Origin of the sequence: Streptomyces sp. CB00455 (assembly GCF_001905445.1) — a bacterium.
Lineage (GTDB): Bacteria > Actinomycetota > Actinomycetes > Streptomycetales > Streptomycetaceae > Streptomyces.
In genome coordinates this window covers 559445-1018962 of sequence record NZ_LIVQ01000003.1, presented here as the reverse complement: position 1 = coordinate 1018962, position 459518 = coordinate 559445, and the positions used below count along the sequence as shown (strand labels likewise).

385 protein-coding genes, 15 tRNA genes, 10 pseudogenes and 1 riboswitch are annotated in these 459518 nt (G+C 72.5%); of the genes and pseudogenes, 240 read left to right on the top strand and 170 right to left on the bottom strand.

Annotated elements, in window-relative coordinates; translation table 11 throughout:
• The first annotated feature begins 25 nt into the window (after positions 1–25).
• From AMK16_RS17075 to AMK16_RS17025, 11 genes are all read left to right on the top strand, one after another.
• Complete coding sequence (locus AMK16_RS17075) at positions 26–310, top strand: DUF3039 domain-containing protein (RefSeq protein ID WP_030010729.1); 285 nt, start codon at positions 26–28, stop codon at positions 308–310.
• Positions 311–456: 146 nt separating this feature from the next.
• Positions 457–2130, top strand: a complete 1674-nt coding sequence (locus tag AMK16_RS17070; protein ID WP_073915695.1) for a beta-N-acetylhexosaminidase — start codon at positions 457–459, stop codon at positions 2128–2130.
• 340 nt (positions 2131–2470) lie between these two features.
• A complete protein-coding gene (locus AMK16_RS17065; RefSeq protein WP_073915691.1) occupies positions 2471–3370 on the top strand; it encodes an FAD binding domain-containing protein in 900 nt (299 codons plus the stop codon).
• Positions 3371–3390: 20 nt separating this feature from the next.
• Positions 3391–5796, top strand: coding sequence for a 2Fe-2S iron-sulfur cluster-binding protein (locus AMK16_RS37255; protein ID WP_073915687.1), 2406 nt, complete (start codon positions 3391–3393; stop codon positions 5794–5796).
• A 53-nt stretch (positions 5797–5849) separates the two neighbouring features.
• Positions 5850–8141 carry a xanthine dehydrogenase family protein molybdopterin-binding subunit gene (locus AMK16_RS17055; RefSeq protein WP_443333573.1) on the top strand — a complete coding sequence of 764 codons (2292 nt, stop codon included), beginning with the start codon at positions 5850–5852 and terminating at the stop codon, positions 8139–8141.
• Positions 8142–8308: 167 nt separating this feature from the next.
• Entirely contained in the window at positions 8309–8836 is a 528-nt protein-coding gene (locus AMK16_RS17050; protein ID WP_242438750.1) for a hypothetical protein, read from the top strand.
• Positions 8836–10296 (top strand): WXG100 family type VII secretion target, encoded by a 1461-nt coding sequence (locus AMK16_RS17045; protein WP_073915681.1) that lies wholly within the window; start codon positions 8836–8838, stop codon positions 10294–10296. The genes AMK16_RS17050 and AMK16_RS17045 overlap by 1 nt, the downstream gene beginning before the upstream one ends.
• Positions 10297–10317: 21 nt before the next feature.
• A complete protein-coding gene (gene mycP / locus AMK16_RS17040; protein WP_073915678.1) occupies positions 10318–11493 on the top strand; it encodes a type VII secretion-associated serine protease mycosin in 1176 nt (391 codons plus the stop codon).
• Between the two features lie 36 nt (positions 11494–11529).
• The gene (locus tag AMK16_RS17035) at positions 11530–11964 is read left to right on the top strand and encodes a hypothetical protein (protein WP_073915674.1); all 435 of its coding nucleotides are present in this window, start codon (positions 11530–11532) and stop codon (positions 11962–11964) included.
• Between the two features lie 12 nt (positions 11965–11976).
• Entirely contained in the window at positions 11977–14265 is a 2289-nt protein-coding gene (locus tag AMK16_RS17030; protein ID WP_073915671.1) for a hypothetical protein, read from the top strand.
• Positions 14266–14805 carry a hypothetical protein gene (locus AMK16_RS17025; RefSeq protein WP_073915668.1) on the top strand — a complete coding sequence of 180 codons (540 nt, stop codon included), beginning with the start codon at positions 14266–14268 and terminating at the stop codon, positions 14803–14805.
• 99 nt (positions 14806–14904) lie between these two features.
• Here the strand turns inward: AMK16_RS17025 and AMK16_RS17020 are convergent.
• Positions 14905–14979: transfer RNA gene (locus tag AMK16_RS17020), tRNA-Cys, on the bottom strand.
• Positions 14980–15149: 170 nt separating this feature from the next.
• On the opposite strand from AMK16_RS17020, the gene AMK16_RS17015 reads away from it, so the two are divergent.
• The 4 genes from AMK16_RS17015 (at position 15150) to AMK16_RS17000 (ending at position 21108) form a co-directional block, all read left to right on the top strand.
• Positions 15150–16646, top strand: a complete 1497-nt coding sequence (locus AMK16_RS17015; protein WP_073915665.1) for an MFS transporter — start codon at positions 15150–15152, stop codon at positions 16644–16646.
• A 461-nt stretch (positions 16647–17107) separates the two neighbouring features.
• Positions 17108–18892 carry a DEAD/DEAH box helicase gene (locus AMK16_RS17010; protein ID WP_073915662.1) on the top strand — a complete coding sequence of 595 codons (1785 nt, stop codon included), beginning with the start codon at positions 17108–17110 and terminating at the stop codon, positions 18890–18892.
• Between the two features lie 377 nt (positions 18893–19269).
• Entirely contained in the window at positions 19270–19911 is a 642-nt protein-coding gene (locus tag AMK16_RS17005) for an IclR family transcriptional regulator (protein ID WP_069920456.1), read from the top strand.
• A 399-nt stretch (positions 19912–20310) separates the two neighbouring features.
• A complete protein-coding gene (locus AMK16_RS17000; protein WP_073915659.1) occupies positions 20311–21108 on the top strand; it encodes a S16 family serine protease in 798 nt (265 codons plus the stop codon).
• 178 nt (positions 21109–21286) lie between these two features.
• Here AMK16_RS17000 and AMK16_RS16995 read toward each other — a convergent pair whose 3' ends face one another.
• Entirely contained in the window at positions 21287–21784 is a 498-nt protein-coding gene (locus AMK16_RS16995) for an Lrp/AsnC family transcriptional regulator (protein WP_073915656.1), read from the bottom strand.
• 133 nt (positions 21785–21917) lie between these two features.
• On the opposite strand from AMK16_RS16995, the gene hppD reads away from it, so the two are divergent.
• The gene (hppD, locus tag AMK16_RS16990; protein ID WP_073915653.1) at positions 21918–23072 is read left to right on the top strand and encodes a 4-hydroxyphenylpyruvate dioxygenase; all 1155 of its coding nucleotides are present in this window, start codon (positions 21918–21920) and stop codon (positions 23070–23072) included.
• 221 nt (positions 23073–23293) lie between these two features.
• On the opposite strand, the gene AMK16_RS16985 is transcribed toward hppD, so the two are convergent.
• Entirely contained in the window at positions 23294–24811 is a 1518-nt protein-coding gene (locus AMK16_RS16985) for a tetratricopeptide repeat protein (RefSeq protein WP_242438749.1), read from the bottom strand.
• 96 nt (positions 24812–24907) lie between these two features.
• Here AMK16_RS16985 and AMK16_RS16980 point away from each other — a divergent pair, with 96 nt between their 5' ends.
• Entirely contained in the window at positions 24908–26302 is a 1395-nt protein-coding gene (locus tag AMK16_RS16980) for an FAD-binding oxidoreductase (RefSeq protein WP_073915650.1), read from the top strand.
• Positions 26303–26420: 118 nt separating this feature from the next.
• Here the strand turns inward: AMK16_RS16980 and AMK16_RS16975 are convergent, their stop codons facing one another.
• Positions 26421–26900: an SsgA family sporulation/cell division regulator gene (locus AMK16_RS16975; RefSeq protein ID WP_073915647.1), complete on the bottom strand. Its 480-nt coding sequence runs from the start codon at positions 26898–26900 to the stop codon at positions 26421–26423.
• Between AMK16_RS16975 and AMK16_RS38530 the strand changes: the two are divergent.
• From AMK16_RS38530 to AMK16_RS16965, 3 genes and pseudogenes are all read left to right on the top strand, one after another.
• Positions 26899–27303, top strand: a pseudogene (locus tag AMK16_RS38530) (DUF2510 domain-containing protein); the annotation flags it as partial. The gene AMK16_RS16975 and the pseudogene AMK16_RS38530 overlap by 2 nt on opposite strands.
• A 1095-nt stretch (positions 27304–28398) precedes the next feature.
• A complete protein-coding gene (locus AMK16_RS37250; protein WP_242438748.1) occupies positions 28399–28890 on the top strand; it encodes an RDD family protein in 492 nt (163 codons plus the stop codon).
• Between the two features lie 132 nt (positions 28891–29022).
• Entirely contained in the window at positions 29023–29826 is an 804-nt protein-coding gene (locus AMK16_RS16965; protein ID WP_073915641.1) for an RDD family protein, read from the top strand.
• A 60-nt stretch (positions 29827–29886) separates the two neighbouring features.
• Here AMK16_RS16965 and AMK16_RS16960 read toward each other — a convergent pair whose 3' ends face one another.
• Positions 29887–30213, bottom strand: a complete 327-nt coding sequence (locus AMK16_RS16960) for a hypothetical protein (protein WP_073915638.1) — start codon at positions 30211–30213, stop codon at positions 29887–29889.
• A 428-nt stretch (positions 30214–30641) separates the two neighbouring features.
• Between AMK16_RS16960 and AMK16_RS16955 the strand changes: the two genes are divergently transcribed.
• Positions 30642–33056: an immune inhibitor A domain-containing protein gene (locus tag AMK16_RS16955; RefSeq protein WP_199885450.1), complete on the top strand. Its 2415-nt coding sequence runs from the start codon at positions 30642–30644 to the stop codon at positions 33054–33056.
• 112 nt (positions 33057–33168) lie between these two features.
• Positions 33169–33483: a hypothetical protein gene (locus AMK16_RS16950; protein ID WP_073915635.1), complete on the top strand. Its 315-nt coding sequence runs from the start codon at positions 33169–33171 to the stop codon at positions 33481–33483.
• Positions 33484–33597: 114 nt separating this feature from the next.
• Here the strand turns inward: AMK16_RS16950 and AMK16_RS16945 are convergent, their stop codons facing one another.
• Complete coding sequence (locus tag AMK16_RS16945; RefSeq protein WP_073915632.1) at positions 33598–34197, bottom strand: isochorismatase family protein; 600 nt, start codon at positions 34195–34197, stop codon at positions 33598–33600.
• A gap of 107 nt (positions 34198–34304) precedes the next feature.
• Entirely contained in the window at positions 34305–35633 is a 1329-nt protein-coding gene (locus AMK16_RS16940) for a nicotinate phosphoribosyltransferase (RefSeq protein ID WP_073915629.1), read from the bottom strand.
• 80 nt (positions 35634–35713) lie between these two features.
• Between AMK16_RS16940 and clpS the strand changes: the two genes are divergently transcribed.
• From clpS to AMK16_RS16910, 7 genes are all read left to right on the top strand, one after another.
• A complete protein-coding gene (clpS, locus tag AMK16_RS16935) occupies positions 35714–36028 on the top strand; it encodes an ATP-dependent Clp protease adapter ClpS (protein WP_073915626.1) in 315 nt (104 codons plus the stop codon).
• Positions 36028–36633 (top strand): DUF2017 domain-containing protein, encoded by a 606-nt coding sequence (locus tag AMK16_RS16930; RefSeq protein ID WP_073915623.1) that lies wholly within the window; start codon positions 36028–36030, stop codon positions 36631–36633. The genes clpS and AMK16_RS16930 overlap by 1 nt, the downstream gene beginning before the upstream one ends.
• Positions 36634–36951: 318 nt before the next feature.
• A complete protein-coding gene (locus tag AMK16_RS16925; protein ID WP_073915620.1) occupies positions 36952–38415 on the top strand; it encodes an amino acid permease in 1464 nt (487 codons plus the stop codon).
• A gap of 113 nt (positions 38416–38528) precedes the next feature.
• Positions 38529–38951 (top strand): Mov34/MPN/PAD-1 family protein, encoded by a 423-nt coding sequence (locus AMK16_RS16920; RefSeq protein ID WP_073915617.1) that lies wholly within the window; start codon positions 38529–38531, stop codon positions 38949–38951.
• 77 nt (positions 38952–39028) lie between these two features.
• Complete coding sequence (locus AMK16_RS38315) at positions 39029–39136, top strand: putative leader peptide (RefSeq protein WP_338014447.1); 108 nt, start codon at positions 39029–39031, stop codon at positions 39134–39136.
• A gap of 81 nt (positions 39137–39217) precedes the next feature.
• Complete coding sequence (locus AMK16_RS16915) at positions 39218–39496, top strand: MoaD/ThiS family protein (RefSeq protein WP_073915614.1); 279 nt, start codon at positions 39218–39220, stop codon at positions 39494–39496.
• A complete protein-coding gene (locus AMK16_RS16910; protein WP_073915611.1) occupies positions 39496–40446 on the top strand; it encodes a PLP-dependent cysteine synthase family protein in 951 nt (316 codons plus the stop codon). The genes AMK16_RS16915 and AMK16_RS16910 overlap by 1 nt, the downstream gene beginning before the upstream one ends.
• Positions 40447–40565: 119 nt before the next feature.
• Here the strand turns inward: AMK16_RS16910 and AMK16_RS16905 are convergent, their stop codons facing one another.
• Positions 40566–40949, bottom strand: coding sequence for a DUF488 domain-containing protein (locus tag AMK16_RS16905; RefSeq protein WP_073915608.1), 384 nt, complete (start codon positions 40947–40949; stop codon positions 40566–40568).
• Entirely contained in the window at positions 40946–41380 is a 435-nt protein-coding gene (locus AMK16_RS16900) for a hypothetical protein (protein ID WP_073915605.1), read from the bottom strand. The genes AMK16_RS16905 and AMK16_RS16900 overlap by 4 nt, the downstream gene beginning before the upstream one ends.
• A gap of 195 nt (positions 41381–41575) precedes the next feature.
• Here AMK16_RS16900 and AMK16_RS16895 point away from each other — a divergent pair, with 195 nt between their 5' ends.
• Positions 41576–42328 carry an MBL fold metallo-hydrolase gene (locus AMK16_RS16895; protein ID WP_073915602.1) on the top strand — a complete coding sequence of 251 codons (753 nt, stop codon included), beginning with the start codon at positions 41576–41578 and terminating at the stop codon, positions 42326–42328.
• Between the two features lie 91 nt (positions 42329–42419).
• On the opposite strand, the gene AMK16_RS16890 is transcribed toward AMK16_RS16895, so the two are convergent.
• Positions 42420–43691, bottom strand: a complete 1272-nt coding sequence (locus tag AMK16_RS16890) for a PTS transporter subunit EIIC (RefSeq protein ID WP_073915599.1) — start codon at positions 43689–43691, stop codon at positions 42420–42422.
• Positions 43692–43967: 276 nt separating this feature from the next.
• Positions 43968–45272, bottom strand: coding sequence for a PTS transporter subunit EIIC (locus AMK16_RS16885; protein ID WP_073915596.1), 1305 nt, complete (start codon positions 45270–45272; stop codon positions 43968–43970).
• Positions 45273–45440: 168 nt separating this feature from the next.
• Between AMK16_RS16885 and AMK16_RS16880 the strand changes: the two genes are divergently transcribed.
• From AMK16_RS16880 to rdgB, 4 genes are all read left to right on the top strand, one after another.
• On the top strand, positions 45441–45731 hold the full coding sequence (locus AMK16_RS16880) for a glucose PTS transporter subunit EIIB (protein ID WP_073916253.1): 291 nt from the start codon (positions 45441–45443) through the stop codon (positions 45729–45731).
• 178 nt (positions 45732–45909) lie between these two features.
• On the top strand, positions 45910–46635 hold the full coding sequence (gene rph, locus AMK16_RS16875; RefSeq protein ID WP_031152339.1) for a ribonuclease PH: 726 nt from the start codon (positions 45910–45912) through the stop codon (positions 46633–46635).
• Between the two features lie 97 nt (positions 46636–46732).
• Positions 46733–47119 carry a hypothetical protein gene (locus AMK16_RS16870; RefSeq protein ID WP_073915593.1) on the top strand — a complete coding sequence of 129 codons (387 nt, stop codon included), beginning with the start codon at positions 46733–46735 and terminating at the stop codon, positions 47117–47119.
• 35 nt (positions 47120–47154) lie between these two features.
• The gene (gene rdgB, locus AMK16_RS16865; RefSeq protein WP_073916249.1) at positions 47155–47769 is read left to right on the top strand and encodes an RdgB/HAM1 family non-canonical purine NTP pyrophosphatase; all 615 of its coding nucleotides are present in this window, start codon (positions 47155–47157) and stop codon (positions 47767–47769) included.
• 55 nt (positions 47770–47824) lie between these two features.
• Here rdgB and AMK16_RS16860 read toward each other — a convergent pair.
• Both AMK16_RS16860 and bcp read right to left on the bottom strand, forming a co-directional pair.
• Positions 47825–47899, bottom strand: a tRNA-Leu gene (locus AMK16_RS16860).
• An 89-nt stretch (positions 47900–47988) separates the two neighbouring features.
• Positions 47989–48456, bottom strand: a complete 468-nt coding sequence (gene bcp / locus AMK16_RS16855) for a thioredoxin-dependent thiol peroxidase (protein ID WP_073915590.1) — start codon at positions 48454–48456, stop codon at positions 47989–47991.
• A 111-nt stretch (positions 48457–48567) separates the two neighbouring features.
• Between bcp and AMK16_RS16850 the strand changes: the two genes are divergently transcribed.
• From AMK16_RS16850 to AMK16_RS16840, 3 genes are all read left to right on the top strand, one after another.
• Positions 48568–48888, top strand: coding sequence for a DUF3618 domain-containing protein (locus AMK16_RS16850; RefSeq protein WP_073915587.1), 321 nt, complete (start codon positions 48568–48570; stop codon positions 48886–48888).
• A 43-nt stretch (positions 48889–48931) separates the two neighbouring features.
• A complete protein-coding gene (locus AMK16_RS16845; RefSeq protein WP_073915584.1) occupies positions 48932–49273 on the top strand; it encodes a GroES family chaperonin in 342 nt (113 codons plus the stop codon).
• 89 nt (positions 49274–49362) lie between these two features.
• Positions 49363–49426: riboswitch (guanidine-III (ykkC-III) riboswitch) on the top strand.
• Positions 49427–49458: 32 nt separating this feature from the next.
• Positions 49459–49779: a DMT family transporter gene (locus AMK16_RS16840; RefSeq protein ID WP_073915581.1), complete on the top strand. Its 321-nt coding sequence runs from the start codon at positions 49459–49461 to the stop codon at positions 49777–49779.
• 34 nt (positions 49780–49813) lie between these two features.
• On the opposite strand, the gene AMK16_RS16835 is transcribed toward AMK16_RS16840, so the two are convergent.
• Positions 49814–52318: a transglycosylase domain-containing protein gene (locus AMK16_RS16835; RefSeq protein WP_079191536.1), complete on the bottom strand. Its 2505-nt coding sequence runs from the start codon at positions 52316–52318 to the stop codon at positions 49814–49816.
• 186 nt (positions 52319–52504) lie between these two features.
• Here AMK16_RS16835 and AMK16_RS16830 point away from each other — a divergent pair, with 186 nt between their 5' ends.
• From AMK16_RS16830 to AMK16_RS16810, 5 genes are all read left to right on the top strand, one after another.
• Positions 52505–53308 (top strand): ABC transporter permease, encoded by an 804-nt coding sequence (locus AMK16_RS16830; RefSeq protein ID WP_107417154.1) that lies wholly within the window; start codon positions 52505–52507, stop codon positions 53306–53308.
• Positions 53301–54170 carry an ABC transporter permease gene (locus AMK16_RS36650; RefSeq protein WP_242438747.1) on the top strand — a complete coding sequence of 290 codons (870 nt, stop codon included), beginning with the start codon at positions 53301–53303 and terminating at the stop codon, positions 54168–54170. The genes AMK16_RS16830 and AMK16_RS36650 overlap by 8 nt, the downstream gene beginning before the upstream one ends.
• Before the next feature lie 6 nt (positions 54171–54176).
• On the top strand, positions 54177–55151 hold the full coding sequence (locus AMK16_RS36645; RefSeq protein WP_199885449.1) for an ABC transporter ATP-binding protein: 975 nt from the start codon (positions 54177–54179) through the stop codon (positions 55149–55151).
• 263 nt (positions 55152–55414) lie between these two features.
• Complete coding sequence (locus tag AMK16_RS16820) at positions 55415–56110, top strand: DUF1707 SHOCT-like domain-containing protein (RefSeq protein WP_073915575.1); 696 nt, start codon at positions 55415–55417, stop codon at positions 56108–56110.
• Between the two features lie 1341 nt (positions 56111–57451).
• On the top strand, positions 57452–58750 hold the full coding sequence (locus AMK16_RS16810; protein ID WP_079191556.1) for a DUF445 domain-containing protein: 1299 nt from the start codon (positions 57452–57454) through the stop codon (positions 58748–58750).
• Positions 58751–59065: 315 nt separating this feature from the next.
• On the opposite strand, the gene AMK16_RS16805 is transcribed toward AMK16_RS16810, so the two are convergent.
• Together AMK16_RS16805 and AMK16_RS16800 are read right to left on the bottom strand one after the other, a co-directional pair.
• Positions 59066–59365, bottom strand: a complete 300-nt coding sequence (locus tag AMK16_RS16805; RefSeq protein WP_073915567.1) for a hypothetical protein — start codon at positions 59363–59365, stop codon at positions 59066–59068.
• An 87-nt stretch (positions 59366–59452) separates the two neighbouring features.
• Positions 59453–59632, bottom strand: a complete 180-nt coding sequence (locus AMK16_RS16800; protein WP_073915564.1) for a hypothetical protein — start codon at positions 59630–59632, stop codon at positions 59453–59455.
• A gap of 173 nt (positions 59633–59805) precedes the next feature.
• Between AMK16_RS16800 and AMK16_RS16795 the strand changes: the two genes are divergently transcribed.
• From AMK16_RS16795 to AMK16_RS16785, 3 genes are all read left to right on the top strand, one after another.
• A complete protein-coding gene (locus AMK16_RS16795; RefSeq protein ID WP_242438746.1) occupies positions 59806–60351 on the top strand; it encodes a GNAT family N-acetyltransferase in 546 nt (181 codons plus the stop codon).
• A 588-nt stretch (positions 60352–60939) separates the two neighbouring features.
• Positions 60940–62127 (top strand): hypothetical protein, encoded by a 1188-nt coding sequence (locus tag AMK16_RS35790; RefSeq protein WP_073915561.1) that lies wholly within the window; start codon positions 60940–60942, stop codon positions 62125–62127.
• 14 nt (positions 62128–62141) lie between these two features.
• On the top strand, positions 62142–62576 hold the full coding sequence (locus AMK16_RS16785; protein WP_242438745.1) for a very short patch repair endonuclease: 435 nt from the start codon (positions 62142–62144) through the stop codon (positions 62574–62576).
• 162 nt (positions 62577–62738) lie between these two features.
• On the opposite strand, the pseudogene AMK16_RS37245 reads toward AMK16_RS16785, so the two are convergent.
• Both AMK16_RS37245 and AMK16_RS16780 read right to left on the bottom strand, forming a co-directional pair.
• Positions 62739–62813 (bottom strand): annotated as a pseudogene (locus AMK16_RS37245) (hypothetical protein); the annotation flags it as partial.
• Positions 62814–63150: 337 nt separating this feature from the next.
• Positions 63151–64155, bottom strand: a complete 1005-nt coding sequence (locus tag AMK16_RS16780) for a tetratricopeptide repeat protein (protein ID WP_073915553.1) — start codon at positions 64153–64155, stop codon at positions 63151–63153.
• 54 nt (positions 64156–64209) lie between these two features.
• On the opposite strand from AMK16_RS16780, the gene AMK16_RS16775 reads away from it, so the two are divergent.
• The 6 genes from AMK16_RS16775 to AMK16_RS16750 all read left to right on the top strand — a co-directional run bounded on the left by AMK16_RS16775 (position 64210) and on the right by AMK16_RS16750 (position 69337).
• On the top strand, positions 64210–65067 hold the full coding sequence (locus tag AMK16_RS16775; RefSeq protein ID WP_073915550.1) for a class E sortase: 858 nt from the start codon (positions 64210–64212) through the stop codon (positions 65065–65067).
• A gap of 18 nt (positions 65068–65085) precedes the next feature.
• Positions 65086–65283: a DUF3311 domain-containing protein gene (locus AMK16_RS16770; protein WP_242438744.1), complete on the top strand. Its 198-nt coding sequence runs from the start codon at positions 65086–65088 to the stop codon at positions 65281–65283.
• 38 nt (positions 65284–65321) lie between these two features.
• Positions 65322–66818, top strand: a complete 1497-nt coding sequence (locus AMK16_RS16765; RefSeq protein ID WP_073916227.1) for a sodium:solute symporter family protein — start codon at positions 65322–65324, stop codon at positions 66816–66818.
• Positions 66819–66883: 65 nt separating this feature from the next.
• Positions 66884–67222, top strand: a complete 339-nt coding sequence (locus tag AMK16_RS16760; RefSeq protein WP_073916231.1) for a DUF6412 domain-containing protein — start codon at positions 66884–66886, stop codon at positions 67220–67222.
• 247 nt (positions 67223–67469) lie between these two features.
• Entirely contained in the window at positions 67470–68357 is an 888-nt protein-coding gene (locus AMK16_RS16755; protein WP_073915547.1) for a YidC/Oxa1 family membrane protein insertase, read from the top strand.
• 122 nt (positions 68358–68479) lie between these two features.
• Entirely contained in the window at positions 68480–69337 is an 858-nt protein-coding gene (locus tag AMK16_RS16750; protein WP_073915544.1) for a fumarylacetoacetate hydrolase family protein, read from the top strand.
• Between the two features lie 243 nt (positions 69338–69580).
• Here AMK16_RS16750 and AMK16_RS16745 read toward each other — a convergent pair whose 3' ends face one another.
• A complete protein-coding gene (locus AMK16_RS16745; RefSeq protein ID WP_073915541.1) occupies positions 69581–70729 on the bottom strand; it encodes a Gfo/Idh/MocA family oxidoreductase in 1149 nt (382 codons plus the stop codon).
• Positions 70730–70974: 245 nt separating this feature from the next.
• Between AMK16_RS16745 and AMK16_RS35085 the strand changes: the two are divergent.
• The 7 genes and pseudogenes from AMK16_RS35085 to AMK16_RS16720 form a co-directional block, all read left to right on the top strand.
• Positions 70975–71550 (top strand): annotated as a pseudogene (locus AMK16_RS35085) (MarR family transcriptional regulator); the annotation flags it as partial.
• 693 nt (positions 71551–72243) lie between these two features.
• Positions 72244–72702, top strand: a pseudogene (locus AMK16_RS37240) (ROK family protein); the annotation flags it as partial.
• A gap of 388 nt (positions 72703–73090) precedes the next feature.
• Positions 73091–73861, top strand: a complete 771-nt coding sequence (locus AMK16_RS16735; RefSeq protein WP_073915536.1) for a hypothetical protein — start codon at positions 73091–73093, stop codon at positions 73859–73861.
• Between the two features lie 1248 nt (positions 73862–75109).
• The gene (locus tag AMK16_RS35780) at positions 75110–75313 is read left to right on the top strand and encodes a hypothetical protein (RefSeq protein WP_143196823.1); all 204 of its coding nucleotides are present in this window, start codon (positions 75110–75112) and stop codon (positions 75311–75313) included.
• 81 nt (positions 75314–75394) lie between these two features.
• Positions 75395–76174 (top strand): HAD-IIA family hydrolase, encoded by a 780-nt coding sequence (locus AMK16_RS16730; RefSeq protein ID WP_073915533.1) that lies wholly within the window; start codon positions 75395–75397, stop codon positions 76172–76174.
• Positions 76175–76308: 134 nt separating this feature from the next.
• A complete protein-coding gene (locus AMK16_RS16725; protein ID WP_199885448.1) occupies positions 76309–76992 on the top strand; it encodes a hypothetical protein in 684 nt (227 codons plus the stop codon).
• A complete protein-coding gene (locus tag AMK16_RS16720; RefSeq protein WP_073915530.1) occupies positions 76989–77651 on the top strand; it encodes a class F sortase in 663 nt (220 codons plus the stop codon). The genes AMK16_RS16725 and AMK16_RS16720 overlap by 4 nt, the downstream gene beginning before the upstream one ends.
• A gap of 68 nt (positions 77652–77719) precedes the next feature.
• Here AMK16_RS16720 and AMK16_RS16715 read toward each other — a convergent pair.
• Positions 77720–77793, bottom strand: a tRNA-Lys gene (locus tag AMK16_RS16715).
• Positions 77794–78008: 215 nt separating this feature from the next.
• Between AMK16_RS16715 and AMK16_RS16710 the strand changes: the two genes are divergently transcribed.
• The 5 genes and pseudogenes from AMK16_RS16710 (at position 78009) to AMK16_RS16690 (ending at position 85168) form a co-directional block, all read left to right on the top strand.
• Positions 78009–79349, top strand: a complete 1341-nt coding sequence (locus AMK16_RS16710; RefSeq protein ID WP_073916218.1) for a peptidoglycan-binding protein — start codon at positions 78009–78011, stop codon at positions 79347–79349.
• Between the two features lie 1892 nt (positions 79350–81241).
• A pseudogene (locus AMK16_RS38525) lies at positions 81242–82297 on the top strand (SPFH domain-containing protein); the annotation flags it as partial.
• 259 nt (positions 82298–82556) lie between these two features.
• A complete protein-coding gene (locus tag AMK16_RS16700) occupies positions 82557–83150 on the top strand; it encodes a lytic polysaccharide monooxygenase auxiliary activity family 9 protein (RefSeq protein WP_073915527.1) in 594 nt (197 codons plus the stop codon).
• 26 nt (positions 83151–83176) lie between these two features.
• Complete coding sequence (locus tag AMK16_RS16695) at positions 83177–84868, top strand: AMP-binding protein (RefSeq protein WP_073915524.1); 1692 nt, start codon at positions 83177–83179, stop codon at positions 84866–84868.
• Positions 84869–85094: 226 nt separating this feature from the next.
• Positions 85095–85168: transfer RNA gene (locus AMK16_RS16690), tRNA-Lys, on the top strand.
• Positions 85169–85242: 74 nt separating this feature from the next.
• Here the strand turns inward: AMK16_RS16690 and AMK16_RS16685 are convergent.
• Positions 85243–86001 (bottom strand): IclR family transcriptional regulator, encoded by a 759-nt coding sequence (locus tag AMK16_RS16685; RefSeq protein WP_073915521.1) that lies wholly within the window; start codon positions 85999–86001, stop codon positions 85243–85245.
• Positions 86002–86256: 255 nt separating this feature from the next.
• Between AMK16_RS16685 and AMK16_RS16680 the strand changes: the two genes are divergently transcribed.
• The 4 genes from AMK16_RS16680 (at position 86257) to AMK16_RS16665 (ending at position 90576) form a co-directional block, all read left to right on the top strand.
• Positions 86257–87384: an LLM class flavin-dependent oxidoreductase gene (locus AMK16_RS16680; protein ID WP_073915518.1), complete on the top strand. Its 1128-nt coding sequence runs from the start codon at positions 86257–86259 to the stop codon at positions 87382–87384.
• Between the two features lie 254 nt (positions 87385–87638).
• Positions 87639–89339 carry a glycosyl hydrolase family 18 protein gene (locus AMK16_RS16675; protein ID WP_073915516.1) on the top strand — a complete coding sequence of 567 codons (1701 nt, stop codon included), beginning with the start codon at positions 87639–87641 and terminating at the stop codon, positions 89337–89339.
• A 168-nt stretch (positions 89340–89507) separates the two neighbouring features.
• Complete coding sequence (locus AMK16_RS16670; RefSeq protein ID WP_073915513.1) at positions 89508–90356, top strand: helix-turn-helix domain-containing protein; 849 nt, start codon at positions 89508–89510, stop codon at positions 90354–90356.
• Positions 90316–90576, top strand: a complete 261-nt coding sequence (locus AMK16_RS16665) for a DUF397 domain-containing protein (protein WP_073915510.1) — start codon at positions 90316–90318, stop codon at positions 90574–90576. Before AMK16_RS16670 ends, AMK16_RS16665 begins: the two co-directional genes overlap by 41 nt.
• Positions 90577–90628: 52 nt before the next feature.
• On the opposite strand, the gene AMK16_RS16660 is transcribed toward AMK16_RS16665, so the two are convergent.
• Positions 90629–92545, bottom strand: coding sequence for a putative bifunctional diguanylate cyclase/phosphodiesterase (locus tag AMK16_RS16660; protein WP_242438743.1), 1917 nt, complete (start codon positions 92543–92545; stop codon positions 90629–90631).
• A 346-nt stretch (positions 92546–92891) separates the two neighbouring features.
• Here AMK16_RS16660 and AMK16_RS16655 point away from each other — a divergent pair, with 346 nt between their 5' ends.
• The gene (locus tag AMK16_RS16655; RefSeq protein ID WP_079191533.1) at positions 92892–94127 is read left to right on the top strand and encodes a M6 family metalloprotease domain-containing protein; all 1236 of its coding nucleotides are present in this window, start codon (positions 92892–92894) and stop codon (positions 94125–94127) included.
• A gap of 48 nt (positions 94128–94175) precedes the next feature.
• Here the strand turns inward: AMK16_RS16655 and AMK16_RS16650 are convergent.
• The 4 genes from AMK16_RS16650 to AMK16_RS16635 form a co-directional block, all read right to left on the bottom strand.
• Positions 94176–94249: transfer RNA gene (locus AMK16_RS16650), tRNA-Lys, on the bottom strand.
• Positions 94250–94267: 18 nt separating this feature from the next.
• Positions 94268–94849, bottom strand: a complete 582-nt coding sequence (locus AMK16_RS16645) for a bifunctional DNA primase/polymerase (protein ID WP_107417152.1) — start codon at positions 94847–94849, stop codon at positions 94268–94270.
• Positions 94850–95001: 152 nt separating this feature from the next.
• The gene (locus AMK16_RS16640; RefSeq protein ID WP_073915504.1) at positions 95002–95343 is read right to left on the bottom strand and encodes a hypothetical protein; all 342 of its coding nucleotides are present in this window, start codon (positions 95341–95343) and stop codon (positions 95002–95004) included.
• 172 nt (positions 95344–95515) lie between these two features.
• On the bottom strand, positions 95516–96085 hold the full coding sequence (locus AMK16_RS16635) for an NADPH-dependent FMN reductase (RefSeq protein WP_073915501.1): 570 nt from the start codon (positions 96083–96085) through the stop codon (positions 95516–95518).
• Between the two features lie 113 nt (positions 96086–96198).
• On the opposite strand from AMK16_RS16635, the gene AMK16_RS16630 reads away from it, so the two are divergent.
• Both AMK16_RS16630 and AMK16_RS16625 read left to right on the top strand, forming a co-directional pair.
• Positions 96199–96699 carry a MarR family winged helix-turn-helix transcriptional regulator gene (locus AMK16_RS16630; protein WP_073915498.1) on the top strand — a complete coding sequence of 167 codons (501 nt, stop codon included), beginning with the start codon at positions 96199–96201 and terminating at the stop codon, positions 96697–96699.
• 201 nt (positions 96700–96900) lie between these two features.
• Complete coding sequence (locus AMK16_RS16625; protein WP_158071221.1) at positions 96901–98523, top strand: recombinase family protein; 1623 nt, start codon at positions 96901–96903, stop codon at positions 98521–98523.
• A gap of 59 nt (positions 98524–98582) precedes the next feature.
• On the opposite strand, the gene AMK16_RS16620 is transcribed toward AMK16_RS16625, so the two are convergent.
• The 3 genes from AMK16_RS16620 to AMK16_RS16610 are packed head-to-tail and all read right to left on the bottom strand — an operon-like array spanning position 98583 to position 102651.
• On the bottom strand, positions 98583–99914 hold the full coding sequence (locus AMK16_RS16620; protein WP_073915492.1) for an AAA domain-containing protein: 1332 nt from the start codon (positions 99912–99914) through the stop codon (positions 98583–98585).
• On the bottom strand, positions 99911–101491 hold the full coding sequence (locus tag AMK16_RS16615; protein WP_073915490.1) for a hypothetical protein: 1581 nt from the start codon (positions 101489–101491) through the stop codon (positions 99911–99913). The genes AMK16_RS16620 and AMK16_RS16615 overlap by 4 nt, the downstream gene beginning before the upstream one ends.
• Positions 101479–102651 (bottom strand): hypothetical protein, encoded by a 1173-nt coding sequence (locus AMK16_RS16610; protein WP_107417151.1) that lies wholly within the window; start codon positions 102649–102651, stop codon positions 101479–101481. Before AMK16_RS16610 ends, AMK16_RS16615 begins: the two co-directional genes overlap by 13 nt.
• Before the next feature lie 190 nt (positions 102652–102841).
• Here AMK16_RS16610 and AMK16_RS16605 point away from each other — a divergent pair, with 190 nt between their 5' ends.
• The gene (locus AMK16_RS16605) at positions 102842–103438 is read left to right on the top strand and encodes a histidine phosphatase family protein (RefSeq protein ID WP_073915483.1); all 597 of its coding nucleotides are present in this window, start codon (positions 102842–102844) and stop codon (positions 103436–103438) included.
• A 92-nt stretch (positions 103439–103530) separates the two neighbouring features.
• Positions 103531–103872, top strand: coding sequence for a VOC family protein (locus tag AMK16_RS16600; RefSeq protein ID WP_073915480.1), 342 nt, complete (start codon positions 103531–103533; stop codon positions 103870–103872).
• Between the two features lie 140 nt (positions 103873–104012).
• On the opposite strand, the gene AMK16_RS16595 is transcribed toward AMK16_RS16600, so the two are convergent.
• Positions 104013–105362, bottom strand: coding sequence for a transcriptional regulator (locus AMK16_RS16595; protein ID WP_073915477.1), 1350 nt, complete (start codon positions 105360–105362; stop codon positions 104013–104015).
• Between the two features lie 280 nt (positions 105363–105642).
• Between AMK16_RS16595 and AMK16_RS16590 the strand changes: the two genes are divergently transcribed.
• Both AMK16_RS16590 and AMK16_RS16585 read left to right on the top strand, forming a co-directional pair.
• On the top strand, positions 105643–106050 hold the full coding sequence (locus tag AMK16_RS16590) for a hypothetical protein (RefSeq protein WP_073916210.1): 408 nt from the start codon (positions 105643–105645) through the stop codon (positions 106048–106050).
• A gap of 17 nt (positions 106051–106067) precedes the next feature.
• Complete coding sequence (locus AMK16_RS16585) at positions 106068–106949, top strand: spermidine synthase (RefSeq protein ID WP_107417150.1); 882 nt, start codon at positions 106068–106070, stop codon at positions 106947–106949.
• Positions 106950–107017: 68 nt separating this feature from the next.
• Here the strand turns inward: AMK16_RS16585 and AMK16_RS16580 are convergent, their stop codons facing one another.
• Positions 107018–107575 (bottom strand): hypothetical protein, encoded by a 558-nt coding sequence (locus tag AMK16_RS16580; RefSeq protein ID WP_073915471.1) that lies wholly within the window; start codon positions 107573–107575, stop codon positions 107018–107020.
• 79 nt (positions 107576–107654) lie between these two features.
• Between AMK16_RS16580 and AMK16_RS16575 the strand changes: the two genes are divergently transcribed.
• The 4 genes from AMK16_RS16575 (at position 107655) to AMK16_RS16565 (ending at position 110621) form a co-directional block, all read left to right on the top strand.
• The gene (locus AMK16_RS16575) at positions 107655–108344 is read left to right on the top strand and encodes a response regulator transcription factor (protein ID WP_073915468.1); all 690 of its coding nucleotides are present in this window, start codon (positions 107655–107657) and stop codon (positions 108342–108344) included.
• Positions 108341–109735: a HAMP domain-containing sensor histidine kinase gene (locus AMK16_RS16570; protein ID WP_073915465.1), complete on the top strand. Its 1395-nt coding sequence runs from the start codon at positions 108341–108343 to the stop codon at positions 109733–109735. Before AMK16_RS16575 ends, AMK16_RS16570 begins: the two co-directional genes overlap by 4 nt.
• 68 nt (positions 109736–109803) lie before the next feature.
• Complete coding sequence (locus AMK16_RS36640; protein ID WP_199885447.1) at positions 109804–109968, top strand: DUF5993 family protein; 165 nt, start codon at positions 109804–109806, stop codon at positions 109966–109968.
• 11 nt (positions 109969–109979) lie between these two features.
• Positions 109980–110621 (top strand): hypothetical protein, encoded by a 642-nt coding sequence (locus AMK16_RS16565; protein WP_107417172.1) that lies wholly within the window; start codon positions 109980–109982, stop codon positions 110619–110621.
• Positions 110622–110659: 38 nt separating this feature from the next.
• On the opposite strand, the gene AMK16_RS16560 is transcribed toward AMK16_RS16565, so the two are convergent.
• Genes AMK16_RS16560 through AMK16_RS16545 form a run of 4 tightly spaced genes read right to left on the bottom strand, consistent with a single transcriptional unit; the run spans position 110660 to position 115173 of the window.
• Positions 110660–112000, bottom strand: a complete 1341-nt coding sequence (locus AMK16_RS16560; RefSeq protein WP_073915459.1) for a GH1 family beta-glucosidase — start codon at positions 111998–112000, stop codon at positions 110660–110662.
• A gap of 11 nt (positions 112001–112011) precedes the next feature.
• Positions 112012–112908, bottom strand: a complete 897-nt coding sequence (locus tag AMK16_RS16555; protein WP_073915456.1) for a carbohydrate ABC transporter permease — start codon at positions 112906–112908, stop codon at positions 112012–112014.
• Positions 112833–113822 (bottom strand): carbohydrate ABC transporter permease, encoded by a 990-nt coding sequence (locus AMK16_RS16550; protein WP_073915453.1) that lies wholly within the window; start codon positions 113820–113822, stop codon positions 112833–112835. The genes AMK16_RS16555 and AMK16_RS16550 overlap by 76 nt, the downstream gene beginning before the upstream one ends.
• 7 nt (positions 113823–113829) lie before the next feature.
• Complete coding sequence (locus AMK16_RS16545) at positions 113830–115173, bottom strand: ABC transporter substrate-binding protein (RefSeq protein ID WP_073915450.1); 1344 nt, start codon at positions 115171–115173, stop codon at positions 113830–113832.
• A gap of 101 nt (positions 115174–115274) precedes the next feature.
• Here AMK16_RS16545 and AMK16_RS16540 point away from each other — a divergent pair, with 101 nt between their 5' ends.
• A complete protein-coding gene (locus AMK16_RS16540; protein ID WP_073915446.1) occupies positions 115275–116351 on the top strand; it encodes a LacI family DNA-binding transcriptional regulator in 1077 nt (358 codons plus the stop codon).
• Between the two features lie 92 nt (positions 116352–116443).
• Here AMK16_RS16540 and AMK16_RS16535 read toward each other — a convergent pair.
• The 4 genes from AMK16_RS16535 to AMK16_RS38310 all read right to left on the bottom strand — a co-directional run bounded on the left by AMK16_RS16535 (position 116444) and on the right by AMK16_RS38310 (position 119376).
• A tRNA-His gene (locus tag AMK16_RS16535) sits at positions 116444–116516 on the bottom strand.
• Between the two features lie 119 nt (positions 116517–116635).
• A complete protein-coding gene (gene orn / locus AMK16_RS16530) occupies positions 116636–117247 on the bottom strand; it encodes an oligoribonuclease (RefSeq protein ID WP_073915443.1) in 612 nt (203 codons plus the stop codon).
• A 106-nt stretch (positions 117248–117353) separates the two neighbouring features.
• Positions 117354–118526, bottom strand: a complete 1173-nt coding sequence (locus tag AMK16_RS16525; RefSeq protein ID WP_073915441.1) for a helix-turn-helix domain-containing protein — start codon at positions 118524–118526, stop codon at positions 117354–117356.
• Between the two features lie 376 nt (positions 118527–118902).
• Positions 118903–119376, bottom strand: coding sequence for a hypothetical protein (locus AMK16_RS38310; RefSeq protein WP_073915438.1), 474 nt, complete (start codon positions 119374–119376; stop codon positions 118903–118905).
• 332 nt (positions 119377–119708) lie between these two features.
• On the opposite strand from AMK16_RS38310, the gene AMK16_RS16515 reads away from it, so the two are divergent.
• Positions 119709–120242 (top strand): universal stress protein, encoded by a 534-nt coding sequence (locus tag AMK16_RS16515; protein WP_073915435.1) that lies wholly within the window; start codon positions 119709–119711, stop codon positions 120240–120242.
• 163 nt (positions 120243–120405) lie between these two features.
• On the opposite strand, the gene glmS is transcribed toward AMK16_RS16515, so the two are convergent.
• The 3 genes from glmS to AMK16_RS16500 all read right to left on the bottom strand — a co-directional run bounded on the left by glmS (position 120406) and on the right by AMK16_RS16500 (position 123495).
• Entirely contained in the window at positions 120406–122223 is a 1818-nt protein-coding gene (gene glmS, locus AMK16_RS16510) for a glutamine--fructose-6-phosphate transaminase (isomerizing) (protein WP_073915432.1), read from the bottom strand.
• Positions 122224–122288: 65 nt separating this feature from the next.
• Positions 122289–122564: a hypothetical protein gene (locus tag AMK16_RS16505; protein ID WP_073915429.1), complete on the bottom strand. Its 276-nt coding sequence runs from the start codon at positions 122562–122564 to the stop codon at positions 122289–122291.
• Between the two features lie 97 nt (positions 122565–122661).
• Positions 122662–123495, bottom strand: coding sequence for a DUF4429 domain-containing protein (locus tag AMK16_RS16500; RefSeq protein ID WP_073915426.1), 834 nt, complete (start codon positions 123493–123495; stop codon positions 122662–122664).
• Between the two features lie 52 nt (positions 123496–123547).
• Between AMK16_RS16500 and AMK16_RS16495 the strand changes: the two genes are divergently transcribed.
• Positions 123548–125140 (top strand): beta-N-acetylhexosaminidase, encoded by a 1593-nt coding sequence (locus tag AMK16_RS16495; RefSeq protein ID WP_073915423.1) that lies wholly within the window; start codon positions 123548–123550, stop codon positions 125138–125140.
• 102 nt (positions 125141–125242) lie between these two features.
• On the opposite strand, the gene AMK16_RS16490 is transcribed toward AMK16_RS16495, so the two are convergent.
• The 10 genes from AMK16_RS16490 to AMK16_RS16445 form a co-directional block, all read right to left on the bottom strand.
• Positions 125243–127024 carry an IucA/IucC family protein gene (locus AMK16_RS16490; RefSeq protein ID WP_073915420.1) on the bottom strand — a complete coding sequence of 594 codons (1782 nt, stop codon included), beginning with the start codon at positions 127022–127024 and terminating at the stop codon, positions 125243–125245.
• Complete coding sequence (locus AMK16_RS16485; protein WP_073915417.1) at positions 127021–127635, bottom strand: GNAT family N-acetyltransferase; 615 nt, start codon at positions 127633–127635, stop codon at positions 127021–127023. Before AMK16_RS16485 ends, AMK16_RS16490 begins: the two co-directional genes overlap by 4 nt.
• Positions 127632–128933, bottom strand: a complete 1302-nt coding sequence (locus AMK16_RS16480; protein WP_073915414.1) for a lysine N(6)-hydroxylase/L-ornithine N(5)-oxygenase family protein — start codon at positions 128931–128933, stop codon at positions 127632–127634. The genes AMK16_RS16485 and AMK16_RS16480 overlap by 4 nt, the downstream gene beginning before the upstream one ends.
• The gene (locus AMK16_RS16475) at positions 128917–130407 is read right to left on the bottom strand and encodes a pyridoxal phosphate-dependent decarboxylase family protein (protein ID WP_073915411.1); all 1491 of its coding nucleotides are present in this window, start codon (positions 130405–130407) and stop codon (positions 128917–128919) included. The genes AMK16_RS16480 and AMK16_RS16475 overlap by 17 nt, the downstream gene beginning before the upstream one ends.
• A 143-nt stretch (positions 130408–130550) precedes the next feature.
• The gene (locus AMK16_RS16470; RefSeq protein WP_073915408.1) at positions 130551–131480 is read right to left on the bottom strand and encodes a siderophore-interacting protein; all 930 of its coding nucleotides are present in this window, start codon (positions 131478–131480) and stop codon (positions 130551–130553) included.
• Positions 131481–131520: 40 nt separating this feature from the next.
• Positions 131521–132558: an ABC transporter substrate-binding protein gene (locus tag AMK16_RS16465; RefSeq protein WP_073915405.1), complete on the bottom strand. Its 1038-nt coding sequence runs from the start codon at positions 132556–132558 to the stop codon at positions 131521–131523.
• Between the two features lie 144 nt (positions 132559–132702).
• Positions 132703–133863: an acyl-CoA dehydrogenase family protein gene (locus AMK16_RS16460; protein WP_073915402.1), complete on the bottom strand. Its 1161-nt coding sequence runs from the start codon at positions 133861–133863 to the stop codon at positions 132703–132705.
• Between the two features lie 7 nt (positions 133864–133870).
• Positions 133871–134788: a hydroxymethylglutaryl-CoA lyase gene (locus AMK16_RS16455; protein ID WP_073916207.1), complete on the bottom strand. Its 918-nt coding sequence runs from the start codon at positions 134786–134788 to the stop codon at positions 133871–133873.
• Between the two features lie 11 nt (positions 134789–134799).
• A complete protein-coding gene (locus AMK16_RS16450; RefSeq protein ID WP_073915399.1) occupies positions 134800–136920 on the bottom strand; it encodes an ATP-binding protein in 2121 nt (706 codons plus the stop codon).
• A gap of 16 nt (positions 136921–136936) precedes the next feature.
• Positions 136937–138553, bottom strand: coding sequence for a carboxyl transferase domain-containing protein (locus tag AMK16_RS16445; protein WP_073915396.1), 1617 nt, complete (start codon positions 138551–138553; stop codon positions 136937–136939).
• A 99-nt stretch (positions 138554–138652) separates the two neighbouring features.
• Between AMK16_RS16445 and AMK16_RS16440 the strand changes: the two genes are divergently transcribed.
• The 3 genes from AMK16_RS16440 (at position 138653) to AMK16_RS16430 (ending at position 141085) form a co-directional block, all read left to right on the top strand.
• A complete protein-coding gene (locus tag AMK16_RS16440) occupies positions 138653–139231 on the top strand; it encodes an SACE_7040 family transcriptional regulator (protein ID WP_073915394.1) in 579 nt (192 codons plus the stop codon).
• A gap of 56 nt (positions 139232–139287) precedes the next feature.
• Positions 139288–140100, top strand: a complete 813-nt coding sequence (locus AMK16_RS16435) for a phosphatase (protein ID WP_073915391.1) — start codon at positions 139288–139290, stop codon at positions 140098–140100.
• Between the two features lie 124 nt (positions 140101–140224).
• Positions 140225–141085, top strand: a complete 861-nt coding sequence (locus AMK16_RS16430; RefSeq protein ID WP_073915388.1) for a DUF4253 domain-containing protein — start codon at positions 140225–140227, stop codon at positions 141083–141085.
• Positions 141086–141107: 22 nt separating this feature from the next.
• Here the strand turns inward: AMK16_RS16430 and AMK16_RS16425 are convergent, their stop codons facing one another.
• The 3 genes from AMK16_RS16425 to AMK16_RS16415 form a co-directional block, all read right to left on the bottom strand.
• Complete coding sequence (locus tag AMK16_RS16425) at positions 141108–141986, bottom strand: acyl-CoA thioesterase (protein WP_073915385.1); 879 nt, start codon at positions 141984–141986, stop codon at positions 141108–141110.
• Positions 141987–142017: 31 nt separating this feature from the next.
• The gene (locus AMK16_RS16420) at positions 142018–143175 is read right to left on the bottom strand and encodes an acyl-CoA dehydrogenase family protein (protein WP_073915382.1); all 1158 of its coding nucleotides are present in this window, start codon (positions 143173–143175) and stop codon (positions 142018–142020) included.
• A 125-nt stretch (positions 143176–143300) separates the two neighbouring features.
• Positions 143301–144875 carry a helix-turn-helix domain-containing protein gene (locus AMK16_RS16415; RefSeq protein WP_107417149.1) on the bottom strand — a complete coding sequence of 525 codons (1575 nt, stop codon included), beginning with the start codon at positions 144873–144875 and terminating at the stop codon, positions 143301–143303.
• Between the two features lie 125 nt (positions 144876–145000).
• On the opposite strand from AMK16_RS16415, the gene speB reads away from it, so the two are divergent.
• From speB to AMK16_RS16390, 5 genes are read left to right on the top strand one after another with little or no spacing between them, the layout of a single operon-like run.
• On the top strand, positions 145001–145963 hold the full coding sequence (gene speB, locus AMK16_RS16410) for an agmatinase (protein ID WP_030655465.1): 963 nt from the start codon (positions 145001–145003) through the stop codon (positions 145961–145963).
• A gap of 19 nt (positions 145964–145982) precedes the next feature.
• Positions 145983–147668, top strand: coding sequence for a thiamine pyrophosphate-binding protein (locus AMK16_RS16405; RefSeq protein WP_073915375.1), 1686 nt, complete (start codon positions 145983–145985; stop codon positions 147666–147668).
• A gap of 60 nt (positions 147669–147728) precedes the next feature.
• Positions 147729–148172 carry a hypothetical protein gene (locus AMK16_RS16400; RefSeq protein WP_073915372.1) on the top strand — a complete coding sequence of 148 codons (444 nt, stop codon included), beginning with the start codon at positions 147729–147731 and terminating at the stop codon, positions 148170–148172.
• 7 nt (positions 148173–148179) lie between these two features.
• The gene (locus AMK16_RS16395) at positions 148180–150330 is read left to right on the top strand and encodes a hypothetical protein (protein ID WP_073915369.1); all 2151 of its coding nucleotides are present in this window, start codon (positions 148180–148182) and stop codon (positions 150328–150330) included.
• The gene (locus AMK16_RS16390) at positions 150302–150994 is read left to right on the top strand and encodes a hypothetical protein (protein WP_073915366.1); all 693 of its coding nucleotides are present in this window, start codon (positions 150302–150304) and stop codon (positions 150992–150994) included. The genes AMK16_RS16395 and AMK16_RS16390 overlap by 29 nt, the downstream gene beginning before the upstream one ends.
• On the opposite strand, the gene AMK16_RS16385 is transcribed toward AMK16_RS16390, so the two are convergent.
• A complete protein-coding gene (locus tag AMK16_RS16385) occupies positions 150978–151391 on the bottom strand; it encodes an ATP-binding protein (protein ID WP_073915363.1) in 414 nt (137 codons plus the stop codon). The genes AMK16_RS16390 and AMK16_RS16385 overlap by 17 nt on opposite strands.
• Positions 151392–151549: 158 nt before the next feature.
• Between AMK16_RS16385 and AMK16_RS16380 the strand changes: the two genes are divergently transcribed.
• From AMK16_RS16380 to AMK16_RS16370, 3 genes are all read left to right on the top strand, one after another.
• Positions 151550–152314 carry a GntR family transcriptional regulator gene (locus AMK16_RS16380; RefSeq protein WP_073915360.1) on the top strand — a complete coding sequence of 255 codons (765 nt, stop codon included), beginning with the start codon at positions 151550–151552 and terminating at the stop codon, positions 152312–152314.
• Between the two features lie 140 nt (positions 152315–152454).
• Positions 152455–156360 carry an ABC transporter ATP-binding protein gene (locus AMK16_RS16375; protein WP_443333570.1) on the top strand — a complete coding sequence of 1302 codons (3906 nt, stop codon included), beginning with the start codon at positions 152455–152457 and terminating at the stop codon, positions 156358–156360.
• Between the two features lie 296 nt (positions 156361–156656).
• The gene (locus tag AMK16_RS16370) at positions 156657–158090 is read left to right on the top strand and encodes a S28 family serine protease (protein WP_073915354.1); all 1434 of its coding nucleotides are present in this window, start codon (positions 156657–156659) and stop codon (positions 158088–158090) included.
• A gap of 88 nt (positions 158091–158178) precedes the next feature.
• Here AMK16_RS16370 and AMK16_RS16365 read toward each other — a convergent pair whose 3' ends face one another.
• Positions 158179–160008, bottom strand: coding sequence for a glycoside hydrolase family 3 protein (locus tag AMK16_RS16365; RefSeq protein WP_073916204.1), 1830 nt, complete (start codon positions 160006–160008; stop codon positions 158179–158181).
• A gap of 10 nt (positions 160009–160018) precedes the next feature.
• Positions 160019–160975, bottom strand: coding sequence for a LysR family transcriptional regulator (locus AMK16_RS16360; protein ID WP_073915351.1), 957 nt, complete (start codon positions 160973–160975; stop codon positions 160019–160021).
• Positions 160976–161076: 101 nt separating this feature from the next.
• Here AMK16_RS16360 and AMK16_RS16355 point away from each other — a divergent pair, with 101 nt between their 5' ends.
• Positions 161077–162018 carry an EamA family transporter gene (locus AMK16_RS16355; protein ID WP_073915348.1) on the top strand — a complete coding sequence of 314 codons (942 nt, stop codon included), beginning with the start codon at positions 161077–161079 and terminating at the stop codon, positions 162016–162018.
• On the opposite strand, the pseudogene AMK16_RS16350 reads toward AMK16_RS16355, so the two are convergent.
• Positions 161963–162460, bottom strand: a pseudogene (locus tag AMK16_RS16350) (GNAT family N-acetyltransferase); the annotation flags it as partial. The gene AMK16_RS16355 and the pseudogene AMK16_RS16350 overlap by 56 nt on opposite strands.
• Before the next feature lie 496 nt (positions 162461–162956).
• On the opposite strand from AMK16_RS16350, the gene recD2 reads away from it, so the two are divergent.
• Together recD2 and AMK16_RS16340 are read left to right on the top strand one after the other, a co-directional pair.
• On the top strand, positions 162957–165209 hold the full coding sequence (gene recD2, locus AMK16_RS16345; protein ID WP_073915345.1) for an SF1B family DNA helicase RecD2: 2253 nt from the start codon (positions 162957–162959) through the stop codon (positions 165207–165209).
• Between the two features lie 182 nt (positions 165210–165391).
• The gene (locus AMK16_RS16340; RefSeq protein ID WP_030010215.1) at positions 165392–166681 is read left to right on the top strand and encodes a citrate synthase; all 1290 of its coding nucleotides are present in this window, start codon (positions 165392–165394) and stop codon (positions 166679–166681) included.
• 411 nt (positions 166682–167092) lie between these two features.
• On the opposite strand, the gene AMK16_RS16335 is transcribed toward AMK16_RS16340, so the two are convergent.
• The 5 genes from AMK16_RS16335 to AMK16_RS16310 all read right to left on the bottom strand — a co-directional run bounded on the left by AMK16_RS16335 (position 167093) and on the right by AMK16_RS16310 (position 172795).
• Positions 167093–169405 carry a heavy metal translocating P-type ATPase gene (locus tag AMK16_RS16335; protein WP_073915342.1) on the bottom strand — a complete coding sequence of 771 codons (2313 nt, stop codon included), beginning with the start codon at positions 169403–169405 and terminating at the stop codon, positions 167093–167095.
• Positions 169406–169491: 86 nt separating this feature from the next.
• Entirely contained in the window at positions 169492–169725 is a 234-nt protein-coding gene (locus AMK16_RS16330) for a heavy-metal-associated domain-containing protein (RefSeq protein ID WP_073915339.1), read from the bottom strand.
• Between the two features lie 490 nt (positions 169726–170215).
• Positions 170216–170416, bottom strand: a complete 201-nt coding sequence (locus AMK16_RS16320) for a helix-turn-helix transcriptional regulator (RefSeq protein WP_073915333.1) — start codon at positions 170414–170416, stop codon at positions 170216–170218.
• 247 nt (positions 170417–170663) lie between these two features.
• Positions 170664–171674: a Gfo/Idh/MocA family protein gene (locus AMK16_RS16315; protein ID WP_073915330.1), complete on the bottom strand. Its 1011-nt coding sequence runs from the start codon at positions 171672–171674 to the stop codon at positions 170664–170666.
• 206 nt (positions 171675–171880) lie between these two features.
• Positions 171881–172795, bottom strand: a complete 915-nt coding sequence (locus AMK16_RS16310) for a sugar phosphate isomerase/epimerase family protein (RefSeq protein WP_073915327.1) — start codon at positions 172793–172795, stop codon at positions 171881–171883.
• 61 nt (positions 172796–172856) lie between these two features.
• Between AMK16_RS16310 and iolC the strand changes: the two genes are divergently transcribed.
• From iolC to AMK16_RS16290, 4 genes are read left to right on the top strand one after another with little or no spacing between them, the layout of a single operon-like run.
• Positions 172857–173810, top strand: coding sequence for a 5-dehydro-2-deoxygluconokinase (gene iolC, locus AMK16_RS16305; protein ID WP_073915324.1), 954 nt, complete (start codon positions 172857–172859; stop codon positions 173808–173810).
• Positions 173801–174700 (top strand): 5-deoxy-glucuronate isomerase, encoded by a 900-nt coding sequence (gene iolB, locus AMK16_RS16300; RefSeq protein ID WP_073915321.1) that lies wholly within the window; start codon positions 173801–173803, stop codon positions 174698–174700. The genes iolC and iolB overlap by 10 nt, the downstream gene beginning before the upstream one ends.
• Positions 174697–176571 carry a 3D-(3,5/4)-trihydroxycyclohexane-1,2-dione acylhydrolase (decyclizing) gene (gene iolD / locus AMK16_RS16295; RefSeq protein ID WP_073915317.1) on the top strand — a complete coding sequence of 625 codons (1875 nt, stop codon included), beginning with the start codon at positions 174697–174699 and terminating at the stop codon, positions 176569–176571. Before iolB ends, iolD begins: the two co-directional genes overlap by 4 nt.
• A 12-nt stretch (positions 176572–176583) precedes the next feature.
• The gene (locus AMK16_RS16290) at positions 176584–178083 is read left to right on the top strand and encodes a CoA-acylating methylmalonate-semialdehyde dehydrogenase (protein ID WP_073915314.1); all 1500 of its coding nucleotides are present in this window, start codon (positions 176584–176586) and stop codon (positions 178081–178083) included.
• A gap of 135 nt (positions 178084–178218) precedes the next feature.
• Here AMK16_RS16290 and AMK16_RS16285 read toward each other — a convergent pair whose 3' ends face one another.
• From AMK16_RS16285 to AMK16_RS16260, 6 genes are all read right to left on the bottom strand, one after another.
• Positions 178219–179247, bottom strand: coding sequence for a WxL protein peptidoglycan domain-containing protein (locus tag AMK16_RS16285; protein ID WP_073915311.1), 1029 nt, complete (start codon positions 179245–179247; stop codon positions 178219–178221).
• An 83-nt stretch (positions 179248–179330) separates the two neighbouring features.
• On the bottom strand, positions 179331–180626 hold the full coding sequence (locus AMK16_RS16280; RefSeq protein ID WP_073915308.1) for a hypothetical protein: 1296 nt from the start codon (positions 180624–180626) through the stop codon (positions 179331–179333).
• Positions 180627–180842: 216 nt separating this feature from the next.
• Positions 180843–182198, bottom strand: a complete 1356-nt coding sequence (locus AMK16_RS16275) for a S8 family peptidase (protein WP_073915305.1) — start codon at positions 182196–182198, stop codon at positions 180843–180845.
• A 169-nt stretch (positions 182199–182367) separates the two neighbouring features.
• Entirely contained in the window at positions 182368–182793 is a 426-nt protein-coding gene (locus tag AMK16_RS16270) for a GNAT family N-acetyltransferase (RefSeq protein ID WP_073915302.1), read from the bottom strand.
• Between the two features lie 160 nt (positions 182794–182953).
• Positions 182954–183652, bottom strand: coding sequence for a 4'-phosphopantetheinyl transferase family protein (locus tag AMK16_RS16265; RefSeq protein ID WP_073915299.1), 699 nt, complete (start codon positions 183650–183652; stop codon positions 182954–182956).
• A gap of 133 nt (positions 183653–183785) precedes the next feature.
• Positions 183786–184295, bottom strand: a complete 510-nt coding sequence (locus AMK16_RS16260; protein ID WP_073915296.1) for a hypothetical protein — start codon at positions 184293–184295, stop codon at positions 183786–183788.
• Positions 184296–184598: 303 nt separating this feature from the next.
• Here AMK16_RS16260 and AMK16_RS16255 point away from each other — a divergent pair, with 303 nt between their 5' ends.
• On the top strand, positions 184599–185075 hold the full coding sequence (locus tag AMK16_RS16255) for a phospholipase (protein WP_073915293.1): 477 nt from the start codon (positions 184599–184601) through the stop codon (positions 185073–185075).
• A gap of 39 nt (positions 185076–185114) precedes the next feature.
• On the opposite strand, the gene AMK16_RS16250 is transcribed toward AMK16_RS16255, so the two are convergent.
• Both AMK16_RS16250 and AMK16_RS16245 read right to left on the bottom strand, forming a co-directional pair.
• Positions 185115–187073 (bottom strand): TerD family protein, encoded by a 1959-nt coding sequence (locus AMK16_RS16250; RefSeq protein WP_073915290.1) that lies wholly within the window; start codon positions 187071–187073, stop codon positions 185115–185117.
• 261 nt (positions 187074–187334) lie between these two features.
• Positions 187335–187407 (bottom strand) — tRNA-Arg (locus tag AMK16_RS16245).
• Between the two features lie 332 nt (positions 187408–187739).
• Between AMK16_RS16245 and AMK16_RS16240 the strand changes: the two genes are divergently transcribed.
• The 5 genes from AMK16_RS16240 (at position 187740) to AMK16_RS16220 (ending at position 194871) form a co-directional block, all read left to right on the top strand.
• Entirely contained in the window at positions 187740–189410 is a 1671-nt protein-coding gene (locus tag AMK16_RS16240) for a dynamin family protein (protein ID WP_073915287.1), read from the top strand.
• Between the two features lie 4 nt (positions 189411–189414).
• Complete coding sequence (locus tag AMK16_RS16235; RefSeq protein WP_073915284.1) at positions 189415–191271, top strand: YfjP family GTPase; 1857 nt, start codon at positions 189415–189417, stop codon at positions 191269–191271.
• 97 nt (positions 191272–191368) lie between these two features.
• Positions 191369–191776, top strand: a complete 408-nt coding sequence (locus AMK16_RS16230) for a single-stranded DNA-binding protein (protein WP_073915282.1) — start codon at positions 191369–191371, stop codon at positions 191774–191776.
• 200 nt (positions 191777–191976) lie between these two features.
• Positions 191977–193254, top strand: coding sequence for a thioester domain-containing protein (locus tag AMK16_RS16225; RefSeq protein WP_073915279.1), 1278 nt, complete (start codon positions 191977–191979; stop codon positions 193252–193254).
• A gap of 117 nt (positions 193255–193371) precedes the next feature.
• Complete coding sequence (locus tag AMK16_RS16220) at positions 193372–194871, top strand: bifunctional phosphatase PAP2/diacylglycerol kinase family protein (protein ID WP_073915276.1); 1500 nt, start codon at positions 193372–193374, stop codon at positions 194869–194871.
• A gap of 190 nt (positions 194872–195061) precedes the next feature.
• Here the strand turns inward: AMK16_RS16220 and AMK16_RS16215 are convergent, their stop codons facing one another.
• Positions 195062–195637 carry a hypothetical protein gene (locus AMK16_RS16215; RefSeq protein WP_073915273.1) on the bottom strand — a complete coding sequence of 192 codons (576 nt, stop codon included), beginning with the start codon at positions 195635–195637 and terminating at the stop codon, positions 195062–195064.
• Between the two features lie 382 nt (positions 195638–196019).
• On the opposite strand from AMK16_RS16215, the gene ettA reads away from it, so the two are divergent.
• Genes ettA through AMK16_RS16200 form a run of 3 tightly spaced genes read left to right on the top strand, consistent with a single transcriptional unit; the run spans position 196020 to position 198890 of the window.
• On the top strand, positions 196020–197684 hold the full coding sequence (gene ettA, locus AMK16_RS16210; protein WP_073915269.1) for an energy-dependent translational throttle protein EttA: 1665 nt from the start codon (positions 196020–196022) through the stop codon (positions 197682–197684).
• Positions 197685–197694: 10 nt separating this feature from the next.
• Entirely contained in the window at positions 197695–198150 is a 456-nt protein-coding gene (locus tag AMK16_RS16205; protein WP_073915266.1) for an acyl-CoA thioesterase, read from the top strand.
• Positions 198147–198890, top strand: coding sequence for a hypothetical protein (locus AMK16_RS16200; protein ID WP_073915263.1), 744 nt, complete (start codon positions 198147–198149; stop codon positions 198888–198890). The genes AMK16_RS16205 and AMK16_RS16200 overlap by 4 nt, the downstream gene beginning before the upstream one ends.
• A gap of 127 nt (positions 198891–199017) precedes the next feature.
• Here the strand turns inward: AMK16_RS16200 and AMK16_RS16195 are convergent, their stop codons facing one another.
• A complete protein-coding gene (locus tag AMK16_RS16195) occupies positions 199018–199419 on the bottom strand; it encodes a globin (protein ID WP_073915260.1) in 402 nt (133 codons plus the stop codon).
• Positions 199420–199523: 104 nt separating this feature from the next.
• Between AMK16_RS16195 and AMK16_RS16190 the strand changes: the two genes are divergently transcribed.
• The gene (locus AMK16_RS16190) at positions 199524–200507 is read left to right on the top strand and encodes a methyltransferase domain-containing protein (RefSeq protein WP_073915257.1); all 984 of its coding nucleotides are present in this window, start codon (positions 199524–199526) and stop codon (positions 200505–200507) included.
• Positions 200508–200517: 10 nt separating this feature from the next.
• Here AMK16_RS16190 and AMK16_RS16185 read toward each other — a convergent pair whose 3' ends face one another.
• The 14 genes from AMK16_RS16185 to AMK16_RS16120 all read right to left on the bottom strand — a co-directional run bounded on the left by AMK16_RS16185 (position 200518) and on the right by AMK16_RS16120 (position 219964).
• Positions 200518–201624, bottom strand: coding sequence for an FHA domain-containing protein (locus AMK16_RS16185; protein ID WP_443333569.1), 1107 nt, complete (start codon positions 201622–201624; stop codon positions 200518–200520).
• A 21-nt stretch (positions 201625–201645) separates the two neighbouring features.
• On the bottom strand, positions 201646–202971 hold the full coding sequence (locus tag AMK16_RS16180; protein WP_073915251.1) for a vWA domain-containing protein: 1326 nt from the start codon (positions 202969–202971) through the stop codon (positions 201646–201648).
• A 116-nt stretch (positions 202972–203087) separates the two neighbouring features.
• Positions 203088–204830, bottom strand: a complete 1743-nt coding sequence (locus AMK16_RS16175; RefSeq protein WP_073916197.1) for a protein phosphatase 2C domain-containing protein — start codon at positions 204828–204830, stop codon at positions 203088–203090.
• Positions 204831–204833: 3 nt separating this feature from the next.
• The gene (locus AMK16_RS16170; RefSeq protein WP_079191529.1) at positions 204834–207704 is read right to left on the bottom strand and encodes a serine/threonine-protein kinase; all 2871 of its coding nucleotides are present in this window, start codon (positions 207702–207704) and stop codon (positions 204834–204836) included.
• The gene (locus AMK16_RS16165; protein ID WP_073916193.1) at positions 207701–208948 is read right to left on the bottom strand and encodes a hypothetical protein; all 1248 of its coding nucleotides are present in this window, start codon (positions 208946–208948) and stop codon (positions 207701–207703) included. Before AMK16_RS16165 ends, AMK16_RS16170 begins: the two co-directional genes overlap by 4 nt.
• Before the next feature lie 149 nt (positions 208949–209097).
• Positions 209098–210051, bottom strand: a complete 954-nt coding sequence (locus AMK16_RS16160; RefSeq protein ID WP_079191551.1) for a glutamate ABC transporter substrate-binding protein — start codon at positions 210049–210051, stop codon at positions 209098–209100.
• Between the two features lie 239 nt (positions 210052–210290).
• Positions 210291–211700: a hypothetical protein gene (locus tag AMK16_RS16155; protein WP_079191528.1), complete on the bottom strand. Its 1410-nt coding sequence runs from the start codon at positions 211698–211700 to the stop codon at positions 210291–210293.
• A 208-nt stretch (positions 211701–211908) separates the two neighbouring features.
• Positions 211909–212907, bottom strand: a complete 999-nt coding sequence (locus tag AMK16_RS16150) for an N-acetylglucosamine kinase (RefSeq protein ID WP_073915248.1) — start codon at positions 212905–212907, stop codon at positions 211909–211911.
• A complete protein-coding gene (locus tag AMK16_RS16145; RefSeq protein ID WP_073915245.1) occupies positions 212898–214163 on the bottom strand; it encodes a 6-phospho-beta-glucosidase in 1266 nt (421 codons plus the stop codon). Before AMK16_RS16145 ends, AMK16_RS16150 begins: the two co-directional genes overlap by 10 nt.
• 5 nt (positions 214164–214168) lie before the next feature.
• Positions 214169–215005, bottom strand: a complete 837-nt coding sequence (locus AMK16_RS16140; RefSeq protein WP_073915242.1) for a carbohydrate ABC transporter permease — start codon at positions 215003–215005, stop codon at positions 214169–214171.
• A gap of 1 nt (position 215006) precedes the next feature.
• Positions 215007–215957: a carbohydrate ABC transporter permease gene (locus AMK16_RS16135; protein WP_073915239.1), complete on the bottom strand. Its 951-nt coding sequence runs from the start codon at positions 215955–215957 to the stop codon at positions 215007–215009.
• Between the two features lie 5 nt (positions 215958–215962).
• The gene (locus AMK16_RS16130; RefSeq protein ID WP_073915236.1) at positions 215963–217297 is read right to left on the bottom strand and encodes an ABC transporter substrate-binding protein; all 1335 of its coding nucleotides are present in this window, start codon (positions 217295–217297) and stop codon (positions 215963–215965) included.
• A gap of 205 nt (positions 217298–217502) precedes the next feature.
• Positions 217503–218720: an ROK family transcriptional regulator gene (locus AMK16_RS16125; protein ID WP_073915233.1), complete on the bottom strand. Its 1218-nt coding sequence runs from the start codon at positions 218718–218720 to the stop codon at positions 217503–217505.
• Positions 218721–218872: 152 nt separating this feature from the next.
• Positions 218873–219964, bottom strand: coding sequence for a mechanosensitive ion channel family protein (locus tag AMK16_RS16120; protein ID WP_199885446.1), 1092 nt, complete (start codon positions 219962–219964; stop codon positions 218873–218875).
• A 285-nt stretch (positions 219965–220249) separates the two neighbouring features.
• Here AMK16_RS16120 and AMK16_RS16115 point away from each other — a divergent pair, with 285 nt between their 5' ends.
• Positions 220250–220786 (top strand): HNH endonuclease, encoded by a 537-nt coding sequence (locus AMK16_RS16115; RefSeq protein WP_073915230.1) that lies wholly within the window; start codon positions 220250–220252, stop codon positions 220784–220786.
• 99 nt (positions 220787–220885) lie between these two features.
• Here AMK16_RS16115 and AMK16_RS16110 read toward each other — a convergent pair whose 3' ends face one another.
• On the bottom strand, positions 220886–223876 hold the full coding sequence (locus AMK16_RS16110) for a beta-N-acetylglucosaminidase domain-containing protein (protein WP_073915227.1): 2991 nt from the start codon (positions 223874–223876) through the stop codon (positions 220886–220888).
• A 215-nt stretch (positions 223877–224091) separates the two neighbouring features.
• On the opposite strand from AMK16_RS16110, the gene AMK16_RS16105 reads away from it, so the two are divergent.
• The gene (locus AMK16_RS16105) at positions 224092–226089 is read left to right on the top strand and encodes a 4-alpha-glucanotransferase (RefSeq protein WP_073915224.1); all 1998 of its coding nucleotides are present in this window, start codon (positions 224092–224094) and stop codon (positions 226087–226089) included.
• Between the two features lie 56 nt (positions 226090–226145).
• Entirely contained in the window at positions 226146–226382 is a 237-nt protein-coding gene (locus AMK16_RS16100) for a hypothetical protein (RefSeq protein WP_073915221.1), read from the top strand.
• Positions 226383–226489: 107 nt separating this feature from the next.
• On the opposite strand, the gene AMK16_RS16095 is transcribed toward AMK16_RS16100, so the two are convergent.
• Entirely contained in the window at positions 226490–227083 is a 594-nt protein-coding gene (locus tag AMK16_RS16095) for a MarR family winged helix-turn-helix transcriptional regulator (protein WP_079191526.1), read from the bottom strand.
• Between the two features lie 103 nt (positions 227084–227186).
• Here AMK16_RS16095 and AMK16_RS16090 point away from each other — a divergent pair, with 103 nt between their 5' ends.
• From AMK16_RS16090 to AMK16_RS16075, 4 genes are all read left to right on the top strand, one after another.
• Positions 227187–228512, top strand: coding sequence for an MFS transporter (locus AMK16_RS16090; RefSeq protein ID WP_073915218.1), 1326 nt, complete (start codon positions 227187–227189; stop codon positions 228510–228512).
• A gap of 98 nt (positions 228513–228610) precedes the next feature.
• The gene (locus AMK16_RS16085) at positions 228611–229543 is read left to right on the top strand and encodes an EamA family transporter (RefSeq protein WP_073915215.1); all 933 of its coding nucleotides are present in this window, start codon (positions 228611–228613) and stop codon (positions 229541–229543) included.
• Between the two features lie 52 nt (positions 229544–229595).
• Positions 229596–230513: a DMT family transporter gene (locus AMK16_RS16080; RefSeq protein ID WP_107417168.1), complete on the top strand. Its 918-nt coding sequence runs from the start codon at positions 229596–229598 to the stop codon at positions 230511–230513.
• A 10-nt stretch (positions 230514–230523) separates the two neighbouring features.
• Positions 230524–231417, top strand: coding sequence for a LysR family transcriptional regulator (locus AMK16_RS16075; RefSeq protein WP_073915209.1), 894 nt, complete (start codon positions 230524–230526; stop codon positions 231415–231417).
• Between the two features lie 91 nt (positions 231418–231508).
• Here the strand turns inward: AMK16_RS16075 and pepN (AMK16_RS16070) are convergent, their stop codons facing one another.
• The 5 genes from pepN (AMK16_RS16070) to pepN (AMK16_RS16050) form a co-directional block, all read right to left on the bottom strand.
• Positions 231509–234109: an aminopeptidase N gene (pepN, locus tag AMK16_RS16070; RefSeq protein ID WP_073916170.1), complete on the bottom strand. Its 2601-nt coding sequence runs from the start codon at positions 234107–234109 to the stop codon at positions 231509–231511.
• Between the two features lie 162 nt (positions 234110–234271).
• Positions 234272–235303 (bottom strand): aspartate-semialdehyde dehydrogenase, encoded by a 1032-nt coding sequence (locus tag AMK16_RS16065; protein ID WP_073915206.1) that lies wholly within the window; start codon positions 235301–235303, stop codon positions 234272–234274.
• 275 nt (positions 235304–235578) lie between these two features.
• A complete protein-coding gene (locus tag AMK16_RS16060; RefSeq protein WP_073916166.1) occupies positions 235579–238902 on the bottom strand; it encodes a S8 family serine peptidase in 3324 nt (1107 codons plus the stop codon).
• A gap of 366 nt (positions 238903–239268) precedes the next feature.
• A complete protein-coding gene (locus AMK16_RS16055) occupies positions 239269–240228 on the bottom strand; it encodes a hypothetical protein (protein WP_073915203.1) in 960 nt (319 codons plus the stop codon).
• A gap of 234 nt (positions 240229–240462) precedes the next feature.
• Positions 240463–243027 carry an aminopeptidase N gene (gene pepN / locus AMK16_RS16050; RefSeq protein WP_073915200.1) on the bottom strand — a complete coding sequence of 855 codons (2565 nt, stop codon included), beginning with the start codon at positions 243025–243027 and terminating at the stop codon, positions 240463–240465.
• A gap of 128 nt (positions 243028–243155) precedes the next feature.
• Between pepN (AMK16_RS16050) and AMK16_RS16045 the strand changes: the two genes are divergently transcribed.
• Positions 243156–243800, top strand: coding sequence for a mycothiol-dependent nitroreductase Rv2466c family protein (locus AMK16_RS16045; RefSeq protein ID WP_073915197.1), 645 nt, complete (start codon positions 243156–243158; stop codon positions 243798–243800).
• A 164-nt stretch (positions 243801–243964) separates the two neighbouring features.
• On the opposite strand, the gene AMK16_RS16040 is transcribed toward AMK16_RS16045, so the two are convergent.
• From AMK16_RS16040 to AMK16_RS16030, 3 genes are all read right to left on the bottom strand, one after another.
• Positions 243965–244624, bottom strand: coding sequence for a superoxide dismutase (locus tag AMK16_RS16040; RefSeq protein WP_073915195.1), 660 nt, complete (start codon positions 244622–244624; stop codon positions 243965–243967).
• Positions 244625–244789: 165 nt separating this feature from the next.
• Complete coding sequence (locus AMK16_RS16035) at positions 244790–246226, bottom strand: amino acid permease (protein WP_073915193.1); 1437 nt, start codon at positions 246224–246226, stop codon at positions 244790–244792.
• 145 nt (positions 246227–246371) lie between these two features.
• Positions 246372–247769 carry an amino acid permease gene (locus tag AMK16_RS16030; protein WP_073915191.1) on the bottom strand — a complete coding sequence of 466 codons (1398 nt, stop codon included), beginning with the start codon at positions 247767–247769 and terminating at the stop codon, positions 246372–246374.
• 285 nt (positions 247770–248054) lie between these two features.
• On the opposite strand from AMK16_RS16030, the gene AMK16_RS16025 reads away from it, so the two are divergent.
• Positions 248055–248639, top strand: a complete 585-nt coding sequence (locus AMK16_RS16025) for a biotin transporter BioY (protein WP_073916164.1) — start codon at positions 248055–248057, stop codon at positions 248637–248639.
• Between the two features lie 72 nt (positions 248640–248711).
• On the opposite strand, the gene AMK16_RS16020 is transcribed toward AMK16_RS16025, so the two are convergent.
• Entirely contained in the window at positions 248712–250145 is a 1434-nt protein-coding gene (locus tag AMK16_RS16020) for an amino acid permease (protein WP_073915189.1), read from the bottom strand.
• Positions 250146–250362: 217 nt separating this feature from the next.
• Between AMK16_RS16020 and AMK16_RS16015 the strand changes: the two genes are divergently transcribed.
• The 7 genes from AMK16_RS16015 to AMK16_RS15980 all read left to right on the top strand — a co-directional run bounded on the left by AMK16_RS16015 (position 250363) and on the right by AMK16_RS15980 (position 257769).
• Entirely contained in the window at positions 250363–250848 is a 486-nt protein-coding gene (locus AMK16_RS16015; protein ID WP_073915187.1) for a ribose-5-phosphate isomerase, read from the top strand.
• 75 nt (positions 250849–250923) lie between these two features.
• Positions 250924–251733, top strand: a complete 810-nt coding sequence (locus AMK16_RS16010; protein WP_073915185.1) for an Fpg/Nei family DNA glycosylase — start codon at positions 250924–250926, stop codon at positions 251731–251733.
• 298 nt (positions 251734–252031) lie between these two features.
• Positions 252032–253174 (top strand): PP2C family protein-serine/threonine phosphatase, encoded by a 1143-nt coding sequence (locus AMK16_RS16005; RefSeq protein WP_073915183.1) that lies wholly within the window; start codon positions 252032–252034, stop codon positions 253172–253174.
• Between the two features lie 224 nt (positions 253175–253398).
• On the top strand, positions 253399–254280 hold the full coding sequence (locus AMK16_RS34225) for an ABC transporter ATP-binding protein (protein ID WP_107417166.1): 882 nt from the start codon (positions 253399–253401) through the stop codon (positions 254278–254280).
• A 1255-nt stretch (positions 254281–255535) separates the two neighbouring features.
• Positions 255536–256942, top strand: a complete 1407-nt coding sequence (locus tag AMK16_RS15990; protein WP_073915179.1) for a pyridoxal phosphate-dependent decarboxylase family protein — start codon at positions 255536–255538, stop codon at positions 256940–256942.
• A complete protein-coding gene (locus AMK16_RS15985; RefSeq protein ID WP_073915177.1) occupies positions 256939–257403 on the top strand; it encodes an HD domain-containing protein in 465 nt (154 codons plus the stop codon). The genes AMK16_RS15990 and AMK16_RS15985 overlap by 4 nt, the downstream gene beginning before the upstream one ends.
• 171 nt (positions 257404–257574) lie before the next feature.
• Positions 257575–257769, top strand: coding sequence for a membrane protein (locus AMK16_RS15980; RefSeq protein WP_030008564.1), 195 nt, complete (start codon positions 257575–257577; stop codon positions 257767–257769).
• A gap of 457 nt (positions 257770–258226) precedes the next feature.
• Here AMK16_RS15980 and AMK16_RS15975 read toward each other — a convergent pair whose 3' ends face one another.
• Positions 258227–258433, bottom strand: coding sequence for an Imm32 family immunity protein (locus tag AMK16_RS15975; RefSeq protein ID WP_073915175.1), 207 nt, complete (start codon positions 258431–258433; stop codon positions 258227–258229).
• A 9-nt stretch (positions 258434–258442) separates the two neighbouring features.
• Positions 258443–258853: a hypothetical protein gene (locus tag AMK16_RS37230; RefSeq protein WP_242438741.1), complete on the bottom strand. Its 411-nt coding sequence runs from the start codon at positions 258851–258853 to the stop codon at positions 258443–258445.
• On the opposite strand from AMK16_RS37230, the gene AMK16_RS37225 reads away from it, so the two are divergent.
• From AMK16_RS37225 to AMK16_RS37215, 3 genes and pseudogenes are all read left to right on the top strand, one after another.
• The gene (locus AMK16_RS37225; RefSeq protein ID WP_338014450.1) at positions 258825–259100 is read left to right on the top strand and encodes a hypothetical protein; all 276 of its coding nucleotides are present in this window, start codon (positions 258825–258827) and stop codon (positions 259098–259100) included. The two genes, AMK16_RS37230 and AMK16_RS37225, sit on opposite strands and share 29 nt — an antisense overlap.
• Positions 259045–259158: pseudogene (locus AMK16_RS37220) on the top strand (tyrosine-type recombinase/integrase); the annotation flags it as partial. The gene AMK16_RS37225 and the pseudogene AMK16_RS37220, both read left to right, overlap by 56 nt.
• A 9-nt stretch (positions 259159–259167) precedes the next feature.
• On the top strand, positions 259168–259320 hold the full coding sequence (locus AMK16_RS37215; protein WP_242438777.1) for an integrase: 153 nt from the start codon (positions 259168–259170) through the stop codon (positions 259318–259320).
• 70 nt (positions 259321–259390) lie between these two features.
• Here the strand turns inward: AMK16_RS37215 and AMK16_RS15960 are convergent.
• Positions 259391–259461, bottom strand: a tRNA-Gly gene (locus tag AMK16_RS15960).
• Positions 259462–259629: 168 nt separating this feature from the next.
• On the opposite strand from AMK16_RS15960, the gene AMK16_RS15955 reads away from it, so the two are divergent.
• The 6 genes from AMK16_RS15955 to AMK16_RS15930 all read left to right on the top strand — a co-directional run bounded on the left by AMK16_RS15955 (position 259630) and on the right by AMK16_RS15930 (position 264815).
• Positions 259630–259706: transfer RNA gene (locus AMK16_RS15955), tRNA-Pro, on the top strand.
• 187 nt (positions 259707–259893) lie between these two features.
• Positions 259894–261282 carry a trigger factor gene (gene tig, locus AMK16_RS15950; protein ID WP_073915170.1) on the top strand — a complete coding sequence of 463 codons (1389 nt, stop codon included), beginning with the start codon at positions 259894–259896 and terminating at the stop codon, positions 261280–261282.
• 274 nt (positions 261283–261556) lie between these two features.
• Positions 261557–262174: an ATP-dependent Clp protease proteolytic subunit gene (locus tag AMK16_RS15945; RefSeq protein ID WP_073915168.1), complete on the top strand. Its 618-nt coding sequence runs from the start codon at positions 261557–261559 to the stop codon at positions 262172–262174.
• An 89-nt stretch (positions 262175–262263) separates the two neighbouring features.
• Positions 262264–262914: an ATP-dependent Clp protease proteolytic subunit gene (locus tag AMK16_RS15940; protein ID WP_073916161.1), complete on the top strand. Its 651-nt coding sequence runs from the start codon at positions 262264–262266 to the stop codon at positions 262912–262914.
• A 153-nt stretch (positions 262915–263067) separates the two neighbouring features.
• The gene (clpX, locus tag AMK16_RS15935; protein ID WP_073915165.1) at positions 263068–264354 is read left to right on the top strand and encodes an ATP-dependent Clp protease ATP-binding subunit ClpX; all 1287 of its coding nucleotides are present in this window, start codon (positions 263068–263070) and stop codon (positions 264352–264354) included.
• 185 nt (positions 264355–264539) lie between these two features.
• Positions 264540–264815 (top strand): hypothetical protein, encoded by a 276-nt coding sequence (locus tag AMK16_RS15930; RefSeq protein ID WP_073915162.1) that lies wholly within the window; start codon positions 264540–264542, stop codon positions 264813–264815.
• 44 nt (positions 264816–264859) lie between these two features.
• Here AMK16_RS15930 and AMK16_RS15925 read toward each other — a convergent pair whose 3' ends face one another.
• Positions 264860–265810 (bottom strand): hypothetical protein, encoded by a 951-nt coding sequence (locus AMK16_RS15925; RefSeq protein WP_073915159.1) that lies wholly within the window; start codon positions 265808–265810, stop codon positions 264860–264862.
• A gap of 127 nt (positions 265811–265937) precedes the next feature.
• Between AMK16_RS15925 and AMK16_RS15920 the strand changes: the two genes are divergently transcribed.
• From AMK16_RS15920 to galE, 19 genes are all read left to right on the top strand, one after another.
• Entirely contained in the window at positions 265938–268559 is a 2622-nt protein-coding gene (locus tag AMK16_RS15920; protein WP_073915156.1) for a valine--tRNA ligase, read from the top strand.
• A 335-nt stretch (positions 268560–268894) separates the two neighbouring features.
• Positions 268895–270415, top strand: a complete 1521-nt coding sequence (folC, locus tag AMK16_RS15915; protein WP_073915153.1) for a bifunctional tetrahydrofolate synthase/dihydrofolate synthase — start codon at positions 268895–268897, stop codon at positions 270413–270415.
• 2 nt (positions 270416–270417) lie between these two features.
• Complete coding sequence (locus AMK16_RS15910; RefSeq protein ID WP_073915150.1) at positions 270418–270786, top strand: DUF4233 domain-containing protein; 369 nt, start codon at positions 270418–270420, stop codon at positions 270784–270786.
• 64 nt (positions 270787–270850) lie between these two features.
• Positions 270851–271261: a nucleoside-diphosphate kinase gene (gene ndk / locus AMK16_RS15905; protein WP_073915120.1), complete on the top strand. Its 411-nt coding sequence runs from the start codon at positions 270851–270853 to the stop codon at positions 271259–271261.
• A 296-nt stretch (positions 271262–271557) separates the two neighbouring features.
• Complete coding sequence (locus AMK16_RS15900; protein ID WP_073916159.1) at positions 271558–272577, top strand: rod shape-determining protein; 1020 nt, start codon at positions 271558–271560, stop codon at positions 272575–272577.
• Between the two features lie 131 nt (positions 272578–272708).
• Positions 272709–273656: a rod shape-determining protein MreC gene (gene mreC, locus AMK16_RS15895; protein WP_073915117.1), complete on the top strand. Its 948-nt coding sequence runs from the start codon at positions 272709–272711 to the stop codon at positions 273654–273656.
• Positions 273657–273669: 13 nt separating this feature from the next.
• On the top strand, positions 273670–274374 hold the full coding sequence (mreD, locus tag AMK16_RS15890; protein ID WP_073915114.1) for a rod shape-determining protein MreD: 705 nt from the start codon (positions 273670–273672) through the stop codon (positions 274372–274374).
• Between the two features lie 13 nt (positions 274375–274387).
• Entirely contained in the window at positions 274388–276565 is a 2178-nt protein-coding gene (mrdA, locus tag AMK16_RS15885; RefSeq protein WP_073915111.1) for a penicillin-binding protein 2, read from the top strand.
• A gap of 15 nt (positions 276566–276580) precedes the next feature.
• The gene (rodA, locus tag AMK16_RS15880) at positions 276581–277780 is read left to right on the top strand and encodes a rod shape-determining protein RodA (RefSeq protein ID WP_073915108.1); all 1200 of its coding nucleotides are present in this window, start codon (positions 276581–276583) and stop codon (positions 277778–277780) included.
• A gap of 49 nt (positions 277781–277829) precedes the next feature.
• Positions 277830–279410 (top strand): CYTH and CHAD domain-containing protein, encoded by a 1581-nt coding sequence (locus tag AMK16_RS15875; RefSeq protein ID WP_073915105.1) that lies wholly within the window; start codon positions 277830–277832, stop codon positions 279408–279410.
• A gap of 73 nt (positions 279411–279483) precedes the next feature.
• Positions 279484–281409: a TIGR03960 family B12-binding radical SAM protein gene (locus AMK16_RS15870; protein WP_199885445.1), complete on the top strand. Its 1926-nt coding sequence runs from the start codon at positions 279484–279486 to the stop codon at positions 281407–281409.
• Positions 281410–281494: 85 nt separating this feature from the next.
• Complete coding sequence (locus AMK16_RS15865) at positions 281495–282616, top strand: hypothetical protein (RefSeq protein ID WP_143196820.1); 1122 nt, start codon at positions 281495–281497, stop codon at positions 282614–282616.
• A 127-nt stretch (positions 282617–282743) separates the two neighbouring features.
• Complete coding sequence (locus AMK16_RS15860; RefSeq protein WP_073916156.1) at positions 282744–283523, top strand: TIGR03936 family radical SAM-associated protein; 780 nt, start codon at positions 282744–282746, stop codon at positions 283521–283523.
• A gap of 239 nt (positions 283524–283762) precedes the next feature.
• Positions 283763–287848, top strand: coding sequence for an Rne/Rng family ribonuclease (locus AMK16_RS15855; protein WP_073915096.1), 4086 nt, complete (start codon positions 283763–283765; stop codon positions 287846–287848).
• 287 nt (positions 287849–288135) lie between these two features.
• Positions 288136–288456 (top strand): 50S ribosomal protein L21, encoded by a 321-nt coding sequence (gene rplU / locus AMK16_RS15850; protein WP_030384677.1) that lies wholly within the window; start codon positions 288136–288138, stop codon positions 288454–288456.
• A gap of 13 nt (positions 288457–288469) precedes the next feature.
• Positions 288470–288724, top strand: coding sequence for a 50S ribosomal protein L27 (rpmA, locus tag AMK16_RS15845; protein ID WP_030013081.1), 255 nt, complete (start codon positions 288470–288472; stop codon positions 288722–288724).
• 167 nt (positions 288725–288891) lie between these two features.
• Positions 288892–290337, top strand: a complete 1446-nt coding sequence (gene obgE, locus AMK16_RS15840; protein ID WP_073915093.1) for a GTPase ObgE — start codon at positions 288892–288894, stop codon at positions 290335–290337.
• A gap of 69 nt (positions 290338–290406) precedes the next feature.
• A complete protein-coding gene (locus tag AMK16_RS15835; protein WP_073915090.1) occupies positions 290407–292023 on the top strand; it encodes a glycosyltransferase family 2 protein in 1617 nt (538 codons plus the stop codon).
• A 61-nt stretch (positions 292024–292084) separates the two neighbouring features.
• The gene (galE, locus tag AMK16_RS15830; protein WP_073915087.1) at positions 292085–293065 is read left to right on the top strand and encodes a UDP-glucose 4-epimerase GalE; all 981 of its coding nucleotides are present in this window, start codon (positions 292085–292087) and stop codon (positions 293063–293065) included.
• Positions 293066–293137: 72 nt separating this feature from the next.
• On the opposite strand, the gene AMK16_RS15825 is transcribed toward galE, so the two are convergent.
• Both AMK16_RS15825 and AMK16_RS15820 read right to left on the bottom strand, forming a co-directional pair.
• Positions 293138–294310: a glycosyltransferase gene (locus AMK16_RS15825; protein WP_073915084.1), complete on the bottom strand. Its 1173-nt coding sequence runs from the start codon at positions 294308–294310 to the stop codon at positions 293138–293140.
• Positions 294307–297207 carry a bifunctional glycosyltransferase/CDP-glycerol:glycerophosphate glycerophosphotransferase gene (locus tag AMK16_RS15820; protein WP_242438740.1) on the bottom strand — a complete coding sequence of 967 codons (2901 nt, stop codon included), beginning with the start codon at positions 297205–297207 and terminating at the stop codon, positions 294307–294309. The genes AMK16_RS15825 and AMK16_RS15820 overlap by 4 nt, the downstream gene beginning before the upstream one ends.
• 139 nt (positions 297208–297346) lie before the next feature.
• Here AMK16_RS15820 and AMK16_RS15815 point away from each other — a divergent pair, with 139 nt between their 5' ends.
• The 7 genes from AMK16_RS15815 (at position 297347) to AMK16_RS15785 (ending at position 304106) form a co-directional block, all read left to right on the top strand.
• A complete protein-coding gene (locus AMK16_RS15815; RefSeq protein WP_073915078.1) occupies positions 297347–298399 on the top strand; it encodes a glycosyltransferase family 2 protein in 1053 nt (350 codons plus the stop codon).
• A complete protein-coding gene (locus AMK16_RS15810; protein ID WP_073915075.1) occupies positions 298396–298824 on the top strand; it encodes a GtrA family protein in 429 nt (142 codons plus the stop codon). Before AMK16_RS15815 ends, AMK16_RS15810 begins: the two co-directional genes overlap by 4 nt.
• Positions 298825–298900: 76 nt before the next feature.
• A complete protein-coding gene (gene proB, locus AMK16_RS15805) occupies positions 298901–300028 on the top strand; it encodes a glutamate 5-kinase (RefSeq protein WP_073915072.1) in 1128 nt (375 codons plus the stop codon).
• Positions 300029–300115: 87 nt separating this feature from the next.
• On the top strand, positions 300116–300535 hold the full coding sequence (locus tag AMK16_RS15800) for a hypothetical protein (protein ID WP_242438739.1): 420 nt from the start codon (positions 300116–300118) through the stop codon (positions 300533–300535).
• A gap of 327 nt (positions 300536–300862) precedes the next feature.
• Positions 300863–302176: a glutamate-5-semialdehyde dehydrogenase gene (locus AMK16_RS15795; protein WP_073915066.1), complete on the top strand. Its 1314-nt coding sequence runs from the start codon at positions 300863–300865 to the stop codon at positions 302174–302176.
• 77 nt (positions 302177–302253) lie between these two features.
• Positions 302254–302811 carry an SCO2584 family spore wall biosynthesis protein gene (locus tag AMK16_RS15790; RefSeq protein WP_073915063.1) on the top strand — a complete coding sequence of 186 codons (558 nt, stop codon included), beginning with the start codon at positions 302254–302256 and terminating at the stop codon, positions 302809–302811.
• A 68-nt stretch (positions 302812–302879) separates the two neighbouring features.
• Positions 302880–304106, top strand: a complete 1227-nt coding sequence (locus tag AMK16_RS15785; RefSeq protein ID WP_073915060.1) for an SCO2583 family membrane protein — start codon at positions 302880–302882, stop codon at positions 304104–304106.
• Here the strand turns inward: AMK16_RS15785 and AMK16_RS15780 are convergent.
• A pseudogene (locus tag AMK16_RS15780) lies at positions 304093–305178 on the bottom strand (M48 family metallopeptidase); the annotation flags it as partial. The gene AMK16_RS15785 and the pseudogene AMK16_RS15780 overlap by 14 nt on opposite strands.
• Positions 305179–305316: 138 nt before the next feature.
• On the opposite strand from AMK16_RS15780, the gene AMK16_RS36630 reads away from it, so the two are divergent.
• From AMK16_RS36630 to AMK16_RS15705, 14 genes and pseudogenes are all read left to right on the top strand, one after another.
• Positions 305317–305484, top strand: coding sequence for a hypothetical protein (locus AMK16_RS36630; protein WP_199885444.1), 168 nt, complete (start codon positions 305317–305319; stop codon positions 305482–305484).
• Positions 305485–305548: 64 nt separating this feature from the next.
• Positions 305549–306166 (top strand): nicotinate-nucleotide adenylyltransferase, encoded by a 618-nt coding sequence (gene nadD / locus AMK16_RS15775; protein ID WP_073915054.1) that lies wholly within the window; start codon positions 305549–305551, stop codon positions 306164–306166.
• Between the two features lie 24 nt (positions 306167–306190).
• Positions 306191–307933: an LCP family protein gene (locus tag AMK16_RS15770; RefSeq protein ID WP_073915051.1), complete on the top strand. Its 1743-nt coding sequence runs from the start codon at positions 306191–306193 to the stop codon at positions 307931–307933.
• Positions 307934–308040: 107 nt separating this feature from the next.
• Positions 308041–308487: a ribosome silencing factor gene (gene rsfS, locus AMK16_RS15765; protein WP_073915048.1), complete on the top strand. Its 447-nt coding sequence runs from the start codon at positions 308041–308043 to the stop codon at positions 308485–308487.
• Complete coding sequence (locus AMK16_RS15760; protein WP_073915045.1) at positions 308484–309140, top strand: histidine phosphatase family protein; 657 nt, start codon at positions 308484–308486, stop codon at positions 309138–309140. Before rsfS ends, AMK16_RS15760 begins: the two co-directional genes overlap by 4 nt.
• Positions 309141–309264: 124 nt before the next feature.
• Positions 309265–309337 (top strand) — tRNA-Ala (locus AMK16_RS15755).
• 143 nt (positions 309338–309480) lie between these two features.
• Positions 309481–309714 (top strand): hypothetical protein, encoded by a 234-nt coding sequence (locus AMK16_RS15750; protein WP_073915042.1) that lies wholly within the window; start codon positions 309481–309483, stop codon positions 309712–309714.
• Positions 309715–309854: 140 nt separating this feature from the next.
• Positions 309855–309927: transfer RNA gene (locus tag AMK16_RS15745), tRNA-Ala, on the top strand.
• A gap of 242 nt (positions 309928–310169) precedes the next feature.
• Positions 310170–313043, top strand: coding sequence for a leucine--tRNA ligase (leuS, locus tag AMK16_RS15740; protein ID WP_073915039.1), 2874 nt, complete (start codon positions 310170–310172; stop codon positions 313041–313043).
• A 185-nt stretch (positions 313044–313228) separates the two neighbouring features.
• Positions 313229–313978, top strand: coding sequence for a hypothetical protein (locus AMK16_RS15735; protein ID WP_073915036.1), 750 nt, complete (start codon positions 313229–313231; stop codon positions 313976–313978).
• A 129-nt stretch (positions 313979–314107) separates the two neighbouring features.
• Positions 314108–314953, top strand: a complete 846-nt coding sequence (locus AMK16_RS15730; protein ID WP_073915033.1) for a DegV family protein — start codon at positions 314108–314110, stop codon at positions 314951–314953.
• Between the two features lie 537 nt (positions 314954–315490).
• Positions 315491–316270, top strand: coding sequence for a helix-hairpin-helix domain-containing protein (locus AMK16_RS37210; RefSeq protein WP_443333568.1), 780 nt, complete (start codon positions 315491–315493; stop codon positions 316268–316270).
• Positions 316267–318648: pseudogene (locus AMK16_RS34215) on the top strand (ComEC/Rec2 family competence protein); the annotation flags it as partial. The gene AMK16_RS37210 and the pseudogene AMK16_RS34215, both read left to right, overlap by 4 nt.
• A 139-nt stretch (positions 318649–318787) precedes the next feature.
• Entirely contained in the window at positions 318788–319669 is an 882-nt protein-coding gene (locus AMK16_RS15705) for a YceI family protein (RefSeq protein ID WP_073915030.1), read from the top strand.
• Positions 319670–319683: 14 nt separating this feature from the next.
• Here AMK16_RS15705 and AMK16_RS15700 read toward each other — a convergent pair whose 3' ends face one another.
• On the bottom strand, positions 319684–319926 hold the full coding sequence (locus tag AMK16_RS15700; RefSeq protein WP_073916150.1) for a hypothetical protein: 243 nt from the start codon (positions 319924–319926) through the stop codon (positions 319684–319686).
• 61 nt (positions 319927–319987) lie between these two features.
• On the opposite strand from AMK16_RS15700, the gene holA reads away from it, so the two are divergent.
• Complete coding sequence (gene holA / locus AMK16_RS15695) at positions 319988–320980, top strand: DNA polymerase III subunit delta (RefSeq protein ID WP_143196819.1); 993 nt, start codon at positions 319988–319990, stop codon at positions 320978–320980.
• Positions 320981–321241: 261 nt separating this feature from the next.
• Here holA and rpsT read toward each other — a convergent pair whose 3' ends face one another.
• Complete coding sequence (rpsT, locus tag AMK16_RS15690) at positions 321242–321508, bottom strand: 30S ribosomal protein S20 (RefSeq protein WP_069920239.1); 267 nt, start codon at positions 321506–321508, stop codon at positions 321242–321244.
• 256 nt (positions 321509–321764) lie between these two features.
• Between rpsT and lepA the strand changes: the two genes are divergently transcribed.
• From lepA to hemW, 3 genes are all read left to right on the top strand, one after another.
• Positions 321765–323630: a translation elongation factor 4 gene (gene lepA / locus AMK16_RS15685; protein ID WP_073915024.1), complete on the top strand. Its 1866-nt coding sequence runs from the start codon at positions 321765–321767 to the stop codon at positions 323628–323630.
• Positions 323631–323899: 269 nt separating this feature from the next.
• The gene (locus AMK16_RS15680) at positions 323900–325789 is read left to right on the top strand and encodes an AMP-dependent synthetase/ligase (protein WP_073915022.1); all 1890 of its coding nucleotides are present in this window, start codon (positions 323900–323902) and stop codon (positions 325787–325789) included.
• A 172-nt stretch (positions 325790–325961) separates the two neighbouring features.
• The gene (gene hemW, locus AMK16_RS15675; protein ID WP_073915019.1) at positions 325962–327194 is read left to right on the top strand and encodes a radical SAM family heme chaperone HemW; all 1233 of its coding nucleotides are present in this window, start codon (positions 325962–325964) and stop codon (positions 327192–327194) included.
• A 159-nt stretch (positions 327195–327353) separates the two neighbouring features.
• Here hemW and AMK16_RS15670 read toward each other — a convergent pair whose 3' ends face one another.
• Together AMK16_RS15670 and AMK16_RS15665 are read right to left on the bottom strand one after the other, a co-directional pair.
• Complete coding sequence (locus AMK16_RS15670; protein ID WP_073915016.1) at positions 327354–328154, bottom strand: DUF3097 domain-containing protein; 801 nt, start codon at positions 328152–328154, stop codon at positions 327354–327356.
• 28 nt (positions 328155–328182) lie between these two features.
• Positions 328183–328908, bottom strand: a complete 726-nt coding sequence (locus AMK16_RS15665; protein WP_073915014.1) for an MBL fold metallo-hydrolase — start codon at positions 328906–328908, stop codon at positions 328183–328185.
• 136 nt (positions 328909–329044) lie between these two features.
• On the opposite strand from AMK16_RS15665, the gene hrcA reads away from it, so the two are divergent.
• The 12 genes from hrcA to AMK16_RS15605 all read left to right on the top strand — a co-directional run bounded on the left by hrcA (position 329045) and on the right by AMK16_RS15605 (position 339813).
• Positions 329045–330061, top strand: coding sequence for a heat-inducible transcriptional repressor HrcA (gene hrcA, locus AMK16_RS15660; protein ID WP_073915012.1), 1017 nt, complete (start codon positions 329045–329047; stop codon positions 330059–330061).
• Positions 330062–331201: a molecular chaperone DnaJ gene (dnaJ, locus tag AMK16_RS15655; protein ID WP_073915009.1), complete on the top strand. Its 1140-nt coding sequence runs from the start codon at positions 330062–330064 to the stop codon at positions 331199–331201.
• A gap of 144 nt (positions 331202–331345) precedes the next feature.
• Entirely contained in the window at positions 331346–332437 is a 1092-nt protein-coding gene (locus tag AMK16_RS15650) for a nitronate monooxygenase (protein WP_073915008.1), read from the top strand.
• The gene (locus AMK16_RS15645) at positions 332434–333177 is read left to right on the top strand and encodes a 16S rRNA (uracil(1498)-N(3))-methyltransferase (RefSeq protein WP_073915005.1); all 744 of its coding nucleotides are present in this window, start codon (positions 332434–332436) and stop codon (positions 333175–333177) included. The genes AMK16_RS15650 and AMK16_RS15645 overlap by 4 nt, the downstream gene beginning before the upstream one ends.
• A 111-nt stretch (positions 333178–333288) precedes the next feature.
• Complete coding sequence (locus AMK16_RS15640) at positions 333289–333648, top strand: histidine triad nucleotide-binding protein (protein ID WP_073915004.1); 360 nt, start codon at positions 333289–333291, stop codon at positions 333646–333648.
• Positions 333649–333651: 3 nt separating this feature from the next.
• Positions 333652–334557: a ribonuclease Z gene (locus AMK16_RS15635; RefSeq protein ID WP_073915001.1), complete on the top strand. Its 906-nt coding sequence runs from the start codon at positions 333652–333654 to the stop codon at positions 334555–334557.
• A 337-nt stretch (positions 334558–334894) separates the two neighbouring features.
• Positions 334895–335992, top strand: coding sequence for a carbohydrate kinase family protein (locus AMK16_RS15630; RefSeq protein WP_073914999.1), 1098 nt, complete (start codon positions 334895–334897; stop codon positions 335990–335992).
• 143 nt (positions 335993–336135) lie between these two features.
• Positions 336136–337176 carry a PhoH family protein gene (locus AMK16_RS15625; protein ID WP_073914997.1) on the top strand — a complete coding sequence of 347 codons (1041 nt, stop codon included), beginning with the start codon at positions 336136–336138 and terminating at the stop codon, positions 337174–337176.
• 13 nt (positions 337177–337189) lie between these two features.
• Entirely contained in the window at positions 337190–337687 is a 498-nt protein-coding gene (gene ybeY / locus AMK16_RS15620; protein ID WP_073914994.1) for an rRNA maturation RNase YbeY, read from the top strand.
• Positions 337684–338988: a hemolysin family protein gene (locus AMK16_RS15615; protein WP_073914993.1), complete on the top strand. Its 1305-nt coding sequence runs from the start codon at positions 337684–337686 to the stop codon at positions 338986–338988. Before ybeY ends, AMK16_RS15615 begins: the two co-directional genes overlap by 4 nt.
• Positions 338985–339347, top strand: coding sequence for an MmcQ/YjbR family DNA-binding protein (locus AMK16_RS15610; protein ID WP_073914990.1), 363 nt, complete (start codon positions 338985–338987; stop codon positions 339345–339347). Before AMK16_RS15615 ends, AMK16_RS15610 begins: the two co-directional genes overlap by 4 nt.
• Positions 339348–339459: 112 nt before the next feature.
• Entirely contained in the window at positions 339460–339813 is a 354-nt protein-coding gene (locus tag AMK16_RS15605; protein ID WP_073916147.1) for a cytidine deaminase, read from the top strand.
• Positions 339814–339919: 106 nt separating this feature from the next.
• Here AMK16_RS15605 and AMK16_RS15600 read toward each other — a convergent pair whose 3' ends face one another.
• Positions 339920–341233 (bottom strand): MFS transporter, encoded by a 1314-nt coding sequence (locus tag AMK16_RS15600; RefSeq protein WP_073916145.1) that lies wholly within the window; start codon positions 341231–341233, stop codon positions 339920–339922.
• Between the two features lie 74 nt (positions 341234–341307).
• Here AMK16_RS15600 and AMK16_RS15595 point away from each other — a divergent pair, with 74 nt between their 5' ends.
• Both AMK16_RS15595 and era read left to right on the top strand, forming a co-directional pair.
• Positions 341308–342435 (top strand): GlxA family transcriptional regulator, encoded by a 1128-nt coding sequence (locus AMK16_RS15595; protein ID WP_443333572.1) that lies wholly within the window; start codon positions 341308–341310, stop codon positions 342433–342435.
• A gap of 414 nt (positions 342436–342849) precedes the next feature.
• Entirely contained in the window at positions 342850–343800 is a 951-nt protein-coding gene (gene era / locus AMK16_RS15590; protein WP_073914989.1) for a GTPase Era, read from the top strand.
• A gap of 22 nt (positions 343801–343822) precedes the next feature.
• Here era and AMK16_RS15585 read toward each other — a convergent pair whose 3' ends face one another.
• The 4 genes from AMK16_RS15585 to AMK16_RS15570 all read right to left on the bottom strand — a co-directional run bounded on the left by AMK16_RS15585 (position 343823) and on the right by AMK16_RS15570 (position 346840).
• A complete protein-coding gene (locus AMK16_RS15585; RefSeq protein ID WP_073914986.1) occupies positions 343823–344467 on the bottom strand; it encodes an SAM-dependent methyltransferase in 645 nt (214 codons plus the stop codon).
• Between the two features lie 99 nt (positions 344468–344566).
• The gene (locus AMK16_RS15580) at positions 344567–345406 is read right to left on the bottom strand and encodes a GNAT family N-acetyltransferase (protein ID WP_073914984.1); all 840 of its coding nucleotides are present in this window, start codon (positions 345404–345406) and stop codon (positions 344567–344569) included.
• Between the two features lie 59 nt (positions 345407–345465).
• Positions 345466–345753 (bottom strand): protealysin inhibitor emfourin, encoded by a 288-nt coding sequence (locus tag AMK16_RS15575; RefSeq protein ID WP_073914982.1) that lies wholly within the window; start codon positions 345751–345753, stop codon positions 345466–345468.
• Between the two features lie 10 nt (positions 345754–345763).
• Positions 345764–346840: a M4 family metallopeptidase gene (locus tag AMK16_RS15570; RefSeq protein ID WP_073916142.1), complete on the bottom strand. Its 1077-nt coding sequence runs from the start codon at positions 346838–346840 to the stop codon at positions 345764–345766.
• 364 nt (positions 346841–347204) lie between these two features.
• Between AMK16_RS15570 and leuA the strand changes: the two genes are divergently transcribed.
• The 5 genes from leuA to AMK16_RS15545 all read left to right on the top strand — a co-directional run bounded on the left by leuA (position 347205) and on the right by AMK16_RS15545 (position 353792).
• Positions 347205–348968: a 2-isopropylmalate synthase gene (leuA, locus tag AMK16_RS15565; RefSeq protein WP_073914979.1), complete on the top strand. Its 1764-nt coding sequence runs from the start codon at positions 347205–347207 to the stop codon at positions 348966–348968.
• 220 nt (positions 348969–349188) lie between these two features.
• Positions 349189–349884, top strand: a complete 696-nt coding sequence (locus AMK16_RS15560) for a TerB family tellurite resistance protein (RefSeq protein ID WP_073914976.1) — start codon at positions 349189–349191, stop codon at positions 349882–349884.
• Positions 349885–350522: 638 nt separating this feature from the next.
• Complete coding sequence (locus AMK16_RS15555; protein WP_242438737.1) at positions 350523–352094, top strand: nucleobase:cation symporter-2 family protein; 1572 nt, start codon at positions 350523–350525, stop codon at positions 352092–352094.
• Positions 352095–352215: 121 nt separating this feature from the next.
• The gene (gene recO, locus AMK16_RS15550) at positions 352216–352962 is read left to right on the top strand and encodes a DNA repair protein RecO (protein ID WP_030757462.1); all 747 of its coding nucleotides are present in this window, start codon (positions 352216–352218) and stop codon (positions 352960–352962) included.
• 11 nt (positions 352963–352973) lie between these two features.
• A complete protein-coding gene (locus AMK16_RS15545; RefSeq protein WP_073914975.1) occupies positions 352974–353792 on the top strand; it encodes an isoprenyl transferase in 819 nt (272 codons plus the stop codon).
• A gap of 40 nt (positions 353793–353832) precedes the next feature.
• Here AMK16_RS15545 and AMK16_RS15540 read toward each other — a convergent pair whose 3' ends face one another.
• From AMK16_RS15540 to AMK16_RS15525, 4 genes are all read right to left on the bottom strand, one after another.
• On the bottom strand, positions 353833–354282 hold the full coding sequence (locus AMK16_RS15540; protein ID WP_073914972.1) for a Fur family transcriptional regulator: 450 nt from the start codon (positions 354280–354282) through the stop codon (positions 353833–353835).
• Positions 354283–354391: 109 nt separating this feature from the next.
• Positions 354392–355255: a metal ABC transporter permease gene (locus tag AMK16_RS15535; RefSeq protein ID WP_073914970.1), complete on the bottom strand. Its 864-nt coding sequence runs from the start codon at positions 355253–355255 to the stop codon at positions 354392–354394.
• Positions 355255–356046, bottom strand: a complete 792-nt coding sequence (locus tag AMK16_RS15530; RefSeq protein ID WP_107417146.1) for a metal ABC transporter ATP-binding protein — start codon at positions 356044–356046, stop codon at positions 355255–355257. Before AMK16_RS15530 ends, AMK16_RS15535 begins: the two co-directional genes overlap by 1 nt.
• Positions 356047–356075: 29 nt before the next feature.
• Positions 356076–357062, bottom strand: coding sequence for a metal ABC transporter substrate-binding protein (locus tag AMK16_RS15525; protein ID WP_073914965.1), 987 nt, complete (start codon positions 357060–357062; stop codon positions 356076–356078).
• A 155-nt stretch (positions 357063–357217) separates the two neighbouring features.
• Here AMK16_RS15525 and AMK16_RS15520 point away from each other — a divergent pair, with 155 nt between their 5' ends.
• A complete protein-coding gene (locus AMK16_RS15520; protein WP_073914963.1) occupies positions 357218–358600 on the top strand; it encodes a glycine--tRNA ligase in 1383 nt (460 codons plus the stop codon).
• 84 nt (positions 358601–358684) lie between these two features.
• Here AMK16_RS15520 and AMK16_RS15515 read toward each other — a convergent pair whose 3' ends face one another.
• The 4 genes from AMK16_RS15515 to AMK16_RS15500 form a co-directional block, all read right to left on the bottom strand.
• The gene (locus tag AMK16_RS15515; protein ID WP_073914961.1) at positions 358685–359401 is read right to left on the bottom strand and encodes a VC0807 family protein; all 717 of its coding nucleotides are present in this window, start codon (positions 359399–359401) and stop codon (positions 358685–358687) included.
• A 133-nt stretch (positions 359402–359534) separates the two neighbouring features.
• Positions 359535–360128 carry a TetR family transcriptional regulator gene (locus AMK16_RS15510; RefSeq protein WP_073914959.1) on the bottom strand — a complete coding sequence of 198 codons (594 nt, stop codon included), beginning with the start codon at positions 360126–360128 and terminating at the stop codon, positions 359535–359537.
• A gap of 20 nt (positions 360129–360148) precedes the next feature.
• Positions 360149–361198 (bottom strand): aldo/keto reductase, encoded by a 1050-nt coding sequence (locus AMK16_RS15505; RefSeq protein WP_073914956.1) that lies wholly within the window; start codon positions 361196–361198, stop codon positions 360149–360151.
• A gap of 158 nt (positions 361199–361356) precedes the next feature.
• The gene (locus AMK16_RS15500) at positions 361357–362793 is read right to left on the bottom strand and encodes an MFS transporter (RefSeq protein ID WP_073914953.1); all 1437 of its coding nucleotides are present in this window, start codon (positions 362791–362793) and stop codon (positions 361357–361359) included.
• A 34-nt stretch (positions 362794–362827) separates the two neighbouring features.
• Here AMK16_RS15500 and dusB point away from each other — a divergent pair, with 34 nt between their 5' ends.
• The 4 genes from dusB to AMK16_RS15480 all read left to right on the top strand — a co-directional run bounded on the left by dusB (position 362828) and on the right by AMK16_RS15480 (position 369035).
• Positions 362828–363988 (top strand): tRNA dihydrouridine synthase DusB, encoded by a 1161-nt coding sequence (dusB, locus tag AMK16_RS15495; protein ID WP_073914950.1) that lies wholly within the window; start codon positions 362828–362830, stop codon positions 363986–363988.
• A gap of 366 nt (positions 363989–364354) precedes the next feature.
• The gene (gene ppdK, locus AMK16_RS15490; protein ID WP_073914947.1) at positions 364355–367063 is read left to right on the top strand and encodes a pyruvate, phosphate dikinase; all 2709 of its coding nucleotides are present in this window, start codon (positions 364355–364357) and stop codon (positions 367061–367063) included.
• Between the two features lie 384 nt (positions 367064–367447).
• Positions 367448–368503: an ArsR/SmtB family transcription factor gene (locus tag AMK16_RS15485; RefSeq protein ID WP_073914944.1), complete on the top strand. Its 1056-nt coding sequence runs from the start codon at positions 367448–367450 to the stop codon at positions 368501–368503.
• A gap of 124 nt (positions 368504–368627) precedes the next feature.
• The gene (locus tag AMK16_RS15480; protein ID WP_073914941.1) at positions 368628–369035 is read left to right on the top strand and encodes a VOC family protein; all 408 of its coding nucleotides are present in this window, start codon (positions 368628–368630) and stop codon (positions 369033–369035) included.
• A gap of 24 nt (positions 369036–369059) precedes the next feature.
• Here the strand turns inward: AMK16_RS15480 and nirD are convergent, their stop codons facing one another.
• From nirD to AMK16_RS15465, 3 genes are read right to left on the bottom strand one after another with little or no spacing between them, the layout of a single operon-like run.
• Entirely contained in the window at positions 369060–369392 is a 333-nt protein-coding gene (gene nirD / locus AMK16_RS15475) for a nitrite reductase small subunit NirD (protein ID WP_073914939.1), read from the bottom strand.
• Positions 369389–371911, bottom strand: a complete 2523-nt coding sequence (gene nirB, locus AMK16_RS15470) for a nitrite reductase large subunit NirB (RefSeq protein ID WP_073914937.1) — start codon at positions 371909–371911, stop codon at positions 369389–369391. Before nirB ends, nirD begins: the two co-directional genes overlap by 4 nt.
• Before the next feature lies 1 nt (position 371912).
• Positions 371913–373397, bottom strand: a complete 1485-nt coding sequence (locus tag AMK16_RS15465) for an NAD(P)/FAD-dependent oxidoreductase (protein ID WP_073914934.1) — start codon at positions 373395–373397, stop codon at positions 371913–371915.
• A 280-nt stretch (positions 373398–373677) separates the two neighbouring features.
• Between AMK16_RS15465 and AMK16_RS15460 the strand changes: the two genes are divergently transcribed.
• Positions 373678–374454 (top strand): sulfite exporter TauE/SafE family protein, encoded by a 777-nt coding sequence (locus AMK16_RS15460; RefSeq protein ID WP_073914932.1) that lies wholly within the window; start codon positions 373678–373680, stop codon positions 374452–374454.
• 4 nt (positions 374455–374458) lie between these two features.
• Here AMK16_RS15460 and AMK16_RS15455 read toward each other — a convergent pair whose 3' ends face one another.
• Together AMK16_RS15455 and AMK16_RS15450 are read right to left on the bottom strand one after the other, a co-directional pair.
• Positions 374459–375046 carry a class F sortase gene (locus AMK16_RS15455; RefSeq protein ID WP_242438769.1) on the bottom strand — a complete coding sequence of 196 codons (588 nt, stop codon included), beginning with the start codon at positions 375044–375046 and terminating at the stop codon, positions 374459–374461.
• 415 nt (positions 375047–375461) lie between these two features.
• Entirely contained in the window at positions 375462–376004 is a 543-nt protein-coding gene (locus AMK16_RS15450; protein WP_242438736.1) for a hypothetical protein, read from the bottom strand.
• Positions 376005–376314: 310 nt separating this feature from the next.
• Between AMK16_RS15450 and AMK16_RS15445 the strand changes: the two genes are divergently transcribed.
• Positions 376315–376770 (top strand): gamma-glutamylcyclotransferase family protein, encoded by a 456-nt coding sequence (locus AMK16_RS15445; protein WP_079191523.1) that lies wholly within the window; start codon positions 376315–376317, stop codon positions 376768–376770.
• A gap of 160 nt (positions 376771–376930) precedes the next feature.
• Here AMK16_RS15445 and dnaG read toward each other — a convergent pair whose 3' ends face one another.
• The 4 genes from dnaG to AMK16_RS15425 all read right to left on the bottom strand — a co-directional run bounded on the left by dnaG (position 376931) and on the right by AMK16_RS15425 (position 382319).
• Entirely contained in the window at positions 376931–378844 is a 1914-nt protein-coding gene (dnaG, locus tag AMK16_RS15440; RefSeq protein WP_073914929.1) for a DNA primase, read from the bottom strand.
• Positions 378845–378878: 34 nt separating this feature from the next.
• Complete coding sequence (locus AMK16_RS15435; RefSeq protein WP_073914927.1) at positions 378879–380153, bottom strand: NAD(P)/FAD-dependent oxidoreductase; 1275 nt, start codon at positions 380151–380153, stop codon at positions 378879–378881.
• A 93-nt stretch (positions 380154–380246) separates the two neighbouring features.
• Positions 380247–381563, bottom strand: coding sequence for a deoxyguanosinetriphosphate triphosphohydrolase (locus AMK16_RS15430; RefSeq protein WP_073914925.1), 1317 nt, complete (start codon positions 381561–381563; stop codon positions 380247–380249).
• Between the two features lie 36 nt (positions 381564–381599).
• Positions 381600–382319, bottom strand: a complete 720-nt coding sequence (locus AMK16_RS15425) for a sirohydrochlorin chelatase (protein WP_073914923.1) — start codon at positions 382317–382319, stop codon at positions 381600–381602.
• A 553-nt stretch (positions 382320–382872) separates the two neighbouring features.
• Here AMK16_RS15425 and AMK16_RS15420 point away from each other — a divergent pair.
• The 3 genes from AMK16_RS15420 (at position 382873) to AMK16_RS15410 (ending at position 387101) form a co-directional block, all read left to right on the top strand.
• Positions 382873–383529: a SanA/YdcF family protein gene (locus AMK16_RS15420; protein ID WP_073916134.1), complete on the top strand. Its 657-nt coding sequence runs from the start codon at positions 382873–382875 to the stop codon at positions 383527–383529.
• Between the two features lie 175 nt (positions 383530–383704).
• Positions 383705–385789 (top strand): molybdopterin oxidoreductase family protein, encoded by a 2085-nt coding sequence (locus AMK16_RS15415; RefSeq protein ID WP_073914920.1) that lies wholly within the window; start codon positions 383705–383707, stop codon positions 385787–385789.
• A gap of 175 nt (positions 385790–385964) precedes the next feature.
• Positions 385965–387101, top strand: a complete 1137-nt coding sequence (locus tag AMK16_RS15410; protein WP_073914918.1) for an RNA polymerase sigma factor — start codon at positions 385965–385967, stop codon at positions 387099–387101.
• Between the two features lie 90 nt (positions 387102–387191).
• Here the strand turns inward: AMK16_RS15410 and AMK16_RS15405 are convergent, their stop codons facing one another.
• The 4 genes from AMK16_RS15405 to AMK16_RS15390 all read right to left on the bottom strand — a co-directional run bounded on the left by AMK16_RS15405 (position 387192) and on the right by AMK16_RS15390 (position 392950).
• Entirely contained in the window at positions 387192–389114 is a 1923-nt protein-coding gene (locus tag AMK16_RS15405; RefSeq protein WP_073914915.1) for an ABC transporter ATP-binding protein, read from the bottom strand.
• Positions 389111–390844 (bottom strand): ABC transporter ATP-binding protein, encoded by a 1734-nt coding sequence (locus tag AMK16_RS15400; protein ID WP_073914913.1) that lies wholly within the window; start codon positions 390842–390844, stop codon positions 389111–389113. The genes AMK16_RS15405 and AMK16_RS15400 overlap by 4 nt, the downstream gene beginning before the upstream one ends.
• 173 nt (positions 390845–391017) lie before the next feature.
• Positions 391018–392466: an FGGY family carbohydrate kinase gene (locus AMK16_RS15395; protein WP_073914911.1), complete on the bottom strand. Its 1449-nt coding sequence runs from the start codon at positions 392464–392466 to the stop codon at positions 391018–391020.
• Positions 392467–392647: 181 nt separating this feature from the next.
• A complete protein-coding gene (locus AMK16_RS15390; protein ID WP_073914908.1) occupies positions 392648–392950 on the bottom strand; it encodes a hypothetical protein in 303 nt (100 codons plus the stop codon).
• A gap of 145 nt (positions 392951–393095) precedes the next feature.
• Here AMK16_RS15390 and AMK16_RS15385 point away from each other — a divergent pair.
• From AMK16_RS15385 to AMK16_RS36230, 4 genes are all read left to right on the top strand, one after another.
• Positions 393096–393168 (top strand) — tRNA-Asn (locus AMK16_RS15385).
• A gap of 5 nt (positions 393169–393173) precedes the next feature.
• Positions 393174–393246, top strand: a tRNA-Asn gene (locus tag AMK16_RS15380).
• Positions 393247–393426: 180 nt separating this feature from the next.
• A tRNA-Ile gene (locus AMK16_RS15375) sits at positions 393427–393503 on the top strand.
• 174 nt (positions 393504–393677) lie between these two features.
• Positions 393678–393830 (top strand): hypothetical protein, encoded by a 153-nt coding sequence (locus AMK16_RS36230; protein ID WP_158071220.1) that lies wholly within the window; start codon positions 393678–393680, stop codon positions 393828–393830.
• 147 nt (positions 393831–393977) lie between these two features.
• Here AMK16_RS36230 and AMK16_RS15370 read toward each other — a convergent pair whose 3' ends face one another.
• Both AMK16_RS15370 and AMK16_RS15365 read right to left on the bottom strand, forming a co-directional pair.
• Complete coding sequence (locus AMK16_RS15370) at positions 393978–394673, bottom strand: ZIP family metal transporter (protein ID WP_073914906.1); 696 nt, start codon at positions 394671–394673, stop codon at positions 393978–393980.
• 35 nt (positions 394674–394708) lie between these two features.
• A complete protein-coding gene (locus AMK16_RS15365) occupies positions 394709–396100 on the bottom strand; it encodes a chloride channel protein (RefSeq protein WP_073914904.1) in 1392 nt (463 codons plus the stop codon).
• A gap of 522 nt (positions 396101–396622) precedes the next feature.
• Here AMK16_RS15365 and AMK16_RS15360 point away from each other — a divergent pair.
• Positions 396623–397147: a potassium channel family protein gene (locus AMK16_RS15360; protein ID WP_242438735.1), complete on the top strand. Its 525-nt coding sequence runs from the start codon at positions 396623–396625 to the stop codon at positions 397145–397147.
• A 33-nt stretch (positions 397148–397180) separates the two neighbouring features.
• On the opposite strand, the gene AMK16_RS15355 is transcribed toward AMK16_RS15360, so the two are convergent.
• From AMK16_RS15355 to AMK16_RS15330, 6 genes and pseudogenes are all read right to left on the bottom strand, one after another.
• Complete coding sequence (locus AMK16_RS15355) at positions 397181–398521, bottom strand: flavin monoamine oxidase family protein (RefSeq protein ID WP_158071219.1); 1341 nt, start codon at positions 398519–398521, stop codon at positions 397181–397183.
• A gap of 159 nt (positions 398522–398680) precedes the next feature.
• Positions 398681–399022, bottom strand: a complete 342-nt coding sequence (locus AMK16_RS36225; protein ID WP_073914899.1) for a cupin domain-containing protein — start codon at positions 399020–399022, stop codon at positions 398681–398683.
• A 536-nt stretch (positions 399023–399558) separates the two neighbouring features.
• The gene (locus AMK16_RS15345; protein ID WP_073914897.1) at positions 399559–400143 is read right to left on the bottom strand and encodes a hypothetical protein; all 585 of its coding nucleotides are present in this window, start codon (positions 400141–400143) and stop codon (positions 399559–399561) included.
• A 510-nt stretch (positions 400144–400653) separates the two neighbouring features.
• Positions 400654–401814, bottom strand: a complete 1161-nt coding sequence (locus tag AMK16_RS15340; protein ID WP_107417145.1) for an acyltransferase family protein — start codon at positions 401812–401814, stop codon at positions 400654–400656.
• A 269-nt stretch (positions 401815–402083) separates the two neighbouring features.
• Positions 402084–402844: pseudogene (locus tag AMK16_RS35055) on the bottom strand (hypothetical protein); the annotation flags it as partial.
• 134 nt (positions 402845–402978) lie between these two features.
• The gene (locus AMK16_RS15330; protein WP_079191520.1) at positions 402979–404196 is read right to left on the bottom strand and encodes a carboxylate-amine ligase; all 1218 of its coding nucleotides are present in this window, start codon (positions 404194–404196) and stop codon (positions 402979–402981) included.
• 217 nt (positions 404197–404413) lie between these two features.
• Between AMK16_RS15330 and AMK16_RS15325 the strand changes: the two genes are divergently transcribed.
• Entirely contained in the window at positions 404414–405676 is a 1263-nt protein-coding gene (locus AMK16_RS15325) for an MFS transporter (RefSeq protein WP_073914893.1), read from the top strand.
• A gap of 6 nt (positions 405677–405682) precedes the next feature.
• Here AMK16_RS15325 and AMK16_RS15320 read toward each other — a convergent pair whose 3' ends face one another.
• The 3 genes from AMK16_RS15320 to AMK16_RS15310 form a co-directional block, all read right to left on the bottom strand.
• Positions 405683–407047 carry a carboxyl transferase domain-containing protein gene (locus tag AMK16_RS15320; protein ID WP_073914890.1) on the bottom strand — a complete coding sequence of 455 codons (1365 nt, stop codon included), beginning with the start codon at positions 407045–407047 and terminating at the stop codon, positions 405683–405685.
• A gap of 563 nt (positions 407048–407610) precedes the next feature.
• Positions 407611–409236, bottom strand: coding sequence for a GAF domain-containing protein (locus AMK16_RS15315; protein WP_079191518.1), 1626 nt, complete (start codon positions 409234–409236; stop codon positions 407611–407613).
• Positions 409233–410270 carry a rod shape-determining protein gene (locus AMK16_RS15310; protein WP_073914889.1) on the bottom strand — a complete coding sequence of 346 codons (1038 nt, stop codon included), beginning with the start codon at positions 410268–410270 and terminating at the stop codon, positions 409233–409235. Before AMK16_RS15310 ends, AMK16_RS15315 begins: the two co-directional genes overlap by 4 nt.
• A 210-nt stretch (positions 410271–410480) precedes the next feature.
• Between AMK16_RS15310 and AMK16_RS15305 the strand changes: the two genes are divergently transcribed.
• Entirely contained in the window at positions 410481–411251 is a 771-nt protein-coding gene (locus tag AMK16_RS15305; RefSeq protein ID WP_079191517.1) for an esterase/lipase family protein, read from the top strand.
• A gap of 29 nt (positions 411252–411280) precedes the next feature.
• Here the strand turns inward: AMK16_RS15305 and AMK16_RS15300 are convergent, their stop codons facing one another.
• The gene (locus AMK16_RS15300) at positions 411281–411868 is read right to left on the bottom strand and encodes a hypothetical protein (protein ID WP_073914886.1); all 588 of its coding nucleotides are present in this window, start codon (positions 411866–411868) and stop codon (positions 411281–411283) included.
• 78 nt (positions 411869–411946) lie between these two features.
• On the opposite strand from AMK16_RS15300, the gene AMK16_RS38520 reads away from it, so the two are divergent.
• On the top strand, positions 411947–412771 hold the full coding sequence (locus AMK16_RS38520; RefSeq protein ID WP_443333567.1) for an SCO2400 family protein: 825 nt from the start codon (positions 411947–411949) through the stop codon (positions 412769–412771).
• Between the two features lie 54 nt (positions 412772–412825).
• Here AMK16_RS38520 and AMK16_RS15290 read toward each other — a convergent pair whose 3' ends face one another.
• Positions 412826–413251, bottom strand: coding sequence for a MarR family winged helix-turn-helix transcriptional regulator (locus AMK16_RS15290; RefSeq protein ID WP_073914880.1), 426 nt, complete (start codon positions 413249–413251; stop codon positions 412826–412828).
• 97 nt (positions 413252–413348) lie between these two features.
• On the opposite strand from AMK16_RS15290, the gene AMK16_RS15285 reads away from it, so the two are divergent.
• The 3 genes from AMK16_RS15285 to AMK16_RS15275 all read left to right on the top strand — a co-directional run bounded on the left by AMK16_RS15285 (position 413349) and on the right by AMK16_RS15275 (position 415840).
• Complete coding sequence (locus AMK16_RS15285) at positions 413349–414371, top strand: NADP-dependent oxidoreductase (RefSeq protein WP_073914878.1); 1023 nt, start codon at positions 413349–413351, stop codon at positions 414369–414371.
• Between the two features lie 63 nt (positions 414372–414434).
• On the top strand, positions 414435–414857 hold the full coding sequence (locus AMK16_RS15280) for an organic hydroperoxide resistance protein (protein WP_073914876.1): 423 nt from the start codon (positions 414435–414437) through the stop codon (positions 414855–414857).
• A 119-nt stretch (positions 414858–414976) separates the two neighbouring features.
• The gene (locus AMK16_RS15275; RefSeq protein ID WP_073914873.1) at positions 414977–415840 is read left to right on the top strand and encodes an EI24 domain-containing protein; all 864 of its coding nucleotides are present in this window, start codon (positions 414977–414979) and stop codon (positions 415838–415840) included.
• Positions 415841–415913: 73 nt separating this feature from the next.
• Here AMK16_RS15275 and AMK16_RS15270 read toward each other — a convergent pair whose 3' ends face one another.
• The gene (locus tag AMK16_RS15270) at positions 415914–416501 is read right to left on the bottom strand and encodes a TetR/AcrR family transcriptional regulator (RefSeq protein WP_073914870.1); all 588 of its coding nucleotides are present in this window, start codon (positions 416499–416501) and stop codon (positions 415914–415916) included.
• 155 nt (positions 416502–416656) lie between these two features.
• Here AMK16_RS15270 and AMK16_RS15265 point away from each other — a divergent pair, with 155 nt between their 5' ends.
• Positions 416657–419152 carry a beta-glucosidase family protein gene (locus AMK16_RS15265; RefSeq protein WP_073914868.1) on the top strand — a complete coding sequence of 832 codons (2496 nt, stop codon included), beginning with the start codon at positions 416657–416659 and terminating at the stop codon, positions 419150–419152.
• 93 nt (positions 419153–419245) lie between these two features.
• Here the strand turns inward: AMK16_RS15265 and AMK16_RS15260 are convergent, their stop codons facing one another.
• On the bottom strand, positions 419246–420145 hold the full coding sequence (locus tag AMK16_RS15260; RefSeq protein WP_073914866.1) for an SGNH/GDSL hydrolase family protein: 900 nt from the start codon (positions 420143–420145) through the stop codon (positions 419246–419248).
• A gap of 249 nt (positions 420146–420394) precedes the next feature.
• Between AMK16_RS15260 and AMK16_RS15255 the strand changes: the two genes are divergently transcribed.
• Positions 420395–420889: a DUF3145 domain-containing protein gene (locus AMK16_RS15255; protein ID WP_073914863.1), complete on the top strand. Its 495-nt coding sequence runs from the start codon at positions 420395–420397 to the stop codon at positions 420887–420889.
• A 66-nt stretch (positions 420890–420955) separates the two neighbouring features.
• On the opposite strand, the gene AMK16_RS15250 is transcribed toward AMK16_RS15255, so the two are convergent.
• The 5 genes from AMK16_RS15250 to AMK16_RS15230 form a co-directional block, all read right to left on the bottom strand.
• Positions 420956–422233, bottom strand: coding sequence for a beta-ketoacyl-[acyl-carrier-protein] synthase family protein (locus AMK16_RS15250; protein ID WP_073914861.1), 1278 nt, complete (start codon positions 422231–422233; stop codon positions 420956–420958).
• Positions 422234–422312: 79 nt separating this feature from the next.
• Positions 422313–422561, bottom strand: a complete 249-nt coding sequence (locus AMK16_RS15245; RefSeq protein ID WP_073914859.1) for an acyl carrier protein — start codon at positions 422559–422561, stop codon at positions 422313–422315.
• 55 nt (positions 422562–422616) lie between these two features.
• The gene (locus AMK16_RS15240; protein ID WP_073914856.1) at positions 422617–423621 is read right to left on the bottom strand and encodes a ketoacyl-ACP synthase III; all 1005 of its coding nucleotides are present in this window, start codon (positions 423619–423621) and stop codon (positions 422617–422619) included.
• Between the two features lie 18 nt (positions 423622–423639).
• On the bottom strand, positions 423640–424557 hold the full coding sequence (locus AMK16_RS15235; RefSeq protein ID WP_073914855.1) for an ACP S-malonyltransferase: 918 nt from the start codon (positions 424555–424557) through the stop codon (positions 423640–423642).
• 89 nt (positions 424558–424646) lie between these two features.
• Positions 424647–425864: a PucR family transcriptional regulator gene (locus tag AMK16_RS15230; RefSeq protein WP_073914852.1), complete on the bottom strand. Its 1218-nt coding sequence runs from the start codon at positions 425862–425864 to the stop codon at positions 424647–424649.
• Positions 425865–425945: 81 nt separating this feature from the next.
• On the opposite strand from AMK16_RS15230, the gene AMK16_RS15225 reads away from it, so the two are divergent.
• Positions 425946–426602, top strand: a complete 657-nt coding sequence (locus AMK16_RS15225) for a pirin family protein (protein WP_073914850.1) — start codon at positions 425946–425948, stop codon at positions 426600–426602.
• Between the two features lie 61 nt (positions 426603–426663).
• On the opposite strand, the gene AMK16_RS15220 is transcribed toward AMK16_RS15225, so the two are convergent.
• Positions 426664–427494 carry a serine hydrolase domain-containing protein gene (locus AMK16_RS15220; protein WP_073916112.1) on the bottom strand — a complete coding sequence of 277 codons (831 nt, stop codon included), beginning with the start codon at positions 427492–427494 and terminating at the stop codon, positions 426664–426666.
• A gap of 70 nt (positions 427495–427564) precedes the next feature.
• On the opposite strand from AMK16_RS15220, the gene AMK16_RS15215 reads away from it, so the two are divergent.
• On the top strand, positions 427565–427978 hold the full coding sequence (locus AMK16_RS15215; RefSeq protein ID WP_073916070.1) for a MerR family transcriptional regulator: 414 nt from the start codon (positions 427565–427567) through the stop codon (positions 427976–427978).
• The gene (locus AMK16_RS15210; RefSeq protein ID WP_073914848.1) at positions 427975–428997 is read left to right on the top strand and encodes an aldo/keto reductase; all 1023 of its coding nucleotides are present in this window, start codon (positions 427975–427977) and stop codon (positions 428995–428997) included. Before AMK16_RS15215 ends, AMK16_RS15210 begins: the two co-directional genes overlap by 4 nt.
• 50 nt (positions 428998–429047) lie before the next feature.
• Here AMK16_RS15210 and AMK16_RS15205 read toward each other — a convergent pair whose 3' ends face one another.
• The 3 genes from AMK16_RS15205 to AMK16_RS15195 all read right to left on the bottom strand — a co-directional run bounded on the left by AMK16_RS15205 (position 429048) and on the right by AMK16_RS15195 (position 432095).
• On the bottom strand, positions 429048–429911 hold the full coding sequence (locus tag AMK16_RS15205) for a DUF4429 domain-containing protein (RefSeq protein WP_073914846.1): 864 nt from the start codon (positions 429909–429911) through the stop codon (positions 429048–429050).
• Positions 429912–429976: 65 nt separating this feature from the next.
• Positions 429977–431206 (bottom strand): alpha/beta hydrolase, encoded by a 1230-nt coding sequence (locus AMK16_RS15200; protein WP_242438767.1) that lies wholly within the window; start codon positions 431204–431206, stop codon positions 429977–429979.
• A 181-nt stretch (positions 431207–431387) separates the two neighbouring features.
• Positions 431388–432095 (bottom strand): TetR family transcriptional regulator, encoded by a 708-nt coding sequence (locus AMK16_RS15195; RefSeq protein ID WP_073914844.1) that lies wholly within the window; start codon positions 432093–432095, stop codon positions 431388–431390.
• A 120-nt stretch (positions 432096–432215) separates the two neighbouring features.
• On the opposite strand from AMK16_RS15195, the gene AMK16_RS15190 reads away from it, so the two are divergent.
• The gene (locus tag AMK16_RS15190) at positions 432216–433808 is read left to right on the top strand and encodes an MFS transporter (protein WP_073914841.1); all 1593 of its coding nucleotides are present in this window, start codon (positions 432216–432218) and stop codon (positions 433806–433808) included.
• Positions 433809–434018: 210 nt separating this feature from the next.
• Positions 434019–434399 (top strand): peptidase inhibitor family I36 protein, encoded by a 381-nt coding sequence (locus AMK16_RS15185; RefSeq protein WP_073914839.1) that lies wholly within the window; start codon positions 434019–434021, stop codon positions 434397–434399.
• Here the strand turns inward: AMK16_RS15185 and AMK16_RS15180 are convergent.
• Together AMK16_RS15180 and aceE are read right to left on the bottom strand one after the other, a co-directional pair.
• Positions 434380–435159: an ion channel gene (locus AMK16_RS15180; RefSeq protein ID WP_073914837.1), complete on the bottom strand. Its 780-nt coding sequence runs from the start codon at positions 435157–435159 to the stop codon at positions 434380–434382. The two genes, AMK16_RS15185 and AMK16_RS15180, sit on opposite strands and share 20 nt — an antisense overlap.
• Positions 435160–435354: 195 nt before the next feature.
• A complete protein-coding gene (gene aceE / locus AMK16_RS15175) occupies positions 435355–438087 on the bottom strand; it encodes a pyruvate dehydrogenase (acetyl-transferring), homodimeric type (RefSeq protein ID WP_073914834.1) in 2733 nt (910 codons plus the stop codon).
• Positions 438088–438524: 437 nt separating this feature from the next.
• Here aceE and AMK16_RS15170 point away from each other — a divergent pair, with 437 nt between their 5' ends.
• The 6 genes from AMK16_RS15170 (at position 438525) to AMK16_RS15145 (ending at position 442990) form a co-directional block, all read left to right on the top strand.
• The gene (locus AMK16_RS15170; RefSeq protein ID WP_199885443.1) at positions 438525–438953 is read left to right on the top strand and encodes a DUF3052 domain-containing protein; all 429 of its coding nucleotides are present in this window, start codon (positions 438525–438527) and stop codon (positions 438951–438953) included.
• 160 nt (positions 438954–439113) lie between these two features.
• A complete protein-coding gene (locus tag AMK16_RS15165; RefSeq protein ID WP_073916060.1) occupies positions 439114–439572 on the top strand; it encodes a peroxiredoxin in 459 nt (152 codons plus the stop codon).
• 152 nt (positions 439573–439724) lie between these two features.
• Positions 439725–440300 carry a TerD family protein gene (locus AMK16_RS15160; RefSeq protein WP_030711348.1) on the top strand — a complete coding sequence of 192 codons (576 nt, stop codon included), beginning with the start codon at positions 439725–439727 and terminating at the stop codon, positions 440298–440300.
• 105 nt (positions 440301–440405) lie between these two features.
• Positions 440406–440981 (top strand): TerD family protein, encoded by a 576-nt coding sequence (locus AMK16_RS15155; RefSeq protein WP_073914830.1) that lies wholly within the window; start codon positions 440406–440408, stop codon positions 440979–440981.
• A gap of 25 nt (positions 440982–441006) precedes the next feature.
• Positions 441007–442122 (top strand): DUF475 domain-containing protein, encoded by a 1116-nt coding sequence (locus AMK16_RS15150; RefSeq protein WP_073914827.1) that lies wholly within the window; start codon positions 441007–441009, stop codon positions 442120–442122.
• A 127-nt stretch (positions 442123–442249) separates the two neighbouring features.
• On the top strand, positions 442250–442990 hold the full coding sequence (locus tag AMK16_RS15145) for a TerD family protein (RefSeq protein ID WP_073914825.1): 741 nt from the start codon (positions 442250–442252) through the stop codon (positions 442988–442990).
• 180 nt (positions 442991–443170) lie between these two features.
• Here the strand turns inward: AMK16_RS15145 and AMK16_RS15140 are convergent, their stop codons facing one another.
• On the bottom strand, positions 443171–443926 hold the full coding sequence (locus AMK16_RS15140) for a TerD family protein (RefSeq protein ID WP_073914823.1): 756 nt from the start codon (positions 443924–443926) through the stop codon (positions 443171–443173).
• 195 nt (positions 443927–444121) lie between these two features.
• Between AMK16_RS15140 and AMK16_RS15135 the strand changes: the two genes are divergently transcribed.
• Genes AMK16_RS15135 through AMK16_RS15120 form a run of 4 tightly spaced genes read left to right on the top strand, consistent with a single transcriptional unit; the run spans position 444122 to position 449413 of the window.
• Entirely contained in the window at positions 444122–445288 is a 1167-nt protein-coding gene (locus AMK16_RS15135; protein ID WP_073914820.1) for an HpcH/HpaI aldolase/citrate lyase family protein, read from the top strand.
• The gene (locus tag AMK16_RS15130) at positions 445285–447939 is read left to right on the top strand and encodes a phosphoribosyltransferase (protein ID WP_242438734.1); all 2655 of its coding nucleotides are present in this window, start codon (positions 445285–445287) and stop codon (positions 447937–447939) included. The genes AMK16_RS15135 and AMK16_RS15130 overlap by 4 nt, the downstream gene beginning before the upstream one ends.
• On the top strand, positions 447936–448757 hold the full coding sequence (locus tag AMK16_RS15125) for an HAD family hydrolase (RefSeq protein WP_073914818.1): 822 nt from the start codon (positions 447936–447938) through the stop codon (positions 448755–448757). The genes AMK16_RS15130 and AMK16_RS15125 overlap by 4 nt, the downstream gene beginning before the upstream one ends.
• Positions 448754–449413 (top strand): O-methyltransferase, encoded by a 660-nt coding sequence (locus AMK16_RS15120; RefSeq protein ID WP_073914816.1) that lies wholly within the window; start codon positions 448754–448756, stop codon positions 449411–449413. The genes AMK16_RS15125 and AMK16_RS15120 overlap by 4 nt, the downstream gene beginning before the upstream one ends.
• Positions 449414–449650: 237 nt before the next feature.
• Here AMK16_RS15120 and AMK16_RS15115 read toward each other — a convergent pair whose 3' ends face one another.
• The 3 genes from AMK16_RS15115 to AMK16_RS15105 form a co-directional block, all read right to left on the bottom strand.
• Positions 449651–449869, bottom strand: coding sequence for an FmdB family zinc ribbon protein (locus tag AMK16_RS15115; protein WP_073914813.1), 219 nt, complete (start codon positions 449867–449869; stop codon positions 449651–449653).
• Positions 449870–450057: 188 nt separating this feature from the next.
• Positions 450058–450594, bottom strand: coding sequence for a DUF4383 domain-containing protein (locus AMK16_RS15110; protein ID WP_073914810.1), 537 nt, complete (start codon positions 450592–450594; stop codon positions 450058–450060).
• A gap of 155 nt (positions 450595–450749) precedes the next feature.
• Entirely contained in the window at positions 450750–452036 is a 1287-nt protein-coding gene (locus AMK16_RS15105) for a hypothetical protein (protein WP_073914809.1), read from the bottom strand.
• Between the two features lie 65 nt (positions 452037–452101).
• Between AMK16_RS15105 and AMK16_RS15100 the strand changes: the two genes are divergently transcribed.
• The 4 genes from AMK16_RS15100 (at position 452102) to AMK16_RS15085 (ending at position 453862) form a co-directional block, all read left to right on the top strand.
• Positions 452102–452176: transfer RNA gene (locus tag AMK16_RS15100), tRNA-Val, on the top strand.
• Positions 452177–452583: 407 nt separating this feature from the next.
• Positions 452584–452856, top strand: coding sequence for a hypothetical protein (locus tag AMK16_RS15095; RefSeq protein ID WP_073914806.1), 273 nt, complete (start codon positions 452584–452586; stop codon positions 452854–452856).
• A gap of 100 nt (positions 452857–452956) precedes the next feature.
• Positions 452957–453616, top strand: a complete 660-nt coding sequence (locus AMK16_RS15090) for a TRADD-N-associated membrane domain-containing protein (RefSeq protein ID WP_242438733.1) — start codon at positions 452957–452959, stop codon at positions 453614–453616.
• A gap of 15 nt (positions 453617–453631) precedes the next feature.
• A complete protein-coding gene (locus tag AMK16_RS15085) occupies positions 453632–453862 on the top strand; it encodes a DUF2277 domain-containing protein (protein ID WP_073914805.1) in 231 nt (76 codons plus the stop codon).
• A 234-nt stretch (positions 453863–454096) separates the two neighbouring features.
• Here AMK16_RS15085 and AMK16_RS15080 read toward each other — a convergent pair whose 3' ends face one another.
• The 4 genes from AMK16_RS15080 to AMK16_RS15065 form a co-directional block, all read right to left on the bottom strand.
• Positions 454097–454627: a hypothetical protein gene (locus tag AMK16_RS15080; protein WP_073914802.1), complete on the bottom strand. Its 531-nt coding sequence runs from the start codon at positions 454625–454627 to the stop codon at positions 454097–454099.
• Between the two features lie 483 nt (positions 454628–455110).
• Positions 455111–455743 (bottom strand): DedA family protein, encoded by a 633-nt coding sequence (locus AMK16_RS15075; RefSeq protein WP_073914800.1) that lies wholly within the window; start codon positions 455741–455743, stop codon positions 455111–455113.
• 129 nt (positions 455744–455872) lie between these two features.
• On the bottom strand, positions 455873–457552 hold the full coding sequence (locus tag AMK16_RS15070) for an alkaline phosphatase D family protein (protein ID WP_073914798.1): 1680 nt from the start codon (positions 457550–457552) through the stop codon (positions 455873–455875).
• 170 nt (positions 457553–457722) lie between these two features.
• Positions 457723–458367: an HNH endonuclease family protein gene (locus tag AMK16_RS15065; protein WP_107417164.1), complete on the bottom strand. Its 645-nt coding sequence runs from the start codon at positions 458365–458367 to the stop codon at positions 457723–457725.
• A gap of 546 nt (positions 458368–458913) precedes the next feature.
• On the opposite strand from AMK16_RS15065, the gene AMK16_RS15060 reads away from it, so the two are divergent.
• Positions 458914–459495 (top strand): TMEM165/GDT1 family protein, encoded by a 582-nt coding sequence (locus AMK16_RS15060; protein ID WP_073914793.1) that lies wholly within the window; start codon positions 458914–458916, stop codon positions 459493–459495.
• Positions 459496–459518: the final 23 nt, after the last annotated feature.

The following is a 459518-nucleotide window of genomic DNA, read 5'->3' as shown; positions in this document are numbered from 1 at the left end:
GCACCGGGTTCAGTACCCTGGGGGCATGAGCACTCTTGAGCCCGAGCGCGGGACTGGCACGGGGACCCTCGTAGAGCCGACGCCGCAGGTGTCGCACGGTGACGGCGACCACGAGCGCTTCGCCCACTACGTCCAGAAGGACAAGATCATGGCGAGCGCGCTCGACGGGACCCCCGTCGTCGCGCTCTGCGGCAAGGTCTGGGTGCCGGGCCGGGACCCGAAGAAGTACCCGGTCTGCCCCATGTGCAAGGAGATCTACGAGTCCATGGGCCCCGGCGGGGACAAGGACAAGGGCGGCAAGGACAAGTAGTCCGGACCACCCTCCGAAGGACCACGGCCCCCGGGGTGCGCAGCGGCGCACCCCGGGGGTCTCGTGCGTACTAGGGTCGGCGCCACGAGCGCGGTGCGGAACGGGCGTTGCGTACCGCGCAACAGGCTGCTGCGAAGGGCTGACGCATGGACCTGATCCCCGCACCCCGGTTCGCCGAATTCCCCGAGGGCGGCCCGCGCTTCCGGTTCGGCCCGCATCCGGTGCTCGACGCCGGCCCGGGCGCCGAGGACGCGGCACGCCGGCTGCGCCGCGAGCTGGGGGCCGCCACCGGGTGGAGCCTGCCGGCGGCCGGAGCCGGCGCGGTCGCGGACATACGCCTGCGCCTGTGCGCGCGAGGGTCCGGGTCCGGGCAGGTGGCGGGGCCGGGCCCGGGGCCGGCGCAGGGCCCGGAGTCGTACGGGATCACCGTCGACGGGACGGGCGTCGAGCTGGTCGCGGAGACCGGGGCAGGCCTCTTCTGGGCCGTCCAGACGCTGCGTCAGCTGCTCGGGCCCGACGTCTACCGCAAGGCCCCGCTGCCGGGGCGCCGGTGGAGCCTGCCGTACGCCTCGATCGCCGACGCCCCCCGTTTCGGGTGGCGCGGGATGATGCTCGACGTCGCGCGGCACTTCATGCCCAAGGACGGGGTGCTGCGGTACGTCGACCTGCTCGCCGCGCACAAGCTGAACGTGCTGCACCTGCACCTGACCGACGACCAGGGCTGGCGCGTCGAGATCAAGCGCTACCCGGAACTGACCGGTGTCGGCGCCTGGCGGGCACGCAGCCGGCGGGGACACCGGGCCTCACCGCTCTGGAACGAGACCCCCCACGGCGGCTACTACACGCAGGACGACATCCGCGAGATCGTCGCCTACGCCGCCGAGCGGCACGTCCGGGTGGTGCCGGAGATCGACGTACCGGGCCACTCGCAGGCCGCGATCGCCGCGTACCCGGAGCTGGGCAACGCGGACGTCGTCGACACCGCGGCGCTGGAGGTGTGGGACGACTGGGGGGTCAGCCGGAACGTGCTCGCGCCGACCGAGGCCGTACTGCGGTTCTACGAGGGCGTCTTCGAGGAGCTCCTGGAGTTGTTCCCCGCCGAGGTCTCACCCTTCGTCCACGTGGGCGGTGACGAGTGCCCCAAGGAGCAGTGGAGGGCCTCCGCCGTCGCCCAGGAGCGGATCCGGGAGCTGGGGGTGGACGGCGAGGACGGGCTCCAGTCCTGGTTCGTCCGGCACTTCGACGGCTGGCTCGCCGCCCGCGGGCGGCGGCTGATCGGGTGGGACGAGATCCTGGAGGGCGGGCTCGCGCCGGGCGCGGCCGTCTCCTCCTGGCGGGGGTACGCGGGCGGGATCGCCGCCGCGCAGGCCGGGCACGACGTGGTGATGTGCCCGGAGCAGCAGGTGTACCTGGACCACCGTCAGGCGGGCGGCGAGCAGGAGCCGGTGCCCATCGGGTACGTGCGTTCGCTGGAGGACGTCTACCGCTTCGAGCCGGTGCCGCCGGAGCTCTCGGCGCAGGCGGCCGCGCACGTACTGGGCGCCCAGGCCAACGTGTGGACCGAGGTGATGGAGGACCAGGGGCGCGTCGACTACCAGGTGTTCCCGCGCCTGGCCGCCTTCGCCGAGGTGGTGTGGTCACAGCAACCGGCGCCGCTGGAACGCGACGTCGCCGGTTTCGAGGCCCGGATGGCCGCGGCGCACTACGCGCGGCTGGACGCCCTCGGCGTCGGCTACCGGCCCCCGGCCGGACCGCTGCCGTGGCAGCGGCGCCCGGGGGTGCTCGGGCGGCCGATCGAAGGGGCGCCCCCGAACGTGTGACGGCGGGAACCGGAACTCTGGCTGCATTCCCGGTGATACAGGGAAAAAGGGGCAGTTGGGAATGTGGCCGGTACCGGTCGGGTGGCGTCCGGGCGGGCGGTCCGGGCGGCGGCGGGCGGGCGCGGCCGGGGGGCGGCGGCGCCCGGAGCGGGCGGCCGCCGGGCCGGTGGGACCACCCGGCCGGTGCGGGGCGCCCACCGGGTGAGGGGCGCCCGGGCCACCCTCGCGCCGGGCGCCCCGGAAGATGTGCCAGAGTTGCCACGTCCCGGCGGTGAGCACGTACCGTACGGCGGACAGGCGTGAGGCGCCGGGACCGGGACATCGGGAAGGGGCAGCTGGGTTGACCACGCACGCACCGCACGTACTGCATTCACCTCAGGGGCCGCAGGCGGCGCAGTCCGTGACGCTGCCGGCCTCGCTCGACGAGGCCGTGGCGGCACTCACCGCCATGCCCGCCGCCGTGCCCGTCGCGGGCGGCACCGACCTCATGGCCGCCGTCAACGCCGGCCTGCTGCGGCCCGCCGCGCTGGTGGGCCTGGGGCGGATCAACGAGATCCGGGGCTGGCAGTACCAGGACGGCCACGCGCTGCTCGGCGCGGGTCTCACGCACGCCCGGATGGGACGGCCGGATTTCGCCGCTCTGATCCCCGCGCTGGCCGCGGCCGCACGCGCCGCCGGGCCCCCGCAGATCCGCAACGCCGGCACCCTCGGCGGGAACATCGCCACCGCCGCGCCGACCGGTGACGCGCTGCCCGTGCTGGCCGCGCTGGAGGCCGTGCTCGTCATCGTCGGCCCGGGCGGATCGCGCGAGATCCCGGTGTCGCACCTGCTGGCCGGCCGGGAGATGCTGCGGCCCGGGGAACTGATCGGCTTCGTCCGGGTGCCGCTGCTGCACGCCCCGCAGGTCTTCCTCAAGGCCACGGGGCGCACCGGGCCGGGCCGGGCCGTGGCGTCCGTGGGACTCGTACTGGACCCCGCGCGCCGGGGCGTGCGCTGCGCGATCGGTGCGGTGGCCCCGATGCCGCTGCGGCCGCTGGAGGCCGAGCAGTGGGTGGCCTCGCTGATCGACTGGGACGGGCAGCGGAGCCTGGCCCCCGAGGCACTGGAGGCCTTCGGCGAGTACGTCGCGGCGGCCTGTGTGCCCGACCAGGGGGAGCCGGTGGCCCCCGGTGTACTGCATCTGCGGCGAACGGTGGCCGTGCTGGCGCGCAGGGCCCTGGCGAGGGCGCTGACCTCATGAGCGGGAACGGGAACGGGAACGTGGGCGGAGCGACTGGGGACCAGGGGAACACGGGTTCCACGGGTGCCGACTGGGGCTGGGAACCGGTGCCGCACGGCGGCGACTACGACTCCGACGCGACGGCCTTCGTGAAACTGCCGCAGGACATGCTGGACGCGCTGGGGACCGGGGAGCCGCTGGCGGCGCCCGGGCACGGCTACGTGCCGCCGCCGATGATCGTGCCGCTCGGCTCGGCCAGCACGGATCCGTCGGCCACGGGCGCCTGGACGCTCCCGGTGCAGTGGCCCGAGGCGGACTCGGGCTCCGCCTCCGCCCATGCCCCGGCCCCGGTCGGCGGCCCGATCCCGGCGTCGGTGCCCATCCCGGCGTCGGTGGCCGCGGCGTTCGCGCAGGCGGAGCCCGAATCCGAGGCGGACCCGGGGGAGACCGCCGAGTGGCGCTTCCAGGACGAGTCTTCTTCGACCGGCCAGTGGGCCGTGCCGGAAGGGGCCGGACAGCCGGACCACTTCCGGCAGTCCACCTCCCTGGACGCCGACTGGAGCCAGGCCCCGGCGACACTGCCGGGCGGAGCCGCGGCGCCGTGGGCGAGCCACCCCGATTTCGAGAGCGCGCGCGGCTACGCGTCCCAGGAGCAGCACCAGCCGCAGGCGCCGCAGGAGCAGGGACCGGGGCCGGACGGTGACTTCGGCCCGGGCCCGCTGCCGGGGACGCTGCCGGGCACGGACGACGCGGCCGCCGCCGCGGCCGCTTCGGCCGCCGAGTCCGCGGCCGCCGGAGGGCTGCTCGGCGGCCCCGGAGCCGGCGGCCCGCGGCGCGGACCGCGCGTGCTGGGCGGCCCCGGTGTGGGCACCCCGCTGCCGGAAGCGGCCGAGTCGGCGCATCGGGCCCCGCACGACGTCGACGCCGCGCACGGACCGGCGGCGCTGCCGGTCGCGGGGGAGCGGCCGCACCCCGGCGCCGAGACGACGGAGCCGGGCGGGCAGGCCCTGGGCGGGCACGCCGGACCGGTGGCGGCCGACGGCGGGCTGGACCTCTTCGGCGGAGCGCGGATCGATCCGGCGGCGGCGCAGCCGGCGCGGTCGGACGCCTGCGCGCCGTCGGATCCCTACGCGGAGCCGGAGCCGGAGGCGTATCCGGCGTCGGACCCGTACGCGGCGTCCGGCGCGGCCGGGCGGCACGGGGACACGGACGGGCACGGTTTCGCGGCCTTCGGCCACGCGCCGCAGATGCCTTCTGCTTCGCCTTCCGCTTCGTCCTCTGCTTCGGCTTCGTCGTCTTCGTCCTCGCCCTCGTCCTCGCCCTCGGTGGGGTCCGGACCGGAACCGGTGGCGGCCGGGGCGCAGACCCCGCCCGGGGTGTCGCAGGTACCCGGCGCCGAGCCGGCTCCCGTGGCGGAGTCCGCCCCGCTGCCCGATGCCGGGCTCTCGCACGCCGGCCTTCCGCACGCAGGTTTCGCGCATGCCGGGCCGCCGCACGCCGACGCGGACCACCACGGCGGTGCGGAGCCGGCCGGTGCGGACGGGCAGGGCTTCGCGGAGGCCGGCCAGGGCCCGGCGGAGGTCCCGGCCGGGCCCGCGCCGACCGGGGACACCGCCGACAGCGCCCTGGCACCCCCGCGGGGGGACACCGCCGAAGGTTTCCCGGCCGAGGTGCCGACGTACGAAGAACAAGAAGCGAACGCCGGGGCCGACGCCCATCACGAGCACCCGCAGGCTTCCTACGTCCTGCGCGTCAACGGCGCCGACCGGCCCGTCACCGGTGCCTGGATCGGCGAGTCGCTGCTCTACGTGCTGCGCGAGCGCCTCGGCCTCGCCGGCGCCAAGGACGGCTGCTCGCAGGGTGAGTGCGGCGCCTGCGCCGTCCAGGTCGACGGCCGGCTCGTCGCCTCGTGCCTGGTGCCGGCCGCGACGGCCGCCGGCAGCGAGGTCCGTACCGTCGAGGGGCTCGCCACGGACGGGGAACTCTCGGACGTGCAGCAGGCGTTGTGCAGGTCGGGCGCGGTGCAGTGCGGCTTCTGCGTACCCGGCATGGCCATGACCATCCATGACCTGCTGGAGGGCAACCACGCTCCCAGCGAGCTGGAGACGCGGCAGGCGCTCTGCGGCAACCTCTGCCGGTGCTCCGGTTACGCGGGGGTCGTCGACGCCGTGCGCGAGGTCGTGGCCGAACGCGAGGCGGCGTCGGCCGAGCCGACGCCACACGGGCAGGGGCACGGACACGGGCACGGACACGGGCACGGACACGGGCACGGACCTGCTCAGGGTCAGGGTCAGGGTCAGAGCCAGGGGCAGGGTGCGGCTCCGGAGGCGGGACCGGGTCAGGGTTCCGGTTCGGGACCCGCTTCGGTACCGGGCCTGACGGAGCCACGTATTCCGCATCAGGCGTCGCCCGGCGAGGGCGGCATCCACCACGGAGGCACGGTGTGAGCGCGCAGGACGCGGCGACGGCGACGACAGCGGTGAACGCCACGGTCACCGCCCTGGCCGGAGGACCGGACGACGACTCCGCGGAGCAGCGGCCCCCCCGCGGGATCGGGGCGTCCGTCCCGGCCGCCGACGCCCGCGCCAAGACCGAGGGCACCTTCCCCTACGCCGCCGACCTGTGGGCCGAGGGCCTCCTGTGGGCCGCCGTGCTGCGTTCCCCGCACGCCCACGCCCGGATCCTGTCCATCGACACCTCGGCCGCCGCCGAGATGCCCGGGGTGCGCGCCGTCGTCACCCACGCCGACGTCCCCGGCTCGACGACGCACGGCCGCCGCATCGCCGACCGGCCGGTCTTCGCGCACGACGTCGTGCGCCACCACGGCGAGCCCATCGCCGCCGTCGCCGCCGACCACCCCGACACCGCACGGCTCGCCGCGGCCGCGATCGCCGTCGAGTACGAGCTGCTGGACCCGGTCACCGACCCCGAGCAGTCCTTCGGCGCGCCCGCCCTGCACCCCGACGGCAACCTCATCCGCCACATCCCGCTGCGCTACGGCGACCCCGAAGCCACCGGCGAGGTCGTGGTCGAGGGCCTGTACCGGATCGGCCGCCAGGACCCCGCGCCCATCGGCGCCGAGGCGGGGCTGGCCGTGCCGCGGCCCGACGGCGGCGTGGAGCTGTACACCGCCTCCACCGACCCGCACACCGACCGCGACCTGGCCGCCGCCTGCTTCGGGCTGGAGCCCGACCGGGTGCGGGTGGTCGTCACGGGCGTCCCGGGCGCGACCGCCGACCGCGAGGACGCCGCCTTCCAGCTGCCGCTCGGCCTGCTGGCCCTGCGCACGGGCTGCCCCGTGAAGCTGGCCGCCACCCGCGAGGAGTCCTTCCTCGGCCACACCCACCGGCACCCGACCCTGCTGCGCTACCGCCACCACGCGGACGCGGAGGGCCGGCTGGTCAAGGTGGAGGCCCAGATCCTGATGGACGCAGGCGCGTACGCCGATGCGTCCTCGGAGTCCCTGGCGGCGGCGGTGGCCTTCGCCTGCGGCCCGTACGTCGTCCCGCACGCCTTCGTGGAGGGCTGGGCGGTGCGCACCAACAACCCGCCGTCGGGCCACGTCCGGGGCGAGGGCGCCATGCAGGTCTGCGCGGCGTACGAGGGCCAGATGGACAAGCTGGCCGCCGCCCTCGGCATCGACGGCGCGGAACTGCGCATGCGCAACGTCCTGGCGACGGGCGACCTCCTGCCCACGGGCCAGACGGTGACCTGCCCGGCGCCGGTGGCGGAACTGCTGCGTGCCGTACGCGACTTCGAGTTGCCCGCTCTCCCGAAGGACACCCCGGAGGACGAGTGGCTGCTGCCCGGCGGCCCGGAGGGCGCCGGCGAGCCGGGCGCGGTCCGGCGCGGGGTCGGCTACGGGGTCGGCATGGTGCACATGCTCGGCGCCGAGGGCACGGACGAGGTCTCCACGGCCACGGTGAAGGTCGTCAACGGCGTGGCGACGGTCATCTGCGCCGCGGTCGACACGGGCCAGGGCTTCGCCACGCTGGCCCGTCAGATCGTCCAGGAGGTCCTGGGCGTCGACGAGGTGACCACGGCCCCGGCAGACACCGACCAGCCGCCGGCGGGCCCGTCCGCGCACGGCCGCCACACGTGGGTGTCGGGCGGGGCGGTGGAGCGCGCCGCGAAGATGGTCCGCACGCAACTGCTCCAGCCGATGGCGCACAAGCTCGGCATGTCCACCGAGCTCCTCCAGATCACGGATGGCCGGATCACGTCGTACGACGGCGCGTTCTCCACCACGGTCGCGGAGGCCATGGAGGGCAAGGAGCTCTGGGCGACGGCCCAGTGCCGCCCCCACCCGACGGAGCCCCTGGACGCGGACGGCCAGGGCGACGCCTTCGTCGGCCTCGCCTTCTGCGCGATCCGCGCGGTGGTGGACGTCGACATCGAGCTGGGCTCGGTCCGCGTGGTGGAGCTGGCGGTGGCCCAGGACGTGGGCCGCGTCCTCAACCCCCGGCAGCTGGCGGCCCGTATCGAAGCGGGCGTCACCCAGGGCGTGGGCGCGGCCCTGACGGAGAACCTCCGTACGGTCTCGGGCCTGGTCCGCCACCCTGACCTGACGGGCTACGCGCTGCCGACGTCGCTGGACGCCCCGGCGGTGCGGATCGTCAAACTGGTCGAGGAGCGGGACGTGGTGGCGCCCTTCGGCGCGAAGGCGGCGAGCGCGGTCCCGGTGGTGACGACCCCCGCGGCGGTGGCCTCGGCGGTCCGCGCGGCCACGGGCCGGCCGGTGAACAGGCTCCCGATCCGGCCATCGGCAGCGGTGGCCGTGCCCAACTCGTGACCGTGTGACCCGCATTGCACCTGCAACCCCGGACTTGGGGCTGTCGGTGCCGGTCGCTAGAGTGATCGATGAGAGTGTGCCCGCGCGCGTGCGAACGCGAGCGAACGGGGACGGGATGCGGCGGTGACGCCGCGTCCACGGGGAGACGGGGAGTCGGGGAGGCCATCGTGGCAACGGAGAATGGGCCGGGTCTGTTCGGGGTGGGCCCTTCGGCGGGCCTGGCGGATTCGATCAGGGCGCAGGCGGCTGCGCAGTCGCGCGCCGCGGCGCTGGCGATCGAGCACGACTCGCTGAAGGAATACAAGAAAATGGTGGACGTCCTGCTGGAGGAGCTGGACGGCTCCGACGCGGACCACAAGAAGCTGGCGCACGGCACGCTGCGCGAGGGCTCGCTGGGGAAGGGCTTCCCGGAGGCCGACGCCCTCTACAAGTCGTACACGACCGTGGTCACGGAGCTGGAGAAGCTCTCGAAGGGGCTGGCGGGGCAGATCGAGGCCCTGGGCATCGCGGTGCTCACAGCCGGCAAGGGCTACGCGGACGTGGACGAGGAGACGAAGCGCCGCATGGCGGCCATCGCCCGCGAGGCGGAGAAGAACTACGTGCCGAAGCGCGACCCGTACCTGGAGGAGCAGCGCAAGAACGCGGGTACCGCGCCTCCGGCTCACGACGGCGATGTGACGGGTGGTGTGGTCTGATGGCGACGGATTTCGAGGGTTACACGCACCAGCAGCTGAAGGCGATGATCGCTTCACTGGACCCGGAGACGGCGAAGGCCCGGGCCGCGCAGCTGAAGAAGGCTTCCGAGGACATCGCGAAGATCGCGGAGAAGCTCAAGAAGCACCGTGTCACCGGCTGGGAGGGCGAGGGAGCCGTCGCCTTCCAGGAGTGGGTCGGCCGCGCGGGCAACGCGACGCTGCGGCTGAGCGAGTACAGCGCCGAGGGCTCCAAGTGGATGACCGACGCCGTCCAGAAGATGGTCGAGGCATCGAAGATGCCCGCGTACGACACGGACGCTGCCGCCAACTTGGAGGCGGCCAAGAAGTTCCACAATGACCCGGACTCCCAGCAGATCAGGCAGGAGTCATCGGCGAAGCTGAACTCGGAGCACGCCGAGGCGGTGAAGCTGATGAAGGCGCTGGCGGAGTCGTACGAGCAGTCGTCCACGCAGATGAACAAGGCGGAGATCCCTACGTTCCCGCCGCCGCCGCAGGCGTTTGTTCCGACTGGCTACAACCCCTACGAAGACGTCGCACGGGACGGTGGCGGCACCGGTACGGCGGAACGCAGCGGCTACACGGATGTCCCATCTTCGCCGACGAGCCGTGACCGCTCGAATGATCCGGGATGGGTCCCCGGGCATCCCCCGCAGACGGACAGCACGCGCCCCCCGGCAACCACGCTGACGCCGCCGCCCGTTCCGCTGACGCCGGACCGGGACGTCAGCGTCGGCCTCGACCACGTCGCGACCCTGCCACCGCCGACGACTCTGCCTCAGGGGCCGGTCACTCCCGGCGGCCCGTTGCCCACGGGGCCCACTGGTGTGGGCCCGGTCCTCCCGCCGGTATCCCTCCCGCCGTTCAGTGGTCCTACGGTCCCCACCACCGGACCTGGTCGCGTCGGAACGCTCCCCGGGCTGAGTGGTCCCACCCTTCCCGGAGGAGGAAAGTTCGGCGGCAGCCTCCCGGGCCTGCCGCCCCGTGACACCGGGATCCTCGGCGGCAAGCCCGTGTCGACAAGCGGTCCCAGTTCGAGCATTCCGCGCGGGACGGTCATCGGCGCCGAAGGCACGCAGGCAGGCCGGGGTATGAACGGCATGATGGGCGGCGGGGCCCACGGCGGTACCCACGCTGGCGTGGGCGGCCCCTCCACGGGCCGCCGCCTGGCCTCGGAGCCGGGAGGTATCGTCGGCGGGCGTCAGCCGGTGACGGGCGGTGGCACGGCGAAGGCCGGCCAGCCGTTCACGCAGGGCGGCTCCGGTCTCGTGCGGAACAACGCCGGCGGCGCCGGTGCGGCTCCGATGAGCCAGGCCGGTGCAGGTGCGCGCACTCCGGGCAAGCGCCGCGACGACCACGGGGGCGAGCGCCCCGACTACCTGGCCGAGGACGAAGAGACCTGGCAGAGCAACCGTCGGGTTGCCCCGCCGGTGATCGACTGAGCAGAACGGACGTTGCACGGGATGCGCATGCGCAAGGCGACCTCGGCCCTGGTGGGCCTCCTGTTGGCCGGGGTCGCCGCGACCCCGGCCCACGCGGATACCGTGCGGTCCAAACAGTGGCATCTCGATGCCATGAAGGCCGATGACATCTGGAAAACCAGTACCGGCAAGGGCGTCACCATTGCGGTGATCGACAGCGGCGTCGGTAAGGTGCCGGAACTCGAAGGTCAAGTACTGCCCGGTAAGGACTTTGTCACCGGGAACCCCGGGGACGAGCGAACCGACCTCAGCAACCATGGCACGGGGATGGCCTCGGTCATCGCAGGAACGGGCAAAGGGCCAGGCGGTGACGGCGCTTTTGGCCTTGCCCCCGGCGCCAAGATCCTCCCCATCCGGGTGCCTGACATGTTGGAAGAAGCGGCGACCCCGTCATGGACCGCAGCCATCCGGTATGCGGCTGACTCAGACGCCAAAATTATCAATATCTCCCAGGGTCGGCCCGGGAAGCCGGAGGATGACCGGGAGCGTGCTGCGGCGGTCAAGTACGCCCTTTCAAAGGGCAAGCTGATCTTCGCCGCCGTGGGAAACTCAGGGGATTCGACTAACGAAGTTGCGTATCCCGGGGCGACTCCGGGCGTCGTCGGTGTGGGTGCCGTTGACGCGCAGGGTGAGCCCCTCAAGAATTCGCAACACGGGCCGCAGGTCGACTTGTCTGCACCAGGCAATGCGATTATTGCCGCCTGTACGGGTAAAACAGGGATCTGCACGGGCACCGGCACGAGCTCGGCCAGTGCCCTCACCTCCGCGTCCGCCGCCCTCCTCTGGTCCATCCACCCCGACTGGACCAACAACCAGGTCCTCCGTGTCCTCCTGAACACCGCCGGCAAGCCGACCGACGGCGCGCAGCGCAACGACTACGTCGGATACGGCGTCGTCCGGCCCCGGATCGCCGTGCCCACCCCCGGTGACCCCGGTCCGGCCGATGTGTATCCGCTGCCCGACCTCGCGGCCGCCGATGCGGCGAAGAGTCCCTCGGCCGCCCCGTCGGGCGCCGCCGCGCCCAAGCCCGCCGCGTCGCAGGCCGAGGAGAAGAAGGACAGCAGCACGCTTCCCTGGCTGGCGATCGGTCTGGGAGCCTGCCTGCTGATCGGTGGGGCGGTCACCGCAGTCGTCGTACGCCGCCGCCGCACCACGTGACAACCGCCGGCCGGACCTGACAGGGGAGTGCACGCGATGTCGTTCGACGAGGAATGGTCGGCGGCGCGCGCCTCCGCCGCCGCCAACGTGTCCATGCGGCTCAACCACCTCCCCGCTGCCCCCGCCGACCCCGGCGGGGGCAGTGGCGGCGGGGACCTGGAGCTCAACCAGGACCACATCGGCGCCATCGGCTCCGATGCGTACGAGCTGCACAGCCGGCTCCAGACCGACGGCAAGCACGCCTCGGCCTCCACCGCCGAAGCCGCGAGCGCCCTCGCCCAGGAGGGCTTCGCCGCCGGCGCAGCGCTGGCGAAGGCCAACAGCACCTGGGAGTCCCAGGTGCAGACCCTCATCGCGGCCTGCGCGAACATCTCCAACGGCCTGAACTACTCGCTCTCCTCCCACGCCAAGGACGAACAGCAGCTCCACGCCGACTTCACGGCCTCCGCCATCGACACGTACCTCACGTAGGGACCCACCCGCATGCTGACGTACGAGAACGTGATGAACGCGCCGCTGGGCAAGCTCGAGACGGCGGTCACCGACTGGAAGGCGCTCGTCGGCAAACTGGACGAGCTCGCCGAGGCTGCGCGCGACGGGATGAAGGCGAAGGCCGACAAGGCCCAGTGGAGCGGGGTCACGGCCGGCGTGGGGCGGGCGTTCGTCGGCAAGACGGCGAAGGAGTTCGCGGACGCGGCCAAGGAGGCCAAGGGCATCCAGCTGCTCCTCGCCGACGCGCACGCCACCTTCAAAGCCGCCCAGGAGCAGCTGAGGAAACTCGCCGCGGACGCTCCGGCCGCCGGATTCCGGGTCGACGCGACCGGCCAGGTCAAGGCCGTCCCCCTGGCCACCGAGGCGGAGCGCAACGCGGCGCGGCACGACCCCGATTACCAGCAGGGCCTGCGCACGAACCGCGACGCGTGGCAGGCCCGGATCGACCGTGCGGTCGAGGACGCCGCGGACGCCGACGCGTCGCTCGTCCGCGCGCTCCAGGCGAACGGCGCAGACCAGCACGACTTCAGCGGGCCGAAGTACAGCACCCTGGACGCCGAGCAGGTGGCCCGCGCCGCCGAGCTGATGAAGAAGGTGACCGGTGAGGGCGGCACGGCGCGCAACGTCGAGGCGTTGCGCGAGTTGGAGGACCTGCTCGACGACAACCGCGCGGACCCGGAGTTCGCGACGGACTTCTACCGGTCCGTCGGCCCCGAGGAAACCCTGGCGGCGTATTCCAGGATGTCCCTGGACGCGACGGGCCTCGGACCGGCAGCCAAGGACCGGCAGCTGATGGTCGCGAACATCCAGAGCGACATGGGCGCGATGCTCGGCCTCGCGACGCACAAGGACGTGCCGAACCACCTGGACGCGGTCTGGACGACCCGGCTGATGAAGGCGGGCCACAAGGAGATGGACGTCACCGGCGGGTTCACGAAGATCTACGGCTATCAGGCGCTGGGCGCGCTGATGCGCGAAGGCGCCTACGACACGGAGTTCCTGACGTCCGTCGGCCGCGACATGATCGCCATGGACCGCAAGAACCCGCAGGCCTGGGAGTACGCGACGCCGTCCGGGCTGGAGACGGCCCTCAGCCAGGGCCGCGGCGGCGGCCGCGGCTTCTACCCGCTGACCGGTCTCATGCTGGCCCTGGGGAACAACCCCGAAGCCGCGACCGCCCTCTTCAACGAGCCGGTCCGCGAGGACGGCGACGGGGACGGGATCGTCACCAAGGCCGACAAACCGGTCAAGGGGCAGCACGGCCAGGAACGGGGCATGGTCGACTACATGCTCGACAAGAAGCCGTACGTGGACGGGTTCGACACCACGGGGACCGGGGAGCTCCACCCGGCCCAGCGGGCGATCGGCGACGCCCTCATGGCAGCGGTTTCGCACCGCACCCCGGGCGACGAGGACTCGCCGCCGGTCGAGCACACCACGGGGATGAAGTCCGTCATGGAACGGATCGTGGAGAAGATCGGGGACAAACCCGAGCTGGTCGTTGCGAAGCCCGGCGAGGACGACGGGCCGCTCAAGGGTCTGTCCGGGCACCTCGGGCAGATGGCCGCCGAGTACATGCCGGACATCCAGGCGTCGGCGGACAACGAAGGCGGTCAGATCAAAGCCAATGGTGTGATGGCCGAGTTCCAGAAGTCGGACATGGCCGGCTTCATCGGGGCGGTCGCCCAGGATCCGGACGCCTACGGAGCGATCACCAATTCCCAGAGGGCGTTCACGACGACGCTCATCAACGACGTCATCGCGCACCGCGATGAGCACGGAGAGCTGGACGCCGCGATCAAGGTGGCCGTTCACCCCGGCGGTCAGATCGCGGGCATCCTCTCCGAGGCTCGCGCCGAGGGCGTGTTCGCCGAGAACGCGCACAAGCAGGAGGAGTACGTCAAAGGCGTCGAGGACAACGCCAAATGGATCAACCGCGGGATCAGCGCGGCGGGTGGGAAGTACCTGGAGATGGTCCCCCTGGCCGGGGACGTGGTGGAGTGGCTCCAGGAGGACATCACGGAGAGCGTCGTCGAAGGCGCGAAGAAGGACCAGGCGCAGAAAGCCGACGACGGGAACCAGAAGGCCGCCGTCGACTACACGGAGGCGCAGAAGGCGGCCGGCCGGTCCGCGGCGGCATCGGTGCACAAGGCGGCGGAGGGGTCGGGCCTGAGCGCGCAGGACGTCAGGGACCTGATGGGGGTCGCATCGACCGAGACGGCCAACGCCCATGCGGTCGGCCGCGGTCAGGTCGCCACCTCCAACGCAGGGGGCTCCTGAATGATGCGTGCCGGTGTGTGCCGGGCCCTCGCCGGTGTCCTGGCCGGGGCCCTGGTGTTGACGGGCTGCGCAGGCGAGAAACCGCCGGCCGCGTCCCGGCTCCCGCAGACGACCTGCTTCGGGGCCTTCACGCCCGCCGATCTCGCTCCCCTGCTGGGCCGGGGGGACGAGGTCAAGGTCGAATCCCCTGCCGACCTCAAGCTGACCGCGGATCGGCGCGGGGCGACTTGCAACATCTACGTCGACGGCAAGAGCGGGGTGCTCGTCACTGCGGAACGCCAGCCCCTCGGGCAAGGGTTCTCGTGGCCGCTGGAACAGGTGAACGCCGATCCGATCCCCTCCGTGGAAAACGGCAAGGTGTGGGACACGGGCGCGGCCGCCGGGCTCTCCTGCAAAGGGGCCGGGGACCCCTTCGAGCTGGAGCTGTGGCTCAGTGGAACCGTCGACGACGAGAAGGCCGGGGCGCCGCGCCCGCTGCTCACCGGGCTCATGGAGAAGTACGCCGACTACGCCAAGCGCCAGACCGGCTGCGGGACCTGAGGGGGCCGACCTCGGGGCCCGGCTCCCGGCTCCCGGCTCCCGGACGCCGGAAAGGCGGAAGCCGCTCCGGGGAGCGCCTGTCCCGGAGCGGCTTTCGCCTGGAAGCCGTGACCGGAATCGAACCGGCGTAACTCGCTTTGCAGGCGAGTCCCTCAACCACTCGGGCACACGGCTGGGTGGTGGTGATGTGCACGACCGTACGGGGGCCGCGGCGGTCGGGGAAGGTGTGCGCGGCGGTCGCAATGCGACTGCCATGCCGCGTTCACAGTCCTAGGTCCGGCGGACGAGCGGGATCCGCCTAATTGACAGGGCCACGGCGGGGTCATGCCCCTTACCCTGGGGCGATGAGCGCCCTCGAACCCCGTGTGCCCGCGAAGACCGGACCCGTCCCCCCGCCGCCGCCGCGGCCGGGCGGGGTCCTCGGGCCCGCCTACCGGGCGCTCAGCATCGGGATCATCTCCGTCGTCTTCCTCATCGCCTTCGAGGCCACCGCCGTCGGGACGGCCATGCCCGTCGCCGCGCGCGAGCTCGACGGCATCGGGCTCTACGCCTTCGCCTTCTCCGCCTACTTCACCACCAGCCTCTTCGGCATGGTCCTGTCCGGGCAGTGGGCCGACCGGCAGGGGCCGCTGCGGCCGCTGACCGTCGGGATCGGGGCCTTCGCCGCCGGACTGGTGTGCTCCGGGACCTCCGGGGCCATGTGGGTGTTCGTCCTCGGGCGGGCCGTGCAGGGCTTCGGCGGCGGGCTGGTCATCGTCGCGCTCTACGTCGTGGTCAGCCGCGCCTACGACGAGCGGCTGCGCCCCGCGATCATGGCGGCTTTCGCCGCGAGCTGGGTGGTCCCCTCCATCGTCGGTCCGCTCGCCTCCGGGACCGTCACCGAGCACCTCGGGTGGCGCTGGGTCTTCCTCGGGATCCCGGCCCTCGTCTTCGTCCCGCTCGTCGTCGCCCTGCCCGCGATCCGGCGGACCGCCTCGGGCCCGGTGGACCCGCACGCGCCGCCCGCCGCCTTCGACCGGCGGCGGATCCGGCTCGCCCTCGGCATCTCGGCGGGCGCCGGGCTGCTCCAGTACGCCGCCCAGGACCTGCGGTGGCTGTCGCTGCTCCCGGCCGCGGCCGGGACGGCCCTGCTGGTGCCCGCCGTGCTGGGACTGCTGCCGCGCGGGACCTACCTGGCGCGGCGCGGACTGCCCTCGGTGGTGCTGCTGCGCGGGCTGGCGGCCGGGTCGTTCATCGGCGCGGAGAGTTTCGTGCCGCTGATGCTGGTGACCCAGCGGGGACTGAGCCCGACACTGGCCGGTTTCTCGCTCGCGCTGGGCGGGCTGACCTGGGCCGCGGGGTCGTGGGTGCAGTCCAAGGGGCGGGTGGAGCCCTACCGGCGGCCGCTGATGGTGGGCGGGATGCTGCTCGTCGCCCTGGCCATCGCGACGGCTCCGGCCGTGCTCGTGCCGTGGGTGCCGGTGTGGACGCTCGCCGTGGCCTGGGCGGTGGGGTGCATGGGCATGGGGCTGGTGATCGGCTCCACGAGCGTGCTGCTGCTGAAGCTGTCCGCGCCCGAGGAGGCCGGGGCGAACTCGGCCGCCCTGCAGATCTCGGACGCCCTGGCCAATGTGGTGCTGCTGGCGGTGGTCGGGGCGGCCTTCGCCGCGCTCGGCGGCGGAACGGTGGGCGCCGCCCACACGGTGAGCGCCGACGGCGGGTCCTCGCACCCGGCGGCGTTCGTCGTGGTGTTCCTGCCGATGGCGTGCGTGGCGCTGGTGGGGGCGTGGGTGGCCACCCGGCTGGACGAACGGCGCACGGGCCGGCCCGCGGCGGCGGGGACGGCGACGAAGAACGCCTGACACCGCCGGGCGACGCCTGACACCGCCGGGCGACGTCTGACATCGCCGGCACCGCCTGACATCGCCGGCACCGCCTGACATCGCCGGCACCGCTCGGCATCGCTTGACACCGTCCGACACCGCCCTGCGCCGTCGGCACCCCCCTGCGCCGGGGGCCCGGGCGGCGCCGCCCGGTACACGACCGCAGGCCCGACGGCGGCATGCGCTCCGCCGTACCCGGCGGCACGATGCGCGCCCCACGATGCGCGCGGCACGATGCGCGCCCCACGATTCGCGCCGCCGCCCGGTCGCCCGGCCCGGTTCGCCCGGCGGCGGCGCCGTGTGACGCTCGCCGCACCGGCCGAGGTCACGGGCCTGTCCCTCCGCGGGGGCCGGGCCGGGGCCGGTAGGGTGGCCCGGTTGTCCTACGTACGACTGCCCGTACCAGTACGCGAGTACGCCGAGAGCCCGAACCGGAGACCGTGACTACTACCGCCTCCCACCACCTCTCACCTGCCTTCCCCGGCCGGGCCCCCTGGGGTACCGCCAGTGCGCTGCGCGCATGGCAGCAGGGTGCGCTGGACCGCTACATCGAGACCCAGCCGCGGGACTTCCTCGCGGTCGCCACCCCCGGGGCCGGCAAGACCACCTTCGCGCTGACCCTCGCCTCCTGGCTGCTGCACCACCACGTCGTCCAGCAGGTGACCGTGGTCGCGCCGACGGAGCACCTGAAGAAGCAGTGGGCCGAGGCCGCCGCCCGGATAGGCATCCGGCTGGACCCGGAGTACTCCGCCGGGCCGCTCAGCAAGGACTACCACGGCGTCGCCGTCACCTACGCCGGTGTCGGCGTGCGCCCGATGCTGCACCGCAACCGCTGCGAGCAGCGCAAGACGCTGGTCATCCTCGACGAGATCCACCACGCCGGCGACTCCAAGTCCTGGGGCGAGGCGTGCCTGGAGGCGTTCGACCCGGCGACCCGACGCCTGGCCCTGACGGGCACGCCCTTCCGGTCCGACACCAACCCCATCCCCTTCGTGACGTACGAGGAGGGGAACGACGGGATCCGGCGCTCCTCCGCCGACTACACCTACGGCTACGGCAACGCGCTGACCGACGGGGTCGTCCGGCCGGTCATCTTCCTCTCCTACAGCGGCAACATGCGCTGGCGCACCAAGGCCGGCGACGAGATCGCCGCGCGGCTCGGCGAGCCGATGACCAAGGACGCCATCTCGCAGGCGTGGCGCACGGCGCTGGACCCGCGCGGCGACTGGATGCCGAACGTGCTGCGCGCCGCCGACCAGCGGCTGACGGAGGTCCGCAAGGGCATCCCGGACGCGGGCGGCCTGGTCATCGCCTCCGACCAGGACTCGGCGCGCGCGTACGCCAAGCTGCTGAGGGAGATCACCGGCAGCAAGGCCACCGTCGTGCTGTCGGACGACACCGGCGCGTCGAAGCGGATCGACGAATTCAGCGCGGACGGAAGCCGCTGGATGGTCGCGGTCCGGATGGTGTCCGAGGGCGTCGACGTGCCGCGGCTGGCCGTGGGCGTGTACGCCACGACGATCTCCACCCCGCTGTTCTTCGCGCAGGCCGTCGGACGCTTCGTGCGCTCGCGCAGGCGCGGCGAGACGGCCTCGGTGTTCCTCCCGACCATTCCCTACCTGCTGGGCTTCGCGAACGAGATGGAGGTCGAGCGCGACCACGTCCTCGACCGGCCGAAGAAGCAGGGCGAGGAAGACCCGTACGCCGAGTCCGAGAAGGAGATGGACGAGGCGAACAGGCAGGAGGACGAGGACACCGGCGAAGAGGAGCAGATGTCTTTCGAGGCGCTGGAGTCCGACGCGGTCTTCGACCGGGTGCTCTACGACGGCGCCGAGTTCGGCATGCAGGCGCACCCGGGCAGCGAGGAGGAGCAGGACTACCTCGGCATCCCCGGGCTGCTGGAGCCGGACCAGGTCCAGATGCTGCTCCAGAAACGTCAGTCCCGGCAGATCGCGCACAGCCGTCGCAAGCCGGACGCGGAGGCGGACCTGCTGGAGCTGCCGGCCGACCGGCGGCCGGTGGTCTCGCACAAGGAGCTGTTGGAGCTGCGCAAGTCGCTCAACACGATGGTCGGCGCCTACGTGCACCAGAGCGGCAAGCCGCACGGCGTCATCCACACGGAGCTGCGCCGGGTGTGCGGGGGGCCGCCGAGCGCGGAGGCGACGGCGGGCCAGCTGCGCGAGCGGATCAAGAAGGTGCAGGAGTGGGCCACCCGTATGCGGTGATCTGTTCGCACAGGTGGAGGAACGGGGTCCGTGCGGAGGTTCGCACGGACTCCGCCCGTTTTCCGCCTCGTTCGGGTGGTGCCTGTTGGGGCCGGTGATGAGCGCCGTGCAGCTGGGGCGAGTTGAGGTCACGAAACGACACCGGTCGCGGTCAGGAACCGGCATAAAGGGGTAGTAGGCGCCCGGATTCTGGACGAGCCCTTCCGCTGAGCGGACCCGCTCGCTAATGTCCCCGCATCGAACGCACCGTGGCAGCGCCGCCGCGGGAGCGCAGCCGGTGCCATGGCCGCTACCGGCGGCCTCTCCGTGCGCCGCCGCGGGACCGGCGCGCGCCACCCCGAGAGTCACCGCCGCTCACCGAAAGAGGGAGAGGCGTCGTGACCGCGGAAACCTCCCAGACTCTCGACAGAGGGCTCCGAGTCCTCAAACTGCTCGCCGACACCGACCACGGTCTGACCGTCACCGAGCTCTCCAACCGCCTCGGTGTCAACCGCACCGTGGTCTACCGGCTCCTGGCCACCCTGGAACAGCACGCCCTGGTCCGCCGTGACCTCGGCGGCCGGGCCCGCGTCGGGCTCGGGGTGCTGCGGCTGGGACGGCAGGTGCATCCGCTCGTGCGCGAGGCGGCCCTGCCCGCGCTGCGGTCCCTCGCCGAGGACATAGGCGCCACCGCGCACCTGACCCTCGTCGACGGCACCGAGGCGCTCGCCGTCGCCGTGGTGGAGCCCACCTGGACGGACTACCACGTGGCCTACCGGGCCGGCTTCCGCCACCCGCTGGACCGCGGGGCCGCCGGGCGGGCCATCCTGGCCGCCCGTCAGGGCGCCCTGATCGAGCCCGGGTACACGCTGACCCACGGGGAGCTGGAGGCGGGCGCCAGTGGCGCTGCCGCGCCGCTCGTGGGCATCACCGGGCTGGAGGGCAGCGTCGGTGTGGTGATGCTGGCCGACGCGGTGCCGGAGCGGGTGGGGCCGCGGGTCGTGGATGCGGCGCGTGAGGTCGCCGACGCCCTTCGCTGACCGCGGGTCGGGCGGGGTTGGGCGGGTCGGCCCAGGGCGGCCCCGGTCGGCCCGATCGGCCCGGTCGGTTGCGCCGGGGCTCGGCGGTTGCCGCCGGGGCCGGATTCCGCGTGCGCCGTGGGCGGGTGCGGCGCCGCTGCCGGGGCTCCGCCCCGGACCCCGCGCCTCAAACGCCGGCGGGGCTGGGGTGTGCGCCTCAAGCGCCGGCGGGGCTGGGGTGTGCGCCTCAAACGCCGGCGGGGCTGGGGTGTGCGGGGCTCCGCTCCTGGGTGTGCGCCTCGTACGTCGGCGGGGCTGGGGTGTGCGCCTCGTACGTCGGCGGGGCTGGGGTGTGCGCCTCGTGCGCCGGCGGGGGTGTGGGGCCGAGGGGGTTGGGTGGGGGACCTATAGATTGGCCGGGTGCTCTCTCGTCTCACACGTCTGCCGCGTCCCGCCGCCCTGGCCGTCTGCGCCGTGCCCGTGCTCGGGCTGTTCGCCGTCGCGGCCTTCGCGCCGCTGCCCTTCGTGATCGCCCGCCCCGGGCTCACGGCCGACGTGCTGGGCGAGCGCGACGGCAAGGCCGTCATCGCCGTCACCGGGGCCCCGGCCCGGCAGACCACCGGCCAGCTCCGCATGACCACCATCCAGGCCACCGGCCCCTCCACGACCGTGAACCTCCCCGAGCTCGTCGACAACTGGTTCGATACCGCCCGCGCCGTCCTGCCCAGGGAGGCCGTCTACTCCTCCGGCGGAACGGACAAGGAGATCGAGGCGCACAACCTGGAGGAAATGACCCGGTCCCAGTCGGCTGCCGCGCAGGCCGCCCTGGGCTACCTGCACAAGGACCCGAAGGCCGTACAGGTCGAGCTGAACCTCGCCGACGTCGGCGGTCCGAGCGCCGGCCTGCTCTTCTCCCTCGGCATCGTCGACAAGCTCGACGGCGACGGCAGTGGCGGCGACCTCACCGGCGGGCGCACCGTCGCCGGTACGGGCACCATCGGCCCCGACGGCTCCGTCGGCGCGGTCGGCGGGGTGGCCCTCAAGACCCAGGCCGCGCGGCGCGACGGGGCGAGCGTGTTCCTCGTACCGAAGGCCGAGTGCGCGGACGCACAGTCGGAACTCCCCGAAGGGCTGAGGCTGGTCCCCGTCACGTCGCTGACGGACGCCGTGGACGCCCTGCGTGCGATGAACCGGGGTCAGGCCCCCCCGTCCTGCTGACGCCCGGCCCGGCAAGCCCCCCCCGTTCGCGCTTTCCCACCCCTCACCCCTGCTCGATGAAGCCCTCCTTGGTCGCTTGGTGAGGTTCTCCAGCCGGATGGGCGCGCCGGAGGTGTTCTTCGCGCCGGCGGTCTCGGACACGGATTCCCCTCGGGATGGTCCAGAAGCTCACGCCCGGTCACCTCGTCCTGTGTCCGCCGCCGCCGTCGTCGTCCTCGGCCGCCTGTTCGACCAGGGGGATGATCCGCAAGGGCACGGGATTCTCCATGACGATTGCCGTCGAGGCCCGCACGATCCCACCAAAGCCGACAACCCGGTCGATCACCCGCTGGAGATCGGCGTTGGACCGGGCCACCAGCCGGCACAGCATGTCCCCGTGCCCGGTGGTGGTGTGCAGCTCCAGCACCTCCGGCACCCCGTCCAAGTGGGCCCGTACGTCGGCCCCTTGCCCCTGCTTGATCTCCAGGGTGGCGAAGGCGGTCACCGGATAGCCGAGGGCCGCCGGATCGACCTGCGGACCGAAGCCGCGGATGACTCCGTTCGACTGGAGCCGGTCCAGCCGGGCCTGCACGGTCCCGCGGGCGACCCCCAGCCGGCGCGAGGCCTCCAGGACCCCGATCCGCGGCTCGCGGGCCAGCAGGACGATGAGCCGGCCGTCGAGGTCGTCGATGCCCATTGCTGTCTCCCGGGTCCTTGGAGGGTGGTCATAGTGCACAGATGTTTCAGCCATCCTGTGGCTGCGCTGGGCAGAATGTACAGTCAAAGAGGAAACTATTGCGCAGCTTGTGGATCGGCGGGACTCTGCGCTCATGACTGAGTCTCTGGCGAACCTCGAAACCACCCCGCACACCGCGCGTGAGGCAGACCCCTTCCCGGTGAAGGGCATGGACGCGGTCGTCTTCGCCGTCGGCAACGCCAAGCAGGCCGCGCACTACTACTCGACCGCCTTCGGCATGAAGCTCGTGGCCTACTGCGGACCGGAGAACGGCACCCGCGAGACCGCCAGCTACGTACTGGCCAGCGGCGGCGCCCGCTTCGTGCTGACCTCGGTCATCAAGGCGTCGACCGACCGCGGCCGCTTCCTCGCCGAGCACGTCGCCGAGCACGGCGACGGCGTCGTCGACCTGGCCATCGAGGTCCCGGACGCGCGGGCGGCCTACGCCTACGCCGTCGAGCACGGCGCGCGGGGCCTGGACGAGCCGTACGAGGTCAAGGACGAGCACGGCACGGTCGTGCTCGCCGCGATCGCCACCTACGGCCAGACCCGGCACACGCTGGTGGAGCGCAAGGACTACACCGGCCCCTACCTGCCGGGCTACGTCGCCGCCGACCCGATCGTCGCGCCCCCGGCCAAGCGCACCTTCCAGGCCATCGACCACTGCGTGGGCAACGTCGAGCTGGGCCGCATGAACGAGTGGGTGGCGTTCTACAACAAGGTCATGGGCTTCACGAACATGAAGGAGTTCGTGGGCGACGACATCGCGACCGAGTACTCGGCCCTGATGTCCAAGGTGGTCGCGGACGGCACCCTGAAGGTGAAGTTCCCGATCAACGAGCCGGCGATCGCGAAGAAGAAGTCGCAGATCGACGAGTACCTGGAGTTCTACGGGGGCGCGGGCGTCCAGCACATCGCGCTGGCCACGAACGACATCGTCTCCACGGTGCGGGCCATGCGGGCGGCGGGCGTGCAGTTCCTCGACACGCCGGACTCCTACTACGACACGCTCGGCGAGTGGGCGGGAGAGACCCGCGTCCCGGTCGAGACCCTGCGCGAGCTGAAGATCCTCGTCGACCGCGACGAGGACGGCTACCTGCTGCAGATCTTCACCAAGCCGGTGCAGGACCGGCCGACGGTCTTCTTCGAGATGATCGAGCGGCACGGGTCGATGGGCTTCGGCAAGGGCAACTTCAAGGCGCTGTTCGAGGCGATCGAGCGGGAGCAGGAGAAGCGGGGCAACCTCTAGGTTGCGTGTCCCGGCCGGGTGTCTGCGGCCGGGGCCTCGGCCGGCGCCCCCGCCCGGGGTGCCGGCCGTCGTCGCGTGCGGCGCCGTGGCCGGGGGCCCGCCCCCGGACCCCCGCGCCTCAAACGCCGGCGGGGCCGGCGGTGCGCCTCAAACGCCGGCGTGGCTGACGGTGCGCCTCAAGCGTCTGCGGGGCTGGTCATCGGCAGGGTCCCCGCGGCGGGTCAGGGCGTGGGGGTGGGGGTCGGCGCCGGCGTGGGTGGGGTGGCGGGTGCGGTCGGTGTGGGTTTGGCCGCCTTCGGGAGGACCGGCGCCACCCACGGCGTGGCCGGCTGCATGTTCTCCGGGCCGCCCGCCGCCGGCCGGCCGATCGCCGCCAGGGCCTCCTTCGCCAGCGGCCCCCGCACCGGGGAGAACCGCGGGTTCGTGCGCATGGCCTCCTCCAGATGGCGCCGCGTCGCCGCCTCGTCCCCGACGCCGCGCTCGATCATCGCCCGGTGATAGGCGAACTCCGCGCTCCGCAGCCCCGGCTCCGTCGCCTTCTTCGCGTACTCCAGCGCCGCCGCGTCCTCGCCCGCCTTGTGCAGCGCCCACCCCAGCGCGTCCGCGACCTGCACGCTCTTGTGCCGCGACCACTCCTGCGACAGCCGCCGCACCGCCGCCGCCGCGTCCCCGTGGTCCGCCTCGTACAGACCCAGGACCACATCGTCGTCCACACCGTTCGCACCCTCCCGGGCCGCCAGCGCGCTCAGCATGTCGAACGGCGCCCGCGCCTCCTGCTCCCGCCCCAGCGACTCCAGCAACTCGCCCAGCTCCAGCGCCAGCTGCGGCACCGGGGTGCGTCCCAGCGCCAGCCGGTAGTCCCGGACCGCCTCACCGCCGCGGCCCAGCGCGGCCAGCGCCCGGGCCCGGCCACCCAGTGCCTGCGCCTGCGCCGGATCCGTCCGCAGCGCCCCCTCGTACTGCCGCAGCGCCTCCGCCGCGTCGCCCCGCTCGAAGGACAACTCCCCGAGCCGGAACAGCGCGTACGCCTTCTCGGCCGGGCCCTTCGCCGCACCCGCCGCGTGCTCCATCGCGACCATCGCGTCCTCGCGCCAGCCGCGGTCGCGGTACACCTGCGAGGCTCTGACGTACGCGGCCAGGCCGGGCCGCAGCTCCAGCAGCTGCTCCATCGCCTTCTGGGCCGCCTTGTAGTCGCCGAGGCCGGTGTAGGCGTCCACGAGCACGGGGTACGCCGTCCACCGCCGCGGCGCCTGCGCCCGTACCAGCTCGCCCCACTTGCGGCCGGTCCCGAAGTCCCGCCGGGCATTGGCAAGCGTGCCCATGCCCGTCATCGCGTCGAAGTTGCCCTTCTCGGCCGGGCGGACCTCCAGCGACCGCTTCAGCGCCTTCTCCGCCTTCGGGAACCAGGCCGAATCAGCCGTGCGCCGCTGCTGCTCCAGGTAGGCGGCGCCCAGGACGGACCACGAGGCGTCGTCTTCCGGGTGCGCCGCCACCCACTTCTCCCGGTCCGCGACCAGCGCCGTCAGGTCCACCGCCGCGGCGGGCGCGCCCATGGTGACCGCCGCCGCGGCCCGTTCGGTCGGCCCCGGCGGCCGGCCGTCGTCGCCGCCGCGCGCGGGCCGGATCAGCAGGGCCGCGGCGATCAGGACCACCGCGACCGCAGCCGCCACGAGCGTCTTGCGGCCGGTGAAGGTCACGGGCGGCGCCGGGGTCCGGGTTTCCTCGTCGATACGGTCCATGGGGTCACTGTGCGTCAATATGAAGAATTCGCCGAGATGTCCGAAGAAGGTCGCGGTCGTGTTCACACCGATGGCCCCGGGTGCCACGCTGGCCCCATGGACGACGACCTCTCCGCACGGCTCCGCACCGGCCTCCTGGCGCGCCTCCTGGAAGGGCTGCCGGCCGAGGCCCTCCTCACCGACCCCCAGGTGACCACCTCCTACGCCGCCGACATGGCCGGATTCTGCGCCTCCGGCACCCCTGCCGCCGTGGTCCTGCCCCGGACCGTCGAACAGGTCCAGCACGTCATGCGCACCGCCACCGCCCTGCGGGTCCCCGTGGTCCCGCAGGGGGCTCGTACCGGCCTGTCGGGCGGCGCCAACGCCTCCGACGGCTGCATCGTCCTCTCCCTCGTCAAGATGGACCGGATCCTGGAGGTCTCCGCCGTCGACCGGACCGCCGTGGTCGAGCCGGGCGTGGTCAACGCCGTGCTCTCGCGGGAGGTCGCCGCACAGGGCCTGTACTACCCGCCCGACCCCTCCAGCTGGGAGCAGTGCACCATCGGCGGCAACATCGGCACCGCGTCCGGCGGGCTGTGCTGCGTCAAGTACGGGGTCACCGCCGAGTACGTGCTCGGCCTCGACGTGGTCCTGGCCGACGGGCGGCTGATGCGCACGGGCCGGCGTACCGCCAAGGGCGTCGCCGGATACGACCTGACCCGGCTCTTCGTGGGATCCGAGGGCACCCTCGGCGTGGTCGTCGGGGCGGTCCTCGCCCTGCGGCCGGCGCCGCCCCGCCAACTGGCGCTGGCCGCCGAGTTCCCCTCCGTCGCGGCCGCCTGCGCGGCCGTGTGCGCCGTCATGGAGGCCGGGGCGGCCCCGTCGCTGCTGGAGCTGATGGACCGTACGACGGTCCGGGCCGTCAACGCGCTCGGCAGGATGGGGCTGCCCGAGACCACCGAGGCCCTGCTGCTGGCCGCCTTCGACACACCGCACGCCGCCGAGGACCTCGCCGCCGTGGGCGAACTGTGCACGGCCGCCGGGGCCACCGCCGTGGTCCCCGCCGAGGACGAGGCCGAGTCCGAACTGCTCCTCCAGGCCCGCCGGATGTCGCTGACAGCCCTGGAGGCGCTGCGGCCCGCCACGATGATCGACGACGTGTGCGTCCCGCGCTCACGGCTGGCCGAGATGATGGACGGGACGGCCGCCATCGCCCGCGAGTACGACCTGCTCATCGGGGTGTGCGCGCACGCCGGAGACGGCAACACCCACCCCGTGGTCTGCTTCGACCCCGCCGACGAGGACGAGGCGCGGCGGGCCCGTGCGTCCTTCGACGCGATCATGGCGCTGGGGCTGGAGCTGGGCGGGACGATCACGGGTGAGCACGGGGTCGGAGTGCTGAAGAAGGAGTGGCTCGCACGGGAGTTGGGGCCGGTGGGGCTGGAGATGCAGCGGGCGGTCAAGCAGGCTTTCGACCCCCTGGGACTGCTCAACCCGGGCAAGCTCTTCTGACCCTGTAGCCCGCTGTGCCCCTGTGCCCCTGTGACCCTGCGAGCCGCCCTTCTGTGACCCGTCCCGGGGGCCTGGGGCCCGTCACCCGTGAGCTGTGACCGGTAAGGGGCCGGGGGCCTCACAGGTCCCCGTCGGCCGAATCGTCCGACGGCCAGGGGTCGCGCAGCCACAGGTCGTCGGCCGGGGTCGGGGCGAGCAGCTCGGCCAGCGCCGCGTCCAGGCCGAGCCGCTCGGCCTCGGTGCCGGGGGGGACCAGGAGCAGGGTGCGCTCCAGCCAGGCGGACACGGCGGCGGCGGGCGCCTCCAGCAGGGCGTCGCCGTCGGGGGAGCTGAGCGCCAGGCACAGCACGGCCTTGTTGTCGATCTTGGTGGGCCAGATCCGGACATCGCCGTGGCCGCACGGGCGGAACACGCCCTCGACGAGCAGCTCCCGGGCGAAGGTCCAGTTCACCGGGGTGCTGGAGCCGGTGTGGAAGGTGATGTGGACGGCGTACGGGTCGTCCGCGAGGTAGCGGAGACGGGCCGGGACGGGAACGCTGCGCTCGGGGGACAGGACCAGCTTGACTTCCAGCTCGCGCTCGACGACGGGGTGGTGCATGACGGCCTCACTTCGCTGCGCTGGGTGCGCGTCGCTCCGGTCTGCGGGGCCGGATCGCGCCCCACACCCGCAGAGAGCTTCCGCCGGGCCGGCTATGACGCGACTCCGGGCGGAGGAACGGAGTTTGGCCGAATGCTGTCGGGTGACCGGAAACAGTCGCATGGACCCCGGTTCGCCCGAAGGCTTGCATTCTCCCGTTACCGCACCTGCCGCGCGGCGGTTCTTGGTTATGGTCCTCCCTTGCAGACGCCTCAAGCCACGATCGGAGTTGGGGACATTGACGGCCTCCCCTGGAGACGGCGAGCACGCTGCCCGTGAGGGCTACTACCCCGATCCGTCCATCCCCGGGTACATCCGGTACTGGAACGGCGCCGCATGGGTGCCGGGTACGAGCCGACCTGCCCCGGCCCCCGTGGCCCCTGCCGCGCCCGCGGCCGCGGCGGTGACCCCGGCCCCGGCGCCTACGGAGGAGACCGGGCCGGTGTTCCTCGACGAGACCTCCGCGACGGAGGCGTTGGCAGAACCGCGGCGGGAGCCGGAGCTCCTGCCGGAGCCGGAGCCAAAGCGGGAGCCGGAGCCCCCGCGGGAGGCCGAGCCGCCGGTGTGGCAGGCCGATCCCGCCCATCAGGCCGGCTTCGGCGGGCCGCGGGACCACCGGGTGTCCTGGGGCAGCCCGCCGGAACCGTCGCCCGTCGCCCCGCCGGCCCCGTCGCCCTCGCCGGCGCCATTGCCCGCCCCTGCTCCCTCGCCGTCGCCGTCCTCCTCGCCGTCACCGTCGCCGTCCTCCGCTCCGGTGGCTCCGGCGCCCGCTCCGGCCGCCGGGATCTCCCTCGCGCGTACGCCGGCCGCCGCCGCGACCGCCCCTGCGGAGCAGCGTCACCCCGCTCAGGCACCGGTGGGGATCCTGTCGGCCCGCTCCCCGGCTGCCACAGACCCGGCCCCTGCGCCCGCCCCTGCGTCCGCCCCGGCCCCGGCGTCCGCCCCGGCCCCGGCGTCCGCCCCGGCCCCGGCGTCCGCCCCGGCGTGGCCCGACGCCCCCGGCGGGACCGGCCTGACGTCCTCCTGGCCCGAGGCGGCAGCCCCGGCCGCACCCCCGGCGGCCCCTGCCCGCCCCGAGCCCCCGGCCACCGCCCCCGCGCCCGCTGCTCCCGCCGAATCGTCCCCCCGGGAGGCGGCCGTACGCCGCTCCGGGTCCCCGGCGGCCGGGACGTCCCGCCCCGAAACCCGGGAGTCCCGGACCGGGGGCTCGCACCCGGCCGTTCCGGAGGCCAGAACCCCCGCCGAAGCGCCCCCGGGGCCGGAGCCGGTAACGCCCGCCGTCCGGCTGCGGACGCCCCGCGGTTCCTCCGAAGTCCCCGCCCAGGCCCCCGCCCCCGCCCAGGCCCCCGCCTGCGCCGAACCCCGGGCGCAGGGCTGGGCCCCGCGTGGCGCGGATGCCGCGCGCCCCGATGCGGCGCGCCCCGATGCGGCGCGCCCCGACGCGGGTACTCCCCGTGCCGTGTTCGAGCGGATGGCCGAAGACGCCGTACGCCCCGCCGGCACCGTGCGCCGGGCCGTGGCCCGCCTCCTGGACGGCCTCGTCCTCGCGGCGGTCGGTGCGGCGGCCGCCCGGCCCCTCGTGCCCGGCGCCACCGCCCACCTCCAGGCCAAGGTGGACGCCGCCCGGGCCGGCGGACGCTCCACCACCGTCTGGCTCCTCGACGGGACCATCGCGGGCCAGGCCGGCCTCGTCCTCGGCGCGGTCCTGCTCTTCGGCGTCTTCTACGAGGCGCTGCCGACCGCCCGTTGGGGCCGCACCCCGGGCAAGAAACTGCTGGGAGTGCGGGTACTGTCCACCGCCACGCTGCGGCCGCCCGCCTTCGGCGCCGCACTGTGCCGCTGGCTGGTGTTCGCCTTCCTCTGGCTCCCCGGCAGCCTCTGGTGCCTCGTGGACCGCCCGCGCCGCCAGGGCTGGCACGACAAGGCGGCGAAGACGTACGTGGCCCGCTGACGGCCCGCAGAGCCCCTTCCCCGGCCCGGTCCGGCGGATCCGTACGGCACGGCCGGGCTCGTTCCGCGCCGGACACCCCCGGATGGACGCGGTCCCGTTGCGGGGGTGGCACGGTCGGGTTCGACTCGGGCCATGAGTACCGATCAGCCGCCGCCGGGCCAGCCGCCCGAGGACGACCCGTTCCTCAAGAAGCCCCAGGGACCGACGCCTCCGGCGGGCGGTTCACCGTACGGCTCACCGCCGCCGGGCAGCGGCGGGCACCCCCCGCCGCCCCCAGGCGGGCCGGGGGGCGGGGGATATCCGCCCCCTCCGTACGGCGGCGGCCCCGGCGGTCCCGGCGGTCCCGGCGGTCCCGGCGGTCCGTACGGCGGCGGCCCGGGCGGTCCCGGCGGTCCGTACGGTGGCGGTCCCGGCGATCCGCACGGCGGTGGCTACGGCATGCCCGACCCCCTCGCCGGGATGCCCCCGCTCGCCGACTTCGGCAAGCGGCTGGCCGCCCGCATCATCGACGTGCTGATCATCGCCGTGCCGCTGTTCCTCATCCAGCTGGCGGTGGGCACGAACCGGTACACGGTCGCGACGGACCGGGGCGAGGACGTCTCCGAGGTCATCACCAAGTCCTACAGCGGCAGCGGTCTGGTCATGACACTGATCTCGATCGTCGCCTACGTCGGCTACGACTGGCTGTTCACCAGGAAGAACGGCCGGACCCTCGGCAAGAGGGCGATGGGCCTGCGCGTGGCGATGCTCAACGACGGCAGCGTGCCGCAGTCCGGCGCGGCCCTCTCCCGTGCCGCGGTCCTGTGGCTGCCGACGCTGATCTGCTGCTTCTGCCTGTGGCCGATCGCGCTGGTCATCTCGATCCTCGTCGACAAGCCGTACAAACAGGGCCTGCACGACAAGGTCGGCAAGACGGTGGTGGTCCGGTCCACCTGACGCGCACGCACCGTGGCGCAGCATGCGGAGCGAGCGGTCCCCCCGGCCGGCGGGCAGGGGTCAGTGGTGAACGGAGTGTTCGGCGGCGGCCGTTCGGGATTCAGACACCCGGGCGGCCGCCGGCGCGTTCCCGTACGAAGGGCGCGCGGAGGCGGGGGCGGGAGAGCCGGTGGTGGCCGGGGCGGAGCCCGCACGGGTCGCGCGGTGGCCGCGGCGCCCCGGGAGCGGCACGGTGACGGCGACGAGGAGGCCGAGCGCCAGGGCGGCCACGGAGATGACCCCGATGCCGAGCCCCGTACTCGTCTGCGAGAGCAGCAGCATGGCGATCGTCGACACGACGACGGTGGCGGAACCGTAGGCGAGCTGTGCGGCAGTCGGACGCGGCATGACGATATCCGTCCTCGGGGAGGGGAGAGGGAGGAGTCGGCTCAACCAGGTCGCGCGTCAAGAGACTCTACGACGGTGGATGCCCGAGGGGAACCTCCAGTAAGCGTGACCTAACCCCCATGTGGACAAGGGCCGGAGCACGGGGGGCGCACGGGGGCATATGCCGCGCCGTCCCGGGCCCGGCATGCCGCGCCGCGGCACGCGGTCCGGAGGTCGGGAAGCGCCCTTCGTCCCCTATGGAACGGGAACGTCCGAATAGCGGAACCGACTGACCGCATAGTGCAGTTGTAAGGAACAAGTCAAGGTCTGTCTTTTCTTTCGACTCTCCGGTCAAATGTCGTCACTTGAGACGCGCGCCGCGCGGAACCCCCCGCTCCTATGGAGACGTTCCGACCTACGTTGCGGCCGCGGGAGGGGAACGACATCAAGTGACCAGCAATTCCGTCAGACGACGAGCCCTGCGCGCCGTGGCCATCGGTGTGACCTTGGCCGCCTGCGCGAGCGGCGCCACCTTCTTCACCGTCACGGCGGCGCAGGCCGAGAACCAGGGCTCCAACGCCCCTGCTTCCGACCGCCAGGACCCGACCGCTCCCGCGCAGGTCGTCGAACACGACCTCAAGGGTCCGTTCAGCGACCAGCAGGCCAAGCAGAAGAAGGCCGCCCTGGAGCAGGTGCTGAGCGGCAAGAAGGACGTCGAGCAGCGCGGCGCCTCGAAGGTCGTCAAGCTCGACGACAAGAAGTACGTCGAGCTCGGCCGCGAGAAGACCGACAAGATCTTCACGATCCTCGTCGAGTTCGGCGACCAGGTCGACAGCTCGACCATGTTCGACCCGGACGGTCCGAGCGGCCCCAAGCCGCCGGTCCCGAAGTACGGCGGCACCCCCGGTCCGCTGCACAACACGATCGCGCAGCCCGACCGCGCGACGAACAACAGCACCGCGTGGCGCAAGGACTTCAGCCGCGACTACTTCCAGGACCTGTACTTCGGTACCGGCCAGGGCAAGAACTCGCTGAAGACCTACTACGAGAAGACCTCCTCGGGCCGCTACTCGGTCGACGGCGAAGTCGCCGACTGGGTGAAGATCCCGAACAACGAGGCCCGATACGGCTCGAACTACTGCGGCCAGACCAACTGCTCCAACGTGTGGGACACCGTCCGTGACGGCGTCACCGCGTGGGCGGAGGCCCAGAAGAAGGCCGGCAAGACGGACGCGCAGATCAAGGCGCAGCTGGCCCAGTACGACCAGTGGGACCGCAACGACTTCGACGGCGACGGCAACTTCAACGAGCCCGACGGCTACATCGACCACTTCCAGATCGTCCACGCGGGCGAGGACGAGTCGGCCGGCGGCGGCGTGCAGGGCACCAACGCCCTGTGGGCGCACCGCTGGTACGCCTACGGCACCGACGTCGGCAAGACCGGCCCGGCGAACAACAAGGCCGGCGGCACCCAGATCGGCAACACGGGCATCTGGGTCGGCGACTACACGATGCAGCCGGAGAACGGCGGCCTCGGCGTCTTCGCGCACGAGTACGGCCACGACCTGGGCCTGCCGGACCTCTACGACACCTCCGGTGGCGGCGAGAACTCGGTCGGCTTCTGGTCCCTGATGTCGGCCGGCTCCTGGCTCGGCAACGGCAAGGACTCCATAGGCGACCTCCCGGGCGACATGACCGCCTGGGACAAGCTCCAGCTGGGCTGGCTGAACTACGACAAGGCCAAGGCCGCGACGAAGTCCACCCACCAGCTGGGCGTCTCGGAGTACAACACCAAGGACAAGCAGGCGCTGGTCGTCGACCTGCCGAAGAAGCAGGTCAAGACCGACATCGTCGCTCCCGCCGAGGGCTCCTCGCAGTGGTGGAGCAACATGGGTGACGACCTCAAGAACACCCTCACCCGCTCCGTCGACCTGACGGGCAAGAAGTCCGCCGCCCTGTCGCTCAAGGGCTGGTGGGACATCGAGGCCGACTACGACTTCCTCTACACCGAGGTGTCCACGGACGGCGGCGCCACCTGGACCGCCCTCGCCGGCACCGCCGACGGCGCGGCCATCCCGGCCGACGCCTCGGGCAGCCCCTCGCTGACCGGTGTCTCGGGTGCCTGGAAGTCGCTGAACTTCCCGCTCGACGCCTACGCGGGCAAGAAGGTCGACCTCCGCTTCCGCTACCAGACGGACGGCGGCGCGGGCGGCAAGGGCTTCACGGCCGACGCCGTCAACATCACCGCCGACGGTGCCACCGTCTTCGCCGACGGCGCCGAGAACGGCGACAACGGCTGGGCCGGCAAGGGCTTCTCCCGCATCGGCGCCGGCTTCACCAAGGAGTACGCGCAGTACTACCTGGCCGAGAACCGCCGCTACGTGTCGTACGACTCCACCCTCAAGGTGGGCCCGTACAACTTCGGCTTCGCCAACACCAAGCCGAACTGGGTCGAGCACTACCCGTACCAGGACGGCCTGCTGATCTGGCTCTGGGACACCTCCCAGAAGGACAACAACACGAGCCAGCACCCCGGCTCGGGTCTGATCCTGCCGATCGACGCGAACGCCAAGCCCATGAAGTGGGCCGACGGCACCCTGCTGCGGAACAAGATCCAGCCGTACGACGCTCCGTTCAGCGCGTACTCCACGGACGCGTTCACGCTGCACAAGAACGGTGAGGCGCTCTTCCTGAAGCCGAAGGCCGCGAACCTGGCCTTCGACGACCACAAGGGCAAGTACTACTACGACGAGAACCCGACCGGTTCGGTGAAGGTCGCTGACACCAACACCAAGATCAAGATCGCCAAGGAGACCTACGACGGTCTCGTCATGACGGTCGAGGTCGGCCCCGCCGCGAAGTGATGCAGTAAAACCGCAGGTCAAAGCATGATCGGCCGTCGCCCTCTAGCGGGCGGCGGCCGATCGCGTTTAGATGCGTGGTGCGACTTTCTTGTTGACGGGGGAGATGACAGCCATGCCCGGTGGAGGTTTCGTGAGGTTGCCAGGCGGCAGCGTGGTGGTCGCGCTCACGCTGCCGCGGCCCTCGCCCGGCAAGGGCGGCGACGACGGGAACGTCCGCGTGCTGGTGCATGCCGCGAACCGGGCCCGCGCCCTGACCAGGCTGCGGAACCTCGGCATGCGCGCGGTGTACCTGCGGGGCAACGCGCACCCGCCGACCCCGGACGAGGTCACGGCCGTCCTGCACCATCCCGACGGCCTTCTCTGGCGCTGCGCCCCCGACCGGACGGCGGAGCTCTGGCACCCGATCCGGGCCCTGCTGGGCGGCTAGTGCCGTGACCGCCCGGCCCGCCGGGTCTGCCAGAGTGCGCCGCCCGGCCCGCCCGGCCCGCCCGGCCCGCCCGGCCCGCCCGGCCCGCCCGGCCCGCCCGGCCCGCCCCTGCCGCTACGAGGGAGCGCCCGTGCCGCCGACGAGGACCACTCCGGCCGCCCGGAGCTCCTCCAGGGCGCGGGCGGTGGTCCCCGGGGCGACGGCGGCCGTCAGGTCCAGCAGCACGCGGGTGGCGAAGCCCGCCCGCGCGGCGTCCAGGGCGGTGGCCCGGACGCAGTGGTCGGTGGCGATCCCGACCACGTCCACCTCGGTGACCTGCCGGTCGTGCAGCCACCGGGCGAGGTCCGCGCCGTTCTCGTCGGCCCCCTCGAACCCGCTGTAGGCGGCCTCGTACGCCCCCTTGTCGAAGACGGCGGCGACGGCGCCCGAGGCCACGGCGGGCGCGAAGTTCGGGTGGAAGCCGACGCCCTCGGTCCCGGCGACGCAGTGCACGGGCCACGAGGTCTCGTAGTCCGGCTCGGCCGGGGGGCGGGCGAAGTGGCCGCCCGGGTCGACGTGGTGGTCCCGGGTGGCGACGACGTGCCGGTAGCCGGGCGTGGCCTGGCCGATGAGCTCGGTGATGGCGGCGGCGACATCGGCCCCGCCGGCGACCGCGAGGCTGCCGCCTTCGCAGAAGTCGTTCTGTACGTCGACGACGATCAGTGCGCGGTGCATGTCACGTGCCCTTCGGCTGGATGGTGTGTTGCGGGGGACTGCGGGGGGCTCTTCCCCCGACCCGCCCCTCCCCGAAACCGGCGCCCTGCGACCCCGGAGAGGGTGCCTCAGACGTACTCCGTCGGGATCACGGCCTCGCCGCGCGAGAGCTGGGTCGCCGAGAGGGGAAGACCGGCGCGGGCCGCGCGGTGGCGGTCGCGGGCCGCCTCCAGCGGCTCGCGGGCGACCACCTCGCCGGCCTTGACCAGCTGGGTCAGCAGCTGGTGGTCGGCGAGCGCGGCGGGGACCGGTCCGGTCCCGACGACCTCGGCCTCGGCGGCGCCCTCCGCGTCCCGCCGGCGGGCCGCCCACTTGCGGCCGCCGATCGAGGTCTTGCCGCCGGAGGACTTCTTCGCGACCGGCGCGAGGGACGCCTTCGGATCCGCCGAGGTGGCCCGCGCCACCAGCTTGTAGACCATCGAGCACGTCGGGTGCCCGCTGCCCGTCACGAGCTGCGTGCCCACTCCGTAGGCGTCCACGGGCGCCGCCGCCAGCGAGGCGATGGCGTACTCGTCCAGGTCGGAGGTGACCACGATCTTCGTCCCGGTCGCGCCCAGCTCGTCCAGCTGCTGGCGCACCCGGTGGGCCACCAGCAGCAGGTCGCCCGAGTCGATGCGGACCGCGCCCAGCCCCGTGCCCGCGACCTCCACGGCCGTCCGTACGGCCTCGGTCACGTCGTAGGTGTCCACCAGCAGGGTCGTCCCACCGCCCAGCGAGGCCACCTGGGCGGTGAAGGCGTCCCGCTCGTTGTCGTGCACCAGGGTGAAGGCGTGGGCGCTCGTGCCGACCGTCGGGATCCCGTAGCGGAAACCGGCCGCCAGGTCCGAGGTGGAGGCGAAGCCGCCGACGTAGGCGGCGCGCGCCGCGGCCACCGCGGCCAGCTCGTGCGTGCGGCGGGCGCCCATCTCGATGAGCGGCCGGTCGCCGGCCGCCGAGGACATCCGGGAGGCGGCCGCCGCGATCGCCGAGTCGTGGTTGAGGATCGAGAGGATCACCGTCTCCAGCAGCACGCACTCGGCGAAGCTGCCCTCCACCCGCAGGATCGGTGAGCCGGGGAAGTAGACCTCACCCTCCGGGTAGCCCCAGATGTCACCGGAGAAGCGGTAGGAGGCGAGCCAGTCCAGGGTGCGCGTGTCCACGACGGCGCGCTCGCGCAGGAACTCCAGCACGGCGCCGTCGAAGCGGAAGTTCTCCACCGCGTCGAGCACCCGGCCGGTCCCCGCCACCACGCCGTAGCGGCGGCCCTCGGGCAGCCTCCGGGTGAAGACCTCGAAGACCGAGCGGCGGTCGGCTGCGCCGTTGGCCAGCGCGGCCTGCAGCATCGTGAGCTCGTAATGGTCCGTGAAGAGCGCTGTCGACGGCACGTCCACCGGCAGGCCCAGGTCCGCAGGGTTCATGTCAGGGATGCTAGCGCACATCTCGTCAGAGTGACGAGATGTGGGGCCCGTTTGTGCGACGGACCGGTCGCGGTGGCAGCATGGGACAAGTGAGTGTTGCTCCCGTAGAGATCGAACGCACCGAAGCGGCCGAAGAGACCTTCGCGGTCCCGGAACCGGACGTCCCCTGGGTGACCCTGGTGCACAACGACCCGGTCAACCTCATGAGCTACGTGGCGTACGTGTTCCAGGCGTACTTCGGCTACTCCAAGGACAAGGCGCACCGGCTGATGCTCGATGTCCACCACAAGGGACGGGCGGTCGTCTCCAGCGGCACCCGCGAGGAAATGGAGCGCGACGTGCAGGCCATGCACGGCTACGGCCTGTGGGCGACCCTCACCCAGGACCGCAACTGATGGGCGGCACGTTCCAGCCCCTCGGGGGCGGCGGCGCCGCCATCGCGCTCGACGAGATCGAAATCTCCATCCTGCGCTCGCTGGCCGTGCAGCTGCTGGAGCTGATCGGCCCGGGTGAACCGGAACCCGCCGAGGATGCCGACCCGCTGGCCGCGCTGTTCGCCGCCGACGGCCCCACCGAGCCCCCCGCCGATCCCGCGCTGGCCCGGCTCTTCCCCGACGCCTACGGATCGCCGGACGGCTCCGGCGAGGACGGGGTGGACCCGGCGGAGCTGACGGCCCGCTCGGCGGAGTTCCGCCGCTTCACCGAAAACGACCTGCGCGCCCGCAAGCGGGAGGACGCGCTGGCCGTCGTGCGCAGCCTGGACGGACTCACCCCGGCCGGTGACGGCGCGGCCGTCCTGGAGCTGACCGGACAGCTGCCGCTGCGCTGGCTCGGCGCGCTCAACGACCTGCGCCTGACCATCGCCGCGCGCCTGGACATCACGCAGGACGACGAGAGCGCCGCCCTCTTCCGGCTGCCGGACGACGACCCGCGCAAGCCGATGGTGATGGCGTACCTCTGGCTGGGCGGTCTGCAGGAGACGCTCATCGAGACCCTCTGAGGGCGCGGGGCCGCCCCGGGTGTTCGCTCAGCGGACGCTCAAATCCGGATAACGATCAGATCACCGCCATGCGGTGATCTGATCTGTTCCAGGGCCTATGTCCCGAATTCTCTGTGCCGTGCGTCACATTCGCCCACCTCGATCACCCGTAAGCACGTGATAAATCTTCACGACCGCCGACGGGACGCCACCCATGTCCCCCGGCCCGCTTGAACCGGCTGACCGCCGGCGTGCAACTCCATCCGTATCCGGGGGGATCGAGGACCCGATCCGAGCCAGTCGAAGGCGCGGGTCGGCGTGGAGAAAGGCGCACCAGACATGACCTCTGTGCAGGTCGAGCAGCACGGCAAGAAGCCCGGCGAGGGCACTCAGGGCGAGGGCGAGGGCTACCACCGCGCCCTCGGAGCCCGTCAGATCCAGATGATCGCGATCGGCGGAGCCATCGGCACCGGCCTCTTCCTGGGCGCGGGCAAGGCGATCTCGAAGGCCGGACCCAGCCTGATCCTGGCCTACGCCATCGCGGGCCTGGTCATCTTCTTCATCATGCGGGCGCTGGGCGAGCTGCTCATGTACCGGCCCGTCTCCGGCTCCTTCTCGGACTACGCCCGCGAGTTCCTGGGCCCGTTCTGGGGATACGTCACCGGCTGGACCTACTGGCTCTTCTGGGTGGTCACCGGCATCACCGAGGTCACCGCGGCCGCGCAGTACATGTCGTACTGGACCCACGACAGCTTCCCGCAGTGGGCGTACGCGCTGATCTTCACCGTCGTCCTCTACGCCGCGAACCTGATCTCCGTGAAGCTCTTCGGTGAGCTGGAGTTCTGGTTCTCCATGGTCAAGGTCACCGCCATCGTCGGCATGATCCTGATCTGCGCCGGCATCCTCACCATCGGGTTCTCCGACGCCGCCGACACCGCAAGCGTCGCCAACCTCTGGAACGACGGCGGCTTCTTCCCCAAGGGCATCGGCGGCACCCTGATGACCCTGCAGATCGTGATGTTCGCCTTCCTCGCCGTCGAGCTGGTCGGCGTCACCGCCGGCGAGTCCAAGGACCCCGAGAAGACCCTGCCCAAGGCCATCAACACCGTGCCGTGGCGCATCGCCGTCTTCTACGTCGGCGCCCTGATCATGATCCTCTCGGTCGTCCCGTGGCACGAGTTCCAGCCGGGCGTCAGCCCCTTCGTCGCCGCCTTCGAGAAGATGGGCCTGGGCGTCGGCGCCGCCGTCGTCAACTTCGTGGTGCTGACGGCGGCCCTGTCCTCCTGCAACTCGGGCATGTACTCCACCGGCCGCATGCTGCGCGACCTCGCGCTCAACGGCCAGGGCCCCAAGTTCTTCACCAAGCTGACCCGCAGCGGCACCCCGCTGGTCGGCACCACCTTCTCGGCCGCGCTGATGCTGGTGGGCGTCTGGATCAACTACGTCGCCCCGGGCAAGGCCTTCGACTACGTGGTCTCCTTCGCCACCATCTCCGGCATGTGGGCCTGGATCATGATCCTGGTCTGCCAGATCCGCTACCGCGCCAAGGCCGACCGGGGCGAGCTGCCCGCCTCCCCGTTCAAGGCGCCCGGCGCCCCGTGGACGAGCTGGTTCGCGCTGCTCTTCATCGGCATGGTCATCGTGATGATGGGCATCGACAAGGACGCCCGCGTCTCGCTCTACTGCGCCCCGCTGTGGGGTCTGATCCTCGGCGTGTCCTACCTGGTCCTGAAGTCGCGCAACCCGGCCGGGGCCGCCTTCAACAAGGCCGCGGACTCCTCGCGCTCCTCGCGCTCCTCGTAGTTCCTGCTGGTCCGGGCGATCCGGACCGTGCGCTCCAGGTGGCGTGTCCACCATCCGGGCCCTTCCGTACCGCTCCTCGGTACGGAAGGGCCCGTCTGCTTATCCTGTCGCTCATGCTGACCCTCACCCAGGCCCTGTACGACCGGATCGTCGAGCACGCCCGCCAGGACCACCCCGACGAGGCGTGCGGGGTCGTGGCGGGCCCGGCGGGCACCGGACGCCCCGAGCGCTTCATCCCGATGCTCAACGCGGCCCGCTCGCCCACGTTCTACGAGTTCGACTCCAAAGACCTGCTGAAGCTCTACCGCGAGCTGGACGACCGGGACGAGGAGCCGGTGATCATCTACCACTCGCACACCGCGACCGAGGCGTACCCCTCGCGCACCGACGTCACCTACGCGAACGAGCCCGGTGCGCACTACGTGCTGGTCTCCACCGCGGACGAGGACGGCCTCGGGGAGTTCCAGTTCCGCTCGTACCGGATCGTCGACGGCGTGATCACGGAGGAGGACGTGCAGGTCGTCGCGGCTTACTGACCAGCATGCGAGCGGTCGGCGTCCATCATGCGGGATCACACTCCAAACGGGGTGCCGGGAATCGTTAACATGACCGCATGGTTCCCCACGACGTGAGCATCGAGACGCCCGGCAGGCTGCTGCTCGTGGCGCGGCTGCACGTCGACCTGTGCCGCCTCGCCAGCGCCATCTGTCCTGCCGGCTGAGCACCACAGCCCTTCCGCGCGGGGGCCGACGATCCGCGCGCCTTCACGCATCCACGCCCTCCCTCACGACTGGAGCCAGCCATGGCCATCGAGGTCCGCATCCCCACCATCCTCCGCACCTACACCGAAGGCGAGAAGGCGGTGTCCGGTGAGGGCGCCACCCTCGCCGACCTGTTCGCGGACCTGGAGACCCGCCACAAGGGCATCGAGGAGCGCATCGTCGACGGCGGTCAGCTGCGCCGCTTCGTGAACGTCTACCTCAACGACGAGGACGTCCGCTTCCTCGACGGCATCTCCACCGCCCTCAAGGACGGCGACAGCGTCACCATCCTCCCGGCCGTGGCCGGCGGCGCTGTCTGATGCGTTACGACTCCCCACTGGCCGCGGTCGGCAACACGCCGCTGGTACGGCTGCCCCGGCTGTCGCCCTCGGACGACGTCCGGATCTGGGCGAAGCTGGAGGACCGCAACCCGACCGGCTCGATCAAGGACCGCCCCGCGCTCCACATGGTCGAGCAGGCCGAGAAGGACGGCCGGCTGTACCCGGGCTGCACCATCCTGGAGCCCACCTCGGGCAACACCGGGATCTCCCTGGCCATGGCGGCCAAGCTCAAGGGCTACCGCATCGTCTGCGTGATGCCGGAGAACACCAGCCAGGAGCGGCGCGCCCTGCTGGCCATGTGGGGAGCCGAGATCATCCCGTCGCCGGCCGCCGGCGGCTCGAACACCGCGGTGCGGGTGGCCAAGGAGCTGGCGGCGGAGCACCCCGACTGGGTGATGCTCTACCAGTACGGCAACCCGGACAACGCAGGCGCGCACTACGCCACCACCGGCCCGGAGATCCTCGCCGACCTCCCCTCCATCACCCACTTCGTGGCGGGCCTGGGCACGACCGGCACCCTGATGGGCGTCGGCCGCTACCTGCGCGAGAACGTCGAGGGAATCAGGATCGTCGCGGCCGAACCGCGCTACGACGACCTGGTGTACGGGCTGCGCAACCTGGACGAGGGCTTCGTCCCGGAGCTGTACGACGCCTCCGTGCTCACCACCCGCTTCTCGGTCGGCTCGGCGGACGCGGTCACCCGCACCCGGGAGCTGCTCCAGCAGGAGGGCATCTTCGCGGGCGTCTCCACGGGCGCCGCCCTGCACGCGGCGATCGGGGTCGGCCGCAAGGCGGTGGCCGCGGGCGAGTCGGCGGACATCGTCTTCGTCGTGGCCGACGGCGGCTGGAAGTACCTGTCGACCGGCGTCTACACGGCCGCGACGACGCAGGAGGCCATCGAGGCCCTCCAAGGCCAGCTCTGGGCGTAGCCCCTGCGGCGGCCCCCGCGCTCTCGCCGGGCATCGGGGCGCGGCCCCGCACCCCGGCCCGGCGGCAACGCGTACTGCCGCCCGGCCCGGGCACCGGTCCCGCCCGGTCCCGGGACCGGTCAGTGCGTGCGCCGACCTGGCGGGGCGGGGCCGTCCAGCAGCTCTGCCAGGATCGCGGCGTGGCTCGACCGGGGGTCCCTGACCGCCGTCAGCAGGGTCACCGGCCCCGCCTCGGCCAGCGCACGCAGCCTCGCCAGCTCCACGGCCGCGCCCGCTCCGGCCAGTTCCGCCAGGTACCTCTCCCGGAACTCCCCGGCCGAGCCGCCGCGGTGGAACCACTTGCGCAGCTCCGTCGACGGAGTGAGGGCTTTGGGCCACTCGTCCACCGCGGCCGCCGCCTTCGCCAGACCCCGCGGCCACAGCCGGTCCACGAGGACCCGTACCCCGTCCGCCCCCGGCTGCGGGGGTTCGTATGCGCGCCGCACCCGGACCACCGGCCTCATCCGCCGCCTCCCAGTCCCCTGACCTCGTCCCACACCGTCGGGTCCAGCGTCCCCACCCGTCCCCGGAACTCCCACAGGGACACCTCCGCCGGCCGGTCCGCCTCCAGGAACGCGACCCGGCCCTGCGTCCCCACCGTCCCCGGGGGCAGCGGGATCACCCCGGCCCGCCGGTCGTCGTACTTCCCGGTGATCCACGCGACCCGCGCCCGGTGCCCCCTTACCTGCCGTACCGCCAGCACCAGGCAGGTCCGGCCGTCCGCCATGGACCACAGGTCACCGGGCAGCGGGCGCGGTTCGGGTCCGGCGCCCGGTCCGGGCGGCGGCGGTGGGGGCGGAGCCCGCCGCGGCAGCCCCAGCCGGGCGCCGGCGACCAGCAGGATCACCGCCACGGCAAGGACCGCGGCCACCGCGGGCCACCACGAGGTGTCCATGTTTCGACCGTAGCCTTGCGGGAACTCCCTGGCACGGCAACGTCGGCACCCCCTGTCGCTCCACCGGGTGACAGCGCAGGTGATTCCCCCCACAACGGCCCGCCGCGGAGGAGCGACCGGCCGTTTCGCGCCTTACGCTCGACCCACGCACGGCCCGCATTCCGTCCACGGACCGTCCACGGAGGTTCACGCTCCATGAAGCTCACCGTCGTCGGCTGTTCGGGCTCGTTCCCGTCCGCGGAATCGGCCTGTTCGAGCTACCTCGTCGAGGCCGACGGCTTCCGGCTGCTCCTCGACATGGGCAACGGCGCCCTCGGCGAGCTCCAGCGCCACTGCGGCCTCTACGACCTCGACGCGATCTTCCTGAGCCACCTGCACGCCGACCACTGCATCGACATGTGCGGGTACTTCGTGGCCCGCTTCTACCGGCACGAGGGCGGCCGCTGCGGCACCATCCCCGTCTACGGCCCCGAAGGCACCGAAAGGCGTCTGACCACCGCCTACGACGACGTCCCGGACGAGCGCTCGATGAGCGAGGTCTTCGACTTCCGCACCCTGAAAACGGGCAGTTTCGAGATCGGCCCCTTCCAGGTCCGCACGGAGCGGGTCAGCCATCCCGTCGAGGCGTACGGCATCCGCATCGAGCACGGCGGGCGCTCGCTCACCTACTCCGGCGACACCGGGGTCTGCGCCGAGCTGGGGCTGCTCGCCGGCGGCACCGACCTCTTCCTGTGCGAGGCGTCCTTCACGCACGGCAAGGAAGACATCCCGGACCTCCACCTGAACGGCCGCGAGGCCGGGGAGTGCGCGCGGGCGGGCAACGTCGGGCGGCTCGTCCTGACCCACATCCCGCCGTGGACCGACGCCGAACAGAACCTCGCGGACGCCCGCGCCGTCTACGACGGCCCGGCCGAGCTGGCGTACGCGGGCGCCGTCTACGAGATCTGACGCGCACCGACCGGCACACGACGAAAAGCCCCCGCCCTCCCTTCCGGGAGAGCGGGGGCTTTTCGTTTCCAGCGGCGGAAGCGGTGCGCCCCTACTTGGCTTCGGCCTTCTGCAGCTCGGCGAGCTCCTCGTCGGACTCGCGGCCCGGCGTCGGGAGGTTGAACTTGATGATCGCGAAGCGGAAGACGACGTAGTAGACCACCGCGAAGCACAGGCCGACGCCCGCCAGCATCCACGGCTTTTCCGCGATGCCCAGGTTGAGGAGGAAGTCGACGAGACCGGCGGAGAAGCCGAAGCCGTCGCGCATGCCCAGGGCCCAGGTCAGCGCCAGCGAGATACCGGTCAGCACCGCGTGTATCGCGTACAGCACCGGAGCGATGAACATGAAGGTGAACTCGATCGGCTCGGTCACACCGGTGACGAAGGAGGTGAGGGCGAGGGAGAACATCATGCCGCCGACGACCTTGCGGCGCTCGGGGCGGGCGCAGTGCACGATCGCGAGGCAGGCCGCCGGGAGGGCGAACATCATGATCGGGAAGAAGCCGGTCATGAACTGTCCGGCGTTCGGGTCGCCGGCGAGGAAGCGGGCGATGTCGCCGTGGACGGCGCCGTTGGCGGTGTCGTACGAACCGGCCTGGAACCACGGGAAGGAGTTCAGCAGGTGGTGCATGCCGATCGGGATGAGCGCGCGGTTGGCGACACCGAAGATGCCCGCCCCGATGGCACCCGAACCGGTCAGCCACTCACCGAAGTTGTGCAGACCCGTGCCGAGGACCGGCCAGATGAGACCGAAGACGATGCCGGTGACCAGACCCGCCAGGGCGGAAAGGATCGGGACGAGGCGGCGGCCGCCGAAGAAGCCCGCCCAGTCCGGCAGCTTGGTCCGGTAGAACTTCTGGTACAGCAGGGCCGTGATGATGCCCATCACGACACCGCCGAGGACACCCGCGTTGACCGGGGCGTCGACGTTGACGATCTTGCCGCCGACGACCTTGGCGACCTGGGGCAGGTTGCTGTCGGTGAAGGTGGCGAGCACCTTCTGGAAGACCAGGTAACCGGTGACGGCCGCGAGGGCGGTCGAACCGTCCGACTTCTTGGCGAAGCCGATCGCGATGCCGACGGCGAACAGCAGCGCCATGTTGTCCAGGATCGCGCCACCACCGGCGGCCATGTAACCGGCGATCTTGAGGACGAACGTCGGGAAGACGTCCTTGTCGCCCAGCATGTCGTCCGCGCCCAGGCGGAGCAGGAGCGCGCCGGCAGGCAGCACGGCAACGGGGAGCATGAGGCTCCGCCCGATGCGCTGCATGACGGCCATCACGCCAGCGCCCTTCTTGTTTTCCGCAGCGGTCGCTGTGGACATGTGGTTCCTCCAGTGGGCAAGGCGCCGCCAGGGGACGAGAAAAGGGGGGAGGCGGCGTCTCATGAAAGGGGGACCTCGGGCCGAACAGGCCATCTGGTCTACACCATCAAGTGGTGTAGACCAGTTTTAGCACGGTGAGGTCCGCGTAAGGAACCCGTCATTTTCGTGGTGGAGAACACATCGGGACATCCATGACAAAGGCCCCCGGACCTGTAGGTCCGAGAGCCTTCGCCACCGGGGACTTGAGCCCGGGAAGCGGCGGTATGTGCCGACTGCTCACGCCTTGGTGTTCTCCGCCTGCATCGCCTCGATCTCCTCGTCCGACTCCCGTCCCGGCGTCGGGATGTCGAACCTGGTGATCGCGAACCGGAAGATCACGTAGTAGAGGACCGCGAAGCACAGGCCGATCGGAATGATCATCCAGGGCTTGGTCGCCAGGCCCCAGTTGATGACGTAGTCGATCAGGCCCGCCGAGAAGCTGAACCCGTCGTGCACGCCCAGCGCCCACGTCACCGCCATCGACACGCCCGTCAGCAGCGCGTGGACGACGTACAGCAGCGGCGCGACGAAGAGGAACGAGTACTCCAGCGGCTCCGTGATGCCCGTGACGAAGGAGGTCAGGGCCACCGACAGCATCAGCCCGCCGACCTCCTTGCGGCGCAGCGGCTTCGCGCAGTGCGTGATCGCCAGGGCCGCCGCCGGGAGGGCGAACATCATGATCGGGAAGAAGCCGGAGAGGAACTGGCCCGCGTTCGGGTCCCCGGCCAGGAACATCGCGATGTCGCCGTGGACGACCTGGCCGTCCGGCTTGGTGTAGCTGCCGAACTGGAACCACACCGGCACGTTCAGGAACTGGTGCAGGCCGATCACCAGCAGCGCCCGGTTCGCGACGCCGAAGATGCCCGCGCCCCAGGACCCCAGGCCGACCAGCCAGTCGGAGAAGCTCTCCAGCGCGTCCCCGACCGGCGGCCAGATCCACAGGCACAGCACGGCGAACGCGATCGCCACGAAGGCCATGATGATCGGCACCAGCCGGCGGCCGTTGAAGAAGCCCAGCCAGTCGACCAGCTTGACCCGGTGGTAGCGCTGCCAGAACCACGCCGCCAGCAGGCCCATGACGATGCCGCCGAAGACCCCGGGATTCTGGAAGGTGTACTCGGCGAAGGTCTCGTCCATCCCCAGGCAACCGCCCCCGATGTCCCTCGTCCCCACCGGGCAGGGCGTCGGGAAGGCCCGCAGCACGCTGCGGTAGACCAGGAAGCCCACCACCGCGGCCAGGGCGGTGGAGCCGTCGGCCTTCTTGGCCATGCCGATGGCCACGCCCACGCAGAAGAGGAGCGGCAGACCGAGGTCGGCGTTCAGCAGCGCGCCGCCCGCGCTCGCCATGACCCGGGCCACGTCCGTCCAGCCCAGGCCGTCCTTGCCGAAGACGTCGTCCTGGCCCAGGCGGTTGAGGATGCCGGCCGCCGGTAGGACGGCGATCGGCAGCTGGAGGCTGCGCCCCATCTTCTGCAACCCCTGGAACAGGCCGTTCCACCGCGTGTGCCGCGGCTGTGCTGCCGCTGCGCTGCTCGCGCTCATCGGTGTCCTCCCTGACCGGCCCGTTTTGGCAGTCGCACCCCATGCGGCACACTGGTGTAGACCAGTCGTCGGGCACGATGCTGTTGACCGTCATCATTCGGCAGGGAGCGGTCATGTGCCTGCGTAGAGGGGCCAACCGTGGGTTACCGTGACGAAGCGGACCGACGGGTGGGTACCGGACCTGGCCGCCGAGACTCGTTCTTCGTCACACTCAGGGAGACACACATGGCCACCAAGGCTGAGAAGATCGTCGCCGGGCTCGGCGGTATCGACAACATCGAAGAGGTCGAGGGCTGCATCACCCGCCTGCGCACCGAGGTCCGCGACGCCGGCAAGGTCGACGAGGCCGCCCTCAAGGCCGCCGGCGCCCACGGCGTCGTCAAGATGGGCACCGCGATCCAGGTCGTCATCGGCACCGACGCCGACCCCATCGCCGGCGAGATCGAAGACATGATGTGAGCTGAGCCCACCGGCTCGGCGCAGCGCGCGACCGCGGCAGCCCGCCCCCGCGCCACGCGTCATCCCCACACCGCAGCACGCACCACCCGCACCACCGCAGACCCCGTCCCGGACGCATCCGGACGGGGTCTTCGCACAGCGACATGGGCCCGGCCCCGCAGGGACTAGGCTCGGAGCCATGTCTCGCATCGACGGCCGTACGCCCGAACAGCTCCGCCCGGTCACCATCGAACGCGGATGGAGCAAGCACGCCGAGGGCTCCGTCCTCATCTCCTTCGGAGACACCAAGGTCTTCTGCACCGCGTCCTTCACCGAAGGCGTCCCGCGCTGGCGCAAGGGCAGCGGCGAAGGCTGGGTCACCTCCGAGTACTCGATGCTGCCGCGCTCGACCAACACCCGCGGCGACCGCGAATCCGTCCGCGGCAAGATCGGCGGCCGCACCCACGAGATCTCCCGCCTCATCGGCCGCTCGCTGCGCGCCGTCATCGACTACAAGGCCCTCGGCGAGAACACCATCGTCCTGGACTGCGACGTCCTGCAGGCCGACGGCGGCACCCGCACCGCGGCGATCACCGGCGCCTACGTCGCCCTCGCCGACGCCGTCGCCTGGGGCCAGAAGAAGAAGCTCGTCAAGGCCGGCCGCAAGCCGCTCACCGGCACCGTCGCCGCCGTCAGCGTCGGCATCGTCGACGGCGTACCGCTCCTGGACCTCTGCTACGAGGAGGACGTGCGCGCCGAGACCGACATGAACGTGGTCTGCACCGGCGACGGCCGCTTCGTCGAGGTCCAGGGCACCGCCGAGGGCGAGCCCTTCGACCGCAAGGAACTCAACGCCCTCCTGGACCTCGCCGCCGGCGGCTGCGCGGACCTGGAAGCCATCCAGCGGGGCGCGCTGGATCTGTAGGGCAACCGCCGGGCCCGGCCCGGCGTCATGGAGGATACGGGCGCACGGTGCCACCACCGTGCGCCCGTCCACGTATCCGAGTCCTTGGGGGACCTCCATGAAGCCGAAGCACCGCATCGCCGCCATAGCCGCCGCGGCCGTTTTGACCCTCCCCGCCCTCACGGCCTGCGACGCGATCTCCACGGCGATGGACTGCGCGAACACGGCCGTGGCCATCACGGACGGGGCGAACGACCTCCAGCAGGCCGTCTCCCAGGCGGGCAACAGCCCCCAGGACGCCCAGAACGCGCTCAATCAGATCGAGACGAACCTCAAGAAGATCGGCGACCAGACGGACAACGCCGACCTGGGCAAGGCCATCGACTCGATGGACACCGCCGTCAAGAACGTCCGCACCGCCATCCAGAACGGCGACTCCACCCCGGACATCCAGCCGGTCGCGGACGCGGCCGCCGAGCTCTCCAAGGTCTGCACCCCGGGCTGACCGGCGGCCCACGCCGGCCCGGAATAATGGCCGCCATGACCTCGACGCCCAGCCGACTGATCCTGGCCACCCGCAACGCGGGCAAAGTCACCGAACTCCGCGCCATCCTGTCCGAGGCCGGCCTGCCGCACGAGCTGGTCGGCGCGGACGCGTACCCCGAGATCCCGGACGTCAAGGAAACCGGCGTCACCTTCGCCGAGAACGCCCTCCTCAAGGCCCACGCCCTGGCCCGGGCCACCGGACTGCCGGCCGTCGCCGACGACTCCGGCCTGTGCGTGGACGTCCTGGGCGGCGCCCCGGGCATCTTCTCCGCCCGCTGGGCCGGCGCCCACGGCGACGACGCCGCCAATCTCGCCCTCCTGCTGGCCCAGCTCTCGGACATCTCCCCCGAGCACCGCGGCGCCCACTTCTTCTGCGCGGCGGCCCTGGCCCTGCCCGACGGCACCGAACGCGTCGTGGAGGGCCGCCTCCTGGGCACCCTGCGCGAGGCCCCGGCGGGCACGCGCGGCTTCGGCTACGACCCGGTCCTCCAGCCCCTGGGCGAGTCCCGCACCTGCGCGGAGCTCTCGGCGGACGAGAAGAACGCCATCTCCCACCGCGGCAAGGCCTTCCGCGCCCTGGTCCCGGTGGTCCGCGAGCTCCTGGGCTGAGACAAAAGGACAGGTCCGCCGCCTTCGGCCGAAGGCGGCGGACCTGTCATCTCTGTACGCCCGGTCGGACTCGAACCGACAACACATGGCACCTAAAGCCATTCTCTCTGGCCAGTTGGAGTACGGGCGCACGCACTGGAGCCCACTCTACTGGGTGCGCTCCGGCCCCCGTCAGCCCCGGCGCCGGGGCGGCGGTGCCCGCGGACGCCCGGCGGTGCGTCAGATGCCCAGGTCCTTGATGATCTTGGCGACGTGACCCGTGGCCTTGACGTTGTAGAAGGCGTGCGCGACCTTGCCCTCCTCGTCCACGACCACGGTCGAGCGGATCACGCCCGTCACCGTCTTGCCGTAGAGCTTCTTCTCCCCGTACGCGCCGTAGGCCGTCAGCGTCTCCTTCTCCGGGTCGCCGACCAGGGTGACCGTCAGGCTCTCCTTGTCGCGGAACTTCGCGAGCTTCTCCGGCTTGTCCGGGGAGACGCCGATGACGTCGTAGCCCGCCGTGGCGAGCGCGTCCAGGTTGTCCGTGAAGTCGCAGGCCTGCTTGGTGCAGCCCGGCGTCAGGGCGGCCGGGTAGAAGTACACGATCACCTTGCGGCCCTTGTGGTCGGCGAGCGAGACCTCCTTGCCGTCCGCGTCGGGCAGGGTGAAGGCGGGGGCGGTGTCGCCCGGCTGCAGTCGCTCGCTCATGTCGGGACTCTCCTCGGGAGGGGATCGGTATGACATGAGCCTAAGCTGACGGAGCTGACAGACTGTCCATGACGATCACGTCACGGACCCCACGACGACGGAGGCAGCGCGGTGCCGGAAGCCAGGACCCCCGCACAGATCGAGGCGGACATCGTCCGCCGCCGCGAGCAGCTCGCCGAGACCCTCGACGAGATCGGTGTGCGCGTGCACCCGAAGACGATCGTCGGGGACGCGAAGGCCAAGGTCGTCTCGACGGTCGACCACACCGCCGGGCGCGCCTATGTGGCCGTCAACCGGCTCGTGACGGACATCAAGGACGGCCTGCGCCACGAGGACGGGTCGCCGCGCATCGAGCGGATCGTGCCCGTCGCACTGGTCGCGGCCGGTGTCGTCGGGCTGGTCGTGGTGTCCGTGCGGCGCAGGCGCCGGTGACCCTCCGGCGCACGGGCCGCATGCGGGCGGGTAGGTTCGGGGCGTGAGCGAGAACACCACCCACGACAAGCTGCCCATCCGCATGCTCCACGACCGCGTGCTCGTGAAGTCCGACCTGCCGGAGGGCGAGCGCCGCTCGGGCGGCGGCATCCTCATCCCGGCGACGGCCGCGGTGGGCAAGCGGCTGGCCTGGGCCGAGGTGGTCGCCGTAGGACAGAGCGTCCGCACGGTCGAACCAGGCGACCGGGTCCTCTACGACCCCGAGGACCGGGCCGAGGTCGAGGTGCGGGGCGCGACGTACGTGCTGATGCGCGAGCGGGACCTGCACGCGGTGGCCGCCGAGCGGCTGGAGGGGTCGAAGGACTCCACCGGGCTGTACCTCTGAACCTCCGGGTTCTGCGCACTCCGGCGAACAGGACGGCCGAAAGGGCCGGTGGCCGAGGTCACCGGCCCTTTGGGCTGCCCTGCGGGGGCGCTTTGCTACGGTTGAGGAAACCCGACGAGACGCGCCGTACCGGGTACGACAAGACGACGCACCCCGTATCGCACGACGTCTCGGAGGTGCCCGTCATGGCCTGGATCCTGCTGCTCGTCGCCGGTCTGCTCGAAGTCGGCTGGTCGGTCGGAATGAAATTCACCGAGGGTTTCACGCGGCTGTGGCCGAGCGTGTTCACGGGCGCCGGGATCGTCGCCAGCATGGTGCTGCTCTCCTACGCCGCCAAGTCCCTGCCGATCGGCACGGCGTACGGCGTGTGGGTGGGCATCGGGGCCGCCGGGGCGGCCGTGCTCGGGATGGCGGTGCTGGGTGAGCCCGTCACCGCCGCCCGGATCTTCTTCATCTGCCTGCTGCTGGTCGCCGTCGTGGGGCTCAAGGCCACGTCCGGCCACTGAGGCACCGGCAGGCACCGGACGTCCGGGCCCCGCATCACTCCAGGAACGCCGACGGCGGCGGCGGGCGCAGCCCCTGGGTCGCGCCGCCGTCGGCGCCCTGGGTACCTGCGGTGGCGCCGCTGTCGGTCTGACCGCCCTGGGTATTGCCGCCGCCGGTCCGGCCGCCCTGCGTCTGGCCCCCTTGCGCCTGCCCGCCCTGCGTCTGCCCGCCCTGCGTCTGGCCGCCCTGCGTCTGGCCCCCTTGCGTCCGGCCGCCCTGGGTCTGCCCGCCCTGGGTCTGTCCGCCCTGGGTCCGGCCGCCGTTGCCCTGCCCGGCGTTGGTCTGCCCGGTGTTGGTCTGACCGCCCTGGGTGCGGCCGCCGTCGCCCTGTCCGCCCGTCGGCGGAGTCGGCCGCCCGGGAGGACTCGGCGTGTCGTCCTCGTCCGGTGTCTCCTGCGGCCGGCCCGACTGCTCCGGCGGCGAAGGCGGCGGCTGCGCGGCGCCCGGCTGGAGGTCCAGGTCGAAGTCGACGGGGTCGCTGCCCTCCAGCGCCGCCTTCGTGTACGCCGCCCAGATCCGGGCCGGGTAGCCGCCACCGCTGATCCGGGCTTCGCCGAGGGCGCCGTACAGCGGTTCGAGGGTGCCGGTGTCCGGGTCCTGGCCCATCATCGAGACCACCGTGACCAGGTCCGGGGTGTACGCCGCGAACCAGGCCGAACGGTCCAGCTCGGCGGTTCCGGTCTTGCCCGCGGCCGGTCGGCCCGCGGCGAGCGCCGCCGTACCGGTGCCGTTGTCGACGACGCTCACCAGCATCGACGTCGTGGTGTCGGCGGCCTCGCGGCTGACGGCCTGGGCCGGGGCGCGCTCGGGCAGCGCGACGGCCGCGCCGCCCTTGGTGATCTGCTCGACGAGGGTGTAGGGAGTCCGGCGGCCGTGGTCCGCGAGGGTCGCGTACGCCTGGGTCATGTCCAGGACACTGGCCTGGAGGGTGCCGAGGGCCATGGCCGGGACGGGCGCGAAGTTGGGCGTGTCCTCGGGGATGCCGAGGGCGACGGCGGTCTCCTTGACCTTCGTGGTGCCGACGTCGACCGCCATCTGCGCGTACACGGCGTTGACGGAGAGGTCGGTGGCGGTGTTGACGGTGATGTTGCCGTAGGAGACCTGGCCCTCGTTCTCGGGGGCGTAGCGGACCCGGCCGCCGACGACCGGGCGCCTGTTGTCGCCGTTGTAGACGGTGTTCGGGGTGATCCGGCGGCCGTCCTGGGTGCGGGAGCCGTTCTGCACGGCGGCGGCGAAGACGAACGGCTTGAAGGTGGAGGCGACCTGGTAGTCGTGCCGGGTCGCGTTGTTCACGTACTGCCTGGTGTAGTCGATGCCGCCGTACATGGCGACCACCTTGCCGGTGGCCGGGTCGATGGAGACCCCGCCGGCCCGCACCAGCCGGTCGGCCTTGCGGGTCTGCGGGTCGAGCTCGCTGACCATCTGGTCGTCGACGGCCCGGACGAAGGCGTTCTGGCGGCGCTTGTCGATGGTGGTGGTGATGCGGTAGCCGCCCTCGGCGAGGGTCTTGTCGTTCAGGATCCCTCGGTCGGCGATGTAGTCCCTCACGGCTTCGACGAGGTAGCCGCGCTGCCCGGACAGCCCGGCGGCCGCGCGGACCTTGCCCGGTTCGGGGAAGCGCGTCGCCCTGCGTTCGGCGGCGGGCATCCAGTCCTTCTTGACCATGCCGTCGAGCACGTAGTTCCAGCGGGCGAGGGCGCGGGGGCGGCCCTGCGGGTGCGAGACGACGTCGAAGGCACTGGGGGAGTTGAGGAGGGTGGCCAGGTAGGCGCCCTCGGCCGGGGTGAGCCTGCCGACGTCCTTGCCGTAGTAGGCCTGGGCGGCGGCCTGGATGCCGTAGGCGTTGCGGCCGAAGTAGCTGGTGTTGAGGTAGCCCTCCAGGATGTAGTCCTTCGACTTCTCGCGGCCGAGTTTGATCGCGATGAAGAATTCCTTGACCTTGCGTTTGACCGTCTGTTCCTGCCCCAGGTAGTAGTTCTTGACGTACTGCTGGGTGATGGTGGAACCGGACTGGGTGCCCTTGCCGGTGGCGGTGTTCCAGGCGGCCCGCAGCATGGCCTTCGGGTCCACCGCCCGTTCGGAGTAGAAGTCCCGGTCCTCGGCGGCCAGTACGGCCTCCTGGACGGTCCGCGGGATCTGCGAGAGCGGGACGTTGACCCGGTCGACCTCTCCGTCGCGGGCGAGCGGGGAGCCGTCGGAGTAGAGGTAGAGGTTGGACTGCGCGGTCGCCGCCGCGTTCGCCGGCGGGATGTCCACCAGCAGGTAGCCGGCGACGAGGGCGCCGCCGAGGAGCAGCGCGAGGAGCAGGATCCCGCCCAGGACCATGCGCCAGGTGGGCAGGACGCGGCGCCAGCCGGTCCGCTTCCGGCGCGCCCGCCCGGCGGGGCGCGGGTGCCCGGCCGGCCGCGGCTCGTGGCCGTGCGGCGGAGGGGGCGGCTGCCCGGCGGGAGTGTCCGGGTCGCGAGGGGTCCAGCCCGGGGGCGGTGACTGGTCGCTCATCTCCAGGACTCCTCGACGCCGTGCGAAATATCCACTTCTGTACCTCATGGTGTCTACCCGATGGCCGGTGATCGCGCTCCGGACGGGCGTAAATCGGTCGCGTGGCTCGCCCCTCCGCACTAAGCTCGCGCGCTTTGGCCGACGTAGGAACGACAGGGGAAACGGAGGGATACGGTGCGTCAGAGAGTGCTTCTCCACCTGGCGGTCGCGGCCGGCGGCTTTAGGCGCTACGCCACCTACGGGACGGCGACGGCCGCCGGGTTGTTCACCAACACCGTCTTCGGTTTCATCGTCGCGTACACGTACATCGCGCTGTGGGACGAGCGGCCCGGGCTCGGCGGCTACGACCAGGCGCAGGCCCTGACCTTCGTATGGGTGAGCCAGTCGCTGCTCGCGGCCGGGGCGCTCATCGGCGGCGGTTTCCAGGAGGAGCTCCAGGAGCGGGTCCGCACGGGCGACATCGCGGTCGACCTCTACCGGCCGGCCGACCTCCAGATGTGGTGGCTCGCCGCCGACCTCGGCCGGGCCGGCTTCCAGCTGGTGGGCCGCGGAGTGGTGCCGCTGGCGGCCGGTGCGCTGGCCTTCGAGCTGGCCCTGCCCGCGGACCCGCTGCGCTGGCTGCTGTTCCTGGTGTCCGTCACCCTCGGGCTGGTGGTGAGCTTCGCGCTGCGCTACCTGCTGGGGCTGGCCGCCTTCTGGCTCATGGACGGCGCCGGCATCAACATGATGGCCACCGTCGTCTCGATCTTCTTCTCCGGGATGCTGCTGCCGCTGACCGTCTTCCCGGGCGGCTTCGGCGAGTTGGTCCGGGCCCTGCCGTGGGCGGCGATGCTCCAGGTCCCGCTGGACGTGCTGCTCGGCAAGCACGCCGGGGCGGGCTGCGCGGCCCGGGCGCTGGGGTTCCAGGCCGCCTGGGCGGGCGTACTGCTGGGTGTGGGACGGCTGTTGCAGTCGGCCGCGACGCGGAAGGTGGTGGTCCAGGGTGGCTGAAGCGGTACTTGAGCACGGGCCGGCGCTCCTGCAGGTACCCCGGCGCAGCCGGGTGCGGGAGGGGCTGCGCGGCTACGGGTTGATCGTGGCGATGTGGATCCGCTCGACGATGGCCTACCGCACGTCCTTCGCGCTGTCGGCCCTCGGGAACGCGGCGATCACCCTCCTGGACTTCGTCGCCATCTTCATCATGTTCTCGCACGTGGACGTCCTGGGCGGCTTCACCCTGCCCGAGATCGCCTTCCTGTACGGGTCCTGCTCGGCTTCCCTCGGTCTGGCGGACCTGCTGATGGGCAACACCGACCGGATCGGCGCCCGGATCCGCGACGGCTCCCTCGACACCATGCTGGTGCGTCCGGTCCCGGTGCTCGCGCAGGTCGCGGCGGACCGGTTCGCGCTGCGCCGGCTGGGGCGGGTCGGACAAGGGCTGGGCGTGCTGGCCTGGGCGGCATGGACGCTGGGCCCGCAGGTGGAGTGGACCTCCGGGCGGATGCTGATGGTGCCGGTGATGGTCGTGAGCGGGGCCGCGATCTTCGCGGCGGTGATGGTGGCGGGCGCCGCCTTCCAGTTCCTCGCGGGGGACGCCGCGGAGGTGGTCAACTCCTTCACCTACGGCGGCTGCACGATGCTCCAGTACCCGCCGACGGTCTTCGCGAAGGACCTGCTGCGCGCGGTGACCTTCGTGGTCCCGCTGGCTTTCGTCAACTGGCTGCCGGCGCTGTACGTGCTGGGGCGGCCCGATCCGCTGGGGCTGCCGGGGTGGGTGGCGTTCCTGAGCCCGCTGGTGGCCTTCGCGGTGTTCCTGCCCGCGTCGCTGGCGTGGCGCGCGGGAGTGCGTTCGTACCGGAGTACGGGGAGCTGATCACAGATGGCCGGGACCGAGGCATTGATCTCGCTGGACGGGGTGGAGAAAGTCTTCGACGTACGGCGCCGGGTGAGCCTGATGCGGCGCGAGAAGCGCCAGGTCAGGGCGGTGGACGGGATCAGCTTCGAGGTCGCGCGGGGCGAGGTCGTCGGTTACATCGGGCCCAACGGCGCCGGCAAGTCGACCACGATCAAGATGCTGACCGGGATCCTGACGCCGAGCGGCGGCCGGCTGCGCGTCGCGGGCATCGACCCGGCGCGGGAGCGGATGCGGCTCGCGCACCGGATCGGGGTCGTCTTCGGGCAGCGGACCACCCTGTGGTGGGACCTGCCCCTGAAGGACTCCTACGGGCTGATGCGGCGGATGTACCGGATCCCGGCCGCGCGCTACCGGGAGAACCTGGAGCGCTGCGTGGACCGGCTGGACCTGGCCGAGCTGCTGGACGTGCCGGTGCGGCAGCTGTCGCTGGGCCAGCGGATGCGCGGGGACATCGCGGCGGCGCTGCTGCACGATCCGGACGTGCTGTACCTGGACGAGCCGACGATCGGGCTCGACGTGGTGAGCAAGGCGAAGGTACGGGGCTTCCTGCGGCAGCTGAACGCGGAGCTCGGCACGACGGTGCTGCTGACCACCCACGACCTGCAGGACATCGAGCAGCTGTGCGAGCGGGTGATGGTGATCGACCACGGGCGGCTGATGTATGACGGGCCGCTGGGCGGCCTGCACGCGGCGCGGCCGGGGGCTGAGAGCGAGCGGACCCTGGTGGTGGACCTGGAGCGGGAGGTCGGGCCGATCCGTGTGGAGGGGGCGCGGGTGGTGAGGGTGGAGGGCCCGAGGCAGTGGCTGGCCTTCCCGGCGGGCGCATCGGCGGCGCCGCTGGTGGCGGCGGTGGCGGCGCGGTATCCGCTGGTGGACCTGTCGGTGAGGGAGCCGGACATCGAGGACGTGATCGCGCGGATGTACGCGGGGCGGGGGTAGGGGCGGGGGGCGGAGCGCGGCCCGGGGCGCGGGGCGGGCGGCGCGGGGTGCGCGAGGGCGTGTGGGCGCGGCGGGGCGTGTGGGCGGGATGCGCGGGGGCGGGGGTGGGTGCGGGGTGGGGGCGCTGGCGGACGCCCCGACCCTGGGGCGGGGTGGGCGCGCCGCGGTCGCCCCGACCCTGGGGGTAAATCAGGGGGGAACCCGGGGGCAGGGAAGGGTACGCCCCGTACAACTCCCGCGCATACCTGCATAGTCTGGGCCGCATGAGTGACGAGCGGCCGGAGAAGCCGTTGCCGGAACTGGAGTTGAGGGCGTCGGATGCCGACCGGGAACGGGTGGTGGACCGTCTGCGGGACGCCGTCGCCGAGGGGCGGCTCGACATGGACGAATTCGGGGAGCGGCTGGAGGCGGCGTACAAGTCCCGGACGTACGCGGAACTGCAACCGCTGACGCGGGACCTGCCGGCGGCGTCGGCCCCCGGGGCGGCGGGGACGGCGCCGGGGACCGGGCCGGGGGCGGAGCCGGTCGCGGGGGCCGGGTCCGGGACGTCCTGGCCGGCCCGGATCGGCGGGACGAGCACGTCCACGACGGCCGTCGCGGTCATGTCGGGTTTCCAGCGCCGGGGCCAGTGGACGGTGCCCGCCCGCTTCGACGCGCTGGCCTTCTGGGGAGGAGGGGACCTGGACCTGCGCGAGGCGAAATTCGCGCAGCGCGAGGTGGTGATCAACTGCATCGCGGTCATGGGAGGCATCCAGATCACGGTGCCGCCGGGCGTGGAGGTGGACGTCCGGGGCTTCGGCTTCATGGGCGCCTTCGACCAACGCGCCGCCGACTTCCCACCCCAACCGGGCGCCCCCCGCGTGATCGTGACGGGCTTCGCCCTGATGGGCGGAGTGGAGATCAAGGTGAAACCCCCGAAACGCCCGAAGCGAGGCCCTTCGCTCCGCAAGGAGCTGTAGGCGGGTCGGGTGCTCGTCCGGTTCGACCCCCGCCCGGCGGCCGGACGCGCCCGGCTCGGGCGTCGGCCGGCCTGTGACTGGAGGCGAGCAGGACGCGGGGACGCGCGACGCGCGGGAGCGCACGCCCTGGACGGGACGCACGATGCCTCGGCCGGCCTGCGGCCGGAGCGGGTACGGGCCGGCGCAGCCGACCGCGCGGTCCAGCCGGCCGGGCCCGCCCTGCGGTGGTCGAGCCTGGCGCGGCTCGACCGGCCTCACGAGGCCGCCCCGGGCTGGGCGGCGTGATCCTGCGTCGGGCTGGGTGGGAGCGTACGGGCTGGCGGCGGCTGGTGGTTCTGTGGGGGCTGGGTGTCTGGCCTGGCGGGGTGGGTCTTGGGCTTGGCGGTGTGAGCTTGCGTTGGGCTGGGTGGGTGGGTGCGTGCCGGCCGGTGGCCGGTGGTTCCGCGGCGGCCGGGCGCTCGGCCCGGCGGCGTGGGTCTTGGGCTCGGGGGTGTGAGCCTGCGTCGGGCTGGGTGGGGGCGTGCCGGCCGGTGGCCGGTGGTTCGGCGGGGGGCGGGCGTCCGGCCTGGCGGGGTGGGTCTTGGGCTTGGCGGTGTGAGCTTGCGTTGGGCTGGGTGGGGGCGTACGGGCTGGCGGCTGGTGGTTCCGTGGGGGCCTGGCGTCAGGCCAGGCGGCGCGGGGCGGGCTTCGGGGGCCTGCGCCGCGTCGGCTCCGGCAGCATCGCTGCATGCCAGGCGGTGGGCTGCGTGGCCCGGCCCCGGGTGGTCGCGCGGCCGTACGGGTGATCCGCGCCAAGGCCGAGGCCACCACCCCCGGCATCGGGCTGCACGGCGGGGGGCGGGCTGACGGGAGGGCTGGCTGGCGGGCCGACCCGGACCCGAGCCCGGCCCCGGCCCGAGCCCGGACCCGGCGGGCATCCGGGCAGAGGGCGGCCCCGCGATCGGGCCGCGGGGTCTTCCCCGGCCGTGGCCGGCAGCGTCGGGAGCCCCTTCGGTTCCCGGCCGATTCGGCCCAGGGCGGGGGTCGGCTCGGGTTCCGCCAGGTGGAGGTGGTCCCCGGGGCTTCGAGGCCGGGTGGGACGGGCAGACGCGGCTGGGGGCGGCGGGCCGGACCCCCGGCCTCGGCGCGGCGGCGAGACCCGCATCCCCTCGCGGGAGCGAGACCGCATCCCCTCGCGGGAGCGAAACGGCGTGCCGGGAACTCTCCACGCCTCTCAGTAGTCGGATGCTATGCAGACAAAACCGGCGCCCCCGGGGAAGGCAGGAGCACGTGGACAACCGCACCACCGCCGGAGGCCACGGCACCGCACCACCGCCGGGGCCCCCGGCCCCGCCACCGGCCATGCCCCCCGCCCCGCCGACCCGCGGCGGCAACTCCTTCATGTTCAACGCCGCCGACGAGGAGCGCCGCCGCGGCGTCCGCCGGATGAAGGCCACCGCCACCGGCCTGCTGATCCTGGTGGCGCTGGTCTACGTACTGGCCACATGCGCCCGGCACGCCTGGGGCGCCGGCGACTGGGCCGCCTACGTCGCGGCCGCCGCCGAAGCAGGCATGGTCGGCGCGCTCGCGGACTGGTTCGCCGTCACCGCCCTCTTCCGGCACCCCCTCGGCCTGCCGATCCCGCACACCGCGATCATCCCGACCAAGAAGGACCAGCTCGGGGTCTCGCTCGGCGAGTTCGTCGGCGAGAACTTCCTCTCCTCCGACGTGGTCGCCGCCCGGCTCAAGGCCGTCGGCATCGGCGGCCGCCTCGGCACCTGGCTGGCCGAGCCCGCGCACGCCGACCGCGTCACCGCCGAGCTGGCCACCGCGCTGCGCGGGGCCCTGACCGTACTGCGCGACTCCGACGTGCAGGCCGTCGTCGGCGAGGCCATCACCCGCAGCGCCGAGACGGCCGAGATCGCGCCGGGCATGGGCAAGACCCTGGAGCGGGTCGTCGCGGACGGCGGCCACCACCGCGTCGTCGACCTCCTGTGCCTCAAGGCGCACGACTGGCTGGTCACGCACGGGGAGTCGGTGATGGACGCCGTCCAGGGCGGCGCTCCCGGCTGGACCCCCCGTTTCGTGGACCGCAAGATCGGCGACCGGGTGTACAAGGAGCTGCTCCGCTTCGTCACGGAGATGCGGGACATGCCCGAGCACCCGGCGCGCGGCGCGGTGGACCGCTTCCTGACGGACTTCGCCTCCGACCTGCAGTCGGACACGGAGACGCGGGCCCGCGTCGAACGGCTCAAGTCGGATCTGCTGCAGCGCAGCGAGGTGCAGGACGTGATCGCCTCCGCCTGGACGGCGATCCGCTCCATGATCATGTCGGCGGCGAAGGACGAGCAGAGCGAGCTGCGCCTGCGGGTCCGTTCGTCGCTGATCTCCCTGGGGGCGCGGCTGGCGTCGGACGGCCGCCTCCAGGACAAGCTGGAAGGGTGGATCGAGGGGGCCGTGGTGTACGTGGTCACCACCTACCGGGCCGAGATCACCTCGCTGATCACGGACACGGTGGCGGGCTGGGACGCCGAACACACCACCCGCAAGATCGAGGCCCACATCGGACGGGACCTGCAGTTCATCCGGATCAACGGCACGGTGGTCGGCGCGATGGCGGGCCTGCTGATCTACACCGTGTCCCGGGCGCTCGGAGCGTGAGCGGACGGCAGCGGCTCGCCGGGGACGACCTGGGCGGCTCGGGGTCGGGGTCGGGGTCGGGGCGTTGCCGGTCCGGGACGACCCGGGCCGCGGTGGCGCGGCGGCCGGTGGGGGCGGGGTGGGTGCGGGCCGATCGAAGTCGCGGTAGCGGGCCGGGGCCGAGCGGGCCGGGATCGCGGTGGCGTCGGGGCCCGGCGGGCCCGGACCGGCGCCCGCCGGGGCCGGGCCGCGCCGCCAGGGCCACGGCTCACCGCGGCCAGGGCGGGGCAAAGCCCGCCGTCGCCGTCAGTCGCCCTCAGCCGGCGGCAGTCGCCGTCAACCGCGGTCGGCGACCGCCCAGGCCGCGGCCGCCACCACCCCGGCTGCGCCGAAAACGGCCGGCCACGCGCCGACCTTCTTGGCCAGCGGGTGCGCGCCCGCGAAACCGGCCAGGTACAGGGCTCCCAGCCCCGCCGCGGCGGGCGCGCCGCCCCGGCGGTGCCACTCCCGCCCCGCCGCCAGCCCGGCGGCGCCGAGAACGACGCCGCCCAGGGGCCGCTTCCCGCTCCAGCGGGCGACGGCGTAGCCGCCGACCAGCCCGGCGGCCGCCACCACGGAACTCGGTACCCGCGCCATGTCGAACTCCCCACGTCTTGAGGTCATATGAACTGCCGAGCCCGGCTCGGCCGGCCGAGCCGGGGCCGGCGGAGGCTCCCTACGAGGCTAACGCGACCCTCCTGCCGTCCGACGGGCACCCAGCGCCCACACCAGCACGGGCACCGCCGCACCGATCACGGCATCCGGCACCGCCTCCCGCAGCGCCCGCGGCAGCAGCGCCACGACGCCCAGGACGAGGAGGAAGGCGAGCGCGCACCGGCCGGCGGCCCGAAACAGTCTGTCCACGGCTGCTCAACGCGGACGCCCGTCCGCCGACACGGAGGGCGGGGAGGGGATTTGTCGCACACTCGCCGGATCCTGCGATGTCCGCCACAGGAACCCGAAGCGCATAAATTGACTCTCCCCACCCAAAGCGGAAATTCCCCACCCCACCCCCGTACTTCAGGAGCCAGGACATCGTGATCTGCTACGGACAGGCCGTCCTCGACCTCGCGGACGAACTGGTCGACGCCTACGCGGACGTCTTCTCCGCCCCACCGTGGAACGAGGACGAAGAAACCATTCGCCAGTTCGCGACCCGCCTCCCGGCCGATGCCCGGCGCCGCGGGTTCCGTACGGCCTTCGCCCAGTCCGCGACCGGCATCGACGGCTTCGCCACGGCCTGGGTCACGCCGGCCGCCTTCCCCAAGAACCGTGCGTACGCGCAGGTCGCGGCGCAGCTGGGTCCCGGGCGCGTCAAGGAGCTGCTGACCGGCGCCCTGGAGATAGACGAACTCGCCGTACGCCCGTACGCGCGCGGCCGCGGCACCGGCCGGGACCTCCTGACCGAGATCACCGCGGACGCCCCGGACCGGCGGGCCTGGCTGCTGACCTCCCGCCTCGCCACCGACACGGTGGCCACCTACCGCCGCCTGGGCTGGCACGAGGTCACGGCCCTGCCGGGCACGGAGACGGGCGTGATCGTCTTCCTGTCCCCGGACCACCCGAGCCGCCCGAACCACTGACACCGCCCACCGCCCACCGCCCACCGCCCACCGCCCGCGCCAGGGGCTTTGTCCCCACTCAGGACGAAGCACCCGACCACGGCACGCCCGTCCGGCGCCCTGAGCACCCCGTCAGCCCAGATGCCAGATGCCCCGTGTCCGGCCCAGGGCTCCCACCCGAGGACCCCGCCCCCGCCGTGCGGGGCCACGCGGTTGCGCACCCAGAGCAGGAAGCCCCGCGGCCGGGGCCTCCGCGGCACACCTCCCGCATCCGCCACCCGATCGCGGCGCACCACCGCGCGCTGTGGACATGCCGTGGGTACGGGGGCCACGTCCGTGACAGGGCACACCGGCCGGAGGGGCACACCCGCCGGAGGGGCACCCCCCCGGACGGGCATCCCCCTCGGACGGGCCCCACGGACGGGCCCCCCGGACGGGCACCCCCCCGGACGGGCACACCCGCCGGACGGGTGCACCCCCGAGGGTCGGAGGCACACCTCCCGCACGTGGCGGCAGCACGCGGCCTTCGTACCCGGCACCGTGCCGGATGCGGGGTATCCGACCTCGCGACCGAGGTACGCCGACCCCGCTGACGGGCATACCCGCCGCATGATCACTCAGCACCAGCACCAGCACCAGCACCAGCACCAGCACCAGCACCAGCCCCAGCAGACGCAGCCCCAGCCACACCAGCAGCCCCAGCCCCAGCCGCAGCCGCAGATGCGACCCCAGCCACACCAGCAGACGCAGCCCCAGCCCCCGCCCCGACGTCAGCCACAGCCGCCCACGCAGACCACCGCACCCCGCGGCCGGCTCATCCCTGCCACCCGCCGCCAGCTCAACCTGGCCACCCGGCACCAGCTGCTCGCCGCCGGCGTCCCCGAGGGCACCATCACCTCCCGGGCGCGCCCCGGAGGCCCCTGGCAGCGCCTGCTGCCCCGGGTCTACCTCCTGCAGACCGGGCCCCCCGACCAGCGTCAACGCGCCCTCTCCGCCGTCCTGTACGCCGCCGAGCCCGCCGCCGACCCCCTGTCCGGTGACACGGCCGCCCTCACCGGCGCCGCCGCTCTCGCGCTCCTCGGGATCCGCGAAGCCCCGTACGCCCCGGACGACCCCGTCGACGTCCTGATCCGCGCCCCGCGCCGCCTCGCGGGCAGCCCGGAGGTCCGGCCGCTGGCGACCTCGCGCTGGCCGCGCACCATCACCGTCTCCGGCGTCCCCAGCACCCGCCCGGTCCGCGCGGCGGCCGACTTCGCCTCCCGGGCCGGCCATCCCGACCACATCCGCTCGGTCCTCGCGCAGGTCGTCCAGGCCGGCTGGTGCCACCCGCAGGACCTGCACGCCGAACTCCGCGCCGCCCGCCTCCTCACCCGCCCCGGCATCCGCGCCGCCGCGGCCGAACTCCTCGCCGGGGTCCGCTCGATCGCCGAGGCCCGGGCCCGCGACACCCTCGCGGCGACGGACCTCCCGACCCCCCTGTGGAACGCCCGCCTCTACACCCCGGACGGCACCTTCCTGGCCAGCCCGGACGCCTACTGGCCCGACGAGGGCGTGGCCCTGGAGATCGACTCGGCGGAGTACCACTACACCCGCGACTCCTGGCATGCCACGCTCCGCCGCCGCCTGCGCCTGGAGTCCCACGGCATCCTGGTGGTCAGCGCCACCCCCTCGATGCTGCGCGACACCCCGACCGAAGTCCTCGCAGCCCTGCGCACCCTCCTGACCCTCACCACCCCCCGCCCCACCCCACCCACAGCCCTGGCCCGCGGCCAGCAACAGCTCCCGTTGCCGTTCTGAACCACAATGGGGTCGTGGAGAAATTGGCAACCACGGCCGACGTGCGCTCGCGGATGAGCCGTCAGAAGAGCCGGGACACCGCGGTGGAAGTGGCGTTGCGCAAGGCGCTGCACGCCGCGGGTGCGAGGTACCGGATCCACCGCAAGCCGGTGAAGGGCGTGAGGCGCGAGGCGGACATCGTGTTCGGGCCCGCGCGCGTGGCCGTGTTCGTGGACGGTTGTTTCTGGCACGGCTGTCCCCTGCACGCGACCTGGCCGAAGAACAACTCGGACTTCTGGCGAACGAAGATCGAGGGCAATCGGAAGAGGGACCTCGATACGGACGCGCGCCTGGCTGAGGCGGGCTGGCTGGCCATGCGCGTCTGGGAGCACGAGGCAGCCGGCGAAGCGGCGGTACGCGTCCTGGCCGTGGTTGCGAGCCGCCGGGAAGCCTTGCGATCGAAGCACTGACCGTGCCCGCGGTGACCGGGCTGCCCCGCGCGGGGCAGCCCGGCACGGCGGAAGGCCCTCTCCCCGGGGTGCGTCAGGAACGCAACGCGGCAGCGATCGCCTCGCCCAGCGCCTGTCCACGGGAGGCGGAGAAGCGTGCCCCACCTGCCGATACCTGGCCGTCTTGCGGCCTTCGATCCCCCACTCGCGGGGAAATCCCTGCCAGAGAGCGGCCTGCTCGACGGTCAAAGACGCCATGCCGTGGCGGCCGAGCCCCGGGTCCCACCTGCAGCGGCGGCGGGCACGTCATCGGCCACCGTGGCACCGTCCACGCCCCTGCGCGCCCAGGCGCGTTTCGATCCCGTCGGCCCCAGGTCGGCCCCGCCGCGTTTCCACGAACTGCCGACAAGCGGGGTGCAGGCCGGCCAGCCCGGGGCCGCCGGCCAACCACGCGAGGACATCGGTTCGAGCAGTGCCTCGCCGACCGCCCGATGCCGGTGCACCGTGGTGGCACGACCCCCGAGCACCCGGCTTGTCGTCCCCGGAGGTTGAGATGTGCCGGAGCGTGGCGTGAACCCGTTGCCGGCCTGGTTCCTCAGCTGTCGGTGGGGGCCCCGTGGCACTCCGCGTACGGCTTGCCCGAGGTGCACCAGCAGGGGGTCGTCGGGGTGGGGGGCCAGGGGGTGGCCTTGCCTCGGGCTGCCAGTGTCGTGGCGTATTCCGCGAGGAGGCTCGGGGAAGCCGGGGAGGTCTTTTCGGAGGCGGCGAAGGCTTCGTACGAGGGGACGCTCGCCGTGACGATGCCGAGGTTGGTCGTGCCCGACGCGGCGAGGGCGCGCAGGGATGCCTCGATGCGGGACAGGTGGGTCGTGTGGGAGGGGTACTCCGCCGCGAGGGTGGGGTAGCTGGTCAGCAGTTCGGACAGTTCGCGCTGCGGCCAGTGCAGGATCGCCACCGGGAACGGACGGGAGAGGGCGGCGCGGCGGTCGCCCAGCTCGGCGCGGAGGCGGGCGATCTCGGCGCGGAGTTCGGCCGGGTCGTCGGAGCCCAGGGCCCAGATGCGCTTGGGGTCGTGGAGTTCGTCGAGGGGGATCGGGCCGGTGTGGCGGGTGTCGGCGACCATGTCCCAGTCGTCGTGCGGGCGGCCGAGGAGGCGGCGGACCCGGTGGCGGCCCGTCAGGAGCGCGGTGGTGCCCGGGGTGAGCGGGTCGTCCGTGATGAGGAGGGTCGCGGCCTCGGTGAAGCAGTCGTGCGAGGCTTCCAGCTCGTCGTGCGTCTCCAATGCCTCCGCGATGACCTCCCAAGGCGCCGGGTCCGTGGGACCGGCGGCGCGGATGCCGGAGATGAGGGCGCGGGCCTCGGCCTCGTGGCCGTACTCCCACAGGTTCGAGGCCTGCAGGGCCTTGATCAGGTGGGGATCGGCCGGCGAGGACGACAGCAGCTGGTCGTACAGGGCGCTCGCCCGATCGCGCGCGTCGGCCAGTTCGAGGTGGGCCGCGGCCTGAAGGAGCAACGGCTCCTGGTCCTCGGGGTAGCGGGTCGCCGTGCGGATGAGGCGCTCGGCTTCGGCGATGTGCTCGGCAGGCGTGTCGGGGCGCATGGTTCACACCGTACTGCCCTGGTCAGTTGAGGGGGGAGGACTTAGGGTGCGCCCGTGCGGGATCGCGTACGCGTGGTGGTCCAGGGGAGCGGCCGGCGGGGGCGCCGGGCCGGTCTCGCAGGGCTGTTGTGGGCGTGCGGCGAGCTGCTGACCACGGTGGGCGTGCTGGTGGCGCTGCTGGTGGTGCACCAGGTGTGGTGGACCAACCGGCAGGCCGCGGCCGGCGCCCGCGACCAGGTCCGGGCCCTGGAGAGGCAGTGGCACTCCGGCTCGCCGGCCGCGAGCGGGGACGACCGGGCCCCGGCGGACTCCGCGGACCCCGCCGGCTTCCCTGATCCGGCCGATCCGCCCGCTCCCACCGATCCGCCCGCTCCCACCGATCCCGCCGTGCGGCCGGCAGGCCCTTCCGCCGCCCCTCCTGCCCCCACCGGTGACTACGGGCGCGCGGGCCGGGCCCCGAAGCCGCCGGCCGGGGACCGGGCGTACGCCGTACTGCGCATCCCCCGCCTCGGGCTCGCCGTCCCCGTCGCGCAGGGCGTCGACAAGCACGCCGTGCTCGACAAGGGGTACGCGGGCCAGTACCCCGGGACCGCCCACCCCGGGGCGCAGGGGAACTTCGCACTCGCCGGGCACCGCAACACCCACGGCGAGCCGTTCCGCTACGTCAACCGGCTCCGGGCGGGGGACGAGCTGCTCGTCGACGTGGCCGGGCGGCGGTACACCTACGTGGTCGGAAAGGTCCTCGACCAGACCACCGCCCGTGACACCGGGGTCATCGCGCCCGTGCCGCGCAGCACCGTGCGCCCGGACTCCGGCTACAGCGAGCCCGGCGCGTACATCACGCTCACCACCTGCACGCCCGAGTACACCTCCGCCTACCGCCTGGTGATCTGGGGGACCCTCAGGTCCTGACACCTCTAGTGTGGAGCGGTGCGTCCGAATCGGGTGAAGCGTCCGCAGCTGTGGTGGCTGGGTGTGCCGTTCGTGCTGTTCCTCGGTGCGCTGCCCATCGTGAACCGGGTGGAGCCGCGGATCGGCGGGATGCCCTTCCTGTTCGTGTGGTTCGCCGGGGCGACCCTGGTGACGCCGCTCGCCGTGTGGATGACCTGGCGCGGTGACCACCGGTGAGCGGGACCGCCGTCGCGACCACCGTCTTCGCCGTGTTCATGGTGGCGACCATCGCGCTCGGACTGCTCGCGGTGCGCGGGCGCGGCGGGGGTGGCGGCGGACTCGCCGAGTGGTCGGTGGGCGGGCGCTCGCTGGGGACCGTGTTCATCTGGGTCCTGATGGCGGGTGAGGGCTACACCAGCTTCAGCTATCTGGGCGCGGCCGGCTGGGGCTACGACTACGGGGCCCCCGTGATGTACGTCGTCGCCTACATGGCGTGCGGTTACGCCGTGGGCTACGTGGTGGGCCCGCTGCTGTGGTCCTACGCCCGCCGCCACGGCCTGGTCGGGATCACCGACATGGTGGCGCACCGCTACCGACGGCCCTGGCTGGGAGCGGCCGTCGCGGTGCTCGCGACCCTCTTCCTGCTGCCCTACATCCAGCTGCAGATCACCGGGATGGGCGTGGTGGTCTCCACCGTCACCTACGGCGCCGTGTCCCTGGAGTGGGCCTACTTCGTGGCCTTCGCCGTGACGACGGCCTTCGTGGTGGTGAGCGGCCTGCGCGGCAGCGCGTGGGTCTCGGTACTCAAGGACGTGCTCGTCATCGGCACCCTCGCGTTCCTCGCGGTGTACGTGCCCCTCCACTACTTCGGCGGCTACGGGGAGCTCTTCGACCGGCTCGCGGCCGAGCGGGCCGACTGGCTGACGCTGCCCGGGCACGGCGCCGGGGCGGACGGGCGCGGGAAGCTCGGGACCGCCTGGTTCGCCTCCACCACCGTCCTCAACGCGCTGACCGTGGTCATCTTCCCGACCACCGTCGCCGGGTACCTGGGCGCGCGCGACGGCGACATCCTGCGACGCAACGCCGTCCTGCTGCCCGCCTACAACGTGCTGCTCTTCGTCCCGATGCTGCTGGGGATGGCCGCGCTGTTCGTGGTGCCGGGGCTGACCGGCGCGGATTCCAACCTCGCCCTCTTCAAGCTGGTCGTGGACTCCCTGCCCGCCTGGGCGGTGGGCGTGATCGGGGTGGCGGCCGCGCTGTCCTCGATCGTGCCGATGGCGGTGTTCATGCTGGTCATCGGCGCCATGTGGGGGCGGAGCGTGCTGTCGCTGCTGCCCCGGTGGAGTGCGGGGGAGCGGCAGAAAACCGCCTCCCAGGTGGTCGTGGTGGTGGCCGGGTCGGTGGCGCTGGTGCTGACCTACACCGCACCGAACACGCTCGTACGGCTGTCGCTCGTCTCGTACGAGGGCATGGCGCAGCTGGTACCCATGCTGCTGCTGGGACTGGTGTGGCGAAGGCTGACGGCGGCGGGGGCGGTGAGCGGGCTGGTCGCGGGCGTCGGGCTGGTCTGCGCGCTGGTCTTCACCGGCCACGACCCGGTGTGGGGCGTGAACGCGGGGATGGTGGCCCTCGTCCTGAATCTGGCGGTGGCTCTGGCCGTGAGCCTGCTCGGGCCGCCGGAAGCGGACGACGGGCGGCCCGACGAGGAGGTGCTGGCCCGCGATCCGCTGCCGGGAGAGGAGCCCATACCCCTTGTCAGCGGCTCCGGTTAAGATGCGTTTGTAGCTAGCGAATCTCGTACGGAGGTTCGGATCCGGTGGGGAAGGGGGAGGTCCGCATGGTTCGGCGCTTCCTCCTGTCCGTCCGGAGCTCCCGGGCAGCGGCGCTGCTGCCGCCGCTGGCGCTGGTGCTCATCGGGGGAGTCCTCGGACTCTTCGCCGGGGCCGGGGAGAGCGGGCTCGGCGCAGTGGTGGTGGCCCTCGCGGTCACCGTCGCCGTCGGCACCGAAGCCCTGGCCGCCGCCGCGCGCCTGGTGCGGCCCGTGCCGCCGCACCGCATACGCACCGCGATACGCGACCGGGAGCAGCGCACGGCCTTCCTGCCGCAGCGCGATCCCGATGCCTCGGGCCGCTCCAGGCCCAGGGCTCCCGGCCGTCTCGTCCCGACGGCCGCGTAGGAGCGCGCAGTACCCCACCCCCCGGCTTCCGCTGACGGAACACCCGTCTGACGGACTGCCGGTCCGACGGATCGCCGTCTGACGGAACACCTGTCCGACCGATCGCCCGTCTGACCGGTCACCCGTCGCTGGGCACTGTGAACAGTGTCATCAGCGGTGATCCGTGTCCGTGGTGTCGCTCCTCGTGGGTCGTCACGCCGAAATGCATCTCTTTCGACGTTCGACGAGACCCCTCGGAGGGCCCCGCATGTCTGTTTTCACCCATCTTGTTGCCGAGCTGGGCCGGCTTCTGGAACCAGTACTGGCCGAGTCCGCGACCGCTGCCGCGATCGTGCTGTTCACCGTCCTGGTACGCCTCGCCCTGCACCCGCTGAGCCGTGCCGCCTTCCGGGGGGCGACCCCGGCCGCCGGATGCCTCCCGATGCTGCTCCAGCTGCCGGTGTTCTTCGTGATGTACCGGGCCTTCTCCTCGGCGGAGCTGGGCGGCAAGGCCAACGAGCTCCTGGGACACCGGCTGTTCGCCGCGCCGCTGGGCACCCGGTGGACCGGGGCGCTGGAGGAGGGCGGCCTCTTCGGGGCGCCGGGGCTGGTGTTTCTCGGACTGTTCGCGGCGATCGCCGTGGTGGCGGCGTGGAGTGCGGTACGGGGGCGCCGGGCGGCCGCGGCCGCAGTGCAGGCCGGTGCGGCCGGTGCGGGGCGTACGCCGGGTGCGACCGCCCGGCCCGGCGGGGCCGGTCGGCCCGGTGCGTCGAGGGGTCAGGCGGGCAAGAGGGGCAAGGCGGGTAACGCGGGCAAGGCGGGTGTCGGGAGCGGGGCCCCGGCCCTGGCCGAGGTGAGCGCCGAGCAGCGGGAACTCATGCGGAAGATGGGTGGCTTCCTGCCCCTGCTCTCCTTCGGGACGCTGGTCACCGCCGCGGTGGTGCCGCTCGCCGCCGGGCTCTACCTGCTGACCACCACCGCGTGGTCGGTGGCGGAGCGCGCCTGGCTGCAGCACCGCAAGGACCGCGCGGCCGAGGTGGCGGACGGAGAGCGGGACGGAGGACTGCGGGACGTAGGGCTGCGGGGCGGAGAACGGCGGGGCGGAGAGCGTCGGGGCGGCGAGCTGAATGACGGAGGGTTGCGTTCCAGGGTGTGAACAGGGTCTTGCGGATGAGGCGGACTTCTTGGAGGATCAGCCAATCCTCCGATGGCCGCAACCCATCGGCCGGCCCGTGGCACAGCCATGGGCCGACCACCCACGACCACGGGAGAATGCCCATGAAGCTGCTGCGTGTCGGACCCGCCGGGTCGGAGCGCCCCGCGCTGCTCGACCGGGACGGGACACTGCGTGACCTGTCCGGCCTGATCACGGATGTGGACGGCGCTCTCCTGGCCGATGACGCCGCACTGTCCCGCGTACGGGACGCGGCGGAGGCGGGCGGGCTCCCGGCCCTCGATGCCGAAGGGCTGCGGATCGGCGCGCCGGTGGGCCGCATCGGCAAGGTCGTGGGCATCGGGCTGAACTACTTCGGGCACGCTGCGGAGATCGGCGCGCAGGCGCCGACCGAGCCGATCCTCTTCCTGAAGGCCGCGGACACCGTGGTCGGCCCGGACGACACGGTGCTGATACCCCGCGGCAGCGTGAAGACCGACTGGGAGGCCGAGCTCGGCGTCGTCGTCGGCAGCACGGCCCGCTACCTGTCCTCCGCCGAGGAGGGCCTGGCGCACGTCGGCGGGTACCTGCTGGTCAATGACGTCTCGGAGCGCGAGTTCCAGATCGAGCGCGGCGGCACCTGGGACAAGGGCAAGAACTGCGAGACCTTCACCCCGCTCGGTCCCTGGCTGGTCACGGCGGACGAGGTCGCGGACCCGCAGGTCCTGGACGTCCGGCTCTGGGTCAACGGCGAGCTCAAGCAGGACGGCAACACTGCGGACCAGATCTTCACGGTCGGCGAGGTCGTCCGGTACCTGAGCCACTTCATGACCCTGTACCCGGGCGACGTCATCGTCACCGGTACACCGGCCGGCGTGGCGATGGGCCGGCCGGAACCGAAGCCGTACCTGCGCGCCGGTGACGTCGTGGAGCTGGAGATCGACGGCCTGGGCCGCCAGCGCCAGGAGTTCAAGAGCGCCTGAACGGCGGTACGCAGAGCCTGGACGGCGGTGTGCAGCGCCTGAACGGCGGTGTGCGGGGGGAGGGGGCGGGCCGCCACGGCGGTCCCGCCCCTCCCCTGCGTGCGTGGGCCTCGAACGGCGCGCGACGGGGTCGATCCCGCGCCCGTCTCGCGCCGATCCTGTTCCCGTCCCGTCCCGTCCCGTCCCGTCCCGCTCCGGTCCCGTCCCGCTCCGGTCCTGCTCCGGCCCCGCGCCGGTCCGGCGTCAGGAGCCGGACGGGGTGGGGGAGCCGGTGGACGTGGGGGAGCCGGTGGGGGTCGGGATCTCCACAACCACTCCGTCCCGCGACGACCTGCGGGCCGCCTCCAGCACGTCGAGGCACTGGGCCGCCTCGTACGCCGTGACCGGCGCGGGCCCGCCCTCGCGCAGCGCGGCCGCCACGGCCGCGTAGTACGCCGGGTAGTCACCCGGCAGCGTCGGCACCGGCATGCCGCCGCCGGTCAGCGGGGACTCGCCGGCCCCCAGTCGGCCCCAGCAGTGCTCGGGCTCCACGCCCCACGGGGCGTCCTTGCCCGGCCGCAGTCCCTCGCGCAGGGCGCCCTCCTGCGGATCGAGGCCGTACTTCACGTAGCCGGCCCGGGAGCCCAGGACGCGCAGGCGCGGGCCGAGCTGGGCGGTGGTGGCGCTGACGTAGAAGTGGGAGCGGACTCCGTTCGCGTGGGTGACGGCGATGAAGGTGTCGTCATCGGCCTCGGCGCCCGGGCGGCGCACGTCGGTCTCCGCGTAGACCCGTACCGCCGGGCCGAACAGGACGAGTGCCTGGTCCACGACGTGGCTGCCCAGGTCGTAGAGCAGCCCGCCGATCTCCTCCGGGGCGCCCGACTCGCGCCAGCCTCCCTTGAGCTGCGGGCGCCAGCGCTCGAAGCGGGACTCGAAGCGCTGGACCTCGCCGAGCTCGCCGTCCGCGAGGAGACGGCGCACGGTGAGGAAGTCGTTGTCCCAGCGGCGGTTCTGGAAGACCGACAGGAACGTCCCGGTCCGCTCGGCGAGCGCGGCCAGCTCGCGCGCCTCGGCCGCGGTGGCGGCGAGCGGCTTGTCCACGACGGCCGGGATTCCGGCCGTGAGGGCCGCGGTGGCGAGCGGGACGTGCGTCTTGTTCGGGGAGGCGATCACGACGAGGTCGAGCGCGTCCGCGCCGCCCGCCCGGTCCCACAGCTCGTCAGGGGAGGCGGCGATGCGGACGTCGGGGAACTCGGCGCGGGCCCCGGCCGCCCGTTCTGGATCGGAGGTGACGACCGTGTCGAGGACGAGCCCTTCGGTGGCCGCCACGAGGGGGGCGTGGAAGACGGAACCGGCGAGGCCGTAGCCGACGAGGCCGACGCGGAGGGCTGCGGAGCGGGGGGTGGCATTCATGGCATCCACTTTCGCAACAGCGTTGTCGAAGTGCAAGGAAGGTGGACAATGGGCGGGTGAACAGGGGAAGCGCGGATGCGGACAGGGGAACTGCGGACAGCGGTGGACGCGGTGGCAGCGGTGGCAGCGGTGGCAGCGGTGGCAGCGGTGGCAGGGGTAAGGCCGGGGGTGGTGGCCCTGGCAGCCGTGGCGGTTGCGGTGGGGGAAGCGGAGTCGGAGGCGGCCGCGGTGAAGGTCGTGGCGGAGTGAACCTGCCCGCCCTGCGCGAGTACAACGAGGCACTGTTGCTGGATCTGCTGCGCGTGGCCGGCCCGGCGGGCCTGGGCCGCAGTGATCTGGCCGCCCGAACGGGTCTTACGCCGCAGGCCGTCAGCAAGATCACGTCGCGGCTGGTGGCGGAGGGGCTGGTCGTGGACGCGGGCCGCGCGGCGTCCACCGGCGGCAAGCCGCGGACCCTGCTGCGGCTGGTGGCGGAGGCGCGGTACGCGGCCGGGGTGCACCTGGACCGCGACGAGCTCCGGGTGGTGCGGGTCGACCTGGCGGGCCGGGTCGTTGCCGAAGACGTCGGCCCGCTGGACTTCGCGGCCGCGCCGGAGGGGGTGGTGGAGACGGTCGTACGGGCGCTCGCGCGGGTCTGCGGTCCGGGCGGGCCCCGGCCCCTGGGCGTAGGGGTGGCCGCGCCGGGACCGTTGGACCACCGGACCGGGGTGATGGGCCGGGTGACGGGGGCCCCGCACTGGGAGGGCTTCCCGCTGCGGGAGGTGCTGGCGGGGCGGCTGGGCCTGCCGGTGCTGCTGGACAAGGACACGAACGCGGGCGCGGCCGCCGGATCCTCCCCGGCGGCCGCCTGGACCGCGACGCCGGCCCCGAACGCTCACCCGGGTGGGGACCCCGGCGTGGACCCGGGCGTGGACCCGGGCGTGGACCCGGGCGTGGACCCGGGCTCCGGGACGAACGGCGGCCGCGGCGGACGTACGGGCGAGCCCGGCGAGCCCGGCTCGGCGGATGCTTCCCGCCGGGGCCCATCCGGCTGCGCGGGCGCGCCCCGCCGTGGCGCAGCTACCACCCTCCCGCCGGACGACGCGACGAGCCCCACCCCCTCGCCGGACAGCGCGACGAGTCCTGCCCCCTATCCGGACAGCGCAGTTAACTCCGGCACGTCGCCGGACACCGCGATGAGCCCCGGCACCTCGCCGGACGGCGCCCCGGACGTCCGTGCGGGCTCAAACCCCGGCCCCTTTACGGACCTGGGCCCGGACACCCGGGCGGGCTCGGGCCCGCATCCCGCCACCGCCACCGCCACCGCCATGGCCCCTGGCACCCAGGCAGCTTCAAGCCCCGATCCGTCGGTGGGTGACACCCCCGACGCCCGGGCGGGTTCAGCCCCCGGACTCGGCACCTCCGTGGCCCCGGGACCGGACGCCAGGGCGGGTTCAGGGGGCGGCTTCGGTGCGGGCTCCGGCGGTGGGGCCGGTTCGGGGGTGGGCAGTGGATTCGGCTCGGGGGCCGGGTTCGGCTTCGCAGGGCGGGGTGGGGCTTCCGTGTACCTGCACGTCGGTACCGGGCTCGGAGCCGGGCTGCTGTTGAACGGGGAGGTCCACCGGGGTGCCCGTTCCGGGGCGGGGGAGTTCGGTCACCAGGTGCTCAGTCTGGACGGCCCCCCGTGCCGCTGCGGGGCTCGCGGTTGCGCGGAGGTGCTCTGCCTGGCGGCGGTGGCCCGCGGCGACCTCCCCGAGGCGGCGCGCATCCTCGGTCAGGGCGCGGCCAACCTGGCCGCGCTCCTGGACGTGGACCACGTCCTGCTGGGCGGCCGCATCGTGGCCTCGGCCCCGGAGGTCTTCGTGGCCGGAGTCAGGGCCGTCCTGGAGGCCCGCGCGCTGACCCCGGTCGCGCCCGAGGTCGGCCTCGCCGTCACCGGCGTCGCCGAGGGCGCGGCCGAACTGGTCCTCGCCCCCTTCTTCGGCCGGCCCTAGGTGGGGCGATCCGTACCCCCGCCCGACCGCCACCGCGACTGCGACTGCGACCGCCACTGCGACCGCCACTGCGACCGCCACTGCGACTGCGACTGCGACTGCGACTGCGACCGCCACCGTGACCCGCCGCCGCCGACTGCGACCGTCACCGTGACCCGCCGCCGCCGCCGCCGACTGCGACCGCCATCGCGGCCGCGACCCGCCGCCGCCCGGCCCCGCCCCACCCCCGGCTGCGCGTTTTGACCCGTCCGCCGATCGGGCGTAAACCGGAACGGCCCGAGCGTGGTGCGCGGTCCTCGACGTGGTGCGTGGGAGGGTGCGAGCAGGACCGGGGTGATTGTCACCTCGTCCGACCATCATTCCGTCCGGCGAGCAGCGAAGGTCTTCCATGCGACTGCGCAAAGCCCTTGCCCTCACCGCCGTACTCTCCGCGGCCCTGGCCGTCACCACCGCGCCCACCGCGACCGCGGACGTCGGTACGGGCGGCGGCGCCCGGCCCGCGCCCGCGCTGCCGTCGCGCGCGGAGGCCTCCTGCGGCGACGGGAAGAGCAACGCCTTCCCCATCGGGGCCCGGATCCGCGGCGGCCCGGCCGTGTACCGCACGGGCGGTGACCCGCAGACCTGGTACCTGGACCTGACCAACACCACCGGCTCCGTGTGCACCGCCATCCACCCGGTGGTCGTCCTCACCGACAAGGCCCGCGCCCTGCGCCCCGCCCACCTGCGCATGGAGTTCGGCGCTCCCGGCGGCACCCTCCCCGTCAGCCTGGAGCGAAGCGACCGGGACGAGATCATCGCGATCTTCGACGGTGGGGGTGACTTCCCCGGCTTCACCGTCGCCGCCGGCGGGTCGCTGACCGTCAAGGTCGGCCTCGCCTTCGCTCCCGAAGCCCCCACGGGTGAGGTCGTCGCCGACGCGGCCCTGGTCCAGCGCAAGGGCGACGACGGCGACTGGATCGGCGAGGCCGGCGGCTACCGGTTCTCCGTCGAGGGCCCGGAGGAGCCCGTGGAAGCGGGCTCCCTCGCCCATACCGGACCGCGCGACCGGGGGGCGTACGGGACGGGCGCCGTGGCCGCCCTCGCCGCCGGCGGCGGCCTCCTCCTGGGCGCGCGGCGGCTGCGCGCGACCCACGGCCGCGCCCCGGCCACCGACGCCTGACCACGCCGGGCGCTGACCGTGCCGGCGCTTGACTCCGCCGGGCGCTGATCGCGCCTGCGGCCGCGCTCGACTGCGCCGGACCTGACACCGCGCCTGTGTCTACCCGCGCCGGGGCCTGACCGTGCCTGCGCTTGACTGCCCCGACGCTTGATGTGCGGGGGTCCTGACCGTGGCTCGCCCTGACCGCGGCCGCGCTGGACTGCGCCTGGCCCTGACGGCGCCTGGCTCGGACTGCGCCGGACCTGACACCGCGCCTGTGTCTACCCGCGCCGGGGCCTGACCGTGCCTGCGCTTGACTGCGCCGACGCTTGATGTGCCGGGGTCCTGACCGTGGCTGGCCCTGACCGAGGCCGCGCTGGACTGCGCCTGGCCCTGACGGCGCCTGGCCCTACCCGCGCCGGGGTCTACCCGCGTCCGCGTCCGACCGGGCCTGCGTCCGACCGGGCCGACGCTCGACCCGGCCTGCGCCCGACCCGGCCTGGCCCTGACCACGTCGACGCTCGACCGCGACTGTGCCCACCCGTGTCGGGGCCGGACCGCGTCCGCGCCTACCCGCGCCTGGCCCCACCCGCGCCTGGCCCCGACTGCGCCTGCACCCGACCGGGCCTGCCCCTAACCACGCCGACGCCCGACCGGGCCTGCGGTCGGCCGCGCCTGCACCCGACCGGGCCTCCCCTGACCGCGTCTGCGCCCGCCCGTCGACGCCACCCCACCCCGGACCTCCCTCCCCCAGTCCGGACCCACTTGGGGCCCCGCAGACCGACCCCGCCCCCGCACGTGGCAGCCCCGCCCCCGCGCCCGCACGTGGCAGCCCCCACTCCGCTCCTGTGTGCCGCCGGCCCCTGCCCCGCTGCCGCGCGCGGCAGCGCCCCGCGCCCCGCCCGTGCGGCCCCGCACGACCGGAAGGTCCTGGTCGCCCCCGACCACGAAACGCGGCCCGTCCTGTGCCCGAACTTCCGCACCCACGTGAAAGAGACGGGCATCCGGTGAAGCGCAGGGCTTCACACACAGCGTGCCCGCGGGCTCACCGCGGACAACTACACGACGGGTACCGGCGGCATCACCGGACGGGCCGGAAGCGACGTGTCGACCGGCGAGTTGTGGAGCCGCGTCGCACAACCAGTGGCATGAACTGAACGTCCGCTCCCGTGACGCCTTCGCCTTCGCCAGGCCCTCGCCTTCGCCAGGCCGTCGCCGTCGTCTTTGCCGTCGCCCGCGCCGGGCCGTCGCCGTCGCCGACTCCGACGAGTGGGACGACAAGACACCCCCACCGGCAGCTGCTGCAACTCCTGCAACGCCACCCCGGTCACCCCCAAGTGGCCGTTCACCGACGCCTCCACGAGGAGCCAGGTGGGCTTCCGCTACAGCGGCGCCGGCCACCGGTACTGGACGGCAGGCGACGGCCGCCCGGGCCGGCCCGGGCCCGCGCGCGTCCGGGCTGTGGACGGGTAAAGCGTCCGCAGCCCGGCCCCGTTAGGGTGGTGGAGACCAGAAGTCACAGGTCACAGGCCACCGAGAGCGGAGAACAGTCCAGTGGCAGAGCGCAAGCCGATCGAATCCTGGCTCACCGACATGGACGGCGTCCTCATCCACGAGGGCACCCCGATCCCCGGCGCCGATGCCTTCATCAAGCGGCTGCGCGACTCCGGCAAGCCCTTCCTGGTGCTGACCAACAACTCCATCTACACCCCGCGCGACCTCCAGGCCCGGCTCAGCCGCATGGGACTGCACGTCCCCGTCGAGAACATCTGGACCTCCGCGCTGGCCACCGCGAAGTTCCTCGACGACCAGCGCCCGGGCGGGACCGCCTACGTCATCGGCGAGGCCGGTCTCACCACCGCCCTGCACGACATCGGCTACATCCTGACCGACCACGAGCCGGACTACGTGGTCCTGGGCGAGACCCGTACCTACAGCTTCGAGGCCATGACGAAGGCGGTCCGCCTGATCAACGCCGGCGCCCGCTTCATCTGCACCAACCCGGACGAGACCGGCCCCTCCACCGAGGGCCCGCTCCCCGCGACCGGCGCGGTCGCCGCGCTGATCACCAAGGCGACCGGCAAGCAGCCGTACTTCGCGGGCAAGCCCAACCCGCTGATGATGCGCACCGGCCTCAACGCCATCGGCGCGCACTCCGAGACCAGCGCGATGATCGGCGACCGTATGGACACCGACGTGCTCGCCGGTCTGGAGGCGGGCATGCAGACCTTCCTCGTCCTCACCGGCCTGACGACGGCCCAGGACACCGAGAAGTACCCCTACCGGCCCACCAAGACGGTCGATTCGATCGCCGATCTGGTGGACCTCGTCTAGCGCATTCGGCTGACACGCACGTCTAGCGCGCACGGCTGACGCGCACGTCTAGCGCGCACGGCTGACACGTACGGCGCCGCTCCGGATGCGGAGCGGCGCACCGCGCGTGAATCTCTGTGGTGAGGAGGTTCACCATGCGCAGTGTTCAGATCGCTGTCCGCGTCGTCGGGGTGGCCGTCGCCCTGACGGCATTCTCCGCAGTGACCGCGCCCACCGCCCTCGCGGGCGAAGAGGACCGTGGCGGTCACGGCGACCGCGGCAGCGTCTCGGTCGATCCGAACCCGGCCCACCCGGGAGCGCAGGTAAAGCTGCGCGTCCACGGATGCGACGGCACCAGGGGTTCGGCCAAGTCCTCCGTCTTCGTGGCGGACGCCGACCTGTACGGCCGCGACGGCGGCCGCAGCCCGCTCTACGGCGAGGCCATGATCAGCTCGCACGCCCAGCCCGGCTGGCACTCGGTCCGCGTGACCTGCGACGGACACGACAAGGTCAGCGGCTCCATCGAGGTCGGCCGCCACCAGCCCTCGCACCACCCCTCGCCGGTCTGGCCGGTCCACGCGGGCGGCGGCGGCATGGCATCCGAGCTCGCCGCGAAGTCGGAGCTCGCCGCGAAGTCGGAGCTCGCCGCGAAGTCAGACCTGGCCGCCAAGTCCGAACCGGCGGCGAAGTCCGAGCCGGCCGCGACGGCGAAGAAGGACCACGGCGGCGGGGGCCCGGGGCTGCCGCACACGGTGATCGGGGCGGTCCTGGCCGCCACCGCCACCCTGGCCGTCGCGGGCCGGGCGCTGACCCTGCGCCGCCGCCGCAGCGCCGAATGAGCGAGGGCAAGGTCGCCGCCGGCGGCGGGCGGCTGCTGACCTTCGCCGCCTGGTCCGTGCTGGTACTGGGCCTCTGGCTCTGGGGACGGCAGATAACCGGGGTCCCGGCCCCGCTGGCCGGTCAGGCCGGCGGAACCGTGGGCCCGGGACTGCCCGCGGCGCGCGCCCCCCTGGCGGCCGCCCTGCCCCAGCGCCTCGACGTGCCGTCCATAGGCATCCAGGCCCCGGTGGTCTCCCGGGACCTGGACGCGGACGGTGCGATCGAGGCTCCCCCGTACGACAGCCCGGGCACGGTGGGCTGGTGGGGCAAGGGCGTTCAGCCGGGTGCGGCCGGGGCGGCGCTGATGGTGGGGCACGTGGACACGAAGTCCAAGCCGGCGGTGTTCTACGGCCTGAGTTCGGCGCAGCCGGGCGACAAGGTGCGGGTGATGCGGGCGGACGGTTCGGTCGCCGAGTTCACCATCGAGGACGTACGGGTCTACGAGCGGGCGGGCTTCGACCCGCACAAGGCGTACGGCCAGCGGGTCAAGGGCCGGGCCGAGCTGCGGCTGGTGACCTGCGGCGGCTCCTATGACAAGGCGGCCAAGGAGTACACGGCGAACGTGGTGGTCTCCGCCTACCTGACGGGCACGGGAGTCCGGCAGGGAACGGCCGCGTAGGGCGGCCACCTGCGACCACGACGAAGAATCCCCCCGCAGTTTCCACTGCGGGGGGATTCTTCCGTCTGTGCGCCGCCAGGGACTCGAACCCCGGACCCGCTGATTAAGAGTCAGCTGCTCTAACCAACTGAGCTAGCGGCGCTTGGTGACAGGCAAAACTCTACCCCACCTGCGCGGGTGCTCATGACCAGCCACGCGCGCCTTGTCCGATTAACCCATGTTTGAGGGGTTTATCGTGCACGATATGTCTGGCCGTGCCGGATCTGATGCCCCGCCAGATGCGGACCCGCCTGACCAGTGGACGAGCAGGGGAGTGGACGGAACCGCATGACGATGCTGCCGCCGGCGGATGTGCAGATGCCGATGCCCGTTTTCGAGGAGTACGAGCCCGCGGGCGACTGCGCGTGCGCGGGATGCGCCCGCCACCGCTCCCTGGCCCGCACGCGGGCCATACCGCTGCGTGACGGCGGCCACCGCGCCGCACGCGGGGCCCGCCGCGCGCTGCTCCTGGCCACCGCCGCCGGCGCGGTCCTGGGCGGTGGCGGCGGAGCCGCGGTGGCCGTGACCGACGCGGTACCCGGGGCGGTGGCACTGGACCCGGTACCCGGGACGGCGGCACTGGACGACCCCGGCACCCCGCAGGGCGGACGGACCCCGCTGCACGGCCCGAAGGGCGGGCCGGTCGGCAAGCCGGGCGCGCCCGCCGCGGTGCGGCGGATCGACCGGACGACGATCATCACCCGCGCGAAGCTGTGGCTGGAGGCGAAGGTCCCGTACAGCATGTCCGAGTACTGGACGGACGGGTACCGGCAGGACTGTTCGGGCTTCGTCTCGATGGCCTGGAACCTCGGCACGAACGAGTGGACCGGCAGCCTCGACAAGTTCGCCACCAAGATCACGAAGGCCGATCTGCTCCCGGGGGACATGCTGCTCTTCCACAATCCGGCAGACCCGAGCAACGGCTCCCACGTGGTCCTCTTCGGCGGCTGGGCCGACGACACCCGGACGCACTACATCGCCTACGAGCAGACCCGGCCGACGACGCGGAGGCTGGCCACGCCCTACGGCTACTGGAGCAACGCGACCAAGTACCTGCCCTACCGGTTCAAGGGGGTCACCAGCGGGCTCCTGGGGAACGGCCCCGCGCAGGACCCGAAGCCGGGTACCTCGACGGCCTTCCCGGGGGCGAACAAGTTCGGCCCCGGCCGGACCAACGACCACGTGGCGCACCTCGGGCGGATGCTGATCGACCGCGGCGCCTACCGCTTCTACCCGAAGGGGCCCAGCCGGACCTGGTCCGAGGCCGACCGGCTGGCCACCCAGGCCTTCCAGCTGGCCCAGGGCTGGACGGGCGCGGAGGCGGACGGCATCCCGGGCGCCCACACCTGGCGCCTGCTGGTCGAGCGCCAGGGCATGGACATCCCGCCGACGGTGACGGGCGCGCCCGGACCTGGCGGGGTACGGGCCTATCCCGGGGCGTCGGTGTTCCGCCCGGGACGGTCCCACGAGGCCGTCGCCGCCCTCGCCCGCCAGCTGGTGAAGAAGGGCTTCGGCACGTACTACACAACCGGTCCGGACTCCCGGTGGGGCGAGGCGGACCGCCGCAACGTCGAGGCGTTCCAGCGCGCGCAGGGCTGGCGCGGAGCCTCGGCCGACGGGTACCCGGGCCCGGAAACCTGGCGCCGGCTGTTCGCATGACGGAGGCAACGATGTATCCCACGCGCACCACTACGACCACCGGCACCCTCCGGGTGCCCCCGGTGACCGCACCGGCCTCCGCGGCAGCCCCGGCCCCGTGCGCCACCCGCGGGGCCGCCGCGCCGCGCGAGGCGGCGGGATCCTGCGGGCGGGCCGAAGCGGGTCCGGCCGTCGCCGCGGTGGCCGAGACCGTGTCGGCGACGGGCTGGGCCGGCCCCCCGACGGCCCGCCCACGGCAGACCCGCCCCGAACCGACGCCCTGGCCGGCCGCCCCCCCGGCCCACGCCCCCGCCGAAGCGCCGGCCCAGACCCCTGCCGAAGCCCAGGCCCCGGCCCCGAGCGAAGCCCAGGCCCCGGCCCCGGCCTGGTCAGCCCGCCAGGAACCGACCCCGGCCGCCCCGGCGCCGACCGAACCCCCGGCCCACGCCCCGGCCGAAGCCCAGGCCCCGGCGCCGGCCGAAGCCCAGGCCCCGGCGCTGGCCGAAGCCCCGGCCCCGGCCCCGGCCGAACCTCAGGCCCTGGCCCCCGCCTGGTCGGGCCGCCAGGAACCGGCGCCCGCTGTCCCGGCTCCGGCCGAAGCCCCGGGCCGGCCTTCCGTCCGGTCGGCCCGACCGGAGTCGTGTGCGCCGGAGCCGGTGCACGCCGCCCCGGCGCACACGACTCCAGCGCACGCCGCAGCGCCGTCGTCCGTGGCCACGGGGGCCGAGGTGCCGGCGGCACGGGGACAGGCCGACGGTGATCCGGTGCACGCCGGTCCGGGGATCCCGCACCCGCAGGACGAGGCGGCCCACGCCGGCACGGCCACCCTGCGCTTGCGGACCGCCGACGCCGACACCGCGGGTCCGCACTCCCAGGACCCCGCCCCGCAGCCTTCCGTACGGCAGTACGAGTCCGCTCCCGCCGGGCCCCGGGCCGCGACGGGTCCGTCGGGACAGGAAGCCCGGCAGGCCGCGGCGGTCGAACCGCCACTCGCGCCCCACCCGCGGTCGACTGCCCGCCACGACTCGCTGCCCGCCGGGCCGCACGCCGTGACCGGGACGCCTGCCACGGCCGGTCCGCAGCGCGAGGGAGAACAGCACCTCACACCGCGCCCGCGGGCCGGGATCCGGTCGGCCGCCGAGCCGCGGGCCGCCACCGATGACCGGCGCCTTTCGGCAACGGGGCCGGAGGCCGTAGCCGAGCCCGAGCACCGGCAGCAGTCCAAGAGTGAGCCCGTGCAGGAGCTCCACCCCGAGCACGCGCACCGGCCCCAACCTGAGCGCCAGTCCGAGTCCCAGCAACCCGAGTACGAGTCCGAGTCCGAGCACCGGCTCGCGCACCCGCCCGAGCCCAAGCACGCGCCCCACACCGAGCACCAGCCCGAGTCTGAGCACGCGTCGCACCGCCAGCCCGAGTCCGAGCACCGGCTCGCGCACCCGCCCGAGCCCAAGCACGCGCCCCACCCCCAGCCCGAGCCCAACGCGCCCCACCCCCAGCCCGAGCCCAAGCACGCGCCCCACCCCCAGCACGAGTCCGAGCACGCGCCCCACCCCCAGCACGCACACCGGCAGCAGCCCGAGCGTCAGCCCGAGCTCGAACCTGCGCCCCAGCCCCCGCACGCGCAGCAGCCCGCGTTCCCGGCCGCGTCCGTCCCCGGGCCCGTCCCCGCGTCCGTCCCCGCGTCCGTCCCCGGGCCCGGTGGTGACGGTCCGTGCGAGGCGATCGGGGGTGATGGTCCGTGCGAGGCGGTCGGTGGTGACGGTCCGGGCGAGGCGGTCGGCGGGGCTTCGTGCTCCGGGGTGCCCGGGCCCGGTGTGGCCGAGATCGTCGCCCAGGCCGTGGCGCGAGGACTGGAGGACGACAGTCAGGACATCCCCCGCGTCGGTCCGCCCCGGGGCGGCGCCGTCACCGAGGTGCCCGCCGACCTGCCCTTCCCCGGCGAGCCGCACCGCACGTCCCGGCCGGACGCCCCCGCGCCCGCCACCCCGCCCCGGCCCGCCACCCCGCCCCGGCCCGTCTCCCCGCCCGCCCGGCGGCCGGCCCCACGGCCCGCCCCCGGCCGTCGGGTCCCTCGGGGCGACGAACGGCTGCGGGAGCACCGCGGCCCCGTCCTGCCCGGCTGGGCCGGCGTCGGCATCGGCGGTCTCGCCCTCGCCGGCTGCGCCGCCGTCCTCTGGCGGGCCGGGGTCGTCCCGCCCGTGGTCGTGGCCGCCTTCGGCGCGAGTCCCCGCGCCTACCACGGATTGCGCGCCACCCACTGGCCCCCGCTGGCCTTCCTCGGCATCGTCGCCCTCCTCGCCCTCGGCGGCCTCGGCCGCTCCCGCGCCGGCCACGCCTGGGTGCTCACCCTCTTCGGCCGTTACCGCGGCACGGTCCGGCGGACCGGCCTCACCTGGGTCAGCCCGCTCCTGCTGCGCCGCCGGGTCGACGTACGGCTGCGCCACTGGCGCAGCGAGCCCATGCCCGCCGTGGACTCCGGCGGGCTCGCCCTCCAGGTCGTCGTCCAGGTCGTCTGGCAGGTCAAGGACACCGCCCGGGCCGCCCTCGCCGTCGAGGACCACGTGGAGTACCTCGCGGAGCAGGTCGAATCCGCCATGGCCCGCGTCCTGTCGCAGCTGCCCGCCGACGCCTTCCACGAGGACGCCCCGACCCTGCGCGACGCCGAGGCCGTCGGCGACGCGCTGACCCGGATGCTCGCGGCGGAGACGGAGGCCGTCGGGATCGAGGTCTTCTCCGCCCAGCCCACCCGGATCGAGTACGCGGCCGAGGTGGCCGAGGCCATGCGCCGCCGCCGGGTCGCGGCGATCGACGCCCAGCACCGGGACATGGTGCTGACCTCGGTGGTGGACGCCGTGGACGACACCGTCCACCGGCTGACCTCACGGGGTCTCGTCGAGCTCGACGACTACGAGCGCAAGGCCCTGGTGAAGGACCTCACGGTCGCCTTCTACACGGGACGCTCCGAGTAGGGCGGACGGTGACGGGAGAACGGTGACAGGGGAACGGTGACAGGGGAACGGGTGGCCGGTACCGACCGGACCACCCGTTCCCTCTTTGGTCTGGACATGGCCAACTCTCGTCAATAATCTGGGAGTTGGTCTAGACCTGAAAACCGCCCCATCGTTCCCGCGCGTCACCACGCACCATTCCCGCGCGTCATTCCCCCGCGTGCGCACGCTCTCACCGGACTTCCCCCCACGTTCAAGGAGCACCATGCGTAACCCCCGCATGCCCGGACGGGCCGGCGCCGCCGCGCTCGGCCTCGGCCTCGTCGCCGCGATCACCCTCCTCAGCGCCCCGAGCGCCAGCAGCCACGGCTACACCGACACCCCCATCAGCCGCCAGAAGCTCTGTGCCAACAAGACCGTCTCCGACTGCGGTCAGATCCAGTGGGAACCGCAGAGCGTCGAGGGCCTCAAGGGGTTCCCGGCCGCCGGCCCCGCCGACGGCCGGATCTGCGCGGGCGGGAACACCCAGTTCGCCGAACTCGACAACCCCCGCGGCGGCGCCTGGCCCGCCACCAAGGTGACCAGCGGCCAGAGCTACTCCTTCCGCTGGCAGTTCACCGCCAACCACTCCACCACCGACTTCAGGTACTACGTCACCAAGAACGGCTGGGACCCCACCAAGCCGCTCACCCGCGCCTCCCTGGAATCCCAGCCCTTCCTCACCGTCGCCTACAACGGCGCCCGCCCCGCCATGACCACCGTCCACCAGGGCACCATGCCGAGCGGCAAGTCGGGCCGCCACCTGATCCTGGCCGTCTGGACGGTCAACGACACGGCCAACGCCTTCTACGCCTGCTCGGACGTTCAGTTCTGACGTAACGTCAGCTAGCCTCCGGCGGCATGCGGACGACGACTGCACCCCGGACCGTCGCGGAGCTCGTGGCGCGCCGGTGGGGCGACCACCGGCCAGGGCTGATGTACGAGGGCGCGCAGGACGCCGCGCGCACCGCCATCAGCCACCACCGGACCGCCCGGGAGGCCGCCGCACGCGCGGCGCTCCTCGTCGACCTCATGCCCCCGGGGGCCGAGCCGCACCTCGGGGTGCTGCTCGACAACACCCCCGAGTTCCCCTTCTGGCTCGGCGCGGCGGCCCTCGCCGGGGCCGCCGTCGCCGGGATCAACCCGACCCGCCGCGGCCCCGAGCTCGCGCGCGACATCCTGCACACCGACTGCCGGATCCTGGTCACCGAACGCGCCCACCTGCCCCTGCTGCGCGGCCTCGGCCTGCCGGGCGTACGGATCCTGGTCACGGACACCGAGGAGTACGGGGCCCTGCTGGCGCCCTACGCCGGCGCCACCCCCGGCGAGGCGACGCTGAGCGCCCCCGGCCCGGCCTCCCGGCTGCTCCTCTACTTCACCTCCGGCTCCACCGGCGCCCCCAAGGCCGCGATCTGCACCCAGGGCCGGCTGGCGGCGGCCGCGTCCGCGCTGGCCCGCCGGTTCACCGTCACACCCGAGGACGTCCACTACGTCTGCATGCCCCTCTTCCACGGCAACGCCGTCATCGCCGACTGGCTCCCGGCGCTCGCCGGCGGGGCCGCGGTGGCGCTGCGCCGCCGCTTCTCCGCCTCCGCGTTCCTGGACGACGTACGCGCCTACCGGGCGACCTACTTCACCTACGTCGGCCGGGCGGTCCAATACTTGCTGGCCACACCGCCCCGCCCCGACGACCGCGAGCACACCCTGCGGCTCGGCTTCGGCACCGAGGCCGGCGCGGTGGACGCGGCGCGCTTCGCGCAGCGGTTCGGCGTCCGGCTGGTCGAGGGATACGGGGCCACCGAGGGGGGTGCCTCGGTCCAGCACACCCCGGACACCCCGCCGGGCGCGCTCGGCCGGGCGTCGGGAGCGGGCGCCGACCTGGCGGTGATCGACCCGGAGACCGGCCGGGAATGCCCCCCGGCCGTCCTGGACGGCCGGGGGCGCCTGCTCAACGGCGAGGAGGCGATCGGCGAGCTCGTCAACCGCGGCCCTGCCCTCTTCGAGGGGTACTGGCGCAACCCGGACGCCGAGGCGGCCCGCACGCGCGACGGCTGGTACTGGACGGGCGACCTCTTCTTCCGGGACTCATCGGGTTTCCTCTACTTCGCGGGGCGCAGTGACGACCGGCTGCGGGTCGACAGCGAGAACCTGGCGGCCGCGATGATCGAGAACATCCTTGCCCGCTGGCCGCGAGCCGCGGCGGTCGCGGTGTACGCGGTGCCGGACGAGGCGGCGGGCGACCAGGTGATGGCGGCCCTCGCCCTGCGCGAGGGCGCGGCCTTCGACCCGCAGGCGTTCGCCGCGTTCCTGGCCGCCCAGCCGGACCTGGGCACGAAGATGTCCCCCCGCTACGTCCGGCTGGTTCCCGCCATGCCGGTCACGGCCACCAACAAGGTCCACCGGGTCGCCCTGCGCCGCGCCGGCTTCCGCTGCCCGGACCCGGTCTGGTGGCGGCCCCCCGGCGGGGACTACCGCCGACTGGACGGGCCGGCCCTGTCCGCGATCCTCGCCGCGTACGAGGCCCACGGCCGGTCGGACCTCGTGGCAGGCTGACGGCAGGCCCACCCCGGGTCCGGCGCACACCCGCCCGTGAGACCGGCCGCACACCGGCCGATGGGACGGCCGCACCGGCCAGCGGCCCGCCCGAGCACCGGCCGCGCACCGGCCAGCAGACCGCCCGCGCACCGGCCCGGAGGACCGCTGGGGGCCGCCCCGCGGGCGCCGAGGGCGATGGTTTTGAGCACCCCTGGGGACCGGGTAGTATTTTCTCTGTCAGCAGGCGCCGCTAGCTCAGTTGGTTAGAGCAGCTGACTCTTAATCAGCGGGTCCGGGGTTCGAGTCCCTGGCGGCGCACCTGTCCTTCGGGCGGTTTCCGGTTCACCGGGAACCGCCCGAAGTGTTTTCCGGGCCCCCTCCCACCCCGCCGCTCAGAGCGTGAGCGACAGCAGCAGCGGCGCCGCCTTGCGGTTCAGGGCGTCCGCCGCGGCCCGCAGCCGGTGCGCGTGCTCGACCGGCATCGACAGCGCCAGGCAGCCCACCGAGGCCCCGGCCGTGATCGGCACCGCCGCACAGACGGTCCCCACGGCGTATTCCTGGAGGTCCAGCACGGGCACCGTGGCCGGCTGGGCGTCCAGCTTGGAGAAGAGGACCCGTTCGTTCACGATCGTCTTCGACGTGAGCCGCGCGATCTTGTGGCGGGACAGGTGGTCGCGCCGCCCGTTCTGGTCGAGCTGGGTCAGTAGGCACTTGCCCACCGCGCTCGCGTGGGCGGCGGAGCGGAAGTCGACCCACTCGTGGACCTTCGGAGTGCGCGGACTGTCCGCGAACTGCGTGATCCGGACCTCGCCGTCCACGTACCGGCTGATGTAGACGGCCGCCCCCACCGAATCCCGGAGCCGGTCCAAGGTCTCCTGGAGCTTGTCCGTCAGGGCCTGCTGGCGGTCGATGCCGGAGCCGAGCAGGACGAGGGAATCACCTATGGCGTAGGCGCCGTCGGACACCTGCAGGACGTATCCCTCCCGGCGCAGCATGAGCAGCATCGGGGCGAGATGAGCTGCGGGCAGGCCTGTCTCACGTGCGATCTGCACGTCGGTCACGCCGCCGGCGTGCCGGGCGATCGTTTCGAGTACGCGCAGGGCGTACTGCACCGAATGGAACGGCGCGGTCGGCTCGGGCTTCAGCGCCACGGTTTTCCCCCTACCAGGTTGTTACCGCTTGCCTCACCACGATAGCCATCAAGGGGCCCGCGTGGAGCGCCTGTTGAGGAGATTGATGGCTCAATCATATCGTTCTGCCAGGGCCTACGCCCTTGGCATATGCCACAGTCATGTCCGCCCTCTCGGGGGTGTGCCGGGAATGCCCGGGCGTCGCGGACGGTTCGAATTCTTCGTACGGACGTCGTACGCAGGTCGTACGAACGCGGAACCGAGACGGGAGCGACGATGAGTGACACCGGGGACGAGCGTCGGCAGGCGGCGGGCCGGGCCGGCGGGGGGAGCGGGATCCGCGGCTCCGCCCGGGGCCGGGCGCCCGTACCGCTCTCGGTCCTGGACCTCGTCACCGTCGGCGCCGGCAGCACCGCCCACGCCGCGCTGCGCACCAGTGTGGACATCGCCCGGCTCGCCGAGGCCCGGGGCTACCACCGCCACTGGGTCGCCGAGCACCACTCCATGCCCGGCGTCGCCAGCTCCTCGCCCGCCGTGATCCTGGCCCACCTCGCCGCGCACACCTCTCGCATCCGGCTCGGCTCGGGCGGGGTCATGCTGCCCAACCACGCCCCGCTCGCGGTCGCCGAGCAGTTCGGCACCCTGGAGGCGCTGGCGCCGGGGCGCATCGACCTCGGACTGGGCCGGGCCCCCGGCACCGACGGACGCACCGCCGCCGCCCTGCGCGGGTCCGGGCGCCTCGACGAATCCGCCGAGGACTTCCCCCGGCAGCTCGTGGAGCTCACCCGCTTCCTCGACGACGACTTCCCCGACGGGCACCCGTACTCCCGCGTGCACGCCGTACCCGGCCCGGTGCAGGGGTCCGTCGGGCGACCGCCCCTGTGGCTGCTCGGCTCCTCCGGCTTCAGTGCCCGCCTCGCCGGCGAGCTGGGCCTGCCCTTCGCCTACGCCCACCACTTCTCGGCGGCCGGCACCCTGCCCGCGCTCGACCTCTACCGGCAGAGCTTCCGGCCCTCGGCCGTCCTGGACGCGCCGTACGCCGTCATCGGGGTCGCGGCGCTGGCCGCCGACACCGCCGGGGAGGCCCGCGCGCAGGTGCTCACCGGTGCGCTGTCGATGCTGCGGCTGCGCAGCGGGCGGCCGGGGCTGGTCCCGACGCCGCAGGAGGCGGCGGCGTACCCGTTCTCCCCGATGGAGCGGGAGTTCGTGGACGGCTGGCTCGCCAACATCGTCCACGGCACGGCCGACGAGGTCCGCGCGGGGCTCGACGACCTGGCCGGGCGCACGGGCGCGGACGAGCTGATGCTGACCGCCAACGCCCACAGCGGGACGGCCCGGTTGCGCTCCTACGGCCTCGTCGCAGATGCGTACGGCATGCCCGTGGATGGTGCGGACCACTCCTGAACCAAGGAGAACGGGGTTTGGCTGGTTTGTTGCCGAAACCTTGCCGGAGCATGTCCTAAGGGACCCTTAAACCGCTCGTCACCCGGGGTGGCGAGCGGTTTTTGATGTGCGTCCAGGTCTCTGACGAGCACATTTGTCCGCGCGGTGGTCTAGTCCTTCTTTGGTCCAAACCATTGACTGGGGTGTGGAGTGATCGCTATCACTTCTCCCAAGTGAAGCTGTCGCCCAGCCCTCCCACCCCCCGGAGCCGGTTCATGCACATCCGTAAACCCCTCGTCGCGGCCGCCGCCACGGCCGCGCTGGCAGCCGGAGCGCTCGCCTCCTTCGCGGGGCTCGGCACCGCCTCGGCGGCCGACGCCTCGTCCACCGCTTCGGCCGGCGGTGTCCGCATCGCCTACTACGACCAGTGGAGCGTGTACGGGAGCGCTTTCTACCCCAAGCACCTCGACACGCGTGGCATAGCGGGCAAGCTGGACGTCATCAACTACTCGTTCGGCAACATCCACCCCACCAACCTCACCTGCTTCGAGGCGAACAAGGCGGCGGGTGACGACAACAACCCCAATGCCGGTGACGGCGCGGGCGACTCGTACGCGGACTACCAGAAGTCCTTCAGCGCGGCGGACAGCGTCAGCGGGGTCGCCGACAAGTGGGACCAGCCGATCGTCGGCGTCTTCAACCAGTTCAAGCAGCTGAAGGCCAAGTACCCCAAGCTGAAGATCAACATCTCGATCGGCGGCTGGACGTACTCGAAGTACTTCAGCGACGCGGCGAAGACCGACGCCTCCCGCAAGAAGCTCGTCTCCTCCTGCATCGACCAGTACATCAAGGGCAACCTGCCCGTCGAGGGCGGTTACGGCGGCGCGGGCAGCGCGGCCGGCATCTTCGACGGCATCGACATCGACTGGGAGTACCCGGGCTCGGCGGGCGGCCACCTCGGCAACCACTACGCCCCCGAGGACAAGCAGAACTTCACGCTCCTGCTCAAGGAGTTCCGCACGCAGCTCGACGCCTACGGTGCGGCCAACGGCGGCAAGAAGTACCTCCTGACCTCGGCCCTCCCGGCCGGCCAGGACAAGATCAAGTACATCGAGACGGACAAGATCGGCGCGTACCTCGACTACGCGAACATCATGACGTATGACATGCACGGTGCCTGGGACGCCGACGGGCCGACCTACCACCAGTCGCCGCTGACGAACTCGCCCGCCGACCCGACCGACGCGATCGCCCCGGGCAGCGAGAAGTACAGCATCAAGAACGCCATCGACTCCTGGATCGACGGCAAGCCGGCCTACGGCATCGCGGGCGGCTTCCCCGCCGGCAAGCTGACCTTGGGCTACGAGTTCTACTACCGCGGCTGGAAGGGCGTCCCGGCCGGTCCCGCGGGCGGCCTCGCCCAGTCCGCCACCGGCCCCAGCGCCGCACGGCCCACCAGTCAGCAGCCGGGAATCGCCAACTACAAGGAGCTCGGCGGGATCGTCGACAACCCGGCGACGACCTTCTGGGACGACCAGGCCAAGGCGTCGTACTTCTACAAGGACGGCGAGTTCTTCACCGGCCTGAACCAGAAGTCCATCCAGGCCCGGGTGGACTACGGCAAGCAGCGCGGTCTGGCCGGCGCGATGATGTACTCCCTGCTCGGCCTGGACAACAACGCCACCTTGCTGAACCAGATCTCGGACGCCCTCGGCGGGGCCACGCAGCCGCCGGTCACCACGCCTCCGACCACGCCTCCGACCATTCCGCCCACGACGCCTCCGACGACGCCTCCGACGACGCCGCCGGGCACCGGCTGCGGATCGACCCCGGCGTACGTCGCGGGCACCGTCTACACCGGCGGCAGCGAGGTCTCGCACAACGGGCACAAGTGGAAGGCCCAGTGGTGGACGCAGAACGAGACGCCGGGCACCACCGGTGAGTGGGGTGTCTGGAAGGACCTCGGCGCCTGCTGATCTCCCCCCACCACGCGCCGAGCGACGCCCCGCCCCGCACCCCGCATCCCGGGTGCGGGGCGGAGGTGTGTCACATGGTCACCGCAATCCGGACACCGGAGCGTATCGGTGCCATTACGCTCGGCCACAGGTGTATCCGGCCCGCGTCCTCATGGGGGTGACCTTCCCGTGGTCAACATCCGCGACCTCGATCCCAGCGCCTCGCCGCTGGACTACTACGGCTACGAACTGCGCCGCCTGCGGGAGGAGGCCGGGCTCAAGCAGGGGCAGTTGGGCGACATCATCTACTGCACGGGCTCGCTGATCGGCCAGATCGAGACGACGAAGCGGGTGCCGACCCGCGACTTCTCCGAACGGCTGGACGCGGCGCTGGGGACCGGCGGAGTCTTCTCCCGCCTGGTGGGACTGGTCCTGCGGAGCCAGCTGCCGACGTGGTTCCAGGCGTATGCGGAGATGGAGGCCCGGGCGACGTTCATCTCCACCTTTCAGGCGCAGTTGATCTATGGGCTCCTTCAGACGGAGGCCTACGCAAAGGCGCTGTTGACCGTGGAGTATCCGGACAGGGCGAACGAGATCGTGGCGGCCCGTATCGAGCGTCAGCGCATACTGGCGCGGAAGATCCCGCCAGTGCTGCTGGTGGTGCTGGACGAGGCACTGCTGCATCGCAACGTCGGTGGCTGTGAGGTCATGAGGGAGCAACTGGCCCACCTGCTGAATCTCGTTGGCCGACCCTGGATCCAGATCCAGGTGGTTCCCTTCTCGACCGGTGAGCACAGCGGGATGATGGGATCGTTCACTCTCCTTCGCTTTGACGGCGACCCTGATCTCTTCTACACGGAGAGCTATGACACGGGCCACATGACGGCCAATCCGCAAGTGATCAGGGAGCGTTCCGTCGGATACGCTCGGTTGCAAGCCGCAGCCCTCTCGCCAGAGGAGTCGGCCCTTCTGATCGCTCGCGTAATGGAGGAACGCTATGGGGACCAGTGTGGATCTGACGGGCGTGCAGTGGCGTAAGTCGTCCTACAGCGGCACCAGCGGCGGCGAGTGCGTCGAGTGCACCCCCCTCGGCGGCGCCGCCTGGCACAAGGCCTCCTACAGCGGAAGCACCGGCGGCGACTGCGTCGAGGTGGCCGCTCAGCCCTGCCGGGTGGCCGTCCGGGACTCCAAGCGGCCCGACGGGCCGGTCTTCACCGTGGCCCCGGAGGCGTTCGGCGCGTTCGTCCGGAGCCTCTGACCGCACGCCGACAGCGGCAGCCCCCCGCCGGGGCTGCCCGTCTGCCGGTGCCTCAGACGAGAGGGTGCGGGGCGGGCTCGTCGGCCTGGACGGAGGCGGAAGCGGCAGCCGCCGGGGCGACCGCGACCGCAGGAGCGGCAGCGGCGGCGGCCTGGCGGTCGATCATCGCTGCGATCACCTCGGGTGCCACGGCCCGCGAGTACAGCCAGCCCTGGCCGGTGTCGCAGCCGACGCGCCGCAGCCGGGCCGCCTGCCCCGCCGTCTCCACGCACTCGGCCGTCACCGTCAGCCCGAGCCGGTGCGCGAGCTGGACCAGGGCCTCGACGATGGTCTCGTCGGCCGGGTTCGGGTGGGCGCCCTCCTCGTAGCGGAAACCCCGGACGAAGGACCCGTCCAGCTTCAGCACCGAGACCGGCAGCCTGCTGAGGTAGGCCAGGTTCGAGTAGCCCGTGCCGAAGTCGTCGATCGCGATCCGCACGCCCATGTCGCTCAGCGCCTGGAGGGCCTGGAGCGGCCGGCCCGCCGAGCCCATGACGGCCGACTCGGTCAGCTCCAGCTGGAGCAGCTGCGGCGCCAGCCCCGTCTCGGCCAGGATCTCGGCGACGTCGCCCACCAGGTCGGAGTCCCACACCTGGCGCACCGCCACGTTGACCGACACGAAGACGGGGGCGTCGCTGGGCTGTTCGATCTGCCAGCGCCGCGCCTGACGGCAGGCCGTGCGCAGCACCCACCGCCCCAACTGGACGATGGAACCGTCCTCTTCGGCGATACCGATGAACCGATTCGGCGTCAGGGTGCCGAACTGCGGGTGGTTCCAGCGCACCAGGGCCTCCACCCCGCGCACCGTCCCGCTCGCCAGGTCCACCAGTGGCTGGTACTCCAGCGCGAACTCCTCTCGCTCCACCGCCGGCCGGAGCGTGGAGGAGAGCGCCTGGCGGGTCATGCGGTGCGCGTTGCGCTCCGGGTCGAAGAGGGTCCAGCGGGCCTTGCCGTCCGCCTTCGCCCAGTACAGCGTCGTGTCGGCGGCCTGCATCAGCCCGGTGGCCGAGGTGCCGGCCGTGGCCCGCTCGACCACGCCGATCGAGGCGGAGACCGAGAGCCGCTGGCCGGCCAGGTCGAAGGGCTCCTGTACGGCGGCCAGTACGCTGCGCGCCAGGTCCGCGAGCTGTTCGGTGCCGGTGGAGTCCTCCACCAGCAGGGCGAACTCGTCGCCGCCGAGCCGCGCGACCAGGTGGCCGCCCGTGCGTCCGTAGCCGGACTGGTCGGCGCACTGGGTCAGCCGGGCGGCGACGGCGGCCAGGAGCCGGTCGCCGACCCGGTGGCCGAGGGTGTCGTTGACCGCTTTGAAGCCGTCGAGGTCCAGGTAGCACAGCCCGATCCGGCCTGTGCCGCCGCCGTGGTCGTACGAGGAGGCCTCCAGGGCGGCGGAGAGCCGCTCGAAGAACAGCGCCCGGTTGGGGAGCCGGGTCACCGGGTCGTGCATCTGGAGGTGGCGCAGCCGGGCCTGGAGGTCGCGCCGGTCGCTGATGTCGGCGACGGACAGCAGGACGTCCCCGGTGCCGGGGACGGGCCCGAGGGTGACCTCGGTCCACAGCGAGTGCCCGTCGGGGTGTTTGAGGCGCCGGGTGCAGCGCAGCCGGGCCTGCCGCCCGCGCAGCACCTCCTGGTACGCGGCCCAGGTGCGGGCCTCGGCGGCCAGGTCCACCAGGTCGGCGGCGCACCGGTGGACGAGCGCCTGCGGATCGGCGCCGAGCAGTCCGGCGAAGGCCTGGTTGGCGGTCACGACGTAGCCCTCGCGGTCGACGACCGCCATGGCGAGGTGGGCCGCGTTGAATGCGGCCCGGTAGTCGCGCCGTTCGGATGCGGCGCGCACCGAATCCGCCGCCGCTGGCACTGCGGCGTGACGCTCCGTGACGGCCGGTCGGATGCTGTCGGCCGCCGAACCGGTTCCCTCTGAGGTTCCGCTCACCGTTGGCTCCCGCAGTGCTCGTGAGTGTCCGTGCAGGAAAGTGTGCCGATCATAGAGGCTGCCGGGAGGCCCTATCCAGCGGCGTCGCCGCGAGGGGCCGGGGAGTTCGGTGTGATGACGAATCGTGGGCCATGGCTCGGACGATCGTTTCTGTGCGGCTGTGAGCAAGCGGAGGCCGCTGCTGATCCCAGGTGATCGGATGTGACGTTCTGTAGGCAAACGCGTGAACCCCGGGGGTCACCGGCTTGCCGCAGTGCTCACTCGTGTGGGGCAGCGGAACAGGGCGTTAGTAAGACAATCGCCTCAAGGTGGACGAGATGGTACGAATCCACCACCGGAGGTCGATGTGCCGCCACAGCAGACACCCGGGGGAGTGGACCGCTCCCGCCTCCGAAGCACGGCGGCGGCGTTCACGTCCCTGACGGCACTGGCCGCCATGTCGCTCGTCGCGGGACCCGCCGTCGCCGACCCCGGAGCCGGCCCCTGCGCGCTGACCCGCACTGCGGCGCACCACTCCCTGGGTCTGGACACCTGGAACGGCGCCTACCCGCGGCCCGAGCGCACGCTGAACGCGGTCATGGTCTTCCTCTCCTTCCCCGACCACCGGCCCACCTACACGCCCGGGGAGATCGCCGGCGACTACTTCCCCGCCACCAGTGACTTCTTCGCGCGGGCCTCGTACGGCCGGTTCGCGCTGGTGCCGCACCCGCAGAAGCAGTGGGCCCGGATGCCCAAGCCGTCCACCGCGTACGGGATACGGCGCGACTGGGCCCCCGAGGACCGGGCCGCCTACCTGCGGGACGCGGTCGCCACCGCCGACGCCGGAGTGGACTTCAGCCAGTACGACATCGTCTACTTCGTCGCCGACCCGGACGCGCCCGGCGTGGACTCCGATGCCACGAAGGTCGTCAACTTCGACCGTCCGATCCGGGCCGACGGCACGGACCTGCGGAGGATCGTGACCGTCTTCGAGCGGCGCCCGCCCGACCGCAACGTCCTGGCCCACGAGACCGGACACGTCTTCGACCTGCCCGACCTCTACCACCGGCCGACGGACGGCAAGGGCGACTGGGACACCTTCGTCGGAGACTGGGACGTCATGGGCAGTCAGTTCGGGATGTCCCCCGACCTCTTCGCCTGGCACAAGTGGAAGCTGGGCTGGCTCGATGCGAGTCAGGTGGACTGCGTGCAGTCGGGCTCCACGCTGCACACGCTCCAGCCGCTGGCGCAGGCCCCCCAGCTGGGCGGGACGGGCGGCACCCGGCTCGCCGTGATCCGTACGGGACCGGGCACTGCCATCGCCGTCGAGGCGCGGGGCCCCGCCGGCAACGACGGCGACACCTGCACCGAAGGGGTCCTGGTCTACCGGGTGCGCAACGAGGCGGTCTCGGGCGGTGGACCGATCGAGGTGCTGGACGGACACCCGGCGACGGAGGCGTGCTGGGACCGCTCGGTGTACCCGCCGCTGGCGGACGCGCCGCTGGAGGTGGGCGAGACGTACACCGTGCCGGGGGAGCGGATCACCATCAAGGTGGCGGACCGGACCCGGTCGGGCGCCTACACGGTGAAGATCACCACGTGACGACGAAGAAGGCCCCCACTCGTGAGAGTGGGGGCCTTCTTCCGTCTGTGCGCCGCCAGGGACTCGAACCCCGGACCCGCTGATTAAGAGTCAGCTGCTCTAACCAACTGAGCTAGCGGCGCCTGCTGACGTCGTAGACATTAGCATCCGGATCCGCGGAACGAAAAATCGATATCCGCAGGTCCGGTGGGCGCGCTGCCGCGGGCCGCCCGTACGAAGGCCCAGAGCAGCGCTTCCGGCCCGGGGAGCCGCGGCGGGCGCGCCTCGGGGGCGGCCAGCCAGCGCGAGGGGCCCGGGCCGCCGGCCAGCGGCGGCACGGTGACGGCATCGCCGAGCCCGTGGCACAGCGGCGCCGGGATCGTACGGGAAGCGCCCCATTCCTCCCAGGCGAGCAGGACGGGGAGCCGGTCGGCGGTGCCGGTGGCGGCGAAGAGCAGCATCCGGCCGCGGTGCACGGCTGCCGGGCCGGAGCCGGGGGCCCTGGACCTGAGCAGGTCGAGGATCCGGCGCCCGAGGACGACGGGGACGTTGACGACATCGAAGACGGTGCCGCAGGGCAGCACCGCGGAGGCCGTGGGCCGGGCCTGCCAGGCGGCGAGCACGGCCCGCGGGTGGGCGCACGCGGAGGCGAGCCAGGCGGCGCCCTGCTGGGTGACGTGGCCGGCGGGCGCGCTGCGCGCGTCGGGGGCGGGGCATCCGGTGGCCGTCATCAGCGTCGTCATACGCCCAGGTCTACTCCGGGTAGCGACCCGGTCTCCAGGAGTTACCGGAAACCGGGACAGGGCGGGTGGTGCTGAGGTATGTTGCGCCCCGCATATGCCAGAGGGCTGGCCGGATCCGCGCCGCCCGACCGGCGGGCCCCCGGCGAGCCCCCTCAGGGCGTGCCGGTGTCACGCTGCAGGGACTCGCCGAACTCGATCATCTTGCGGGCGTAGTCCTCGGTCCACTCGGCCTGCTCCGCGATCACCGCCGGCGAGAGCCGGTCGAACCGGCGCGGGTCGGCCAGCTGGGCCGCCGCCAGGGCCTGGAACTCCACCGCCCGCTCCTGCGCCGCCCGGAAGGCGAGCGTCAGCTCGGTCGCGCGGGCCAGCAGTTCGCGGGGGTCGTCCATCGACTCCAGGTCGAAGAAGTGCTCCGGGTCCGTGGCCGCCTCCGAGGGCTCGAAGAGCAGCGGCGCCGGCCGCGGCCTGCGCTCGGTCCGCTCGGGCTCTGCCATGCGTGTCCTCCTGCTGCGTGCGAAATCCTTCCGGGCCACCGTCCATTGTCCAACGCCGCGCAAGGGTGCAGCCCGGTCGGCTGGAACGTCCGTACGAGGTGCGGGGCGCGGGAGGAAGCCGCGCGGCCCAGGGGTGCAGGAGTCGAGCAGGTGTCCGGCCGGCGCCCGGACGTCAGACCGTGACGGCCTCGGCGGCCCGCTGCTCGGCCAGCTCGGCCACGTCATCGAGGACGCCGGCCAGCCGGTCGGCGAGACCCTCCGGAACGGCGAACCCTTCGGGCCCCACGAGGCCGCCGATGCCCGGGATCGCGACGGACCGCGCGGCGGGCCGCATGCGCAGCCGGGTGAGCACCGGCAGCAGCATCTCGGCGGCGGGGGCGCCGCCGGTCGGGCCCGCGCTGTAGCTGACGAGGCCGACCGGCTTGTCCCGCCACTCGCGGTAGAGGAAGTCGATGGCGTTCTTGAAGGGCGCGGTGAAGCCGCCGTTGTACATCGGCAGGACGAAGAGGAAGGCGTCCGCGGAATCGACCAGGGCGCTCCAGTCGCGGGTGTGCTGGTGGGTGTAGACGCCGCTGGAGGCGTACTCGGGCTCGTCCAGGAAGGGCAGGGCGATCGTGCCGAGGTCCACGGGGGTCACCTCGAAGGCGCCGTGGGCGCGCGCCCGGTCGGCGACCCACTGGGCGACGGGGCGCGCGGCGGAGGTGGGGCGGACGGAAGCGGAGATGACGTGCAGGCGGGTCATGAGGCGAACTCCCCGATATGGTGTGTTTGTTGACGTGTCACCTATCAAACCGTGAGGTGGGTGACGTGTCAACCAGGTAGATGATGTGTCACCCACCTGGCTAGAGTGCCCCCATGACCGCACCCGAGCCGCGCTGGCTCACCGAGCCCGAGCAGGACGCCTGGTATGCGTGGCGGCGGATGTTCCCACTGGTCAACGCCGCGATCGCGCGGGATCTCGGCCAGGACAGCGGGCTCTCCGAGGCGGACTACGACGTCCTGTCGGTGCTCGGCTCCACCGACGGCCACCGCATGAGGATCAGCGCGCTGGCCGTCCTGATGCAGTGGTCGCGCAGCCGCCTCTCGCACCAGATCACACGGATGGAACAGCGCGGGATCGTCCGCCGTGAGGAGGTGCCCGGGGACGGCCGGGGCGCGGAGGTCGTCCTGACCGGGGCGGGCGTGGAGACCGTCCGGGAGGCGGCGCCGCTGCACGTGGAATCCGTACGCCGGCACCTGATCGACGTCCTGACACCGGAGCAGCTGCGCACCCTGGCCGAGGTCGGTGAGGTGCTGCGGGAACGCAAGGGCCTCACCCGCAAGGGACAGCAGCCGCCCCCGGCCCCCCGGCGATAGCCGCGGCCACCGACCGGCAGGCCGCCGGGGCTCAGGGCTTCCAAGCCACCCGGTGTTCCGCCAGGTGGGCCAGGACCGAATGGTTGGCCTCCCGACTCTCGGGAAACAGGTTCGCCATGTAATGTCACTGCGTGTAGAGGGGGCTACACGGGGGGTAACGAAATGGCGCACAGGTCGTCACCGGGGACTCGCGTCCTGAAGATGCGGCGCATCAGCCGGGACTCCGAGGACAGTTCTGCTCTGGCGCGTCAGGCTGAAGCCCTGGATGGCGCAGCCGCGGCGGGCCGGTTCGATGTGGTGGGGGACATAGAGGACTCGTTCATCTCGGGTGCGGTCCGCCCCGAGGAGCGGCCTGGCCTCGGCAGGTGGATGCGTGAGCCGCTGTGGCATGAGTGGGACGCGATCATGGTCACTTCCCTGGACCGCATCACTCGGAACCAGACGCACTGGGAGATGTTCGCCGACAAGTGCTACCAGGACGGCAAGGACGTCATCTGCCTTGATGACCCGGCCTTGGACATCACTCCTGGCAATGGCCGGATGATCGCTTACATCAAGGCGACACAGGCGCAGGAGTACCGGGAAGCCATCGTGCAGAAGCGTCGGAACCAGACTCAGTACTACCGCGATGAAAGCCTTTGGGGCGGCGGGACTTGGCCCTTCGGCTATCGGCCGGTCCTCACGGAGCATCAGGGCCGGCGGCGCTACAAGCTGCTCATCGACCGTGTGACGGGCCCCCTGATCCGTGAGGCGTACGAGCGAATCGCGGAGCAGGGGTGGTCCATGAGTCGCCTCTGTCAGGACTGGAACGAGCGCGGCGTCCTCACGTCGCAGGACTACCAGCGGAGCGCCAACGCAGACGAGAAGAAGCCCGGAGTCGCGACGGCCGTCAAGGGAACCAAGTGGACCACGTCCACCTTGGGGAAGATGCTGAAGAAGCCGATCCTCAAAGGGATCGCCATGCACAAAGGCGAGCCGCTTCTTCGTGACGGAGTTCCTGTTCGGTGGGCTGATCCCATCCTCAGTGATGGGGAATTCGACACATTGCAGGCGGCGGTGACGGCGCTGGGTCGGCATCGTGCCGGAATCAAGTCCAATTCATCTCCCATGACGGGCGTGCTCTACTGTCCGTGCGGCAGGAAGATGTACGAGAACAGCTCGATCGGGAAGTTGAACACGGGAGACATCCGGCACCACAAGTACTTCCGCTGCTCTTCCTGGTCCAACGGCAAGGCGTGTGATTTATCCGTCTCCTGGTCTCAGGATCAGGTGTACGCAGCTGCGGAGCACGCATTCCTCGTCAAGCTGGGTGGTGAAGAAATCACCGAGCGCCAGTACGTTCCGGGCAGGGACAACAGGAAGCACATCAAGGAGCCTGAGCGCGCCATCGACAATCTGTCGCAATCAATCGCCTTGGCCGCCTCTCCTGTGGTGGTCGCCTCTCTGACCGGGACAATGGAGCGGCACGCGGCCAACCTTGAGGAGCTGATGGCTGAACCTTTCGTACCCGGTCGGTGGGAGGTCACTGGCACCGGCCAGACCTACGCCGAGAAGTGGTCTGGAATGACAGGATGGAAGGAACAGGGGCCCTTCCTTCGGCAGGCTGGCTTTCGGCTCTTCATCTGGGGCCGCCCCGGGGCGAAGGGGCGAGGCATGGCTATCTATGTCATCTCTCCGAATGACGTCGCTGAGAGAGTGAGTGATGTTTTGGCTGGATCTGTAGAGCCGAGCGACGAAGAACCGTGGAACCTTGAAGCTTTGCAGATTTTCAAGGAGGTCCTGGAGGTAGAGATTGACCAGTTGAGGTCTGTGCCTCTCAAGTGAATCATGGCCCGCTGTTCAGGCAGGGGGTTTTGTTGCCAGTCGCTGAAGGCCGCACTTCCCTACGGCCGCCACGGGATCCGATGGTTGGACCAGAAGTCCCACGTGGTCATCATGGCCTCCCATCCGTCCGGGAATTTCACCGTCACCCCCAGCTGGACCGGCTCCGTCGAGGGGTGGTCGTCCAGGAGTTCCGCTATGCCGGCCCGGGCCACCACCACGCAGGCGTGCCGGTGCCGGGAGGCCAGCACGCACAGGCGGCCCGTCTCCAGGTGGAAGGCCGTCGCGTCCGGGCGGCCCGACAGCGGGTGCAGGACCACCGTCAGGTCGTACTCGCGGCCCTGGAGCCGGTTCGCGGTGTCCACCGTCACTCCCGTGACCCCCAGCGAGGTCAGCGCCGCGCGCACGGCGGCCGCCTGGTCGCGGTGGGCCGTGCCCACCGCGATGCGGTCGGCGCTCAGCGCGGCCGGGACCTCGGACTGCTCGTCGCAGGTCACCGCCCCGCGGTCCAGGGCGCGGCGCACCACCAGGGCCACCGCCCGCACCGCCTCCGGGTCGGTGCGCGGCGTGTGCCGCGCGGGCAGCTCCAGCAGGCCCCAGCCCGACTCGGCGGCCTCGTCCAGGACCCGGTCGGGTCCCGACCCGTCCGAGGCGACCCCGTAGGACAGCCGCCGCTCGCCCGGACCCGTTCCGCTGCGGAACTGCGTGTACGGGTAGAACGCCCGGGAGACCAGCGGCGCAGCCGTCGCCGGGAGCCGCCATGACACCGGCAGCCGGTGCTGGGGCAGCTGCGGATTGTGCGCCAGCAGGGTGCTGACCGCCGAGGCGGAGGGGTCGTAGGACAGGCCGGCCCACTGGTCCGCGCCGACCACGCTGAAGGGGTCCAGCTGCCCCGGATCGCCCACGAACAGCGCCCGGTCGAACAGCCCGGCCACGGCCAGCAGCGCATCGGAGCGCATCTGGTACGCCTCGTCGACGATGGCGTGTTCCCAGGGCTCGGTGTCCTTGACGAAGGCCCACTTGGCCGCCGTGGAAATGGTGATCGGCAGCTCGGCCAGGTCCCCCGGCTTGGCGGAGAGCGTCACCGAAGGCAGCTCGCGCAGCGCCGGATCGTAGGCGTCCCCCTCGCTGCTGTGCAGCCGGCCCACCTTGAGCTCCGGATCCTTGACGGCGAGCCGCAGCACCAGGTCGTCCACCTGCGCGTTGGTCTGCGCCACCACCATCAGGCGGCGTCCGGCCGCTGCCAGCTCGCGGGCCGCCCGCACCACCAGGGTCGACTTGCCGGCCCCCGGAGGGGAGTCCACGACGACGCCCCGCTCCGTCCCGTGCAGGGTGTCGTGCAGGATGGCGGCGGTCGCGCGCGCCGCGGCGGCCCCCGGATCGAAGGCGGTCACAGGATGTCCTCGTCGGTCACGGCGTCGGGCTGGAGCACGGCGGCGGACGCGGCCGCGGATCCCGGCGGTCCGCCGTGCGTCCACGGGGTCTGCTCGGGATCCGGGAGCTTGGGCCCGCCGCGCGCGTCGTGCTCGAAGAGCGTCCAGCACACGCGGTCGCCCTTCTCGGGCACCGAGCCGGGCTCCGGCTCCCGGCCGCGGCCCATCTTGTCCAGGAGGCGCAGCACCAGCTGCCCGTCCTCCTCGAAGCGCACGAAGCGCGCGCTCTGCGGGCGGCCGTCCAGTGAGCGGTAGACCTTCACGCCCTCGCCGTCCGCGAGCTGCGGATGGTCCTCCGTGGCCACCGTCACCAGGGGGCGCGGGCTTGGACGCTTGGAGTCCGTCCACTCCATCACCACCTCGGTGACCTCACCCGCGAACGCCTCGCCCGCCAGCCGGCGGCCCGCCATCACCAGGGGGTCGTCCAGCGCCTCCTGGGCGTCGAGCCGCACCTGCTCCGTCTCCCGCGTGGCCAGCTTCTGGGCCGCGGTCACCGCGTCGTCGCGGCGCGGCTGCGGCGGCTCGCCCGCCCGTACGCGGTCCCGATGGCCGGTGTAGGACCAGCGGTCGCGGACCCAGCGCTCCTCGGCCCGCTCGCCCGCCGGCAGGGCGCGCAGCAGTTCGAGCGCCCGCCAGACGGCCTTCCAGGTGGGCCGCAGCTGGGACGCGACCAGCTCCCGCACCTCTTCCTCGGCACGCTCCCGGGCCCGCTGGTCCTGCGGCTGCGCCGAGCGCGCCGCGTCGTAGCGGGCGATCGCCGGGGCCAGCCGGCGGTTGTCGAAGGCCGGGTCCGTGGCGGGGCCCGCGGGCGGCACCAGCAGCTGGCCGTCCCGGTCCCGGGCCAGCTCCGCGCGCAGCGCCGCCTCGGCTCCCGACTCGCCCTCCGGGGGCGCCGTCCAGGCCAGCAGCGCGCCCAGGTGCTGGTCCTCCACCGTGCTCTGGCCGCTGGCCCAGTGCCGCCCCAGCAGCTCCGTCGCCGACAGCAGCATCGAGGAACCGGGGACCCGCGAGCGCTCCGCGAGGTGCGTCAGCCAGCGCCCCAGCAGCGGCACCCGCGGGGGCGCCGGGTAGGGGGTGTCCGGATCCTCCTCGGCCGTGCGGCGGAACCGCATCGACCGGCCCAGGAGGCGTACGTACTCGATGCCCGCCCGGCTCGGCACGATCAGCTGCGGGGCGTCCAGGCAGAGCTCGGCCTCGACCTTGGTCCTGCGGCCCGTTTCCGGATCGGTCTCGCTGCGCTCCACGAGCTCGACCCCGTCGGCGTAGGAGTCCACATACGGCAGCACCTCGCCGGCGAGCTCCGCCAGGAAGGTCCACCGCAGGTCGCGGTCGCGCGGCTGCGGGACCACCAGCAGCCGGGGCTGCCGGGGGTCGGTGCCCACCAGCGCCCCGAGCGGGGCCCCGGCTTCACCGGCCGTCGTCAGCGGGACGAGGACCAGGGGGCGCTCGCTCAGATGGCGGTGGCGCACGGTCGCCAGCGGCTGCGCCCGCCCGGTGCGGACGGCCTGGAGCCGCGCGAGGGTGCTCAGGAGTGCCATGCGCACCCCTCCCCGTCCACGCGGGCCGCGCCGGCGAGCTGAAGCGCCTCGGCGCGCAGCCGGGCCGCCCGGTGCAGTGCGGCCGCGGTCGGATCGCCCGCGGGGCCCTGTCCGGTGGCCGCCGCGAGGGCCTCCCCGACGGTGGTCAGCGCGCCCAGTTCACCCCGTACGGAGCGGCCGAGGGCGCTCACCTGGTCGGCGGCGCGGGCCTTCTCCCGGCAGTGGAAGGCCAGCTCGCAGGCGGCCAGGCATTCTGGGGCGTAGGCGGCCTCCACCGCGGCGACGGCTTCGGCCAGTTCCTCGGCGGTCTGCGCCGGATCGAAGCCCAGTCCCTCGGGCAGCGCCGCGGCGAGCTCCTCGATCCGGGTGAGCCGCTCCAGCTGCCGCAGGGTGACGGAGCGCTCGCGGCGGACGTCGACCGGCGAGGCGGTGGGAAGGTTGGAGAAGTCCTTGGGGCAGACGAGCAGCACCGTGTGCCCGACCTCGGCGCCCGCCACCTTCGCGGCGGTCTTCTCCAGGGCGAGCACGTAGACGGCGGCCTGCCGGGCGGCGGCGCCCACTTTCGCGGCATCGGCGGAGCCGTCGATCATGGGGAACGACTTGATCTCCACCACGGTCCAGCGGCCGTCGGGATGCACGACGACGGCGTCGGGCTCCAGGTAGGCGGGGGAGCCGGCCACTTCCAGCGCCAGCATCGGGTGGTCCAGCAAGGTCCAGGCCCCTGCCTCCCGCCCGGCGGCGGTGGCCTCGCGCAGGGCGAGGGCGGTGCGCGCGGCCCGTCCCTCGGGCCCGGCGGCGGACAGGTCCGGGACCCGCGCGCCGGGCCCCGGCGGCTCGGACCCGGCGGCGAGGTGCGCGTGCACCAGGCGCAGCAGCTCGGTCCCGCCATCGCCCTTGACCTTGGCCTCGAAGGAGTTGCCGCGGACGATGGCGAACTGCGACTGGCCGAAGGGCGCGGGTGAGCCGAGGGCCGAGGCGAGGGCGGTCTTGTCCACGCCGGCGCCGTCGAGCAGGGCCCGTCTGCCGCAGCCGGGATTGGCGGCGAGCGCCGCGAGCGCCCGGGCGTCGAGCGGGCGGGGCGGTACGGCCGGGCCGCGCAGGCCGGCGAGCCGCTGGCGCAGGGTCGTCTGCGGAGCGCTGCTGGGCGGGTAGGAGCTCACCCGCGGAAGTGTCCCATCCGCCACTGACAATCGTGGACTTCCGGCGGAAACGGCCCGGGACCGGCCGGTGACGGAGGGGCCCGGTCCGGGTGGGCCGGGTGGGGCCGCCCGGTGTTCACGTGTTGGATGATGTACGGACGAAAGAATCACCGTAAAAACGTACGAAGTCTTATCCAACGGGAGAAATCACATGGCCCCCCGCATCCTGCTGGCCCGCCACGGCCAGACGGCGTGGTCCCGGCTCGGCAAGCACACCGGTCGCACGGACGTGCCCCTGCTGGAGGAGGGCAGGCTCGGCGCGAAGCTGCTCGGCGAGCGGCTGGCCCGCGACCCGTGGAAGGGCCTGCCCGGCGTGGAGGTCCGCACCAGCCCGCTGGTGCGTGCGGCCGAGAGCTGCGATCTGGCGGGCTTCGGCGTCCGGGCGGAGCCGTGGGACGCGCTGATGGAGTGGGACTACGGGGACTACGAGGGCATGACCCCCGCCGAGATCCAGGCGGTCCGGCCCGGCTGGCTGATCTGGCGCGACGGCGTCCCGGGCGGCGAGTCCGTCGCCGACGTCGCGTCCCGCGCCGACGAGGTGGTGGCCTGGGCCCGCTCGGCGGAGCGCGACGTCCTGGTCTTCGCGCACGGGCACGTCCTGCGCACCCTGGCCGCCCGCTGGCTCGGCTTCGACGCCTCCTTCGGCGCCCGCATCCGGCTGGAGCCGACCTCGCTCTCGGTCCTCGGCTGGGCCTACGGGGCCCCCGCACTGGAGCGCTGGAACGACACGGGGCACCTCGACGCGTGAGGGCGCCCGCTGCCGCTCCTTTCGGCCTCGGGGCTCCAACGTGGCCTAAAGCGCCGGGAGTTGCGCGGTCGGGCGGTGGGGAGGATGGGCCCATGACGATCGACTCCGTGGTGCTGCGGCGGCGCGTGGACGAACTGGCGCCCGCGCTGGACTTCTACGTGCGGCTGACGGGGCTGCCGGCGACGCGGTTCCGGTTGGCCGGCCTGGACCTCGCGAGCGTCGGGCCGTTCCTCCTCTTCAGCGGACCCGACAAGATCGCCGAGCGGTTCGCGGCCGTGGCGGCCACCTTGTTCGTCGCCGACCTCGACTCGGCGGTGGCGCACTGCGCGGCCTTCGGCGGCGAGGTGGTCGCGGCACCGGCGCCCACGCCCAACGGCCGCCGGGCGGTGGTCCGCCACCCCGACGGCGGGGTCTACGAGTACGTCGGCGCCTGACGCGGCGCACGTCCCCGCCGCCGGCGCCCGCCGGTGCGGGCCCGGCTGCGGCCACCGGCACCCGACCGGGCCCGGCGCCTGACCAGGCCCGGCCCCGACCGGCCCCCGTTCCGACCGGGCCCCCGTCCCGCCCCCGCCCCTCAGGCCGTCGCGTGCCGGGTGAGGAAGGCGCCCACGCGCGGCGAACGCTGGTGCGGCACCAGCGTGCGGGCCGTCTCTGCGAGCAGGGACCGCACCCGCGTGGACTGCACCTGTTCCAGCAGGTCCAGCACCCGGCCGCCCGCCCACGCGGCCTCGTCGGGGGCTCCCGCACGGGCCAGGTCACCGGCCAGCTCGGCGGTGTAGAGCGCCACGTTCCGGGCGAAGTGCGGATCCTGGAGGTCGGCGGCGCGGCGCGCGTGGCGGGCAGCGCGGGCGGGTTCGCCGAGCGCCGCCCAGCACCGGGCCTCCAGGGATTCCAGCTCGGCCTCGCCGAAGAAGGACATCCACTCCGGGTCCGCGGCCGCCTCGCCGCGCGAGAACTCCGTGTGCGCCCGGGCCAGCGCCTCCTCGCAGGCCCTGCGGTCGGCCAGTCCCGCCCAGCCGCCCGCCTCCCGGAGCGCGAGCAGCGACAGCAGCCGCGGGGAACCGAGGGAACGGGCGGCGCGCCGGCCCGCCTGGGCAGCCCGTACCGCCTCGCGGGCCCGTCCGCAGTCGCGGGCAAGGAAGGCCATGTTGCTGAAGGCGTGCGCCTCCAGGCCCGCGTCCCGTGCCACCCGGGCCGTCGCCAGGGCCTCCGCGTAGTGCGAGCGGGCGTCGTCGAAGCGGCCGGAGTCGTGGGCCAGCCAGCCCACGGAGACGGCGAGCTCTCCGGCGCCCGCGTGGAGCCGGTCCTCGGTGGACTGCCGGGCGGTCCCGGCGTCGAGCAGCGCGTACGCGGTGCGCAGGGGTTCGGCGGCCCGGCGGTAGAGGGCGTCGGCGCCGTGCCGGTCGTCCAGCAGGCGGATCTTGCGTACGGCGTCCTCGACGGCCGCGGCCTCGGACTCCCCGGCGCGGGAGGGGATCCGGCGGGTGTCGCCGAGCAGCGTGAGGCCGAGCGTCGCGGCCGCCACGGTCGCGGAGCCGCCGGCCATGAACGCGCGACGCAGCACGTCGCTCTCCTTGGAACGGGAATCGGAACGGGAATCGGAACGGGCGGGGGGCCGGTGGACGGTTCGGGAGGGGGAGAGGGGGTCGCGCTGTGCCGAGCGGCCGCGCACGGACTCGCGCGGTGGGAAGCCCAGGTCGGCCAGGGTGCGGCCGGGGAACATGTGGAGGAAGACCCGCTCGTAGGCGTAGTTGGGGCAGCGGATCTCGCCGGACTCGACCCGGCCGATGTAACGGGCGTCGCAGGAAACCGTTTCTCCGATCTCCTTCGCCGCCCGGCGTACCAGCGCCGCGAACTCGGCCGGGGAGTGCTGCCCGCGCAGCCGCCGGAACATGGAGTTGGGTGAGTGGGGGGACGCCGCCATGGACGTGGCCTCTCTGGCAAGGAACGCAGCGCCGATGCCGTGACATGTGAAGGTGTGGCCCGGCGGGCATGAACGTACCGCCGCCGAGGGGTCGTTCACACGATGTTTGGCTACAAAACGGATATCTCACCCGCGATCCGCCATGAACTGCCATCCTTTGCAGCGTCTTGCCACCGCACCCGTTGACGTTTCCGTGCGTTGAATCCCTACGGAGCCGGAGGCGACCCACGCTCCGGGCTCGTACACGGATCGAGGAGGGGTTCCCTTGGTGGAGGCCGGCATGGAGATCAGTGGAGCGAACACCGCGCCCGAGCCCGGCGCGACCTCCGTCGAGGCCCCGGACCTGGTGACCGTGCCCACCCGGCAGGGGCTGGAGGCGGTGGACATCATCCGCCGGGCCGCCAGCCGGGCCGACGGGGTCGGACCCGTCCTGCACGACGGAACCGGTGACACCCTCGCCTTCCTCGTCCCGCCCGGCACCGCCGACGCCTGGGACCTGCCGGGCAGCGCGTGCACGCAGAGCAACGGCCGCGGGATGCGCTTCGACGGGGCGGCCGTGCCCGCCGCGGGCGGCACCGGCTGGCTGCTGCCGCCGGAGGCCGTGGGACCGGTCACCGACCCCGAGGTGCTGCGGGCGGCGCTCGGTGAGGCGGCCCGGCTCATCGAGGCGGCCGACAACTGTTTCTGACCGGCGACAATGGGGGCGTGGCAGGCAAGGACAGAGGCAAGGGCAGGCAGCAGCGCGGGCGCGGCGGCGAGGTGGTCGCCGGGCAGGTGGCCGGCGGGCGGGCGGAGCTGGAGCCCGACCGCGAGCGCGCCGACGCCTGGACCCTGCTGATCGACGGCGCCCCGCAGTCGCACGTGGACCTGGCCGACCCCGGCCACCTGGACTTCTCCTACCAGCGGCGGATCGGCCACCTGATCGACCTGGCCGCCCCCGCCCGCCGGCCGCTGAACGTGGTGCACCTGGGCGGCGGCGCCTTCACGCTCGCCCGCTACACCGCCGCCACCCGCCCCCGCTCCAGCCAGCAGGTCGTGGAGATCGACGCGCCCCTGGTCGCCTTCGTACGGGAACACCTGCCGCTGGACCCGCAGGCGCGGGTCCGGGTCCGCGCGGTGGACGCCCGCGCGGGCCTGGCCAAGGTGCCCGACGGCTGGGCCGACCTCGTGATCGCGGACGTGTTCAGCGGTGCGCGCACTCCGGCCCACCTGACCAGCGCCGAGTTCCTGGACGACGTACGCCGCGCCCTGGCGCCCACCGGGTGGTACGTCGCCAACCTCGCGGACGGCCCGCCCCTGGCCCATCTGCGGGGCCAGATCGCGACGGCCGCCTCCCGCTTCGCGCAGCTGGCGCTGGCCGCCGACCCGGTGGTGTGGCGGGGCAAGCGCTTCGGCAACGCGGTCCTGGTGGCCTCCGACGGGGAACTGCCCGTCGCGGAGTTCACGCGCCGCGTCGCCGGCGACCCGCACCCGGGCCGGGTCGAACACGGCCGGGCGCTGGCGGACTTCACCGGAGGCGCCGCCCCCGTCGCCGATGCCTCGGCGGTGGCCTCCCCGCAACCGCCCCCTTCGGTCTTCCGCGGCTAGCTGTGACCGGCGTGCCCGGCCGGGCACGCCCAGGGGCCAGCCCTCAGGGGTCGGCCTTCAGGGTCGCTTCAGGGGTCGACCGTCTCCACCATCGGCGGGTGGTCGTGCCACGTGCAGAACACCGACACCTCGCGGCCGTCCCGGGTGAAGGTGACCCGGATCCAGAAGTCCTGCTTCCAGACCTGGATCCGCCAGCCGGCGGCCGGGGTCGCCGAGACCAGCTCGGCCGAGGTGGTGCCGAGGTCGAAGACCACCCTTCCGCCGGAGACCGGGTATGCCTTGACGTTGCCCGACGCGCCGTCCTGCGGTGCGCGGTACGGGCGCGGGCTCGACGGCTTCGCCGGGGACCGGGCGGAGGAGGGCGACGGCGACTCCCCGGCGCTCGGGTCCTCCTGCGGGCCCGAGGGCGAAGGGGAGGGGGAAGGGGAGGGCGAGGACGAGGGCGAGGGCGAGGGGGTCCCGTCCCCGTGGGTCGAGGAGGACAGCGGCCGCGTCGTCAGCGGGACCGCGAGCGGGGGATCGTAGGCCGTGCCCGACATGACGGTGTGCACGCCCCACCAGGAGAGCGTCACCGCGGCCCCGGTCGACAGCGTCCACGCCATGGCATGTACAAGTCCTCGTCGCATCGCAGGACATACTGCACCACCCGCCACAAGAGTGGCCGGGCACCTCCCCGGGTCCCCCGAATGGACTACGGTGCGGGCCATGGCAAGTGTGCTCGTGGTCGAGGACGACCAGTTCGTACGTTCCGCCCTCATCCGGCACCTGACCGAGGCCGCGCACACCGTGCGCAGCGTGGGCACCGCGCTGGAGGCCCTGCGCGAGGTCGCCCACCACCGCTTCGACGTGGTCATCCTCGACCTCGGACTGCCCGACCTCGACGGGTCGGAGGCGCTGAAGATGCTGCGCGGCATCACCGACGTACCCGTGATCATCGCCACCGCGCGCGACGACGAGGCGGAGATCGTCCGGCTGCTCAACGACGGCGCGGACGACTACCTGACCAAACCCTTCTCCGTGGAGCACCTTTCGGCCCGGATGGCCGCCGTCCTGCGCCGCTCCCGGGCCGCCGCCGGGACCGAGCCCCCCTCCAGGGTGCTGCGCGTCGGCGGTCTGGCCATCGACCCGCTGCGCCGCCAGGCCGAGCTCGACGGAACGGTCCTGGACCTGACCCGGCGCGAGTTCGACCTGCTCGCCTTCCTCGCCGGGCGGCCCGGCGTGGTCGTGGCCCGGCGCGAACTGCTCGCCGAGGTGTGGCAGCAGTCGTACGGGGACGACCAGACCATCGACGTCCACCTGTCCTGGCTGCGCCGCAAGCTCGGCGAGACCGCCGCCAGCCCGCGCTACCTGCACACGCTGCGGGGGGTCGGCGTCAAGCTGGAGCCGCCGCTGTGAGGTGGGCGCTGGTCAAGGTGTGCCTGGCGGTCACGGCCATGGTGGTCGTGGCCTTCGCCGTGCCGCTCGGCCTCGTCGTCCAGGAGATGGCCAGCGACCGCGCCTTCTCCAACGCCGAACGGCAGGCCGCCACCATCGGTCCGACCCTGTCCATCACCACCGACCCGGTGCAGCTGCGCCGGGCGGTGGAGTCCACGCAGATGGGTGCGGCCCGCCGGATGGCCGTCCACGTGCCCGCCATCGGCGACAGCCCGCCCGCGGACGTCGGCGAGGGCCGGGCGGGGGCGCACGCCGTCGCCGAGACCCGGCGGATCGCACGGGCGACGACCACCTCGGTGCCGGGCGGCGGCTCGGCGCTGCTCCAACCGACCGCACTCGGCTCCGGGGACATCGCGGTCGTGGAGGTCTTCGTCCCCGAGAGCGAGGTCAGCAACGGCGTCGCGACCGCCTGGGTGGTGCTCGCGGGCGTCGGGCTCGCGCTCGTCGTGGGCTCGGTGGGCGTCGCCGACCGGCTCGGCGCCCGCCTGGTGCGCCCGGCCGAGCGGCTCGCGGACGCCGCGCACCAGCTGGGCGAGGGCCGGCTCGGCGCGCGGGTGCCGGAGGACGGCCCGAAGGAACTGCGCTCGGCGGCCGTCGCGTTCAACGCGATGGCCGACCAGGTCGTGGAACTCCTCGCCAACGAGCGGGAACTGGCCGCGGACCTGTCCCACCGGCTGCGGACACCGCTGACGGTGCTGCGCCTGAACGCCGCCTCGCTCGGGGACGGCCCGGCCGCCGAGCAGACCCGCGCGGCGGTGGAGCAGCTGGAACGCGAAGTCGACACGATCATCCGCACCGCCCGGGAGCAGCGGCCCTCCACCGGGCTGACCGGGGCGGCCGGCGGGGCGGGGGCGGGCTGCGACGCCTCCGAGGTCATCCGCGACCGCATGGACTTCTGGTCGGCCCTCGCGGAGGACGAGGGCCGCGAGGTGCGGCTCGCCGGCGTGGACCGTACGGTACGCATCCCCGTGGCGCGGCCCGAACTGGCCGCCGCCCTCGACGCCATGCTCGGCAACGTCTTCCGGCACACTCCCGAGGGAACGCCCTTCGCGGTGGACGTGCACGACGCCTCCGACGCCGTCATCGTGCTCGTCTCCGACGCGGGGCCGGGGATAGCGGACCCGGACGCCGCTCTGCGCCGGGGCAACGACGGCGGCCGCGACGGGTCGACCGGTCTCGGCCTGGACATCGTGCGCAGGGTCGCCGAGTCCACCGGGGGCGACGTACGGCTGGGGCGCTCGGTGCTGGGGGGTACCGAGGTGCGGGTGTGGATCGCGCTGGACGGACGGACGCGCGGCGGCCCGGGCGGGACGGGCGCCCGGCGCGGCCGGCGCAAGAAGCGCAGCAACTGACGTAACGCGGGCCGGGCCGGGGGCGCGCCTCGCGGGCGCCGTGCCCGCGGATCGGTACGGTCCGCGGCATGGACACCCTCATCTTCGGCGGCCTCCTCGCCACGCTGGTCGCCATGTACCGGGAGTCGTCCCGGCTGGTCGTGCTCGCGGCGTGGTGGTCGATGTGGTGCGCCGTCATCCTGCTGACGGCGCACCACATGACCGGCGGCCTCGCCCTGATGCCGGGCCACTGATGGCGGCCGCGATGCACAGCCTCCTCCCGGAGGCGACGCCGACGGGCGGACTGCTCGGGCGGGTCCAGTACTGGTTCGCCTGTTTCTTCGTCATCGGCTGGACGGGCGTGGTCTGCGGGGGTCTGTTCCACCAGTTCGGGCTGTGGCAGTACCCGCGCCCGCTCGACGTGGCGCAGCGGATGTTCATGCTGCTGGCGGCGATGGGCGCGGCCCACATCGTCCGGACGGCGATGGCGCACGGCGCGCTGAGCGGGCGCGACTACATGACGGGCTGGGGCCTGTCGCTGGCCGCGGTGACGGCCGGATCCTTCGCGTCGTGGCGGCAGCCGGTGGTGCACGCCCTGCCGGGGGACAAGGGGTACGGGAGCGAGGTGTTCGGCCTGCACCTGCACGTGTGGGCGTGGATCGGCTTCCAGGTCTCGGTGGTCGCCATCGGCGCCGCCATGGCCTTCGCCCACTGGACGGCCGGCCACCAGGTCCCGGCGACCGTGGCCGGCCCGCTGCGGACGGCCGGGGAGCTGGCGCTGGGCTTCCTGGGCCTGGTCCTCCTCGTCAACCTCGTGGCCGTCTTCTTCGAAGAGGGCTTCCACTGGTTCCTCCCGCAGGCCCCGGCCCGCTACCGGTTCTTCCAGGACGTGGGGTTCCTGCACTAGCGCGCCCGGCCCCGGATCCCCGGGGCCGGGCGCGGCGGTCAGAGGGCTCCCGACCGGGCCAGCCGCGCGTACCAGTGGGCACTGGAGCGCGGGGTGCGCTCCTGGGTCTCGTAGTCGACGTGGACGATCCCGAAGTGCTTGCTGTACCCGTAGGACCACTCGAAGTTGTCCATCAGCGACCAGAGGAAGTAGCCCTGCACCGGGGCGCCGTCCGCCACGGCACGGTGCAGGGCCGTCAGATGGGCCTCCAGGTAGGCGATGCGCTGGGGGTCGTGCAGGTCGGGGCCGTACGCGGCGCCGTTCTCGGTGACCATCAGCGGCAGGCCCGGCGCCTCGCGGGCGAAACGCATCAGCAGGTCGTACAGGCCCGTCGGGTCGACCGACCAGCCCATGTCGGTCCGGTCGCCCGGAGGCTGGTGGAAGGCCACCGTGTCCGCTCCCGGCCAGGGCGAGTGATCCGTGGCCCCGTGCCCGTCGGCGCGCGGGCCCGCCCCGTCCGGAGCCGCCGAGACCACCGCCGGGGTGTAGTAGTTCACGCCGAGGAAGTCCATCGGCTGGTGGATCAGCGCCTCGTCGCCGGGGCGGACGAAGGACCAGTCGGTCACGGAGGCGGTGTCCGCGAGCAGGTCCTGCGGGTAGGCGCCGCCCAGCAGCGGCCCGGTGAAGATCCGGTTGGCCAGGGCGTCGATGCGCCGCTGCGCGTCCCGGTCGGCCGCCGAGCCGGTCAGCGGCCGTACCGCGCTCGGGTTGAGCGAGATCCCGACCCGCGCCGCGGCCGGCAGCGCGGCGGCGGCCAGGCCGTGGGCCAGGTTCAGGTGGTGGGCGGCGCGCAGTGCGTCGGCGGGCGAGGTCCGGCCGGGGGCGTGCACCCCGGAGCCGTAGCCGAGGAAGGAGATGCACCAGGGCTCGTTGAGGGTGGTCCACATCTCCACCCGGTCACCCAGCACCTTGGCGACCTGCTCGGTGTAGCCGGCGAAGGCGTAGGCCGTCTCCCGCTCGGGCCAGCCGCCCGCGTCCTCCAGCTCCTGCGGCAGGTCCCAGTGGTACAGGGTCAGCGAGGGCCTGATCCCGTGGGAGAGCAGCTCGTCCACCAGGGCGTCGTAGAAGCCGATCCCGCCGGCGAGGACCCGCGGCCAGGAGACCGAGAACCGGTAGGCGCCGAGCCCCAGCCGGGCCATCAGCTGCACGTCCTGCCGCCACAGCCGGTGGTGGTCCACGGCCATGTCGCCCGTGGCACCGCCGTGGACCTTGCCCGGAGTGCGGCAGAACGTGTCCCAGATCGACGGCCCGCGCAGCGCGGCACCGCCCTCGATCTGGAAGGCGGCCGTGGCCGCGCCCCACAGGAACCCCTCGGGGAACCGCAGACGCTGCGTCTCCATCGATGTGTGTGTCAACCCTTCACCGCTCCCTGCATGATGCCGCCGACGATCTGGCGGCCGAAGACGAGGAACACCACGAGGAGCGGGAGCGTCCCCAGCAACGCACCCGCCATGATCACCGACTGGTCGGGGACGTAGCCCCGGCCCAGCCCGGTCAGGGCCACCTGCACCGTCGGGCTGCCGTTCTGGGTCAGCGCGACGATCGGCCAGAAGAAGTCGTTCCAGGCCATGACGAAGGTCAGCATGGCCAGCACCGCCATGGCCGGACGCGCCGCCGGGAACACCACGTGCCACACGACGCGCAGCGAACTCGCGCCGTCCGTGCGCGCCGCCTCCACCAGCTCCGTCGGCAGCGCCTGCGCCAGGTACTGCCGCATGAAGAAGACACCGAAGGCGGAGACCAGGGTCGGCAGGATCACCGCCTGGAGCCGGTCGGTCCACGACAGCTGGGCGATCAGCATGTACAGCGGGACCACGCTCAGTTGCGGCGGGATCAGCATCGTCCCCACCACCAGCGTCATCAGCAGCCGGCGGCCGCGGAAGCGCAGTTTGGCGAAGGCGAAGCCCGCCAGCGTGGAGAAGAGCACCGTGCCGGCGGCGACCGTGCCCGCCACGATCACCGTGTTCAGCAGGGCCGTGCCCATGTTGGCGTCCGTCCACGCGACCCGCAGGTTGCGCCCCAGGTTCCCGCCGAACCAGAACGGCGGCGGGGTCTGGGCCAGGCGCGTGTTGCTGCGGGAGGCCGCGATGGCCGTCCACACCAGGGGGAAGAGCGAGCCCGCGGTGAAGAGGGCGAGGACCAGGTAGGTGAATCTGCCCGCGCGCAGGGATCTCATAGGGAATCCTCCCGTCCGCGCAGCAGCCGTGCCGCGCCCGCGATGAGCAGCAGGATCAGGAACATCGCCCACGCGATGGCCGAGGCCCGCCCCAGGTGCAGGTTCACCCAGCCCTGCTCGTACAGGTACAGCCCGAGCGTCTGGAACTGGTGGTCGGAGCCGCCCGTCGCGCCCGACCCGCCGTTGAACAGCAGCGGCTCGCCGAACAGCTGGGTCGCCCCGATCGTCGAGACGACACAGGTGAAGAAGATCGTCGGCCGCAGCGAGGGCACCGTCACGTGCAGGAACTGCTGCAGGCGCGAGGCCCCGTCCAGCGCGGCCGACTCGTACAGCTCGCCCGGTACGGCCTGCATGGCCGCCAGGTAGATCAACGCGTTGTAGCCGGTCCACCGCCAGACCACGATGGTGGAGATGGCCAACTGCGAGGCGAAGGTGCCGTTCTGCCAGTCCACCGCCCCGAAGCCGACCGCCGACAACGCCCAGTTGATCATTCCGTAGTCCCGGCCGAAGAGCAGGACGAAGACGAGCGTCGCGGCCGCCACCGAGGTCGCGTACGGGGTGAGCACCGCGACCCGGAAGAAGGTGGAGCCGCGCAGCCGGTAGTTGAGCAGGTGCGCCAGCCCGAGCGCGATCGCCAGCTGCGGCACCGTGGACAGCAGTCCGATCGTGACCGTGTTGCGGAGCGCGTTCCAGAAGAACTCGTCCTGCCACAGCCGGGTGAAGTTCTTCAGCCCCACCCACGTCATGCTGTCGGGATCGGTGAGCTCCACCTGGTGCAGCGCCGCCCAGCCCGTGTAGAGCAGCGGGAACAGCCCGAAGGCGGCGAAGAAGAGGAAGAAGGGCGCCACGAAGGCGTACGGGCTCCAGCGCAGGTCCCACCGGTAGCGGCGCGAGCGCCACACCTGGCCCCGCCGGCTGCCCCCCTCCGCCGCCGGCTGCTTCGAGCCCGCGGCGGAGGGGGACAGGACAGCCGTGTCGTCCGTCACTGCCGCCTCACTGGTCCAAGGCGTTGTCGATCGCCTTCACCGCGGCCTCCCAGCCCTCCTGCGGGCTGCGGCCCTTCTGGTCGACCTGGAGCATCCCGATGTCCGCCAGGTTCTGCGCGATCACCAGGTCCTTGGGCCCGACCACCGTCACCGGAATCCCCTCCGCGGCCCGGGCGAAGATCTCCCCGATCGGGGCACCGCCGAAGTACGGGTGCTGCGCGCCCGACACCGACGGCAGCTTGTACGCGGCGCTCGCGCTCGGGAAGCTGCCCCGCTTCTCGAAGAGCCGGGCCTGCTGCGCCGGGGCCGTCAGCCAGGCCGCGAGCTTCGCCGCCTCCTCGGCGTGCTTGCCCGCCTTCGGCACGACCAGGAAGGAACCACCCCAGTTGCTGGGCTTCGGCGCCTGCGCCACGTCCCACTTGTCCTTGCCCGCCGGGCCCGCCTTGTCCTGGATGTAGCCGAGCATCCAGGCCGGGCAGGAGACCGTCGCGAACGCGCCGTTGGCGAAGCCCTGGTCCCAGGTCGGGGTGAACTGCTGGAGCTTGGCGCTCAGCCCCTCGGTCGCGAATGAGGCCGCCAGGTCGAAGGCCCCGCGCACCGCCGGGTTGGTCTTGTAGACGACCTTGCCCTGCTCGTCGTAGAACCGCTGGGCGCTGCCGCCGGTCACCGCCGTCATGACGCCCGAGGCGGAGTCGACGAAGGCCTTCGCCTCCCCGGCCTTCGCCTTGTACGCCTTGCCCGCCTCCAGGTACTTGTTCCAGTCGCCCGCCCACAGCGCCCCGACCGCCGCGCGGTCGCTGGGCAGCCCGGCCGCCTCGAAGAGGTCCTTGCGGTAGCAGATCCCCTGCGGCCCGATGTCGGTGCCGAGACCGACGGTGGCCCCGCCCTTGGCGGCGCTCGCCGTGCCCTGCGCCCACTTCCAGGGCAGGTACGCGGCCTTGTCCACGCCCGGCGTCTTGCCCAGGTCGACCAGCTTGTCGGCCTGGGTGGCGGTGATCTCGGCGATGTTGTTGACCTCGACGGCCTGGATGTCCGCGAGTCCGCTGCCGGTGCCCAGGTGGGTCAGGAGCTGCGGGTAGTAGTTCTCGTTCCGCTCGATCGAGGTCTGCTCGATCTTGATCCCCGGATTCTGGGCCGTGTACTCGTCGTAGAGACCGGCCTCCTGGAGGCCGAAGGCTCCGAAGACCCCGACGGTGAGGGTGGTCTGGGCCTTGTCGCCGGAAGCGGACGCAGTCCCCTTGGTGGGGGAGTCGGCCGCATCCTGCGCGCACCCCGCGAGCAGCAGGGCAGCGGCTCCCACCGCGGTGACCGTGGTGACGAGACTTCTTCGGACTCGGGTATGGGCTCGCATGTGCATCCTCCCTGAAGGACGGGACGTGCCGGTGTCGTGTGCCACAGTGTGGGAGCGCTCCCACGAACGTCAAGAGGTAGATTCACAACTGGGAGGAAGCCATGAACGGGTTTGGGCGCAGCGGGGGACGGCCGACCCTGGAAGAGGTCGCGGCACGCGCCGGAGTCGGGCGCGGCACGGTCTCCCGGGTGATCAACGGTTCTTCCAAGGTCAGCGAGCACACCAGGGCCGCCGTCGAGGCCGCCGTCGCCGAGCTGGGGTACGTGCCCAACCGTGCGGCGCGGGCACTCGCGGCCAACCGCACGGACGCCATCGCTCTGGTGATCCCGGAGCCGGAGGCGCGCTTCTTCGCCGAGCCGTACTTCTCGGACGTGGTCCGCGGGGTCGGCGCGGCCCTCGCGGAGACCGACGTCCAGCTCGTGCTCACCCTGGCCGGCAGTGCACGCGAGCGCCGCCGCCTGGCCCAGTACCTCTCCGGGCACCGGGTCGACGGGGTGCTGCTGGTCTCCGTGCACGCAGGGGACCCGCTGCCGGAGCTGCTGGCCGAGCTCGGCATCCCGACGGTGATCAGCGGCCGCCGCTCGGCCGCCGAGAGCCTGCCCTCCGTGGACTCCGACAACCTGGCGGGCGCGGCCGAGGCGGTGCGCCACCTGCTCGGCCGGGGCCGCCGGGTCATCGCCACCATCGCGGGGCCGCCGGACGTGTACGGGGCCCAGTGCCGCCTCGACGGCTACCGGGAAGCCCTGGCCGCCGCCGGGCACCGCGTCGAGGAGGAGCTGATCGCGGTCGGTGACTTCACCGAGGACGGCGGCCGCCGGGCCATGCGCGAGCTGCTGGAACGCCGTCCGGCGATCGACGCGGTCTTCGCGGCCTCGGACGTGATGGCGGCGGGCGCCCGGTGGGAACTGCGGGCGGCCGGGCGCCGGATCCCCGAGGAGGTGGCGCTGGTCGGCTTCGACGACTCGGTGGTGGCCCGGCACATGGACCCGCCGCTGACCAGCGTCCGCCAGCCGATCGAGGAGATGGGCCGGACCATGGCGCGGCTGCTGCTGGAGCGGATCGCGGGCGAGGCCGCAGGGCCGGCGGAGCCCGGTGCGCAGGGCCGGACGGCGGAGCACGGCGAGGGCGTGCCCGCCGTCATACTGCCGAACCGGCTGGTGGTCCGGGAGTCGTCCTGACGGCTCGCACGCGCACGGGGCCGCACGCACGGGGCCGTACGCACGGGGGCCCCGGTCCGCTCGCGCGTACCGGGGCCCTCAGTGCTTCACAGGGTGAGTGACGGGACTTGAACCCGCGGCCACCTGGACCACAACCAGGTGCTCTACCAACTGAGCTACACCCACCATGTCCGGTCGCGTGAGCGACCGGCCGAAGAAAAGGTTACAGGGTCCCGGGGGGTGCTCGCTCCACCCTTTCCCCGCCCCCCTCTCCGGGGGGGGTGCCGGGGATTGCGGGACAGCCCTCAGGGGGCGCCGGCGCCCGGCACGACGTGCTTGGCGGCGATGCTCCGCGCGGTGTCCGAGTCGGGCCCGGGCTGCGGGACGAAGACCGCCTCCCGGTAGTAGCGCAGCTCCGCGATGGACTCCTTGATGTCCGCCAGCGCCCGGTGGTTGCCGTTCTTCGGGGGGCTGTTGAAGTAGGCCCGCGGGTACCAGCGGCGCGCCAGCTCCTTGACCGAGGACACGTCCACGATCCGGTAGTGCATGTAGCTCTCCAGCGCGGCCATGTCGCGCAGCAGGAATCCGCGGTCGGTGCCGACCGAGTTCCCGCAGAGCGGTGCCTTGCCCGGCTCCTTGACGTGCTTGCGCACGTAGGCCAGGACCTGGGCCTCGGCGTCCGCGAGGGTGGTCCCGCCGGCCAGCTCGTCGAGCAGTCCGGAAGCGGTGTGCATCTCGCGCACCACATCGGGCATGGTCTCCAGGGCCGCGTCCGGCGGGCGGATCACGATGTCCACACCGTCGCCGAGCACGTTGAGCTCCGAGTCGGTGACCAGTGCGGCCACCTCGATAAGTGCGTCGTCCGTCAACGAGAGCCCGGTCATCTCGCAGTCGATCCACACCATGCGATCGTTCATGTGTCCCACCTTATGCGGTCCCCCAGGCGGCGGACCGCCCACGCGGGAGGTCCCCCACCGGTGGTGACCGGTGGAGGACCTCCGCGCGCCGTACCCGTCGTGAGGGTTACGCGTGTTCCCGCAGGGCCCGGCCCGGGGCGTACAGCTCTGTCACCGTCGGGCCCGCGGCGGCCAGGGCCGCCGCCGCCCGCTGGGGCTGGGGCGTGCGCTGGTGCGGGACCGGGCTCTCGGAGAGCTGCGACACCTGCGCCACGTCGGCCTGCGGCCGGCGTGCCCGGTAGGCGGAGCGGTAGGCGGCCGGGGAGGACCCCAGCTGCCGCCGGAAGTGCCCGCGCAGGGCGACCGGCGAGCGGAACCCGCAGCGTCCGGCGACCTCGTCGACCGAGTAGTCGGAGGTCTCCAGCAGCCGTTGTGCCTGGAGCACCCGCTGGGTGATCAGCCACTGGAGCGGCGCGCTGCCGGTCAGCGAGCGGAACCGGCGGTCGAAGGTGCGCCTGCTCATGTAGGCACGGGCCGCCAGCGTCTCCACGTCGAACTGCTCGTGGAGGTGTTCCAGCGCCCAGGCGACGACCTCGGCCAGCGGGTCGGCGCCGATCTCCTCCGGCAGCGACCGGTCGAGGTAGCGCTCCTGCCCGCCGGTGCGGCGCGGCGGGACGACGAGCCTGCGGGCCAGGGCCCCGGCCGCCTCGCTGCCGTGGTCCGTGCGCACGATGTGCAGGCACAGGTCGATCCCGGCCGCGGTGCCCGCGGAGGTGAGCACGTCGCCGTCGTCGACGAACAGTTCGCGCGGGTCGACATGGACGGACGGGTACCGCTTGGCCAACGTCGGCGCGTACATCCAGTGCGTCGTCGCGGGCCGGCCGTCCAGCAGACCGGCGGCGGCGAGCACGAAGGCCCCCGTGCACAGTCCGACGATCCGGGCACCCTCCTCGTGCGCCAGACGCAGTGCGTCGAGCGCCTCCGGAGGCGGCGGTGAAGTGATGGAACGCCACGCGGGAACGACGACCGTGCCTGCCCGGGCGATCGCCTCCAACCCGTACGGCGCGGTCAGTTCGAGTCCGCCGGTGGTCCTGAGCGGACCGTCCTCCCCGGCGCACACGAGCAATCGGTAGCGTGGAACTCCCGCGTCCTGCCGGTCAATGCCGAACACGGAAAGTGGAATTGAGCTCTCGAAGATCGGTCCGCCGCTGAAGAGCAGCACCGCGACGATCTCCCTGCGGCGACGCCCCGCGAGTTTCCGGCCCGCGTCTGCGACGACGGCGGTGGAATCCTGGCTCATGGCGCTAAGCCCCCCTTGGGTGTCGCGACTCCTTGGTCTGGTCGCACCTGCACGTTTCCCCTCGGCCTTGCACGTGGATCCCCCGCCGTAAATACATGATCGAATCTACTGCGTCCCGTGGTGTCGGCGTGACAAGTTCAGCACGCAGCGCTATGTCGACTTCTCAACTTGGCGAAAAGCATTCGATCAGGAAGCGTTCCACTCCGCTACCGGGGTGGGAAGCGTCCCGTCCGGTCGTGGCCAGTACCCGTAGGGTCATGGCGCTCCCCGACGTCTGTCGTCGCTGGTGGTGGGGGGGTTGGGGGGACATTCCGGCAAGGGGGGCACCCTGCCGGGAAGTTGGCTGAAAACGTGCGGGTGTGGGTGTGCGAATGAGTCAGTCGTGCGAGGGGAGCGGTCCGGAGCCGCCACAGCCGCGGTGCGCCGGGGGCCCGCCGCGCGAGTGCCGGCCGCGGTGGGCGGAGGCGACGCGCTCGTGCGCCGGGACGCGCGCGGTGGCCCGCTCCGCCTTCTCGGACCGGCGCAGCAGCGTCCGGCAGGCGGCCGTGACGGCGAGCAGGCCGAGGGTCGCGACGGCGGCCCCGCCCAAGGAGGTCCCGTAGACGACGAGGACCACGGGGACCAGCAGGCAGCTGAAGGCAGCCCAGCGCACGACGTCGCCCGCGGGGTCGTCGTGGTGGCGCCCGGCGCGGTGCGCGGCCGGGTGGAGGGGGGAGCGGTGCGAGGGGGCGCGGTGCGTCGTGCGGGAAGGGGAGGGGGCGGGGGGCCGGGCGGACGGCGCGGACGGCGCGGACCGGGTGGTCCGGGTCGGCTGGGCGGGCTGGACGGGGCGGACCGGATGGCCGGGCACGGCGTACTCCCTGCGGGCGCTTCCTGACGGACGGACTCATGCCCAACGCCGCTCGGCACGGCTCGGTCACTGCGCGCACGGGTGGCACCCGGGTGGCACCCGGGTGGATCGTCACTGCCTGTAGGGGCCAGCGGCCATTGCAAAGGAGCGCTCGCTCCGGCATGCTCCCTGGGACGCTCTCCAAGGGCGGCAAGCCCTGTGCAGGACTGGGGTGTCGCCGTACCCTGGTGGGTAGGGGCTTGGGAAGATGCTTCCCGGACAAGAGCTCCGTCACCCAGCGTCGCCGATTTCCGCTTGTTCCTTCCTCCAAGGACCTCCTCGCCGAGACACCCATGGCCGGTCACGAATTGCCCGAACCCGCGGACCGCAAGCGCAAGCGCCTCGCCGACCCCGCGTCGGCCGCCGATCTGCGCGCGGTGGAACAGACGCGCCTGCCCTGCGATCCGGCCTTCCGGCACGGGGTCGTCGTGGGATTCGACGGCTCCACGTCCAGCGAGCGCGCCCTCGCGTACGCCATCGGCATGGCCCGGCGCTCCGGAGCGGGTCTGATCATCGTCCATGTCGCCAACCGGCTGCCCACCACGGTGTGGGCCGGCTGTGAGCCCCCGGTCTTCGTGGACGTGCCGGACCACCGCACCGAAGTGCTCGGGCTGGAGCTCGCCTGCGCGGATTACCTGACCGAGGTCCCCTGGATCCTGGTCGAGCGGGGCGGCGACATCTGCCACGAGCTGGAAGAAGTCGGCCACGAGTACTCGGCCGACGCGATCGTCGTGGGCTCCACCCACGGCATCGTCGGGCGGATCTTCGGCTCGGTGGCCGGCCGGCTGGCCAAGCGCGCACAGCGACCGGTCGTCGTCATTCCGTGACGGCACGCAAGTCGATTGTGCGGTTGTGCACCCGCGTTAACCCTCGGGCACGGCCCTGGATCTGAGCGCGCGCGACGCGCGAGGCCCCCGGGCCCTTGGTCTCCAAGGTTCCCGGGGGCCGTTCCCATGCCGGGCGGCCGGCGGCGGAGCCGGCCGCTGCCCGCTATTCGACCGTGACGGACTTCGCCAGGTTGCGCGGCTTGTCGATGTCCCGGCCCAGCGCGAGGGCGGTGTGGTAGGCGAGCAGCTGGAGCGGGATGCCCATGAGGATCGGGTCCAGCTCGTCCTCGTTCTTGGGCACGAGGATGGTGTGGTCCGCCTTCTCCTGCTCGCGGTGCGCGACCGCCAGGATCCGGCCGCTGCGGGCCTTGATCTCCTCCAGCGCCGCGCGGTTCTTCTCCAGCAGGTCGTCGTCCGGGACGATCGCGACCGTCGGCAGCTCCGGCTCGATCAGCGCGAGCGGACCGTGCTTGAGCTCGGAGGCGGGGTAGGCCTCGGCGTGGATGTAGGAGATCTCCTTGAGCTTGAGGGAGGCCTCCAGCGCCACCGGGTAACCGCGCACCCGGCCGATGAACATCATCGACTTGGCCTCGGCGTACTCGGCCGCGAGCTTCTTGATGTCCTCCTCGCCGTCGAGGATCTCCTGGATCTGCGCGGGCAGCTTGCGCAGGCCCTCGATGATCCGCTTGCCGTCGGTGACCGAGAGGTCCCGGATGCGGCCCAGGTGCACGGCCAGCAGCGCGAACGCCACGACGGTGTTGGTGAAGCACTTGGTGGACACGACGCAGACCTCCGGGCCGGCGTGCACGTACACGCCGCCGTCGGCCTCGCGGGCGATGGCGGAGCCGACCACGTTGACCACGCCGAGGACGCGGGCGCCCTTGCGCTTGAGCTCCTGCACGGCCGCGAGCACGTCGTACGTCTCACCGGACTGGGAGACCGCGATGTAGAGGGTGTCGGGGTCCACGACCGGGTTGCGGTAGCGGAACTCGGAAGCCGGCTCGGCGTCCGCGGGGATGCGGGCCATGCCCTCGATGAGGCCGGCGCCGATGAGGCCCGCGTGGTAGGAGGTGCCGCAGCCCAGGATCTTGACCCGGCGGATGCCGCGCGCCTCGCGCGGGTCCAGGTTCAGGCCGCCCAGGTGCACGGTGTTGAAGCGGTCGTCGATCCGGCCGCGCAGCACGCGGTCGACCGCGTCGGGCTGCTCGGAGATCTCCTTGTGCATGTAGGTTTCGTGGCCGCCCATGTCGTAGGAGGCGGCCTCCCACTCCACGGTCTCCGGGGTGGCGGTGGTCTTCGTACCGGAGGTGGTGTAGGTACGGAAGTCGTCGGCCTTCAGGGTGGCCATCTCGCCGTCGCCGAGGGTGACGACCTGGCGGGTGTGGGCGACCAGCGCGGCGACGTCCGAGGCGACGAACATCTCCTTCTCGCCGATGCCCAGCACGACCGGGGAGCCGTTGCGGGCGACGACGATGCGGTCGGCGAAGTCAGCGTGCATGACGGCGATGCCGTAGGTGCCCTCGACGACCTTGAGCGCCTCGCGGACCTTCTCCTCCAGGGAGTCGGCCTCGGCGCGGGCGATCAGGTGGACGAGCACCTCGGTGTCGGTCTCCGACACGAAGACGACGCCGTCGGCCTCCAGCTTGGCGCGCAGCTCGGAGGCGTTGTCCACGATGCCGTTGTGGACGACGGCCACCTTGTTGTCCGCGTCGAGGTGCGGGTGCGAGTTGATGTCGCTCGGGGCGCCGTGCGTGGCCCAGCGGGTGTGGGCGATGCCGGTCGTGCCGGCGAAGCGCTTGGGGACCCGGGACTCCAGCTCGCGGACCCGCCCCTTGGCCTTGACCACCTTCAGGGCGGCGGCCTTCGGGCTGTTCACGACGATGCCCGCCGAGTCGTACCCGCGGTACTCCAGCCGCTGCAGGCCTTCCAGCAGCAGCGGTGCCACGTCACGCTTGCCGATGTAACCGACGATTCCGCACATACGGTTCTGCCCCTCCTGAAGTTCGGTTCCCGTGCTCTCCCGCGGCCGCGTCTGCGGCCGCCGGCTCAGCCGTAGACGATGCGGCGCAGCTGCCGGAGCGAGAGCTCCGCGGGCGCCACGGCGCGGTGCGGCAGTTCCGCCGCGATCCGCTCGAAGATCTCCGCGTTGACCGCTCCGCCGGACTGCAGTTCCCGGTGGCGGCGGCGGACGAACTCCTCCGTCGTCTCGTCGAAGTACGCGAGCACGTCCAGCACCACCCGGGCAGCCTCACCGCGCTGCAGCGCGGTGCTGCGCACCAGGTGGTCGACGAGGTCGTCATGCGACGGGCGGCGATCGAGCACTCGTAGATATTGGCGGCTGTGAGCGCCGAACGCAAAGATCCTGCCCGATTCCGGGCAGGATCTTCCTGGTCTGGACCACAGGAATGGATTGATCCGGTTAGAAACGCCGCAAAACGGCCTGCTTCGCCGCCGTGAACTCCTCGCCCGTGAGGACCCCCGCCTGGTGCAGCTCGCCCAGCTCGCGCAGCCGCCGCAGCAGGGAGTCGTGGTCCTCGGCGGCCGCACCCGGCGCCGCCGGGTGCGGCAGGCGCACCGCCACCGCCGCGGCGACCAGCGCCATCAGCGGGTCCTTCCTGAAGCCGAACAGCTCCACCGCGTACGGGTCGTACTTGGGCGCGGGCGCGGCCGGAGAACCCGCCAGGGCGAAGCGGATCCACCCGTTCTCCAGACCCACCGCCGGGAACCACTCCACCGACCGCAGGTCGCCGATCCGGAATTCACGCGGCCCGCCGGAGCTCTTGGCTTCCTCCGTCTTCCAGTTCCACTCCAGTGCCACCCGGTCGCCGTCGAAGGCGACCGTCCCGTCGCCCGCCCCCACGGTGATCGGCACCGCCGGCCCCGGCAGCAGGTACTCCCGCGCCGCGCCGGTCTCCACCTGCTCCAGCAGCAGGGCGGCCCGCACCTCGTCCACGAAGTACTCCGCGACCCCGGTCCGGTCCGGCTCCACGGTGAGCCGGTAGGGGTCGGACGCCTCCGGCAGCCGTCCGCCCGTCACCTGGAGCAGCGGGTCCGCGCCGTCACGCAGCCGCAGTCGCAGCCGCCCCGCCTTGCGCCCCGGCTCGAAGCTGACGCCCGCCACGGCCCCCAGCGGCACCGCCACTTCACCGAGGGTCTGGCGCAGCAGGCCCACCCCCTTGTCGCGGCCCGGCACGATGCGCACCGTGTCCCCGTCGAAGGTCCACGTACCGTCCTTCTGGATGATTTCCGCCATTGAGGGATTCTCGCACCGCCCCTGGCGGCCCACGTGGCCTATACCTGGGCCCATGAGAGTCCTGCGACGCGCGCTCGGCACCCTCCTCGCCCTCGGTGCGGCCCCCGCCCTCGCGAGCGGCAGCGCCACCGCCCACGGTGACGAGGCCCGGCCCGGCGGCCGTCCCCCCGCCGCCCCGGCCCCTTTCGAACAGCTCCTGCCGGCGCCGGTCTCCGCCCGCGCCGAAGGACCCGGGTACGCCTTCGGACCGGGCACGGTCATCCGCACCGCCCCGGGATCCGGCGAGGAGGTGCGCCGGGTCGGCGAACTCCTCGCGGAGCAGCTGCGCGGCCCGAGCGGGCTGCCGCTACCGGTCGTCGGCGGGGCCGGGGCGGACGGGATCCGGCTCCGGCTCGACGCCGGTGCCGGAGGCGTCGGGCAGGAGGGGTACCGGCTGGAATCCCGCCCGACCGGCGTGACCCTGACCGCGCGGACCCCGGCCGGGCTCTTCCACGCCGGGCAGACGCTGCGGCAGCTCGTGCCGGCCGCCGGCCCGGGCACGGTGCCGGGCGGGACGGTCACCGACCGGCCGCGCTTCGCCTACCGGGGCGCGATGGTCGACGTCGCACGCCACTTCTTCCCGGTGGAGCAGGTGAAGAGGTACGTCGACCAGCTCGCCCAGTACAAGGTCAACACCCTGCACCTGCACCTGAGCGACGACCAGGGCTGGCGGCTCGCCGTGGACTCCTGGCCGAGGCTCGCCGCGTACGGGGGCGGCAGCGAGGTCGGCGGCGGCCCCGGCGGCCACTGGACGAAGGAGGAGTACCGCGAGCTCGTCGCGTACGCGGGCGAGCGGTACGTCGAGGTGGTCCCGGAGATCGACATGCCGGGGCACACCAACGCGGCGCTCGCCTCCTACGCGGAGCTGAACTGCGACGGCAAGGCCCCCGAGCGGTACACCGGAGTCAAGGTGGGCTTCAGCTCCCTGTGCGTCGCCAAGGAGCGCACGTACGAGTTCATCGACGAGGTGCTCGGCGAGCTGGCGGAGCTGACACCGGGCCGCTACCTGCACATCGGCGGGGACGAGGCGCACTCGACGCCGGCGGCGGACTACGCGGCCTTCATGGACCGCGCGCAGGCGGTGGTGGGCCGGTACGGCAAGACGGTGGTCGCCTGGCACCAGCTCGCGACGGCGCGGCCGGCGCGGGGGGCGGTGCTCCAGTACTGGGGACACGACCGGACGCCGGCCGCCGAGAAGGCGGCGGTCGCCGCGGCCGCGAAGGCGGGGCACCCGTTGGTGCTGTCGCCGGCGGACCGGCTCTACCTGGACATGAAGTACGACCCGGCGACGAAGCCGGGCCTGGCGTGGGCCGGGTACGTGCCGGTGGAGCGGGCGTACTCCTGGGACCCGGGGGCCTACCTGGCCGGGGTGCCGCAGTCCGCGGTCCTGGGCGTGGAGGCCCCGCTGTGGACGGAGACGGTCGCGACGCGGGCCGACTGGGAGCTCATGGCGTTCCCGCGCGTGCTGGGACTGGCGGAGCTGGGCTGGTCGCCGGCCGCGGCGCTCGGCTGGGACGGCTACCGGGCGCGGCTGGCCGCGCAGGGTCCGCGCCTGGCGGCGCAGGACATCGGCTACCACCGGGCGCCGGACGTCCCGTGGTCCTGACGGGGTCGGTCCGGGCGGGCCGGTCCGGCCCTTCCAGGCAGGCAGGCAGGTCGGTCCGGGCGGGGCGCCGGGGGATCGTCTGGGCGCCCCGCCCGGGGCCGGTCACCGCCGGGCGAAGGCCGCGACGGGGTTCTTGAGCGTGCCGACGAGCTGGAGGGCCGCCGAGGGGTCGGCGAGGTCGACCATCTGCCGGTTGTTCCGCAGCTGGAGCCGGTTCAGGCAGGAGAGCTGGAACTCCTCGGCGAAGAGGTCGTGGCGCGCGAAGCGCTCCGCGAGCTGCGGCATCGATTCCTGGTACGCGTGCCCGCAGTCCGCGACCGCCCGCCAGAAGGTGTCCTCCTCGCAGATGCCCTCGTCCACGAGGATCGCGCCGAGGAAGCGGAAGAAGCAGTCGAAGACGTCCGTGAAGACGGACAGCAGCTTCATGTCCTCCGGGACGTCCGCGCGGACCCGCTCGACCGCCGGCGGCAGCACGGCGTCCGGGTCCATGACCACGATCTCCTCGGCGATGTCCTTGAATATCGCCCGCTTCACCACGCCGCCCTCGATGACGAGGATGGTGTTCTCGCCGTGCGGCATGTAGGCGAGGTCGTACTGGTAGAAGCAGTGCAGGAGCGGCACGAGGTAGGCGCGCAGGTAGTGCCGCAGCCACTCGGCCGGGGTCAGGCCCGACTCCGCGATCAGGGCGCCCGCCACCGAGCGGCCCTCGCAGTCCACGTGCAGCAGCGAGGCCATGGTGGCCAGGCGCTCCCCCTCCCGCAGGGAGTTCACCGGGGACTCGCGCCACAGCGCCGCCAGCATCTTGCGGTAGGGCGAGTACCGGTCGGTGGCCCGCTCGTACTGCCGGTGGTGGTAGCCGATCGCCGCGCGCTCGCGGATGATCGAGAAGTCCACCGACCGCAGGACCTCGTCGCCCTCGATCAGCTGGTGGAGCCAGTCGTTGATCGCGGGGGTGGCCTCCATGTAGGCGGCCGACAGGCCCCGCATGAAACCCATGTTGAGGACCGAGATGGCGGTCTTCACGTAGTGCTTCGTGGGCGTGGTCGTGTTGAAGAAGGTACGGATCGACTGCTGCGCCAGGTAGGCGTCCTCGCCCTCGCCCAGCAGGACCAGGCGGCGGCTCGCGATCTCGGCCGCGAAGGTGACCGTGGTCTTGTTCCACCACTGCCAGGGGTGGACGGGCAGCAGGTGGTAGTCGGCCAGGTCCAGGCCCAGGGCGCTCATCTTCGCGGCGAACCCGGCCAGGGCCGTCTCGCCCAGCTCGGCCCGGACGAAGGAGTCGTGGTCCAGGCCCGCGCCCGCCGTGAAGGTGGAGACGTCCCTGCGGGCGGCCACCCACACCAGGTGGACCGGGCTGGCGGCTTCGGGGGCGTAGGAGAGGTACTCGTGCATGCCGAAGCCGAGGCGGCCGTTGTTGGCCACGAAGCAGGGGTGCCCCTCGGTCATGCCCGTCTCGATGTCCTGGAAGGAGGACTTGGCGAGGACGGCGGCGGGGACCTGCGGCTTGGTGTACTTGAAGCCCGAGCCGGCCAGGGTGGAGGAGATCTCCTCCAGGTAGACGGGCAGGACCTCCGGGCTCAGGCCCAGCGCCCCGCGCAGCTCGATGTGGAAGTCGAGCGCGTCCAGCGGGAGTTCGGCGCCGTCCCGGTGGCGGGTGACCGATTCCCCGTCCACCGACCAGTGGTCCAGGGCGTGCAGGACGGCGCTGAAGCGGTACTCGACCGTGCCGTCGTCGGACAGGACGCGGTAGCGGTCCCCGCCGAGCGGTTCCGGGGTCAGCAGGCGTTCGTGGGAGAACTCCGCCAGCGCCTTGCGGACCAGCGCGCGGTTGGCGCGGGCCCACAGCTGCGGAGTGAGGTGGGAGACGGCGTCGGACAGGCTCATATCGCCTCTCCCGTCGTGATGCCGGTGGCGGCCTCGAACCGGGCGCGGGTGCAGAAGCTCAGCAGGGCCTCCTTCTCCGGCTTGCGGACGGTGCGCTCCGGCACGAAGCCGACCGCCTCGTTCAGGGCGTGGACGGCGGTGTTGCGGACGTCCGGCTCCACCACGACCCGCTCGGCGGCCGGGTCGGCCAGGACGGCGGCCATGACGGTGGTGATGACGGCGCGGGTGAAACCGTGCAGCGGCCTGTCGGCGGGGGCGACGAGGAAGTGCATGCCGACGTCACCGGGCCGGGCGTCGTACAGGCCGGCCAGTTCCAGGTGCGCCGGGTCGTAGGTCTCCATCAGGAAGGCGGGCCGGCCTTCGTGGAAGCCGAGGAAGGCGTCGTGGTGTTCGGCGGCGGCGATCCGCATGTACTCGCGCTCGACGTCGGGCAGTGAGGCGTCCTGCATCATCCAGAAGGAGGCCTTGGGGTGGGTGACCCAGCCGTGCAGCAGCCCGGCGTCCGAGAGCGGGTCCAGGGCGCGCAGGGAGAACGTGCCGAGATCCGGATCGGTCCGGGTGAACAGGACGTCGGTGTTGCCGGTGTTGCCAGTGGTGCCGGTGGTGCTCATGCGTGCATGCCTTCCGGGGCTGCGAACTGCTGGAACGCGATGGACTTCTCGACCTTGTAGTGCTCGCGGCCGAGCAGCTCGGCGACGATGTACGCGTTGCGGTACGCGGCCATGCCCAGGTCGGGGGAGGTCAGGGAGTGGTTGTGGGTCGTGCCGTTCTGGAGGTAGACCCCCCGGCCCGTGACGTCGACGCTGTAGTTGCGGGCGGCGTCCAGCCTGCCGCGGCCGTCGAAGTTCAGCCGGCCGCGCAGGGGCGTGAGGAAGTCCGGGACGCGGTACTTGTAGCCGGTCGCCAGGACCAGGCCCTCGGAGGCGAGGGTGAAGTCCCGCTCCTGCTCCTCCTGGCGCAGCCCCAGGGTGTAGGTGCCCGTGGTGGTGTCGTAGGCCGAGGCGTTCAGCGAGGTGTTGGTCAGCAGGGTGGTCGGCACCGGGCCGGGCATCGAGACCTTCTTCTGGTAGAGCAGGTCGAAGATGGCGTTGATCAGGTCGCCGTCGATGCCCTTGAAGAGGTTCTTCTGCCCGCTCTCCAGCCGGTAGCGGGTGTCCTCGGGCAGGGCGTGGAAGTAGTCCACGTACTCGGGGGAGGTCATCTCCAGCGTCAGCTTCGTGTACTCCAGCGGGAAGAACCGCGGGGAGCGCGTCACCCAGTTGAGCTGGTAGCCGTGGACGTCGATCTCGGCCAGCAGGTCGTAGTAGATCTCGGCCGCGCTCTGGCCCGAGCCGACCAGGGTGATCGACTTCTTCTTCTGGAGCCCCGCCTTGTTCTGCATGTACGCGGAGTTGTGCAGGTAGTCGCCGCCGAGGCCGGCGCACGCCTCCGGGACGTGGGGCGTGGTGCCGGTGCCCAGGACGAGGCGGCGGGCCCGGTGGGTGTCGCCCTTGTCGGTGCGGACCTCGTAGAGCCCGGCCCGCTCGTCGTAGGCGACTTCGGTGACGGAGGTGGAGTACAGGACGTTGTCGAGCCGGTCGGCGGCCCAGCGGCAGTAGTCGTTGTACTCGGTCCGCAGCGGGTAGAAGTTCTCCCGGATGTAGAAGGAGTACAGCCGGTCCTTGTCCTTCAGGTAGTTCAGGAAGGAGAAGGGCGAGGTCGGGTCGGCGAGGGTCACCAGGTCCGACATGAACGGCGTCTGCAGGTGCGCGCCGTCCAGGAACATCCCGGCGTGCCACTCGAAGTGCGGCTTCGACTCGATGAACAGGCCGTCGAGCTCGTCGATGGGGGCGGTCAGGCAGGCGAGTCCCAGGTTGAAGGGACCGAGGCCGATGCCGATGAAGTCATGGGGTTCAGCGGTGGACGGCAAGGGATTCTCCCAGGTACTGCGCGGCATGAGCGGCGAGGAGGTCGAGGACGGCCGAGATGTCGTCCGTCGTGGTCTGCGGGTTGAGCAGGGTGAACTTCAGGTACTGCCGGCCGTCCACCTTGGTGCCCGCGACGACGGCCTCACCGGAGGCGAACAGGGCCTTGCGGGCGTGGAGGTTGGCCTCGTCGGCCAGGTCGGCGCGCACCTCGCCCTCCGGGACGTAACGGAAGACCAGGGTGGAGATCTGCGGCTCGACGACGGCCTCGAAGCGGGGGTCGGCGTCGATGATCTTCCAGCCGGCGGCGGCCAGGTCGATGACCTCGTCGAAGAGCGAGCCGAGGCCGTCGGCGCCCATGGTGCGCAGTGTCATCCAGAGCTTGAGCGCGTCGAAGCGGCGCGTGGTCTGGATCGACTTGTCGACCTGGTTGGGGATCTGCTCGTCGGCCATGCGGCGCGGGTTGAGGTAGTCAGCGTGGTAGGTGGCGTGCCGCAGGGTGTCGCGGTCGCGGACCAGCACGGCGCTGGAACTGACGGGCTGGAAGAAGGACTTGTGGTAGTCGACCGTGACCGAGTCGGCGTGCTCGATGCCGTCGAGGAGGTGCCGGCGGGTGGGGGAGACCAGCAGTCCGCAGCCGTAGGCGGCGTCCACGTGCATCCACACGGAGTGCTCGGCGGCCAGGCGGGCGATCTCGGGGAGCGGGTCGATGGACCCGAAGTCGGTGGTGCCGGCGGTGGCGACGACGGCCATCGGGAAGAGGCCCTCGCGCCGGCAGTTCTCCAGCTCCAGGGCGAGGAGGGAGGCGTCCATGCGGCGGTTGCGGTCGACGGGGACGCAGATGACGGCCTCGTAGCCGAGCCCGAGCATGGCGGCCGACTTTTTGACGCTGAAGTGGCTGGCCTCGGAGGAGAAGATGCGCAGTTTCGGCAGGATGTCGGCCTTCGCCGGCTCGCGGCCCTCGTCGAGGGCGTGCTGCATCACCAGCCGGCATGCCTCGTCGCGGGCCAGCAGCAGGGCGTGGAAGTTGGACTGGCTGCCGCCGGAGGTGAAGATGCCGTCGGCGGCGGGGCCGAGACCGATCCGGCGGGCGGTCCAGTCGATCAGGCGCCGCTCGATCAGGGTGCCGCCGATCGACTGGTCCCAGGTGTCCAGGGAGGAGTTGACGGCCGAGAGGACCGCCTCGCCGAGGACCGCGGGGATGACGACGGGGCAGTTGAGGTGGCCCAGGTAGCGCGGGTGGTGGAAGTACACCGCGTCGCGCAGGTAGACCTCTTCCAGCTCGTCGAGGACGGCGGCCGGGTCTTCGAGGGGCCGGTCCAGGTCGATCCCGTTGATGACCGGGGCGAGTTCGCCGACCGAGATGCCCGTGTGGGGGCGTTCCGTGGTGGCGATCTTGGCCGCCACCCGGGCGACGCCCTCCGTGACGGAACGCCGGTAGAGGTCCGCGGTCGTCTCGTTGAGCAGATGCGAACGCATCAACTTTCCTCCGGGCAGGCAAGAGGGGGAGTGGGGATGTGTTTAGGTTAGCCTAACCTAACTTGTGATCCAAATACAGATGGACCCCGGCCAGAAGCCGGGGTCCATCTGTCCGCATTCCCCTGCCCCGCAGGGTGGTTGGGCTACAGCTCCGAAGCCGGGTCCTCGCTCGCCGCCCGGCCCGCGTACGCCTCGGCGAGCAGCTCCTCTTCGCTCGCACCCAGCCGCCAGTACCCGGTGAAGCGCACCGCCCGGCGATCGACGGAACGTTCCTGCACGAGGTGGCGGCGCACCGCGCGGACGGTGCCCGCCTCGCCCGCCAGCCATGCGTACGGGGCCGCGGGGGCCGCGGTCGCGGTCGCGGTCGAGCGCAGCGCGTCCAGCACCCGCCCGGTCCGTTCCCGGCCGGCGCCCTCGCGCACGATCCAGGTGATGTCCGCGTCGGCCCGGGTGGCCGGCGCCAGCCGGTCGTCCTCGTGCGGAACCTCGAACCAGGCCCGGACCGCCGTGCCCGCGGGCAGCCGTTCCAGGATCGCGGCCGCGGCGGGCAGCGCCGTCTCGTCCGCGTACATCCAGATCGCGTCGGTGCCGGGCGGCGGCTGGAACCGGACGGACTTGTTCTGCGCCACGGCCGGCCCGATCGCGAGGATCCGGCGGCCGGGGACCGCCTGCCCGGCCCAGCGGGCCGCGGGGGAGTCCGCCGCGCCGGCGGCCGAGGTGCCGGTCCCGTGCAGCACGAAGTCGATGTCGATCTCGTCCGCACCAGCGGGCGTACGGCGCTGGGCGCGCACCGTGTAGGAGCGCATCACCGGCCGCTCCGCCTCCGGCATGGCGCGCCAGGCGCCGAACCAGGTGTCCTCGTCGGTGGACGGGAGCACGGTGTGCTCCCGTCCGGGCGGCGGCAGGAAGAGCGACAGGCTCTGGTCGAAGCCGCCCGAACGGAAGCCCGCGAGGGACTCCCCGCCGAAGGTGACCCGCAGGAAGGAGTGGCCGAGGCGGCGCGTGCGGAGCACTTCGCAGTCGAAGAAGCGGAAGTGCGCGGCGGCCGGGGCCTCGGAGGCGGTGACGGTCATGCGGAGGGTCCCCCTGGGAATCAGCCGGAGTGAAGGGTGGTCAGCCGACCTTCTTGGCGCTCTGGAGGGACTTCGCGAGGTCCTCCAGGATCTGGGCGCACTTGTCGTACGAGTAGATCGGCTCGGTGACCCGCGGGATGACCTGGCCGGCCTTCACCGCGGGCATCTCGGCCCAGGTGGCCTTGGACTTCAGGTCCTGGGGCTGCAGGGTGCCGGTGCGGTTGTCGAGCAGGATGACGTCGGCCTTGTACTTGCCGGCGTTCTCCCAGCTGAGGCTCTCGAAGAAGCCGCCCTCGTCCAGCTTCTCGGGAGTGACGAACTCGACGCCCAGCTGCTCGAAGTACTTGAGGTCGGCGGAGGTCTTCGGCGAGGAGGCGTAGAAGAGGTCGGCCGAGCCGGAGCCGACGAGGACCTTGATGCCCGGGTTGGCCTTGGTGGCCTCGCGCACCTTCGCGGCGGCGGCCTCGAAGCGGGCCTTGGCGTCGACGGTGGTCTTGGCGTCCAGGTCGGCGCCGAGGGACTTGGCGAGGTCCGCGGTGCGCTCCAGCGCCTTGTCCAGGGTGGCGTCGCCGCCCACGGAGATCGCGGCGGCCGGGGCCAGCTTCAGGATCTTGTCCTTGGACGCCTCGGGCACGTACCAGTAGGTGCCGTCCCACGTGTTGGTGACGAGGAGGTCGGGCTGGAGGGCCGCGTACTTCTCCACGTTGAACTCGTCGTAGACGTTGCCGAGGATCTCGACCTTGGAGATGTCCATCGAACCGGCCTGGACGTCGGGCTTGCCGTCGGCGGTCTTCGTGGGACCGAAGACGCCCTTGACCGGCACGCCGTAGTCGTACAGCGCGGCGGCCGTGCCGGTGAAGGCGACGACGTTCTTCGGCTTGGACTTCGTGCTGACGTCCTTGCCGAGGTCGTCCTTGAAGGACCACGGACCCGAGGCCGCGGCCGCCTTGTCCGCCCCCCCGTCCCCCTTCGCCGAGTCGGTACCGCCGCAGGCGGCCAGCGCCGCGACGAGGCCGAGGGCACCGCCCGCCGCGATGAATCCGCGGCGGGTCAGGGGCAGGGTGCGGGACTTGGGCATGTCGGTGTCCGATTTCGTGCGTGCCGGGCGGCCTCTCTAGCCGTTCGCTGGGAAGGTTAGCCTAACCTTGGCCAGAAAGGGTAAGGGGGCTCTAACTACCCGGGCCCCCTCTTGCGGTCCGCCGCCGGAGCGGACCTCACAGCACTAGCCGGCGAAGCCCAGTTCGCGGGCGATCAGCATGCGCTGGACCTCGCTGGTGCCCTCGCCGATCTCCAGGATCTTGGAGTCGCGCCACATGCGGGCCACCGGGTACTCGTTCATGAAGCCGTAGCCGCCGTGGATCTGCGTGGCCTCGCGGGCGTTGTCCACCGCGACCGTGGAGGAGTACAGCTTCGCGATCGCCGCCTCCTTCTTGAACGGCTCCCCGCGGACCAGCCGCGAGGCCGCGTCGCGCCAGCCGATGCGGGCCATGTGGGCGCGCATCTCCATGTCGGCGAGCTTGAACTGGACGGCCTGGTTGTCGCCGATCGCCTTGCCGAAGGCGTGCCGCTCCTTGGCGTACTTCACCGATTCGTCCACGCAGCCCTGGGCCAGACCCGTCGCGAGCGCGGAGATGGCGATGCGGCCCTCGTCGAGGATCCGCAGGAACTGCGCGTAGCCGCGGCCCTCTTCGCCCACCAGGTTGGCCAGCGGGACCCGTACGCCGTCGAAGGACAGCTCGCGGGTGTCCGAGGCGTTCCAGCCGACCTTGGAGTAGGGGGCCGCCACCGTGAAGCCCGGTGTGCCGGACGGGACGATGATCGAGGAGATCTCCGGGCGGCCGTCCGCCTTGCGGCCGGTCACGGCGGTGACGGTCACCAGAGCGGTGATGTCCGTACCGGAGTTGGTGATGAAGCACTTGGAACCGTTGATGACCCACTCGTCGCCCTCGCGGACGGCAGTCGTGCGGGTGCCGCCCGCGTCGCTGCCCGCGCCAGGCTCGGTCAGGCCGAAGGCGCCCAGGATCTCGCCGGAGCACATCCGGGGCAGCCACTGGCGCTTCTGCTCCTCGCTGCCGAAGAGGTAGAGGGGCATCGCACCCAGGGAGACCCCGGCCTCCAGCGTGATGGCGACGGAGGAGTCGACGCGGGCCAGCTCCTCCAGGGCGATGCCGAGGGCGAGGTAGTCGCCGCCCATGCCGCCGTACTCCTCCGGGAAGGGCAGGCCGAACAGGCCCATGCGGCCCATCTCGCGGACGATCTCGTACGGGAACTCGTGCCGCTCGTACAGGTCGCCGATCTTCGGCGCCACGACGTCGTGCGCGAACTCCTCGACGGTACGGCGGAGTTCCTCGTGCTCGGGGGTGAGCCGGTGGTCGAGGGACATGGTGTGACTACTCCTTGTGGGAGAGGGCGCGGACGGTACGGGAGGGGCTGGGCCGGCCCAGCTGTTCGGCCATCCACACGCTTGTGGCGGTGAGGGCGGCCAGATCGACGCCGGTCTCGATGCCGAGGCCGTCGAGCATCCACACCAGGTCCTCGGTGGCGAGGTTGCCGGTGGCGCTCTCGGCGTACGGGCACCCGCCGAGGCCGCCGGCGGAGGCGTCGACGGTGGTCACGCCGAAGCGGAGTGCGGCCAGGGTGTTGGAGAGCGCCTGGCCGTAGGTGTCGTGGAAGTGCACACCGATGCGCTCGGTGGCGACCCCGGCTTCGCCCAGCGCGGTGAGCAGGGCCCGGACGTGGCCGGGGGTGGCGACGCCGATGGTGTCGCCCAGGCTCAGCTCGTCGCAGCCGAGGCCGAGCAGGGCCGTGGCGACGGAGACCACCTGGGAGACCGGGACGGGGCCCTCCCACGGGTCGCCGAAGCACATCGAGAGGTAGCCGCGCACATGGGCGTCCTGCTCCTTGGCGCGGGCCACGACGGGCTCGAACATGGCGAGGGACCCGGCGACGGTGCGGTTGAGGTTGCGCGAGGCGAAGGTCTCGGTGGCCGAACCGAAGACCGCGATGCGCGAGGCACCGAGGGCGAGGGCCCGGTCGAGGCCGCGCTCGTTGGGGACCAGGACGGGAAGCTGCGCCCGCACGTCGGCGAGGAGCGGGAAGAGCTGCTCGGCGTCGGCCAGCTGCGGTACCCACTTGGGGTGGACGAAGCTGGTGGCCTCGATGGTGGTCAGGCCGGCTGCGGCGAGCCGGTGGACGAACTCGGCCTTGACGGCGGTGGGGACGGCCGTCTTCTCGTTCTGGAGCCCGTCGCGGGCACCGACCTCGTGGATCCGGACCCGGGACGGCAGGCCCGGGTCGGGGACGGTCATGGGCAGGCCGTTCACGCGTCGCCCTCCTCGTCGGTGCGGGGGGTGACGACGGCGAGGACCTGGTCCATGGCCACCGTGGTCCCGGGGGTGACGTCGAGTTCGGTGACGGTCCCGGCGTGCGGGGCGGAGATGACGTGCTCCATCTTCATCGCCTCCACGACGAGCAGGCTCTGGCCGGCCGCCACTTCGTCGCCCACGGCCACCTTGACGACGGTGACGGTGCCGGGCATGGGGGCGGCCAGCGTGTCGGCGCCGCCGCGTCCGGCGCCGCTCAGGTTCGCCTCGACGGGGTCGTGGCGCTGAAGGTGCCAGCTGTCACCGTCGCGGCCGAGCCAGGTCCCCTCCGGGGAGTCGGCGTGGCTGAACCGGTGGGTGACCCCGTCCAGTTCGACGGTGACGGCGCCGCTCGCGCGGTCCACGATGCGGGCGCGGGCCGGTGCGCCGTGGCGCTGTCCCGGACCCTGCGCCGCAGACGCCGGCGAGGCTGGATCCGGTCCGGCGCCGCTGCCGGCGGCGGGTGCGGGCGCGAGGAGCACCTCCGTGTCGCAACCCGACGGGCGGGTGCGGACCGCCACCGGTTCCTGGCCCGGGAGGCGGAAGTGGTGGACCGTCCAGGCAGGGGCGCCGCCCAGACGCCAGCCGCTCGGCACGTCGAAGGGGTCGACCCAGGCCGCACCGGTCGGCCCCGCCGGCGTCTGGGGAGCGGGCCGGGAAGGGGCGGGGCGGGGGACGTTCAGCAGCGCGGCCGCCGCGTACACCTCTGGCGGGACGCCGTCCGGGAGCAAGGACGGGAGGTCGCGCTCGACCAGGCCCGTGTCCAGGTCGCCCGAGACGACGTCCGGGTGGGCCAGCAGACGCCGCAGGAAGCCGGTGTTGGTCTGGACGCCGAGGATCACCGTGTCCGCGAGGGCGCCGCGCAGCACCCGCAGGGCGGCGGCGCGGTCCGGGCCGTAGGCGATGACCTTGGACAGCATCGGGTCGTACGCCGAGCCCACCGGTACGCCCGCCAGCAGGCCGGAGTCGGTGCGCACCGCCCCGCCCGACGGCTCGGACAGGGCCAGGACCGTACCGCCCGACGGCAGGAACCCCCGAGCCGGGTCCTCGGCGCAGACGCGGGCCTCGATCGCGTGCCCGGTGAGGGCGACCTCGCACTGTTCGAAGCCGAGCGGCGCCCCGGCCGCCACCCGCAGCTGCTGCTCCACCAGGTCCAGCCCGGTGACCAGCTCGGTCACCGGGTGCTCGACCTGGAGGCGGGTGTTCATCTCCATGAAGTAGTAGGAGGACGGGTCCCCGCCCGGGACGATGAACTCCACCGTGCCCGCTCCGACATACCCGCACGAGCGCGCGGCCTCGACCGCTGCCGCGCCCATCGCCGCGCGGGTCTTCTCATCGAGCAGGACGCTCGGCGCCTCCTCGATCACCTTCTGGTGCCGGCGCTGGAGCGAGCACTCGCGCTCGCCCAGGTGGACCACGTTCCCGTGCGCGTCCGCCAGCACCTGGATCTCGATGTGCCGGGGCCGGTCCACCCACCGCTCGACCAGCAGGGTGTCGTCGCCGAAGGAGGAGCGGGCCTCGCGGCGGGCCGCGGCGATCTCCTCGGCCAGTACGGATGCGTCCCGCACGAGCCGCATGCCCTTGCCGCCGCCGCCCGCCGAGGGCTTCAGGAGCACCGGCATGCCGATCTCGGCGGCGGCCGCCGCCAGTTCGGCGTCGCTCAGGCCGCTGCCGGAGGAGCCGGGCACGACGGGCACGCCCGCGGCCTTGACCGTCTCCTTGGCCCGGATCTTGTCGCCCATCAGGGAGATCGCGCTCGCCGGCGGCCCGATGAAGGCCAGCCCGGCTTCGGCGCAGGCCCGCGCGAAGGCCGCGTTCTCCGCGAGGAAGCCGTAACCCGGGTGGACGGCCTCGGCGCCGGTGCGGCGGGCCGCATCCAGCAGCCGCTCCACCGACAGGTAGCTCTCGGCGGCGGCCTGCGGGCCGATGCGGACGGCCGTGTCGGCCTCCCGCACATGGCGGGCGTCCGCGTCCGCGTCGCTGAAGACGGCCACCGAGCGGATGCCGAGCTGCCGCAGCGTGCGGATGACCCGTACCGCGATCTCGCCCCGGTTCGCGACCAGAACAGTGCTGAACATCGAAGAGGTCCTCACGTCACATACGGAAGATGCCGAAAGCGGAGTCGCCCAGCGGGGCGTTCGCGCACGCGGTCAGGGCCAGTCCCAGCACCTGCCGGGTCTCCACCGGGTCGATGACCCCGTCGTCCCACAGCCGGGCGGTGGCGTAGTAGGCGTTGCCCTGCTCCTCGTACTGCGCGCGGACCGGGGCCTTGAAGGCCTCCTCGTCCTCGGCCGGCCACTCCTGGCCGGCGCCCTCGATCTGGTCCCGCTTGACCGTGGCCAGTACGGAGGCGGCCTGCTCGCCGCCCATCACCGAGATCTTGGCGTTGGGCCACATCCACAGGAACCGCGGCGAGTACGCCCGCCCGCACATCGAGTAGTTGCCCGCGCCGTAGGAGCCGCCGACCACCACCGTCAGCTTCGGAACCCGGGTGCAGGCCACCGCCGTCACCATCTTGGCGCCGTGCTTGGCGATGCCGCCGGCCTCGTAGTCCCGGCCGACCATGAAGCCGGAGATGTTCTGGAGGAAGAGGAGCGGGATCCCGCGCTGGTCGCACAGCTCGATGAAGTGCGCGCCCTTCTGGGCCGATTCGGAGAACAGGATGCCGTTGTTGGCGATGATCCCGACGGGGTGCCCGTGGATCCGCGCGAAGCCGGTGACCAGCGTCTGCCCGTACTCCGCCTTGAACTCCTGGAAGCGCGAGCCGTCCGCGATCCGGGCGATGATCTCGCGGGCGTCGTACGGGGTGCGGGAGTCGACCGGGACCGCGCCGTAGAGCCCGTACGGGTCCACCTTCGGCTCCTCGGGCGCCTCGACGGACCAGGGCAGGGCCCCGCGCTCGGGCAGGGTCGCCACGATGTTCCGTACGATCCGCAGCGCGTGCGCGTCGTCCTCGGCGAGGTGGTCGGTCACGCCGGAGACCCGGGAGTGGACCTCGCCGCCGCCGAGCTCCTCCGCGGTGACGACCTCGCCGGTGGCCGCCTTCACCAGCGGCGGGCCGCCCAGGAAGATCGTGCCCTGGCCGCGCACGATGACGGCCTCGTCGCTCATGGCCGGAACGTACGCGCCGCCCGCCGTGCAGGAGCCGAGGACGGCGGCGATCTGCGGGATCCCGGCCCCGGACATGCGGGCCTGGTTGTAGAAGATGCGGCCGAAGTGCTCCCGGTCGGGGAAGACCTCGTCCTGCATGGGGAGGAAGGCGCCGCCCGAGTCGACCAGGTAGAGGCAGGGGAGACGGTTCTCCAGGGCCACCTCCTGGGCGCGCAGGTGCTTCTTGACGGTCATCGGGTAGTACGTGCCGCCCTTGACGGTGGCGTCGTTGGCGACGATCACGCATTCGCGGCCGCTGACCCGGCCGATGCCCGCGATGACCCCGGCGGCGGGCGCCGCGCCCCCGTACATGCCCTCGGCGGCCAGCGGGGCCAGCTCCAGGAAGGGGGATCCGGGGTCGAGGAGGGTGTCCACGCGGTCGCGCGGGAGGAGCTTCCCGCGGGCGGTGTGGCGGGCGCGGGCCTTCTCGCCGCCGCCGAGCCGGGCCGCGTCGAGCCGGGCCCGCAGGCCCTCGGTCAGCTCGCGGTGGGCGGCCTCGTTGGTCCGCCAGGCCTCGGACGCCGGGTCCGCGGCGCTCGTCAGCACTGGTGCCTGCTGCATCGGTCGAGCTCCCTTGCTCGGTGCACGCTGTTAATGAGCGTTAACGCATGTGTGCCTTAGGTTAACGAGCGCTAACGGCCCTGTCTAGAATGGTCTCCCATGAGCACCAGAGCGGCCGCCCCGACCCGTCGCGAGCAGATCCTCCGTGAGGCCGCCCGCCTCTTCGCCGCGCGCGGGTTCCACGGCGTGGGAGTCGATGAGATAGGCGCCGCGGTCGGCATCAGCGGCCCCGGCCTCTACCGGCACTTCGCGGGCAAGGACGCCATGCTCGCCGAGCTGCTGGTGGGCATCAGCGAACGACTGCTGACCGGCGGCCGGCGCCGGGTGGAGGAAGCCGCGGGCGACCGGGCCCTGGTGCTGTCCTCCCTCATCGACGGGCACATCGACTTCGCGCTCGACGACCGCGCGCTGATCACCCTGCACGACCGGGAGCTCGACCGGCTCCGGGAGGCCGACCGCAAGCTCGTGCGCCAGCTCCAGCGCCAGTACGCGGAGCTGTGGGTGGATGTCGTGGGGGCCCTGCATCCGGAGGTGGGCGAGGTCGAGGTACGCGTCTGCGTGCACGCGGTCTTCGGCCTGCTGAACTCCACCCCCCACCTGGCGGCCCTGGGGCGGGAGGCGACGGAGTCACTGCTCCGGCGGCTCGCCCACGGGGCGTTCGGGGCGCTGTCGGTGTGACGGGGCGCGTCCGCCGACCGGGATGGACGCGCCGCCTCCGCCTGCGCGGCGGCAGAATGGGCGGCATGCCGAAGCCGATAGAGACGCCCGTACCCAGCCGCGCCGAACTCGTCGACCACCTGGTCCGCACCCGCATCGCCGGGCAGGTCGCGACCCCGCGCGAGAACAACCTCTCCCACTACAGGAAGCTCGCCAACGGCGACCGGCACTACTGGCTCGGCCTGGAGCTGGGCGACCGCTGGACGGACGAGCAGGACGTGCTCGCGGTGATGGCCGAGCGGTGCGGGGTCGTGGACGACCCGCAGTTCCGCCACGGCCAGGACACCATCGACCCGGAGCTCACCGTGGCCGGACTGGACCGGCTGGCGGCGCGGCTGCGCAAGGCCGCGCTGGACCGGCAGAGCGTGCTGCTGGCCACCGGGCACCCGGGCGGACTCCTCGACGTCCACCGGGCCACGGCGGCGGCCCTGCGGGCGGCGGGCTGCGAGATCGTGGTCATCCCGGCCGGGCTGACGGCCGACGAGGGCTCGGTCTGGCAGTTCGCGGACATCGCCGTGCTGGAGCGCGGCGCGACCCTGTGGCACACCCATTCGCCGGAGCCGATGGCCGCGATCCTGGACGGGCTCGCCGCGGAGCACCGCCCCCAGCCGGACCTGGTCGTCGCCGACCACGGCTGGGCGGGCTGCGCGGCCCAGCGCGGCCTGGACGCGGTGGGCTACGCCGACTGCAACGACCCGGCGCTCTTCCTCGGCGAGGCCGAGGGCACCCTGCAGGTGGCGGTCCCGCTGGACGACCACGTCCGCGACCCGCGCTTCTACGACCCGATGGTCGCCTACCTGCTGGACGCGGCGGGCCTCTTGGAGGCGTAGGGCCGGCTGGAGGCGCGGGGCCGGCGGAAGGCGCGGGGGCCTGGTGAAGGGGCGGGGTCTGGTGAAGGCGCGGTGCCGGCGGCGCTCGTAGCCCGTTGTCGGCGGCGGCCGTTACGGTCGCCCCATGCCGAGGCCTCCGCGCGCCCACAACCCGCTGTCCGTCCTGGCCGCCGACCCCCGAGGACGCTCGCTGGGGCTCCGGCTGCCGCCCGGGACGGTCATTGACAAACCCGGCCGGCGCAGGTGGCGCAGGGCGCCCGAGCCGCTGCTGTGGGTGTCCGACGGGGCCGTGGGCACCGGGGGACTCGCCGCGTACCGCAACCCCGCGACGGCGTCCGCCGGGCTCCAGGCCGTGCTGTTCCAGGGACGCCGGGGACTGGAGCGGTGGTGGACGGAGCGGGAGTTCGCGCCGCGGCGGATGTCGGACCCCGACGACCACCACGCCGGGCCGGTGCTGCGCGAGTTCTGGACCGGGGTGGTCCCCGATCCCGAGGAGGGGGCGCACGGCGAGGAGCTCATCGCCCCGTTCGGCAGGGACTGGCCGGGGCTCGCGCAGCCGGGAGCGGAGAGCGGGCCGGACGCGGCGGATGCCGAGGCCGCGGCCTGCGAGCTCGCGGACGAGCTGATCACGAGCGGTGTCCTGCCGAGCCCCCGGCTCGCGCTGGTCCCCGCGGGCCGCGCGGCCGACGTGCCCACCGCGATGGGCTGGTGCGGACCGGCGAACCACGAGAACGACACCGCACTCATCAGCGCGGTCCTGCGCTCCTGGGAGGACCGCTTCGGCGCCCGGGTCGTCGCCCTCGGCTTCGACGAGCTCCAGGTGTCCGTGGCGGCCCCGCCGGCTACGACAGCCCGGGCGCTGCCCGTCGCGGCGGAACACTTCGCGTTCTGCCCGGACAACGTCCGGCAGGGCTCCGGCAGCATCCGCGCCTACGCGGACGAAGCGGTCACCGGCAGCAACCACTGGGGCTTCTGGTGGGACTGAGGCCCGCCGGCCGCGATGTGCGTCACGCACGCGGGACGCGTACGACACCCTCCTGGATCACCGTCACCGCGAGGCGGCCGTCCTGTGTCCAGATCCGGGCCTGGCCCAGGCCGCGCCCGGCCGCCGCCGAGGGGGACTCCTGGTCGTACAGCAGCCATTCGTCCGCGCGGAACGGCCGGTGGAACCACATCGCATGGTCCAGCGAGGCCCCGACCACGTCGCCCACCGCCCATCCGCCGCGCCCGTGCGCGAGCAGCACCGAGTCCAGCAGGGTCATGTCGGACACGTAGGTCGCCAGGCAGGTGTGCAGCAGCGGGTCGTCGCTCTCCAGCTTGTCGGCCGTACGGAACCACACCTGCGAGCGCGGCTCCACCGGCTCGCCGATGCTGCCCCACGGCGGGGTCGTGGCGTAGCGCAGGTCCACCGCGCCGCGTGCCTCGATCAGCCGCTCCACCGTGTCCGGGTCGCGGAAGACGTCCCGGTAGGCGGGCAGGGCCTCGGCCGCCGTCGGCAGGGTCTGCGGGTCGGGGGCGGACGGCATGGCGGCCTGGTGGTCCAGGCCGTCCTCGTACGTCTGGAACGACGCGGAGAGGTGGAAGATCGGCTGGCCGTGCTGCACGGCCACGACGCGGCGCGTGGTGAAGGAGCGCCCGTCGCGGATCCGGTCCACCGAGTACACGATCGGTGCGCCCGGGTCCCCGGCGCGCAGGAAGTACGAGTGCAGGGAGTGCGCGGCGCGGTCCTCGGGCACGGTGCGGCCGGCCGCCACCAGCGCCTGGGCGGCGACCTGCCCGCCGAAGACGCGCGGTACCAGCGCCGAGCGGCTGGTACCGCGGAAGATGTTCTCCTCGATCTGCTCCAGGTCGAGCAGATCGAGGAGCGTCGTCAGTGCGTCGTTCACGGTGAAGGAGCGGGTGCTTTGCCCGGGATCCCTACAGGCCCATCGACTTGGCGATGATGGACTTCATGACCTCGCTGGTGCCGCCGTAGATGCGGTTCACGCGGTTGTCGGCGTACAGGCGGGCGATCGGGTACTCGTTCATGTAGCCGTAGCCGCCGTGCAGCTGGAGGCACTTGTCGATGACGCGGTGCGCGACCTCGGTGCAGAAGAGCTTCGCGGAGGCGGCCTCGGCGGCGGTCAGCTCACCGGCGTCCAGGGCCTCCAGGGCGCGGTCGGCGACGGCCTCGGCGGCGTCGACCTCGGCCTGGCAGGCGGCCAGTTCGAACTTGGTGTTCTGGAAGTGCGCGACGGGCTTGCCGAAGACCGTGCGCTCCTGCACGTAGTTCTGGGCGAACCGGACGGCGGCCTTGGCCTGGGCGTAGGCGCCGAAGGCGATGCCCCAGCGCTCGGAGGGCAGGTTGGCGCCGAGGTAGTAGAAGCCCTTGTTCTCCTCGCCCATCAGGTCCTCGACCGGGACCTTCACGTCGACGAACGCCAGCTCGGCGGTGTCGGAGGTGCGCAGGCCCAGCTTGTCGAGCTTGCGGCCGATCGAGTAGCCCTCGGACTTGGTGTCCACGGCGAACAGGGAGATGCCGAAGCGGCGGTCGTCCTCGCGCGGGGCGGAGGTGCGGGCGCAGACGATCACGCGGTCGGCGTGCACACCACCGGTGATGAAGGTCTTGGCGCCGTTGAGGACGTAGTGGCTGCCGTCTTCCGAGAGCTTGGCGGTGGTCTTCATGCCGGCGACGTCGGAGCCGGTGCCCGGCTCGGTCATGGCCAGCGCCCACATCTCCTCGCCGGAGACGAACTTCGGCAGGTAGCGCTTCTTCTGCTCGTCGGTGGAGAGCATCTTGATGTAGGGCAGGGCGAGCAGCACGTGCACGCCGGATCCGCCGAAGTTCACGCCGGCGCGCGAGGTCTCCTCGTAGAGCACGGCTTCGAACTTGTGGGTGTCCAGACCCGCGCCGCCGAACTCCTCGGGGACGTTGATGCCGAAGACGCCCAGCTCGCCGAGCTTGTAGTAGAAGTCGCGCGGCGCCTGGCCGGCCTGGAACCACTCGTCGTAGACGGGGACGACCTCGGCCTCGATGAAGGCGCGGATGGTCTCGCGGAACGCCTCGTGGTCCTCGTTGAATACGGTACGGCGCACGGCCGCCTCCCCTTCTTTGCGGCCAAACCGCCACCGCTCCCGCGGAGGTGGTTGCGCGCCGTCGTGGTGACTCGATCGGTGGCTGGCGAGCGGTTGGACGGCTGAGGTCTAAGCGCTTGCTCAGATTAAGTTACCGGCGGGTTGTTCCCCGTGTCCAGGGTGCGTAGCGCGAACCACAGTTCCATCCGGCTGTCGGGGTCGTCGAGGTCGCGGTCCAGCAGGGTGCCCGCGCGGGCGATGCGCTGGCGGACGGTGTTGCGGTGCACGCCGAGGGCGGTGGCGGTGCGGTCCCAGCCGCCGTGGTGGGCGAGCCAGGCCCGGAGGGTCTCGCGCAGGGCCGGGGGGAGCGGTCCGAGCAGGGCCTCGGCGTGGGCCCGGGACTCCGCTTCGCCGATCAGGCCCGCCAGGCCGGGGTCGGTGTGGCGGGCCAGGGGGGTGCGGGCAGCCTCGGCCCGGACCAGGGCGCGCTCGGCCTGGGCGTCGGCCGCGGCCAGGGCGGAGGGCGCGGCCGGGGCGCTCACCCCGAGCCGCCAGCCGGGCTGCGGGGCGGGCTCCCGGTCGGTGAGCAGCCGTACGCCGCGCTCGCGCGCATCGAGCAGTACGGTGCCCAGCGCGGCCGCGAGGGTCTGCGGGTCCCCCGAGCCGCGGGCGTGGACGACGTGCCAGGGGCCGGGGGCCAGGACCGCGGCGGGATCCCCGCCGAGCAGGAGCCGGGTGAGGGCCGCGGCCGCGTCCCCCTCGGGCCGGGGCGCGGCCAGCAACGTCAGCAGCACGGCGGCGATCGCGGTGATGGCGTGGTCGCCGGGGGTGCGCCCGGGACGCGCCACGCCGAGGACGGGCCCGTCGCCGAGGGTGTAGGCGGCCAGGTCCCAGCCCGCCGCGGAGTCGGTGGCGGTGGCCGCGCCGCCGGGCGGCCCGAGACGGGCCGGCAGGGCGGACAGCGCCTCGGCGGCCTCGGGCGGCAGCGCCCGCCCGGCCGCCTGCCGCCCCGGCGACCCGGGGGCCTGCCCGGCCGAGTGCCCGGGGGTCTGCACTGCCGGGGTCGCGGGGGCCTGCCCGGGCGTCTGCCGCGCCGCAGACCCGGGCGTCTGCCGCCCGGGCGGGAAGAGGACGACGTGGCCCCCCAGGCTCCCCGCCAGGCGCGACAGTACCGCCGGCACCGGATCGGGCCTGGTGGCCGCGGCGGCCAGCGACTGCTGGGCCTCGGTGATCCGGCGCAGCTCCCGCGTGCGGGCCTCCGCCATCAGCCGCCCGACGGTACGGGCCACCGCCGTGAAGGGGGTCCCCGGGGGGACTTCGACGAGCGGCAGGCCGTACTGCTCGCACGCCCCGGCCAGGCCCGGCGGGACGACCTCGTGCACCGGGGTGACGCCGAAACCGAGCCCGGCGGCTCCGGCGCGGGCGAGCCGGCCGACATAGGCCGGGGCGCCGGCCTCCGTCAGCGCGGCCCCGGCCGTCAGCAGCAGCTCCCCGCCCAGCAGGTACGGGGTCGGGTCGGCCATCTCGGAAGCGTGCACCCCGTGCACCTCCGCCGTCCGGGGCCCGGCGAGGTGGCGCAGACCGAGCGCGCGCTCGGCGAGGAGGCCGCCGAGGAGGACCGGTGGGGTGAGCGGCTCCCCGGAGGGCGACCCGGCAAGGGCACCGTCAGGGCTCCCGGCGCAGCCGTTGCCGTGCTCCGGACCGCTGGGAAGACCGGGCATGGATACTCCGTACATTTCAGATCGGCCAGGTGGATGAAACGTACACTCCCCACCCGCCGACGGCCCGCTTACGCTCGAAGAACCGCACCAGCAGGAACCGCAGGACCTCCAGAAGGGCACCCCCCATGAGCACGCAGCCGCGCGGCCCCGTCGACTCCTCCCGCATCCCGCGCTACGCCGGCCCGGCGACCTTCGCCCGGCTGCCGCGCCTCGACGAGGTCGGCTCCGCCGACGTCGCCGTCGTCGGCGTGCCCTTCGACTCCGGCGTGTCCTACCGCCCCGGCGCCCGCTTCGGCGGCAACGCCATCCGCGAGGCCTCCCGCCTGCTGCGCCCGTACAACCCGGCCCAGGACGCCTCACCCTTCGCCCTCGCGCAGGTCGCGGACGCCGGCGACATCGCCGTGAACCCCTTCAACATCAACGAGGCCGTCGAGACGGTCGAAGCCGCGGCCGACGAGCTGCTCGGCAACGGCTCCCGCCTGATGACCCTCGGCGGCGACCACACCATCGCCCTGCCGCTGCTGCGCTCCGTCGCCAAGAAGCACGGCCCCGTCGCCCTGCTGCACTTCGACGCGCACCTGGACACCTGGGACACCTACTTCGGCGCCGAGTACACCCACGGCACCCCGTTCCGCCGCGCCGTCGAGGAGGGCATCCTCGACACCGAGGCGCTCTCCCACGTCGGCACCCGCGGCCCGCTGTACGGCAAGCAGGACCTCGACGACGACGCGAAGATGGGCTTCGGCATCGTCACCTCCGCCGACGTCTACCGGCGCGGCGCCGACGAGGTCGCCGACCAGCTGCGCCAGCGCATCGGCGACCGCCCGCTGTACATCTCGATCGACATCGACGTGCTGGACCCGGCCCACGCGCCCGGCACCGGCACCCCCGAGGCGGGCGGCATGACCTCCCGCGAGCTGCTGGAGATCATCCGCGGCCTGTCCTCCTGCAACCTCGTTTCCGCCGATGTCGTCGAGGTCGCCCCGGCGTACGATCACGCGGAGATCACCTCGGTGGCGGCCTCCCACACCGCGTACGAGCTCACCACGATCATGAGCCGTCAGATCGCCGCCGCGAAGGCGAAGTAAGAAGGGCGAGTAAGCGCACGTGACGCACGACCACGACCTGGTACTCCGTCCCACCGAGGCCCAGACGGCCGCCGCCCTGGCGCCCCCGCCGGGCCGGACGGGCGGGGACCTGGTCGTGGAAACGCTGCGCTCGCTCGGCGCGACCACCGTCTTCGGGCTGCCCGGCCAGCACGCGCTCGGCCTGTTCGACGCGGTCGGACGCTCCGACCTGCGGCTGGTGGGCCTGCGTACGGAGAACAACGCCGGCTTCGCCGCCGACGCCTACGGCCGGATCACCGGCGAGGCGGTGCCGCTGCTCCTCTCCACCGGGCCGGGTGCGCTCATGGCGCTGCCGGCGCTGGCGGAGGCGGCGGCCGCCTCGGCCCCGGTCCTCGCCATCTCCTCCCAGGTGCCGGTGGCGGGCCTGGGCGGCGGCCGCCGGGGCCACCTGCACGAACTGCGCGACCAGTCCGCCTCCTTCCGGGAGGTGGTGAAGTCGGTCCACACGGCCCGCACCCCCTCCCAGATCCCCTCGGCGCTCGCCGAGGCCTGGGAATCGGCGCTCACCGCCCCGCACGGCCCGGTCTGGGTGGAGATCCCCGAGGACGTGCTGCGCGCGGAGACCCTCGTTCCGCAGGTCACGGGCATGGACGCGACTCCCCACGAGCTCGCTCCGCGGCCCGAGCTCACCGCCCTGGCCGCCCACTGGCTGGAGCGTGCCGCCCGTCCGGTGATCATCGCGGGCGGCGGTGTGGTCCGCGCCGACGCGGCCGGCAAGCTGCGGCAGCTCGCCGAGCGCCTGAACGCGCCGGTGGTCACCACCTTCGGCGGCAAGGGCGCCTTCCCGTGGACGCACCCGCTCTCCCTCCAGTCCTGGCTGGAGGACCGCCACATGACCGACTTCCTGGAGGACGCGGACGTCCTGCTCGTCGTCGGCTCCGGGCTGGGCGAGCTGTCCTCCAACTACCACACCTTCCTGCCCGCCGGCCGGGTGGTCCAGATCGAGGCCGACCTCGGCAAGCTGGAGTCCAACCACCCGGGCCTGGGCATCCACGCCGATGCCCGCCTGGGCCTCCAAGCCCTGCTGGAGACGGTGGCCGAGCGCGAGGACCCGTACGCCCCGGAGCGCGTCCGCATGGTCCTGTCGGACATCGAGGCCCGCCTGGAAACCCAGAACGTGGCCCTGGAGCGGCAGCTCCTCACCTCGGTCCGCCAGGCCCTCCCCCCGCGCTCCCCGTCCTTCTGGGACATGACGATCCTGTCCTACTGGGCGTGGTCGGCCTTCGACGCGAAGCACCCCAACACCATGCACTCGGCCCAGGGCGCGGGCGGCCTCGGCTATGCCTTCCCGGCGGCCCTCGGCGCCTGCGTCGCGGAACCGGGCACCCCGGTCCTGGCCGTCTCGGGCGACGGCGGCGCGATGTACTCGATCGCCGAACTGGCCACCGCGGTCCAGCACGGCCTGGACGTCACCTGGCTGATCGTCGACGACGGCGGCTACGGCATCCTGCGCGAGTGCATGACGCAGTCCTTCGACGGCCGCACGACCGCCACGGACCTCACCCGCCCCGACTTCGTGGCCCTGGCCACCTCCTTCGGCGTCCCCGCATCCCTCACCACCCCCCAGTCCCTCCGAACGGACCTGGCGCGGGCGCTGTCCACCCCCGGCCCTTCGGTGGTGGTACTTCCGGTCACCTTGCGGATGTTCGCCCCCACGCACGCCTGAGGGGGGCGCCCCGGCCCCCTAGGGTGGGTTTGATCAAGCGGGCGCGTACGAGGGGGAACGATGTCGTTCGAGGAAGAGTGGGGCCGGCACGGGCAGACGGCCCCGACCGACGGGCCGCCGCCGCAGATGCGGCTGAACCAGCTCCCCGCCGACCAGGGCGGCTCGACGGCGCCCGGCTACGGGGTGCTGGCCACGGCCCCGCCCGAGAAGAAGAAGGCGGCCAACACCATCGAGAACGTCCTGCAGCCCGGCACCACGAAGGCGGCGGACGCGGCCGACGAACCGACCAAGAACGCGGTCAAGGCCTTCGGCGGCTGGGAGACGGCGGCCGGCCTGACGAAGGCGCACGCCCACTGGGACGACCAGGTCAAGCGCCTGATGGGCCGCCTCGACTCGGAGAAGACAGCGCTGCGCGGCGCGTCGAACCTGTTCACGGGCAACGACCAGCTGACGGGCCGGTCCTTCCAGCCCGTGCAGTCGCAGTCCAAGGTCGACGGAATCTAGGGGAGACGTGCCGAACTACACCGAGATCCTGCAGACGGACCTCTCCGCCCTGACCACGGCCGCCGACGGCTGGAAGGCCATGGCGACGCAGTTCAAGACCATGGAGGACGTCTACAAGGACGAGGTCCAGAGCGTTTCCGCGGGCAACGGCTGGCTGGGCTCCAGCGCCACCACCGCCGCCACCAACTCCTCCATGACGCGCCAGGAGTTCGCGGCGGCGCAGAAGGAGGCCCTGGCCATGGAGTCCCTGCTCCGTGACGCGTACGCCCGGTTCACGGACCTCAAGGGCCGGGTGGTGTCGGCCGTAGCGGACGCCAAGACCGCCGGAATGAAGGTCTCCGACGCCGGCATCGCGAGCTACGACTTCTCCAAGGCCGATCCGGCCACCGCGAACGCCGTGCGGCACGATCCCGACCTCCCCGAGGTCGAGCGGTCCTGGACACAGCGGATCGCGGACACGGTCAAGGCGGTCACGGAGTTCGACGCCGACGTCAAGGTCGCGCTGATGAACGCGTCCGGCGCGGACGGCACGGCCGTGTTCGGCTTCAACGCCAAACCCGTCAATGACGTCGAGGCGGTGGAGGCACTGGCCCTCACCCAGAAGATCCGTGACGGCAAGGCCTCCCCGGAGGAGCTGCGGCACTACAACGAGGTCCTGAAGCAGAACTCCGGGGACAAGCACTTCAGCGAGGCGTACCTGAACTCGCTGGGGGCCGAGGACACCCTGCTGCTCGCGGACCAGATGAACCTGGCGTCCAACGACCGCGGGGCGTCGGCGGCCGACAAGAAGCTCTACGAGTCGATCAACGCCGGCCTCGCGGGGACGATCGCCTCGGGCACCAAGGACCCGGGCAGCTACGCCTACAAGCCGTTCGTCAACGGGCTCAAGGAACACGGCGCAGAGAACATCACCGGCAACCAGCGCCCGGCTAACGGCTACCAGACGCTGGTCACCCTCATGGGTAACGGCGACGGCTACGGCAAGCAGTTCCTGAGCGACCTCGGCGACGGCATGATCGAGGCCGAGAAGTCGAACGAGAACATGTTCGACCACGCCTACGACGGCCAGCGCCCGAACCTGGTGGCGGACCCGCTGGACGGCCTGCTCGGGATCATGGCCAAGGACCCGGACTCGGCCACGTACTTTCTCGACCCCGAAGCGCCCGGCAACAAGAACGAACACCTGAAGTACCTGCTCACCGAGCGCGACATGCCGCAACCCTGGATGCCGACCGCTGTCGGCCCGCCGATCGAGATGGACGGCGGCGACAAGACCGCGGGTCTGGGAGCCGCCATCCAGGCGGCGGCGACCGGTCACACGGACGGCGAGAAGCTCGGCCCGCCCGGCCCGCACACCGAGGGCCAGGCGCGGGTGATGCACAACGCCATCCGGCTGCTCGACGAAGAGATGGGCGGGGACGAGTTCCCGGAGGACCTGCAGGGCCTGCAGCAGCCGATGGCGAAGGCGCTGGTGGACTACGTGGCCGACACCCACGAGATCCTCGGCGGCCAGAACTCCGACCTGGGCAGCGTCAACGGCAAGGACTCGATCTACGGTTCGGGCGACAAGGCCCAGATCGCGGTCGGCCAGGGCAGCCTGGTCCGCGTGATGCGCGGCATCGCCGACGACGGCCCGGCATTCGCTCTCATGGTCGAGGCGGAGCGTGCGTACGGGGCAGGGCAGCTCGAGGCCGCCGCCCCGTACAAGAGCGACCTGCACGGGGTGAGCGCGGACTGGGACAACATCGCCCATGACATCGGCGCGGCCAACGGCGCACTCAACGGCATCGGCGCCGACGTCTACAAGGACAAGGAAGACGACGCGGTCAAGTGGGCGGAGGGCACGTCCGAACACACTGCTGCCGCCGCGAACGGGCTCATCGGCGAGATCCCGGTCGTGGGCACGCTCGGTGGCTCACTGATCGACTCCCTCAAGTACGAGTGGGTCGAGGACATGAAGGACGACGCCGAGGCACAGAGCAAGAAGGATTCCAGCAACAACTACGGAGCGGGCGTGCAGGCGACCAACGAAATGCTGGATGCGTGGGGCCGTGATCGCAAGATCGGCGGTGATCCCGCGTTCGACCACGCCAAGAACGAGGCGAACGAGGGCTACACCTCGGGACGGGATGCTGCTCGTGCGCACCTCCAGCCGTGACGTGACCAAGGCTCTCGGGCGATCGGCGGTCGCGGTCGTCTGCGGATTGATGCTCGCGTCGTGTACCACGGGCGAGCCCGAGGCCGAGGTCGATCACCCCTGTGAGGTCGTCGCGTCCTCGCAGGAGTGGGAGCTCCTGCGGGAGATCTTGCGCACGGATGCTTTCGTGACCGAGATCCACAACCGGACGGGGCGCCTGGCGGAGAAGCTGGAGAACGAGCTGTCCGGGGCGGGCACGGCGAAGGAGACGCTTCCGGTGTACTCCTGTGCCTACATCCCGGGGACTCAGAAAAGAGGCGATCGAGCGATGTTCGGGTTCGGATGGATTCCGAGAGCCTCCAAGGACGAGGAGTCCTCCAGCTCCAAGGGCGTTCCGTATGAGGCGAACGATGCCTTCGGAGAGACCAGCGACACCCACACGAAGCTGTACGTCCAGTGTGATATGCCGGGAGAGCGCGGTGAGGCGTCGAAGTCGGCGTGGCTCTACGCGGACGGTTCGTACGTGTCCAACATCGGCCGGACCGACATCGACCAGACGGCCCGGGACCGCCAGACCGCCTTCACCTACCTGATGGCCCGCCGCGTCACCGAAGCCCTCGGCTGCGAGAACATGCCCCTGGAGAAGCCCCCCGTGGTGAAGCCGGTGCCTAGCCCCAGCCCCTGACCTCGGCCCAGACGGCCTTGCCGATGCCGTGGCGCCGCGGGCAGCAGCCCCACCGCAGGGCGAGCGCCGCGACGATCGCGAGGCCGCGGCCGGCCTCGTCCCATTCCGTCGGGGCCCGGGGCGCGAGCGCGACCACAGGGCCCGCGTCGGCCACCTCCACGCGCAGTACGCCGTCGTACCTCGCGAGCCGGACGCCGATGTCCCGGCCCTGTGGAGCCCGGGCGTGCCGGAGGGCGTTCGTCACCAGCTCCGAGAGCAGCAGCTCGGCCGTCGAGGCGGCGTCGGGGCAGACGTCCCACGCGGCGAGCTGTCCGCGGAGCAGGGTACGCGCCCGTCCCGGCGCGTGCGGGCCGCACGGCACGATCCAGAAGATCTCGTCGGCGAGAGAGAAGGTCATGAGGGCCACCTGTCTAGATATCTCAGTCGGGAGTCAAAGGGGTGGCCCCCGCCCGCCGCAAGAGATGTCCGGACAGATCCCCCGTAGGAGTGGTGTGGAGTGGCTCGCGCCTATGGCCCCGCGCGCCCCTAGGCTGTCCGGAATGATCGGGAGGACGTATGCCGAGGGACGTCACGGGGCGGCTGCCCAAGTACCTGCGGATCGCCGCTGCTCTCAAGGACGCCATCGCCTCCGGCGAGTACGGGCCCGGGGACCGGCTGCCCGGCGAGAGTGACCTGATGAGCGCCTACGGTGTGGCGCGGATGACGGCCCGCCAGGCGTTCGGGGTACTGCGGGCGGAAGGACTGGCCGAGGCGCGCAAGGGCGCCGGCGTCTTCGTGCGGGAATTCAGGGTCGGGATCCGGCGGCGTGGGATCCAGCGGCTCGCCGTAGAGGTGTGGGGTGCGGGCGGCTCTATCTGGGCTGCGGACGGCAAGGGGCACGAGCCCCTGGTCGAGGTGCTCGGCATCACCGAGGAGACCGCTCCCGCGAGCATCGCCGACGTGCTCGGGCTGGAGGACGGTGCGCTCGCCTGCGTGCGCCGCCGCAGGTTCCTGCTGGACGCGCAGCCCGTCATGCTCGCCACCTCGTACCTCGACGCCGTCCTCGTGGCGGGTACGCCCATCACCGAGCCGGACACCGGCCCCGGCGGTATCTACGCCCGCCTCGCGGAGCTCGGCGCCGGACCCGTCCGCTTCCGCGAGGAGATCCGCTCGCGGATGCCGGGTCCCGAGGAGGCCGCCCGGCTCGGGCTGGCCGCCGGGACGCCCGTGGTGCTGGTGTGCCGTACGGCCTACACCGCCGAGGGGAAGGCGGTGGAAGTCAACGAGATGGTCCTCGACTCCTCCGCCTACGTCCTGGAGTACGAGTTCGACGCTCCTTAGCGCCCCCGACCACCCCGACCACCCCGACCCCCGCCCCCAGCCCCCGGACCCGCCCCCGACCCCCGCCGGCCGCCCGTCACCCGGACGGGGTCCGCCGCCTCGCTCCGCTTCGCGTGAACCCGTTCGATTGTTGCGGCGGGATGAAATCCGCCGGTCGGTGCGTTGGGGGAGGCGGCAGGACAGGACCAACGGGGAGGCACCACGTGGCGGCGCAGACGGCGGCAGGAGAGAAACAGGGCTGGGGCCGGAGGCTGACCGCCTACACCTGGCGGTACAAGGTCAACGTGCTGCTCGCGCTCGGCTCCTCGCTGGCCGGCATGGCCGTGATGGCGCTCGTACCCCTGGTCACCAAGGTGATCATCGACGACGTCATCGGGAACAAGTCCAAGCCGATGGGCCCCTGGGCCGGCGCGCTCATAGGCGCGGCCCTCCTCGTCTACGCCTTCACCTACGTCCGCCGGTACTACGGCGGCCGCCTCGCCCTCGACGTCCAGCACGACCTGCGCACCGACATGTACGACACCATCGGCCGCCTCGACGGCCGGCGGCAGGACGAGCTGTCCACCGGGCAGGTCGTCGGGCGCGCGACCAGCGACCTCCAGCTCATCCAGGGCCTGCTCTTCATGCTCCCGATGACGATCGGGAACTTCCTGCTCTTCGGGATATCCCTCGGCATCATGCTGTGGCTGTCCCCACTGCTGACGCTCGTCGCGCTGCTGATGGCCCCCGCGCTCTGGTTCATCGCCAAGCGCAGCCGCAAGAAGCTCTTCCCTGCCACCTGGTACGCCCAGGGCCAGGCCGCCGCCGTCGCCACCGTCGTCGACGGCGCCGTCACCGGCGTCCGCGTCGTGAAGGGCTTCGGCCAGGAGGAGCAGGAGACCTCCAAACTGCGCGCCGCCGGGCGCCGCCTGTTCGCCGGCCGGATGCGCACCATCCGGCTCAACTCCCGCTACACCCCCGCCCTCCAGGCCGTCCCCGCCCTCGGCCAGGTCGCCATGCTGGCCCTCGGCGGCTGGATGGCGACCAAGGGCCAGGTCACCCTCGGTACCTTCGTCGCGTTCTCCACCTACCTCGCCCAGCTCGTCGGACCCGTCCGCATGCTCGCCATGGTGCTGACCGTCGGCCAGCAGGCCCGGGCCGGCGTCGAGCGCGTCTTCGAGCTCATCGACACCGAGCCCGTCATCCGGGAGGGCGCGCACGAGCTGCCCGCCGACTCGCCCGCGACCGTCGAGTTCGACGACGTCCGCTTCGGGTACGACCCCGAGCGGCCCGTCCTCGACGGCTTCTCCCTCTCCATCACCGCTGGGGAGACCGTCGCGGTCGTCGGCGCCTCGGGAAGCGGGAAGTCCACCCTCTCCCTGCTCCTGCCGCGCTTCTACGACGCCGACCACGGCGCCGTGCGCGTCGGGGGCCACGACGTCCGCGAGCTGACCTACGCCTCGCTGCGCAGCGCCATCGGGCTCGTCCCCGAGGACTCCTTCCTCTTCTCCGACACCATCCGCGCCAACATCGCCTACGGACACCCGGGCGCCACCGACGAGCAGATCCGCGCCGCCGCCCGCGCCGCCCAGGCCGAGGGCTTCGTCGAGGCCCTGCCCGCCGGCTACGACACCAAGGTCGGTGAGCAGGGGCTCACCCTCTCCGGCGGCCAGCGCCAGCGCATCGCGCTCGCGCGTGCCATCCTCACCGACCCCCGGCTGCTCCTCCTCGACGACGCCACCTCCGCCGTGGACGCCCGCGTCGAGCACGAGATCCACGAGGCGCTGCGCACCGTCATGGCGGGCCGGACCACCCTGCTCATCGCGCACCGCCGCTCCACGCTCGCCCTGGCCGACCGGATCGCCGTACTGGAGGCCGGCCGGCTCGCCGACATCGGCACGCACGAGGAACTGGAGCGCCGCTCCGCCCTCTACCGCAGGCTCCTCACCGACCCCGACGCGCTCGGCGCCGGCTCGCCGCGCACCCCCGAAGCCCCGCCGATGGCCGAGTTCGAGCGCGAGCTCGACCGCGACCTCGAACGGGACCTCGAACTCGAAGCGGAGATCGACTCCGAACCCGTCAACTCCAAGCGCAGGGTCGCCGGCGGGATCACCCCCGAGCTGTGGCAGCGCCGGGAGGAGCCCGACGGCGCCTCCGCGCCCGCCGCGGGCAGCGCAGCCCCCGGAGCCGGGCACTCCATGGCCGGGGCGGTCGCCGGGATGCCCGCCACCCCCGAGCTGCTCGCCCAGGTGGCCGCCCTGCCGCCCGCCGACGACACCCCCGACGTGGACGAGACCCGCGCCGCTGCCGCCGAGGACAGCTACGGCCTGCGCCACCTGCTGCGCGGCTTCTGGGCGCCGCTCGCCGTCAGCCTCGGTCTCGTCGCCGTCGACGCGGGCTCCGGGCTCCTCCTGCCCATCCTGATCCGGCACGGCATCGACCAGGGTGTGGAGAAGGCGGCCCTGGGCGCCGTCTGGGCGGCCGCGGCCCTCGCCCTCCTCCTCGTCCTCGCGCAGTGGACCGCGCAGTTCGCCGAGACCCGGATGACGGGGCGCACTGGCGAGCGGGTGCTGTACGCGCTCCGCGTGAAGATCTTCGCCCAGCTCCAGCGCCTCGGCCTCGACTACTACGAGCGCGAGCTGACCGGCAAGATCATGACCCGGATGACCACCGACGTGGACGCCCTGTCCAGCTTCCTGCAGACCGGGCTCGTCACCGCCGTCGTCTCCGTCTTCACCTTCTTCGGCATCCTGGTGGCCCTGCTCGTCCTCGACGTCGAGCTGGCGCTGATCGTCTTCGCCACGCTGCCCCTGCTGGTGGTCGGCACCTTCGTCTTCCGCCGCCGGTCGGTCGCCGCCTACGAGCTCGCCCGCGACCGGGTCAGCCTGGTCAACGCCGACCTCCAGGAGTCCGTCGCCGGGCTGCGCATCGTCCAGGCCTTCCGCCGCGAGGGCACCGGCGCCGTCCGCTTCGCGCAGCGCAGCGACTCCTACCGCGAAGCCCGGGTCCGCGGCCAGTGGCTGATATCCGTCTACTTCCCCTTCGTCCAGCTGCTGTCCTCGACCGCCGCGGCCGCCGTGCTGATGGTCGGCGCCGGCCGGGTCGAGGCCGGCACGCTGACCACCGGCGCGCTGGTCGCCTACCTGCTCTACATCGACCTGTTCTTCGCCCCCGTCCAGCAGCTGTCCCAGGTCTTCGACGGCTACCAGCAGGCCACGGTCTCCCTCGGCCGCATCCAGGGGCTGCTGCGCGAGCCCACCAGCACCCCGCCGTCCGAGGAGCCCCGCGAGGTTCCGGCACTGCGCGGGGAGATCGTCTTCGAGGACGTCCGCTTCCAGTACGGCACCGCCGAGGAGCGCGGCGAGAAGGGTGAGGCATTGGCCGGAATCAGCCTGCGCATACCCGCCGGCCAGACCGTCGCCTTCGTCGGCGAGACCGGAGCCGGCAAGTCCACGCTGGTCAAGATGGTCGCCCGGTTCTACGACCCCACCTCCGGCCGGATCACCGCCGACGGGTACGACCTGCGGGAGCTCGACCTGACGGCCTACCGCCACCGGCTCGGCGTCGTCCCCCAGGAGCCCTACCTCTTCCCCGGGACCGTGCGCGACGCCATCGCCTACGGGCGGCCGGGGGCCGACGACGCCGAGGTCGAGGCCGCGGCCCGCGCGGTCGGCGCCCACGACATGGTCGCCACGCTGGACGGCGGCTACCTGCACACCGTCGCCGAGCGCGGGCGCAATCTCTCGGCGGGACAGCGCCAGCTGATGGCCCTGGCCCGGGCCGAACTCGTCGACCCGGACGTGCTGCTGCTCGACGAGGCCACCGCCGCACTGGATCTGGCCACCGAAGCGCAGGTCAACCGGGCCACCGACCGGCTCGCCGGCAAGCGGACCACCCTGGTCGTCGCGCACCGGCTGACCACCGCCGCCCGCGCGGACCGGGTCGTGGTGATGGACCGGGGCCGGGTCGTGGAGGACGGCACGCACACCGAGCTCCTGGCGCGCGGCGGGCGGTACGCCGAGCTGTGGCGCACCTTCGTCGGGCAGGACGAGCGGGCCGCTGCCTGAGCCCCCGGGCGCGGAGGTCGCCGAACAGCAGGTCCCCGGGGGTGTCGTGGTCGGAGGTGGGCGTCCCGCCGCGGGGCGGGCCCCCGGTCCGCGACACCGGGTGGTTCACCCGGTACGCCGGGCCCGTCACCGTGGGGGTGATCGGCCGCTGCGTGTACGTCACAGGGGGCGTGGGAGCCGGACCGGCTGATCCCGGCTGGATCCCGTGTTGAGGGAGCGGCCCAACTGGGTCTGTTCAGCAGCGCGTTCACCCCGCTAGGTTCACGGCGACCGAAGTGAACTCAAGGGGAGGGTGCATGCGCAAGACGCTCGGATGGCTGCTGTCACTCGTGGTGCTGATCGGCACCATGGGTGCGGCCGGCTCCACGGCACAAGCGGCCACCGCCGCGGGGCCCGCGGCCGCGACGGACATCAAGGACCAGATCCTCGGCATTCCGGGGATGAGCCTGGTCGAGGAGAAGCCGTACCCCGGTTACCGCTTCTTCGTGCTGACCTACGAGCAGCCGGTCGACCACCGGCAGCCGTGGAAGGGCACCTTCAAGCAGCGTCTGACCCTGCTGCACAAGGACGTCTCACGGCCGACGGTCTTCTACACCTCCGGCTACAACGTCAACACCAGCCCGCGCCGCAGTGAGCCGACGACCATCGTCGACGGCAACCAGGTGTCACTGGAGTATCGATTCTTCACGCCGTCCCGCCCCGACCCGGCCAACTGGGCGAACCTGGACATCTGGCAGGCCGCCAGCGACCAGCACCGCATCTTCACCGCCCTGAAGAAAGTCTACCCGAAGAAGTGGCTCGCCACGGGCGCCAGCAAGGGCGGCATGACGGCGACGTACTTCGAGCGCTTCTACCCGCGTGACATGGACGGCGTCGTCGCGTACGTCGCGCCCAACGACGTCGTCAACAACGAGGACTCGGCCTACGACCGGTTCTTCAACAAGGTCGGCACCAAGGAGTGCCGCGACAAGCTGAACGCCGTGCAGCGCGAGGCGCTGGTGCGCCGCGAGCCGCTGGAGGCCAAGTACCGGGCCGCAGCCGCCGAGAACGGCTGGACCTTCAACACGATCGGCGACCTCGACAGGGCCTACGAGGCCGTCGTGCTCGACTACGTGTGGGCGTTCTGGCAGTACAGCCTGCTCTCCGACTGCGCCGCCGTACCGGCTGCCGCGACCGCGAGCGACCAGGAGATCTGGGACACGGTCGACACGATCTCCGGCTTCTCGGCCTACGCCGACCAGGGTCTGGAGACGTACACGCCGTACTACTACCAGGCCGGTACCCAGCTCGGCTCCCCGGACATCAAGCAGCCCCACCTCAAGGGCCTGAGCCGCTACGGCTACCAGCCGCCGCGCAATTTCGTGCCCCGCGACATCCCCATGACCTTCCAGCCGGGAGCCATGAAGGACGTCGACACCTGGGTGCGCGACAACGCCGACCGGATGCTGTTCGTCTACGGGCAGAACGACCCGTGGGGCGCCGAGCCGTTCCACGTCGGCTACGGGGCGCGCGACAGCTACGTGATGATCGCGCCGGGCGCCAACCACGGGGCGAACGTCGCCCAGCTCCTGGACTCCGAGAAGGCCCTCGCGACCGCGAGGATCCTCCAGTGGGCGGGAGTGGCCCCGGCCGCCACGGTCGCCGACGCGAGCCGGGCGGTGCCGCTCGCGGCGCCGGACGCCCAGCTCGACCAGCGCGACCTGGAGCGCGAGCCGCAGCTGCGGCCGTGACCATCGGGTGAGCCCGGGGGCGTGCCCGCACACCGTGCGGGCACGCCCCCGTCCCGTACCGGCCGCGCAACGGGCCGCGCCCCGCCGCTCAGGGGTACGTCAGGCCGTGTCCCAGCGGGTAGCGGCCGGGCACCGGGACCGGGAGACGGCCGGCGGGGCGCACCGCCCCGGTGAGCACCCGGGCCACCGCGCGCATCTCCACATCCGTCCAGGAGTACGTCGCCACCTCCGCCGCACAGGCCGGCAGTCGCGCCGCGTCGTACGGGTTGCGGATCGCCACCGCGATCACGGGGACGCCCGTCGCCAGCAGTTCGGTCACCAGGGCGGGCTGCGGACCGTCCTCCTCGGGAACGTTGTAGGTGCACACCAGCACCGCCGCGTGCCCGGGCGCCGCCGCCGTCGCACGGGCGGGCGGCAGCGCCGAGGCGCGGCAACCCAGGGCGGTGAGCTCCCGGGCCAGCACGGTCGTGGGAGGCCCGGTGGTACCGCTGGGAGAGACCGGATCGGCGCCCGTGACCAGCAGCCGGGGCCCCGCCGAGGCGTCCAGCGGCAGCAGCCCGGCGGGGTTGGCCAGCAGCGTCGTCGTGGCGGCCGCGATCTCGTCGGCGGCCGCCAGGTGCTCCGGGATGCCCACGGTGGCGTCCACCCGCCCGGCCGAGGGCGACGCGCCGCCGAAGAGGCCGCGGCGCGCCTTGAGTTCCAGGATCCGCAGCACCGACTCCCCGATCCGCTCCTGCGTCAGCTCTCCCGTCTCCACCGCCCCCAGCACGCTGCGGTAGGCGAGCCCCAGGTCCGGCGGGTTCAGCAGCTGGTCGCAGCCGGCCCGCAGCGCCAGCACCGGCACCCGGTCGTCCCCGTACTTCTGGCGGACCCCGGCCATGTCCAGCGCGTCGGTGACCACGACCCCCCGGAAGCCCAGGCGTTCGCGCAGGATGCCGGTGACGATCGGCCGGGAGAGGGTCGCCGGGTCCTGTGACGGGTCGAGCGCGGGGAAGACGATGTGCGCCGTCATGATCGCGTCCACGCCCGCCTCCACGGCGGCCCGGAAGGGAGGCTCGTCCAGCTCCTCCCAGACGGCGCGGGTGTGCCGCATCACCGGCAGCCCGACGTGGCTGTCGGTCTCGGTGTCCCCGTGACCGGGGAAGTGCTTGGCGGTGGCCGCCACGCCGCCCTCCTGATAGCCGCGGACCTGGGCGGCCACGAGGGCCGCCACCGCCTGCGGGTCGGAGCCGAAGGACCGCACGCCGATCACCGGATTGGCCGGGTTCACGTTGACATCCGCCACCGGCGCGTAGTCCTGCCGGATGCCCATCGCCGCCAGTTCGCGGCCCGCGATGCGTGCCGCGCGGCGGGCGTCGTCGGCCGAACCGCCCGCGCCGAGCGCCATCGCCCCCGGGAACAAGGTCGCGGGCCTGCCGATCCGGGCGACGGCGCCGTGCTCCTGGTCCGTGGAGAGCAGCAGCGGGATCCGGGCGCCGGTGGTGGCCGCGGCCTCCTGGAGACCGGCGGACAGCGCGGCGATCCGGTGCGGGGCACGGGTGTTGTGGGCCCAGGCGAAATAGACGATCCCGCCGAGGTGGTAGCGGGCGACCAGCTCGGCGGCGGTGCGCACCCCGAACGCCAGCCGGTTCTTCTCGGCGTCCTCGGGGGCCGGATCCGTGGCCGACTCCCCGTACGCCCGGGACACGAAGAGCTGCCCGACCTTCTCCTCCAGGCTCATCGCGTCCACCAGCCGGCGCAGCCAGGCCCGGTCGGGGTGCCCGCCGGCCGTCCCGTCGGGCACGTGGCCGGGCGGCAGCAGTCCGGGCCCGCGGCCGCCGCCCGCGGATCCCGCCGCGGGCGAGGAGGCTCCGGCGACGGTGACGGAGGCCATGGCGGCCGCGGCGAGCAGGGTCCGGCGGGAGGCGTGGTTCGGCACGCGCCGGACCCTACTGCCGGGCCGCGCCCGGCAGCCCGCGGACACTCGGGAGGTCCCCCGGATGCCCCGGGGGCACGGTCCACTGCTCCCGCAGGGTCCGTACGGTCTCGGTGATCGCGGGGCGGCGGGCGGCCCCGGTCCGCCACAGTGCGTACAGCCGGCGTACGGGCCCCGGCTCCAGGGGCACGGCCACCGCGCCCGGCGGCAGCGCGCCCGTGCCCAGCCGGGGGACCACGGCCACCCCCAGACCGGCCGCGACCAGGGCGACGATGGTGTGGTTCTCTTCCGCCACGTGCGCGACCTCAGGCTCGAAGCCGGCCGCGCGCAAGGTCCGCACCAGCCAGTCGTGGCAGACGCGGCCGGGAGGCTGGCACACCCAGCGCTGGCCCCCGAGGTCCGCGCGGCCGACCGTCGCACGGGCGGTGAACGGGTGTCCCAGCGGCACCACCAGATCACAGGGGTCGTCCCCGATCACGGCCTGCTCGATCCCCTCCGGGGCCGGGAGCGGCGCAATGTCCCAGTCGTGGGCGACCGCCAGGTCGGTGACCCCGCGGGCCACCAGGTCCACCGACAGGTGCGGGTCCACCTCGGTGAGGCGCACGTTGAGCGCCGGATGACGGCGGGCCAGATCGGCCAGCACCCCGGGCAGCAGTCCGCGCGCCGCCGAGGCGAACGCGGCCACCGTCAGCAGTCCGCTCGGCTGCCCGCGCCGCTCCTCCAGGGTGGTCTCCGCGCGCTCCACGATCGCCAGCAACTCCTGCGCGGTGTCCGCCAGATGGCGGGCCTCCTCGGTGAGCGCGACACCGCGCCCGCGCCGCTCCAGCAGCGTTGTGCGGGTCTCCCGCTCCAATTTGGCGATCTGCTGCGAGACCGCCGAAGGGGTGTAGCCGAGGGCAGCCGCCGCGCCGGCGACCGAGCCGTGGACGGAGACGGCGTGCAGGGCCCGCAGCCGGGCGAGATCGAGCATGGCCCCATCGTGGCACCGGCAATCATGCGTAAGCAATGCTTCATCGAACCCGGAAGGAATCCGCGCTGGTGCTACACGGTCGGGCGGCCGATGCTCGGACCATGCGTCCTCTGCACACCGCTCTCGCCGTACTCGTCGCCGCCGTCTGGGGCTTCAACTTCGTCGTCATCGAGATCGGACTCGGCCACTTCCCGCCGCTGCTCCTGTCCGCCCTGCGCTTCCTCGTCGCCGCATTGCCGGCCGTGTTCTTCGTCGGGCGGCCCGGTGTCGCCTGGAAGTGGATCCTGGGGGTCGGCGCGGCCCTCGGCATCGCCAAGTTCGGCCTGCTCTTCACCGGCATGGCAGCCGGGATGCCGGCCGGGCTGTCCTCGCTCGTCCTGCAGGTCCAGGCCGTCTTCACCGCGACCCTCGCCGCCGCCGTGCTGCGCGAGCGCCCCGGCCGGGTACGGGTGCTGGGCATGGGCGTGGCCCTCGCCGGGATCGCGGTGGCCGCCGTGGACGGGGGGACCTCCGGGCCGGTGCTCGGTTTCACCCTGGTCGTCGCGGCCGCGGCCTGCTGGGGCATCTCCAACGTCCTGACCCGCCGGGCCGCCCCGCCCGACGCGCTGAACTTCATGGTCTGGGTGTGCACGGTGCCCGTCCTGCCGCTCTTCGCGCTCTCGCTGCTGCTGGAGGGGCCCGAGCGCGACCTGGCGGCACTGCGGGCCCTGGACTGGTCCGGAGCGGCCGTCATCGGGTACGTCGCCTGGGTGTCGACCGTCTTCGGCTTCGGCGCGTGGGGTTACCTGCTGCGCCGCTACCCGGCCTCCTCCGTGGCGCCGTTCTCGCTGCTGGTGCCGGTCTTCGGGATGTCCTCGGCGGCCCTGGTGCTGGGGGAGAGCGTCTCGGGCCTGCGCTGGGCGGCTGCGGTGCTCCTGGTCGGCGGGGTGGGCCTCACCTCGCTCGCCCCCGCGCGGGCGGCGGCCCGTACGGGGGTGGCGGCCGCCGTCAGTGCGGGGAGCCCTCCTGGAGCGGCAGCCGCCAGTCCTGCCCCACGAGCGTGACGCCGTAGGAGCGGTGCGGGCGCTCGGCGACCAGGGTGAAGCCGGCGCGCAGGTAGAGGGACCGGGCCTCGCGCAGCACGTCGTTGGTCCACAGCACCAGTTCGCGGTAGCCCACCGAACGGGCGAAGGCGACCACGGCGTCGACGAGGAGGGTACCGACGCCGCGCCCGCGGCCCGCCGGATCCACCAGGAGTAGCCGCAGCCTCGCGGTGCCGGGCGCGCCGTCCTCGCGGACGCACATCACCGAGCCCACCGGGTGCCCGTCGAATTCGGCGATCCAGACGCGTTCGAGGTACGGGTCGTGGTCCTCGGCGAAGTCCGCGACGATCCGGGCCACCAAGCCCTCGAACTCCGCGTTCCATCCGTACTCGGCGGCGTAGAGCGCCCCGTGCCGCTGCACGATCCAGCCCAGGTCGCCGGGCCCGGGATCCCGCAGGAGCACCGCCGGCACCACCGGCTCGACCTCGGGCGTGTCCATGGCGACCGAGGATAGCGCGGAGGCGGCGCCGGGGGGATGGCCGCCGAACCCATCGCCGCCGCCCGGGCCGTCCGGCTCACCCCGTACCGCCCGGGCCGTCCGCGTCACCCCGTACCTTGTCGTCGCCGAGCTTGTGGAGGACGTCGTCCTGGACCGGAGATCCACTCATGCCCGAAACGCTGATTCTGTGCCGATTCGCCGGCGCCTCGGACCCGCCTTCGGTAACGGAAAGGCAAAGCTCGGCTCCCCAGTGCAACCACTGGCGGGGATCGCGGGTCGTATGGTGCGTCGGTACTTCCGGGAGGGGATCTGGGGGGATCGGGAAGTCCGACGAGGGAGGGGTAACCGTGACGGGGGTCCGGCCGAGAGGTCGGGCCCCTTTCCGGTCTCCGGGAGGAAGCGTCCGCGGGCCCGTCCACAGGGCCGACGCGGTGTCGGCGCCGGACGGTAGTTTCGGGTCATGGCAACGGACGGGGCGCGGACGGTACAACCGGCGGTGGTCGAGGGCGTGCTGGAGCGCATCACCTACGCCAACGAGGAGAGCGGCTACACGGTCGCCCGCGTCGACACCGGCCGCGGCAGCGGCGACCTGCTGACGGTCGTCGGCTCCCTGCTCGGCGCCCAGCCCGGCGAATCCCTGCGTATGGAAGGCCGTTGGGGCTCCCACCCGCAGTACGGCAAGCAGTTCACCGTGGAGAACTACCGCACCGTCCTGCCCGCCACCATCCAGGGCATCCGCCGCTACCTCGGCTCCGGGCTGATCAAGGGCATCGGACCGAAGATCGCCGACCGGATCGTGGAGCACTTCGGCACCGACACCCTCGATGTGATCGAGGCCGAACCGAAGCGGCTGATCGAGGTGCCCGGGCTCGGCCCGAAGCGGACGAAGCTGATCGGCGCCGCCTGGGAGGAGCAGAAGGCGATCAAGGAGGTCATGGTCTTCCTCCAGGGGGTCGGCGTCTCCACCTCCATCGCCGTGCGCATCTACAAGAAGTACGCCGACGCCTCCATCTCGGTGGTGCGCAACCAGCCCTACCGGCTCGCCGCCGACGTCTGGGGCATCGGCTTCCTCACCGCCGACCGCATCGCCCAGGCCGTGGGCATCCCGCACGACAGCCCCGAGCGGGTCAAGGCCGGTCTGCAGTACGCCCTGTCGCAGTCCGCCGACCAGGGCCACTGCTTCCTGCCCCAGGAGCGCCTCATCGCGGACGGGGTCAAGCTCCTCCAGGTGGACACCGGGCTGGTGATCGACTGCCTCGCCGAACTCGCCGCCGATCCGGAAGGCGTCGTACGCGAGGCGGTGCCCGACCCGCAGGGCGGGCCGGATCCGCTCACCGCCGTGTATCTGGTGCCCTTCCACCGGGCCGAGCTGTCCCTGGTCGGCCAGGTGCGCCGCCTCCTGCACGCCGAGGAGGACCGGATGCCCGCCTTCCGGGACGTGGACTGGGAGAAGGCGCTGGGCTGGCTCGCCGGCCGGACCGGAGCCGCGCTGGCGCCCGAGCAGCGGGATGCGGTGAGGCTGGCGCTCACCCGGCGGGTGGCCGTCCTGACCGGCGGCCCCGGCTGCGGGAAGTCCTTCACGGTGCGCTCCATCGTCGAACTGGCCCGGGCCAAGAAGGCCAAGGTCGTGCTCGCCGCCCCCACCGGCCGGGCGGCGAAGCGGCTGTCGGAGCTCACCGGGGCCGAAGCCTCCACGGTGCACCGGCTGCTGGAGCTCAAGCCGGGCGGGGACGCCGCGTACGACCGGGAGCGCCCCCTGGACGCGGACCTGGTCGTGGTCGACGAGGCCTCGATGCTGGACCTGCTGCTGGCCAACAAGCTGGTCAAGGCCGTCGCTCCGGGGGCGCACCTGCTGCTGGTGGGCGATGTGGACCAGCTCCCCTCGGTCGGCGCCGGGGAGGTGCTGCGCGACCTGCTGGCCGAGGGGGGACCGGTGCCCGCCGTGCGGCTGACCCGGATTTTCCGGCAGGCGCAGCAGTCGGGCGTGGTCACCAACGCCCACCGCATCAACACCGGGCTGCCGCCGCTGACCGACGGGCTGCCGGACTTCTTCCTCTTCCCCGAGGAGGACACCGAGGCGGCCGGGGTGCTCGCCGTGGACGTGGCGGCCCGGCGGATTCCGGCCAGGTTCGGGCTCGACCCGCGCCGGGACATCCAGGTGCTCGCGCCCATGCACCGCGGCCCGGCCGGTGCGGGGAACCTCAACGGCCTGCTCCAGCAGGCCATCACGCCCGCCCGGCCGAACCTGCCGGAGAAGCGGTTCGGCGGCCGGGTCTTCCGGGTGGGCGACAAGGTCACCCAGATCCGGAACAACTACGAGAAGGGCGCCAACGGCGTCTTCAACGGCACCGTCGGCGTCGTCACCGGCCTCGACCCGGACGAACAGCGCCTGACGGTCAGGACGGAGGAGGACGAGGAGGTCGCCTACGAATTCGCCGAGCTCGACGAGCTGGCCCATGCCTACGCGGTCACCATCCACCGCTCCCAGGGGAGTGAGTATCCCGCCGTCGTGATCCCGGTCACCACCGGCGCCTGGATGATGCTCCAGCGCAATCTCCTCTACACGGCGGTGACCAGGGCGAAGAAACTGGTCGTGCTCGTCGGGTCCCGCAAGGCCCTGGCCCAGGCTGTGCGTACCGTTTCCGCAGGCAGGAGGTACACGACGGTGGCGCCCCGGCTGGCCGGCCGGATACCGGTGGGAAACATCACCTAAATGATCGATCATTTGGGGTTCCCGCACCGGCGCGGAGGGGGCAGGATGAGCAGCTTGGCGGCACTCAGTGCCGTCAAATGCACCAAAGGCCGACCCCGAGTGCACTCTCCTGCGCCAAATGGGGGAAGGTAGAGGCAGTCAGGGCACCTCGAAGAAGAGGCACTACGTCGGTGAGGGATGACGTGAGCGACAACTCTGTAGTACTCCGGTACGCGGACGGTGAATACACCTACCCGGTGGTCGAGAGCACCGTCGGTGACCAGGGCTTCGACATCTCGAAGCTGCGGGCCCAGACCGGGCTCGTCACCTTGGACAGCGGCTACGGCAACACCGCGGCCTACAAGTCCGCGATTACCTACCTCGACGGCGAGCAGGGGATCCTGCGCTACCGCGGTTACCCGATCGAGCAGCTGGCCGAGCGTTCGACCTTCATCGAGGTCGCGTACCTGCTGATCAACGGTGAGCTCCCGACCGTCGACCAGCTCGCGTCGTTCCGCAACGAAATCACCCAGCACACGCTGCTGCACGAGGACGTCAAGCGCTTCTACGACGGCTTCCCGCGCGACGCGCACCCGATGGCGATGCTGTCCTCCGTGGTCAGCGCGCTGTCGACCTTCTACCAGGACAGCCACAACCCCTTCGACGAGAAGCAGCGGCACCTCTCGACGATCCGGCTGCTGGCCAAGCTCCCGACGATCGCGGCGTACGCGTACAAGAAGTCGGTCGGCCACCCGGTGGTCTACCCGCGCAACGACCTCGGCTACGTCGAGAACTTCCTGCGCATGACCTTCTCCGTGCCGGCCCAGGAGTACGACCTGGACCCGGTCGTGGTCTCGGCGCTCGACAAGCTGCTGATCCTGCACGCGGACCACGAGCAGAACTGCTCGACCTCCACCGTGCGCCTGGTCGGCTCCTCGCAGGCGAACATGTTCGCCTCGATCTCCGCCGGCATCTCGGCCCTGTGGGGTCCGCTGCACGGTGGCGCCAACCAGTCCGTCCTGGAGATGCTCGAGGGCATCAAGAACGACGGCGGCGATGTCGACGCCTTCATCCGCAAGGTGAAGAACAAGGAGGACGGCGTCCGCCTCATGGGCTTCGGACACCGCGTCTACAAGAGCTTCGACCCCCGGGCGAAGATCATCAAGGCGGCGGCGCACGACGTCCTCTCGGCGCTCGGCAAGAGCGACGAGCTGCTGGACATCGCCCTGAAGCTGGAAGAGCACGCGCTGGCCGACGACTACTTCGTCGAGCGCAACCTCTACCCGAACGTGGACTTCTACACCGGTCTGATCTACCGGGCCATGGGCTTCCCGACCGAGATGTTCACCGTGCTCTTCGCGCTCGGCCGGCTCCCCGGCTGGATCGCCCAGTGGCACGAGATGATCAAGGAGCCGGGTTCCCGCATCGGCCGCCCGCGCCAGATCTACACGGGCGAGGTCCTGCGCGACTTCGTGCCCGTCGAGGCCCGCTGACCCGAGGCCCCCGGCCCGAGACCTGCCCGCGGGACCCGCTCCAACGGTTCCCGCACGGCGTCTCGGGCACCCCGCGGCACGCGAAGAGCGCCCCGCCGTCGATCCCCCCACGGGTCGACGGTCGGGGCGCTCTTCTTTCCCCGGTACGGATTCCCCCCACGGGACCCGCGCCGGGGCGTCGGTGTCTGCCGGGACCCGTTCGGGTCGGGAGGGCCGCTCAAAGCTTCCCGCGGGAACGTGTCCCGGCCGGCTGGTGCCGCCGGACGTCCCCCAAGACCTCCGTGAACGTCCCCCAAGACGTTCCTGGCACCGCCCCCATTAGACCCGTGCCGACCCCGGATGGTTACGTTGCCATCACTGTGATCTGCGTCTCCTGTGAAGGAAGTGTGCCCAGGATGCGAAGGTGATCCCCTACCGGAAGGACCGCAACCGCAGGCTGTTGGTCACTACGAAGACCGAGGAGAAGGCCATGGCGGCCCCGGCGATCATCGGGTTGAGCAGCCCGGCGGCCGCCAGCGGCAGCGCCGCCACGTTGTAGCCGAAGGCCCAGAACAGGTTCCCCTTGATGGTGGCCAGGGTCCGGCGGGAGAGCCGGATCGCGTCGGCCGCCACCCGCAGGTCTCCCCGTACGAGGGTCAGGTCGCCCGCCTCGATGGCCGCGTCGGTCCCGGTGCCCATGGCCAGGCCCAGATCGGCCTGGGCCAGCGCGGCGGCGTCGTTGACCCCGTCGCCGACCATGGCGACCGTACGGCCCTCGGCCTGGAGGCGGCGCACGACGTCCACCTTGTCCTGCGGAAGGACCTCGGCGATCACCTCGTCGATGCCGACCTCGCGGGCCACCGTCTCGGCGACGGCCCTGTTGTCGCCCGTCAGCAGGACGGGCACCAGGCCCAGGGCCCGCAGCCGGGCCACGGCCTCGGCGCTGGTCTCCTTGACCGCGTCGGCCACGGTCAGGACGCCGCGCGCCGCGCCGTCCCAGGCCACGAGGACGGCGGTGCTGCCCGCGGCCTCGGCCGCGGCCTTGGCCCCGGCCAGTGCGGCCGGCAGCGTGATCGACCGGTCGGCCAGCAGTTGTTCGCGGCCGACCAGGACCGCGTGCCCCTCGACCACGCCCCGGACCCCGAGCCCCGCCAGGTTCTCGAAGCCCTCCGGGACCGGCAGGGCGCCGGCCCCGCCCCCGGCCAGGACGGCCTGCTCGTCCGCGGCGGTGGCGATGGCCCGGGCGATCGGGTGCTCCGAGGCGTGTTCCAGGGAGCCGGCCAGGCGCAGCAGCTCCCGCTCGTCGGTGCCCGCGGCCGCGTGCACCCCGGCGAGGGCCATCCGGCCGGTGGTGACGGTCCCGGTCTTGTCCAGGACGACGGTGTCCACGCGTCGGGTGGACTCCAGCACCTCGGGGCCCTTGATCAGGATGCCGAGCTGCGCTCCCCGTCCGGTGCCGACCATCAGCGCGGTCGGCGTCGCCAGTCCCAGGGCGCACGGGCAGGCGATGATCAGGACGGCCACGGCGGCGGTGAAGGCGGCGGTGGGGTTGTCGGTGATCAGCAGCCAGGTGACCCAGGTGCCCAGGGCCAGGACGAGGACGACGGGGACGAACACGGCCGCGATCCGGTCGGCGAGGCGCTGCACCTCGGCCTTGCCGTTCTGGGCGTCCTCGACCAGCCGGGCGATGCGGGCGAGCTGGGTGTCGCCGCCGATCCGGGTGGCCTCGACGACGAGGCGTCCCGAGGTGTTGACGGTGGCGCCGGTGACGAAGTCGCCGGGGGAGACCTCCACCGGGACGGACTCGCCGGTGAGCAGGGCGGCGTCCACGGCGGAGCTGCCCTCCACGACCGCCCCGTCGGTGGCGATCTTCTCGCCGGGGCGGACGACGAACCGGTCGCCGACCGCGAGCGCGCCCACCGGGATCCGCACCTCCCGGCCGCCGCGCAGTACGGCGACGTCCTTGGCGCCCAGCTCCAGCAAGGCCGCCAGCGCGGCGCCCGCCTTCCGCTTCGAGCGGGCCTCCAGATAGCGGCCGAGCAGGATGAAGGCGACGACGCCGGCCGCGACCTCCAGGTAGATCGCCGAGGAGCCGTCGGCGCGGGAGGTCGTCAGGTCGAAGCCGTGCCGCATGCCGGGCATGCCGGCGTGCCCGAGGAACAGCGCCCACAGCGACCAGGCGAAGGCGGCCAGCGTGCCGACGGAGACCAGGGTGTCCATGGTGGCGGCCCCGTGCCGGGCGCCCGTCCAGGCGGCCTTGTGGAAGGGGAGGCCGCCCCAGACGACGACGGGGGCGGCGAGGGTCAGCGAGAGCCACTGCCAGTTGTCGAACTGCAGGGCCGGGATCATGGACAGCAGGACGACGGGCAGTGCGAGGGTGGCCGAGACGAGCAGCCGGCCGCGCAGCGCGGCCAGTTCCGGGTCGCGGGCCGCCCCGGGGCCCCCGGTGCTCCCCCCGGCCGGTTCGGGCGCGGGGAGCGGTTCGGGCGGCGGTGGCTGCGCCGCGGTGTATCCGGTCTTGACGACCGTGGCGATGAGGTCGGCGACCCGCACGTCACCCGCGTAGGAGACCTTCGCCTTCTCGGTGGCGTAGTTCACCGTCGCGGTGACCCCGTCCATCCGGTTCAGCTTCTTCTCGATGCGGGCGGCGCAGGAGGCGCAGGTCATTCCGCCGATGGCCAGCTCGACCTCGGCGGCGCCTGCCGCCGCCGTTATGGGCCCGTCGTGCACGGTGCTGCTGCTCATGTTCCGGCTCCAGGGGGTGGGCCGGAGCGTACGGCACCGGTATCAGCCGGCCGGTACGCCCCGGCGGGTGCTGCTCGGGTGAGGGATCAGGCCCGGCCGGCGAACTCGTAGCCGGCCTCGTCCACGGCGGAGCGGACGTCCTCGTCGGCGAGCGGGGCGGCGCAGACCACCGTGACCTCGCCGGTCGCGGCCACGGCCTTGACCGAGTCGACGCCCGGCAGGGCGGAGAGCTCGGCGGTCACGGCGCCCTCGCAGTGCCCGCAGGTCATGCCGGTCACCCGGTAGACGGTGGTGGTCCGGGTGTCCGTCTCGGCAGTCATGTCGTTCTCCTCTTCCAGGGGTGCGTCCGGTCGGCGGGAGGGGCGGAGCAGTGCTCCGCCCGCCTCCCGACACGCCCAGACTATACCCCTAGGGGGTATCAAGGCGAGCGGGGGGCGCGATTCCTCTGTTATGGACGATATTCCTGAAACGCCCGTGAAGAGCAGATCCCGGCCGCCGGGGCATTCCGCCGCAGTCGGGGCCGCTACCGCCCGGCCCGGTCCGCGGGGTGGCGCGCGCAGTCCGGTCCGCGGCCGTGGTCAGCGGCTGTCGGTCGTGGTGAGCATCGGCTCCAGGTAGCGCAGCAGGACGGATGACCGCGATGTTCGGGGCGGTGGTGTGGGTCTTCCAGGAGGGCAACCTCTCGGGGCTGCTTTCCTTCACCCCCACCGGCGACATCGAGACCACCCTGCCGGTGCTGATGTTCTGCAGGGGTAGGGGGAGCGGGGCGGGGCCCGTGCGGGCCCCGCACGCCGCCGCGCGGGAGGCGGATCAGTCCTCGCGGCGGCCCCGGTTGCCGGGCCGGCGGGCCACCCAGGCGCGGATCGTGTCTGCGTACCAGTAGGGCTTGGCGCCCTCCACATGGTCGGGCGGGGGGAGCAGCCCGTGCTTCCGGTAGGAACGCACCGTGTCCGGCTGGACCCGGATGTGGGCGGCGATCTCCTTGTACGACCACAGCTGCCGGTCGCTCATGCACGACACCTCCTGGTCCACGCCGCGGGGCCGGCCGGGAGGCCGTCGGGGGAGCCGGAGCGTGGACGCTGACGATCACTCGGGTTGTGCCCGGGGAACGAGGCGGAGTGAAGGCAGGGGAGGGGCTGTAGAGCGCCTGTGACGGAAAACCCGCGTCATGGGGACATGTGTGACACGAAGGCGACCCCTGTGACAGATGCGGCACAGGGGTCGTGGAGTGCGAAGCCGGGCGGAAGGGCGGAAGGGGTCAGCGATAGAGGGCCGGACGGTCCACCAGCTCCACGGGCGTGCGTACGCCGCTGCGCGCGGCAGCCAGACCCGCCTGCGACACGGCGGCGGCCGCGTAGCCGTCCCAGGCGTCCGGCCCCGCCACTGCGCCCCGCGCGGCGGCCGCCACCCAGCGCCTCAGCTGCCGGTCGTAGGCGTCGGCGAAGCGCACCGTGAAGTCCTGGTCGATCGCCCCGCCCCACCGGCCGGCCGACTGGACCACCATCGCGTGGCCGTCGCCGATCCGGGCGCTGCCGCGTTCGCCGACCGCCTCGCACTGCACCTGGTAGCCGAAGCCGCAGTTCACGAAGATCTCCACGTCGACGACGGCTCCGCCGGAGGTCTCCAGCAGGACCAGCCGGGGATCGCGCAGACCCTCGGGAGCCGCCGAGGTGGCGGTGGGGGAGAACACGGACACCGCCGTGATCTCCTGGCCCAGCAGCCAGCGGGCCGCGTCCACCTCGTGCACCACGGAATCGCTGATCAGCATGTCGCTGGTGAAGAAGGACGGCGAGGCGGCGTTGCGGTGCCGGCAGTGCAGGAAGAGCGGCCGCCCGATCCCGCCGGAGTCCAGCAGTTCCTTCAACCGCTCGTACTCGGCGTCGTACCGGCGCATGAAGCCCACCTGGACCAGGCGCCGTCCCAGCCGCTGCTCCGCCTCCATGACGCGCAGCGCTCCCGCCGGGTCAGGGGTGAGCGGCTTCTCGCACAGCACCGGCAGCCCGCGTGCCAGGGCGAGCCCGATGGCTTCCTCGTGCGCGGGCCCCGGGGAGGCGATCAGTACGGCCTCCACCCCGGGAGCCGCCACGGCGGCCGCCGGGTCGGTGTGCGCGGCGGCCCCGTCCAGGCCGTCCGCGACCGCCTTGACCCGGTCCCCGTCCGGATCGGCCAGGGCCACCACCCGGGCGCCTGCGACGGTCCGGCCGATCCGGCGGACGTGGTCGGCGCCCATCTTCCCCGTACCGATGACGGCGATGCCCAGCGTGCTCATGTGGTGTTCCTCCCGGAGTGGGAATCAAAGACGGAAGCAAAGACGGAAGCAAAAACAGAATCAAAGGCAGAATCAAAGACGCGATGAGAGCCGGGGCAGGGGTCGGGGTCGGGCCGGAGTCGGGAAGGGCAGCCGAGCAGGGGCGTAGAGCCGTGAGCAGCTGTCGCCACCGCCACCGCCACCGCCACCGCCGCCGTCGGTGGACGTCAGCGCGCGCCGCAGGAGCGCAGGTAGGCGCGGGTGCGGCGGGCGATCGGCAGCGGACGGTCGGGCGGGCACGGGTACATGTCCTGCTCCACGATGGCGAAGAGGTCCACGCCGAGCCGCTCGGCCGCCGCCAGCACCGGTTCCAGCGCCGGCACCCCCGACGGCGGTTCGCACATCACCCCGCGGCCCACCGCCGGCCCGAAGGGCAGCCCCTGCGCGACGACTTCGGCCAGGATCCGCGGATCCACCTGCTTGAGGTGGAGGTAGCCGATCCGCTCGCCGAAGGTCTCGACGGCCTGGACACTGTCGCCCCCGCAGTACGCGTAGTGGCCGGTGTCCAGGCACAGCGAGACCAGATCCGGGTCGGTGGCGTCCAGGAAGCGCGCCACGTTCTGCGGAGTGTCGATGTGGGTGTCGGCATGCGGGTGCACGACGATCCGCAGTCCGTACCGGTCCTGCACCTCGCGCCCCAGCCGCTCGGTCTGGGACGCCAGTTCCCGCCACTGACCGGGGGTGAGGGTACGGTCCTCCAGCACCTCGCCCGTCTTGTCGTCCCGCCAGAAGGAGGGGATCACCACGAGGTGGGCCGCGCCCACGGCCTGGGTGAGCGCCGCGATCCGCGACACGTGCTCCCAGGTGTCCTGCCACACGGCGGGCCCGTGATGGAGTCCGGTGAAGACGGTTCCGGCACAGACCCGCAGCCCGCGCGCGGCCGTCTCCTCGGCGAGTCGCGCGGGGTCGGTGGGCAGATAGCCGTAAGGGCCGAGCTCGATCCACGCGTAGCCGGCCTCGGCGACCTCGTCGAGGAAGCGTTCCCAGGGCGTCTGCAGGGGGTCGTCGGAAAACCAGACCCCCCAGGAGTCCGGAGCCGAACCGACGCGGATACGGGTCAGCGCGGGCGGGGAGGACGTCATGGCGGCCACCTTGGGGTGCGAGGCTCGGAAGGGACGGTGAAGACGAATGGGAGGACTGACAATGACGGGTGATCCGTTGGCGTTCGACCTGATCACCATGGGGCGGATCGGGGTGGATCTCTACCCGTTGACGACCGGCGTACCACTGGCCGAGGCCGACACCTTCGGCAAGTTCCTGGGCGGCTCCCCCACCAACGTGGCCGTCGCGGCCGCCCGGCTGGGGCGCCGCGCGGCGGTGATCACCCGTGTCGGCGCGGACCCGTTCGGCGCCTACCTGCGCTCCGAGCTGCGGAGGTTCGGCGTGGACGACCGGTGGGTGGCCGAGGTCGCGGGACTCCCGACGCCGCTCACCTTCTGCGAGGTCTTCCCGCCCGACCGTTTCCCGCTGTACTTCTACCGGCTGCCGAAGGCCCCCGATCTGGAGATCGCGGCGGGGGAGGTGGACCTGGAGGCGGTCCGGGAGGCCCGCGTGTTCTGGATGACGGGCACCGGCCTGAGCGAGGAGCCCAGCCGCTCCGCCACCCTGGCCGCCCTGGACGCCCGCGCCAAGGCCGGGACCACGGTCTTCGACCTGGACTGGCGGCCGATGCTGTGGCGCGAGGAGCCCGGCCCCCACTACGAGCGGGCGCTGGCCCGCGCCACGGTCGCCGTCGGCAACACCGAGGAGTGCGCGATCGCCACCGGGGAGTCCGAGCCGTACGCGGCGGCGCGGGCGCTGCTCGCCGCCGGGGTCGAGCTGGCGGTCGTCAAACGCGGTCCGGAGGGCGTACTGGCCGTCCACCGCGACGGGACCGTCGCCGAGGTCCCGCCCGTGGCCGTGGACGTGGTCAACGGGCTGGGCGCGGGAGACGCGTTCGGCGGTGCGCTGTGCCACGGGCTGCTCGCCGGCTGGGACCCGGCGACGGCGATGCGGTACGCGAACGCGGCCGGTGCGATCGTCGCCTCGCGGCTGGCGTGCTCGTCGGCCATGCCGTACCCGCACGAGGTGGAGGAGGTACTGGCGTCATGCCGGTGACCGCGTCACACACGATGCAGTGGACGAGGCTGGTCGTGCTCGACCTCGGCCCGGGGGAGAGGTACGAGCACCCGTGCGGGGACGCGGAGTGGATCGTGCTCCCGCTCTCCGGCGGCTGCCGGGTCCACCACCGGGACCCCGCCCGGGCGGCGGCGCCGGACGGACCGGGGCCGGCCCCCGGCCGGGACCCCGACCCCGGCAGCGCGCCGGCGAAGGTGTTCGAACTGCGCGGCCGGGCTGGGGTGTTCGGGGACATCAGCGACTTCGTCTACCTGCCCCGGGACGGGCGCGCGGAGGTCGTCTCGGACCGGGGGGGCCGGTTCGCGCTCGCCGGGGCCCGGTGCGAGAACCGGCTGGCCGCCCGCTACGGGCCGGCCGGCGCCGTGCCCGTCGAGCTGCGCGGCGCCGGGCAGTGCTCCCGCCAGGTCAACAACTTCGCCGCCGCCGGTGTCTTCGCCTGCGACCGGCTGATCGCCGTCGAGGTGCTCACCCCCGGCGGGAACTGGTCCTCCTACCCGCCGCACAAGCACGACGAGCACCACCCCGGGGAGGAGTCCCGGCTGGAGGAGATCTACTACTTCGAGATCGCCCCGCACGGGGGCACCCCCGGCCTCGGCTACCAGCGCGTCACCCCCTCCCCGGCAGGGAAGACCGACATCCTCACCGAGGTGCGGACCGGAGACGCCGTGCTCATCCCCGACGGCTGGCACGGCCCCTCCATCGCCGCCCCCGGGCACGACATGTACTACCTGAACGTGATGGCGGGTCCGGGAACCACCAGGGAGTGGCTGATCCGCGACCACCCCGACCACGGCTGGATCCGGTCCACCTGGGACGGCCAGGACATCGATCCCCGGCTGCCCTTCCCCACGGCGGAGGCACCCCGATGAAACTCACCGTCGCCCAGGCGCTCGTCCGCTTCCTGTCCCGCCAGTACACCGAGCGCGACGGCCGGCGCCACCGGCTGATCGCGGCGACCTGGGGGATCTTCGGCCACGGCAACGTCGCCGGGATCGGGCAGGCCCTGCTGGAGGCCGGCCCCGAGGCCATGCCCTTCTTCCAGGGTCGCAACGAGCAGGCCATGGTGCACGCCGCCGTCGGGTACGCCCGGCAGAGCGGACGGCTGTCCGCGCACGCCGTCACCACCTCCATCGGGCCGGGCGCCACCAACCTCGTCACCGGGGCCGCCCTCGCCACGATCAACCGGATCCCGGTGCTCCTGCTGCCCGGGGACACCTTCGCCACCCGCCCCGCCGATCCCGTGCTCCAGCAGCTCGAAGTCCCCTACGCCGGCGACCTCTCCGTCAACGACACGCTGCGCCCCGTCTCCCGCCACTTCGACCGGATCACCCGCCCCGAGGCCCTGATCCCCGCCGCCCTCCAGGCCGTGCGGGTCCTCACCGACCCCGTGCAGACCGGAGCCGTCACGCTCGCGCTGCCGCAGGACGTGCAGGCCGAGGCGTACGACTGGCCCGAGGAGTTCTTCGCCGAGCGCGTCTGGGGCGTGCGCCGGCCCCGCCCCGACCGCGCGGAGCTCGCCGCGGCGGCCCTCGCCGTACGGTCGGCCCGGCGCCCCCTGATCGTCGCGGGCGGGGGCATCCGGCACAGTGCGGCCGGGGCGGAGCTCGCCGCCTTCGCCGAGGCCACCGGCATCCCCGTCGCCGTCACCCAGGCGGGCAAGGGCGTCCTGCCCCACGACCATCCCGCCGACCTCGGCGGGATCGGCCACACGGGCACCGCCGCGGCCGACGACCTGGCCCGGGAGGCCGATCTCGTCATCGCCGCCGGGACCAGGCTGACCGACTTCACCACCGCCTCCGCGACCCTGTTCCAGAACCCGGCCGTCCGGTTCATCGGCCTCAACCTCGACCCGTACGACGCCCACAAGCTCGCCGCCCTGCCCCTGGTCGCCGACGCGCGCGAGGGCCTCGGCGAACTGCGGCAGGCGCTCGCCGGCCACCGGGTGGATCCCGGCTACGAGGCGGCGTACCTCCAGGGCAGGAGCCGCTGGGAGTCCCGCGTCCGCGGAGCCTGGGTCGTGCCGGCCTGCGACGAGGACCGCCCGCCCACCCAGGCCCAGGTCCTCGGCCTGCTCGACGCCCTGGTCGACGACACCGACATCCTCGTCAACGCCGCCGGCTCCCTCCCGGGCGACCTGCACAAGCTCTGGCGGGCCCGCTCCGCGGACCAGTACCACGTCGAGTACGGGTACTCCTGCATGGGCTACGAGATCCCGGCCGCGATGGGCGTCGCACTCGCCGCTCCCGGCCGCCCCGTGTGGGCGCTGGTCGGCGACGGCACATACCTGATGAACCCGACCGAGATCGTCACGGCCGTCCAGGAGGGCATCCCCGTCAAGGTGGTGATCCTCGACAACCACGGCTACGCCTCCATCGGGGGTCTGTCGGGAGCGGTGGGCGCCGAGGGCTTCGGCACGGCCTACCGCTTCCGGGCGCCCGACGCCACCTACACGGGCGCGCCCCTCCCGGTGGACCTCGCGGCGAACGCCGCCTCCCTCGGGATGGCCGTGATCCGCGCCCGCACCGTAGGTGACCTGCGCGAAGCCCTCGCCGAGGCGCGCTCGGCGACCCGGCCCACATGTGTCTACACACAGACCCGAACGCCCGACACTGTGTCGGGCCCGCCCCCCGCACAGGCGTGGTGGGATGTTCCTGTGGCCGAGACCGCGACCCGCAGGGCGGCGGCCGAGGCCCGTGAAGCGTACGACCGGCAAGCCGCGCAGCGACGTCGCCATCTGTGAAGGAGCAAGGCAATGAAGACCGTCAACCACTGGATCGGTGGCAAGACCGTCGAAGGCGCGTCGGGCAACTACGGCCCGGTCACCGACCCGGCCACCGGCGAGGTCACCACACAGGTCGCACTCGCCTCGGCCGCCGAGGTCGACGCGGCCGTACAGGTCGCGAAGGAGGCCTTCCAGACCTGGGGCCAGTCGTCGCTGGCCGCCCGCACCAAGGTGCTGTTCGCCTACCGCGCCCTGCTGGACGCCCACCGCGACGCCATCGCCGAGCTGATCACCGCCGAGCACGGCAAGGTCCACTCCGATGCGCTGGGCGAGGTGGCGCGCGGCCTGGAAATCGTCGAACTGGCCTGCGGGATCACCACGCAGCTCAAGGGCGAGCTGTCCACCTCGGTGTCCAGCCGCGTGGACGTCGCCTCGATCCGCCAGCCCCTCGGCGTGGTCGCCGGCATCACCCCCTTCAACTTCCCGGCGATGGTGCCGATGTGGATGTTCCCGTTGGCCGTGGCCTGCGGGAACACCTTCATCCTCAAGCCGAGCGAGAAGGACCCCTCGGCCGCCAACAAGCTGGCCGAGCTGGCGAGCGAGGCCGGACTGCCCGCGGGCGTGCTGAACGTGGTGCACGGCGACAAGGTGGCCGTGGACGCGCTGCTCGCGCACCCGGACATCGCGGCCGTCTCCTTCGTGGGCTCGACCCCGATCGCCCGCCACATCCACACCACCGCCTCCGCCAACGGCAAGCGCGTCCAGGCACTGGGCGGCGCCAAGAACCACATGCTGGTGCTCCCCGACGCCGACCTGGACGCGGCCGCCGACGCCGCCGTCTCCGCCGCCTACGGCTCGGCCGGCGAGCGCTGCATGGCCATCTCCGCCGTCGTCGCCGTCGGCTCCATCGCCGACACCCTCGTCGAGAAGATCCGCGAGCGCGCCGAGAAGATCAAGATCGGCCCCGGCAACGACCCGGCCTCCGAGATGGGCCCGCTGATCACCGCCGCCCACCGCGACAAGGTCGCCTCGTACGTGAAGGGCGCCGCGGCCCAGGGCGCCGAGGTGGTCCTGGACGGCACCGGCTACACGGTCGAGGGCAACGAGAACGGCCACTGGATCGGCCTGTCGCTGCTGGACGACGTGAAGACCGACTCCGACGCCTACCGCGACGAGATCTTCGGCCCCGTCCTGTGCGTGCTGCGCGCCGAGACCTACGAGGAGGGCGTGGCCCTCATCAACGCCTCGCCGTTCGGCAACGGCACCGCGATCTTCACCCGCGACGGCGGGGCGGCCCGCCGCTTCCAACTGGAGATCCAGGCGGGCATGGTCGGCGTCAACGTGCCGATCCCGGTGCCGGTGGGCTACCACTCCTTCGGCGGCTGGAAGGACTCGCTCTTCGGCGACCACCACATCTACGGCAACGACGGCATCCACTTCTACACGCGCGGCAAGGTCGTCACCACGCGCTGGCCCGACCCGTCGGACGCCCCCGCCGGCGTGGACCTGGGCTTCCCGCGCAACCACTGACGGCAGTCCCCGGCGCGGGGCTCCCCGCCGCCCGCCGCCCGCCGCCCGCCCCCCGCGACCTGCACGCGGGGGGCGGACCCGTTCCCGTCGCCGGAGCGGCGGCCGGACGCCCGCGGCCGGGGACACCGTCTCGGCTCAGCGGGACGGAGCCGGATCCCGCTCGGCCTGCGCCGGCAGGCCGGGCGTGCGGCGCCGCCGGCGCACGGCCCACAGGGCGACGCCGGCTCCCGCCGACACCAGGACCGCGCCCGCCGCGGGCCACGGCACGGCGACGAAGTCCGTCCCGGACTCCGCGAGCAGCTCGGCATGACCGCTCGCCCCGGCGGTGACCTTCAAGGTCACCCGGTCCGACTGCGGCGCGTCCGGCCAGGGCTCGCTCAGCTCGATCCGCCGGCCCGGCAGCAGCACCAGCTTCAGCTCGCGGGCCGGCCGCTCCAGCACCGTGCGACCGAACAACCCCTCGGCGAAGAACGCCACCCGCGGCTCGACGGCCACGTTGCCCCGGTTGACCAGGGCGTACGAGACGGTGGCACGCGCCTTCCCGATCCAGGGCACCAGCGGGGCGGACCGGCTGACCGTCACGTCCTCCACGCTCAGCCCCGGCGCCAGCGGCCCCGGCACCCGGAAGTACAGCCGGGCGCCCACCGAGCGCCTCACCCCGACCTGGACCTTGCCGTCCTGCTGCACACCCTCCACGGCGGTGTTCAGGGCGACGATCCCGCCGACGTGGTCACCGGGCGAGGCGTCCGCCGGGACCCGCACGGTGAACGGCACGTCCTTGCGGCCCTTGGCGGGCACGGTGACCGTCGTCGCGGTCTCCGGCGGGAGGCTGATCCACGCGCCGACGTCCTTCGGCTCCGTCTCCACCGGCAGCAGCCCGAAGGCGCCGCCGGACGGGGTGTTCACCGCGTCGGTGGCGAAGACCCGGAACGTCAGTTCCTTGTCCGAGGAGTTCAGGACGGTCGCACTGTCCTGGACGGTGGTCCCGGCCGCGCCCTGGTGGAAGAAGTACGCGCGGTCGGTGACCGCAGCACCGGCCGCAGGCGTGGGGAAGACCCCCCAGGTGCCGTTGTCCGCGGCCGCCGCAGTGGCTGCGGGGAGCAGGCCCGCGCCCAGCAGGAGCAGGCCGGCGAGCAGACCGTACAGAGGGGTGCGGGTGCGCATGGGCGGTTCTCCAGTCGGCACGGAAAGGGGGAAGGGGTGGCGCGGCGCCGCAGCGCCGCACCACCCTCGGGACGGGGACCGGGTCAGGCGATCGAGAAGGTCACGACCGTCTGGTAGGTGTCGGCGAACATGAACGGCGGGAGCTGGATCATCCCGGCGCCGCCGACGGCGAACTCGCCACCGGTCAGTTCGTCCCCGCCGGGCGCCTGGGAGGCCACCTTCAGCGGCGTCTCGGAGATCGCGCCGGGGGTGCCCGCGGTACAGGTGCTCGGGCTGTCCGGGTTGGTCACCGTGCAGGAGGGCTGGATGCCGATCTGCGCCGTGGCCATGGTGTGGCCGGTGGCCTGGTTCAGGAACGGCGTACGGGTCGCCGTCACGTCCCAGCCGAGCGACCCGCCGCGGAAGTCCTGGACGGTCGCGGCGTTGAAGACGCCGACCACCGACTGGGACTTGCCGTTGATGGTGACCGCACCGAAGCTGACGGCGGGCTGGCCGTCCTTCGGCCCGAGGGTCAGCGGACCGGGCAGGACCTCGACGTCGACCGGGTTCCGCACGCCCGCCTGGTCCTCCAGGAAGACGAAGGCCCTGTACGGGGTGACCGATCCGTCGATCTTGATGCTGTCGGCCTTCTTGGTGACCGTGAGGGTGCAGGTGGCGGCGCCCGACGCGTCCGCCGTGCCCGTACCGGTGTCGCCGGTGGCCGCGCTCCCGAGGAGCGCGGAGCAGGTGACGGGGCCGGCCGGGAAATTGGCGCCGGTGACGACGACGGAGGTGCCCGTCTTGCCGCTGTTGGGCGTCAGCCGCGTGGTCACCGGGTCCTTGGGCAGGGCCTCGACCGCGACCGAGCCCAGGGAGGCGCTGGGCCGCGGCGCCGGGGTGCAGGTGGTCGTGAAGACCGAACCGCTGAGGTTCGCGTCGACCACGGACAGGTCCAGCGCCACGTCGACGCGGGTGCCCTCGGTGCCGTCCGGGATCTTGATGGTCCCGGAGAACGCCTTCGGGTCGAGCGGCTGTCCGGCCACGACGCTGACGGTCTCGGGCGGGCTGGTGACCACCTGGGTGGTCGTCCCGACCTTCAGGGTGATCTTGGAGGTGTTCACCGTCTGGACGGAGAAGCCCGGGATGAGCGGGCTCGCACCCGGGTCGATGGTGATCGGGACGACGTCACCGGCCTTCGCCCCGTCGGGCAGGGTGATCGTGTAGTTCTGGTTGCCCGACCCGTCCGCCTGCGGCGCCGGGGCGTCGCAGTTCTCGAAGACGGCGGTGGTCTTGGTCGCGGCCTGCGCGGAGCCGGCCAGGCCCACCGCGCCGCCCGTCAGGGCCAGGGAAAGGGCTCCGGCCCCGGCCAGCACTTTTCGTCTGAGCGTTCTCGTACTCACTGGGTCGCGACTCCTTCGTCATGACGAACCCTCCCCCCACCCGCTGTGAGGGGGAGGCCGAGCCGGTGCGGTGGCCGACATTGACGCGTCGCGGTGATGAGAAGTCAATGACTTGTTTTCGTCCGAAGCACACAGAAATTGATGGCCCATCAGAGAAGGTCTGAAGGGCCGTCGGTGTGCGGTGCCGGAGCGCGGGGCGGGCGTGGCGGGTGGGGCCTACCGGCCGGCCGGAGCGGTGGGGACGGCGGGGGCCGGGGTGGTCGGCGCCGGGGTGGGGGGAGCCGGGGTGGTGGGCGCCGCCACGGGGGCGCTTGGGGCGGGGGTGCTCGGGGTCGCGGTGACGGGCGGCGAGGCGGGGGGCGCAGTGGTCGGGGCCGGGCTGCTTCCGGTCGGGGCGGTGCGGTCGACGGGCGTGTGCAGCAGGCGGTTGGGGGTGCCGGCCGGCAGGTCGGTGATCCGGTCCGGCACGGAGCTCCGTACCAGCACCCTGGACACCTGCGCAGGAGTCCTGGCCGCACCACCGCCGCCGAGGACGAGCGCCGCGACTCCGGCCACGTGCGGGGCCGCCATCGAGGTGCCCGAGGACCGGACGGTGGCGGTGGCGGATCCCTTCCACGCCGAGGTGACGGACACACCGGGCGCCGAGAGGTCCACGCACCGCCCGTAGTTGGAGAAGCGCGCCCGCCGGTCGGCGGCATCGGTCGCGCCGACCGTGAGGGCCTGGGGGACGGCGGCCGGGGAACCGGTACAGGCGTCCCTGTTGTCGTTCCCGGCGGCGACGGTAAAGGTGATCCCGGCTTCGACTGCGCGTTTCACCGCGGCGTCGAGGGCGTAGCTGCGCGTCCCGCCCATGCTCATGTTCGCGACCGCCGGGACGGCCGGGTACGCGGCGGCGCTCCTCACGACCCAGTCGACGCCGCCGACCATGGCCGAAAGGCGCCCGTCGCCACGGCAGTCGGCCACCTTCACCGAGATGAGGGAAACCCCCTTCGCGACCCCGTACGTCCGCCCGCCCGCGGTCGCCGCGACGTGCGTGCCGTGGCCGTTGCAGTCGCCCGCCCCCTCCAGGCGTACCCCGTTGTAGCCGGCCCGGGCACGGCCGCCGAATTCCTGGTGACCGGTGTTGATCCCGGTGTCCAGTACGTAGACGGTGACGCCCCGGCCCGTACCGGGGTACGTGTACGAACCGTCGAGCGGCAGCTCGCGCTGGTCGATCCGGTCCAGCGGCCAGGGCGCCCGGGGCTGGGTGTCGGTGGTGTGGAACAGCGCGTCCGGCTCGATGGAGGCCACCCGCGGATCGGCGGCCAGGGCGGCGGCCCGGGCGGCGCTGGTGCGGACGGCGAAGCCGTTCACGGCGGAGTCGTAGACGGCCCCGACCTCGTCGCCCGCCTTCGCCGCCTCGGCGGCCAGGGCGCGGACCGTGGCGCGCGAGGTGGTGTCCTCCAGGACGACGACGTAAGGGGCGGTGGGGGACCGGGCATCGGCGGCGTCGGAGTGCGGCGGCAGGGCGGTGACCGCGGTGGCCGCCGCGAGGAGTGCGGCGGCAGGGAGGAGGGCGACGAATGGGGTCATGGGCCGATGCTCGGCGAACGGCGACGGGGGCGCGCGGAGGGTGCGCCGAGTGGGCGCACGACACGCCCACGGGGGTGTCGTGCGCCGGCCAGGCCGACAGGGTGTCGTGCGCCGGTCAGGCCGACAGGGTGTCGTGCGCCGGCCAGGCCGACAGGGCGTCGTGCGCCGGTCAGGCCGACGGGGGCGGGGTGACGGCCCATCCGCGCATGGAGAAGACGCCCTCGTCACGGGCTCCGGCGGAGGCGTAGGTCGCCAGGGCCGCCTCGTTGTCCGTGTCGACCCCCACCCACATGCCGTAACAGCCGCGCGTCCCGGCCTCGTCGGCGAGGGCCAGGGCCAACGCGCGGCCGATGCCGCGGCGGCGGTACCCCTCGTCCACGGAGAGCTCGTAGAGGCACATCTCGGTGCCCTTGTCCGGATGGGTCATCTCGACGCCGGAAACCATCCCCGCGGGGACGCCGTCCAGGTAGGCGATGAGCATCACGTGTCCCGGCGCGGCCAGGAACCGGGCGGCCCACTCCTCGCGCGCGGGCCCGTCGAAGAGTCCCTCGGCGGCGGTGATCTCCGCGGTGCTGCCGGCCCTGCGGATGTCCATGGCGGCACGGTACCGCCGGGACGCCTCACGGCGAGCGGCATTTCGGCGCGGCCCCGCACTCGCGCCGTACCCCACCGGTCCGTTCCCCGCTCCCCGTTCCCCGCTCCTCGCCACTCACCCCTCGTGCCGGAGCTCCGGTGCCCGGTGCGCTTCGGCGGTGTCAGGCCTTGACCGCGACGGCGGCCGCGTAGCCCGCGGGCGCCGGGAGGTCGCCCAGGGTCCAGCCCGGGACGGAGGCCGGGGCCGGGGCGGCGCCCACGTACGGATCGGCCACCCCGAGTGCGAGCCCCGTGCCGTCGGCCTTCAGGCAGGCCTCCTTGCGGGACCACACCCGCGCGAAGGCGGGCCTGCGGTCCGGCTCCGCAAGAGCGCCCAGTTCTGCGATCTCCGCCGGGTGCAGCAGGGGCAGAACGTCGGCCAGCGCCTCCGCCCCCGGTATCTCCTCGACATCGACCCCCACCGGCACCCCGGAGAAGGCGAAGTAGGCGACACCGCCACTGTGCGACAGGGAGAAGTGCAGTGCGCCGCCGGCCACGGCGGGCCGGCCGTGCGGACCGCCGCAGCACGGGCACTCCTCCCGGACCAGGACGACCTCCTGCGGCGCCCGCCCCAGGTAGGCGCCGAGCAACGCGCGCAGCCCCAGGTGCGAGGCGAGGTACCGCTGCCGGTCGACGGCACGCAACAGCTTGCCGGCCCGGTCCTGTTCGGCAGCGTCCAGTACCAGCGGGGCCTCGGCGATCCGGTGCCCGCCGACGGTGTCCAGCGAGGTGTCCAGGCACCACGCGGCGACGGCCGTGCCACTGGGAGGCGCGCCGGTCCGCGGCGCGCCGCTGCCGAGCTCGTTCAGGTACTCGATCACCTGACCGAGGGTAGACGAGCCGGATGCGGGTTGTGAGGTGTCGGCCCGCCTCCCCTTCACGAAGTCCGGGAGCGCCGGGGAAGCAGATGCCGGAGGGATCGGCCCGGGCCGCGGCCGCAGCCCTGGCCCGCCATCAGCGGGACAACACCGCCTGGCTCCCCTGCGCCGGGGCTCCAGGGGACGAGGTGCCGTCGGTCCAGGCGTAGACCCGCTTGCCACGCACCGCCACCTGGTACTGGTGGGCGTCGCGGCATTCGGCCCGCGCCTCGGCCCGCAGGTTCCCCGGCCACCACTTGGCGTTGAGCGCCGGGCCGTCCACCCGCTTCGGTGCGCCCGCGGTGCACTGGGGGCCGTCCAGCGGAGTCGCGCCGAGGGTGAACCGGATCAGCTTGGCCTTGCCCGTCGTACGCACCCGTATGCGGACGTCGGTGGCGTCCTTGGGTATCCAGGACGGCAGGACGAAGGCGGGCTCCGCGCGCCCGGGCGCTTCGGCCACGCTGGCGAAGCGCATGCCCTTCTCCTTGAACACCCGGTCGTCGATCGTGTCGGTCAGCGGGTTGGGCGGCAGGTTGGGCAACGCGAAGGCGGCCGTGGCAAGGATCCCCACGGTGGCGGCGATGAAGACCAGCGGACGTCGGTTCATGCCCCCAGTCTCGGCGGCCGGACCCCCTGCGCGCGTCCCTCCCGGGTACGAACTTCGCCTCTGTCCCAGGTATCACACGACGTCATACCTGAGAGCTGTGCCGGAGGTGGTCGGGACCTGTTTCCCGCCGCGCGACGCTGCCCGGGCCGGTGCAGTGACCCGGCGGCGCCCGGAGCCGTTGACGCACGGGGCAACAGCCCCGCCCGTCCTCCCGGGCCCCACGCCACCTCCCCACCCTGCCCCGCGCCGCCCCGCCCCGCCCCGCCCCATCCCGTCCCACCGCGCCCCGACCCGAGGAACGCCATGCGCCGCCGTGCCGCCCGCCGTATCGTCCCCGCCCTCGTCTCGATGGCCGCGGCGGCCGCCCTGCTGACGCCGGCGCCGGCCGCCGCGGCCGCCGCGGCGGTCCCGGCCGACAAGCCGCACGTGCTGAGCCGCTGGACGCAGACCGACGCGGCAAGCCACCGCGCCTGGGCCACGGCGCGCGAACACCGGGACGCCTGGGCCGCGTACGGATTCGACTGGTCGACGGACTACTGCACCACGTCCCCCGACAACCCCCTCGGCTTCCCCTTCCGGTCGGCCTGCGCCCGCCACGACTTCGGCTACCGCAACCACCGGGCGGCGGGAACGTTCCCCGCGGCCAAGTCCCGCCTGGACAAGGCCTTCCACGCGGACCTCAAGCGGATCTGCGCCCGCTACCGGGGTGCCCGCAGGGCCTCTTGCGACAGTACGGCGTGGACGTACTACCAGGCGGTGCGGCTCCTGGGCATCTCCTGAAGACGCCCCCCCGGGCGGACGGCTCTCCGCCCGGCTGCCTCAGTCGGCGATGTCGACACCGTAGGACCGGGCCAGCGCCGCCAGGCCGTGGTCGTAACCCTGTCCGACGGCGCGGAACCGCCAGAGCGGGCCGCGTCGGTAGATCTCGGCGAGGAGCATCGTGCGTTCGGTCGTGGCGGCGTCCACCGTCACCTGAGCCAGGGGCATGGCACCCGTGCCCGCCGCCGCGGTGACCTGCACCGCGCCCACGTCGCCGAAGGCCGGATCCCCGTCGATGGCGGCGCAGACGACGACCTTGCGGGCGGCCGGCGGCATGGCGGCGAGGTCGACGGTGACCGTCTGCTCGGTCGGTCCGTCGCTGAGCAGCCGAACGGACCCGTTGGGGTTCTCCGGAGCCCCGTAGAAGACGAAGTCCTCGTCGCAGGCGACCTGTTCCTCCTCGTCGACGACGAAGGCGACGACATCGATCTCGCACCGCGTCTGCTGGGCCCAGGAGGCACTCACGTCCCACCGGAGCGCCGAACCCGTGGCGGGGAGGTCGATCACGCCGCCGCAGGGCAGCACCTGCGGGGAGTCCGGCCGTTCGTCCCCGCAGGGAGCCGCGGGCGGGCCGGTGAGCCAGTCCGCCCCGTGGGCGGGGACGCGGAGGGAGTTGATCCGGGCCATGCGGCGGTCGGCGTGGGCACCCGGAAGGAGCACGACGTCCGTGACGCTCGCCGAGAGGTTGACGGCAGCGGCCCCGCCGAGTTCGACCACCCGCCGCCGGGCCTCCGACGAGGCCGGATGGGTACCGCCCAGCACGAGGACGCGCCGTCCGGCCAACGGCTTTCCGGCGACCGCGGCACGGGGCGCGCCCACCGCCGGGGCGGCCTGCCCCGAGGGCACCCGGCCGGCCGGTACCGCGACCGCCGGAACGACCGCGACCGCCGGAACCGCTGCCGGAACCGGCGCCGGAGCCGGAACCGCAGCCGCCGGAGCCGCAGCCCCAGCCGCCGGAGCGGCAGACGGAGCCGGACCCACGGCCGCCGGACCCGCCTCCGCCCCCGCCCCCACCCCTGTCTCCGCCCCCGCCTTCTCGTGCCTCGTGCCCGGCCGTACGTCGTCCAGCAGGTGCAGGAAGGTCCCTTCGTCGAGGACCGTGACGCCCTCCGCCACCGCCCGCCGGGCCTTGGCCGAGCCCGAGGCCGCGTCGTTGGCGACCAGCGCGCTGGTGTGCCGGCTGACCGAGCCCACGACGTTCAGCCCGGCGGCCGCGGCCCGCGCCACGAGCGCGGCACGCGCGGTCCCGGTGTCCCCGGTGATGGCGATCTTCATGCCCTGCACGAGCGGCCCGCCCGGGGTCGCCCTCCCGGGATTGCGGTACGCACACGGCGTCTTGGGCGGCTTCGGCGCGAACCGGGGATCCTGCCGCGGCGGACACTCCATGAGCGGCAGCGGCAGACCCAGCCGGGCCGCCTCCTTCAGGGAGGCGCGCAGGATCCCCGCGAGGACCCGGGTGTCGTCCAGGGCGTCATGGGCCTTCGTCTGGGGCACCCCGTAGTGGGCCGCGAGCGTCCCGAGTCGCATGTCCGGTGTCGGCGGATCCACCCGCCGGTTCAGCGCCAGGGTGCACAGGCGCCGGGCCACCGGGAGGTGGAGCCCGGCCCGGGCGAACTCGTGTGCCAGGAAGTCGTAGTCGAACTGCGCGTTGTGGGCCACCAGGACCCGGTCCCGCAGCAGGCCCCCGATCCGCTCCGCCACCTGCTCGAAGGCGGGGGCCCCTTGCAGCCGCTCGGTGGTCAGCCCGTGGACGTGCACGGGGCCGGGGTCACAGCCCGGGTTGACCAGCGTCGAGAATTCGCCGGTCTGTCGTCCGTCCGCGCCGATGGTCACCACCGCTATGGACAGCACCCGGTGCTGTCGGGGTATCAGCCCCGAGGTCTCCACATCCACCAGCGCCCAGTCGAGCGCGTAGTCGTGCAGATCGGACATACCGGCAGCGGGGGAGGCGGGGCTCATGGCGGCAAGGATGATCCGACATTAGTTCCACCTTCAACCTGAATGTCGATTTGTCCCGCGATGTCATTTCCCGGAATCGAATCCCCGAGTGGATATCGCACACCATCCCCCGCCGGATCGGCCGCCGCCCGTACCGGCGGGCATCCGCGACCGGAGGTATCCCCACGGCTTGCGCCGTCACTGCGGCGGGCTCGCTAAAGTGCCGCTGACCTGCACGAAAGCCCCTCCGCTGAGGGAGGGGCGAGGGTGGTGGCGAAAGAGTGCCCCCGGCAGGACTCGAACCTGCGGCCAAGTGCTTAGAAGGCACCTGCTCTATCCACTGAGCTACGGGGGCCGGAAGGTGGCCGTGGTGGGCCTGGAGCCCCCGGTGGGGGTGGGACTGTGGTCCGTGCCGGGTCAAGGATAGGGCTCCGATTGCCTTGGTCCGGTTGCTTCACTCGCGTGCCACGATGTGGAGGTTCGGTGAAGCGGTCCCGATAATCGCAGGCAGGTGCGATTCGCGCATCGCTTTTGCGCCGCGGCGCCCCCGGTGTTGTGCACTCGTTATGCCTGCGCCCCACTCGTCCGCCGTGTCCGGGATGTCCAGCAGAAGTCGCGGTCGGCGCGCAGAGGACGTATAAGCTTCAAAAATGGCCCTAAATTGGGCATTCTTCGCATGTGGTGACCTTGGATGTTCGGCCTCAGCTGCTCGATGCCCTGTCCGCCCTGCGCGACCGGGTCGCGTCCGTGCGTCTGCCGCTGCCCCTGCCCGGCGCTCCGCGCGCCCGCCAGACCAGAGCCGAGTTGCTCGCGCAGCTCGACGACTACCTCGTACCCCGGCTGAAGGCGCCCGAGGCGCCGATGCTCGCCGTCGTCGGCGGGTCCACCGGGGCCGGCAAGTCCACCCTCGTCAACTCCCTCGTCGGACGGCAGGTCAGCGAAGCCGGGGTGCTGCGTCCCACCACGCGCACCCCGGTGCTCGTATGCCATCCGGATGACCACCACTGGTTCGCCGGGATGCGGATCCTGCCCGACCTCATGCGGGTCTGGGTGCCGCACGGCGAGGAGGAAGCCGTCTCCGCCAAGAACCGGCTCCGCGACCGCGACCGGGACCGCGACCGCGGCCGCGGCGGCCACGGGAGCGGCCACGCGGGCTCCGGCCCCGGCCCGGGCGGGCACGCCACCCGCGAGATGCGGATCGAGACCGTCTCCACCCTGCCGCGCGGCCTCGCCATCCTCGACGCCCCCGACATCGACTCCCTCGTCGTCGAGAACCGGACCCTCGCCGCCCAGCTCATCTGCGCCGCCGACGTCTGGGTGATGGTCACCACCGCCTCGCGGTACGCCGACGCCGTCCCCTGGCACCTGCTGCGCACCGCCAAGCAGTACAAGGCCACCCTCGTCACCGTCCTCGACCGCGTGCCGCACCAGGTGCTCGCCGAGGTCTCCCGCCAGTACGGAGCCCTGCTCACCCGGGCCGGGCTGGGCGACGTACCGCGCTTCACCGTGCCCGAACTCCCGGAGTCGGCAGGTGGCGGCGGGCTGCTGCCGGCCAGCGCCGTCGCCCCGCTGGCCGCCTGGCTCGCGCACCACGCCCAGGATCCCGCCGCCCGCCAGTACGCCGTCGGGCGCACCGCCCTGGGCGCGCTGGACTCCCTGGCGCGCCGGATGCCCGAACTCGCCTCCGCCGTCGCCTCCCAGCACGCCGCCGCCGTCCGGCTGACCTCCGCCGTCGAGGACGCGTACAAGCGGGAGGGCAAGCGCGTCCGCAACCGCCTCGACCAGGGCGCCGTACTCGCCGGGGACGCGCTGACGCGGTGGCGCGGCTACCCCCTCGACACGAGCGCCGACGAACTCCTCGACTCGCTCGCGGAATCCCTCGCCGCGCTCCTGCAGTGCGCCGTCGCCGCCGCCGACGAACGGATCGCCGCATCCTGGCGACGCGAACCGGCCGCGGGAGCCGTGCCCCTGCCCACGCCCGACAAGGAGGCCGCAGAACGCATCGGGATGGCCGTACGGCGCTGGCGCCGCGTACTGGAGGAGCTCGCCGAGGAGGAGGTCGCGCAGCTCGACCGGCAGCCCGCACCCGACCCCGACGGCGTCGCCGCCCTGCTCGTCGCCGCCCTCCTCGGCGGCAAACGGGCCCGGCCCGCCGGCGAGAAGCTCGCCGAACGCATCGGCGCCCAAGCCGCCCTGCGCCTGCGCGACCGGGGCACCGAACTGGTCGGGGACCACCTCGACCAGGTGCTGCGCGCCGAGCGCGACCGCCGCCTCGCCCCCCTGGAGGCGCTCGAAGTGTCCCCCGAACCACAGGCCGAGCTGATCGCCGCGCTGTCCGTACTGCAGAAGGAGAGGTGACGCGATGACTTCCCTGACCGACCGCTCCGAAGAACGCTGGGACGACGGTTTCATCGCACGCTCGCGCCCCGAGGCCACCGACGGCCGGTACCAGGACGGCAGCCCCGGCGCCGACGGGGCCGGCGACGAGAACGACGAAGCACTCGTACGGGCCGTCTCGGGCGCCGGCAACGACGGCGGCAAGGCGCCCGCGCCCCCGCTCAGCCCCGAGGGGCGGGCCCTGCGCGCGCGCCTCGACGCCCTGCGCCAGCTGGTCGGCCTCTCCCGCACCCGGCTCGACGGCAAGACCCTCGCCGAGGCCGGCCGGGTCCTGGACGAGGCGGCCGCGCGCCGCGGCCTGTCACCGCAGCACACGGTCGTCGCGATCGCCGGCGCCACCGGGAGCGGCAAGTCCACGCTCTTCAATGCGCTCGCGGGAGTGCAGATCTCCGAAACCGGGCTGCGCCGTCCGACCACCGCCGCGCCCATCGCGTGCAGCTGGTCGGACGGAGCGGCAGGCCTGCTGGACCGCCTGGAGATCCCGGGCCGGCTGCGCCGCCGGCCCCGCGAGACCTCCGAGGCCGAGGCCCTGCGCGGCATGGTCCTCGTCGACCTGCCCGACCTGGATTCGGCGCTCGGCGCGCACCGCGACCACGTGGACCGCGTACTGGCCCTGGTCGACGCGGTGGTGTGGGTGGTGGATCCGGAGAAGTACGCCGACGCGGTGCTGCACGAGCGCTACCTGCGGCCGCTGGCGGGGCACGCCGAGGTGACCTTCGTGGTGCTCAACCAGGTGGACCGGCTCCCCGGGGAGTCCGCCGACCTCGTCCTCGACGACCTGCGCCGGCTGCTCGACGAGGACGGCATCGCGCTCGGCGAACACGGCGAGCCAGGCGCCACGGTCCTCGGACTGTCCGCGCTGACCGGGGAGGGCGTCGGGGAGCTGCGCGAGCTGCTCGCCCAGTTCACGCAGGAGAAGGGCGCCGCGACCCGAAGGATCTCCGCCGATGTCGACCGGGCGGCCGTGCGCCTGCGACCGCTGTACGTGGCCGACGGACACTCCGGTCCGGAGATCGGGGAGGCCGCCCGCGCCGAGTTCGAGGACCGGCTCGCCGAGGCGGTCGGGGCGTACGCGGCAGGGCTCGCGGCCGAGCGGGCCTGGCGGCGCAATGCCGGCAAGGCGTGCGGGACACCGTGGCTGCGGCTGTGGCGGTGGTACGAGAGCCGCCGCGCCCCGCGCACGCTGGCGGGCCTGGCCGCCCTCGCGGTCATCGGCGGACGCGGCGCGCCGAGCGCCGAGACGCCCGTCGAGGCGGAGGTGACGGCGCGCCAGCGGGTCGAGCAGGCCGTACGGGTGGTCGCCGACGAGGCGGCCGTCGGCCTGCCCGACCCGTGGGCGCAGGCCGTACGGGAGACGGCGGTGCGCGGCGCCGAACAGCTCCCGGAGGCGCTGGACGAGCTGGCGGTGACCCTCGGGGCGGCGGTGGCGGTCCCGGCTGTCAAACCCCCGCGGCCGGCCTGGTGGCCGGCGGCGGTGCTGGCCCAGGCGGCGATGACGCTGCTCCAGATCTACGGCGGGCTGTGGCTGGTGGGGCAGATCGTCGGGGTCCTGGAGCCGCGGCTGCTGCCGCCCGTACTGCTGATGGTGGCGGGCATCGTGGGCGGTCCGCTGGTGGAATGGGCCTGCTCGATCGCCGCCAGGGGCCCGGCGCGGCGTTACGGGCAGGACGCGGAGCGCAAGCTGCGGCAGGCGGCGGCCGGCTGCGGGCGGGCCCGGGTGCTGGAGCCGGTGGCGGCCGAACTGCTGCGCTACCGGGAGGTGCGCGAGCAGTACGCGGCCGTCGCCGCAGGGGGGAGCAAGTTGTCCACAACCCGCCAGTAGTCCACAGGCCGGAGCGGTCGGGGCCGGCCGGCGGCAGCATGGTTCGTACCCGTGCGGATGGTCCGTACGGGTACGCATGGCGGGGGAGGCGGCCGGGATGAACGACACCCAGGTCACGCTGGTCGGGTATGTGGCGACGCAGATCGACTACAAGGAGACGCAGAACGGCCCGTCGGCGAGGTTCCGCTTCGCCGTCACGCCGCGGTACTTCGACCGGCGCAAGGACGCCTGGACCGACGGGACCACCAGCTTCTACACCGTGTGGGCGCGGCGCACGCTCGCCGTGAACCTGGCCGGTTCCGTGGCCGTGGGCGAACCGCTCGTGGTGCACGGCCGGCTGCGGGTGCGGCAGGACCCGCCCGACGGGGAGGGCAACCGGTGGTTCTCGGCGGAGATCGACGCGACCGCCATCGGCCACGACCTCAACCGCGGGACGGCTGCGTTCCGTCGGGTCGTCACCACGGACACGCCGCTGATGGCCCCTCAGAAGGTGTCGGTGGTCTGAGTGTTCGAGGCGGATAGGATTCCCCGGTACTCACGGGCACCTGGGTCTTTGGCCCGAAGGGGAAGACTGTGTCGATCGCCGTTCCCGCATCCTCCGCTCCTCAATCCGTTCCTCAATCCGCTCCTCATCCCGTTCCACCTCCACTTCCGTTATCCCCACCACCGGCCGCGGCTTCCGCAGCTTCCGCGCCTCCTGCGCCGGTGGGCGTCCGGGGCTCCGCGCGCCGTCCGCTGGCGGTGGCCCTGCTGGCCGCGGCCCTCGCCGGTGCGCCCGGTGCGCAGGCCGCCGCCGACAGCGGTCCGGCGCTCTCCCACGCGCCGGAGGGCGCGAGCGCCGTGCTGGACGGGCTGAAGACCTACGGGCAGGCGGTCCTCCACTCCGGGGACGGTTCGCTCCACCGCATCCCGGCCGGGCTCTACGAGATGCGGGTCGACGGCGGGGGCACGCTCCAGACGTACGGGGTGGGGATCTCGGGCAACGCACAGCCCCAGGCCCGGTACACGGAGGGCGGCTGGAGCGGCAGTCCGCTGGCGGGGAACGGGCAGGCGGGCCGGATCCGCTGGATCCTGGAACATTCCTACCCGCAGTCGAATGATCTGGCCGGGCTCGCCAAGGCGGCCGGAGCCGGCGCCCTCACCGCGCAGAGCGCGGCGGCCGGCACCCAGGTGGCCATCTGGCGGCTGGCGGACGGGGCGCACGTCGAGGCCGCCGACCCGGCGGCCGAGACGCTGGCCGGCTACCTGCAACGGGAGGCGGGACAGCTGCCGGAGCCACCGGCCTCGCTGGGGCTGGATCCGGACGGGGTGTCGGGGGCGGCCGGTACCCGGATCGGCCCGGTGACCGTGCGGACCGGGGCGCGCAGCGTGTCGGTCGTCCCGGACGCGGCGGCCGTCGCGATGGGGGTGCGTGTGGTCGACGCCGAGGGACTGCCGCTGGAGAGCGCCGTCAACGGGAGCCGGCTGTACTTCGAGGTGCCCGAGGGAACCCCGGACGGGATCGCCTCCGTCACGGTGCAGGGGGCGACCAAGGTGCCGGTCGGGCGGGTCTTCACCAGCGGGGTGCCGGCGCAGGCCCAGGTCGTGGCCGGCTCCAGCGAGTCCACGGCGGCCGCCACCGACACCGCGGCCTGGCCGCAGCCGGTGGTGGCCCGGGCGGCGACCGCGGACGGCGCGGGGAGCTCCGCCGCCGGCCGGACAGACCTCTGGTCTGCGACGCGGGCCGGACAGGGCAGGCCGGCCGGACAGGGCGGCCAGGGCGGACAGGGCGGGCCTGCCGCACAGGGCGGCCCTGCCGGACAGGCGCAGGCCGGCCCGGCTTCGCCCGGCTCGCCCGCCGAGGATCGGCTGGCCGTCAGCGGCAGCTCGGCGGCCACCCCCGTGATCGCCTCTCTGGCGGTGGGGCTGGTGGTCCTCGGCGGGCTGGTGGTGCTCCTGCTCCGCAAGCGCCCCCAGGACGGGAACGACGCCGGGACGCCGTAGCCCGTCGCACCGGAGTCCGCACCGGCCGTGCGGCCCCCGGCGGGATCCGCAGGGTGAACGGGTGCACAGGGAAGAGGGCCGAGGTAGAGGAAGGGGTTGTCGGGGTAGGCGAGCTGAATGCTGAAGCACGTGAAGATCGGGAAGTCGCCCCTGACCTGGCAGGGCGCGGTGGTCAGGTGGGACCGCCGGCTGTTCGACGTGGTGGCCCGGCGGCAGTGGCCCGGGGCCGAGCGCGTGCTGCCCCGGCTCGGACGGGCCGCGAACCACGGCGTGCTGTGGGGCACCACCGCCGCCGCGCTCGCCGTGTTCGGATCGGCCAGGACCCGTAAGGCCGCCGTGCAGGGGATGGCCTCGCTGGCACTGGCCTCCGCCAGTATCAACACCGTCGGCAAGTGGTCCGTGCGCCGGCCCCGCCCGCTGCTGGACGGGGTGCCGGCCGTGCGCCGGCTGGCGACCCAGCCGCACACCACCTCCTTCCCCTCCGGGCACTCGGCCTCGGCCTTCGCCTTCACCGCCGGGCTGGCGTGGGAGTCCCCGGCCTGGGCCGTTGCGATGGCACCCGTCGCCGCCTCCGTGGCCTTCTCCCGCGTCTACACCGGGGTGCACTACCCCTCCGACGTGGTCGCGGGCGCGGCGCTCGGTGTGGCCGCCGGCCTCGTCGTACGGCGCGTCGCGCGCGGGGCGCAGAAGGCCAGGGTCGTGCCCGGCGACGAGCGGGCAGCCCTGGAGGCGCCGGCGCTGCCCGACGGCGAGGGGCTCACCGTGGTCGTCAACACCGGATCCGGAACCGCCGGCAGCACCGGCCTCGACGACATCCTGCGCACCCGCCTCCCCAAGGCCGAGGTGATCGAATGCGAGGGCAGCGAGGTGGCCGCCGAACTGGAGGCGGCAGCCTCCCGCGCCACGGTCCTCGGCGTCTGCGGCGGCGACGGCACGATCAACGCGGCCGCCACCGCCGCCCTGCGGGCCGGGGTGCCGCTGGCGGTCTTCCCGGGCGGCACCCTCAACCACTTCGCCCTCGACCTCGGCCTCGCCGGGGTCGAGGACACCTGCCGCGCCCTGACCGCCGGGCACGCCGTCCACATCGGGGTGGGCCGTTTCACCCCCGGCCCCGAAGGCCCGCCGGGCTACTTCCTGAACAACTTCAGCATCGGCGCCTACCCCGAACTGCTGCGCCACCGGCTGCACTGGAGCCCGCGGATCGGCGGCGGCCCCGCCGCGCTGCTGGCCGCCTGGCGGGTGCTGCGCGCCCAGCGCCCCCTGCGGCTGCGGCTGAACGGCCGGATGCGGAGCGTGTGGCTGCTCTTCGCCGGCAACGGCACCTACCACGGGACCGGCCCCACCCCCCGTCGCCGCGAGACCCTCGGCGAGGGCCTGCTGGACGTCCGCATCGTCTACGGCGGCGGACGCCCCGGCCCCCGCCTGCTGGCCGCCGCCCTCGCGGGCCCCCTCACCCGCTCCCCGGTCCACAACGCGACCCGGCTGCGCAGCCTGCGCGTCGGGGACATCCCGCCGGGCACCCCGCTCGCCTACGACGGCGAATACGCCAAGGCCGGCGAAGCCCTGGTCCTGGACGAGCTCCCCGACGCCCTCACGGTCTACCGCCCGCGGAAGTGACCGCCCGGAGCGTCCTCGTCCGCTCCTCCCCCTCCCCCTTCGCTTCCCGTGCCCGGACCGCTCCCGTGCCCCGGAGGGAGCCGCCACCCGCGGGCGGCGCCCCTCCGCCCCCGCCGGGACCGCCCAGGCCGGGGGTGACCTCCGTCCATCCGGGCCGTCTATGGGCCGTCTGAGGCGATGGGGGCAGTTGTCAGGAGCCAACCCAGGCTTGCTCGGTAGAGCTGTTTTCCACGCCTAGATCGGCTCGCATTGCGTCGAGCATTTTCTCCCACTGCTCCCAGAGCTGAACGAAGTCCGTTCGGATCTCATCGAATGATCCGTCCGCGTCGGGGTTGCCCTCTTCCAGGCACATGATCCTTCGGTAGGTCTCGGACAGGGCCTTCGTCATGTTGTTCAGCTCGGCCAGGACCGCGCCGGACGCCACCACCTGAGCCTCGGCGAAGACTGAGTGGTGATCGCGTCGCGCCTCTTCGACCACTTCCCTTGCTTCTACGGTCACTGAGTCCTTGTGCACGGTCCACAGAAAGTTCATCAGATCAGTTCGGTAGCGGCGGAAGGCTGCGTTGACGTTCATGTAGCCCTGCCGCCGACGGGCCAGTTCGGCCACCTGTTGCTCACGAAGCCATTCCGCTTCGGCTACCTGCTGCTGACGAGCGAACTGCTCTGACTGAATGCGAGCCAGCAGGCGTGGCGACAGTAGGGACGCTATGAGGGTGCCTGAGATCCCGACTACGGCCGCTACCAACCCGATGAGTGCGCTGCCCACTGGACCCCCCGGAAGATCGAGCGTTCGTCATTTCAGGGGCATCCTGCCCGTGATGAGGCGGTGGCGGGTGCCGCTTGGGCACATCGGCACCGCCCCACCATGCTGATTGATCGACGGCGGTCCGGGGCGCCGGCAGGGTTGCCGGCGCCGGCGAGGCGGTCGCTACCGGTAGCGACCGCCGGGGCACCGTCCCGGGCCCTCTGTGGGCCGTCAAAGGGTCTCCAATGTCCATCCATGACGACGAACGGTGACCAGAGCGTGAGGTCAGCCTCCGGCCGCGCCCCAGCTCAGGGGCGCTGACCATACGCGTTTCCCCCGAGGTATGGACGCCTGGCAAGATGGGGTGTATCTGCCCACCCATCGATCTGCCGGACGGTTTCTCTTGGCTGAGTTCATCTACACCATGCGCAAGACGCGCAAGGCGCACGGCGACAAGGTGATTCTTGATGACGTCACCCTGAACTTCCTGCCCGGCGCGAAGATCGGTGTGGTCGGCCCGAACGGCGCCGGTAAGTCCACCGTTCTGAAGATCATGGCGGGCCTGGAGCAGCCGTCCAACGGCGATGCCTTCCTGTCGCCCGGCTTCACCGTCGGCATCCTCATGCAGGAGCCCAAGCTCGACGAGTCCAAGACCGTCCTGGAGAACGTCCAGGACGGCGCGGCCGAGATCATGGGCAAGCTGAAGCGCTTCAACGAGGTCGCCGAGGAAATGGCGACCGACTACACCGACGCGCTCATGGACGAGATGGGCAAGCTCCAGGAAGTCCTGGACCACTCCAACGCCTGGGACCTCGACGCCCAGCTGGAGCAGGCCATGGACGCCCTCGGCTGCCCGCCCGGCGACTGGCCGGTCACCAACCTCTCCGGTGGCGAGAAGCGCCGCGTCGCGCTCTGCAAGCTGCTGATCGAGGCCCCGGACCTGCTCCTGCTCGACGAGCCCACCAACCACCTCGACGCCGAGTCGGTGAACTGGCTGGAGCAGCACCTCTCGCAGTACAAGGGCGCCGTCGTGGCCGTCACCCACGACCGGTACTTCCTGAACAACGTCGCCGAGTGGATCCTCGAACTCGACCGCGGCCGCGCGCACCCCTACGAGGGCAACTACTCCACCTACCTGGAGAAGAAGGCCACCCGCCTCAAGGTCGAGGGCCGCAAGGACGAGAAGCGCCAAAAGCGCCTCAAGGAAGAGCTGGAGTGGGTGCGGTCGAACGCCAAGGGGCGCCAGACCAAGTCCAAGGCCCGTCTGGCCCGCTACGAGGAGATGGCGGCCGAAGCGGACAAGATGCGGAAGCTGGACTTCGAGGAGATCCAGATCCCGCCGGGCCCGCGCCTCGGCTCCATCGTCGTCGAGGTCAACAACCTCTCGAAGGCCTTCGGCGACAAGGTCCTCATCGACGACCTGTCCTTCACCCTGCCCCGCAACGGCATCGTGGGCATCATCGGCCCGAACGGCGCCGGCAAGACCACGCTCTTCAAGATGATCCAGGGCCTGGAGACGCCGGACTCCGGCGCCATCAAGGTCGGCGAAACCGTCAAGATCAGCTACGTCGACCAGTCCCGCGCCAACATCGACCCCAAGAAGACCCTCTGGGCGGTCGTGTCGGACGAGCTGGACTACATCAACGTCGGCCAGGTCGAGATGCCGTCCCGCGCCTACGTCAGCGCCTTCGGCTTCAAGGGCCCGGACCAGCAGAAGCCGGCCGGCGTCCTCTCCGGCGGTGAGCGCAACCGCCTGAACCTCGCCCTGACGCTCAAGGAGGGCGGCAACCTGCTGCTCCTCGACGAGCCCACCAACGACCTCGACGTCGAGACCCTGTCCTCGCTGGAGAACGCGCTCCTGGAGTTCCCCGGCGCGGCCGTGGTCATCTCCCACGACCGCTGGTTCCTCGACCGGGTCGCCACGCACATCCTGGCGTACGAAGGCGACTCCAAGTGGTACTGGTTCGAGGGCAACTTCGAGTCGTACGAGAAGAACAAGGTCGAGCGTCTCGGTGCGGACGCCACCCGCCCGCACCGCGCCACCTACAAGAAGCTCACCCGAGGCTGAGGTCCGCACCATGGCCAGACACCACTACCGGTGCCCCCTGCGCTGGTCGGACATGGACTCCTTCGGCCACGTGAACAACGTGGTCTTCCTCCGCTACTTGGAGGAGGCGAGGATCGACTTCATGTTCCGGCTGGCGCCGGGGGAGGGCAGCGAGTCCTTCACGGGCGGGTCCGTCGTGGCCCGCCACGAGATCGACTACAAGCTGCCCCTCGTGCACCGTCACGAGCCGGTGCTCATCGAGTCCTGGGTGACCCGGATCGGCGCCGCGTCCCTGACCATCGGTTACGAGGTCAAGGACGAGGCGACCGCCGAAACGCCCGAGAAGGTCTACGTGCGGGCCTCTACCGTGGTCGTGCCCTACAACCTCGCCGAGGGGCGGCCCCGCCGCATCACGACCGAGGAGAAGCACTTCCTGGAGAAGTACCTCGACGAGCCCGCCCGCTCGGAAGGGCGCCTCGCGGCATGAGCGACCGGCTGCACTTCGCGGACTCCGGGGAGGCGGCGGACCTCGCCGCCTTCCTGGGCCGGCTGGTGCACTACGACCGCGCCGCCGCGGTCCGCCTCCAGGGGGCCCCGGCCGCGCCGGTGCCCTCGGGGGAAGGCGGCGGCGCGCTCGCCGTCTTCGGACGGCCGCCGTCCTTCGAGGTCCTGGCCATCCGCACGGTGCGGCTCGCCGAGCCCGTCGGGGCGCCGCTGGACCGGACCGTGTCCGCCGGCGAGTTCCTGGAGTCGGTGGACGAAGCCGCGGCCGCGGCCACCGTCCCCGGCGCCGTCACCGGGCCGCCCTGGACCGGGGTGCTCCCGCCCCGCGGCGGCTGGCGGCAGCTGCCCGGGCTGCCCGGTCCCGAGGAGATCCGGACGGCCGTGGCGGGCGCCGTGGCGGAGTTCCGCAGCCGCGACGAAGCCCTGCCCGCGCAGCACCGGACCCGCTCCGAGCGCGACCGCATCGGCCGCGAGATCTGGTCCCGGACGCTGGGCGACACCGAGCTCCCGCTGCGCGCCGTGCACGCCGCGCAGTCCCTGGGCTTCCTGAGGCCCGTACGGTCCACCGTGCCCGCCGCGGGCCCCGTCTCCACCGGCCCCGCCCCCCTGGCCCTGCTGGCCGCGGGGAGCTGGCTGCGGCTGCGCACCCCGTACGGCTCCGTCGCCATGCGCCGCCCCGGGCACACGGACGCCCTGGGCGCCCTCCAGGTCCGGCCGGTCTGACCCGGGGGCACCGTGCCCGGCCTGACCCGGTCTGAAGAGGTCTGACCCGGGCGCACCGCGCGGCCCTCTGTACGCGGGCGGGCCCGCACCCTGCGGGCGCCCCCGGCCGGCCCCCCGTACGACGCGTCTAAGCCGAGTTGATCATGGATGCCGCGGCGTACGTCAGGTACTTCCACAGCTGCGCCTCGTGCTCCGGCGCGAGACCCAGCTCGTCCAGCGCCACCCGCATGTGGCCGAGCCAGGCGTCGTGCGCCGCGGCGTCCACCTTGAACGGGGCGTGCCGCATCCGCAGGCGCGGGTGACCGCGGTCCTCGCTGTAGGTGGTCGGCCCGCCCCAGTACTGGATCAGGAACAGGGTGAACCGCTCCTCGGCCGGACCCAGGTCCTCCTCGGGGTACATCGGACGCAGCAGCGGGTCCTGCGCGACGCCCTCGTAGAAGCGCCGCACGAGACGGCGGAAGGTCTCTTCGCCGCCCACCTGCTCGTAGAAGGTCTGCTCCTGAAGCGTGCCCCGCGGAATCTCATTCACCCGACCATCGTCTCAGACGCCCGGACGGAGGTCCCGGGTCCTAGGACCCCCGCCGGGATCCGTGCGCGGTCGCACACGGAGGCCGCCCGCAGGACAGTGGAGTCATGGGCGCACACACCTCACGCACCGCGCCGCGTGACCTGCGGGAGACCGCGCACGCCGCCCAGGTGAGGGAGCTGACGGCGGCGGGAGCGCTGGACGATCCGCTCTGGCGGGCCGCGTTCGCCGCCGTGCCGCGGCACGTCTTCGTCCCCTACTTCTGGACCGGCCGCGGCGCCGGCCACGAAAGGCTCTGGGCCGAGGACCCCGACCCCGAGCGGCGGGCCCGCTGGCTGCGCGGCGTCTACACGGACGCCCCGCTCGCCACCCGGCTGCGCGACGGCGAGCTGCTCTCCTCCAGCAGCCAGCCCTCCCTGATGGCCAGGATGCTGGAAGCCCTGGAGGTACGCGACGGCGACAACGTGCTGGAGATCGGCGCGGGCACCGGCTACAACGCGGCCCTGCTCTGCCACCGGCTGGGCGAGGACCTCGTCACCACCGTCGACCTGGACGAGGAGATCACCGAGTCCGCCCGCAGGCACCTGGCCGCCATCGGCTACCACCCCGCCGTCATCACGGGGGACGGGGCGCGCGGCTGCCCCTCCCGGGCCCCGTTCGACCGGATCATGGTGACCTGCACGCTGCCGATCGTCCCGCCCGCCTGGCTCGGGCAGTGCCGCCCCGGGGCGCGGATCCTGGCCCCGCTGTCGACCGGGCTGATCGCCCTCACCGTGCAGGGCCCCGACCTGGCGGAGGGCCGCTTCCTGCACACCCCGGCGTACTTCGTCCCGCTTCGGGGTTCCACCGCGTCGCCACCGCGGGCCTCGGAGGGGCTGCCGTACGAGCTGGTGGAGAACGAGCGCCTGCAGTTCATGCTCGTCCTGACCGAGGGGGTCCTGCACCCCCGCGAGGCCCTGGACCTGTGGCGCCGGGAGGGCCGGCCGTCCCGCGAGCGCTTCGGGGTCACCGTCGGCGCCACCGGCCAGTGGTCGTGGCTCGACGACCCCCAGGGTCCGTACGTCTGGCCCCTGGGGGAGGCGCGGGGCTGAGGCGGCGGCCTCAGCCCCGGCGGACGGTGATCGTGGTCCAGGCGCCGACGTGGACGCGGTCGCCGTCGGCGAGCGGGACCGGGACGTAGGGCTGGATCGGCTCCTCGCCGCCGTTGATCGTGGTGCCGTTGGTGGAGTTCTGGTCCACCACCGCCCAGCTCAGGTCGGGCTGCTGGACGAGGACCGCGTGCTGGTGGGAGACGCCCGGGTCCTCCGGGGGCACCGACAGGTCGATGTCGGGGGACTCCCCCGTGGAAGCGCGGCGGCGGCCGATGGTGATCTGGTTGCCGGAGAGCGGCAGGTGCTGCTCCGGGGAGTACGCGGGCAGGTTGAGCCCGGCCGCCTCGGGGCCGCTGCGCTGCATCATCGCCATGAAGTACGAGCGGTCGGGGGCGATCGTCGCCGTCCAGGAACCGCCCTGCGAGGGGAAGGGCTGGTGCGACTGCTGCTGCTGTTGCGGCTGGTGCGACTGCTGCTGCTGTTGCGGGGGCTGCTGCTGGTATTGCTGCTGCTGGGGCGGCTGGTGCTGGTACTCCTGCTGGTACTCCCGCGGCGGCGGGGGCTGCTGCTGGTACTGCTGCTGGTGCGACTGCTGCGGCGGGGGCTGCTGCTGGTACTCCTGCTGCGGCTCGTGCGCGGGAGGCGGCAGCAGCCAGTCGTCCTCGCGCTGGAGCGGCTCGGCCGGCCGGTTGACCCGGGAAGGGCGCGACCCCTGGTACTCGAAGTGGTCCTGCGCGTACGTCGCCGGTGCCTGCACCGGCGGCGGAGGCGTGGAGGGCGACGAGGACCGGGGCGCGGTCCCCGCCCCCTGGCCCGCCGATTCCGGGGCGGGCGGCGTGTACGACGTCGCCGCACGGGTCAGGAAGTTGTACCGGCACTCCTCGCAGAACGGCGCCATGGCCTCGCGCGGGGTGCGGCACTGCGGGCAGAGCTCCGCCTGGGCCGTCGGCTCGCCGGCGGTCGGGGGGAAGCCGTAGCCGTAGGAGGGAGCCGGAGGGGGACCCTCCGAGGCAGCCATGCGGTGGCCGCAGACCTCGCACCAGTCGTCGGAGGCGGACTGGTGCCCGTTCGGGCAGGTCGGCATGGCGGCGCTTCCCCCTTCTTCTCCCTGCGTCATCGCGTCAGGTCTTCTCAGGTCTCAGGTCTTCTTCACTCGGACGGTCTGCGTGGAACGCGTTTCGAGGGTCATCTCGTCGGCGTCGGCGACCTTCGCTTTCAGCCGCACAGTACCCGCCGCGGCATCCACGACATCCACCACCTTCGCCAGCAGTCTCGCAGTGTCGGCGTTCCCGGAGGCACTGGCCAGCTGTACCGCACGCCCGAGTTTGGCCGTCGCACCGCCGACATCGCCCAGTTTGCGGGCTTCCAGGCCCTGCTGGATAGCCTGCGCGAGCTCCGCCTGCCCGGTGTAGTGGGCCACCTGCGGGTTGATGGCGGTGGAGGCGGCCAGGTCGTCCGTCCACACCGCGCGTACCAGTCCCTGGGCGAGGACGGTCGGGGGCTCCCCGGCGGTTCCCGGCAGGACCAGCGTGGCGCGGGCGGCCAGCATCTCCTGGCCCACGCCCGCTCCCGGGACGCGGACGCACACGTGGTACTCGCGGGACTCGTCGCCCCAGGAGCCGGTCGGGTAGTCGCCGGCCCGCGGGCCCGCCTCCGTGCGGCGGTCGGTGAGGTCCTGGACGGCGGGCGCGACCTGCTTGACGTAACGGACCTCCGCCCCGACCGGCGTCCACAGCCGCAGCGCGACATCGGCGACCTCCTTGCCCATGACGTTCTCCATCATGCGCGTGAAGTCCCCGGCGAGGTGGGCGGGATCGGCCACTATGTCGGCGGAGCCGAGCAGCGCGCTCGCGATCCCGGTGACCTCCTTGACCTCCCAGTCCGTGCCCACCCCGCGGGCGTCGCAGGTGAAGCGGCCCGCGCACGCGTCGAGGGTGGCGCGCAGCACGGCCGGGTCCTCGTGTTCGTTACGGCCGTCGGTGAGCAGGATCCCGTGCCGGATGGCGGCGGAGGACTGGCGCAGCAGCCCGTCGGCCAGGCGCAGCCAGGTGCCGATGGCCGTGCCTCCGCCGGAGGCGAGTCCGCGCAGCGCCTCCTTCGCCTGGCTGCGGGTGACCGGATCGGCGACGGCGAGACGGCCCTGGCCCGGATAGACCTCCTTGGCCACGTGGGTGCCGGCGACCACGGCGAAGGAGGTGCCGTCGCGCAGGGTGTCGACGGCGGCGGCCGTGGCCTCGCGGGCACCGCGCATCTTCTCCGGCGGGTACTCCATGGACCCCGAGCAGTCCACCATGATCACCACCGCTGCCGAGCCGTGGGCGGCCGACGCGCGTGTGGCGGTGGCCCCGCCGGTGGAGCTGACCGTGACGATGGCGTGGACGTCCCGCCCGCCCTGGGGGAGGAACTCGTTCTGGTACACCTCCACGCTGAAGCGCGGGGCGCTCGGCTTGGCGAAGTTCGCCATCGGTGGGACTCCTCGGGGCTCGGGCTCAGGGCTCAGGGCTCAGGCGGGCGGTCGGACGGGCGCGCCGGGTGGGTGGGCGGCCGGCGTGGCCGGATCGGCGGCGGGCCGGTGGGCGGTCAGGGCCGGGGGGACGGTTCCGGCCCCGGCGCCGCGCCCGCCTCCCCTTCCGGCTGGGCGGCGAACGGCACGATGGCCACGGTCACGTTGTCGTGTCCGCCGCCGTCGAGGGCGTGGCCCACCAGGACCTGCGCACTGTGCAGGGGGCGGGTGGCGGCGTCCGCGGGGAGCACCTGGGCCATCTCCCGTGCGGATTCCGCGTAGTTCCACAGGCCGTCCGTGCAGACCACCACCACGCCCGGGTGGTCCGGCTTGAAGATGGCGGTGTGCGGTTCGAGGTCGTAGGCGTCGGCCCCGAGCCAGCCGGTGATGGCGTGGGCGCGGACGTCGGCGTACGCCTCCGCCTCGCCCATCAGGCCCGCCGCGACCATCTGGGCGGCCCAGGAGTCGTCCTCGGTGAGCCGGCGCGGCAGCGCCGCGCGGTCGTCCGGCACCCAGTACGCGCGGCTGTCACCCACCCATCCGATGGTCAGCAGGCCGCTGCTGACGACGGCGCCGACCAGGGTGCAGGCGGGGGCGTTCTGCGCGCCGGGGATCTCGGGCCCCAGGGCGTTGACCGCGGCGGCGGCCGCCAGGATCGCGTCGTGCATGGCCTCCTGGGGGTGCGCGCCGCGCGGGAGGGCTTCGAGCAGCGCTTCGTTGGCGGCCGCGGCCGCGGCCGCCGATGCCTCGTCGGGGCGGCTCGCGGAGGAGACGCCGTCGCAGACGATGGCCACGGTGGCCGCCGAACCGTCGGGAAGGGCGGTCGCCGCGACCGCGAACGAGTCCTCGTTGCGGTGGTGGCGCAGCCCGCGGTCGCTGACGGCGGCCACGCTGCCGAGCTCCTCTTCGAGGTGGTCGCGCTCCCGGGGCTGGGCGTGCCCGCAGTGCTCGCAGTAGCCGTCCGGGTCGACGTGCCCGGCGCGGCAGGCGACGCAGGTCCTGCCGCCGGCAGCGGCGGGCTGCTGGGCCTGCGCCGCCCCTCCGGGGACGCCTTCGGGCGCCGCGCCGTCCTCCGCCGCGCCCGCGGGGGTGGCGCCGTACGGGATCCCGGCGCCGGAGGCGGGAGCGCCGGCGGGGCCGTCGCCGGAGCCCGTGCCCTGCGGGTCGCCCTCGGGGTGCGCGTGGGCGCCCGGCAAGTCGTAACGGGCCGCGGGACCCTCCGGCGCACCGCCGGCGTGCTGCTCCGCCGGCTGCCACGGGGTCCCCTCGGGGGGCGTGCCGGGGCCGGGGCCCGGGCCTGGGAGGTCGTGCCCGGGCTCGGGAGCGCCCGCCGTGGCCTGCGGAGCGCCGTACGGAACTTCGCCGTACGCCACTGCGGCGTACGGGGCTCCGGCGTGCGGGGCTCCGGCCGCGCCCGGCCGCTCCGCCGGGGGCGCGGCCCAGTCGGCCGGGTCGCCGACCAGGGTGGGAGCGGCCGCGGCGACACTGCCCCACCCGGGCGCGGGCCCGGGGGCGCCGTAGCCCCCGGCGGGCGCGGGGGCCGCGTTGCCGTGCGGCGCACCCGGGGCAGCCGCAGTACCGGCGGCACCCGCAACTCCCGTCGCGCCGCCGGCAGCCGCGGTGCCCGAGTCCGTCGCCGTGCCCGTGTCCGGTCCGGCGGCAGCGCCCGCAGGCGCCGTCGGCAGGGGAATCGTCGGATGGTCCGCGGCGCCGGCCGGCGCAGGCGCGGTGACCGCGTAGCCGCAGACGCCGCAGAAGCGGTCACCCTCCTCCAGGGGTTCCGCGCAGCCGGGGCAGCCCGACAGCCGATGCATCGACATCAATCACACCCACGTCCGGGGACGGAAACGGTTTGCCCGCTCCACCAGTTCGATCCTCTCCTCGCCCCGCTGCGCCAGCCGTGCGAGCACGCGGTACGAGCGCTCCAGTCCGAAGCGCAGTCCCCGCTCGTCCAGTTGACAGCCGAGCAGCGAGGTCTTGCCGGGGTCGCGACCCCGGCTGCCCGACAGTACCCAGTCGAGGGCCGAGCCCAGAACTTCCGTGGTGAGCCGCTCGTGGCGTTCGGGGTCGAGTCCGAACCGCCGCAGCGCTTCCACCTGCTCCGCGGCGGCCACCAGGTCGGCCAGCAGCGGCTCCTGCGGCGACCGCTCGCGCAGACGTGCGCGTACGGCCGCCACCCGGGCGGCGGTGTAGTGGATGGACGACTCCGGGACGGATTCCAGCGTGCGCACGGCTCCGGCCCGGTCCCCGGCGGCCAGCCGGACCCGCGCCAGCCCGAAGGCCGCGCTCACGAAGCCCGGGTCGGTGATCCAGACGAGGCGGTAGTACTCGGCGGCGTTGTCCAGCTGGCCCAGCACCTCCGCGCACAGCCCGAGGGCCAGCTTCGGCGCCGGCTCGCCCGGGAAGGCGTCGTAGATCGCATCGAAGGACAGGGCCGCGATCTCGTCCTCGCCGGCGGCCAGCGAGGCGATGCCGCGGGCCCACACCACCCGCCAGTCGTCCGGGTGCCGGGCCTCCAGCTCCGTCAGGGCGTGGCCGGCGGCGGGCAGTTCGCCCAGTTCCAGCCGGGCCCGCAGCTCACGCAGCCGCAGTTCGGCCGAATCCGCGGGCGCCGAGCCGAGGGCGCCCAGCAGGTCGGCCGGGGCGGAGGCCAGCAGGCCGGCCAGGAAGCCGGCGTTCGGGTCGGCCGGGTCCACCAGCGGCACGGGCAGTGCCAGGGCGCAGTCGTGCGCGTCGAGCGTGGTCGCTCCCGCCGAAGGGAAGGGGTATGCGGGAGCAGGAGCGGGTCCGGGCGTGCCGCCGGGCGCCGCCGGCGGCGTGCCCGGCGGCAGGGGAGCGGGCCGGGGCCCCGGCAGCGGCGCGGACACGTGCGTGGCGGTGGCGCCGAGCGCGGCGGCCGCCGTACCCCCGGCCGGAACCGCGGGTCCGTGGCCGCCCAGGGCCCCGGACCGGGCCGCCGGAAGGGGTCCGGGCCCCCGGACGGGGCCGGCCGCCGGGGCACCGGGCCACGCGGCCACACCGGCCGGAGCCCCCCCGACGCTCACGCCGCCCGGCGCCGCAGCGGCCGCGCCACCGGGACCCGCCGCAGCCGCGCCGCCGGGCACCAGGCCGCGACGGCCGCGCCCGGACAGCTTGCCGCCCCGCCCGGAGCCGGCCGGACGGGCACCCAGCCGGGACACCTGCGCCCCCGCCACGTCGGTGAACAGCCGGGTGTCCGCAACGCGCAACTCGGGCGCGAAGAGCGTGGACAGTTGCGGACGGGGCCGGCCCGTCTGGAGGGCGACCACCTCCCGCAGCACCCCCGTCAGCTGGTCCGCCATCTCCTGCGCGGAGGAGAACCGGCGCCCCGGATCCGGATCGGTGGCCCGGACGAGCAGCCGGTAGAAGGACTCGTACCGCCCGAACACCTCGATGTGCTCGGGGTCGGGGAGCGAGTCCGCGAACACGTTCGTGTAGCCCTGGAAGTCGAAGGTCAGGACCGCCAGGGTCCGCGCCACCGTGTACAGGTCGGAGGCGACGGACGGCCCCAGTTCGGCGACCTCCGGGGCCTGGTAGCCGACCGTGCCGTATATGGCCGACTCCTCGTCGTCCATCCGCCGCACGGCGCCCATGTCGATCAGTTTCAGCTGGTCCTGCTGCTGGATCGCGTTGTCGACCTTGAAGTCGCAGTACAGGAGGTTCCTGCTGTGCAGGTGCCCGAGCGCCTCCAGGGCCTCGATGCCGTACGCGCACGCCTGCTCCACCGGCAGCGGGTCACGCCGCCCGTCCGGCCGGCGCCGCTCGTTCGCGATCTCCTTCAGCGACTTCCCGCCGACGTACTCCATGACGATGTACCCGTCCAGCGAGCCGGTCCGCTGGTCCAGGTGCTCCACGAAGTTGTAGATCCGCACGATGTTGGAGTGCTCGATCTCCGCCAGGAACCGGCGCTCCGAGATCGCCGCCTCCATCGCGTCCTGGTCCCCGGTGTCCAGCAGGCCCTTGAGCACCACCCACCGGTCCGAGACCGCCCGGTCCACCGCCAGGTACACCCAGCCGAGACCGCCGTGCGCCAGGCAGCCCGCCACCTCGTACTGGCCGTGCACCACGTCGCCCGCGCGCAGCTTGGGCACGAAGGAGTACGGGTGCCCGCACTTGGTGCAGAACCCCTCAGTCCGGCCCGGCCGTTCGCCCCGGGCCCGCCCCACCGGCGCCCCGCAGTCCGAGCGCGAGCAGAACCGCTTGCGCTCCGGCACCTCCGGATTGTCCAGGACCGCCGCCGACGGATCCGGGCGCGGTACCTGCGGCACGTTGACCAGACCGGCCCCGAGCCGGCTGCGCCCCGAGGACGAGGGCGCCGATCCCGAACTGCGCACCGAGACGGACCGGCTGGACGCCGTACCCGACAGCGAGCGCGAGAGCCGCCCCGACACCGAGCGCCGTGACGAGGAGGAACGCGAGGAGCGCGCCGAACCGGCGGAGCGCGCCGAACCGTGCGACCCCTGCGATCCCCTCGACCCCCGCGATCCGGCGGACCCCAGGGAGCCGCGCGCCGCGCTCGTCATCCCCGTCGGCGGCGACACCAGCTCCTCCGCGCCCGCCGTGACGGCGCCCGTGGGTGCCAGCCCGCAGGTGTCGCAGTACAGCTCGCCGCCGCCCATGTCCTCGTACGTCCCCGGACACCCGGGGCGCACACACGCCGTTCCGATCAGGCTCATGCGCCCTCCTTTCCGGGGATCCCCGTACCTTGCACCGCTTCGGCCGCCGACTGCTGGTAGCGCAGGACGGCCTGCTCGGCGGCCCGCAGGTCGCAGGGCGCGCTCCACAGCATCCGCCGGGCCGCGTCGTACCGCTCGATCAGCAGCGGATCCTCCGCCAGTCCGTGCCGTGCCACCTTCGCCTTGTACGCGTCGAGCCGCCCCCGCAGCTCGGCCCGTACCGCCAGTGGCGCCGTCACCGCCGTCAACGACTCGCGGGCCCTGCGCAGTTCCTCCTCGGCGCGCTCCTCCAGTGACTCCAGGAGGGGGGAGAGCCGGTGCCAGCGGGACCGGCGCCGGTGCTCGGCCGCCGCCGCGAGCTGCTCCTGCAGCGCCGTGGGCGGACCGCTCACCGCGGGGACCTCCGATGCGGCGATCTTCGCCAGCACCTCCCCGCGCGCCGTCCGGGCCTCGGCCAGGGTCCGGTCGGCCCGCGACAGCACGTCCCGCAGACTGATCAGCCGCTGCTCGGCGTCCTGCCGGACGGCCAGCACGGCCTCGACCTCCCGGCGTACCTCCTCCAGCGCGAGCGCGGCCCGGTCGTAGCGGGCGGTGTCGGGGCGGCCGCCGCCGGGCGCCGAACTCCCGGCGGCCGGAACCCAGAACGCCAGCGGATCCGAGATCACCGCGGCCCGCAGCCCGGCGAGCTCGGCGGTGATGGCCTCCAGGTCGTCGCCCGAGCGGTGCTCGCCCGGGCGGACCCCCACGGAGTGGGCCAGGGAGCGGGTGCGGTGCAGCTCGGCGGCGAGCAGGTCGATCCGGGCGGGCAGCGCCGACCACACCGCGTCGGCCGCGACCACCACGTTCAGGGAGCTCGCGTACAGCGCGTTCATCCGGGCCACCAGCTCGGCGAGCGAGAGCCGTTCGGCCAGCGCGGCGCCCTCGACGGCCGCGCCGGCGATCAGCACCCCGGGTCCGCGCAGCCGCTCGGTGAGCTCGGCCAGGTCTTCGCGGCCGGGCCAGCGGCGCCGCTCGCGGATCTCCCGGGCGGCGGCCAGGGCTCCGCTGTAGGCGTCGAAGTACGTCCACAGCCGGGTGATGTCCGCATCGGCGGCCGTCCACCGCTCCTTGGTGACGCCGGTGAGGCCCGCCCCCTCCAGCAGCCGCCGCCCGGCGTGGTCCTGGAGGGCGAGCAGGGAGGTCTCGACGGCCTCGTGCTCCGCGCCCAGCCGGGCCAGGGCACGGTCGACGTCGTCCCGGTCCATCACTGCCGGCTCCGCCTCCACCGATGGTGCCTCCGCTTCCGCCTCCGTGCCCGCTTCCGCCTCCGTGCCCGCGTCCCCGCGGCCCGCCTCCCCGGTCGTGCCCGTCTCCGGTCCCGGATCCGCCTGCGTTCCCCGTGTCGCCACCGGCTTCAGCCGTCCCGGTACTTGGGTGCGGGCGGCGCCGTCACGCCGGGCAGGACCGGCTGCAGGTGCTTGACGTACGACCTCATCCACGGGCTGTCACTGCCGCCCGCGCGGTAGCCCTCCAGCACCTTGTTGACCCTCCGGACCAGATCGGAGGCGTCCTTGTTCATCGCCACGCCGTAGAACTCGCGGGTGAAGGGCGAGCCGACCAGCTGCACCGAGGGGTCCTGCGCGGCCTGGCCGGCGGCGAGGGCGTTGTCCGTGATGATCCCGTCCACCTCGCCCAGCTGCAGCCGGACCAGGCAGTCCAGCTGATTGGGCACGGTGACCGGCACCGAGCCGTACGACTGGGACTTCAGCGCGGCCTCCGCCGTGGAACCGGAGGCGAAGCAGATCCGCTTGTCCTTCAGCGAGGTGTCGTAACCGCTGATCGGGGAGCCCTTGGGCACCAGTACCTGCTGCCCCGCCTCGAAGTAGGCGGTCGAGAAGGCGACGTCCTCCAGCCGCTTGCAGTTGATGGTCATGGTCCGCACGACGATGTCGACGCGGCCCTCCTGGAGCGCCGGGACCCGCTGGCTGGTGGGGATGGCCCGGTAGATGACCGCGTTCGGATCGCCCAGGATGTCCTGGGCGATGGCCTTCACCAGGTCGATGTCGAAGCCGTCGAGGCCGCCGCCCTCCACGGCCTGGTTGCGGTAGCCCCAGCGGAAGCTGTTCTGGTCCACGCCCGCGACGAGCTTGCCCGCCGCCTTGATCCGCGCGATGGCGGCTCCGTCCAGACCGGACGGGCGCAGGCTCGCCTCCGGGTCCTGGCAGGTGTCGGTGAGCGTCCAGGGCGTCGCCGGAGCCGCCGCCGCGGAGGCGGGTTCGCGGACGGCCGCCGGGCGGCCGGTGTCCGGAGCCGTACGGGCCAGCGGCACCAGCACGGCCGCGGCGGTCACCGCGCAGGCGGCGGCCATCGCGCTGACCCCGCCCCAGCCGCGCAGCCGGCCCGTCAGCCGCCGCCGCCCGGTCACGTCGGCGGCGCCTTCCGTGCCGTGCGTGCCGTGCGCGCCGTCCGAGCTGCCCGTGCCGATCGGGCCGGGCGCGCCACTTTCGTCGCTCCCGCCGGGCACGCCGCTCCGGCCGTTTCCCGTGTCCCTGCCGCCGGCGGCCCCCTGGCCTCCGGAGGTCCGCACCGCCCGTATCCGCATCGCGCTCACCTGTACTCCGAAAGCCTGCGCCCGATACCGAGCAGGGCAGCCGCCGCACCGGCGACCGCGAGGACCGCCGTGCCGGTCGGCAGCCCGCCCAGGGCGCCGAGCCCGTCCCGGGCCGACAGGGTGAATTCCCGCTGCTCGTGGGCCACCGCCTGCTCCAGGGAGGCGTCCACCGTGTCGAAGGCGGACCCGCTGCTGTCCTTGTGGCCCTTGTCCCCGATGACCAGCGGCAGGGCGGCCTCGTAATCGCCCTTGAGGTCCGCCTCACGGGCCGCCGCGTGGCGCTGCTTCCACTGCTTGACGCCATCGGCCGCCCGGGTCACGGGGGAGCGTCCGGCGTCGTCGTCGGCCAGCCGCAGCGCGGTCGCCAGCCCCGCGTCCAGCGCCTTCATGTTGGTCGTGAAGTCCACGTCGTACTTGTCGGACTTGTTGTCCTCCGCCAGGACGGCGCCGCGCGCGATCAGCGTCAGGTTCTCGCCCGCCCGTGCCTGCAGGGAGGCGATCCGCGCGTCATTGAGCACCTTCAGCGATTCCTGCCCCTGCGCGCGGGCCTCGCTCAGGGAGGACCGGGCCACCGTGTGCCCCACGGCCAGCCACATCAGCACCACCACGGACGCCGCCGTCGCCGCCAGCAGTCCGTGGTTGAAGACCCGGTTCGTCCGGAGGTAGTTGCGCCGCTGCGCCCACGCCAGCGCGGCGAGCGCGACCAGCCCCGCGGCGAGCGATACCAGCGGCCAGGACCGGGCGTCGTCGTAGTCCGTGTAGAGCCGGTCCGTCTCCGCCTCGTACAGCCGCTGGGCGGCGGGCAGCAGCTGGGTGGTCATCTGCTCGTTGGCGTAGCGCAGGTAGGCCCCGCCCAGCGGCAGGCCCTGCCGGTTGGCGGCCCGGGCCTGCTCGATCAGGCCGGTGTAGCGCGGCAGCTGCTCGCTCAGCAGGGTGATCTGCTCGCGCGAGCTCTCGCTGCCCCCGGTGGTGGCGGCCGCGCTGACCAGCAGCCTGGAGGCGTTGGCGATGTCCTTCTCGTACCGCTGACGGACCTCGCGCTCCTCCTTCGCACCGAGGAGGAAGCCGCTGGAGGAGGCCGTGTCGGCATCCGCGAGGGAGCGGTAGATGCTCGCGGCGTCCGCGCTCAGTGGCTGGCTGCGGCCCACGACGTCGTCGGCGGCCGCGGTCCGTACGGAGACCTCCCACAGGCTCACCGCGCCGAACAGCACGATCAGGGCGGCCAGGGCGGCCCCGATGATCCGCAGCCGGCCGGGCTCGGTCGTCGCCGCCTCCCGCAGCCGCTCCACGCCCTCGGCCCAGGCGGTGCCCCGCCTCGGCGGTGCGCCGGGCGGCGGACCCTGCGGCCCGGCGGGCGGCACGTGGACACCGCCCTCCGGCGCGGGCGCGCGTGATGTGATGACCACCGTGACCTCCCCCTCGGTCCTGTCCTGCGCCCCGGCCGCTGCCGGGAGGCACCCCTTGCGCAGCAGTATGGACCCAGTCGCAGCCGCCCACAGCACCCAATGACGGATCTTGGGCGATCCGCCCCCGCGCGCGCCCCCCTCGGCCCTTCACCGTCAATACGCTCGCGTGGCCGCCACGGTTCCAGACGGGCGCCCCCTCGGGGCCGGTTCACCCGAAATGGGCACGGAGCCTGCGGTGGGCGAGGGGCGGGGAGCCGACCGCGTCCAGCCCCAGCAGCCCGGCTCCCAGCACCGGGGGAGCCGTGACCACCGACACCCGGGCCCGGGGGGCGCGGTCGGCGAGCAGCTCCTCGATCCTCCCGTTGAGCTGCGGGTGCCGGGCGGCCAGCACACTGCCGCCCAGCACCACGGGCACGTCCTCGGCCAGCAGGCCCAGACGCTCCAGGGCCACCGTCGCCATCACCACGATCTCGTCCGCCTGCCGGTGCACGAGCGCCAGCGCCACCGGATCCCCGGCGGCCGCCACCGCGAACAGCAGCGGCGCCACCTCGTGCCGCGCCCCGGCCGGGAGGCGGCCCAGGTGCAGCGCCTCGACCAGCGCGTACATCGACTCCTGGCCGAAGTGCGCGGGCAGCGCGCGGGCCAGCTCCGTCGCCTCGCCCCGGCCGTCCTCGGCCCGCGCCGCGAACCACAGGGCCTCCTCGGCCAGGCCGCCCCCGCCGCCCCAGTCGCCGGAGATCCGGCCCACCGCGGGGAAGCGTGCGGTCCGCCCGTCCGGGGTCATGCCGACGCAGTTGATGCCCGCCCCGCACACCACCGCGACGCCCCGCGGCTCGGCGCCCGCCGGCAGCCCGGCGCGCAGCAGCGCGAAGGTGTCGTTGTGCACCGCCGTCACCCGGCCCCAGTTCCGCCGCCGGATCTCGCGGGCCAGTTTCCACTCCTCCGCCGGGAAGTCGGCATTGGCCAGACAGGCCGACACGTGGTCGGCCCAGGGCGCGGCGGCCCCGCCCTCCGCGCCGCCGCGCAACCCCGCGACCCGCATCGCCTCCGCCAGTACGTCGACGGCCGCGGCCACCCCCGTCCGGAACGGCTGGAAGCCCCCCGCCTGGCCCGAGCAGAGCACGGAGCCGTCCGGATCGAGCAGCGCCACGTCCGTCTTGCTGTTGCCGGCGTCGATGGCCAGGACGGAAGGCAGGGTCACGCCCATGGCAGGTGCTCCTTGTTGTGCGCCAGGAGCCGGTCCGTCAGCCCCTCGGCACGGTCGTACTGGCCCACCAGCGGGTGCGCGAGCAGCGCCCGGAAGACCCGCCCGCGGCCGCCGCGCAGGGCAGCGTCCAGCGCGAGGTCCTCGTAGGCCGTCACGTGCGAGACCAGTCCGGCGTACAGCGGGTCCAGCCGCGGCACGGCCAGCGGCGCCGGTCCGAAGGCGTCGACGCGCGCCTGCACCTCGACGACCGCGTCGTCGGGGAGGAAGGGCAGGGCGCCGTTGTTGAGGGTGTTGACCACCTGGACGGCCCCCGCGCCGCCGCCCAGCAGCGAGGCCGCCAGGTCCACCGCCGCCTCCGAGTAGAAGGCGCCGCCCCGCTTGGCGAGCAGCGCGGGCTTCTCGTCCAGCGCCGGATCCCCGTACAGGGCGAGCAGCTCCCGCTCCATCGCGGCGACCTCGGCGGCACGCGAGGGCTTGGTCGCCAGTTCCCGTACGACCTCGTCGTGGGCGTAGAAGTAGCGCAGGTAGTAGGAGGGCACGACGCCCAGCCGGTCCAGCACGGCGCGCGGCAGGCGGATGTCGCCGGCGACGGCCTCGCCGTGCTCGGCGAGCAGCCGCGGCAGCAGGTCCTCGCCGGCCGGGCCGCCCCTGCGCACCCCCAGTTCCCAGGTGAGGTGGTTGAGCCCCACGTGGTCGAGGTGGATGTCGGCGGGCGCCAGGTCCAGGAGCGCGGCGAACTTCCGCTGGAAGCCGATGGCCACGTTGCACAGCCCCACCGCCTTGTGCCCCGCCCGGAGCAGGGCCCGGGTGACGATGCCGACCGGGTTGGTGAAGTCGATGATCCAGGCGTCGGGGCTGGCCCGCCGCACCCGCTCGGCGATGTCGAGGACCACCGGGACGGTGCGCAGTGCCTTGGCGAGGCCGCCCGCGCCGGTCGTCTCCTGTCCCACGCAGCCGCACTCCAGCGGCCAGGTCTCGTCCTGGAGGCGGGCGGCCTGCCCGCCGACGCGCAGCTGGAGCAGGACGGCGTCGGCCCCGGCGACCCCCGCGTCGAGGTCGCAGGTGGTGGTGACGAGGCCGGGGTGCCCCTGCCGGGCGAAGATCCGCCGGGCCAGGCCGCCGATCAGCTCCAGCCGTTCGGCGGCGGGGTCGATCAGGACCAGCTCGCCGATCGGCAGGGTGTCGCGCATCCGCGCGAAGCCGTCGACCAGTTCGGGGGTGTAGGTGGAACCGCCGCCCACCACTGCGAGTTTCATCGTCGCTAGCCTTTCACTCCGGTCAGGGTGACTCCCTCGACGAACGCCTTCTGGGCGAAGAAGAAGAGGACGATCACCGGCGCCATGACCAGTACGGTCGCGGCCATGGTCAGGTTCCAGTTGGTGTGGTGCGCCCCTTTGAAGGACTCCAGCCCGTAACTGAGGGTCCAGGCAGCCGGGTTGTCGGAGGCGTAGATCTGCGGGCCGAAGTAGTCGTTCCAGGCGGCGAAGAACTGGAACAGCGCGACGGCCGCGATCCCGGGCCTGGCCATCGGCAGGACGACGCGCAGCAGGGTGCGCACCTCGCCGCAGCCGTCGACGCGGGCCGCGTCCAGGTACTCGTCGGGGATGGTCAGCAGGAACTGGCGCAGCAGGAAGATGGAGAAGGCGTCGCCGAAGGCCATCGGGACGATCAGCGGCCACAGCGTGCCCGACAGGTCGAGCTGCCTGGCCCAGAAGAGGTACATCGGGATGACCACCACCTGGGGCGGCAGCATCATCATCGAGATCACCAGCAGCAGGGAGAGCCGCCGGCCGCGGAAGCGGAACTTGGCGAGGGCGTAGGCGACGGGCACGGAGGAGACCACGGTCAACAGGGTGCCCAGTCCGGCGTACAGCAGGGTGTTGCGCCACCAGGTCAGGAAGCCCGGGGTGTGCCACACCTCGGCGTAGTTGCCCCATTGCCAGGTGTGCGGCCACAGGTCGCGGGTCAGTGCCTGCCGGTCGGCCATCAGGGAGGTCAGGAGGAGGAAGACGAAGGGCAGGACGAAGAACAGGGCTGCGGCCACGCCCAAGGAGTGCACGGCGACCCAGTGCAGCAGGGCCTTGCGGTGTGTGCGCATGTCAGTCTCCGGCTCCGATCAGTCCGCCACGGCGGCGCATCAGGAGCGCGGTGAAGGCCATGGAGAGGGCGAACAGCACCAGCGCGAGGACGCAGGCGGCGCCGTAGTCGAAACGCTGGAAGCCGAGGTTGTAGATCACCTGGGGCAGGGTCAGCGTGGACTTGTCGGGGTAGCCCGGCTCGAACTGCTGCCCCGACCCGCCGATGACTCCGGCGGCGACCTTCCCGGCCACCAGCGGCTGCGTGTAGTACTGCATGGCCTGGATGACGCCGGTGACCACGGCGAACAGGATGATCGGCGAGATGTTCGGCAGGGTGATGTGCCGCAAGCGCGCCAGGGCCCCGGCCCCGTCCAGCTCGGCGGCCTCGTACTGCTCCTTCGGCACGTCGAGGAGGGCGGCCATGAAGATGACCATCAGGTCGCCCACCCCCCACAGGGCGAGCGCGGTGAGGGCGGGCTTGGACCAGTCGGCGTCGGTGAACCAGCCGGGCGTGGGCAGCCCCACCGCGCCGAGCAGGACGTCGACCGGGCTCGTGCCGGGGTTGAGCAGGAAGACGAAGGCCAGGGTCGCGGCGACTGGCGGCGCGAGGTAGGGCAGGTAGAAGAGGGTGCGGAAGATCCCGGCGCCCGTCTTGATCTTCGTGATGAGCAGGCCGACGCCGAGGCCGAAGACGACCCGGCAGGCGACCATCACCACGACGAGCCACAGGGTGTTGCGCATCGCCGGCCAGAACAGCGGATAGTCGGTGAAGACGTAGGTCCAGTTGTCCAGGCCGTTGAAGGCGGGCGGCCGGAAGCCGTCGTACCGGGTGAAGGAGAAGTAGACGGTGGACAGCAGGGGGTAGGCGAAGAAGACCGCGAACCCGATCAGCCAGGGGGACATGAAGGCCGCGGTCCGCAGGGCGGACCGGCGGCGCCTCGTCCGCGCGCAGGGTGCGTTCGTCGTGGGCATCGGGGCTACTCGGCCTTCGCGATGTCCGTGTCGATCTGCCGAGCGGTCCGGGCCAGCCCGGCCGGGATGTCGCCGACGTCGCCCTTCTCGACCCCGTACGCGAAGTCCTGGAAGGTCAGCTGGTAGGTCCCGCCGTCGGCCCGGGCCGGGGTGGTGCTGGACCGGGGGTGCCGGGCGATGTCGAGGAAGGTCTTGAACTCCGGCGTGACCTGGAGCCGGGGCGAGTCCAGGGCGGCCAGGGTGGACGGCACGTTGTGGATGGCGTTGGCGAAGGCGACGACCGCCTCGGTGTCGGTGGTCATGTACTTGACCAGCTCCCAGGCGGCGTTCTGCTTCCTGCTGCCCGAGGCGATGCCCATGACGGTGCCCGAGAGGTAGCCCTTGCCGTAGTCGGCGGCCTGGTCGTCCGGGACGGGCAGCGGCGCCGTGCCGATCTCGAAGGTGACCCCCGCCTCCTTGGCCATGGCGGCCCGCCATTCGCCGTCGACCTGCATGGCCACCTTGCCGGTGTGGAAGGGGTGTTCGGCGCCCCACTCGTCGCCGAAGGTGTTGCGGAAGCGCTCCAGCCTCTCGTAGCCGCCGAGCTTGGCCACCAGGTCCTTCTGCGCGGTCAACATCTGCGCGAAGGCGGGGTCCTTGGCGAGGTTGGACTTGCCGTCGGTGTCGAAGTAGGCGGGGCTCCACTGGGCGGCCAGCCGCATGGGGGTGGTCTCGTAGCCGTGGAAGGTGGGCATCACGCCGAGCTGCGCGTAGGAGTCCCCGTCGGCCTTGGTCAGCTTCTGTGCGACCTCGGCGAACCGGCTCCAGGTCCTGGGGGGCTCGGTGATGCCGGCGGCCTCGAAGGCGGTCTTGTTGTAGACGAGGCCGTAGGCGTCGTTCAGCAGCGGCAGCGTGCACTGGTTGCCGTTGAACTGGGTGTACTCCAGCAGGGTCTTGGGAAAGACCTTCGTCTTGTCGACACCGGACTTCTCCAGGAAGGGGTTCAGATCGGCGAAGGCGCGGGAGTTGCAGAACTTGCCGACGCTGTCGGTGGTGAAGGAGGACACCACGTCGGGGGCCTTGTCCCCGCCCGCCCGCAGCGACTGGTTGATCTTGTCGTCCGTCATGTTGCCGGTGACGTCGACCTTGATGTTCGGGTGTGCCTTCTCGAACCGGGCGATGCTCTCCGCGACGGCCTTGACCTCGCTCGGCGCGGACCAGCCGTGCCAGAAGGTGAGGGTGACGTCCTTGGCCGGGTCGTCGGCGGCCCCGGTGCCGCTCTGGCCCGTACAGGCGGTGGCGAGCACGGATATCGCCAGGAGGGCGGTGGCTGCGGTGATGAGGCGTCCGGTTCTGGGCATGGCGGTGTCACTCTCTGCGCGGCGGGGGAACTTCCCGGAGGGGTGCGGAGGAGGAGGCGAGGGGGTGCTGGTGCTGATGCGGGTGTGTGCTCGGGGCGCGGGGCGGAGCTGCGTGGGGTGCGGGCTGTGTGGGGTGCGGGCGGGCGGAAGCGCCGGCGGCGGTGCCGGGCGGGACCCGGCGGCGGGCCCCGCTCGGCCGGGGATGTCAGCGGGAGGTGTCGAAGACCGCGTCGCGAGTGAGGGCCAGGGCGCTCTCCAGCGCACCGCGCAGCACCGGCCGCTCCCGTACCTCGCCGGCCACCAGGCGGGGCCGGGAGGGGGCCAGTTCGGCCAGCTCGGCCTCCAGCAGTTCGCGCAGCGGATCACCGCCCGCGGCGATCACGGCCCCGGAGAGCACCACGATCTCCGGATCCAGCACGGCGACGAGCGAGGCGAGACCGGTGGCCAGCAGCGTGGCGTAGGACCGGAGGAAGTCCAGGTGGGCGCCCTCGGGCGCGGCCGCGGCCTGCCCGAGCACCGCGACGGCCGCGGCCACCTGGTCGCCGTGCCGGTCCCCGGGGGCCTCCGGCGCCGGGACCCGCACGCCCAGCTGCGCGGCGAGCCCGGGGACCATCTGCGCGCCGGCCAGTTCCTGGTAGCCGCCGGTGTTGGCCCGGGTGACCTGGCGGACCAGGGGATGGCCGGGGACGGGCAGGAAGCCCACCTCGCCCGCGCCCCCGGTCCAGCCGCGGTGCAGCCGGCCGCCGAGCACCAGTGCGGCGCCGAGGCCCTCCTCGTTCCACAGCAGGACGAAGTCCTCGTGGCCGCGCGCCGCGCCGAGGCGCTGCTCGGCGACCGCGGCGAGATTGACGTCGTTCTCGTACTCGACCGGCATCGGCAGGGCGGCGGCCAGCTCCTCCAGCAGGGTGGGGGAGTGCCAGCCGGGGAGGTGGCTGGCGTAGCGCAGCCGGCCGGTCTGCGGGTCGAAGGCGCCCGGCGTGGCGATGACGACCCGGTGCAGGTCGCAGCGGTGCAGTCCGGCGGCCTTGACGGCGCCGCCGAGGGCCTCGACGACCTGCTCGACCGCGTCCGTGCCCTCGGTGTAGGGGACCTCGTGCCGGCCCGTCACCGTGCCGGTCAGGTCGGCGACCGCCGCCAGCACCCGGTCGGGCGTGACGTCGAGGCCGCCGACGTGGGCGGCCCGGGGGTTGACCGCGTAGAGCTGGGCGCTGGGGCCGGGGCGGCCGCCGTCGGTGCCGGTGGCCACGACCAGCCCGGCGGCCTCCAGGCGGGCCAGGAGCTGGGAGGCGGTGGGTTTGGAGAGCCCCGTCAGATGGCCGATCCGGGTCCGGGACAGCGGGCCGTGGGCCAGCAGCAGTTCGAGGGCGGCCCGGTCGTTCATGGCGCGCAACAGGCTGGGCGTTCCGGGCGTGGCGGCGGGCATGGCGCTTGTCTCCCTCACCGAGGTGAATTGTTAGGTAAGTTTCCTATCGATGTCTGAGCCGTGTCAATGCCGCTGCCCCGCAGGCTGTGTCGTTTCACGAACGACCTGCGGGGCAGCGGGAGGTGACGGGAGGGCGGGCGGCCGCCCTGCGGCTACTTGGTGATCCGGGGGGAGCCGGACGCGACCGGCGGCGGGATCGGCGCGGTGGCCAGGGACTGCGGGGAGGCCGGGTTGGCGAGCGCCGAGGGCGCGGCCACCGCCGCCGACGGGTCGGCCGGGGCCTCCTCCTCGTCCACTGCGGGCAGACCGCCGATGATCCCGATGCCCGCGGCATCGAAGGCTTCCTTGATCCGCCAGCGCAGTTCCCGCTCCACCGCGAACTGCTGGCCCGGCATCGTCTTCGCGGACACCTTCACCGTCATCGAGGCGAGCAGCACCTCGTCCAGCCCCAGCACCTCCACCGGCCCCCACAGGCGCTCGTCCCACGGGGTCTCCTTGGCCAGGGAGTCGGCGACCTCCTGGACCACCTCGCGGATCCGCGCCAGGCTCTCCGACGGTTTGACCTGCACCGCCACACCCGCCGTCGCCCAGCCCTGGCTGAGGTTGCCGATCCGCTTGATCTCGCCGTTGCGCACGTACCAGATCTCGCCGTTGTCCCCCCGCAGCTTGGTGACCCGCAGACCCACCTCGACGACCTCGCCCGAGGCCACACCGGCGTCGATCTTGTCCCCGACGCCGTACTGGTCCTCCAGGATCATGAAGACGCCGGACAGGAAGTCCGTCACCAGGTTGCGGGCGCCGAAACCGATCGCCACACCGGCCACACCGGCACTCGCCAGCAGCGGGCCCAGGTTGATGTCGAGTGCTCCCAGGACCATCAGCCCGGCCGTGCCGAGGATCAGGAACGAGGCCACCGAGCGCAGGACCGAGCCGATCGCCTCCGAACGCTGGCGGCGCCGCTCCGCGTTGACGAGCAGCCCGCCCAGCGCCATCCCCTCTATGGCCTCGGCGCCCCGGTTCATCCGCGTTATCAGCTTGGTGAGCGACTTGCGGACCACCGAACGCAGCGCCGCCGCGATCACGATGATGAGCAGGATCCGCAGGCCGAGGTACAGCCATCCGGCCCAGTTCGCCTCGATGAAGCTCGCGGCCTCGGTGACGCTCTGGTGCGTCTCCTTGAGCGTCGTGGACGCGTCGTCCGGGGTGTCGGTTGCCAGGGGCAGCAGGGCGGCGGGCCAGGGCACGGCAGGAAACCTCCAGGTATAGCGGTCCGCCCGCGGGGGGTCCCCCCGGACGGATTCCGGGGGCGGGTGCGGGGCAGACCAACCACACTAACGGGGCATTCCCCCGGCCCCGGCCCGCTGTTCGAGACAGAGACCAGGCTCACCCGGGGATGACGGGAGTGTGGTTGAAAACACCCCGGGCCCGTTACGGGCGCGTGGTGGCGCTTCGACCAGCCGTAAGGAGAGACTGGAGAGCAGATCGTCCCGGCGCGAGCCACGCGCCGCCGGCGTACAAGGAGGCAGTCCGTGCCGCACGTCCTGGTCCTCAACGCGTCGTACGAGCCCCTCGGCGTCGTACCGCTCCGCCGCGCGCTCGTCCTCGTCCTGGAGAACAAAGCGGTCTCCCTGGAGGAATCCGGCGCCTATCTGCACAGCGCGACCAGAGTCGTCCCCGCGCCCAGCGTGGTCCGGCTCAAGCGCTTCGTGCGGGTCCCCTACCGGGGGCCCGTTCCGCTCACCCGGCGCGCCCTGTTCGCGCGGGACGGCGGCCGCTGCATGTACTGCGGGGCCGTCGCCACCAGCGTCGACCACGTCATCCCGCGCAGCCGGGGCGGCCAGCACGTGTGGGACAACGTCGTCGCCGCCTGCCGCCGCTGCAACCACGTCAAGGCCGACCGGCACCTGCTGGAGCTCGGCTGGCGCCTGCGCCACCAGCCCGCCCCGCCCTCGGGCCTGGCCTGGCGGATCATCGGCACCGGACACCGGGACCCCCGGTGGATGCCGTACCTCCAGCCGTACGGGGCCGAGGACGCGCTGGAGCGCATCGGCGTGGCGGCGTCGTAGCGCCCCGGGACCCGGCGGCCGGGGGCCCGGGCCCGGCCCCTGGCTCGGCGCCCGACCCCGGGCCGCCGCCCGCGCGGGTCGCGAGGCCCGCCCGGAGCGCTACGGCGTGACCGCGTACGCCTCCGCCGACCACAGCGAGCAGCCGAACCGGGTGGCGCGCTTCTCGCAGGTCACCCGCACGAAGCGGGTGTCCGGGGCGTCCATGCGGACGGTCTCGTGACCGCCCCGGGACGCCTGGACGGCGGCCGCCGGACGCCAGGCCACCCCGTCCGCGGAGGTCTCCACCCGGTACGCCGAGGGGTACGCCTCCTGCCAGTACAGCTCCAGCCGGCCGAGCCGGGCCGGGGCCGCCGGCTGTGCCTGCCACCACGCCCCGTCCACCGCCGGCGAGGACCAGCGGGTGGACGGCGAGCCGTCCACGGCCGCCGAGGCCGGGAAGCCGGGCGCCTCGTCCGCCGAGGACGAGGCCCGCGCGCTCCGCAGCAGGTCCGGCCCGCCGGTCCGGGCCACCGCCCGCACCGTCAGGGTGCGCGACTCCCCGCCGAAGGCCACCGGCACCCGGTAGGTGCCCGCCGGGGTGGACGGCGCCGCCACGACCTCGAAGGAGACCGGCACCCGGCCGCCGCGCGGGGCCACGACGGTCCCCGGCAGCCGCACCTCGATGCCGTGCGGCGGCTGCGCCGACACCGTCCCCCGGACCGCGGCCGGGCCGAGGGCGGCCAGCTCCGCCGACACCCGGCGCGGAGCCCCGCCGATCTCCACGTCGGCCGCCGCCCCGTCCGCCAGCTCGAAACGGACCTGCGGACCGTCCGCCGGCCAGGGGACCACCTGGTGCACGGCGGGCGCCGTCCCCGCCCAGGACAGGCGCACCGCGTCCGCGCGCAGCCCCGAGGTGTCCACCTGGGTCCAGCCCGAGGCATCGGCGGCGGCGACCTTGCGCCAGCCCTCGCCCGGCACGTGGGCCTCCACCGCCGCGCCCCGGACCTCCGCCGCGAGCGGGTCCGTCATCACCGTGACCGCCGCCAGCGGGCGCGCCGCGTCCAGCCGCACCGTCCAGGAGTCCGCGGCCTTCGTCACCTCGCCCGCCCGGCGCGAGGCCCCGGTCCAGGCGTCCGCCTCCGCCGCCGCCTTCGCCAGGAAGGGCTCCAGTACGGCCCCGTCCACCACGGCGGAACCCGGCTCCGCCAGTGCCGTCCGGGCCCCCGCCCACGCCAGGGAAGCCCGCCAGGCCGCCGCGCCGTCGCCGCGGGCCTGGGCCGTCAGGACGTCCACCGCCAGCTCGCCCGCCGCCCCGTAGCGCGACAGCCGCTGCAGCCAGGGCCCCGCCTCGCCCGACAGCCCCGGCAGCCGGCCGGGCGCCTCGCGCAGGACCGTGAACGCCTTGCGCAGCTCGGCGCCGGCCGCCGGGTCACCCGCGCCGCGGGCCTTCCAGAACCGCTCGACCAGGGCCCCGAGGTATGCGGACTCCTCCTGTTTCAGGCCTGAGGCGGCGCTGTTCCCGGCGAGCGCCGCCACCGCCTCCCGGGTCCGCGGATCGGGGCCCGCCAGCTCGCGCACCGCCGCCGCCCAGGACTCCCCGGGCCGGTAGTCGCGCGGGTTCCAGGCGAAGTCCGCCACCGTGAACAGCGGGATGCGCGAGAGGGTGGCCTGCGGCATCGCATTGGCCAGCAGTGCGGCCGAGCCGCCCGCCACCGCCGGCTCGCGGCCCGCGTACGGACCGAGGAAGACCCGGCCCGGATCCCAGTCGTTCACCGGGTAGTTGTCCATGGTGACCAGCGGGTGGCCCAGCGCCGCGCGCGCCCCCGCCAGCTCCTTGCCGGTGATCGTGCGCGGCACCACGCCCACACCTGTCCAGGCCACCTCGACCCGGGCGTCCAGCGCGGCCGCCAGCGCCGTCCGGTAGGCGGTGGCGCCCTCCTGGTAGAACTCCGTCGGCAGCAGCGACAGCGGCGCGGCCCCCGGGTGCCGCGCGGCCAGGTGGGCCGCCACCTCGCCCGCGACCTCGGCGTGCGCCTTCGCGGCCGCCGCCGGCCCCTTCCCGTACTTCTCCCGGTCCGCCCCGCAGCCCCACTCGGTGTAGCTGACGTCCGGGAACTGCACCTGGAAAGCCCGCAGGCCCAGCTCCCACATGGCGTCCAGCTTGCGCGTGAGCGCCGCGCGGTCGGCCGCCGAGGACAGGCACATCGACTGTCCCGGAGCCACCGCCCAGCCCAGGACCACGTGATCGGCGCGGGCCCGCTCCGCCAGCGCCCGGAACTCCTCCTGCCGGTCGGCCGGGTACTCCTGGCGCCAGGCCGTCGTGCGGTAGACGTCGTCACCCGGCGCGAGCAGCAGCCGGTTCTGCTTGGTGCGCGCCATGAAGTCCAGCTGCGCCAGGCGCTGTTCCCGGGTCCAGGGCTGCCCGTAGAACGCCTCCGCGATCCCGCGCACCGCAGTCGCCGGCCAGTCCCGCACCAGCACACCGGGCACCTTCGCCCCGCCCGCGGCGAGGACCGCCCGCAGCGTCTGCGCCGCGTGGAACAGCCCGTCCTGACCCACGCCCGCCAGCGCGACCGTGGCCCGGCCCCCGGTCCGGCCCACGGCCAGCCGGTAGCCCCCGTCCGGCAGATCGTCCGCCCCGGCCGCGCCCAGTGCCCGCAGCGCCTCCTGCGCGTCCGGGCCCTGGAGCCGTACGACGGCGCCCCGCTCGGGCAGCGGCGCCCCGGGAGCCCGCTCGTGCAGGGTGCGCACGCCCGCCGCGCGCAGGGCGTCGCGGACCACCTGGACCGCGTACGGGTCGGCCCCGGCCGGGACCACCAGCGCGGCCTCCGCGCCCAGCGCCACCTCGCGCGCCGGATCGGCCGCCATCGACCGGGGACGGGGCCACACCGCCGGGCCCTCGGCCGCGGTGCGCGGGATGTCGGCGCCGGGATCGAGCACGGCCCCGGCGGCCACGGCGGGCGCCGCGCCCCCGGCCGCTCCGCCCGCCACCACCGGCGCGGAGGCGACTCCCGGGCTTCCGGGAGGCGCGGACGCGACGGCCCCGCCCCACAACGCCCCGATCACCGCCACGGCGGCGACCGCCGCCCGCTTCCTGCCCCTGAGCTGCACCGAGCCTCCCCGTCCCGGGACGTCCCCCGCTCGTACGAATGAGCAGGAGCCCACCACCCGTGCGGCCGGAGTGTCAAAGCGCATGGGTGATCTGACCGGTATCAGGTGGGAATGCGCCGCCTCCGACTGGGTATGGCTCCCCTGTTCCTCTGCGGCGTCCAGTCGTTGTGCACCACCCTTCTGACCCACCCTCACGTACGAAGGAGTGCCCGTAGATGGACGACCTGGCCCGGCTCGCGGCCCTGCACGGCATCGCCACCGCCTACCAGCCCGCCGCGGACGTCACCGTCCAGGTGCCGCAGACCACGGTCGTCACCCTGCTCGGGGCGCTCGGCGTGGCCACCGGCGCCCCCGAGGACGTCCGCGAGCGCCTGGCACGGGACGGGGCACGGGCCGCGAACATGCTGCTGCCGCGCGTGCTGGTGCGCTGGGAGGGGGAGCCCCCGCCGCCCGCCCTGGCCGCCCTGCCCGCCGGCTGCCGGATCCGCCTGGAGCCCGAGGAAGGTCCGCAGGAGGCCGCCGAGTGGGAGAGCGGCCACGCCGGGCCGCTGCCCGAGGGGCTGCCCCTGGGCGTCCACCGGATCACCGCCACCGCCCCCGACGGCCGCACCGCCGACACCGTCCTGATCGTGGCCCCGGACCGGGCCCCCGCTGCGCCGGAGCGCACCCACGGGCTCCTCGTCCAGCTCTACTCCCTGCTCTCGGAGCGCTCGTGGGGCATGGGCGACCTCGCCGACCTCGCCGACCTCGCGCGGTGGGCCGGGCGCACCCACGGCGCGGGCTTCATCCAGGTCAACCCGCTGCACGCGGCCGTCCCCGGGACCCCGACCGACCCCTCCCCCTACCGCCCCTCCTCCCGCCGCTTCCCGGACCCGGTCCACCTCTGCGTCCAGGACGTCGCGGAGTACGCCCGGTGCCCCGAGGCCGAAACCCTCGCCGCACTCGCCGCCCGGGGCGGGGAGCTGAGCCGCGAGGTGCTGGAGAAGGGCGCGCTCATCGACCGGGACGCCGTCTGGGAACTCAAACGAGCCGCCCTGGAACTGCTGTACGCCGTCCCCCGCACTCCCGAACGCGAAGCCGCCTACCAGGACTTCCTCGCGGACCAGGGGCAGCCGCTGGACCGGCACGCCGCCTGGTGCGCGCGGGCCGCGGGGGAGGATCCCGCCGGCCGGCTCGACTTCCACCGCTGGCTGGTCTGGCTGACCGACACCCAGCTCGCCGCCGCCCAGCGCGCCGCCCGCGAGGCCGGCATGAGCGTGGGCATCGTGCACGACCTCGCCGTCGGGGTGCACCCCGACGGCTCCGACGCCCGCACCAACCCCTTCCACGCCCGGCACGTCTGCGTCGGGGCGCCGCCGGACGCCTTCAACGCGCGCGGCCAGGACTGGGGGCTGCCCCCCTGGCGCCCCGACCGGCTGGCGGCCACCGGCTACGCCCCCTTCCGGGCCCTGCTGCGCGGGGTGTTCCGGTACGCCGGCGCCCTGCGCATCGACCACGTCATGGGTCTGTTCCGGCTCTGGTGGATCCCGGAGGGCGCGCCGCCCGCCGAGGGAGCGTACGTCGGCTACGACGGCGAGGCCATGCTGGCCGTCCTGGTGCTGGAGGCCCACCGCGCCGGCGCCCTGGTCATCGGCGAGGACCTCGGTACGGTGGAGCCGCGGGTGCGCGAGGCGCTGGCCCGGCGCGGGGTGCTCGGGACCTCCGTGCTCTGGTTCGAGCGCGACTGGACGGGTGACGGGGCCCCGCTCGCCCCCCACGCCTGGCGGGCCGACTGCCTGGCCACCGCCACCACCCACGACCTGCCGCCCACGGCCGCCAAACTGGCCGGAGCCCATGTGGAACTGCGCGACCGGCTCGGCCTGCTGACCCGGCCGGCCGAGGAGGAAGGGGCGCAGGACGCCGCCGACACCGCCGAGTGGCTGGAGGTACTGGAACGCCTGGGCCTGGACACCAAGGGCGAGGAGGCCGCCGTACGGGCCCTGTACGCCTTCCTGCTGCGCACGCCGGCCCGCCTGGTCGGCGTGTGGCTGCCGGACGCGGTCGGGGACAGGCGGCCGCAGAACCTGCCGGGCACCTGGGACCAGTACCCCAATTGGCGGCTCCCGGTCGCCGACGCGACGGGCCGGCCGCTGACGCTGGAGGAGCTGACGGCCTCCCCCCGGGCGAACGCCCTGCTGGGCGCGGTGCGGGCCGGACTCGCCGACGGCGGCTGACCCCGTACGGCACCCCCGGACGCGCGGGCCGTTCGGGGGTTCGCTACGTTTGCACCGTGGACAAGAAGAACGCTCTGCGCGCCGGCGCCGTCACGGCCGGAACGACGCTGATGATGCTGCTCATGACGTCTCCCGCCCTGGCGCTGACCCGTGACGACGGCGACGACCCGGGCCCTGGCCTGAGCATCGGCGAGACGCTCGGCCTGTACGTGGCGACGCCGATCGTGCTGTTCCTGGTCATCGCGGGTCTCGTGATGGTCGGCGACAAGTCGCGCAAGCAGCAGCAAGGCTGATCCGGTCCGGCCCGAAGGGCCGGCACCGAAGGACTTTCCCGGGCGCCGGGGGTCCGCACGACCGGTGTTCCCGGCCGTGTGGCGACCCTCGGCGCCCCGTCGTGTTCTCAGACCCCGGCCATCAGCTTGCGCAGCAGGCCGGTGAGGACGGCGACCTCCTCCTCGCTCAGCCCGCCGAGCGCGGCGCGCTGCACCTCCAGGCCGGCGGTGACGGCCTCGTCGATGACGGCGAGGCCGCGGTCGGTGATCGTGATCTGTAGTCCGCGCCGGTCGTGGGGATCGGGCCTGCGGCTGAGCAGCCCGGCCTTCTCCAGCTTGTCCAGACGTCCCGTCATGCCGCCCGTGGTGAGCATGAGCGTGGCCGACAGCTGGCGCGGTGAGAGCGTGTACGGGGCGCCGGACCGGCGCAGCGTGGCGACGACGTCGAACTCCCCGCGCGAGATGCCGAAGCGTCCGTAGGTCTGCTCCATGGCGTCGCTCATGGCCTTGGTGATCCGGTAGATGCGCCCGAAGACGGCCATGGGGGCGGTTTCGAGATCGGGGCGCACCGCGTACCACTGGTCGGTGATCGCGTCGACGGCGTCCGCGGCGACCGCCTGCGGGGCGCCGTCGGCCTGGGCGCGCTCGGCCGGGGCGCGGGGTGCGCGGTCCGCCGCCTGGTGCGTTGTGGGTGCCTGGGGTACTGCGGGGGCCTCGCTCATAAGGGGAGTATCCGGTTTCCACTCGGTCGTTGGCAAGAAACTTGCTAGACGCTAAGTAGCTTAGCGCTAAGCTACTTAGCATCAACCGACTTTGGGGGTCAGCATGGACGCGGTCAGTGGGGCGCGAGTGGCGGGGGAGCGGTCCCTGCTCCTGGGCATCGGGATCAGTTCGGTCGGGATCGGCATGTACGTGCCGTTCTCGCTCGTCTTCTTCCACCACGTCACCGGGCTCTCCTTCGCCCTCGTCGGTGTGGTCCTGACCGTCACCGGGGTGGCGGGCCTGGCCTTCATGCCGCTGGCGGGTACGGCCGTCGACCGCTTCGGTGCCAAGCGGGTCAACCTGGCCCTCTACGCGGTACGGGCGGTGGGCTTCGCCCTCTTCCCCTTCGCCGGCTCCCTGCCCGCCTTCGCCGCGGTCTGCCTCGTCACCGCCCTCGCCGACCGCTCCTTCGGCATCGTCCAGCAGTCCCTGATCGGCGAGGTGGCGCGGGGCGCCGCCCGGGACCGGCTCCTGGCCTCCACCCGGGCCCTGCAGAACGCCGGGATGGGCGCGGGGGCCCTGCTCGTCTCCGCGGTGCTCGGGGTGTGGGGAACCGGCGGCTTCACGTACACCGCCGGGGGCAACGCGCTGGCCTTCGCCCTCGCCGGACTGCTCGTCAGCCGGGTGCGCCCGGTCCGCGACGCCGCCACCGCCGGCGACGCGACGGCGGCCACGGATGGGCAGGGCGCCGGATACCGGATGGTCCTGCGGGACCGCCCCTTCCTCGGGCTCACCGCCGCCAACTTCCTCACCGCGCTGGGCTACGCCGCCCTGTCCGTCCTCTTCCCCCTCTACCTCTCCACCTGGCTGATGGCCCCCGACTCCCTCACCGGCGCCGCCTTCACCGTCAACACCGTCCTGTGCGCCGGCGTCGGCGTCCTGGTCGCGGGCCGGGTCCGGCGCTCCGGTGCCCGCCGCACCCGCTCCGCGGCCCTCGGGGCCCTGCTCTTCGCCGCGGCCTTCATCGGGCAGATCGTGCTCGGGACGGTCCGCCCCGGACAGGGCGTCACCCTGGTGGCCCTGCTGGTCATCGTCGTGGTCTACACCCTCGGCGAACTGGTGCACAGCCCGTCCGGGGGCGCCCTGTCGGTCTCCGCCGCCCCCGCGGCCGTCCGCGGCCGCTACCTGGCCACCTACCAGCTGTCCTACTCCCTGGCCACCGCGCTCGCCCCCTCCTTCTTCACCGGTCTGCTCGCCGTCGACGGCCGGCTGCCCTGGGCGGTCCTCACCGTCTGCGCGCTCGGCGCCGCACTGGCGCTGCTGCGGCTGGAGCGCCACCTGCCCGCGCAGGCCGTGTACGCGCAGCCGCAGGCCGCGGCGGCGGACGTCCCGGCCCCGGCCCCCGCGCCGGCGGAGGCCCCGCGCCCTGCGGTCCCGGCCGCCGTCTGAGCCGCCGGGTCCGTCGCGGCCACCCGGGCCGCGCCGGGTCCGGCCCCGGCCGCCGGTCGCCCTCCCCCTTTCCTCACCCTTCCGAGGAGCCGCCCGTCATGAAGCGCTACGCCACCGTGGCCCTGACCGCCCTCGCCCCCGTCTCCTGGGGCTCCACCTACGCCGTGGCCACCGAACTGCTGCCGCCCGACCGGCCCCTGTTCACCGGGGTGATGCGGGCCCTGCCCGCGGGCCTGCTGCTCACCGCTCTGGCCCGGACCCTGCCCAAGGGCGAGTGGTGGTGGAAGTCCGCCGTCCTCGGCACGCTCAACATCGGCGCCTTCTTCCCGCTGCTGTTCCTCTCCGCCTACCGGCTGCCCGGCGGGGTCGCCGCCGTCCTCGGCTCCCTCGGCCCGCTGTTCGTCGTCGGCCTCGCCTCCCTCGTCCTCGGCGAGCGGGCGAGCCTGCGCACCGTGCTCGCCGCCGTCACGGCCGCCTTCGGCGTGAGCATGGTCGTCCTCACCGCCGAAGCGGAGCTCGACCTCATCGGCATCGTCGCCGGGGTGGTCTCCTCCGCCTCCATGGGCGCCGGCACCGTCATGACCAAGCGCTGGGGCCGCCCCGAGGGAGTCGGCCCGCTGGCGATGACCGGCTGGCAGCTCACCGCCGGCGGACTGCTCATCATCCCCCTCGCCGCCCTCGCCGAAGGGGCGCCGCCCGCGCTCGACGGCGACGCGCTGCTCGGCTACGGCTACCTGGCCCTGATCAACACCGCAATCGCCTACTGGCTCTGGTTCCGCGGCATCGGACGGCTCACCGCCACCTCGGTCACCCTGCTCGGTCCGCTCTCCCCGCTCACGGCCGCCGTCATCGGGTGGGCGGCCCTCGGGCAGGCGCTGTCGCCCGTACAGCTGGCCGGCATGGCCCTCGCCTTCGGCGCCACCGTCGCCGGGCAGCTGGCGGCCGCCCGCACTCCCCAACCGTTCAGTTCTGCTGAACAGAGTGATCGAAACATTTCGATGGACCTGAGTGATGAGCGGGTGCGACGGTAGTTCCCCACCACCCGAGCGCCCGACCCCGAGGGGGACACCCACCGTGGCCGTCATGGACCGCGCCCGTACCGTTTCGCCCGGTGAGCCCGCAGAGGCGGGGAAGAAGGGCGCCTCCGGAGCCGGAGTGCTCCTCGCCCTGCTCGCGACGGTGGTCTGGTCCGGCAGCTTCGTCGCCACCCGGGGAATGGCCGACAGCGTCCCGCCCGTGCAGGCGGTCTTCTGGCGGTGGATCATCGCCGGCCTCGCCGTCGCCCCCTTCGCCGCCCGACAGGCCTGGCAGCAGCGGGCCCTGATCCGCCGGCACTTCGGCTTCATCGCCCTCGCCACCTTTTTCGGCGTCGCCCTCTACAACACCCTCGTGCACCAGGCCGGCCTGACCACCTCCGCCTCCAACATGGGCATGATCATGGCTGCTTCGCCGGTCCTCATGGCGCTCTACGCCCGTCTCGGCGGCGAACGGCTGGGCCTGCGGCGCACCTTCGGACTGCTGCTCGCCGCCGTCGGGGTACTCCTGCTGGTCGGGGGCGGCTCCCCCGGTCTCGACGTCGGCGCCGGCGACCTGTGGATGTTCGCCGCGGCCCTTTCCTTCGCCACCTACAGCGCCCTCCTCAAGCGCAAGCCCGCCGAACTGGGCGGCCTGGCCTTCCTGATCACCACCTTCGTGCTCGGCGCGCTGATGCTCGCGCCCGCCTACGCCGTCTCCCTGTCCGTCCAGGGCGGCTTCGACGCCACCGCCGGGACGGTTGGACCGCTGCTCTACGTCGGCGTGTTCTCCTCGGCCGTCGCCTTCTTCGCCTGGAACAAGGCGATCTCGGTCATCGGCGCCGCCCGCGCCGGAGTCGTCTACTACCTCCAGCCGGTGTGCGTCGCGGTGCTGGGCTTCTGGCTCATCGGAGAACGGACCGGTCCGGCGCAGCTGCTCTGCATGGCGCTCATCCTGGGCGGCGTGGCTCTGGGTGCCCGGCGGTAGGTTCGGGCCCATGATCGAGTGGGACATCAAGAAGCTGCGGATCCTGCGGACCCTCGCCGAACGGGGGACCGTGACCGCGACGGCCGAGGCGCTGCACATGACGCCCTCGGCCGTTTCGCAGCAGCTGACGAACCTCGCCCGGCAGCTGGGGGTGGGGCTGCTGGAGGCCCAGGGGCGCCGGGTCCGCCTGACCGACGCGGCGCACCTCGTACTGCGCCACGCCGGGGCCGTGTTCGCGCAGCTGGAGCTGGCCGACGCGGAACTGGCCGGGTACCTCGCCGGAGACGCGGGGGAGGTGCGGATCGGCGCCTTCTCCACCGCGGTCCCGGCCCTCGTCGTCCCGGCAGTGGCGGCCCTGCGGCGCTCCCACCCGGGGGTGGAGGTGCGGGTGCGGGAGACGGAGGCGGCCGAGTCCTACGAGCTGCTGTCCGCCGGCACCGTGGACCTGGCGCTGTCACTTGCGGCCCACGCGCCGACCGCGCGCGATCCCCGCTTCACCCGGGTGACCCTGCTGGAGGACCCGCTGGACGTGGCGCTCCCGCCGGACCATCCGCTGTCGGCGGCGCCCGAACTGCGGCTGGCCGACCTGTCCGGGGACCGGTGGATCTACGGGGGCAGCGGCCCCTGGTCGCAGATCACCCGCACCGCATGCGAGGCCGCGGGCTTCGTCCCGGAGCAGGCGCACTCGGCCTCCGGCTGGACCGCGATCCTGGCCATGGTCGAGGCGGGGATGGGGGTCGCCCTGGTGCCCCGCATGGTGTCGAGCCGCACCGCGGGCCCGGCGGTACGGGTACTGTCCGGCGACCGGCCGACCCGCCACGTGATCGCGGCGGTGCGGCGCGGCTCCGCATCCGCCCCGGCCCTCGCGCACGCCCTGACGGCCCTGCGGGAAGCCGCCGCCTGAGGGGTGTCCTCGCCACGTGCCCCGCGCCGGTGCCGCGAAGGGAAGCCGCGGTCACCGGCGGACCGGGACGGGCCCGGTCCGCCGGGAGCCGTCAGGCCCGGGCGCCCGCGGCGGCGTCCGCCGCCTGCGCCTTCAGGGCGCGCTCGACGCCCGCCCGGGACTCCGAGACCAGCCGGCGCAGGGCCGCGCTCGGCTCGGCGGAGGCCAGCCAGGCGTCCGTCGCGGCCAGGGTCTGCGGAGTGACCTGCAAGGACGGGTACAGCCCCACCACGATCTGCTGGGCCAGCTCGTGGCTGCGGGTGTCCCAGACCTCCTTGACCGCCGCGAAGTACTTCTCGGTGTACGGGGCGAGGAGCTCGCGCTGGTCGGTCTGGACGAAGCCGCCGATCACCGCCTCCTGCACCGCGTTCGGCAGGGAGTCCCCTTCGGAGTCACCCTCCACCACCGACGCCCACGCCGCGGCCTTGGCCTGCGCCGTCGGACGCGCGGCCCGCGCCGTCGCCGCGTGGCGCTCACCCGCCGCCGTCGCGTCCCGCTCCAGTTCGGCCGCGATCGCCGGCTCGTCGGCGACGCCCGTCGCGGCGAGGCGCTCCAGGAACGCCCAGCGCAGCTCCGTGTCGACGACCAGGCCCTCGATCACCGCCGCGCCGTCGAGCAGCGCCGACAGGTACGTCAGCTGCCCCTCGGTGCGGGCCGTCGCCGCGAAGGCGCGCGCCCACGCCAGCTGGTGGTCGCTGCCCGGCTCGGCCGCGCGCAGGTGCTCCAGCGCGGCCTCGGTCCAGCGCGCCAGGCCCTTCTCGCGCCACGCCGGGTCGGCATACAGTTCGACGGCCAGCTTGACCTGGCGGTGCAGCGACTGGACGACGCCGATGTCGGACTCCTTGCCGATGCCCGAGAGGACCAGCGCGAGGTAGTCACGGGCGGCGAGCTCGCCGTCCCGGGTCATGTCCCAGGCCGACGCCCAGCACAGCGCGCGCGGCAGGGATTCGGCGAAGTCGCCGAGGTGCGCGGTGACGTTGGCCAGCGAGACCTCGTCCAGGCGGACCTTCGCGTAGGACAGGTCGTCGTCGTTGAGCAGCACCACGGTCGGGCGGGCGCGGCCCACCAGCTCCGGCACCTCCGTCAGGGCGCCGTCGATGTCCAGCTCGATCCGGTCGGTGCGCACGAGGCGGCCGTCCCGGAGCTCGTACAGGCCGATCGCGATGCGGTGCGGCCGCAGCGTCGCCTCGCCCTTGGCACCGGCGGGCAGGGCCGGCGCTTCCTGGCGGACGGCGAAGGCGGTGATGATCCCCTGCCCGTCGGTCTCCACCTCCGGACGCAGGACGTTGATGCCGGCGGTCTCCAGCCAGGCCCGCGACCAGGCCGTCAGGTCGCGGCCCGAGGTCTCCTCCAGGGCGCCCAGCAGGTCGGACAGGCGCGTGTTGCCGTAGGCGTGCGCCTTGAAGTACGCCTGCACGCCCTTGAAGAAGGGGTCCGTGCCGACGTAGGCGACGAGCTGCTTGAGCACCGAGGCGCCCTTGGCGTAGGTGATGCCGTCGAAGTTGACCATGACGTCGTCCAGGTCACGGATGTCCGCCATGATCGGGTGCGTGGACGGCAGCTGGTCCTGCCGGTACGCCCAGGTCTTCATGGAGTTGGCGAAGGTGGTCCACGCGTGCGGCCACTTCGAGCCCTCGGCGGACGCCTGGCAGGCGATCGAGGTGTAGGTGGCGAACGACTCGTTCAGCCACAGGTCGTTCCACCACTCCATGGTGACGAGGTCGCCGAACCACATGTGCGCCAGCTCGTGCAGGATGGTCTCGGCACGCACCTCGTACGCCGCGTCCGTCACCTTCGAGCGGAAGACGTACTGGTCGCGGATGGTGACCGCGCCCGCGTTCTCCATGGCGCCCGCGTTGAACTCCGGCACGAAGAGCTGGTCGTACTTGGCGAAGGGGTAGGCGCAGGCGAACTTCTCCTGGAACCAGTCGAAGCCCTGCCGGGTCACGTCGAAGATCGCGTCCGCGTCGAGGAACTCGGCGAGCGAGGGACGGCAGTAGATGCCGAGCGGCACGCACTGCCCGTCCGGGCCCTCGTAGGAGCTGTGCACCGCGTGGTACGGGCCGGCGATCAGCGCCGTGATGTACGAGGAGATGCGCGGGGTCGGCTCGAAGCGCCAGACGTTGTCCTTGACGTCCGCGGGCCCGGGCGTCGGCGAGTTCGAGATGACCGTCCAGCCCTCGGGGGCCGTCACGGTGAACTGGAACGTCGCCTTCAGGTCGGGCTGCTCGAAGCTGGCGAAGACCCGCCGCGCGTCCGGCACCTCGAACTGGGTGTACAGGTAGGCCTGCTGGTCGACCGGGTCGACGAAGCGGTGCAGGCCCTCACCGGTGTTGGTGTAGGCGCAGTCCGCGACGACGCGCAGCTCGTTGGCCCCGGCCGCCAGGTGCTGCAGGGCGATACGCGAGTCCCGGAAGACGGCGGCGACGTCCAGCGCCCTGCCGTTCAGGACGACCTCGTGCACCGCCGGTGCGACCAGGTCGATGAAGGTCTCTGCCCCGGCCTCGGCCGACCGGAAGAGCACGGTGGTCGCGGACCGGAAGGTTCCGCCCTCCTGCGCCCCGCTGAGATCGAGGTCGATCTCGTAGGAGTCGACGGTGAGCAGCCTGGCGCGCTGCTGAGCCTCTTCACGGGTGAGATTCGTGCCTGGCACGCGGTCATCTCCTTTGATGGTGACGTTGCCGGGCCATCCTTCCACGCGGGCCGCCGTCACCGCTTCGGAGTAGTCCACGCGGGGCGCTGCCGCCGCCTTCGGATGCGCCGCGGGGGCGGCGCCGTCCCGGTGCCGCCCCCGCGCCGCGTGCGTGCGACCGGATCAGGCGCCGCGCAGCTCCTCGGCCACGAGCTCGGCGATCTGGACCGCGTTCAGGGCCGCGCCCTTGCGCAGGTTGTCGTTGGAGACGAACAGCGCGAGGCCGTTCTGCGCCGTCTCGTCCAGGCGGATGCGGCCCACGAAGGACGCGTCGCGGCCGGCGGCCTGGAGGGGGGTCGGGATCTCCGAGAGCTCCACGCCCGGGGCGTCCTTCAGCAGCTCGTACGCGCGCTCGACGCTGATCGGGCGGTCGAAGCGGGCGTTGATCTGGAGGGAGTGGCCGGAGAAGACCGGCACGCGCACACAGGTGCCGGAGACCTTGAGCTCCGGGATCTCCAGGATCTTGCGGGACTCGTTGCGGAGCTTTTGCTCCTCATCGGTCTCGAAGGACCCGTCCTCCACGATCGAGCCCGCGAGGGGCAGCACGTTGAAGGCGATGGGGCGCTTGTAGACGCCCGGCTCGGGGAAGACGACGGCCTCGCCGTCGTGGACGAGCGCGGCGGCCTCGCCGGCGACGGCCTTGACCTGCCCGTCCAGCTCGGCGACGCCCGCCACGCCGGAGCCGGAGACGGCCTGGTAGGTGGTGGCGACCAGCGCGGACAAGCCGGCCTCGTCGTGCAGCGGGCGCAGCACCGGCATCGCGGCCATGGTGGTGCAGTTCGGGTTCGCGATGATGCCCTTGGGGCGGTTCGCGACGGCGTGCGGGTTGACCTCGGAGACGACGAGGGGGACCTCGGGGTCCTTGCGCCAGGCCGAGGAGTTGTCGATCACGACGGCGCCCTGTGAGGCGACCTTCTCGGCCAGGGCCTTGCTGGTGGCGCCGCCCGCGGAGAAGAGCACGATGTCCAGGCCGGAGTAGTCGGCCGTGGAGGCGTCCTCGACGGTGATCTCCCGGCCCTCCCACGCGAGGGTGGAGCCCGCGGAACGGGCCGAGGCGAACAGCCGCAGCTCGTCCACCGGGAACTTCCGCTCGGCGAGGATGCCGCGCATGACTCCGCCGACCTGTCCGGTGGCTCCGACGATTCCGACCCTCACGGTGACTCCTCTGGTACGTACGACGCGGGCGCGCGTGGAGCCATCATGCGTTCGACCCCACGAGCCTTGTCCAATCCATTGTCCGAGGAACGGACGGTGTCCTGGATGCGACCCCGCGCCGGGAGCGGGCCCCGGCCCTGCCGCGGTCCCGCCGTGCGCCCGTTCTTCCTGGTCAGGGCCGGTGGACCGGCTGCCGCCGGGGCGCGTGCCGTCGTCCGGAAAGCCCGAAGGGGCGGCGCTCCCGCGAGCGCCGCCCCTGACGGTGTCCTACCGGGTTACGGGAGGACCTTCTCGATCTGCACGCTGCCGGTGCCGGCGGCGGTGCCGCGGGCGTTGAGCAGCTGGACCTGGCCGAAGAACTGACGGCCCTCGGGGGCCGCGCTGCTGACCAGGACGTTCGCCGAGACCTGCGCGGAGGCGCCGGTGGCGAGGTTCACCGCGGCCGCCTCGTCGACCTGGACGGAGCCCAGGGCGGCCGAGAAGTACACGTCGCGGTAGTCGTACGTGGTGGTGCCGGCCGGGACCGCGTAGCCGATCACCTTCACGCTGTAGGTGCCCGCGGCCGGGTTGGCCAGGCTCACGGCCTCCTCGGAGTCGCCGTCGGCGGAGGAGCCGACCTTGACGCCGTCCTTGTAGACCTCCAGGTCCAGGTCGGCGCCGGTGTCGGACACCTTGCCGATCGCGACGTCGAGGCGGGAGACGCCCTCGCCGATCGTGACCTCGGTGGTCTGGGTCTCACCGGCGGCGATGGTGGGCTTGGCGACCTTCGCCGAGCCGAGCGGGCCGCCCTTGAGCTTGCCGCCGGAGATGCCCGCGGCCTCGTTCTTGAGGGTCCACTGGACCGGCGCCGGAGTGCCCTGCTTCACCTCGGGCAGGACCTTGACCGCGGGGTCGAAGGCCGCGCCGAGCACGGAGACGTCGAGCCGGTAGGGGTTGTCCAGCAGCGGCGAGGTACGCCGCGACTCGACCTCGATCTCCCAGACGCCCGGCTGCGGCTCGGGGTACGAGCGCAGGTCGGGGCGGCAGGTGTTGGCCGGGTTGTCGTAGTTCGGGTAGCACATGGTGGTCGCGCTGTCCTCGACGCCCACACCGTACGGGTGGATCGAGATGAAGCGCGTCTGGCTGCCCGGCTTCAGACCGCCCAGGGCGACCTCGAGGGTCTTGGCGCCCTGCGGGACGGTCACGAAGTACGACTTGTGGCTGTTGCGCTGCACCGAGGAGGTGTCCGACAGTGTGAACGACGGCTTCGCCAGCGGGGTGGAGGCGACGACCGTGGTCAGGATCTGCTTGTCGATGCCCTCGGTGGTCTCGTCGTCCAGCTGCAGGATGCCGCTGTGGACGCCGGCCGACTTGGCGTTGGCCTCGACCTTGATGGTGACGGGCTTGTTCAGCGGCAGGGTGACGTAGTCGTAGCCGCCGACGACCTTGAAGGTCCCGTCGTTGTTGCGCCAGCTCAGGTCGTGCCGGGTGCCGTACTTGACGCCCGTGGTGCGGGTGACGACGACGTCGTAGACCTTCTTCTGGCCGACCTTCAGGCCGCCCTCGCGGTCGTAGAGGCCGGTGCCGAAGCCCGGGGTCTTCAGGAACTGGTCGAGCGCGGTGTCGACCGGCGCCTTGACCGTGAACTCGTTGGACTTGGCGCCGCGCTGGATGGACTCCCACGCGTCGACGATGTTGATCAGACCGGCGCCCTGTGCGTGGGCCGGGACGTCGTCGATCTTCTTCGCGGTGCTGGTGAGCGCCGTGCGCAGGGTCGCCGGGGTCAGCGCGACCTTCTGCTGCTTCGCGGCGGAGATCAGCAGGGCGCTGGCGCCCGTCGCCTGCGGCGAGGACATCGAGGTGCCCTGCAGCATCGAGTAGCCGGCCGGCAGCGTGTAGCCGGCCTCCTTCACCGGGGAGCCGGGCAGCCAGGTCTGCGTGGTGTTGATGGCCGCGCCGGGGGCGGTGATGGTGGGGGTGAACCCGCCGTCCTCACGCGGACCGCGCGAGGAGAAGGGGAACATGTTGTACTTCTTGGCCACGCCGGAGCCGTAGTTGGCGGCCCAGGTCTCCTTGGAGACGGCGGCACCCACGGAGATGACCTTGTCCGCGAGGCCGGGGTCGCCGATGGTGTTGACACCGGGGCCCTCGTTGCCCGCCGAGATGACGAGCTGGACGCCGTAGGTGTCGATGAGGTTCTTGTAGAGCTCGGAGCGCGCGTTGTTGCCGTCGTTCAGGGCCGGGAGGCCGCCGATCGACATGTTGACGATGTCGACGCCGCGGTTGACGACGAGGTCGATCATGCCCTCGGTCAGCGCGATGTTGGTGCAGCCGCCGGACCAGGAGCAGGCGCGCGAGGAGACGATCTTCGCGCCCGGCGCCTCGCCGTTCATCTTGCCGCCGAAGAGGCTGTTGGCGGCGGTGATGCCGGCGACGTGCGTGCCGTGCTCGGACTCGATGATGCCGACGTTGACGAAGTCGGCCTTCTTGCCGACCCAGTCACCGCCCAGCGGGTCCATCGGGACGTCCTTGCGGATCTCGATCACGAACGGGATGCGCTCGGCGACGTCGGTCGCCGGGTTGTCCGTGCCGAAGTAGCCGATCTGGTAGCCGTCCTTGTACGGCTTCATCGGCTCGTTGTTCGTGAAGTCGCCGTCCTGGTCGGTGTCGACGCGGACGGTGCCGGCGGCGGCGTCGTAGAGCAGCCCGAACCGGTCGGAGGTGTCCCCGTCCCGGTTGACGTCGCCCTTCATGTCACCGGTAGCGGTGATCGACTCGCTGAAGCGGCTCCACTGGAAGGTGCCTTCCGGGGCCTTCCAGCTCTGGCCGCCCGCCGTGAAGGTGCCGCCCGCGGCCGTGACCGGGGTGATCTGGGCGCGCCAGGTGGCGTCGCCGTCGGCGATCGGGTCGGTCGCGGTCACCCAGTCGACGATCTTGCGCTCGCCCGTGGTGGTCTTCTGGAGGGCCGGGTGGCCGAGGTCGACGCCCGAGTCCAGGATGCCGATCGTCACGCCGCGGCCGTCGGCCTGCGGGTTCTTCTTGACGAAGTCCACGGCCCCGGTCTCGAAGGACGGGTTGTACGGGTTCTTCGCCGGGGTGTTCTTGTCCGGCGCCGGGTACGTCTCGGCCGCGGTCTTGCTGACCGCGCCCGACGCACCGTGGGTGTCGGGGCGCGGGTCCGGAAGCTGGATCTCGTGCCGCAGGTCGATGCCGTGCACGGAGGACAGCTTGGCGGCCGCCTTCAGCGCGGCGTCCGCCTTGCCCGTCGGCAGGGTGGCGCGCACGTAGCCGAGCTTGTCGTACGTCTGGCCCACCGAGGCGCCCTGGACGGCGTCGAGCTGGTCGGCCACCTGCTTGGTCTGGCCGGGGGCGGTCGCGACCATGACGGTGACGGTCGGCTCTCCCTTGGCCTTGGCCTCCTGGAGCAGCTCGGCGTCCGCCGATCCGATCTTCTGGTCGGCGGACTTCGCGGCCGGGCTGGTACCCGGGTTGTCGGCGCCGGTGGCCGCGAAGACGGGGACGGAACCGGTGGCCGCGAGGGCCGCCACCAGGCCGGCCGCGGCGGCGACGCGTGCGACGCGTCTGGCCCCGGGTATGGAGCTGGGGGATTCGAGGGTCATCAGCATCCCTGGTAAGTGAAAGAAACGGTCCGGATTTCGGTGCCGGATGACCGGTCAGCTTTGCGCAAGGGACAGCTCTTTGGGGAGACTTGTCATTGACCGAGACCTGCCATGGCGGACTCTCGCCACTGCGCACCATGCGCCAGCGCGGCCTTTCCAGGGCGTAACCGTACGAATCCCAGGGGCTGAAGAGTGGATTTGTAGACTTCCCGACTGCGCGTCAGGGCCGGGACGGCCCTCCGCCGCGGATCGGGTGTGACAACTTTCGCGGTTCCAGCGCTCGCGCGTGCGCGCGCGAGGACGGCCGGCGGCCCCGGCCCTGCGTGCCCGCGGCGGACAGCTGCCCGTCCGGTGCGCCGCCGGGGCTCACCGGGGGAGTACGGCGAGGCAGGCGGCGGGCTCCCGGTCGCCCGATGCCGCCAGCGCCGTCCGGACGACCGCGGCCTGCTGCTCGGACCAGTCCCGGAGCTTTCGCGGGGTGATGTGGATGACGCTCACCCCGAGCCGCTCCAGGGCCTCGCGCTTGCGGGCGCACTCGGACCACTCCTCGTCGCCGCCCTGGCGCGGCACCCGGGTGTCGATCTCCACGGCGACGGAGTGCTCGGGCCAGAAGGCGTCCACCCCGCCGAGGTGCGGACCGCCGGGAAGCCTCAGGTCCACGTTCCAGAGCGGCTCGGGCAGGCCGTGTCCCCGTACGAGGTGGTAGAGCCGCTCCTCGGCCAGAGCGCGCCCCTCGGCGAGCAGGGACTCGACGGCGTCCACCACGTGCGGCCGGTTCAGTACCCGGGCCACCGTCAGTTCCCTTACGAGGGCGGCCGGTTCGCAGTGTCCCCCGCGGACGGCCTCGCCCAGCAGGCGGCCGACGGTGGCGGCGTCGCAGAGCCGGGCGACGGCGTCGGAGACGGCCCGCGCGACGGGGGCCACCGCCAGGCCGGTCACCTCCTGGGGCCGGGGCGGGGTGTGGGACCGGACGATGCGCACGTCCCCGGTGGACCGCAGCCGGCGGGTGCCCGGCACCAGTACGTCGATGTGCGAGAGGGCGGGCAGCGCGGGCGCGGAGGTGAACCCGTACAGCGCGAGCGCCGCCAGTCCGGTGATCATCGCCTCCCCGCCGCGCCGCTGCGCGTACACCAGCGCGGCGTGCAGCCGCTCCTCGCCCGTCGGGGGCCCGGAGTGGAGCAGGAACACTCCGGGCAGGATCTGCTGCCAGGGCCGCTCGGCCGCGTCGGAGGCGGTGACGCCGTGCTCACGCAGCTGCGCCAGGGTCAGCACGCGGGGGCGGCTGGCGGTGAGATGGGCGAGGGGGAGGGGCGTGTTGTGGTTCATGACGCGGTGATTCCCTCGGGCCACGGCCCTGCTAACCCCTGTTACACGTCCGTCGGCAAATCGGGACAAGCCAGGGCTAAAGTACGGGCGTTCGACTGCCGATGGTCTGCGGCGCCCGACCGGTCCCGGGGCCCCCGCGCCCCGGGCGGGGCCGGATGCGGGCCGCGACCGGCACCCCCCGGCGGCGTGCGGGAGCCCGGGCCCCGCCGGTGGGACCCGGGCTCCCGGGGGCGGTCAGACGGCGGGGGCGGCCGCCGCGTCGCAGCGCTGGGCGCGCAGCGCCCGGGCCAGGTCGTCGCGGGACTCGACGACCAGCCGGCGCAGGGCCGGCGGAGCCGACGGGTGGGCCGTCAGCCACGCGTCGGTCGCCTCCACCGTCGCGTCGGAGTCCTGCAGCGAGGGGTACATCCCCTTCACCACGTCCATGGCGATCTGGATCGACCGGTCCGCCCACACCCGCTCGAGCGACGCGAAGTACCGCTCCGTGTAGGCCGCGAGCAGGCTCCGCTGCGACGACTGCTGCATTCCGGCGATCGTCGCCTCCACCAGCGCGTTGGACAGCGCGTCGGACTCGACCACCGACGCCCACGCCTGGTCCTTGACTGCCGCCGACGGCCGCGCCGCCAGGCACCGCACCTGGTGCCGCTTGCCCGAGGCCGTGTCGTCCCGCGCCAGCTCGGCGTCCAGGACCCGATCGTCCACGGCCCCGTGCGCGGCCAGCGGCCGCAGGAAGTCCCAGCGCAGCTCCTGGTCCACCTCCAGCCCGTCGATCCGCGCCGATCCCTCCAGCAGCCCCAGCAGCAGCTGGAAGTCGCCCTCCGTCGTCGCGCTCGCCGCGAAGAAGCGGGCCCAGGTCAGCTGGTGCTCCGAGCCCGGGTCGGCGAGGCGCAGTTCGTGCAGCGCGCCTGCCGCCAGGTCCCGGCCGCCCTGCTCCCGCCAGGCCGGAGCCGCGTAGTGGGTGACCGCCGTCAGCGCCTGCCCGTGCAGCATCTGCAGCACGCCGACGTCCGTCTCCCGGCCCGCGTGCGCGAGGACCAGCGAGACGAAGTCACGCGCGGGCATCAGCCCGTCCCGGGTCAGGTTCCACAGCGCCGACCAGCTCAGCGCCCGCGCGAGCGGGTCCGTCAGATCACCCAGGTGCCCCCGCAGGGTGGCCAGCGACCTCTCGTCGAAGCGGACCTTGCAGTACGTCAGGTCCTCGTCGTTGACCAGGACCAGGTCGGGGCGCTCCAGCCCCGCCAGCTCCGCGACCACGCTCCGTGCCCCCGACACGTCCGTCGCGGCCCGCGCGTAGCGCACCAGGGTGCCGTCCGACTCCAGCCGGTACAGGCCGACCGCGACCCGGTGCGGCCGGAGCTCCTCGCCCTCCTGCACCACCGCCAGCTCGGTCACGCGTCCGCCCGCGTCGCAGGTGAGCACGGGCGTCAGCACGTTCACGCCCGCCGTCTGCAGCCAGGCCCGCGACCATTCGGCCATGTCCCGCCCGGAGACCTCCGCGAGGACCGACAGCAGGTCGTCCAGCGTCGTGTTCCCGTAGGCGTGGGCCTTGAAGTAGCGCCGCGCGCCCTCCAGGAAGGCCTCCCGGCCCACGTAGGCGACCAGCTGCTTGAGCACCGCCGCGCCCTTGGCGTAGGTGATCCCGTCGAAGTTCAGCTTCGCGGCCTCCAGGTCCCGGATGTCGGCCGTGACCGGGTGCGTGGAGGGCAGCTGGTCGGCGCGGTAGGCCCACGCCTTGCGGCTGTTGGCGAAGGTGACCCACGCCTGGTCGAAGCGGGTGGCCTCCACCAGGGCGAACGAGCCCATGAAGTCCGCGAAGGACTCCTTCAGCCACAGGTCGTCCCACCACTTCATCGTGACGAGGTCGCCGAACCACATGTGCGCCATCTCGTGCAGGATCACGTTCGCGCGGCGCTCGTAGGAGGCCTGGGTGACCTTCCCGCGGAAGATGTACTCCTCCCGGAAGGTCACCATCCCCGGATTCTCCATCGCGCCCAGGTTGTACTCCGGCACGAAGGCCTGGTCGTACTTCCCGAAGGGGTAGGGGTAGTCGAAGATCTCGTGGAAGAGGTCGAAGCCCTGCTTGGTGACCAGGAAGACGTCGTCCGCGTCGAAGTGCTTCGCCAGCCCCTTGCGGCACATCGCGCCCAGCGGGATCGTCAGGTCCCCGCGTGTGTAGGAGTCCGTCACGTAGTGGTAGGGGCCCGCCACCACGCAGGTGATGTAGGTCGAGATCGGCGCGGTCTCGGCGAACCGCCAGACCCCGGCCTCCCGCGACTCCTGCGCGCCGTTGCTCCACACCCGCCAGCCCTCGGGCGCGGTCACCTCGAAGCGGTGGGGCGCCTTCAGGTCCGGCTGCTCGAAGTTCGCATACACCCGCCGGGCATCGGCCGGCTCGTACTGGGTGTAGAGGTAGACCTCGCCGTCCTCGGGGTCCACGAAGCGGTGCAGACCCTCGCCCGTCCGGCTGTACGCGCAGTTCGCGTCCACCACCAGGACGTTCTGCGCAGCCAGGCCGTCCAGGGTGATCCGCGCCCCGTCGAAGACGGCGGCGACGTCCAGCGCGCGCCCGTTGAGGGTCACGGCGTTGACCGAGGGGGCGATCAGGTCGGCGAAGGTGGAGGAGCCGGCGGCCGCGGCCCGGAAGCGGATCGTCGTCACCGAGCGGAAGGTCCGCGGACCCCGGGCCGGTTCGGCCTCGTCCACCGCGGACCGGACGTCGAGGACCACCTCGTACCCGTCGACGGACAGCAGCTCGGCCCGCTCGCGGGCCTCGTCGCGGGACAGATTCTCTCCGGGCACCTGCACTCCTTCGTGCGTGTTCGCGTTCTTGCGAGGAATCCTCGCACGGGGGGAATGCGTGCGGGCGCGGACTGGTTGGGGCCGGAGAACGTCACCCGCAGGTGCCCTTTTCCGATGTGAGGAGCGACATGACCGATACCCAGGTGAGCGAGAAGACGCCGGTCGACTTCTGGTTCGATCCGCTCTGCCCCTGGGCCTGGATGACCTCCCGCTGGATGGTCGAGGTCGAGAAGGTGCGCGACGTCGAGGTCCACTGGCACGTGATGAGCCTGGCCGTGCTCAACGAGAACAAGCTCGACGAGCTTCCCGAGACCTACCGCGAGCTGCTCGGCCCCAAGGGCTGGGCGCCGGTGCGCGTGGTCACCGCGGCCCAGCAGAAGCACGGCAAGGAGATCACGGGCAAGCTCTACACCGCGCTGGGCACCCGTATCCACAACGAGGCCAAGGGGCCGACGCGCGAGGTGATCGCCGAGGCGCTGGCCGAGGTCGGCCTGCCGTCCGAGCTGCTCGCCTACGCCGACTCCGACGAGTACGACGAGGTGCTGCGCGCCTCGCACAACGACGGCATCGACCGGGTGGGCCAGGAAGTCGGCACCCCGGTGATATCGGTTCCGGGCGCCGAGGGCGATGTCGCCTTCTTCGGCCCGGTCGTCACGCCGACCCCGCGCGGCGACGCGGCCGCCCGCCTGTGGGACGGCACGCTGCTGGTGGCCTCCACCCCCGGCTTCTACGAGATCAAGCGCACCCGCACCAAGGGCCCCTCCTTCGAGTAGCCCGCCCGCTGTCCGCGTGTCCGGCGAAGCCGGCGGCCGGCCCGCCGGGGCGGGCGCGCCGGAAGGCCCCCGTGAGTCACGTCCTCACGGGGGCCTTCCGGTGGACACGTCCGCACGCGAAGGCTGAGAAGACGATCACGGGGCGGACGGGCTGGTGGGGCTGATCAGGCCCGGCCTGCGGGGATCAGCAGCGGAGTGCTGGCCTTGGCGTCGGCGTAGCGCCCGGCCACGTCCTGCCAGTTGACGACGTTCCACATCGCCTCGATGAAGTCCACCTTCTGGTTCTTGTACTGGAGGTAGAAGGCGTGCTCCCAGGCGTCGAAGACCAGGATCGGCACTGAACCCTGGCCCACGTTGCCCTGGTGGTCGTAGACCTGCTCGACGATCAGACGGCCGCTGACGGGCTCGTACGCCAGCACGCCCCAGCCGGAGCCCTGCGTCGCGGAGGCGGCGAAGGTCAGCTGCTTCTTGAAGGCGGCGAAGGAGCCGAAGGACTCGGTGAGCGCGGCCGCGAGCTCGCCCAGACCGTCCTTCTCGTCCGGGACGCCGCCGCCCTCGCCGGTCTTCGGGCTGGCCATGTTGTGCCAGTAGATGCTGTGCAGGATGTGGCCGGAGAGGTGGAACGCGAGGTTCTTCTCCAGGCCGTTGAGCGCGCCCCAGTTCTCCTTGTCGCGCGCCTCCTCCAGCTGCTCCAGCGTGCTGTTGGCGCCCGCGACGTAGGCCGCGTGGTGCTTGTCGTGGTGCAGCTCGATGATCTGCGGGTTGATCACCGGCTCCAGCGCCGCGTAGTCGTACGGAAGCTCGGGAAGCGTGTAGATGGCCATGCGTGTGTCCGGTCCCCTCGGCGTGCCGACCTCTTATTGCAAGTAATGTGCAACTGCACGCTAGCAGCATTTGTCCCGTGTCATGCGCAAGGGCGCCCGGGCAACGGCGAAGGCGGGCCCCGCGCCGATGCGCGCAGCCCGCCTTCGCCGGGTGGGTGGGGGGGGTCAGGACCGCGCCGCGGCCCGGCGCTGGAGGGCCAGGCCGGTGGCCGCCAGCGCGAGGGTCAGACCGCCCGTGAAGATCACCTGGAGCCGGGTGTCCTCGTCCAGGACCATCAGCACCAGGACCCCCGCCACACCGGCCAGCGCCACCCAGGTCAGGTACGGGAAGCCCCACATCCGCACGACGAGCTTCCCGGGCGCCTCGCGCTCCAGCCGCCGGCGCAGCACGAACTGCGAGACGGCGATGAAGCCCCAGACGACGAGGATGACCCCGCCGACCATGTTCAGCAGCCAGGCGAACAGGGTGTCCGGGTACCAGTAGGACAGCAGTACGGTGACGAAGCCGAAGCCGGAGGAGGCCAGCACCGCCCGGCGGGGCACCCGGCCGGTGACCTTGCCCAGCGCCCGGGGGCCCTGGCCGCGGGAGACGAGGGAGTAGGCCATCCGGGAGGAGCCGTAGATGTTGGCGTTCATCGCGGACAGCAGAGCGATCAGGATGACCACGTTCATGATCTGGCCGGCACCGGGGATGCCCAGTCGGTCCAGGGTGGCCGCGTACGGGCCGTCGGCCGTCACGGCCGGGTCGTTCCACGGCAGCAGGGTGACGATGACCAGCATGGAGCCGACGTAGACGATCGCGATCCGCCACATGGTGGTCCGCACGGCCCTCGCGACGCCCTTGACCGGGTCCTGCGACTCGGCGGCCGCGATGGTCACCGTCTCCAGCCCGCCGTAGGCGACGACCGAGGCGAGCAGGCCGACCAGCAGGCCGTCCACGCCGTTCGGCAGGAAACCGCCGTCGTGCAGCAGGTTGGCGGCGCCCGGGGAGGCGGTGGTGGGCAGCACGCCGAGGACGGCCATGACGCCCAGGCCCAGGAAGAGGCCGATGGCGCCGATCTTGAGGGCGGAGAACCAGAACTCGAACTCGCCGAAGTTCGAGACGGCCGCCAGGTTGGACCCGCAGAAGAGCGCCATGAAGACCAGCACCCACATCCAGGACGGGGTGCCCGGGAACCAGCCCGTCATGATGTGCGCCGCGCCGATGGCCTCGATCGCCACGCCCACGCACAGCAGCGTCCAGAACATCCAGCCTGCGGTGAAGCCGGCCCAGGGTCCGATCGCCCGTCCGGCGTGGACGGAGAAGGAGCCGGAGGCGGGGTCGGCGGCCGACATCTCCCCGAGCATCCGCATCACGAACATCACCAGCAGCCCGGAGGCGGCGTAGGCGAACACGATCGAGGGTCCCGCGGCGGCGATGCCGGCGCCCGAACCCACGAAGAGGCCGGCGCCGATCACACCCCCGAGCGCGATCATCGACAGGTGCCGCTGCTTGAGTCCGTTGCCGAGGGGGGATCCGCTGTCGGAACCGGCCTCGGGACCGGCGCCGGCGGCGGCGGTCGCCGGCTGCTTCTCGGGGGGTGTGACGGTGCTCGGGATCATGCGGACCAGTGTGCCGAGCGTCCGATAATCGGATGGTCGGTGTCCAGCATCCGGACGCGCGTTTCACGTGACGTGACCGTACGCCCGCGCAAGCGAGCGGGCCCGGGACCTCGGTCCCGGGCCCGTTCCCTCTCGTCACCGCAGGTCAGGCCCGGCGGGCCCGGACCTCCCGCACCCACGCCACCAGCAGCACGGCGGCGGCCGCGCCGCTCGACCAGAGCAGCTGCGGGCGGGCCGAGTCATCGAACAGCATCAGCACCAGCACCGCGGCCATCCCCGCCAGCGCGGCCCAGGTCGCGTACGGGAAGAACCACATCGGAAGGGTGAGCCGCTCGGGCATCTCCCGCTCGATGCGGCGCCGCAGCTTCAGCTGCGAGACGGCGATGAGCGCCCACACGAACAGCAGGACCGCGCCCACCGCGTTGAGCATGTACAGGAAGATCGTGTCCGGCCACAGCAGGTTCAGCACCACCGAGACGAAGCCGAAGGCCACCGAGGCGAAGACCGCGCGGCGCGGCACCCCGCCGCCCGACACCTTCAGCAGCGCCTTCGGCGCCTCGCCGCGCTCGGCCAGCGAGAAGACGATGCGCGAGGAGCCGTACAGATTCGCGTTGAGCGCCGACAGCAGGGCCACGAACACCACGACGTTCATGATCTGGCCGGCGGCCGGGATGCCGATGGAGTCCAGGACCGCCACGTACGGGCTCTCGCCCGGCTCCAGGGAGTCCCACGGCAGCAGGGTCACGATCACCAGCATCGAGCCGACGTAGAAGAAGAGGATGCGCCACACGGCGCTGCGCACGGCGCGGGCCACGGAGCGGGCCGGGTCGTCCGACTCGGCTGCCGCGATGGTGACGACCTCCAGGCCGCCGAAGGCGAAGACGACCGCGAGCATGCCCGCGACGACCCCGCCGAAGCCGGCCGGGAAGAAACCGCCCCGGCCGGTCAGGTTGGCCAGCCCCACCGGGTCGGTTTCGGGCAGCAGACCGAAGACCGCGAGGGTGCCGAGGATCAGGAAGAGCACGATCGCGCCCACCTTCAGCGCGGCGAACCAGAACTCGAATTCGCCGAAGTTGCGCACGGCGGCCAGGTTCGCGGCGGTGAAGACCACCATGAAGAGGAGCACCCAGACCCACTGGGCGACCGAGGGCACCCAGCCGTTGGCGATCTTCGCGGCGCCGGTGGCCTCCACGGCGAGCACCACCACCAGCAGGAACCAGTACAGCCAGCCCGCCGAGAAGCCGGCCCAGCGGCCGAGGGCCTTCTCCGCGTAGACGGAGAAGGAACCGGAGGCGGGCATCGCCGCCGACATCTCGCCGAGGGCCCGCATCACCAGCATCGCGAGCACGCCCGCGAGCAGGTAGGAGCAGATGATCGCCGGGCCGGCGATGCCGATTCCGGCGCCGGAGCCGACGAAGAGCCCGGCGCCGATCACGCCGCCGAGGCCCAGCATGGTCAGGTGGCGCTGCTTGAGGCTGTGGCTGAGGGGCTCCGCGGGCAGATCGCCCGGCGTGGGAGGTGCGTCGGGCAGGCGGTCACGCATGAAGGGGTGCTCGTACTCTCGTTCGGCCCAGCGGCGGTGGGGGCTGCCGCATCTGGATTGGCGGGACCCTACAGTCTCCCTGAGCGGCGGTCTTCCGTGCAAAACGGACGCGGTGTCGGATCTGCCCCGTGATGCGGATCACGTCGCGTCGGATGTGGCTCCGGGCCTTTGTGCGGTCCCCACCAAACCGGGGAGTACGCCTTTGTGCCGGGCGGCGGTGGGGCGGCGGCGGAGCGCGGGCTAACGTCGGTGATCGTCCGTCACCTCGACCTCCCGGAGCCCTCGATGAGCACCGCTTCCGTTTCCTTCCGGCCCGGCGCCGTCCTCGCCGACCTGCTGCCCGCGAGCCGCGTCCGCGACATCGCGCTCGTCGCCGGCGGAGCCGCGCTCACCGGGCTGGCCGCGCAGATCGCGGTGCCGGTCCCCGGCTCCCCGGTCCCGGTCACCGGCCAGACCTTCGCGGCGCTCCTCGTCGGCGCCGCCTTCGGCGCCCGCCGGGGCTTCCTGTCGCTGGCCTTGTACGCGCTCGTCGGCATGGCGGGCGTGCCGTGGTTCGCCAACGGCACCTCCGGAGCGGGCGGCGCCTCCTTCGGCTACGTGCTCGGCATGCTGCTCGCCGCCACCCTCGTCGGCGCCCTCGCGCGGCGCGGCGCCGACCGCTCGGTGCTGCGTACGGCGGGCACGATGGTGCTGGGCTCCGCGGTGATCTACGCGGTGGGCGTGCCCTACCTGATGGGCGCGACCGGGATGTCCCTGGGCGCCGCCGTCGCGGCCGGCCTGACGCCGTTCCTCCTCGGCGACGCGCTCAAGGCCGCCCTGGCGATGGGCGCCCTGCCGGCCGCCTGGAAGCTGGCGGGCCGCCGCGGCTGACCACCCCCCCCCGTACGGCAGCAGCCCCGGACCGCGCTCGGCGGTCCGGGGCTGCTCGCGTACGGTCCGGGGTCAGACGCGCTCGGCGGCCTTGCGGCGCATGTCGCGCACCACGCCGACGGCCACCACCACGGCCGCCACCAGCACCGACAGCAGGACGACCTCGCGGTTGGCGTCGTCGAAGAGCATGTAGACCAGGACCAGGGTGATCATCCCGGCCGTGGCCCACGTCAGGTACGGGAAGAGCCACATCTTGACGGTGACCTTCTCCGGCACCTCGCGCATGAGGATCCCGCGCATCCTCAGCTGGGTCAGGCAGATCACCAGCCACACGAAGAGCGCGATCGCACCCGAGGAGTTCAGCAGGAAGTTGAAGACCGTGTCCTTGAAGGCGTAGTTGAAGTAGACGGCGACGAAGCCGAAGACGACCGAGCCCAGGATCGCCACGGTCGGCACACCCCTCTTGCTCACCTTGGCGAAGGCCTTCGGCGCGTCCCCGCGCTCACCGAGCGAGAAGGCCATCCGCGAGGCGGTGTAGAGGCCCGAGTTGAGGCAGGACAGCACGGCGGTCAGGACGATGACCTCCATGATCGTGCCGGCGTGGGCGATGCCGATCGAGTCGAGGGCGGCGACGTAGGAGCCCTTCTCGGTGATCGAGGGGTCGTTCCACGGCAGCAGCGTCAGCACGATGAAGATCGAGCCCAGGTAGAAGACACCGATCCGCCAGATGACGGAGTTGGTGGCCTTGGTGACCGCGCGGCGCGGGTCCTCGGACTCACCCGCGGCCAGCGTGACGATCTCGCTGCCCATGAAGGAGAAGACGACCATCAGCACACCGGTGAGGATCGAGCCCCAGCCGCCCGGCATGAAGCCGCCGGTGTCGGTCAGGTGCGCGAAGCCCGCCCCCGGGTTGTCGGAGCCCGGCAGCAGGCCGAAGACGGCCAGCATGCCGACGATCACGAAGGCACCGATGGCGACGACCTTGATGCCCGCGAACCAGAACTCGAACTCGCCGTACGAGGCGACCGAGCCGAGGTTGGTGACCGTCAGCACCGCCATCACGATCAGGGCCCAGGCCCACTGCGGGACGGCCGGGATCCAGCCCTCCAGGATGGCCGCACCGGCGGTGGCCTCCACGGCCAGCACCACGACCCAGAAGAACCAGTACAGCCAGCCGATCGAGAAGCCGGCCCAGCGGCCCAGCGCGCGGTCGGCGTAGGCGGAGAAGGAGCCCGAGTTCGGGCTGGCGGCGGCCATCTCGCCGAGCATCCGCATCACGAAGACCACCATCGCGCCGACGAGCGCGTAGGAGACCAGGATGGCGGGGCCGGCCTTGGCGATGCCGCCACCGGAGCCGACGAAGAGTCCGGCGCCGATGACACCGCCGATGGCGATCATGGACAGGTGGCGGTTCTTGAGACCGGCCTTCAGACCGTCGGAGGGCTGGACTCCACCGGGTTCACCGGAGGGGTCGCCTGCCTTCTGAAGGGTCGTCGTGGAGCTCATGGACGGATCCTTAGGTTCTCGGGTTGCGAGCCCCGGCATTCAAACCTGAGATGAACACGGGCGGAAGACCCCAATCCGGATCGTTGCGCTCGGACGAACGGCCGAGACCTTGCCCCGGGGTGTCTCATCTGCGTTCTTTGGGTTTACTTGAGCTTTAGAAGTGACTTACGCGACACCCGCCACCCCCTCCCCGCCGCCCTCGTGCCACACTCGTCCCATGCGCGTGTACCTCGGATCCGACCATGCCGGCTTTGAGCTCAAGAACCACTTGGTGGACTGGCTCAAGAACAACGGCCACGAGCCCGTCGACTGTGGCCCCCACATCTACGACGCGGTGGACGACTACCCGCCGTTCTGCCTGCGCGCCGCGGAGAAGACCGCGGCGGACGCCGACAGCCTCGGCATCGTGATCGGCGGATCCGGCAATGGCGAGCAGATCGCCGCGAACAAGGTCAAGGGCGTCCGCGCCATCCTGGCCTGGAGCGTCCAGACCGCCCAGCTCGGCCGTGAGCACAACAACGCCAACGTGATCTCCGTCGGCGGCCGCATGCACACCCAGGACGAGGCCGTCAGCTTCATCGAGGCCTTCCTCGCCACCCCGTACTCGGGCGAGGAGCGCCACACGCGCCGCATCGACATGCTCCGCGCCTACGAGCAGACCGGCGAGCTGCCCCCCGTCCCGGCCCACCACCCCCAGGGCTGACACCACTCTCCGGCCGTGCCGCCCCGCGGGGGCGGCACGGCCGTTTTCGTACGAGCTGATCCGAGGAGCCCTGCCGTGCCCGAGGGGCATACGATCCACCGCCTCGCCGAGGACCACCGCGAGCGGTTCGCCGGCCGGCCGGTCGCCGTCAGCAGCCCCCAGGGCCGGTTCGCGCAGACCGCGGCCCTGCTGGACGGCCGCGTGCTGGAGACGGCCGACGCCCACGGCAAACACCTCTTCCTCGGCTTCGCGGAGCGCGGCTGGATCCACATCCACCTCGGCCTCTTCGGCAAGTACGCGCTCGGCCCCGCCCCGGCCCCGCCCGCCACCGACACGGTCCGGCTGCGCCTGGCCAATGACGACTCGTACGCGGACCTGCGCGGCCCCACCACCTGCGCGTGGATCACGGACGAGGAGAAGCGGGCGGCGAGCGCCCGGCTCGGCCCGGACCCCCTGCGCGACGGCGACGACCCGGACCGCGCCTGGGCCCGGATATCGCGCTCGCGCACCACCATCGCGGCCCTGCTGATGGACCAGAAGGTCGTCGCGGGCGTCGGCAACGTCTACCGGGCCGAGGTCCTCTTCCGCCACGGCATCGACCCGTACCGGCCCGGCCGGGACCTCACCCGCCGCGAATGGGACGCCCTGTGGGCGGACCTGGGCGCGCTGATGCGTGAGGGCGTACGGAACAACCGCATCGACACCGTCCGCGACGAGCACCTGCCCGGGGCGATGGGCCGCCCGCCGAGGGTGGACGACCACGGCGGCGAGGTGTACGTCTACCGGCGGGCGAACCTGCCCTGCCACATCTGCGGGGGCGAGATCCGCACCGCCGCTCTCGCCGCCCGCAACCTCTTCTGGTGCCCGGGATGCCAGGTCCGCTAGGGACGCCCGGCCGGTCGGGGTCCGGGCGGGAGGCCGGGCGGGGCGGCCGGTCCGGGGGGCGGCACCGGGGTGGTTGGCCGGGAGGGCGGCACCGGGGCGGCGCACCTTCGAACTCCAGTTCCCTGCGCTCCTGCCGGACATCCCGCTCACCAGGCCGCAATGCGCGCATCCCGCAAGCCGCAGGGCCACCCCGACCCACACAATTCGGCCCGGCCGAAGCGTTTTGAGGTCCCGCCCGGCCGCGGGTCCAGGGGTACCCCTGCGCATCCACGGCCGGGATGGATAGGGTCCCGGTGCAATGGCCGGAGCACAAGTGGAGACGCTCATGGCCCGGACGCGCATGCTGTCGCACCGGGCCCGCACCGCCCTGCGCAAATCCGCCGTCGACTACTTCCGCGGGGACGCCTCCGACTGGCTCGCCTTCGCCGGACTGCTCGCCACCGTCCCCGCCATCGCCTGCGGCACGCTCATGCTGCCCGTCTGGTTCTCGCCCTCGGCGCTCGTCCTGCCCATCGTGGCCGGCGGGCTGTTGCTGCGCCCCGCCAGTCTCCTCGCCCTGTACGCCGCCTCCGCCGCCGCACTGATCGTCGAAGCCCTCGTGCTCGGCCCCTACGCCCTCGGACCGGCGCGGGTCACCCCCGGCACCGTCCTCGTCGTCGCCGCCTGCGGGTTCTTCGGACTGGTCATCGCCCAGTTCCGCAGCCGCGTCGGCGTGCCCTGGCGACGCGGCGGCACCATGCTCTTCGACCTGCGCGAACGGATCCGGGTACAGAGCAAACTGCCCTCCCTGCCCAGAGGCTGGCACCGCGAGATGGCGCTGCGCCCGGCCGGCGGCCAGTCCTTCTCCGGCGACTTCGTCGTCGCCGCCCGTACGAACGGCGGCCGGACCCTGGAAGTCGTCCTGACCGACGTCTCCGGCAAGGGCATGGAAGCCGGCTCCCGCGCGCTGCTGCTGTCCGGCGCCTTCGGCGGCCTGCTCGGCGCGCTGCCCCCGCACGGCTTCCTGCCCGCCGCCAACGGCTACCTGCTCCGCCAGGACTGGGACGAGGGCTTCGCCACCTCCATCCACCTCGTACTGGACCTGGAGAGCGGCGACTACGAACTGCTCTCCGCCGGCCACCTGCCCGCCCTCCAGCTGTCCGCGGGCACCGGCCGCTGGCAGGAGAAGACCGGCGAGGGCCCCCTGCTCGGCGTGTACGACGGCGCCGACTTCACCGCCGCCGCCGGGAACCTCCGCCGCGGCGACGTCCTCATGCTCTTCACGGACGGCCTGGTGGAGACCGCCGACCGCGAGATCAGCGAGGGCATCGACCGGCTCACCGGCGAGGCCGACCGCTACGTCGCCGCCGGCTGGGAGGGCGCGGCCTGGCACCTGATCGAAAAGGTCGCCAAGGACGTCAACGACGACCGCGCGCTCCTGCTGATCCGGCGCTCCCCCTGACCGGGGTGGGGCCTGCCCCACCCCCGACCGGCCGGGCTGCGCCATGGCCCGGGCCGCACCGCGATCCGTAGCGTCTGAGCCATCACCAGCGACGTCTCGGAAGGCGGCACACCATGGGGATCCGGCAAACCAGCGGGCGGCGCGACCAGACAACGACGGCGACCGGGACGGCGGTCGCGCCGTCGGCGGGGCGGCGCGACCAGGCGGTGGCGGCGGCCGGGACGATGGTGCGACGGCGCGGCCGGACGGTGACGACCGGGACGGCGGTGGGGCCGCCGGCGCCCGGCGGCGTCACCGAGCCCGGCGCCGTCACCGAGCCCGCCGCCGTCCCGGTCGTCACCGTCACCGAGCCCGGCGCCGTCGAACTGCGCGGCGTACGGCGCCGCTACGGACACGGCGCCGCCCCCGTGCACGCGCTGCGCGGCATCGACCTGAGCCTGCCGCACGGCAGCTTCACCGCCGTGACGGGCCCCTCCGGATCCGGCAAGTCGACCTTGCTGCGCTGCGCCGCCGGACTCGACGTGCCCACCGGGGGCTCCGTCCGCCTGGGCGGCACCGAGATCACCGGCATGGACGGCGACGCGCTCGCCGGACTGCGCCGCGACCGGCTCGGCTTCGTCTTCCAAGCCCCCAACCTCCTGCCCTCCCTGACCGTCGAGCAGAACGTGCTGCTGCCACTGCGACTGCGCGGTGGCGGCTCCTCGGCGCGGGACCGGGCCCGCGCCGCCGACCTGCTCGCCCGCGTCGGGCTGGAGGGCAAGGGCCGCTGCCGCCCCGCCGAGCTGTCCGCCGGCCGGCGCCGGTGCGTCGCCCTCGCCCGGGCGCTCGTCACCCGGCCCGAGGTGGTCTTCGCCGACGAACCCACCGGCGCCCTCGACACCACCGCCGCGGCCGAGCTCCTCGGACTGCTCCGGTCCGCCGCCCGCTCCCTGGGCGCCACCGTCGTCATGGCCACCCACGACCCGGCGGCCGCCGCACACGCCGACCAGGTGATCCACCTCGCCGACGGCCTGATCACGCCCCACCTCCCGCACGCCCCCACCCCCACCCCCGCCCCCCACCCGCCCACCCCCACCCCCCCCCCCCCCCCCACAACGGCAGCCTGACGCCCAACCCACTTGCCCAACCCACCCGCCCGACCACCCCGGCGGCCGGACCGGCCCCCACCACCCCGCCACCACTCCATGACGGCAGCGTGACGCCCGACGCACCCGCCCGACCACCCCGGCCGGACCAGCCCCCCACCCCCGCGTCCGCCCGGGCACCCCGCGCTGCCGGGCACCCGCCCGGCCGGGCGGGAACTCCACGCTGGGGTATGCCGACTCGGGTTCGCCGGGCCCGCGCCGAGCCCGCGCGGGTTGGGGCGGCTGGGCTGGGGCCCGCGCTGCGGTGTGTTGACTGGGGTTCGCCCAGGACCCGTTCCTCGCCGTGCACGCGGAGCCGGGCGGCTGAGTCGGGGGTCCACGCTGTGGCCCGGGCTTCGCCGGACCCGCGGCCGCGCGGTGGTGGTGGCTGGGCTGGGGTCCGCCCGCGGTGTGTCTGCTCGGGTGCGCCGGGCCCGCGCCTCCGCGTGCACGCGGGGATGGCGGCTGGGCCGGCGGTGTCCAGGCTGGGGTGTGTCTGCTCGGGTTCGCCGGTGGCCCGTGCCCCGATCGCCCGCGCAGCTGGGCGGCTGGGCCGGTGCCCCCTCCGTGGCTCGCGCGGCTGGGCCGGGTGCCCGGCGCCGTCAGGTATCCACGCGGTTGCGCTGCGCCCCGTGTCCGCTCAGGTGGCAGCGACCCTGGTTGCCTGCCCGTGGCCCGGGCCCGCGACCGCGCGTGCCCGTTCCGGCGAGCTGCCCGGCTGTCCTGCGTGGCTCGCTGGGTGGGCCGGTCCCCGCGCCGCCGCTTGCCCGATCTGGTGGGCCGAGTCCCGTGCCCGCCGTGTGCGCCGGAGCTCCGCGTCCTGCTCGGGTGCGCGGGGGGCCGGAGGGCCGGAGGGCCTGCTTAGTGCCCGGAGGCCCCGTGTCTGCACGTGCCCGCTCCGGCCCGGGCCGACCGGCTGCTTTGCGAGCCGTGGCCGTTGGGCTGGGGTCCTGGGGGCGCGCGTGCCTCGCTCGGGTGGCACGCTGCCGCGCGCCACACGTGCCCGCTCCGGTTCGGGCTGTCCGGCTGACCCGCTGCCGCGGGTGCCCGCTCCGGTTGGGGCTGACCCGCAGCCCCGCAGCCCCGCGGCCCGCAGCCCCGCGGCCCGCGGCCCCCGGCCTCCGGCCCGCGGCCCCGCTCCGGGCCGCCCCGCGGCCCCGCGGCCCCACCCGCCCCGTGGGCCACTCCGGTCGGATTGGCCGGTCATCGGGCGCCGGCGGGCGCATACCGTGCGGGCATGGACCGTACGCTCGCCGCCGATCTCGCCCGGCTTCCCGATCTGCTCGATGCCACCCGACGCGCCGCCGCCGACGCGCTCTCCACCCTGGACGCGCGTCCCGTCGTACCGTCCCGCGTCAGGCCGGACGCCCCCGAGTCCCTCTCCTCGCCCCCGCCCCTGCCCGAGCACGGCACCGGCACAGAGGCCGCGCTCGCCGCCTTCCGTGAGCGCTGGGAGCCCCGCCTGTCCGCCTCCGCCGGCCCCCGCTACCTCGGTTTCGTCACCGGCGGCGCCACCCCCGCCGCCCTCGCGGGGGACTGGCTCACCGCCGCCCACGACCAGAACTCCAACTCCGCCCTCGACGGCGCCGGCCAGGACCTCGAACGCGAGACCATCGGCTGGCTCCGCGAGCTCTTCCACCTCTCCGCCGACCACTCCGGCACCTTCGTCAGCGGCGCCACCATGTCCAACACCACCGGCCTCGCCATCGCCCGCGAATGGCTCGGCGAACGCCTCGGCGTCTGCCCGGCCGAGGACGGCGCCGGGGCCCTCGGCCCCGCCCGGGTCCTCTCCGGCGCCCCGCACTCCTCCATCGCCAAGGCCCTGTCCGTGCTCGGGCTCGGCCGCAACTCCCTCGTCAAGGTCCCCACGCTGCCCGGCCGCGAGGCCGTCGACCCGGCCGCCCTCGACCGCGCACTGGCCGACACGCCCGGCCCGGCCGTCGTCGTCGCCAACGCGGGCACCGTCAACACCGCCGACTACGACGACCTCCAGGCCGTCGCCGCCCTCCGCGCCCGCCACGATTTCTGGCTGCACACCGACGCCGCCTTCGGCGCCTTCGCCGCCCTCTCCCCGGACCACGCCCACCTGGCGAAGGGCCTCGACGCCTCCGACTCCCTCTGCATCGACCTGCACAAATGGCTCAACGTCCCCTACGACAGCGCCGTGCAGTTCACCCGCCGGCCCGACCTGCAGGCCCGCGTCTTCCAGAACTCCGCCGCCTACCTCGGCCCCCTCGGCGACCACCCCGACCTGGTCCACCTGACCCCGGAGAACTCCCACCGGCTGCGCGCCCTCGCCGCCTGGTTCACGCTGCGCGCCTACGGCCGCCACGGCCACCGGGAGATCGTCGAACGCGACATCGCCTGCGCCCGCGCGCTGGGCGAGCAGCTCTCCCGCGAACCGGCCCTGCGGCTCCTGGCCCCGGTCCACCTCAACGTCGTCTGCTTCACCCTGGCCGCCGACCCCACCCCGGCCCGCCTGACCGCCCTGCGCGAGGCCGTGGCCGCCGAGGTCTTCGTCACGCCCACCGTCCACGAGGGAACCCCGGCCCTGCGCGCCGCGTTCTCCAACTGGCGTACGACACAGGCGGACGCGCACCGGGTCGCCCGGGCCCTGCGGACAGCAGCGAGGGAGATCGCATGACGAGCCCGACGAGCCGCCCCCTGACCCTCATCGAGGTCGAGACCTTGGCGCGCACCGCGCACGAGGGCCAGACCGACAAGGCCGGCCGGCCGTACGCCGAACACCTCGCGGCCGTGGCCGAGGGCGTGCGCCTGCGCGGTGGCGACCCCGGACAGCAGGCGGCGGCCTGGCTCCACGACGCCATCGAGGACGGGGCCCTGAGCCCGGCCTGGCTGGAATCCGCAGCCCTGCCCCGCACCGTGAAGGACATGGTCCTCGCCCTCACCAAACGTCCGGGCGAAGCGCTGGAGGACTACGCCGCCCGCATCCTCGCCACACCGGGCGCCCTGCTGGTCAAGGAGGCCGACCTCGCCCACAACGCCGACCCCGCACGGCTCTGCGCACTGGACGGCCCCACGCGCGAGCGCTTGTCCGCGAAGTACGCCTATGTCCGCTCCCTCCTCGGCCTCACCGCCGGATGACCCCCGCCACGTGCCCGAAATATGACGTGTGCACGTGTGGTTGGCGGAAACGGAACGATGGTGATTCGTCACGGGGCGGATACAAGGCCCCTGTTGGTGGGAGGATGGTCCATGTGGGGGTGTGCCGTGCGCCCCGGGCCGACCAGGGGACGACCGAAGGTGTGATCAGTAGTGGCCATTTCGCTGTCAGTGGTGGTTCTGTTGGCGGTCATCCTGGTGGTGCTGATCCGCGGCAACCACATCAAGACGGGCCCCGCCATCGTCGCGGCCCTCTTCGGCTTCTTCCTGGCGTCGAGCTCGATCGCGGACGACGTGAACCGCTTCCTGAACTCCCTCGCGACGATGATCGCGAACATCAAGCTCTAGCCGGACGGCACGACCGGTCGAGCTCCCGCTGCCGCGACGAAGCCCCGCATCCCAAGATGCGCCCTTCGTCCCGACGGCGCTCCCGGCGTACCCACTTTCGGCCGGGCCTGAGCAGGCCCTCCCGTGCCCGCGTCGGCGCCAGGTCCGCAGAAACGCATCAGGGCCAGGCGGAGGAAAAATCCTCTGACCTGGCCCTGAGCCATCAAGAGCGGGCGACGGGAATCGAACCCGCGTAGCTAGTTTGGAAGATCGCGTACGCACCTTCCCCGTCACCAGCCAACCCCCTGAGCTGCACGTCCCCTCCAGCCTCCCCGGCATTCCCCGCGGCTCCCCACAGCAGTCCTCCCGTTCGGGCACGCGGGGGACACGCCCCGCTGAGCCCTGGGGGACAGTGGTGGCGAGCGGCAGCAGTTCGAGCAGCCACCATCTTCGGGGCCGTGCGAGCAGGTGAGGGCGCCTAGAGCGAGTCGGCACGCTCCAGAACGAGGCTGGACGAGCCATCCTCAAGGTCAACACCCGCATCGAGGTGAAGGTGGTGCCCGCTCCGTATGCCGGGGCCGGCGAGCTCCAACAGCCGCTCCGCGAGGACGCGAAGCCCTTCCGCGTTGGCCTTGATGAGAGTCTCGCCAGCTGAACTCTGGACCTTGATCAGCGGTTCATCCATGCGGTCAAGCTAGCGTGCGGCCGATCGAGTGACCGCTTCGGTCTCTCGCGCCATGCGGCGCTGCCCGCTGTCGGGAGAGGGTTCCGGTCGCGGCGCCGTCCAGGCATTCATCACCGCGAACACGATCGAGCCGCGCCGTCGCGGCTTGGGGGTGGCTGCCTGATGGCCGGAAGGCGCCGTCAGTTCGAACGGGTCCGGAAGCTGCCTTCCGGCCGGTACCAGGCCCGGTACCTCGGCCCGGACGGACAGCTCCGTCCCGCGCCCGAGACGTTCCGTACGAAGAGGGACGCTGACGACTGGCTTGCCGACAAACAGACCGAGATACGCCGTGGCGACTGGCAGGATCCGGACGCCAGGAAGGTTGCCTTCCGGGCCGTAGGCCGTTGCCTGGATTAAAAAGCGCGAGCTGACCAGCACCACGCGGCAGCTCTACGGCTCGCTCCTCAAGCACCACCTGGAGCCGGTCCTCGGCGCCGTCAACCTGACGGAGATCTCGCCGCCGCTCGTACGGAGCTGGCGTGCCGACAAGCTGGCCGGCGGGACGGGGCCCACCACCGTGGCCAAGGCCTACGTCGGCCAGGGGGGCGACTCCTCGGCGGAACCACTTCAACCTGCTGTGGCACAAGGCGTGCCGGAAGGCCGGGATCAAGGGGCTTCATTTCCATGATCTTCGGCACACGGGGAACACCCTGGCCGCGTCAACCGGCGCGAGCACGCGGGAGTTGATGGCGCGGATGGGTCACAGCACCGCCCGTGCCGCGCTGATCTATCAGCACGCCAGCGCCGACCGGGACCGGTTGATCGCCGATGCGCTGAGCAAGCTCGTGCAGGGCACGCGGAAGAACACGCGCAAGGGCAAGGGGCACGCGGGGGACACGCAGGACTGATTGCAGACCCTGGGAATGACTAAGGGCCAGGCGGAGGAGATGTCCTCTGACCTGGCCCTTCGTGCTTCAGAGCGGGCGACGGGAATCGAACCCGCGTAGCTAGTTTGGAAGACTAGGGCTCTACCATTGAGCTACGCCCGCAACGCGCGCGCCGCAGGTCCGGAAGGCCGCGGCACGGACAGCATCCTAGCGGGTCGAGCCGGGGATGCGCACACCGCATACGTGCCCGCGGCCGGGTGCGCCGGAAGCCGGTCGGGAAACCCCGCACATCAGAGGGTCTCCGGGCATGTACCCTACGTGTCGCACCGACGGGGTGTGGCGCAGCTTGGTAGCGCGTCCGCTTTGGGAGCGGAAGGTCGTCGGTTCGAATCCGGCCACCCCGACCACCAGCAGTCTCTCCTTCGTCCCGATCGAGAGCCACCACAAGATCGCGTTGTGGGCTGATTGCCGCTTGCGGTTACTATGCAAGCTGCGTGCCCGTGTGTCTGATGTACCGGGCCGAAGTCCGCTGAACCGCTGAATCGCAGCGTGACGGCAGAACCCCCCAGCAGTCAGCCACAAGGAGACCGAACCGTGAAGAGCGCCGTGGAGACCCTGAACCCGACTCGGGTTCGGCTCACTGTTGAGGTGCCCTTCGAGGAGCTCAAGGACAGCCTCGACGCGGCGTACAAGAAGATCAACCAGCAGGTCACGGTGAAGGGCTTCCGCAAGGGCAAGATCCCTGCCCGCGTCATCGACCAGCGCTTCGGCCGCGGTGCGGTGCTGGAGGAGGCCGTCAACGACGCCCTCCCGAAGTTCTACACCGAGGCCGTCACCGAGGCCGACCTGAACCCGCTGGGCCAGCCCGAGGTCGACATCACGGAGCTGAAGGACGGCGAGCTGCTGGCCTTCACCGCCGAGGTCGACGTCCGTCCCGAGATCGAGATCCCGGACTACTCCGGCATCGAGGTCGAGGTCGACGCCATCGAGGTCTCCGACGAGGACGTCGAGGAGTCGGTCGAGCAGCTGCGCGGCCGCTTCGCGTCCACCAAGGACGTCGAGCGCGCCGCCCAGGACGGCGACGTCGTCACGATCGACCTCGAGGCCAAGGTCGACGGCGAGGTGCTGGAGGACGGCGTTGCCAGCGACGTGTCCTACACCATCGGCTCGGGCGAGCTCCTCGAAGGCATCGACGAGGCCGTCAAGGGCCTGGAGGCCGGTGGCGAGGCCACCTTCACCTCCAAGCTGAAGGGCGGCTCCGCCGAGGGCAAGGACGCCGAGGTCACCGTCAAGGTCACCAAGGTCGCCGCCCGTGAGCTGCCGGAGCTGGACGACGAGTTCGCGCAGATGGCGAGCGAGTTCGACACCCTCGAGGAGCTCAAGGCGGACAGCCGCAAGCGCCTTGAGAACATGAAGCAGTACGACCAGGCCACGCAGGCCCAGGAGCGCGTCCTGGAGAAGCTGCTGGAGCTCGTCGAGGTCCCGATCCCCGAGAAGCTCCTCGCGGACGAGGTCAAGACCCGCAAGCACAACCTGGAGCACCACCAGCTCGGCCAGATGGGCCTCACCATCGAGAAGTACCTGGAGTTCCAGGGCAAGACGGTCGAGGAGTTCGACGCCGAGACCTCCGAGCAGGCCGTCAAGGGCATCAAGACCCAGTTCGTCCTCGACGCGCTGGTCAACAAGGAGAAGCTGGGCGTCGACCAGGAGGAGCTCACCGAGCACCTCATGCGCCGCGCCGCCTCCTCCGGCATGTCCCCCGACCAGTTCGCCCAGGCCGTCGTCGAAGGCGGCCAGGTCCCGATGCTGGTCGGCGAGGTCGCCCGCGGCAAGGCCCTCGCGGTCGTCGTCGAGGCGTCCAAGGTCGTCGACACCAACGGTGAGGTCGTCGACCTCTCCGACGAGGACGAGGAGCAGGCCGCCGAGGCGGCCGAGGCCGCCGTCGAGGGTGCGGACGAGGCCAAGGACGACGAGGCCAAGTAACACCCCGGGCGAAGCCCGCTGAGCACCACCCCGAGGGGCCCGGACGCAGTCGCGTCCGGGCCCCTCGGCACAGGGCCCTAAAGGCTTGCGGACCTTGCGCTCCGAGCGAACAGTTCGGGAAGCGGGATGGTGTTGTCCCACCTGCGCGTTAGGGTCCATGAATACGAGGGCACGGGAGTACCCGGAGTCGGCGGCTTGTCCGCACCGGCAGGGCCGCGCCCCAGAACGAGACGCTGAGACGGCACATGGCCGTCGGAGACGAGCAGGTGGATACGTGACGAATCTGATGCCTTACGCCGCGGGTGAGCCGTCCATCGGTGGCGGCCTCGGCGACCATGTCTACAACCGGCTGCTCGGCGAGCGCATCATCTTCCTCGGCCAGCCGGTCGACGACGACATCGCGAACAAGATCACGGCGCAGCTCCTCCTCCTGGCCGCGGAGCCGGAGAAGGACATCTACCTGTACATCAACAGCCCCGGTGGCTCCGTGACGGCGGGCATGGCCGTCTACGACACCATGCAGTACATCAAGAACGACGTCGTCACCATCGGCATGGGCATGGCCGCTTCGATGGGTCAGTTCCTGCTCACCGGCGGCACGACGGGCAAGCGCTTCGCCCTCCCGAACACCGACATCCTGATGCACCAGGGTTCCGCCGGCATCGGCGGCACCGCCTCGGACATCAAGATCCAGGCCCAGTACCTGCTGCGCACGAAGCAGCGCATGGCTGAGATCACCGCGCACCACTCGGGCCAGACGGTGGAGGCGATCATCCGCGACGGCGACCGCGACCGCTGGTTCACGGCGGAGGAGGCCAAGGAGTACGGCCTCATCGACGAGATCATCTCCGCCGCGTCCCTGGTTCCGGGCGGCGGCGGCACCGGGGCCTGACCCCGGCGCGCGACCTCTCGTACGTCCCCCCGTACCAGGCAAGCCTCAGCCCGCAGAACGCCACCAGGACGGTGAACACCCCGATGTACATGAACAACCTCTCTCCCGCGAGCGGCCTCCACAACGGCCCGCAGGTGGACAACCGCTACGTCATCCCGCGCTTCGTCGAGCGCACCTCGCAGGGCGTGCGCGAGTACGACCCCTACGCGAAGCTCTTCGAGGAGCGCATCATCTTCCTCGGCGTGCAGATTGACGACGCGTCCGCCAACGACGTCATGGCGCAGCTGCTGTGCCTGGAGTCGATGGACCCGGACCGCGACATCTCCATCTACATCAACAGCCCCGGCGGCTCCTTCACGGCGCTGACGGCGATCTACGACACGATGCAGTTCGTGAAGCCGGACATCTCGACGGTCTGCATGGGCCAGGCGGCCTCCGCCGCCGCGGTCCTGCTCGCCGCCGGCACCCCCGGCAAGCGCATGGCGCTGCCGAACGCCCGTGTGCTGATCCACCAGCCCTCCGGCGGCACCGGCCGTGAGCAGCTCTCCGACCTGGAGATCGCGGCCAACGAGATCCTGCGCATGCGGGACCAGCTGGAGACCATGCTGGCCAAGCACTCGACGACGCCGATCGAGAAGATCCGCGACGACATCGAGCGCGACAAGATCCTCACTGCCGAGGACGCTCTCGCGTACGGCCTGATCGACCAGGTCGTCTCCACGCGTAAGAGCTCGAACTGATCCTTGCCATCAATGGGCGTGGACACGCCGTCGAATTCGGCGATGTGAACCGCGTCAAGGGGGCCCCGCTCGGGGCCCCTGGCAAGGTACCGTCGGATATGAGGCACCAGGAGCGCTGAACCAGGCGTCTCCCAGGCGAAGGGGAAGCACCTCGTGGCACGCATCGGTGACGGCGGCGACCTGCTCAAGTGCTCGTTCTGCGGAAAGAGCCAGAAGCAGGTGAAGAAGCTCATCGCAGGACCCGGTGTGTACATCTGCGACGAGTGCATCGACCTCTGCAACGAGATCATCGAAGAGGAACTCGCGGAGACCTCCGAGGTCCGGTGGGAGGAACTCCCCAAGCCCCGTGAGATCTACGAGTTCCTGGAGAGCTACGTCGTCGGCCAGGAGCCGGCGAAGAAGGCGCTCTCCGTCGCGGTCTACAACCACTACAAGCGGGTCCAGGCCGGCGAGAACGGCGGCGCGCAGGGCCGGGACGACGCGATCGAGCTCGCGAAGTCCAACATCCTGCTGCTCGGCCCGACCGGTTCCGGCAAGACCCTGTTGGCGCAGACGCTCGCGCGCATGCTGAACGTCCCGTTCGCCATCGCCGACGCGACGGCGCTGACGGAGGCCGGGTATGTCGGCGAGGACGTCGAGAACATCCTGCTCAAGCTGATCCAGGCGGCTGACTACGACGTCAAGAAGGCCGAAACCGGGATCATTTACATCGACGAGATCGACAAGGTCGCCCGCAAGAGCGAGAACCCGTCGATCACGCGCGACGTGAGCGGCGAGGGCGTCCAGCAGGCGCTGCTGAAGATCCTCGAAGGCACGACCGCCTCCGTCCCGCCGCAGGGCGGCCGCAAGCACCCGCACCAGGAGTTCATCCAGATCGACACGACGAACGTGCTCTTCATCGTGGGCGGCGCCTTCGCCGGCCTGGAGAAGATCATCGAGTCGCGTGCGGGCGCCAAGGGCATCGGTTTCGCGGCGACGATCCGCTCGAAGCGCGAGATCGAGGCGAGCAACCAGTTCCAGGAGGTCATGCCGGAGGACCTGGTGAAGTTCGGGATGATCCCCGAGTTCATCGGCCGTCTCCCCGTGATCACCTCCGTGCACAACCTGGACCGCGAGGCCCTGCTCCAGATCCTGATCGAGCCGCGCAACGCCCTGGTGAAGCAGTACGAGCGGCTGTTCGAACTCGACGGTGTCGAGCTGGACTTCGAGCGCGAGGCGCTGGAGGCCATCGCGGACCAGGCGATCCTGCGCCAGACGGGCGCGCGCGGCCTGCGCGCCATCATGGAAGAGGTCCTGATGTCGGTGATGTACGAGGTCCCGTCCCGCAAGGACGTGGCCCGGGTGGTCATCACCGCCGATGTCGTCCGCTCCAACGTCAATCCGACGCTGGTCCCGCGCATCGTCCCGAAGGACCAGGGCCCGCACGAGAAGTCGGCGTAGCCGCGACGAGGCGCCATGCAAGGAGGGCCCCTTCCAGCCGACTGGCTGGAAGGGGCCCTCCTTGCATGTGGAGATCGGCCAATAAGTACGAGAGTCGGCCATATATTCGATTTGCTCTGGATTTCGCGCTGCCCGACGAGTGAACTACTGACTGGTAGTAATCATGATCGGCAAGGAGTAAGTGCATGAGTAAGGCGCGACGGATCATCGGGATGGCGGTGGCGACGGCAATGGCAGGTGCGCTGCCTATGCTGGCGGCATCACCCGCCCAGGCCACGTCCGGTGACTGCACGAACTACATGCGGAACCTGGGATACAACGTTCGGGACGGCGTCATCAGCGCGTGCAATCACGGTGAAGGGGGCTTCGTTGGCGCGCAGGTCTGTTTCGGCATGCTGATACAGCTTGGTGTGAAGTATGACGACGCCAACGAGGCGTGCTACCAGGCGGCGCGTGACTGACGTCATGGCCCAAGGGCCCAGCACATGCTGGGCCCTTGCCCTTGTCAGGCCTTGGAGCGCGCGGTGTTGTAGAGCTTCGCCGTCAGGTCGGCCACCTCGTCGAGGCTGCCGCTGCTGCCGCCCACCAGGAAGGTAGCCGGGTCGGCGGAGTTGATGCCTACCAGCGTGGAGTGGTCGCCCCAGGCGCAGGAGGGGATCTCGATGTCCTTGGGCGTCTTGCCCGTGCCGGGCTTGGTGCTGATCATCTTGATGTGGGCGCACTTCATCACGGCACCCTTGAATCCGGCCGGGGTGAACTTCTTCGGAGTGCCGACCAGTTCGTACGTGAACCCGAGCTTCTCGGTTTCCTTGTTGTTCTGGCCGATCCCGGCGTAATAGCCGTCGACCGACTTCTCCGGATCGGAGATCTCGCCCCAGAGGCCGTTGGCCGCGAGTTGCTTGCCCTTCCCGTCCGTACCGATCCGGTACTTTGCGGTCGCGTTGTGTGCGTTCTTCACGCCGAGCGCCTCGGCCTTGGTCTTGCCGTCCCCAGTGACCGGGGCGTCGGCCGCAGGGGCACCGGAGGCTTCCGGTGCCTTCTGGTAGCCGTCAACCGCAGCGGGGTAGGACAGCTTGTAGCCCTTCGTGTCCGCCGCGATGGCGCCGGACGCGCCGCCGCCCTTGATGAAGTACCAGCCGGCGCCCGCGACCACCGCGACCGCGACGACCACCGCGATGACGACGCCGGCCTTGGACTTCTTCGGGGGCTGCTGCGGGGGCATCCCGCCGTACGGGGGCTGCTGGGGGTAGCCGTAGCCCGGCTGCTGGGGCTGCTGGGGCTGCTGGGGGTAGCCCTGTGGCGGGACGCCCGGCTGCTGCGGGTAGCCGTAGCCGGGCTGGGGGGCCGCGGGCTGGCCGTAGGGGCCGGGCGGTGGGGGCTGCTGCCCGTACGGTCCCGGCTGCTGCGGCTGCTGCTGCGGCTGCTGGCCGTACGGCCCCGGCTGGTTGTAGCTCATCCCGCGTCCCCCAATGAGGTTGCTTATCTGTTTCTCACATCCTGGCCCAAGCCCGTACCGGGCAGGGCGGCGGGCCCCGGGATTACCGGTTTCATGACTGGACTGTTACGGCTCTAAACTGTGCCCCGTGACCGAGAACGCGCAGACACCCAGCAGCCCCAACTCCGAACTGCCGACCCAGTACGCGCCGGCCGAGGTAGAGGGGAAGCTCTACGAGCGCTGGGTGGAGCGTGGGTACTTCACGGCCGATCCCGCGAGCGAGAAGCCCCCGTACACGATCGTCATCCCGCCGCCGAACGTCACCGGCTCCCTGCACCTGGGGCACGCCTTCCAGCACACGCTCATGGACGCCCTGACCCGCCGCAAGCGGATGCAGGGCTACGAGGCGCTGTGGCTGCCCGGCATGGACCACGCCGGAATCGCCACCCAGAACAAGGTCGAGCAGCAGCTCGCGGAGGAGGGCAAGTCCCGCCACGATCTGGGCCGCGAGGAGTTCGTCGAGCGCGTCTGGCAGTGGAAGGAAGAGTACGGCGGCAAGATCCTCGGCCAGATGCGCCGCCTGGGTGACGGCGTCGACTGGTCCCGTGAGCGCTTCACCATGGACGAGGGGCTGTCCCGCGCCGTTCAGACGATCTTCAAGAAGCTCTACGACGACGGCCTGATCTACCGCGCCGAGCGCATCATCAACTGGTGCCCCCGCTGTCTGACCGCCATCTCCGACATCGAGGTGGAGTACCAGGAGGACGCCGGCGAGCTGGTCTCCATCCGGTACGGCGAGGGTGAGGACAGCCTGGTCGTCGCGACGACCCGCGCCGAGACGATGCTCGGTGACACGGCCGTCGCCGTCCACCCCGACGACGAGCGCTACAAGCACCTCGTCGGCACCCGCATCAAGCTGCCGCTGACGGACCGGACCATTCCGATCGTCGCCGACACGCATGTCGATCCGGAGTTCGGCACCGGCGCGGTGAAGGTGACCCCCGCGCACGACCCGAACGACTTCGCGATCGGCCAGCGCCACAACCTCGAATCCATGACGATCATGGACGAGCACGGTGTCATCACCGTCCACGGCCCCTTCCTCGGCCTGGACCGCTTCGAGGCCCGCTCGGCCGTCGTCGGCGCGCTGCGCGAGCAGGGCCGGATCGTCGCCGAGAAGCGTCCGTACACGCACTCCGTCGGACACTGCTCGCGCTGCAGTACCACGGTCGAGCCGCGCCTGTCCCTCCAGTGGTGGGTCGGCGTCAAGCCGCTCGCGAAGGCCGCCGGTGACGCGGTCCGCGACGGCCGGGTCGCCATCCACCCGCAGGAGATGGAGAAGCGCTACTTCGACTGGGTCGACAACCTCAACGACTGGTGCATCTCGCGCCAGCTGTGGTGGGGCCACCGGATCCCGATCTGGTACGGCCCCGAGGGGCAGATCGTCTGCGTCGGACCGGACGACGAGATGCCGACCGGTGAGGGCTGGACCCAGGACACCGACGTCCTCGACACCTGGTTCTCCTCCGGCCTGTGGCCGTTCTCCACGCTCGGCTGGCCGGAGAAGACCCCGGACCTGGAGAAGTTCTACTCCACGGACGTCCTGGTCACCGGCCACGACATCATCTTCTTCTGGGTCGCCCGCATGATGATGTTCGGCCTCTACGCCATGGACGGCGAGGTCCCCTTCAAGACGATCGCGCTGACCGGCCTGGTCCGCGACGAGCGCGGCAAGAAGATGTCGAAGTCCTTCGGCAACGTCGTCGACCCGCTGGACTGGATGCACAAGTACGGCTCCGACGCCGTCCGCTTCACCCTGGCCAAGGGCGCCAACCCCGGCACCGACGTCCCGATCGGCGAGGACTGGGTCCAGGCCTCGCGCAACTTCGCCAACAAGATCTGGAACGCCACGCGCTTCGCGCTGATGAACGGCGCCACCATCGAGGGCGAGCTGCCGGCCCCCGAGCGGATGTCGGCCACCGACCGGTGGATCCTGTCCCGGCTGAACAAGACCGTCGCGCAGGTGGACGCGTACTACGAGGACTACCAGTTCTCCAAGCTCAGCGAAGCCCTGTACCACTTCGCGTGGGACGAGGTCTTCGACTGGTACGTCGAGCTCTCCAAGACGACCTTCTTCGCGGGCGGCGAGGGCGCCAAGGTCTCCGGCCGGGTCCTCGGGGAAGTCCTGGACGTCACCCTGCGCCTGCTGCACCCGGTGGTCCCCTTCGTCACCGAGACCCTGTGGACCACGCTGACCGGCGGCGAGTCCCTCGTGATCGCCGACTGGCCGAAGGACAGCGGCTTCCGCGACGAGGCCGCCGAGGCCGAGATCGAGAACCTCCAGGCCGTGGTCACCGAGGTCCGCCGGTTCCGCGCCGACCAGGGTCTGCAGCCGGGCCAGAAGGTCCCGGCCCGCCTGGACCTCGCCGGTACGTCCCTGGCCGCGCACGAAGCCGCCATCCGGCAGCTGCTGCGCCTCCAGCCCGAGGGCGACGACTTCAGCGCCACCGCGACCCTCCCGGTCGCCGGCGCGACGGTCGCGCTGGACCTGTCCGGCACCATCGACGTGGCCGCCGAGCGCAAGCGCCTGACCAAGGACCTCGGCGCCGCCGAGAAGGAGAAGCAGCAGGCCGAGGCGAAGCTCGGGAACGAGGCGTTCATCGCCAAGGCCCCCGACAACGTCGTGGACAAGATCAAGGGCCGCCTCGCCAAGGCCGAGGCGGACATCACCCGGATCCAGGCCCAGCTGGACGCGCTGCCCGCCGGCTAGCCGCACGGCCCACCGCCGCCGCGCCACGCGGCGAGCAGGTACGGCGAAGGCCCCCACACCGACGGTCGGTGCGGGGGCCTTTCCCGTCGAGTCGCGGCGACCACGGACGGCTCACCGGGGGCGATCCCGTACCCCGTGCGAGGACCAGGGTGTGGGCGGCTCCCGGGTCCCTCGTCATGCCGCGGCCGGAAGCGGCCTTGCCGGCGCCGGCCTGCGGCATTCGTTCCCCCTCTCCTGTGGCGAGGCGTGGGCGACGCTCCGGTCGGACGTCCCGCCGGAGGTCCCGGAGCGGCCGGGCCGGAAGTTCCGCGCACCGTCGTCCGTAGACTGGGTCCGTGAGTGAGCAGCAGCCCGAGCACGACGGCACCTTCGACGCATCCGACGAGTTCGACCAGATCGTGGCGGAGGAATCCGACCGCGACCCCGACCTGGCGGTGATCGAGGCCGGCAGCCGCACCCTGCGCGCGCAGGCCGGCCCGCCGCAGGGCGATCCCGTGCCCGAACGGCCCACCGACCCGGAGGTGGCCGAGGCGCTGGCGGAGGTGGAGCGGGAGCTCGCCGGCCGCTGGGGCGAGACCAAGCTGGAGCCGTCCGTGACGCGGATCGCCGCGCTGATGGACGTCCTGGGCGAGCCGCAGCGCGCGTACCCCTCCATCCACGTCACCGGCACGAACGGCAAGACCAGCACGGCCCGCATGATCGAGGCACTGCTCAATGCCTTCGAGCTGCGCACCGGCCGCTACACCAGCCCGCACGTGCAGTCGGTCACCGAGCGGATCAGTCTCGACGGGGCGCCGATCACCGCCGAGCGGTTCGTCGAGACCTACCACGACGTCAAGCCGTACGTGGAGATGGTCGATGCCGCCGAGGAGTACCGGCTGTCCTTCTTCGAGGTGCTGACCGGGATGGCGTACGCGGCCTTCGCGGACGCCCCGGTCGACGCGGCCGTGGTCGAGGTCGGCATGGGCGGCACCTGGGACGCCACCAACGTGATCGACGGCTCGGTCGCCGTGATCACCCCGATCAGCCTGGACCACACCGACCGGCTGGGCTCCACGCCCGCCGAGATCGCCGGGGAGAAGGGCGGGATCATCAAGCAGGGCGCCACGGTGATCCTGGCCCAGCAGCCGGTGGACGCCGCGCAGGTGCTGCTGAAGAAGGCCGTGGAGGCCGACGCGACGGTGGCCCGCGAGGGCATGGAGTTCGGCGTGGTCGCGCGCGAGGTCGCGGTCGGCGGCCAGCAGCTGACGCTGCGGGGCGTGGGCGGCGAGTACGAGGGCATCTTCCTGCCGCTGTACGGCGCGCACATGGCGCGCAACGCGGCGGTGGCGCTGGCCGCGGTCGAGGCGTTCTTCGGGATCGGCCAGGAGCACGCCCGGGTGCTGGACGCGGACACCGTCCGCAAGGCCTTCGCGACCGTGACCTCGCCGGGCCGCATGGAGGTCGTGCGGCGCAGCCCGACGGTGGTGCTGGACGCGGCGCACAACCCGGCGGGCGCGGCGGTCACCGCGGAGGCCGTCACCGAGTCCTTCGGCTTCAGCCGGCTCATCGGCGTGGTGGCCGCGAGTGCGGACAAGGACGTGCGCGGGGTGCTGGAGGCGTTCGAGCCGATCTTCGCGGAGGTGGTGGTGACGCAGAACACCAGCCACCGCTCGATGGGCGCGGACGAGTTGGCGGCCGTCGCCGTCGAGGTCTTCGGCGGGGACCGGGTGCAGGTGGAGCCGCGGCTGGACGACGCCCTGGAGGCGGCGATCACCCTGGCGGAGGAAGAGGCCGAGTACGGAGGGGCCGGGGTCCTGGTGACCGGTTCCGTGATCACGGTGGGCGAAGCCCGCCTGCTGCTGAAGAGGGGCTGAGGATGCGCACGCTGTGTGCGAGCACGCTGATCGGCGAGTTCTTCGTGATCGGCTTCGCGGGCCTGGTGGCCATGAAGGACCCGGACCTGACCCAGACGGCGGTCTGGACGGTGTGCGGTGTCACGATGCTGCTGTCGGTCCTGCTGTGCGGGATGCTCTCGCGGCCCGGGGCCGTCCAGCTGGGCTGGGCCCTGCAGATCGGGCTGATCGCCAGCGGGTTCGTCGTCCCGACGATGTTCTTCCTCGGCGCGGTCTTCGCGGGCCTGTGGTGGTGCTCGGTGCACTACGGCCGCAAGATCGACGCCGCCAAGGCCCGCTGGGCCGCCGCGGCGGAGGCCGCGGGGAGCGGCCCCGCGCCTGACGCTGTGTGACGGGTCACCGGAACGGCCCTGTAGATTCGCCCTACCGCACCCGTATGCCGCAAGGAGCCCCGACATGACCCAGCGCACCCTCGTCCTGCTCAAGCCCGATGCCGTCCGTCGCGGTCTGATCGGCGAGATCATCGGCCGTATCGAGCGGAAGGCCGGCTGGACCATCGCCGCCCTGGAGCTGCGCACGCTGGACCAGGACACCCTGGAGGCGCACTACGGCGAGCACAAGGGCAAGCCCTTCTACGAACCCCTCATGGGCTTCATGGCCGGCGGTCCGGTCGTCGCCCTGGTGGTGGAAGGGGAACGCGTGATCGAGGGTGTCCGCCAGCTGGCCGGACCCACCGACCCGATCGCCGCCGCGCCCGGCTCCATCCGGGGGGACTTCGGCACCGTCACCCGCGAGAACCTGATCCACGCATCGGATTCCGAGGAGTCCGCCAAGCGTGAACTGGGGCTCTTCTTCCCCGCCCTCTGAGCGCCCTTTCCTGACGCGACATCAGCCATATAGCGCTCATGACCTGGGGCGACCGAAGTAATTTCGGTCGCCCTCCGGTATTTCCGGGCGGGAGCGGGAACGCCTGGGCAGGACACGACGTCACCACTAGGGGGGCGGGTATCCGATCCGGCGGGATTGCCGGAGTCCCGTCGCGCGGTCCGCGTACTCGCGGCACTACGATGGAGCCTCCACCCACACACCCACCTCGCCGACCTGACAGCAGCCGCTATCAACTGGAAGGCCAGACGCTCCTCATGGGGAACAAGGGGAACAACATGTCGTTCATCGGCCGTGACATGGCGATCGACCTCGGGACCGCCAACACGCTGGTGTACGTGAGGGGCCGGGGGATCGTCCTGAACGAGCCGTCCGTGGTCGCCATCAACACGAACACCGGTGGCATCCTGGCGGTCGGCTCCGAGGCGAAGAAGATGATCGGGCGCACGCCCGGCAACATCGTCGCCGTACGACCCCTCAAGGACGGCGTCATCGCCGACTTCGAGATCACCGAGCGTATGCTCCGGTACTTCATCCTCAAGATCCACAAGCGTCGCTATCTGGCCCGCCCGCGCGTCGTGGTCTGCGTACCCTCCGGCATCACCGGAGTCGAGCGGCGCGCCGTCATCGAGGCGTCCACGCAGGCCGGCGCCCGCCAGGTGCACATCATCGAAGAGCCCATGGCCGCCGCCATCGGCTCGGGCCTGCCCGTCCACGAGGCCACCGGCAACATGGTCGTGGACATCGGCGGCGGCACCACCGAGGTCGCCGTCATCTCCCTCGGCGGAATCGTCACGGCCCAGTCCATCCGGGTGGCCGGCGACGAGCTCGACAACGCGATCATCCAGCACGTCAAGAAGGAGTACTCGCTCCTCCTCGGTGAGCGCACCGCCGAGCAGATCAAGATCACCATCGGGTCGGCCTACGACCTCGACAAGGACGAGCACACCGAGATCCGCGGCCGCGACCTGGTCTCCGGCCTGCCCAAGACGGTCGTCATCTCGGCCGCCGAGGTCCGCAAGGCCATCGAGGAACCCGTCAACGCCATCGTCGACGCGGTCAAGACCACCCTCGACAAGTGCCCGCCGGAACTGTCCGGCGACATCATGGACCGCGGCATCGTCCTGACCGGCGGCGGCGCCCTGCTGCGCGGCCTCGACGAGCGGCTGCGCCGCGAGACGGGCATGCCGATCCACATCGCCGAGGACCCGCTCGACTCCGTCGCGCTCGGTTCCGGCAAGTGCGTCGAGGAGTTCGAGGCACTCCAGCAGGTCCTGGACGCCCAGCCCCGTCGCTGACACACACCCCTCCATTCGGAGGGGACATGCGGAACACAAGGATCCGCCGTACGGGTGCTACCGGGCCCGTGCGGCGGATCGTTGATATACAGGCAAAAGAAATTACGACGAGGAAGGCACGGCCGCCGCACGTGAGGGACACACGAGAAAGCCGGCTGCTCCTGGTGCTTCTGATCGCCATCGCGTTCGCGTTGATCACGGTGGACATCAGGGCAGGCGAGGAGTCGCCGGTCGACGGCGCCCGGCAGGCCGCGGCAGCGGTCTTCGGCCCGGTCGAGAAGGGCGTGGCCACCGCCGTCGACCCGGTCGCCCACGCCATAGGGGCGGTACGGGACTCCGGCGAACGCCACAACCGCATCGCCACGCTGGAGCAGCAGAACGCGGCCCTGAAGGCCAAGCTCGGCAGCGACGACCAGACCCGCAGCCGCATCCACGAGCTCGACGAGATGCTCAAGCGGGCCGGCGCGGGACAGTACGGCATCAAGGGCGCCGAGGTCATCGCCATAGGAGCGGCCCAGGGCTTCTCCTGGACCGTCACCATCGACGCCGGCAGCAAGGACGGCATCGAGCGCGACATGACCGTCCTCAACGGGGACGGACTCGTCGGCCGGGTCAGCACCGTCGGTCCCGACACGGCCACCGTCGTCCTCGCCAACGACCCCGACTTCACCGTCGGCACCCGGCTGGAGAAGACCGGCGAACTCGGCTTCGCCACCGGCCAGGGCGACCGCGCCCTGTCCGTCCAGATGCTCAACGGCAAGGCCAAGGTCAGCCCCGGCGACCGCCTCGTCACCTTCGGCTCGCGCGGCAACAAGCCCTTCGTCCCCGGCGTGCCGATCGGCGAGGTCGTCAAGGTCGACCCCTCGCGGGGCGACCTCACCCGCACCGTCTGGGTGCGCCCGTTCGTCGGCTTCTCGCGCCTGGACATCGTCGGCGTCGTCGTGATGCCGCCGCGCGAGGACCCGCGCGACGCCGTCCTGCCGCCCAAGCCCGAGGCCCCCAAGCCCACCCCGACGGTCACCGTCACGGTCACCCCGTCCGGTGCCGCCAGCGCGTCCGGCAAGCCGGCCGACGAGTAGGAGCAGACCGACCATGCGCTTCAACCGGATCCTGCTGTCGGCCACGCTCGTCGTGGTCGCCCTCGTCGTCCAGGTGACCGTCCTGGGACGGCTGCAACTGCCCGGCGCCGTCCCCGACCTGCTGCTGCTCACCGTCGTCGCCCTCGCGCTGGTCTACGGGCCCGTCAGCGGCGCCCTCATCGGCTTCACCGCCGGCCTCCTGGCCGACCTGGCACCGCCCGCCGACCACGCCGCCGGACGGTACGCACTCGTCCTGTGCGTCATCGGCTACGTCACCGGGCTGGCCCGCCCCGACAACGGCCGCTTCCGCTCCGCCTGGGGCCCGATGCTCACCGTCGTCGCCGCCGCCATCGGCTCCACCCTGCTCTACGCGGGGGTCGGCGCCCTCGTCGGCGACACCGCCGCGCGCCACGTGGGCCTGACGGGGCTGCTGTTCACCGCCACCCTCTACGACCTGCTGCTCGCACCCTTCACCGTCCCCTTCATCATGGCCCTCGCCCGGCGCGCCGAGAACGACCCGATGGCCGTCGAGGCCGGCGGCGGACCCGGCCAGAGCACCGACGTCTCCTCCGGCTGGCTGGCCGGCGGCACCGGCCTGCGCATCGGCAGCCAGCGCGGGGGCCTGCGCCTGAAGACCGCGCGCGTCCGCGCCAACCGGGCCGGCCGCATAAAGGGCGTCAAGGCCGTCAAGGGCGTGAAGAGCGTCAAGAAGCTGTGAGGGAGGAGCCGACGTGACCAACGTGCCGGAGACCGGCCGCACCCACCGCGTGCACATCCGCCTCGTCATGATCCAGGTACTCGTCTTCTCCCTGCTGCTCACCCTCGGCGGACGGCTCTGGTACCTCCAGATCCGCAACGGCCGGGAGTACGCCGACGAGGCCAAGAACAACCACGTCCAACAGGTCGTCCAGCCCGCCGTGCGCGGCTCGATCCTCGACGCCCGCGGGATCCCGCTCGCCGACAACGAGACCCGCCTCGTCGTCTCGGCCAGCCGCACCGAGCTGATGAAGATGAAGGACAAGGGCAAGGGCGTGCTCGGACGCCTGGCCGGGGTCCTGGACATGAAGCCCGGCGACGCCGCCGACAAGGTCCGGCTCTGCGACTCCAAGACCCCGCAGCCCTGCTGGAACGGCTCCCCGTACCAGCCCATCCCGGTCACCCTCGAAGCCACCACCCAGCAGGCTCTGCAGATCCGCGAACGCCCCGAGGACTTCCCCGGCATCACCGCCGAGCCCACCGCCGTACGCCGCTACCCGGCGCCCGGCGGAGCCAACACGGGCCAGGTGCTCGGCTACCTCTCCCCGGTCACCGACCAGGAGATCATCAAGGCCAAGGACACCAACTCGCCCTTCCTGCGCTCCGACCAGGTCGGCCGCTTCGGACTGGAGCGCACCTACGACAAGGAGCTGCGCGGCAAGGCGGGCGTGACCCGCTACGAGGTCGACAACCTCGGCCGGGTCATCGGCGAGGCCAGGAACGACCCCACCGTCCCCGGCGCGCACCTGGTCACCAGCATCGACGCCCGGGTCCAGGGCGTGGCCGAGTACGAGCTGAACGCGGCCATGGTCGAGGCGCGCAAGCAGATCGACCGCAACACCGGCGTCCCCTACAAGGCCGACGCCGGCGCCATCATCGTCCTGGAGTCCAAGACCGGCCGTGTCGTGGCGATGGCCTCCAACCCCACCTACGACCCGAACGTATGGGTCGGCGGGATCTCCGGCAAGGACTACGCCAAGCTCACCGCCAAGGAGTCCAACGTCCCGCTGATGAACCGGGCGATCCAGGGCCAGGCGGCGCCGGGCTCCATCTTCAAAGTCATCCCGACCACGGCCGCGGTCAACGCCGGGTACAAGTTCGACGGGGACTACCCCTGCCCCAGCTCCTATTCCATCGGCGGCCAGGTCTTCAAGAACTTCGAGTCCCAGGGGCACGGCAACATCACCCTCGGCCAGGCCCTCGAAGTCTCCTGCGACACCGTCTTCTACGCCCTCGCCCACCAGCAGTGGCTCAAGGACGGCGCGCTCAAGCCGAAGAAGAACCCGGGCGACATCTTCTTCAAGACCGCCCACCTGTTCGGCCTCGGCGCCGAGACCCGCGTCGACCTGCCGGGCGAGGAGAAGGGGCGCGTCCCCGACCGCCAGTGGAAGCAGCGCTTCTGGGCGGCCAACAAGGAGCAGTGGTGCAAGACCGGCAAGAAGGGCGGCACCTACGTCGAGCTGCTCTCCTACGAGAACTGCCTCGAAGGCAACCTCCTGCGCGCCGGTGACGCCGTCAACTACTCCATCGGCCAGGGCGACACCCTCGTCACCCCCATCCAGATGGCCACCATCTACGCCGCCATCTGCAACGGCGGCACGATGTGGAACCCGACCATCGGCAAGGCCATCATCAGCGCCGACGGCAAGAAGATCGAAGAGATCAAGCCGCAGGCCCACGGCAGGCTGCCGATGACCGAGGACACGCGCCGGAAGATCAACGGAGCACTGGAGGGCGTCGCCACCCGGGGCACCGCCGCCTGGCGCTTCGGCGGCTGGCCGCAGAAGCAGATCCCCATGCACGCCAAGACCGGCACGGCCGAGGTCTACGGCAAGCAGACCACCTCGTGGTTCGCCACGTACACCGAGGACTACACGATCGTGATGACGATCTCCCAGGGCGGCACCGGCTCCGGAGCCTCCGGGCCGGCCGTGCGCAACGTCTACAACGCCATCTACGGCCTCGACATGGCGGGCAAGCAGGACGTCAAGAAGGCCCTGCTCGTCAAGCCGGAGGCGAAGCTGCCCAGGATCCAGCCCGACGGCTCCATCGACGCCCCCGAGATCCGGCCGTACGTGCCGCCGTCCCCGGAGGATCTGGCGCCGCCCGCGCTCGCCGGGCCGCCCGCCCCGCCCACCGCGCGCCAGGACTGAGGACCGAGGAACGACATGCAGACCGCCAACAAGTTCTCCGTCTCCCGGTACGCGCCCGAGCGCGGGGCGATGGCCAAGCTCACGGCCCGTGACTCCGTCGTGCGCCGCCTCGACTGGCCGATACTCCTCGCCGCGCTCGCGCTGTCCTTCATCGGCTCCCTGCTGGTGTGGTCGGCGACCCGCAACCGGACCTCCCTGAACCAGGGGGACCCGTACTACTTCCTGCTGCGCCACGCCCTGAACACCGGCATCGGCCTCGTCCTGATGATCGGCACCATCTGGCTCGGCCACCGCACCCTGCGCGGCGCGGTCCCGGTCCTGTACGGGCTCTCGCTCGTGCTGATCCTGGCCGTGCTCACCCCGCTGGGCGCCACCATCAACGGCGCCCACGCCTGGATCGTCATCGGCGGCGGATTCTCCCTCCAGCCCTCCGAGTTCGTGAAGATCACGATCATCCTGGTCATGGCGATGCTGCTGGCCACCCGGGTGGACGCGGGGGACCTCGACCACCCCGACCACCGCACGGTCGTCAAGGCCCTGTGCCTGGCGGCCGCCCCCATGGGCATCGTCATGCTGATGCCCGACCTCGGCTCCGTCATGGTCATGGTCGTCATCGTCCTCGGCGTGCTGCTCGCCTCGGGCGCCTCCAACCGCTGGGTGCTCGGCCTGATCGGCTCGGGAGCCGCCGGAGCCATCCTGATCTGGCAGCTCGGCGTCCTCGACGAGTACCAGATCAACCGCTTCGCGGCCTTCGCCAACCCCGAACTCGACCCGGCGGGCGTCGGCTACAACACCAACCAGGCACGCATCGCCATCGGTTCGGGCGGCCTCTCGGGCTCCGGGCTCTTCAAGGGCTCCCAGACCACCGGTCAGTTCGTGCCGGAGCAGCAGACCGACTTCGTCTTCACGGTCGCGGGGGAGGAGCTCGGCTTCATCGGAGCCGGTCTGATCCTGGTGCTGCTGGGCATCGTGCTGTGGCGGGCCTGCATGATCGCCCGCGAGACCACCGAGCTCTACGGGACCATCGTGTGCGCCGGAATCATCGCCTGGTTCGCCTTCCAGTCCTTCGAGAACATCGGGATGACCCTCGGCATCATGCCCGTGGCCGGACTCCCGCTGCCCTTCGTCTCCTACGGGGGCTCGTCGATGTTCGCCGTATGGGTGGCCATCGGACTGCTCCAGTCGATCAAGGTGCAACGGCCTTTGTCGGCCTGATGCCCCGCTCGCTCTGCGCCGGTGGTCCGTGCGGGGCTAGATTCGGTCCATGGCGGACACCAAGCGGGAGATCGAGCGGAAATTCGAGTTCTCGAAGGCCGGTGAGGCCCGGCCCGAGATGCCGGACCTGGCGGGGACGGCCGCGATCGCGGCCGTCCGCGACCAGGGCACCGTCGAACTCGACGCCGTCTACTACGACACCCCCGACGGCCGGCTGGCCGCGGACGGCATCACCCTGCGCCGCAGGACCGGCGGCGAGGACGCCGGCTGGCACCTCAAACTGCCCGTCTCGGCGGGCGTCCGCGACGAGATCGGCGCCGAACCGGGCGACACCCTGCCGCCCTCCCTCGCGTCCCTGGTCCGCTCCCGGGTGCGCGGCGACGCCCTGGAACCCCGCGTCAGACTCCTGACCTCGCGCCGCGTCAGCCACCTGCTCGACGCCGACGGGGCCGTACTCGCCGAACTGTGCGCCGACGACGTCCTGGCCGAGCGGGACGGGGCCACCGCCGCCTGGACCGAGGTCGAGGTGGAACTCGCCGACGGGACCGACCCCAAACTGCTCGACGCGGTCGGCAAGACCTTCCGCAAGGCCGGACTCCGCGTGTCGGACGCCCCCTCGAAACTCGCCCGGGCCCTCGCGGAGACCGGGTTCGGGGAGGAGAGCCGGACCGGGGCAGGGGCAGCGGGTGGGACAGGAGCCGCCGAGACCGCTCCCGCGGACCGCCCCGCGACCGCCGCCGTCCCCGACGGCACGGCCGCGGCCCACGTCCTGGCCTACCTGCGCGAGCAGCGCGACGCCCTGGTCGCCCAGGACCCGGCGGTCCGGCGCGGCCTGCCGGACTCCGTCCACCAGATGCGGGTCGCCACCCGCCGACTGCGCAGCGCCTTCAAGACCTACCGCAAGGTGCTGGACCGCGAGGTCACCGACCCCCTCGGCGAGGAACTGCGCCTCCTGGCATCGGAACTCGGCGTCGAGCGCGACCAGGAGGTCCTGCACAAGCGCATCGCGACCCACCTCGACGAGCTCCCCGACACCCTGGTCCTGGGCCCGGCCCCCGCCCGGTTGCGGATCTGGGACGCCGCCGCCCACGCCGACTCCCGGCGACGGACCCTCGCGCACCTCGACAGCGAGCGCCACCTCCGCCTCCTGGACGGCATCGACGCACTGCTCGCCGACCCCCCGCTGCGCAAGGCCGCCATCCGGCCCGCCGAGAACGTCCTGCCCCAGGCGGTACTGCGCGACTACGACCGCCTCGCCGACCGGCTCGAAGGGGCGCTGGCCCAGAGCGCCGGCCACGAACGCGACCTGGCCCTGCACGCGGCACGCAAGGCGGCCAAACGCGCCCGCTACGCCGCGGAGGCGGCCGTCCCCGCCCTCGGCAAACCGGCGAAACACCTGGCCAAGGCCGTCAAGACGGTCCAGACCCTGCTCGGCGACCACCAGGACAGCGTCGTGGCCCGCGACGCCCTGCGCGCCCTCGCCGCCCAGGCCGACGGCGCCGGGGAGTCCGCCTTCACCTGGGGCCTGCTCCACGCCCGCGAGGAAGCCCTGGCCCAGCGGTACGAAGAGGACCTGTCCGACGTCTGGGACAAGGCCGCCTCACCGCGGCTGCGGGCCGCCCTGCGGTGATCACCGGGGCCGGGGACGGCCGGGGCTGGGGGTACGCTTGAAAGCTGCCCCCTGCCCGCTTCACGAAAGTCGCGTGATGACCGAATCGGTCTTCCCTCAGCTTGAGGCCCTGCTTCCGCATGTGCAGAAGCCCATCCAGTACGTCGGCGGCGAACTCAACTCCACCGTCAAGGAATGGGAGAGCTGCGACGTCCGCTGGGCGCTCATGTACCCGGACGCGTACGAAGTCGGGCTGCCCAACCAGGGCGTCATGATCCTCTACGAGGTGCTCAACGAACGCGAGGGCGTGCTCGCCGAGCGCACCTACAGCGTGTGGCCGGACCTCGAAGCCCTGATGCGCGAGCACCACGTGCCTCAGTTCACGGTCGACAGCCACCGCCCGGTCTCGGCCTTCGACGTCTTCGGCCTGTCCTTCTCCACGGAGCTGGGCTACACGAACATGCTCACGGCCCTGGACCTCGCGGGCATCCCGCTGGAGGCGAAGAACCGTACGGTCGACCACCCCATCGTGCTCGCGGGCGGCCACGCGGCCTTCAACCCGGAACCGATCGCGGAGTTCATCGACTGTGCGGTCATCGGCGACGGCGAGCAGGCCGTCCTCGACATGACCGAGATCATCCGCACGTGGAAGGCAGAAGGCCGCCCGGGCGGGCGCGAAGAGGTGCTCCTGCGCCTCGCGAAGACCGGCGGCGTCTACGTGCCGGGCTTCTACGACGTCGAGTACCTGCCGGACGGCCGCATCGGCCGCGTCGTCCCGAACCGCTCCGGCGTGCCGTGGCGCGTGTCCAAGCACACCGTCATGGACCTCGACGAGTGGCCCTACCCCAAGCAGCCCCTGGTCCCGCTCGCCGAGACCGTCCACGAGCGGATGTCCGTGGAGATCTTCCGCGGCTGCACCCGCGGCTGCCGTTTCTGCCAGGCCGGCATGATCACGCGTCCCGTACGGGAGCGAAGCATCACCGGCATCGGCGAAATGGTGGAGCGCGGCCTGAAGGCCACGGGCTTCGAGGAGGTCGGCCTCCTCTCGCTCTCCTCGGCGGACCACACCGAGATCGCGGACATCGCCAAGGGCCTGGCCGACCGCTACACGGACGACAAGGTGGGCCTGTCCCTCCCGTCGACCCGCGTGGACGCCTTCAATGTGGACCTCGCCAACGAGCTGACCCGCAACGGCCGCCGCTCCGGTCTGACCTTCGCCCCCGAGGGCGGCTCCGAGCGCATGCGCAAGGTCATCAACAAGATGGTCTCGGAAGAGGACCTGATCCGCACCGTCGCCACCGCCTACGGCAACGGCTGGCGCCAGGTGAAGCTGTACTTCATGTGCGGCCTGCCGACCGAGACCGACGACGACGTCCTGCAGATCGGCGACATGGCGGTCAACGTCATCGCCAAGGGCCGCGAGGTCTCCGGCCAGAACGACATCCGCTGCACCGTCTCCATCGGCGGTTTCGTGCCGAAGCCGCACACCCCCTTCCAGTGGGCGCCGCAGCTGTCGGCCGAGGAGACCGACGCCCGCCTGGGCAAGCTCCGCGACAAGATCCGCGCCGACAAGAAGTACGGCCGCTCCATCGGCTTCCGCTACCACGACGGCAAGCCGGGCATCGTCGAGGGCCTCCTCTCGCGCGGCGACCGCCGGATCGGCGACGTCATCCGCGCCGTGTACGAGTCGGGCGGCCGATTCGACGGCTGGCGCGAGCACTTCAGCTACGACCGCTGGATGGAGGCGGCGGAAAAGACCCTGCCCGCCCACGGCGTGGACGTGGCCTGGTACACCACCCGCGAGCGCACCTACGAGGAGGTCCTGCCCTGGGACCACCTGGACTCCGGCCTCGACAAGGACTGGCTCTGGGAGGACTGGCAGGACGCCCTCGACGAGACCGAGGTCGAGGACTGCCGCTGGACCCCGTGCTTCGACTGCGGCGTCTGCCCGCAGATGGACACGTCCATCCAAATCGGCCCCACGGGCAAGAAGCTGCTGCCGCTCACGGTCGTGAAGTGATTCCCGCCAGGTAACACCTCCGTATCGGAAGGCCCCCACCGCAACGGTGGGGGCCTTCCGTGCGTCGTTGGGGAACATGGTGAACGTGACGGAGGAACGCCCCCGCCCGGCAGCGGCGCACGACCAGGTGCCGGGGGCGGGTGGTGGGGGCTGCGTGTTCGCGATGGTCCGGATACCGGTCCGGATCGCAGCGGTGGTGATCGTGCTGCCCCTGCGCATGGCCTGGGACCTGCTGGTGCTCTGCGCGCGCGCCGCGCACCGCCGGGTGCTGCGCCCGGCCGGCGAGGCGGTGGCCCGGCTCCTCACCCGCATCCACCGGTACGTCCTGGCCCCGGTCGCCGCAGCGCTCGTCCTGCTGGTCCGGGGCACGGGAACGCTGCTGAGGTGGCTCGCCCTCGCCGCCTTCTACTGGCCGTGGTGGTCGCTGTGGCACTACGTCCTCGCCCCCGTCGGGGCCGCCCTGTGGCGCCGTCTGCTCGTCCCCGGCGCCGCCGCCCTCCACCGGTACCTGCTGCGGCCGCTCGGCCGGGGGCTCGAACGGGTGGTCCTGGCCGTGGCCCGGTACGTGCTGGTGCCGGCCCTGACCGGGCTCGCCCGGCTGCTCGCCGCCGGATGGCACCACCTGGTGGTCCGGCCCGCGCGCGGCCTCGCCTGGCTGGCGGTCGCGGTGTGGCGCCACGCCCTGGCCCCGCTCGGCCACGCTCTCGGCCTGCTGCTGCGCGGCATCGGGGCGGCGGCGCTCTGGACGGCCAGGGCGCTCTTCCTCTGGCCGTGGGCCGCCCTGTGGCGGTACGTCGTCCTGCCCGTCGCCGCCGGGGCGTACGGCTTCGTACTGCTTCCGCTCGCCCTCGGGCTGTACCGCCACGTCCTGACCCCCCTCGGGCACTTCCTCGCCGCCGCCTGGCACCTCGCCGGGCGCGTCAGCCGGGCCCTCGGGCGCGGACTGCTGCGGCTGTGGCGGGGCCTGGTCGTCCGGCCCGCCGCGTGGGTGCGCCGGCAGGTGCTCGTGCCGGCCGGGCACGCGGTCCGCGAGGTGTGGCGCACCGCCCGTCTCGCCGTCCGGGAAGCGCGGGCCTCCGTACGCCAGGCGCTCTTCGGTACTCCTCCCGGGGAACCGGCGAGGTCACGGACGCGTACTCTGGGTAGTACGACAGGCGCAGGCACATCGCCCGCTCCCGAGATCTCCCTGCACCAACGGCAGGGGTGAGCCGGGGGCAGGGCGTGGCCCGCAGGTCCCACAGACGCTCAGGGCGACGCGCGAGCCGCGGAGCCCCGCACAAGGAGAAGAACCACTGGGCAAGCGACAGCCCGAAGGCCCGCCTCCCGCACCGGTGGTGCAGCGCATCCGACTGCGCTACACCAAGCGCGGCCGCCTCCGGTTCACCAGTCACCGCGACTTCCAGCGCGCCTTCGAGCGTGCCCTGCGCCGCGCCGAGGTGCCGATGGCGTACTCGGCCGGCTTCACCCCGCACCCCCGCGTCTCGTACGCGAACGCCGCCCCGACCGGGACCGGCAGCGAGGCCGAGTACCTGGAGATCGCCCTCGCCGCACCGCGCGACCCCGGGAAGCTCCGGGAACTGCTCGACGAGTCGATGCCGGCCGGACTCGACATCATCGACGCCGTCGAGGCCCGCACCTCGGGCCTGGCCGACCGGCTCACGGCCTCCGTGTGGGAGCTGCGCCTGGACGGCGTGGAGCCCGCCGAGGCCGAGCGGGCCGTGGCGGCCTTCCTCGCCGCCGACACGGTGGAAGTGCAGCGCCGCACCAAGAACGGCATCCGGAATTTCGACACGCGCGGCGCCGTTGTCAGTCTCGTCACGCTTCCCGCCCAGGTTGATAGGCCCTCGGGCCAAGCCTGTGCGATACTGCGGCTGGTTGTTCGGCATCTGACACCTGCCGTGCGACCCGACGACGTCCTGTCCGGTCTCCGAGCTGTGGCCGACCTGGCGCCGCCGGTCCCCTCAGCGGTGACCAGGCTGGCGCAGGGGCTCTTCGACGAGGAGTCCGGCACGGTGACCGACCCGCTCGCGCCCGACCGCGAGGCTGACACGGCCGCCCCACCCACGGCCGCCGTAGCCGCCGACGCGAAGGCGCCGGAAGGTCCCGCCGCGTAGGGATCGTCGTTGTCGCGCAGCCCTGGGACTCGGGAGCCACCTGGGTCGGGCCGCGCACTGACCTGAAGACTTCCGCCAGGCCGTACGGACAACACACACGTACGGAACCGGCGGCCATGGACTAGAGCTCCCGTGTGGCGAACGCGCCCCGGAGGCCGGTTCCCCGCTCATCGCGCGGAACCGTGCCGGACCGGAAGTCAGCCGCGGCGCCCGGGAGCGTGACGGGAGAACCGCCCGCAATGCTCAACAACGAAAACGACACCACCACCGCCGGTAACGCCGACTCCGGCAGCCCCAGCGACAGCCTGCCTCCGCGCAGGCGCCGCCGCGCCGCCTCCCGGCCCGCCGGGCCGCCCGGCGCCACCGCCGCGGAAGCGACGGCCCAGGCCGCCGAGGCCGCCCCGGCCCCCGCGGAGGAGGCCGCTCCGGCCGCCGCCCCCGCTCGTACCCGCCGCCGTGCCACCCGCGCCGTGGCCGCTCCCGAGGCCCCGGCCGCCCAGGCCCCGGCCGTGGAGGACCCGGTCGTGGAGACTCCCGCCGCCGAGGCCGTGCCCGCCGCAGCCGAGGAGCCCGCTGCTCCCGCCCCGCGTGCCCGTCGCCGTGCCACCCGCGCCGTGACCGCCCCGGAGGGCCCGGCCGCCGCCGCCCCGGTGGCGCAGGAGACCGTCGCCGCCGCGGAGGCTCCCGCCGCAGCCGAGGAGCCCGCCGCTCCCGCCCCGCGTGCCCGTCGCCGCGCCACCCGCGCCGTGACCGCTCCCGAGGCCCCGGCCGCCGAGGCCCCGGTCGTGGAGGCCCCCGCCGCCGAGGCCGCGCCCGCCGCAGCCGAGGAGCCCGCTGCTCCCGCCCCGCGTGCCCGCCGCCGTGCCACCCGCGCCGTGACCGCTCCCGCCCCGGTGGCGCAGGAGACCGTCGCCGCCGCGGAGGCTCCCGCCGCCCAGGCCGCGCCCATGGTCGAGGAGGAGGCCGTGGCCGCTCCCGCCCCGCGTGCCCGCCGCCGTGCCACCCGCGCCGTCGCCGCTCCCGCTCCCGCCGCCGCCCCCGTCGTCGCCGACGAGGCCCCGGCCGTCGTGGAGGAGGCGCCCAAGGCCGCCGCCCGCGCCGTGACCGTCGCCGACGCCGTGGACTCCCCGAAGCGCGGCGGCCGCCGCCGCGCCACCCGCTCCGGATCCCCGGCCGCCACGCCGCAGCCCGCCGCCGAGCCCGAGGCGCCCGCCGCCCCGGGTCGCGGCCGCCGCGCCGCGCGTCCCGCCGTGGCCGTCTTCCAGGCCCCGGTCTTCGCCGAGCCGATGTTCCAGACCCCCGAGACCGCCGCCATGGCCGCCGCGGCCGCTGCCGCCGCCGGGGACGAGGACATCGAAGACGAGGAGATCGAGGCGCAGGCCGAGGCCACCCAGGCCCCCGCCCCGCAGCCCGCCGGCCGCCGCCGTCGCCGTGGCCGCGGCGCCGCCGAATCCGCTCCGGTCACCGAGTCCGCTCCGGTCTCGCTGCCCGAGGTGCTCGCCGAGGAGGAGCCGGAGGCCGAGGCCACCGAGCCCGACGAGGAGTTCGACGAGGGCGACGAGTCGGGCGAGCGCCCCTCGCGCCGCCGTCGCCGCGGCGGCCGCCGCCGCCGTCGCGGAGAGTCCGCCGACCTCGACGAGTCCGCCGAGGAGAACGAGGGCGAGGCCGAGACCGGGGCCACCGAGCACGAAGCCGACGAGGAGGACGACGAGGAGGCCGAAGAGGCCCTCGGTTCCAGCTCCAGCCGTCGCCGCCGCCGTCGCCGCCGCCGCAGCGGTGAGTCCGCCGCCGAGGCCGCCGAGACGGGCGACGAGGACGGCGTGCGCACCGTCGTCAAGGTCCGCGAGCCGCGTCCGGCCCGCGAGCGCGCCGAGTCGGCCTCCACCTCCTCCGACGAGGTGCAGTCCATCAAGGGCTCGACCCGCCTGGAGGCGAAGAAGCAGCGCCGCCGCGAAGGCCGCGAGCAGGGCCGCCGCCGCGTCCCGATCATCACCGAGGCCGAGTTCCTGGCCCGCCGCGAAGCCGTCGAGCGGGTGATGGTCGTCCGCCAGGCCGGCGAGCGCACCCAGATCGGCGTCCTCGAGGACAACGTGCTCGTCGAGCACTACGTCAACAAGGAAGAAGCCACCTCGTACGTCGGCAACATCTACCTGGGCAAGGTCCAGAACGTGCTGCCGTCGATGGAGGCCGCCTTCATCGACATCGGCAAGGGCCGCAACGCGGTCCTGTACGCCGGCGAGGTCAACTTCGAGGCGCTGGGCATGGCCAACGGCCCGCGCCGCATCGAGTCCGCCCTCAAGTCCGGCCAGTCGGTCCTGGTGCAGGTCACCAAGGACCCGATCGGCCACAAGGGCGCCCGCCTCACCAGCCAGGTCTCCCTGCCCGGCCGCTACCTGGTCTACGTGCCCGAGGGCTCGATGACCGGCATCAGCCGCAAGCTGCCCGACACCGAGCGCGCGCGCCTGAAGACCATCCTCAAGAAGATCGTCCCCGAGGACGCGGGCGTCATCGTGCGCACCGCCGCCGAGGGTGCGAGCGAGGACGAGCTGCGCCGCGACGTCGAGCGTCTGCAGGCCCAGTGGGAGGACATCCAGAAGAAGGCGAAGCAGATCTCGACCTCGTCGCCGAGCCTGCTGTACGGCGAGCCGGACATGACCGTCCGCGTCGTGCGCGACATCTTCAACGAGGACTTCTCGAAGGTCATCGTCAGCGGTGACAGCGCCTGGGAGACCATCCACGGCTACGTGCACCACGTGGCCCCGGACCTGGCCGACCGGCTCTCGCGCTGGACCTCCGAGGTCGACGTCTTCGCGACGTACCGGATCGACGAGCAGCTCGCCAAGGCGCTGGACCGCAAGGTGTGGCTGCCCTCGGGCGGCTCGCTCGTGATCGACAAGACCGAAGCGATGATCGTCATCGACGTCAACACCGGCAAGTTCACCGGTCAGGGCGGCAACCTCGAGGAAACCGTCACCAGGAACAATCTGGAGGCGGCCGAGGAGATCGTGCGCCAGCTGCGGCTGCGCGACCTCGGTGGCATCGTCGTCATCGACTTCATCGACATGGTCCTGGAGTCCAACCGCGACCTGGTCCTGCGGCGCATGCTGGAGTGCCTGGGCCGCGACCGCACCAAGCACCAGGTGGCCGAGGTCACCTCGCTGGGCCTGGTCCAGATGACCCGCAAGCGGGTGGGCCAGGGCCTGCTGGAGTCCTTCTCCGAGACCTGTGTCCACTGCAACGGGCGCGGTGTCATCGTCCACATGGAGACGCCGACCGCGGTCGGCGGCGGTGGCAAGCGCGCCAAGCGCCGTGGCGGCAAGCCGGAGTTCGACCAGCACGATCACGACCACGACGTCGACACCGCCGATGTCGACGTGGACGCCGACGTGGAGTTCGAGACCGAGGCCGAGGTGGCCGCCGAGGCCGCCGCGCCGCGGGCCCTGCCCGAGCCGGAGTTCGTCGCGGACGAGGAGCTGTACGGCTCCCCGGCCGAGGCCGAGGCCGCAGCAGGCCTGAGCGGCCGCCGCAACCGCCGCCGCGCCACCCGCAAGGCGACCGCTCCGGCGGGCGCCCCGCGCACCATCGCGGCCCAGGTCCGGGAATCGGCTCCCGCGGCAGAGCCCGTGGAACCGCTCGCCGAGCCCGTGGCCGCGCCGGTCGCCGAGCCCGCCGACACGGTCCTGGAGCCGGCCCCCGAGGTCGTCGCCGGGCTCGCGGAGGCCGCGGAGCCGGCCCCGGCCGCCCCGGTCGAGGAGGCGCCGAAGGGCCGCACGCGTCGCCGCGCGACCCGTAAGGCCACCGCCCCGGCGGGTGCCCCGGCCCCGGCGGCCGAGGCGGCCCCCGAGCCGGTCGTCGTGCCGGAGCCGGAGCCCGCTGTGGAGCCCGAGCCGGCCGTCGCCGAGCCCGAGCCCGTCGCCGTGGCCGAGGAGGCCCCCGTCGCGGATGCCGCCCCGGCCCGTCCGCGCCGCCGTGCCACCCGCAAGGCCACCGCACCGGCCGGTTCCCCGGCCGGTGCGGCCGAGGCCGCCGTGGTGGTCGTGGAGGCCGCCGCCGAGGCACCCGCCGCCGCCCCGGCACCCGCCGCCGAGGCTCCGGCCGAGGAGGAGGCCGCCCCGGCCAAGAAGGCCGCCAGGAAGGCTCCGGCCAAGAAGGCGACCACGGCGAAGAAGGCCACCACCGCCAAGAAGGCGACCGCGGCCAAGAAGACCGTGGCCAAGAAGGCGGCCACGACCAAGAAGACCGTGGCGAAGCGGGCGACGAAGAAGACCGCGGCGGCCGAGCAGCAGACGCCGCCGTCCGTCTCGGCTGCGGCCGACGAAGCCTGATCCGCTCCATGACCGTGGGCTCCGCCGCGAGGCGGGGCCCACGGCCGTGCGGGACCCGGTTTGACCCCCTGGAACCGGCCCCGTAACCTAAACCGTCGGCATGCCTATACGAATACCGTTTGGCGCGTGCCGCGCTCCTGAGCACCTTCCTCCCGCCCCGTGCGCGCAAGCGCCGTACGGGAGAGGCCGCTCGTCCAATCCGGATCAGCGCCGGTCCCGTCCCACGGAGGGGCCCGGCTGAGCGGCTGGCTTCAGGAGTATCCGTCCCGAGTGAGAGAGAGATCCGCGTGTACGCCATCGTGCGCAGCGGTGGTCGCCAGCACAAGGTTGCTGTCGGCGACATCGTTGAAGTTGACAAGATTTCCACTGCCAAGGTTGGCGACACGGTCGAGCTCTCGACCCTGCTCGTTGTCGACGGCGAAGCCGTGACCAGCGACCCGTGGGTCCTGGCCGGCATCAAGGTCACGGCCGAGATCGTGGACCACCACAAGGGCGCCAAGATCGACATCCTGCGCTACAAGAACAAGACCGGCTACCGCCGTCGCCAGGGTCACCGCCAGCAGTACACGGCGATCAAGGTCACCGGTATCCCCGCGGCTGCGAAGTAAGAGGGACTGAGACATGGCACACAAGAAGGGCGCATCGTCCACCCGGAACGGGCGCGACTCCAATGCCCAGCGGCTCGGCGTGAAGCGCTTCGGCGGTCAGGTCGTCTCCGCCGGCGAGATCCTCGTCCGCCAGCGCGGCACCCACTTCCACCCGGGTTCGGGTGTCGGTCGTGGTGGCGACGACACGCTGTTCGCGCTGCAGGCCGGTTCGGTCGAGTTCGGCACGCACCGTGGCCGCAAGGTCGTCAACATCGTTCCGGCCGCCTGATCCAGCTCCGGCTGATCGAGCGTACGTAACTTCCCGAGGGCGGATCTCAGCTCTTCCCGGCACAGGCCGGGAAGAGAGGTCCGCCCTCGGCGCGTTGTCACAGAGACACGTTTACCGGGCAGCAAGGCCTGCCCGGGACATTCCCGTATGTATCTGGAGGAACACCCATGACCACCTTCGTGGACCGCGTCGAGCTGCACGTCGCCGCGGGTAACGGGGGCCACGGCTGCGCCTCCGTTCACCGGGAGAAGTTCAAGCCGCTCGGCGGCCCCGACGGCGGCAACGGCGGTCGTGGCGGCGATGTGATCCTGGTCGTGGAGCAGGCGGTCACCACGCTGCTCGACTACCACCACAGCCCCCACCGCAAGGCCACCAACGGCAAGCCCGGCGAGGGCGGCAACCGCTCCGGCAAGGACGGCCAGGACCTGGTCCTGCCCGTCCCGGACGGCACCGTCGTCCTCGACAAGCAGGGCAACGTCCTCGCCGACCTCGTCGGCCAGGGCACCACCTACGTGGCCGCCGAGGGCGGCCGCGGCGGCCTCGGCAACGCCGCGCTCTCCTCGGCCCGCCGCAAGGCCCCCGGCTTCGCGCTCCTCGGTGTCCCCGGCACCACCGGCGACATCGTCCTGGAGCTCAAGACCGTCGCCGACGTGGCGCTGGTCGGCTTCCCGAGCGCCGGCAAGTCCTCGCTGATCTCGGTGCTCTCCTCCGCCAAGCCCAAGATCGCGGACTACCCCTTCACCACCCTGGTCCCGAACCTGGGCGTGGTCACGGCCGGCTCGACCGTCTACACCATCGCCGACGTCCCGGGCCTGATCCCCGGCGCCAGCCAGGGCCGCGGCCTCGGCCTGGAGTTCCTGCGCCACGTCGAGCGCTGCTCGGTGCTCGTGCACGTGCTGGACACCGCCACCCTGGAGTCCGACCGCGACCCGGTCGCGGACCTGGACGTCATCGAGGAAGAGCTCAGGCTCTACGGCGGGGGCCTGGAGAAGCGCCCGCGCCTCGTCGTCCTCAACAAGGTCGACATCCCGGACGGCCAGGAGCTCGCCGACATGGTCCGCCCGGACCTGGAGGCGCGCGGCTACAAGGTCTTCGAGGTCTCCGCGGTCGCCCGTACGGGCTTGAAGGAACTCTCGTATTTCCTCGCCGAAGTCATCGCCAAGGCCCGGGCCCGCAAGCCGAAGGAGGAGGCGACCCGCATCGTCATCCGCCCCAAGGCCGTGGACGACTCCGGTTTCACCGTGACCTACGACGAGGCCGAGGACGTCTACAACGTGCGCGGCGAGAAGCCGGAGCGCTGGGTGCGCCAGACCGACTTCAACAACGACGAGGCCGTGGGCTACCTGGCCGACCGGCTGAGCCGCCTCGGTGTCGAGGACGCGCTGAAGAAGGCCGGCGCTCGCGCCGGCGACGGCGTGGCCATCGGCTCCGACGAGAACGCGGTCGTCTTCGACTGGGAGCCGACCATGATGGCCGGCGCCGAGATGCTGGGCCGCCGCGGTGAGGACCACCGCATGGAGGCCCCGCGCCCGGCCACGCAGCGCCGCAAGGAGAAGGAAGCCACGCGCGGGGACTCGGCCCAGCAGGAATACGACGAATTCCGGCCGTTCTAGTCGCCTCCCGGCCGGGGCGCCGGGGCGGCTTTGAAGGCGCCTTTACACCGGTCGCCTAGGATCCTTCGGGTGAACAGCACCAACCTCCCCACCGTTTCCGTCGTGGTGATCGCGTACAACGACGCCGGGCTCGTGGGCGAGGCCGTCTCCTCGGCCCTCGCCCAGGGCCCGGTGGTCGCCGAGGTCATCGCCGTGAACGACGCCTCGTCCGACGGCACCGCGCGGGTGCTGGACGAGCTGGCCGCCGCACACCCCCGCCTCAAGGTCGTGCACCGCACGCACAACAGCGGGGGCTGCGGCACCCCGCGCAACGACGGGATCGCCCTCGCGAGCGGCCAGTACGTGCTCTTCCTCGACAGCGACGACATCCTGCCCCCGGGCGCGGCCGAGGCGCTGGTGCGCGCCGCCGCGGAGCACCGCGCCCCGGTCACCGTCGGCGCCGCCGTGCGGCGCGAGCTGCCCCAGCACCACGACGTGCCGTGGATGCCGGGCCTCTACACACCGGGCGATGTCATCGAGCGACCCGCGGACCGCCCCGAGCTGGTCCGGGACACCCTCTGCGTCAACAAGCTGTACGAACGCGCCTTCCTGGAGGAGCACGCGCTGCGCTTCCCCGACGGCCGGTTCGTCTACGAGGACTTCGTCTTCACCGCCCGCGTGCTGGCGGCCGCCCCGCGCATCGCCGTCGTCGACGACCTCGTCTACGTCTGGCACGTGCGCCGCGGCGCCGCCCAGGTGTCGATCTCCCTGGACCGCAAGGACGTCGGGAACTGGCGCGCGCGCATCGAGGCCCACCGCACGGCCTCCCGCACCCTGGCGGCCGCCTCCCCGCGGCTGGGCAGCGCCTGCCAGGTGAAGTTCCTGGAGTACGACCTGCGCATGTACCTGCGCGAGATCGGCACGGACCCGCAGTACCAGGCCGCCTGGTGGGACCTCACCCGCTCCTACGTCGCCACCTTCGCCGAGGCCGACATCGAGGCCGCCGCGGCCCACGCCCGCTGGATCGTACGGGTGCTGCGGGCCACCCCGGTCCCGCCCGGCGACATCGAGCGGCTGAGCCGGCTGGCCGCGGAGCCGCCGCGGCTGCTGCCCCCCTACGCGGCCGCCGCCGACGGGACACCGGTGTGGAGCGAGGAGCTCCCGGTGGTGCTCGACGGACTGGCCGGGCTGCCGACCGCCGAACTCCCGCTGACCGCCGACGCCGAGCCCGCCGGCCGCACGGCCGTCCGCATCCACCTGCACGACCTGTACGGGCGCCTCGCCGAGGCCGGACCGCACACCGCGCAGCTGCGCTTCCTGCCGCGCGCGGGCGGGGAGCCCGTCCTGGCCCAGCCGGTCGAGCTGCGCCCCGGCCGCGACGGCGGCTGGGTCGCTCTGCTGCCCTTCCGCCTCGCCGACGTGGCCGCCACTGGCCGCCGTCGGGGACTGCGCCGGATGCAGGCGTGGAACGTGGGGGTGGTCGTGCAGTGCGCGGACGGCACCTCCGTGTTCACCTCGCTGCGCCCCCGGGGCCGGCTGCTGCGCCGCCGCGCCCTGCCCAGCAGCCGGTACGGCGTCCTGCTGGCGCAGCCGTACCGGACGGGAGCCGGCGCCCTCGCGCTGCGCCTCGCGCCCGGCGCCGAGGGCGCGCTGTACCTCGTACGCAACCGCCTCCACCGGGCCCGGGCGGCCCACGGGTCGGGCTGACGGCCTCATCGGCACCGCAGCACTTCCCACACCGAAGTCGGACAGGACCAGGGAGATACACATGACGTTTCTGATCACCGGTGGCGCCGGGTACATCGGCGCACACGTCGTCCGGGCGATGCTGCTCGCGGGGGAGAAGGTGGTCGTCCTCGACGACCTCTCCACGGGCAAGGAGGACCGTGTCCCGGAGGGCGTACCGCTGGTGATCGGCTCGGTCCTGGACCGGCTGGTGCTGGACAAGACCATCGCCGAGCACAAGATCACCGGTGTGGTGCACCTCGCGGGCAAGAAGCAGGTCGGCGAGTCCGTCGAGAAGCCGCTGTACTACTACCAGGAGAACGTGCAGGGTCTGACCGTCCTGCTCCAGGCCGTGGCGGACGCGGGCGTCCGCAACTTCCTCTTCTCCTCCTCCGCCTCCGTCTACGGCATGCCCGACGTGGACCTGGTCACCGAGGACACCCCGTGCGCGCCGCTGAGCCCGTACGGCGAGACGAAGCTGGCCGGCGAGTGGCTGGTGCGGGCCGCCGGCAGGGCGCACGGCATCTCGACCGCCTGCCTGCGCTACTTCAACGTGGCGGGCGCCGCGACCCCCGAGCTCGCCGACACGGGCGTCTTCAACCTCGTTCCGATGGTCTTCGAGCGTTTCGACGCCGGCCAGGGCGCCAAGATCTTCGGCGACGACTACCCGACCCCGGACGGCACCTGCATCCGCGACTACATCCACGTCGAGGACCTCGCCGAGGCCCATGTGGCGGCCGCCCACAAGCTCGCCGAATGGGCCGCGAGCGGTGATCACAAGGACCTGACCGTCAACATCGGGCGAGGTGAGGGCGTCTCCGTCCTGGAGATGGTCGAGCTGCTGAACGGCGGCACGGGCCACGACCACCCGCCGGTCATCACCCCCCGCCGCCCCGGCGACCCGGCGAAGGTCGTCGCCTCCGCCGACCGCATCGCGAGTGAGCTCGGCTGGAAGGCCCGCCGCGACGTCCGCGAGATGGTCGTCTCCGCGTGGGCCGGCTGGGAAGCCAACCGCAAGGGCTGACACGGCCCTGCGCGGGAGCGCCCGCCCCGGACGCATCCGGGGCGGGCGCTCCCGCGCAGGCGACGGGGCCGGTCAGCGCTGGAGGAAGGCGAACAGCGCTTCCCACCGGTCGGTGATCTCGGCGCTGGAATAGCGCTGCACCGAGTGAAAAGCGGTGTCGCCCAGCCGGTCGCGCAGGTCGCGATCCGACATGAGCGCGTGCAGGTGGCCGGCCAGCTCCATGGTGTTGCCCAGGCGCGCCAGCAGTCCGTCCTCGCCGTGCTCGACGATCTCCCGCACGCCGGGCGCGCAGTCGAAGGCGGCCACCGGCACGCCCGCGGCCATCGCCTCCAGCAGGGTGATCGGGAACCCCTCCGCCCGGGATGCCTGCGCGAAGACCGAGGCCCCGCGCAGCGCGCCCAGCACGTCATCGGTGCTGCCCATCCACTGGACCGAGTCGTCCAGCCCCAGCGAGGTGCAGTGCGCCCGCAGCACCGGCTCCTCCAGGCCCGCCCCGTAGATCCGCAGGACCCAGTCGGGGTGCAGCGGCGCGGCGTCCGCCCACGCGTCGAGGAGCAGGTCGACGCCCTTCTCGAAGGCCAGGCGGCCGACGCTGGCGACGACCTTCTCGGTGCGCGGTGCCGGGGCCGGCGGCATGAAGGGCAGCGGGTTCGGCATGCTCCCGACGTTCTCCATGCCGGCCCGGATCCACAGGTCCGCGTCCTCGGCCGTCAGCACCAGCAGCCGGTCGACCTCGCGGTAGTGGCGGCGGACCCGCTCGCCCCGCGTGGACTTCTGGCTCGCCTCGAAGGACTCGTGGCTCATGCCGATGACGCTGAGCCCCTTGGTGTCGGCGAGGGCCACCCACTCCATCGCCCAGACCTGCGTGACGATGACGACGCCACCCGGACGCGCGGCGCGCAGCAGCTCGCTCAGCTTCTCCGCCTTGGCCCGCATCCCTGCCCGCCGGGCCGCCTGGCGGCGCCGCTCGGGCGCGTTCAGCCGGCCCTTGATCCCGCGCAGCCGGCGCGCGGCCGGCGGGTGGGAGTCGTAGAGCGTGGTCATCTCGTACGGCAGGTCCCGCGGCAGCTTCTGGCGGATCTCCTCGGCGACCGGGGCGATGCCGACGATGTGCACCCTGTGCCCGCGCTCGGTGAACAGCCGGGCCATCTGGTGCGACCAGGTGGTCACGCCGCCGAGCTCGTCGACGTTGTTGGAGACGAGGAAGATGTCACGGCCGCCCGGGGTGGCGGTCTGCTGGCTCACTTGCCGCTCCTGGTGAAGAACTTCTCGACGATCTGGCGGGCCGCGTCCCCGCGGTCGTACTCGCCGAACTCGGTGAGGAAGCGCTGGCGCGCCTCGGCGTACTTCGTGTCCGCCTCCTCGAAGACGGAGAGGGCCTGCAGGAGCTCGTCCGCCGTGGCCACCACCGGGCCCGGGGCCTTCTCCTTCAGGTCGAAGTACGTGCCGCGGATGTCCGTGGCGTACTTCTCGTAGTCGTACGCGAAGAACAGCATCGGCCGGTCCAGTACCGCGTAGTCGAACATCACGGACGAGTAGTCGGTGATCAATCCGTCCGCCAGGGTCAGCAGCGGGGTGATGTCGTGGTGCCGGGACACGTCGATCACCCGGCCCGCGACCGAGGGCGGCAGCGAGACGCTGTTGAGGTAGTGCGTGCGCACCAGCAGCGTGAAGCGGTCGCCGAGCCGGTCGGCGAACTCCTCCACGTCGAAGGGGAAGGCGAAGCCCTCGACCGCGCCGTCCGCCCCGGCCCGGAAGGTCGGCGCGTACAGCAGCACCGTCTTGTCCGGGTCGATGCCCAGCTCGGCCGCCAGCGGACCGCGTACCCGCTCGCCGCTCTGCGCCTCCGCCCGCTGCGCCTCGACGAGGGCGTCATTGCGCGGGTAGCCCGTGCGCAGCAGCACCTCGTCGCGCAGCCGGAAGGCCTTGGCCAGGGTGCGGGCGTCGTGCTCGGAGCGGATCAGGAAGTGGTCGAAGCGGTCGACGGCCGCCTGGAAGCGGGCCTGGCCGACGCGGCCCTGCGCCTTGGTGCGCGGCTCGTGGAAGCCCATCCGCTTGAGCGCGGAGCCGTGCCAGGTCTGGATGTAGGTCGTCCCGGGGCGCTTGGCGAGCGCCAGCGGGAAGCCCTGGTTGTCGACCCAGTACTCGGCCTGGGCCAGCGCGCGCAGGTAGGCCCAGCTCCAGCGGCGCACCAGGGTGGCCTCTTTGGGGAAGCCGGTGGGCTTGCCCGCGTACGACCAGATCGCCTCGAAGGGGGCTCCCTGGCGCACCAGCTCCTCATAGATCGCCTTGGGGCTGTCGCTGTACTGCTTGCCCATGTGGCTCTCGAAGACGACCGTGCCCTTCTTGACGGGCAGCTTCGAGAAGACCTCGTGGTAGAGCTTGACCTTCTGCTCGCCCGAACCCATGCCGCGGCGGACCCGCAGGGCCTTGCGCAGGCCCCGCTTGACCACGTTGGCGGCCTTGCCGTGTATGGCGTTGTTGATCAGGCTCTGGGTGCGGACGGCGGCGGCGCTCTGGGCGGTCAGGACGTAGGAGAGGTTGCCCTTCTTGGTGACCTCCGGTGCGAAGCGGTCGGAGACCAGCCGGCTCAGGCGAGGCCGCACCCGCAGGCGGGCCGCCGACTCCAGGTCGACGCCGCCGACGGAGACGCGGGTGGTGATCCGGTCCGTCCCGGCGGTCAGCTTCAGCCGGACGTCCCAGACGGCGTCGATGATGCCGAGGGGGCGGACGGTGCCGGCGATGTCGGCCGTGCCGGTCCACTCGATCGTGTCACCGGCGTGCCGCACGGTTGCCACCGGGAAGCTGAAGGAACGCACCCCGATCTGCCGGCGGGCCCGGAACTCCAGCGACGCCTTGAGCTCGACGTCGGGCCGGATCCGGCCGAGCGGATTGACCACGGCCCCCGACAGCGTGACGGTGCCGCGCCCGTCGTCCTCGTAGGAGGTCAGGCGGTTGCCCAGCTGGAGCGCGGGGAGGGGGGTGGTGTGGAAGCCCTGGTCGGTGACGTCCAGTATCCGGCGGGCCTCGGCGTCGTCGAGGTGCCGGGCGCACCAGTAGATCCGGCCGTCGCGCTCGGCGAGCGGGGAGGAGAGCCGGCCCTTGTTGGTCATGGCGTCGGCGGCCGGGATCAGGTTGTCCCAGTCCTCCTTGCCGAGCAGGTAGGCGCAGATGGCCTGGAGGTAGGTGACGCACTCGTACGCGGCCGGGTCGATGCCGGCGAGGTAGCCGTTGGCCAGCCGGGCGAACTCCTGCCGGTAGGCGTCGCCCAGCAGGGGCAGGTCGCGCAGGTGCAGGACCAGGTCGTGCTTGAGGAACTTGGCGTCCTTCGCGGACTTGATGTCCGTGTGGCCCTTGGCCGCCAGCAGCTCGTCGACGCGCCGGTGGATCTCCATCCGGTGGACGAAGTTCGCGATCTCGTGGCGCCGGTTGCTGATCGACTTGGACGCCGACTTCTCGACCACGTTCCAGAAGTAGACGTGGTTGGGGATCAGGGTGATGCGGCGCGCGGCGACGTACGCCTGCGCCGAGAAGAGCAGGTCCTCGTAGTGGATGCCCACCGGGAATTCCAGGCCCTGCTCCAGCAGGAACGCGCGCCGGTAGCACTTGTTCGTGGAGAGGGTGTCGTAGACCAGCAGGTCGGGGAATTCGGTGATCGACTCCAGCGTGCGCGTGCGCGAGTAGATCCAGGGGTACCACTCGGTGGTCTTGCCCCACCGGTTGTCCAGGTGCACGCGCACGCACATGCCCGAGACCAGGTCCGAGCCGGTGCGCTCGGCGGCGTCCAGCATGTTCCGGCAGGCGTTGCGCTCCAGTACGTCGTCGCTGTCCAGGAACATGACGTACGCACCCGTGGCCTGCTGGATGCCGTGGTTGCGGGGAGCGCCGCAGCCGCCGCTGTTCTCGGGCAGCCGGAAGGCGCGCACTCTCCCCGGATGCGCGGACTCCAGTTCCTGGGCGACCGCATAGGAGCGGTCCTGGCTGCAGTCGTCGACGATCACGACTTCGACCCCGTGCAGGGTCTGGTCCAAAACCGACTGGACTGCTGTCGACAGACGCTCTGCGTCGTTGTAGACGATGACGACCACGGAGACGTCGGGCACGTGCACCTCGATCCCTTCGTTTCGTTTCGTTCCGCTCATTCCGCTTATCCCGTCAAAGCTACCGTGCGCCGCACTGGACTCCGGCAGGCCGACCGTCGGCGTGCATACTTCTTGGGAAGAGGTGAGTGGCGGGTCCGGTCGCCGGCAGTCACCCGTTCGGACCCAGCAGGAAGTGTTCATGACGAAGCTGTCCGTAGTTGTCCCTTGCTACAACGAAGAGGCCGTCATCGACAGCTTCGACGTCGAGATCCGCAGGGTCCTGGACGCCCTGCCCGTCGAGTACGAGGTCTGTTACGTCGACGACGGCAGCCACGACGGCACCCTGGGCAAGCTCCGCAAGATCGCGGCCGAGCACGGCGAACAGACCCGTTACGTCTCGTTCAGCCGCAACTTCGGCAAGGAGGCCGGCATGCTGGCCGGCCTGCGCGAGACCACCGGCGACGCCGTAGTGATCATGGACGCGGACCTCCAGCACCCGCCGGAGCTCATCGCGACCATGCTCGACTACTACCGCCAGGGCCACGACCAGATCATCGCCCGCCGCACGCGCGAGGGCGACAAGAAGGTCCGCTCCGCGCTCAGCCGGCTCTACTACCGGGGCGTGAACCGCTGGGTGGACGTCGAGCTCACCGACGGCGTCGGGGACTTCCGGATGCTCTCGCGCCCGGCCGTGGACGCGCTGCTGTCGCTGCCGGAGTACAACCGCTTCTCCAAGGGCCTCTTCTCCTGGATCGGCTTCGACACCGTCCACTTCGACTACCGCAACGCGCAGCGCGAGGCGGGCGAGACGAAGTGGAAGTTCGGCTCGCTGCTGAACTACGCCATGGACGGCCTCATCTCGTTCAACAACCGGCCGTTGCGGGCCGGGATCTGGCTCGGCGTGTCGCTGGTCGCCCTGACCGGTCTGTACGCGCTGTGGATCACGATCGCGGCGATGACCAACGGCGTGGAGTCGCCGGGTTACGTCACCCTCGTGGCGATGATCGCCGGAATCGGCGGCGTCCAGATGATCATGTTGGGTCTGATCGGCGAGTACATCGGCCGCATCTACTACGAGACCAAACGCCGCCCGCACTTCCTGGTGAAGGAATCGCACGGCGCGGACCTCGCACCGGGGCCCGTGCGCACCGCGGCGCGGGCCGCCGAGGCCGCTGGTGCCGCCCGCGAGGCCGTCGTGGAGCGCGGACCGGAACGGGGCCCGGAGCGCAGTGCGGAGCGCAGCGCCCGATGAGCCGCAGGGACCAGCTCGGCCAGGTCTTCCGCTTCGCCCTCGTGGGCGGGGTCAACACCGCCACCTTCTTCGGCATCTACCTGCTGCTGCACCCGTGGATGCCGTACTTCGCCGCCTACTCCCTGGCCTTCGTGCTGGCGATGGTCGGCTCGTTCTTCATGAACACCTACTTCACCTACCGGACCCGGCCGACTTGGAAGAAGTTCTTCCTCTTCCCGCTGACGAACGTCACGAACTACGTGATCCAGTCGGCCGGCCTGTACGCGCTGGTGACCTGGGCCGGGATGGACACGCGCATCGCCCCGCTGGTCGCGGCGGTGGTCGCCATCCCGTTCACCTTCGTCCTCTCCCGCAAGATCCTCGTCCCGCGCGCCGCCCGGGACGCGCAGCCGCAGCCCGCCGAAAGCGGTCCGTCCAGGGTCTGAAACCCCCGAGCGGCCCCTCGGGCCCACCCCGTAGATTGAGACGGCAGGCATTTCGGCAAGGGGCAAGGGGAAAGACGTGTCAGCCGCTAGGCAAGGTGTCGTGAACGCCCGCAGGATCGTGGTCAAGGTCGGCTCCTCCTCCCTGACCACGGCGGCCGGGGGACTGGACGCCGACCGGGTGGACGCGCTGGTGGACGTCCTGGCCAAAGCCCGCAGCGGCGGCGAGAAGGAGATCGTCCTGGTCTCCAGCGGCGCCATCGCCGCCGGACTCTCCCCGCTCGGCTTGCGGCGCCGGCCCAAGGACCTGGCCCGGCAGCAGGCCGCCGCCAGCGTCGGGCAGGGCCTGCTCGTCGCCCGCTACACCGCCTCCTTCGCCCGCTACGGCATCCGCGTCGGCCAGGTCCTGCTCACCACCGACGACACCAGCCGGCGCGCGCACTACCGCAACGCCTACCGGACCCTGGACCAGCTGCTGGCCATGGGCGCGCTGCCGGTGGTCAACGAGAACGACACCGTCGCCACCGACGAGATCCGCTTCGGCGACAACGACCGCCTCGCCGCCCTGGTGGCCCACCTGGTCCGCGCGGACCTCCTCGTCCTCCTCTCGGACGTGGACGGCCTCTACGACGGCGACCCCTCCCTGCCCGGCACCACCCGCATCGACGAGATCCGCGGCGCCGAGGACATCGCCCACGTCTCCATCGGCAGCGCCGGCAAGGCGGGCGTGGGCACCGGCGGCATGGTCACCAAGGTGGAGGCCGCCCGGATCGCGGCGGCCGCCGGGATACCGGTCGTGCTGACCTCGGCGAGCCAGGCCGCCGACGCGCTGGCCGGACGCGCCACGGGCACCCACTTCCACGCCACGGGCCGCCGCTCCGCGGACCGGCTGCTCTGGCTCCAGCACGCCTCCACCCCCCAGGGGCACCTGGTGCTCGACGACGGCGCGGTGCGCGCGGTCACCGAGCGCGGCAGCTCGCTGCTGCCGGCCGGCATCGCGGCGGTCGAGGGCGACTTCACGGCGGGCGACCCGGTGGAGCTGCGCGACGCCTCGGGCCGGGCGGTCGCCCGGGGCCTGGTCAACTTCGACGCGAAGGAGCTCCCGCAGCTGCTCGGCCGCTCCACCCGCGAGCTCGCGCGAGAACTCGGACCCGCATACGAACGGGAGGTCGTCCACCGGGACGATCTCGTCCTGCTGCAGGGCTGAGGTTCGGCAAAACCGCCGCGCGGCAGCCTGGGGACTGGTCAACTGTGAGAGGTGGCGGACACGCTTGGCGGAGACAGGAGGCGGCTGGTGAGACGAGCGCTGACCAGCGTCGGTCCGGGGCACGGCGACCTCGGCGGGGCCGGAGCCGGCGACGGACAGGACCACGCCTCGCGCCTGTGGCACGTGACCCTGAGCGTCTCCGGGAAGCCGGCGCCGCTGTCCGAGGTCCGGCGCGGACTGGAGCAACTGGCCCACGACCACCCCTTCCTGCTGACCAGCCGGTATGCCGACGACCACGCGGAGATCCGCTACTGGGAAGAGGCCCGCGACCTCCACGACGCGGCGGCGGTCGCCCTGCGGCTGTGGGGCGAGCACCGGTCCTCGGCGCAGTTGCCGCCCTGGGAGATCGTCGGCCTGGAGGTCATCGACCGTTCCACCTACCACCAACGCGTGGCGGAGGGCTACGGCCCGCCTCCCGCCCACCCGGTGGGCGTCCACCCCTACTGACCCCTGCCGTCCGCGACGCGGGACCAGGGGCCGCCCCTGCTTGGCTGTCTGGTGCGGCGCACTGTCGACGGGGCTGCGGGTGCACTCGAAGCCCCGCCGGCCCCCGGGCCCGGCACCGTCCTACCGAGCGCCGCCGGCGGCCAAGGCGCCGATCGCGGCCGTCCCGGAGCCGCACGGGCGTTCACGGGTACGGGGCGGCGCCCGGGCGGGGTTTTCGGGCAGCGGGAGGGGCGCGCCGGGACCCCCGGTCCGCCGGCTCGCCGCGAGGCGTCTCGTACGGTGAAATCCCCCACAGGCACCCCCGCCCCGGCGACTACCCTGGGTGGCATGACCTCGCTCGACGACGCCACCGCCACAGCCGGCGCCCCCGGCCCGGCCACCGCCACCTCGCCCGTCCTTGCCACGGCGCGAGCCGCCCGGACGGCCGCCGCCGCCATCGCCCCACTGCCGCGGTCCGCCAAGGACACCGCCCTGCTGGCGATCGCGGACGCGCTGGAGGCCCGTACGGCCGAGATCATCGCGGCCAACGCCGTCGACACCGACAAGGCCCGCGCCGCCGCTGTCAGCGAGACCGTCATCGACCGCCTCACCCTGACCCCGGAGCGGATCGCCGCCATCGCCTCCGACGTCCGCGACGTCGCCGCCCTCCCCGACCCCGTCGGCGAGGTGGTCCGCGGCAACACCCTCCCCAACGGCATCGACATCCGGCAGATCCGCGTCCCCCTCGGCGTCGTCGGCATCATCTACGAGGCACGCCCCAACGTCACCGTCGACGCCGCCGCCCTCTGCCTCAAGTCCGGCAACGCCGTCCTGCTGCGCGGCAGCTCCTCCGCCTACGCCTCCAACGCCGCGCTCGTCACCATCCTGCGCGACGCCGTCCTCGGCGCCGGCCTGCCCGCCGACGCCATCCAGCTCGTCCCCGGCGAGTCCCGCGACTCCGTCCGCGAGCTGATGCGCGCCCGCGGCCTCGTCGACGTGCTCATCCCGCGCGGCGGCGCCTCCCTCATCAAGACCGTGGTCGAGGAGTCCACCGTCCCGGTCATCGAGACCGGCACCGGCAACTGCCACGTCTACGTCGACGCCCAGGCCGACCTGGACATGGCCGTGGACATCCTCGTCAACTCCAAGGCGCAGCGCCCCTCCGTCTGCAACTCCGCCGAAACCCTCCTCGTCCACCGCGACATCGCCGGCGCCTTCCTGCCGCGCGCCCTCGACGCCCTCGCCGACGCCGGCGTGACCGTCCACGCAGACGCCCGGGTCCTGGCCGCCGCCGAACAGAGCAAGGTCACCGCGCTGCCCGCCACCGACGAGGACTGGGCAGCCGAGTACCTCTCCTACGACATCGCCGCCGCAGTCGTGGACTCCCTCGACGACGCCGTGGGCCACATCCGCCGCTGGAGCTCCGGCCACACCGAGGCGATCGTCACCACCTCGCAGGCCGCCGCACGGCGCTTCACCCAGCTGGTCGACTCGACCACCGTCGCCGTGAACGCGTCCACCCGGTTCACGGACGGCGGCCAGTTCGGCTTCGGCGCCGAGATCGGGATCTCCACCCAGAAGCTGCACGCGCGCGGCCCCATGGGCCTTCCCGAGCTCACCTCCACCAAGTACATCGTCACCGGCGACGGTCACGTCCGGTAGCCGTCCCCCGAACACGGTGTGGGCGGATTCGGCGCACAACCTCGCCCAAAGCAGCCCCCCAGGTCTACGCTGGTCCCGTGCCGGACGACGTGGGGGGCAAGCCGTTCCCGGACGACGGGGAGCCCGACGACGACCGCGGAGGCGCGGACAAGGACTTCGCCTCCGTGGTGTTCGACGAGGACTTCGTCCGGAACGCCGAGATCCATGAACCGAGCGCCGCCGAGCGCCAGCGAGCCGCGGACCGGGCGCGCGCGGAGGCCGAAGCAGCCCGCGCCGTCGCAGCCGGCTGGACCGGCGACGACGACTACGACGGGACCGCCTACGGGCACCCCGACGCCTACGGCCTCGACGACGGCTGGGAGCAGAGCCGCGCCTACGGCCACGGCTACGCCGACGGTCCGTACGGGGCCTACGGCGGCAGCCTGCGCCCCTACCGCGGCCGCTCGCCCTGGCTGCGCCCCGTCGCCTGGGTGCTCGCCTTCGTGATGGGCCTGGGCATGATCGCGCTCGCCTTCAGCGCCGTCTACCGCAGCGCCGCGGGCGAGGGCGACCCGGCCCCGGCGCCGGCCAGTACCCCCTCGCGGGAAGTCACCGGCGTCGGCGCGTTTACGTACCCCTCCGGCCGCCAACCCTGAAGGTACGACCCCACTCGCATCCGTCGGAGCTGGGGGCTTCTCTGAAGCGGGGACAGCGGGGAGAAGCGATGGCCGTGCCAGGAGATCCACCCAACGGCACCCCCGAGGGCATCGGCGGTGGTGACGACGAGTTCCGGTCCGACGACCACCGCCCGGACGAGTTCAGGTCGGTGGTGTTCGACGAAGACTTCGTCCGGGCTGCCCGGCTCCAGGAGTACTCCGCACAAGAACGCATGGGCGAACACGCCCGGGCCGTCCGCAGCCGCTCCTTCTGGTCGACCGGCGCCGCCCCCCGGACCAGTACCCCCGGCCGGGGCGCCCGGCAGGGCATGCTGCTGGTGCTGCTCATCGCCACGGCCTTCGCCGTCGCCGTCTACATGGGGCTGCGCAATCCCTACGTGCCCGCCCCCGCCGGCCACACCGAGCCGCTCTCCAGCACCGTCGTCCCGCTGGCGCCCCCTTCGCCGGTACCCGGCGGACGGCCCGCCGACCTGTACGCGGACAGCCCCGCCGCCGACTACCGCGTCGGAGCGGCCGGAATCACCCTTCCGGCGGTGCGCCGCACGGCCCATTTCACCGACGCCCAGATCGTCACCGCGCTGTCCATCGCCAAGGACTACCTGGTGCAGTCCTCCCTGGACCCCGACATCCTCAGCGGCGCCGCGTCCAGGCCGGTGCGCGTCCTGCTCGACCCCGACCAGCTGGCGCAGTTCGACCGCAGCATGACCAGCCCTTCCGGCGACGGCCGGCACGCAGCCACCGGCTGGCTGGTGCGCTTCGACCCGGGCACGGCCGTCGTGGCCGACCCCCGGGTCCGGGTCGGCGGCACCCTCGCCTACGAGGAACTCACCCCCGACACGCTGGTGGTGATCACCGACCACACCTTCGTCTACGCCGTACGCCCGGCCACCGGAGCCCCGGCCGATGACGGCGCTTCGCTGTTCACCGTCCGGCGCGAGCTGCGCATGCGCTTCGACCGGGAGGACCTGGCCGCCCGCCGGGCGGAGCTGGCCGCGGCCTACGTGATGGCCGGGCCGCAGGACTGCTCCGCCGACCCGGCCGGCGGTTTCCGCCCGCTCCTGGCCGGAGCGGGTCCCACCACGGTGGGCCCGGCCCCCAGCGACCCCTACGCCGGCGGCGATCCGCGGCGCACGGCCGGGCTGTGCGGCGTGCTCGCCCAGCCCCAGGGTCAGCCCCAGTCCCAGTCAACGGGCCAGCCCCAGTCCCAGTCCCCGGGCCAGTCCCAGCCCCGGCTTCCGGCCCCGGCGGCCGGCCCGCTCAGCCCTGCTCCGTAGCCGAGCCCTTGCCTCCGGCGGAGCCGGCCCCGGCGCCACCTGCTGCCGGCGCTGCGCCGGTGAACCTGTCCCGGAGCTTGCCGCCCAGGTCGCCCGCCCCGCCCGCGATGTCGCTCACCAGCTTGATCAGCGGATCCTTGCTGGTCCGCACCGAATCGGCGTAGTGCGCGGCGGAATCCCGGAAGGAATCCGTCACCGAGGTGTCCTTGTCCTCGTCCCGCCGCGGGTAGTGCCCGTCCAGGATCCGCTGGTAGTCGCGGCTCTCCGACCACTTCTTCAGCTCGGCCGCCCGCACCGTGGTGAAGGGGTGCGTCCGCGGCAGCACGTTCAGGATCTTCAGTACGGAGTCACGCAGATCGCCGCTCGACTCGTACTCCTCGGCCTGCGCCAGGAAGGCGTCCACGTTCATCTCGTGCAGGTGGTTGCCACCCGCGATCTTCATCAGCCCGCGCATCGAGGCCCGCACGTCCTGCCCCACCAGCAGCCCGGCCCGGTCCGCCGAGAGCTCGGACTTGCGAAACCACTCCCGCAGAGCGGTCACGATCGCCATGATCGCCACATTGCCCAGCGGGATCCACGCCACCTTCAGCGCGAGGTTCGTCAGGAACAGCAGGACCGTGCGGTAGACGGAGTGCCCCGACAGGGCGTGGCCCACCTCGTGGCCCACCACCGCCCGCATCTCCTCCTCGTCCAGCAGCTCGACCAGGCCCGTCGTCACCACGATGATCGGCTCGTCCAGCCCGATGCACATCGCGTTCGGCTTGGGGTCCTGCTGCACGTACATCTGCGGGACCCGCTCCAGGTCCAGGATGTAGCAGGCGTCGCGGAGCATCGCGTGCAGGTGCGGGAACTGCGTCTCGCCCACCCGCACCGACTCCGACAGGAACAGCAGCCGCAGACTGCGCTCCGGCAGCAGCCCGCTCAGGGCCTTGAACACCGTGTCGAAACCGGTCAGTTTGCGCAGTGCCACCAGCGCGGAGCGGTCCGCCGGATGTTCGTACGCGCGCGAAGAGATGCCGGGAAACCTCCTGCGGTCCCGCGCCGGCGTCGTCTCGAACCCTGTCTCCGGCATAGCGCCCTCCCCTGGATCGGTGTCGGTGACCTTGCGTCTATCCTCCAACGCCCGAGTCGGCGTGAGCGTGCCCGAGGCCCCCGCATACGATGTGAGCGAAGTCTCCGCCCGCTCCCCGACTCGATAGGTACTCGCCTGATGAGCTTCTCCTCCACCGCCCACGATCTGGTGCTCCTCGCCTCGGAGGGGGCCGAGCAGCACGGCGGCAACCACGACAGCCTGAGCCCGTACCTCACCGGTGGCGGCGCGTTCTGCATCCTGCTCCTGATGCTCTGGGTGACCACGCGCCTGAACCGCGACCGCTAGGCCGTCGCCCGGACCGGGCACGGCCCGCGGTGGACCCGCCACCGGGCCAGTAGGCTCTGCGCTCATGGGAGAGCAGGAAACGCCTACCGGCCCGGTCAAGCGCAGGCTCGGCGTGATGGGCGGTACATTCGACCCGATCCACCACGGGCACCTGGTGGCCGCCAGCGAGGTGGCCGCACTGTTCCACCTCGACGAGGTGGTCTTCGTACCGACCGGCGAGCCGTGGCAGAAGTCGCAGCGCGCCGTCTCGCCCGCCGAGGACCGCTATCTGATGACGGTCATCGCGACGGCCTCGAACCCGCAGTTCTCGGTGAGCCGCATCGACATCGACCGCGGCGGCCCGACGTACACGATCGACACCCTGCGGGACCTGAAGGCGCTGAACGACGACGCCGACCTGTTCTTCATCACCGGTGCCGACGCGCTCGCCCAGATCCTGACCTGGCGCAACGCCGACGAGCTGTTCTCCCTCGCCCATTTCATCGGGGTCACCCGGCCCGGCCACGTCCTCACCGACGACGGCCTGCCCGAGGGCGGTGTCTCCCTGGTCGAGGTGCCCGCGCTGGCCATTTCGTCCACGGACTGCCGCGCACGGGTCGCCAAGGGGGATCCTGTCTGGTACTTGGTGCCGGACGGCGTGGTGCGCTACATCGACAAGCGTGAGCTGTACCGGGGAGCCTGAGCTTCCGGAGAGAGGGGCCCCGCGGTGAACGACCGACAGGAGCCGTACGACCCGTACGCCGGTCACGAGCAGCAGCTCATCGGCTACGACCCGTACGGGCGGCCGGTGTACGGCCAGGCGCCCGCGCAGCCCGCCCAGGAGTACGGGCAGCAGCAGTACGAGCAGCAGCAGTACGGCTACGACTACCAGGCCCAGGCCCAGGCCCCGCAGCCCCAGACCCCGCAGCCCGAGTACGACGGGCAGCCGCAGCAGCAGTACTACGGCCAGGAGTACGCACGGCAGGAGTACCCCTCCCCTCCCGCCCCCGCGGTTCCCTCTTACGGGTACGAAACGCAGCAGACCGGGCAGACCCAGCAGTGGATCCCCCAGCAGGCCTCCCCGGAACCGGCCGCCGCGCCCGCCGCCGCGCCGCAGGAGCCGGAGCCCGTTCGGACGCGGGCGCCGCAGGTACCCGCGCCGCGCAGGCCCGACGCCGGTGCCGGTGCCGAGTCCGGGGCGGACCGGGACTACCGCACCGAGATGTTCGCCTTCATCGACCAGCCGGACGAGGACTCCGAGGACGTCATCGACTGGCTCAAGTTCACCGAGAGCCGCACCGAACGGCGCGAGGAGGCCCGCCGCCGCGGCCGCAACCGCGTGGTGGCGCTGATCGTCGTCCTCGCCCTCTTCGTCGTCGGCGGCCTCGGCTACCTCTGGTACGCGGGCAAGCTCCCCTTCATCGACGGCCCCGGGCAGAAGAAGAGCGCCGCAGGAGCGGAGGCCGGCACGCAGAAGCGGGACATGATCGTCGTCCACGTGCACAACACCAAGAAGGGCGGCACCTCCTCGGCGCTGCTCGTCGACAACGTCACCGCCCGCCAGGGCGCCACCGTCCTGCTGCCCAACACCCTGGGCGTCCCCGGCGCGGACGGGACCTCCACGGGCCTCGGCAAGGCCGTCGAGGCGGGCGGTCTCGGCACCCGGGAGTCCCTCGACTCGGTGCTCGGCACCCGCATCGGCGGCACCTGGCGCCTGGACACGCCCTTCCTGGAGAACCTGGTCGAGCTGGTCGGCGGCATCGAGGTCGACACCGACACCGCGGTCCCGGCCGACGACGCGGTCAAGGCCCCGGCCGTGAGCCAGGGCCAGAAGCAGAGCCTGAGCGGTCCGATGGCCGTCGCCTACGCCACGTACCGCGGCCAGGGCGAGCCGGAGGGCAAGCAGCTGGAGCGCATGGGCAAGGTGCTGTACGCGGTCCTGCGCAAGGTCCCGAGCGACCCGAAGGCCGCCGCCGTGACGGTCGAGAGCATGGGCCAGATCCTGGACCCGGGCCTGAACGCGCAGGCCCTCGGCGCCCTGCTGTCCCGGCTCGGCGCGCACGCCAAGGTGGGCGCGTACCGCACCGACGTCCTCTCGGTGAAGCCGGACGGCGGCCTGACGGACGAGGCCACCAAGAAGGTGGTCAAGGAGGTGCTCGGCGGTTCCGTCGCGGCGGCGCAGCCCGGTGCCGCCCCCCGGGTGGGCCTCAAGGACGCCGGCGGCGACGAGAAGGCGCAGGTCGCGGCGAAGGCGGCGCTGCTCAACGGCGGCTACGACTTCGTGGACGGCGGCAAGGCGGACAAGACCGCGGCCGCCTCCCAGATCACCTACCAGGACGATGCCCAGCGGGACCGGGCGATCGATGTCGCCAAGACCCTGGGGCTGCCGGAGACGGTCGTGAAGAAGGCCGAGAACGCCGTGAACGCCGACGTCGTGGTGATCCTGGGCAAGGACTACAAGCCGTCCTGACCGGCCCTGACACGTGCTTGCGCCCGCGCGGGACGTTCCGCGCGGGCGGTGTCGGCGGTACATGAGACCCTTGTAAGGATCTGCCCGCCAACCCGAAAGCATGGCCAGTGACCGCCACGGACCGCTCCATCGAGCTCATCACCGCCGCCGCCCAGGCCGCGGCCGACCGGCTCGCGCACGACATCATCGCGTACGACGTCAGCGACGTGCTGTCGATCACCGACGCCTTCCTGCTCGCCTCCGCGCCCAACGACCGCCAGGTCAAGTCGATCGTGGACGAGATCGAGGAGCAGCTGCTCAAGAAGCTCGGCGCCAAGCCGGTGCGCCGCGAGGGCGACCGCGACGCCCGCTGGATCCTGCTCGACTACGTCGACATCGTCGTCCACGTCCAGCACAGCGAGGAGCGTGTCTTCTACGCGCTGGAGCGCCTGTGGAAGGACTGCCCCGAGATCGAGCTCCCCGAGGACGCCAAGCTCACCATCGGCAAGGCCGAGGAGCACGCCAAGCTGCGTGAGGCCGCGGGCGATGACGAACTGGACGGTGATCTGTTCTGAGCGCGACCACATCGGGGAAGTCCGGCAGGAAGATCGTCCTTTGGCGCCACGGCCAGACGGCGTGGAACCTGGAGCGCCGCTTCCAGGGGTCCACGGACATCGAGCTGACCGAGACCGGTGTGGCGCAGGCGCGCCGCTCGGCCCGGCTGCTGGCCTCGCTCGGACCCGACGCCATCGTGTCCTCCGACCTCCGGCGCGCTTCCGCCACGGCGGCCGAGCTGGCCGCCGTCACGGGGCTCACCGTGCAGCACGACGAGGCACTGCGCGAGACCTACGCCGGTGAGTGGCAGGGCCTGACGCACGACGAGATCCTCGGGAAGTACGGCGAGCAGTACGCGGCGTGGAAGCGCGGCGAGCCGGTCCGCCGGGGCGGCGGCGAACTGGAGACCGAGGTCGCCGACCGCGCGGCGCCGGTGGTGCTGGAGCACGCCGGCCGGCTGCCGGAAGGCGGCACGCTCGTCGTGGTCAGCCACGGCGGCACCATCCGTACGACGATCGGCCGGCTGCTGGGCCTCGACTCGTACAACTGGGAGGGCCTGGGCGGGCTCTCCAACTGCTGCTGGTCGGTCCTCGGTGAGGGCGCGCGCGGCTGGCGTCTGATGGAGCACAACGCCGGCACGCTGCCGGAACCGGTGCTCGGCGACGACGACTGAGCAGCCCCTCCGCCGCTCCCCGCCGCAGCTGCCACCCGGATTTCACTTTCCGGCTGGTCGCAGGCTAGAGTTCTTCTTGTTCGCAGCGCGGAACACCGGAGACGGGGGGAGCGCAGCGGAGAGCGGGGCTATAGCTCAGTTGGTAGAGCGCCTGCATGGCATGCAGGAGGTCAGGAGTTCAATTCTCCTTAGCTCCACAATCAGGATCCCGTCCCCAATGGGGGGCGGGATCCTTGCTTTTGTGCCCTTTGCGTTTGCTGACCGTGCCCGTACCGGCATGGCAGAATCGGACGGCCGGAGGGGGACACGACGGCCCGACGCGGGAGGGAGTCGCTGACGGATGGGTGCACACCGGCGCCGGTGCGACTGGTGCAACAACGGCACGCCGATCGTTCGGGACATGGAACCGGTCAACTCCGACTACCAGTACTGGTGCGAGGAATGCGCACGGGCGCTGATCATAAAAGGCGACCCCATCGAGACCTACCGGGAGCTGGAGGGGGAGCCGATCTACGGCCGGCTGCTCGACGAGCACTGCACGCTCAAGCGGTTCTACCAGTTCGCAAGAGCGTGACGACATAGGTCAAAACGGACATGGCCCGTGGTCGGCGGAAACCGATTTTTGGACCAGGGCCATGACCGTGTAATGTTTGGGACGTCGCCAGGGAGCGCCGGAAACGGAAGAGTCGGGCGGCAGGCAGGAACGCAGTACAAGGGGCTATAGCTCAGTTGGTAGAGCGCCTGCATGGCATGCAGGAGGTCAGGAGTTCAATTCTCCTTAGCTCCACATAGAGAAGCGGGCCACCCGATCAGGGTGGCCCGCTTCTCGTTGTGCGGAACGCCCGGGCGTCCGCCGGGGCCGCTGCGGTACCCTGGCGCCATGCGTGCCGTACGCCTTCTGCTTACCGAGCCGCGCTGATCAGTACCGACCCCGGCGGTCGGCATCGGCGCGGCGCCCCCTCCTGTGCGAGGGGTTTTTTCGTTTGGGCAGGCAGAGACGGCAAGACGATCGATGGAGCTTCAGGAATCATGAGCGAGACGAACACCCCGGCCCCCGAGGCGGCCGAGGCGCACCGTTACACGGCTGCCATGGCCGCCGACATCGAGGCACGCTGGCAGGACGTATGGGACGCGCAGGGCACCTACGAGGCCCCGAACCCGAGCGGTGACCTGGCCGGGGACCCGGCGGCGGTCGCGCGGCCCAAGAAGTTCATCATGGACATGTTCCCGTACCCGTCCGGCGCGGGGCTGCACGTCGGCCACCCGCTCGGGTACATCGCCACCGACGTCTACGCCCGCCACCAGCGGATGACCGGGCACAACGTCCTGCACACCCTGGGCTTCGACGCCTTCGGCCTGCCGGCAGAGCAGTACGCCGTGCAGACGGGCACCCACCCGCGGGTGTCGACCGAGGCCAACATCGCGAACATGAAGGTCCAGCTGCGCCGCCTGGGCCTGGGCCACGACAAACGCCGTTCCTTCGCGACCATCGACCCGGACTACTACAAGTGGACCCAGTGGATCTTCCTGCAGATCTACAACTCCTGGTACGACACGGACGCGCATCGGGCCCGCCCGGTCGACGAGCTGGTCGCCGCCTTCGAGAACGGCTCCCGTGAGGTCCCCGGCGGCCGTGCCTGGGCGGAGCTGACCGCCGCCGAGCGCGCCGACGTACTGAACGGGTACCGCCTGGCGTACTCCTCCGACGCGCCCGTCAACTGGTGCCCCGGGCTGGGCACCGTACTGGCCAACGAGGAGGTCACCGCGGACGGCCGCTCCGAGCGCGGCAACTTCCCGGTCTTCAAGGCCAAGCTGAGCCAGTGGAACATGCGCATCACCGCCTACGCGGACCGGCTGCTGGACGACCTGGACGCACTGGACTGGCCCGAGGCCATCAAGCTCCAGCAGCGCAACTGGATCGGCCGCAGCGAGGGCGCGCGCGTCGACTTCGCCGTCGGCGACGCCGGTGCGATCACCGTCTTCACCACCCGCCCCGACACGCTGTTCGGCGCGACCTACATGGTGCTGGCGCCCGAGCACGAGCTGATCGGCTCCATCGTGCCCGCGGCCTGGCCCGAGGGCACCCACCCCGTGTGGACCGGCGGGTACGCCACCCCGGCCGAAGCCGTGAACGCCTACCGCAAGCAGGCCGCCTCGAAGTCGGACGTCGAGCGGCAGGCAGAGGCGAAGGACAAGACCGGCGTCTTCACCGGCGCGTACGCGACCAACCCGGTCAGCGGCGAGCGGGTCCCCGTCTTCATCGCGGACTACGTGCTGATGGGCTACGGCACCGGCGCGATCATGGCCGTCCCGGCCCACGACGGCCGCGACTTCGAGTTCGCGCGCGCCTTCGAGCTGCCGATGCGCTGCGTCGTGCAGCCCTCCGACGACCGCGGCACCGACCCCTCCACGTGGGACGACGCCTTCAGCTCGTACGACGCCAAGCTGGTCAATTCGACCGGAGAGGGCATCTCGCTGGACGGCCTGGGCGTCGCCGAGGCCAAGGCCGCGATCACCGACTGGCTGTCCGAGCGCGGCATCGGCGAGGGCACGGTCAACTTCCGGCTGCGCGACTGGCTGTTCAGCCGCCAGCGCTACTGGGGCGAGCCCTTCCCGATCGTCTACGACGAGGACGGCGTCGCCCACCCGCTGCCCGAGTCGATGCTGCCGCTGGAGCTGCCGGAGGTCGAGGACTACTCGCCGCGCACGTTCGAGCCGGACGACGCCGGCTCGAAGCCGGAGACGCCGCTGTCGCGGAAGGCGGACTGGGTCGAGGTCGAGCTGGACCTCGGCCGCGGCGACGGCGTCAAGCGCTACCGGCGCGAGACCAACACCATGCCGAACTGGGCCGGTTCCTGCTGGTACGAGCTGCGCTACCTGGACCCGCACAACTCCGGGGCCCTGGTCGACCCGGCCGTCGAGCAGTACTGGATGGGCCCCCGCGAAGGTCAGCCGCACGGCGGCGTCGACCTGTACGTGGGCGGCGCCGAGCACGCGGTGCTGCACCTGCTGTACGCCCGCTTCTGGTCGAAGGTGCTGTTCGACCTGGGCCACGTCTCCTCGGTCGAGCCGTTCCACAAGCTCTACAACCAGGGCATGATCCAGGCCTACGTCTACCGTGACGAGCGCGGCTTCCCGGTCTCGGCCGCGGAGGTCGAGGAGCGGGACGGCGGCTTCTTCTTCGAGGGCGAGCCGGTCAAGCGCGAGCTGGGCAAGATGGGCAAGTCCCTGAAGAACGCGGTCACGCCGGACGAGATCTGCGAGGAGTACGGCGCGGACACCCTGCGCCTGTACGAGATGGCGATGGGCCCGCTGGACGTCTCGCGTCCGTGGGACACCCGGGCCGTGGTCGGCCAGTACCGGCTGCTGCAGCGGCTGTGGCGCAACATCGTCGACGAGGAGACGGGCGCGGTGACGGTCGTCGACGCCGAGCCCGCCGAGGAGACCCTGCGGGCGCTGCACAAGGCCATCGACGGGGCCGGCGCGGACATGGCGGGGCTGCGCTTCAACACGGCCATCGCGAAGATCACCGAGCTGAACAACGCCCTGACGAAGGCGGGCCGGCCGCTGGAGCGCCCGGTCGCCGAGGCCCTGGTGCGGCTGGTCGCCCCGCTGGCCCCGCACATCGCGGAGGAGCTGTGGCACCGCCTGGGCCACGACGACTCGGTGGTCCACCAGGACTTCCCGGTCGCGGACCCGGCCTACGTCGTGGACGAGACCGTGACGTGCGTGGTGCAGGTCAAGGGCAAGGTCAAGGCACGGCTGGAGGTGCCGCCGGCCATCTCGGAGGCGGAGCTGGAGCGGCTGGCGGTCGCCGATGAGGGCGTGGTCGCGGCCCTGGGCGGCGCGGAGATCCGCAAGGTGATCGTGCGCGCCCCGAAGCTGGTGAACATCGTCATCTGAGGTACCGGGCCGGTCGCATCCGGTGTCCCACGGCGTCGCACGGCGTCGCACGGCGTCGCACGGCGTCCCATGGGGGACATCCCGTACGGGCAGGTTGGGGGTTCGATTGGAACCCCTGGCCTGCCCGTGGCGTTTACCGTGGAGGGGACGGACAAAGAGCCGCGGGGACTGGGGAAGGGACACTCATGGAGGCCGCGTTGATCATCTTCGCGCTGATGGTGCTTTTCGCCTTCCTGGGCCTGGGCGTGTATGTGACCGCCAAGGTGGTGAAGGCGACCCGGCGCGGCGTGGACCGCACGATCACGCAGGCCCGCCGGACGGTGGAGGACACCACGCTGCGGGCGAAGAGCCTGGGGCAGGTCGGGGTCACGGGGGCGCTGGCGCAGCTGCGGCTGGACCTGCGGACCTCGATGCGGGCCACGCAGGAGGCGCTGCACCAGGGCGTCCGGGTGGACGCCTCGCTGAAGGAGTCCATCGGGCTGTTCGAGCGGCTCAGCGAGCACGGACACGAGCTGGACGCCGAGCTGAAGCGGCTGGAGCAGGAACCGGACCGCAGGCGGACGGCGGAGATCCTGCCCGATCTGCGCGAGCGGGCGGCCAAGATCACACAGGCGGCGGATTCGCTGCGCTGGGCGGCGCGGGACCGCGCCCGCAGGTTCGCGGCCGATGACCTGTCGGCGCTGTCGGACCAGATCGAGGTGGAGTCCGGGGCGCTGCGGGACTGGACGCCGGAGTCGGTGGACCACCTGGCGGCGGCGGCCGCGGCGTGGGACGCGCAGCAGCAGGCGGGGGGAGCGGGGCAGGCCCCGGCTCAGGCCTCGGCTCCGGCGCGCGGCGGGAGGGGTGCGCAGCCGGGGCCGGCTGCCCTGAACGGGGCCGCCCCCGCGGCGCAGTACCCCTGGCACAAGGCGCGCCGACCGGAGAGCACGACCTGACCGGCGGCCGGCCCGGACCGGCGGTCGCCGGGGCCCGGGCCGGCTGCCGGCTCCGCAGGGACGGTGGACGCGGCCGCGGACCGGGGTCCGGGCTGCCGTGCCCCCTCCACTGGCGGTAACCTCCGGCTCATGTCCCGCCATGTCGCCATCGTCACCGATTCCACGGCCTACCTGCCCCACCCGGCCATGGCGCGGCACGGAATCGCCGCCGTCCCGCTCACCGTGGTGCTGGGCGGCGAGGCACTGGAGGAAGGCACCGAGATCTCGGCGCGCAGCCTGGCCCTGGCCCTGCAGAAGCGCCGTTCGGTCACCACCTCCCGCCCCAGCCCGCAGGAGTTCGTCCGGGCCTACCGGGCGGCCGCCGACGCCGGGGCGACCGGCATCGTCAGCCTGCACCTGTCCGCCGAGTTCTCCGGCACCTACGACGCCGCCGTGGTCGCCGCCCGGACCGCGCCCGTGCCCGTCCGTGTCGTGGACACCGGGATGGTCGCGATGGCCCTCGGTTTCTGTGCGCTCGCCGCCGCCGAGGTGGCCGAGGCGGGCGGCTCCGTCGACGAGGCGGTGGCGTCGGCCGAGAAGCGGGCGGCGGACATGTCCGCGTACTTCTACGTCGACACCCTCGACTACCTGCGCCGGGGCGGCCGGATCGGTGCCGCCCAGGCCCTCCTCGGCTCGGCGCTGGCGGTGAAGCCGCTGCTGACGCTGGACGGCGGCCGGATCGAGATGCTGGAGAAGGTCCGTACGGCCTCCAAGGCCATCGCCCGCCTGGAAGAACTGGCCGTCGAGCGTGCCGGGACGGGAAGCGTCGACGTGGCGGTGCACCACCTGTCGGCACCGGAGCGGGCGGACAAGCTCGCCGAGCGGCTCCGGGAACGCATCCCCGGCCTGGTCGAGCTGCACGTCAGCGAGGTCGGGGCGGTGATCGGCGCGCACACCGGGCCGGGCCTGCTGGCCGCGGTCGTCTCGCCGCGCTGAACACCCGAAGGAGTGGCGCGGTTATCCACAACCGGTGCGCTGTCCACCGGAATTGAGGGTTCCGAACGGGTGTCGGGATCGGCCCCTACCGTCGTCGCATGACTCCTCGCACGCGCACCGCGCATCCGTCGGGCGCCACCAGCGGCCCGGGCCGACCGTCCCTTTCCGACAGCCGACTGCGCTACCGCCGCGGCCGCCCGAGCGGCCGCCGCGGTCATGCGGTCCCGCATCCCGATCCGGACGCGGTGCGCCGACGGGCCGAAGCCCTGCTGGGCGACATCAGCCCACCCCCGGTCCCGCCGGGCCCACCCCCGGTCGCGCCGGGCCCCGCCTCCGGTCGCGCCCGTCCCGCCGCTGGTCCCGCCGGGCCCACCGCTGGTCACCGCGCAGGTCCCACCACCGGGCCCACCAGGCCCGCCACCGGTCACGGTGCGGGTCCCACCGTCCGTCACGGTGCGGGTCCCACCGCCGGTCGCTACGGCCGTCACGCCGCCGGGGCCGGTGTCCGGTGCGGCGGTTGTCGCGACGCCCGGCCCGGTGGCGGCTCCAGCGGCTCCGGCCGGGGAGCTGGGCGCGGAGCCCCGGGAGGAGGTGGACGGCCCGGCGTCCGGCGCGGTGAGCGAGGTGGCGGCCGGCGCCTTCGCGCGGCCGGCTCTGCGCGAGCGGATGCCGGTGTGGCTCCAGGCGCGTTGCGGGATGGAGCCGCGCACGGTGGCCGCCGTCGCGGTGGTGCTGGTCGCCGCCGTCGGCTTCGCAGCGCAGCAGTTCTGGTCGGCCCGGCCGCAGCCGGTGACCGCCCCCGCGGTGGTCGCCCCGGCCGGCGGCCCGGCCGCGGGGCCGGCCCCGGCGGGGGCTGCCGCCCCTTCGCCCGCCGTATCGGCCGGAGCCGGCGCCGCCCGGATCGTGGTGGACATCGGAGGCAAGGTCCGGGATCCGGGTGTGCGGCGGCTGCCCGCCGGGTCGAGGGTCGAGGACGCGCTGGCCGCCGCCGGGGGAGTGCGGCCGGGTACGGACACCACCGGCCTGAACCGGGCCCGGGTGCTGGTGGACGGCGAGCAGGTGCTGGTGGGCGCTCCGGCGCAGCCTCCTCCAGGCGGCGCGGGCGGCGCGCGCGGCCCGGCCCCGGGCCCGATCAGCCTCGGCTCGGCCACCGTCGAGCAACTGGACGGACTGCCGGGGGTCGGGCCGGTGCTGGCGCAGCACATCGTGGACTTCCGCACGGCCCGCGGGGGCTTCCGGTCCGTGGAGGAGCTCCGGCAGGTCAACGGCATCGGCGAGCGGCGCTTCGCCGATCTGCGCACCCTGGTGCGGCCGTGAACCGGCCCGAGGACACCGGCCCCCTCGACCTGCGGATCGTCGCGCCCGCCCTGGCCGCCTGGGCGGCGACCGCCCTCGCCCTGGACGCGCCCACCGGGCCGGCCGCCGCCGCGGTGGCGCTGGGACTGGCCGGTGCCGGGCTGCTGATCTGGGCCGGGTGGCGGCGCTCCGGGGCACTGGGCAGGCTCGCTCCGGCCTTCGCCGCCGCCCTGCTGTGCGCCTGCGCCGGGGCCGGGGTGGCCGGGCTCCACCGGGCCGAGGCGCGGGCCGGGCCGGTGCCGGAGCTGGCCCGGGAGCAGGCCCGCGTCCTCGTGGAGCTGACCGTCGGCTCCGACCCGCGCACCACCACGAACACGAACGGGCCGCCGGTCGTGGCGCTCGATGCGGTGGTGACCGGCGTGACCGCGCCCGACGGGCTCAGGACGCGCGTCGAGACGCCGGTGCGGGTACTGGCGGGACATCCCGACTGGGCCCGGCTCCAGCCCTCCACGCGGGTGGAGGCCGTGGCCCGGCTGGCCCCGGCGCGGAGCGGCGAGCAGGCCGTGGCCCTGGTGCGGCCGGCCGGTGACACCCCGCCCCGGGTGACCGGCGGCCCCGACACCGTGCAGCGGATCGCCGGGCGGTTGCGGGCCGGACTCCGCGAGGTCACCGAGGGGCTCGCACCGGATGCGAGGGCCCTGCTGCCCGGACTCGTCGTCGGCGACACCTCCCGGGTGCCGCCCGACCTGCACGAAGCCTTCCGGGCCACCGACCTGCTGCACCTCCTGGCCGTCTCCGGTTCCAACCTGACCGTGGTGCTGTTCCTGCTCATCGGACCTCCGGCCCGCGCCCAGCAGGCGGAGCGCAGCGGGCTGGCACCCAGGCTCGGACTGTCACTGCGGGCCACGGCACTGTGCGGGACCGCCCTGACGCTGGCGTTCGTGGTGGTGTGCCGGCCGGAGCCGAGCGTGCTGCGGGCCGCGGCGTGCGGGGCGCTCACCCTGCTGGCCATCGCGACCGGCCGGCGCAGGTCCCTGCTCCCGGCCCTCGGCGCAGCCGTACTGCTGCTGGTCCTCTACGACCCGTGGCTGGCCCGCAGTTACGGCTTCCTGCTCTCCGTCCTGGCCACGGGCGCCCTGCTCACGCTCGCGCCCCGGTGGAGCGCGGGGCTGCGGCGGCGCGGGATGCGGCACCGGCCGGCCGAAGCGCTGGCCGCCGCCGCGGCCGCCCAGGCGGTGTGTGCGCCCGTCGTCGCCGTGCTCGCCGCCCGGGTCAGTCTGGTGGCGGTCCCCTGCAACCTGCTGGCCGAGCTGGCCGCGGGCCCGGCGACGGTGTTCGGCTTCGCGGCGCTCGCTCTGGCTCCGCTGTGGATGGCCGCCGCGAAGGTGTCGGCCTGGTGCGCGGGGCTGCCCGCCGGGTGGATCGCCGGCGTGGCCCGGGCGGGGGCCCGGCTGCCGGGCGCCGAGACGGCCTGGCCGGGCGGGGTCACCGGCGGGCTGGTGCTGGCCGCCGCCACCCTGGCCGTGGTGGCCCCCGGCGCCCGGATCCTGCGCCGGCGGTGGCTCTGCTCCGCGCTGGCCGTGCTGCTGCTCGCGGCCGTACTGCGGCCGCCGCAGCTCACCCGTACGCTCACGGGCTGGCCACCGCCCGACTGGAGGTACGTGCAGTGCGCCGTGGGCCAGGGAGACGCCGCGGTGCTCGCCCTCGGCCCCGGGGAGGCCCTGGTGGTGGACGCCGGACCGGATCCCGGCCCGGTGGACGCCTGCCTGCGCGCCCTGGGTGTGAACAGGGTTCCGCTGCTGTTGCTGACGCACTTCCACGCCGACCACGTGGCGGGCCTGCCCGGTGTGCTGCGCGGCAGATCGGTGGGTGTGATTCAGACCACGGCGCTGGAAGAGCCGCAAGGCCAGGCGCAGTTCGTCCACCGGACCGCGGCGGCCGCCGGCGTGCCCGTCGTACGGGCGACGGCGGGCGAGCGGCGCCGCGCCGGTCCGCTGGAGTGGCAGGTGCTCTGGCCGCCGACCGCAGGGCCACCGCCCGAGGGGCCCAACGACGCGAGCGTCGCCCTGCTGGTACGGGGTGCGGGGCTGACCCTGCTGCTGCTCGGCGACCTCGAACCGCAGGCGCAACAAGGACTGTTGAGGGAGCATCCGGAGCTGGGCCCGGTCGATGTCCTCAAGGTCGCCCACCACGGCTCCGCGCACCAGGAGCCGGTGCTGTACGCCCGGGTCCGGCCGCGGATCGCGCTCGTCCCGGTCGGCGCGGGCAACCGCTACGGACACCCCGCAGCGGGTACGCTCGCCCAGCTGCGGGCGATGGGGGCGAGCGTGCTGCGCACCGACACCGACGGTTCGATCGCCGTCTGCGGAACGGGTGCGCGGCTGCGGGCGTCCCCGGCTGGTCGGGGGCGGCGCGGGCGGCGGAGACGGCGCGGTCATACCGGGCGCGGCCCTTCTGTTTGCCCCCAACCCGACAGCATGATCGAATGCGTCTTCGCCAGAGCGGTCCAATTCCACACAGCACGGGGGTGCGTCAGCCATGTTCGGTCGCCGACGGGGGATGGAGACGGCCGGAAGTTCCAGCCCGCACACATCCGCGACACTGACGCTGCCACCGACGGCGCGTCTGCTCAGCTGCCGGGTCCTCGACACGGTCCACCAGCCGGTCAGAGGGGCCACCTTCGAGGTGACCGACCCGATCGGCCGCAGGATCGTCAAGGGGGAGACCGATCCGTACGGCGGGTTCACCGCGGCCGTACCGGAGGGCGAGTACCGGCTCTCCGTGACGGCCGAGGGGTACGCGCCGTTCCACGGGGCGACGCTGGTGGGGGACCCGGCGCAGCCCGGGACCGGCGAGATCATCCTGGACGCGGTGGAGCCGCCGCTGCTGCCGCAGCCCGGCCACTGGGAGCTCGACCCGACGCACTCGTCGATCGGCTTCACGGCGCGGCACATCGGCTTCGCCAGGATCCGCGGCCGCTTCAACACCTTCGCCGGCGCGGTACGGATAGCCGACCGGATGGAGGACTCCTCCATGCACGTGATCATCGATGCGGCGAGCATCGACACCGGGCTGCGGCTGCGCGACGACCACCTGAGGTCCGGCGACTTCCTGGACGCGGTGCGCCACCCGACGGTGGAGTTCTACAGCGAGCGGTTCATCCACCGCAGCGGCAGCCGCTGGGCCGTGGCGGGCGCACTCACCCTCCACGGGATCAGCCGGTCCGTCACCCTCGACACCCGGTACCTGGGCCAGGGCACGGGCCTGGAGGGCGAACCGAGGGCGGCCTGCCGGGCCACCGCCGAACTGCACCGCGAGGACTTCGCCCTGAACTGGCAGTCGATGCTGGCGCACGGCGTCGCCGCGATCGGTTCGAGCGTCGACGTCACCCTGGACGTGCAGATCGTCCACAAGGCCTGAGGCGCCGAACCTCCCTACGGGGCTTCGAGCCAGCCTTCGTACGCGGCGGCGAGGGCCTCCAGGGAGGCGGAGTCGAGCCGTTCGCGCGGGTCCTCGACGACCACCAGCCACTGCGCGTCCTCGGCGTCGTCCTCTCCGGCCAGGGCGTCGCGGACCAACTGCGGCTCCTCGGGCAGACCGAAACGGTCGACGGCCTCCCGCGCCACCTCCTCGGCGGCGTCGCGGTCGGGCAGGACGAGTACATGGTGCACGTTCACCGGACCATTGTCGGGTACGCGGCGCGGAGGCCTGTCGGTGCGGCGTGGGATGCTGGATCCGATGGCCACCAGGAAGAACTCCACCGACGATCTCCTCGCCCCCCTCACCCTCGCGGTGGGCCAGGAGGACCTGCTCCTCGACCGCGCCGTACGGGAGGTGGTGGCGGCCGCCCGCGCCGCCGATGCCGACACGGACGTCCGCGACCTCGCCCCCGAGCAGCTCCAGCCCGGCACGCTGGCCGAGCTGACGAGCCCCTCGCTCTTCTCGGAGCGGAAGGTCCTGGTCGTGCGCAACGCCCAGGACCTGTCAGCGGACACGGTCAAGGAGGTGAAGGCCTACCTCGGCGCGCCCTACGAGGAGATCGTCCTCGTGCTCCTCCACGCGGGCGGGGTCAAGGGCAAGGGTCTGCTGGACGCGGCGCGAAAGGCGGGTGCGCGGGAGATCGCCTGCCCGAAGATGACCAAGGCGGCGGACCGGCTGGCCTTCGTACGGGGCGAGTTCCGCACGCTGGGCCGCTCGGCGACCCCGGAGGCGTGTCAGACACTGGTCGACGCCATCGGCAGCGACCTGCGGGAGCTGGCGAGCGCGGCCGCGCAGCTGTGCGCGGACGTCGAGGGGACCATCGACGAGGCCGTGGTCGGCCGCTACTACACGGGCCGGGCGGAAGCCTCCAGCTTCACGGTCGCCGACCGGGCGGTCGAGGGACGCGCGGCAGAAGCCCTCGAAGCCCTGCGGTGGTCCTTGTCCACCGGGGTGGCACCCGTCCTGATCACCAGTGCGCTGGCCCAGGCGGTGCGGGCGATCGGCAAGCTGGCCTCCGCCCCCCGGGGGGCCCGCCCGGGCGATCTCGCCCGGGACCTGGGCATGCCGCCGTGGAAGATCGACCGGGTCCGCCAGCAGATGCGGGGCTGGTCGGCGGACGGGGTGGCGGACGCGCTCCGCGCCGTGGCCGCTGCCGACGCCGGCGTGAAGGGCGGCGGCGACGATCCGGAGTACGCGCTGGAGAAGGCGGTGGTGGCGGTGGCCCGCGCCGCGCGCCCCCAGCGTCGCTAGGAAGCCTCACCGATCGGGGGCCCCTGCGCGCGGTGTGCGCGCCGTGCGCGCCGGCGCGGTGGGGCCGCCCCGAGGAACGCGAAGGCCCCGGTCGCACCCTGGGGAAGGGTGGGGCCGGGGCCTTCGGTCACTGCTGGTACTGCGATGACGCTCGGTGCGCCGCACCCGCGTGGCGAACGCAGGCCGCGTGCGGCGCGGTGTGCCGGTCCGGAGCGGAAGAGAGGGCCCGCTGGGTCCTTACCGGCGATTCACATCGAGAGCTCAGCCCTGCAGGGAGGCAACCTTGGAGGCCAGTGCCGACTTCTTGTTGGCGGCGGCGTTCTTGTGGATGACACCCTTCGAGACAGCCTTGTCGAGAGCACGCGCGGCGTCACGGGAAGCCACGGTGGCCTTCTCGACGTCACCGGCGACGACGGCCTCGCGGGCCTTGCGGATCGCGGTCTTGAGCGAAGACTTGACGGCCTTGTTGCGCAGGCGCGCCTTCTCGTTCGTCTTGTTCCGCTTGATCTGGGACTTGATGTTCGCCACGAAAGAGCCTTTTCAGGTTCAGAGTATTGTTCTTCGGATCATGCCTCGACAGCTGAGAGGCCATGCGAGACACAGCTGCCCAGGCTACCAGGCACGCTCAGGGCGGCCCAAACCGAGCGCACTGCCCCGTCCATGGGACCATGGGAGTCTGCGTACAGATCCACATCGCGCCGCCGACAGCGACGGGATCCGGACTGTCGCTCAGACCGACGCTCCGCCAACGCTTCCGACTGCGACCCGAGAATCAGGACACTGCGTGCCCGCGATCCCCAGCCACGTGCCCGAGCCGAGCCGTACCGACTCGGCGCTGATCCGCAACTTCTGCATCATCGCGCACATCGACCACGGCAAGTCGACCCTTGCCGACCGGATGCTCCAGATCACCGGTGTGGTCGACCAGCGGCAGATGCGCGCCCAGTACCTCGACCGCATGGACATCGAGCGTGAGCGCGGCATCACGATCAAGTCCCAGGCGGTCCGACTGCCCTGGGCCCCCACCACGGGCGAGGGTCAGGGCAGCACCCACATCCTCAACATGATCGACACCCCCGGGCACGTCGACTTCACCTATGAGGTCTCGCGCTCCCTCGCCGCCTGCGAGGGCACCGTCCTCCTGGTGGACGCGGCCCAGGGCATCGAGGCGCAGACCCTCGCCAACCTGTACCTGGCGATGGAGAAGGACCTCGCGATCGTCCCGGTGCTGAACAAGATCGACCTGCCGGCCGCCCAGCCGGAGAAGTTCGCCGAGGAGCTGGCGAACCTGGTCGGCTGCCAGCCCGAGGACGTGCTGCGGGTCTCCGCGAAGACGGGTCTCGGCGTGGACGCGCTGCTCGACAAGATCGTCGCCACGGTTCCGGCCCCGGTCGGCCCCAAGGACGCCCCCGCCCGCGCCATGATCTTCGACTCGGTCTACGACTCGTACCGCGGTGTCGTCACCTACGTCCGTGTCGTGGACGGTCAGCTCAACAAGCGCGAGCGCATCCGGATGATGTCCACCGGCGCCACCCACGAACTGCTGGAGATCGGTGTCTCCTCCCCGGAGATGACCCCCTCCGACGGCATCGGCGTCGGAGAGGTCGGCTACATCATCACCGGCGTGAAGGACGTCCGTCAGTCCAAGGTCGGTGACACCATCACCAGCCTGCACAACGGTGCCACCGAGGCCCTCGGCGGCTACAAGGACCCGCGGCCGATGGTCTTCTCGGGGCTGTACCCGCTCGACGGTTCGGACTACCCCGACCTGCGCGAGGCCCTGGACAAGCTGCAGCTGAACGACGCCGCGCTCGTGTACGAGCCGGAGACCTCGGCGGCGCTCGGCTTCGGCTTCCGCGTCGGCTTCCTCGGTCTGCTCCACCTCGACGTGGTGCGCGAGCGCCTGGAGCGCGAGTTCGGTCTCGACCTGATCGCCACCGCGCCGAACGTGGTCTACCGGGTCGTCATGGAAGACGGCAAGGAAGTCTCCGTCACCAACCCGAGCGAGTTCCCCGAGGGCAAGATCTCGGACGTGTTCGAGCCGGTCGTCCGGGCCACCCTGCTCGCGCCCTCCGAGTTCATCGGCGCGATCATGGAGCTCTGCCAGCAGCGCCGCGGCACCCTCCTCGGGATGGACTACCTCTCCGAGGACCGCGTCGAGATCCGCTACACGCTCCCGCTCGCGGAGATCGTCTTCGACTTCTTCGACCAGCTGAAGTCCAAGACGCGCGGCTACGCCTCCCTGGACTACGAGCCCACCGGCGAGCAGTCCAGCAGCCTCGTCAAGGTCGACATCCTGCTGCACGGCGACAAGGTCGACGCCTTCTCCGCCGTCTGCCACAAGGACGCCGCCTACGCCTACGGCGTGCGCCTGGTCGCCAAGCTGCGCGAGCTCATCCCGCGGCAGGCCTTCGAGATCCCGATCCAGGCGGCCGTGGGCTCCCGGGTCATCGCCCGCGAGACGATCCGCGCCATCCGCAAGGACGTCCTCGCCAAGTGCTACGGCGGTGACATCTCCCGTAAGCGGAAGCTGCTGGAGAAGCAGAAGGAAGGCAAGAAGCGGATGAAGATGGTCGGCTCCGTGGAGGTCCCGCAGGAGGCCTTCATCGCCGTCCTCTCCAGCGACGAGTCCGGCGGCAAGAAGAAGTAGCCCCTCCGGAGCCGCCCGCCGGCAGACACGAGAAGCCGTGCGCCGGACGTACGCAAGCAGGCCCCCGCGCGTGAGCCCGGGGGCCTCTTTCGTTATGAACCGGCCGCTTGTGGGCCCTTACGCAGGCGCCGGACGGCCTCTAGTCTGATCACTGCTCGATGGTTACTCGCCAGTTTAAAAAAGATCGACGGCTGCAAACCCGCCAGTCCCAAGCGCCCCCCAGCGCTCCACCCCCACGCACTGCCGCGTGGACCGGTCCGGAGGATGTCGTGAGCGACACACAGACCTTGATCGAGAAGCGCCCGCCCACCGTGGCGGCCCTCTTCCTTGAGCGCGTGGCCGCCACGCCCCATGCGGAGGCGTACAGGTTCCCGGTGCCCGCCGCCGACGGCCAGGGCCCCGACGACTGGAAGTCGCTCAGCTGGGGCCAGGCGGCCGAGCGGGTCTTCGCCGTCGCCGCCGGCCTGATCGGCCTCGGCCTGCGGTCGGAGGAGCGCGTCGCGCTCGCCTCCAACACCCGCGTCGAGTGGATCCTCACCGACCTCGGCGTGATGTGTGCCGGCGGCGCCGTCACCACCATCTACCCGAGCACCAACGCGGAGGAGTCCGCGTACATCCTCGCGGACTCCGAGAGCCGCGTGCTCATCGCCGAGGACGGCAAGCAGCTGGCGAAGGCGCGCGAGCGCCGCGCCGACCTGCCGAACCTCGCGCACGTGGTGGTCATCGAGGCCGCGGACGCGCTGGCCGCGGAGGGCGATCCCGAGGGCTGGGTGCTCTCCCTCGCGGACCTGGAGGCGCGCGGCAAGGAGTACCTCGCCCAGCACCCCGAGGCGGTCAAGGAGCGGATCGGCGCCATCACGGCGGACCAGCTCGCCACCCTCATCTACACCTCCGGCACCACCGGCCGCCCCAAGGGCGTGCGGCTGCCGCACGACAACTGGTCGTACATGGCCAAGGCGACCGTCGCCACCGGCCTGATCACCAAGGACGACGTCCAGTACCTGTGGCTGCCGCTGGCCCACGTCTTCGGCAAGGTGCTGACCTCCGGGCAGATCGAGGTCGGACACGTGACCGCCGTCGACGGCCGGATCGACAAGATCATCGAGAACCTGCCGATCGTGCAGCCGACCTACATGGCCGCCGTCCCGCGCATCTTCGAGAAGGTCTACAACGGCGTGGCCGCCAAGGCCCGGGCCGGCGGCGGCGCCAAGTACAAGATCTTCCAGTGGTCGGTCGGCGTCGCCCGCGAGTACGCCAAGGTCACCCAGGACAACTTCCGCCGCACCGGCCAGGCCACCGCCCCCTTCGGCCTCGCCACCAAGCACAAGGTCGCCGACGCGCTCGTCTTCTCCAAGCTGCGCGACGCCTTCGGCGGGAACCTGCGCGCCGCCGTCTCCGGCGCCTCCGCGCTGGCGCCCGAGATCGGCTACTTCTTCTCCGGCGCGGGCATCCACATCCTGGAGGGCTACGGCCTGACCGAATCCAGCGCGGCCTCCTTCGTCAACCCGGGCGAGGCCTACCGCACCGGCACGGTCGGCAAGCCGCTCCCCGGTACCGAGGTCCGCATCGCCGACGACGGCGAGGTCCTGCTGCGCGGGCCCGGCATCATGCAGGGCTACCACGGGCAGCCGGAGAAGACCGCCGAGGTCCTGGAGTCCGACGGCTGGCTGCACACGGGCGACATCGGCGAGCTGTCGGCCGACGGCTACCTGCGCATCACCGACCGCAAGAAGGACCTGATCAAGACCTCGGGCGGCAAGTACGTCGCCCCGGCCGAGGTCGAGGGCCAGTTCAAGGCGATCTGCCCGTACGTGTCGACGATCGTCGTGCACGGCGCCGACCGGAACTTCTGCTCGGCCCTGATCGCGCTCGACGAGCCCGCGATCCTGGGCTGGGCCGCCGAGAACGGGCTGGAGGGCAAGACGTACGCGCAGGTGGTGGCCGCGCCGGAGACCGTCCGCCTGATCGAGACGTACGTACAGACCCTGAACGAGGGGCTGCAGCGCTGGCAGACGGTCAAGAAGTTCCGGCTGCTGCCGCGGGACCTGGACGTGGAGCACGGCGACCTGACGCCCAGCCTCAAGCTGAAGCGGCCGGTCGTCGAGCGGGAGTTCAAGTACCTGATCGACGAGATGTACGAGGGCGCGCGCGAAGCCTGACGCCTCGCGGCGGGCGGCACCGGCAGTACGGGCGGTACCGGCAGTACGGGCGGTACCGGCAGTACGGGCCGGCGCGCCGGGCGGGGCCCCCACCCGGCCCGGTCCGGGGGTCTCGTTGCGCCGCGCCGGCCCGTGGTGGGGGCGGGGGCGGGCGGTGCGGGACAATGGGGCTATGCCTTCCGCCCTGCCCGACGGTGAACCCATGCCCGAAGACGGCTCGCTGCCGGCGCACGCCCTGGCGGGTGCCGGGGAGCGGCCGCTCGGCTTCTACCTGCACGTCCCGTACTGCGCCACGCGCTGCGGGTACTGCGACTTCAACACCTACACGGCCACCGAGCTGCGGGGTACCGGCGGTGTGCTCGCCTCGCGGGAGAACTACGCCGACACCCTGATCGACGAGGTCCGCCTCGCGCGCAAGGTCCTCGGGGACGACCCGCGCGCCGTCCGGACCGTCTTCGTCGGCGGCGGCACGCCGACGCTGCTGCCCGCCGCCGACCTCGTCCGCATGCTCGCGGCCATCCGCGACGAGTTCGGCCTGGCCGAGGACGCCGAGATCACCACCGAGGCGAATCCCGAGTCGGTCGACCCGCGGTACCTGGCGGAGCTGCGGGCCGGGGGCTTCAACCGGGTCTCCTTCGGCATGCAGAGCGCGAAGCAGCACGTCCTGAAGGTGCTGGACCGCACGCACACGCCCGGCCGCCCCGAGGCGTGCGTCGCGGAAGCACGCGCGGCCGGCTTCGAGCACGTCAACCTGGACCTGATCTACGGCACGCCCGGGGAGTCGGACGAGGACTGGCGCGCCACCCTCGCGGCCGCGCTGGGGGCCGGCCCCGACCACATCTCGGCCTACGCGCTGATCGTGGAGGAGGGCACCCAGCTGGCACGGCGCATCCGCCGGGGCGAGGTCCCCATGACGGACGACGACGTGCACGCCGACCGCTACCTGATCGCCGACGAGGTCATGGCGCAGGCCGGGTACGACTGGTACGAGGTCTCGAACTGGGCCACTTCACGGGCCGGGCGGTGCCTGCACAACGAGCTGTACTGGCGCGGCGCCGACTGGTGGGGCGCCGGCCCGGGCGCGCACTCGCACGTGGGCGGGGTCCGGTGGTGGAACGTCAAGCACCCCGGCGCCTACGCGGCGGCGCTGGCCGGGGGCCGCTCGCCCGGAGCGGGGCGCGAGCTGCTGTCCGAGGAGGACCGGCGGGTGGAGCGCATCCTGCTGGAGCTGCGGCTGGTCGACGGGGTCCCGCTGTCGCTGCTCGCGCCGGCCGGGCTGGCGGCCTCCCGCCGGGCCCTGGCGGACGGCCTGCTGGCACAGGAGCCGTACGGGGCCGGGCGCGCCGTGCTGACCCTGCGGGGCAGGCTGCTGGCCGACGCCGTGGTCCGGGACCTGGTGGACTGAGCGGCCGCTGCCGCCCGGCGGACCGACCGGGCCGCTGCCGGCGTCCGCAGTGCGACCGGGCCGCTGCGGCCGTCGCGGCCGCCGTGCGACGAAGGACGCCCCACCCGCCGGACTACAGGGCAGGGTGGCCAAGGACGCCGCGCCACGGCCGGCGGCCGCTCACGGCGCGGTCACGAAGTCGATCAGCTCCTCGACGCGGCCCAGCAGGACCGGCTCCAGGTCGCGGTACGAGGTCACTCTGGACAGGATGTGCTGCCAGGCGGCCCCGGTGTTCTCCGGCCAGCCCAGGGACCGGCAGACGCCCGTCTTCCAGTCCTGGCCGGGCGGGATCACCGGCCACGCGGCGATGCCCAGCGCGGACGGTTTCACCGCCTGCCAGACGTCCACGTACGGATGACCCACCACCAGGACGTCCGGCGAGGTCACCGACGCCGCGATGCGGGACTCCTTCGATCCCGGCACCAGGTGGTCGACCAGGATTCCCAGCCGGGCGTCAGGGGCCGGAGCGAACTCGGCCACGATGGCCGGGAGGTCGTCGATGCCCTCCAGGTACTCCACCACGACGCCCTCGATCCGCAGGTCGTCACCCCAGACCCGCTCCACCAGCTCGGCGTCGTGGCGGCCCTCCACGTAGATCCGGCCCGCCCGCGCCACCCGGGCACGCGCCCCCGGCACGGCGATCGACCCGGACGCGGTCCGCGCGGGGGCGGCCGGGGCCCGCGACGGACGGACCAGGGTGACCACCGCCCCGTCCAGCAGGAACCCCCGGGCCTCCATCGGGAACACCCGGCGCTTGCCGAACCGGTCCTCCAGGGTCACCGTGCCCGCCTCGCACGCCACCACCGCGCCGCAGAAGTCCGTCCCGGCCACCTCGACCACCAGGTCGGGTTCGGCCGCCACCTCCGGTACGGCCCGGGGGCGCTTCCACTGCGGGGTCAGGTCGGGGGAGTACTCGCGCATCCGGCCGACAGTAGGAGAGCCGCGCCCTTCACGCCTCCGACACGCCGAAACGGGCCGCCAGTGTGGCGCGTTGCGCACGCACGAAGTCCGCGCCCACCACCGCTCCGTGACCCGGCACGTACAGTGCGTCCTCCCCGCCCAGCGACAGCAGCCGGTCCAGCGCCGCCGGCCACCGCGCCGGGACCGCGTCCCGCCCCGCCTGCGGTTCGCCGGACTCCTCCACGAGGTCCCCGCAGAAGACGACCTCCCGCTCGCCCGGCACGAAGACCGCCAGGTCGTGCCCCGTGTGCCCCGGCCCCACATTGGCCAGGAGCACCTGCACCCCGCCCAGCTCCAGGGTCAGCTCCCCCGACACCGGGTGGCGGGGGAGCACCAGCAGCTCCACGGCCCGCGCCGCCTCCTCCTGCGCCATGCCGTGGTGCACCGCCGACAGCCGCAGCGCCTCCCGGCCGACCGAGAGCAGGGAGTCCAGCCCGACCGCCCCGTACACCTCGGCCCCCGCGAAGGCGGCCGCACCCAGGACGTGGTCGAAATGTCCGTGCGTGAATGCGATATGGGTCACGCGCCGGCCCGTCAGCCGCTCCGCCTCGCCGCGCAGCACGGCGCCCTCCCGCAGGCACGAACCCGGGTCGACGAGGAGGACGGACTCGTCCCCCACCACCAGCCCCACCGTGCAGTCCCACACCGGCAGCCGCCGCCGGCCGCTCCGCCCGGTCAACCGCTCCCAGCCCGCCTCTTCCCAGCGCACGTCCATGCCGCGACGCTACCGTGACGGCCCTCCCTTGCCATGGTCCGACCACCCGGCCGTACACTGGGCGGGGGTTCCCTGGCACTCGAACGCCCAGAGTGCCAACGGGCACGGCAACGGACCACGGCTGGAGGTGTGCGCGATGCTCAGCGAACGCAGACTCGAAGTGCTGCGCGCCATCGTCCAGGACTACGTCGGGACGGAGGAGCCGGTCGGCTCCAAGGCGCTCACCGAGCGGCACCGCCTCGGCGTCTCGCCCGCCACCGTGCGCAACGACATGGCCGTGCTGGAGGACGAGGGCTACATCGCGCAGCCCCACACCAGCGCCGGACGGATCCCCACCGACAAGGGCTACCGCCTCTTCGTCGACAAGCTGGCGGGGGTCAAACCGCTGTCGACGCCCGAGCGCCGGGCCATCCAGAACTTCCTCGACGGCGCCGTCGACCTCGACGACGTCGTCGGCCGCACGGTGCGGCTGCTCGCGCAGCTCACCCGGCAGGTCGCCGTCGTCCAGTACCCGAGCCTGACCCGCTCGACCGTCCGGCACGTGGAGCTGCTCTCGCTCGCCCCCGCGCGCCTGATGCTCGTACTGATCACGGATACCGGCCGCGTCGAACAGCGGCTGATCGACTGCCCCGGCCCCTTCGGTGAGGCCTCGCTCGCGGACCTGCGTGCCCGGCTCAACAGCCGGGTGGTCGGCCGCCGCTTCACCGATGTGCCCCCGCTCGTCCAGGACCTGCCCGAATCCTTCGAGGCCGAGGACCGTGCCACGGTCTCCACCGTGCTCGGCACGCTCCTCGAAACCCTGGTCGAGGAAGCCGAAGAGCGGCTGATGATCGGCGGAACCGCCAATCTCACCCGCTTCGGACACGATTTTCCCCTGACGATCAGGCCGGTGCTGGAGGCGCTGGAGGAGCAGGTCGTGCTCCTCAAGCTGCTGGGCGAGGCCGGTGAGTCGGGAATGGCCGTGAAGATCGGGCATGAGAATGCCTACGAGGGACTGAACTCCACGTCCGTCGTCTCGGTCGGTTACGGTTCGGGCGGCGAAACCGTCGCCAAACTCGGCGTGGTCGGACCGACCCGCATGGACTACCCCGGAACGATGGGAGCGGTACGCGCAGTGGCACGTTACGTCGGACAGATCCTGGCGGAGTCGTAAGTGGCCACGGACTACTACGCCGTTCTCGGCGTGCGCCGCGACGCATCGCAGGACGAGATCAAGAAGGCATTCCGGCGCCTCGCGCGTGAACTCCACCCGGATGTGAATCCGGATCCGAAGACGCAGGAGCGCTTCAAGGAGATCAACGCGGCCTACGAGGTGCTCTCGGACCCGCAGAAGAAGCAGGTCTTCGACCTCGGCGGCGATCCGCTGTCCTCCTCGGGCGGTGGCGGCGGGGCGGGCGGCTTCGGAGCGGGTGGCTTCGGCAACTTCTCCGACATCATGGACGCCTTCTTCGGCCAGGCCTCGCAGCGCGGCCCGCGCTCGCGGACCCGGCGCGGCCAGGACGCCATGATCCGGCTGGACCTGGAGCTGGACGAGGCGGCCTTCGGGACCACCAAGGACATCCAGGTCGACACGGCCGTCGTCTGCACCACCTGCTCCGGCGAGGGCGCGGCCCCCGGCACCTCGGCGCAGACGTGTGACATGTGCCGCGGGCGCGGTGAGGTCTCGCAGGTCACCCGGTCCTTCCTGGGCCAGGTCATGACCTCGCGCCCCTGCCCGCAGTGCCAGGGCTTCGGCACCGTGGTCCCGACCCCGTGCCCCGAGTGCGCGGGCGACGGCCGGGTCCGTTCCCGCCGCAGCCTGACGGTCAAGATCCCGGCCGGCGTGGAGAACGGCACCCGCATCCAGCTCGCGGGCGAGGGCGAGGTCGGCCCCGGCGGCGGCCCCGCCGGCGACCTGTACGTGGAGATCCACGAGCTGCCGCACCCGACCTTCCAGCGGCGCGGGGACGACCTGCACTGCACGGTCACCATCCCGATGACGGCGGCCTCGCTGGGCACCAAGTGCCCGCTGGAGACGCTGGACGGTCTGGAGGAGATCGACATCCGGCCCGGCACCCAGTCCGGGCAGGCGATCCCGCTGCACGGGCGCGGCGTCACCCACCTGCGGGGCGGCGGCCGCGGCGACCTCATCGTGCACGTCGAGGTCACCACCCCGAGCAAGCTGGACGCCCAGCAGGAGGAACTGCTGCGCCAGCTGGCGAAGCTGCGCGGCGAGGAGCGGCCGACCGGCCAGTTCGCACCCGGGCAGCAGGGCCTGTTCAGCCGCCTGAAGGATGCCTTCAACGGTCGCTGACCGCCTGCGACACCGTTCGAAGGGCCCGGCCGGGCACGTCTGCGGCCGGGTCCTTCGCGTCCCTGCCGGGCCCGCGGGGAGCGGACCGTGCCGGGCGAATGCAGTGATTCGGTCCCCTGAGCGGGACATGGCACGATGCAATGCATGTCCTTGGCACCGAACGGTCACTCCCCCCACCCGATCGTGCAGGCCCCCATGGCGGGCGGAGCTTCCTGTCCGCCGCTCGCCGCCGCCGTGTGCGAGGCGGGCGGGGTGGGCTACCTGGCCGGCGGCTACAAGACCGCCGACGGCATGTACCAGGAGATCAAGCAGGTGCGCGCGCTCACCCGGCGCCCCTTCGGCGTGAACCTCTTCCTGCCGCAGACCGGTTACGTCGACCCGGCGGCCGTCGAGACGTACCGGGGACACCTGGCGGGCGAGGCCGGCTGGTACGGCGTCTCCCTCGCCGCCGAGGACATCATCGGCACCTGCGACGACGGCTACGACGCCAAGCTCGCCATCCTCCTGGAGGACCCCGTTCCGGTGGTCTCCTTCACCTTCGGCTGCCCCGTCCCGTCCGCCCTCGCCGCGCTGCGCCGGGCCGGTACCCGCACCGTCGTCACCGTGACCTCCGTGGACGAGGCGCGCGCCGCGCAGGAGGCGGGCGCCGACGCCGTCTGCGTCCAGGGCGCGGAGGCCGGCGGCCACCAGGGCACCCACCGGGACGACCCGCAGGCCGACGGCACGGCCGCGGTCGGCGTGCTCGCGCTGGTGACACAGGTACGGGAAGCCGTGGCCCTGCCGATCATCGCGGCGGGCGGTGTGATGCGGGGCTCGCAGATCGCCGCGCTGCTGGCGGCGGGCGCCGAGGCCGCCCAGCTCGGGACGGCCTTCCTGGCGTGTCCGGAATCCGGGGCGCACCCGCTGCACAAGAAGGCGCTGACGGATCCCCTGTTCGTGCGGACCGAGCTCACCCGGGCCTTCTCCGGCCGGCCGGCGCGCGGCCTGGTGAACCGGTTCGTGCGCGAACACGGGCCGTACGCGCCCGCCGCCTACCCGCAGATCCACCACATCACCTCCGGGCTGCGCAAGGCGGCGGCCGCCGCCGGGGACCCGCAGGGCATGGCCTTGTGGGCCGGCCAGGGCCACCGGCTGGCGCGGCCGCTGCCGGCGGGACAGCTTGTGGAGGTGCTGGCGGCCGAACTGGCCGCGGCACGCAGCGCGTTGACGACAACGCAGATGAGGAGTGCGTCATGACGGCCCCAGTGTTCGTGGTCGAGGAGGTCCCCACGGGCGCGGAATTCGTCCTGGACGGGCCCGAGGGCCGGCACGCGGTGTCGGTGAAGCGGCTGACCCCAGGCGAAGCGGTGGTCCTCACCGACGGCCGGGGCGGCTGGGCCGAGGCCGTCGTGAAGGCCGCCGAGGGCAAGGACCGGCTGGTCGTGGCGGTGTCCTCGGCCGGGCGGGAACCGCAGCCGCCGGTCCGCGTCACGGTCGTCCAGGCCCTGCCCAAGGGGGACCGCGGCGAGCTGGCCGTCGAGACCATGACCGAGACGGGCGTGGACGCGATCGTGCCGTGGCAGGCCTCGCGCTGCATCACGCAGTGGCGCGGCGACCGCGGGGCGAAGTCCCTGGCCAAGTGGCGGGCCACCGCCCGGGAGGCGGGCAAGCAGTCCCGCCGGGTCAGCTTCCCGGAGGTGGCCGAGGCCATGTCCACCAAGCAGGTGGCGGCGCTGCTGGCCGGCGCCGACCTGGCGATGGTCCTCCACGAGGACCGCGACGCCCCCTCCGAGGCACTGGCCACGGCCGAGCTGCCGGCCGCCGGGTCCATCGTGCTGGTGGTCGGCCCCGAGGGCGGCGTCTCGCCCGAGGAACTGGCCGTCTTCGCCGGAGCCGGCGCCCGCCCCTACCGCCTCGGCCGCTCCGTCCTGCGGACCTCCACGGCCGGCACCGCCGCGACGGCGGTCCTGCTCGCCCGCACCGGGCGCTGGGCGTAGGGCGCAACGTCCCCGCGGACCGCGCCGCTTGGGCGGCGCGGCCTGCCCGCAGTGCCGCCCCCGGTCCGGGGATACGATGCCCGGACCGATCAACGACACGGAGGCGAAGCGATGGCCGGGGAACCGCAGGCCGACTGCCTGTTCTGCAAGATCGTCGCGGGGCAGATCCCGGCGACCGTGGTCCGGGAGACCGGGAACACCGTCGCCTTCCGGGACATCAACCCGCAGGCGCCGACCCACGTGCTCGTCATCCCCAAGGTGCACTACCCCGACGCGGCCTCGCTGGCCGCGGCCGAACCGGCCGTCGCGGCCGACGTGCTGCGCGAGGCCGGGCAGATCGCCGCCGACGAGGAGATCGTCGAGCCCGGCTACCGGATCGTCTTCAACACCGGCGCCGGCGCCGGCCAGACCGTCTTCCACGCCCACGCGCACGTGATCGGAGGCCGCGGCCTCCAGTGGCCCCCCGGCTAGACCGTGTCCGTACGCGAATTCGTGGTGCTGGGCACCGCCAGCCAGGTGCCCACGCGCCACCGCAACCACAACGGCTACCTGCTGCGCTGGGACGGCGAGGGCATCCTCTTCGATCCGGGCGAGGGCACGCAGCGCCAGATGCTGCACGCCGGGGTGGCCGCGCACGACATCAACCGGATCTGCGTCACGCACTTCCACGGTGACCACAGCCTCGGGCTGGCCGGGGTGATCCAGCGGATCAACCTCGACGGGGTCCCGCACCCCGTCACGGCGCACTACCCGGCCTCGGGGCAGAAGTTCTTCGACCGGCTGCGGTACGCCACGGCCTACCGCGAGACGGTGCGGCTGGCCGAGGAGCCGGTGGCCGCGGACGGGACCCTCGCGCGCGCGGCCTCCTACGTCCTGGACGCCCGGCGCCTCTCGCACCCGGTGGAGTCCTTCGGCTACCGGCTCACCGAGCCCGACGGGCGCCGCATGGTGCCCCGGCTGCTGGCGCGGCACGGGATCAAGGGGCCGGACGTGGGCCGGATCCAGCGCGAGGGACGGCTGGACGGGATCACGCTGGAGGAGGTCAGCGAACCGAAGCCCGGGCAGCGGTTCGCGTTCGTCATGGACACCCGGCTCTGCGAGGGCGTGGACGCGCTCGCCGAGGGCTGCGACATGCTGGTGATCGAATCGACCTTCCTCGACGAGGACGCCGCCCTCGCCACCGACCACGGGCACCTCACGGCCGGGCAGGCGGGCCGGGTCGCGCGGGACGCCGGCGTGCGGCACCTGGTGCTGACGCACTTCTCGCAGCGCTACACGGACCCCTCCGCGTTCGAACGCCAGGCCCGCGCGGCCGGCTTCGAGGGCGAACTCACCGTCGCCGCGGACCTGGTCCGGATCCCGCTGCCCAAGCGCGCCTGAGCCGGACCGCCCCTGCGGCGGCCGGACCGGTGCTGCGGCGGCCGGACCGGTGCTGCCACCGGGCCGGGGCGGGCCGGGCTTCGGGAAGGCGCCGGCGTCCCCGCGGCGTGCGGTCCGCCGGTGCGGTGGAGCACGGACGTTCCCGGTGGTGCGGGAGAGGCGTCGCACAGCGAGCGGGACCCCTGTCCACCGAGCGGCCGGAGTTGCGGGAAAGGGCATTTCGGAGGTGATCTGCGACACACTGGGTTTCGGTCCCGCCCAGGCGGGCAGAGCTGGCAGCTTTCCACCGCGAAACCTGCGGCAGAAACGACCCTTCGAGAGCAACGGGGAGTACACCGTGACCAGTCGGGACAGCTTCGACAGCCGCTCGGCGGCATTGGACCCGCTCGGTCCGCTGCGCGACCCCCAGGAACCGGGCTGCGACGTCTTCCTGACCGGCACGGTCTTCCTCGACATCATCTTCACGGGCCTCGACTCCGCTCCGGTGCGCGGCACGGAGTCCTGGGCGCGGGGCATGGGCTCCAGCCCCGGCGGCGTCGCCAACATGGCGACCGCCCTGGCCCGCCTGGGCCTGCGCACCTCGCTGGCCGCGGCCTTCGGCGACGACCACTACGGCGAGTACTGCTGGGACGCCCTCGAACAGGGCGAGGGCATCGATCTCTCCATGTCGCGCACGATCCCCGGCTGGCACAGCCCCGTCACGGTCTCGATGGCCTACGAGGGCGAGCGCACCATGGTCTCGCACGGCCACGAGGCCCCGCCGCCCGCCGGCCCCCGCGCCTTCCCGCAGTGCCCGCCGCTGGCCCGTGCGGCCGTGGCCTCGCTGGGGCAGGGCCGGAGCGAGCAGTGGATCGCCGAAGCCGCCCGGCGCGGCTCGCGGGTCTTCGCGGACGTCGGCTGGGACGAGAGCGGGCGCTGGGACCTGGGCGCCCTGAGGGACCTGCGCCACTGCGAGGCGTTCCTGCCGAACGCGGGCGAGGCGATGCGGTACACGCGCACGGACTGTCCGCGCGCGGCGGCCCGGGCGCTGGCCGAGAAGGTGCCGATCGCCGTGGTCACGATGGGCGCGGAGGGCTCGTACGCCGTGGACGGGCGCACGGGCGAGACGGCGCAGGTCCCGGGGATCACGGTGGACGCGCTGGATCCCACGGGGGCGGGGGACGTGTACGTGGCGGGCTTCGTCACCGGCACCCTGGCGGGCTGGCCGCTCGCGGACCGGCTGGCCTTCGCCGGGCTGACGGCCGCCCTGTCGGTGCAGGAGTTCGGCGGCTCCCTGTCCGCCCCCGGCTGGCCGGAGGTGTCCCACTGGTGGCGGACCGCGCCCGGGGAGCTGCGCGGCCGCTACGGCTTCCTCGACGACCTGCTCCCCTCCGGCCCCAGTCCGGCGGCGCGCCGCCGGGCCGTGCCGACGATCGGCTTCCGGCACCCGGTGTAGCGCGTCGCGGGGCGTGACGGACCGCACGCCCCGCGTAAAAGCCCTCGGGGAAGCGTCGGCGGCGACGTAGGCTTGGTACTCCGGTGGTCGTCGATCGGCGCGGCCCCTCAGCAGGAGGTATGCGCAGGCCACAGTGCCGGCCCATGACTCAGACACCGACAGCCCACATCCCCGCGCCGGGTCAGGCGCGAGCCCACTTCACCGTTCCGGCCACCCACCCGATGGTGACGGTGCTCGGTTCCGGTGACGCCCTGCTGCGCGTGATCGAGAAAGCCTTCCCGGAGGCCGACATCCACGTGCGGGGCAACCAGGTCAGCGCGGTCGGGGACGCGGCGGCAGTCGCCCTGATCCAGCGCCTGTTCGACGAGATGATGCTGGTGCTCCGCACCGGGCAGCCGATGACGGAGGACGCAGTGGAACGCTCGATCGCCATGCTCAAGGCGAGCGGCAACGGCAATGGCGGCTCCGAGGAGACGCCCGCCGAGGTGCTCACCCAGAACATCCTCTCCAGCCGCGGCCGCACCATCCGCCCCAAGACCCTGAACCAGAAGCGGTACGTCGACGCGATCGACAAGAACACGATCGTCTTCGGCATCGGCCCCGCCGGTACCGGCAAGACCTACCTCGCCATGGCCAAGGCGGTCCAGGCCCTGCAGTCCAAGCAGGTCAGCCGGATCATCCTGACCCGGCCCGCGGTCGAGGCGGGGGAGCGGCTGGGCTTCCTGCCGGGCACGCTCTTCGACAAGATCGACCCGTACCTGCGCCCGCTCTACGACGCGCTGCACGACATGATCGACCCGGATTCGATCCCGCGGCTCATGGCCGCCGGGACCATCGAGGTCGCGCCCCTGGCGTACATGCGCGGCCGCACCCTCAACGATGCCTTCGTGGTCCTCGACGAGGCGCAGAACACCAGCCCCGAGCAGATGAAGATGTTCCTGACCCGGCTGGGCTTCGACTCGAAGATCGTCATCACCGGTGACGTCACCCAGGTCGACCTGCCCGGCAGTACCAGGAGCGGCCTGCGCCAGGTCCAGTCGATCCTCGAAGGGGTGCCGGACATCCACTTCTCGCGGCTCACGTCCGAGGATGTCGTCCGCCACAAGCTGGTCGGCCGTATCGTCGACGCGTACGAGAAGTACGACGACAGCCAGCAGGCCCCGAACGGCCACCAGCGGAAGTAGAACTCAGCGCACCATGTCGATCGACGTCAACAACGAGTCCGGAACAGAGGTCGACGAGCGGGCGATCCTCGACATCGCCCGCTACGCGCTCACCCGGATGCGGATCCACCCGCTCTCCGAGCTCTCCGTCATCGTCATCGACGAGGAGGCGATGGAGCAGCTCCACATCCAGTGGATGGACCTGCCCGGACCCACCGACGTCATGTCCTTCCCGATGGACGAGCTCCGTCCGCCGGCGAAGGACGACGAGGAGCCGCCCCAGGGTCTCCTCGGCGACATCGTGCTCTGCCCCGAGGTAGCCAAGAAGCAGGGCGAGGACGCGCCCACGCAGCACTCCATGGACGAGGAGCTCCAGCTCCTGACCGTTCACGGAGTGCTGCACCTGCTCGGCTACGACCACGAGGAGCCGGACGAGAAGGCCGAGATGTTCGGACTCCAGGCGGCCATCGTCGACGGCTGGCGCGCCGAGCGCGGCATGACCGGCCCGTCCCCGGCCCCGACCGTCTCGTGACCGCTCCCCAACTGATCACCGGAGCGGTCCTGCTGGTGGTGGTGGCCTGGTTCGCCGCCTGCGCCGAATCCGGGCTCGCCCGCATCTCGGGCTTCCGCGCCGAGCAGGCCGTGAGGGAGGGCCGGCGCGGAAGCGCCAAGCTCGCCCAGGTGGCCGCCGACACCACCCGCTACCTCAACGTGGCGCTGCTGGTCCGCGTCACCTGTGAGATGGCGGCCGGCGTGCTCGTCACCTACGTCTGCCTCGACGAGTTCGGCGACAACTGGACCGCGCTGCTCGTGGCCATCGCCGTGATGGTGCTGGTGTCCTTCGTGGCCGTGGGAGTGTCCCCGCGCACGATCGGCCGTCAGCACCCCCTGAACACCGCGACGGCGGCCGCCTACGTCCTCGTACCGCTCGCCCGGGTGATGGGGCCCGTCCCGCAGCTGCTGATCCTCATCGGCAACGCGCTCACGCCCGGCAAGGGCTTCCGCAAGGGGCCCTTCGCCTCCGAGGCCGAGCTGCGCGCGCTGGTGGACCTCGCGGAGAAGGAATCGCTGATCGAGGACGACGAGCGCCGGATGGTGCACCAGGTCTTCGAGCTCGGCGACACCCTGGTGCGCGAGGTGATGGTCCCGCGGACCGACCTGGTCTGCATCGAGCGGTACAAGACGGTCCGCCAGGCGACGACGCTGGCGCTGCGGTCGGGCTTCTCGCGCATCCCGGTGACCGGGGAGAACGAGGACGACATCGTCGGGATCGTCTACCTGAAGGACCTGGTCCGCAAGACCCACATCAGCCGGGAAGCGGAGTCCGATCTCGTCTCCACGGTGATGCGGCCGGCGGTGTTCGTGCCCGACACCAAGAACGCGGGCGACCTGCTGCGCGAGATGCAGCAGGTGCGCAACCACGTGGCGGTCGTGATCGACGAGTACGGCGGCACGGCCGGCATCGTCACCATCGAGGACATCCTGGAAGAGATCGTCGGGGAGATCACCGACGAGTACGACCGGGAGATCGCCCCGGTCGAGGAACTCGGCGAGGACCGCTACCGGGTCACGGCGCGCCTGGACATCACCGACCTCGGCGAGCTGTTCAAGGTCGAGGCCTTCGACGACGAGGACGTGGAGACGGTCGGCGGACTCCTGGCCAAGGCACTCGGCCGGGTGCCCATCGCGGGTGCCTCGGCGCTGGTGGAGCTGCCGGACGGACGCCCCCTGCGGCTGACGGCCGAATCCCCGGCCGGCCGGCGCAACAAGATCGTGACGGTCCTGGCGGAGCCGGCCGGATACGGCGGCGCCGCGGGAGAGGAGCTCCAATGACCCCGGCGCAGCTCAGGGAGTTCTGCCTGGCCTTCAACGGCGCGGTGGAGGAGTTCCCCTTCACCCCCCAGACCTCGGTGTTCAAGGTGCTCGGCAAGGTGTTCGCGCTCTCGGCGCTGGACGCGGAGCCGCTGAAGGTCAACCTCAAGTGCGAGCCGGAGCTGGCGGTGCGCCTGCGCGCGGAGCACGCGGCGATCGCGCCCGGCTACCACATGAACAAGCGGCACTGGAACACGGTGACGGCGGGCGGCCCCGACGGCCTGCCGGACCGGATGGTGCGCGAACTGGTGGAGGACTCGTACGACCTGGTCGTGGCCGGACTGCCGAGGGCGGAGCGGCTGCGGCTCGACCGGCCGTGAGGTGGCGTCCGCGCGGACGCGGCGGATCGCGGCCGCCGGGCGCCGTGACCCCCGCAGCGCCCCGCAGGAGCCGCCCCGCGGCCCCGGCGGGGCGCTCTCTATGCTTTCGCCCATGACCGACAGCACCGGGATCGACCCCGAGGACAGCAAGATCATCACGCTGGCGCGCAGCGCCCGGGCCCGCAACGCGGTGCCCGAGGGCGCGGCCGTGCGCGATGAGACGGGCCGCACCTACGTGGCCGGGACGGTGGACCTCGACTCCCTGAAGCTGAGCGCGCTGCAGACCGCGGTCGCGATGGCGGTGGCGAGCGGTGCCCGGTCCCTGGAGGCCGCCGCCGTCGTCAGCGCGGCCGACGCTCCGGCCGCCGCGGACCGAGCCGCCGTCCGCGACCTGGGCGGCCCGGACACCCCGGTGCTGCTGGCCGCCCCGGACGGCACCCTGAAGTCCACGACCCCGGCGGGCTGACGGAGCGTCGCCCCGGCCGCGCCCGCCCCGCCGCCCGCGCCTCGTGACAGCCAGGGTCCGGCCCGGGCCCGGCCCGGTTCCGGGTCCTGTTCGGTTCGGGCTCCGGTCAGGGCATCGCGGGCAGCGGCGCCGCCGGCCGCCCGGGAGACCGCCGGCGGATGACCATCGCCATCAGCGCCGCCACCGCGCACAGCGCGCCCGACGCGTACCAGACGAGGTCGTACGAGCCGAAGGCGTCCCGTGCCACGCCGGCCAGGAAGGCCACCAGCGCAGCGCCCACCTGGTGCGAGGCCAGGACCCAGCCGAAGACGATGGCACCGTCCTCGCCGTAGTGCTCACGGCACAGGGCGATGGTCGGCGGCACGGTCGCCACCCAGTCCAGCCCGTAGAAGACGATGAAGAAGACCATCGGCGGGTGCACGGACGGCGCCATCAGCACCGGCAGGAAGAGCAGCGACACCCCGCGCAGCGCGTAGTAGACGGCCAGCAGCCGCCGCGCCTCGAAGCGGTCGGTGAACCAGCCGGACGCCACCGTGCCGACCACGTCGAACACCCCGATCACCGCCAGCAGGCCGGCCGCCGCGGTCACCGGCATGCCGTGGTCGTGGGCCGCCGGTACGAAGTGGGTTTTCACCAGCCCGTTCGTGGAGGCACCGCAGATCGCGAAGGTGCCCGCCAGCAGCCAGAAGGGGCCGGTGCGGGCCGCCTTGAACAGCACTGCGACCGCCCGCCGGGCCGCGCCCGGGACCGGGGCCGGCCGGGCGGCGTACTCGCCCCCGTACGGCGCGAGGCCCACGTCCGCGGGGTGGTCGCGCAGGAGCAGCCACACGAAGGGGACCACGACCAGCGCGGCCAGGGACACGGTGACCGCCGCCGGGCGCCAGCCGTTGTGCTCCACCAGCCAGGACAGCAGCGGCAGGAAGACCAGCTGCCCGGAGGCACCGGCCGCGGTCAGGATGCCTGTGACCAGGCCGCGCCGGGCCGTGAACCAGCGGTTGGTCACCGTCGCCGCGAACGCCAGGGCCATCGAGCCGCTGCCCAGGCCCACCAGCACGCCCCAGTACAGAACCAGCTGCCAGGACGCGGTCATCCACACGGTGGCCACCGAGCCGGCGGATATGACCGTCAGCGCGCACGCGACGACCGTGCGGATGCCGAAGCGGTCCATCAGCGCGGCGGCGAAGGGAGCGGTGAGCCCGTAGAGCGCGAGATTGACGGACACGGCGAAGCCGATGGTGCCTCGGGACCAGTCGAACTCCGCGTGCAGCGGCTCGATGAGCAGGCCGGGCAGGGAGGCGAAGGCGGCGGCGCCGATGATCGTCACGAAGGCGACCGCCGCGGCGAACCAGGCGCGGTGGATGCGTCCGGGCCTGCGGGGTGCCGGGGAGGGGGCCGTGGGGGCGGGGGCTGTCTGCGTCACGTCCACAGCTTCCGGTCCGTGGGGACCCGGACGACAGTGGCCTGACCGACACCCTTCGATACGATCGGGCCATGATGTCCCCGGCCCGGCTCCATCGCGTCGTCGTCCTGGCCCTCGTCGGACTGCTGCCCTTCGAGCTCGGCATTCCGCACCGCATCTTCGGACGCGCCAAGGACCCGGCCGGCCGGCCGCTCTACGAGATCCTCACCTGCGCGCTGGCCGCCGGACCGGTGCGCACCGACGCCGACTTCGCCATCCAGGTAGAACACGGCCCGGAACTGCTGGCCACCGCCGACACGGTGGTCGTGCCCGCCTCCTACGAACTGGGGCCGGTCCACGAAGAGGGCAGGCTGACCGGCGAGCTCGCCGCCGCGCTCGCCCACATCCGGCCGGGCACGCGGCTCGTCTCCATCTGCACCGGTGGCTACGTGCTGGCCGCCGCGGGCTACCTGGACGGCCGCCCGGCCACCACCCACTGGGCCTCGGCCGAGCACTTCCAGCGGCTCTTCCCGGCGGTCCGGGTCGACCCGGACGTGCTCTACACCGACGACGGGGACGTGCTGACCTCGGCCGGGGTCGCCTCCGGCATCGACCTGTGCCTGCACATCGTGCGCCGTGACCACGGCGCGGTCGTCGCCAACGACGTCGCCCGCCGCACCGTCGTGCCGCCGCACCGCGACGGCGGCCAGGCCCAGTTCGTCACCCGCCCCGTGCCCCAGGAGCAGCGCGCCGGCACCACCGCGGCCCGCGCCCGGATGCTGGACCGGCTGCACGAGCCGCTGCGCCTCACCGACCTGGCCCGGCAGGAGGCCGTGTCGGTGCGGACCTTCACCCGGCGCTTCCGCGAGGAGTGCGGTCTGAGCCCGGGGGAGTGGATCACGAGGCAGCGTGTCGAGCGGGCCCGGCAGCTGCTGGAGCGGACGGACCTGCCGATGGAGCACGTGGCCCGGGACGCGGGCTTCGGAACCGCCCAGTCGCTGCGCAAGCACGTGCAGGCGGTCCTCGGGGTCAGCCCGACCGCCTACCGGCGGACCTTCCGTGCGTCCCGGGACGCCCCGCCCGCTCCCGACGGGCCATCAGCCGGACGGGTGAGGACAGCGCCCCGGCCGCGGTCCCCTACCCGGACGGCGGCGCCGCCACCGGACGGATCGGCGCCGTCACCGTCAAGGACGCCCGCGGCGCTCCGGCCGACCGGTCCCTGATCGGCAAGGCCGCCGACTCCACCGGACCGGGCGGCGTCAGCATCCCCGGCGCGCCCCTCTCTTCCCGATCCGGCGCCGTGGTCGCCTGCACGCGGCGCCACACCGGCAACGTCACCCCTGCGGCCCCGCGCCGCCCTCGCCGCTTCCGGCGCCTTCGGCAGGGCGCCCGCCGCGTCCGCCCCCGCCTGGGCGGGCGCCGAACCGCTTCCCGGCCGGGTAATACGCCAAAGCGCCCCCTGGAACGAGCTGCCCGACGTGGAGCGGGCCCAGGTGTCGCTAGGGCCCGTCGGCGGCGGAAGCACAGCTCAGGGCCGTATCGCCCACGCCGCGCACCCCCTGCTCGGCACCTTCCCGGCGGCCGCTTGCGCCCTCGCCGCCGCGACCTGGTCGGCGCTGGGAGCCGCATCGGGGAGAATGGCCCGTATGAGCGATCGTTCCCCCGAGTCCACCAGCCCGCACCGTGCGGGCTTCGCCTGCTTCGTCGGCCGCCCCAACGCGGGCAAGTCGACCCTCACCAACGCACTCGTGGGTACCAAGGTCGCGATCACCTCCAACCGGCCGCAGACCACCCGCCACACCGTCCGCGGCATCGTGCACCGCCCCGACGCACAGCTCGTCCTCGTCGACACGCCCGGCCTGCACAAGCCGCGCACCCTCCTCGGCGAGCGCCTCAACGACGTGGTGCGTGCCACCTGGTCCGAGGTCGACGTCATCGGCTTCTGCCTGCCGGCCGACCAGAAGCTCGGCCCCGGCGACAAGTTCATCGCCAAGGAACTGGCGGGGATCAAGAAGACCCCCAAGATCGCCATCATCACCAAGACCGACCTGGTCGAGTCCAAGGTGGTGGGCGAGCAGCTCATCGCCGTCCACCAGCTCGCCGAGGAGCTGGGCTTCGAGTGGGCCGAGATCGTCCCCGTCTCGGCCGTCGGCGACACCCAGGTCCAGCTGCTGGCCGACCTCATCGCCCCGCTGCTGCCCGAGAGCCCGCCGCTGTACCCGGAGGGCGACCTCACCGACGAGCCCGAGATGGTCATGGTCGCGGAACTGATCCGTGAAGCCGCACTGGAGGGCGTGCGCGACGAGCTCCCGCACTCCATCGCCGTGGTCGTCGAGGAGATGATCCCGCGCGAGAACCGTCCGGCCGACCGGCCGCTGCTCGACATCCACGCCAACGTCTACATCGAGCGGCCGAGCCAGAAGGGCATCATCATCGGCCCCAAGGGCGCCCGCCTGAAGGAGGTCGGGATGAAGTCGCGCAAGCACATCGAGGCGCTGCTCGGGACCCCGGTCTTCCTCGACCTCCACGTGAAGGTCGCCAAGGACTGGCAGCGGGACCCCAAGCAGCTGCGCAAGCTCGGTTTCTGACCCCTGTCGGCGGGCGGCTGCGCTAGCGCAGCCGCCTGAGCTTCAGCACGTTGTCCGGCCGGGTCCCGGGCCGCCCGTCGGGCGCCGTCATGGCCTGTAGGTGCTCGGCCGCGACCAGCACCTCCCAGTCACCCTCTGGCAGCTCCAGCCGGGACCACACCTCCCGGGGCGTCGGGAAGTGCATGTCCGCGTGCGCGTCCGGGTCCCACGAAGGCCCCCCGGCGTGACCGACGATCAACAGGACCCCGCCGACGGCCACGGCGGCCGCGGCGGTGCGCAGGATCCGCTCGCGCGGGAAGTCCCCGTACGAATGCAGGAAGCACGCGGAGACCAGGTCGAACTCCCCGGCGGGGAAGGACCGCGCGAAGTCGTGCCGCTGCCAGTCGATCCGGTCGCCGACCCCCGCCTCGGCGGCGTGCTCGGCGGCCCGCTCCAGGGCCACCCCGGAGATGTCGGTCCCGGTGACGTGCCACCCCTGCCGGGCCAGCCAGACGGCGTCGGCGCCCTCGCCGCTGCCGAGGTCCAGGGCGCGGCCCGGGGCCAGCCCGCCGGCTTCGCGGACCAGGACGTCGTTGGGCTTCCCGCTCCAGATGCGGTCGCTCTCGCGGTACCGGGCGTCCCAGAACTCCTCGCCCGCGGCGTGGTCCTGGTGCTGGTGGTCGGACATGGGGGCCTCTTCCTGTACGGGTGTGCCGGTGCGGCCGATGCTGCGCCGCTCCCGTCCGGCGGGCAAATCCCGTTGCCGTTCCGGCAAACCCGGCCGCCCTCAGGCCGGGGGCTCCGCGATCAGGGCAGTCGCCGCGCGGCGGAAGCCGAGGCGGGCGTAGACGCGGGCCACGTCCTCGTCGCCCGCCGAGAGGAAGACGGTACGGGCGCCGTGTTCACGGGCGTGCGCGACCAGGGCCGCCGTGACCGCGAGGGCCAACCCCTGGCGCCGGGCCGAGGGGAGGGTGCCGACGGCGACCACCTCGGACACGTCACCGACCGGGTTGTACTGCCCCGAGCACAGCACCACCCCGTCACGCACCGCGGCCGCCATCGCGGTCCGGCCCGAGGCCAGCATTGCGGACACCTGCGCCGCGCGCTCCCGCGCCGCCGGGACGGCCGATGCCTGCGCCAGCTCTTGCGGGCCGGCCTCGCCGACGGCGGTCCCCGGGGCCGCGAAGGCCAGGGCCGGCACCGTGACCGCCGCCGTCAGCAGCGGGTCGCCCGGGCCGAGCACGCGTACCTCCGGATGCGCCGGGAGCGGCGGGGCCCCGGGGTCCAGCACCATCAGCGGGTGCGCGTGGACGTACAGCCCTGCCGCCTCCACCGCGGCCCGCAGCGAGGGGCTGGTTTCGGCCACCCACTCGAACGCCTCGGGGACCTTCAGCTCCCGCTGCCGCGCCAGCACCCGCCGCACGTCGTCCGCAGTCGCCTCCGGGCCGTCGCCGGTGACGTCGAGCGCGGGCCGCGCGTAGTACGGCCAGCCCTCGCCCTCCTGCACGAACAGCGTGAGCGGGCCGAAGTCCTCGGCCCGCGCGCCGCCCCGGCGCGGGGCCGTGTCGTAGTAGCGCTCCAGCTCGGACAGCTGCCGCACGGGCATATCGATCTCTTGGTCGGTCATCCGGTCATCCAAGCAAAGGGGCCGCGGCGCGGCACCTCCTTTCCGGTCCCCTCAGGCGCTCAGGCGCCCTCCTTCAACACCCGGGAGATCAGGGCCCGCTGGGCCTCGGAGAGGTCCGGCTCCCGGCAGCACAACGTCCGCCCGTCCACCGTGATCCGGTAGGAGAACCCGTCCCGCACCCGCTCCGCCCGGGCAGCCTCCCGCGCCGCGTCGGCGGGCGGCCGGGTCCGCAGTGCCCGCCGGACCAGGACCTGCCACTCGTCCTCGTCCGGCAGGCCCGAGGTGTCCACCTCGGCCTGCCGCTCGATCCCCGCGAAGCCGCCCGTCCGCACCACCTGAATCCGCATGGGTGGCCTTCTACCCCGCCGAGGGAACACCCACCGCCGACCACGCCTTCTGGAGCGCCTGGTGTTCCGCGCCGCCCTCTCCGTACCGGGTGACGGCGGCGGCGGTCGACAGCCGGGCGAAGTCCGCGAAGTCCGCGTCCTGGGCGAGCGCGCCGCCCGTGAGGGTGTCGTACCAGATCAGCCCGGCCCGCTCCCAGGCATGACCGCCCAGCTCGGTCGCCGCCACGTAGAAGGCGTGGTTGGGGATGCCCGAGTTGATGTGCACACCGCCGTTGTCGCGGGTGGTGACGACGTAGTCGTCCATGGTCGCCGGCTGCGGGTCCTTGCCCAGCTCGTCGTCGTCGTAGGCCGTGCCGGGAGCTTTCATCGAGCGCAGCGCGACCCCGCTGACCTCGGGTCCCAGCAGGCCGGCGCCGATCAGCCAGTCCGCCTGGTCGGCCGTCTGCCCGAGCGAGTACTGCTTGATGAGGGAGCCGAAGACGTCCGACATCGACTCGTTCAGGGCGCCGGCCTGCTTGTAGTAGTCCAGGTTGGCCGTGTACTGGGTGACGCCGTGCGTCAGCTCGTGCCCGATCACGTCCACGGACACCGTGAAGTCGAGGAACAGGTCGCCGTCGCCGTCGCCGAAGACCATCCGGCTGCCGTCCCAGAAGGCGTTGTTGTACCGCTCCCCGTAGTGCACGCTCGCGTCCAGGGCCAGGCCCGCGTCGTCGATGGAGTGGCGGCCGAACCCCTGGAAGAAGAGGTCGAAGGTCGCGCCGAGGCCCGCGTAGGCGCGGTTGGCGCTCGCGTCCCGGCCGGGCTCCGAACCCTCCCTGCGGACCTCGGTCCCGGGCAGCCGGGTCCGGTGCCCGGCGTCGTAGACCGTGCGGACGGGGTGGTCGGCGGGTACGGGCCCCAGTGGCGGGACGATGCCGCGGAAGGCGTTGATCCGGCGCCGGGTGCGCTGGAGGGCGTCCTGCTCAAGGGTGCGCTGGGCGGCGTCGGCCCGGGCCGTGTCCTCGGAGCGGGCGACGCGCTCCAGTACGTGGGGCGGCACGACCGTGCAGAAGACGGGGTGGTGCGGGCGGGGGAGATTGGCATCCATCCCGGAAATGTCGCACTCGGTCATGGTGGTGTCACTAGCTGCAACCATGATTCATTCACTTGTCTGAAAGGGGGCGCGCCGCGTTGACGCTTCGCCCGGACCGCACGCCGAGAATCGAGCCGTACCTCACAAAGGGGTATAAATCCGACGCAGGGGTCTTGCATACTGGAACGGAACCTCGCACACGGCGCGGCTCGGCTAGGCTCGTCGCACCATGCGTTTCGGGCTGCTTCTCCTTAGCTGCCGCGGCGAGGGTCTGTAGTCGTAGGCCGGCCCCCTCCCCGCGGAGTTTGGTGTTGCGGTTTTGCGACCGCCGTCGGCCGTCCCAGCGAACTACACGCGGACACGCGAGGAGCCCAGCGCCATGAGCCAGCAGCCTTTTGCCGGTCGCCCCACGCCCATCACGAACGCGACCCACACCCAGCAGCCCTCCGGGATGCCGGTCCACAAGTACGGCTTCTACGAGCAGGTCGCGATCCCAGACCGGACCTGGCCGGACGCCCGCGTCACCAAGGCGCCCCGCTGGCTGTCCACCGACCTGCGTGACGGCAACCAGTCGCTGATCGACCCGATGACCCCCGCCCGCAAGCGCGAGATGTTCGACCTGCTGGTGCGCATGGGCTACAAGGAGATCGAGGTCGGCTTCCCCTCATCCGGTGAGACCGACTTCGCCTTCGTACGCTCCATCATCGAAGAGGGCGCGATCCCCGACGACGTCACCATCTCCGTACTGACCCAGGCCCGCGAGGACCTGATCGAGCGGACCGTGGAGTCCCTGGTCGGCGCCAGGCGCGCCACCGTGCACCTGTACAACGCGACCGCCCCGACCTTCCGCCGGGTCGTCTTCCGCGGCTCCAAGGAGCAGATCAAGCAGATCGCCGTCGACGGCACCCGCCTGGTCATGGAGTACGCCGAGAAGCTGCTGGGCCCGGAGACCACCTTCGGGTACCAGTACAGCCCGGAGATCTTCACCGACACCGAGCTGGACTTCGCCCTGGAGGTCTGCGAGGCCGTCTGCGACGTCTGGCAGCCGGCCGAGGGCCGCGAGATCATCCTGAACCTGCCCGCGACCGTCGAGCGCTCCACCCCCTCCACGCACGCGGACCGCTTCGAATGGATGGCCCGCCACCTGACCCGCCGCGAGCACATCTGCATCTCCGTGCACCCGCACAACGACCGCGGCACCGCCGTCGCCGCCGCCGAGCTGGCCCTGATGGCCGGCGCCGACCGCGTCGAGGGCTGCCTGTTCGGCCAGGGCGAGCGCACCGGCAACGTCGACCTGATCACCCTGGGCATGAACCTGTTCTCCCAGGGCATCGACCCGCAGATCGACTTCTCGCAGATCGACGAGATCCGCCGCACCAGCGAGTACTGCAACCAGATGGAGGTTCACCCGCGCCACCCCTACGCGGGCGACCTGGTCTACACCGCCTTCTCCGGCTCCCACCAGGACGCCATCAAGAAGGGGTTCGACGCCATGGAGGCCGACGCGGCCGCCGGGGGCAAGACCGTCGACGACATCGAGTGGGCGGTCCCGTACCTGCCCATCGACCCCAAGGACGTCGGCCGCTCCTACGAAGCGGTCATCCGCGTCAACTCGCAGTCCGGCAAGGGCGGCATCGCCTACGTCCTGAAGAACGAGCACAAGCTGGACCTGCCGCGCCGCATGCAGATCGAGTTCTCCCGGATCATCCAGGGCAAGACCGACGCCGAGGGCGGCGAGGTCACGCCGAAGGCGATCTGGTCCGTCTTCCAGGACGAGTACCTGCCGAACCCCGAGAACCCGTGGGGCCGCATCCAGCTGCGCTCCGGCCAGACCACCACCGACAAGGACGGCATCGACACGCTGACCGTCGAGGCGGTCGTGGACGGTGTGGAAACCGTGCTGGACGGCACCGGCAACGGTCCGATCTCGGCCTTCTTCGACGCGCTGGCCGGCATCGGCATCGACGCCCGCCTGCTGGACTACACCGAGCACACCATGAGCGAGGGCGCCTCCGCCGTGGCCGCCTCGTACATCGAGTGCGCGATCGACGGCCGCGTCCTGTGGGGCATCGGCATCGACGCCAACACCACCCGGGCCTCCCTGAAGGCGGTCGTCTCCGCCGTCAACCGCGCGGGCCGCTGAGACACGTACGGGGAACCCCGCCCCTCCGCCGTCCGGAGGGGCGGGGCTCCCCGTTTCCGGGGCACGCCGCCCCGCCGGGGAGGGCGCGTACGGGGGCGCAGATCGGCCAACTCCGTTTCCGCGGACAAGCTTGTCCGGTCACACGGCTGACGCATCCTCACCGATGTGGCTAACATCACGCCAACCCGGCGATGTTGCCGGAAGGTTACGGAGGTGCGACGTGCTGCCAGTTCGGGGTGGGGACGGCCGGAAGCTGAGGGCCTGGGGCACTCGTACCACCTGGAGCACCGTGGGCGACGGGGAGTTCTTCTGCCCCGCCTGCGGTGGAGACCGCAACTACCGCCGACGGACCGGACGCCGCCGGTTCACCGTCCTCGGCATGCCGCTGCTGCCGCGCGGCAGCGACGGGCCCGTCGTCGAGTGCCAGGCGTGCCGCGAGCGCTTCGACCCGGACGTCCTGGACCACCTCACCACCACCCGCTTCACGGCGATGCTGCGCGACGCCGCGCACACCGTGGCGCTGGCCGTGCTCACCGCGGGCGGAACCGCCTCCCGCAGCGCGCTGGAGGCCGCCGTGTGCGCCGTACGCGCCGCGGGCTTCCAGGACTGCACGGAGGAGCAGCTGGAGTCCCTGGTGGACGCACTGTCCACCGACGAGGGGCGGCTCGGGCTGTATGACGTCCCGGAATGCTGCGGCGCCGCACTGGCCATCGAGCTCCACGAGGCACTGGAACCGCTGGCCCCGCACCTGGCCGGTCCCGGCCGCGAGTCGATCCTGCTCCAGGGCGCCCGCATCGCGCTCGCGGACGGCCCCTACATCCCCGCCGAGCGCGAGGTGCTCTCCACCGTCGGAGCGGCGCTGCGCATCGACGCGGACGAGGTGGCCCGGCTGCTGTCGGCGGTCCGCGCCCCGTAGCGGGAGTCGTAGCGGGAGCGGCCACCGGAGGCGGCCCGGCCCGGAGGCAGCCCCGCACCCCCCGCGGCCGCCCACGCCCGCCCGCAGCCGCCCCCCCGCCACGCCCGGAACCGACCGGAGCCGTCTCCTCAGAGGTAACGATCCGGCCTTGCATGGCCGAAAACGCGCCCCCCGCGCCTCTCCTCGGCCCCCGATCGGGCCGTACCGGGCCCGCGCCGTCCACCCCTTGGACGCCTCGGCCGGGCCGTCGGCTTTGCACATCCGAACGGGCATGAAGACCCGGTCCGGCCGCCCTGCTTCACCCTGCCCCGTGCTGTTCGCGAGAGCGCAGCAGGGGGAGCCGTCTGCGCCGGGCGTCCCGTGTACTCCTGTTCCCGGGAGTCCACCACTGGCGGAACCTCCAGATCCAGCCGCCGTGAGCGTCAACGATTTGTAGAAGTCCACGATATCTGTGCGGCCCCCCACAGGCGTTCAATTCCGGTCACACGACGAGACGCCGCCGTTAACACAGCGGGGCTTCGATGCACGTGAACGCAGTGACAATCCTGGCGGACCAACGGGTTAGCGACCCACTCCGGCCACGGCTCACCGATCTCCTCCCACTCACCTCACCTCACCTCTTGAAGGGCAAGGCAGAGATGGCACGTGTCGCCGCCCGACCCTCCGGCAACGGAGAGCAGAGCACGCACCCGGTCGACGAGGTGCTCCCCCTCCCCAAGCTCGCGCTGTACGGCTTCCAGCACGTACTCGCGTTCTACGCCGGCGCGGTGATCGTCCCGATCATCGTCGGCAACGCGCTGAAACTCAGCCCCGACCAGCTGGTCTACCTGATCAACGCGGACCTCTTCACCTGCGGCATCGCCTCGATCATCCAAGCCTGGGGCATAGGCCGGATCGGTGCGCGCCTGCCGCTGATCCAGGGCGTGACCTTCACGGCCGTCTCCCCGATGATCGCCATCGGTCTCGGCGCGGGCGGTGGCACCGCCGCGCTGCTGGTCATCTACGGCGCGGTCATCACCGCGGGCGCGGCCACCTTCGCCTTCGCCTGGCTGCCCGCCAAGGCGTTCCGGACGGTGATGCGGCTCTTCCCGCCGGTCGTCACCGGCACGGTGATCACCGTGCTGGGCATCGTCCTGATCCCGGTGGGCCTGAACGACGCGGCGGGCGGCCTCGGCAGCCCGGACTTCGGGGACCCGGTGAACTTCGCCTACGCCGGCGGCACGATGCTCTTCATCCTCGTCCTGATGAAGACCGGCAAGCCGTTCCTGTCGAGCATCTCCATCCTGCTCGGCCTGGTCGGCGGCACCGCGGTCGCCTTCCTCCTCGGCGACACGAAGTTCGGCGACGTCGCCGACTCCGGCTGGATCGGCGTCACCACTCCCTTCCACTTCGGGGTCCCGAAGTTCGAGTGGTTCCCGATCGTCCTGATGCTGATCGTCATGCTGATCACCATGGTCGAGACGACGGGTGACACCTACGCGGTCGGCGACATCGTCGGCACGGAGGTCGACAGCGAGACGGTGGCCCGCGCCCTGCGTGCCGACGGCGCCGCGACCGCCCTCGGCGGCATCCTCAACTCCTTCCCGTACGTGGCCTTCGCCGAGAACGTCGGCCTGGTGCGGATGACGAAGGTCAAGAGCCGGTTCGTGGTCGTCGCCGCCGGTGTTTTCATGATCATCCTGGGGCTGCTGCCCAAGGCGGCCGCGATCGTCGCCGCCGTCCCGCACGGCGTCCTCGGCGGCGCCGCGACCGTGATGTTCGCCATGGTGGCCCTGGCCGGCATCCAGACGCTGGGCAAGGTGGACCTCAAGGAGGAGAAGAATGCCCTGATCGTGGGCGTCTCCCTGGCCTTCGCGCTACTCCCCGCGACCGTCCCGGTCTTCTTCACCCAGCACATGGACGCCGACCTGTCCTCGCTCCTCAACAGCGGTGTCACGCTCGGCGCCACGACCGCCATCGTCCTGAACCTGGTCTTCAACGGCCTGGCCGGGGATGACGTCCCGGCCGTCCCCGCAATCGAGCTGCCGGCCCCGGTGGCGGAGGCCGCCGTGCCCGCCGGGGCCGGGATCGCGGAGTCGGTGGTCGCAGAGCCCGCGGTCACGGAGCCGCCGGCCACGGAGCCGGAGACCGGGACGGCCGAGACCGGGAAGACGGCGGCCGGGAAGACGGCGGCCGACAGGACGGAAGGCGTCGCGACGCCCGCCACCTGATCCCGCGACGGCTCCCCGCCGCGGCTTGCGGCCCCTCGCCCGGAACCGGTCCGGGCGGGTGGCCGCAACCCGTTCCCCCGGGTGTCCCCGTACCGGTCCCCGCACAAGGGACAATGGGCGCATGAGTCTGTTCCGCGACGACGGCATCGTGCTGCGCACCCAGAAGCTGGGTGAGGCGGACCGCATCATCACGCTGCTGACCCGGGGCCACGGCCGGGTCCGGGCCGTCGCCCGCGGGGTGCGGCGTACGAAGTCCAAATTCGGCGCCCGGCTGGAACCTTTCTCCCACGCCGACGTGCAGTTCTTCGCCCGCGGCAGCGAGCTGATCGGCCGCAGCCTGCCGCTCTGCACCCAGACCGAGATCATCGCCCCGTACGGCAACGGCATCGTCACCGACTACGCCCGCTACACCGCCGGCACCGCCATGCTGGAGACCGCCGAGCGCTTCACCGAGAACGAGGGCGAGCCGGCCGTCCAGCAGTACCTGCTGCTCGTCGGCGCCCTGCGCACGCTCTCGCGCGGCGAACACGAGCCGCACCTCATCCTCGACGCCTTCCTGCTGCGCTCGCTCGCCGTCAACGGCTACGCGCCCAGCTTCGAGGACTGCGCGAAGTGCGGGATCCACGGCCCCAACCGGCACTTCTCCGTCGCCGCCGGCGGAGTGATATGCGGGGACTGCCGCGTGCCCGGCAGCGTCGTACCCTCGTCGGAGGCCATAGCCCTGCTCAGCGCCCTGCTGACCGGTGACTGGGGCCACGCCGACGCGTGCGAGGCGCGTCACGTGCGGGAGGGCAGCGGGCTGGTCTCGGCCTATTTGCACTGGCATCTGGAACGCGGGCTACGCTCCCTGCGATACGTCGAGAAATAGGAGCTGGGCACATGGCACGACGCGGGATTCTGGGGCGCTCTCGCCGCGAGTACAAGGTTCCCGAGCCGCACCCGTCCGGTGAGCGCCCGCCGAAGATCCCCGGCGAGCTGGTCCCGAACCACGTCGCGGTCGTCATGGACGGCAACGGCCGCTGGGCCAAGGAGCGCGGTCTGCCGCGTACCGAGGGCCACAAGGTCGGCGAGGGCGTCGTCCTCGACGTGCTCAAGGGCTGCCTGGAGATGGGCGTCAAGAACCTCTCCCTGTACGCCTTTTCGACGGAGAACTGGAAGCGCTCGCCCGATGAGGTGCGCTTCCTCATGAACTTCAACCGCGACGTGATCCGGCGCCGCCGCGACGAGATGAACGAGCTGGGCATCCGCATCCGCTGGGTCGGCCGGATGCCGAAGATGTGGAAGTCGGTCGTCCAGGAGCTCCAGGTCGCGCAGGAGCAGACCGTCGACAACGACGCGATGACCCTGTACTTCTGCGTGAACTACGGTGGCCGTGCGGAGATCGCCGATGCGGCGCAGGCCATCGCCCGGGACGTGGCGGCCGGCCGGCTCGACCCGTCGAAGGTGAACGAGAAGACCTTCGCGAAGTACATGTACTACCCGGACATGCCGGACGTGGACCTGTTCCTGCGGCCGAGCGGCGAGCAGCGCACCTCCAACTACCTGCTCTGGCAGTCGGCCTACGCGGAGATGGTCTTCCAGGACGTGCTGTGGCCGGACTTCGACCGCCGCAACCTGTGGGCGGCGTGCCTGGAGTACGCCCAGCGCGACCGCCGCTTCGGCGGAGCCGTCCCGAACCAGCCCGAGGGTTCCGCCTGACCGCCCGCGGCGAGCGGTGGGCCCGCGGGCCGCGCGGGCCTCAGCCGGCCTGGGCCGCCGGGCCGGCCGCGGCCGCACAGTCCGCGCAGGTCCCGAAGATCTCCACGGTGTGGGCGACGTTCACGTAGCCGTGCTCGGCGGCGATGGACTCCGCCCACTTCTCCACGGCCGGGCCCTCCACTTCCACCGCCTTGCCGCACTTGCGGCAGACCAGGTGGTGGTGGTGGTCGCCGGTGGAGCAGCGCCGGTAGACGGACTCGCCGTCGCTGGTGCGCAGCACGTCGACCTCACCGGCGTCCGCGAGCGACTGGAGGGTGCGGTACACGGTGGTCAGGCCCACGGAGTCACCACGGTGCTTGAGCATGTCGTGGAGCTCCTGGGCGCTGCGGAACTCGTCCACCTCGTCCAGCGCCGCCGCCACGGCGGCCCGCTGCCGGGTGGACCGTCCTCGTACTGGCGCGGTATTCGTCTCGCCAGGCGCAGTCGCCACCGGTTCCTCCTCGTATCGGCCTGCGGCCATTGTGCCAGCCCGGCCGGTGGTGTCCGGCGGATCATGGCCCCGCCCGGGGCCATCCGGCCGGAATCAGCCGGGCGCCCGCCTACACCGCCACGTCGTCGCGCGTGCAGACCTCCTCGTCCGCCCGTGCGGCCCTGGCGCGGCGCCGCGCCAGGGGGGCGGACAGCGCGGTCAGCGCCATGAAGACGGCGATCGCCAGCAGCACGATCATGGCTCCGGAGGGCGCGTTGACGTAGTAGGTGGTGGCCGTGCCGGTCAGGGCGACGGCCAGGCTGATCGTGATGGCCAGGCCCAGGGTGGCCGCGAAGCCGCGGGTCAGGCGCTGGGCGGCGGCGACCGGGATCACCATCATGGCGCTGACCAGCAGCAGACCGACGATGCGCATCGCGACGCTGACGGTGACGGCGGCCGTGACGGCGATCAGCAGGTTCAGCGCGCGCACGGGCAGGCCCGTGACCCGGGCGAACTCCTCGTCCTGGCAGACGGCGAAGAGCTGCCTGCGCAGGCCGATGGTGACGGCGAGGACGAAGGCGGCGAGGATCGCCATCGCGGTGACGTCGGCGGAGGCGACGGTGGTGATGGAGCCGAACATCGCGCTGAGCAGGTTGGTCGTGGAGCCGCCGCCCATGTTGATGATCATCACACCGCCGGCGAGACCGCCGTAGAAGAGCATGGCGAGGGCCACGTCCCCGCTGGTCCTGCCGCGGGAGCGGATCAGCTCCATGCCGACGGCGCCGACGACGGTGACCAGGGTGGCCATCCAGACGGGGCTGGTGTGGAGCACGAAGCCGAGGGCGACACCGGTCATGGCGACGTGCCCGAGGCCGTCGCCCATCACGGCCTGGCGGCGCTGGACGAGGTACGTGCCGATGGCGGGCGCCGTGACGCCCACCAGGGCCGCGGCGATCAGCGCCCGCTGCATGAAGGCGAGGTCGAGGAGGTCCATCAGCTCAGCAGTCCCGTCCGCAGGGGCTCGGCGCCGTGCGCCGCGTGGGGGTGTACGTGGTCGTGGCCGGGCAGGGCGTGCTGTCCGACGGCCTCCGGGGGCGGCCCGTCGTGGACGACGCAGCCGTCGCGCAGGACGACGGCCCGGTCGATCAGGGGTTCCAGCGGGCCCAGCTCGTGCAGGACCAGCAGGACGGTGGCGCCGGCGGCGACCTGCTCGCGCAGGGCCTTGGCGAGGACCTCCTGGTTGGCCAGGTCCACGCCGGCCATCGGCTCGTCCATGAGCAGCAGCTCCGGTTCGCCGGCGAGCGCCCGGGCTATGAGCACCCGCTGGTGCTGGCCGCCGGAGAGGGCGTTGACCGAGACGCCGGCGTAGGCGTCCATGTCCACGAGGGCCAGGGCGCGCTCGACGGCGGCCCGGTCGGCCTTGCGCAGAAGACCGAAGCGGGAGCGGGCCAGCCGGCCGGAGGAGACGACCTCGCGGACGGTGGCCGGGACACCGCCGGCGGCGGTGGTGCGCTGAGGGACGTAGCCGATGCGCGACCAGTCCCGGAAGCGCTTGAACTCCGTGCCGAAGAGGGCCAGGTCGCCGTCGGTGAGCGGCACTTGGCCGACGACGGCGCGCACGGCGGTGGACTTGCCGGAGCCGTTGGCGCCGAGCAGGGCGACGACCTCACCGCGGCCGACGGTGAGGTCGATCCCGCGCAGCACGGGGCGCGAGCCGAGCGAGGCCGTGGCCCCGCGCAGGGATATGACGGGCTGGTCCTGTGCCGGGCGGGGCGGGGACTGCATGGCTCGCGCCTCCGTTGCTGCTGCTGTCATCACTTGGCTCCGAGGGCTTTCTGGAGGTTCTTCAGGTTCGACCGCATGACCTCGAAGTAGTCAGCGCCCTGGGACTTGTCGGTGATTCCCTCGAGCGGGTCGAGGACGTCGGTCTTCAGGCCGGTGTCCCCGGCGAGGGCCTTCGCGGTCTTGTCGCCGGCCAGGGTCTCGAAGAACACGGTGCTGACATTGTCCTTCTTCGCGGCGGCCTGGAGTTCCTTCATCCGGGCCGGGCTGGGCTCGGACTCGGGGTCGACGCCGGAGATGCCCTGCTGGTCCAGGCCGTAGCGCTCGGCGAGGTAACCGAAGGCGGCGTGGGTGGTGATGAAGGTCTTGGAGGCCGTGTTCCGCAGGCCGTCCTTGAACTCGGTGTCCAGCGCGGTCAGCTTCGCCACGAGTTCGCCGGTGTTCTTCGCGTAGTCGGCGGCGTGGTCGGGGTCGGCCTTCTCCAAGGCCGCGCCCACGCCCTTGGCGATGTCCGCGTACTTGGCCGGGTCGAGCCAGACGTGCGGGTCCCGGCCGCTCTCGGCATGACCGTGGTCGTGGTCGTGCCCGCCGGACGCGCTCTCGTCCTCGGCGGCGTGGTCGTCGTGGCCGGCGGCGCCGTGGGTTTCCAGCGGTGTGAGGGTGGCGGCGTCGACGACGTTCTTCGCGCCGGACTGCGCAACGGCCTTGTCGACGGCGGGCTGCAGGCTCTTGAGGTAGAGGATCACGTCGGCTTCGGAGAGCTGCCCGGTCTGGCGCGGGGTGATCTCCAGGTCGTGCGGTTCGACGCCCGGCTTGGTCAGGGTGGAGACCTGCACGTGGTCCTTGCCGATCTGCTCGGCCAGGTACTGCATCGGGTAGAACGACGCCGTCACGGCGAGCTTGCCGTCCTTGCCGCCGGAGGCACCGGCGCCTGCCGGGGAGCAGGCGGTGAGGGCCGTCGCGCCGAGGGTGACGGCTCCGGCAAGGGCGGCGGCGGGTATGAGGCCTCGTACGTTCATGACATCCATTTTCATCAAAGATGGAAACGATTGTCAAAAACCCAGGTGAGGGGGCCGGGCCGGGGGCGGTGGAGGGGGATCCGATTTGAAAGGGGGGGTGCGGGCGCCGGTAACCTAAAGGCTTCGCCGTTCGTCCTCGTAATGAAGAGAGCACCGTGGCCGCCGACAAGATCGAAACCATCGTCAGCCTGAGCAAGCGCCGTGGCTTCGTTTTCCCGTGCAGTGAGATCTACGGCGGTTCCCGGGCTGCCTGGGACTACGGCCCGCTCGGTGTCGAGCTCAAGGAGAACATCAAGCGCCAGTGGTGGAAGGCCATGGTCACCGGGCGTGAGGACATCGTCGGCCTCGACTCCTCCGTCATCCTGGCCCCCGAGGTCTGGGTGGCCTCCGGTCACGTCGCGACCTTCTCGGACCCGCTGACCGAGTGCACCGCCTGCCACAAGCGTCACCGTGCGGACCACCTCGTCGAGGCGTACGAGGCCAAGCACGGCCGTGAGCCCGCCAACGGCCTCGCCGACGTCAACTGTCCCCACTGCGGTGTGAAGGGCCAGTTCACCGAGCCGAAGCAGTTCTCCGGCATGCTGGAGACGCACCTCGGCCCGACCCAGGACACCGGCTCCAAGGCGTTCCTGCGTCCCGAGACCGCCCAGGGCATCTTCACCAACTTCGCCCAGGTGCAGACCACTTCGCGCAAGAAGCCCCCGTTCGGCATCGCCCAGATGGGCAAGTCCTTCCGCAACGAGATCACGCCGGGCAACTTCATCTTCCGCACCCGCGAGTTCGAGCAGATGGAGATGGAGTTCTTCGTCAAGCCGGGCGAGGACGAGCAGTGGCAGGAGTACTGGATGGCCGAGCGGTGGAACTGGTACCGCGACCTCGGCATCCGCGAGGAGAACATCCGCTGGTACGAGCACCCGAAGGAGAAGCTGTCCCACTACTCGAAGCGCACCGCCGACATCGAGTACCGCTTCAACTTCGGCGGCAATGAGTTCTCCGAGCTCGAAGGCGTGGCCAACCGCACCGACTTCGACCTCAAGGCCCACTCCGCCGCCTCCGGCCAGGACCTCACGTACTTCGACCAGGAGGCCGGCGAGCGCTACACCCCGTACGTCATCGAGCCGGCGGCCGGTGTCAACCGCGCCATGCTCGCCTTCATGCTCGACGCGTACAACGAGGACGAGGCCCCCAACGCCAAGGGCGTCATGGAGAAGCGCACCGTGATGCGCCTCGACCCGCGCCTGGCCCCGATCAAGGTCGCCGTCCTGCCGCTGTCCCGCAACCCGCAGCTGTCGCCGAAGGCCAAGGGCCTCGCCGCCGACCTGCGCAAGAACTGGAACATCGAGTTCGACGACGCGGGCGCCATCGGCCGCCGCTACCGCCGCCAGGACGAGATCGGTACGCCGTTCTGCGTCACCGTCGACTTCGACACCCTGGACGACAACGCGGTGACCGTGCGCGAGCGCGACACCATGAAGCAGGAGCGCGTCTCCCTGGACCAGATCCAGAGCTACCTCGGCAGCCGCCTGCTCGGCTGCTAGGTTCCGCCGCGACCCCAAGACCGGTGGCCCGGTGCGCACGACTGCGCACCGGGCCACCGGTCTTTCGTGCCGGAGCCGGTCCGCTCAGGCCGCGGCGCCCTTGGCGGCCGTCTCGGCGGCGGCCGCCTCGGCCGCCCGGCGCTCGCCCTGTGCCTGGGAACGCTTGCCGTAGCGGGCGGTCCACACGGCCAGGGCGCCCAGCACCCCGTAGATCATGAACGGGCTGAGCGTCACCATGGTCCGGGTGTCCAGGGTGTACGCCAGCGCGATCCGGACCAGGGACTCGGCGATGTAGGCCACGCCCCAGACGAGCGTCATGCGGCGCAGGGTGGTGCGGAAGCCCTCGTACTGCCACAGGCCGTTCCACCAGGCGGTGCTCTCCGGGGTGCCGTCGGTGGCGAACTTGCGGCCGAAGTAGAACATCAGCGGCCGGGCGGCCGCCAGGGTGACCAGGCAGAGCAGCCCGAACAGACCGGTCACGGCGGAGTCCTTGATCAGCAGGGCCCGGGCCGAGTGGGCGCCGACGAGCGAGACGACCGCCGTGATCACCAGGAAGACCAGGGTGACGAGGGCGAACTCGTCGAGCTTGCGCCGCCAGGCCACGTGGATCGCGCTGTCGAGCACCGGCCAGGCGCCGCTGAGGAGCAGCGCCGAGAACTCGCTCCAGCCGTGGTCGTCGGTGAGCATGTTGTAGGTGATGACCGGCGCGACCACGTTGAGCCCGATGGTCAGGATCCAGCCGAGGGCGGTGGCGGCGCCGGAGCGTGCCGGAGGTGCGGGTCGTGCTGCTTGGGCGGACAAGGTTCCCCCTGGAACATGCCTGACGAGTGCGGTAGGGGGACCGTAAGGACATGTGACTGGCATGTACAAGGCGAACAACTCAAAATGATCGCCAAGGTGTCCGGACCGGAGCGTTCCGGACAGCCGGGCGGCGTCAGGCGCGCAGGCCCCGGATGATCAGACTCGTGACGGCCTCGAACTCAGTGAAGATCGTGGGCGAGAGCCAGTCCGCCGCGTACTGCGGGTCGTGGAAGCGGCCCGTGGCGTCGAAGACCGCACGGGCGGCCCCCGGCACGTCCTCGGCCGCCAGGGTGCCCGCCGCGACGCCCTCGGCCACGATCCGGGTCAGCTGGTCGATCAGCTCGGCCAGGTGCGCGTCCACCACCCCGCTGTTCTCGGCGAGCAACACGGTGTAGGTGGCGAACAGTTCCGGGTCGTCGCCCGCCTTGTGGCGCTTGGCCCGGAAGAGTGCCTCCAGCCATGCCTCCAGCTTGGAAGGGGCGCTCTCGGCGGTTGCCGAGGTGATCTCCTCCAGCATGACGACGCTTCTGGCGAGCCAGCGGTCCGTGACGGCCTCGCGCAGCGCCGCCTTCGACGGGAAGTGCCGGTAGACGCTGCCGTGGCTGACGCCCAGCGCGCGCGCCACATCCACCACCGTCGCCTTGCCGGGGCCGAACCGGCGCAGCACCTCCTCGGTGGTTTCGAGGATGCGCTCGGGCGTCAGGGGTTCGGCAGCGGCGGATGGCATGGGACGACGGTACCGCCCGCTCAGTGCTCGCTGTCGAGGTGGGCCATCTGCGCCGCCGGATAGCGCTCGCCCGCCGCGGCGCCCGCGGGTACGGCCTCCTCGATGGCGGCGAGATCGGCGGCGCTCAGGGTGACCTCCAGGGCGCCCAGCGCCTCCGTGAGCCGCTCACGGCTCCGCGCGCCCACCAGCGGCACGATGTCCTCGCCGCGCGAGAGCACCCAGGCTATGGCGGTCTGGGCCACGCTCACGCCCCTGCCCTGCGCGACCTTGCGCAGGGCCTCCACCAGGTCGAGGTTGCGGCCGAGGTTGTCCCCCTGGAAGCGGGGGCTCATCCCGCGGAAGTCGCCCGGGCTCAGTGCGCGGTCGCGGGCGAAATGGCCGCTGATCAGGCCCCGGGACAGCACGCCGTACGCCGTGATGCCTATGCCGAGCTCGCGGGCGGTCGGCAGGATCTCCTCCTCGATGCCGCGGGACACGAGCGAGTACTCGATCTGCAGGTCGGCGATGGGGGCGACGGCTGCGGCCCGGCGCAGGGTGTCCGCCCCGACCTCGGAGAGCCCGATGTGGCGCACGTGCCCGGCCTCGACGGCCTCGGCGATGGCTCCGACGGTCTCCTCGATGGGGACGGCCGGATCCAGCCGGGCGATCCGGTAGATGTCGATGTGGTCCCGGCCGAGGCGCTGGAGGGAGTAGGCGAGGAAGTTCCTGACGGCCTCGGGGCGGCCGTCATAGCCGCTGAAGCCGCCCTCGACCGTCCGCAGTGCGCCGAACTTGACGCTGGTCAGCGCCTGCTCGCGGGCCGCCGCCGACGCGGTCCGCAGGGCTTCGTTGATCAGCAGTTCGTTGTGGCCCATGCCGTAGAAGTCGCCGGTGTCGAGCAGGGTCACGCCCGCGTCCAGGGCGGCGTGGATGGTCGCCAGGGACTCGGCGCGGTCGGCCTCCCCGTAGAGGGCGGACATCCCCATGCAGCCGAGGCCCAGGGGGAAGACGCGGGGACCGGTGGTGCCGAGCACCCGGCGGGGCGCGCCGGCGGGGAGGGTGCCGGAAGGGGCGTTCTCAGATGTGGTCATGGAACGAGAATGGCATGACGGGTGACAGATTTCAATATCTGTCACCCGTCAGTACCGGCTCGGGTGACGAGTGCCGGCGTCGGGCGCCAGACGGCAGCAGTCCCTACGGCAGCAGTCAGGCGGCGGCAGTCGGGCGGCGGGCATCGGGCATCGGGGCGTCAAGCGTCCGCGCGCGCGCACCGGGCCGGCGGGTCCAGGGTGCGGGCGGTGCGCTCCGCCGTCGCGCGGGCCCACTGCCCGCTGGTCGCCGCCCCCACCACCAGGACCAGCGCCCCGCAGAGCGTGATGATCCACCAGGCCGGACCGGTCGCCGCGGCGAAGTCGGAGCCGTCCTTCAGCCCCGCCGCCAGGACCGACCCGACGATCGCCACGCCCAGGGCGCTGCCGGTCTGCCGGCTCGTCGAGGCGATGGCGGCCGCCACACCCGCCTGCGAGCGGGGCATCCCGGAGACCGCCGTGTTGGTGACCGGCGCGTTGACCATGCCGAAGCCGATCCCGAAGAGCACGTACCCGGTGAACATCAGCGGCGTGGACGCCTCGGCCCGGAAGGCGGCGAAGAGCAGTCCGCTGGCCGTCATCGCCACGCCCGCGACCAGCAGCGGCAGCCGCGGCCCCCTGCTGCCGACCAGCCGGCCCGACAGCGGAGCGATGAAGAAGGTCAGCGCGGCCATCGGCAGCATGTACAGCCCGGCGTGCAGCGCGTTCAGGCCGCGCACGTCCTGGAGGTAGAGGGTGTTCAGGAAGAGGAAGCCCGCCATCCCGGCGAAGGCGCTCACGGCGATCACGGTGGCACCGCTGAAAGGAGCGCTCCGGAAGAACCGGAAGTCGACCAGCGGCTCCTCGCGCCGGAGCTCGTAGAGCACCAGCGCCACCAGCGAGAGGGCGGCCACCGCGGCGCAGCCCATGATCAGCGGCGAGGCCAGGCCCGCGGCCGGGGCCTCGATGATCCCGTACGTCAGACTGCCCAGCAGCGACATCACCAGTACCTGGCCCACCGGGTCCACCCGCCGGGGCCGCGCCGCCCGCGACTCGGGCACGTGCCGCAAGGTCAGCAGCAGGGCCGCCAGCCCGATCGGCAGGTTGATCCAGAAGATCGAGCGCCACCCCACGGAATCCACCAGCACGCCGCCCACCAGGGGGCCCGCGGCCATGGAGATGCCCGCCACAGCGCCCCACACGCCGATGGCGCGCGCCCGCTCCGCGGGATCGGTGAAGGTGTTGGTGATGATCGACATCGCCACCGGGTTGAGCATCGCGCCACCCACCGCCTGGACCATCCGGAAGAAAATGAGCCAGTCGAGGCTGGGGGCCAGCGAGCACAGCAGGGAGCCGAGGGCGAAGAGCACCAGACCCGCGACGAACACCTTGCGGCGGCCGATCCGGTCGGCGGTGGAGCCCGCGAGCATCAGGAGCGACGCCAGCACCAGCGTGTAGGCGTCGATCGTCCACTGCAGCCCCGCGACAGAGGCGTCCAGGTCGCGGCGCATCGACGGCAGCGCCACGTTGAGGACGGTGTTGTCGAGGCTGACGATGAACAGGCTCATGCAGCAGATCGCCAGGACGAGCGCGCGCTGCCGTTGACTCGGCTCGATCATGCCGCCGATGCTACGTCCGCGCCCTCCCCGCGGCATGCGGGACAATGGGCGGATGACCACGCTCCCCACGCCCCTCGCGATCGGCCCGCACACCGTGCAGCCCCCGGTGGTGCTCGCACCCATGGCCGGCATCACCAATGCCCCGTTCCGTACCCTCTGCCGGGAGTTCTCGGGCGGCAAGGGGCTGTTCGTGAGCGAGATGATCACGACCCGCGCCCTGGTCGAGCGCAACGAGAAGACCATGCAGCTGATCCACTTCGACGCGACGGAGAAGCCCCGCTCGATCCAGCTGTACGGCGTCGACCCGGCGACGGTCGGCAAGGCGGTCCGCATGATCGTCGAAGAGGACCGCGCCGACCACATCGACCTCAACTTCGGCTGCCCGGTCCCCAAGGTGACCCGCAAGGGCGGCGGCTCGGCCCTCCCGTACAAGCGCAACCTGCTGCGGGCGATCCTGCGGGAGGCCGTCGCCGGCGCCGGGGAGCTGCCGGTGACGATGAAGATGCGCAAGGGCATCGACGACGACCACCTCACCTATCTCGACGCCGGCCGCATCGCCGTGGAGGAAGGGGTCACGGCCATCGCCCTGCACGGCCGCACCACCGCCCAGCACTACGGCGGCACCGCCGACTGGGAGGCCATCGCACGGCTCAAGGAGCACGTGCCGGAGATCCCGGTGCTCGGCAACGGAGACATCTGGTGCGCCGAGGACGCGCTTCGCATGGTCCGCGAGACCGGCTGCGACGGCGTGGTCGTGGGGCGCGGCTGCCTCGGGCGGCCGTGGCTCTTCAACGACCTGGTGGCCGCCTTCGAGGGCCGCCCGCAGGACTTCCACGAGCCCACCCTGCGCGAGGTGGCGGCCACCATGCACCGCCACGCCCAGCTGCTGGGGGAGTGGATCGGCGACGAGGCGCGCGGGGTGATCGACTTCCGTAAGCACGTGGCCTGGTACCTGAAGGGTTTCGCGGTGGGTTCCGAGATGCGCAAGAAGCTCGCCGTGACGTCCTCGCTGGCCGAACTGGACGCTCATCTGAGCGAGCTGGATCTGGATCAGGCGTGGCCGGATAGCGCCGATGGTCCGCGGGGCCGGACGTCCGGAAACAACCGGGTTGTCCTGCCCGAAGGCTGGTTGAAGGACCCCTACGACTGCGCCGGCGTGAGCGAGGACGCCGAACTGGACACGTCCGGAGGCTGACATATCGCCCTCCGTGCCGCGTGATATACGCCACGCATGGGTAAGGTTTCGCTCAGATGAGCACTGAGGTCACGGGTAAGACTTTCAAAGGGTGGCACTGGGTGCCACCCTTTGTGTGTTCAATACTTGAACGCAAATGGATCGATGATCGCTCATCTGGACATGATCAAGCCTCTGTGGCCCCCTCTCCCTTCGGGAGGTGAAGGCTCATCGGGCCTGTCCCTTACTCATGAGTTACTTTCGATCTGCTGGCGCACGGGTGGTTACGGCCGTATGACGACCAAGTGGACGTACCCAGAAGCCTTCGATCTGGGTATGTTCCTGGCCGTCAGGGCAGCCACCCGAGTCCTCGAGGAGTCGAGACCCGTGTCGGAAAACAAAGATCAGAAGTTCGTCTACGACTTCACCGAGGGCAACCGCGACCTCAAGGACCTTCTCGGCGGCAAGGGAGCCAACCTCGCCGAGATGACCAACCTTGGTCTGCCGGTCCCTCCCGGCTTCACCATCACCACCGAGGCCTGCAAGGTCTACCTCGACAGCGGCAGCGCCCCGGCCGCGCTGCGCGACGAGGTCAGCGCCCACCTTGCCGCCCTCGAGGCGAAGATGGGCAAGAAGCTCGGCCAGTCGGACGACCCGCTGCTGGTCTCCGTACGCTCCGGCGCCAAGTTCTCGATGCCCGGCATGATGGACACCGTCCTCAACATCGGGCTCTCCGACGCCTCGGTGGCCGGTCTGGCCGCCCAGTCCGGCGACGAGCGCTTCGCGTGGGACTCCTACCGCCGTCTCATCCAGATGTTCGGCAAGACCGTCCTGGACGTCGACGGCGAGCTCTTCGAGGATGCCCTCGAGGAGGCCAAGGCCGCCAAGAAGGTCACCGTCGACACCGACCTCGACGCCGCCGACCTGAAGAAGCTGGTCAAGCACTTCAAGAAGATCGTGGCCGAGGAAGCCGGCCGCGACTTCCCGCAGGACGCCCGCGAGCAGATGGACCTGGCCGTCGAGGCCGTCTTCAACTCGTGGAACACCGACCGCGCCAAGCTCTACCGCCGCCAGGAGCGCATCCCCGGCGACCTGGGCACCGCCGTCAACATCTGTTCCATGGTCTTCGGCAACCTGGGCCCCGACTCCGGCACCGGCGTCGCCTTCACCCGCGACCCCGCCAGCGGCCACCAGGGCGTCTACGGCGACTACCTCCAGAACGCCCAGGGCGAGGACGTGGTCGCGGGCATCCGCAACACCGTGCCGCTCGCGGACCTGGAGTCCATCGACAAGGCCTCGTACGACCAGCTCATGACGATCATGGAGACGCTGGAGACCCACTACAAGGACCTCTGCGACATCGAGTTCACCATCGAGCGCGGTCAGCTGTGGATGCTCCAGACCCGCGTGGGCAAGCGCACGGCGGGCGCCGCCTTCCGCATCGCGACCCAGCTCGTGGACCAGGGCCTGATCGACGAGGCCGAGGCCCTCCAGCGCGTCAACGGCGCCCAGCTGGCCCAGCTGATGTTCCCGCGCTTCGACGCGGACGCGAAGACCCAGCTGCTCGGCCGCGGCATCGCCGCCTCCCCGGGCGCGGCCGTCGGCAAGGCCGTCTTCGACTCGTACACGGCCGTCAAGTGGTCCCGCTCCGGCGAGAAGGTCATCCTGATCCGCCGCGAGACCAACCCGGACGACCTGGACGGCATGATCGCCTCCGAGGGCATCCTGACCTCGCGCGGCGGCAAGACCTCCCACGCGGCCGTCGTCGCCCGCGGCATGGGCAAGACCTGTGTCTGCGGCGCCGAGGAGCTCGACGTCGACACCAAGCGCCGCCGGATGACGGTCGGCGAGACGGTCATCGAAGAGGGTGACGTCGTCTCCATCGACGGCTCCACCGGCAAGGTCTACCTCGGTGAGGTACCCGTCGTGCCGTCGCCGGTCGTCGAGTACTTCGAGGGCCGCATGCACGCCGGCGCCGACGACGCCGACGAGCTGGTCTCCGCCGTCCACCGGATCATGGCCTACGCGGACCGCGTCCGCCGGCTGCGCGTGCGTGCCAACGCCGACAACGCCGAGGACGCGCTGCGCGCCCGCCGCTTCGGGGCCCAGGGCATCGGCCTGTGCCGCACCGAGCACATGTTCCTCGGTGAGCGCCGCGAGATGGTCGAGCGCCTGATCCTCGCCGACACGGACACCGAGCGCGAGGAGGCACTCAGTGCCCTCCTGCCGCTGCAGAAGAAGGACTTCATCGAGCTGTTCGAGGCGATGGACGGGCTGCCGGTCACCGTCCGCCTCCTCGACCCGCCGCTGCACGAGTTCCTGCCCGACATCACCGAGCTGTCGGTGCGCGTCGCCCTCGCCGAGTCCCGCAAGGACCCCAACGAGAACGACCTGCGCCTGCTCCAGGCCGTGCACAAGCTCCACGAGCAGAACCCGATGCTGGGTCTGCGCGGTGTCCGCCTGGGCCTGGTCATCCCCGGTCTGTTCGCCATGCAGGTCCGGGCGATCGCCGAGGCCGCGGCCGAGCGCAAGAACGCCAAGGGCGACCCGCGTCCGGAGATCATGATCCCGCTCGTGGGCACCGTGCAGGAGCTGGAGATCGTCCGCGAGGAGGCCGACCGCGTCATCGCCGGCGTCGAGGCCGCAACCGGCACGAACCTCAAGCTGACCATCGGCACGATGATCGAGCTGCCGCGCGCCGCCCTGACCGCGGGGCAGATCGCCGAGGCCGCGCAGTTCTTCTCCTTCGGCACGAACGACCTGACCCAGACGGTGTGGGGCTTCTCCCGCGACGACGTGGAGGCCAGCTTCTTCACCGCGTACCTGGAGAAGGGCATCTTCGGGGTCTCGCCCTTCGAGACCATCGACAAGGACGGCGTCGGCGCGCTGGTACGCAGCGCCGTCGAGGCCGGCCGGGCCACCCGCCCGGACCTCAAGCTCGGTGTCTGCGGCGAGCACGGCGGCGACCCGGAGTCCGTCCACTTCTTCCACGAGGTCGGCCTCGACTACGTCTCCTGCTCGCCCTTCCGGATCCCGGTGGCGCGCCTGGAGGCCGGCCGTGCGGCCGCCGAGTCCAAGGGCAGCGACAGCCGCTGATCCCCGGCCCTGAGAAGGCCACCCAGACCGCGCCTGCCTCCGGGTTCCCTGACACCCCGGGGCAGGCGCGTCCAATTTTCCGGTGTTCGGCAATTTTTACGCCAGCAGGCGGTGGACGGATCCCCACCCGTCCACCGCCGCTGTCATTCTGCCGGGCACGTCGGCGCTTCCCGGTGCGACCGACCGCCAGGCCCCGCAAAGCCCCCCACGGCCTTCGCGGAGCGTTTCGGTCGCATCGGAGTGTGCCCGGCGGAGTACAGGATTTCGGTTGTCACGCCCCTGCCGAAAGGGGTTTCAACTGTGGCCGAAAGGGCGTGGTGACCACGTGTGACGGCATGCATACTCATGGGGCGGGGGGATTGCGGTTGCACAGGTGGGGGTTCGGTGCTGCGTATCCATTTCACTGGAGTGGACCTGGCACGCTTACGGATGGCAGGACGTCCCGATGCGTTGTGGGAAACGATTCTCAGCTTTCACCGTTTAAGGGACCGGCGTGACGCCCGGTTGTTCGGTGAATGGCGAACGGAAACCCGGAGCAGGTTGAATAGTGAAACACGCATGCTCGGCATGCTCATACCGAGCCGCGGTTATTTCCCGGATTTCCTGACCCCCGTGGAGGGGCAGTACGGGTGGGACGTGGGCCTCGACTCGCTCCGCGGTATCCGCCCCGAGCGGATGCGCCGCGAACTGGCGCTGCTGGGCACGGGATCCCGTCTGGGGGCGGCCTTCGGCATGCCCTCCGCCGCGAGCGGGGGCGCCGAGAGCACCCTTCCGCGGCGCCTGCGGGAGTTCATGGACGCAGGGACCGGGCAGCTGCCCAAGCTGCTGGGCGAGCTGCGGGCCTACCACCGGGCGGCCGTGGAGCCCTACTGGACGCACATCCAGGCCCAGATCGAGGCCGAGCGGGCCGCGCGCGGCCGCGCGCTGCTGGACGGGGGCGCGGACGAGCTGCTGGCCTCGCTGCCGCCGATGCTGCGCTGGCGGGACCCGGTGCTGGAGTGCGACTACCCGGTGGACCGGGACGTACGGCTGCGGGGGCGCGGGCTGCTGCTCCAGCCCTCGTTCTTCTGCCGTCGTACAGCGGTGACCCTGCACGACCCGGAACTGCCGCCGGTGCTGGTCTACCCGGCCGCCGCACAGCTGGTCTCCGCGCCGACCGGCGGCGACTCCGTCCACCCGGTCGTCGAGGACCAGCGGGTGCGCACCCTGGGCAAGCTCGTGGGGCACACCCGTTCGGTGGTGCTGCGGGCGATCGGCGACGGCGCGACCACCAGCGAACTGGCCCGCAGGGCCGGGGTGTCGCTGGCCTCGGCGAGCCAGCACGCCTGCGTGATGCGCGAGGCGGGCCTGGTCACCACGCTGCGGCACGGGAACGCGGTGCTGCACACGGTGACCCCGCTGGGCGCCGCCCTGCTCAAGGGCGGGGCCGTGGCCTCCTGAGATCCCGAAAAAGTTCCACGGGGAGCGATGAGTTCTCCGCGCCTCCCGGGTCTACCCCTGGAACGCCGAACGCGCGCGCCGCACGAGGCCCGCGCGGGAGCCGACCCGGAGAAGAGGGACCGCCATGTCCGACACCATGATCTTCGTCAACCTGCCCGTCAAGGACGTGGAGGCCACCAGGTCCTTCTGGGGCAAGCTCGGCTACTCCTTCAACGCACAGTTCAGCGACGAGAACAGCGCCTCCATGGTGATCAGCGACAGCATCGTCGCGATGTTCCTGACCGAGGCCCGCTACAAGGACTTCACGCACAAGGAGATCGCGGACGCCACCAGGACCTCCGAGGTGCTGCTGTGTCTGAGCGCCGGGAGCCGCGCCGCGGTCGACGAGCTCGTCGACGCCGCGGTGGGAGCCGGAGCGACCGAGCCCCGGCCGGCCCAGGACCACGGTGTCATGTACGGCCGGGCTTTCGACGACCTCGACGGCCACACCTGGGAGATCATGTGGATGGACCCGTCGATGGTCCAGGGCTGAGCGCGGCGGGCTCCCGCGCGGGTCTCACGAGGTCGCAGCGGTCCGCACCCGGTAGGTCCGGACCGTCACCTCCTCGTCGTCCAGGCAGCGGCCCGACTCCAGGTCGAAGCGCTGCTTCAGCAGCGGCGAGGCGACGAAGGGCCGGCCGGCCGCCCGCCCGATCAGCCCCCGGGACAGCACCTGCGCCCCGGTGAAGGGGTCCTGGTTCCCGATGGCGTACGCGCGGCCCCCGCGGTCCACGAACACCGCCGCCTGGCTCCCGTCGGGCAGCAGGGCCGCCACCCCGCGCCCGGGAACGAGCGCGGACAGTTCGCACACCGTCAGCCAGCCCTCCGCCACCTGCAGTTCCACGGTCATCGGACTCCTCCGATCGTCAGGACGGCCAGGTCGGGCTTGACCTGGTCGCGCTCGGGTACGAACTTCACCGTCGGGTCGGGCGCGCCGGGAGCGTTGACGAAGGAGACGAACCGGCGCAGCCGCTCCGGGTCCTCCAGCGTCTCGGCCCACTCGTCGCGGTAGTGCGCCACGTGGTCGGCCATCAGCGACTCCAGCTCGGCGCAGAGCCCCAGCGAGTCGTGCACGACCACGTCCCGCAGGTGGGGCAGGCCCCCCTCCAGCCGCTCCAGCCAGGTGGAGGTCCGCTCCAGCCGGTCGGCGGTGCGGATGTAGAACATCAGGAACCGGTCGATCAGGCGGACCAGTTCCGCATCGGACAGGTCCTGGGCGAGCAGGTCCGCGTGGCGCGGGGTCGCGCCGCCGTTGCCTCCCACGTACAGGTTCCAGCCGCTCGCCGTCGCGATGACCCCGAAGTCCTTGCTCTGGGCCTCCGCGCACTCGCGGGCGCAGCCGGAGACCGCCGACTTGAGCTTGTGCGGGGCGCGCAGCCCGCGGTAGCGCAGCTCCAGGTCGATGGCCATCCGCACGCTGTCCTGCACCCCGTAGCGGCACCAGGTCTGCCCCACACAGGACTTCACGGTCCGCAGGGCCTTGCCGTAGGCGTGCCCGGATTCGAATCCGGCGTCGACCAGCCGGGCCCAGATCCGCGGCAGCTGGTCCACGCTCGCGCCGAAGAGATCGATCCGCTGCCCACCGGTGATCTTCGTGTAGAGGCCGAAGTCGCGGGCCACCTCGCCGATCACGATCAGTTTGTCCGGGGTGATCTCCCCGCCCGGGATGCGCGGGACCACCGAATAGGACCCGTTGCGCTGCAGGTTCGCGAGGAAGTGGTCATTGGTGTCCTGGAGGGCGGCCTGCTCCCCGTCCAGGACGTAGCCGCTGGCGCCGACGGTCGGGGCGAGCGAGGCGATGACGGAGCCGACGGTGGGCTTGCACACCTCGCAGCCGTCGCCGCCGCGGGCTTCCGGACGCCCGTGGCCGTCGAGGAGCTGCTCGTAGGAGGTCAGCCGGCGGGCGCGGACGATCTCGTACAGCTCGGCGCGCGTGTGGGGGAAGCAGCCGCACAGGCCCTTGTCGGCGGCGGCGGGCAGCAGCTGACCGATCACCTTGACGCAGCTGCCGCAGCCGGTGCCCGCCTTGGTGCACTTCTTGACCTCGGGGAGCGTGGTGCAGGCGGCGATGGCCTTCTTCGTGACGTTGTGGCAGGAGCAGATCACCGCGTCGTCGGGGAGCGAGGACGGGCCGAGGGCGACGGGCGCGCCGATGCCGGCGGGCAGGACCAGCTGCTCGGGGGCGACGGGGGGCACGCTGCCGGTGAGCGGGCGCAACAGGCCGTAGGAGTCCGCGTCGCCGACCAGGACCCCGCCGAGGAGGACGCCCTCGGGCGAGACGACCAGCTTCTTGTAGACGCCGGAGCGGGAGTCGGACCAGACGACGTCGAGGCTGCCGGGGGCGGCGCCGTGGGCGTCGCCGAAGGAGGCCACGTCGACACCGAGCAGCTTGAGCTTGGTGGAGAGGTCGGCTCCGGTGAACTGCTTCTCACGGCCCAGCAGGTCGTCGGCGGCGGTCTCGGCCATCTCGTAGCCGGGGGCCACCAGGCCGTAGACGCGGCCGTCGGAGGCGAGGGCGCACTCGCCGATGGCGTAGACGTGCGGGTCGGAGGTACGGCAGCGCGGGTCGACCGCGATGCCGCCGCGCTCGCCGACCTCCAGCCCCGCTTCCCGGGCCAGCTGGTCACGGGGGCGGACACCGGCGGAGAAGACCACGAGGTCGGTGTCGACGGCGGAGCCGTCGGAGAGCCGCATCCCGCGGACCGCGCCGTCCTCTCCGGTCAGCACTTCCTGCGTGCCGACACCGGTGTGGACGCTGATGCCCATGGACTCGATGGTGCGCAGCAGGGCCGCGCCGCCGCCTTCGTCGACCTGGACGGGCATCAGGCGCGGGGCGAACTCCACGACGCGGGTGGCGAGACCGAGTCCCTGCAGCGCGCCGGCGGCCTCCAGCCCGAGCAGGCCGCCGCCGACGACCGCGCCGCTGGTGCGGTCCTTCGCGTACTCCTCGATCGCCAGGAGGTCCTCGATGGTGCGGTAGACGAAGCAGCCGGGGGCGTCCTTTCCGGGGACCGGCGGCACGAAGGGAAAACTGCCGGTGGCCAGGACCAGGACGTCGTACGGGAACGTGCGGCCGGACCGGGAGGTGACGGTACGGGCCGCCCGGTCGATGTGCTCGGCGGGGTCGCCCAGGTGGAGGGCGATGCCGTGCCGCTCCATGAAGTCCGGGGGCGTCATGGACAGGTCCTGGGGGGTGCTCCCGGAGAAGTACGAGGTCAGGTGCACGCGGTCGTAGGCCGGCCGGGGCTCCTCGCAGAGGACGGTGATCCGGTGGGTCCGGGTCGCACCGCGTTCGGCGAGGGCTTCCAGGTAGCGCTGGCCGACCATGCCGTGCCCGATGAGCACGATCGCGGGCAGGGGCTCGGTCATGTCAGTGGCCTCCGTCGTCGGTGAGCAGGTGGAACAGGTCTGCGGGGTCGTGCAGGGGCTCGCCGCCCTCCCAGCCGCGGGCGAGGGCGCCCACGGTGGAGAGTTCGCCGAGCAGGACCCCGCCGACGAGGCGGTCGCCGCGCACGACGACCGACCGGTAGGTCCGCCGGGTGGCGTCGGCGAGGCGGACCACGTCGTCGCCGGGGCGGGGGGTGGTCTCGCCGAAGGCGGCGAGGTCGAAGTGCGGGGTGTCCGCGGTGGTGAGGGTGAGGCGGGTGAGGGCGCGGGTGCCGGTGTAGGTGGACCCGGACCCGGGCCTGGACCCGGACCCGGACCCCGACTCGGGCTGGGACCCGGACCCCGACTGGGGCTCGGACCCGGGCTGGGGCTCGGACCCGGGCTGGGGCTCGGTGAGGATCGCCGCGAGGACGTCGGCCTGCTCCAGGGCTGCGCCCGCCAGGCCGTACACCTGTCCCGCGTGCTCGGCGCAGTCGCCGATGGCGTGGATCCGCGGGTCGCTGGTGCGCAGGCGGTCGTCGACGACGATGCCCTTGCGCACGTCGAGCCCGGCGGCCTGGGCGAGGCCGGTCCGGGGGCGTACGCCGCAGGCGAGGACGACCAGGTCGGCGTCGAGCCGGTAGCCGTCGGCGAGTTCGACGCCGATGACCCTGGCCCTGCCCGTGGACGGGCCGCCGTTGCCGGGCGCTCTGCCCCCGGGCCCCGGCGCCCCGAACACCGGCGGGGTCGGAGGGCGGCCCTGGTCTGAGCCGCGGGGCCCGGGCGCCGGCGGGGTCGCCGTGTCGCGGGACGTGGTCAGGCCGCGGGCCCGGCATTCCGTGTGGATCTCCACGCCCAGCGCGGTGAGGTGGTCGTGCAGCAGGGCCGACGCACCGGCGTCCAGCTGGCGCTCCATCAGGCGCTCGCCCTGCTGCGCCAGCACCACGCCCGCCCCCCGCGCGGCGAGCGCACGGGCCGCCGAGACGCCCAGCAGGCCCCCGCCGATCACCACCGCCCGCACGCCGGGGCGTACGGCCGCCGACAGGGCCAGGCAGTCGTCCATCGTGCGGAAGGTGTGGACCCCCTCGGGAAGTTCGCCACCTCCCCCGGACTTCGTCCGGAAGGTACCCCCCGGCTGGAACAGCCCCCGCAGCGGCGGCAGTACCGGGTTGGACCCGGTGGCCAGCACCAGCGTGCCGTACCGCTCCACCGAGCCGTCGTCGCAGTGCACTGCCCGCTCCGCGCGGTCCACGCGGACCGCCCGGACACCGCGCCGCAGCACCGGTCCGGGCGCCGGCAGGGCGGCCACCTCCGGTGCGTACCGGCCCGCCAGCACCTCGGCGAGCAGCACCCGGTTGTAGGGCACGTGCGGTTCCTCGCCGAGGACGGTCACCGCGGCGGCCGCACCGGCGCGCTCGGCGACCCGTTGTGCGAGCCGCAGGCCCGCCAGGCCGCCGCCGATCACCACCACACGCTGTTCCGAGGTCATGGCACGAGCGTGCGCGCCCGCTGTTTCCCCGCCGCATCGCCGTTGTTACCCGGACGGAACGCCGACCTCAGCGGCCGGGGCGAGGCTCCGTGAGGCTTCCTCAAGGCCGGCCTCAGGGGTTCCGGTGTCTGCCGCCGCGCCCTTGGCGTGGCCCGTGGGCGAGATGCGTCAGGCTCTCGCCGTCCCCCCGCCCGCCGCGCCGGCTCCGCGAAGCTCAACCTTTGCGCAAGTTTCCCGAGATCGATGGCCGCTGCACCCAACCGCTCCATAGGGTCGGCACGTGCCTGACATATCAACGACCATGATCATCGTGTTGTGCGTGGCCGCCGCGGCCGCCGGCTGGATCGACGCGGTGGTGGGCGGCGGCGGCCTGCTGCTCCTGCCCGCCCTGCTGCTCGGCCTGCCGAACGCCCACCCCGCCACCGTCCTCGGCACCAACAAGGCCGTGGCCATCGTCGGCACCACGGGCGCGGCCGTCACCTACCTCCGCAAGGCCGCGGTGGACGTGAAGCTGGCCGTCCGTATCGGCCTCGCGGCGCTCGCCGGCTCGATGGGCGGCGCGGCCCTGGCCGGCGGCATCAGCAAGGACGCGCTCCGCCCGCTGATCATGGTGGTGCTGGTGGTCGTCGCGGCCTTCGTGCTCTTCCGCCCGGGCTTCGGCACCGTACCGGGCGCCTCGCCCGTCAGCCGCCGGCGGGTGCTGCTGGCCATCAGCCTCGCCGGGCTCGGCATCGGTTTCTACGACGGCCTCATCGGGCCGGGCACCGGCACCTTCCTGGTGCTCGCGCTCACCGCGCTGCTCCACCTCGACCTGGTGACGGCCTCCGCGACTGCCAAGATCGTCAATGTGTGCACCAACGCCGGAGCGCTCGCGATGTTCGCCTACCAGGGCATGGTGCTGTGGCAGCTGGCCGCGCTGATGGCGGTGTTCAACCTGGCCGGCGGCATGATCGGCGCAGGCATGGCCCTCAAGCAGGGCGCCGGCTTCGTCCGGGGCGTGCTGCTGACGGTGGTGGGCGCCCTGGTGATCAAGCTGGGTTTCGAGCAGTGGGGCTGAGCCGTCAGAACGTCCCGGTGAGGTGGGCGAAGACGACCACGTTGCCGCGGTAGCCCGTACGCGGTGAGAAGCCGCCGCCGCAGGTGATCACCCGCAGCTCGGCCCGGGGGGAGGGGCCGTACACGCGGGTGTCGGGGAAGGACTTGGCGTCGTAGACCTCGACCGCGTGGACGGTGAAGACGGCGGTACGCCGGTCCGCCCGCGGGACCTCGATCAAGGCCCCGCGGCGCAGCGCACCCAGGTGGTAGAAGACCCCCGGCCCGGCGGTGTCGTCCACGTGCCCCGCGATGACCGCCGTGCCGGTGGCGCCCGGGGTGGTGCCGTCGCGGTACCAGCCGGCCAGGTCCCGCCGGTCGGGCGGGGGCACCTGCAGGCTGCCGTCCGGCTGGAGTCCGAGCCCGGTCAGCGGGGCGTCGACCCGGATCGAGGGGATCCGGATCCGGCCGGGCGGGGAGCCTGGCAGCGGGGCGATGCCCGGGCCCGTGGCGCCGGCGGCGGTCAGGGCCTCGGCGGGGGAGGGCAGCGGCGGCCCGACGGGTTCGCGGGAGCCGCTGGTGACGAGCCAGATGCCGACGCAGGCGGCGAGCGCCACGAGGCCGCCGTGCCGGGCGGTGTGGGCGCGGCGGACCCGGTTCGGGAAGGCCCGGTGCAAGAAGGCCCAGGTCAGGAAAGCCCGGTGCAGGAAGACGCGGTGCAGGAAAGCCCGCCGCGGGAAGGCCCGGTCCGGGGCGGCCGCGGTGGATCCGGGGCGGATGGCGGCCGCAGTGGAGCCGGGTCCGGGCCGGGCGGTGGTCGACGGCCGGGGCTGGTGCCGGGCACCGGAGGCGGGCCGGGGCTGCCGGTCGTGGCCCCGACGGCCTCCGAGATCGCCACCCATGCGTACCCCCTCGGCTTGTGTGTCGGGGTCTGTGGCCGTCGCCCGGCCCCGCGAACGGGGGGGACCTCGCGGGGCGGGCGACGGGGGGCGGTACCGGTCGGACCGCGGCCGGAGCCGCGGTGGGCGTCCGTCAGCTCCGCGTGCCGCTCGCCCGGCGACGCAGGAGCCAGGTACCGCCGACGGCGGCCGCGGCCAGTACGACCGCTCCCGCCGCGATCCTGGCGGGGTCGGTGGTGGTGGTCGTGCCACCGCCCACCCCGGTGTTGACGTGGCCCTGCGGGCCGCGTTCGGTGACGACCAGATCGCCGGTGGCGAACTTGCCGTTCGCGCAGGTCACCCCGATGCCGTAGGAGCCCGGGCGGGTGTCGTGGGCGACCTGGAACTGCCCCACGACGACCTCCTTGCGGGTCCCCGGCGCCAGCCTGAACCGGCCGGCGCCCACCGTGCTGGCATCGCCCTCGGCACGGCTGCCGTGCCCGCAGGCGGTGGTGTTCACGGTGACGGTGGCACCCGGTGAGGCCGACTTGGGCCACACCTCCAGTGCGGCGAAGTCGCCTGGCGCGAAGCCGGCCGTCCCGAGCTCCGCGGCGGCGACCGCGCCCGCGACCGGGCCGGCGAAGGCGGCGGCGGTCAGCGCGGTGGCGGTCAGCGCGTGTGCGGTACGTCGGCGCATGGGGACTCTCCTGGAGACACGGGGTCGTGTTTCCGAGGTAACCCGGCCCGCCCGCACCCCGCCTGCTGATGTCCCGTCAGGTAGGCCCGGAGGTAGCCCGGTGCCGCCATGTCTGCGCAGGTCAGAGCCGGTCCTTCCGCCATCCGGGCCGCCCGCGCCGTCCGGGTGACCCGCGGCCGGCCCCCGGGGCCGCCGGCGCGGGCCACGGGCGCCGGGAGGCGGTGCGACGCCCGGTGCGTACGGTGGTGTCGCGCGGGCCGGTCCTTCGGCCCGGCTGCGACGTGGCGCGCCGTACCCGAGGGAGGGTCCTGTGACATCGGTCGTCCGAACTGGGGACCAGGCCGCCGCGCTGCCGTTCTTCGTGTACGGAACCCTGCGCCCGGGCGAGGTCAACCACGGACTGTTCCTGCGCGGCCGCACGCTCCGCGAGGAGCCGGCCAGTCTGCCGGACACGGCACTCTTCGAGGGTCCGGGCTACCCCTTCGCCGTCGAGCGCCCGGGCTCGGCCGTCCTCGGGGAGCTGATCACGGCGGCGCCCGGCGCCTACGGGGAACTGCTGGCGGCACTGGACGTCCTGGAGGAGTACGGGGGCCCGGGGCGTCCGGGCAACGTCTACGACCGGACCGCCCGCGAGGCCCTGCGCCGCGACGGCACCTTTGTCCGGGCCTGGGTCTACCTGGCGTCCCCGCTGCTCGCCCGCGACCTGCGCGCCCGGGGCACCGAGATACCGGGCGGGGACTGGCTCGGACGCGGGCGGACGCCGTGACGCCCACGCCGCCGTGACGGCCGAAGAACCGTGGCGGCCATACAGGCGTGACACCCAGGCAGCCGTGACGCCCACGCAGCCGTGACGCCCAGACAACCGTGACGCCCACGCCGCCCCGACGCTCATCCCGCCGCCGTGACGCCCACGCCGGCAGGACCGCTCAGAGGCCCTCGGCGCCGCGGTTGCGCAGCCGCTGCCCGTACTGCTGGAGCACCCACAGCTCCTCCTGGACCGCGGCCAGTTGTTCCGGCGGGGCCTGGGGGCCCAGCCGGGACAGCGTGCCCTGGATCTCGTGGACCCGGCGGTCCACGGCGCGCAGCCGGACCTGGACCAGCTGGACCCCGGCGTAGATCTCGTCGACCGTCTTGGCGTGGATGGCTTCGACGGCGAGCTCCGTGACCAGTGCGCGCACGGTGTCGTTCGGGGCCGCCGCCCGCACCCGGGTCAGGTAGTCCTCGGTGCCCTGGGAGGCGCCCCCCGCGTCCTGGATGGCCTGGCGGACGGCGGCGTAGGGCGGGGCGGTGAACTCGTCGATCCCGTAGGCGTCGAAGGCCGGGGAGACCAGGGCCGGGCGCTGGAGGGCGAGCTTGAGCAGCTCGCGCTCGGTGCGGTGGGCGGGGCTGCGCAGGTTCAGTGCGGGACCGCCGGCCTGCTGGGAGGCGGGCGCGGAGGCGGCCTCGTAGGGCTGCCGTCCGCCCCCGCCCCGCTGCTGCCGGGCCTCGCCCTGGCCGCCTCGATCACGCGCCCAGCGCGCCAGCTGCGCCACGCGCCGGACGACGAACTGCTCGTCGCGGATGCCCAGCATCCCCGCCAGCTGGACGGCGGACTCGTGCTGGATCGCGATGTTCTTGATGTGGGCGACGACGGGTGCGGCCTCGTCCAGCGCGGCCGCCCGCCCGGCCGGGTTCTCCAGGTTGTGCCGGGCGACGATGTGCCGCAGCGCGAACTCGAAGAGCGGGGTGCGGGATTCCACCAGCCCGGACACCGCCGCGTCCCCCTGGGCCAGGCGCAGGTCGCAGGGGTCCATGCCGCCGGGCGTGATCGCGATGGAGGTCTCGGCGGCGAACTTCTGGTCGTCCTCGAAGGCCCGCAGCGCGGCCTTCTGGCCTGCCGCGTCGCCGTCGAAGGTGAAGATCACCTCGGCGGTGGCATGGTCCATCAGCAGCCGGCGCAGGATCTTGATGTGGTCCCCGCCGAAAGCCGTGCCACAGGTGGCGATCGCGGTGGTGACCCCGGCCATGTGGCAGGCCATCACATCCGTGTAGCCCTCGACCACCACGGCCCGGGAGGTCTTCGCGATCTCCTTCTTGGCCAGGTCGATGCCGTAGAGCACCTGGGACTTCTTGTAGATGGCCGTCTCGGGGGTGTTGAGGTACTTGGGGCCGTTGTCGTCATCGCGCAGCTTGCGCGCGCCGAAGCCGACCACTTCGCCGCTGATGTCGCGGATCGGCCACATCAGCCGCCCGCGGAAGCGGTCGATGGGTTTGCCGCTGCGACTGTCCTGCGCGAGCCCGGAGGTGATCAGCTCTTTGTCGCTGAAGCCCTTGCCGCGCAGGAAACGCGTCAGGTGGTCCCAGCCCGCCGGGCTGTAGCCCACGCTGAAGTGCGCGGCCGCAGCCTGGTCGAAGCCCCGCTCGGCCAGGAACTTGCGGCCGATCTCCGCCTCGGGGCCGTCCAGCTGGTCGACGTAGAACTGGGCGGCCGCCTTGTGCGCCTCGACCAGCCGGATGCGCTCGCCGCGGCCGCTGGTCCCGGCGGTGTAGCCGCCCTCCTCGTACCTCAGGGTGATGCCGGCCTGGCCCGCCAGGCGTTCGACCGCCTCCGAGAAGGAGAGGTGGTCGATCTTCATGATGAAGTCGAGGGTGTCCCCCCCCGCCTGGCAGCCGAAGCAGTGGTAGAGGCCCTTGCTCGGGCTGACCTGGAAGGACGGGGACTTCTCGTCGTGGAAGGGGCACAGGCCCTTGAGGTTGCCGCCCCCCGCGTTGCGCAGCTGGAGGTAGTCGGAGACGACGGCGTCGATCGGGACCGCGTCCCGTACCGCCTTCACGTCGTCGTCGTTGATCCGTCCTGCCACGCGTGAAGTCTACGGCCGCGCGGCGACAAACCCGTCAGGCACCCTCCTCCTTGATCAGTGAGGCGAGCGGAACCGACGGGTCCGCGAGCCGGTCGCGGTCGACGGGCGTCTTTGACCTGATCAGCGCCTGGATGTGTTCGGTGACGTCCCACACGTTCACGTTCATTCCGGCGAGCACCCGCCCCTGCGAGAGCCAGAAGGCGACGAACTCCCGCTTGCCCACGTCGCCCCGGATCAGCACCTGGTCGTAGCCGCCGGGCGGCGCGTAGCCCGAGTACTCCAGGCCCACGTCGTACTGGTCGGAGAAGAAGTACGGCACCCGGTCGTAGCCGACCTCCTGGCCCAGCATCGCCCGGGCGGCGGCCGGTCCGCCGTTGAGGGCGTTGGCCCAGTGCTCGACGCGCAGCCTGGTGCCCAGCACCGGGTGGTGGGCGGCGGCCACGTCCCCGGCGGCGAAGACGTCCGGGTCCGATGTGCGCAGCGAGGAGTCCACGGCGATCCCGCCGCCGTGCTCCCGGTCCACCAGGGCGAGCCCGGAGGTCTCGGCGAGCGCGGTCCGCGGCGCCGCGCCGATCGCGGCGAGCACCGCGTGCGCCGGGTGCTCCTCCCCGTCGTCGGTACGGGCGGCCAGCACCATGCCGTCGTGGCCGACGATCTCGGTCAGCCGGGCCCCGAAGTGGAGACGCACTCCGTGGTCGGCGTGCAGGTCCGCGAAGAGCCTGCCGATCTCCGGGCCGAGCACCGCGTGCAGCGGCGTCGCCTCCGGCTCGACCACGGTGACCTCGGCGCCGTAGCCGCGGGCCGCGGCGGCGACCTCCAGCCCGATCCACCCGGCGCCCGCGATCAGCAGGTGCCCGTTGTCCCGGCCGAGACCGGCCAGGACGCCCCGCAGCCGCTCGGCGTGCGCCAGGCGCCGCAGGTGGTGCACGCCGGCCAGGCCGGTGCCGGGGATGTCCAGGCGGCGCGGCTCGGCGCCCGTGGCCAGCAGCACCTTGTCGTAGTGCAGCGCCGTGCCGTCGCCGAGGACCACCTTCTTGGCCTCCCGGTCCAGGTGGACCGCCGGCTGTCCGAGGTGCAGCTCGACGTCGGAGGCCGCGTACCAGGACGGCTCGTGGACGAAGACGCTGTCGCGGTCGTCCTTGCCCGTCAGGTACCCCTTGGACAGCGGCGGCCGTTCGTAGGGATGGTCGCGTTCGTCGCCGATGAGGATCACCCGCCCCGTGAACCCCTCGGCCCGCAGCGTTTCGGCCGCTTTTGCCCCGGCCAGCCCCGCGCCGACGATGACGAATGTCCGGTGTGCGTCGACCACCTGATGCCTCCTCATAACCTCTCCGCCACATGCGACCACATGCGAGCGTCCCGCACCGAGCCTGCCGCGTGAAGGGGGAGTGGCCCGATCAGCTCACCCCTCGGCGCGTCGTGTGCGCCGGGTGAGGCGTGCGTGCAGGGAGCGGGCGGCCGCGTCCGTGAGGCACGCGATCTGGTCGATGACCGCCCGCTTCCTGGCCCTGTCGTCCGGCGCGGCGTCGAAGATGGCCCGGAACTGCGGGTCCAGACCCTCGGGGGCGCGGGCGCTGAGCGCCTCCGCCAGTTCGGCCAGGACGATGCGCTGGTCGGCGCGGATCCGCTCCTGCTCGTCGCGCTGCATGACGTACAGATCGGCCACCGCCTTCAGGACCGCGCACTCGTTGCGCGCCTCGCGGGGAACGACCAGCTCGGCGCCGTACCGGGTCAGGCGGCCGGAACCGTACGCCTCGCGGGTGGCGCCCTCGGCGGCCAGGCAGAAGCGGCCGATGAGCTGGCTCGTCGCGTCCTTCAGACGGGCCTGCGCGATGGCCGAGCCGTCGTACCCGTGCGGCCACCACTCCTGCTCCATCAACCGGTCCAGCGCCTCGCGCAGTTCTTCGGCCTGCGTGTCGGCGGGCACGTAGCGGCCGATGGCGACCCGCCAGATCGCGGCGCGCTCGGGCTCGGCGTGCAGGAGGTTGGGGTCGAGGTGGCCCGCGTGCAGCCCGTCCTCGAAGTCGTGGACGCAGTACGCGACATCATCGGCCCAGTCCATCACCTGGGCCTCGAAGCACTTGCGGTCCGCGGGCGCACCGCGGCGCAGCCAGTCGAAGACCGGCAGGTCGTCCTCGTAGGCGCCGAACTTCACCGACCCGGGGTCGGTGGGGTGGTCGCCGCGGGCCCAGGGGTACTTGGTGGCCGCGTCCAGGCAGGCCCGGGTGAGGTTGAGGCCGACGCTGACGGGTTCACCGCCCGCCGGACCGGGGACGAACCGCTTGGGCTCCAGGCGGGTCAGCAGGCGCAGCGACTGGGCGTTGCCCTCGAAACCGCCGCAGTCCTTGGCGAACTCGTTGAGCGCCTCCTCGCCGTTGTGGCCGAAGGGCGGGTGGCCCATGTCGTGGGAGAGGCAGGCTGCCTCGACGAGGTCGGGATCGCAGCCGAGCGCGGCGCCGAGCTCCCGCCCGACCTGGGCGCACTCCAGGGAGTGCGTGAGGCGGGTACGGGGGCTCGCGTCCCAGTCGTAGGAGCGGGTGCCCGGGGTGACGACCTGGGTCTTGCCGGCGAGGCGGCGCAGCGCGGCGGAGTGCAGCACGCGGGCCCGGTCGCGCTGGAAGGCGGTCCGGCCGGGCCGTTTGTCGGGCTCGGCGGCCCAGCGCTCGGTGGCGGTCGCGTCGTACGGGTCGTCTGCGGGGGTGTGCGTGGTGCCTTCCATGAAAAGACGGTAACCGCACCTTCCGGCACATCGGCATCAGACGGCGAGGAGTTCCGGCCGCAGGGGGCCGCCCGGCCGGGCGCGGGCCTGGTCGTAGCGGTGCAGCAGCAGGCGGGCCAGGGCGGGGTGGTCGCCCAGCGGTGCGGCGGCCCGGCCGGGGGCGGCCCCGGCGCACTGGGAGGCGAAGCGGCCGGGCGCGGTGAAGTAGGAGGCCACGGCCGTTTGGTGGTGGCCGCGGGCGGCCAGGGACCGCACCGCGTCGGGGACGGTGGGCGCGGCGGCGGAGGCGTAGGCGGGGACCACCGGGACGCCCCCGAGGCGCTCGGCGAGCAGGCCCGCGGTGCGCCGGGTGTCGGCGGCCGACTCCGGGTCGCGGGAGCCGGCGGCGGCCAGGACGACGGCCGAGCCGGGGGTCCAGCCGGCCTCCAGGAGGCGTTCGTACAGGGCCTCGACGAGCAGCGGGTGCGGTCCCAGCGGCCCGGCGAGCGAGGTCCGCAGGTGCGGGGCTCGGGCGGCGGCACCGGGGAGGTCGTGCTTGACGTGGTGGCCGCGGCCGAGCAGGAGCGGGACGAGGACCGCCTCGCCGCGCAAGTCCCGCAGGACGTCGTCCAGCGGCGGCTCGCTCAGCTCGATGTGGCCGAGCCGGACCTCCAGCCGGGGGCGCAGCTCGCGGACGCGCGCGAGGAGTGCGCGGGCGGTGTGCAGGGCGCGGGGGTCGCGGCTGCCGTGTGCGACGGCGACGAGAGTGGGCTCCATGGGCGGACTCCGGGTCGGCGCAGGCCGCTGAGCTGTGCGCCCAGCTGGAAGGTGATGCGGCCGAGCAGCTCGGCCGCGCTGTCGAAGGGGAGGGCGGGGAACTCGCGAGGGTGCACCGGCTCCGTCATGGACCGATCCTGCGCCGGCGACGTTGCCGGGGCGTTGCGCCGGGGTGACGGGTGTTTACCGGCTGCTCACCGCTCCACCCGGTCATTCGTGCGGGTGAAAGGTGGTGAGGGGGGAACTGGGGGCCGGGACCCGGTCGTCCAACTGTGCGAACGAGGTGTGAGGCGTGGGGAGCGAGGGGGCGGTCATGAAGGTGATGGAGCGGATGCGGTCGATGGCGGGGGAGTGGCCGGGCCTGCGGCGGCGTGCCGGACGCCCGGGTCTGCCGGAGCGTGCGGGGCGTCCGGGCCCGTGGCAGCGGCGGGGGCCGGGCGGGGGTGCGGGATCGGCGGAGCGTGCGGGGCCGGGCGCAGGCGCGGCGTCGGCGGGTAGCGCGGAGACGGGCGGGGGTGCGGGGCGGGCGGTGCGGTGGCGGCTGCCGGGGCGGATGCACGGGGTCCGGGCCCGGCGGCGGGCGGTGCAGGCCGTGATGGCAGGCTGCACCCTGGCGCTGCTGCCCTCGGCGTGGACGCACGCGGCGGCCGCGGACCGGCTGCGGACGACGGCCGACGCCCCCTCCGCGGACGTGGCCGTGGTCTTCGGGGCGGGCCTGTGGAACGGCCGGCCCACCCCCTACCTGGCCCGCCGGCTCGACGCCGCCGCGGAGCTGTACCGCGCGGGCAAGGTCAAGGTCGTGCTGGTCACCGGGGACAACAGCCGCGTTGAGTACGACGAGCCCGACGCCATGCGCGCCTACCTGACCGGGCACGGGGTGCCGGGCGAGCGGATCGTGGGCGACTACGCCGGCTTCGACACCTGGGACTCCTGCGTCCGGGCCAAGGAGGTCTTCGGGGTCGAGCGGGCCGTGCTGATCAGCCAGGGCTTCCACATACGCAGGGCCGTCGCCCTGTGCCAGGCGGCGGGCGTGGAGTCGTACGGGGTCGGCGTGCCCGACGAGCACGACTCCACCTGGTACTACGGCGGGAGCCGCGAGGTCTTCGCCGCCGGCAAGGCCGCGCTGGATGCGGCCCTCAAGCCCGATCCGCGCTTCCTGGGACCGAAGGAACCGGGGGTGTCGCGCGCCCTGGTCGCTCCCACCCACTGAGACGGCATGGGCGGGCGGCTCCACGGCCGGCCGCGCAGCGGGGCGGCGCGGGAAGCCCCCGGCCCCCGCCGGCAGCGGTCCTCACCGAAGCCGCCCGGCCGCGCTGAGGTCGAACACCCCGCGCCGTAACGCACGGCGGCGGCCGCCGTAACACCGCGGCCGCACGCTGGCGGCCATGCGCACCACGGACCTCTCCACCGCTGTCACCGCCACGCACTGCCCGTACTGCGCGCTGCAGTGCGGGATGAACCTGCGCCCCGTCCCGGACGGCGCCGGCGTGGTGGTGGAGGAGCGTGCCGACTTCCCCGTGAACGGGGGAGCGCTGTGCGGCAAGGGCCGCACCGCCCCCGCCGTGCTCTCCTCCCGGGTGCGCCTGACCGAGCCGCTCGTCCGCACCCACGCAGGGCGGCTGGAGCCGGCCACCTGGGAGGAGGCCCTCGACGCCGTCGCCGGGGGCCTCGCCCGCACGGGGCGCGCCCACGGCCCCGACGCGGTCGGCGTCTTCGGCGGCGGCGGCCTCACCAACGAGAAGGCGTACGCACTCGGCAAGTTCGCCCGGGTGGCGCTGCGCACCTCGCAGATCGACTACAACGGCCGCTTCTGCATGTCCTCGGCCGCCGCCGCCCACCAGCGGGCCTTCGGTCTCGACCGGGGCCTGCCCTTCCCGCTGGAGGACATCCCGCGCACCGGCTGCGTGATCCTCGTCGGCTCGAACCCGGCCGAGACCATGCCGCCCGCCCTGCGCTACCTCACCGAACTCAAGGCCAACGGCGGCACCCTGATCGTCATCGACCCCCGCCGCACCCGCACCGCCGAACACGCCGACCTGCACCTGGCCCCCCGCCCCGGCACCGACCTCGCACTCGCCCTCGGCCTGCTGCACCTCGTCGTGGCGCAGGGACGCACCGACGAGGAGTTCATCGCCGCCCGGACGACCGGCTGGGCGCAGGCCCGGGCCGCCGCGATGGCCCACTGGCCCGAACTGGTCGAGCGCATCACCGGTGTGCCGGTGCCCAGGCTCCGCGAGGCGGCCGAGCTGTTCTGCGCGCCCTCCTCCGCCATGGTCCTCACCGCCCGCGGCCCGGAGCAGCAGTCCAAGGGCACCGACACCGTCGGCGCCTGGATCAACCTCTGCCTGGCCACCGGCCGCGCCGGGCGGCCGTACTCCGGCTACGGCTGCCTCACCGGCCAGGGCAACGGTCAGGGCGGCCGCGAACACGGCCAGAAGGCCGACCAGCTCCCCGGCTACCGCAAGCTGACCGACCCCGCCGCCCGGGCGCACGTGGCCGGCGTCTGGGGCGTCGACCCCGCCACCCTGCCCGGCCCGGGCCGCAGCGCCTACGAACTCCTCGACTCCCTCGGCACGGACGTCCGGGCGCTGCTCCTGATGGGCTCCAACCCGGTCGTGTCGGCCCCCCGCGTCGCCCACGTCGAAGAGCGCATCCGCTCGCTGGACTTCCTCGCCGTGGCCGACGTGGTCCTCTCCGAGACGGCCGCCCTCGCCGACGTGGTCCTGCCCGTCACCCAGTGGGCGGAGGAGACCGGCACCACCACCAATCTGGAGGGCCGCGTCCTGCTCCGCCGCCGCGCCCTGACCCCGCCGCCCGGCGTCCGCACCGACCTGGAGGTCCTGCACGGCCTCGCGGACCGCCTCGGCATCGAGAAGGGCTTCCCCACCGACCCCGAGGAGGTCTTCGGCGAACTGCGCCGCGCCTCCGCCGGCGGACCGGCGGACTACGCCGGCATCACCTACGCCCGCATAGAGGCCGAACAGGGCGTCTTCTGGCCCTGCCCGCAAGACGGCGCCGGCACGCCCCGCCTGTTCCTGGACCGCTTCGCCACCGACGACGGCCGGGCCCGCTTCGCCGCCGTCTCCCACCGGGACGCCGCCGAGGTACCCGACGCCGACTACCCGCTGCTGCTGACCACCGGCCGGGTCGTCGCCCAATACCAGTCCGGGGCCCAGACCCGCCGGGTCGCCGAGCTCAACGCGGCCGCCCCCGGCCCCTTCGTGGAACTGCACCCCCGCCTCGCCGCCCGCATCGGAGTGGTCGACGGCAGCCCGCTGGCGGTCGTCTCCCGCCGCGGCCGGTGCGTGGCCCCCGCCCGCGTCACGGACGCCATCCGCGCGGACACGGTCTTCATGCCCTTCCACTGGCCGGGCGAGGGCCGCGCGAACAACCTGACCAATCCGGCGCTGGACCCGGTCTCGGGGATGCCGGAGTTCAAGGTCTGCGCCGTCCGCGTCGAGCCCGCGTAGGGCGGCCCGGCGCCGTCGGACATGCGTCCGGTCCGCATCGGGGCTCACGCCCGGGGGTAACCATCGGTCACGCACCGGCCTCAGAAAGTGCACGCACGCCCCTCGTGGCGGCGATGTGTCGTACCCCACACTGAGGTGCGGTGCATCCGTCCCCGGAGCCTGGGAGGCCGCCCCCGTGCAGACCCGGATCGTGTCCGTGACCGTGAACGCGAGCGAGTCCCCGGAAACCGCAGAGGCCGACACCGTGGACGAAGAGCCCGAGGGGCCCGAAGAGATCGAAGCGCCCGATGAGCCGGAAGCGTCGCAGGATCCGGAGGCGTCAAAAGAGCCCGAGGTGCTCGAACTGATCGAGCCGGTGCCCGCACGGCGGCGGCGCGCCCCCGTCGCCGCCGTCGGAGCCGGACCCTCCGCCGACCTGTTCCGGCAGTACCTGCGCGAGATAGGCAGGATCCCGCTGCTCACCGCCGCCGAAGAGGTCGACCTCGCGCGGCATGTCGAAGCCGGACTGTTCGCCGAGGAGAAACTCGCCGGCACCCCGGACCTGGACTCCCGGCTCGCCCATGACCTCGACCGGATCGTGGTCATGGGCCGCATGGCCAAACGCCGCCTCATTGAGTCGAACCTGCGCCTGGTCGTCTCCGTCGCCAAGCGCTACGTGGGACGCGGCCTCACCATGCTCGACCTCGTGCAGGAGGGGAACCTCGGGCTCATCCGCGCCGTCGAGAAGTTCGACTACGCCCGCGGGTACAAGTTCTCCACCTACGCCACCTGGTGGATCCGCCAGGCGATGTCCCGGGCCCTCGCCGACCAGGCCCGGACCATCCGCGTGCCCGTCCACGTCGTGGAGCTGATCAACCGCGTCGTGCGCGTCCAGCGCCGCATGCTCCAGGAGCGCGGCTACGAGCCCACCGCCGAAGAGGTCGCCGCGCACCTGGAACTGACGCCCGAACGGGTCATGGAGGTCCTGCGCCTCGCCCAGGAGCCGGTCTCCCTGCACGCCCCCGTCGGCGAGGAGGACGACGTCGCGCTCGGCGACCTCATCGAGGACGGCGACGCCGCCTCACCGATGGAGTCCGCCGCCTTCTTCCTGCTGCGCGAGCACCTGGAAGCCGTGCTGTCGACCCTCGGCGAACGCGAACGCAAGGTCGTCCAGCTGCGGTACGGGCTCGCCGACGGGCGCCCGCGCACCCTGGAGGAGATCGGCCGGATCTTCGGCGTGACCCGCGAGCGGATCCGCCAGATCGAGTCCAAGACCCTCAACAAGCTCCGCGACCACGCCTTCGCCGACCAGCTGCGCGGCTACCTCGACTGAGACGGCACACGAGCCGGGAAACGCGAAGGGCGCCCCCGTCCGGGGGCGCCCCCTGCACCACCACACGCACCGGCCGTCAGGCCGGCGCGGCTAGTCGACCTCGACGACCGCCTGCGCGAACTGCGCCGCGTACAGCCGCGCGTACGCGCCGTCCGACGCCAGCAGCTCCTCGTGCGTGCCCTGCTCCACGATCGAGCCGTCCTCCATCACCAGGATCACGTCCGCGTCGCGGATCGTGGACAGCCGGTGGGCGATCACGAAGGACGTACGGCCGTGCGCCAGGCGCGCCATCGCCTTCTGGATCAGCACCTCGGTACGGGTGTCCACGGAGCTGGTCGCCTCGTCGAGCACCAGGATCACCGGGTCCGACAGGAACGCACGGGCAATGGTGATCAGCTGCTTCTCACCGGCGCTGACGCCGGCGCCCTCGTCGTCCAGCACGGTGTCGTAGCCGTCCGGCAGGGTGCGGATGAAACGGTCCGCGTGCGCGGCCCGCGCCGCCTCCTCGACCTCCGCCCGCGTGACCTCACGCGAGGACCCGTAGGCGATGTTCTCCGCGATGGTGCCGCCGAAGAGCCAGGTGTCCTGGAGCACCATGCCGATGCTCCTGCGCAGCTCCTCGCGCGTCATCTTCGCGATGTCCACGCCGTCCAGGGCGATCTCGCCGCCCGTGACCTCGTAGAACCGCATCAGCAGGTTGACCAGCGTCGTCTTGCCGGCGCCCGTCGGGCCGACGATCGCGACCGTCTGGCCCGGATCGACCGACAGCGAGAGGTTCTCGATCAGCGGCTTGCCCGGCTCGTAGCGGAAGGCCACCTTGTCGAGGGTGACCTGGCCGCGCACCGTCTTGGGACGCTCGGGGACCTCCGCGTCCGGTTCCTGCTCCTGCGCGTCGAGCAGCTCGTAGACCCGCTCCGCGGAGGCGACACCGGACTGCACCAGATTCGCCATCGAGGCGACCTGCGTCAGCGGCATCGAGAACTGCCGCGAGTACTGGATGAACGCCTGCACGTCACCGATCGACAGGGTGCCCGAGGCGACCCGCAGTCCGCCGACGACCGCGATCAGCACGTAGTTGATGTTCGAGATGAAGAACATCACCGGCTGCATGACGCCGCTGACCAGCTGGGCCTTGAAGGACGCCCGGAAGAGCGCCTCGTTCTGCTCGGCGAAGACCGCCGCGGACTCCTTCTGCCGCCCGAAGACCTTCACCAGCGTGTGGCCGGAGTACATCTCCTCGATGTGGGCGTTGAGCGCGCCCGTGCTCTTCCACTGCGCCACGAACTGCGGCTGCGACTTCTTGCCGATCTTCGCCGCGACGAACACCGAGACGGGCACGGTCACCAGCGCGACCAGCGCCAGCAGCGGTGAGATCCAGAACATCATCGCGAGCACACCGAAGATCGTCAGCAGCGAGTTGAGCAGCTGCCCCATCGTCTGCTGGAGCGTCTGGCCGATGTTGTCGATGTCGTTCGTCGCCCGGCTGAGCACCTCGCCGCGCTTCTGCTGGTCGAAGTACGACAGCGGCAGCCGCGACAGCTTGGCCTGGAGCTCCTCGCGCATCCGGTAGACGGTGCCGTTCATGACGTGGTTCGACAGCCGCGTCGCCACCAGCATGAGCAGGCCCGCGAGGGTGAAGAGCACCAGCGCCCAGATCGCGACGACGCCGACGGCGCCGAAATCGATGCCCTGGCCCGGGGTGAAGTCGGTGCCCGACAGCATGTCCGCCATCCCGCCCTGCCCCTTGGCGCGCAGGCCCTCCAGCGCCTGCTCCTTGGTGAGCCCCGCCGGCATCTGCCGGCCTATGATCCCGGCGAAGACCAGGTCGGTGGCCTGGCCGAGGATCTTCGGCCCGACCACGGCGCAGCCGACGCTGCCGACCACGGCCGCGACCATGCCCCACAGCTTGGCCCGGTCCTGCGCCAGCTGGCCCAGCAGCCGCTTGCCCGATCCCTTGAAGTCCATGGACCTCTGGGCCGGGCCCATCATCATCCGTCCTCCGGGCCCGCTCATGCGGCCTCCGCCTCCGTCAGCTGGGAGAGCACGATCTCCCGGTAGGTCTCGTTGTCGGCCATCAGTTCGTGATGCCGCCCCTCTCCCACGACCTGGCCCTCGTCCAGGACGATGATCCGGTCGGCGTCGCGGATCGTGGAGACCCGCTGGGCGACGATCACCACGGTCGCGTCCTCGGTCTCGCGGGCCAGCGCCGCGCGCAGCGCCGCATCCGTCGCGTAGTCCAGGGCCGAGAAGGAGTCGTCGAACAGGTAGATCTCCGGGCGCTGGACCAGGGTGCGGGCGATGGCCAGGCGCTGGCGCTGGCCACCGGACACGTTGGTCCCGCCCTGCGTGACGGGGGCCTCCAGGCCACCCTCCAGCGCGGAGACGAAGCCCTTGGCCTGGGCCACCTCCAGCGCCTTCCACAGCTCTTCGTCGCTCGCGTCCGGGCGGCCGTAGCGCAGGTTGGACGCGATGGTCCCGGAGAAGAGGTACGGCTTCTGCGGGACCAGGCCGACCGTCCTGGCCAGCAGCTCCGCGTCGAGCCGGCGTACGTCCTGCCCGTCGACCAGCACCTGGCCGCCGGTCGCGTCGAACAACCGCGGCACCAGGCCCAGCAGCGTGGACTTGCCGCTTCCGGTCGAACCGATCACCGCGGTGGTCTCGCCGGGGCGGGCCAGCAGGTCCACACCGCGCAGCACCGGCGCCTCGGCGCCCGGATAGCGGAAGTCGGCGCCGCGCAGCTCCAGCTCCCCGCGCCGGGCGAGTTCGCGCACCGGATCGGTGGGCGGCACCACGCTGGTGTGCGTGTCCAGGACCTCCTGGACACGCTCGGCGCACACCTCGGCGCGCGGCACCATCATGAACATGAAGGTGGCCATCATGACGGCCATGACGATCTGCATCAGGTAGGCGAGGAAGGCCGTCAGCTGGCCGATCTCCATGCCGCCGCTGTCGATGCGCATCGCACCGAACCAGATGACGGCCACGCTGGAGATGTTCACGACCACGATGACGGTGGGGAACATCAGCGCGAGGAGCTTGCCGGCGGCGAGCGAGACGCCGGTCAGGTCCGCGTTCGCCTCCCGGAAGCGGTCCTTCTCGTAGTCGTCACGGACGAAGGCGCGGATCACGCGGTTACCGGTGATCTGCTCGCGCAGCACCCGGTTCACGGTGTCCAGACGCACCTGCATCTGACGGAACAGCGGACGCGTCCGGTAGACGATCGCGCCGACCGCGATGCCCAGGACGGGAACCACGGCGAGCAGGACGCCCGACAGCTTCACGTCGAGCGACAGCGCCATGGCGATGCCGCCGACGCACATGATCGGCGCCGAGACCATCAGGGTGAAGGTCATCAGGACCAGCATCTGGACCTGCTGGACGTCGTTCGTCGTACGGGTGATCAGCGACGGGGCGCCGAACTGGCCCAGCTCGCGCGCGGAGAAGCTCTGCACGCGGTCGAAGACGGCGGCGCGCACGTCCCGGCCGAGGGCCGCAGCCGTCCGGGCTCCGTAGTAGACGGCTCCGACGTTGCAGACGAGCTGGACGAGCGAGACGCCCAGCATCAGCGCGCCGAAGCGCAGGATGTAGCCGGTGTCACCGTTGACGACACCGTTGTCGATGATGTCGGCGTTCAGGGTGGGCAGGTACAGGGACGCGCTGGTCTGCAGCAGCTGCAGCAGCACCAGCACCGAGATCGGTTTGTGGTACGGAGCCAGATGGGTCCGCAGAAGTCGTATGAGCACGCGCAGGCTCCGGTCGGCAAGATCGAGGGGGTTCACCCCATCTTCGGCCAACCGGGGGGCCGATCCCCAGCGGTTTTCGCAAAGGCCGGTCAAAAGGCGTAGGCCGCCCTACGGCCCGGGACCCGGGCGCGCGCCCGGGGCCGACCCGCCCCGGTCGACACGACACCCCCCGGCTAGAACGCGCCGGGGTGGATCTCCTCGCGCGTGGCGACGTACTGCTGGCGGACCGCCTGCCAGGCCGGGAACTCCTCGCCCGGCTCGAACACCTGCGCCGCGGGAGCCGGCCAGAGCGGCGGCGTGTGCGGGGCCAGCGTGCCCTGCGCCACACCGAGCGCCCACGCCGCCTGGCGCGCCGCGCCCAGCGCCGCGTAGTCGGCCGGGGCCGGCACGACGATCTGCGTCCCGAACAGCCCCGGAGCCGCCGCCTGCACGGCCGGCAGCTCGGCCGCCGCGCCCAGGAGGAACACCCGGCGGATCTCCACCCCGCGCGAGCGCAGCACGTCCAGCGCGTCCACCAGCCCGCACAGCATGCCCTCGAAGGCAGCCCGGGCCAGGTGCTCGGGCTTCATCGAGTCCCGGCGCAGCCCCGACAGGGTTCCGGCGGCGTGCGGCAGGTTCGGGGTCCGCTCACCTTCCAGGTAGGGCAGCAGGACCAGGCCGTGCGCGCCCGGAGTCGACTTCAGCGCCAGCTCGGACAGCCCCTCCAGGTCGGTGCCCAGCAGCTCGGCGGTGCCGCGCAGCGCCCGTACGGCGTTGGAGGTGTTCACGACCGGCAGGTGCATGCCTCCCGCGTCGGCCAGCGAGGTGATCAGGCCGCCCGGCTCCGAAAGCGCCTCGTGGTGCACCGCCATCACCGAACCGGAGGCGCCGAGCGACACCACGGCGTCTCCCGGACCCAGCCCCAGCCCGAGCGCGGCGGCCATGGTCTCGCCCGTGCCGGCCGAGATGAGCAACCCCTCGGGGGTGGTGCCGGCGGCGTCGGCCGGGCCGAGCACCTCGGGCAGCAGCGCCCGGTGCCCGAGCGCGAGTTCGACCAGGTCGGGCCGCCAGGAGCCGGTGGCCGCCGACCAGTAGCCGGTGCCGGAGGCGCCACCGCGGTCGGTGGTCCGCCGGACGGGGCGGCCCAGCAACTGCCAGACCAGCCAGTCGTGCGGGGACATCACCACCGCGACCCGGCGGGCGGCCTCGGGCTCGGTGCGGGCCAGCCAGGCCAGCTTCGCGACGGGCTGCGCGGCGTGCGGGACGGAGCCCACCGCCTCGGACCACGCCTGCCGGCCGCCCAGGGCGTCGACGAGATCGGCGGCGGCGACCTGCCCGCGCTTGTCGTTGCCGACCAGGGCGGGGCGGACGAGACCGCCCTGCGCGTCCAGCGGGAGCAGACCGTGCTGCTGCGCGGACACGCCGATGGCCTGGACTCCTTCGAGGAGCCCGCCGCCGGCGGCCTCGCCGAGCGAGAGCAGCCAGGCCTGCGGATCGGTCTCGTAGGGGTTCGCGCCGTCGGGTTCCCCGGTGGGCTGCGGATGCGGGGCGTACCCCTGGCGCAGCACGGCACCGGTGTCGGTGTCGCATACGACGATGCGAGTGAAGGCGGAAGAGCTGTCCAGCCCGGCGACTATCCCCATGCGGAGAATTCTGCCTGAAGCCCGGCCGGTCTCTACCGCCCGGCCGGGCGGTGGAGACCGGCCGGGCTCCGCCGCACCGCGCACCCCGGGACGCGACAGGTCCCGGGGATGGGCGGTGGTGCGGGGGCCCGGGTCTCGGGTGTTGCTCAGGTCCCGGGGATGCGCGGGGCGGGCCCGGGCGTCAGGTGTTGCTCGTGCCCCACTCGTCCTCACCGGAGCCGCCGCGCCGGCCGCGCAGTCCCCGTACCCGTCCGGCCACGGATTCCGGCATGGCGTCGCCGACCTTCTCGCTCACCGCGGCGTAGGCCTTCCCCGCGTACTGGCGCCCCGTCTGGGCGGCGCTCTCGGCGGCATTGCGCACCGCCGGGTTCTGCGAGACCTCCCGCGCGGACTTCTTCAGCTGTTCGTAGCGTTCGCGTCCGGCCCGGGTCCCGAGCACGTACCCGAGGGCCAGTCCGACCACGAACGTGACCTTGTACCGCATGCCTGTCACCCTTCGTCGTGTGGTGCCCGGCCGGCTGGCGATACCGATTGGCGGAGCACCCCCCTGCTTGCGCTAATCTATGACTCGCAGCGGGCGCTCGCCCCCCGGCCATGCCGGAGGTGGGCTGTTCGATGCACCGCAGCAATCCCCTGTAGCTCAATTGGCAGAGCAGCCGGCTGTTAACCGGCAGGTTACTGGTTCGAGTCCAGTCGGGGGAGCGCGGTCCCCTGTAGCTCAATTGGCAGAGCATTCGGCTGTTAACCGGAGGGTTGCTGGTTCGAGTCCAGCCGGGGGAGCAAGAAGAAGAGGACCCCTGGTGGGGTCCTCTTTTTTTGCCCCGTCCGGGAACCGGGCAGCCCTCGGCGCGGTCTCTCTCCCAGGCGAAGCCGATCATGCGAGGCATCCGAGGCAGGAGATCGTATGAGCGGCTATGCTGCGGCAGACGGCGCGCACACATGTACGCGCCACGCCGTGAAGGGGCGGTAGCTCAGCCGGTTAGAGCAGCGGACTCATAATCCGTCGGCCGTGGGTTCGAGTCCCACCCGCCCCACCACCGCTTGATGGAGCAGAAACGTTCTGACCTGCATGTTCGCGATCCCGGTCCGTTCTGAATCTGGACTCCACATCTCACGGGGACCTGTTCTGCTACTCCAGGGGACGCGCCGGGGGACGAACTCCCGTCCGTTTTGAGGGGTTTTCGTCCGGTGTCTTCGGTGCGTGCTCGGGTGTGCCGGCCCAGGCGGATACGGCCATCGCTCCCGGATGGCTCGCCGCGCTCATGGCCCTGGGCATGGTGGGCGTCGCGGCCACATTGCAGTACCCCGTGCTCCTGGTCATTTCAGCTCTCGCCCTGCTCGCCAATTCGGGACCGTGGGAGTGAAGTCGTCGAGGGCTCCGAGTGCGAGGTCATCTGCAGCCGGCCCGGTGTGACAAGCCCGTGGACGGCCGTGGTGTGGGGCCCGCCATGAGCGGTTGAGTCCCCCGGGAAAGCCTCGTGCCTCTGCGTCGGGGCTTGGTGCCGGAGTGGCTATTCGAGGGTGGACAGGGCGCCGGCGACGGCGAAGCCCAGCACGGTCAGCAGGCCGGTCGCCTTGCCGCCGCGCTCGAACGCTTCGGGCATCATCGAGTTGGCGAGCATGGCCAGGACCGACCCGGCAGCAAAGGCCTGTGCGTAGCGTCCGTCGGCCCCGGGCAGCAGTTGCACGATCCCGTATCCGGCTGCGGCGCTCGCTGCTGCCACCGCGACCAGGGCCCACCATGTCCTGTAGGTCTGCCGAGGTGTTTGTCCCGCGGCGAGCATGCCCGAGGTCGCGCCGAGGCTCTCGGGCATGTTGGAGATGAAGACGGCGGCCAGGAAGGCGATGCTGACGTGCCCGCCGGCTGCGACCCCCATGCCCAGGACGAGCGATTCCGGAATTCCGTCGAGCAGCGCACCGACGACGATCGACCGGTCCGCCGAGCCCTTGGAAGAGCCCGAGGCGGCTCGGTCTACGAAGAAGAACACCAGGGCTCCGGCGGCCAGGGCGATGAACGTCCACACGCTGGGCTCGTGGCCCGGGGGGACCAGCTCGTAGGCCAGCGCGGCGATCAGCGCGCCGGATCCGAAGCCCATCACCAGCCCGACCCGGTGCCGGGGCGGCCTGCGGTGCACGGCCACCCAGGCGCCGATGACCAGCGAGACGGATCCTGCCGCTCCCCACAGTGCGGCGATCAGTACGTTCATGGCCACCTTCGATCATTCGTGGAGCGAAGCTCTCGTCAGGGTGTGCCGGCTGCTGTGGGGCCGCCGGTGTCCGCGGCCCGCTCCTCGGCGGCCGGGGCGGGTGACAGTGTGCTGCCGGCGGGGAGTAGTTCGGTCACGGCGAAGGAGATCACGGCCGCGAGGATGGCGAGGGGAATCATGGCGGAGCTGCCGAGCAGCAGCACCACGAGGACGACGCTGCTGACCGGTAGCCGCATGATGGCGGCGGTGGACGCGGCCATGCCTGCCGCCATCGCTGGGACGGCGCCCAGGCCGGGCAGGGGAGCCAGGAGCACTCCCGCCGCCGCTCCGAGAAAGACGGCGGGGAAGATGGCGCCGCCGCGCAGGCTGCCCAGGCAGAGGGCATAGGCGGTCGTCTTGAGGATCAGGACGGCGATCAGCGCACCGACGCCCCAGGCGTGCGGGTCGGCGGCCAGCTCACCGAGAGTGGCCTGGCCCGACAGGGCCACGTCTGCGGGCGGGCGGCCGGTGATCAGGGCATAGACGGCGGCGCAGGCCGCAGCACCCAGCGCGCACAACACGGTGCGGGGCAGCACCCCGCCGGAGACGAACGCCGCGACCCGTCGGCCCACCTCCAGGACCGGGTTCAGGAGCACGGCGAGGACGAAGCCGATGAGTATCGTCCAGAGCACGTCCGCCGGGTCCAGGTGGGGCAGGGGCGTGGGCAGCGTGAGGTTGAGACTGCCGGTTTCCAGGCCGGTCCAGTGGCCGATGCCGGTGAAGACCAGGCTCCCGATTCCGCTGGAGAGCAGGGCGGGGAGCATGAGGGCGAAGAGCTGGGGGCCGCCGATCCCCGCCACCTCGATGAGGAGTACAGCGGCGATCAGCGGATTGCCGAAGATCGCCGCGATGGCGGCTGCCGCACCTGCCGCGCCCAGCAGCGCGGTGGCTTGCGGGGTACCCGCTATCCGTGTGAGGCGCCGGAAGAGCAGGGCCAGGCCGCCGCCCAGAGCGATCAGCGGTGCCTCAGGTCCCAGGACCGCGCCCAGCGGCAGGCTCGCGGCCGCGGCGAGTACCACGCCCGGCAGCGCGGCCGGGGGCATCGCGCCGGCGTGCAGGCCGCCTGCGGGTATGTGGCCGCCTCCACCGGTCATGCGGGTGGCGATCAGGCCGACGAGCACGCCGGCGATCAGCAGCAGGGGCAGCGGCCACCACCATGGGGCCGTGTCCCAGCCCAGATGGTGCGGAATCTCCGCCCACAGGACGTGTTGCACTTCGTGGAGTGCGACGAGGAACCAGAACGCGACCAGCGACACCGGAATGCCGATGAGGGCTGAGTAGACGAGGACCCTGAGGTAGTCGGGAGAGCGGAGGAGCTCACGCAACCGGTCCGCCTCCCGAGGCTGACTGCTGGGACCGTCAACGGGTTGAGGACTCGGCTCCGTCATGGAAATCCCTCTCCTTAGCCCATGGCCGCGACCCCTTCGGGCAGCCACGCCAGGTGCCGCGCTTACGGCGCCCCCGTTGCGCCGGCCGGATTGCGCCGCCTGGGCGGTCGAGCGCCCCTCGTCTCGATGATCCGCCTGGCCGGCGGTCTTCGCCGCTGGAAGGCGTGTGGCAGGGCAGCGTCCGGGCCGCTGGGGCGATCCGCTATGCCGGTTCACGGCCCGTGCCGGTCAGCGGGCGCCCCCACGCCAAGGTCAGGAGCGGCCACGTTCCCCCTCCTGGCCGCTTCAGCCTCCGGCACGCGTGCCTGTCGGCCTGCCGGCGCGCGAGGCACCGTACGCTCGGCCCAGCCCGTAGGGGATACAGCGGCGCCGCCATGCCGGTGACCCCTGTGGTGCGCCTGCCGCGCGGGCAACAGGGTTACCCGGCAGGTTTGTACTGAGACAGGCCCGGCAGAGGGCGGTCAGCGCGCCAGGGGCGATCGGCGGAGGAACTTGAGCAGTACGGGTAGTGCTCGCCTTCACGTGCTGTTCGCCTCTGTGCGTGCGCTGGTGTCCGCGGGGGTCCTCGTGGCCGGCTACTTCCTGCTGCCCTTGGATTCCGTCTTCACCGCGACTACGGCCCTCGCGCTTGCCGGAGGCATCGCGGTGGTGGCGCTGTTCCTGGCCTGGCAGATCCGCCAGATCACGCGCTCCCCGTATCCGGGGCTCCGGGCCGTCGAGGCGCTGGCGGTGACCGGTCCGCTCGTCGTGCTGATGTTCGCGACGGCCTACTGGCTCATGGAGCACAGCGCCTCGGACAGCTTCAGCGAAGCACTGTCGCGCACCGACGCGCTGTACTTCGCCATGACCGTGTTCAGCACGGTCGGGTTCGGCGACATCACCGCGCGCAGCCAGCCGGCCCGGCTGCTCATCACGGGGCAGATGACGGTCAATCTCCTGCTGGTCGGCGTGGCCGTCCGGCTCATGGTGCACGCGGTCCAGGAAGGCAGGCGAAAACGGGACCAGCCGACAGCCGGCGGCGATGACACCCCGCCCGCTGCCCGCTGACCCCGCTCTGGGGCCCCGGGTCGATCCGCCGTCTCAGCTCCGAGCCGCGGTCCCGCCGCCGCTCAGATAGCTGTCGATGTCGCGGGCGGAGCGGTAGCCGCTCTCGATTGCCCCGTCGATGAAGCCGCGCCATACGCTCGCGGAGTCGGCGCCCGCGAAGAACAGCCGGCCTTCGGTGGTGCGCAGGTCCGGCAGCACCTTCGCCAGCTGTCCGGGCCTGAAGATGCACCAGGTGCCGAGCGCTTGCGGGTCGGTGGCCCAGTCCCAGCCGACGATGCTTTCCACCTCGACGCCCGGCAGGAGCGGCTGCAGCGCCGTCTGCATGCCCTGGACGTCGTCGAACTGGCTCATCTGCAGCTTGTCCGGGTTGGCGGAGAACACGATCAGCCACGAGCCTTCCGAGCCGTGGGTGTAGGTCACCAAGAAGTTCACCGCCTGGGCCTCGGGGGCCACGATGCTCACGTTGCCGATGTCGCCCTTCACCCGGACGAAGCATTTCCTGCCGGCACCCGCGTGCCGGTCGGCTGACGCGGTCCGCTTGATCTCGGACAGGCCGGGCTCGAACTCCACGCTGTTCAGCACATTCATCGGCAGCGCGATCAGGGCGGTCGGAGCGCTGACGCTCTCGCCGTTCTCCAGCTCGACCTGCACTCCGCCGTCGGTCTGGCTGACACGCCGGACCGGCGAGTTGAGGCGGATGTCGGTCAGGGTGGCCTGCCCGGCGATGGAGTTGATCAGCTCGCGTGTCCCCTTCACCAGCTTCGTCTGCGACAGGGAGGCCATGGCCTGCGCCGCGCTGTACCCGGCCAAGGCGTAACACCGGAAGATCTCGGACGCGCCGGACTGATCGAGGGGACCGAACGCGACCAGGCAGCACATCCCCTCCACCCAGTCCCGCAGCACCGGCTCGGCCTTGAAGGAGTCGAGCAGGTCACGCATCGACCGCCCGCCCAGACCATCCGGGTCCGAACTCACCGTTTCCAGGAACGGCTCCGGGAACAGGCTCATGCCCGGGGCGCAGAACTCGTCGAACGCCTCCAGCGCCCGCTCGACATCCTCGTCGGACAAGTCCACGACGCGGCCATCGGAGACGACCGCCTGCCGCAGCCCCTCCAGCACCGGGAACGTCTCCGTCTCGACCGCGTACCGGTCGACCTCCGACCACACGTGTGGCTGCATGGGGTGGACCCACGTGCCGCCGAACTCCATCGGGTGCCCGTCGTGGTCCTTGGTCCAGGTCCGGCCGCCCAGGCGGTCACGCGCTTCGACCAGGACCGCCTGGCGCCCGCGCGCCGACAATTCACGCGCGGCCGTCACGCCCGCGAAACCGCCGCCCACGATCACGACATCCACTTCAGAATCTGACGTCGCCACGTTCTGCTCCCTTACCGTCGTCTGGTCTGACTCGCGAGCCACTATCCGGGAATGGGCGGCAGCCGGTCGCGCGCCACGCTCTGCCTGAATTTCGTGTCTTCTCGGTTGATCTCGTGTGGGTACGCCGACGCCCGTGTCACGCTGCGCACATGCCCACTCTCAGCCCACGACGAAGAACTTCATGAACGGCGACCGGGTTCTCCAGGTGGCCGCGAAGCCGGCAGGGAAGGAGTAGATGCCCCCGGCAACGACCTCGATCTTCTCGCCGTCAGGGGTCTCCAGCTCCGCCTCACCCTCGATCACGTGGAACGTGTCGGTGGCCGCGGGCTTGTAAGGGAATTCCGCGCCCTCTACGGGGCCGATCCTCCACAGCCCTGACATCTGGCCCTCTTCCGCCTGGACGAGCCAGTGAATCTCCCCCGTCTCCCGGCCGTCCTCAACATAGGGTTCCCACGACTGGGCCGTTACCGATGAGCTTGCATAACCCTCAGTGTTCGTCATTTGTCCCTCCATAGGGAGGCGGGCCGCTGGCGACTTTCCGCACGCTTGCGACAAGGCAATGTCGAGCCAGCCCATCCGCTCACACCGTCGATATGGACGGTGGCGTCCCGGCACGCGGGCGACGGGCCGCCGGCAACGGAGAACGCTGATTCTCCGTATGAGCCTTCTGGTCGCATTCCCCGCGCATACACCACCGTACCCACGCTCCCGGCTTCCAGCCCGCCGTACTCCTAGGACCCCCGGGAACAGGAGGAGGGCATCGCCGCCGGAGCAGGGACCAGCACCGCAGAGAGCGCCAGCGGGCGCCAGGGGACGCAAGGAAAGGAACAGAGTGACAAAAGGGGAGTGGGAGAAGCGCATGTCATCTGACCTGGGAAAACGTCAGAGATCCGCTTCGGACCGCAAAGGCCGCCAAGATCCCGAGAGGACTCACAATCCGTCGGCCGTGGGTTCGAGTCCTACCCGCCGCGCTGTGAGCCGCAGGTGCAGAAACGATTGCACCTGCGGCTGAGGCATTTCAATCGCCTCTCGCGCCGTCAGGTGAGGGCGCCTTTCAAGGTGTCGAGCGTCTCGGCCGCCAGGCCGCGCAGGAACTGCGGGCACACCCACCCGTCCAGGGGCTCGTCCCCGTTGCCGTCCTCGTCCCCGTCCCAACCGTGCTGCTCGCCCAGCTCGGCACGGCCCCCGGGGCTGCGCAGGAGGTAGCCCACCTCGCTCGCGTGGTCCGGGTCGCCGGTGTCGGGGTGCGCGCCCGCGGTGCGGGCGCACGGGCGGTCATCCAGCAGGGGAACGGCCTCCTCGACCCCCTTGACCATCTCCTCCAGCACCGATTGCTCGGTGATCCTCTCCGACGCCGCGTACCAGCAGGTCGCGTTCATCGTGACGAGGAAGCCCGCCAGCGCTCCGTGGGGCGGCGGCGCGGGCAGGAAGGCGGCCTCATCCGTCAGGACGTCATGCGGGTCGCAGTAGGGGTGGTCGTTGACGATCTCCGAAAGGGTCCCGACGGCGCTACGGTGGTGCTCCGGTGCTCCGGTGCTCCGGTGCTCCGGTGCTCCGGTGCTCCGGTGCTCCGGTGCTCCCGCGGGGATGCGGCGAACGGTGAGCGGGGCGACCACGTCCACGACGAGGCGCGCCCAGCAGCCACGTTGGCCGGGCAGAGCACCCGCCCGGCGCCGGCGGCCTCCCCGGCGGCCGCCGCGGCGGCTTCCGCCGTTCGCCGGTCACCAGCCCGTGGTCACCGTGCCAGATCTCGTGCCCCAGCGCGTCCATCGCGGCCTCGTACGGATGGCCCTCGTGGGAGAGCAGGGCCTGCTGCCCACAGTTCCCGGGCGGCGGCCCGCAGGGTGTCGAACATGCCCCTCGGCTACGGGGCCCGGGGCGGCTGCCTGGGCCGCCGCACCGCTCCCAGCACCTACAAGATCACCGCCCCGACTTCCTGCCGCCGGAGCTGATCGAGGCCAAGATCCGCACCCTGGGCGGCTGTCACCCGGACGAACCGGACGCGGACCGCGACCGTCTTCCCCCGCCGTCCTGGAACACCGCTTCGGCCCGTCCCTGCTCCGCCTCTGGGCCGAGCAGACACCGCTCCCGGGTACGTGACCTGCGCGCAGTAGGGGGTGGGCGGGGAGGCGTCAGACCTGGACGGCTGTCGGCTGTTGCGCGGCGGCTTCGGCCGGCGCGTGCGCGCCCGGCTGCGAACCGCCTCTCGCGGCGGGTCCCTCCGATACGGGGGGACCGCCCGCCCGGAGTTCGGCCAGGCCCGAGCTGATACCGCGCTTCAGCAACCGGGAGAGGGGGCGTTCGACGATCCGGTGCACCAGGTAGGCGGCAACCAGCATGCCCACCGTGACCAGCCCGACCAGGGTCCACTTCGGGATCCGGTCGTGGAGCAGCCTGATGGCCGTCCACCCGATCGCCTCGTGCAGCAGGTACAGGGGATACGTCAGGGAACCGGCGATCGTCAGCCAGCGCCAGCGGATGCGAGAGAGCCAGCCGAGGGACACCGCGGCCATCACCGCGTAGCACAGCACGATCATCACGTAGGCGGGCCAGGCCGGCAGGTGCCGGCCGCCGAGCGCCGGGTCGATGTCCTGCTGGTGGGTGCGGGCGTAGATGAGGGACAGCACCAGGCTGACGCCGATGATTCCCCAGAGCAGCAGGGTCGGCCGGAAGCGGTACATCAGGTAGTAGGCGAGACCGGCGATGAAGAACGAGGAGATCCATGGCATCGCGATCACGCGGAGAGGGCCCCACTCCATTGCGACACTGCCCAGTCCCGCCACCGTCCACAACATGCAGAAGGCGACCACGCGGCGGTAGGTGAGGCCCCGCCGGACGACGAGGCCGAACAGCAGGTAGAAGCAGAGCTCGTACCAGAGCGTCCAGTACGAGGCGTCCACGTTGGTGATATGCATCGCACCCTGAAGCATGGTCAGATTCGCCAGCACCTCGTGCGCGTGCAGTGGGCGGACCACCATCGGCCATGCCGTCAGCACGGCGGTGGTCGCCAGCACCCCGAACCAGTAGGCCGGGTACAGGCGGACGACCCGGGACGTGAAGAAGTCGCCCAGCCCCCGCCCCCAGGTGCTCATACCGATCACGAAGCCGCTGATCAGGAAGAACAGGCTGACACCCGTCCACATGTAGGCCCCGAACTTGGAGGCCAGCGGGAAGACGTGGGCGATCGGGCGCGACCATGCGTTGGCCGCCCCGGCGGCGGCGCCGCCGTAACCGACGTAGTGGTGGAACACCACCATCAGCGCGGCCAGGATCCGCAGTCCGTCCAGCACCACGAGGCGCCCACCGGCCCGCGCGTTCCGCCTGCGACCGCCACGGGCCGCGGCGGGTATGCCCCGCGCAGGCTGATTCGTTGACTCCACGTGACTTTCCCCCAGGGTTCCGACCTGCCCCGAACTTCATGGCGGCGGACTGTTTTGGTCTACGCGGCGAACGGGGGTGCTCGGGGGATTGTAAACCAAGTACGCCCTGTGCGCGGGGCATCGAGGGCGCCACCAACCAGGCCCCCGGCGTCCCCGGCATGCGCCGAGTCCGCTACCGCGAGCTACCGAAAGTGCGCCCTCAGCACGCCTTCTCCGCCACCGCCGTGAGCGTGTTCAGACTCGACGCCACTGCACCGGACACAACCAGCCCCACACTCGCAGCGGCAGCGGCAGCGATGCCGGTGTCGGGATGCCAGGAGCGCGGCGAGGGCCAGGATCGCGAGGGCCGCACCGCCGTCGAGACGGGCTTCGGCGTTCGCGTCCCGTGCCGCCTCGGACACCTCCGCGCGCACCCGGCTCTGGCGAGTGCGGTTTCGAGCCGGGCGTCGGACAGGAACGGCGCACCGCTTTGGAGCTTGACGGTCGCCTGGCACTTGATGCTCTCCGGGACCGCCGGATTCGCCGCGACGCTGGTCGGTTTGACGGCGTTCTGTACACCGGCGACCTCCGTGTTCTGCGCCGTGCGCCCTGCGGCACCGCGGACACGGTGACCGAGCCGAGCTGGGACGCCAGTGCGCCCATGCCCCAGCCCGATCAGCAGGAGGGGGACGGTGACGACTTCCGCGCCGGCGTCCGCGTAGGGCACGCCCATCATGACCACCGCTCCCACGATCAGCGCGAGGACCCCGAGCGGCACCACGCGCCGCGGCGAGACGTTCGGGGGGAAGCGAGAGACCCGGGTCGTGGCTGCCGGCACGTGCACCGACAGCGGCGGAAGGGAGGCGCCCGTCGCCAGTGCCGACAGGCCCAGGGCGACGGACAGGTAGAGCGGGACGACGACGAAGAACGGGCCCATCTGCTGTAGGAGGTACTGGAAGAAGAATCAGACCCCCGGACCTTGCCGCCGGGGATCGTGGTATTTCCCGTCCGGGATGACATGGATGCATGGTCCCGGCCGTGCCGGGTTCCGCAGGGCCGACCGCCCGGCAGTCAACCGGACGGGGCTACCTGCCGCGCCTAGAAGTTCTCCGTCTCGTCCATCAGGTGGTGCAGGACGTCCCGCAGGCTCTGGCGGCGGGCGAAGACCGCGCGCTGGCGGTGGGCGCCCGAACCGTCCCGCAGGAGGGCGGCCAGCGTCTTGGCTGCGTGGTCGAGGTCCCCGGCAGCGGCCAGTTCCGGGGCGACCAGCTCCAGCAGGCCCTCCGCGAGGTCGGCCGCCGGGAGTTCGGTGCCCGTGTACGGGTCGAGGGCGAAGCCCTCCAGGCCGTCGTGGGCGGCGCGCCAGCGGGCCAGGCGCAGGACGTCGTCGCGCAGGGCCGGTTCGGGCCGCCGCTCCCCGGTCTCGCGCAGGGCCGTGGCGACCAGGGCGCGGGCGAGTTCGGCCTGCAGGACGGCCGTGTCCAGGTCCGGGGACATGTCGGGCGCCCGGATTTCGAGTGTCGGCCAGCGTCCCGAGGGACGCAGGTCCCAGTAGACCATCTTGGTGTCCAGGGCCGCCCCGGAGTCGAGGAGGGTCTGCACCGAGCGGTGGAAGTGGGCCGTGGACGTGAAGTGCGGGGGCAGTCCCGCCGAGGGCCAGCCCGACCAGGCCATCGCCCGCCAGCTGGCGTGGCCGGTGTCACGGCCGCCCCAGAACGGCGAGTTGGCGGCCAGCGCGATCAGCGTCGGCAGCCAGGGCCGGACCCGGTTGGACACCGCCACCGCCGTGTCCACGTCGAGCGTGCCGACGTGGATGTGGCGCCCGCAGCTCACCAGGGTGTCGGTGAGCGCCCCGAAACGGCGGTGCTGCTCGCGCTGGCGCGGTGTGTCGTCGGTCAGGTGCAGCGGTCCCTCCACGGCCAGGACCGGCGAAGGGGCGGCCAGCAGCCGGCAGCCGTGGGCGCGGGCCGCGCCCCCCAGGGCGCGCCGCAAGGCCGCGAGCTCCTCGCGCAGTTCGGTCGCCGAGTGGGCGACCGGGGTGGCGATCTCCACCTGGTAGCGGGTGCCCTCGGCGTGTATCGCGCCCGGCAGCCCGGAGGCGGTGGCGAGGACGAGCGGGGCAGCGGGGACCAGCCGGAAGGTGCGGGCGTCCACGAGGAGGAACTCCTCCTCGACGCCGATGGTGAGGGGAGCGGCGGGGCGCACCGCGTGGTGCGCGGTGCCGGTGCTGGCGGTGCCTGTGCCAGCGGTGCCTGTGCCAGCGGTGCCGGTGTTCGGGGTGCCGGTGCTCGCGGTGCTGGTGCCAGGTTCGATCACTACGCCTCCCTGGACATACGAGTCTTTTCATCATGAGCCGAACACGACGGCGGAAGCGCACGCCGATTCGGTCAAATGTCCGGTGGCAGTGGCGGGTTACCGGCAAGCGCCCGGCCGCCCCGGGACGCCGGAGCAGCATGGGCCGACTGTTGCGGATGTGTGGCGGGGGGGCGCAGCCGCCCCGGGGGCGGCGCCGGACCGGTGGTTATCATCCGCTGTGACTCGTACGACCGCCCCCGCCCCGGCCCGACGGCGCATATTCGCCGACCTCACCCCGCTGCGCACGTCCCCCGACTACCGCCGGCTGTGGGTCGGCGGCACGATCTCCACGGTCGGGCAGGCGATGACCGCGCTCGCGATCTCGCTCCAGGTCTACGACACCACCCGCTCCAGCTTCTCCGTGGGACTCGTCGGACTCTTCTCCCTCGTCCCGCTGATCGTCTTCGGCCTCTACGGCGGCGCCATCGCCGACACCGTGGACCGGCGCAAGCTCGGCCTCTACAGCTCGCTCGGCGCGGCCGCACTGTCGTTCGCGCTGGCCGCCGCCGCACTGCTCGGCTACCACCGGGTCTGGTTCCTGTACGCCGTCGTCGCGCTGCAGGCGGTGTGCGGGGCCCTCACCGGGCCCGCCCGGTCCGCCATGATCCCGCGGCTGCTGCCGGCGGAGCAGCTGCCGGCGGCCAACGCCCTGAACTCCGTGACGATGACCTCCGGGATGATGGCCGGCCCGATGCTGGGCGGTCTGATCGTCGGATGGTGGGGCTACCAGGCGGCGTACCTGATCGACGCGGTGACCTTCGCCGCCGCCCTGTACGCGATGTGGCGGCTGCCGTCGATGCGGCCCGACCGGGCCGAGGGGGCGCGGGGGAAGGCGTCCGTCGCCGACGGCCTGCGGTTCCTCGGGACCCGGCCCAACATCCGGATGACCTTCTTCTCCGACATGGCCGCCATGGTGCTGGCGCATCCCCGGGCGCTCTTCCCGGCCGTCGCCGTCCTGTGGTTCGGCGGCGACGCCAAGACGGTCGGCCTGCTGGCGGCCGCGCCCGCCGCCGGGGCGCTGCTGGGCGGTCTGTTCTCCGGCTGGCAGGGCCGCATCCGCCGGCACGGGCTGGCGATACTGCTCTCGGTCGCCGCATGGGGGCTGGCCATCGCCGTCTTCGGGCTGACCCGGAATCTTTGGCTCGGCCTGTTGTTCCTGGCCCTGGCCGGGTGCGCGGACACCGTCTCGATGGTGTTCCGCAGCACGATGCTCCAGGCCGCGACCCCGGACGAGATGCGGGGCCGCCTCCAGGGCGTCTTCATCGTGGTCGTCGCGGGCGGCCCCCGCCTCGGTGACTTCCTCGCCGGAACCGTCGCGGACCTGACCTCGCCGACCGTGGCCATCACGGGCGGGGGCCTGGCCTGTGTCCTGGTGCTGGGACTGCTCGCGCTGCGGTGGCGGGACTTCGCCCGCTACGACGCGCGGTCGCCGCAGGCCTGACGCCCGTCAGACCCCCGGGGCCGGATCCGGGGGCGCGGCCACGATGCCGCGGGCGACCCCCAGGGCCACGAGGTCCTGCGGGCGGATGCGGAGCTGGTCCGCCGTGGCCGCGGCGGCCGCCGGCGGCCGTTTGAGGATGGCGGCCGCCATCTCCGGGGCGATGACCGAGAAGTAGCTGTCCGGGGTCACCCAGGTGTTGCCCGGCGCGGCCAGGGCCAGGGCGCCGCCCGAGCCGCCCTCGCCGATCACGAGGGTGGTGACGGGGACGGTGGCGGCCGCCACCGCGGCGAAGGTGTCCGCGATCGCCGCGCCGGCGCCCGCGTGTTCGGCGGCGGCGTCGTTCGCGGCGCCGGGGGTGTCCACCAGCGTCAGCACGGGGATGCCGAGCCGGTCCGCGAGCCGGATGACGCGGGCGGCCGTACGGTACCCGGCCGGGCGGGTGGCGGTGCCGCACTGGGCGGCGTACGCCACCACCCGGCCCCCGCGCAGCCCGAATCCGCACAGCATGCCGGGGTCGGTGCCGCCGGCCCGGTCCCCGGAGAGGGGCAGGCGCAGGGTGAAGTGGGCGTCCAGGTAGGCCGGGGCGTGCGGTCGGTCCGGGTGGCGGGCCCGGCGGACGGCGTCCCAGCCGGTCGCGGGGGGCGGGACGGCCGCCAGCGCGGCCGGGGGCTCCACGGGGCCGTCGGGACGGGGCGCGGTCAGTACGCGGAGCCAGTCGGCGAGGGTCGCGCGGAGCTCGGTGGCGGGGACGACGGCGTCCACGTGACCGGTGGCGTACTGCCCCTCGGCGCAGTACGCGGCCGGGTCGGCGTCGGCGGGCCGCACCCGGGAGCCGGCGAAGCCGACCTGGGCCCCGGGCAGCGCGAGGACGACGTCCGCCCCCACCCCGAGGGTGGCCCAGCCGCCGCCGGTGGTCGGGTCGCGCAGGACGGCGATCTGGGGGAGGCCGGCGGCCCGGGTCAGGACGCACTGGCGTGCCACGCGCTGGAGCTGGGTCAGGGCGAGCATGCCCTCCTGCATCCGGGAGCCGCCGGTGGCGATCAGGGACAGGAGGGGAAGGCCGTGCTCGCGGGCGTGGGTGTACGCGGCTTCGAGCCGGTCTCCGGTGCGCTGGCCGAGCGATCCGCCGAGGAAGCCGAACTCGAAGGAGACGACGGCGGCTTCGCGGCCGCCGATGCGGGCGGTGCCGGTGACGACGGACTCGTGCTCGCCGGTGCGGGTGGTGGCGCGGGCGCGGGAGTCGTCGTAACCGGCCCAGGCCAGGGGGCCGTCGGGCGGTGACTGTCCGGCGGGAGGGGCGAGTTCGGCGAAGCTGCCGGGGTCGGCGACGGAGGCGATGGCTGCGCGGGCCGAGAGGCGGGTCGTCGTCACGGGGCCACCCTAGGGCTGGGCGGGATGGAGGAGCAGCCCCGGGTGGGCGGGGGCGTGGACCACAGCCCCGGGGCTCCGCCCCGTGCCCCGCGCCTCAAGCGCCGGCGGGGCTGGAGAGTCCGGGGCTGCGCCCCGCGCCCCGCGCCTCAAACGCCGGCGGGGCTGGATGGTCGGCCCCGCGCCTCAAGCGCCAGTGGGGCTGGGTGGCTGGCCCCCGTCTCAACCGCGGGCGGGGGTGGGTGGTTCGGCCCTGCGTCTTGGACGCCGGTGGGGGTGGAGAGTCCGGGGCTCCGCCCCGTGCCCCGCGCCTCAAACGCCGGCGGGGCTGGGGGTTGGCCCCGCGGCTCGGACGCCGACGAGGCTGGATGGTTGGCCCCGCGCCTCAAACGCCGGTGGGGCTGGGGGTCGGCTCCGCGGCTCGGACGCCGACGAGGCCGGAGGGTCGGCCCTCCGTCCCAACCGCTGGCGGGGCTCGGTGGTCGGCCCTGCGGTTCGGGCGCCGGTGGGGGTGGGCGGGGCGTTCAGGGTTTGGCCGGCTCGGGTGGTTTTTGCGGGCGGTGGGGTCAGAGGGGGGAATGCCAGGTGATCGTCGTGCCCCTGGTGCCCGGGGGTGTGCGGCCGTCGTCCGTTACCGTCAGGACGACCCGGGCGGGGGTCGCGTCCACCGTCACCTCGATGGAGGTGACCTCGCTGCGCCGGTGCGCCGCCGCCAGGGCGCCGCGCAGGGCGGCCAGCAGATCGCCCGCCACCGGTTCCGCCACCAGGGCGTCCACCGCCCCCGCGAAGTGCACCGACGGCTGGAAGCCGAGCAGCACCGCCGCCCCGCCCGTCTCCCGCAGGACCCGTCCCCGGAAGGTCGTCGGAGCGTCGGTCGGGGGCTGCTGGAGGGCGAAGATGGCCGTCCGGACCTCCTGGATCGTGGAGTCCAGCTCGTCGACGGCCCGGCCGAGCTCGTCACCGACGGTGTCCCCGTCCGGAGCGTTGGCGGAGCGCCGCCGGGTGGACTCCAGCATCATCTCCGTCGCGAACAACCGCTGCACCACCAGGTCGTGCAGGTCCCGGGCGATCCGGTCGCGGTCCTCGTACACCGCGAGCTGCTCCCGGTCGTGCTGGGCGTCGGCCAGCACGAGGGCCAGGGCCGCCTGCGACGCGAACTGAGAGGCCAGCAGCCGCTCCACCGCGTCGTACGGGCGCCCGCCCCGGGCCCGCGGCAGGGCCAGGGTGCCGATCAGCTGGCCGCCGCTCTGGAGCGGGAGCATCATGCTGGGCCCGAACCGTTCCCGGACGTGCGTGGTCATCCGGGGGTCCGTGGCCGAGTCCTCTATGAAGACCGGCTCGCCGCCCAGGAGCTGTTCCAGCACCGGCGAACCGGGGGCGATCGACGTTCCCACCAGGTCCCCGGGGTCCCCCTGCGCGGAGGCGGCCACGATCTCCATGCCGCCCTCGGGGGTCGGCTGGAGCACCACCCCGGCCGCCGCGTCCGCCAGCAGCCGGGCCCGCTCGGCCACGCACATCAGCGCGTCCGCCGCCGGGCTGCCGGCCAGCAGGGTGGTGGTCACGGCGGCGGCGCCCTCGATCCAGCGCTCGCGCCGGCGGGCGGTCTCGTAGAGCCGGGCGTTGCCGATCGCTATCCCCGCCTGCGAGGCCAGGACGCGCAGCAGGGCCAGGTCCTCGTCGGTGAAGGAGCCGCCGCCGCGCTTCTCGGTGAGGTACAGATTGCCGAAGACCTCCGTGTGCACCCGGATCGGGACGCCCAGGAGGCTGTGCATGGGCGGGTGTCCCGGCGGGAAGCCGGCCGCCCGCGGGTCCCGGGTCAGGTCGTCCAGCACGAGCGGGCGCGGGTCGTTGATGAGGGCGCCGAGCAGCCCGGAACGCCCGTCCGGCAGGCGCGGGATCGCGGCCCGCTCGGCCCCGGTCATCCCGGCCGTGAACAGGTCGGTCAGCCGGACGCGCTCGGGGTCGACGACCCCGAGCGCTCCGTAGCGCGCCGAGCAGAGCTCGGCCGCCGAGTCCACGATGTGCTGGAGCGTGGCGTGCAGCTCCAGCTCGGAGCCGACGCTCAGCACCGCCTCCAGCAGCAGGGGGAGACTCGCCTGCTCCCTCTCCTGCTCCGATGCCGATGCCGATGCCGATGCCGATGCCGACGCCGGATCCGGGGCCGACGCCGGATCCGGTTCGCCCTGCGTCATCCGGCCAGCGGGTTCAGAACCATGGGGGCGATCTTCCCTTCCAGCATCGCGCCGAGGCCGAGCACGGCGCACACGTCCGGCCGCTCCGCGATGGCGACGGGCATGCCGGTGGCGTCGCGGAGCATCTGGTCCAGGCCGGGCAGCAGGGCGCTGCCTCCCACCATCATGATCCCCCGGTCCGTCAGGTCCGCGACCAGGTCCGGCGGGCAGTCCCGCAGCACCTTTCCGATGCCGTCCAGGACGGCGGTCAGCGGAGTGTGGATGGCGTCGCGCACCGCGGCGGTGTCCACGTGGACGGAACGGGCCAGTCCGGTGGCCACATCGCGGCCGTGGATGAGGGTGGAGGCCGGGCCGTCGGCGGTGATGCCGTTGCCGTGCAGGGCCACCTGCAGGGGCCGGACGGCCTGGCTGGGCAGCATCAGCTCGTGCGCGTGGCGCAGGTGCTGGACCACCGCGTGGTCGATGGCCTCGCCGCCGACGGGGATCCGCTGGGCGGTGACGATCGAGCCGAGGGACAGCACGGCGACCTGGGTGGCCGCGGCCCCGCACACCATGATCATCGTCGCGGTCGGCTGCTCCACGGGCAGGCCGCAGCCGACGGCCGCCGCGATCAGGGTGTCCACCAGCTCGACGCGACGGGCGCCCAGCCCGACGAGGGTCTCCACGGTCGCCCGCTGGGCCAGCGGGTCCGCATCGTGCGGGGTGCAGGCCGCGGCCCGCAGGCGCGGCTTGCGGCGCAGGGCGCGCCGGAGCTTCTCGCCGAGCAGGTGGCGCAGCATCCGCTGGGCCATCTCGATGTCGACGACGGTGCCGCCGGAGACGGGACGCACGACCCGGATGTAGTCGGGTGTGCGGCCGGTCATCCGTTCGGCGAAGGTCCCGACGGCGATCAGCGCCCCGGTCCGTGTGTTCACCGCGGCGACGCTGGGCTCGTCGACGACGAGTCCGGCGCCCTTGACGTACACGCGGGTCCTGGCCGCGCCCAGGTCGACGGCGACGTGGCAGCGGCGCAACTGCTCAAGACTGACGGTCACGACAGAACCTCCCGAGAGCACTGACGCAGGAGACCGGCTGAGTGCCGGTCGCTTTATGTATCATCCCGGGCATTTCGGGCTTGGCGCCCGTTGTGATGCTCCGGCCGGGGGGTCGGTCGCGCGTGCAGGGGGGTGGATTTCTGTACCGACAGGCAGCAGCATGCGCGCACCGCACGCGCTACCCGCGCGTAACAAGGTAAAGGGGACCCGATGCTGACGGCCCGCCAGAGACCATGGGCACTCCTGACACTCTGCCTGGCGCTGTTGGCGCCCCTCCCCGCCCAGGCCGCCGCCCCGGCCGCTGCCCAGGCTGCCGCCCAGACCGCCGCCCAGGCCCCCGCCCGGGCCGCCGCCCGGGCCGCCGCACACGCCTCTGAACAGGCGTCATCGCGCAATCCGGTGGTCTTCGTGCACGGCTACAACGCCGATCCGGGTGTCTGGGGGAGCCTGCGCGAGGACCTGCGGGCCGCCGGGTACGGCGACACGGAACTCTTCTCGTGGGGCTACGACACCCACCAGTCGGTCAACGAGGTCCTCTCCGGCCGGCTCGGTGCCTACGTCGACGAGGTCCGCCGCCGGACCGGCGCCGCCAAGGTCGACATCGTCTCGCACTCCTTCGGGTCGCTGGTCAGCCGCTGGTACGTGAAGTTCGGCGGCGGCGCGGCCACCGTGGACCGCTGGGTCTCGCTGGCCGGCCCCAACCGGGGCACCTTCACCGCCTGGGCCTGCGCGCTGTGGGACCAGGCGTGCCGGGACATGACCCCCGGCTCCTACGTGATCCGGAACCTCAACACCGGGGACGAGACCCCGGGAGCGGTGAGGTACGCGACCTTCTGGTCGAACTGCGACGAGGTCGTGAACCCGGACGACAGCGTCCCGCTGACCGGAGCCGCCAACACGCCGGTCGGCTGCCTGGCGCACAACGACCTGCTCGGTGACGACGCCACCTCGGCCGCCGTCCGCTCCTTCCTCGCCTCCTGAGGAAGGGGCAGCCGGACCGCCGGCTCCTCCTACGTGCCCTCGTCCTGCCACGAGACCCGCTGGAGCAGGCCGTAGGTGAACTCCGCCACGCAGGAGCGGCCCTGCGCGGTGAAGGCGAGGCGCCAGCGGGTCGGCGCCGTTCCCTCCATCGGCCGCACCGGGGCGAAGGCGCGCGCCACCTCGTCCACCGTCGCCGACCAGGGCCGCAGGTCCTGCGGCGACTCCAGTGCGGGCCCCCGCGCGCCGGGGGCCCGCACCAGCCACTCGTTCCACACCGCCCCGTCCGGCGCGGCCAGGACCTCGAAGCGCAGGTCCGGCCAGAGCGGCACCGGCCACATCAGTGCCTCGCACTCCAGGTCGCCGATCCTGCGGTGCTCGGTGCGGTCCGCCGGGCCGAGCACCGAGCGGTAGCGCGCCAGGGCGCCCCGGGACCGGGAACGGACCATCGCCTGCCAGCGCCTGTTGGCCTCCCGCTGGTCGGCGAGCGAGGCGCCGAGGCGCCGGCGGCCCTCCTCGGCGAGATCCGGCTGGAAGTCGGCCATCCTGCGCAGCAGCACCAGCTGGAAGGCGGCCGGCCCGAAGGGTGGCCGGGTGCGCGGCCCCGGCTCGACTGTCATGGAGCCAACCATTCCACACAGGATCCTTACGTTCCCGGGATACGGATGTTGCCCGTGACCACGTAGCCTGCGGGCGCCATGAACTACTGCCCCGCCTGCCGGAGGCACCTCAACGGCGCACTGGCGTGCGCCGGGTGCGGAACCCCGGCCGAGTACCTGATGCCCGCCGCGCCCGCGCCCGCCGGGCCCTCGTCCGGGATGCCCGGGTCCGCGGGGCCCGCGTTCGGGACGCCCTCGCCCGCGTGGCCGGCCTCCGGGATGCCCGCCGCCCCCGCCGGGCCTGCGGGGGGCTTCGCGCAGGAGCCGGCGCACTCGGCGCCGGCCGGGGTGGACGCCGACTCGCTGGTCGTGCTGTCCGCGCCGGGTGAACGCAGACCCGGCGCGCGCCGCCGTGCCACGCACCGCAGGCGTCGCCGGACCGTGCTCCTGATCGGCATCGGGATGCTGCTCGCGACCGGGGGCTCGCTGGTGGTGGCCCGGATGGCCGCCGAAGGCGAGCGTTCCGACCGGGCGGCCACGGTGGTCCTGACCGACGACGCCGGTCCGCAGCAGCCCGCGCCGCTGTCGGGTGCGCCGACTCCCGCCGCGCCCTCGGCCGTGGGGTCCGGGAAGGCCTCCGGGGTCGCGAAGGCCGGGGTGGCCGCCACGAAGACGGCCGGTGCCGCGGTGTCCCCCGCGGACGTCACGCAGCCCGCGCCGGGGCCGTCCGCGCCCGCCCCCGCGACATCGGGACCGGCGTCCGGGAGTCCCGCGCCGGTGGGATCCGTGAAGCCGACCGTGTCGGGGAGGCCCTCGCCGACCGCCTCCGGCAGCGCGGCGCCGTCGCCCACCCCGCCGGCGCCGCCGAAGCCGACGCCCACGAAACCCGCGGACTGCGGCTTCCTCGGCTGGCTCTGCTGGTAGTAGGGCAGGGTCCGGAACAGGTCCGGACCAGGTCCGGGCGGCCCCGGCGGCGCCCTAGCCGCCCAGCATCCGCCTGAGCAGGTCCCTCAGGGACGTGCGTTCCTGTTCGGACAGGCCCGCCAGCGGTTCGCGCGCGAAGTCCAGCGACTCGCGCAGCCGGTCCGCCGTCTGCAGGCCCTCCTCGGTGGGGGCGGCCAGCTTGACGCGGCGGTCGGAGGGGTCCGGGCGGCGCTCCACCAGGCCGCGGGTCTCCAGCCGGTCGACGATTCCGGTCACGTTCGAGGGCTCGCACCTCAGCTTCTGCGCGATCCGGCGCATCGGCAGCGGCTCCAGTGCCAGCAGGTTCAGCACCCGGGCCTGGGCGCCGGTCAGCTGGTGGCTGGCCGCCGCGTGCTCGTACTCCATGTGGTAGCGGGCCACGACATCGCCGATGAGCTCGACGACCTCGACGGTCACTGGGTCTGCGCGACGACTGGGCATGCATCCAGCGTACCCATTTACTTGACAACATGAAATATCCAGGAGCATGGTTGTTTCACGTAATGAAGCATTTTCCCCGCTGAGACAGGAGCGCCGCATGTCCGAGATCCCCGCCATCAGCCGCGAGTGGCACCTCGTCCGCCGTCCGCAGGGCTGGCCCGTCGCCGAGGACTTCGCCCTGCGCGAGGTGCCCGTGTCCGCCGAGCCCGCGCCCGGCCGGATCCTCGTGCGCAACCTCCACATGTCCGTGGACCCGTACATGCGCGGCCGGATGAACGACGTGAAGTCCTACGTCCCGCCCTTCAAGCTCGACGAGCCGATGCAGGGCGGAGCGGTCGGCGAGGTCGTCGCCTCCGCCGCCGAGGGCTTCGCCGTCGGCGACCACGTCCTGCACCACCTGGGCTGGCGCGAGTACGCCGATCTCGACGCGAAGTACGCCACCGCGGTGGACGCCTCGCTCGCCCCGCTCTCCACCTACCTCGGCGTGCTCGGCATGCCCGGCCTGACCGCCTACGCCGGACTCTTCGAGGTGGCCTCCTTCAAGGAGGGCGACGCCGTCTTCGTCTCCGGCGCCGCCGGCGCCGTCGGCAGCCTCGTCGGCCAGTTCGCGAAGATCAAGGGTGCGTCCCGGGTGATCGGCTCCGCCGGTTCGGACGAGAAGGTGACCCTCCTCACGGAGAAGTACGGCTTCGACGCCGCCTTCAACTACAAGAACGGCCCCGTCGGCCGGCAGCTGAAGGAGGCCGCCCCCGAGGGCATCGACGTCTACTTCGACAACGTCGGCGGAGACCACCTCGAAGCCGCCATCTCCTCGCTCAACGTGCACGGGCGGGCCACCCTGTGCGGGGCCATCGCCCAGTACAACGCCACCGAGCCCACCCCGGGCCCCCGCAACCTGGCCCTGGTCATCGGCAAGCGCCTGCGCCTGCAGGGCGTCCTCGTCGGCGACCACGCCGGCCTCCAGCAGCAGTTCGTCCAGGACGTGGCCGGCTGGCTGAGCTCCGGGGAACTGCGGTACGACGAGACGGTCGTCGAGGGCGTCGAGAACGCCACCACCGCCTTCCTCGGCATGCTGCGGGGCGAGAACACCGGAAAGATGATCGTTTCTTTCACCGGTTAGGCTCACCCCACACCGTCGTGACCGTGGGCGCGAGCGCGGCGATTCACCAGGAGGATCTTCTACATGTCCATCCAGCAGTCCGACGTCGCGTACACCGCTGTCGCCACCGCCGAGAACGGCCGTGACGGCCGCGTCGCCACCAGCGACGGCCGGCTCGACGTCGTCGTGAACCCGCCCAAGGAGCTCGGCGGCAGCGGCGCCGGCACCAACCCGGAGCAGCTCTTCGCCGCCGGCTACAGCGCGTGCTTCCAGGGCGCCCTGGGCGTCGTCGCGAAGAACGAGAACGCCGACATCTCCGGCTCCACCATCACCGCCGAGGTGGGCATCGGCAAGAACGACGACGGCTTCGGCCTGATCGTCAAGATCTCCGCCGTGATCCCCAACGTGGACGCCGCCACCGCCAAGGACCTCCTCGAAAAGGCCCACCAGGTCTGCCCGTACTCCAAGGCGACCCGCGGCAACATCACCGTCGAGCTCGCCGTCTGATCCGGCGCCGCTCACCGAAGGCCGCACCCCGCTCCGGGGTGCGGCCTTCGCCGTGGGGAGCGCGCCCCGGACCTCCGCGACGCCTCGGAGGGAGGGGACGCACCCACTAAACTGGCCGGATGAGTGATCTCGCGGGGGGCTTCCGGTATCTGCTGGCCGGTCAGCGATGGGTGCTGCGGCACGGCCGCTGGCTGGGTTTCGGGCTGCTGCCCGGGCTGGTGTCGCTCGTCCTGTACGCCGCCGCGCTGGTCGGTCTCGGTTACGGCGCCGACGACCTGACCGCCTGGGCCACCCCCTTCGCCGACGACTGGGCCGCGCCCTGGCCCGGCATCTTCCGGGGCTTCCTGACCGGACTGGTCTTCTGCCTCGGGCTCTTCCTCGCCGTCATCACCTTCACCGCCGTGACCCTGCTGATCGGCCAGCCGTTCTACGAGTCCCTCTCGGAGCAGGTCGACCGCAGCGAGGGCGGGGAGGTCCCCGAATCCGGACTCACGCTCTGGCAGGAGCTGTGGATCTCGGCGCGGGACAGCGTGAAGGTGCTCGGGCGGGTGCTCCTCTACGGGATCCTGCTCTTCGCCCTCGGCTTCCTTCCGGTGATCGGGCAGACCGTGGTCCCGGTGGTCGGGTTCTGCGTCTCCGGGTACTTCCTGACCCAGGAGCTCACCGCCGTCGCCCTCCAGCGCCGCCGGGTGGACCTGGCCGAGCGCCTCGCGCTGCTGCGGTCCCGGCGGATGCTGGTGCTGGGCTTCGGGGTGCCGCTGGTGCTGGCCTTCCTGGTGCCGCTGGTCGCGGTGTTCCTGATGCCGGGCGCGGTGGCCGGGGCCACGCTGATGGCCCGGGACCTGACGGGGACCGGCCGGCCGGACGACGGCGCGGGCGCCGCGCCCGGCGGGGCGTCCGACGCGGTGGCCGGCGGGGCGCCGGCCGGAACCTCCACGCAGGCGGCCCCGGCCCAGGGCTTCGGCCCGCCGCCGGCGTACTAGAGCGTCCACACCGGGTGCCGGGCCGTGCCCGCGATGCACCGGGCCGTCCGCACCGCGCCCGAAGACTTCGGGCCTACCCGCCCGGGGAGGCGCCGGAGCCCCGCAGGAGCGTCAGGAAGGAGCGGAACGCGGCGGGCATGTCCACCGATCCGGGGGCGAGGAGCCACTGGTACTGGAGTCCGTCCATGACCGCCGTCAGCAGCGGCGCGGCCTGTTCCGGGGTGAGCCCCGAGGGGAGGCGCTCGCCGAACTCCGCGCGCAGCACGGCTGCCATCTCGCCGCGGACCTGCGCGTAGCGCTCGGTGAAGAACTCCCGGGCGGGGTGGCCGTCGGTCACGCTCTCGCCGAGCAGCGCCGAGAAGGTCTGCACGACGCCGGGGCGCATGGCGTTGTACTCCACCAGCGAGTCCAGCAGGTCCAGGCGCCAGGCGTCCGCCGAGGCGCGGGAGCCGCCGCCGGTGTCCCAGCGGTCGCGTTCCTCCAGCACGGCGACCAGCAGGGCCTCCTTCGTCGGGAAGTAGTGCAGCAGACCCTGCTGGGTCAGGCCCACGCGCTCGGCCACCGACCCCAGGGAGGCGCCCCGGTAGCCGCGCTCCGCGATCACCTCCAGGGCGGCGCGGACGATGTCCCCGCGCCGCTCCTCGCTCCTCGTCCTGGCCATCGCCCCGGCACCCCTTCCGTTCCGTCCGCCAGCAGGACCGTACGGCATCTGGATGTCACGAAAAGGTGACGATCCCTACCCCCCTACAGGTGACGGGTCCACGATGGGGGCGACCGCACGCACCACCCGCACCGCACCCCCGAGGAGGCACGGCCGTGACCGATGCCGATCAGGCCCGCGAGGACGCCGTAGAGGCCGCGCTGGGCACGCTGGATCTCGACACCAAGGCCCGGCTGCTGGCCGGGCAGGACATGTGGTCCCTTCCCGCGCTCCCCGAGATCGGGCTGGGGTCCCTCGTCATGTCCGACGGCCCCGTCGGAGTGCGCGGCGTGCGGTGGACCGCCGGCGACCCGTCCATCGCCCTGCCCTCCCCGACCGCGCTGGCCGCCGCCTGGGACCCCGCCCTGGCCCGCCGGGCCGGCCGGCTCCTCGCCCAGGAGGCCCGCCGCAAGGGCGTCCACGTCCTCCTCGCCCCCACGGTCAACCTGCACCGCTCCCCGCTCGGCGGCCGGCACTTCGAGTGCTACTCCGAGGACCCCTTCCTCACCGGCGCCGTCGGCAGCGGGTACGTGAACGGCGTCCAGGACGGCGGGGTCGCCGCCACCGTCAAGCACTTCGTCGGCAACGACGCCGAGACCGAGCGCTTCACCGTCGACAACGTCATCGCCCCCCGCGTGCTGCGCGAGCTGTACCTGGCGCCCTTCGAGGCCATCGTCACCGGCGCCCGCCCCTGGGGCGTCATGACCGCCTACAACCAGGTCAACGGCACGACGATGACCGAGCACCGCCACCTCGTCAACGAGGTCCTGCGCGGCGAGTGGGGCTTCGACGGGTGCAACGTCTCCGACTGGATGGCGGCCCGCTCCACCACCGGCGCCATCGAGGGTGGCCTCGACGTGGCCATGCCCGGCCCGCGGACCGTCTACGGACCCGCCCTCGCCGAGGCGGTGCGCGCCGGTGTGGTGCCCGGCCCGGCAGTCGACGGGGCCGTGCGCAACGTCCTGCGGCTTGCCGCCCGGGTCGGCATCCTGAAGGGCGCCCCCGCCGCCGTCGGCGCGGTCCCGGACCCGGTCGACGGCCAGGCGCTGGCCCGCGAGCTCGCCGCCCGCGGCTTCGTGCTGGTCCGCAACGAGGCCGCGGGCTGCGAGGCCCCCGCCCGCCCCGTCCTGCCGCTGGACGGCGCCGGCCGCACGGTCGCCCTGATCGGCGCCGCCGCCCGTGACGCCCGCATCCTCGGCGGCGGCTCCGCCACCGTCTTCCCCGGGCGGGTCGTCTCCCCGCTCGACGGGCTCACCGCCGCCCTCGCGGACCTCCCCGGAGCCGCCCTGACCTACGCCGTCGGCGCCGACCCCTCGGACGAACCCGCCCCCGCCGCCCAGGGCTTCGTGCTGCGCGCCGTCTGCCGCGACGCCGCCGGGGCCGTCCTCGGCGAAGGCAGCCTGCCCAGCGGCCAGGTCCAGTGGATCGGCGACGACCTGCCCGCGGGCGTCACGTACGCGACGCTGGCGAGCATCGAGGTCACCGGCACGTTCCTGCCGCGCGAGAGCGGCGAGCACGTCTTCGGCACCCGGGGCCTGGGCGCCTTCACCCTCGCCGTCGCGGGGGAGACCCTCTGGGAGGGCGTCCAGGACAGCGGCGAGGAAGCCGACCCCTTCGAGGCGTTCTTCGGCGCCCCCTGCGAGCGCGCTCGGACCACCCTCACCGAGGGCGAGCCCGTCGCCGTCTCCCTGACCTGCCGGGTCCCCGACATGACCGCGCTGCCACTGAAGGCGATCATGTTCTCGCTGCTCCACCTCGGCCCGCGGCGCGACCCCGACGAGCTGATCGCCGAAGCGGTCTCGGCCGCCCGGGCCGCCGACACCGCCGTCGTGGTCGTCGCCACCACCGAGCGCGTGGAGTCCGAGGGCTTCGACCGCACGGACCTCGCCCTGCCGGGCCGCCAGGACGACCTGGTCCGCGCCGTCGCCGCCGCCAACCCGCACACCGTGGTCGTCGTCAACGCCGGATCCCCGGTCGAGCTCCCCTGGCGCGAGGAGGTCGCCGCCGTACTGCTGACCTGGTTCCCCGGCCAGGAGGGCGGGGCCGCGCTGGCGGACGTGCTCCTCGGCCACGCCGAGCCGGGCGGCCGCCTGCCCACCACGTGGCCGGCGCGGTTCGCCGACGCGCCCGTCACCCGGGTCGTCCCCGCCGAGGGGCGACTGGAGTACCGCGAGGGCCTGGGCATCGGCTACCGGGCGTACGAGAACGCGGGCACCACCCCTGCCTACCCCTTCGGGCACGGCCTCGGCTACACCGACTGGGCCTACGAGTCCCTGGAGGTCACGCGCACCACGGCCCGGGTCCGCCTCACCAACACCGGCGCCCGCCCCGGCCGCGAGGTCGTCCAGCTCTACCTGGCGCCGGTGGCCGCCGGACCCGGCGACACGCGGAGCACCGCCGTGGAGCGTCCGGCGAGCTGGCTGGCCGCCTTCGCCGGTGTGGAGGCGGGCCCCGGCGAGAGCGTCGAAGCCGAGATCGCCCTGCCCGCCCGGGCCTTCGAGGTCTGGGACGAGAGGGCCCGCGCGTGGCGGCGGATCGGCGGCGCCTACGAGGTCCGCGCGAGCCGTGCGCACGGCGACACGCGGCTGGCTGCCACGCTCGACATCACATAACACACGGTGACCACCGCGATGGCCGGAAATCATCCCCGTCGCGGCGTCAAGAGCCGGTCCGGGGGCGGGCCCTGACCCCCCGGGCGGTGCGCACTAGCGCGGCGGATCGGGCGCCGTCACCTGGCGGTGCGCCAGTTCCGCCAGCCGGGCCTGTCCGTCGCGGCCCGGGTGGAACCAGTCCCAGCGGCTCAACTGCTCCGCCGAGAAGGGGTACTGGAAGACCGCGCCGCCGTCGTAGCGGCACAGCCGGTCCCGCGCGCACACCTCGCGCAGCACCTCGTTGTACTCGACCACCCGCGCCCGCACCTGCTCGCGGCGGGCCGTCGCCCCCGAGGCCCCCGACAGCGGGTCGGCGAGCATCGACTGGCAGATGCCGAGCTTCCAGACCTGACGGACCATCGGCAGGTCCTTGCCCTGCTCCCACAGCCGCTGCAGGTCCGGCACGCTGGAGACGTACACCTGCGTGGCGGGGGAGGCGGTCCGCAGCCCCGCGAGGGCCTGTTCGAAGCCGGCCCGGAAGTCCTTGACGGGGGTCATGGACGAGACCGTCGGCCGGCAGGCGTCGTTCGAGCCCACCATCACCGTGACCAGGTCGGGCTTGTGCGCGGCCGCCTCGGCGAGCTGCCCCGGCAGGTCCGCCATCCGCGAGCCGGTGACCGCGTGGTTCCAGCTGCGGGCGGGCGCTTGCTCGTCCCCCAGCAGCCGCATGGCCAGCGAGCGCACCTGCGGATCGCTCCCGGTCGCCCAGGAGACCTCCGGGCAGTCGGCCAGCACCGAACAGGCGTCGAAGCCCCGCGTGATGGAATCGCCCACGGCCGCGACCGACCGGGGCGCCGTGTTCCAGCGCGGCTCGGCCGGGGCCCCGCGCTCGCCCCCGCCGTCCGCACCGCCCGGCCCGCACCCGGTCACCGCCGCCCCGGCCAGCACGACGACCGCCGCCCCCGCGCCCGCCAGGGACCGGCGCGCGCGGCGGCGCGGAGCGGTGGTGCGCATCGGGTGGTCCCCTCCTCGACGCCCCCGCATCGTTCGGGGGGTCCTGCTGAGTGAAAGCTCTGTGTTTACCGGCCTTGGAGCGACCGTACGTCACACCATGACCCCTGACGCACGGTAGCTTTTTCCCGTGGCGTTTCGGCCGCAGGTCCCGTTGCGCAATGTCAAATAATTTCCGTTACATTACATCACGTCACATACTGTCCGTTTTCTGGAGTTTATTCCCGACCTCGTCCCACACTGGAGGTCCCGGTGACGACACGTGGAGTTCTGTACGTGCATTCCGCACCGCGCGCGCTCTGCCCGCACGTGGAATGGGCTGTTGCGGGCGTGCTCGGGGTGCGGGTGAACCTCGACTGGATCAGACAGCCCGCCTCCCCGGGCACCTGGAGAGCCGAGTTCTCCTGGCAGGCCGAAGCCGGCACCGCCTCGAAGCTCGCCTCCGCGCTGCGCGGCTGGCACCTGCTGCGCTTCGAGGTGACCGCCGAACCCTGTCCGACCGCCGAGGGCGAGCGCTACAGCTCCACCCCGGAGCTCGGCATCTTCCACGCCGTCACCGGTATGCACGGCGACATCCTGGTCCCCGAGGACCGGCTGCGCGCCGCCGTCGCCCGGTCCGCCCGCGGGGAGAGCGACCTGGAGGCCGAGATCGCCAAACTGCTCGGCAAGCCCTGGGACGACGAACTGGAACCCTTTCGCTACGCAGGCGAGGGCGCTCCGGTCCGCTGGCTCCATCAGGTCGTCTGACGGCCCGCAGGCGGCATGGAGGAGGCCCCGCCCGGACAACTGCCGGGCGGGGCCTCCTCCATGCTCCTAGACGCTGCGGAACGCCAGTGTGACGTTGTGGCCGCCGAAGCCGAAGGAGTTGTTGATCGCGGAGATCGGACCGTCGGCCGGCAGCTTGCGCGGCTCGTCGCGCACGATGTCCGCGTCGATGTCGTCGTCGAGGTCGTCGACGTTGATCGTCGGCGGGGCCAGCCGGTGGTACAGCGCCAGCACGGTCGCGACGGTCTCGATGCCGCCCGCACCGCCCAGCAGGTGACCGGTCATCGACTTGGTGGCGGAGATCGCGATGTGGTCGAGGTCGTCGCCCAGCACCTTGCGCAGCGCCTTCAGCTCGGCCGTGTCACCCTGCGGGGTGGACGTGGCGTGCGCGTTCAGGTGGACCAGCTCGGCCGGGTCGAGACCCGTGTTGTCCAGCAGGTTCTGCACCGCCGCCGCGACACCGCGGCCGGTGGGCTCCGGCTGCGCGATGTGGTGGCTGTCCGCGGACAGGCCCTGGCCCAGCACCTCGCAGTAGACCCGGGCGCCGCGCGCGGCGGCGTGCTCGGCCGACTCCAGGACGACGACACCCGCGCCCTCGCCCAGGACGAAGCCGTCACGGGCCTTGTCGTAGGGGCGCGAAGCCTGCCCGGGGTTCTCGTTGTTCTTGGACATCGCCATCATGTTGGCGAACGCGGCGATCGGCAGCGGGTGGATCGCCGCCTCGGTGCCGCCCGCGACGACCACGTCGGCGCGTCCGCTGCGGATCATCTCGACGGCGTAGCCGATGGCCTCGGCGCCGGACGCGCAGGCGCTGACGGGAGTGTGCACGCCTGCCTGGGCGTTGACCTCCAGGCCGACGTTTGCCGACGGGCCGTTGGGCATGAGCATGGGGACGGTGTGCGGGGAGACCCGGCGCACGCCCTTCTCCTTCAGCACGTCGTACTGGTCGAGCAGGGTCGTCACGCCGCCGATACCGGAGGCGATCACGGTGCCCAGGCGCTCGGGCGCCACGGTCGCGCCCGTCTCCGTCTCGCCGCCGGCGGGGGCGTTGTAGCCGGCGTCGGCCCACGCCTCGCGGGCCGCGATGACGGCGAACTGCGCCGAACGGTCGAGCTTGCGGGCCAGCGGCCGGGGCAGGACTTCGCCCGGGTCCACGGCGGCCAGTGCGGCGATACGGACCGGGAGTTCGGCGAAGCGCTCGCCCTCCAGGGGCTTTACGCCGGAACGGCCGGCGAGCAGACCTTCCCAGGTCGAAGCGCTGTCGCCACCCAGCGGAGTGGTTGCGCCGATACCGGTGACGACCACGGTGCGATTGGTCGGGCTCACAGGAATTCTTTCTCCACGTCTCAGGGGGTGCTGAATTGTCACGGCGCCACCGCCAGGTGGCGACAAACGCTCGTCAGGCTCAGGCCTGGTGCTTCAGGATGTAGTCAGCGGCGTCGCCGACCGTCTTGAGGTTCTTGACGTCCTCGTCCGGGATCTTGACGTCGAAGCGCTCTTCGGCGGCGACGACGACCTCGACCATGGAGAGGGAGTCGACGTCGAGGTCGTCGGTGAACGACTTCTCGACCGCGACGTCCTCGGTCGGGATACCGGCGATCTCGTTGACGATCTCGGCGAGACCCTCGACGATCTCTTCCTGCGTGGCGGCCATGTGGCGCTCCTTCTTTGGGTGACTGGGTGTTCGGGCCGGAATGTGGAACCGGGCCCTAGGGGAGGGTAACGACCGTCGCGGCGTAGACGAGCCCCGCCCCGAAGCCGATGACGAGCGCGGTGTCGCCGCTCTTCGCCGCTCCGGTCGCCAGGAGCCGCTCCATAGCGAGCGGGATCGAGGCGGCCGAGGTGTTGCCGGTCGTTTCCACGTCACGGGCGACCGTGACGTGCTCCGGCAGCTTCAGAGTCTTCACCATCGAGTCGATGATCCGCATGTTTGCCTGGTGCGGGATGAAGACGTCCAGGTCGTCCGCGGTGAGCCCGGCGGCGTCGAGCGCCTGCTGGGCCACCTTGGCCATCTCGAAGACGGCCCAGCGGAAGACCGCCTGGCCCTCCTGCGTGATGGCGGGGAACTTCTCCCCGCCGTCCTTGCCGAGGTACTCGTCCCACGGCACGGTCTGCTTGATGGTCTCGGACTTGTCGCCCTCCGAACCCCACACCGTGGGGCCGATGGCCGGTTCGTCCGAGGGGCCGACGACCACGGCGCCGGCGCCGTCGCCGAACAGGAAGGCCGTCGCGCGGTCCTCCAGATCGGTCAGGTCCGAGAGCCGCTCCACGCCGATGACGAGGACGTACTGCGCCGAACCCTCGACGACCAGACCCTTGGCCAGGGTCAGGCCGTAGCCGAAACCGGCACAGCCCGCGGAGATGTCGAAGGCAGCGGGCTTGCCCGCGCCGATCCGGTGCGCGATCTCGGTCGCGATCGCCGGCGTCTGCTTGAAGTGCGAGACCGTCGAGACGATCACGGCACCGACCTGCTCGGGGGAGACACCGGCATCGGCCAGCGCCTTCCCCGACGCCTCCACCGACATCGCGGCGACGGTCTCCTCGGGCGAGGCCCAGTGCCGGGTCGCGATGCCGGAGCGGGAGCGGATCCACTCGTCGGACGAGTCGATCGTCTCCAGGATGACCTCGTTGGGCACCACCCGGGTCGGGCGGTAGCCGCCGACACCGAGGATGCGGGCGTACGGGGAGCCCTTGGCCGGTTTGATCTTGGACATGCGTGTGGGCTCCTTCTCTCAGGCCGTCTGCTCGGCGACGAGCGCCGCGGCCTTGTCGAGATCGTCCGGCGTCTTCAGGGCCACGCTCGGCACGCCCTTCAGCGCGCGCTTGGCCAGACCCGTCAAGGTGCCGCCGGGGCAGAGCTCGACGATCCCGGTGACACCCAGCGCGGCGAACGTCTCCATGCACAGGTCCCAGCGGACCGGATTGGCGACCTGGCCGACCAGGCGGGCGACGACATCGGCGCCCGTGGTGACGACGAGGCCGTCCCTGTTGGAGACGTACGTCACGGAGGGGTCCGCCGGGGCGAGGGCCTCCGCGGCCTTCGCCAGCGTGGCGACCGCCGGGGTCATGTGGTGCGTGTGGAAGGCGCCCGCGACCTTGAGGGCGACGACCTTCATGGAACCTTCGGGCTTGTCGGCCTCCAGAGCGGCGATCTGCTCCATGGTGCCGGCGGCCACGATCTGGCCCGCGCCGTTGATGTTCGCCGGGGTCAGCCCCAGGCTCTCCAGATGTGCGACGACCACGTCCCGCTCACCGCCGAGGACCGCGGCCATGCCGGTCTCGGTGACGGCGGAGGCGTCGGCCATCGCCAGGCCGCGCGTCCGGACGAAGGACAGCGCGTCGGCGTCGGACAGCACACCGGCGTACGCGGCGGCGGTGATCTCACCGACGCTGTGGCCCGCGACGGCGCCGAAGGCCGACGCGGAGCCCAGGGCCCCGGCGGACAGCAGACCGGCGGCGACGAGCAGGGGCTGGGCCACGGCCGTGTCGCGGATCTCGTCCGCGTCGGCCTTCGTGCCGTAGTGGGCAAGGTCGAGCCCGATGGCGTCGGACCAGGCGGCGACGCGGTCGGCGGCACCGGGAAGGTCGAGCCAGGGAGTCAGGAAGCCGGGCGTCTGAGCGCCTTGGCCGGGAGCGACGAGTACGAGCACCCTCACACTCTCTCTTGTGGATGGTCCCTGCCGCCCGTGGGGACAGGGACCAAGAACGGTCGGGGTAATTGTTGATGTCCGACAAAAGTCTAGGACTGTGGATCGCCGTCGGCCAGACGCCCCAGGATCAGGGCGATCCGCAGCGTGAAAGCCGAGCGGACATCGGAGGGCGACCAGCCGGTGACGTCGGTCACACGTCGCAGCCGGTAGCGCACCGTGTTCGGGTGCACGAACAGCATCCGGGCGGCCCCTTCGAGGCTGCTCGCCTGCTCCAGATAGACGCTCAGTGTCTCCAGCAGCGCCGACCCCGCCTCCTCCAGCGGTCTGTAGATCTCCTCCACCAGCTGTTCCCGCGCAGCGGGATCGGAGGCGATGGCGCGCTCCGGCAGGAGATCGTCCGCCAGGACCGGCCGCGGGGCGTCCTGCCACGCCGTACACGCCTTCAGTCCGGCCGCGGCGGCCTGCGCCGACTTCGTCGCGTTCAGCAGGTCGGGCACCACCGGACCGGCCACCACGGGGCCCGCTGCGAACGGCCCGATCAGGGACTTCGCCACCTGCATCGGATTGTCGCTGCCGCCCGCGATCACGACCAGGCGGTCCCCCAGCACCCCCGTCAGGACCTGGAGCTTGTGGTGGCGTGCCGCGCGCCGGATCGCCTCGACCGTCAGCTCGCTGTCCCCCTCCGGCGCGGTGCCCAGCACCACGCACACGTGCTCCGGGGAGTTCCAGCCCAGTGCCGCCGCACGCGACAGCGCACCCTCGTCGGCCTCGCCCGACAGCACGGCGTTGACGACGAGCGACTCCAGCCGCGCGTCCCACGCCCCGCGCGCCTCGGCGGCCTGTGCGTACACCTGGGCCGTCGCGAAGGCGATCTCCCGGGCGTACACCAGCAGCGCCTCCCGCAGGATCGACTCGTCGCCGGGGGCCGCCACCTCGTCGATCGCGGTCTCCATCACCTCGATCGTGGTGCGGACCATCTCGACGGTCTGGCGCAGGGTGATCGCCCGGGTCAGCTCGCGGGGCGCCGTCCCGAACACGTCGGTGGAGATCGCCTGAGGGGTCTCCGGGTGCCGGAACCACTCGGTGAACGCGGCGATGCCGGCCTGCGCGACCAGTCCGATCCAGGAGCGGTTCTCCGGGGGCATCGCCCGGTACCACGGCAGGGTCTCGTCCATCCGGGCGATCGCGTTGGCCGCGAGCCGGCCGGAGGACTTCTCCAGTCGGCGCAGCGTCGCGGTGTGCGGATGGGCGGGAGCGGGATGCGCGGAGTGTGTCGCGGGGGAATGCTCACGTTCGGGTTGGGGCACGTGACAAGACTGCCTTATCGCAAAGGCCGCGCGGAGTCCGGTCCCGGGTCGGCCCCGCCCCCGGCGGCTACGGTGGCCCCCATGATTGATGTACGCCGCGGCGCCGACCGGTACGACGGCGGGGACCGGGCCGCCGGGATCACCACCCGGCACGCCTTCTCCTTCGGGTCCTTCTACGACCCGGACAACCTGCGCTTCGGCCCGGTCCTGGCCTGCAACGAGGAGGTCCTCGGCCCGGGCGCCGGATTCGACGAGCACCCGCACAGCCACACCGAGATCGTCACCTGGGTGGTCGAGGGCGAACTCACCCACCAGGACAGCACCGGCGAGAAGGGCCGGGTCCTGCCCGGGGACGTGCAGCACCTCAGCGCCGGGTCCGGCGCCCGCCACGTGGAGCGCAACGACGGCGTGGGGCGGCTGCGCTTCGTCCAGATGTGGCTCGCGCCGCTCGCCGCGGGCGGCGAGCCCTCGTACGAGGTGGTCAGGGACCTCGCCGACGACACGCCCTACGAGATCCCCGCGGCCGGAGCCGTGCTGCACGTGCGGCGGCCCGGCGCGGGGATGCGGGTCCCCGTACCGGCGGCGGAGCGCGTCTACCTGCACGTGGTGCGCGGGGACCTGCGCCTGGACGGGGAGGAGCTGGGCCCCGGGGACTCGGCGCGGATCTGCGCCGAACGCGACCTGGAGGTCGTGGCCGGCTCCCCGTGCGAACTGCTGATCTGGGAACTGCCCGGCTAGTGCTGTGACCGGGGGCACGGCCGCGCCGCCGGCGCGCCCGGCGAGGTCTGGACGAGGCGCCTCAGCCGCGGGCGGGACCGGCGGCCAGCTCGGTCAGGACCGCGTCGGTGAAGGGGGTCCATGCCTCCACCGCCCACGGGCCGAAGGCCCGGTCCGTCAGGACCACGCAGGCGGCGCGGGCGTCCGGGTCCACCCACAGGAAGGTGCCGGACTGGCCGAAGTGGCCGAAGGTGCGCGGCGAGGACGAGGTGCCCGTCCAGTGCGGGGACTTGCCGTCCCGGATCTCCAGGCCGAGCCCCCAGTCGTTGGGTGACTGGTGCCCGTAGCCCGGCAGGACGCCCTTGAGGCCGGGCTGGACCACCGAGGTGGCCTCGGCGACGGTACGGACGTCGAGCAGCCGGGGCGCCTGGAGCTCGGCGGCGAACCGGGCCAGGTCCGAGACGGTGGAGACGCCGTCCTTGGCGGGGGAGCCCTCCAGGGTGGTGGCGGTCATGCCCAGCGGCTCGCACACCGCCTGGTGCAGGTACTGCGCGAAGGGGATGCCGGTGGCCTTGGTGATGTGGTCGCCGAGCACCTCGAAACCGGCGTTCGAGTAGAGCCGGCGCTGCCCGGGCGGGGCGCTCGCGCGGTGCTCGTCGAAGGCCAGCCCGCTGGTGTGGGCGAGGAGGTGGCGGACCGTCGAGCCCGCCGGTCCGGCCGGCTCGTCCAGCTCGATCGCCCCCTCCTCGTACGCGACGAGGGCCGCGTAGGCGGCGAGCGGCTTGGTCACCGAGGCCAGGGGGAAGCGGTGGTCCTGCGGCCCGTGGGAGCCGGCCAGGCTCCCGTCGGCCCGCACGACCGCCGCGGCCGCCGTCGCCGCCGGCCAGTTGTCGATGATCCGCAGACTATCCAGGGTCTCCACGCTGTCCATGCGGCCGAGCCTACTTGCCTGGAGTGCACTCCAGGGTTTTAGCGTGGACGCCATGAGCCAGAGCCTGACGCAGACGCGGTACACGATCAGCGAGGTCGAGGCCCGGACCGGTCTGACCCAGCACACGCTGCGCTGGTACGAGCGGATCGGCCTGATGCCGCACGTGGACCGCTCCCACTCGGGACAGCGGCGCTTCACCGACAAGGACCTCGACTGGCTGGCCTTCGTGGGCAAGCTGCGCACCACCGGGATGTCGGTGGCGGACATGGTCCGGTACGCCGAGCTGGTCCGCGAGGGCGACCACACGGTCGGTGAACGCCGCGCACTGCTGGAGCGGACCCGGCGCGAGGTGCGGACCCGGATCACGGAACTGACGGACGCGCTGGCGGTACTGGACTACAAGATCGGCACGTATACGGCCGACACGGCCGCGAAGAACACGGTATCGGGGAAGGCACAACGATGACAGAGCACGGCAGCACCATCGAGCAGGTCGAACTCGGCAAGGGCGGACCGCTGGTCGGCGTCCAGGGCCTCGGCTGCATGGGCATGAGCGAGTTCTACGGGCAGACCGACGAGAGCGCGGCCCGCGAGACCCTGGACGCCGCGCTGGACGTGGGCGTCACCCTCTTCGACACCGCCGACGCCTACGGGCGGGGAAGGAACGAGGAGTTCCTCGCCCCCTTCGTGGCCGCCCACCGCGACGAGATCACCCTGGCGACGAAGTTCGCGATAGAGCGCACCGACGACCCGGTCCACCGGGGCATCCGCAACGACCGTCCCTACGTCCGGCAGGCGGTGGAGGGCAGCCTGCGCCGCCTCGGTGTGGACGTCATCGACCTCTACTACATGCACCGGCGCGACCCGGCCGTGCCGCTCGCCGAGTCGGTGGGCGCCATGGCGGAGCTGGTGCGGGAGGGCAAGGTGCGCCACCTCGGGCTCAGCGAGGTCACCGGGGCGGAGCTGCGCGAGGCCTGCGCGGTGCACCCGATCGCGGCGCTCCAGTCCGAGTGGTCGCTCTTCAGCCGGGACGTGGAGCGCAGCGCCGTGGCCGCGGCCGCCGAGCTGGGCGTGGCCTTCGTGCCGTACTCCCCGCTGGGCCGCGGCTTCCTGACGGGAGCCTTCGCCGACGCCGCCGCGGACCTGTCCGCCGAGGACTTCCGCCGCCACCAGCCGCGGTTCACCGGCGACAACGCGAAGGCGAACCGTGCGCTGCTGGCCCCGGTCCGGGAGATCGCCGAGGCGCACGGGGCGAGCCCGGCGCAGATCGCGCTGGCCTGGGTGCAGCAGCGGGCGGCGGTGCACGGGCTGACCGTCGTGCCGATCCCCGGCACCCGCAAGGCCGCGCGCCTGCGGGAGAACGCGGCGGCGACGCGGATCACCCTGACGGCGGCGGAGCTGGCGCGGCTGGAGCCGATCGCCGACCGGGTCGCGGGGGACCGCTACCCGGACATGGGCTCCACCTCGGCGGCCCGCGAAGGCTGAGCCTTCCCCCGGGGCGCGCCGTGACGGCTGAGCCCCCGGGCGCCGGATCCCTACAGCGACTCGGCGGTGAAACGATCCCGCAGCGCCGCGTACTCGGCGTCCGTCAGCAGGCCCGCGCTGTGCAGCTCGCTCAGGTGCTGGAGGCGTTCTCCAAAGTGCCGCGGGGTCGCGACCGAGGCGACCGAGGCGACCGGGGTACGGGCGCGCAGGGCGGCGAGGACGGCCGCGGCGAACGGCAGCGACTCGTGCACCGCCCCGTAGCCCACGCCGAAGACGGCCGCGGCGAGGTCGTGGTCCGGCCGGGGGTCGGCCGGGGCGTGCCCGGGCTCCCGCAGCAGCAGCCGCAGGTGGCCTCCGGGGCCGTCGGGGGAGCTCCATTGGACGCCGGTGAGGTCGGCCAGCGGGTAGCGCTGGTCGCCCGCCTTCCACTTGGCGGTCGTGGCACCCGTACGGGACCAGCGGAAGTCCACGGCCGAGCCGTCGAAGCCCACCCGGGCGTCATACGCCTTCAGGTGCAGCGGCGGCTGCGGGACCTCGACGAGGAAGCGTGCGGCGGGCTCGGCGGCGTCGGGCCCGAGCCGGGAGCGCAGGGCGTCGGCGAAGGCGGCCGCCTGCGGGGCCCGCTCGCCCGGCAGCACCAGCCGGTAGGGGTCGCAGGTCTCCTTCAGCTGTCCGGCCGCGGCCTCCATCAGCGGATCCGCGCCGGACCGCGGGACGGCGCGCAGCACCACCGTGTCCCGTTTACCGTCGCTCACGCTCACCCCGGCCACCGCTTCCAGGGGGATGCGGCGTGAGCCGAGCGCGTGCCACAGCCTTGGTGTTCGCATCCCCCGAGCGAAGCGGATGAGCACCGAGTCCGAGTCGAACTCCCAGACGGCATGGTTTCCGGCCAGTACGTCACCCATGCGCCACATGGTAAAGGGCGGTGGCCCTGCGCGTCTGCCTCGTCGCACTGCCCGTTTTCGGGCCTCTACGCGCGTCAGTGCCGCTCTGCTCCGGAGATTCCGTCGCGACAGACGTCGTCGCCGGTCGCACACACAACGGAACCGAATGCGCCGGTTCCGATTTTGGCGAAGTTGTCCACCGAGTCGGTCCCTGGCGCGAAATAGCCGGTGTGGTTCTTGGCCGTCGCCGAGGACAGCAGCCGCGCGCCGAACTCCGGGGACACCGGATCGGCCCCGTGGCCCAGCCCGCCGACCTCCAGGTGCGGTACGTCCGCGATCCAGTCGCCCTCGTCCCGCGTGGCCCAGACCCGGGCCGAGGTGCGCAGCCCCGCGACGTTCTGCGTACGCATGCCGGGGCTGCCCGCCACCACCACGTCCGTCACGCGGCCCGGCAGCTCGTGCGCCGCGACCCCGCACACCACCGACCCGTAGCTGTGGCAGAACAGCGCCACGCTGGAGACCCCGGGCAGCGCCGCGGTCAGGGACTTCAGCCGGACGGCGCCGTCGAAGGCCATGTGACCGGTGGCGGCGTCCATCCCCACGCCGGTGGGCGCGGTGTAGCCCGCCCAGGCGATGACCGCGGTCCGGCTGCCCGGCGCTGCCGCGCCCTGCGCCTCGTACAGCGACTCCGCCATGCCCACGGGGGCGGTGAAGCGGCGCTGCGTGCGTTCGAAGGTGAGGGCGTCGGTGTCGACGCCGGGCACGATCACCGAGACCCGGCGGGCCTCATCGAGGTCGCCGAAGACCTCGGCGACCCGGCCGCCGCCGGTGGGGTCGAAGGTGAGGATCTGCCGGCCGGGCGCGGCCAGCGACTCGAAGCGGTGGGCGCGGCGAACGGCCACGGCGCGGTCGGCGGGGGTGAGGGCGACGTCGTGACTGCGGGCCTCCTCGACCCGGACGGCCTGCTCCAGGCCGCGCCGGTTGGCCCGGTAGCGGGTGGCGGCGGGGGCTCCGTCGAGGTTGCCCACGACCAGCGGGTAGCCGTCGGCGAGCCGGGCACGCTGGGCGCCGTCGAGGGCGCCGAAGAAGCGGGCCACCGCTGCCGCGGGGGCGTCCGCCGCGGGCACCGGACGGCCGTCGATCCGGGCCGCGGCCCAGGCCGCGAGAGCGGCCGCCCGCAGGGGCGTGCCTGCCTCCGGGCGGTGCACGGCCGTCCATCCGGTGGTCGCCAGCATGATGAAGACGACCGCGAGCGCGAGCAGGACGCGCAGGGCGGCGGGGCGCGGATCGGCGCCGGGGGGTGTGGGGTGGGCGAGGCCGGGCAGGTTCACTGGAATCAGCGTAAGAGACCGGTTCCGCCCGTGGCGCGCCGGGTGACGGGGTTCACGGCCGACCGTGGGACCCCGCGCCGCCGCCGCGCGCCCTTCGACGCCCCTCGCCGGTCCGCCCGGTGGAGGGTCGAGGACCAGTCCGGTGGCCGGTTCCGGCAGTGGGGGCGACCGCGCGTCAGGCCCGCGAGTGCGGGCGGCGGCCGGAGCCGCCGGGCCGGCGCCAGTCCGCGGCCAGCGCCGGGCCGATCTGGTCCAGGTACACCTCGGTCATCCGCCGGATCGCGGCCACACTGGCGTCCTCGCCCTGCCCCCACAGCCGTCCGGTGACCCGCATCACACCCGAGAAGGCGGCCACGGCCACCCGCGGGCGCGGGTCGGCGTCCACGTCGAGGCCCTCGCGGGCGGCGATCAGCCGGGCGATCCGCTCCTCCAGGTCGGTGGAGCGGCGCAGGTGCACGGCGAGCAGCGCCGGGGTGGACTCGATCAGCTGGTAGCCGCGCATGTAGAGGTCGACCGGGACGACTTCGGCGATGGCCTCCTCGACGGTGTCCCAGGCGGCCAGCACCGCGCCCCGCATCGCGGCGAAGGGGCCCTCGTCGGCCGGCCGGGCCTCCAGGGCGGCGTAGAAGTGCGACTCGACCAGGCCCTGGACCGCGAAGGCGGCCTCTTCCTTGTTCGCGAAGTAGCGGAAGAAGGTCCGCTGGGACACCTCCACGGCATCGGTGATCTCATCGACGGTGGTGTGCTCGAAGCCCTGCGAGACGAAGAGGAGCAGGGCGGCGCGCAGCAGTGCGTCCCGGGTGCGCCGCTTCTTGCGCTCGCGCAGTCCCGCCGCCGGGACGGCCACCACCGGGACGGCCGGCGCCGCCCGCTCGTCGGTCATCACCTCGAAAGGCCCCTTTCTGACGCAGAGTGAGCGGTCAGGCTACCTGTGACCCACCTGACAGCGGCTGTCGCGCTAAGCCGTCTGTGAACTGTCAGTCGCTGTCACTAGCCTGATCTCATGACTAGTCAGATCACCCTCGTCAAGGGCTCCGGCCCGGCCCCGGCTCGCTCAGGGCTCCGCGGTCACCCCTGGCTGACCCTCTTCGCCGTGGCGATCGGGGTCATGATGGTCACCCTCGACGGCACGATCGTCGCGGTCGCCAATCCCGCGATCCAAAAGGACCTCCGCGCCTCCCTCGCCGACGTGCAGTGGATCACCAATGGCTACCTGCTGGCCCTCGCGGTCTCGCTGATCACCGCGGGCAAGCTCGGCGACCGCTTCGGCCACCGGCAGACCTTCCTCATCGGCATCGCGGGCTTCGGCCTGTCCTCCGCCGCGATCGGCCTGTCCACCGGCGTCGAGCTCGTCATCGGCTTCCGCGTCGCACAGGGCCTCTTCGGCGCCCTGCTGATGCCCGCCGCACTCGGACTGCTGCGCGCCACCTTCCCGGCCGGGAAGCTCAACATGGCCATCGGCATCTGGGGCATGGTCATCGGGGCCTCCACCGCCGCGGGGCCCATCGTCGGCGGCCTGCTCGTGGAGCACGTCAGCTGGCAGTCCGTCTTCTTCATCAACGTGCCCGTCGGCGTCATAGCGCTGCTCTTCGGCCTGTTCATCCTGGTCGACCACCGCGCCGAGAACGCCCCGCGCTCCTTCGACGTCGTCGGCATCCTGCTGCTGTCGGCCGCGATGTTCTCCCTCATCTGGGCCCTCATCAAGGCTGCGGAATGGGGCTGGGGCGACGGGAAGACCCTGGCCTTCCTCGCCGTCTCCGTGCTCTGCTTCGCGCTCTTCACCGTCTGGGAGAGCACGGTCGCCGAACCCCTCATCCCGCTGGGGATGTTCCGCTCGCTGCCGCTGTCCGCCGGCACGGTGCTGATGGTGCTGATGGCCTTCGCCTTCATGGGCGGCCTGTTCTTCGTCACCTTCTACCTGCAGAACGTGCACGGCATGAGCCCCGTCGACAGCGGCCTGCACCTGCTCCCGCTGACCGGCATGATGATCATCGGCTCGCCGCTCGCCGGAGCTGCGATCACCAAGATCGGGCCGCGGGTCCCGCTCGTCGCCGGCATGGTCGCCACCGCCGTCGCCTGCTTCGGGATGGCCCACCTCACCCCGGACACCGGCACCCTCACCATGTCGCTCTGGTTCGCCCTGCTGGGCCTCGGCCTCGCGCCCGTCATGGTCGGCGCCACCGAGGTCATCGTCGGCAACGCCCCGCTGGAGCTGTCCGGCGTCGCCGGCGGGCTCCAGCAGGCCGCCATGCAGGTGGGCGGCAGCCTCGGCACCGCCGTCCTCGGAGCGGTCATGGCCGCCGCCGTCGGCAACTCGTTCGGGGACAACTGGCGTGCGGCCCGGCTGCCCGAGCTCACCCCCGAGCAGACGGACCTCGCCGAAAAGGGCATCCAGGTCGGCATCGCCCCCGTCCCGCCCGGCGCCCCCGAACCCGTGGTGCAGGCCGTCACCAAGGTCGCGCACGACACCTTCGTCTCCGGCATGGGCACGGCCTTCACCGTCGCGGGCGTCGTCGCGGTCCTCGCCGCCGTCGTCGCCTGCTTCACCAAGGGCGGCGAGAACGCCCCCGCGGGAGCGGGCGCGGCGCACGTCTAGAACGCGCGCGCCGGGGCCGGCCGCACCACCCCGGAAGCGTCAACTCCACAGCCACGACAGCCCCGCCGGAAAGTTCCGGCGGGGCTGTCGCCTATCAGGGTGGACCCGCCCCCGGCCCCTTCCGCCCACCCGTCATCGCAGGTCAGCGTGGTCTCGATGGCGTTGCGGAATCCTCCGGAGCGCCCCACGTCCACAAGGAGTTGACCCGTCATGCGTACGTGTACCACCGTGCTCGCCGCCACCGTCCTGGCCGCCACCGCTCTCATCCCGGGCACTGCCGCGACCGCACACGCCGCGGGCCCGCCGACCCTCGGGGCCTGCGCGACGGGACAGCTGTGCCTGTGGGCGAAACCGGAGTTCAAGGGCACCCGCCACACCCACGAACTGAGCACCTTGGACATCAACAGCTGCACCGCGCTGCCCGCCGGAACCAGCGCGCAGTCCCTCGTCAACCGCACCGGGCGCCCGGTCACCACCTACCAGTCGGCCGAGTGCGCCGAGACCGGCGAGTTCCAGACCTACCCGGGCGACGGGGTCTGGCTGCCCCAGTCGCCCTACCAGGTAAGGGCGTTCAAGGTGTGGGAGCGGTAGCCTCCAGCGCCGCCGGGGCATCCGGCCGGCCGTCCGGCCGGACGCCCAGCCGGGCGACCTCGGCGCGCAGGGCCCGCACCTCGGCGTGCAGCTCCTGGATCGCCGCCAGCTGGAGCCGCTCCACCTGGTCGTCCCGCTCGAAACGGGCAATGAACCAGGCGGCGATGTTGGCGGTCACCACACCGAGCAGCGCGATTCCCGACAGCATCAGCCCGACGGCCAGCACCCGGCCGAGACCGGTGGTGGGCGAGTGGTCGCCGTACCCGACCGTCGTCATGGTGGTGAAGGACCACCACACCGCATCGCCCAGGTTCCTGATGTTCCCGTGGGGGGCGTCCCGCTCCACGCTCAGCACCGCCAGGGAACCGAACATCAGCAGACCCACCACCGCCCCGGCCACGTACGTCGTCAGCCGGATCTGCGGAGCCATCTTGGCCCGCCGCCCCACCAGCATCAAGGTCGCCACCAGCCGCAGCAGCCGCAGCGGCTGGATCATCGGCAGCACCACCGCCGCCAGGTCCATCCAGTGGGTCCGCACGAAAGCCCGGCGCGCCGGCGACAGCGCCAGCCGTACGAGGTAGTCCGCGGCGAAGGCCGCCCACACCGTCCACTCGGTGGCCGTGCACGCCCGGTGCACCGGCGGCGCAGCGTCGGGGGCGACGATCGGCACGGCGTACGCGACGGCGAAGGCCACGGCGAGGACGAGCAGCGGAGTCTGGCTCCGCCGCTCCCAAAGACGCTGGCGGGAGGTTTCCTTCATGCGCAGCATCGTAAGGAAGACGTAAAGGGCAGTGGGCCCCGGCGGCTCCGCCGGCGGCCCGCGCCCCCTCGGCCGGCCCCGGAACGCCGGTACCCCGGCGGGCCGTGGCCCGCCGGGGTACCGGCACACACCGGGGAGGTCCGGGATCCGTCCGGGTGGTGCCCCGGCGGACCCGGACTTGGCCCCGCGCAGCGGCTACGCGTCGCCGCCGGCCGCGCCCGGGTCCGCCGCCGTGACGTCCAGCAGCTGGTAGCGGTCGACGGCCTGCTTCAGCACCGAACGGTCGATCCGACCGGCCTTGGCCAGCTCGGTGAGCGTCGCCAGGACCACCGACTGGGCGTCGATGTGGAAGAAGCGCCGGGCCGCACCGCGGGTGTCCGCGAAGCCGAAGCCGTCCGCACCCAGCGAGGTGTAGGGGCCGGGCACCCAGCGCGCGATCTGGTCCGGCACCGAACGCATCCAGTCGGACACCGCCACGAAGGGACCCTCCGCCCCGGACAGCTTGCGCGTCACGTACGGGACGCGCTGCTCCTCCTCCGGGTGCAGCAGGTTGTGCTCCTCGACCGCCACGGCCTCGCGCCGCAGCTCGTTCCAGGAGGTCGCCGACCACACGTCCGCCTTGACGTTCCAGTCCGCCGCGAGGATCCGCTGCGCCTCCAGCGCCCACGGCACCGCCACGCCCGACGCCATGATCTGCGCCCCGATGGTGCCCGCCGTGCCCGCCGACACCCGGTGGATGCCCCGCAAGATGCCGTCCACGTCCACGTCCGCCGGCTCGGCCGGGTGCTGGATCGGCTCGTTGTAGACGGTCAGGTAGTAGAAGACGTCCTCGGCGTCGGGACCGTACATCCGGCGCAGGCCGTCCTGGACGATGTGCGCGATCTCGTAGCCGTAGGCCGGGTCGTAGGCGACACAGCCCGGGTTCGTCGAGGCCAGCAGCTGGGAGTGGCCGTCGGCGTGCTGGAGGCCCTCACCCGTCAGGGTGGTCCGGCCGGCGGTCGCGCCGAGGACGAAACCGCGCGCCAGCTGGTCGGCCATCTGCCAGAACTGGTCACCGGTGCGCTGGAAACCGAACATCGAGTAGAAGACGTAGACCGGGATCAGCGGCTCGCCGTGCGTCGCGTAGGCCGAACCCGCGGCGATGAGCGAGGCCGTGCAGCCCGCCTCCGAGATGCCGTCGTGCAGCATCTGCCCGGTCGGCGACTCCTTGTACGCGAGCAGCAGGTCGCGGTCGACCGCCTCGTACTGCTGGCCCAGCGGGTTGTAGATCTTGGCGCTCGGGAAGAAGGCGTCCATACCGAAGGTGCGGTACTCGTCGGGCGCGATCAGCACGAAGCGCTTGCCGATCTCCTTGTCCCGCATCAGGTCCTTCAGGATGCGGACGAAGGCCATGGTCGTGGCGATCGACTGCTGTCCCGAGCCCTTCTTGGCGGCCGCGTACGCCTTGTCGTCCGGCAGCTGCAGCGGCTTCGCGCGGACCACGCGGGTCGGCACGTAACCCCCGTGCGCGTTGCGCTGGTCGTGCATGTACTGGATCTCCGGCGAGTTGCGGCCGGGGTGGTAGTACGGCGGCGCGCCGTTCTCCAGCTGCTGGTCCGTGATCGGGATGTGCAGGCGGTCCCGGAAGCGCTTGAGGTCGTCGACCGTCAGCTTCTTCATCTGGTGCGTCGCGTTGCGGCCCTCGAAGTTCGGACCGAGCGTCCAGCCCTTGACCGTCTGCGCCAGGATCACCGTCGGCTGGCCCTTGTGGGCCTTGGCCGCGGCGTAGGCGGCGTAGACCTTCTTGTGGTCGTGGCCGCCGCGGCCCAGGTGCTGGATCTGGTAGTCGCTCATGTTCTCGACCATCGCGCGCAGCCGCTGGTCGTCCCCGAAGAAGTGCTCGCGGATGTACGCGCCCGACTCGGTGGCGTAGGTCTGGAACTGCCCGTCGGGGGTGGTGTTCATCTTGTTGACCAGGATGCCGTCGCGGTCCTGGGCCAGCAGCGGGTCCCAGGAACGGTCCCAGATCAGCTTGATGACGTTCCAGCCGGCGCCGCGGAACTGCGACTCCAGCTCCTGGATGATCTTGCCGTTGCCGCGTACCGGGCCGTCGAGCCGCTGGAGGTTGCAGTTGACGACGAAGGTCAGGTTGTCCAGGCCCTCGCGGGCGGCGATGGACAGCTGGCCGAGCGACTCCGGCTCGTCCATCTCGCCGTCGCCCAGGTACGCCCAGACGTGGGACTTGGAGGTGTCCGCGATGCCGCGCGCCTCCATGTAGCGGTTCATCCGCGCCTGGTAGATCGCACCGAGCGGGCCGAGGCCCATCGAGACGGTCGGGAACTCCCAGAAGTCCGGCATCAGCCGCGGGTGCGGGTAGCTGGACAGGCCGTACGGCGCCTTCGACTTCTCCTGCCGGAACGCGTCGAGCTGCTGCTCGGAAAGCCGGTCCAGGAGGTAGGCGCGGGCGTAGATGCCGGGGGAGGCGTGGCCCTGGAAGAAGATCTGGTCGCCGCCGTCGCCCTCGTCCTTGCCCCGGAAGAAGTGGTTGAAGCCCACGTCGTAGAGGGAGGCGGAGGAGGCGAAGGTGGCGATGTGACCGCCGACCCCGATGCCCGGGCGCTGGGCGCGCGAGACCATGACGGCCGCGTTCCACCGCGTGGCGTTGAGGACCTTGCGCTCGATCTCCTCGTTGCCGGGGAAGAACGGCTCGTCCTTGGTGGCGATCGTGTTGACGTAGTCCGTGCTGCGCATCTCGGGCACGGCCACGCGCTTCTCGCGCGCCCGCTCGATCAGCCGCAGCATCAGGTAGCGGGCGCGTTCACGGCCCCGCTCGTCGACGGCGGCGTCCAGGGAGTCGAGCCACTCCTGCGTCTCTTCCGGATCGAAGTCCGGGACCTGACTCGGCAGGCCGCCAATGATGATCGGATTGCGATCGGATGCGGAAGCCACGCTGTTCCTTCGCTGTCGGGGGAGTCGTGCCTCGGGTACGCCGCCTCCCATGGTCTTACGCCCGGCCGCAATCGTCATCTCTACCCCTGGGTAATCCCCGGATTCGGCAGGGTTGCGCAGGGCAGGGGGGCGGAGGCGGTCGGCCGCTCGCCACCCTACGCCCAAGACCGCCAACCCATCCGTAAGCACGTTCGCCCCTCGAACAGGCAGGAAGGCCCCCAAGCGGTACCGAAAGAACCGAAATGGTGTGGGATGAATCACGAAGGGTGCATACGGGGAGACGGGAGGTTGCGGCGAGACGGCCGCAATCGTCACCGTTTCGGCGGTCTCGGCGGCCGGGTACTTGCGCGATCCGCCCCGCCCGTGTGGACTACGTCCAATGCTGCGCGTACGCGCGCCGCCGAAGACATTCACCGAACATGAGCAGGAGGCACCCCGTGAGCGCGACCGCGGACCACGCGGAGAACCTGGCCGCCCGGCTGGGTTTCCAGTCCGAACAGGTGGTCCAGGAGATCGGCTACGACGACGACGTCGATCAGGAATTCCGTGATGTCGTTGATGAGCTCGTCGGCGATCTCGTCGACGAAGACTACGACGACGTCGCGGACGCCGTGCTGCTGTGGTTCCGGGAGGACGACGGCGACCTGGCGGACGTACTGGTCGATGCCACCGAGCTGATCGAGGACGGCGCACTGATCCTGCTGCTGACCCCCAAGACGGGCCGCCCCGGCTACGTCGAGGCGAGCGACATCAAGGAAGCCGCAGAGACCGCCGGCCTCTCGCTGGCCAAGGGTCTTCCCGTGGGCAAGGAGTGGGGCGCCACCAAGCTGGTGACGCCCAAGACCGCCGTCAAGTCCAAGCGCTGAGCCGCGCCCCGCATCCGAGCGGACACATGTGCACACCCCGCCGACCCCGGTCGGCGGGGTGTGCGCGTTCCCGCCCCCGGCACTTCTAGGCTGGGCTCTCTAGACTCGGCTTCACCCGAACAGCCCAACGCAGGGATGCAGGAACGAAGGGATGCGACAGATGGCGATCGAGGTCGGCGACAAGGCCCCGGACTTCGAGCTCAAGGACAACCACGGCGCCACCGTGCGGCTGTCCGACTTCCGGGGGGAGAAGGCCGTGGTGCTCCTCTTCTACCCCTTCGCCTTCACCGGCGTCTGCACCGGCGAGCTGTGCGAGCTGCGCGATCAGCTGCCGCGCTTCCAGAACGACCAGGTCCAGCTCCTGGCGGTCTCGAACGACTCCGTGCCGACCCTGAGGGTTTTCGGGGAGCAGGAGGGCCTGGAGTACCCGCTGCTGTCGGACTTCTGGCCGCACGGCGAGACCTCCCGCGCCTACGGCGTCTTCGACGAGGAGAAGGGCTGCGCGGTCCGCGGCACCTTCATCATCGACAGGGACGGCGTGGTTCGCTGGACGGTCGTCAACGGCCTGCCCGACGCCCGTGACCTGAACGAGTACATCAAGGCCCTCGACAGCCTCTGAGACCCGCACCGCGCAGTTCGCTGCGAAAACCGTCTGCGGGCGGGAACCCGTCACTAGGATCGGAACGTTGATCCGGTAGCTCCTCCGGCCATCGCCGGTAGGGCTCCTGCACGACGGGGGCACCGCCCCACACCAACACCAATGGAGGACCCGTGGGAGTCAGCCTCAGCAAGGGCGGCAACGTCTCGCTGACCAAGGCCGCGCCCAACCTGACGGCGGTCATCGTCGGTCTCGGCTGGGATGCTCGCACCACCACCGGTGTCGACTTCGACCTCGACGCCAGCGCGATCCTGACCAACGACCAGGGCAAGGTCGCCAGCGACGCGAACTTCGTCTTCTTCAACAACCTCAAGAGCCCGGACGGCTCGGTCGAGCACACCGGTGACAACACCACCGGTGAGGGCGAGGGCGACGACGAGGCGATCAAGGTCAACCTCGCCGGCGTCCCGGCCGATGTCGCCAAGATCGTCTTCCCGGTGTCGATCTACGAGGCCGAGAGCCGCCAGCAGAGCTTCGGCCAGGTCCGCAACGCCTACATCCGCGTCGTGAACCAGGCCGACAACAGCGAGCTCGCCCGCTACGACCTCTCCGAGGACGCCTCGACCGAGACCGCCATGGTCTTCGGCGAGCTGTACCGCAACGGCGCCGAGTGGAAGTTCCGCGCCATCGGCCAGGGCTACGCCTCGGGCCTGCGCGGCATCGCCCAGGACTTCGGCGTCAACGTCTGATTCCGCCAGCAGTACATCCGTCCGGCGCCGTGCACTGTGTGTACGGCGCCGGACCGGCTTTACGGCCGCCACGCCGCCACACCGTCGTCCGGGGAGGACCACAACATGGGCGTCACACTCGCCAAGGGGGGCAATGTCTCCCTGTCCAAGGCCGCACCGAACCTCACCCGCATCCTGATCGGCCTCGGATGGGACGCGCGCTCGACCACGGGCGCGGACTTCGACCTCGACGCCAGCGCGCTGCTGTGCAACAGCGGCCGCGTGCTCGGGGACGAGTACTTCGTCTTCTACAACAACCTCACGAGCCCCGAGGGTTCGGTCGAACACACGGGGGACAACCTCACCGGCGAGGGTGAAGGCGACGACGAGTCGATCATCATCGACCTCACCAAGGTGCCCGACCGCGTGGACAAGATCGTCTTTCCGGTCTCGATCCACGACGCGGACAGCCGCCGACAGAGCTTCGGCCAGGTCAGCAACGCGTTCATCCGCGTGGTGAACCAGGCGGACGGCCAGGAACTGGCCCGCTACGACCTCTCCGAGGACGCCTCCAGCGAGACCGCGATGATCTTCGGTGAGGTCTACCGGTACGGGGGTGAATGGAAGTTCCGGGCCGTGGGGCAGGGGTACGCGTCGGGCCTGCGGGGCATCGCTCTAGACTTCGGGGTCAACGTTTCGTAAAGCCGTACAAGACGATGGGGTGCCAGTGGTTCTCAAAACCTTCGGCTGGTCGTTCGCAATCACTGCGCTCGGTCTGGTCGCAGCGGTGTTCTACGGGGGGTGGCAGGCATTCGGCGTCGTGGCGATCCTGACCGTCCTTGAGATCTCGCTGTCCTTCGACAACGCGGTGGTCAACGCCGGGATCCTGAAGAAGATGAACGCCTTCTGGCAGAAGATCTTCCTCACGGTGGGCGTGCTCATCGCGGTCTTCGGCATGCGGCTGGTCTTCCCCGTCGTGATCGTCGCGATCAGTGCCAAGATCGGGCCCATCGACGCGGTCGATCTGGCCATGAACGACAAGGACATGTACGAGCAGCTGGTCACGGACGCCCACCCGTCCATCGCTGCCTTCGGCGGCATGTTCCTGCTGATGATCTTCCTCGACTTCATCTTCGAGGACCGCGACATCAAGTGGCTCGCCTGGCTGGAGCGCCCGCTCGCCAAGCTCGGCAAGGTCGACATGCTGTCCGCGTGCATCGCGCTGATCGTCCTGGTCGTCACCTCGATGACCTTCGCCACCCAGGCCCACCAGCACGGCGGCGTCCACGTGGACAAGGCGCAGACCGTCCTGATCTCCGGCATCCTTGGCCTGATCACCTACATGATCGTCGGCGGCCTCTCCGGCTACTTCGAGAACAAGCTGGAGGAAGAGGAGGAAGCCGAGCACGAGGCGGAGGAAGAGGCCAAGCGGACCGGCTCGTCGGTCCCGGCCGTCGTCATGGCCGGCAAGGCCGCGTTCTTCATGTTCCTTTACCTCGAAGTCCTCGACGCCTCCTTCTCCTTCGACGGGGTCATCGGCGCCTTCGCCATCACCAACGACATCGTGCTCATGGCCCTCGGCCTCGGCATCGGTGCCATGTACGTCCGGTCGCTGACGGTCTACCTGGTCCGCCAGGGCACCCTCGACGACTACGTCTACCTGGAGCACGGCGCGCACTACGCCATCGGCGCCCTCGCCGTGCTCCTGCTCGTCACCATCCAGTACGAGATCAACGAGGTCATCACCGGCCTCGTCGGCGTCGTGCTGATCGCGTGGTCCTTCTGGTCCTCGCTGCGCCGCAACAAGCGCCTGGAACTGGCGGGTGCCACCGCGGAGGCATGACCGCGGCGTTAATGCGGAACGCTCCATTGCGGGGCGGCCCAGGGGGTCCCTCCCGGACGAAGTCCGGGGAGGGCCGCGGACCCGGCGGGCCGCCCCGCTTTTCCGTAGGCATCAAGGGGGGGTAGGGATGGGCTTCTTCGACGGCATCAGGGGCAGCCGCGCCGTGCAGTTCCAGTCGGGCAGCGCCGGGTCGAACGCGATCGAGCTGAGCAAGCGACATCCGACGGTGTCGCTCAGCAAGCAGGGGGCAGTCCACGGCAATCTGCGCGTCAACCTGTCCTGGCGCATGCGCACCTCGGACATCGGCGGCAGCTCGGGACAGGCCGGGCGGCTCTTGCGGCACCCGTTCAAACTGTTCAAGCCCGACATGGTGCAGGCGCACACCCAGGGCATGGTCAACGTGGACCTCGACATGGGCTGCCTGTACGAGCTGACGGACGGTACCCGGGGCGTCGTGCAGCCATTGGGCAACCTGCTCGGCGACATCAACGACCCGCCGTACGTCAAGCTCAGCGGGGACGACCGCTTCGGTTCGGCCTCGGGCGAGACCCTGTACGTCAACCTCGACCACGCCGAGGACATCAAGCGGCTGCTGGTCTTCGTCTACATCTACGACCAGACCCCGGCCTTCGACCGGACGCACGCCATGGTCACCCTCTTCCCGGTCACCGGCCCGCGGATCGAGATCCCGCTGGAGGAACGGCACCCGCAGGCCCGCTCCTGCGCGGTGGTCTCGCTGGAGCGGATCAAGGGGGAGCTGGTCGTGCGGCGCGAGGTGAAGTTCGTGTACGGCTTCCAGGCCGAGCTGGACCGGCTGTACGGCTGGGGCCTCCAGTGGGGCCGGGGTTACAAGAGCACCAAGGCCTGACGCCCTGGCCGGCCGGAGCGCCGGAGGGCTACCGCGGCCGAACCCCCGGCGGCCCCGGACCGGCGGCCCCGGACCGGCAGCCCGGACCGGCGGCCCCGGACCGGTGGTCAAGCCGGTGGTCAACCCGGGCGGTCAAGCCCGGCCACGCCCGGGGCCGGCCACGCCCCGGCGCCGGGTGCGTCAGCGGCGGATGAACTGCGGCCCCTGCACCGGCAGCCGGAAGGAGGGGTCCGCCCCCGGTCCCGGCACCGGGGCGGGGGACACGGGCTGGGGGTACCCGTAGGCGGGCTCGACCGGCGGCGGCGCCTGCGTGGGCGGCGCCGGCGGGGCCATGGCCGCCGTCTGGTCGCCGGTGGGCACGGCCACCGGGCTCCCGGCGGGCTCCGGGGCGTTCTCGTCGACCGAGATCCCGTGGTCGGTCGCCAGCCCCACCAGGCCGTCGGAGTAGCCCTCACCGAGGGCGCGGAACTTCCACCCCTCGCCCCGGCGGTACAGCTCCCCGCAGATCAGCGCCGTCTCGGCGCCGGTCTCGGGCCGCACGTCGAAGTAGGCCAGCGGTTCGGAGCCGCCGGTCGCGGTGGCGTCGTACAGCAGGATGCGCAGGTCGCGGACCTGCTCGAAGGGGACGTCCTCGGCGGAGGCCACCACCAGGATCCGGTCCACCGACCGGGTCACCGTCCGCAGGTCCGCCTGGACGGCGTCGGTGACCGCGTCGCCGAGCTGCTTCTTGCCGAGCCGCCAGACGGCGCCCGAGGGGTGCCGGGGCTGGTTGTAGAAGACGAAGTCCTCATCCGAACGCACCCGGCCGTCGGGACCCACGAGCAGGGCGGAGGCGTCCACGTCCGGCACCTCGGGGCCGGCCGTCCAGCGGAGCACCGCCCTGACCGCCACGGCGGCCACCGGGATGTTCGAGCCCTTCTGCATCGCGTGCGTCATGCCCGTCATCCTGCCCTCCCGGGGTGGAGCGGGACAATGCGGCCCCCCGCAGGAGCGTGTCTGAGAACGCAAGAGCGGGGCATGGTGCAAGAGGGTTACCTGAACTTCATGTGCTTGAGGAACTCTTGACTCACGTTCGTACGTACTATTACCGGCCACGCCAGTTGGGCCGCCGAGGCAGTACGGGGGAAGCACATGCGTCACTTCGGGCACATATCGCCCACTGTCCGTAGGGACCTCTTCCACCAGGAACCGGTGGAATTCACCGGATCCTCGCCGATGCGCGTCCTCGCCGCCGCTCTCGGTGCCACGCTCTACAGCCCCGCCACCCGGCCCCAGCTCGCCCGGGACATCCGCAAGCAGGCCGGCCACGGAGTCGTCTCCATGGTCCTCTGCCTGGAGGATTCCATCAGCGACGGCGACGTCACCGGGGCCGAGGAGAACCTCGTCCGGCAGTTCGCCGAGCTCGACGCGGACGAGGAAGAGCTCCCGCTGCTGTTCATCCGCGTCCGCACGCCCGAGCAGATACCCGACCTCGTGCACCGCCTCGGCCGCTCCGCGCGGAGACTGGCCGGATTCGTACTTCCCAAGTTCGACGAGAGCCGCGGCAAGGCCTTCCTCGACGCCGTCGCCCAGACGGAGGCCACCAGCGCCCCGGGACGCCTGTACGCCATGCCCGTCCTGGAAACCCCCGACCTCCTCCACCTGGAAACCCGCGCCGACGCCCTCGCCGGGATCTCCCGCACGGTGGACAGCCACCGCGAGCGGGTCCTGGCCCTGCGCCTGGGCGTCACCGACTTCTGCTCGGCCTACGGCCTGCGGCGCACCCCCGACATGACCGCCTACGACGTCCAGATCGTGGCCGGCGTGATCGCCGACGTGGTCAACGTCCTCAGCCGCGCGGACGGCACCGGCTTCACCGTCACCGGCCCGGTCTGGGAGTACTTCCGCAGCCAGCAGCGCCTCTTCAAGCCCCAGCTGCGCCGCAGCCCCTTCCTGGAGGAGGGCGTCGAGGAGCTGCGCACCGCCCTCATCGAGCACGACCTGGACGGCCTCCTGCGGGAGATCGAGCTGGACCGGGCCAACGGCCTGCTCGGCAAGACCTGCATCCACCCCGCGCACGTCACGCCCGTCCACGCGCTGTCGGTGGTCTCCCACGAGGAATTCAGCGACGCCCAGGACATCCTGCGCCCCGAGCGCGGCGGCGGCGGCGTCATGCGGTCGGCTTATACGAACAAGATGAACGAAGTGAAGCCCCACCGGGCCTGGGCCGAGCGCACCATGCAGCGCGCCGAGGTCTTCGGTGTGGCGAAGGAGGAGGTCGGCTTCGTCGACCTGCTCACGGCAGGGCTCCAGGTGTGAGCCCGCCCCGGACGAGGCGTACGACGGAGAAGGGCAAGACGATCGAATCGGTGTGGTCGGGAACCTGGGTCGCGGAGCGATTGGGCGTCGGTCTGGAGGAGGCCGGCGATCCGGGCTCCCCGCGGCTCCCGGAGCTGCTCGGGCTCGCCCTGCGGCGCAACCCCAAGCGGGCGCACCTGCTGGTCTCGCAGGTGCTGGGAAAGCACGTCCCGCAGTCCCCGGCGGCCGTGTACGCCGCCGGATACGGGCTCGGCGAGAGAGTCCGGGCGCTGCTCGGCGAGGACACAGCCGCATCCGCGGTCGTCCTCGGTTACGCCGAGACGGCCACCGGCCTCGGCCACTGCGTGGCCGACGGCCTCGGCCCCGCCCCCTACCTGCACTCCACCCGCCGCCCCGTGCCGGGGGTCGAGCCCGCCGGCGGTTTCGAGGAGGCGCACTCGCACGCCACCTCGCACCTGCTGCTGCCCGAGGACCCGGCGCTGCTCGCCGGCAGCGGGCCGCTGGTCCTCGTCGACGACGAGTTCTCCACCGGCAACACGGTCCTGAACACCATTCGCGACCTGCACGCACGCCACCCCCGCGCGCACTACGTGGTCGTCGCCCTCGTCGACATGCGTTCCCCGGCCGACCGCGACCGGCTCACCGCCTTCGCCGCCGAGCTGGGCGCCCGCGTCGACCTCGTCGCGCTCGCCTCGGGAACGGTGCGCCTCCCGGAGGGGGTCCTGGCCAAGGGGCAGGCGCTGGTCGAGGAGTACGAAGCGAAGGCCCGGGCCGCCGTCGCCGCGACCCGGGGGAATGGCCCGGCCGTGACCCCGGCGGACGGCGCGCCCGTGACCCCGGCCGGCGGCCCGGCGGCCGCGGCCCGCGGGGACGGCCCGACCGCGATCCCCGCGGACGGCTCGTGCCCGGACCGCGACGCTCGCGACGACGGCGACGGCCCCCAGGGCCACGCCCGTACCCACCACCGCGTGGACCTCGACTGGCCCGCGGGGGTCCCCGACGGCGGCCGCCACGGCTTCACCTGCGCCCACCGCAAGGCCCTGGACGACGCCCTGCCCGCGATGGCCGCCCGGATCGCGGCCGCGCTCGGCCGGGACCCCGGACGGGTCCTCGTCCTCGGCAACGAAGAGCTGATGTACGCGCCGCTGCGCCTCGCCAAGGCCCTGGAGGAGGCCGGAGCGGCCCGTGAGGTCCGCTTCTCCACCACCACCCGCTCGCCCGTCCTCGCCGTCGACGACCCCGGCTACGCCATCCGCACCCGGCTCGTCTTCCCGGCCCACGACGCCCCGGCCGACGGCCCCGGCGACCGGTACGCCTACAACGTCGCCGGAGCCGGCTTCGACGCCGTCGTCGCCGTCGTCGACTCCGCCGGGGACACCCCCGAGCTGCGGACCGGACTGCTCGCGGGCCTGGCCCCGCACACCGGCCGCGTCCTGCTGGCCGTCGTACCGTCCCACGTACCCGACCGGCAGGAGCCGATCATGACCGAGCCCCTGCGCGGCCCCGCCTTCTCCTCGTACGCGGCCGAGGACGTCGGCTGGCTGCTCCAGGACTTCTCCGACGTGCGGCTGGAGGCCCCGACCGAGGAGCGCGAGGAGGCGATCCAAGCGGGCGGCGCGCACTACGCCGAATCCCTGCCCGTCGAGTACCAGCCGTCCCCCCAGTACCAGCAGCTCTACCAGAGCGCCCTGACCGCCTCCGCGGCCCGCATCGCCCGCGCCGTCGGCGTCGTCACCGAGACCGTCCTCGCCGAACGCCCCCGGGGCCTCCGGCACGCGCGGGACCCCCGCCCGTCCCCGGTCCTGGTCTCCCTGGCCCGCGCCGGCACCCCCGTCGGCGTGCTCATGCGGCGCTGGGCGCAGGCCCGGCACGGTCTGGACCTGCCGCACTACGCCGTCTCCATCGTGCGCGGCCGCGGCATCGACGCCAACGCCCTGCGCTGGCTGGCCGCCCACCACGACCCGGCCGATGTCGTCTTCGTCGACGGCTGGACCGGCAAGGGCGCCATCAGCCGCGAACTGAAGGCCGCCCTCGCCGATTTCCCCGGCTTCGACCCCGAGATCGTCGTCCTCGCCGACCCCGGCTCCTGCGTGGAGACCTACGGCACCCGCGAGGACTTCCTGATCCCCTCCGCCTGTCTCAATTCCACCGTCTCCGGGCTCGTCTCGCGTACGGTTCTGAGGTCCGACCTGGTCGGGCCCCGCGACTTCCACGGCGCGAAGTTCTACCGCGAACTCGCCGGCGCCGACGTCTCCACCGACTTCGTCGACACCGTCGCCGCCCACTTCGACGAGGTGGCCGACGCCGTCGACACCGGGGTCAAGGAGCTCCTCGCGGCCGACCGCACCCCGACCTGGGAGGGCTGGGCCGCGGTTGAACGCATCAGCGAGGAGTACGGCATCCACGACGTCAACCTGGTCAAGCCGGGCGTCGGCGAGACCACCCGGGTCCTGCTGCGCCGGGTGCCGTGGAAGATCCTCGCCCAGCGCGGCGCCGGGGCAGACCTGGACCACGTACGGCTGCTCGCCGGGCAGCGCGGAGTCCCGGTGGAGGAAGTCGACGGGCTGCCCTACACGTGCGTCGGACTCATCCACCCCCGGTTCACGCGCGGCGCCACCGGCGCCGACGGAAAGGCTGTGGCCTCCAAGTGACTGTCCTGGTAGCCAGTGATCTCGACCGTACGCTCATCTACTCGGCGGCCGCCCTCGGCCTGACCATGCCCGACCCGGTGGCCCCCCGGCTGCTGTGCGTCGAGGTCCATGAGAGCAAGCCGCTGTCCTACATGACGGAGACGGCGGCCGGACTCCTGGCGGAACTGTCCGCCGACCCGTCGGTCGTCTTCGTCCCGACCACGACACGCACCCGCAAGCAGTACCAGCGCATCCGCTTCCCCGGCCGCCCCGCCCGGTACGCCATCTGCGCGAACGGCGGTCAGCTGCTCGTCGACGGGGTACCGGACCGCGACTGGCGGCGGCAGGTCGCGGCGCGCCTGGCGCAGGAGTGCGCCCCGCTGGAAGAGGTCCACGCCCACCTGCTGGCCACGGCCGACCCGATGTGGCTGCGCAAGACGCGGATCGCCGAGGACCTGTTCGCCTACCTGGTCGTGGAGCGCGCCCTGGTCCCCGCGCAGTGGCTGAAGTCCCTGTCGGAGTGGGCACAGACGCGCGGCTGGACGGTCTCCCTCCAAGGCCGCAAGATCTACGCCGTGCCGCGTCCGCTGACCAAGAGCGCGGCGATGCGCGAGGTCGCCGACCGCACGGGCGCCACGACCACCCTCGCCGCCGGCGACTCGCTGCTGGACGCCGACCTGCTGCTGGCGGCGGACGCCGGCTGGCGCCCGGGCCACGGAGAACTGGCCGAAGCCCGGTGGAACGCGCCGACCGTCACCGCCCTGACGGCGGCCGGGGTGCTGGCGGGTGAGGAAATCGTCCGCGAATTCGGCAGGACGGTTGCGACACTGACGGCATGACCAAGGGCAACAGCACCAAGATCACTGACGAGCTCTACCGGTACATGCTCGCCCACAACCCCCCGCTGGACGCGGTGCAGCAGAGGCTGGTGGAGACCACCTACGAGAAGTTCCCCGACGTCGCCGGGATGCAGTCGGCGCAGGAGCAGGGGCCGCTGCTGGCCTTCCTGGTCCGGCTGACGGGCGCCCGGCACATCGTCGAGATCGGCACCTTCACCGGATTCTCCACCCTGTCGATGGCCCAGGCGCTGCCCGCCGGCGGCCGCGTCGTCGCCTGCGACGTCTCCGAGGAGTGGACGGCGTACGGCAGGGAGGCGTGGGAGGCGGCGGGCGTCGCCGACCGCATCGACCTGCGCATCGCGCCCGCGCTGGAGACCCTGCGGGCCATGCCGCAGGAGGAGCACATCGACCTGGCCTACGTGGACGCCGACAAGGAGAGCCAGATCGCCTACTGGGAGGAACTGGTGCCGAGGCTGCGCCGGGGCGGCCTGATCGTCACGGACAACACGCTCTTCCACGGCAGGGTCCTCGACGAGACGGCCACCGGCTCGGCGGCGGGCGTGCGCGCCTACAACGACCACGTCGCGGCGGATCCGCGCATGGAGTCGGTGCTGCTGGCGATCTCGGACGGGCTGACGCTCTCGCGCAAGCGCTGAGATCCCGCGCGCCCCGGGGCCCGGCCCCGGCCCGGCCGCGCCGGTGCGGGTGGCTGCGTACGGCTGTCCCGGGCCGGCGGCCGGGTGCCGGCGCCGGGCCGCAGTCGGATGTGAACCGCCGGGTGTGAGCCGCCGGGTCCGGCGGCGGCCCGGCGCCGGGTGTCCGGCGGCGGGAGGTCAGCCGCGGCGGACGCCAGTAGGCGGAGGCCAGCCGCGCCGGGCGTCCGTCGGCGGAGGTCAGCCGCAGCCGCCTCCGCCGCAGCAACCGCCGCCGCCACCCATGGCGGGGGCCGCGGCGGGGGCGCTGCTGCTCCCGCCGACGGCGACGGCGGACAGCAGCTTGACGGTGTCCGGGTGGCCGGCGGGGCAGTCGGCGGGCGCGGAGGACTCGGCCATGGGCCGGCTCAGCTCGAAGGTGTCGTCGCAGGTCCGGCAGCGGTATTCGTATCGAGGCATGCGGCCAAGGCTATGCGGCCGGGGCCGGTCCGGGTATCCCCGGGCGGGGGACGCGCGCAGACGGCCACCGAGACGGACACAGAGACGGACACAGAGACGGACACAGAGACGGCCACAGAGACGGACACAGAGACGGCCGCGCAGACGACGGTGGCCGGAACGCCGGAGGGAGCCCGGGCCGAGCGCGACTACCGCCGACGGGCGCGCTGTTCGCGCTCCGCCTCCTCGGGGTGGCGGGCCCGCCAGTACGGATTGTCGTGCGGCAGGGCGCTGCCCACCCGCCCGTACATCCCGAACCACATGAGCATCACGCCGACGACGAAGCTGAACAGCACATTCGGGATGTGGAAGGCCAGGAAGTTCAGCCCCGTGTCCAGCAGCGCGAGGTTCACGAAGCCGCTCGCGATGAACAGCAGGCCCAGCACGATGTTCAGGGTCGAGGCGAAGTTCCCGCCCTTGAGCATCCCGAAGCACAGCAGCAGACCGACCAGGATCGACAGGACGCTCAGCGCCCCGTTCGTGTTGAGGCCCAGGACCCGGTCCCCGCCCGTGTCGAAGAAGCCGATCCGGTCGATGAGGCCCAGGACCCCGAATAGTACGAGCAGCAGGCCCGTCAGACCCGCGCCCACCCGGTACACCTTGCTCAGCCGGTGGTCGACCGGCAGGTGCTCGTCGAGCCGCGCCGCTACCGGGCGCCTCACGTGCCGGACCGCGTGGGTGGCCATACCGGCCTCCTCTGCCTGCCTCGGGCCGCCCTCTGCCGGGCGGTGTGGTGCGGGAGCGGTCGGGAGCAGCGGCGGGGTCCGGTGGGACGGCAGTGCCGGCCCCTCCCGGCTTTCCTGTCGCCTCCAGCATCCGCCGCCCCGGCGGCCCGGACAAGTCAGCCGTGCCCGCGCTCCGCCCGTATGCCGGTCACCACCTGCTGCACGGCCCCTCGTACCTCCTCCATCTCCAGCAGGAAGGCCCAATAGTCGGGGTGCCGTCCCTCCAGCGCCGCCAGCGCCCGCTCGACCCGGGCCACCGACGCGTCCAGCGGCCGCGCGTGCCGCGGATCGGGCACGCTGCGGCCCGCCATCGCCAGCCGCTGCGCATCCCGGATCGCGAACCGGGTCCGCTCCACCTCGGCCTTCGGATCGCGCGCCACCGCCTCCAGCCGCGTCAGCCGGTCCTGCGCCGCCGACACCGCTTCGTCGGTCGCATCCAGGGACGCCCGTACCGCGTCGAACAGCGCCCCGACGTCCGCCCAGCGCTGCTCCTCCCGCGCCCGGGAAGCCTCCAGCAGCCGGTCCTCGGCCTCGGCGACGTCCCGTACGGCCTGGTCCGGGACGTGCTGGAGGTCCTGCCAGCACGCCGCGCTGAACCGCCGGCGCAGCTCGCTCAGGACCGGATCGACCCGGTCCGCCCGGTTGCGCAGCGCCTGGGCCCGGGTCCGCAGGCTGACCAGCCGGCGGTCGATCTCCGCGGCCCGCTCCGGCAGCCGCGCCGCCTCGGCGCGCACACCCTCCGCGTCGCGCAGGATCCGGTCGGCGCGCTGCACCGTCTCCTGGACCCCGTGCCGGCCGGCGCCCTCGTTCAGCTTCGTCAGCTCCGGGCCCAGCGCCGCCAGCCGCGCGGCCAGGTCATCGGCCCGCATCCCCTTGGCCCGTACGGCGTCCAGCGCGTCACTGGCCGCCAGCAGCGCGGCCTTGGCCCGCTCCCGGGCCGGCGCCACCCGGGCCAGCTGCGTCTCGGCCTTGTCCAGCAGCGGCTGCAGGCCCTGGGCGAAACGGTCCAGCTCCCCCTTGACCCGCACCAGCTCCTCGCGCGCCCGGGTCAGCTCCTCCCGGGCCCGCGCGGCGGCGGAGCCCTCCAGATCCACCCGGTCCAGGTCGTGCGCGTCGACGGCCTCGATGTACACCTGGCTGACCTGGTCGATCCGCTGCCCGAGCGCGGCGAAACCCTCGCCGGCCTGCCGCGCGGCGGGCGACCCGTCCGCCGCGGCAATGGTCTCGATCGAGATCCGCAGATCCCGCTGCGCGGTGTCCAGCTCGTAGAACGCCGCGGCGGCGGCATCCTTGGCCGCCTGAGCATCCGCCCGCCGACTCTCGTCCCGCCCACCGAACCAACGCCGGGATGCCGTCGTCACAATCCCTCTCCCGTACCGCGTCCGCCTTGCCCCGCGGACCATTCTCCCCCACGGGAACGGGTTTGCGCCGGGGGTGCGCCCGGCATGTAGGCTGTCCACTCATCCACGGGTGCGTAGCTCAGGGGTAGAGCGCTGCTCTTACAAAGCAGATGTCGGCGGTTCGAAACCGTCCGCGCCCACCAGACGCAAGGCCCCCCGACCGGTCACGGTCGGGGGGCCTTTTGCGTGCAGGTGGGGTCTGGGGCGGGGATTTTGGGAGAAGTCCGGCGGGGGCGAACTGTCGTTCATATGATGTGCCTCCTTTCGATGGCTTCAGGTGGGGGTACCGATGCACAGCGCCGTGCGTGGCAGTGACGCGAGTGAGGGCGGCAGAGGCCGCAGACGGGTCGGGGGAGCGGTCAGGCGGGTGCTGGTCGCGCTGGTGGTGGCGGGGGTTGCCGTCGCCTGTGGGCCTGCCGAGGGGGGTGCGCCGGCCGTTTCGGCGCCCGCTTCGGTGGCGCCGGCCCCCACGACGGCTTCGCCGTCCCTGTCTCCCAGTCCTCCGCCCTCTCCTTCTCTTTCTGCTGCGCCTTCCGCGTCTGCGTCCCCGGTGGCCGAGCCGCCGGTCGCGGAGACCGCCGATCAGAAGGCTCCCGAGGCGGCCGTCACCAAGGCTGCTCCGAAGCCCACCACCAAGGCGCCGACGAAAGCGCCGACCGAGGCCGCGGTCGGCGGGGACTGCGAGATCGTTTCCGAGGCCGGAAACTGCTACAGCGCGGGGCAGTTCTGCCGCAAGGCGGACATCGGGCGGTCCACGCATGCCGGGAACGGGCGGCTCATCCACTGCCGCCAGGACGGCAGCCGGGCGCGCTGGGGCTACTGACCCTTCGCGGGCGGACCCGGCAGTAGCGCCGGGTCCGCCCGGCGCGCTCGGGGCCGGACGATCCCTTGGCCCGGCGGCCCGGCCGTGGGATCGTCGGGGGATGGGCGAGTGGCTCGCACGGGGTGGGGTGGTCGCGGCGGTGGCCGCGGTCTCGGTGGTGCTGGTGATGCTGGAGAGGGCGGCCGGTGCGCGGTTCGAACTCCAGCGGGACGAGGAGCGGGCACGACTGCTCGCGCACCTCGATGTTCCGGGTGCCGCGTCACCCGTCGGGCCGTCCGTCCGCGAGGGGAACCCGAAATTCGACGACGTCGGCGGCATCCCCCACCAGAGGGCGCAACTCGGCGACCGGCGCGACGACTTCACACCCATCCTGGTGGAGTACTACGCCTACGGCCTGACCCAGGCCCGGAGCAGCTTCGCGACCAGCCAGCGCTTCGCCGGGGTCGGCGCCGCGATCCTGCTCTTCGGGGTGGCGCTGGCCGTCTGGAAGGCCGAGGCCGGCGGAGAGCTGTACCTCGGGGTCGTGACGAGCTCGGTGGGACTGATCACCACGCTGGTCGGCCAGCTGTTCCACCGGCGGGCCGACCTCGCCCTCAGGCACATGGCTGCCCAGACCGCCTCCCTGCGCGAGGACCGGCGGGCCGCCGAGACCACGCAACAGGCCATCGCACTGCTGGACGAGGTCACCGACCCTGAGCTGCGGAGCCGACTCCAGGCCGGCCTGATCTTGAAATTATCGGGCGCCGAGCTGCCGGGGTAGCGCGATAGTAGGAGTATGTGCCGCTCGATCAAGACCCTGCGCCCGCCCGCCATCCCTGAGAAGGCCACCGAGGAGGAGATCCGCGCCGCAGCGCTGCAGTACGTACGCAAGGTGTCCGGCTTCCGGGCCCCCGCCGCGCACAACCGCGAGGTGTTCGAGGCGGCGGTGGACGCCGTCGCCGAAGCCACGCGGTTGCTGCTCGACGGGGTGCGCGTACGGGGTCAGGCGGCCGCCACCACCGCGTGACCGCCCGCCGGCCCGGACCGGCGCACCTCAGCACCTGCTGACCGCGTCGGCTCGCGGGCGGCGCACGCGCGCGTTGCCCCGGCGGCCGGACCGGCTCTACCTGCCCCGAGACCGCCCCGGGCAGGCACGGCCCGGGTGAGCAGGGGCCGGGCCATGGGGGCGCCATTGCCACCCAGGCGGGCTCGTCACAGGCGGACGCAGGGGCGGGGCCCGCAGCCCCCTCCGGCGCAGTAGTCAGGCGGAGAGGCGTCGCCGCATCACCCATACCCCGGCACCGAGCGCGCCGACGGCGAGGGCCCCGCCCACGGCGATCTGCCCCGTCCGCATCGATCCGACGCTGCCGCCCGTCCCGCCGCGCGCGCCACTCGGGGCGACGGTGAGCGAGACGGTGACCCGCTGGCCTCCGGCGCCGCCGCACTCGAAGGTGACGCGGTGCGTGCCCTGGACGGCGTTGCCGAGGACGGTGGCGCTGCCGAAGAGGTTGGTGGCCTCCTGATTGCCGGGCGTCAGGCGTACGTCGCCGAAGGCGGTGGAGGAAGCCCTGCCGGTCTTGGTGCCGCAACCTTCGATGTTGAGGGAGACGCGGCCGCCCGGGGCGACGGTGCCGGGGGAGACGGTGGCGGCGGGGGCGGCGTAGGCGACCGTGGCGGGGGTGACCGCGGCGACGGCGAGGGTCAGCGCGGCGAGAGCCGACAGGCGGCGCGGCGCCGTGGGTCGCGGGGCGGGTCGCGCGGCGGGCGGTGTGGCGAGCGGCGTGGCGGGCATGGAGAGAACTCCTCGGCTCCTCGAAACAGCGCGGCCAGGGCACGGATGTGACGCGGATTCGGTTGCGCGCCACTCTGTGACGCTAGGAGCCGGGCCGTGGGGCGGCGATCGGGGCCGGGTGAACGGGTGACCCGCTACGCCATGCGAGGCAGTGGATCCGGACCGGGCGAGCCGGAGCCGGGGATCCGGGCGGGGCGGCTTCCGGAGCCCGGAGCCCGGAGCCCGGAGTCGGGCCGGGGCGCACCGGAGCCAGTGCCCCGACCGCTCGGGCCCGCAGTACCCCCGGTCGGAGGTCGGGGACTCGGACCGGCCGGGCGGGACCTGTGTCCCGGTGCCCTGGGGCGGCGGCACGGCTGGGGTGAGGCGGGTGAGGCAGGGCAAAGGTCCGGGGCGGGCCCGGCGGGGGTGCCGGCCGGGGGCGGGGCCGGGCGGCACAGGTGGCGGGACGCCCGGGGGAGGACGGGAAGGGGTGCGGGCGCGGGGTCAGGTTGCCGGCGTGGGGGTGGGGGTCGTCGGGCGGCGGATCAGGAAGGCTGCCAGGGCGCCCGCTGCGAAGAGGGCGACCAGGGAGACGGCCGTGCCCAGCCACTGGGTGCCGAGCCACTGGGTGCCGAAGTAGCCCAGGGACACGCTGTACCCGGCCCAGGCCATGCCCGCCAGCACCGACCAGGGCAGGAACTCCTTCACCTTGCGCTGGGTCCGGCCCGCGCCCAGGGAGACCACCGAGCGCCCGGCCGGGGCGAAGCGGGCGATGACCACCAGGGCGCCACCGCCGCGGGCCAGGGCCGTGCCGAGCCGGTCGTGGGCCCGTGTCAGCCGGCGGGAGCGCGCGATGGCCCGGTCCAGACGGGCGCCGCTGCGCCGGGCCAGCCGGTACGCGGCCATGTCACCCAGCACCGACGCGGTCGTGGCGATCACCAGGAGCGCCAGGATGTCCGGCACCTGGGCGGGCACCGCGACCGGCCCCGCCGCCCCCGCAGCCGCAGCGGCCGCCGCGGCCGTGATCACGAGAACCCCGCTCGGCAGTACCGGAAGGAAGACGTCGAACACGACCGACACCGCCACCACGGCATAGATCCACGGGCTCGCGGTCAGCGACCCCAGAGTCTCAAACAAGGCGGGACTCCCCAGTCCGGTGGACGTGCTGCGGCATGAAGCGCCGCGACGTCGCGGGGGAGCGGCAGGAGCGGCTGACAGCCATACAGCGTACGCCCGGCGTCGGCCGCCCGGACGCCCGGGGCGCGGCTACGCCCGCCCTCCTCCCCCCTGCTCCGCATCGGTCAGCTCGCGGTCCATCACCGTCACCAGCCGGGCCCCCTTGCGTTCCTTGTGCGCCTGGTCCAACCGCAGTCGGGCGCTCCTGCCCGCCAGCGACAGCGTCATCAGCTGGTTCCCGAACCACGGCCCACCCGTACGCCGCCAGGCCACCGGTGGCCGTCCCGTCCGGCCGTGCCGGGAGAAGCCGCGCCCCAGCCACCGTCCCAGCCGCGACCAGCCCAGCCGGAACCCCAGCTTCACCACCATGTGGATGGAGTTGTGCACCGGCGAGCACGTCAGCTGGAACACCCGCGCCGTACTGGGTATCAGCGGCTCGGCCACGTACGCGTGGTGCACGTCCCCCGACAGCACGCAGACCGTCGCCGGCGCCCGCGGGCCCGTCCCGACCTCCTCGATCAGATCGGTCAACGCCGCGAACGAGGCCGGGAACGCCGCCCAGTGCTCCAGATCGCTGCGCCGGCGCAGGTCCTCCCCTATGCGCGCCCACCGGGGCCCCCGCTCCCCGCGGCACAGCGCGGCGTTCCACGTCTCCGCATCGTGGATCAGCTGCGGCATCAGCCACGGCAGGGACGACCCGATCAGCAGGTGGTCGTAACCTCCGTGCCCCGCCAGGGCGTTCTCCCGCAGCCACGACTCCTCCGCCGGATCCAGCATCGCCCGCCCGTCCTCGGCCAGCACCCGCGCGGCCCGGGTGTCGACCATCAGCAGCCGGGTCCGGCCGAAGTCCCTGCGGTAGCTCCAGCGCACCGTAGCCGGGTCGGCATCGGCCGCGGAGGCGAAGGAGCGCAGCAGGTCCGTCCCGTCAGGGGTCTCGCGCATCGCCCCGTACAGCCCGTCGGCCGCCAGTTCGCCGGGTGAGAGGTTCCCCAGGTGCTGGTAGACCCAGTACGACATCAGCCCGCTCAGCACCCGCTCCTGCCACCACGGCGTCGCGCGCATCTGCGCCAGCCACGCCGCGCTCGTGTTCCAGTCGTCGATGACGTCGTGGTCGTCGAATATGTGCAGGCTCGGCACGGTCGACAGCAGCCACCGGATCTCCGGGTCGAGCCAGGACTCGTAGTAGAGGCGGGTGTACTCCTCGTAGTCCGCGACCTGGGCCCCGGGTGCCTCCCGCAAGTCCCGCCGGGCCGAGAGCCACCGCCTGGTCTCCCGGGACAGTGCGTCGGCGTACACCTGATCTCCGAGGAGCAGCAGGAGGTCGGGGCGCACCGCCGACGGGTCGGTGGCGATGCGTGCCGCGAGGGTGTCGAGCGCGTCCGGCCCGTGCGGCCCGAACCGTCCGGCGGGCGGCGCCGCTTGCCGGCAGGACCCGAACGTGACGCGCAGCCCGGGCGCGGGCCGCCCGGAGCCCTTCACGGCCGGGGTGGCGATCGTGCTCGGCGGGAAACGGCTGTCGGGCAGCGGCCACACGGGCACGTCGTCGAGCAGGACCTCGTACGCCGTGGCCGTCCCCGGCGTCAGGCCGGTCACCGGCACCACCGCGTAGTGGTGGCCGGCGACCTGGAAGGTGCGCGCGCTGCCGCCCGCCCCGTCGGCGCACCGCACCTCGGCCGTGCACGGGCGGTCCGCCTCGACCCATATGGTGGCGGACCCGCCCGTGTCCCAGTCGACGTAGCGCAGCAGTGGCCCCAGACGCAGTCCGGCCATGCAACTCCCCCTCCTCCGTAGCCTCTTCGATCACGGTACGACGGCCAGGGGGAGGGCCGCCTCCCCCTGGCGGGGGAGAACGGGACGAGCGGGAGTGGAGGGAGCGGATCCGGCGGCGTGGTCAGTGGCGATCGGCCGCCGCCGTCACCAGCCGGTGGCCGCCGGGGGCGTCAGCAGCCGTTGAGGATGCCGACCAGGGCCGACTTCTCGCCGGAGTCCATGGCCAGGGCGTAGTACTGCTTCACCTGGACCCACATCCGCGCGTACGTACAGCGGTAGGCGGTCCGGGAGGGCAGCCACTTGCCGGGGTCCTGGTCGCCCTTGGCCTGGTTGACGTTGTCGGTGACGGCGATGAGCTGCGGGCGGGTGAGGTCGTTGGCGAACTGCTGGCGCTTGGTGGTGGTCCAGGCGTTCGCGCCGGAGCGCCAGGCCTCGGCGAGCGGGACGACGTGGTCGATGTCGAGGTCGGCAGCGGCGGTCCAGGTGGCGCCGTCGTACTCGGAGTACCAGCTGCCGCTCACGGCGGCGCAGGCGGAGTCCTGGGCGACGTTGACGCCGTCGCGCTTGAGGACGGTCTCCCGGGTGTTGCAGGCACCGGAGACGGTGCTCCAGTGCGGGAAGAGGTCGCGGCTGTAGCCGCTGGTGGAACCCTCCGTCTTCGGGGTGACCGTGGCCAGGTACGAGCGGGCGGCCGCGGCGCTGATGGGGGTGGGCGGGGCGGCCTGTGCGCTGGGCGCGGTCATGAGGGAGGTGAGGGCAGCGAGGGCCGCTGCTGACGCGAGCACGCCAATTCGACGCGCGTAGACGGTGGGTATGAGTGCCATGAGGGGCTCCCTGTGGGGGGTGTGGAGTGGCCGTGCGGACCCCGGCGGGGCACGGCCATGCTGGCGGCGCCGGGTTTCGTGCGGGTGGGCGCCAGGTGACAGTGTGGCGACATGGGCACGTCACATCAAAGGTTGTAACGCCACCTGCTCAAGCGGATGTTGAGGTTCCGGAGGGGGGAAGCGGAGGCGGAGGCGGCGGCGGGGAGCGGAGGGCGGGCCGGGGCCGGCGATGCCGGACGGGACCTATGGCCTGTTCCGGGCGGGCGGGAGCGTCACGTACCCTGGGTGGTGCAGAAGGGGAGTAGCTCTTCGCCGGACCGTCGACATACTGCTGGGTCACCCCAGCCGGCGCCCGGAGGTAGGCCGCGGTCAGCGGTCGGCCAGCGAGACCTTCGGCCGCAGTGTCCTGTTCATGCGTCGGCGCGCTCGTGCGCGCACACGCCAGTCAGGGCGCCGCCGAGCCGAAGCGACCCCCGACATGTTCCAGGTCTCTCGGTACCGATGGCGTCCTGCCCGACCGAGTGAGGTTTCACCCCCGTGTTCAGCTTCAGCATCCTGGCGATCGCCTTCGGTGTCGTCTTCCTTGCCGAACTCCCCGACAAGACGGCCCTCGCCGGCCTGATGCTCGGCACCCGCTACCGCGCCTCCTACGTCTTCGCGGGCGTGGCGGCCGCCTTCGCCGTCCACGTCGCGCTCGCCATCGCTGCGGGAAGCGTGCTCACCCTGCTCCCGCACCGGCTCGTCCAGGCCGTCGTGGGCGTCCTGTTCCTCGCGGGCGCGGCCCTGCTGCTCCTGAAGAAGGACGACGGCGAGGAGGAGGTCAAACCGCCCGCCGACCAGTCGTTCTGGAAGGTGTCGGGAGCCGGCTTCATGCTGATCCTGGTGGCGGAGTTCGGTGACCTGACCCAGATCATGACCGCCAACCTCGCCGCCCGCTACGACAACCCGGTCTCCGTCGGCATTGGCGCCGTACTCGCCCTGTGGGCGGTCGCGGGCATCGGCATCCTGGGCGGGCGCACCTTGATGAAGTACGTGCCGCTGCGCCTGATCACGAAGGTGGCGGCGGCGGTGATGGCGGCGCTGGCGGCGTTCTCGCTGTACGAGGCGATCGCGGGGTGAGGGTGGGGAGGTAGGGGGGAGGG

Bases quoted from the DNA above. Each gene is read 5' to 3' on its own strand.
- AMK16_RS15750 (WP_073915042.1), top strand. From the start codon at position 309,481: ATGGGTGCACACCGGCGCCGGTGCGACTGGTGCAACAACGGCACGCCG.
- AMK16_RS16220 (WP_073915276.1), top strand. From the start codon at position 193,372: ATGCTGAAGCACGTGAAGATCGGGAAGTCGCCCCTGACCTGGCAGGGC.
- AMK16_RS16055 (WP_073915203.1), bottom strand. From the start codon at position 240,228: ATGAACCACAACACGCCCCTCCCCCTCGCCCATCTCACCGCCAGCCGC.
- AMK16_RS16275 (WP_073915305.1), bottom strand. From the start codon at position 182,198: ATGACCCCATTCGTCGCCCTCCTCCCTGCCGCCGCACTCCTCGCGGCG.
- AMK16_RS15640 (WP_073915004.1), top strand. From the start codon at position 333,289: ATGGCCGGGGAACCGCAGGCCGACTGCCTGTTCTGCAAGATCGTCGCG.
- AMK16_RS15610 (WP_073914990.1), top strand. From the start codon at position 338,985: ATGACCCCGGCGCAGCTCAGGGAGTTCTGCCTGGCCTTCAACGGCGCG.
- era (WP_073914989.1), top strand. From the start codon at position 342,850: ATGGCCCGTATGAGCGATCGTTCCCCCGAGTCCACCAGCCCGCACCGT.
- AMK16_RS16025 (WP_073916164.1), top strand. From the start codon at position 248,055: ATGAGCACCGCTTCCGTTTCCTTCCGGCCCGGCGCCGTCCTCGCCGAC.
- recO (WP_030757462.1), top strand. From the start codon at position 352,216: ATGAGTCTGTTCCGCGACGACGGCATCGTGCTGCGCACCCAGAAGCTG.
- AMK16_RS17015 (WP_073915665.1), top strand. From the start codon at position 15,150: ATGAGCGCCCTCGAACCCCGTGTGCCCGCGAAGACCGGACCCGTCCCC.
- AMK16_RS16700 (WP_073915527.1), top strand. From the start codon at position 82,557: ATGCCCGGACGGGCCGGCGCCGCCGCGCTCGGCCTCGGCCTCGTCGCC.
- AMK16_RS16835 (WP_079191536.1), bottom strand. From the start codon at position 52,318: ATGAGCGACCAGTCACCGCCCCCGGGCTGGACCCCTCGCGACCCGGAC.
- AMK16_RS15180 (WP_073914837.1), bottom strand. From the start codon at position 435,159: ATGAAGGAAACCTCCCGCCAGCGTCTTTGGGAGCGGCGGAGCCAGACT.
- AMK16_RS15070 (WP_073914798.1), bottom strand. From the start codon at position 457,552: ATGGCCGGACTGCGTCTGGGGCCACTGCTGCGCTACGTCGACTGGGAC.
- AMK16_RS16675 (WP_073915516.1), top strand. From the start codon at position 87,639: ATGCACATCCGTAAACCCCTCGTCGCGGCCGCCGCCACGGCCGCGCTG.
- AMK16_RS15140 (WP_073914823.1), bottom strand. From the start codon at position 443,926: ATGACGCACGCGATGCAGAAGGGCTCGAACATCCCGGTGGCCGCCGTG.
- AMK16_RS16810 (WP_079191556.1), top strand. From the start codon at position 57,452: ATGCCCCCCGCCCCGCCGACCCGCGGCGGCAACTCCTTCATGTTCAAC.
- AMK16_RS15195 (WP_073914844.1), bottom strand. From the start codon at position 432,095: ATGACCGACGAGCGGGCGGCGCCGGCCGTCCCGGTGGTGGCCGTCCCG.
- AMK16_RS15405 (WP_073914915.1), bottom strand. From the start codon at position 389,114: ATGAGCGGGCCCGGAGGACGGATGATGATGGGCCCGGCCCAGAGGTCC.
- AMK16_RS16720 (WP_073915530.1), top strand. From the start codon at position 76,989: ATGAGCGAGGGCAAGGTCGCCGCCGGCGGCGGGCGGCTGCTGACCTTC.
- AMK16_RS16160 (WP_079191551.1), bottom strand. From the start codon at position 210,051: ATGGCCGCCGCCTGCGCGGTGACCGCCGCGGCCGTGCTGGTGCCGCTG.
- AMK16_RS16940 (WP_073915629.1), bottom strand. From the start codon at position 35,633: ATGAACCCTGCGGACCTGGGCCTGCCGGTGGACGTGCCGTCGACAGCG.
- rdgB (WP_073916249.1), top strand. From the start codon at position 47,155: ATGACCTCGACGCCCAGCCGACTGATCCTGGCCACCCGCAACGCGGGC.
- AMK16_RS15645 (WP_073915005.1), top strand. From the start codon at position 332,434: ATGACGGCCCCAGTGTTCGTGGTCGAGGAGGTCCCCACGGGCGCGGAA.
- AMK16_RS16375 (WP_443333570.1), top strand. From the start codon at position 152,455: ATGAAATCCGCCGGTCGGTGCGTTGGGGGAGGCGGCAGGACAGGACCA.
- AMK16_RS15580 (WP_073914984.1), bottom strand. From the start codon at position 345,406: ATGACCGACCAAGAGATCGATATGCCCGTGCGGCAGCTGTCCGAGCTG.
- AMK16_RS16310 (WP_073915327.1), bottom strand. From the start codon at position 172,795: ATGACGTCCTCCCCGCCCGCGCTGACCCGTATCCGCGTCGGTTCGGCT.
- AMK16_RS15555 (WP_242438737.1), top strand. From the start codon at position 350,523: ATGGCACGTGTCGCCGCCCGACCCTCCGGCAACGGAGAGCAGAGCACG.
- AMK16_RS16040 (WP_073915195.1), bottom strand. From the start codon at position 244,624: ATGGCCATCTACACGCTTCCCGAGCTTCCGTACGACTACGCGGCGCTG.
- AMK16_RS16255 (WP_073915293.1), top strand. From the start codon at position 184,599: ATGCGCCGCCGTGCCGCCCGCCGTATCGTCCCCGCCCTCGTCTCGATG.
- AMK16_RS36225 (WP_073914899.1), bottom strand. From the start codon at position 399,022: ATGACGAACACTGAGGGTTATGCAAGCTCATCGGTAACGGCCCAGTCG.
- AMK16_RS15260 (WP_073914866.1), bottom strand. From the start codon at position 420,145: ATGCGCACCACCGCTCCGCGCCGCCGCGCGCGCCGGTCCCTGGCGGGC.
- AMK16_RS16290 (WP_073915314.1), top strand. From the start codon at position 176,584: ATGAAGACCGTCAACCACTGGATCGGTGGCAAGACCGTCGAAGGCGCG.
- AMK16_RS15810 (WP_073915075.1), top strand. From the start codon at position 298,396: ATGAGCCGCAGGGACCAGCTCGGCCAGGTCTTCCGCTTCGCCCTCGTG.
- AMK16_RS16625 (WP_158071221.1), top strand. From the start codon at position 96,901: ATGCGGCGCATCAGCCGGGACTCCGAGGACAGTTCTGCTCTGGCGCGT.
- AMK16_RS15290 (WP_073914880.1), bottom strand. From the start codon at position 413,251: ATGCCCAGTCGTCGCGCAGACCCAGTGACCGTCGAGGTCGTCGAGCTC.
- AMK16_RS17030 (WP_073915671.1), top strand. From the start codon at position 11,977: ATGCTGACGTACGAGAACGTGATGAACGCGCCGCTGGGCAAGCTCGAG.
- AMK16_RS15390 (WP_073914908.1), bottom strand. From the start codon at position 392,950: ATGCGGTACAAGGTCACGTTCGTGGTCGGACTGGCCCTCGGGTACGTG.
- AMK16_RS16820 (WP_073915575.1), top strand. From the start codon at position 55,415: ATGAGTGACGAGCGGCCGGAGAAGCCGTTGCCGGAACTGGAGTTGAGG.
- AMK16_RS15525 (WP_073914965.1), bottom strand. From the start codon at position 357,062: ATGAACGTACGAGGCCTCATACCCGCCGCCGCCCTTGCCGGAGCCGTC.
- AMK16_RS16465 (WP_073915405.1), bottom strand. From the start codon at position 132,558: ATGCCCAAGTCCCGCACCCTGCCCCTGACCCGCCGCGGATTCATCGCG.
- AMK16_RS15300 (WP_073914886.1), bottom strand. From the start codon at position 411,868: ATGACAGTCGAGCCGGGGCCGCGCACCCGGCCACCCTTCGGGCCGGCC.
- glmS (WP_073915432.1), bottom strand. From the start codon at position 122,223: ATGTGCGGAATCGTCGGTTACATCGGCAAGCGTGACGTGGCACCGCTG.
- AMK16_RS17045 (WP_073915681.1), top strand. From the start codon at position 8,836: ATGGCGACGGATTTCGAGGGTTACACGCACCAGCAGCTGAAGGCGATG.
- AMK16_RS16580 (WP_073915471.1), bottom strand. From the start codon at position 107,575: ATGCGACGAGGACTTGTACATGCCATGGCGTGGACGCTGTCGACCGGG.
- AMK16_RS16930 (WP_073915623.1), top strand. From the start codon at position 36,028: ATGGGCGGCACGTTCCAGCCCCTCGGGGGCGGCGGCGCCGCCATCGCG.
- AMK16_RS15115 (WP_073914813.1), bottom strand. From the start codon at position 449,869: ATGCCTCGATACGAATACCGCTGCCGGACCTGCGACGACACCTTCGAG.
- AMK16_RS16080 (WP_107417168.1), top strand. From the start codon at position 229,596: ATGGACCGCGCCCGTACCGTTTCGCCCGGTGAGCCCGCAGAGGCGGGG.
- AMK16_RS15415 (WP_073914920.1), top strand. From the start codon at position 383,705: ATGCGCACCACGGACCTCTCCACCGCTGTCACCGCCACGCACTGCCCG.
- AMK16_RS15080 (WP_073914802.1), bottom strand. From the start codon at position 454,627: ATGCCCGCCACGCCGCTCGCCACACCGCCCGCCGCGCGACCCGCCCCG.
- AMK16_RS16335 (WP_073915342.1), bottom strand. From the start codon at position 169,405: ATGAGCAGCAGCACCGTGCACGACGGGCCCATAACGGCGGCGGCAGGC.
- AMK16_RS16960 (WP_073915638.1), bottom strand. From the start codon at position 30,213: ATGCCGCGTCCGACTGCCGCACAGCTCGCCTACGGTTCCGCCACCGTC.
- AMK16_RS16185 (WP_443333569.1), bottom strand. From the start codon at position 201,624: ATGACGCAGGGAGAAGAAGGGGGAAGCGCCGCCATGCCGACCTGCCCG.
- AMK16_RS35790 (WP_073915561.1), top strand. From the start codon at position 60,940: ATGATCACTCAGCACCAGCACCAGCACCAGCACCAGCACCAGCACCAG.
- AMK16_RS15110 (WP_073914810.1), bottom strand. From the start codon at position 450,594: ATGGCCACCCACGCGGTCCGGCACGTGAGGCGCCCGGTAGCGGCGCGG.
- AMK16_RS15395 (WP_073914911.1), bottom strand. From the start codon at position 392,466: ATGGGGATAGTCGCCGGGCTGGACAGCTCTTCCGCCTTCACTCGCATC.
- AMK16_RS15190 (WP_073914841.1), top strand. From the start codon at position 432,216: ATGACTAGTCAGATCACCCTCGTCAAGGGCTCCGGCCCGGCCCCGGCT.
- AMK16_RS16995 (WP_073915656.1), bottom strand. From the start codon at position 21,784: ATGGGCATCGACGACCTCGACGGCCGGCTCATCGTCCTGCTGGCCCGC.
- recD2 (WP_073915345.1), top strand. From the start codon at position 162,957: ATGGCAACGGACGGGGCGCGGACGGTACAACCGGCGGTGGTCGAGGGC.
- AMK16_RS16895 (WP_073915602.1), top strand. From the start codon at position 41,576: ATGAAGCTCACCGTCGTCGGCTGTTCGGGCTCGTTCCCGTCCGCGGAA.
- AMK16_RS36630 (WP_199885444.1), top strand. From the start codon at position 305,317: ATGAGCTTCTCCTCCACCGCCCACGATCTGGTGCTCCTCGCCTCGGAG.
- nirB (WP_073914937.1), bottom strand. From the start codon at position 371,911: ATGACCGAGCCCCTGCCCGCGATCGTGCTCATCGGGCACGGCATGGTC.
- AMK16_RS16725 (WP_199885448.1), top strand. From the start codon at position 76,309: ATGCGCAGTGTTCAGATCGCTGTCCGCGTCGTCGGGGTGGCCGTCGCC.
- AMK16_RS16665 (WP_073915510.1), top strand. From the start codon at position 90,316: ATGGGGACCAGTGTGGATCTGACGGGCGTGCAGTGGCGTAAGTCGTCC.
- rpmA (WP_030013081.1), top strand. From the start codon at position 288,470: ATGGCACACAAGAAGGGCGCATCGTCCACCCGGAACGGGCGCGACTCC.
- AMK16_RS15500 (WP_073914953.1), bottom strand. From the start codon at position 362,793: ATGATCGAGCCGAGTCAACGGCAGCGCGCGCTCGTCCTGGCGATCTGC.
- AMK16_RS16450 (WP_073915399.1), bottom strand. From the start codon at position 136,920: ATGTTCAGCACTGTTCTGGTCGCGAACCGGGGCGAGATCGCGGTACGG.
- AMK16_RS17035 (WP_073915674.1), top strand. From the start codon at position 11,530: ATGTCGTTCGACGAGGAATGGTCGGCGGCGCGCGCCTCCGCCGCCGCC.
- AMK16_RS15465 (WP_073914934.1), bottom strand. From the start codon at position 373,397: ATGACCTCGGAACAGCGTGTGGTGGTGATCGGCGGCGGCCTGGCGGGC.
- AMK16_RS16695 (WP_073915524.1), top strand. From the start codon at position 83,177: ATGCGGACGACGACTGCACCCCGGACCGTCGCGGAGCTCGTGGCGCGC.
- AMK16_RS16840 (WP_073915581.1), top strand. From the start codon at position 49,459: ATGGCCTGGATCCTGCTGCTCGTCGCCGGTCTGCTCGAAGTCGGCTGG.
- orn (WP_073915443.1), bottom strand. From the start codon at position 117,247: ATGAACGATCGCATGGTGTGGATCGACTGCGAGATGACCGGGCTCTCG.
- AMK16_RS16900 (WP_073915605.1), bottom strand. From the start codon at position 41,380: ATGGACACCTCGTGGTGGCCCGCGGTGGCCGCGGTCCTTGCCGTGGCG.
- leuS (WP_073915039.1), top strand. From the start codon at position 310,170: ATGAGCGAGACGAACACCCCGGCCCCCGAGGCGGCCGAGGCGCACCGT.
- AMK16_RS16945 (WP_073915632.1), bottom strand. From the start codon at position 34,197: ATGCACCGCGCACTGATCGTCGTCGACGTACAGAACGACTTCTGCGAA.
- ybeY (WP_073914994.1), top strand. From the start codon at position 337,190: ATGTCGATCGACGTCAACAACGAGTCCGGAACAGAGGTCGACGAGCGG.
- AMK16_RS15705 (WP_073915030.1), top strand. From the start codon at position 318,788: ATGTTCGGTCGCCGACGGGGGATGGAGACGGCCGGAAGTTCCAGCCCG.
- AMK16_RS16045 (WP_073915197.1), top strand. From the start codon at position 243,156: ATGACCGATACCCAGGTGAGCGAGAAGACGCCGGTCGACTTCTGGTTC.
- AMK16_RS15505 (WP_073914956.1), bottom strand. From the start codon at position 361,198: ATGACCACATCTGAGAACGCCCCTTCCGGCACCCTCCCCGCCGGCGCG.
- AMK16_RS15420 (WP_073916134.1), top strand. From the start codon at position 382,873: ATGCACGGGGTCCGGGCCCGGCGGCGGGCGGTGCAGGCCGTGATGGCA.
- AMK16_RS15820 (WP_242438740.1), bottom strand. From the start codon at position 297,207: ATGAGCGGAACGAAACGAAACGAAGGGATCGAGGTGCACGTGCCCGAC.
- AMK16_RS16250 (WP_073915290.1), bottom strand. From the start codon at position 187,073: ATGAGCCCCGCCTCCCCCGCTGCCGGTATGTCCGATCTGCACGACTAC.
- AMK16_RS16545 (WP_073915450.1), bottom strand. From the start codon at position 115,173: ATGCGAGCCCATACCCGAGTCCGAAGAAGTCTCGTCACCACGGTCACC.
- AMK16_RS15370 (WP_073914906.1), bottom strand. From the start codon at position 394,673: ATGAACGTACTGATCGCCGCACTGTGGGGAGCGGCAGGATCCGTCTCG.
- AMK16_RS16565 (WP_107417172.1), top strand. From the start codon at position 109,980: ATGCACAGCCTCCTCCCGGAGGCGACGCCGACGGGCGGACTGCTCGGG.
- AMK16_RS16130 (WP_073915236.1), bottom strand. From the start codon at position 217,297: ATGCCCAGAACCGGACGCCTCATCACCGCAGCCACCGCCCTCCTGGCG.
- AMK16_RS15315 (WP_079191518.1), bottom strand. From the start codon at position 409,236: ATGACGCAGGGCGAACCGGATCCGGCGTCGGCCCCGGATCCGGCGTCG.
- AMK16_RS15090 (WP_242438733.1), top strand. From the start codon at position 452,957: ATGGGCGAGTGGCTCGCACGGGGTGGGGTGGTCGCGGCGGTGGCCGCG.
- AMK16_RS16680 (WP_073915518.1), top strand. From the start codon at position 86,257: ATGAGTGACACCGGGGACGAGCGTCGGCAGGCGGCGGGCCGGGCCGGC.
- AMK16_RS16320 (WP_073915333.1), bottom strand. From the start codon at position 170,416: ATGAGCGACCGGCAGCTGTGGTCGTACAAGGAGATCGCCGCCCACATC.
- AMK16_RS16400 (WP_073915372.1), top strand. From the start codon at position 147,729: ATGTCGTTCGAGGAAGAGTGGGGCCGGCACGGGCAGACGGCCCCGACC.
- AMK16_RS16575 (WP_073915468.1), top strand. From the start codon at position 107,655: ATGGCAAGTGTGCTCGTGGTCGAGGACGACCAGTTCGTACGTTCCGCC.
- AMK16_RS15530 (WP_107417146.1), bottom strand. From the start codon at position 356,046: ATGCAGTCCCCGCCCCGCCCGGCACAGGACCAGCCCGTCATATCCCTG.
- AMK16_RS15155 (WP_073914830.1), top strand. From the start codon at position 440,406: ATGGGCGTCACACTCGCCAAGGGGGGCAATGTCTCCCTGTCCAAGGCC.
- AMK16_RS15165 (WP_073916060.1), top strand. From the start codon at position 439,114: ATGGCGATCGAGGTCGGCGACAAGGCCCCGGACTTCGAGCTCAAGGAC.
- speB (WP_030655465.1), top strand. From the start codon at position 145,001: ATGAGCACGCAGCCGCGCGGCCCCGTCGACTCCTCCCGCATCCCGCGC.
- AMK16_RS15940 (WP_073916161.1), top strand. From the start codon at position 262,264: ATGAACAACCTCTCTCCCGCGAGCGGCCTCCACAACGGCCCGCAGGTG.
- AMK16_RS36645 (WP_199885449.1), top strand. From the start codon at position 54,177: ATGGCCGGGACCGAGGCATTGATCTCGCTGGACGGGGTGGAGAAAGTC.
- hppD (WP_073915653.1), top strand. From the start codon at position 21,918: ATGACTGAGTCTCTGGCGAACCTCGAAACCACCCCGCACACCGCGCGT.
- AMK16_RS16380 (WP_073915360.1), top strand. From the start codon at position 151,550: ATGCCGAGGGACGTCACGGGGCGGCTGCCCAAGTACCTGCGGATCGCC.
- AMK16_RS16755 (WP_073915547.1), top strand. From the start codon at position 67,470: ATGTCTGTTTTCACCCATCTTGTTGCCGAGCTGGGCCGGCTTCTGGAA.
- AMK16_RS16330 (WP_073915339.1), bottom strand. From the start codon at position 169,725: ATGACTGCCGAGACGGACACCCGGACCACCACCGTCTACCGGGTGACC.
- AMK16_RS15535 (WP_073914970.1), bottom strand. From the start codon at position 355,255: ATGGACCTCCTCGACCTCGCCTTCATGCAGCGGGCGCTGATCGCCGCG.
- AMK16_RS16315 (WP_073915330.1), bottom strand. From the start codon at position 171,674: ATGAGCACGCTGGGCATCGCCGTCATCGGTACGGGGAAGATGGGCGCC.
- AMK16_RS15855 (WP_073915096.1), top strand. From the start codon at position 283,763: ATGCTCAACAACGAAAACGACACCACCACCGCCGGTAACGCCGACTCC.
- AMK16_RS16205 (WP_073915266.1), top strand. From the start codon at position 197,695: ATGGCCAGACACCACTACCGGTGCCCCCTGCGCTGGTCGGACATGGAC.
- iolB (WP_073915321.1), top strand. From the start codon at position 173,801: ATGCCGGTGACCGCGTCACACACGATGCAGTGGACGAGGCTGGTCGTG.
- AMK16_RS16165 (WP_073916193.1), bottom strand. From the start codon at position 208,948: ATGGACCGGGACGACGTCGACCGTGCCCTGGCCCGGCTGGGCGCGGAG.
- nadD (WP_073915054.1), top strand. From the start codon at position 305,549: ATGGGAGAGCAGGAAACGCCTACCGGCCCGGTCAAGCGCAGGCTCGGC.
- AMK16_RS16135 (WP_073915239.1), bottom strand. From the start codon at position 215,957: ATGCCCACGACGAACGCACCCTGCGCGCGGACGAGGCGCCGCCGGTCC.
- AMK16_RS17070 (WP_073915695.1), top strand. From the start codon at position 457: ATGGACCTGATCCCCGCACCCCGGTTCGCCGAATTCCCCGAGGGCGGC.
- AMK16_RS15985 (WP_073915177.1), top strand. From the start codon at position 256,939: ATGACGAGCCCGACGAGCCGCCCCCTGACCCTCATCGAGGTCGAGACC.
- AMK16_RS16435 (WP_073915391.1), top strand. From the start codon at position 139,288: ATGGGCGGCATGCCGAAGCCGATAGAGACGCCCGTACCCAGCCGCGCC.
- AMK16_RS15120 (WP_073914816.1), top strand. From the start codon at position 448,754: ATGACCAAGGGCAACAGCACCAAGATCACTGACGAGCTCTACCGGTAC.
- AMK16_RS15280 (WP_073914876.1), top strand. From the start codon at position 414,435: ATGTCCATCCAGCAGTCCGACGTCGCGTACACCGCTGTCGCCACCGCC.
- mreD (WP_073915114.1), top strand. From the start codon at position 273,670: ATGCGCTTCAACCGGATCCTGCTGTCGGCCACGCTCGTCGTGGTCGCC.
- AMK16_RS16750 (WP_073915544.1), top strand. From the start codon at position 68,480: ATGAAGCTGCTGCGTGTCGGACCCGCCGGGTCGGAGCGCCCCGCGCTG.
- AMK16_RS15815 (WP_073915078.1), top strand. From the start codon at position 297,347: ATGACGAAGCTGTCCGTAGTTGTCCCTTGCTACAACGAAGAGGCCGTC.
- clpS (WP_073915626.1), top strand. From the start codon at position 35,714: ATGGGACAAGTGAGTGTTGCTCCCGTAGAGATCGAACGCACCGAAGCG.
- hrcA (WP_073915012.1), top strand. From the start codon at position 329,045: ATGCTCAGCGAACGCAGACTCGAAGTGCTGCGCGCCATCGTCCAGGAC.
- AMK16_RS16635 (WP_073915501.1), bottom strand. From the start codon at position 96,085: ATGACCCGCCTGCACGTCATCTCCGCTTCCGTCCGCCCCACCTCCGCC.
- AMK16_RS16440 (WP_073915394.1), top strand. From the start codon at position 138,653: ATGAGCACCAGAGCGGCCGCCCCGACCCGTCGCGAGCAGATCCTCCGT.
- AMK16_RS17025 (WP_073915668.1), top strand. From the start codon at position 14,266: ATGATGCGTGCCGGTGTGTGCCGGGCCCTCGCCGGTGTCCTGGCCGGG.
- AMK16_RS15185 (WP_073914839.1), top strand. From the start codon at position 434,019: ATGCGTACGTGTACCACCGTGCTCGCCGCCACCGTCCTGGCCGCCACC.
- AMK16_RS15875 (WP_073915105.1), top strand. From the start codon at position 277,830: ATGGCGGACACCAAGCGGGAGATCGAGCGGAAATTCGAGTTCTCGAAG.
- AMK16_RS16095 (WP_079191526.1), bottom strand. From the start codon at position 227,083: ATGAGCGAGGCCCCCGCAGTACCCCAGGCACCCACAACGCACCAGGCG.
- AMK16_RS16590 (WP_073916210.1), top strand. From the start codon at position 105,643: ATGGAGATCAGTGGAGCGAACACCGCGCCCGAGCCCGGCGCGACCTCC.
- AMK16_RS16150 (WP_073915248.1), bottom strand. From the start codon at position 212,907: ATGGGCGTGACCCTGCCTTCCGTCCTGGCCATCGACGCCGGCAACAGC.
- AMK16_RS16260 (WP_073915296.1), bottom strand. From the start codon at position 184,295: ATGAACCGACGTCCGCTGGTCTTCATCGCCGCCACCGTGGGGATCCTT.
- AMK16_RS16445 (WP_073915396.1), bottom strand. From the start codon at position 138,553: ATGCAGCAGGCACCAGTGCTGACGAGCGCCGCGGACCCGGCGTCCGAG.
- AMK16_RS16285 (WP_073915311.1), bottom strand. From the start codon at position 179,247: ATGCGCACCCGCACCCCTCTGTACGGTCTGCTCGCCGGCCTGCTCCTG.
- AMK16_RS16485 (WP_073915417.1), bottom strand. From the start codon at position 127,635: ATGAGCACCACCGGCACCACTGGCAACACCGGCAACACCGACGTCCTG.
- AMK16_RS15425 (WP_073914923.1), bottom strand. From the start codon at position 382,319: ATGGAGCCCACTCTCGTCGCCGTCGCACACGGCAGCCGCGACCCCCGC.
- AMK16_RS16175 (WP_073916197.1), bottom strand. From the start codon at position 204,830: ATGTCGATGCATCGGCTGTCGGGCTGCCCCGGCTGCGCGGAACCCCTG.
- AMK16_RS37215 (WP_242438777.1), top strand. From the start codon at position 259,168: ATGGGTCACAGCACCGCCCGTGCCGCGCTGATCTATCAGCACGCCAGC.
- AMK16_RS17075 (WP_030010729.1), top strand. From the start codon at position 26: ATGAGCACTCTTGAGCCCGAGCGCGGGACTGGCACGGGGACCCTCGTA.
- AMK16_RS16950 (WP_073915635.1), top strand. From the start codon at position 33,169: ATGCCCGGTGGAGGTTTCGTGAGGTTGCCAGGCGGCAGCGTGGTGGTC.
- AMK16_RS15735 (WP_073915036.1), top strand. From the start codon at position 313,229: ATGGAGGCCGCGTTGATCATCTTCGCGCTGATGGTGCTTTTCGCCTTC.
- AMK16_RS16230 (WP_073915282.1), top strand. From the start codon at position 191,369: ATGAACGACACCCAGGTCACGCTGGTCGGGTATGTGGCGACGCAGATC.
- AMK16_RS16270 (WP_073915302.1), bottom strand. From the start codon at position 182,793: ATGGACATCCGCAGGGCCGGCAGCACCGCGGAGATCACCGCCGCCGAG.
- iolC (WP_073915324.1), top strand. From the start codon at position 172,857: ATGACGGGTGATCCGTTGGCGTTCGACCTGATCACCATGGGGCGGATC.
- AMK16_RS16640 (WP_073915504.1), bottom strand. From the start codon at position 95,343: ATGGCAGAGCCCGAGCGGACCGAGCGCAGGCCGCGGCCGGCGCCGCTG.
- AMK16_RS16170 (WP_079191529.1), bottom strand. From the start codon at position 207,704: ATGAGCCTGATCGGAACGGCGTGTGTGCGCCCCGGGTGTCCGGGGACG.
- AMK16_RS16595 (WP_073915477.1), bottom strand. From the start codon at position 105,362: ATGGCGGCGTCCCCCCACTCACCCAACTCCATGTTCCGGCGGCTGCGC.
- AMK16_RS15925 (WP_073915159.1), bottom strand. From the start codon at position 265,810: ATGAGCTACAACCAGCCGGGGCCGTACGGCCAGCAGCCGCAGCAGCAG.
- rodA (WP_073915108.1), top strand. From the start codon at position 276,581: ATGCAGACCGCCAACAAGTTCTCCGTCTCCCGGTACGCGCCCGAGCGC.
- AMK16_RS15450 (WP_242438736.1), bottom strand. From the start codon at position 376,004: ATGCGCCGACGTACCGCACACGCGCTGACCGCCACCGCGCTGACCGCC.
- AMK16_RS15275 (WP_073914873.1), top strand. From the start codon at position 414,977: ATGAGTGATCTCGCGGGGGGCTTCCGGTATCTGCTGGCCGGTCAGCGA.
- AMK16_RS16870 (WP_073915593.1), top strand. From the start codon at position 46,733: ATGAAGCCGAAGCACCGCATCGCCGCCATAGCCGCCGCGGCCGTTTTG.
- AMK16_RS16525 (WP_073915441.1), bottom strand. From the start codon at position 118,526: ATGAGCCAGGATTCCACCGCCGTCGTCGCAGACGCGGGCCGGAAACTC.
- AMK16_RS16975 (WP_073915647.1), bottom strand. From the start codon at position 26,900: ATGCACCACCCCGTCGTCGAGCGCGAGCTGGAAGTCAAGCTGGTCCTG.
- AMK16_RS15105 (WP_073914809.1), bottom strand. From the start codon at position 452,036: ATGGTCCGCGGGGCAAGGCGGACGCGGTACGGGAGAGGGATTGTGACG.
- AMK16_RS15480 (WP_073914941.1), top strand. From the start codon at position 368,628: ATGTCCGACACCATGATCTTCGTCAACCTGCCCGTCAAGGACGTGGAG.
- AMK16_RS16355 (WP_073915348.1), top strand. From the start codon at position 161,077: ATGCGTCCTCTGCACACCGCTCTCGCCGTACTCGTCGCCGCCGTCTGG.
- AMK16_RS15210 (WP_073914848.1), top strand. From the start codon at position 427,975: ATGACAGAGCACGGCAGCACCATCGAGCAGGTCGAACTCGGCAAGGGC.
- AMK16_RS38315 (WP_338014447.1), top strand. From the start codon at position 39,029: ATGGTTCCCCACGACGTGAGCATCGAGACGCCCGGCAGGCTGCTGCTC.
- AMK16_RS15205 (WP_073914846.1), bottom strand. From the start codon at position 429,911: ATGTGGCGCATGGGTGACGTACTGGCCGGAAACCATGCCGTCTGGGAG.
- AMK16_RS16915 (WP_073915614.1), top strand. From the start codon at position 39,218: ATGGCCATCGAGGTCCGCATCCCCACCATCCTCCGCACCTACACCGAA.
- AMK16_RS16560 (WP_073915459.1), bottom strand. From the start codon at position 112,000: ATGGAGACGCAGCGTCTGCGGTTCCCCGAGGGGTTCCTGTGGGGCGCG.
- AMK16_RS16235 (WP_073915284.1), top strand. From the start codon at position 189,415: ATGACTTCCCTGACCGACCGCTCCGAAGAACGCTGGGACGACGGTTTC.
- AMK16_RS15605 (WP_073916147.1), top strand. From the start codon at position 339,460: ATGACCGACAGCACCGGGATCGACCCCGAGGACAGCAAGATCATCACG.
- AMK16_RS15900 (WP_073916159.1), top strand. From the start codon at position 271,558: ATGTCGTTCATCGGCCGTGACATGGCGATCGACCTCGGGACCGCCAAC.
- AMK16_RS15665 (WP_073915014.1), bottom strand. From the start codon at position 328,908: ATGGACGTGCGCTGGGAAGAGGCGGGCTGGGAGCGGTTGACCGGGCGG.
- AMK16_RS16005 (WP_073915183.1), top strand. From the start codon at position 252,032: ATGGCCGGAGCACAAGTGGAGACGCTCATGGCCCGGACGCGCATGCTG.
- AMK16_RS16035 (WP_073915193.1), bottom strand. From the start codon at position 246,226: ATGATCCCGAGCACCGTCACACCCCCCGAGAAGCAGCCGGCGACCGCC.
- AMK16_RS15730 (WP_073915033.1), top strand. From the start codon at position 314,108: ATGTCCCGCCATGTCGCCATCGTCACCGATTCCACGGCCTACCTGCCC.
- AMK16_RS16490 (WP_073915420.1), bottom strand. From the start codon at position 127,024: ATGAGCCTGTCCGACGCCGTCTCCCACCTCACTCCGCAGCTGTGGGCC.
- AMK16_RS15285 (WP_073914878.1), top strand. From the start codon at position 413,349: ATGTCCGAGATCCCCGCCATCAGCCGCGAGTGGCACCTCGTCCGCCGT.
- AMK16_RS36640 (WP_199885447.1), top strand. From the start codon at position 109,804: ATGGACACCCTCATCTTCGGCGGCCTCCTCGCCACGCTGGTCGCCATG.
- AMK16_RS16020 (WP_073915189.1), bottom strand. From the start codon at position 250,145: ATGAGCTCCACGACGACCCTTCAGAAGGCAGGCGACCCCTCCGGTGAA.
- AMK16_RS16460 (WP_073915402.1), bottom strand. From the start codon at position 133,863: ATGTCCCTCGACCACCGGCTCACCCCCGAGCACGAGGAACTCCGCCGT.
- AMK16_RS15270 (WP_073914870.1), bottom strand. From the start codon at position 416,501: ATGGCCAGGACGAGGAGCGAGGAGCGGCGCGGGGACATCGTCCGCGCC.
- AMK16_RS15785 (WP_073915060.1), top strand. From the start codon at position 302,880: ATGGCCGTGCCAGGAGATCCACCCAACGGCACCCCCGAGGGCATCGGC.
- AMK16_RS16910 (WP_073915611.1), top strand. From the start codon at position 39,496: ATGCGTTACGACTCCCCACTGGCCGCGGTCGGCAACACGCCGCTGGTA.
- AMK16_RS16925 (WP_073915620.1), top strand. From the start codon at position 36,952: ATGACCTCTGTGCAGGTCGAGCAGCACGGCAAGAAGCCCGGCGAGGGC.
- AMK16_RS15910 (WP_073915150.1), top strand. From the start codon at position 270,418: ATGCGCACGCTGTGTGCGAGCACGCTGATCGGCGAGTTCTTCGTGATC.
- AMK16_RS15575 (WP_073914982.1), bottom strand. From the start codon at position 345,753: ATGCGGATTCAGGTGGTGCGGACGGGCGGCTTCGCGGGGATCGAGCGG.
- AMK16_RS15365 (WP_073914904.1), bottom strand. From the start codon at position 396,100: ATGACGGAGCCGAGTCCTCAACCCGTTGACGGTCCCAGCAGTCAGCCT.
- AMK16_RS16980 (WP_073915650.1), top strand. From the start codon at position 24,908: ATGGACGACGACCTCTCCGCACGGCTCCGCACCGGCCTCCTGGCGCGC.
- AMK16_RS16090 (WP_073915218.1), top strand. From the start codon at position 227,187: ATGGACGCGGTCAGTGGGGCGCGAGTGGCGGGGGAGCGGTCCCTGCTC.
- AMK16_RS16735 (WP_073915536.1), top strand. From the start codon at position 73,091: ATGCGACTGCGCAAAGCCCTTGCCCTCACCGCCGTACTCTCCGCGGCC.
- AMK16_RS15545 (WP_073914975.1), top strand. From the start codon at position 352,974: ATGGCACGACGCGGGATTCTGGGGCGCTCTCGCCGCGAGTACAAGGTT.
- AMK16_RS16190 (WP_073915257.1), top strand. From the start codon at position 199,524: ATGGGCGCACACACCTCACGCACCGCGCCGCGTGACCTGCGGGAGACC.
- AMK16_RS15990 (WP_073915179.1), top strand. From the start codon at position 255,536: ATGGACCGTACGCTCGCCGCCGATCTCGCCCGGCTTCCCGATCTGCTC.
- AMK16_RS16085 (WP_073915215.1), top strand. From the start codon at position 228,611: ATGAAGCGCTACGCCACCGTGGCCCTGACCGCCCTCGCCCCCGTCTCC.
- AMK16_RS15430 (WP_073914925.1), bottom strand. From the start codon at position 381,563: ATGGAAGGCACCACGCACACCCCCGCAGACGACCCGTACGACGCGACC.
- AMK16_RS16475 (WP_073915411.1), bottom strand. From the start codon at position 130,407: ATGCGTTCGCATCTGCTCAACGAGACGACCGCGGACCTCTACCGGCGT.
- AMK16_RS16605 (WP_073915483.1), top strand. From the start codon at position 102,842: ATGGCCCCCCGCATCCTGCTGGCCCGCCACGGCCAGACGGCGTGGTCC.
- AMK16_RS16745 (WP_073915541.1), bottom strand. From the start codon at position 70,729: ATGAATGCCACCCCCCGCTCCGCAGCCCTCCGCGTCGGCCTCGTCGGC.
- AMK16_RS16360 (WP_073915351.1), bottom strand. From the start codon at position 160,975: ATGCTCGATCTCGCCCGGCTGCGGGCCCTGCACGCCGTCTCCGTCCAC.
- mycP (WP_073915678.1), top strand. From the start codon at position 10,318: ATGCGCATGCGCAAGGCGACCTCGGCCCTGGTGGGCCTCCTGTTGGCC.
- AMK16_RS16615 (WP_073915490.1), bottom strand. From the start codon at position 101,491: ATGGCACTCCTGAGCACCCTCGCGCGGCTCCAGGCCGTCCGCACCGGG.
- AMK16_RS16645 (WP_107417152.1), bottom strand. From the start codon at position 94,849: ATGACGACGCTGATGACGGCCACCGGATGCCCCGCCCCCGACGCGCGC.
- AMK16_RS15215 (WP_073916070.1), top strand. From the start codon at position 427,565: ATGAGCCAGAGCCTGACGCAGACGCGGTACACGATCAGCGAGGTCGAG.
- AMK16_RS15795 (WP_073915066.1), top strand. From the start codon at position 300,863: ATGACCTCGCTCGACGACGCCACCGCCACAGCCGGCGCCCCCGGCCCG.
- AMK16_RS16385 (WP_073915363.1), bottom strand. From the start codon at position 151,391: ATGACCTTCTCTCTCGCCGACGAGATCTTCTGGATCGTGCCGTGCGGC.
- AMK16_RS38520 (WP_443333567.1), top strand. From the start codon at position 411,947: ATGAACTACTGCCCCGCCTGCCGGAGGCACCTCAACGGCGCACTGGCG.
- AMK16_RS16145 (WP_073915245.1), bottom strand. From the start codon at position 214,163: ATGAAACTCGCAGTGGTGGGCGGCGGTTCCACCTACACCCCCGAACTG.
- AMK16_RS16905 (WP_073915608.1), bottom strand. From the start codon at position 40,949: ATGAGGCCGGTGGTCCGGGTGCGGCGCGCATACGAACCCCCGCAGCCG.
- AMK16_RS15085 (WP_073914805.1), top strand. From the start codon at position 453,632: ATGTGCCGCTCGATCAAGACCCTGCGCCCGCCCGCCATCCCTGAGAAG.
- AMK16_RS16890 (WP_073915599.1), bottom strand. From the start codon at position 43,691: ATGTCCACAGCGACCGCTGCGGAAAACAAGAAGGGCGCTGGCGTGATG.
- AMK16_RS15650 (WP_073915008.1), top strand. From the start codon at position 331,346: ATGTCCTTGGCACCGAACGGTCACTCCCCCCACCCGATCGTGCAGGCC.
- AMK16_RS16965 (WP_073915641.1), top strand. From the start codon at position 29,023: ATGAGTACCGATCAGCCGCCGCCGGGCCAGCCGCCCGAGGACGACCCG.
- AMK16_RS16060 (WP_073916166.1), bottom strand. From the start codon at position 238,902: ATGACCCTCGAATCCCCCAGCTCCATACCCGGGGCCAGACGCGTCGCA.
- AMK16_RS16710 (WP_073916218.1), top strand. From the start codon at position 78,009: ATGCCGATGCCCGTTTTCGAGGAGTACGAGCCCGCGGGCGACTGCGCG.
- AMK16_RS15510 (WP_073914959.1), bottom strand. From the start codon at position 360,128: ATGCCATCCGCCGCTGCCGAACCCCTGACGCCCGAGCGCATCCTCGAA.
- AMK16_RS15240 (WP_073914856.1), bottom strand. From the start codon at position 423,621: ATGTCCAAGATCAAACCGGCCAAGGGCTCCCCGTACGCCCGCATCCTC.
- AMK16_RS16390 (WP_073915366.1), top strand. From the start codon at position 150,302: ATGCTGCTCGTGCGCACCTCCAGCCGTGACGTGACCAAGGCTCTCGGG.
- nirD (WP_073914939.1), bottom strand. From the start codon at position 369,392: ATGACCGTGGAACTGCAGGTGGCGGAGGGCTGGCTGACGGTGTGCGAA.
- AMK16_RS16540 (WP_073915446.1), top strand. From the start codon at position 115,275: ATGAACGGGTTTGGGCGCAGCGGGGGACGGCCGACCCTGGAAGAGGTC.
- AMK16_RS15595 (WP_443333572.1), top strand. From the start codon at position 341,308: ATGTCCCCGGCCCGGCTCCATCGCGTCGTCGTCCTGGCCCTCGTCGGA.
- AMK16_RS16515 (WP_073915435.1), top strand. From the start codon at position 119,709: ATGGCCGGTCACGAATTGCCCGAACCCGCGGACCGCAAGCGCAAGCGC.
- AMK16_RS15975 (WP_073915175.1), bottom strand. From the start codon at position 258,433: ATGGATGAACCGCTGATCAAGGTCCAGAGTTCAGCTGGCGAGACTCTC.
- AMK16_RS16430 (WP_073915388.1), top strand. From the start codon at position 140,225: ATGCCGAGGCCTCCGCGCGCCCACAACCCGCTGTCCGTCCTGGCCGCC.
- AMK16_RS16920 (WP_073915617.1), top strand. From the start codon at position 38,529: ATGCTGACCCTCACCCAGGCCCTGTACGACCGGATCGTCGAGCACGCC.
- galE (WP_073915087.1), top strand. From the start codon at position 292,085: ATGACGTTTCTGATCACCGGTGGCGCCGGGTACATCGGCGCACACGTC.
- AMK16_RS16805 (WP_073915567.1), bottom strand. From the start codon at position 59,365: ATGGCGCGGGTACCGAGTTCCGTGGTGGCGGCCGCCGGGCTGGTCGGC.
- AMK16_RS16370 (WP_073915354.1), top strand. From the start codon at position 156,657: ATGCGCAAGACGCTCGGATGGCTGCTGTCACTCGTGGTGCTGATCGGC.
- AMK16_RS15135 (WP_073914820.1), top strand. From the start codon at position 444,122: ATGCGTCACTTCGGGCACATATCGCCCACTGTCCGTAGGGACCTCTTC.
- AMK16_RS15585 (WP_073914986.1), bottom strand. From the start codon at position 344,467: ATGTCCGACCACCAGCACCAGGACCACGCCGCGGGCGAGGAGTTCTGG.
- AMK16_RS16985 (WP_242438749.1), bottom strand. From the start codon at position 24,811: ATGGACCGTATCGACGAGGAAACCCGGACCCCGGCGCCGCCCGTGACC.
- dusB (WP_073914950.1), top strand. From the start codon at position 362,828: ATGCGGGACAATGGGCGGATGACCACGCTCCCCACGCCCCTCGCGATC.
- AMK16_RS15570 (WP_073916142.1), bottom strand. From the start codon at position 346,840: ATGGATGCCAATCTCCCCCGCCCGCACCACCCCGTCTTCTGCACGGTC.
- AMK16_RS15225 (WP_073914850.1), top strand. From the start codon at position 425,946: ATGATTGATGTACGCCGCGGCGCCGACCGGTACGACGGCGGGGACCGG.
- AMK16_RS16760 (WP_073916231.1), top strand. From the start codon at position 66,884: ATGGTTCGGCGCTTCCTCCTGTCCGTCCGGAGCTCCCGGGCAGCGGCG.
- ndk (WP_073915120.1), top strand. From the start codon at position 270,851: ATGACCCAGCGCACCCTCGTCCTGCTCAAGCCCGATGCCGTCCGTCGC.
- rph (WP_031152339.1), top strand. From the start codon at position 45,910: ATGTCTCGCATCGACGGCCGTACGCCCGAACAGCTCCGCCCGGTCACC.
- AMK16_RS16600 (WP_073915480.1), top strand. From the start codon at position 103,531: ATGACGATCGACTCCGTGGTGCTGCGGCGGCGCGTGGACGAACTGGCG.
- AMK16_RS16780 (WP_073915553.1), bottom strand. From the start codon at position 64,155: ATGCGCCCCGACACGCCTGCCGAGCACATCGCCGAAGCCGAGCGCCTC.
- AMK16_RS16630 (WP_073915498.1), top strand. From the start codon at position 96,199: ATGACCGCACCCGAGCCGCGCTGGCTCACCGAGCCCGAGCAGGACGCC.
- AMK16_RS16455 (WP_073916207.1), bottom strand. From the start codon at position 134,788: ATGACCGTCCCCGACCCGGGCCTGCCGTCCCGGGTCCGGATCCACGAG.
- iolD (WP_073915317.1), top strand. From the start codon at position 174,697: ATGAAACTCACCGTCGCCCAGGCGCTCGTCCGCTTCCTGTCCCGCCAG.
- AMK16_RS16885 (WP_073915596.1), bottom strand. From the start codon at position 45,272: ATGAGCGCGAGCAGCGCAGCGGCAGCACAGCCGCGGCACACGCGGTGG.
- AMK16_RS16470 (WP_073915408.1), bottom strand. From the start codon at position 131,480: ATGACCGTCACCGCCTCCGAGGCCCCGGCCGCCGCGCACTTCCGCTTC.
- holA (WP_143196819.1), top strand. From the start codon at position 319,988: ATGGCCACCAGGAAGAACTCCACCGACGATCTCCTCGCCCCCCTCACC.
- AMK16_RS15930 (WP_073915162.1), top strand. From the start codon at position 264,540: ATGAGTAAGGCGCGACGGATCATCGGGATGGCGGTGGCGACGGCAATG.
- AMK16_RS15305 (WP_079191517.1), top strand. From the start codon at position 410,481: ATGCTGACGGCCCGCCAGAGACCATGGGCACTCCTGACACTCTGCCTG.
- AMK16_RS15670 (WP_073915016.1), bottom strand. From the start codon at position 328,154: ATGCGCGAGTACTCCCCCGACCTGACCCCGCAGTGGAAGCGCCCCCGG.
- hemW (WP_073915019.1), top strand. From the start codon at position 325,962: ATGCCTTCCGCCCTGCCCGACGGTGAACCCATGCCCGAAGACGGCTCG.
- AMK16_RS15625 (WP_073914997.1), top strand. From the start codon at position 336,136: ATGACTCAGACACCGACAGCCCACATCCCCGCGCCGGGTCAGGCGCGA.
- obgE (WP_073915093.1), top strand. From the start codon at position 288,892: ATGACCACCTTCGTGGACCGCGTCGAGCTGCACGTCGCCGCGGGTAAC.
- AMK16_RS16140 (WP_073915242.1), bottom strand. From the start codon at position 215,005: ATGCGCACACACCGCAAGGCCCTGCTGCACTGGGTCGCCGTGCACTCC.
- AMK16_RS16415 (WP_107417149.1), bottom strand. From the start codon at position 144,875: ATGCCCGGTCTTCCCAGCGGTCCGGAGCACGGCAACGGCTGCGCCGGG.
- AMK16_RS16075 (WP_073915209.1), top strand. From the start codon at position 230,524: ATGATCGAGTGGGACATCAAGAAGCTGCGGATCCTGCGGACCCTCGCC.
- AMK16_RS15145 (WP_073914825.1), top strand. From the start codon at position 442,250: ATGGGCTTCTTCGACGGCATCAGGGGCAGCCGCGCCGTGCAGTTCCAG.
- bcp (WP_073915590.1), bottom strand. From the start codon at position 48,456: ATGAGCGAGCGACTGCAGCCGGGCGACACCGCCCCCGCCTTCACCCTG.
- AMK16_RS16015 (WP_073915187.1), top strand. From the start codon at position 250,363: ATGCGCGTGTACCTCGGATCCGACCATGCCGGCTTTGAGCTCAAGAAC.
- AMK16_RS34225 (WP_107417166.1), top strand. From the start codon at position 253,399: ATGGTGCGACGGCGCGGCCGGACGGTGACGACCGGGACGGCGGTGGGG.
- AMK16_RS15245 (WP_073914859.1), bottom strand. From the start codon at position 422,561: ATGGCCGCCACGCAGGAAGAGATCGTCGAGGGTCTCGCCGAGATCGTC.
- AMK16_RS16105 (WP_073915224.1), top strand. From the start codon at position 224,092: ATGGACGACCTGGCCCGGCTCGCGGCCCTGCACGGCATCGCCACCGCC.
- AMK16_RS16180 (WP_073915251.1), bottom strand. From the start codon at position 202,971: ATGGCGAACTTCGCCAAGCCGAGCGCCCCGCGCTTCAGCGTGGAGGTG.
- AMK16_RS16495 (WP_073915423.1), top strand. From the start codon at position 123,548: ATGAGAGTCCTGCGACGCGCGCTCGGCACCCTCCTCGCCCTCGGTGCG.
- AMK16_RS16500 (WP_073915426.1), bottom strand. From the start codon at position 123,495: ATGGCGGAAATCATCCAGAAGGACGGTACGTGGACCTTCGACGGGGAC.
- AMK16_RS16125 (WP_073915233.1), bottom strand. From the start codon at position 218,720: ATGCCCGCCGCCACGCCCGGAACGCCCAGCCTGTTGCGCGCCATGAAC.
- leuA (WP_073914979.1), top strand. From the start codon at position 347,205: ATGAGCCAGCAGCCTTTTGCCGGTCGCCCCACGCCCATCACGAACGCG.
- AMK16_RS16030 (WP_073915191.1), bottom strand. From the start codon at position 247,769: ATGCGTGACCGCCTGCCCGACGCACCTCCCACGCCGGGCGATCTGCCC.
- AMK16_RS16200 (WP_073915263.1), top strand. From the start codon at position 198,147: ATGAGCGACCGGCTGCACTTCGCGGACTCCGGGGAGGCGGCGGACCTC.
- AMK16_RS16765 (WP_073916227.1), top strand. From the start codon at position 65,322: ATGGTGGCGACCATCGCGCTCGGACTGCTCGCGGTGCGCGGGCGCGGC.